438 protein-coding genes, 10 tRNA genes, 3 rRNA genes, 1 other RNA gene, 10 pseudogenes and 1 riboswitch (2 of these 463 running past the window's edge) are annotated in these 449,540 nt (G+C 73.2%); of the genes and pseudogenes, 236 read left to right on the plus strand and 226 right to left on the minus strand.

Going from position 1 to position 449,540, the window contains the following annotated elements:
• Positions 1-530, plus strand: the 3' portion of a protein-coding gene (locus ZF1_RS00820) for a GNAT family N-acetyltransferase (RefSeq protein ID WP_482636250.1). 163 nt of this gene lie to the left of the window's left edge; the window shows 530 of its 693 coding nt (coding positions 164-693); the start codon falls outside the window, past its left edge; its stop codon occupies positions 528-530.
• On the opposite strand, the gene ypfJ is transcribed toward ZF1_RS00820, so the two are convergent.
• Both ypfJ and ZF1_RS00830 read right to left on the minus strand, forming a co-directional pair.
• The gene (gene ypfJ, locus ZF1_RS00825) at positions 527-1,462 is read right to left on the minus strand and encodes a KPN_02809 family neutral zinc metallopeptidase (protein WP_251783211.1); all 936 of its coding nucleotides are present in this window, start codon (positions 1,460-1,462) and stop codon (positions 527-529) included. The two genes, ZF1_RS00820 and ypfJ, sit on opposite strands and share 4 nt — an antisense overlap.
• Positions 1,463-1,542: 80 nt before the next feature.
• A complete protein-coding gene (locus ZF1_RS00830; protein WP_482636251.1) occupies positions 1,543-2,406 on the minus strand; it encodes an AraC family transcriptional regulator in 864 nt (287 codons plus the stop codon).
• Between the two features lie 83 nt (positions 2,407-2,489).
• Here ZF1_RS00830 and ZF1_RS00835 point away from each other — a divergent pair, with 83 nt between their 5' ends.
• Together ZF1_RS00835 and ZF1_RS00840 are read left to right on the plus strand one after the other, a co-directional pair.
• Positions 2,490-3,218, plus strand: coding sequence for a class I SAM-dependent methyltransferase (locus ZF1_RS00835; protein ID WP_482636252.1), 729 nt, complete (start codon positions 2,490-2,492; stop codon positions 3,216-3,218).
• 23 nt (positions 3,219-3,241) lie between these two features.
• Positions 3,242-3,327 (plus strand) — tRNA-Ser (locus ZF1_RS00840).
• A gap of 23 nt (positions 3,328-3,350) precedes the next feature.
• On the opposite strand, the gene ZF1_RS00845 is transcribed toward ZF1_RS00840, so the two are convergent.
• Both ZF1_RS00845 and ZF1_RS00850 read right to left on the minus strand, forming a co-directional pair.
• On the minus strand, positions 3,351-4,562 hold the full coding sequence (locus tag ZF1_RS00845; protein ID WP_482636253.1) for a site-specific integrase: 1,212 nt from the start codon (positions 4,560-4,562) through the stop codon (positions 3,351-3,353).
• Complete coding sequence (locus ZF1_RS00850; protein ID WP_482636254.1) at positions 4,562-4,780, minus strand: helix-turn-helix domain-containing protein; 219 nt, start codon at positions 4,778-4,780, stop codon at positions 4,562-4,564. Before ZF1_RS00850 ends, ZF1_RS00845 begins: the two co-directional genes overlap by 1 nt.
• 22 nt (positions 4,781-4,802) lie before the next feature.
• Between ZF1_RS00850 and ZF1_RS00855 the strand changes: the two are divergent.
• The 3 genes and pseudogenes from ZF1_RS00855 to ZF1_RS00865 all read left to right on the plus strand — a co-directional run.
• Positions 4,803-5,135 (plus strand): annotated as a pseudogene (locus ZF1_RS00855) (transposase); the annotation flags it as partial.
• An 819-nt stretch (positions 5,136-5,954) separates the two neighbouring features.
• Positions 5,955-6,290 carry a DUF4288 domain-containing protein gene (locus ZF1_RS00860; RefSeq protein WP_482636255.1) on the plus strand — a complete coding sequence of 112 codons (336 nt, stop codon included), beginning with the start codon at positions 5,955-5,957 and terminating at the stop codon, positions 6,288-6,290.
• A gap of 109 nt (positions 6,291-6,399) precedes the next feature.
• Entirely contained in the window at positions 6,400-6,660 is a 261-nt protein-coding gene (locus tag ZF1_RS00865) for a hypothetical protein (protein WP_482636256.1), read from the plus strand.
• A 441-nt stretch (positions 6,661-7,101) separates the two neighbouring features.
• On the opposite strand, the gene ZF1_RS00870 is transcribed toward ZF1_RS00865, so the two are convergent.
• Together ZF1_RS00870 and ZF1_RS00875 are read right to left on the minus strand one after the other, a co-directional pair.
• Positions 7,102-7,689: a tyrosine-type recombinase/integrase gene (locus ZF1_RS00870; RefSeq protein WP_482638660.1), complete on the minus strand. Its 588-nt coding sequence runs from the start codon at positions 7,687-7,689 to the stop codon at positions 7,102-7,104.
• Between the two features lie 343 nt (positions 7,690-8,032).
• Entirely contained in the window at positions 8,033-8,974 is a 942-nt protein-coding gene (locus ZF1_RS00875; protein ID WP_482636257.1) for a GlxA family transcriptional regulator, read from the minus strand.
• 107 nt (positions 8,975-9,081) lie between these two features.
• Between ZF1_RS00875 and ZF1_RS00880 the strand changes: the two genes are divergently transcribed.
• Positions 9,082-9,393, plus strand: a complete 312-nt coding sequence (locus ZF1_RS00880; protein WP_154076176.1) for a putative quinol monooxygenase — start codon at positions 9,082-9,084, stop codon at positions 9,391-9,393.
• Between the two features lie 284 nt (positions 9,394-9,677).
• Positions 9,678-11,003, plus strand: a complete 1,326-nt coding sequence (locus ZF1_RS00885) for an ISL3-like element ISPfr2 family transposase (protein ID WP_482636258.1) — start codon at positions 9,678-9,680, stop codon at positions 11,001-11,003.
• A gap of 55 nt (positions 11,004-11,058) precedes the next feature.
• On the opposite strand, the gene ZF1_RS00890 is transcribed toward ZF1_RS00885, so the two are convergent.
• Together ZF1_RS00890 and ZF1_RS00895 are read right to left on the minus strand one after the other, a co-directional pair.
• Positions 11,059-11,481 carry a DUF6194 family protein gene (locus ZF1_RS00890; protein WP_405421630.1) on the minus strand — a complete coding sequence of 141 codons (423 nt, stop codon included), beginning with the start codon at positions 11,479-11,481 and terminating at the stop codon, positions 11,059-11,061.
• A 53-nt stretch (positions 11,482-11,534) separates the two neighbouring features.
• The gene (locus tag ZF1_RS00895) at positions 11,535-11,993 is read right to left on the minus strand and encodes an SRPBCC family protein (protein WP_224403910.1); all 459 of its coding nucleotides are present in this window, start codon (positions 11,991-11,993) and stop codon (positions 11,535-11,537) included.
• A 73-nt stretch (positions 11,994-12,066) separates the two neighbouring features.
• Between ZF1_RS00895 and ZF1_RS00900 the strand changes: the two genes are divergently transcribed.
• Positions 12,067-12,567, plus strand: coding sequence for a DinB family protein (locus ZF1_RS00900; RefSeq protein ID WP_482636259.1), 501 nt, complete (start codon positions 12,067-12,069; stop codon positions 12,565-12,567).
• Between the two features lie 62 nt (positions 12,568-12,629).
• Here the strand turns inward: ZF1_RS00900 and ZF1_RS00905 are convergent, their stop codons facing one another.
• The gene (locus ZF1_RS00905) at positions 12,630-13,040 is read right to left on the minus strand and encodes a DUF6924 domain-containing protein (RefSeq protein ID WP_482636260.1); all 411 of its coding nucleotides are present in this window, start codon (positions 13,038-13,040) and stop codon (positions 12,630-12,632) included.
• A gap of 21 nt (positions 13,041-13,061) precedes the next feature.
• Between ZF1_RS00905 and ZF1_RS00910 the strand changes: the two genes are divergently transcribed.
• Positions 13,062-13,211, plus strand: a complete 150-nt coding sequence (locus ZF1_RS00910) for a hypothetical protein (RefSeq protein WP_346102441.1) — start codon at positions 13,062-13,064, stop codon at positions 13,209-13,211.
• On the opposite strand, the gene ZF1_RS00915 is transcribed toward ZF1_RS00910, so the two are convergent.
• From ZF1_RS00915 to ZF1_RS00925, 3 genes are read right to left on the minus strand one after another with little or no spacing between them, the layout of a single operon-like run.
• Positions 13,195-13,464: a helix-turn-helix domain-containing protein gene (locus ZF1_RS00915; protein ID WP_208818654.1), complete on the minus strand. Its 270-nt coding sequence runs from the start codon at positions 13,462-13,464 to the stop codon at positions 13,195-13,197. The genes ZF1_RS00910 and ZF1_RS00915 overlap by 17 nt on opposite strands.
• Entirely contained in the window at positions 13,464-13,931 is a 468-nt protein-coding gene (locus tag ZF1_RS00920) for a DUF2975 domain-containing protein (RefSeq protein WP_208818653.1), read from the minus strand. The genes ZF1_RS00915 and ZF1_RS00920 overlap by 1 nt, the downstream gene beginning before the upstream one ends.
• A 60-nt stretch (positions 13,932-13,991) precedes the next feature.
• Positions 13,992-14,822 (minus strand): oxygenase MpaB family protein, encoded by an 831-nt coding sequence (locus ZF1_RS00925; RefSeq protein WP_224403907.1) that lies wholly within the window; start codon positions 14,820-14,822, stop codon positions 13,992-13,994.
• 111 nt (positions 14,823-14,933) lie between these two features.
• Between ZF1_RS00925 and ZF1_RS00930 the strand changes: the two genes are divergently transcribed.
• Positions 14,934-15,341, plus strand: a complete 408-nt coding sequence (locus ZF1_RS00930; protein WP_482636261.1) for a YccF domain-containing protein — start codon at positions 14,934-14,936, stop codon at positions 15,339-15,341.
• Between the two features lie 9 nt (positions 15,342-15,350).
• On the opposite strand, the gene ZF1_RS00935 is transcribed toward ZF1_RS00930, so the two are convergent.
• The gene (locus ZF1_RS00935) at positions 15,351-16,607 is read right to left on the minus strand and encodes a M18 family aminopeptidase (protein WP_482636262.1); all 1,257 of its coding nucleotides are present in this window, start codon (positions 16,605-16,607) and stop codon (positions 15,351-15,353) included.
• 19 nt (positions 16,608-16,626) lie between these two features.
• Here ZF1_RS00935 and ZF1_RS00940 point away from each other — a divergent pair, with 19 nt between their 5' ends.
• The 4 genes from ZF1_RS00940 to ZF1_RS00955 are packed head-to-tail and all read left to right on the plus strand — an operon-like array spanning position 16,627 to position 21,230.
• Positions 16,627-18,129, plus strand: a complete 1,503-nt coding sequence (locus tag ZF1_RS00940) for a GMC family oxidoreductase (protein WP_482636263.1) — start codon at positions 16,627-16,629, stop codon at positions 18,127-18,129.
• Positions 18,122-18,601, plus strand: coding sequence for an SRPBCC family protein (locus ZF1_RS00945; protein WP_251783200.1), 480 nt, complete (start codon positions 18,122-18,124; stop codon positions 18,599-18,601). The genes ZF1_RS00940 and ZF1_RS00945 overlap by 8 nt, the downstream gene beginning before the upstream one ends.
• A complete protein-coding gene (locus ZF1_RS00950) occupies positions 18,598-19,173 on the plus strand; it encodes a GNAT family N-acetyltransferase (protein WP_482636264.1) in 576 nt (191 codons plus the stop codon). The genes ZF1_RS00945 and ZF1_RS00950 overlap by 4 nt, the downstream gene beginning before the upstream one ends.
• A gap of 26 nt (positions 19,174-19,199) precedes the next feature.
• Positions 19,200-21,230: a M3 family metallopeptidase gene (locus ZF1_RS00955; RefSeq protein ID WP_482636265.1), complete on the plus strand. Its 2,031-nt coding sequence runs from the start codon at positions 19,200-19,202 to the stop codon at positions 21,228-21,230.
• Positions 21,231-21,298: 68 nt separating this feature from the next.
• On the opposite strand, the gene ZF1_RS00960 is transcribed toward ZF1_RS00955, so the two are convergent.
• Complete coding sequence (locus ZF1_RS00960) at positions 21,299-22,945, minus strand: glycoside hydrolase family 16 protein (protein WP_482636266.1); 1,647 nt, start codon at positions 22,943-22,945, stop codon at positions 21,299-21,301.
• A 475-nt stretch (positions 22,946-23,420) separates the two neighbouring features.
• Here ZF1_RS00960 and ZF1_RS00965 point away from each other — a divergent pair, with 475 nt between their 5' ends.
• Positions 23,421-24,095 carry a response regulator transcription factor gene (locus ZF1_RS00965; RefSeq protein WP_218899298.1) on the plus strand — a complete coding sequence of 225 codons (675 nt, stop codon included), beginning with the start codon at positions 23,421-23,423 and terminating at the stop codon, positions 24,093-24,095.
• A 9-nt stretch (positions 24,096-24,104) separates the two neighbouring features.
• Here ZF1_RS00965 and hisC read toward each other — a convergent pair whose 3' ends face one another.
• The gene (hisC, locus tag ZF1_RS00970) at positions 24,105-25,157 is read right to left on the minus strand and encodes a histidinol-phosphate transaminase (protein WP_482636267.1); all 1,053 of its coding nucleotides are present in this window, start codon (positions 25,155-25,157) and stop codon (positions 24,105-24,107) included.
• A 59-nt stretch (positions 25,158-25,216) separates the two neighbouring features.
• On the opposite strand from hisC, the gene ZF1_RS00975 reads away from it, so the two are divergent.
• Positions 25,217-25,918: a dienelactone hydrolase family protein gene (locus tag ZF1_RS00975; RefSeq protein ID WP_208818646.1), complete on the plus strand. Its 702-nt coding sequence runs from the start codon at positions 25,217-25,219 to the stop codon at positions 25,916-25,918.
• Here the strand turns inward: ZF1_RS00975 and ZF1_RS00980 are convergent.
• Positions 25,890-26,507: a TetR/AcrR family transcriptional regulator gene (locus ZF1_RS00980; RefSeq protein WP_208818645.1), complete on the minus strand. Its 618-nt coding sequence runs from the start codon at positions 26,505-26,507 to the stop codon at positions 25,890-25,892. The two genes, ZF1_RS00975 and ZF1_RS00980, sit on opposite strands and share 29 nt — an antisense overlap.
• Positions 26,508-26,596: 89 nt before the next feature.
• Here ZF1_RS00980 and ZF1_RS00985 point away from each other — a divergent pair, with 89 nt between their 5' ends.
• From ZF1_RS00985 to ZF1_RS01020, 8 genes are all read left to right on the plus strand, one after another.
• Positions 26,597-27,643: an aldo/keto reductase gene (locus ZF1_RS00985; RefSeq protein ID WP_482636268.1), complete on the plus strand. Its 1,047-nt coding sequence runs from the start codon at positions 26,597-26,599 to the stop codon at positions 27,641-27,643.
• Positions 27,644-27,733: 90 nt separating this feature from the next.
• Positions 27,734-29,740, plus strand: a complete 2,007-nt coding sequence (locus ZF1_RS00990; RefSeq protein WP_346102461.1) for an acetoacetate--CoA ligase — start codon at positions 27,734-27,736, stop codon at positions 29,738-29,740.
• Between the two features lie 99 nt (positions 29,741-29,839).
• Positions 29,840-29,929: transfer RNA gene (locus ZF1_RS00995), tRNA-Ser, on the plus strand.
• A 69-nt stretch (positions 29,930-29,998) separates the two neighbouring features.
• Positions 29,999-30,074 (plus strand) — tRNA-Arg (locus tag ZF1_RS01000).
• Between the two features lie 112 nt (positions 30,075-30,186).
• Positions 30,187-31,500: a site-specific integrase gene (locus ZF1_RS01005; RefSeq protein ID WP_482636269.1), complete on the plus strand. Its 1,314-nt coding sequence runs from the start codon at positions 30,187-30,189 to the stop codon at positions 31,498-31,500.
• 248 nt (positions 31,501-31,748) lie between these two features.
• Positions 31,749-32,360 carry a hypothetical protein gene (locus ZF1_RS01010; RefSeq protein WP_482636270.1) on the plus strand — a complete coding sequence of 204 codons (612 nt, stop codon included), beginning with the start codon at positions 31,749-31,751 and terminating at the stop codon, positions 32,358-32,360.
• Between the two features lie 48 nt (positions 32,361-32,408).
• On the plus strand, positions 32,409-33,248 hold the full coding sequence (locus ZF1_RS01015) for a hypothetical protein (RefSeq protein WP_482636271.1): 840 nt from the start codon (positions 32,409-32,411) through the stop codon (positions 33,246-33,248).
• Between the two features lie 568 nt (positions 33,249-33,816).
• Positions 33,817-34,293, plus strand: coding sequence for an HD domain-containing protein (locus tag ZF1_RS01020; RefSeq protein ID WP_482636272.1), 477 nt, complete (start codon positions 33,817-33,819; stop codon positions 34,291-34,293).
• Here ZF1_RS01020 and ZF1_RS01025 read toward each other — a convergent pair.
• From ZF1_RS01025 to ZF1_RS01045, 5 genes and pseudogenes are all read right to left on the minus strand, one after another.
• Positions 34,285-34,767 (minus strand): NUDIX hydrolase, encoded by a 483-nt coding sequence (locus ZF1_RS01025; RefSeq protein ID WP_482638661.1) that lies wholly within the window; start codon positions 34,765-34,767, stop codon positions 34,285-34,287. The two genes, ZF1_RS01020 and ZF1_RS01025, sit on opposite strands and share 9 nt — an antisense overlap.
• A gap of 204 nt (positions 34,768-34,971) precedes the next feature.
• Positions 34,972-35,913 (minus strand): annotated as a pseudogene (locus ZF1_RS01030) (IS3 family transposase); the annotation flags it as partial.
• A gap of 20 nt (positions 35,914-35,933) precedes the next feature.
• Positions 35,934-37,085: an IS30 family transposase gene (locus ZF1_RS01035; RefSeq protein WP_405422007.1), complete on the minus strand. Its 1,152-nt coding sequence runs from the start codon at positions 37,083-37,085 to the stop codon at positions 35,934-35,936.
• A 41-nt stretch (positions 37,086-37,126) separates the two neighbouring features.
• Positions 37,127-37,432: pseudogene (locus ZF1_RS01040) on the minus strand (transposase); the annotation flags it as partial.
• A 319-nt stretch (positions 37,433-37,751) separates the two neighbouring features.
• A pseudogene (locus tag ZF1_RS01045) lies at positions 37,752-38,253 on the minus strand (IS110 family transposase); the annotation flags it as partial.
• A 317-nt stretch (positions 38,254-38,570) separates the two neighbouring features.
• Here ZF1_RS01045 and ZF1_RS01050 point away from each other — a divergent pair.
• The 3 genes from ZF1_RS01050 (at position 38,571) to ZF1_RS01060 (ending at position 41,543) form a co-directional block, all read left to right on the plus strand.
• Positions 38,571-38,918: a hypothetical protein gene (locus tag ZF1_RS01050; RefSeq protein WP_482636273.1), complete on the plus strand. Its 348-nt coding sequence runs from the start codon at positions 38,571-38,573 to the stop codon at positions 38,916-38,918.
• Between the two features lie 161 nt (positions 38,919-39,079).
• Complete coding sequence (locus ZF1_RS01055; protein WP_482636274.1) at positions 39,080-39,469, plus strand: hypothetical protein; 390 nt, start codon at positions 39,080-39,082, stop codon at positions 39,467-39,469.
• Positions 39,462-41,543 (plus strand): caspase family protein, encoded by a 2,082-nt coding sequence (locus tag ZF1_RS01060; RefSeq protein ID WP_482636275.1) that lies wholly within the window; start codon positions 39,462-39,464, stop codon positions 41,541-41,543. Before ZF1_RS01055 ends, ZF1_RS01060 begins: the two co-directional genes overlap by 8 nt.
• A gap of 286 nt (positions 41,544-41,829) precedes the next feature.
• Here ZF1_RS01060 and ZF1_RS01065 read toward each other — a convergent pair whose 3' ends face one another.
• The 4 genes and pseudogenes from ZF1_RS01065 to ZF1_RS01080 all read right to left on the minus strand — a co-directional run.
• Positions 41,830-42,249 (minus strand): hypothetical protein, encoded by a 420-nt coding sequence (locus ZF1_RS01065; RefSeq protein WP_482636276.1) that lies wholly within the window; start codon positions 42,247-42,249, stop codon positions 41,830-41,832.
• 32 nt (positions 42,250-42,281) lie between these two features.
• Positions 42,282-42,971, minus strand: coding sequence for an RNA-binding domain-containing protein (locus ZF1_RS01070; protein WP_482638662.1), 690 nt, complete (start codon positions 42,969-42,971; stop codon positions 42,282-42,284).
• 317 nt (positions 42,972-43,288) lie between these two features.
• Positions 43,289-44,539: an IS256 family transposase gene (locus ZF1_RS01075; protein ID WP_482636277.1), complete on the minus strand. Its 1,251-nt coding sequence runs from the start codon at positions 44,537-44,539 to the stop codon at positions 43,289-43,291.
• Between the two features lie 314 nt (positions 44,540-44,853).
• Positions 44,854-45,718: pseudogene (locus ZF1_RS01080) on the minus strand (IS5 family transposase); the annotation flags it as partial.
• A 175-nt stretch (positions 45,719-45,893) separates the two neighbouring features.
• Here ZF1_RS01080 and ZF1_RS01085 point away from each other — a divergent pair.
• From ZF1_RS01085 to ZF1_RS01120, 8 genes are all read left to right on the plus strand, one after another.
• Entirely contained in the window at positions 45,894-46,823 is a 930-nt protein-coding gene (locus tag ZF1_RS01085) for a hypothetical protein (protein WP_482636278.1), read from the plus strand.
• Positions 46,823-47,992, plus strand: coding sequence for a hypothetical protein (locus ZF1_RS01090; RefSeq protein WP_482636279.1), 1,170 nt, complete (start codon positions 46,823-46,825; stop codon positions 47,990-47,992). The genes ZF1_RS01085 and ZF1_RS01090 overlap by 1 nt, the downstream gene beginning before the upstream one ends.
• Entirely contained in the window at positions 47,989-49,413 is a 1,425-nt protein-coding gene (locus tag ZF1_RS01095) for a hypothetical protein (protein WP_482636280.1), read from the plus strand. The genes ZF1_RS01090 and ZF1_RS01095 overlap by 4 nt, the downstream gene beginning before the upstream one ends.
• Before the next feature lie 34 nt (positions 49,414-49,447).
• Complete coding sequence (locus ZF1_RS01100; RefSeq protein WP_482636281.1) at positions 49,448-50,812, plus strand: AAA family ATPase; 1,365 nt, start codon at positions 49,448-49,450, stop codon at positions 50,810-50,812.
• 261 nt (positions 50,813-51,073) lie between these two features.
• Positions 51,074-52,263, plus strand: a protein-coding gene (locus ZF1_RS01105; protein WP_482636282.1) for an IS3 family transposase whose coding sequence is annotated in 2 segments (ribosomal slippage) — positions 51,074-51,389 and positions 51,389-52,263 — 1,191 coding nt in all. Because the reading frame shifts where the segments join, the coding sequence is not laid out codon by codon here.
• 914 nt (positions 52,264-53,177) lie between these two features.
• On the plus strand, positions 53,178-53,558 hold the full coding sequence (locus ZF1_RS01110) for a MerR family transcriptional regulator (RefSeq protein WP_224403895.1): 381 nt from the start codon (positions 53,178-53,180) through the stop codon (positions 53,556-53,558).
• A gap of 51 nt (positions 53,559-53,609) precedes the next feature.
• A complete protein-coding gene (locus tag ZF1_RS01115) occupies positions 53,610-54,188 on the plus strand; it encodes an alcohol dehydrogenase catalytic domain-containing protein (protein WP_482636283.1) in 579 nt (192 codons plus the stop codon).
• Positions 54,185-54,568 carry a zinc-binding dehydrogenase gene (locus ZF1_RS01120; RefSeq protein ID WP_482636284.1) on the plus strand — a complete coding sequence of 128 codons (384 nt, stop codon included), beginning with the start codon at positions 54,185-54,187 and terminating at the stop codon, positions 54,566-54,568. The genes ZF1_RS01115 and ZF1_RS01120 overlap by 4 nt, the downstream gene beginning before the upstream one ends.
• Positions 54,569-54,644: 76 nt before the next feature.
• On the opposite strand, the gene ZF1_RS01125 is transcribed toward ZF1_RS01120, so the two are convergent.
• The gene (locus ZF1_RS01125; protein ID WP_482636285.1) at positions 54,645-55,592 is read right to left on the minus strand and encodes an alpha/beta fold hydrolase; all 948 of its coding nucleotides are present in this window, start codon (positions 55,590-55,592) and stop codon (positions 54,645-54,647) included.
• 58 nt (positions 55,593-55,650) lie between these two features.
• On the opposite strand from ZF1_RS01125, the gene ZF1_RS01130 reads away from it, so the two are divergent.
• The gene (locus ZF1_RS01130; protein ID WP_482636286.1) at positions 55,651-56,109 is read left to right on the plus strand and encodes a MerR family transcriptional regulator; all 459 of its coding nucleotides are present in this window, start codon (positions 55,651-55,653) and stop codon (positions 56,107-56,109) included.
• On the opposite strand, the gene ZF1_RS01135 is transcribed toward ZF1_RS01130, so the two are convergent.
• On the minus strand, positions 56,096-56,272 hold the full coding sequence (locus ZF1_RS01135) for a CsbD family protein (RefSeq protein WP_482636287.1): 177 nt from the start codon (positions 56,270-56,272) through the stop codon (positions 56,096-56,098). The genes ZF1_RS01130 and ZF1_RS01135 overlap by 14 nt on opposite strands.
• Positions 56,273-56,461: 189 nt before the next feature.
• On the opposite strand from ZF1_RS01135, the gene ZF1_RS01140 reads away from it, so the two are divergent.
• From ZF1_RS01140 to ZF1_RS01165, 6 genes and pseudogenes are all read left to right on the plus strand, one after another.
• Entirely contained in the window at positions 56,462-57,277 is an 816-nt protein-coding gene (locus ZF1_RS01140; RefSeq protein WP_482636288.1) for an endonuclease/exonuclease/phosphatase family protein, read from the plus strand.
• A 65-nt stretch (positions 57,278-57,342) separates the two neighbouring features.
• Entirely contained in the window at positions 57,343-58,767 is a 1,425-nt protein-coding gene (locus tag ZF1_RS01145; protein WP_482636289.1) for a serine/threonine-protein kinase, read from the plus strand.
• Positions 58,768-59,013: 246 nt separating this feature from the next.
• Positions 59,014-59,502: pseudogene (locus ZF1_RS01150) on the plus strand (AraC-like ligand-binding domain-containing protein); the annotation flags it as partial.
• Positions 59,503-59,650: 148 nt separating this feature from the next.
• Positions 59,651-60,019 carry a helix-turn-helix domain-containing protein gene (locus ZF1_RS01155; protein WP_482638663.1) on the plus strand — a complete coding sequence of 123 codons (369 nt, stop codon included), beginning with the start codon at positions 59,651-59,653 and terminating at the stop codon, positions 60,017-60,019.
• Positions 60,020-60,060: 41 nt separating this feature from the next.
• A complete protein-coding gene (locus ZF1_RS01160) occupies positions 60,061-60,237 on the plus strand; it encodes a hypothetical protein (protein ID WP_482638762.1) in 177 nt (58 codons plus the stop codon).
• A pseudogene (locus ZF1_RS01165) lies at positions 60,216-61,238 on the plus strand (acyl-CoA dehydrogenase family protein); the annotation flags it as partial. The gene ZF1_RS01160 and the pseudogene ZF1_RS01165, both read left to right, overlap by 22 nt.
• A 128-nt stretch (positions 61,239-61,366) precedes the next feature.
• Here ZF1_RS01165 and ZF1_RS01170 read toward each other — a convergent pair.
• A complete protein-coding gene (locus ZF1_RS01170) occupies positions 61,367-61,759 on the minus strand; it encodes a tautomerase family protein (protein WP_251783185.1) in 393 nt (130 codons plus the stop codon).
• Positions 61,760-61,861: 102 nt separating this feature from the next.
• On the opposite strand from ZF1_RS01170, the gene ZF1_RS01175 reads away from it, so the two are divergent.
• Complete coding sequence (locus tag ZF1_RS01175) at positions 61,862-62,308, plus strand: winged helix-turn-helix transcriptional regulator (protein WP_405420393.1); 447 nt, start codon at positions 61,862-61,864, stop codon at positions 62,306-62,308.
• Positions 62,309-62,330: 22 nt separating this feature from the next.
• Here ZF1_RS01175 and ZF1_RS01180 read toward each other — a convergent pair whose 3' ends face one another.
• On the minus strand, positions 62,331-63,296 hold the full coding sequence (locus ZF1_RS01180) for a sugar-binding transcriptional regulator (protein ID WP_482636290.1): 966 nt from the start codon (positions 63,294-63,296) through the stop codon (positions 62,331-62,333).
• A 102-nt stretch (positions 63,297-63,398) separates the two neighbouring features.
• Here ZF1_RS01180 and ZF1_RS01185 point away from each other — a divergent pair, with 102 nt between their 5' ends.
• Entirely contained in the window at positions 63,399-63,770 is a 372-nt protein-coding gene (locus ZF1_RS01185; RefSeq protein ID WP_346102483.1) for a cupin domain-containing protein, read from the plus strand.
• Here the strand turns inward: ZF1_RS01185 and ZF1_RS01190 are convergent.
• The 7 genes from ZF1_RS01190 to ZF1_RS01220 all read right to left on the minus strand — a co-directional run bounded on the left by ZF1_RS01190 (position 63,761) and on the right by ZF1_RS01220 (position 69,304).
• The gene (locus ZF1_RS01190; RefSeq protein WP_482636291.1) at positions 63,761-64,531 is read right to left on the minus strand and encodes a carbon-nitrogen hydrolase family protein; all 771 of its coding nucleotides are present in this window, start codon (positions 64,529-64,531) and stop codon (positions 63,761-63,763) included. The two genes, ZF1_RS01185 and ZF1_RS01190, sit on opposite strands and share 10 nt — an antisense overlap.
• Entirely contained in the window at positions 64,531-66,192 is a 1,662-nt protein-coding gene (locus ZF1_RS01195; protein WP_482636292.1) for a flavin monoamine oxidase family protein, read from the minus strand. The genes ZF1_RS01190 and ZF1_RS01195 overlap by 1 nt, the downstream gene beginning before the upstream one ends.
• A 70-nt stretch (positions 66,193-66,262) precedes the next feature.
• Entirely contained in the window at positions 66,263-67,102 is an 840-nt protein-coding gene (locus ZF1_RS01200; RefSeq protein WP_482636293.1) for an SDR family NAD(P)-dependent oxidoreductase, read from the minus strand.
• A 78-nt stretch (positions 67,103-67,180) separates the two neighbouring features.
• Positions 67,181-67,804 carry a TetR/AcrR family transcriptional regulator gene (locus ZF1_RS01205; RefSeq protein WP_476653364.1) on the minus strand — a complete coding sequence of 208 codons (624 nt, stop codon included), beginning with the start codon at positions 67,802-67,804 and terminating at the stop codon, positions 67,181-67,183.
• A 190-nt stretch (positions 67,805-67,994) separates the two neighbouring features.
• Positions 67,995-68,336 carry a hypothetical protein gene (locus ZF1_RS01210; protein ID WP_482636294.1) on the minus strand — a complete coding sequence of 114 codons (342 nt, stop codon included), beginning with the start codon at positions 68,334-68,336 and terminating at the stop codon, positions 67,995-67,997.
• A 72-nt stretch (positions 68,337-68,408) separates the two neighbouring features.
• Positions 68,409-69,008 (minus strand): rhodanese-like domain-containing protein, encoded by a 600-nt coding sequence (locus ZF1_RS01215; RefSeq protein ID WP_482636295.1) that lies wholly within the window; start codon positions 69,006-69,008, stop codon positions 68,409-68,411.
• A gap of 29 nt (positions 69,009-69,037) precedes the next feature.
• Positions 69,038-69,304, minus strand: a complete 267-nt coding sequence (locus tag ZF1_RS01220; RefSeq protein WP_062399401.1) for a metal-sensitive transcriptional regulator — start codon at positions 69,302-69,304, stop codon at positions 69,038-69,040.
• Between the two features lie 107 nt (positions 69,305-69,411).
• Between ZF1_RS01220 and ZF1_RS01225 the strand changes: the two genes are divergently transcribed.
• Entirely contained in the window at positions 69,412-69,840 is a 429-nt protein-coding gene (locus ZF1_RS01225) for an Rv1352/Rv1906c domain-containing protein (protein ID WP_405420375.1), read from the plus strand.
• Positions 69,841-69,846: 6 nt separating this feature from the next.
• Here ZF1_RS01225 and ZF1_RS01230 read toward each other — a convergent pair whose 3' ends face one another.
• Positions 69,847-70,908, minus strand: a complete 1,062-nt coding sequence (locus ZF1_RS01230; protein WP_405420373.1) for a YeiH family protein — start codon at positions 70,906-70,908, stop codon at positions 69,847-69,849.
• Between the two features lie 127 nt (positions 70,909-71,035).
• Between ZF1_RS01230 and ZF1_RS01235 the strand changes: the two genes are divergently transcribed.
• The gene (locus tag ZF1_RS01235; protein ID WP_405420371.1) at positions 71,036-72,184 is read left to right on the plus strand and encodes a cysteine--tRNA ligase; all 1,149 of its coding nucleotides are present in this window, start codon (positions 71,036-71,038) and stop codon (positions 72,182-72,184) included.
• Positions 72,185-72,190: 6 nt separating this feature from the next.
• Here ZF1_RS01235 and ZF1_RS01240 read toward each other — a convergent pair whose 3' ends face one another.
• The gene (locus ZF1_RS01240) at positions 72,191-72,808 is read right to left on the minus strand and encodes a class I SAM-dependent methyltransferase (RefSeq protein ID WP_482636296.1); all 618 of its coding nucleotides are present in this window, start codon (positions 72,806-72,808) and stop codon (positions 72,191-72,193) included.
• A 9-nt stretch (positions 72,809-72,817) separates the two neighbouring features.
• Positions 72,818-74,188: an MBL fold metallo-hydrolase gene (locus tag ZF1_RS01245; RefSeq protein WP_482636297.1), complete on the minus strand. Its 1,371-nt coding sequence runs from the start codon at positions 74,186-74,188 to the stop codon at positions 72,818-72,820.
• A 194-nt stretch (positions 74,189-74,382) separates the two neighbouring features.
• Here ZF1_RS01245 and ZF1_RS01250 point away from each other — a divergent pair, with 194 nt between their 5' ends.
• Positions 74,383-75,579, plus strand: a complete 1,197-nt coding sequence (locus ZF1_RS01250; protein ID WP_482636298.1) for an NAD(P)/FAD-dependent oxidoreductase — start codon at positions 74,383-74,385, stop codon at positions 75,577-75,579.
• 61 nt (positions 75,580-75,640) lie between these two features.
• Here the strand turns inward: ZF1_RS01250 and ZF1_RS01255 are convergent, their stop codons facing one another.
• Positions 75,641-77,071 carry an MBL fold metallo-hydrolase gene (locus ZF1_RS01255; RefSeq protein WP_345650340.1) on the minus strand — a complete coding sequence of 477 codons (1,431 nt, stop codon included), beginning with the start codon at positions 77,069-77,071 and terminating at the stop codon, positions 75,641-75,643.
• A gap of 296 nt (positions 77,072-77,367) precedes the next feature.
• On the opposite strand from ZF1_RS01255, the gene ZF1_RS01260 reads away from it, so the two are divergent.
• The 4 genes from ZF1_RS01260 to ZF1_RS01275 all read left to right on the plus strand — a co-directional run bounded on the left by ZF1_RS01260 (position 77,368) and on the right by ZF1_RS01275 (position 79,777).
• A complete protein-coding gene (locus tag ZF1_RS01260; RefSeq protein ID WP_482636299.1) occupies positions 77,368-77,586 on the plus strand; it encodes a hypothetical protein in 219 nt (72 codons plus the stop codon).
• A 177-nt stretch (positions 77,587-77,763) separates the two neighbouring features.
• Positions 77,764-78,573, plus strand: a complete 810-nt coding sequence (locus ZF1_RS01265) for a GntR family transcriptional regulator (RefSeq protein WP_405420361.1) — start codon at positions 77,764-77,766, stop codon at positions 78,571-78,573.
• Positions 78,570-78,911 (plus strand): rhodanese-like domain-containing protein, encoded by a 342-nt coding sequence (locus ZF1_RS01270; RefSeq protein WP_405420358.1) that lies wholly within the window; start codon positions 78,570-78,572, stop codon positions 78,909-78,911. The genes ZF1_RS01265 and ZF1_RS01270 overlap by 4 nt, the downstream gene beginning before the upstream one ends.
• On the plus strand, positions 78,908-79,777 hold the full coding sequence (locus ZF1_RS01275) for a sulfite exporter TauE/SafE family protein (protein WP_405420356.1): 870 nt from the start codon (positions 78,908-78,910) through the stop codon (positions 79,775-79,777). The genes ZF1_RS01270 and ZF1_RS01275 overlap by 4 nt, the downstream gene beginning before the upstream one ends.
• A gap of 127 nt (positions 79,778-79,904) precedes the next feature.
• On the opposite strand, the gene ZF1_RS01280 is transcribed toward ZF1_RS01275, so the two are convergent.
• Entirely contained in the window at positions 79,905-81,074 is a 1,170-nt protein-coding gene (locus ZF1_RS01280; protein ID WP_482636300.1) for a TDT family transporter, read from the minus strand.
• Between the two features lie 71 nt (positions 81,075-81,145).
• Here ZF1_RS01280 and ZF1_RS01285 point away from each other — a divergent pair, with 71 nt between their 5' ends.
• The 3 genes from ZF1_RS01285 to ZF1_RS01295 all read left to right on the plus strand — a co-directional run bounded on the left by ZF1_RS01285 (position 81,146) and on the right by ZF1_RS01295 (position 83,824).
• Complete coding sequence (locus ZF1_RS01285; protein WP_482636301.1) at positions 81,146-82,036, plus strand: LysR family transcriptional regulator; 891 nt, start codon at positions 81,146-81,148, stop codon at positions 82,034-82,036.
• A gap of 85 nt (positions 82,037-82,121) precedes the next feature.
• Entirely contained in the window at positions 82,122-82,289 is a 168-nt protein-coding gene (locus ZF1_RS01290; protein WP_251783165.1) for a hypothetical protein, read from the plus strand.
• 77 nt (positions 82,290-82,366) lie between these two features.
• The gene (locus ZF1_RS01295) at positions 82,367-83,824 is read left to right on the plus strand and encodes an MBL fold metallo-hydrolase (RefSeq protein ID WP_482636302.1); all 1,458 of its coding nucleotides are present in this window, start codon (positions 82,367-82,369) and stop codon (positions 83,822-83,824) included.
• A 43-nt stretch (positions 83,825-83,867) separates the two neighbouring features.
• Here the strand turns inward: ZF1_RS01295 and ZF1_RS01300 are convergent, their stop codons facing one another.
• The 5 genes from ZF1_RS01300 to ZF1_RS01320 all read right to left on the minus strand — a co-directional run bounded on the left by ZF1_RS01300 (position 83,868) and on the right by ZF1_RS01320 (position 90,693).
• Positions 83,868-84,269 carry a group I truncated hemoglobin gene (locus ZF1_RS01300; protein ID WP_482636303.1) on the minus strand — a complete coding sequence of 134 codons (402 nt, stop codon included), beginning with the start codon at positions 84,267-84,269 and terminating at the stop codon, positions 83,868-83,870.
• Positions 84,270-84,361: 92 nt separating this feature from the next.
• The gene (locus tag ZF1_RS01305) at positions 84,362-88,822 is read right to left on the minus strand and encodes a Pls/PosA family non-ribosomal peptide synthetase (protein WP_482636304.1); all 4,461 of its coding nucleotides are present in this window, start codon (positions 88,820-88,822) and stop codon (positions 84,362-84,364) included.
• Positions 88,823-88,943: 121 nt separating this feature from the next.
• Positions 88,944-89,660, minus strand: coding sequence for a hypothetical protein (locus ZF1_RS01310; RefSeq protein WP_346102528.1), 717 nt, complete (start codon positions 89,658-89,660; stop codon positions 88,944-88,946).
• Entirely contained in the window at positions 89,657-90,319 is a 663-nt protein-coding gene (locus tag ZF1_RS01315; RefSeq protein ID WP_476654986.1) for a DUF7002 family protein, read from the minus strand. The genes ZF1_RS01310 and ZF1_RS01315 overlap by 4 nt, the downstream gene beginning before the upstream one ends.
• Positions 90,283-90,693, minus strand: a complete 411-nt coding sequence (locus ZF1_RS01320) for an STAS domain-containing protein (protein WP_083658628.1) — start codon at positions 90,691-90,693, stop codon at positions 90,283-90,285. The genes ZF1_RS01315 and ZF1_RS01320 overlap by 37 nt, the downstream gene beginning before the upstream one ends.
• A gap of 225 nt (positions 90,694-90,918) precedes the next feature.
• Between ZF1_RS01320 and ZF1_RS01325 the strand changes: the two genes are divergently transcribed.
• Genes ZF1_RS01325 through ZF1_RS01340 form a run of 4 tightly spaced genes read left to right on the plus strand, consistent with a single transcriptional unit; the run spans position 90,919 to position 95,208 of the window.
• On the plus strand, positions 90,919-92,163 hold the full coding sequence (locus tag ZF1_RS01325; RefSeq protein ID WP_482636305.1) for an amidohydrolase family protein: 1,245 nt from the start codon (positions 90,919-90,921) through the stop codon (positions 92,161-92,163).
• A 47-nt stretch (positions 92,164-92,210) separates the two neighbouring features.
• A complete protein-coding gene (locus ZF1_RS01330) occupies positions 92,211-93,158 on the plus strand; it encodes an NADP-dependent oxidoreductase (RefSeq protein ID WP_405420332.1) in 948 nt (315 codons plus the stop codon).
• A 54-nt stretch (positions 93,159-93,212) separates the two neighbouring features.
• Positions 93,213-94,169: a TIGR03557 family F420-dependent LLM class oxidoreductase gene (locus ZF1_RS01335; RefSeq protein ID WP_482636306.1), complete on the plus strand. Its 957-nt coding sequence runs from the start codon at positions 93,213-93,215 to the stop codon at positions 94,167-94,169.
• Positions 94,170-94,227: 58 nt separating this feature from the next.
• On the plus strand, positions 94,228-95,208 hold the full coding sequence (locus tag ZF1_RS01340; RefSeq protein WP_251783156.1) for a zinc-dependent alcohol dehydrogenase family protein: 981 nt from the start codon (positions 94,228-94,230) through the stop codon (positions 95,206-95,208).
• Positions 95,209-95,217: 9 nt separating this feature from the next.
• On the opposite strand, the gene ZF1_RS01345 is transcribed toward ZF1_RS01340, so the two are convergent.
• Positions 95,218-96,630, minus strand: coding sequence for an APC family permease (locus tag ZF1_RS01345; protein WP_476653394.1), 1,413 nt, complete (start codon positions 96,628-96,630; stop codon positions 95,218-95,220).
• 196 nt (positions 96,631-96,826) lie between these two features.
• On the opposite strand from ZF1_RS01345, the gene ZF1_RS01350 reads away from it, so the two are divergent.
• Positions 96,827-97,267: a DUF6220 domain-containing protein gene (locus ZF1_RS01350; RefSeq protein WP_482636307.1), complete on the plus strand. Its 441-nt coding sequence runs from the start codon at positions 96,827-96,829 to the stop codon at positions 97,265-97,267.
• Positions 97,268-97,406: 139 nt separating this feature from the next.
• Positions 97,407-98,825: a multicopper oxidase family protein gene (locus ZF1_RS01355; RefSeq protein WP_482636308.1), complete on the plus strand. Its 1,419-nt coding sequence runs from the start codon at positions 97,407-97,409 to the stop codon at positions 98,823-98,825.
• A gap of 201 nt (positions 98,826-99,026) precedes the next feature.
• Here the strand turns inward: ZF1_RS01355 and mscL are convergent.
• Positions 99,027-99,404 (minus strand): annotated as a pseudogene (gene mscL, locus ZF1_RS01360) (large conductance mechanosensitive channel protein MscL); the annotation flags it as partial.
• A 161-nt stretch (positions 99,405-99,565) separates the two neighbouring features.
• Entirely contained in the window at positions 99,566-100,336 is a 771-nt protein-coding gene (locus ZF1_RS01365; RefSeq protein WP_208823789.1) for a FadR/GntR family transcriptional regulator, read from the minus strand.
• 49 nt (positions 100,337-100,385) lie between these two features.
• Between ZF1_RS01365 and ZF1_RS01370 the strand changes: the two genes are divergently transcribed.
• The 10 genes from ZF1_RS01370 (at position 100,386) to ZF1_RS01415 (ending at position 110,723) form a co-directional block, all read left to right on the plus strand.
• On the plus strand, positions 100,386-101,627 hold the full coding sequence (locus ZF1_RS01370) for a CynX/NimT family MFS transporter (protein WP_308292819.1): 1,242 nt from the start codon (positions 100,386-100,388) through the stop codon (positions 101,625-101,627).
• Positions 101,628-101,786: 159 nt separating this feature from the next.
• Positions 101,787-103,049, plus strand: a complete 1,263-nt coding sequence (gene trpB, locus ZF1_RS01375; protein ID WP_208823786.1) for a tryptophan synthase subunit beta — start codon at positions 101,787-101,789, stop codon at positions 103,047-103,049.
• Positions 103,049-103,843 carry a tryptophan synthase subunit alpha gene (trpA, locus tag ZF1_RS01380; protein ID WP_482636309.1) on the plus strand — a complete coding sequence of 265 codons (795 nt, stop codon included), beginning with the start codon at positions 103,049-103,051 and terminating at the stop codon, positions 103,841-103,843. Before trpB ends, trpA begins: the two co-directional genes overlap by 1 nt.
• 630 nt (positions 103,844-104,473) lie before the next feature.
• Positions 104,474-105,850, plus strand: a complete 1,377-nt coding sequence (locus ZF1_RS01385; protein WP_482636310.1) for a ferredoxin reductase family protein — start codon at positions 104,474-104,476, stop codon at positions 105,848-105,850.
• 14 nt (positions 105,851-105,864) lie between these two features.
• Positions 105,865-106,839 carry a DUF4142 domain-containing protein gene (locus ZF1_RS01390; RefSeq protein ID WP_405420314.1) on the plus strand — a complete coding sequence of 325 codons (975 nt, stop codon included), beginning with the start codon at positions 105,865-105,867 and terminating at the stop codon, positions 106,837-106,839.
• Entirely contained in the window at positions 106,836-107,768 is a 933-nt protein-coding gene (locus ZF1_RS01395) for a hypothetical protein (protein ID WP_482636311.1), read from the plus strand. The genes ZF1_RS01390 and ZF1_RS01395 overlap by 4 nt, the downstream gene beginning before the upstream one ends.
• A gap of 1 nt (position 107,769) precedes the next feature.
• A complete protein-coding gene (locus tag ZF1_RS01400) occupies positions 107,770-108,324 on the plus strand; it encodes a hypothetical protein (protein ID WP_482636312.1) in 555 nt (184 codons plus the stop codon).
• The gene (locus ZF1_RS01405; RefSeq protein WP_482636313.1) at positions 108,324-109,670 is read left to right on the plus strand and encodes a DUF6529 family protein; all 1,347 of its coding nucleotides are present in this window, start codon (positions 108,324-108,326) and stop codon (positions 109,668-109,670) included. The genes ZF1_RS01400 and ZF1_RS01405 overlap by 1 nt, the downstream gene beginning before the upstream one ends.
• Positions 109,671-109,707: 37 nt before the next feature.
• The gene (locus ZF1_RS01410) at positions 109,708-110,166 is read left to right on the plus strand and encodes a Rieske (2Fe-2S) protein (protein ID WP_379673228.1); all 459 of its coding nucleotides are present in this window, start codon (positions 109,708-109,710) and stop codon (positions 110,164-110,166) included.
• 416 nt (positions 110,167-110,582) lie between these two features.
• Positions 110,583-110,723 (plus strand): hypothetical protein, encoded by a 141-nt coding sequence (locus ZF1_RS01415; RefSeq protein ID WP_253068195.1) that lies wholly within the window; start codon positions 110,583-110,585, stop codon positions 110,721-110,723.
• Here the strand turns inward: ZF1_RS01415 and ZF1_RS01420 are convergent.
• The gene (locus tag ZF1_RS01420) at positions 110,710-112,185 is read right to left on the minus strand and encodes an aldehyde dehydrogenase (RefSeq protein WP_482636314.1); all 1,476 of its coding nucleotides are present in this window, start codon (positions 112,183-112,185) and stop codon (positions 110,710-110,712) included. The genes ZF1_RS01415 and ZF1_RS01420 overlap by 14 nt on opposite strands.
• Before the next feature lie 95 nt (positions 112,186-112,280).
• Here ZF1_RS01420 and pcaD point away from each other — a divergent pair, with 95 nt between their 5' ends.
• Positions 112,281-113,048, plus strand: coding sequence for a 3-oxoadipate enol-lactonase (gene pcaD, locus ZF1_RS01425; protein WP_482636315.1), 768 nt, complete (start codon positions 112,281-112,283; stop codon positions 113,046-113,048).
• A 78-nt stretch (positions 113,049-113,126) separates the two neighbouring features.
• Here pcaD and ZF1_RS01430 read toward each other — a convergent pair whose 3' ends face one another.
• A complete protein-coding gene (locus tag ZF1_RS01430) occupies positions 113,127-113,696 on the minus strand; it encodes a CGNR zinc finger domain-containing protein (protein ID WP_178376746.1) in 570 nt (189 codons plus the stop codon).
• 55 nt (positions 113,697-113,751) lie between these two features.
• On the opposite strand from ZF1_RS01430, the gene ZF1_RS01435 reads away from it, so the two are divergent.
• From ZF1_RS01435 to ZF1_RS01450, 4 genes are all read left to right on the plus strand, one after another.
• Entirely contained in the window at positions 113,752-114,696 is a 945-nt protein-coding gene (locus tag ZF1_RS01435; RefSeq protein WP_482636316.1) for an EamA family transporter, read from the plus strand.
• A 51-nt stretch (positions 114,697-114,747) separates the two neighbouring features.
• Positions 114,748-115,029, plus strand: coding sequence for a type II toxin-antitoxin system RelE/ParE family toxin (locus ZF1_RS01440; protein WP_482636317.1), 282 nt, complete (start codon positions 114,748-114,750; stop codon positions 115,027-115,029).
• Positions 115,030-115,039: 10 nt separating this feature from the next.
• Complete coding sequence (locus ZF1_RS01445; RefSeq protein WP_476653406.1) at positions 115,040-115,327, plus strand: HigA family addiction module antitoxin; 288 nt, start codon at positions 115,040-115,042, stop codon at positions 115,325-115,327.
• A gap of 354 nt (positions 115,328-115,681) precedes the next feature.
• A complete protein-coding gene (locus tag ZF1_RS01450) occupies positions 115,682-115,909 on the plus strand; it encodes a DUF397 domain-containing protein (protein WP_476653408.1) in 228 nt (75 codons plus the stop codon).
• A gap of 5 nt (positions 115,910-115,914) precedes the next feature.
• On the opposite strand, the gene ZF1_RS01455 is transcribed toward ZF1_RS01450, so the two are convergent.
• Positions 115,915-116,775, minus strand: a complete 861-nt coding sequence (locus ZF1_RS01455; protein WP_476653410.1) for a helix-turn-helix domain-containing protein — start codon at positions 116,773-116,775, stop codon at positions 115,915-115,917.
• Positions 116,776-117,008: 233 nt separating this feature from the next.
• Here ZF1_RS01455 and ZF1_RS01460 point away from each other — a divergent pair, with 233 nt between their 5' ends.
• Complete coding sequence (locus tag ZF1_RS01460) at positions 117,009-117,203, plus strand: hypothetical protein (protein WP_482636318.1); 195 nt, start codon at positions 117,009-117,011, stop codon at positions 117,201-117,203.
• 35 nt (positions 117,204-117,238) lie between these two features.
• Complete coding sequence (locus tag ZF1_RS01465; protein ID WP_476653412.1) at positions 117,239-117,535, plus strand: hypothetical protein; 297 nt, start codon at positions 117,239-117,241, stop codon at positions 117,533-117,535.
• A 25-nt stretch (positions 117,536-117,560) separates the two neighbouring features.
• Here ZF1_RS01465 and ZF1_RS01470 read toward each other — a convergent pair whose 3' ends face one another.
• Positions 117,561-118,247 (minus strand): DsbA family protein, encoded by a 687-nt coding sequence (locus ZF1_RS01470; RefSeq protein WP_482636319.1) that lies wholly within the window; start codon positions 118,245-118,247, stop codon positions 117,561-117,563.
• 167 nt (positions 118,248-118,414) lie between these two features.
• Between ZF1_RS01470 and ZF1_RS01475 the strand changes: the two genes are divergently transcribed.
• Both ZF1_RS01475 and ZF1_RS01480 read left to right on the plus strand, forming a co-directional pair.
• The gene (locus tag ZF1_RS01475; RefSeq protein ID WP_482636320.1) at positions 118,415-120,706 is read left to right on the plus strand and encodes a heavy metal translocating P-type ATPase; all 2,292 of its coding nucleotides are present in this window, start codon (positions 118,415-118,417) and stop codon (positions 120,704-120,706) included.
• Positions 120,707-120,899: 193 nt separating this feature from the next.
• On the plus strand, positions 120,900-121,190 hold the full coding sequence (locus tag ZF1_RS01480) for a hypothetical protein (protein ID WP_482636321.1): 291 nt from the start codon (positions 120,900-120,902) through the stop codon (positions 121,188-121,190).
• Here the strand turns inward: ZF1_RS01480 and ZF1_RS01485 are convergent.
• From ZF1_RS01485 to ZF1_RS01495, 3 genes are all read right to left on the minus strand, one after another.
• Positions 121,151-123,187 carry a cytochrome c oxidase assembly protein gene (locus ZF1_RS01485; RefSeq protein ID WP_482636322.1) on the minus strand — a complete coding sequence of 679 codons (2,037 nt, stop codon included), beginning with the start codon at positions 123,185-123,187 and terminating at the stop codon, positions 121,151-121,153. The two genes, ZF1_RS01480 and ZF1_RS01485, sit on opposite strands and share 40 nt — an antisense overlap.
• 105 nt (positions 123,188-123,292) lie before the next feature.
• Positions 123,293-124,534 carry a serine/threonine-protein kinase gene (locus tag ZF1_RS01490; protein WP_482636323.1) on the minus strand — a complete coding sequence of 414 codons (1,242 nt, stop codon included), beginning with the start codon at positions 124,532-124,534 and terminating at the stop codon, positions 123,293-123,295.
• Positions 124,535-125,051: 517 nt separating this feature from the next.
• Positions 125,052-126,335 (minus strand): geranylgeranyl reductase family protein, encoded by a 1,284-nt coding sequence (locus tag ZF1_RS01495; protein ID WP_251783131.1) that lies wholly within the window; start codon positions 126,333-126,335, stop codon positions 125,052-125,054.
• A gap of 80 nt (positions 126,336-126,415) precedes the next feature.
• Here ZF1_RS01495 and ZF1_RS01500 point away from each other — a divergent pair, with 80 nt between their 5' ends.
• Together ZF1_RS01500 and hepT are read left to right on the plus strand one after the other, a co-directional pair.
• The gene (locus tag ZF1_RS01500) at positions 126,416-126,814 is read left to right on the plus strand and encodes a nucleotidyltransferase family protein (protein WP_482636324.1); all 399 of its coding nucleotides are present in this window, start codon (positions 126,416-126,418) and stop codon (positions 126,812-126,814) included.
• Positions 126,811-127,230, plus strand: coding sequence for a type VII toxin-antitoxin system HepT family RNase toxin (gene hepT, locus ZF1_RS01505; protein WP_482636325.1), 420 nt, complete (start codon positions 126,811-126,813; stop codon positions 127,228-127,230). Before ZF1_RS01500 ends, hepT begins: the two co-directional genes overlap by 4 nt.
• Positions 127,231-127,237: 7 nt before the next feature.
• On the opposite strand, the gene ZF1_RS01510 is transcribed toward hepT, so the two are convergent.
• The 8 genes from ZF1_RS01510 to ZF1_RS01545 form a co-directional block, all read right to left on the minus strand.
• On the minus strand, positions 127,238-127,606 hold the full coding sequence (locus ZF1_RS01510) for a PH domain-containing protein (protein ID WP_062399487.1): 369 nt from the start codon (positions 127,604-127,606) through the stop codon (positions 127,238-127,240).
• Positions 127,603-128,043 (minus strand): hypothetical protein, encoded by a 441-nt coding sequence (locus ZF1_RS01515; protein WP_062399489.1) that lies wholly within the window; start codon positions 128,041-128,043, stop codon positions 127,603-127,605. Before ZF1_RS01515 ends, ZF1_RS01510 begins: the two co-directional genes overlap by 4 nt.
• Positions 128,027-129,283 (minus strand): molybdopterin-dependent oxidoreductase, encoded by a 1,257-nt coding sequence (locus tag ZF1_RS01520; protein WP_482636326.1) that lies wholly within the window; start codon positions 129,281-129,283, stop codon positions 128,027-128,029. Before ZF1_RS01520 ends, ZF1_RS01515 begins: the two co-directional genes overlap by 17 nt.
• Positions 129,280-129,903 (minus strand): methyltransferase domain-containing protein, encoded by a 624-nt coding sequence (locus tag ZF1_RS01525; protein ID WP_253069312.1) that lies wholly within the window; start codon positions 129,901-129,903, stop codon positions 129,280-129,282. Before ZF1_RS01525 ends, ZF1_RS01520 begins: the two co-directional genes overlap by 4 nt.
• Positions 129,900-130,589 (minus strand): TIGR04282 family arsenosugar biosynthesis glycosyltransferase, encoded by a 690-nt coding sequence (locus ZF1_RS01530; RefSeq protein ID WP_482636327.1) that lies wholly within the window; start codon positions 130,587-130,589, stop codon positions 129,900-129,902. Before ZF1_RS01530 ends, ZF1_RS01525 begins: the two co-directional genes overlap by 4 nt.
• Complete coding sequence (locus ZF1_RS01535) at positions 130,586-131,233, minus strand: glycosyltransferase family 2 protein (RefSeq protein WP_073575722.1); 648 nt, start codon at positions 131,231-131,233, stop codon at positions 130,586-130,588. Before ZF1_RS01535 ends, ZF1_RS01530 begins: the two co-directional genes overlap by 4 nt.
• A 78-nt stretch (positions 131,234-131,311) precedes the next feature.
• Complete coding sequence (locus ZF1_RS01540) at positions 131,312-132,370, minus strand: NAD-dependent epimerase/dehydratase family protein (protein WP_253069532.1); 1,059 nt, start codon at positions 132,368-132,370, stop codon at positions 131,312-131,314.
• A gap of 11 nt (positions 132,371-132,381) precedes the next feature.
• Complete coding sequence (locus ZF1_RS01545; RefSeq protein WP_405420249.1) at positions 132,382-133,233, minus strand: nucleoside phosphorylase; 852 nt, start codon at positions 133,231-133,233, stop codon at positions 132,382-132,384.
• Positions 133,234-133,382: 149 nt separating this feature from the next.
• On the opposite strand from ZF1_RS01545, the gene ZF1_RS01550 reads away from it, so the two are divergent.
• Positions 133,383-134,723 (plus strand): LCP family protein, encoded by a 1,341-nt coding sequence (locus ZF1_RS01550; RefSeq protein ID WP_405420247.1) that lies wholly within the window; start codon positions 133,383-133,385, stop codon positions 134,721-134,723.
• A 9-nt stretch (positions 134,724-134,732) separates the two neighbouring features.
• On the opposite strand, the gene ku is transcribed toward ZF1_RS01550, so the two are convergent.
• Positions 134,733-135,698 (minus strand): non-homologous end joining protein Ku, encoded by a 966-nt coding sequence (gene ku, locus ZF1_RS01555; RefSeq protein ID WP_482636328.1) that lies wholly within the window; start codon positions 135,696-135,698, stop codon positions 134,733-134,735.
• A 52-nt stretch (positions 135,699-135,750) separates the two neighbouring features.
• On the opposite strand from ku, the gene ligD reads away from it, so the two are divergent.
• Positions 135,751-136,665, plus strand: coding sequence for a non-homologous end-joining DNA ligase (gene ligD / locus ZF1_RS01560; protein WP_482638664.1), 915 nt, complete (start codon positions 135,751-135,753; stop codon positions 136,663-136,665).
• 52 nt (positions 136,666-136,717) lie between these two features.
• Positions 136,718-137,341 (plus strand): putative glycolipid-binding domain-containing protein, encoded by a 624-nt coding sequence (locus tag ZF1_RS01565; RefSeq protein ID WP_251783125.1) that lies wholly within the window; start codon positions 136,718-136,720, stop codon positions 137,339-137,341.
• Here the strand turns inward: ZF1_RS01565 and ZF1_RS01570 are convergent.
• From ZF1_RS01570 to ZF1_RS01585, 4 genes are all read right to left on the minus strand, one after another.
• Complete coding sequence (locus ZF1_RS01570) at positions 137,338-138,282, minus strand: prephenate dehydrogenase (RefSeq protein ID WP_346106351.1); 945 nt, start codon at positions 138,280-138,282, stop codon at positions 137,338-137,340. The two genes, ZF1_RS01565 and ZF1_RS01570, sit on opposite strands and share 4 nt — an antisense overlap.
• A 130-nt stretch (positions 138,283-138,412) precedes the next feature.
• Positions 138,413-138,976, minus strand: coding sequence for a hypothetical protein (locus ZF1_RS01575; RefSeq protein WP_073575728.1), 564 nt, complete (start codon positions 138,974-138,976; stop codon positions 138,413-138,415).
• Entirely contained in the window at positions 138,973-140,271 is a 1,299-nt protein-coding gene (locus tag ZF1_RS01580; RefSeq protein ID WP_482636329.1) for an amidase, read from the minus strand. The genes ZF1_RS01575 and ZF1_RS01580 overlap by 4 nt, the downstream gene beginning before the upstream one ends.
• Before the next feature lie 42 nt (positions 140,272-140,313).
• The gene (locus ZF1_RS01585; RefSeq protein ID WP_482636330.1) at positions 140,314-141,720 is read right to left on the minus strand and encodes an MFS transporter; all 1,407 of its coding nucleotides are present in this window, start codon (positions 141,718-141,720) and stop codon (positions 140,314-140,316) included.
• A 323-nt stretch (positions 141,721-142,043) separates the two neighbouring features.
• On the opposite strand from ZF1_RS01585, the gene ZF1_RS01590 reads away from it, so the two are divergent.
• On the plus strand, positions 142,044-142,193 hold the full coding sequence (locus ZF1_RS01590; protein WP_157818417.1) for a hypothetical protein: 150 nt from the start codon (positions 142,044-142,046) through the stop codon (positions 142,191-142,193).
• Between the two features lie 55 nt (positions 142,194-142,248).
• Here the strand turns inward: ZF1_RS01590 and ZF1_RS01595 are convergent, their stop codons facing one another.
• Positions 142,249-143,460, minus strand: a complete 1,212-nt coding sequence (locus tag ZF1_RS01595) for a M20 metallopeptidase family protein (protein ID WP_482636331.1) — start codon at positions 143,458-143,460, stop codon at positions 142,249-142,251.
• A gap of 109 nt (positions 143,461-143,569) precedes the next feature.
• Here ZF1_RS01595 and ZF1_RS01600 point away from each other — a divergent pair, with 109 nt between their 5' ends.
• The 10 genes from ZF1_RS01600 (at position 143,570) to ZF1_RS01645 (ending at position 152,591) form a co-directional block, all read left to right on the plus strand.
• A complete protein-coding gene (locus ZF1_RS01600) occupies positions 143,570-144,085 on the plus strand; it encodes a tRNA adenosine deaminase-associated protein (RefSeq protein WP_174525539.1) in 516 nt (171 codons plus the stop codon).
• 1 nt (position 144,086) lies between these two features.
• Positions 144,087-144,560, plus strand: coding sequence for a nucleoside deaminase (locus ZF1_RS01605; protein ID WP_253068987.1), 474 nt, complete (start codon positions 144,087-144,089; stop codon positions 144,558-144,560).
• 21 nt (positions 144,561-144,581) lie between these two features.
• Positions 144,582-144,666: transfer RNA gene (locus ZF1_RS01610), tRNA-Ser, on the plus strand.
• A 124-nt stretch (positions 144,667-144,790) separates the two neighbouring features.
• Positions 144,791-145,414 (plus strand): maleylpyruvate isomerase family mycothiol-dependent enzyme, encoded by a 624-nt coding sequence (locus ZF1_RS01615; RefSeq protein ID WP_482636332.1) that lies wholly within the window; start codon positions 144,791-144,793, stop codon positions 145,412-145,414.
• A 112-nt stretch (positions 145,415-145,526) separates the two neighbouring features.
• A complete protein-coding gene (locus tag ZF1_RS01620; RefSeq protein WP_157818418.1) occupies positions 145,527-145,913 on the plus strand; it encodes a hypothetical protein in 387 nt (128 codons plus the stop codon).
• Positions 145,914-146,163: 250 nt separating this feature from the next.
• Positions 146,164-148,488, plus strand: coding sequence for a molybdopterin cofactor-binding domain-containing protein (locus ZF1_RS01625; protein ID WP_482636333.1), 2,325 nt, complete (start codon positions 146,164-146,166; stop codon positions 148,486-148,488).
• A gap of 10 nt (positions 148,489-148,498) precedes the next feature.
• Positions 148,499-148,969: a (2Fe-2S)-binding protein gene (locus ZF1_RS01630; protein WP_465876957.1), complete on the plus strand. Its 471-nt coding sequence runs from the start codon at positions 148,499-148,501 to the stop codon at positions 148,967-148,969.
• A gap of 388 nt (positions 148,970-149,357) precedes the next feature.
• Positions 149,358-151,709 carry a xanthine dehydrogenase family protein molybdopterin-binding subunit gene (locus ZF1_RS01635; RefSeq protein ID WP_253069551.1) on the plus strand — a complete coding sequence of 784 codons (2,352 nt, stop codon included), beginning with the start codon at positions 149,358-149,360 and terminating at the stop codon, positions 151,707-151,709.
• Positions 151,710-151,719: 10 nt separating this feature from the next.
• Complete coding sequence (locus ZF1_RS01640) at positions 151,720-152,190, plus strand: (2Fe-2S)-binding protein (RefSeq protein WP_073575739.1); 471 nt, start codon at positions 151,720-151,722, stop codon at positions 152,188-152,190.
• Positions 152,191-152,273: 83 nt separating this feature from the next.
• Positions 152,274-152,591 (plus strand): hypothetical protein, encoded by a 318-nt coding sequence (locus ZF1_RS01645; RefSeq protein WP_073575740.1) that lies wholly within the window; start codon positions 152,274-152,276, stop codon positions 152,589-152,591.
• Between the two features lie 63 nt (positions 152,592-152,654).
• Here ZF1_RS01645 and ZF1_RS01650 read toward each other — a convergent pair whose 3' ends face one another.
• A complete protein-coding gene (locus tag ZF1_RS01650) occupies positions 152,655-152,969 on the minus strand; it encodes a DMT family transporter (RefSeq protein WP_060713653.1) in 315 nt (104 codons plus the stop codon).
• A gap of 19 nt (positions 152,970-152,988) precedes the next feature.
• A riboswitch (guanidine-III (ykkC-III) riboswitch) is annotated at positions 152,989-153,055 on the minus strand.
• 72 nt (positions 153,056-153,127) lie between these two features.
• Between ZF1_RS01650 and ZF1_RS01655 the strand changes: the two genes are divergently transcribed.
• Genes ZF1_RS01655 through ZF1_RS01665 form a run of 3 tightly spaced genes read left to right on the plus strand, consistent with a single transcriptional unit; the run spans position 153,128 to position 154,487 of the window.
• Entirely contained in the window at positions 153,128-153,385 is a 258-nt protein-coding gene (locus ZF1_RS01655) for a hypothetical protein (RefSeq protein ID WP_482636334.1), read from the plus strand.
• A gap of 35 nt (positions 153,386-153,420) precedes the next feature.
• Positions 153,421-153,801 carry a VOC family protein gene (locus ZF1_RS01660; protein ID WP_482636335.1) on the plus strand — a complete coding sequence of 127 codons (381 nt, stop codon included), beginning with the start codon at positions 153,421-153,423 and terminating at the stop codon, positions 153,799-153,801.
• A gap of 47 nt (positions 153,802-153,848) precedes the next feature.
• Entirely contained in the window at positions 153,849-154,487 is a 639-nt protein-coding gene (locus ZF1_RS01665; RefSeq protein WP_482636336.1) for a LysE family translocator, read from the plus strand.
• Positions 154,488-154,563: 76 nt separating this feature from the next.
• Here the strand turns inward: ZF1_RS01665 and ZF1_RS01670 are convergent, their stop codons facing one another.
• Positions 154,564-155,550 (minus strand): DUF418 domain-containing protein, encoded by a 987-nt coding sequence (locus ZF1_RS01670; RefSeq protein WP_346106376.1) that lies wholly within the window; start codon positions 155,548-155,550, stop codon positions 154,564-154,566.
• 122 nt (positions 155,551-155,672) lie between these two features.
• Between ZF1_RS01670 and ZF1_RS01675 the strand changes: the two genes are divergently transcribed.
• Positions 155,673-156,197, plus strand: coding sequence for a DinB family protein (locus ZF1_RS01675; RefSeq protein WP_253069279.1), 525 nt, complete (start codon positions 155,673-155,675; stop codon positions 156,195-156,197).
• 65 nt (positions 156,198-156,262) lie between these two features.
• Here ZF1_RS01675 and ZF1_RS01680 read toward each other — a convergent pair.
• A tRNA-Ser gene (locus ZF1_RS01680) sits at positions 156,263-156,350 on the minus strand.
• A gap of 80 nt (positions 156,351-156,430) precedes the next feature.
• Between ZF1_RS01680 and ffs the strand changes: the two genes are divergently transcribed.
• Positions 156,431-156,525: signal recognition particle sRNA small type (gene ffs / locus ZF1_RS01685), an RNA gene on the plus strand.
• 51 nt (positions 156,526-156,576) lie between these two features.
• Positions 156,577-159,246 (plus strand): DNA polymerase III subunit gamma and tau, encoded by a 2,670-nt coding sequence (locus ZF1_RS01690; RefSeq protein WP_482636337.1) that lies wholly within the window; start codon positions 156,577-156,579, stop codon positions 159,244-159,246.
• Between the two features lie 38 nt (positions 159,247-159,284).
• On the opposite strand, the gene ZF1_RS01695 is transcribed toward ZF1_RS01690, so the two are convergent.
• Entirely contained in the window at positions 159,285-160,088 is an 804-nt protein-coding gene (locus tag ZF1_RS01695) for an N-acetylmuramoyl-L-alanine amidase (RefSeq protein ID WP_482636338.1), read from the minus strand.
• A gap of 127 nt (positions 160,089-160,215) precedes the next feature.
• Here ZF1_RS01695 and ZF1_RS01700 point away from each other — a divergent pair, with 127 nt between their 5' ends.
• Together ZF1_RS01700 and recR are read left to right on the plus strand one after the other, a co-directional pair.
• Entirely contained in the window at positions 160,216-160,530 is a 315-nt protein-coding gene (locus ZF1_RS01700; RefSeq protein ID WP_060713646.1) for a YbaB/EbfC family nucleoid-associated protein, read from the plus strand.
• Between the two features lies 1 nt (position 160,531).
• Positions 160,532-161,149 carry a recombination mediator RecR gene (gene recR / locus ZF1_RS01705; RefSeq protein WP_062399547.1) on the plus strand — a complete coding sequence of 206 codons (618 nt, stop codon included), beginning with the start codon at positions 160,532-160,534 and terminating at the stop codon, positions 161,147-161,149.
• A 123-nt stretch (positions 161,150-161,272) separates the two neighbouring features.
• Here the strand turns inward: recR and ZF1_RS01710 are convergent, their stop codons facing one another.
• Positions 161,273-161,476, minus strand: a complete 204-nt coding sequence (locus ZF1_RS01710) for a hypothetical protein (RefSeq protein WP_208826292.1) — start codon at positions 161,474-161,476, stop codon at positions 161,273-161,275.
• A 246-nt stretch (positions 161,477-161,722) separates the two neighbouring features.
• On the opposite strand from ZF1_RS01710, the gene ZF1_RS01715 reads away from it, so the two are divergent.
• The 6 genes from ZF1_RS01715 to ZF1_RS01740 all read left to right on the plus strand — a co-directional run bounded on the left by ZF1_RS01715 (position 161,723) and on the right by ZF1_RS01740 (position 168,521).
• A complete protein-coding gene (locus ZF1_RS01715) occupies positions 161,723-162,643 on the plus strand; it encodes a helix-turn-helix domain-containing protein (RefSeq protein ID WP_251783111.1) in 921 nt (306 codons plus the stop codon).
• A gap of 129 nt (positions 162,644-162,772) precedes the next feature.
• A complete protein-coding gene (locus ZF1_RS01720) occupies positions 162,773-164,410 on the plus strand; it encodes an ABC transporter substrate-binding protein (RefSeq protein ID WP_224403993.1) in 1,638 nt (545 codons plus the stop codon).
• 76 nt (positions 164,411-164,486) lie between these two features.
• Positions 164,487-165,491 (plus strand): ABC transporter permease, encoded by a 1,005-nt coding sequence (locus ZF1_RS01725; protein ID WP_062399555.1) that lies wholly within the window; start codon positions 164,487-164,489, stop codon positions 165,489-165,491.
• Positions 165,488-166,414 carry an ABC transporter permease gene (locus ZF1_RS01730; protein WP_482636339.1) on the plus strand — a complete coding sequence of 309 codons (927 nt, stop codon included), beginning with the start codon at positions 165,488-165,490 and terminating at the stop codon, positions 166,412-166,414. The genes ZF1_RS01725 and ZF1_RS01730 overlap by 4 nt, the downstream gene beginning before the upstream one ends.
• On the plus strand, positions 166,411-167,421 hold the full coding sequence (locus ZF1_RS01735; protein WP_280118322.1) for an ABC transporter ATP-binding protein: 1,011 nt from the start codon (positions 166,411-166,413) through the stop codon (positions 167,419-167,421). The genes ZF1_RS01730 and ZF1_RS01735 overlap by 4 nt, the downstream gene beginning before the upstream one ends.
• The gene (locus tag ZF1_RS01740; RefSeq protein WP_482636340.1) at positions 167,418-168,521 is read left to right on the plus strand and encodes an ABC transporter ATP-binding protein; all 1,104 of its coding nucleotides are present in this window, start codon (positions 167,418-167,420) and stop codon (positions 168,519-168,521) included. The genes ZF1_RS01735 and ZF1_RS01740 overlap by 4 nt, the downstream gene beginning before the upstream one ends.
• Before the next feature lie 91 nt (positions 168,522-168,612).
• Here ZF1_RS01740 and leuA read toward each other — a convergent pair whose 3' ends face one another.
• Positions 168,613-170,409 carry a 2-isopropylmalate synthase gene (leuA, locus tag ZF1_RS01745; protein ID WP_482636341.1) on the minus strand — a complete coding sequence of 599 codons (1,797 nt, stop codon included), beginning with the start codon at positions 170,407-170,409 and terminating at the stop codon, positions 168,613-168,615.
• A gap of 292 nt (positions 170,410-170,701) precedes the next feature.
• On the opposite strand from leuA, the gene ZF1_RS01750 reads away from it, so the two are divergent.
• Both ZF1_RS01750 and ZF1_RS01755 read left to right on the plus strand, forming a co-directional pair.
• Complete coding sequence (locus tag ZF1_RS01750; RefSeq protein ID WP_073575761.1) at positions 170,702-171,007, plus strand: hypothetical protein; 306 nt, start codon at positions 170,702-170,704, stop codon at positions 171,005-171,007.
• Positions 171,008-171,151: 144 nt separating this feature from the next.
• The gene (locus ZF1_RS01755; RefSeq protein WP_405420203.1) at positions 171,152-172,549 is read left to right on the plus strand and encodes an amidase; all 1,398 of its coding nucleotides are present in this window, start codon (positions 171,152-171,154) and stop codon (positions 172,547-172,549) included.
• Positions 172,550-172,555: 6 nt separating this feature from the next.
• On the opposite strand, the gene ZF1_RS01760 is transcribed toward ZF1_RS01755, so the two are convergent.
• Positions 172,556-172,717 (minus strand): hypothetical protein, encoded by a 162-nt coding sequence (locus ZF1_RS01760; protein WP_167379067.1) that lies wholly within the window; start codon positions 172,715-172,717, stop codon positions 172,556-172,558.
• A gap of 56 nt (positions 172,718-172,773) precedes the next feature.
• Here ZF1_RS01760 and ZF1_RS01765 point away from each other — a divergent pair, with 56 nt between their 5' ends.
• From ZF1_RS01765 to ZF1_RS01775, 3 genes are all read left to right on the plus strand, one after another.
• The gene (locus ZF1_RS01765) at positions 172,774-173,271 is read left to right on the plus strand and encodes a CGNR zinc finger domain-containing protein (protein WP_476653449.1); all 498 of its coding nucleotides are present in this window, start codon (positions 172,774-172,776) and stop codon (positions 173,269-173,271) included.
• A gap of 227 nt (positions 173,272-173,498) precedes the next feature.
• Positions 173,499-174,764 carry an aspartate kinase gene (locus ZF1_RS01770; RefSeq protein WP_073575765.1) on the plus strand — a complete coding sequence of 422 codons (1,266 nt, stop codon included), beginning with the start codon at positions 173,499-173,501 and terminating at the stop codon, positions 174,762-174,764.
• Between the two features lie 6 nt (positions 174,765-174,770).
• Positions 174,771-175,844, plus strand: a complete 1,074-nt coding sequence (locus tag ZF1_RS01775) for an aspartate-semialdehyde dehydrogenase (protein WP_100879319.1) — start codon at positions 174,771-174,773, stop codon at positions 175,842-175,844.
• A 104-nt stretch (positions 175,845-175,948) separates the two neighbouring features.
• Here the strand turns inward: ZF1_RS01775 and ZF1_RS01780 are convergent, their stop codons facing one another.
• Entirely contained in the window at positions 175,949-176,332 is a 384-nt protein-coding gene (locus tag ZF1_RS01780) for a hypothetical protein (RefSeq protein ID WP_482636342.1), read from the minus strand.
• 194 nt (positions 176,333-176,526) lie between these two features.
• On the opposite strand from ZF1_RS01780, the gene ZF1_RS01785 reads away from it, so the two are divergent.
• From ZF1_RS01785 to ZF1_RS01795, 3 genes are all read left to right on the plus strand, one after another.
• Positions 176,527-176,898: a DUF397 domain-containing protein gene (locus tag ZF1_RS01785; RefSeq protein WP_482638665.1), complete on the plus strand. Its 372-nt coding sequence runs from the start codon at positions 176,527-176,529 to the stop codon at positions 176,896-176,898.
• A 252-nt stretch (positions 176,899-177,150) separates the two neighbouring features.
• Complete coding sequence (locus ZF1_RS01790) at positions 177,151-178,095, plus strand: helix-turn-helix domain-containing protein (protein WP_482636343.1); 945 nt, start codon at positions 177,151-177,153, stop codon at positions 178,093-178,095.
• A gap of 95 nt (positions 178,096-178,190) precedes the next feature.
• Positions 178,191-178,400: a DUF397 domain-containing protein gene (locus ZF1_RS01795; protein WP_476653453.1), complete on the plus strand. Its 210-nt coding sequence runs from the start codon at positions 178,191-178,193 to the stop codon at positions 178,398-178,400.
• A 3-nt stretch (positions 178,401-178,403) separates the two neighbouring features.
• Here ZF1_RS01795 and ZF1_RS01800 read toward each other — a convergent pair whose 3' ends face one another.
• Positions 178,404-179,348, minus strand: a complete 945-nt coding sequence (locus tag ZF1_RS01800; RefSeq protein ID WP_482636344.1) for an endonuclease/exonuclease/phosphatase family protein — start codon at positions 179,346-179,348, stop codon at positions 178,404-178,406.
• A gap of 355 nt (positions 179,349-179,703) precedes the next feature.
• Complete coding sequence (locus ZF1_RS01805) at positions 179,704-180,897, minus strand: MFS transporter (RefSeq protein ID WP_476653456.1); 1,194 nt, start codon at positions 180,895-180,897, stop codon at positions 179,704-179,706.
• Positions 180,898-181,084: 187 nt separating this feature from the next.
• Between ZF1_RS01805 and ZF1_RS01810 the strand changes: the two genes are divergently transcribed.
• On the plus strand, positions 181,085-182,542 hold the full coding sequence (locus ZF1_RS01810; RefSeq protein WP_482636345.1) for a catalase: 1,458 nt from the start codon (positions 181,085-181,087) through the stop codon (positions 182,540-182,542).
• Between the two features lie 68 nt (positions 182,543-182,610).
• Positions 182,611-182,955 carry an arsenate reductase (glutaredoxin) gene (gene arsC / locus ZF1_RS01815; protein WP_100879322.1) on the plus strand — a complete coding sequence of 115 codons (345 nt, stop codon included), beginning with the start codon at positions 182,611-182,613 and terminating at the stop codon, positions 182,953-182,955.
• Here the strand turns inward: arsC and ZF1_RS01820 are convergent.
• Complete coding sequence (locus ZF1_RS01820) at positions 182,952-184,790, minus strand: prolyl oligopeptidase family serine peptidase (RefSeq protein WP_482636346.1); 1,839 nt, start codon at positions 184,788-184,790, stop codon at positions 182,952-182,954. The genes arsC and ZF1_RS01820 overlap by 4 nt on opposite strands.
• Before the next feature lie 75 nt (positions 184,791-184,865).
• Here ZF1_RS01820 and ZF1_RS01825 point away from each other — a divergent pair, with 75 nt between their 5' ends.
• A complete protein-coding gene (locus ZF1_RS01825; protein WP_405420191.1) occupies positions 184,866-185,276 on the plus strand; it encodes a hypothetical protein in 411 nt (136 codons plus the stop codon).
• Between the two features lie 12 nt (positions 185,277-185,288).
• Here the strand turns inward: ZF1_RS01825 and ZF1_RS01830 are convergent, their stop codons facing one another.
• Positions 185,289-185,879, minus strand: a complete 591-nt coding sequence (locus tag ZF1_RS01830) for a TetR/AcrR family transcriptional regulator (protein ID WP_073575772.1) — start codon at positions 185,877-185,879, stop codon at positions 185,289-185,291.
• A 159-nt stretch (positions 185,880-186,038) separates the two neighbouring features.
• On the opposite strand from ZF1_RS01830, the gene ZF1_RS01835 reads away from it, so the two are divergent.
• Together ZF1_RS01835 and ZF1_RS01840 are read left to right on the plus strand one after the other, a co-directional pair.
• A complete protein-coding gene (locus ZF1_RS01835; RefSeq protein WP_482636347.1) occupies positions 186,039-186,287 on the plus strand; it encodes an LLM class flavin-dependent oxidoreductase in 249 nt (82 codons plus the stop codon).
• 16 nt (positions 186,288-186,303) lie between these two features.
• Positions 186,304-187,206, plus strand: coding sequence for an LLM class flavin-dependent oxidoreductase (locus ZF1_RS01840; protein ID WP_482636348.1), 903 nt, complete (start codon positions 186,304-186,306; stop codon positions 187,204-187,206).
• An 18-nt stretch (positions 187,207-187,224) separates the two neighbouring features.
• On the opposite strand, the gene ZF1_RS01845 is transcribed toward ZF1_RS01840, so the two are convergent.
• From ZF1_RS01845 to ZF1_RS01865, 5 genes are all read right to left on the minus strand, one after another.
• Positions 187,225-187,656, minus strand: coding sequence for a DUF1707 SHOCT-like domain-containing protein (locus ZF1_RS01845; protein WP_251783101.1), 432 nt, complete (start codon positions 187,654-187,656; stop codon positions 187,225-187,227).
• Between the two features lie 156 nt (positions 187,657-187,812).
• Positions 187,813-188,667, minus strand: coding sequence for an excalibur calcium-binding domain-containing protein (locus tag ZF1_RS01850; RefSeq protein WP_482636349.1), 855 nt, complete (start codon positions 188,665-188,667; stop codon positions 187,813-187,815).
• Positions 188,668-188,771: 104 nt separating this feature from the next.
• Positions 188,772-189,710: an NADPH:quinone oxidoreductase family protein gene (locus ZF1_RS01855; RefSeq protein ID WP_482636350.1), complete on the minus strand. Its 939-nt coding sequence runs from the start codon at positions 189,708-189,710 to the stop codon at positions 188,772-188,774.
• Between the two features lie 82 nt (positions 189,711-189,792).
• A complete protein-coding gene (locus tag ZF1_RS01860) occupies positions 189,793-190,608 on the minus strand; it encodes a Rossmann-fold NAD(P)-binding domain-containing protein (RefSeq protein WP_482636351.1) in 816 nt (271 codons plus the stop codon).
• Positions 190,605-191,045 carry a nuclear transport factor 2 family protein gene (locus ZF1_RS01865; RefSeq protein ID WP_062399596.1) on the minus strand — a complete coding sequence of 147 codons (441 nt, stop codon included), beginning with the start codon at positions 191,043-191,045 and terminating at the stop codon, positions 190,605-190,607. The genes ZF1_RS01860 and ZF1_RS01865 overlap by 4 nt, the downstream gene beginning before the upstream one ends.
• A gap of 85 nt (positions 191,046-191,130) precedes the next feature.
• Between ZF1_RS01865 and ZF1_RS01870 the strand changes: the two genes are divergently transcribed.
• The 9 genes from ZF1_RS01870 to ZF1_RS01910 all read left to right on the plus strand — a co-directional run bounded on the left by ZF1_RS01870 (position 191,131) and on the right by ZF1_RS01910 (position 201,007).
• Positions 191,131-191,763 carry a TetR/AcrR family transcriptional regulator gene (locus ZF1_RS01870; protein WP_346106413.1) on the plus strand — a complete coding sequence of 211 codons (633 nt, stop codon included), beginning with the start codon at positions 191,131-191,133 and terminating at the stop codon, positions 191,761-191,763.
• A gap of 64 nt (positions 191,764-191,827) precedes the next feature.
• Positions 191,828-192,541: a TetR family transcriptional regulator gene (locus ZF1_RS01875; protein WP_208823387.1), complete on the plus strand. Its 714-nt coding sequence runs from the start codon at positions 191,828-191,830 to the stop codon at positions 192,539-192,541.
• A gap of 185 nt (positions 192,542-192,726) precedes the next feature.
• Positions 192,727-192,882, plus strand: a complete 156-nt coding sequence (locus ZF1_RS01880; protein WP_226354787.1) for a hypothetical protein — start codon at positions 192,727-192,729, stop codon at positions 192,880-192,882.
• Between the two features lie 106 nt (positions 192,883-192,988).
• On the plus strand, positions 192,989-193,927 hold the full coding sequence (gene whiA / locus ZF1_RS01885; protein WP_346106416.1) for a DNA-binding protein WhiA: 939 nt from the start codon (positions 192,989-192,991) through the stop codon (positions 193,925-193,927).
• Between the two features lie 99 nt (positions 193,928-194,026).
• Positions 194,027-195,268: an ATP-grasp domain-containing protein gene (locus ZF1_RS01890; RefSeq protein WP_482636352.1), complete on the plus strand. Its 1,242-nt coding sequence runs from the start codon at positions 194,027-194,029 to the stop codon at positions 195,266-195,268.
• A 49-nt stretch (positions 195,269-195,317) separates the two neighbouring features.
• Positions 195,318-197,348: a hypothetical protein gene (locus tag ZF1_RS01895; protein ID WP_073575783.1), complete on the plus strand. Its 2,031-nt coding sequence runs from the start codon at positions 195,318-195,320 to the stop codon at positions 197,346-197,348.
• An 8-nt stretch (positions 197,349-197,356) separates the two neighbouring features.
• Positions 197,357-198,745, plus strand: a complete 1,389-nt coding sequence (gene mptB / locus ZF1_RS01900; RefSeq protein ID WP_073575784.1) for a polyprenol phosphomannose-dependent alpha 1,6 mannosyltransferase MptB — start codon at positions 197,357-197,359, stop codon at positions 198,743-198,745.
• A 4-nt stretch (positions 198,746-198,749) separates the two neighbouring features.
• Positions 198,750-200,234: an apolipoprotein N-acyltransferase gene (gene lnt, locus ZF1_RS01905; protein WP_482636353.1), complete on the plus strand. Its 1,485-nt coding sequence runs from the start codon at positions 198,750-198,752 to the stop codon at positions 200,232-200,234.
• A gap of 62 nt (positions 200,235-200,296) precedes the next feature.
• Complete coding sequence (locus ZF1_RS01910; protein WP_350591126.1) at positions 200,297-201,007, plus strand: AraC family transcriptional regulator; 711 nt, start codon at positions 200,297-200,299, stop codon at positions 201,005-201,007.
• Here ZF1_RS01910 and ZF1_RS01915 read toward each other — a convergent pair.
• The 7 genes from ZF1_RS01915 to ZF1_RS01945 form a co-directional block, all read right to left on the minus strand.
• Positions 200,950-201,315 (minus strand): DUF4345 family protein, encoded by a 366-nt coding sequence (locus ZF1_RS01915; protein ID WP_139282818.1) that lies wholly within the window; start codon positions 201,313-201,315, stop codon positions 200,950-200,952. The two genes, ZF1_RS01910 and ZF1_RS01915, sit on opposite strands and share 58 nt — an antisense overlap.
• Before the next feature lie 120 nt (positions 201,316-201,435).
• Entirely contained in the window at positions 201,436-202,014 is a 579-nt protein-coding gene (locus ZF1_RS01920; RefSeq protein ID WP_073575789.1) for a GNAT family N-acetyltransferase, read from the minus strand.
• Positions 202,015-202,023: 9 nt separating this feature from the next.
• Complete coding sequence (locus ZF1_RS01925; protein WP_357438598.1) at positions 202,024-202,854, minus strand: phosphotransferase; 831 nt, start codon at positions 202,852-202,854, stop codon at positions 202,024-202,026.
• A 103-nt stretch (positions 202,855-202,957) separates the two neighbouring features.
• The gene (locus ZF1_RS01930; protein ID WP_020627798.1) at positions 202,958-203,161 is read right to left on the minus strand and encodes a cold-shock protein; all 204 of its coding nucleotides are present in this window, start codon (positions 203,159-203,161) and stop codon (positions 202,958-202,960) included.
• Positions 203,162-203,510: 349 nt separating this feature from the next.
• Positions 203,511-203,843, minus strand: a complete 333-nt coding sequence (locus ZF1_RS01935; RefSeq protein ID WP_073575791.1) for a hypothetical protein — start codon at positions 203,841-203,843, stop codon at positions 203,511-203,513.
• Between the two features lie 57 nt (positions 203,844-203,900).
• Complete coding sequence (locus ZF1_RS01940; protein WP_357438596.1) at positions 203,901-204,413, minus strand: polyketide cyclase; 513 nt, start codon at positions 204,411-204,413, stop codon at positions 203,901-203,903.
• Between the two features lie 29 nt (positions 204,414-204,442).
• Positions 204,443-204,835, minus strand: a complete 393-nt coding sequence (locus ZF1_RS01945) for a VOC family protein (protein WP_224403785.1) — start codon at positions 204,833-204,835, stop codon at positions 204,443-204,445.
• A 67-nt stretch (positions 204,836-204,902) separates the two neighbouring features.
• Between ZF1_RS01945 and ZF1_RS01950 the strand changes: the two genes are divergently transcribed.
• Positions 204,903-205,661, plus strand: a complete 759-nt coding sequence (locus tag ZF1_RS01950) for a TetR/AcrR family transcriptional regulator C-terminal domain-containing protein (RefSeq protein ID WP_357438593.1) — start codon at positions 204,903-204,905, stop codon at positions 205,659-205,661.
• Between the two features lie 55 nt (positions 205,662-205,716).
• On the opposite strand, the gene ZF1_RS01955 is transcribed toward ZF1_RS01950, so the two are convergent.
• Positions 205,717-205,790: transfer RNA gene (locus tag ZF1_RS01955), tRNA-Pro, on the minus strand.
• A 37-nt stretch (positions 205,791-205,827) separates the two neighbouring features.
• Positions 205,828-206,778, minus strand: a complete 951-nt coding sequence (locus ZF1_RS01960; protein ID WP_357438590.1) for a metallophosphoesterase — start codon at positions 206,776-206,778, stop codon at positions 205,828-205,830.
• A 38-nt stretch (positions 206,779-206,816) separates the two neighbouring features.
• On the opposite strand from ZF1_RS01960, the gene ZF1_RS01965 reads away from it, so the two are divergent.
• Positions 206,817-207,290 (plus strand): GatB/YqeY domain-containing protein, encoded by a 474-nt coding sequence (locus tag ZF1_RS01965; protein WP_224403783.1) that lies wholly within the window; start codon positions 206,817-206,819, stop codon positions 207,288-207,290.
• Between the two features lie 68 nt (positions 207,291-207,358).
• On the opposite strand, the gene topA is transcribed toward ZF1_RS01965, so the two are convergent.
• The 5 genes from topA to ZF1_RS01990 form a co-directional block, all read right to left on the minus strand.
• Positions 207,359-210,295 carry a type I DNA topoisomerase gene (gene topA / locus ZF1_RS01970; protein WP_482636354.1) on the minus strand — a complete coding sequence of 979 codons (2,937 nt, stop codon included), beginning with the start codon at positions 210,293-210,295 and terminating at the stop codon, positions 207,359-207,361.
• Positions 210,296-210,526: 231 nt separating this feature from the next.
• Complete coding sequence (locus ZF1_RS01975) at positions 210,527-211,117, minus strand: hypothetical protein (protein ID WP_357438682.1); 591 nt, start codon at positions 211,115-211,117, stop codon at positions 210,527-210,529.
• 75 nt (positions 211,118-211,192) lie between these two features.
• Positions 211,193-211,795 carry a hypothetical protein gene (locus tag ZF1_RS01980; protein ID WP_357438585.1) on the minus strand — a complete coding sequence of 201 codons (603 nt, stop codon included), beginning with the start codon at positions 211,793-211,795 and terminating at the stop codon, positions 211,193-211,195.
• 74 nt (positions 211,796-211,869) lie between these two features.
• Positions 211,870-212,475 (minus strand): hypothetical protein, encoded by a 606-nt coding sequence (locus ZF1_RS01985; protein ID WP_357438582.1) that lies wholly within the window; start codon positions 212,473-212,475, stop codon positions 211,870-211,872.
• Positions 212,476-212,594: 119 nt separating this feature from the next.
• On the minus strand, positions 212,595-214,898 hold the full coding sequence (locus tag ZF1_RS01990) for a sodium-translocating pyrophosphatase (RefSeq protein WP_251783082.1): 2,304 nt from the start codon (positions 214,896-214,898) through the stop codon (positions 212,595-212,597).
• Between the two features lie 367 nt (positions 214,899-215,265).
• On the opposite strand from ZF1_RS01990, the gene ZF1_RS01995 reads away from it, so the two are divergent.
• The gene (locus tag ZF1_RS01995) at positions 215,266-217,815 is read left to right on the plus strand and encodes a DEAD/DEAH box helicase (protein WP_357438581.1); all 2,550 of its coding nucleotides are present in this window, start codon (positions 215,266-215,268) and stop codon (positions 217,813-217,815) included.
• A gap of 374 nt (positions 217,816-218,189) precedes the next feature.
• On the opposite strand, the gene ZF1_RS02000 is transcribed toward ZF1_RS01995, so the two are convergent.
• From ZF1_RS02000 to ssd, 7 genes are read right to left on the minus strand one after another with little or no spacing between them, the layout of a single operon-like run.
• Entirely contained in the window at positions 218,190-218,624 is a 435-nt protein-coding gene (locus ZF1_RS02000) for an Rv3654c family TadE-like protein (protein ID WP_357438579.1), read from the minus strand.
• Positions 218,621-219,136, minus strand: coding sequence for a TadE family type IV pilus minor pilin (locus ZF1_RS02005; RefSeq protein ID WP_357438576.1), 516 nt, complete (start codon positions 219,134-219,136; stop codon positions 218,621-218,623). The genes ZF1_RS02000 and ZF1_RS02005 overlap by 4 nt, the downstream gene beginning before the upstream one ends.
• Positions 219,114-219,314 carry a DUF4244 domain-containing protein gene (locus ZF1_RS02010; RefSeq protein ID WP_208823421.1) on the minus strand — a complete coding sequence of 67 codons (201 nt, stop codon included), beginning with the start codon at positions 219,312-219,314 and terminating at the stop codon, positions 219,114-219,116. The genes ZF1_RS02005 and ZF1_RS02010 overlap by 23 nt, the downstream gene beginning before the upstream one ends.
• A gap of 58 nt (positions 219,315-219,372) precedes the next feature.
• Positions 219,373-220,086 (minus strand): type II secretion system F family protein, encoded by a 714-nt coding sequence (locus tag ZF1_RS02015; RefSeq protein WP_357438573.1) that lies wholly within the window; start codon positions 220,084-220,086, stop codon positions 219,373-219,375.
• Positions 220,083-220,904: a type II secretion system F family protein gene (locus tag ZF1_RS02020; RefSeq protein WP_357438570.1), complete on the minus strand. Its 822-nt coding sequence runs from the start codon at positions 220,902-220,904 to the stop codon at positions 220,083-220,085. Before ZF1_RS02020 ends, ZF1_RS02015 begins: the two co-directional genes overlap by 4 nt.
• Positions 220,898-222,055, minus strand: a complete 1,158-nt coding sequence (locus tag ZF1_RS02025; protein WP_357438568.1) for a TadA family conjugal transfer-associated ATPase — start codon at positions 222,053-222,055, stop codon at positions 220,898-220,900. Before ZF1_RS02025 ends, ZF1_RS02020 begins: the two co-directional genes overlap by 7 nt.
• Entirely contained in the window at positions 222,052-223,143 is a 1,092-nt protein-coding gene (gene ssd / locus ZF1_RS02030; protein ID WP_357438565.1) for a septum site-determining protein Ssd, read from the minus strand. Before ssd ends, ZF1_RS02025 begins: the two co-directional genes overlap by 4 nt.
• A gap of 603 nt (positions 223,144-223,746) precedes the next feature.
• Between ssd and ZF1_RS02035 the strand changes: the two genes are divergently transcribed.
• Positions 223,747-224,754: an HAD family hydrolase gene (locus tag ZF1_RS02035; protein WP_482636355.1), complete on the plus strand. Its 1,008-nt coding sequence runs from the start codon at positions 223,747-223,749 to the stop codon at positions 224,752-224,754.
• Between the two features lie 1,014 nt (positions 224,755-225,768).
• On the opposite strand, the gene ZF1_RS02040 is transcribed toward ZF1_RS02035, so the two are convergent.
• Positions 225,769-226,521, minus strand: coding sequence for an oxidoreductase (locus ZF1_RS02040; protein WP_208823431.1), 753 nt, complete (start codon positions 226,519-226,521; stop codon positions 225,769-225,771).
• Between the two features lie 336 nt (positions 226,522-226,857).
• On the opposite strand from ZF1_RS02040, the gene acs reads away from it, so the two are divergent.
• The 7 genes from acs (at position 226,858) to ZF1_RS02075 (ending at position 233,958) form a co-directional block, all read left to right on the plus strand.
• Complete coding sequence (acs, locus tag ZF1_RS02045) at positions 226,858-228,834, plus strand: acetate--CoA ligase (protein WP_357438558.1); 1,977 nt, start codon at positions 226,858-226,860, stop codon at positions 228,832-228,834.
• 74 nt (positions 228,835-228,908) lie between these two features.
• Positions 228,909-229,334 (plus strand): alternative ribosome rescue aminoacyl-tRNA hydrolase ArfB, encoded by a 426-nt coding sequence (gene arfB, locus ZF1_RS02050; RefSeq protein WP_357438556.1) that lies wholly within the window; start codon positions 228,909-228,911, stop codon positions 229,332-229,334.
• Positions 229,335-229,467: 133 nt separating this feature from the next.
• Entirely contained in the window at positions 229,468-229,989 is a 522-nt protein-coding gene (locus tag ZF1_RS02055; protein WP_073575814.1) for a phage holin family protein, read from the plus strand.
• A 6-nt stretch (positions 229,990-229,995) separates the two neighbouring features.
• Positions 229,996-230,946: an alpha/beta fold hydrolase gene (locus tag ZF1_RS02060; protein WP_357438553.1), complete on the plus strand. Its 951-nt coding sequence runs from the start codon at positions 229,996-229,998 to the stop codon at positions 230,944-230,946.
• Between the two features lie 50 nt (positions 230,947-230,996).
• Positions 230,997-232,265, plus strand: a complete 1,269-nt coding sequence (gene purD, locus ZF1_RS02065) for a phosphoribosylamine--glycine ligase (RefSeq protein ID WP_357438550.1) — start codon at positions 230,997-230,999, stop codon at positions 232,263-232,265.
• Positions 232,266-232,463: 198 nt separating this feature from the next.
• The gene (locus ZF1_RS02070) at positions 232,464-232,673 is read left to right on the plus strand and encodes a hypothetical protein (RefSeq protein WP_139282823.1); all 210 of its coding nucleotides are present in this window, start codon (positions 232,464-232,466) and stop codon (positions 232,671-232,673) included.
• Between the two features lie 166 nt (positions 232,674-232,839).
• Positions 232,840-233,958: an aminotransferase class I/II-fold pyridoxal phosphate-dependent enzyme gene (locus ZF1_RS02075; RefSeq protein WP_357438679.1), complete on the plus strand. Its 1,119-nt coding sequence runs from the start codon at positions 232,840-232,842 to the stop codon at positions 233,956-233,958.
• Between the two features lie 7 nt (positions 233,959-233,965).
• Here the strand turns inward: ZF1_RS02075 and ZF1_RS02080 are convergent, their stop codons facing one another.
• The 3 genes from ZF1_RS02080 to ZF1_RS02090 all read right to left on the minus strand — a co-directional run bounded on the left by ZF1_RS02080 (position 233,966) and on the right by ZF1_RS02090 (position 238,479).
• The gene (locus tag ZF1_RS02080) at positions 233,966-236,116 is read right to left on the minus strand and encodes a YhgE/Pip family protein (protein WP_357438547.1); all 2,151 of its coding nucleotides are present in this window, start codon (positions 236,114-236,116) and stop codon (positions 233,966-233,968) included.
• Positions 236,113-237,069 carry an ATP-binding cassette domain-containing protein gene (locus ZF1_RS02085; RefSeq protein WP_357438544.1) on the minus strand — a complete coding sequence of 319 codons (957 nt, stop codon included), beginning with the start codon at positions 237,067-237,069 and terminating at the stop codon, positions 236,113-236,115. The genes ZF1_RS02080 and ZF1_RS02085 overlap by 4 nt, the downstream gene beginning before the upstream one ends.
• A 354-nt stretch (positions 237,070-237,423) precedes the next feature.
• Complete coding sequence (locus tag ZF1_RS02090; protein WP_073575938.1) at positions 237,424-238,479, minus strand: threonine aldolase family protein; 1,056 nt, start codon at positions 238,477-238,479, stop codon at positions 237,424-237,426.
• Positions 238,480-238,701: 222 nt separating this feature from the next.
• Between ZF1_RS02090 and ZF1_RS02095 the strand changes: the two genes are divergently transcribed.
• From ZF1_RS02095 to ZF1_RS02105, 3 genes are read left to right on the plus strand one after another with little or no spacing between them, the layout of a single operon-like run.
• Complete coding sequence (locus ZF1_RS02095) at positions 238,702-239,286, plus strand: TetR/AcrR family transcriptional regulator (RefSeq protein ID WP_357438542.1); 585 nt, start codon at positions 238,702-238,704, stop codon at positions 239,284-239,286.
• 53 nt (positions 239,287-239,339) lie between these two features.
• On the plus strand, positions 239,340-240,767 hold the full coding sequence (gene purB, locus ZF1_RS02100) for an adenylosuccinate lyase (protein WP_357438540.1): 1,428 nt from the start codon (positions 239,340-239,342) through the stop codon (positions 240,765-240,767).
• Positions 240,764-241,621 carry a phosphoribosylaminoimidazolesuccinocarboxamide synthase gene (locus ZF1_RS02105; RefSeq protein ID WP_100879353.1) on the plus strand — a complete coding sequence of 286 codons (858 nt, stop codon included), beginning with the start codon at positions 240,764-240,766 and terminating at the stop codon, positions 241,619-241,621. Before purB ends, ZF1_RS02105 begins: the two co-directional genes overlap by 4 nt.
• 397 nt (positions 241,622-242,018) lie before the next feature.
• Here ZF1_RS02105 and ZF1_RS02110 read toward each other — a convergent pair whose 3' ends face one another.
• Positions 242,019-242,969, minus strand: coding sequence for a sugar-binding transcriptional regulator (locus ZF1_RS02110; RefSeq protein WP_100880795.1), 951 nt, complete (start codon positions 242,967-242,969; stop codon positions 242,019-242,021).
• A 154-nt stretch (positions 242,970-243,123) separates the two neighbouring features.
• Here ZF1_RS02110 and ZF1_RS02115 point away from each other — a divergent pair, with 154 nt between their 5' ends.
• From ZF1_RS02115 to ZF1_RS02140, 6 genes are all read left to right on the plus strand, one after another.
• Positions 243,124-244,215, plus strand: a complete 1,092-nt coding sequence (locus ZF1_RS02115) for an alcohol dehydrogenase catalytic domain-containing protein (protein WP_482636356.1) — start codon at positions 243,124-243,126, stop codon at positions 244,213-244,215.
• 10 nt (positions 244,216-244,225) lie between these two features.
• The gene (locus tag ZF1_RS02120) at positions 244,226-245,467 is read left to right on the plus strand and encodes an RbtT/DalT/CsbX family MFS transporter (protein ID WP_482636357.1); all 1,242 of its coding nucleotides are present in this window, start codon (positions 244,226-244,228) and stop codon (positions 245,465-245,467) included.
• A gap of 76 nt (positions 245,468-245,543) precedes the next feature.
• Entirely contained in the window at positions 245,544-247,271 is a 1,728-nt protein-coding gene (locus tag ZF1_RS02125) for a dihydroxyacetone kinase family protein (protein WP_482636358.1), read from the plus strand.
• Positions 247,268-247,774 carry a ribose-5-phosphate isomerase gene (locus ZF1_RS02130; RefSeq protein WP_062399651.1) on the plus strand — a complete coding sequence of 169 codons (507 nt, stop codon included), beginning with the start codon at positions 247,268-247,270 and terminating at the stop codon, positions 247,772-247,774. Before ZF1_RS02125 ends, ZF1_RS02130 begins: the two co-directional genes overlap by 4 nt.
• Positions 247,774-248,496, plus strand: coding sequence for a GolD/DthD family dehydrogenase (locus tag ZF1_RS02135; RefSeq protein WP_062399654.1), 723 nt, complete (start codon positions 247,774-247,776; stop codon positions 248,494-248,496). The genes ZF1_RS02130 and ZF1_RS02135 overlap by 1 nt, the downstream gene beginning before the upstream one ends.
• An 89-nt stretch (positions 248,497-248,585) precedes the next feature.
• The gene (locus ZF1_RS02140) at positions 248,586-249,344 is read left to right on the plus strand and encodes a DUF2334 domain-containing protein (protein ID WP_062399657.1); all 759 of its coding nucleotides are present in this window, start codon (positions 248,586-248,588) and stop codon (positions 249,342-249,344) included.
• A 77-nt stretch (positions 249,345-249,421) separates the two neighbouring features.
• On the opposite strand, the gene ZF1_RS02145 is transcribed toward ZF1_RS02140, so the two are convergent.
• The 3 genes from ZF1_RS02145 to ZF1_RS02155 all read right to left on the minus strand — a co-directional run bounded on the left by ZF1_RS02145 (position 249,422) and on the right by ZF1_RS02155 (position 251,572).
• Positions 249,422-249,793: a VOC family protein gene (locus ZF1_RS02145; RefSeq protein WP_482636359.1), complete on the minus strand. Its 372-nt coding sequence runs from the start codon at positions 249,791-249,793 to the stop codon at positions 249,422-249,424.
• The gene (locus tag ZF1_RS02150; protein WP_062399661.1) at positions 249,793-250,425 is read right to left on the minus strand and encodes an MBL fold metallo-hydrolase; all 633 of its coding nucleotides are present in this window, start codon (positions 250,423-250,425) and stop codon (positions 249,793-249,795) included. The genes ZF1_RS02145 and ZF1_RS02150 overlap by 1 nt, the downstream gene beginning before the upstream one ends.
• Before the next feature lie 136 nt (positions 250,426-250,561).
• Positions 250,562-251,572: an NAD-dependent epimerase/dehydratase family protein gene (locus ZF1_RS02155; protein WP_482636360.1), complete on the minus strand. Its 1,011-nt coding sequence runs from the start codon at positions 251,570-251,572 to the stop codon at positions 250,562-250,564.
• Positions 251,573-251,632: 60 nt separating this feature from the next.
• Between ZF1_RS02155 and purS the strand changes: the two genes are divergently transcribed.
• From purS to purM, 6 genes are all read left to right on the plus strand, one after another.
• On the plus strand, positions 251,633-251,866 hold the full coding sequence (gene purS / locus ZF1_RS02160; RefSeq protein WP_062399665.1) for a phosphoribosylformylglycinamidine synthase subunit PurS: 234 nt from the start codon (positions 251,633-251,635) through the stop codon (positions 251,864-251,866).
• Positions 251,863-252,537, plus strand: a complete 675-nt coding sequence (gene purQ, locus ZF1_RS02165; protein ID WP_482636361.1) for a phosphoribosylformylglycinamidine synthase subunit PurQ — start codon at positions 251,863-251,865, stop codon at positions 252,535-252,537. Before purS ends, purQ begins: the two co-directional genes overlap by 4 nt.
• 154 nt (positions 252,538-252,691) lie before the next feature.
• Positions 252,692-254,998 carry a phosphoribosylformylglycinamidine synthase subunit PurL gene (gene purL / locus ZF1_RS02170; protein ID WP_062399672.1) on the plus strand — a complete coding sequence of 769 codons (2,307 nt, stop codon included), beginning with the start codon at positions 252,692-252,694 and terminating at the stop codon, positions 254,996-254,998.
• Positions 254,998-255,336: a sterol carrier family protein gene (locus tag ZF1_RS02175; protein ID WP_062399674.1), complete on the plus strand. Its 339-nt coding sequence runs from the start codon at positions 254,998-255,000 to the stop codon at positions 255,334-255,336. The genes purL and ZF1_RS02175 overlap by 1 nt, the downstream gene beginning before the upstream one ends.
• 119 nt (positions 255,337-255,455) lie before the next feature.
• Positions 255,456-257,042 carry an amidophosphoribosyltransferase gene (gene purF, locus ZF1_RS02180; RefSeq protein WP_062399677.1) on the plus strand — a complete coding sequence of 529 codons (1,587 nt, stop codon included), beginning with the start codon at positions 255,456-255,458 and terminating at the stop codon, positions 257,040-257,042.
• A gap of 43 nt (positions 257,043-257,085) precedes the next feature.
• Positions 257,086-258,183, plus strand: a complete 1,098-nt coding sequence (gene purM, locus ZF1_RS02185; protein ID WP_062399679.1) for a phosphoribosylformylglycinamidine cyclo-ligase — start codon at positions 257,086-257,088, stop codon at positions 258,181-258,183.
• 22 nt (positions 258,184-258,205) lie between these two features.
• Here purM and ZF1_RS02190 read toward each other — a convergent pair whose 3' ends face one another.
• From ZF1_RS02190 to ZF1_RS02205, 4 genes are all read right to left on the minus strand, one after another.
• Positions 258,206-258,949, minus strand: coding sequence for an NUDIX hydrolase (locus tag ZF1_RS02190; RefSeq protein WP_062399681.1), 744 nt, complete (start codon positions 258,947-258,949; stop codon positions 258,206-258,208).
• Positions 258,950-259,114: 165 nt separating this feature from the next.
• The gene (locus tag ZF1_RS02195) at positions 259,115-259,318 is read right to left on the minus strand and encodes a DUF3073 domain-containing protein (RefSeq protein WP_062399683.1); all 204 of its coding nucleotides are present in this window, start codon (positions 259,316-259,318) and stop codon (positions 259,115-259,117) included.
• A 219-nt stretch (positions 259,319-259,537) separates the two neighbouring features.
• A complete protein-coding gene (gene ygfZ, locus ZF1_RS02200) occupies positions 259,538-260,665 on the minus strand; it encodes a CAF17-like 4Fe-4S cluster assembly/insertion protein YgfZ (RefSeq protein WP_357438500.1) in 1,128 nt (375 codons plus the stop codon).
• Positions 260,662-261,147 carry a Fur family transcriptional regulator gene (locus tag ZF1_RS02205; protein WP_073575837.1) on the minus strand — a complete coding sequence of 162 codons (486 nt, stop codon included), beginning with the start codon at positions 261,145-261,147 and terminating at the stop codon, positions 260,662-260,664. The genes ygfZ and ZF1_RS02205 overlap by 4 nt, the downstream gene beginning before the upstream one ends.
• Positions 261,148-261,390: 243 nt before the next feature.
• Here ZF1_RS02205 and ZF1_RS02210 point away from each other — a divergent pair, with 243 nt between their 5' ends.
• Together ZF1_RS02210 and ZF1_RS02215 are read left to right on the plus strand one after the other, a co-directional pair.
• On the plus strand, positions 261,391-263,295 hold the full coding sequence (locus ZF1_RS02210) for a DivIVA domain-containing protein (RefSeq protein ID WP_073575838.1): 1,905 nt from the start codon (positions 261,391-261,393) through the stop codon (positions 263,293-263,295).
• A gap of 43 nt (positions 263,296-263,338) precedes the next feature.
• Positions 263,339-264,910, plus strand: a complete 1,572-nt coding sequence (locus ZF1_RS02215; RefSeq protein ID WP_482636362.1) for a hypothetical protein — start codon at positions 263,339-263,341, stop codon at positions 264,908-264,910.
• 3 nt (positions 264,911-264,913) lie between these two features.
• On the opposite strand, the gene ZF1_RS02220 is transcribed toward ZF1_RS02215, so the two are convergent.
• The 10 genes from ZF1_RS02220 to ZF1_RS02265 form a co-directional block, all read right to left on the minus strand.
• On the minus strand, positions 264,914-265,777 hold the full coding sequence (locus ZF1_RS02220; RefSeq protein WP_357438492.1) for a 5-oxoprolinase subunit C family protein: 864 nt from the start codon (positions 265,775-265,777) through the stop codon (positions 264,914-264,916).
• Entirely contained in the window at positions 265,774-266,388 is a 615-nt protein-coding gene (locus ZF1_RS02225; RefSeq protein ID WP_357438489.1) for a 5-oxoprolinase subunit B family protein, read from the minus strand. Before ZF1_RS02225 ends, ZF1_RS02220 begins: the two co-directional genes overlap by 4 nt.
• Positions 266,389-266,994 carry a heme-binding beta-barrel domain-containing protein gene (locus ZF1_RS02230; RefSeq protein ID WP_435827764.1) on the minus strand — a complete coding sequence of 202 codons (606 nt, stop codon included), beginning with the start codon at positions 266,992-266,994 and terminating at the stop codon, positions 266,389-266,391.
• A 35-nt stretch (positions 266,995-267,029) separates the two neighbouring features.
• Positions 267,030-267,200, minus strand: a complete 171-nt coding sequence (locus tag ZF1_RS02235; protein WP_168169561.1) for a hypothetical protein — start codon at positions 267,198-267,200, stop codon at positions 267,030-267,032.
• 149 nt (positions 267,201-267,349) lie between these two features.
• Positions 267,350-267,649, minus strand: coding sequence for a DUF1416 domain-containing protein (locus tag ZF1_RS02240; RefSeq protein WP_208820632.1), 300 nt, complete (start codon positions 267,647-267,649; stop codon positions 267,350-267,352).
• A gap of 1 nt (position 267,650) precedes the next feature.
• A complete protein-coding gene (locus ZF1_RS02245; protein ID WP_346105119.1) occupies positions 267,651-268,487 on the minus strand; it encodes a sulfurtransferase in 837 nt (278 codons plus the stop codon).
• 34 nt (positions 268,488-268,521) lie between these two features.
• Positions 268,522-268,980, minus strand: a complete 459-nt coding sequence (locus ZF1_RS02250) for a DUF4395 domain-containing protein (RefSeq protein WP_357438486.1) — start codon at positions 268,978-268,980, stop codon at positions 268,522-268,524.
• A 64-nt stretch (positions 268,981-269,044) separates the two neighbouring features.
• The gene (locus ZF1_RS02255; RefSeq protein ID WP_373324057.1) at positions 269,045-269,170 is read right to left on the minus strand and encodes a putative leader peptide; all 126 of its coding nucleotides are present in this window, start codon (positions 269,168-269,170) and stop codon (positions 269,045-269,047) included.
• 20 nt (positions 269,171-269,190) lie between these two features.
• Positions 269,191-269,622, minus strand: a complete 432-nt coding sequence (locus tag ZF1_RS02260) for a thioredoxin family protein (RefSeq protein ID WP_357438483.1) — start codon at positions 269,620-269,622, stop codon at positions 269,191-269,193.
• A gap of 12 nt (positions 269,623-269,634) precedes the next feature.
• The gene (locus ZF1_RS02265) at positions 269,635-270,465 is read right to left on the minus strand and encodes an LmeA family phospholipid-binding protein (protein WP_357438480.1); all 831 of its coding nucleotides are present in this window, start codon (positions 270,463-270,465) and stop codon (positions 269,635-269,637) included.
• A 201-nt stretch (positions 270,466-270,666) separates the two neighbouring features.
• Between ZF1_RS02265 and ZF1_RS02270 the strand changes: the two genes are divergently transcribed.
• The 6 genes from ZF1_RS02270 (at position 270,667) to pstB (ending at position 276,636) form a co-directional block, all read left to right on the plus strand.
• Positions 270,667-271,452: a winged helix-turn-helix transcriptional regulator gene (locus ZF1_RS02270; RefSeq protein ID WP_062399702.1), complete on the plus strand. Its 786-nt coding sequence runs from the start codon at positions 270,667-270,669 to the stop codon at positions 271,450-271,452.
• A 16-nt stretch (positions 271,453-271,468) separates the two neighbouring features.
• Positions 271,469-272,353: a mycothiol synthase gene (gene mshD / locus ZF1_RS02275; RefSeq protein WP_357438477.1), complete on the plus strand. Its 885-nt coding sequence runs from the start codon at positions 271,469-271,471 to the stop codon at positions 272,351-272,353.
• Between the two features lie 199 nt (positions 272,354-272,552).
• Complete coding sequence (pstS, locus tag ZF1_RS02280) at positions 272,553-273,656, plus strand: phosphate ABC transporter substrate-binding protein PstS (protein ID WP_224403747.1); 1,104 nt, start codon at positions 272,553-272,555, stop codon at positions 273,654-273,656.
• 127 nt (positions 273,657-273,783) lie between these two features.
• Positions 273,784-274,728, plus strand: a complete 945-nt coding sequence (pstC, locus tag ZF1_RS02285) for a phosphate ABC transporter permease subunit PstC (RefSeq protein ID WP_073575849.1) — start codon at positions 273,784-273,786, stop codon at positions 274,726-274,728.
• A 1-nt stretch (position 274,729) separates the two neighbouring features.
• Positions 274,730-275,845: a phosphate ABC transporter permease PstA gene (gene pstA / locus ZF1_RS02290; protein ID WP_073575850.1), complete on the plus strand. Its 1,116-nt coding sequence runs from the start codon at positions 274,730-274,732 to the stop codon at positions 275,843-275,845.
• An 11-nt stretch (positions 275,846-275,856) separates the two neighbouring features.
• A complete protein-coding gene (gene pstB, locus ZF1_RS02295) occupies positions 275,857-276,636 on the plus strand; it encodes a phosphate ABC transporter ATP-binding protein PstB (protein WP_073575851.1) in 780 nt (259 codons plus the stop codon).
• Between the two features lie 68 nt (positions 276,637-276,704).
• Here the strand turns inward: pstB and ZF1_RS02300 are convergent, their stop codons facing one another.
• The 7 genes from ZF1_RS02300 to ZF1_RS02330 form a co-directional block, all read right to left on the minus strand.
• A complete protein-coding gene (locus tag ZF1_RS02300; protein WP_179761256.1) occupies positions 276,705-277,367 on the minus strand; it encodes a phosphate signaling complex PhoU family protein in 663 nt (220 codons plus the stop codon).
• 70 nt (positions 277,368-277,437) lie between these two features.
• Positions 277,438-277,665, minus strand: coding sequence for a dodecin family protein (locus tag ZF1_RS02305; RefSeq protein WP_312888606.1), 228 nt, complete (start codon positions 277,663-277,665; stop codon positions 277,438-277,440).
• A 71-nt stretch (positions 277,666-277,736) separates the two neighbouring features.
• Positions 277,737-278,393, minus strand: coding sequence for a phosphate signaling complex protein PhoU (gene phoU / locus ZF1_RS02310; RefSeq protein ID WP_062399711.1), 657 nt, complete (start codon positions 278,391-278,393; stop codon positions 277,737-277,739).
• A 96-nt stretch (positions 278,394-278,489) separates the two neighbouring features.
• The gene (locus ZF1_RS02315; RefSeq protein ID WP_139282824.1) at positions 278,490-280,094 is read right to left on the minus strand and encodes an LCP family protein; all 1,605 of its coding nucleotides are present in this window, start codon (positions 280,092-280,094) and stop codon (positions 278,490-278,492) included.
• Positions 280,095-280,878: 784 nt separating this feature from the next.
• Positions 280,879-281,766, minus strand: a complete 888-nt coding sequence (locus ZF1_RS02320) for a GGDEF domain-containing protein (RefSeq protein WP_253067434.1) — start codon at positions 281,764-281,766, stop codon at positions 280,879-280,881.
• 153 nt (positions 281,767-281,919) lie between these two features.
• Positions 281,920-283,041 (minus strand): tRNA dihydrouridine synthase DusB, encoded by a 1,122-nt coding sequence (gene dusB, locus ZF1_RS02325; RefSeq protein WP_337826664.1) that lies wholly within the window; start codon positions 283,039-283,041, stop codon positions 281,920-281,922.
• A gap of 108 nt (positions 283,042-283,149) precedes the next feature.
• Complete coding sequence (locus ZF1_RS02330; protein WP_337825327.1) at positions 283,150-283,731, minus strand: superoxide dismutase; 582 nt, start codon at positions 283,729-283,731, stop codon at positions 283,150-283,152.
• A gap of 343 nt (positions 283,732-284,074) precedes the next feature.
• On the opposite strand from ZF1_RS02330, the gene ZF1_RS02335 reads away from it, so the two are divergent.
• A tRNA-Lys gene (locus tag ZF1_RS02335) sits at positions 284,075-284,147 on the plus strand.
• Between the two features lie 12 nt (positions 284,148-284,159).
• Here ZF1_RS02335 and ZF1_RS02340 read toward each other — a convergent pair.
• The 10 genes from ZF1_RS02340 to ZF1_RS02385 all read right to left on the minus strand — a co-directional run bounded on the left by ZF1_RS02340 (position 284,160) and on the right by ZF1_RS02385 (position 290,880).
• A complete protein-coding gene (locus tag ZF1_RS02340) occupies positions 284,160-285,362 on the minus strand; it encodes a site-specific integrase (protein WP_073575864.1) in 1,203 nt (400 codons plus the stop codon).
• Entirely contained in the window at positions 285,362-285,550 is a 189-nt protein-coding gene (locus ZF1_RS02345) for a helix-turn-helix transcriptional regulator (RefSeq protein WP_062401553.1), read from the minus strand. Before ZF1_RS02345 ends, ZF1_RS02340 begins: the two co-directional genes overlap by 1 nt.
• Entirely contained in the window at positions 285,547-286,923 is a 1,377-nt protein-coding gene (locus ZF1_RS02350; protein ID WP_073575865.1) for a replication initiator, read from the minus strand. Before ZF1_RS02350 ends, ZF1_RS02345 begins: the two co-directional genes overlap by 4 nt.
• 97 nt (positions 286,924-287,020) lie before the next feature.
• Positions 287,021-287,680, minus strand: coding sequence for a hypothetical protein (locus ZF1_RS02355; RefSeq protein ID WP_304580128.1), 660 nt, complete (start codon positions 287,678-287,680; stop codon positions 287,021-287,023).
• Complete coding sequence (locus ZF1_RS02360) at positions 287,677-287,892, minus strand: hypothetical protein (RefSeq protein ID WP_073575867.1); 216 nt, start codon at positions 287,890-287,892, stop codon at positions 287,677-287,679. The genes ZF1_RS02355 and ZF1_RS02360 overlap by 4 nt, the downstream gene beginning before the upstream one ends.
• Positions 287,892-289,238: an FtsK/SpoIIIE domain-containing protein gene (locus ZF1_RS02365; RefSeq protein ID WP_304580129.1), complete on the minus strand. Its 1,347-nt coding sequence runs from the start codon at positions 289,236-289,238 to the stop codon at positions 287,892-287,894. The genes ZF1_RS02360 and ZF1_RS02365 overlap by 1 nt, the downstream gene beginning before the upstream one ends.
• 196 nt (positions 289,239-289,434) lie before the next feature.
• Positions 289,435-289,623 carry a hypothetical protein gene (locus ZF1_RS02370; RefSeq protein WP_073575946.1) on the minus strand — a complete coding sequence of 63 codons (189 nt, stop codon included), beginning with the start codon at positions 289,621-289,623 and terminating at the stop codon, positions 289,435-289,437.
• A complete protein-coding gene (locus ZF1_RS02375) occupies positions 289,623-289,961 on the minus strand; it encodes a hypothetical protein (RefSeq protein WP_073575869.1) in 339 nt (112 codons plus the stop codon). The genes ZF1_RS02370 and ZF1_RS02375 overlap by 1 nt, the downstream gene beginning before the upstream one ends.
• A 5-nt stretch (positions 289,962-289,966) precedes the next feature.
• Positions 289,967-290,155: a hypothetical protein gene (locus ZF1_RS02380; protein ID WP_073575870.1), complete on the minus strand. Its 189-nt coding sequence runs from the start codon at positions 290,153-290,155 to the stop codon at positions 289,967-289,969.
• Between the two features lie 323 nt (positions 290,156-290,478).
• Positions 290,479-290,880: a hypothetical protein gene (locus ZF1_RS02385; RefSeq protein WP_073575871.1), complete on the minus strand. Its 402-nt coding sequence runs from the start codon at positions 290,878-290,880 to the stop codon at positions 290,479-290,481.
• Positions 290,881-291,008: 128 nt separating this feature from the next.
• Here ZF1_RS02385 and ZF1_RS02390 point away from each other — a divergent pair, with 128 nt between their 5' ends.
• The 3 genes from ZF1_RS02390 (at position 291,009) to ZF1_RS02400 (ending at position 293,385) form a co-directional block, all read left to right on the plus strand.
• Positions 291,009-291,878, plus strand: coding sequence for a winged helix-turn-helix domain-containing protein (locus ZF1_RS02390; protein WP_073575872.1), 870 nt, complete (start codon positions 291,009-291,011; stop codon positions 291,876-291,878).
• Positions 291,875-292,567, plus strand: coding sequence for an HAD family hydrolase (locus tag ZF1_RS02395; protein WP_073575873.1), 693 nt, complete (start codon positions 291,875-291,877; stop codon positions 292,565-292,567). The genes ZF1_RS02390 and ZF1_RS02395 overlap by 4 nt, the downstream gene beginning before the upstream one ends.
• 317 nt (positions 292,568-292,884) lie before the next feature.
• Positions 292,885-293,385, plus strand: a complete 501-nt coding sequence (locus ZF1_RS02400; protein WP_337825325.1) for a phosphotransferase — start codon at positions 292,885-292,887, stop codon at positions 293,383-293,385.
• Positions 293,386-293,630: 245 nt separating this feature from the next.
• Here the strand turns inward: ZF1_RS02400 and ZF1_RS02405 are convergent, their stop codons facing one another.
• The 5 genes from ZF1_RS02405 to ZF1_RS02425 form a co-directional block, all read right to left on the minus strand.
• On the minus strand, positions 293,631-295,631 hold the full coding sequence (locus ZF1_RS02405; protein WP_482636363.1) for a site-specific DNA-methyltransferase: 2,001 nt from the start codon (positions 295,629-295,631) through the stop codon (positions 293,631-293,633).
• 194 nt (positions 295,632-295,825) lie between these two features.
• Entirely contained in the window at positions 295,826-298,585 is a 2,760-nt protein-coding gene (locus ZF1_RS02410; protein ID WP_482636364.1) for a DEAD/DEAH box helicase, read from the minus strand.
• A gap of 1,105 nt (positions 298,586-299,690) precedes the next feature.
• Positions 299,691-300,947 carry an IS256 family transposase gene (locus tag ZF1_RS02415; RefSeq protein ID WP_482636365.1) on the minus strand — a complete coding sequence of 419 codons (1,257 nt, stop codon included), beginning with the start codon at positions 300,945-300,947 and terminating at the stop codon, positions 299,691-299,693.
• 551 nt (positions 300,948-301,498) lie between these two features.
• Positions 301,499-302,761, minus strand: coding sequence for a dicarboxylate/amino acid:cation symporter (locus ZF1_RS02420; protein WP_337825322.1), 1,263 nt, complete (start codon positions 302,759-302,761; stop codon positions 301,499-301,501).
• An 11-nt stretch (positions 302,762-302,772) separates the two neighbouring features.
• Entirely contained in the window at positions 302,773-303,510 is a 738-nt protein-coding gene (locus ZF1_RS02425; RefSeq protein ID WP_337825321.1) for a GntR family transcriptional regulator, read from the minus strand.
• Positions 303,511-303,673: 163 nt separating this feature from the next.
• Between ZF1_RS02425 and ZF1_RS02430 the strand changes: the two genes are divergently transcribed.
• From ZF1_RS02430 to ZF1_RS02440, 3 genes are all read left to right on the plus strand, one after another.
• Complete coding sequence (locus ZF1_RS02430; RefSeq protein WP_179761251.1) at positions 303,674-304,198, plus strand: PadR family transcriptional regulator; 525 nt, start codon at positions 303,674-303,676, stop codon at positions 304,196-304,198.
• On the plus strand, positions 304,191-305,201 hold the full coding sequence (locus tag ZF1_RS02435; RefSeq protein WP_161152813.1) for a BtrH N-terminal domain-containing protein: 1,011 nt from the start codon (positions 304,191-304,193) through the stop codon (positions 305,199-305,201). The genes ZF1_RS02430 and ZF1_RS02435 overlap by 8 nt, the downstream gene beginning before the upstream one ends.
• A 226-nt stretch (positions 305,202-305,427) precedes the next feature.
• Positions 305,428-306,372, plus strand: a complete 945-nt coding sequence (locus tag ZF1_RS02440) for an acetyltransferase (RefSeq protein ID WP_337825320.1) — start codon at positions 305,428-305,430, stop codon at positions 306,370-306,372.
• A 5-nt stretch (positions 306,373-306,377) separates the two neighbouring features.
• Here ZF1_RS02440 and ZF1_RS02445 read toward each other — a convergent pair whose 3' ends face one another.
• Positions 306,378-306,818: an NUDIX domain-containing protein gene (locus ZF1_RS02445; RefSeq protein WP_157818432.1), complete on the minus strand. Its 441-nt coding sequence runs from the start codon at positions 306,816-306,818 to the stop codon at positions 306,378-306,380.
• A gap of 32 nt (positions 306,819-306,850) precedes the next feature.
• Between ZF1_RS02445 and ZF1_RS02450 the strand changes: the two genes are divergently transcribed.
• Positions 306,851-307,201, plus strand: coding sequence for a TraR/DksA family transcriptional regulator (locus ZF1_RS02450; protein WP_161152812.1), 351 nt, complete (start codon positions 306,851-306,853; stop codon positions 307,199-307,201).
• On the opposite strand, the gene ZF1_RS02455 is transcribed toward ZF1_RS02450, so the two are convergent.
• The 5 genes from ZF1_RS02455 to ZF1_RS02475 form a co-directional block, all read right to left on the minus strand.
• A complete protein-coding gene (locus tag ZF1_RS02455; protein WP_161152811.1) occupies positions 307,164-307,352 on the minus strand; it encodes a hypothetical protein in 189 nt (62 codons plus the stop codon). The two genes, ZF1_RS02450 and ZF1_RS02455, sit on opposite strands and share 38 nt — an antisense overlap.
• A complete protein-coding gene (locus tag ZF1_RS02460) occupies positions 307,349-308,728 on the minus strand; it encodes a sensor histidine kinase (RefSeq protein ID WP_161152810.1) in 1,380 nt (459 codons plus the stop codon). The genes ZF1_RS02455 and ZF1_RS02460 overlap by 4 nt, the downstream gene beginning before the upstream one ends.
• 14 nt (positions 308,729-308,742) lie before the next feature.
• A complete protein-coding gene (locus tag ZF1_RS02465) occupies positions 308,743-309,489 on the minus strand; it encodes a response regulator transcription factor (protein WP_073575886.1) in 747 nt (248 codons plus the stop codon).
• Between the two features lie 317 nt (positions 309,490-309,806).
• The gene (locus ZF1_RS02470) at positions 309,807-310,232 is read right to left on the minus strand and encodes a DUF4383 domain-containing protein (protein ID WP_083658659.1); all 426 of its coding nucleotides are present in this window, start codon (positions 310,230-310,232) and stop codon (positions 309,807-309,809) included.
• Between the two features lie 103 nt (positions 310,233-310,335).
• On the minus strand, positions 310,336-311,223 hold the full coding sequence (locus ZF1_RS02475) for a nicotianamine synthase family protein (RefSeq protein ID WP_161152809.1): 888 nt from the start codon (positions 311,221-311,223) through the stop codon (positions 310,336-310,338).
• A 117-nt stretch (positions 311,224-311,340) separates the two neighbouring features.
• On the opposite strand from ZF1_RS02475, the gene ZF1_RS02480 reads away from it, so the two are divergent.
• Genes ZF1_RS02480 through ZF1_RS02490 form a run of 3 tightly spaced genes read left to right on the plus strand, consistent with a single transcriptional unit; the run spans position 311,341 to position 312,963 of the window.
• Positions 311,341-311,670, plus strand: a complete 330-nt coding sequence (locus ZF1_RS02480; RefSeq protein ID WP_062399751.1) for a DMT family transporter — start codon at positions 311,341-311,343, stop codon at positions 311,668-311,670.
• On the plus strand, positions 311,663-312,217 hold the full coding sequence (locus tag ZF1_RS02485; protein ID WP_350589342.1) for a TetR/AcrR family transcriptional regulator: 555 nt from the start codon (positions 311,663-311,665) through the stop codon (positions 312,215-312,217). The genes ZF1_RS02480 and ZF1_RS02485 overlap by 8 nt, the downstream gene beginning before the upstream one ends.
• A 29-nt stretch (positions 312,218-312,246) precedes the next feature.
• Positions 312,247-312,963 carry a metal-dependent transcriptional regulator gene (locus tag ZF1_RS02490; protein ID WP_073575890.1) on the plus strand — a complete coding sequence of 239 codons (717 nt, stop codon included), beginning with the start codon at positions 312,247-312,249 and terminating at the stop codon, positions 312,961-312,963.
• Positions 312,964-312,999: 36 nt separating this feature from the next.
• Here ZF1_RS02490 and ZF1_RS02495 read toward each other — a convergent pair whose 3' ends face one another.
• The 3 genes from ZF1_RS02495 to ZF1_RS02505 form a co-directional block, all read right to left on the minus strand.
• Positions 313,000-314,724: a BCCT family transporter gene (locus ZF1_RS02495; RefSeq protein ID WP_434094282.1), complete on the minus strand. Its 1,725-nt coding sequence runs from the start codon at positions 314,722-314,724 to the stop codon at positions 313,000-313,002.
• A gap of 341 nt (positions 314,725-315,065) precedes the next feature.
• The gene (locus ZF1_RS02500) at positions 315,066-315,611 is read right to left on the minus strand and encodes a Dps family protein (protein ID WP_073575892.1); all 546 of its coding nucleotides are present in this window, start codon (positions 315,609-315,611) and stop codon (positions 315,066-315,068) included.
• A gap of 35 nt (positions 315,612-315,646) precedes the next feature.
• Positions 315,647-315,811: a hypothetical protein gene (locus tag ZF1_RS02505; RefSeq protein WP_161152807.1), complete on the minus strand. Its 165-nt coding sequence runs from the start codon at positions 315,809-315,811 to the stop codon at positions 315,647-315,649.
• A 98-nt stretch (positions 315,812-315,909) separates the two neighbouring features.
• Between ZF1_RS02505 and ZF1_RS02510 the strand changes: the two genes are divergently transcribed.
• On the plus strand, positions 315,910-316,869 hold the full coding sequence (locus ZF1_RS02510) for a ring-cleaving dioxygenase (RefSeq protein ID WP_073575894.1): 960 nt from the start codon (positions 315,910-315,912) through the stop codon (positions 316,867-316,869).
• Between the two features lie 18 nt (positions 316,870-316,887).
• Here ZF1_RS02510 and ZF1_RS02515 read toward each other — a convergent pair whose 3' ends face one another.
• From ZF1_RS02515 to ZF1_RS02550, 8 genes are all read right to left on the minus strand, one after another.
• Positions 316,888-317,250 (minus strand): STAS domain-containing protein, encoded by a 363-nt coding sequence (locus ZF1_RS02515; protein WP_073575895.1) that lies wholly within the window; start codon positions 317,248-317,250, stop codon positions 316,888-316,890.
• The gene (locus ZF1_RS02520) at positions 317,247-318,359 is read right to left on the minus strand and encodes a cobalamin B12-binding domain-containing protein (RefSeq protein WP_083658661.1); all 1,113 of its coding nucleotides are present in this window, start codon (positions 318,357-318,359) and stop codon (positions 317,247-317,249) included. Before ZF1_RS02520 ends, ZF1_RS02515 begins: the two co-directional genes overlap by 4 nt.
• The gene (locus ZF1_RS02525; protein WP_083658662.1) at positions 318,356-320,005 is read right to left on the minus strand and encodes a PP2C family protein-serine/threonine phosphatase; all 1,650 of its coding nucleotides are present in this window, start codon (positions 320,003-320,005) and stop codon (positions 318,356-318,358) included. The genes ZF1_RS02520 and ZF1_RS02525 overlap by 4 nt, the downstream gene beginning before the upstream one ends.
• 131 nt (positions 320,006-320,136) lie before the next feature.
• A complete protein-coding gene (locus ZF1_RS02530) occupies positions 320,137-320,943 on the minus strand; it encodes a YqjF family protein (RefSeq protein ID WP_482636366.1) in 807 nt (268 codons plus the stop codon).
• Complete coding sequence (locus ZF1_RS02535; protein WP_073575896.1) at positions 320,940-321,614, minus strand: DUF4383 domain-containing protein; 675 nt, start codon at positions 321,612-321,614, stop codon at positions 320,940-320,942. Before ZF1_RS02535 ends, ZF1_RS02530 begins: the two co-directional genes overlap by 4 nt.
• 118 nt (positions 321,615-321,732) lie before the next feature.
• Positions 321,733-322,887, minus strand: coding sequence for an AI-2E family transporter (locus ZF1_RS02540; protein WP_073575897.1), 1,155 nt, complete (start codon positions 322,885-322,887; stop codon positions 321,733-321,735).
• A 46-nt stretch (positions 322,888-322,933) separates the two neighbouring features.
• Complete coding sequence (locus ZF1_RS02545; protein WP_357440784.1) at positions 322,934-324,403, minus strand: sensor histidine kinase; 1,470 nt, start codon at positions 324,401-324,403, stop codon at positions 322,934-322,936.
• Positions 324,400-325,104 carry a response regulator transcription factor gene (locus ZF1_RS02550; RefSeq protein ID WP_357440785.1) on the minus strand — a complete coding sequence of 235 codons (705 nt, stop codon included), beginning with the start codon at positions 325,102-325,104 and terminating at the stop codon, positions 324,400-324,402. The genes ZF1_RS02545 and ZF1_RS02550 overlap by 4 nt, the downstream gene beginning before the upstream one ends.
• Positions 325,105-325,240: 136 nt before the next feature.
• Between ZF1_RS02550 and ZF1_RS02555 the strand changes: the two genes are divergently transcribed.
• From ZF1_RS02555 to rrf, 5 genes are all read left to right on the plus strand, one after another.
• Positions 325,241-325,759 (plus strand): CvpA family protein, encoded by a 519-nt coding sequence (locus tag ZF1_RS02555; protein ID WP_062399769.1) that lies wholly within the window; start codon positions 325,241-325,243, stop codon positions 325,757-325,759.
• Positions 325,760-325,846: 87 nt separating this feature from the next.
• Positions 325,847-326,530, plus strand: a complete 684-nt coding sequence (locus ZF1_RS02560) for a hypothetical protein (RefSeq protein ID WP_357440788.1) — start codon at positions 325,847-325,849, stop codon at positions 326,528-326,530.
• A 1,186-nt stretch (positions 326,531-327,716) separates the two neighbouring features.
• Positions 327,717-329,236: ribosomal RNA gene (locus tag ZF1_RS02565) — 16S ribosomal RNA — on the plus strand.
• Positions 329,237-329,560: 324 nt separating this feature from the next.
• Positions 329,561-332,643, plus strand: a 23S ribosomal RNA gene (locus ZF1_RS02570).
• Between the two features lie 141 nt (positions 332,644-332,784).
• Positions 332,785-332,901: ribosomal RNA gene (gene rrf, locus ZF1_RS02575) — 5S ribosomal RNA — on the plus strand.
• The 16S, 23S and 5S rRNA genes sit together here, the layout of an rRNA operon.
• Before the next feature lie 344 nt (positions 332,902-333,245).
• On the opposite strand, the gene ZF1_RS02580 is transcribed toward rrf, so the two are convergent.
• Genes ZF1_RS02580 through ZF1_RS02590 form a run of 3 tightly spaced genes read right to left on the minus strand, consistent with a single transcriptional unit; the run spans position 333,246 to position 335,581 of the window.
• Positions 333,246-334,349, minus strand: a complete 1,104-nt coding sequence (locus tag ZF1_RS02580; RefSeq protein WP_357439279.1) for a quinone-dependent dihydroorotate dehydrogenase — start codon at positions 334,347-334,349, stop codon at positions 333,246-333,248.
• Between the two features lie 20 nt (positions 334,350-334,369).
• Positions 334,370-334,744, minus strand: a complete 375-nt coding sequence (locus ZF1_RS02585; protein WP_357439276.1) for an RNA-binding S4 domain-containing protein — start codon at positions 334,742-334,744, stop codon at positions 334,370-334,372.
• 36 nt (positions 334,745-334,780) lie between these two features.
• A complete protein-coding gene (locus ZF1_RS02590) occupies positions 334,781-335,581 on the minus strand; it encodes an SDR family NAD(P)-dependent oxidoreductase (protein ID WP_357439273.1) in 801 nt (266 codons plus the stop codon).
• Positions 335,582-335,634: 53 nt separating this feature from the next.
• Here ZF1_RS02590 and ZF1_RS02595 point away from each other — a divergent pair, with 53 nt between their 5' ends.
• Positions 335,635-336,513, plus strand: coding sequence for a diacylglycerol/lipid kinase family protein (locus tag ZF1_RS02595; RefSeq protein WP_062404079.1), 879 nt, complete (start codon positions 335,635-335,637; stop codon positions 336,511-336,513).
• Positions 336,514-336,525: 12 nt separating this feature from the next.
• Here ZF1_RS02595 and ZF1_RS02600 read toward each other — a convergent pair whose 3' ends face one another.
• Both ZF1_RS02600 and malQ read right to left on the minus strand, forming a co-directional pair.
• The gene (locus tag ZF1_RS02600; RefSeq protein ID WP_357439271.1) at positions 336,526-337,341 is read right to left on the minus strand and encodes a 2-keto-4-pentenoate hydratase; all 816 of its coding nucleotides are present in this window, start codon (positions 337,339-337,341) and stop codon (positions 336,526-336,528) included.
• Between the two features lie 28 nt (positions 337,342-337,369).
• Positions 337,370-339,370: a 4-alpha-glucanotransferase gene (malQ, locus tag ZF1_RS02605; protein WP_251787166.1), complete on the minus strand. Its 2,001-nt coding sequence runs from the start codon at positions 339,368-339,370 to the stop codon at positions 337,370-337,372.
• Between the two features lie 254 nt (positions 339,371-339,624).
• Here malQ and ZF1_RS02610 point away from each other — a divergent pair, with 254 nt between their 5' ends.
• The 5 genes from ZF1_RS02610 to ZF1_RS02630 all read left to right on the plus strand — a co-directional run bounded on the left by ZF1_RS02610 (position 339,625) and on the right by ZF1_RS02630 (position 349,798).
• On the plus strand, positions 339,625-342,060 hold the full coding sequence (locus ZF1_RS02610; protein WP_482636367.1) for a carboxypeptidase regulatory-like domain-containing protein: 2,436 nt from the start codon (positions 339,625-339,627) through the stop codon (positions 342,058-342,060).
• Positions 342,057-342,917 carry an alpha/beta hydrolase gene (locus tag ZF1_RS02615; protein ID WP_357439262.1) on the plus strand — a complete coding sequence of 287 codons (861 nt, stop codon included), beginning with the start codon at positions 342,057-342,059 and terminating at the stop codon, positions 342,915-342,917. Before ZF1_RS02610 ends, ZF1_RS02615 begins: the two co-directional genes overlap by 4 nt.
• A gap of 74 nt (positions 342,918-342,991) precedes the next feature.
• Complete coding sequence (locus ZF1_RS02620) at positions 342,992-348,589, plus strand: SpoIIE family protein phosphatase (protein ID WP_482636368.1); 5,598 nt, start codon at positions 342,992-342,994, stop codon at positions 348,587-348,589.
• A 232-nt stretch (positions 348,590-348,821) separates the two neighbouring features.
• The gene (locus ZF1_RS02625) at positions 348,822-349,367 is read left to right on the plus strand and encodes a cysteine dioxygenase (protein WP_346105909.1); all 546 of its coding nucleotides are present in this window, start codon (positions 348,822-348,824) and stop codon (positions 349,365-349,367) included.
• Positions 349,364-349,798, plus strand: a complete 435-nt coding sequence (locus tag ZF1_RS02630; protein WP_226354896.1) for a rhodanese-like domain-containing protein — start codon at positions 349,364-349,366, stop codon at positions 349,796-349,798. Before ZF1_RS02625 ends, ZF1_RS02630 begins: the two co-directional genes overlap by 4 nt.
• Here the strand turns inward: ZF1_RS02630 and ZF1_RS02635 are convergent.
• Positions 349,744-350,400 carry a TetR/AcrR family transcriptional regulator gene (locus ZF1_RS02635; RefSeq protein WP_482636369.1) on the minus strand — a complete coding sequence of 219 codons (657 nt, stop codon included), beginning with the start codon at positions 350,398-350,400 and terminating at the stop codon, positions 349,744-349,746. The two genes, ZF1_RS02630 and ZF1_RS02635, sit on opposite strands and share 55 nt — an antisense overlap.
• 56 nt (positions 350,401-350,456) lie before the next feature.
• Between ZF1_RS02635 and ZF1_RS02640 the strand changes: the two genes are divergently transcribed.
• The gene (locus ZF1_RS02640) at positions 350,457-351,692 is read left to right on the plus strand and encodes an oxygenase MpaB family protein (protein WP_357439252.1); all 1,236 of its coding nucleotides are present in this window, start codon (positions 350,457-350,459) and stop codon (positions 351,690-351,692) included.
• Positions 351,693-351,707: 15 nt separating this feature from the next.
• On the opposite strand, the gene ZF1_RS02645 is transcribed toward ZF1_RS02640, so the two are convergent.
• From ZF1_RS02645 to ZF1_RS02660, 4 genes are all read right to left on the minus strand, one after another.
• Positions 351,708-352,910, minus strand: a complete 1,203-nt coding sequence (locus ZF1_RS02645) for an acyl-CoA dehydrogenase family protein (protein ID WP_208824530.1) — start codon at positions 352,908-352,910, stop codon at positions 351,708-351,710.
• 70 nt (positions 352,911-352,980) lie between these two features.
• Positions 352,981-353,370: a VOC family protein gene (locus ZF1_RS02650; RefSeq protein ID WP_476653654.1), complete on the minus strand. Its 390-nt coding sequence runs from the start codon at positions 353,368-353,370 to the stop codon at positions 352,981-352,983.
• A 36-nt stretch (positions 353,371-353,406) separates the two neighbouring features.
• On the minus strand, positions 353,407-357,744 hold the full coding sequence (gene hrpA, locus ZF1_RS02655) for an ATP-dependent RNA helicase HrpA (protein WP_482636370.1): 4,338 nt from the start codon (positions 357,742-357,744) through the stop codon (positions 353,407-353,409).
• Positions 357,745-358,023: 279 nt separating this feature from the next.
• Positions 358,024-358,479: a MarR family winged helix-turn-helix transcriptional regulator gene (locus ZF1_RS02660; protein WP_482636371.1), complete on the minus strand. Its 456-nt coding sequence runs from the start codon at positions 358,477-358,479 to the stop codon at positions 358,024-358,026.
• A 59-nt stretch (positions 358,480-358,538) separates the two neighbouring features.
• On the opposite strand from ZF1_RS02660, the gene ZF1_RS02665 reads away from it, so the two are divergent.
• From ZF1_RS02665 to ZF1_RS02680, 4 genes are read left to right on the plus strand one after another with little or no spacing between them, the layout of a single operon-like run.
• Positions 358,539-359,120 carry a UbiX family flavin prenyltransferase gene (locus ZF1_RS02665; protein ID WP_208824538.1) on the plus strand — a complete coding sequence of 194 codons (582 nt, stop codon included), beginning with the start codon at positions 358,539-358,541 and terminating at the stop codon, positions 359,118-359,120.
• Positions 359,120-360,553, plus strand: coding sequence for a non-oxidative hydroxyarylic acid decarboxylases subunit C (locus ZF1_RS02670; RefSeq protein WP_208824540.1), 1,434 nt, complete (start codon positions 359,120-359,122; stop codon positions 360,551-360,553). Before ZF1_RS02665 ends, ZF1_RS02670 begins: the two co-directional genes overlap by 1 nt.
• Positions 360,553-360,777, plus strand: a complete 225-nt coding sequence (locus tag ZF1_RS02675; RefSeq protein ID WP_251787177.1) for a non-oxidative hydroxyarylic acid decarboxylases subunit D — start codon at positions 360,553-360,555, stop codon at positions 360,775-360,777. Before ZF1_RS02670 ends, ZF1_RS02675 begins: the two co-directional genes overlap by 1 nt.
• Complete coding sequence (locus tag ZF1_RS02680; protein WP_208824544.1) at positions 360,774-361,022, plus strand: hypothetical protein; 249 nt, start codon at positions 360,774-360,776, stop codon at positions 361,020-361,022. Before ZF1_RS02675 ends, ZF1_RS02680 begins: the two co-directional genes overlap by 4 nt.
• A gap of 7 nt (positions 361,023-361,029) precedes the next feature.
• Here the strand turns inward: ZF1_RS02680 and ZF1_RS02685 are convergent, their stop codons facing one another.
• Complete coding sequence (locus tag ZF1_RS02685; protein WP_251787178.1) at positions 361,030-361,860, minus strand: serine hydrolase domain-containing protein; 831 nt, start codon at positions 361,858-361,860, stop codon at positions 361,030-361,032.
• A 135-nt stretch (positions 361,861-361,995) separates the two neighbouring features.
• Between ZF1_RS02685 and ZF1_RS02690 the strand changes: the two genes are divergently transcribed.
• From ZF1_RS02690 to ZF1_RS02700, 3 genes are all read left to right on the plus strand, one after another.
• Positions 361,996-362,757 carry an alpha/beta fold hydrolase gene (locus ZF1_RS02690; RefSeq protein WP_482636372.1) on the plus strand — a complete coding sequence of 254 codons (762 nt, stop codon included), beginning with the start codon at positions 361,996-361,998 and terminating at the stop codon, positions 362,755-362,757.
• Positions 362,754-363,569: a DUF72 domain-containing protein gene (locus ZF1_RS02695; RefSeq protein ID WP_482636373.1), complete on the plus strand. Its 816-nt coding sequence runs from the start codon at positions 362,754-362,756 to the stop codon at positions 363,567-363,569. The genes ZF1_RS02690 and ZF1_RS02695 overlap by 4 nt, the downstream gene beginning before the upstream one ends.
• 105 nt (positions 363,570-363,674) lie before the next feature.
• Positions 363,675-364,799, plus strand: coding sequence for a DUF4190 domain-containing protein (locus ZF1_RS02700; protein WP_482636374.1), 1,125 nt, complete (start codon positions 363,675-363,677; stop codon positions 364,797-364,799).
• A gap of 134 nt (positions 364,800-364,933) precedes the next feature.
• On the opposite strand, the gene ZF1_RS02705 is transcribed toward ZF1_RS02700, so the two are convergent.
• From ZF1_RS02705 to ZF1_RS02740, 8 genes are all read right to left on the minus strand, one after another.
• On the minus strand, positions 364,934-365,320 hold the full coding sequence (locus tag ZF1_RS02705) for a DUF1304 domain-containing protein (protein WP_208824554.1): 387 nt from the start codon (positions 365,318-365,320) through the stop codon (positions 364,934-364,936).
• 67 nt (positions 365,321-365,387) lie between these two features.
• A complete protein-coding gene (locus ZF1_RS02710; RefSeq protein WP_374107532.1) occupies positions 365,388-366,206 on the minus strand; it encodes an ABC transporter permease in 819 nt (272 codons plus the stop codon).
• The gene (locus ZF1_RS02715; RefSeq protein ID WP_251787183.1) at positions 366,203-367,174 is read right to left on the minus strand and encodes an ATP-binding cassette domain-containing protein; all 972 of its coding nucleotides are present in this window, start codon (positions 367,172-367,174) and stop codon (positions 366,203-366,205) included. The genes ZF1_RS02710 and ZF1_RS02715 overlap by 4 nt, the downstream gene beginning before the upstream one ends.
• Before the next feature lie 43 nt (positions 367,175-367,217).
• Entirely contained in the window at positions 367,218-368,435 is a 1,218-nt protein-coding gene (locus ZF1_RS02720; RefSeq protein ID WP_253067624.1) for an MFS transporter, read from the minus strand.
• Between the two features lie 25 nt (positions 368,436-368,460).
• Positions 368,461-370,086 carry an acyl--CoA ligase family protein gene (locus ZF1_RS02725; protein ID WP_482636375.1) on the minus strand — a complete coding sequence of 542 codons (1,626 nt, stop codon included), beginning with the start codon at positions 370,084-370,086 and terminating at the stop codon, positions 368,461-368,463.
• 109 nt (positions 370,087-370,195) lie between these two features.
• A complete protein-coding gene (locus ZF1_RS02730) occupies positions 370,196-370,387 on the minus strand; it encodes a ferredoxin (RefSeq protein ID WP_224392573.1) in 192 nt (63 codons plus the stop codon).
• A 95-nt stretch (positions 370,388-370,482) separates the two neighbouring features.
• The gene (locus ZF1_RS02735; protein ID WP_062399812.1) at positions 370,483-370,740 is read right to left on the minus strand and encodes a hypothetical protein; all 258 of its coding nucleotides are present in this window, start codon (positions 370,738-370,740) and stop codon (positions 370,483-370,485) included.
• Positions 370,741-370,888: 148 nt separating this feature from the next.
• Positions 370,889-372,778: a propionyl-CoA synthetase gene (locus ZF1_RS02740; protein WP_482636376.1), complete on the minus strand. Its 1,890-nt coding sequence runs from the start codon at positions 372,776-372,778 to the stop codon at positions 370,889-370,891.
• A gap of 262 nt (positions 372,779-373,040) precedes the next feature.
• On the opposite strand from ZF1_RS02740, the gene ZF1_RS02745 reads away from it, so the two are divergent.
• The 6 genes from ZF1_RS02745 (at position 373,041) to ZF1_RS02770 (ending at position 376,179) form a co-directional block, all read left to right on the plus strand.
• Positions 373,041-374,330 (plus strand): GDSL-type esterase/lipase family protein, encoded by a 1,290-nt coding sequence (locus tag ZF1_RS02745; RefSeq protein ID WP_482636377.1) that lies wholly within the window; start codon positions 373,041-373,043, stop codon positions 374,328-374,330.
• Between the two features lie 185 nt (positions 374,331-374,515).
• Positions 374,516-374,734 carry a hypothetical protein gene (locus ZF1_RS02750; protein ID WP_062399816.1) on the plus strand — a complete coding sequence of 73 codons (219 nt, stop codon included), beginning with the start codon at positions 374,516-374,518 and terminating at the stop codon, positions 374,732-374,734.
• 120 nt (positions 374,735-374,854) lie between these two features.
• A tRNA-Glu gene (locus ZF1_RS02755) sits at positions 374,855-374,927 on the plus strand.
• A gap of 40 nt (positions 374,928-374,967) precedes the next feature.
• Positions 374,968-375,041, plus strand: a tRNA-Asp gene (locus ZF1_RS02760).
• Positions 375,042-375,077: 36 nt separating this feature from the next.
• Positions 375,078-375,151 (plus strand) — tRNA-Phe (locus tag ZF1_RS02765).
• A gap of 83 nt (positions 375,152-375,234) precedes the next feature.
• On the plus strand, positions 375,235-376,179 hold the full coding sequence (locus tag ZF1_RS02770) for an MBL fold metallo-hydrolase (protein WP_357439196.1): 945 nt from the start codon (positions 375,235-375,237) through the stop codon (positions 376,177-376,179).
• Here the strand turns inward: ZF1_RS02770 and ZF1_RS02775 are convergent.
• On the minus strand, positions 376,163-377,101 hold the full coding sequence (locus ZF1_RS02775) for a hypothetical protein (protein ID WP_482636378.1): 939 nt from the start codon (positions 377,099-377,101) through the stop codon (positions 376,163-376,165). The two genes, ZF1_RS02770 and ZF1_RS02775, sit on opposite strands and share 17 nt — an antisense overlap.
• Before the next feature lie 82 nt (positions 377,102-377,183).
• Here ZF1_RS02775 and ZF1_RS02780 point away from each other — a divergent pair, with 82 nt between their 5' ends.
• The gene (locus ZF1_RS02780; RefSeq protein WP_482636379.1) at positions 377,184-378,131 is read left to right on the plus strand and encodes an endonuclease/exonuclease/phosphatase family protein; all 948 of its coding nucleotides are present in this window, start codon (positions 377,184-377,186) and stop codon (positions 378,129-378,131) included.
• Here the strand turns inward: ZF1_RS02780 and ZF1_RS02785 are convergent.
• The 3 genes from ZF1_RS02785 to ZF1_RS02795 all read right to left on the minus strand — a co-directional run bounded on the left by ZF1_RS02785 (position 378,113) and on the right by ZF1_RS02795 (position 379,849).
• On the minus strand, positions 378,113-378,739 hold the full coding sequence (locus tag ZF1_RS02785) for a MerR family transcriptional regulator (protein WP_405419809.1): 627 nt from the start codon (positions 378,737-378,739) through the stop codon (positions 378,113-378,115). The genes ZF1_RS02780 and ZF1_RS02785 overlap by 19 nt on opposite strands.
• 10 nt (positions 378,740-378,749) lie before the next feature.
• Positions 378,750-379,304, minus strand: coding sequence for an ATP-dependent Clp protease proteolytic subunit (locus tag ZF1_RS02790; RefSeq protein WP_482636380.1), 555 nt, complete (start codon positions 379,302-379,304; stop codon positions 378,750-378,752).
• A 62-nt stretch (positions 379,305-379,366) separates the two neighbouring features.
• Entirely contained in the window at positions 379,367-379,849 is a 483-nt protein-coding gene (locus tag ZF1_RS02795; protein ID WP_482636381.1) for a MarR family winged helix-turn-helix transcriptional regulator, read from the minus strand.
• Positions 379,850-379,940: 91 nt separating this feature from the next.
• Here ZF1_RS02795 and ZF1_RS02800 point away from each other — a divergent pair, with 91 nt between their 5' ends.
• Positions 379,941-380,591 carry an FMN-dependent NADH-azoreductase gene (locus ZF1_RS02800; RefSeq protein WP_346105864.1) on the plus strand — a complete coding sequence of 217 codons (651 nt, stop codon included), beginning with the start codon at positions 379,941-379,943 and terminating at the stop codon, positions 380,589-380,591.
• Between the two features lie 7 nt (positions 380,592-380,598).
• Here ZF1_RS02800 and ZF1_RS02805 read toward each other — a convergent pair whose 3' ends face one another.
• The gene (locus ZF1_RS02805; RefSeq protein WP_357439184.1) at positions 380,599-381,330 is read right to left on the minus strand and encodes an aminoglycoside phosphotransferase/kinase family protein; all 732 of its coding nucleotides are present in this window, start codon (positions 381,328-381,330) and stop codon (positions 380,599-380,601) included.
• Positions 381,309-382,349 (minus strand): sigma-70 family RNA polymerase sigma factor, encoded by a 1,041-nt coding sequence (locus ZF1_RS02810; RefSeq protein ID WP_208824582.1) that lies wholly within the window; start codon positions 382,347-382,349, stop codon positions 381,309-381,311. The genes ZF1_RS02805 and ZF1_RS02810 overlap by 22 nt, the downstream gene beginning before the upstream one ends.
• A gap of 235 nt (positions 382,350-382,584) precedes the next feature.
• On the opposite strand from ZF1_RS02810, the gene mftR reads away from it, so the two are divergent.
• Positions 382,585-383,223 carry a mycofactocin system transcriptional regulator gene (mftR, locus tag ZF1_RS02815; protein ID WP_208824584.1) on the plus strand — a complete coding sequence of 213 codons (639 nt, stop codon included), beginning with the start codon at positions 382,585-382,587 and terminating at the stop codon, positions 383,221-383,223.
• Between the two features lie 61 nt (positions 383,224-383,284).
• On the opposite strand, the gene ZF1_RS02820 is transcribed toward mftR, so the two are convergent.
• Positions 383,285-383,437, minus strand: coding sequence for a hypothetical protein (locus tag ZF1_RS02820; protein WP_482636382.1), 153 nt, complete (start codon positions 383,435-383,437; stop codon positions 383,285-383,287).
• Positions 383,438-384,812: 1,375 nt separating this feature from the next.
• On the opposite strand from ZF1_RS02820, the gene ZF1_RS02825 reads away from it, so the two are divergent.
• Positions 384,813-385,016, plus strand: a complete 204-nt coding sequence (locus ZF1_RS02825; protein ID WP_020627638.1) for a cold-shock protein — start codon at positions 384,813-384,815, stop codon at positions 385,014-385,016.
• Between the two features lie 77 nt (positions 385,017-385,093).
• On the opposite strand, the gene ZF1_RS02830 is transcribed toward ZF1_RS02825, so the two are convergent.
• Positions 385,094-385,894 carry a TspO/MBR family protein gene (locus ZF1_RS02830; protein WP_482636383.1) on the minus strand — a complete coding sequence of 267 codons (801 nt, stop codon included), beginning with the start codon at positions 385,892-385,894 and terminating at the stop codon, positions 385,094-385,096.
• 252 nt (positions 385,895-386,146) lie between these two features.
• Here ZF1_RS02830 and ZF1_RS02835 point away from each other — a divergent pair, with 252 nt between their 5' ends.
• The 7 genes and pseudogenes from ZF1_RS02835 (at position 386,147) to lon (ending at position 393,312) form a co-directional block, all read left to right on the plus strand.
• A complete protein-coding gene (locus ZF1_RS02835; protein ID WP_482636384.1) occupies positions 386,147-386,740 on the plus strand; it encodes a bifunctional DNA primase/polymerase in 594 nt (197 codons plus the stop codon).
• A gap of 285 nt (positions 386,741-387,025) precedes the next feature.
• On the plus strand, positions 387,026-388,369 hold the full coding sequence (locus tag ZF1_RS02840; protein WP_482636385.1) for a DUF445 domain-containing protein: 1,344 nt from the start codon (positions 387,026-387,028) through the stop codon (positions 388,367-388,369).
• Between the two features lie 159 nt (positions 388,370-388,528).
• The gene (locus ZF1_RS02845) at positions 388,529-388,993 is read left to right on the plus strand and encodes a helix-turn-helix domain-containing protein (RefSeq protein WP_062399838.1); all 465 of its coding nucleotides are present in this window, start codon (positions 388,529-388,531) and stop codon (positions 388,991-388,993) included.
• 5 nt (positions 388,994-388,998) lie between these two features.
• Complete coding sequence (locus tag ZF1_RS02850) at positions 388,999-389,727, plus strand: hypothetical protein (RefSeq protein WP_482636386.1); 729 nt, start codon at positions 388,999-389,001, stop codon at positions 389,725-389,727.
• A gap of 150 nt (positions 389,728-389,877) precedes the next feature.
• A complete protein-coding gene (locus tag ZF1_RS02855) occupies positions 389,878-390,189 on the plus strand; it encodes a DUF2516 family protein (RefSeq protein ID WP_482636387.1) in 312 nt (103 codons plus the stop codon).
• A pseudogene (locus tag ZF1_RS02860) lies at positions 390,186-390,724 on the plus strand (YbaK/EbsC family protein). The gene ZF1_RS02855 and the pseudogene ZF1_RS02860 overlap by 4 nt, the downstream one beginning before the upstream one ends.
• Before the next feature lie 245 nt (positions 390,725-390,969).
• The gene (lon, locus tag ZF1_RS02865) at positions 390,970-393,312 is read left to right on the plus strand and encodes an endopeptidase La (protein WP_482636388.1); all 2,343 of its coding nucleotides are present in this window, start codon (positions 390,970-390,972) and stop codon (positions 393,310-393,312) included.
• A gap of 106 nt (positions 393,313-393,418) precedes the next feature.
• Here lon and ZF1_RS02870 read toward each other — a convergent pair whose 3' ends face one another.
• The 3 genes from ZF1_RS02870 to ZF1_RS02880 form a co-directional block, all read right to left on the minus strand.
• A complete protein-coding gene (locus ZF1_RS02870; RefSeq protein ID WP_482636389.1) occupies positions 393,419-394,336 on the minus strand; it encodes a DUF559 domain-containing protein in 918 nt (305 codons plus the stop codon).
• A gap of 193 nt (positions 394,337-394,529) precedes the next feature.
• A complete protein-coding gene (purU, locus tag ZF1_RS02875; RefSeq protein WP_482636390.1) occupies positions 394,530-395,402 on the minus strand; it encodes a formyltetrahydrofolate deformylase in 873 nt (290 codons plus the stop codon).
• On the minus strand, positions 395,402-395,899 hold the full coding sequence (locus tag ZF1_RS02880) for a DUF2505 domain-containing protein (protein ID WP_062399848.1): 498 nt from the start codon (positions 395,897-395,899) through the stop codon (positions 395,402-395,404). The genes purU and ZF1_RS02880 overlap by 1 nt, the downstream gene beginning before the upstream one ends.
• A gap of 56 nt (positions 395,900-395,955) precedes the next feature.
• Between ZF1_RS02880 and ZF1_RS02885 the strand changes: the two genes are divergently transcribed.
• The 3 genes from ZF1_RS02885 (at position 395,956) to ZF1_RS02895 (ending at position 398,472) form a co-directional block, all read left to right on the plus strand.
• Entirely contained in the window at positions 395,956-396,972 is a 1,017-nt protein-coding gene (locus ZF1_RS02885) for a UDP-N-acetylmuramate dehydrogenase (protein ID WP_482636391.1), read from the plus strand.
• Between the two features lie 131 nt (positions 396,973-397,103).
• Positions 397,104-398,276, plus strand: a complete 1,173-nt coding sequence (locus ZF1_RS02890; protein WP_482636392.1) for a L,D-transpeptidase — start codon at positions 397,104-397,106, stop codon at positions 398,274-398,276.
• A 16-nt stretch (positions 398,277-398,292) separates the two neighbouring features.
• On the plus strand, positions 398,293-398,472 hold the full coding sequence (locus tag ZF1_RS02895; protein ID WP_073577880.1) for a hypothetical protein: 180 nt from the start codon (positions 398,293-398,295) through the stop codon (positions 398,470-398,472).
• Here the strand turns inward: ZF1_RS02895 and ZF1_RS02900 are convergent.
• Both ZF1_RS02900 and ZF1_RS02905 read right to left on the minus strand, forming a co-directional pair.
• Entirely contained in the window at positions 398,469-399,206 is a 738-nt protein-coding gene (locus ZF1_RS02900) for an SDR family NAD(P)-dependent oxidoreductase (protein ID WP_308817890.1), read from the minus strand. The genes ZF1_RS02895 and ZF1_RS02900 overlap by 4 nt on opposite strands.
• A 17-nt stretch (positions 399,207-399,223) precedes the next feature.
• The gene (locus ZF1_RS02905) at positions 399,224-399,532 is read right to left on the minus strand and encodes a DUF2530 domain-containing protein (protein ID WP_100879442.1); all 309 of its coding nucleotides are present in this window, start codon (positions 399,530-399,532) and stop codon (positions 399,224-399,226) included.
• 65 nt (positions 399,533-399,597) lie between these two features.
• On the opposite strand from ZF1_RS02905, the gene ZF1_RS02910 reads away from it, so the two are divergent.
• Positions 399,598-401,031: an NCS2 family permease gene (locus ZF1_RS02910; RefSeq protein ID WP_482636393.1), complete on the plus strand. Its 1,434-nt coding sequence runs from the start codon at positions 399,598-399,600 to the stop codon at positions 401,029-401,031.
• A 161-nt stretch (positions 401,032-401,192) separates the two neighbouring features.
• On the opposite strand, the gene ZF1_RS02915 is transcribed toward ZF1_RS02910, so the two are convergent.
• The 7 genes from ZF1_RS02915 to ZF1_RS02945 form a co-directional block, all read right to left on the minus strand.
• Entirely contained in the window at positions 401,193-402,107 is a 915-nt protein-coding gene (locus tag ZF1_RS02915) for a glycoside hydrolase family 16 protein (RefSeq protein WP_482636394.1), read from the minus strand.
• A 184-nt stretch (positions 402,108-402,291) separates the two neighbouring features.
• Positions 402,292-403,887, minus strand: a complete 1,596-nt coding sequence (locus ZF1_RS02920) for a glycoside hydrolase family 16 protein (RefSeq protein WP_482636395.1) — start codon at positions 403,885-403,887, stop codon at positions 402,292-402,294.
• Between the two features lie 24 nt (positions 403,888-403,911).
• A complete protein-coding gene (locus ZF1_RS02925; RefSeq protein WP_062399861.1) occupies positions 403,912-404,478 on the minus strand; it encodes a hypothetical protein in 567 nt (188 codons plus the stop codon).
• Between the two features lie 4 nt (positions 404,479-404,482).
• On the minus strand, positions 404,483-405,622 hold the full coding sequence (locus tag ZF1_RS02930) for a VldE C-terminal domain-containing protein (protein ID WP_062399863.1): 1,140 nt from the start codon (positions 405,620-405,622) through the stop codon (positions 404,483-404,485).
• A gap of 3 nt (positions 405,623-405,625) precedes the next feature.
• Complete coding sequence (locus ZF1_RS02935) at positions 405,626-406,141, minus strand: hypothetical protein (protein ID WP_357545761.1); 516 nt, start codon at positions 406,139-406,141, stop codon at positions 405,626-405,628.
• On the minus strand, positions 406,138-407,301 hold the full coding sequence (locus ZF1_RS02940) for a hypothetical protein (RefSeq protein ID WP_482636396.1): 1,164 nt from the start codon (positions 407,299-407,301) through the stop codon (positions 406,138-406,140). Before ZF1_RS02940 ends, ZF1_RS02935 begins: the two co-directional genes overlap by 4 nt.
• 144 nt (positions 407,302-407,445) lie before the next feature.
• Positions 407,446-408,933: a glutamate-cysteine ligase family protein gene (locus tag ZF1_RS02945; RefSeq protein ID WP_178374682.1), complete on the minus strand. Its 1,488-nt coding sequence runs from the start codon at positions 408,931-408,933 to the stop codon at positions 407,446-407,448.
• Between the two features lie 168 nt (positions 408,934-409,101).
• On the opposite strand from ZF1_RS02945, the gene ZF1_RS02950 reads away from it, so the two are divergent.
• On the plus strand, positions 409,102-409,911 hold the full coding sequence (locus ZF1_RS02950; protein WP_482636397.1) for a TrmH family RNA methyltransferase: 810 nt from the start codon (positions 409,102-409,104) through the stop codon (positions 409,909-409,911).
• 87 nt (positions 409,912-409,998) lie between these two features.
• Here the strand turns inward: ZF1_RS02950 and sepH are convergent, their stop codons facing one another.
• From sepH to ZF1_RS02965, 3 genes and pseudogenes are all read right to left on the minus strand, one after another.
• Positions 409,999-411,786 carry a septation protein SepH gene (sepH, locus tag ZF1_RS02955; protein WP_482636398.1) on the minus strand — a complete coding sequence of 596 codons (1,788 nt, stop codon included), beginning with the start codon at positions 411,784-411,786 and terminating at the stop codon, positions 409,999-410,001.
• Between the two features lie 943 nt (positions 411,787-412,729).
• Positions 412,730-413,863: a phosphoserine transaminase gene (serC, locus tag ZF1_RS02960; protein ID WP_482638666.1), complete on the minus strand. Its 1,134-nt coding sequence runs from the start codon at positions 413,861-413,863 to the stop codon at positions 412,730-412,732.
• A 105-nt stretch (positions 413,864-413,968) separates the two neighbouring features.
• A pseudogene (locus ZF1_RS02965) lies at positions 413,969-414,964 on the minus strand (GlxA family transcriptional regulator); the annotation flags it as partial.
• Here ZF1_RS02965 and ZF1_RS02970 point away from each other — a divergent pair.
• Positions 414,963-416,249 carry an MFS transporter gene (locus tag ZF1_RS02970; protein ID WP_476653711.1) on the plus strand — a complete coding sequence of 429 codons (1,287 nt, stop codon included), beginning with the start codon at positions 414,963-414,965 and terminating at the stop codon, positions 416,247-416,249. The pseudogene ZF1_RS02965 and the gene ZF1_RS02970 overlap by 2 nt on opposite strands.
• Positions 416,250-416,337: 88 nt before the next feature.
• Positions 416,338-416,721: a hypothetical protein gene (locus ZF1_RS02975; protein ID WP_482636399.1), complete on the plus strand. Its 384-nt coding sequence runs from the start codon at positions 416,338-416,340 to the stop codon at positions 416,719-416,721.
• A 128-nt stretch (positions 416,722-416,849) separates the two neighbouring features.
• Here the strand turns inward: ZF1_RS02975 and ZF1_RS02980 are convergent, their stop codons facing one another.
• The gene (locus ZF1_RS02980; protein ID WP_346102786.1) at positions 416,850-417,989 is read right to left on the minus strand and encodes a citrate synthase 2; all 1,140 of its coding nucleotides are present in this window, start codon (positions 417,987-417,989) and stop codon (positions 416,850-416,852) included.
• A 200-nt stretch (positions 417,990-418,189) separates the two neighbouring features.
• Here ZF1_RS02980 and pdxH point away from each other — a divergent pair, with 200 nt between their 5' ends.
• From pdxH to ZF1_RS03000, 4 genes are all read left to right on the plus strand, one after another.
• Positions 418,190-418,843, plus strand: a complete 654-nt coding sequence (gene pdxH, locus ZF1_RS02985) for a pyridoxamine 5'-phosphate oxidase (RefSeq protein WP_405419741.1) — start codon at positions 418,190-418,192, stop codon at positions 418,841-418,843.
• Positions 418,844-418,892: 49 nt separating this feature from the next.
• Positions 418,893-420,287 carry an MFS transporter gene (locus ZF1_RS02990; RefSeq protein WP_405419739.1) on the plus strand — a complete coding sequence of 465 codons (1,395 nt, stop codon included), beginning with the start codon at positions 418,893-418,895 and terminating at the stop codon, positions 420,285-420,287.
• An 89-nt stretch (positions 420,288-420,376) separates the two neighbouring features.
• Positions 420,377-421,687 (plus strand): citrate synthase, encoded by a 1,311-nt coding sequence (locus tag ZF1_RS02995; RefSeq protein ID WP_062399893.1) that lies wholly within the window; start codon positions 420,377-420,379, stop codon positions 421,685-421,687.
• 221 nt (positions 421,688-421,908) lie between these two features.
• Positions 421,909-423,300 (plus strand): cryptochrome/photolyase family protein, encoded by a 1,392-nt coding sequence (locus ZF1_RS03000; protein ID WP_482636400.1) that lies wholly within the window; start codon positions 421,909-421,911, stop codon positions 423,298-423,300.
• On the opposite strand, the gene ZF1_RS03005 is transcribed toward ZF1_RS03000, so the two are convergent.
• Both ZF1_RS03005 and ZF1_RS03010 read right to left on the minus strand, forming a co-directional pair.
• The gene (locus ZF1_RS03005) at positions 423,281-424,453 is read right to left on the minus strand and encodes an ABC transporter permease (protein ID WP_482636401.1); all 1,173 of its coding nucleotides are present in this window, start codon (positions 424,451-424,453) and stop codon (positions 423,281-423,283) included. The genes ZF1_RS03000 and ZF1_RS03005 overlap by 20 nt on opposite strands.
• Positions 424,450-425,361: an ATP-binding cassette domain-containing protein gene (locus ZF1_RS03010; RefSeq protein ID WP_073577932.1), complete on the minus strand. Its 912-nt coding sequence runs from the start codon at positions 425,359-425,361 to the stop codon at positions 424,450-424,452. Before ZF1_RS03010 ends, ZF1_RS03005 begins: the two co-directional genes overlap by 4 nt.
• A gap of 227 nt (positions 425,362-425,588) precedes the next feature.
• Here ZF1_RS03010 and ZF1_RS03015 point away from each other — a divergent pair, with 227 nt between their 5' ends.
• The gene (locus ZF1_RS03015; protein ID WP_482636402.1) at positions 425,589-426,914 is read left to right on the plus strand and encodes an MFS transporter; all 1,326 of its coding nucleotides are present in this window, start codon (positions 425,589-425,591) and stop codon (positions 426,912-426,914) included.
• A 52-nt stretch (positions 426,915-426,966) separates the two neighbouring features.
• Here the strand turns inward: ZF1_RS03015 and ZF1_RS03020 are convergent, their stop codons facing one another.
• The 6 genes from ZF1_RS03020 to ZF1_RS03045 form a co-directional block, all read right to left on the minus strand.
• Positions 426,967-428,067, minus strand: a complete 1,101-nt coding sequence (locus tag ZF1_RS03020) for a gamma-glutamylcyclotransferase family protein (RefSeq protein ID WP_482636403.1) — start codon at positions 428,065-428,067, stop codon at positions 426,967-426,969.
• A 30-nt stretch (positions 428,068-428,097) separates the two neighbouring features.
• Positions 428,098-428,325, minus strand: a complete 228-nt coding sequence (locus ZF1_RS03025; RefSeq protein ID WP_482636404.1) for a hypothetical protein — start codon at positions 428,323-428,325, stop codon at positions 428,098-428,100.
• 48 nt (positions 428,326-428,373) lie between these two features.
• Positions 428,374-428,622: a hypothetical protein gene (locus tag ZF1_RS03030; RefSeq protein ID WP_482636405.1), complete on the minus strand. Its 249-nt coding sequence runs from the start codon at positions 428,620-428,622 to the stop codon at positions 428,374-428,376.
• A 10-nt stretch (positions 428,623-428,632) separates the two neighbouring features.
• The gene (locus ZF1_RS03035; RefSeq protein ID WP_482636406.1) at positions 428,633-429,346 is read right to left on the minus strand and encodes a helix-turn-helix domain-containing protein; all 714 of its coding nucleotides are present in this window, start codon (positions 429,344-429,346) and stop codon (positions 428,633-428,635) included.
• 5 nt (positions 429,347-429,351) lie between these two features.
• Positions 429,352-430,149, minus strand: a complete 798-nt coding sequence (locus ZF1_RS03040) for a transposase family protein (protein WP_345651138.1) — start codon at positions 430,147-430,149, stop codon at positions 429,352-429,354.
• 123 nt (positions 430,150-430,272) lie between these two features.
• Positions 430,273-431,502, minus strand: a complete 1,230-nt coding sequence (locus ZF1_RS03045) for a sigma-54-dependent Fis family transcriptional regulator (RefSeq protein ID WP_482636407.1) — start codon at positions 431,500-431,502, stop codon at positions 430,273-430,275.
• A 344-nt stretch (positions 431,503-431,846) separates the two neighbouring features.
• Here ZF1_RS03045 and ZF1_RS03050 point away from each other — a divergent pair, with 344 nt between their 5' ends.
• From ZF1_RS03050 to ZF1_RS03080, 7 genes are all read left to right on the plus strand, one after another.
• Entirely contained in the window at positions 431,847-433,484 is a 1,638-nt protein-coding gene (locus ZF1_RS03050; protein ID WP_208824647.1) for a ferritin family protein, read from the plus strand.
• A gap of 206 nt (positions 433,485-433,690) precedes the next feature.
• The gene (locus ZF1_RS03055; protein ID WP_208824608.1) at positions 433,691-434,755 is read left to right on the plus strand and encodes an FAD-binding oxidoreductase; all 1,065 of its coding nucleotides are present in this window, start codon (positions 433,691-433,693) and stop codon (positions 434,753-434,755) included.
• A complete protein-coding gene (locus ZF1_RS03060) occupies positions 434,752-435,960 on the plus strand; it encodes a ferritin family protein (RefSeq protein ID WP_482636408.1) in 1,209 nt (402 codons plus the stop codon). The genes ZF1_RS03055 and ZF1_RS03060 overlap by 4 nt, the downstream gene beginning before the upstream one ends.
• Positions 435,957-436,316, plus strand: a complete 360-nt coding sequence (mimD, locus tag ZF1_RS03065) for a propane 2-monooxygenase effector subunit MimD (protein WP_368858477.1) — start codon at positions 435,957-435,959, stop codon at positions 436,314-436,316. The genes ZF1_RS03060 and mimD overlap by 4 nt, the downstream gene beginning before the upstream one ends.
• 180 nt (positions 436,317-436,496) lie before the next feature.
• On the plus strand, positions 436,497-438,185 hold the full coding sequence (groL, locus tag ZF1_RS03070) for a chaperonin GroEL (RefSeq protein ID WP_405419720.1): 1,689 nt from the start codon (positions 436,497-436,499) through the stop codon (positions 438,183-438,185).
• A gap of 84 nt (positions 438,186-438,269) precedes the next feature.
• Positions 438,270-439,427 carry an amidohydrolase family protein gene (locus ZF1_RS03075; RefSeq protein ID WP_482636409.1) on the plus strand — a complete coding sequence of 386 codons (1,158 nt, stop codon included), beginning with the start codon at positions 438,270-438,272 and terminating at the stop codon, positions 439,425-439,427.
• 65 nt (positions 439,428-439,492) lie between these two features.
• Positions 439,493-440,506 carry an iron-siderophore ABC transporter substrate-binding protein gene (locus ZF1_RS03080; RefSeq protein WP_482636410.1) on the plus strand — a complete coding sequence of 338 codons (1,014 nt, stop codon included), beginning with the start codon at positions 439,493-439,495 and terminating at the stop codon, positions 440,504-440,506.
• A 43-nt stretch (positions 440,507-440,549) separates the two neighbouring features.
• On the opposite strand, the gene ZF1_RS03085 is transcribed toward ZF1_RS03080, so the two are convergent.
• The 4 genes from ZF1_RS03085 to ZF1_RS03100 all read right to left on the minus strand — a co-directional run bounded on the left by ZF1_RS03085 (position 440,550) and on the right by ZF1_RS03100 (position 444,438).
• On the minus strand, positions 440,550-441,695 hold the full coding sequence (locus ZF1_RS03085) for an MFS transporter (protein ID WP_251787230.1): 1,146 nt from the start codon (positions 441,693-441,695) through the stop codon (positions 440,550-440,552).
• Between the two features lie 287 nt (positions 441,696-441,982).
• Positions 441,983-442,609 (minus strand): MBL fold metallo-hydrolase, encoded by a 627-nt coding sequence (locus ZF1_RS03090; RefSeq protein WP_346102812.1) that lies wholly within the window; start codon positions 442,607-442,609, stop codon positions 441,983-441,985.
• Positions 442,609-443,697 carry an S-(hydroxymethyl)mycothiol dehydrogenase gene (locus ZF1_RS03095; RefSeq protein ID WP_476653729.1) on the minus strand — a complete coding sequence of 363 codons (1,089 nt, stop codon included), beginning with the start codon at positions 443,695-443,697 and terminating at the stop codon, positions 442,609-442,611. Before ZF1_RS03095 ends, ZF1_RS03090 begins: the two co-directional genes overlap by 1 nt.
• A gap of 174 nt (positions 443,698-443,871) precedes the next feature.
• Positions 443,872-444,438 (minus strand): hypothetical protein, encoded by a 567-nt coding sequence (locus ZF1_RS03100; protein WP_476653731.1) that lies wholly within the window; start codon positions 444,436-444,438, stop codon positions 443,872-443,874.
• Between the two features lie 149 nt (positions 444,439-444,587).
• Here ZF1_RS03100 and ZF1_RS03105 point away from each other — a divergent pair, with 149 nt between their 5' ends.
• Positions 444,588-445,763, plus strand: coding sequence for a fumarylacetoacetate hydrolase family protein (locus ZF1_RS03105; RefSeq protein ID WP_405419708.1), 1,176 nt, complete (start codon positions 444,588-444,590; stop codon positions 445,761-445,763).
• A 39-nt stretch (positions 445,764-445,802) separates the two neighbouring features.
• Here ZF1_RS03105 and ZF1_RS03110 read toward each other — a convergent pair whose 3' ends face one another.
• Both ZF1_RS03110 and ZF1_RS03115 read right to left on the minus strand, forming a co-directional pair.
• Positions 445,803-446,240, minus strand: coding sequence for an acyl-CoA thioesterase (locus tag ZF1_RS03110; RefSeq protein WP_346102820.1), 438 nt, complete (start codon positions 446,238-446,240; stop codon positions 445,803-445,805).
• A gap of 29 nt (positions 446,241-446,269) precedes the next feature.
• Entirely contained in the window at positions 446,270-447,058 is a 789-nt protein-coding gene (locus tag ZF1_RS03115) for a MerR family transcriptional regulator (RefSeq protein WP_346102822.1), read from the minus strand.
• Positions 447,059-447,237: 179 nt separating this feature from the next.
• Between ZF1_RS03115 and ZF1_RS03120 the strand changes: the two genes are divergently transcribed.
• Together ZF1_RS03120 and ZF1_RS03125 are read left to right on the plus strand one after the other, a co-directional pair.
• Positions 447,238-448,458 carry an acetyl-CoA C-acetyltransferase gene (locus tag ZF1_RS03120; protein ID WP_202968078.1) on the plus strand — a complete coding sequence of 407 codons (1,221 nt, stop codon included), beginning with the start codon at positions 447,238-447,240 and terminating at the stop codon, positions 448,456-448,458.
• A gap of 14 nt (positions 448,459-448,472) precedes the next feature.
• Positions 448,473-449,540: the 5' portion of a 3-hydroxyacyl-CoA dehydrogenase NAD-binding domain-containing protein gene (locus tag ZF1_RS03125; protein ID WP_405419705.1), read on the plus strand. It continues 1,110 nt past the right edge of the window; only the first 1,068 of its 2,178 coding nucleotides appear in the window; its start codon is at positions 448,473-448,475; the stop codon falls past the right edge of the window.

A 449,540-nucleotide genomic window follows, 5' to 3' on the forward strand; every position in this document is an offset into this window, starting at 1 on the left:
TGCCGTTCCGCGTCCCGTGGACCCGGGCCGACCCGCGGCACCTGGGGCGCGGCATCGCGCAGTACGTCTGGTCGAACCGCGCGAGGGCGTCGCCGGACTGGTGGACGCTGCAGTTCGTCGTGCGCGCCGAGGGCCGGGTGGTCGGCCTGCAGGACGTCGTGGGGGACCGGTTCGGCGTGCGTCGCGAGGTCGCGACCGGCTCGTACCTGGTGCGACGGGCGCAGGGGCGCGGCTACGGCACGGAGATGCGGGCCGCGGTGCTGGCCTTCGCCTTCGACCACCTCGGCGCGCTCGTGGCGCGCTCGGAGTACGTCGAGGGCAACCCGAGGTCGGCGGCCGTGTCGGCCCGGCTCGGGTACCGCGACGACGGCACCGCCACGATCGACCACGGCGACGCCCGGGTCACCGAGTACCGGGTGCTGCTCACGCGGGAGGCGTTCGTGCGGCCCGGGTGGGAGCTGTGCGTCGCCGGCTACACCGACGATCTCGCGGGGTTCCTGGCCGCCGATCCGCCGGCCGGGCGGCCCTAGTCGAGGCTGCGCGCGGCGAAGGTGTCGCAGGAGTCGGGGTTGCCGCTCTGCAGGCCGGTGGTGAACCACTTCTCGCGCTGCGCGGAGCTGCCGTGCGAGAACTGCGACTCGTCGACCCGGCCGCCACCCAGGTTGGACTGGATGTAGTCGTCGCCGATCCGGGACGCGGTGTCGAGGGCGGCGTCGATGTCGGACTGGTTCAGCTCGCTGATCAGCGGCCGCCCCGACGGGCCGGGCGTCGTCGTGGCGTGGTTCGCCCAGACGCCCGCGTAGCAGTCGGCCTGCAGCTCCAGGCGCACCGAGCCGGAGGTGGGGCCGGTGTCGTTGCCGGCCCTGCGGTTGGTGCCGAGCAGGTTCTGGATGTGGTGGCCGTACTCGTGGGCCATCACGTAGGCCTGCGAGAACGGTCCGCCCTGCGCGCCGAAGCGGGTCTGCAGCTCCTGGAAGAAGGTGAGGTCGATGTAGATCTCGGAGTCGGCCGGGCAGTAGAACGGCCCGCTGTCCGACGAGGCCGAGCCGCAGCCGTCGGTGCTCACCCCACCGGAGAAGAAGTTCGTCCGCGGCGTCGTGAAGCCGGAGGAGAACTGGGTGGCCCAGAAGTCGTCGAGGGAGTTGACGACGGCGACGACGCGGCAGTCCGTCGAGGTGTTCGCCGAGGCGCCGGTGGCGCAGTTCTGCTGCAGTGACGAGTTGTCCGCGGTCTGGCCGGAGCCGACCTGGTCGAGCCCCGGGTAGCCGCCGCCCGCGCCCATGCCGGACATGTCGACGCCCGCGAAGTTCGACAGCAGCAGGTACAGGATGACGCCGACGAGGCCCAGGCCGCCGCCCGCGCCCGCCACCCGGCCGCCGACCCCGCCGCCCCGGCCACCGCCGGATCCGCGCAGGTCGTCCACGCCGGACGTGTCGAGCCGGGCGTTCTCGTCGAACCGCACGTCGTCCTCCCGAGATGAGACCGGGGGAATCCCACCACACCGCGCCGGACCGCACCGGCGCGGACGTCCCCCGCCACCCGTCAGGGGGTTCCGGAGCCGGCCCGCCAGGTCGCGGCGCCGACGCCGTGCGCGGCCCGGAAGCGGCGGGCGAAGTAGCCGGGGTCGGGGTAGCCGACCCGGGCGCCCACCTCGGCGACCGGGAGGTCGGTGGAGGCGAGCAGCCGCCGCGCCTCCCGCATCCGGCGCTCGGTGATCCACTGTTGGACGGTCCGCCCGGTCCCGCGCCGCACGACGGTCGTCAGGTGCCCGGGGGTGAGCCCGACGGCCGCGGCGACGTCGCGCAGCGACAGCCGGCCGGCGAACCGCTCCTCGACGACGGCGAACACCGCCGCGAGCAGCGGGTCGCCCGACTCGGCGGGTACGTCGTCGACGAGCCGGCCGAGTGCCACCAGCAGCAGGGTGAGGTGGGCGCGGGCGGCCTCGGCGTGACCGTCGCGCCGGCGGGTCAGCTCGTCGTCGAGGTCGACGAGGCGGGCCCGCCAGGTCGCCCGGTCTGCCGGTGGGACACCGATCCGCTGCCCGCCCCCGCGGTGGCGCCCGACGAACGGCGCGAGCAGCGGATGGTCCTGCCAGGACGCGGGCGCGACAGCCTCCGCGGGGAAGACGACCGACCACAGCTCGCCGGGCGGCGTCGAGGTCTCCGCGGCGTGGTCGACCACGGCTCCGGGTGCGATGACGAACGCATCGCCCTCGACGAGCCGCCAGACCTGCCCGTCGACCTGGTAGGTACAGGTGCCGCGCACGACGTGCACGAGGGTGAGGAAGTCGTGTGCGTGCGGTCCCTGCACCCGCGGAAGCTGCACGGGACCGTCGACGCGGTACGCCGCGATCGGTACCGGGGTGTGTGCGAAGCCGATCAGCGGGATGTCCGAACTTCGTCCCATCACGGCCACGGATAGTGCCTTGTCGCCTGCTCGGGGGCCAGGGAGAGTCGCTGGAGAACACGAAGTTCGTCCGAGGGGATCCGATGACCACGCACGCCCACACGCCCACGCTCGTCAGCTCGCGGCTGCTGCCCGGCTACGACACCGTGGCCCGGCTCGGTGGCGCCGTCCCGATGTACTGGCGTCTGCTGGCCCAGGCCGGCATCGGCCCGCGGGACCGCGTGCTGGAGATCGGCTGCGGGACCGGGAACGTCCTGCTGCGCGCCACGGAGGCCGTTCCGACGGCCACCGTGCGCGGCGTCGACCCCGACCCGGAGGCGGTCGCCATGGCCCGCCGCAAGGCCGCCGAGGCCGGCGTCGAGCTGGAGCTGCAGGTCGGTGTGGCCGAGGACCTGCCCCTCGACGACGGCAGCGTCGACCGGGTCCTCTCCTCGCTGATGCTGCACCACATCGCCGCCGACGCCCGGGTCGCGGCACTGCGGGAGGCGCACCGCGTCCTGGCGCCGGGCGGGAGCCTGCACCTGGTCGACCTCGACCACGACCCGCGCACCGACGGACGGATGCGCACCGTGAACAGGGTGCTGTCGCTGCTGGCCCGCCTCGACCCGGCCCGCCGCCGCTCCCGGCACGGCGCCCGCAGGGATCACGGCGGCCACGGTCCCGGCGGCCACGGCCACGGCCACGGCCACGGTCACGGGGCGCAGCAGCCGGTGCCGGAGCTGCTCGCGGCCGCGGGGTTCACCGACGCGACGGTGGTCGGGCACGGGGCGACCAGGATGGGGCCGGTCACCTACTACCGCGCGGAGCGCTGAGCGGTCCCGTTACCCTCCCGTGCGGAAGCGTGGCAGAGCGGCCGAATGCACCCGCCTTGAAAGCGGGCGTCCGAAAGGACCGGGGGTTCGAATCCCCCCGCTTCCGCCACAGGTCAGACCCATGATCGACGATCACGACCGGTCCTCCGAGTCCTCGCTGACAGCAACCGGTGACAGCAACGCGCCGGTAACAGCGGTACTCAGCTGGGTCAGAGCGGCGGCCTTCTCGTCGAGGTTGCCGTGGGCGTAGACGGTCATGGTGACCTTGACGTCGCTGTGCCCGACGATCTCCCGGACGACGTGCGGCGGAACCCCGAGGGCGAGTAGCAGCGACACCGCGGTGTGCCGCAGATCGTGGAACCGCATCCGCCCGAGGCCGGCCGCCGTGCGGATCACGTGCCACTGCGCTGCGAGCGTGCGCGGCGAGACGTGCCCGCCCAGCGGCGAGGTGAACACGAGACCGGTCTCCGTCCAGCGGTCCCCGGCCATCTCCCGGTCGGCGTCCTGCCTCTCACGGTGTTCCCGCAGCGCATCGACGACGGTCGCGGGCAGCGGGACGACCCGGCGGGACGCCCGTGACTTCGGCGGCCCGAGGTGCACGCGGCCGTTCGCCCAGGTCAGCGACTGGCGCACGATGAGCTTCCCTGCGTCGAGGTCGACGGCGTCCCAGGCCAGGCCCAGCAGCTCCCCGCGCCGCATCCCGAGCACGATCGCGCACAGGTACAGCGCGTACAGCCGGTCGTCGGCGATCCGGGCGAGCAGAGCGCGGGCCGCGACCGGGTCGAGGCTGACCCCCACGTCGTACTCCGGGTTAGAGACCTGCACGAGCTTGGCGACGTTGCGGCCGATCAGCTCCTCACGCACCGCGTTGGACAGCGCGTTCCGAAGCACCGCGTGGGCGAACTGGACCATCCGCGGCGAGAGCCTCCGGACCCCGCCACCGCTGCCGCTGATCTCCTTTTCCCGGAGCACGGCGAGCAGCCTCCGGACGTCGGCCGGGCCGAGCTCGCCGAGCTTCTTGCGCCCGATTACCGGCACGATGTGCAGCCTGACCAGCGACTCGTAGCTGTTAAACGTGGTTGCCCGCTTCTCAGGGCGGACGACGTGCTCCAACCAGTAGTCCAGATACGCGGCGACGGTCTGCCGCTCACGGGCCCGCGGAATGCCGTCGTCCGCTTGGCGCATCAGGTCGTCGAGCTTCCCTCGGACCTCGTCGCGGGTGCGGCCGTAGACGTAGACCCGGCGCCGGCCCCCGCCGGAGACGAGCACGAATGCGGCGGCGGTGTAGCGCCCGTCGGCGCGCCTGTAGATCGACCCCTCGCCGTTCGCACGCTTGCGGGCCATCAGGACGCCTCGCGTTCCTGCTCCACGAGCCGGGCCGCGTACTCGCGCACGGCGTCGACCGGGATGCGCCGCAGGCTGCCGATCTTGATTGAGGTCAGTTCCTTCGACGCGATCAGCATGTAGACGCGCGAACGCCCGACGTGCAGGGCCTCCGCGACCTCCTCCGCAGTGAGCAACAGCCGTTCCATGTCCTCCCAGTACGGACGCGTGGTCGACACTCTCACCGCGCGCTGGCCCGACGCAGTCGAGCACCTCGACAACGCCCGCGATGAGCTGCTGGCGTTCACCGCATATCCGCGCGAGGTCTGGCGCCAGATCTGGTCGAACAACCCTCAAGAGCGACTGAACAAGGAGATCCGCCGTCGCACCGACGTGGTCGGGATCTTCCCCGGCCGCGACTCCCTGATCCGCCTCGTCGGCGCCGTCCTGGCCGAACAGAGTGATGAGTGGACCGAGAACCGCCGCTACATGGGCCTCGATCTACTGGCCCGCTCACGCATCCGCATCGTCACCACCGAAGCCGCACCGACCGGCAGCGAGGCACTCATGACAACCGAGGCAATAACCGCCTAGAATCCCGAACCAAGATCACGCGGAGTCGATCTCATACACCACTCCGCCGGACGTGACCTCGCCAAGCTCGCCTCGCCGGGCACCTCGACCACCCGCCGCACCAACGGTTCGACATCGACCAACACGATCTCGACCCGGAAAATCTTCGTCTTCACCGTCACCCGAGGCCTCGCCATGACCGCGATGCTCTCACCGGCCCAGCACACGACTGGACCCGCTCCGCTACTTCTGCAACGACCTCTTAGGGTTCCGGGCCGCGTCGATCGCCGACAGCTCGGACGCAGCAAGCAGGCGGGCCAGGGTGTCTTGCCTCGACTCGTTGACTCGTTGTGTGTCGGCAAACACGGAGAGTGCATAACGACCCGACAGTCGGTGATCCCGCTCTGCGCGTTCGAGGATCTTCTCAGGGGTCCTAGGGGTGAACCTGATGACGATCGCGTCACGTGGAAGGTCCACCGGCATCGCTCCATAGTAGTGACACGCCTCGCACTGGGGTGTGTGGGGAGCTGGTCTCGTGACAGCGAGTGTCAGCAGGACGTTCTCGGTGATCACTTGTCGAGCCCCCTCCGGTCCGGTGAGGACTTTCTTTACGTCTTCAAGCCGGCCCTGACGGGCCGGTCGGGCGGCGTCGCTGCCGTCCGCCTATCGCCTCCGGCCCGGCGGCCGGCGCGCGCACGCCCGCCACCGTCGACCAGCTCGAACGCGAGAAGACCGCACCCCGGAACTCCCGAAGGTGCGGCAACGAGGCTAAGCCGGCCCGGGTTCATCTCAGGGTTTCGGCCTGAGGTGAGCCGGTCGGAACGGGACGAGGATGCGGACATGGCCACCGAGACGCTGTTCGTCGCCATCCTCCTGTTCGAGTCGTCGTCATCTGCGCCGGACTACCGGCCGCTCTACCGCGAGGACATCGTCACGCTGCGGGCCCGGTCGCTGCGTGAGGCACGCGATCGGGCAGAGCGACACGGGCGCGAGGGTCAGATCTCCTACAGCAACCAGGCGGGGGAGGAGGTCAGGGATCGACTGGTGGAGGTCGTCGACGTAGCACCCGCCCTATACGAGAACGAGACCTCGCCCGCCGACCTGTACAGCCGCCACTTCCGAGACCTGACCTCCTACCGCACGTTCGAACCCCTCCTCGACGGCGAAACCCTGTGAAGGGCCGACCCCGCTCGGCCCAGCCCCGAGGGTCTCGGTGCCCGTCACCCCACCGAGGTCCGGGAGATCCCTGAGGACCGCCTCGATCCGCGGTGCCAACATCCGGGACATGGAGAAGAGCGCGTCCCGGCCGAACACCGACCGCAAGGCCTACTTCGAACTCAAGGTCGGCGTGTACTGCACGGAGGCGCAAGCGAGGATTCTGGTCGACGAGATCGGACTCCTCTTGTGTCCTGACCCGGAGCACAACGGACCGTGCCCGACCCCCTGGACGACAACGTACTTGCCCCTCGACAGGCCAGAGGCCGTTGAGATCTACCCCGTGCTGGTCGAGCAAGTCCAATTCGAGCAAGGCGAAGATCAGAGCTAGCGCACCGAGGAAGGGACAGCCCGCCCCCGATGCCGGAAACGGTCGTACGTGGTCCGCGCGGCATCCAGGGCGAACCTGCGCGGGGCCCCTACCCCACACAGAACCGTCGCTGCGCGAGCGCCTGCGGCGCCCCTGGACGCCCCACGGACCACGCCCAAGCCGGCCTCTATCGGGGAAGGGCCCAGCGTGGCGACTGACCACAACCGTGACCGCAACCCACCGGAGAACCGCGAGACACCACCGGACGGCCACGGACATCTGACCAGCCAGAACGGGCCCACGACCAGGCGCCCCAGTGGCCTTGAAAGCGGGCGTCCGAAAGGACCGGGGGTTCGAATCCCCCCGCTTCCGCCATCTCTGACCTGCAAAGACGCAACCGCCGCGCGCTCCCGGACCTCCGGGAACCCGCGGCGGTTGCAGTTGTGGTGGCATTCCGCCTTCTCAGACGGTCGTCGGCGGCCCGTCGGACGTCTGCCAGAGCAGCCCACCGATCCGTGAGGCGACGTCCTGCCGCACCGCTGACGTGAGGTGCTGGTACCGCGCAGCCATCGCGGTGTTCGACCAGCCCATCACGCCCATGACGGCCCGCTCGGTCACCCCCAGCAGAAGCAGGACTGTCGCGGCGGTGTGTCGAGCGTCGTGCAGCCGCCGTTCCGGGACTTCCGCCGAGACGAGGAGCTGCTTCCAGTTCTTGTTGTCGGTTCGAGGGTGCAGGACGGTGCCGAATTCGGTCGTGAAGACGTAGTCGGTGTCCACCCACAGGTCGGCAGCCCGCACACGCTCGTCGTACTGCTCGTTGGCGTGTTCCCGGAGCAGCTTGACGAGCGGATCGGGCAGACCGATTCCCCGGCGGCCGGCCTCCGATTTCGTCTCCGCGGTCTCGGGCCGCAGAGCGAGTCGGTGAGGACAGCGGCCGGCCTGCTTCCGTCCGCATGTCCCGTCGCAGCCGTGAGCCCATTTCGGGCGTAGGCGATTGCGGGCTCTTCCCAGATGAGGGTGTAGGTCGGCCGGGCGCGTCGGTCCGCAGATAGACGTCGAGGTCTCCCGACGATGGAGGTTCCTACGCCATCCATCCGAAAGACCTCGACGTGTCCGACGCTACCCCGCCGGCCGGCTTCGGCCGCCCTGACCTGACCGCCTTCGCGGCTCATCCCAATCGACCCTGATCGGGTCTGCTGACCCCCTCGACGAGAACGCAGCGACATCACAGCCACCCAACCCCGACCGTCCGGGAAGCCGGGGCACGTCACATGGCCTGTGCTGCGGGCGTGTCGAGTGGGTCGTCCAGGGGCGACGCAGGAGCGTCGACGCGACGTGCTGAGAGGTGGTTCCAACCGAGCGCTAGGACACCGGCTACAGGCATGGCGATAGGTCAGGAACGGCGTCGCTCCCTGCGCAGGAGGGAGCGCAGAGTCTCGGCGTTCGCGTAGCCGACCCGTCGCGCGATCTCGGCGGAGGTGAGGTCCGTGGTTGCTGAGAGGTGCCGAGCTCGTTCGATGCGAAGCCGTTGGACGAAGCCGAGCGGAGTGAGGTTGAGCGCCGCACGGACTCGTCGTTCGAGGGTGCGCCGGCTGGTGCCGAGCGACTGCGCGACGACGGCGACGTTGAACGGTTCGTCCAGGCGGACGCGCACGAAGCGTTCGAACTCGACGACGATCGGGTCCTCGTGCCGGAGATGTTCGTAGGCGACGAAGGCCGCCTGCGACGGGCGCTCGTCGATGATGAGGAGCTTGGCGACATGTTGGGCCAGGTCGGGGCTGATCGATCGCACGAGTGAGAGCGCGAGGTCGATGTGGGCGAAGGCGGCGCCGGCGGTGACGAGGTTCCCGTCGACCACGACCATGGTGTCGAGATCGAGGGCGACGGTCGGATAGCGCTTCAGGAACTCCGGCCCCAGGAACCAGCTGGTCGTCGCCCGCCGATGATGCATCCGTCCGGTCTCGGCGACGGCGAACACGCCGGTGCACGCCGCGGCGATCCGGGTGGTCGCGTCGTCGAGGCGCCCGAGTGAGGCGATGACCGAACGAGCATCTCGGCTCTGGAGGGCGTCGTGGGTCGCGGCGGCCGTGAGGGTTCCAAGCGCAGGGACGACGACCACGTCGAACTCTGCGGACTCCGACAGCGGGTGGTCCACCGACAGGGTCATCGATGCCGTCGTGGTCACTCGCCGTTTCGGTCCGAGGATGGCGAGTTCGATCGGGTCGATCCGCGGGTCGACATCGCCGCGGGCTCCGTCGGCCACCCGCACGATGTCGATGACCGACGCGACCGCCGAACCGAAGCAGCCGTCGATCGCGATCAGTCCGATACGCATGACGCGAACGATAGCAATACTGCCGTATACGCCACTCCCCACCGGCCATCGCTCGTCATACGCTGAACTCGCCCCACGAAGAACCCCGACTTCAAGGAGAACCCCTCATGTCCACACCCGCATCACTTCCGTATGCCTTCGTCGCCAAGATCGTCGCGGCCGATGGACAGCACGACGCGCTCGCCGATCTGCTCGCCGGCGCTGTCGCACTCGCCAACGAAGAAGTAGGAACGATTGTCTGGTTCGCGGCTAGGACCCACGCCGACACCTTCTGGATCTTCGATGCATTCCCCGACGAGGCCGCTCGCGACGCCCACGCCAACGGCGCCATCGTCGCAGCCCTGATGGCCAACCAGCACCTCCTCGGCGCAGCACCCGAGATCCTGCCGGCCGACGTCCTCGCGTCCAAGCTCCCGTAGTCCGCCAACGCACGAGACGATCGCGCCCCGCCGAGCCGTCGGACCCGACCGCCTCGACACCCGCACCACCACCAGAACCGAACCGCCCCTGCCCTGCGTTTGCGCAGGTCAGGGGCTGTTCGCCGGAGTCGCCTGTCGGAATCGAACCGACGACCTAATCACGTCGGCTTTGCGGGCTCTTCCCAGATGAGGGTGTAGGTCGGCCGGGCGCGTCGGTTCGCAGATAGACGTCGAGGTCTCCCGACGACGGAGGTTCCTACGCCATCCATCCGAAAGACCTCGACGTGTCCGACGCTACCCCGCCGGCCGGGTTCGGCCGCCCTGACCTGACCGCCTTCGCTCGACTCGACGGCCTCGGTCTGAGCGTGACCGGGCAACGACTTGAACCGGATCGTGCGGTCCTCGCGTGCCGCGTGGTGGAACCAGATCAGTCTTGCCGACGGTGCGGCAGCGAAGGCGCTGCTCGTGACACCGTGATCCGGCGGTTGGCCCACGAGCCGCTGGGCTGGCGACCGACCGTGCTGGAAGTTGTAGTGCGCCGCTACCGCTGTGCCGACTGCGGACACGTGTGGCGCCAAGACACCAGCGCCGCGGCGGAGCCACGCGCGAAGCTCTCGCGCACCGGGTTGCGGTGGGCGCTGGAAGGGATCGTGGTCGCACACCTCACCGTCGCCCGTGTCGCCGAGGGACGCGGGGTCGCGTGGGACACCGCCAACAACGCGGTCCTGGCCGAAGGCAATCGGCTGCTGATCAACGACCCCACGCGGTTCGAGGGCGTGCAGGTCATTGGCGTCGATGAGCACGTCTGGCGCCACACCAGGCGTGGCGACAAGTACGTCACCGTGATCATCGACCTCACCCCGGTCCGCGATGGCGCCGGCCCAGCAAGGCTGCTGGACATGGTCGAGGGCCGGTCGAAGGCGGCGTTCAAGACCTGGCTCGCCGACCGCGACGACGCCTTCCGTGACGCGGTCGAGGTGGTCGCGATGGACGGCTTCACCGGGTTCAAGACCGCCGCTGCGGAGGAGATCCCGGACGCGGTCACGGTGATGGATCCCTTCCACGTCGTGCGCCTGGCCGGTGACGCCCTCGACAGGTGCCGGCGCCGGGTCCAACTCGCGATCCACGGGCACCGTGGGTTCAGGGACGACCCGCTCTACAAGTCGCGGCGCACGCTGCACACCGGCGCGGACCTGCTCACCGACAAGCAGAGCGACAGGCTATGCGCGCTGTTCGTTGATGACGCTCACGTCGAGGTCGAGGCGACCTGGGGTGTCTACCAGCGCATGATCGCCGCCTATCGCCACGAGGACCGGCAACGTGGCCGCGAGCTCATGGAGAAGCTGATCACCGACCTCAGCGCCGGCGTCCCCAAGGTGCTCACCGAGCTCACCACCCTGGGCCGGACCCTGAAGAAGCGAGCCGCCGACGTGCTCGCCTACTTCGAACGACCCGGCACCAGCAACGGGCCGACCGAGGCGCTCAACGGACGGCTCGAACACCTGCGCGGCTCCGCACTCGGGTTCCGCAACCTGACCAACTACATCGCCCGAAGCCTGCTCGAGACCGGCGGCTTCAGACCCCAACTCCTACACCCCCGATTGGGATGAGCCCCGAAAGGACCGGGGGTTCGAATCCCCCCGCTTCCGCCACGGCCGTCGCCGATCACCCCCGCCGCCGGACCGCGTTCCCGTGCTTGCGCACGGCGAAGTCGTTCGCGTCGTCGAGCAGCTCCCGCACCCGCGGCCAGGTCGTGTCCGGCTCCACCACCGCCACCCACTGGTATGCCGCGTAGACGGGATGTGGGAACAGCACGTCGCGGGTGGCCGGGTCGATGCCCGGATCGGTCGGGAACAGCTCCCGGTAGCGCGCGGTGGGCAGCCCGATGTTGAGCCGGAACGCGCCCGGCCGGTCGAGCTCGGACGCGGCGTCGTTGACGTCGGACCGCACGACGGTCGCCCAGCCCTGCCGGGGGCGCTGCTCGTAGTCGTGGTCCGGGTCGTGGATCGCGAACGCGTCCCCGTTGCCCTCCACGATCCGAGTGCCGGGGAACCCGGCGAGAACGGCGATCACCTGTTCGGCATCCATGCCGCCAGGGCAGCACTTCTCCATGATCGCTCGTCCGGTGTGTGTGCTGCAGATCACATCCTCTCGGCGACGACGGCGAGCCGGTCCAGCGAGGCGCGCAGCCGGTCGGCGGTCGTGGCCCGGGCCCGCCGCTGCCGGAAGGCGTCGTCCGGGTCGAGGCCCGTCCAGTCGTAGGTGCACGTCACGCGGGTCCTGCCGGCGTCGACCGGCTCCAGCTCCCACCGCCACAGGTGTCCGGGCGGCGGGCTGCCCGGCTCCGACGGCAGCCAGGCCACCCGTCGTCCCTCCGTGAACTCGACCACCCGGTTGTCCCGGACGGTGCCCTGCGTCAGGAGCATCGAGAAGACGTCGCCGACGGCGCGTACCCGCTGGCCGGGGGCGGCCTCGGCGAGGTTGTCGTTGCCGTCCCACTCGGGCTGGCGGGCGGGGTCGGCGACGAGCTCGAAGATCGTCCCGGGCGCGGCGGCGATCTCGCGGCTGCTGCGTACCACGGTCGGCGAAGTGTCGGTCACGAGCGGAGTGAAGCACCGGCGCCGCGCCGGGGGAAGCGGCCCGGTGTCGGACCCCGCTGACACGATCGCGGGCATGACCGACCGCGCCTTCCCCCCGATGCAGGCCGACGCCCTCACCACGCTCACCGCCTGGCTCGACTTCTACCGCGTCACCCTCGTCGGGAAGTGCGAGGGACTGACCGACGAGCAGCTGCGGTCGGCGTCGGTGCCGCCGTCGTCGCTGACGCTGCTGGGCCTGGTCCAGCACCTGGCCGCGGTCGAGCGGAACTGGTTCCGCCAGGTCCTGGGCGGTGCGGACGTGCCGCCGCTGTACCCGCGCGAGCCCGGGACCGGCCACGACGGCGGCTTCGAGCCCGGCGACGCCGGTATCGCCGGGGCCCGTGCCGTCTGGGAGGACGAGGTCGCCCATGCCCGCCGGGTCGTCGCGGCGATTGGGCCCGACGGCACCGGGACGCTCGACGGGCACTCGGTGTCGGTGACGTGGGTCCTGACCCACGTCATCGCCGAGTACGCCCGCCACACCGGGCACGCCGACCTGGTCCGGGAGCGGATCGACGGGGCCACCGGCGTCTGAGGTCCCGGCCGCGTTCCGCGGAACGCGGCGTCACCGGCGCGCCGGACCGACGGTCGTGATCGTCAGCAGAACCCGCGGAACGTCCGGTCGGGCTGCAGCTCCGCGTGGTCGGCGTGGTCGGCGAACCCGGCGCGCGGCGAGGGGAAGCCGGAGAGCACGGCGGCGGCGATCCGGAAGGTCCGGCCCGGCTCACCCCGCAGGTCGGCGACGACCACCGGGAAGTCGTGGTCGGCCAGCGCACGTTCGTCCACGACCAGCAGCAGCGGGTGCCGCCCGGCCAGCCCGTCCTCCAGTGCGGACGTCACCACCCGCTCCACCGGCCAGTCGGTGAACAGGTCCTCCAGGACGACGTCGAACGAGGTACCGGTCGCCCGCAGGATCCCCAGCAGCTCGTTCCACGGGCCCTCGCCGGTGTCGGTGCACGTCCGGACCAGCGGCGTGCGGCGCGTCTCGGGGAACTCCACGGCCGTCATCCTCCGTGACAGGGTGACCGGGTGAGCAGCGCACCCAGCGTGGACGGCCGCCGGTTCGCCGGCGTGAGCAACTCCGGCGACGGTGGGATGCGCTCGCACGAGACCTGGGCGTGGGAGTCGCGGCCGGGCATCGGGGCGAGCGTCGTCGAGGAGGTCACGGGTCGGACGTGACCTCGTGCGCGCCGCGGTGGGTGCGGCCCGGCGCGGCGTCCGGCAGGTCGTCGGGGACGTGGCGCAGCACGTCACCGGGTTGGCAGTCGAGCACCCGGCAGATCGCGTCGAGCGTCGCGAACCGGACGGCCTTGGCCCGGCCGTTCTTCAGGACGGCGACGTTGGCCGGGCTGATCCCGACGGCGACGGCGAACTCCCCGACCCCCATCTTCCGGCGGGCGAGCATCAGGTCGATGTCGACGACGATCGCCATCAGACCACCTGCTCCAGCTCGCGACGCAGCGCGGTGGCGTTGCGCAGCAGGCCGAGCATCACCACCATGAGCAGGGCGAACGCGATCCCCGCGGCGCCGAGACCGCCGCCGACGAGGATCAGGCCGGGGGCGTCGTCGAGCTCTCCGATGTGCGCGCAGACGGCCCCGGTCAGCACCCCGGCCAGCAGTCCGGACAGCGCGAGGACCGGCACCCAGCGGAAGGCCCGTTCGTCGAAGATCGCGTCGCGGCGCACCATCGACAGCAGTACCCAGATCGCGACCAGCCCCACCTGCACGCAGCCGATCGCCAGGACGACGGCGACGACGTGCAGCAGTCCGGGGACCGGCGGTGCCCCCGCCAGGCCCGCGTTCCACGCGGTGGCCGTGAGGATGACCTGGGTGGCGAGCGTGCCGAGCCCGGTGAGGACGAGGGCGACGCGCAACGTCTGGATCAGCGCCGGTGACATCTATCGAGTATCGACAGGTATCCATCGAGAGTCAAGAGATTTCGTCGGCGCCGACGGCGGTCACCCGGCGCGGTCGGCCTCCGTCCGGCGGGCGGCGCGCACCAGCCGTCGTGCCTCCTCGATCTCCGGCGGCCCCGGCACGTCCGGCAGCACCCCGGCGGCGGTGCGGAGCCCGCGCAGCGTGAGCGTCGTGGACCAGTCGGTCGTCGGCAGGCCGGGCAGCCCGTAGAGGCGCCGGGCCCAGCGCGGCAGCGTGGCCAGGGCGAGGGTGGACAGGCCCGCGATCCCGAGCCGGACCGGCAGCGGCGCCGCGCCCTGCGGGGCGAACAGGTTCCCGGCCGCGCGACGGGCCTCGTCGGTCATCCGCAGCCGGGGACGCACCGCGGCCATGTACTCGGCCATCTCGGCCACCGACGACGGCACGGTCGCCGGGTCGATGCCGACCACCTCGGCGGCCCGGACGCTCTCGGCGACGTAGGCGTCCGCCGAGTCGTCGTCGAGCAGACCCGACCGGCGGGCGACGTCGGTGTAGGACTCGATCTCTGCAGCGTGCACCCAGAGCAGGCCCTCCGGGGCGTCGATCCGGTAGCTCTCGCCGCTGTCGGGGTCGTGCCCGCGCAGCCCGGCGTGCAGTCGGCGGACGCGGGCGCCGGCCCGGTCGACGTCGGCCCGCGGTCCGAACGTGCGGGTCCCGACGAACTCGACGGTCCGCCGGAACCGCGCGTAGGACTTCTTCGGGTCGAACAGCGCCGAGTTCTGGTACGTCCCGCGCATCACCCGCGGGTCGAGTGACTGCAGCAGCAGCGCGCGCATCCCGGCGACCCACATCACGGGTTCGAGGTGCACCCGCCACGTCACCGAGCGGGGGCCGAACAGACCGTGATCCACCATGTGTTCCAGGACACCCCGCGCGGGGCGGGAGCGCACGTCGATCACCGGATCCGGGGTCGGCCTCCGGGACATCCCGGAGGGGGAACCGGACAGCTCGGGCATGCCGGAGCCATGCTCCGCCTCATCCTGAACGTGGTCTGGCTGGTCCTCTCCGGCTTCTGGCTGTTCCTCGGCTACATGCTCGCCGGGATCGTCGCCTGCGTGCTGGTCGTGACCATCCCGTTCGGGATCGCCTCGTTCCGGATCGGGCTCTACGCGCTGTGGCCGTTCGGCCGCGACGTCGTGCGCCTCCCCACCGCGGGGGCGGCGTCGACCATCGGCAACGTGCTGTGGATCGTGCTGTTCGGCTGGTGGCTGGTCATCGGCCACATCGGCACGGCGATCGCGCTGGCGGTCACGATCGTCGGCCTGCCGCTGGCCTGGGCGAACCTGAAGCTCATCCCGGTGTCGCTGCTGCCGCTGGGGTCGCGGATCGTGGACAGCGACACCTACATGCCGGGGCGGCCCGTGCTGCGCTGACCGCGGGCCTCAGCCGGCGTCGGTCAGGAACTCCACACCCGCCCGGGCCAGCAGGCCCGGGTCGTGCACCCCGCACAGCTCACGCGCCGAGTGCATCGACAGCACCGGGATGCCGACGTCGACCGTCCGGATGCCCAGCCGGGTCGCCATGATCGGCCCGACGGTGGATCCGCACGGCACGGTGTTCTTCGAGACGAACACCTGGTTCGGCACGTCCGCGGTGCGGCAGGCCCGCTTCCAGGCGGCCGCACCCGGCGCGTCGGTGGCGTAGCGCTGCACCGCGTTGACCTTCAGCGACGGCCCCCGGTTCGGCACCGACAGGTGGTCCGGGTCGTGCTTGTCCAGGTGGTTGGGGTGCGCGGCGTGCGTGACGTCCACCGACAGGCAGCGCGAGCGGGCGAACACCGCGTGCCGGGAGTCGAAACCGCCGGCCAGCCGGGTCAGCACCGTCTCCAGCAGCGGCCCGGCCGCGCCGGTCGCGCTGGCCGAGCCGATCTCCTCGTGGTCGAAGCCGACGAACACCGGGAAGGTGCCCGGGTCGCGCTCGACGGCGGTGAGCAGCGCGCTGATCCCGGCGTGCACCGAGGCCAGGTTGTCCAGCCGCGGGGCGGCGAGCAGCTCGTCGTCGCGGCCGAGGGTGGCCGGCGGCGTCAGGTCGTAGGTGAACAGGTCGTGCGCCGCGACGTCCTCGGGGTCCTCGCCGACGCGCACGGCGAGGAACTCCACCAGGTCGCCGCCGTCCGGGTCGCCGAGCCCCCAGATCGGGAGCAGGTGCCGCTGCGGGTCCAGGGTCAGGCCCTGGTTCACGCCGCGGTCGAGGTGGATCGCCAACTGCGGGATGCGCAGCAGCGGCCGGTCCACACGGACCGGGACGACCCGGCCGTCGTAGAGCGCGAGGCGCCCGGCGAGGCCGAGGTCGCGGTCCAGCCAGGAGTTCCACAGCGCGCCGCCGTAGACCTCCACCCCGACCTGGCGCCACCCGGCCACACCGACGTCGGGGTTCGGCTTGACCTTGAACCCGGGGGAGTCGGTGTGCGCGGCGAAGATCCGCAGCGGGGCGCCCGGCCCGGACGCGGGCTGCCACCAGGCCAGGATCGTGCCGTCGCGGACCAGGTAGCGCCCGCCCGGCCCGTCCGCCCACGGCTCGTCCTCGCGCTGCTCGGTGAAGCCCGCCGCGGACAACCGGCGCACCGCCTCGGCCACCGCGTGGTACGGCGACGGGCTCGCGGTGAGGAACGAGGCGAGATCACGTGCAGCGTCGGTCACGTGGGGCATCCTGGCAGCAATGACCGACAGCTTCGACGTGGTGGTGGTGGGCGCGGGGTCCGCGGGGTGCACCCTCGCGGGCCGGCTGGCCGGGCGCGGTGTGCGCACGGCCCTGGTCGAGGCGGGCGCCGTCGTCGTCCCACCGGACTCGACGCCGATCGCCTCGCTCGCCGCGACCGCCCCCGGCCACGTCCTGAACTGGGCCTACCGGGCGACGCTGTGCCAGGGCCGGGAGTGCACCGTGCCGCGCGGACGCGTGCTGGGCGGCTCCGGCGCGATCAACGGCGGCTACTTCGTGCGCGCCGTCCCGGCGGACTTCGCGGACTGGGGCGTCCCGGGCTGGTCCTACGACGACGTCCTGCCGTACTACCGGCGGCTGGAGCGCGACCTCGACTTCTGCACCTCCGACCGGCACGGCGACGCCGGTCCGCTGCGCATCTCACGGCCCTCGGGCCGGCTGCGGGCCGCGACGACCGACCCGTTCCTGGCCGCCTGCCTCGCGCTCGGCCACCCCGAGGAGCCGGACAAGAACGCCGGTGGCCCACCGGGAGCGGGTCCGATCCCGACCAACGCCGTCGACGGGCGCCGGGTCAGCGCCGCCACCGCCTACCTGCCGCCGCCGTGGGGGAACGCGGAGTGGAAGGACGCGCTGACCGTGTTCGGGGGGACCCCGGTCGAGACCCTGGTGCTCGACGGTGACCGGGTCACCGGCGTGCGCGTCGGTGGTCGCACCCTGCACGCGGCCGAGACCGTCGTGACGGCGGGCGCGGTCGGCACCCCGGCGCTGCTGCAGCGCTCCGGGATCGGGCCGGAGGACACCCTGCGGGCCGCGGGCGTCGCGGTGGCGCACGAGCTGCCCGGGGTCGGGCGTGGCTGGTCGGACCACCCCGCGGTGTTCCTCCCGCTGCGCAGCGGGCTGCCGGACCCGCCCGCCGACGCCGTCGCCGCGCAGGCCGCGCTCAACCTCGACTCCGGGACCGACCCGGCCGGTGACCTGGAGATCCTGCTGTTCGCGCACCCGTTCGCACCCGGCGGTCCCGCGCATCTGATGTGCGCGGTGCAGCGCCCGGACAGCCTCGGGATGCTCGCCATCACCTCCCCGGACCACGACGACCCGCCCCGGCTGGACTTCCGCTACCTGCGCACCACCTCCGACCGGCACCGGATGCGGGCCGCGGTGCGGATCGCCGCGGAGATCCTGCGCGCCGCGGGCTGGGACCGCGCGGGCCCCGACGACGGCGGCCCCGCCGGCTGGGAGCTCGGCAACGACACCCGGCTCGACGGCTGGATCCGCGACCACCTGACGACCTCGGTGCACCTGTCGGGCAGCGCCGCGATGGGCTCCGGGCCGGACGCCGTCGTCGACGCCGGCCTGCGGGTGCACGGCCTGGCCGGGCTCCGGGTGGCGGACACCTCGGTCCTGCCCCGCGCGCCGCGGCGCGGACCGGCCGCGACCGCGATCATGATCGGGGAGCGCGCCGCCGACCTGGTGTGCGGCATCGAGGGGGAACACCGTGCATGACGAGGTCACCGTCCACATGGCGGCGCCGGCCGAGCGGATCTGGGAGCTGGTCTCCGACATCCGCAACACCGGCCGGTTCTCACCCGAGACCGTCGACGCGCAGTGGCTGGGCGGCGCGACCGGTCCGGCCGTCGGTGTCCGGTTCCGCGGCAAGGTCGTCCGCAACGGACGCGGCCCGACCTACTGGTCGGAGTGCGAGATCACCGCCTGCGAGCCGGGCCGCGAGTTCGGCTTCGTCGTGCTCCTGCCCGGCGGCCGGCGGATCAACCACTGGCACTACCGGTTCACCCCGGCCCCCGCGCCGGACGGCACGGCGGGCACCGACGTCACCGAGTCCTTCCGGCTGGAGCCCTCGGCCGCCACCCGGCTCTACTGGACGCTGCTGGGGTGGGCCCGCGGGCGCACCAATCGCGAGGGGATGCGAACGACCCTGGAACGCATCCGTGCGGTGGTGGAGGATCCCGCGGTGTGATCCGTCCCGCCCGCGTCGCCGACGTCCCCGCCCTGCGTGAGATCGAGCGCGCCGCGGGGGAGACGTTCCGGGAGATCGGACTCGACGTCGTCGCCGACGAGGAGCCGCCACCGGCCGCGGTACTGGCCGCGTACGTGGTGGCGGGGCGGGCGTGGGTGGCCGAGAGGAGCGCAGGCGGAACGAGCATCGGTGCCGAGAGGAGCGCAGGCGGAACGAGCATCGGTGCCGGGAGGAGCGCCGGCACCGGGCTCGTCGGGTACCTGATCGCCGACCTCGTCGACGGCTGTGCGCACGTCGAGCAAGTGTCGGTGCTGCCGTCGCAACGCGGACGGCGGATCGGGGAGGGCCTGGTCGAGCACCTCGCGGGCTGGGCCCGGGACCGCGGCCTGCCCGCGCTGACCCTCACCACCTACCGGGACGTTCCGTGGAACGGCCCGTACTGGGTGCGGCTCGGCTTCCGTGAGCTGATCGCGCCCGGTCCGGGACTGCGCGCGATCCGGGAGCACGAGGCCGCGCGCGGTCTCGACGTGTGGCCGCGGCTCGCGATGCGCCGTGAACTGGCCGGTTCCTGACGGTCCCCGGCCGTAGGGTCGGGCCCATGAGCAACCCGTTCCTCGCCCCGAGCGCGCTGCCGTGGGGGCTGCCCGACACCTCCCGGATCACCGACGAGCACTACCTGCCCGCGTTCGAGGCCGGGACGGCCGAGCAGCGCGCCGAGGTGGCGGCGATCGTCGCGGGGGAGGGCGGGCCGACCTTCGACGACACCGTCGTCGCCCTGGAGCGCTCCGGTGCCACGCTGGACCGGGTGGCGCGGCTGTTCTTCACGCGCGTCTCGGCGGACTCCTCACCCGCGGTGCGCGAGATCGAGGCGCAGGTCGCGCCGATGCTCGCCGCCCACGCCGACGCGATCGCGCTGGATCCGGGCCTGTTCGCCCGGATCGACGCGCTGCACGCCCGTCGCCACGACCTCGGTCTCGATGCCGAGTCGCTGCGGCTGCTCGAGCGCCACCACCGCGACATGGTGCGCGCCGGGGCCCGGCTCGGCCCCGAGGAGCAGGTCCGGCTGCGGGAGCTGAATGCCGAGCTGTCCGGGCTGACCACCCGGTTCGGTGCGGCGCTGCTGGCCGGGGCGAACGCCGCGGCCGTGCACGTCACCGACCGCGACCGGCTCGGTGGCCTGTCCGACGACGCGGTCGCCGCCGCCGCGACCGCCGCGGCCGAACGCGGTCACGACGACGGCTGGCTGATCACCCTGGTCCTGCCGACCGCGCAGCCCGCACTGGCGGTACTCACCGACCGGTCGCTGCGCGAGGAGCTGTTCCGTGCATCCACCGGGCGCGGTCAGGGCGGCGAGCACGACACCCGTGACACCGTCCTCGCGATCGTGCGGCTGCGCGCCGAGCGGGCCGCGCTGCTCGGGTACCCCGACCACGCGTCGTACGTGATCGACGACGCGACCGCGGGGACGGCGGAGGCCGCCGTCGCGATGCTGGAGTCGCTGGTCCCCGCCGCCGTCGCCAACGCCGACCGGGAGGCAGCGGAGCTGGCCGGCGGTGTCGAGGGCGACCTGGAGCCGTGGGACTGGGCGTTCGAGGCGGAGCGGATGCGCCGCGAGCGCTACGCCGTCGACGACGCCGCGCTGCGCCCGTACCTGGAGCTCGACCGGGTGATCACCGACGGCGTGTTCCGCGCCGCGTCCGGGCTGTACGGGATCACCTTCACCGAGCGCACCGACCTGCCCGCCTACCACCCGGACGTGCGCTGGTGGGAGGTCCGTGACAGCGACGGCGAGCCGCTCGGGCTGTTCGGCGCCGACCTGTGGGCGCGGCCGTCGAAGCGCGGCGGGGCATGGATGAACTCGCTGGTCGACCAGTCGTCGCTGCTGGGGACGCGGCCTGTCGTGCTGAACACGCTGAACCTGAACAAGCCCCCGGCCGGGGAGCCCGCGCTGCTCACCCTCGACGAGGTCCGCACCCTGTTCCACGAGTTCGGGCACGCCCTGCACGGGCTGTTCTCCGAGGTGGAGTACCCGACGTTCGCCGGGACGTCGGTGCCGCGCGACTTCGTCGAGTTCCCCAGCCAGGTCAACGAGATGTGGCTGGAGGACCCGCAGGTCCTCACCTCGTTCGCCCGCCACCACGTGACCGGCGAGCCGCTGCCGGACGAGCTGCTGGCCGCGTCGCAGGCCGCCCGCGGGTACGGCGAGGGCTTCGCGACGACGGAGTACCTGGCCGCGTCGCTGCTGGACCAGGCGTGGCACCGGCTGTCCCCGGCCGAGGCCGCCGGGATCACCGACGTGCTCGCGTTCGAGCAGCAGGCGCTGGAGGCGGCCGGGGTCGCGCACCCGCTGGTCCCGCCGCGCTACCGCAGCACCTACTTCAACCACGTGTTCGGCGGCAGCGGGTACGCGGCGGCGTACTACTCCTACATCTGGGCCGAGGTGCTCGACGCCGACACCGTCGCCTGGTTCGGCGAGCACGGCGGCCTGCGCCGGGAGAACGGCGACCGGTTCCGCCGCGAGGTGCTGTCCCGCGGCGGCGCCGTCGACGCGATGGAGGCCTATCGCGCGTTCCGCGGCCGCGACCCGGAGATCGCGCCGCTGCTGGCGCGGCGCGGTCTGGCCGGCTGACCCGGCACACACGACCGCCCGCCGTCCGGTGGGGAGCGCCGGGCGGCGGGCGGTCGTGGTGCGGAGTGCTACTCGTACTGGCGCATCCAGGCGACCCGCATCTCCGACGGCTCCGGCGAGCCGCCGTCGGGGAAGTAGTCGAGCTGGATCGTGGCGTGCATCGGACCCGGGGGGAACGTGCTCGGGTCCTCGGAGCGGAACCACTCGACGCCGTCGACGTAGCCGACGATCGCGTCCGGGGTCCACTCCACGGCGTAGTTGTGCCACTGGGTGATGTCGAGCTGCTTCTTGGCGTCCTTCTGCGAGTTCGAGCTGCCGTAGTGCAGGAAGAAGGACACGTCGTCGCTGGCGCTGGTGGTCTCGGCGAAGTCGATCTCGCCGCCCTCCGGCCAGGACACCTCGCTCGGCCACAGCAGCAGCACCGGGTGGTACTGCTTGTCGCCCTTGGGGAACTGCGCTCGCATCTCCCACTTGCCGTACTTCTGGGAGGTGCCCCAGGCCATGCCGCCGGTGTTGCCCTGCGAGTCGCCGCGGATGACGAGGTTGCCGTTCTCCACCGAGATCGCGTCGGAGGTGCGGCGGCCCTGGCCGTCGTGGCCCTCGCCGTTGTAGGGCGACCAGTTGCTGCCGAGGGTGTTGCCGAGGAACTCGTCGCCGCCGATGGCCTGCCAGCCCATCTTCAGCGCGGCCTGGATGCCGTCGCCGGCGACCTGGACGGCGCCACCGACCGGACCGGCGGCGGGGGCTCCGCCCGAGTTCCCGGAGCTCCCGGAACCACCGGAGTTCGCGGCGGCCCGTGCCCGCTCGGCAGCCTCGCGGCGGCGCTGTTCGGCGCGCCGCTCGGCGGCCTCCTGCGCGGCCAGGGCCTGGCCGATCTGGCCGGACGCGCCCTGCGCGGCATCGCCGAGTGCGGAGCCGCCCCCGTTGGCCAGCACCGGGCCGGCGGACAACGCGGTGTCCGACGCCGACCGGCGCGAGGAGTCGTTCACCATCGCCGCGGACAGCGACGGGTCCTCGGTGCCGGGCTGCAGCAGCGTCAGCACCATCGTCGCGGCGAGCACCGCGGCGGCGCCGACGCCCAGCGGGGCGAACCGGCGGACACGGGAGCGGGCGGGTCGTGACCGGTCGATCGCGACGACCGAGCCCGTCCCCGACACCTCGGGTTCGTGCAGGCCGGCGATGGCCCCGCCGGTGACCTCGGTGCGCGGTGCGGGCACCTCGGCCTGCGGGGACGCGGGCTCCCCGGTCCCCGACGACCCGCCGAACAGCTCCACACCGGACAGTCCGGCCGCCGACGACGGCGCGGACCGCCGCGCGCGACGGCCCGGGGTCCGGGTGGTGGGCGCGGCGTGCGCGCCCGTCCCGGTCACCGCGGTGTCCCCGGCGACGGTCTCGTCCCCGGCGGCCGCGGTGTCCACCGCGGCGGCGTGCGCCCCGGTGCCGGTGACGGCGCGGGAGCCGCTGCCGGTCGCGTGGCCGCCCGGCGCCCACGGGCCGGGGTCGGCCGTGTCGGCCCAGGTGATCCGCCCGGCGTCCGCCGTCGTGGCATCGGTGGGGGAGTCCGCCGTGACGGCGGCACCGGTGTCGTCGGGGTCGGTGTCGTCGTACCCGGCGTCGAGGACGCGGTGCCGCCCGGAGGCGCTCACCCGGTCCTCGAGCAGGGTGGCCGCGGGTACGGCGGATCGGGCCGTGTCGTCCGCCGGGGCGGAGGACACGGCATGCCTGCCCCGGGGAGACGGCACAGAGGGGGAGCTGTGCTCGGCGGCGAGTCGCGCGATCAGGTCGCGGGGGTCGACCTGATCAGCCGCAGCGGAACTCTTCCGTCGCATGAGGAGGGACTCTAGGTAGAGTGACCGAGTGTGAACACCCTCGCTGAGAAGGGTGGTTGCGTCTTCGCGCCGACAGGTCGACGGAGAGCGCCGAAGAGCAAGATCCCGCCATTTCGGCAGTAATGCTGGGCCGAACAGAGCAACGGGACTCTCAGAGTCACCCGTTCAGGCTAAGCGGTCACGGTACGTCGCACCGTTAGCCGATTGTGACGGGCTGCCGGTCGAGGAACAGTGACCGTGCCTCCCCGGTGCTCCCCGCACGACCTCACGAGCTCCCCGCTCCCCGACCTCCGCAGGATCTGTGAACGATCACGCTCCCCCCGTCTCGCCGTCCCTCCCGATCCCCGCGCCCCGTGCCGAGATGCGCGCGCTCAGCGTGCTGCTGGCCCTGCCGCCGTCGGCCGGCACCGCCTCGCTCGGCCGCGGGCTGCGCCAGGACCTCGCCGCCGAAGGCGTGGACCTCGTCGTCGTCGCCGACGGCATCGAGTTGCTGGACACCCTGCGCTCCCGCGGCGCCGACCTGCTCGTGCTCGACATGGAGCTGCCGGGCCCGGAGCCGTCGGTGCTGCTCGGAGCCGTGCAGTCCGAGTCCCCGCCGACCCCGGTGATCACCGTCGTGCCGCGCGAACGGCGGGCCGGGGTGATCGGCATGCTGCGCGGCGACCGCGACGACTTCCTGATCCGGCCGTTCGTCCCGGACGAGCTCGCGTCCCGGATCCGGCTCCGGCTGCGTGCCGCCGCGGGGCTGCCCGCGCCGACGGTGCTCGGGCACGGCGGCCTGTCCGTCGACGTCGATGCCGGCCAGGTGTTCGTCGACGGCCGCCGGGTCGCGTTGTCCCCGACCGAGTACGCGCTGCTGCTCGCGCTGGCCGAGCAGGCCGGCGAGCCGGTCGCGCTCGACGACCTGGGCCGCCGCGCCTGGACCGAACCGGTGTCGGCCAACCTGGTGCAGGTCTACGTGTCCTACCTGCGGCGCAAGATCGGTCCCGAGCGGATCAGGACCATTCGGGGGCTGGGCTACCAGCTGGACGGCTGAGCCGGGCTCTCAGGATCCGAAGGACGACGCGACGTCGAGCAGCAGGTCGTTCTCCTCCGGCGTGGACACGGTGACCCGCACCCCGTCGGTGGCGAACGGGCGCACGATCACCTTCCGCTCGCCGCAGTGCGTCGCGAACGCCGCGGCCCGGTCCCCGAGCGGCAGCCACACGAAGTTCGCCTGGGTCTCCGGCACGGTGAACCCGGACCCGCGCAGCCCGGCGGCCACCCGGTCCCGCTCCGCGACGACGGCGGCGCAGTCGGCGAGGATCTCCTCCCGGTGCTCCAGCGCGGCGACGGCACCCGCCTGGGCGACCGAGCTGACCCCGAACGGCGGCGCCACCTTGCGCAGCGCGGTCGCGACCTCCTCGGAGGTCAGGGCGTAGCCGACCCGCAGTCCCGCCAGCCGGTAGGCCTTGGAGAAGGTGCGCAGCACGACCAGGTTCGGGTGGGCGTCGAGCAGCGGCCGGCCGCTGACGGCGTCGGGGTCGGTGACGTACTCGGCGTAGGCCTCGTCGAGCACCACCAGCACGTCCGACGGCACGGCGTCCAGGAAGCGGGCGAACTCGTCGCGGTGCACGGCCGGGCCGGTCGGGTTGTTCGGGCTGCACACGAACACCACCCGGGTCCGCTCGGTGACCGCGGCGGCCATCGCGACGAGGTCGTGCCGGAAGTCGGCGTCCAGCGGCACGGTGCGGATCTCCGCCCCGCCGATCCGGGTCACGATCGGGTACGCCTCGAACGAGCGCCAGGCGAACAGCACCTCGTCACCGGGGCCCAGGCAGCCGATCTGCACGAGCTGCTGGCACAGCGTCACCGACCCGCAGCCGACCGCGACCCGCTCGGGCTCCAGGGCGTACAGGTCCGCGATGCGTCCGGTCAGCTCGACGACGCCGAGGTCCGGATACCGGTTGCCACCTGCGGCGGCGCGGGCGATGGCCTCCAGCACCGCGGGAGCGGGCGGCGCGGCGACCTCGTTGCTCGCGAGCTTGATCGCCCCGGGGACGGTGCGACCCGGCACGTAGGCGGGCAGGGTATCCAGATCGGGACGGATCAGCGTCATGACGGCAACGGTATCCGCCGGGGGTCGAACCCGGGCCCGTGCTCTGGTTGAGTGACGTCATGACGACGACCGCTGTCCGGACCGAGGGCGTGCCGCTGACCGACGGGGGCGAGCTGCGCCTGACCGTGGCCGAACCCGACGGTCCGGTCCGCGGCGGTGTCGTCGTCCTGCAGGAGGCCCGGGGGGTCACCGACTCCATCCGGCTGCTCGTCACCGGCCTCGCCGCGGACGGCTGGCTCGCCGTCGCCCCGCACCTCTACCGCGACGCCGGCGCGGGCGGCGACCTCGCCGACGGCTCCGAGGCCGCGGTCGCCGAGCACGTCGGCAGCCTCGAGCCGCGCCAGGTCATGGACGACTGCGACACCGCGTTCGGCTGGCTGGGCGACGTCGGCATCGAGGCCGACCGGATGGGCGTGCTCGGGTTCGACCTCGGGGGCACGGTGGCGCTGCACGTCGCGGCCAACCGCACCCTCGGCGCGGCGATCACGGTCGCGGGTGGCGGGATCGAGTCGTCCCCGTGGTCCAGCCTGCCCGCCCTGGTCGAGACCGCACCCGAGCTGACCTGCCCCTGGCTGGGCATCTACTCGGAGGCGTCCGACACCGACGCCGTCGCCCGCCTGCGCGACGCCGCGGCGTCCTCCGGGAAGGCGACCGACGTCGTGATCTACCCGAGCACCGGCTACCGCTTCGACGACGACCCGGACTCGGCCGCCGAGGCCTGGCAGCGGGTCCTCAACTGGTTCGACGCGCACCTGCGCTGACGAAGACCCCGGCGCGCGCGGCGGCCGCGGTCGCCGCGGCCGCACGGTGGGCGTCCGCGGTGTCCGGACGCGTCCCGCGGGTGAGGAGCTGGTGGTAGAGCGGGGCGGAGACCGCGCGGACGACGCCGGCCGGGTCGGTGCCCGCCGGTAGCTCGCCGCGGGCCACGGCGTCGGTGACGCACGGCTCCCAGACGGCGGTCCGGGCGTCGTAGAAGCCGCGCAGCGCGCGTGCGGTCCCGGCGTCGTCGACGGCGGCGCAGACCAGCGCGGTGAGCAGCGGCCCCTGTCGCGGGTCGGCCAGTGTGGATCGGACCAGCTCGGCGTTGGCGAGCAGGTCGCCGTCGAGCGAGCCGGTGTCGGCGCGCGGGGCGGAGGTCTCGATCATGTCGGTGACCAGGTCCTCCAGCACCGCGGGCACGCTGCCCCAGCGGCGGTAGACCGTCGTCTTGCCGACGCCCGCCCGGCGCGCGAGTTCGGCGAGGTCCAGGCCCGGCAGCCCGAGCTCGATCAGGGCGTCGCCCGCCGCGGCCAGCACGGCGGACCGGACCCGCGCGGTCCGGCCGCCCGGCCTGCTCATCTCCGGTGCCACGGCGCCCACCCTAACCCGTGACGGAACCGGAGTCCCGTTTGGCGTGCTACGTTCTAACGGAACCGCAGTTCCTTTAGAGGAGGACGGGCATGGAGTACCGACGGTTGGGTCGCAGCGGGCTGCAGGTCCCGGTCCTGAGCTTCGGCGCGGGCACGTTCGCCGGGCGCGGCGAGCTGTTCGGCGCGTGGGGGTCGGTCGACGTCGCCGGAGCGCGCCGGATGGTGGACCGGTGCCTCGACGCGGGGGTGACCCTGTTCGACACCGCCGACGTCTACTCCGACGGCGGGTCGGAGGAGGTCCTCGGAGCGGCGCTGCGGCAGCGCCGCGACGAGGTCCTGATCTCGACCAAGGCCGGCCTGCCGACCGGCCTCGGCCCGAACGACGCGGGCACCGGGCGCCTCCACCTGGTCCGCGCCGTCGAGGACGCCCTGCGCCGGCTCGGCACCGACCGGATCGACCTGTTCCAGCTGCACGCCTACGACGCGGGCACCCCGCCCGAGGAGGTGCTCGCGACGCTGGACGTGCTCGTCCGGTCGGGCAAGGTGCGCTACACCGGCGTCTCCAACCACCCCGGGCGACGGCTGGTGCGGACCCTGGACCTGGCCGACCGGCACGGGTGGCCGCGGCCCGTCGCGCACCAGGTGTACTACTCGCTGGTCGGCCGCGACTACGAGTGGGACCTCATGCCGCTGGGCCACGAGGAGGGCGTCGGCGCCCTGGTCTGGAGCCCGCTGGGCTGGGGACGGCTCACCGGCCGGGTCCGGCGGGGCGCCCCGCTGCCCGCGGGCAGCCGGCTGCACACCACCGCCGAGGCGGGCCCGCCCGTCCCCGACGACCTGCTGTTCGACGTCGTCGACGTGCTCGACGCGATCGCCGCCGAGACCGGCCGCACGGTGCCGCAGATCGCGCTGAACTGGTTCACGACCCGCCCGACCGTCAGCTCGGTCATCGTCGGCGCCCGCGACCTGGTGCAGCTGGAGGACAACCTCGGCGCGGTCGGCTGGCGCCTGGACGACGACCAGGTCGCCCGGTTGGACGCGGCGTCGCACCGTCCTGCGCCGTACCCGTACTTCCCGTACGAGCGGCAGGAGGCCTTCGCCCGGCTCGCGCCGCCGCTCGTCGGCGCCCCGGCCTGACCGTCCCCTGTGACGGGCACCCTGTCGCGGCGGGCCGGAGTGGGGTCCGGCCACTGGTGCGCGGCCGGGGCCGTCGGGGATGCTCGGGGCATGCCGCCCGTGTCGTCGCCGCAGACCGTCACCGATCCGGACACCCCCGAGCTCCTGTGGAGCCCGGACCCGGACCGGGTGGCGGACACCGAGATCGTCCGGTTCGCGACCTGGGCGCGTGACGAGCGGGGCGCCCCGCTGTCCGACGTCACCGACTACGCGCAGCTGCACACCTGGTCGGTGACCGACCTGGAGGGCTTCTGGTCGGCGGTCGCCGAGTACTCCGGCGTGCTGTTCCACGACCACCCCACGGCCACACTCGGCTCCCGTGACATGCCCGGCGCGCAATGGTTCCCGGGCGCGACCCTCAACTACGCCGAGCACGCCCTGACCCCCGGCCCGGGCCGCGCCGACGACGACATCGCCGTCGAGTTCGTCCGCGAGGACGGCCTGGAGCGCACCGTCACCCACGCCGAGCTGCGCGACCAGGTCGCCCGCGCCCGCGCCGGGCTCGTCCGGGCCGGCGTCGGACAGGGGGACCGGGTCGTCGCGCTCGCCCCGAACTCCGTCGAGACCCTGGTCGCGTTCCTGGCGGCGGCGAGCCTCGGCGCGATCTGGTCGTCCTGCTCGCCGGACTTCGGCGCCCGCGCCGTGCACGACCGCTTCGCCCAGATCGAGCCCGCCGTGCTCGTCGCCGTCGACGGGTACCGCTACAACGGCAAGGGCTTCGACATCCGCGACAAGGTCGCCGACCTGCAGCGACAGCTGCCGACGCTGCGCGCGACCGTCCTCGTGCCCTACCTCGACCCCGACGCGACCCTCGACGGCACGACGACCTGGGCCGGGTTCACCGCCGAGCCCGGCCCGCTGGAGTTCACGCCCGTCCCGTTCGACCACCCCCTGTGGGTGCTCTACTCCTCGGGCACCACCGGCCTGCCCAAGGGCATCGTGCACGGCCACGGCGGCATCGTCGTGGAGCACCTGAAGGCGATGCGTCTCCAGCACGGGCTCGGGCCGGGGGAGCGGTTCTTCTGGTTCACCACCACCGGCTGGATGATGTGGAACTTCCTGGTCGGCGGCCTGCTCGTGGGCGCGACCATCGTGATGTTCGACGGCAGCCCCGGCCACCCCGACCTCGGCGCGCTGTGGGCGCTCGCCGCGCGGCACCGGGTGTCGCTGTTCGGGGTCTCCGCGCCCTACGTGCAGTCCTGCATGAAGGCGGGCCTGCGCCCCGGCGACGACCACGACCTCTCCGCGATGCGCGCGCTCGGCTCCACCGGCGCGCCGCTGTCGGTCGACGGATTCCGCTGGATCGGGGAGGCTGCCGGGTCGCACATCCAGATCTGCTCGGTCTCCGGCGGCACCGACGTCTGCGCGGCCTTCCTCACCAGCGCCCCCACGGTGCCGGTGTGGCTGGGTGAGCTGTCCTGCGCGGCGCTCGGCGCCGACGTCCGGTCCTGGGCCGAGGACGGCACCGACCTGCTCGACGACGTCGGCGAGCTGATCATCACCACGCCGACCCCGTCGATGCCGGTCATGTTCTGGAACGACCCGGACGGCACCCGCCTGCGCGAGTCCTACTACGAAGACTTCCCCGGCAACTGGCGGCACGGCGACTGGGTCCGCCGCACCCCGCGCGGCTCCTACGTCATCTACGGCCGCTCGGACTCCACGCTCAACCGCGGTGGGGTCCGGATGGGCACCGCCGACTTCTACGCCGTCGTCGAGAACGTCGACGGGGTCGCGGACTCCCTGGTGATCGACACGACCGCGCTCGGCGAGCGCGAGGAGGGGGCACTGCTCTGCTTCCTCGTCCTCGACGAGGGTGTCGCGCTCGACGACGTCGAGCCGACCCTGCGCTCGCTGCTGCGCAAGGAGCTCTCGCCGCGGCACGTGCCGGACCGGTTCGTCGTCGTCGCCGCGGTGCCGCGCACCCTGAACGGCAAGAAGTGCGAGGTGCCGGTGAAGAAGATCCTCTCGGGCACAGCGCCGGAGAAGGCGGTGTCGGCCGGCGCCCTCCAGAATCCCGACGCGCTGACCCCGTTCGTGGCCCTCGCAGGGGCCTGACCTGCGCCGGATCGGGGTCCTCCGGCCAGGGGGACCCCGGTTCCGGACGGCCGGAACACCCGTGTAGTGTTGCGCTCGCTGGTGGCCGTCAGGCACCGGGGAGGCTTCGCCTAGTCTGGTCTATGGCGCCGCACTGCTAATGCGGTTTGGGGTAACCCCCCATCCCGGGTTCAAATCCCGGAGCCTCCGCACCGGCACGGCGGTGGGTACACCGGTCGCCGGCCGACAACTGAAGATTGCTACGCTGGAGACAGCAACGCGCCCGTAGCTCAACGGATAGAGCATCTGACTACGGATCAGAAGGTTAGGGGTTCGAATCCCTTCGGGCGCACCACGCGAGATCGGGCCCTGACCAGCTAGTTTGGTCGGGGCCGGACTTATTCCGGGACGACTGAAGTCGATCACGATCCACGGCGCGATCCACCAACGTTGCTAGCTTCCGACTTGTGACCGCCGTGGAGGAGCCGCCGACGCCGCGGCAACGGGGCAGCATCCGCCGCATGCGCGACAGGTTCCAGGTGCGCGTGTCAGCTGGCGAGGACCCGAGCACGGGCGAGCGGATCATCCTCACCGACAGCGTTGCGATCGAGCAGCCGGGCAACGCCCGTTCCGAGCGGGCGGCGCAGAAGGCAGCTGAGAAGCTCCGTACGCGACTGCTGGCTGACGCTGACGACCTTAAGATCGCCCGTACCCGCGCGACCGTGGGCGCGCTCCTGGACCGTTGGATGGCTCAGCACGAGATCGACCCGACTACGCGCATGACGTACGAGGCACAGATCCGGATCTACATCCGCCCGAAGCTCGGCGACGTCCCGCTGGTCCTCTTCGTTCGCGAGGCCGCCGAGCGGCTGGAGCCCTTCTATGCGCGCCTGCGGAAGTGCCGCGGCCTCTGCAATGGGAAGCCGTTCATCGAGAAGCACGTCGTCGAGGGCGCGCACGACTGCGCCGCTAATGGGTGCAAGCCTCACCTCTGCAAGCCCTACGCGGCGTCGAGCGTTCGCTCGATCCACGCGATCCTGTCCGGCGCCTGTTCGGCCGCGGTGCGATGGGGCTGGATCAGCTTCAATCCGATGCCCTCGGTTCGCCCGCCGGCCAAGCCTCGTCCTCAGCCGAAGCCCCCGACGAGCTCGCAAATGGCTCGGATCGTGGAGACGGCCTGGGAGCTGTCACCGGAGTGGAGTCTGTATCTCTGGCTCTCGGCGATGCTGGGCGCCCGCCGCGGCGAAGTGGTGGCGCTGCAGTGGGAAGACCTGGACCTCGACTCAGGCATCGTCCGGCTGGACGAGAACTACGTCCGGACTTCGGACGGGATGGTGCTTAAGGACACCAAGAGCCACCAGATGCGCCGGGTGTCGATCGACGCTCCAACGGTCGATCTACTTCGAGCTCACCGCGACGACTGTGCTGCCCGCCTAGCTCTGCTCGGCGCTGAGTTGACGGATCGGACCTGGGTGTTCTCGGCTTCGCCGGACATGAGTCGCCCACGCGACCCGGCCTCCCTTACACGTAGATACGGCCGCCTCGTCGCGAAGTTGGGCATCGAGACGACGCTGAAGGAGTTGCGCCACTACTCAGCCACTGAGTTGCTGACGGCTGGTGTCGACCTGCGGACCGTGTCGGGCCGGCTCGGTCACGGCGACGGCACAACGACGCTGAGGCACTATGCAGCGTGGGTGGGATCCGCCGACCAGGTCGCGGCGGGGGTGGTGGAGAGCAGAACCCCGCTCGATCTCGCCTCGCTTCGTGGGCGCGGGAAGTGACACCTGGCCCCGCGAGACGCCTAGACGAGCCGACTTCGCCCTCATCGATCACCGGCTCCAGGACTCGAACTCATCCTCGCGCCTCCTCCTCCTCCTCGTTCAACTCCTCCTAGCCCTTTCAAGATGCAGACACACATACTGCCCGCAGCCACCCAGCATTCTCGAAGTCTTACTTGCCATACCGGGGTGACATAGTCTAACTTCAACTTGTCGCTAACGCCTGCGACGAACTCACGGGAGGAAGCGTCATGACCCTGGTGCTGCGTATCGGCCACTACAAGACCTTGGAGGTGCCCGACTCGTTGGGGCGGGACTGGACGGGGTGGTTCCCCCGCATGACCGAGGCCGAGGCCTTCGAGGCCGGGCGCGGGGCGTGGAAGCTCGGCCCGCGCGCGGACAACGAGACCTTCGCCCTGATCACCGCGAACACCCCGCCGGACCGAGCCGTTCTGGCCGCGGTCGAGATCGAGTCGATCACCGCCCCGGACGCCGAGGGCCGTCGCAGCATCGTCGGCCGGGTCCTCGAGGCGGGCCACCCGTTCCGCGACGCCTATGTCGGGCACCACGACCCGCTGGACAACGAGTCCCGCAACCCCGTCGGCTACATCGATCTGCCCGAGGAGGAGCAGTATCGGCTGCGCGCCTGTGCGTGCGGATGTGGCACCGAGACCAAGCGCGACTTCGCACCCGGCCACGACCAGAAGGCCATCCACGACCGCATACGGGCCCACTTCCATGGCTCTACTCTGCGTTTCATCCACTGGATGGACCAGCACGGCCCGGCCGCGGCGGGCAGCGGAGAGGGGATCGGCGGCCTCGGCTACGACGAGCGTAATGGCCCGCCCGGAGAGGGCGACTGAGCTGCGTCCCGCCTCGATCAGCACCTCCGGGAGAACACCCTCATGGCTTTGAGCTGCCCCTCATGCGAGCTCTCGACCGTCGAGTACGCCGAGACCACCGAGGACGACCAGACCCGGCTGCGCTGCACCAGCTGCGCGCACCTCTGGCTGCACCGCCCTATCATCGCGGTCCCCGCTGCTCCCCCGGCCCGCACAGCCCGCCGCACCCGCACCCTCACTCTCACTCTCGACGAGGCCAAGGCCTACTTCCCGACCGAGGACGACCTCACCGACGCCACCCGTACACGCGTCGCCAACCTGAAGCAGCAGTTTCTGGCGCGGCAGCCGGCGACTGATTCCCGTGTCGGCCCCTACTTCGCCCGCTACCGGCAGATCTTCTCCACAGACGGCCTGCCCGCGGCCGACCCAGCCGATCTCAAGGAGTTCGCGAACAACTCCATCGGCGCGCACCCGGGCAACATGTCGGTGTTCAACCGCTACTGGAACAGTCTCGGCGACCAGGCCGCAGCCCAGCAGCTCCGCGGTGTCATCGACTACCTGCTCCGCGGCGCCGACGAGGCGGTCGAGGATCGCCTCGAGACCCTGATCAACCCGCGCAACCCGAAGGGTATGACCGGGTTTCGGGAGAGCCTGCTGACCCGCGTCCTGTGTGTCATCCACCCGGACCGGTTCCTGCCGATCCTGACCTACACCAGCGCGGCCGGGGGCAAGCGGGAGGTCGCCGCCACGGTCTTTGGACTCGAACTCCCGGCGCCCGAACGCACCTCGATGACCACCGGGCGGCTGGTGTTCTGGAGCAACGACCTGCTGTTGAAGCTGTGTGGACCCGGCTTCGTCGACGTCGCCCACGCCTCGGAGTTCCTCTGGTGGGCGAAGGACGAGTCGTGATCGGATGCCACTGGCCGCATCAGCGAGGACCGATCGGAGCGACGTGAGCGCCGGACGCAAGCAGGGTCGACCTCGCGCGGCGTTCCGTCCGGTCGAGGAGAAGGCGAAGTCTCCGAGCTCGGCTGCGCCCGGGTGGGCGGGCAAGAAGGGCCGCCAGACGCCCAAGCAGCTCTCCGCAGGTACCGGCCTGTGTCGAGTGTGCGGTCGTAGGAAGAAGCTGCGCGTCGACGATTTCATGATCAAGATGCACGGATCCCGTGACGATCCCAGGCAGAACTGCGGTGGAAGCGAGACCCGCCCGGCATCCGGGACCGTGGAGCCGTAGCGACTTCCGCGGTGAATGTAGCCACCTACAAGTTCGGACCCGATGGCAAGAAGAGCAGTCCTTCCGTGCTCCCAAGATCCCCAACAACGAAGCTTGCGCCGACGTCATGAGAGCAGGGAGGTTCGGCGCCGCGCTAGCGGACTCTGTAGCGTCGCCGAGGTGGGCGCATCGAGTCGGGTCGTGTCAGACGCCCAGCGGATCTCCGAGACGTTCGTAGCCCCATTAGGGCGGAGATGGGCCCACGTGCAGGCGGTCGCTCGCCGCGCGGCTGGACTGGGCTCAGCGGTCGCGGCTCCCGAGCGAGACGTACTGGTCAGCGCGTCGTGGCTTCACGACATCGGCTACTCCCCTGAGATCGGTCATACGCGCTTTCACCCGCTGGACGGCGCGCGCTACCTGCGTGACGAGGGTTGGCCCGAGATTGTGGTGAACCTTGTAGCCCACCACTCAGGCGCCAGGTTCGAGGCGACGCGGCGTAACTTGGCGGACGAGCTGGCGGAGTTCCCGTTCCCGGACGGGCCTCTGCTCGATGCGCTCGCACTGGCGGACCTGACGACCGGGCCCGCCGGAGAGCCGCTGACTTACGACGAGCGGATCGCGGAGATCCTGCACCGGTATCCGGAGGATGATCCGGTCCATCAGGCGTGGCTCGAGGCGGAGCCGGTGCTCCGCGAGTCGGTGCAGCGGGCCGAGGCTCGGCTCGCGGGCGGGTCAGCCTAGATACGGCTCGGTGCGGGCCTCGTCGAGCGCGTGGTCGATCCGCATCCGCATGGACTGATGGATGCTCAGGCCGGGCACGTCCGCGGGGTCGACCCACTTGGCAGCCTTGGTCTCAGTGCCGTCCTCGCGGGGCTTCTCGGACTCGTTGACGGGGACGGCGTGGAAGCAGAGTGAGAATTGTTGGCGCACTTCGCCGTCGTCGTACTTCATGACGTGGCGGGGGTCTGTGTAGGTGCCGACGAGCCCGGTGAGTCGGACGTCGATGCCGGTCTCCTCGCGCACCTCGCGCACCGCGGTGTCGGTGATGCTCTCTCCTGGGTCGTGCCCGCCACCAGGTAGCGCCCAGAAGTCGTTGTCGATCTTGTGGATCAGCAGTATCTGCCCGGCGCTGTTGCGCACGGCGACGGTCACTGAGGGGACGACGCTGTTGATGGCTGGCGCGGCCGGGTCGTCGAAGTAGTCGATGCGGGCCATGGGCCTACCTTCCGGCGGGTTCGGGGTCGGCGGTTTCCCACACGCGCTCGAACGAGCGCATGTAGTGCTCCCAGAGCGAGCCGCCATCGACGCGGCGGATGTGGAGCATGGGGTTCTGGCCCGCGAGCGAGCCGAAGGCGTGGTGAACCGCCCCGGCGTGTCCGGAGAGCTATCGGCTTGAGCCGTTCGGCTCCGGTTGGGTGCTCGTTGACGGTAGTGCGCGGCTTCCAGCTCGGCCGGTGGCAGGTCCGCGGCCGCGGAGTGCAGTCGGCGATGGTTGAACCAGTCGACGTATTCGAGGGTGGCGATCTCGACCTGTTCGACGGTCCGCCACGGGCCTCTCGGTTTGATCAGCTCGGTCTTGAATAGCCCGATCGTCGACTCAGCCAACGCGTTGTCGTAGGCATCTCCGACCGAGCCGACCGACGGTGCCGCCCCGGCGGTGGCGAGGCGTTCGGTGTAGGCGATGGACCGATATTGCGACCCGGCATCGGAGTGGGCGACCAGCCCGGACAGATCCTCTCGGCCCTGGCGAGCCCGCGTCCAGACCGCCTGTTCCAGAGCGTCGAGGACCAGTTCAGTGCGCATCGTGGTGGCCGCGCGCCAGCCCAGGATCCGCCGCGAGTAAGCGTCGATCACGAACGCGACGTAGACCATGCCCGACCAGGTCGGGACGTAGGTGAAGTCAGCGACCCACAGTCGGTCGGGCGCCGGTCGGGCGAATCGGCGCCCGACCAGATCCGCAGCCCGGGGTCCCTGGCCACCGATCGTGGTGCGAACCCGGCGGCCGCGCCGGGCGCCGACCAGCCCGTGATCGCGCATCAGCCGCTCGACAGTGCAGCGGGCGACGGTGATGCCCTCACGGTTGAGTTGGGCCCAGACCTTGCGCGCTCCGTAGACGCCGTAGTTCTCGGCGTGGACCCGCACGATCTGCTCGCTCAGCTCGTGATCACGCAGCGCGGTCCGGGACGGGACCGCGGTGCGGGCGGCGTAGTAGGTCGACGGGGCGATCGCCGCGCCCAGCTCGGCGAGCTGGGCACAGATCGACGCGACACCCCACCGCCGTCCCGCCGTGCTGCGGGCGGCGTGCTGGTCGATGAACCTCACCAGCGCTTGTGTGGCCGGTCGATCTCGGCCGCGAAGAAAGCCGACTTGGACTCAACCCGTCAGCGCAACAGTGCTTCGAATCTATCAGCCGGGGTGTCGAAGTCGAGGGTCTTACGGGGGCGCGTGTTGAGTCGGTGGGCAATCTCGTCGAGCTGGGCCTGGGTGACGTCGCCGAGGCTGGTGCCCTTCGGGAAGTACTGCCGGAGCAGCCGGTTGGTGTTCTCGTTCGTGCCGCGCTGCCAGGGGCTGGCCGGGTCGGCGAAGTAGACCTCCAGCCCGGTCCGCTCAGTGACGATCTTGTGTCGGGCCAGTTCCATCCCGCGGTCCCAGGTCAGCGTGCGGCGCAGCTGCTCGGGCAGCCGGCACATCTGCTGCGACAGCGCCCAGGTGACGGTGTCCATGTCGCGTCCCTGCAGGGCGACGAGCACGGTGAACCGGGTGGTGCGCTCGACCACGGTGGCGATCTGGGTCGTGCCGCGCCCGAGCAGCAGGTCGCCCTCCCAGTGCCCGGGCACCGCCCGATCGGCGACCTCGGCGGGGCGCTCGCGGATCGAGACCGCGTCGGTGATCTGCGAGCGCCACTGCCCGGTGGTGGTGTTGTGCACGTTGCGCCGGATCGGCCGCCCCGACCGCAAGTGCTTCTGCAGGGTCTTGGCCAGTACGCCGCGGGTCTGCACGAACAGCGACTTGTAGATCGTCTCGTGCGACACCCGCATCCCTGAGCCCGGCTCGAAGTGCTTGGCCAGGTGCCCGGCGATCTGCTCGGGCGACCAGTCCTCGCCGAGTCTGTCAGCGACGAACCCGCGCAGCAGCGGACGCCGCGCGAGCAGGCACACCTTCGGGCGCCGTGCCCGGCGCCAGGCACGATCCTCGGCGTCGACCGCCCGGTACTTGCGCCGGCCCTTGTTGCGGGCGATCTCGCGGCTCACCGTCGAGGCGGGTCGGCCGATCTCGGCCGCGATCGCGCGCATCGACTTGTTCTGGCCCAGCCCGCGCGAGATCTCCTCGCGCTCGGCGGCAGTCAGCGTCCCCGGTCGGCGCCGGCGTGGCGGCGGAACATAGCCCCCGCTCGACTTGAGCACCGTGAACACTGAACCCGGGGGCCGCTCGATCGCCCGAGCGATGTCACTGATCGACTCCCCGCGCCCCCAACGGACCCACAGATCAGTGCGGTCCTCATCGGACATCCCCGGCCTGCCCAAGCGTGCCATCGCCCACCCCTATCATGATCAACTACCTGTGGGGTGTTGCGCTGACCGGTTGAGTCCAAGGACGCCGCTTTCAGGATCTCGTTTGCGCGCTTGAGCTCGGCGTTCTCCCGTCTGAGCCGGCGCAGCTCCTCGGACTCCTCGGTCGTCGTCCCGGGCCGGACACCGCCGTCGACCTCGGCCTGGCGGACCCACTTGCGCACCGTCTCTCCGGTCCCGACCCCGAGCTTCTCCGCGACAGCGTTCATCGCCGCCCACGGCGAGTCGTAGTCGTCGGCGACCTCGGCGACCATGCGCACCGCACGCTCACGCAACTCCGGCGGATAGGGCGGCTGGGAACGACGTGTCATGACTCCATCTCCTCAGAAGATCAAGTCTCCGGACACGCCGGGGCGGTTCACAGTTCCTCGAGCTCGGCGGCGAGCGTGTCGCGCTCAACGCGGACCTCACGCAACTGGGCGGCGACCCCGGCGATCACCCGCCCAAACGCGGCGGTGCCAGGGACGACGACGGTTTGACCGGCTAGGGCGGTGAGGATCTTGGCGGGCAGTGTCTTGGCCAGCCGCGGGGAACGTGGATGCATGGCCGCGGCGATCCCGGCCTCGCCGAGGTCGCGCAGGGCCTGCGGGGTCGGTGCGACGGCGAGCAGATCGAGCACCCCGCCGCGGTCCATGCGAGGTCCGAGCAGGCGTTCCAGGGCGGGGTGGACGTGCAGCAGTGCGTCGCGCAGCCGGTTGGTCAGGCGTGTGGACTGGGCGGCGAGGTCGTCGTCGTAGCCGGCCAGGACGGTGAGCTCGGCGAGGGTCTCGTCGTCGGTGCCGACCCGGCGCAGGGTGTGGGGCATGGTGCGGGCGGCGTCGGCGATGACGTGGGCGTCGCGGGCGTCGGTCTTGCCCTGGCCGGGGTGTAGGTCGGCGATGCGGCGCACGGCCAGCCCGGGCAGGTAGGCCACCTCGATGCCCAGCGAGCGGGCCACCGCGACGGCCAGCGCACCGATCGAGGCGGGCTGGTCGACCACCACGAGCACGCGGCCGTGCGCGGTGAGGCAGGTGAAGACCTCGGCCAGCGCGGTCTCGTCATTGGGCAACGGCTTGTCGTGCAGCCGGTTCCCGGCCTGGTCCAGAGCGCAGGCGTGGTGGACGGACTTGCCCACGTCCAGGCCGCAGAACACCTCGAAGCTGGTGTTGTCGGGTTCCGACAAGAAGGTCTCCTCGCTCGTCGCCGCAGGCCGACCCGGGGCACCCGCGCCGGCAGCCACGTTACGAGCAGACCACGCGAGCGGGTCAGGTCTCTATCAGCGGTCGTTGGCGCCCGCCGACCACGGTGACAACACCCCCCAGATCATCAACGACAGGGGCGACGAGTCATGCCGTGGCCGGTGGCCTGCAAGCCCTCACCGGGCTTGATCAAGAAGGTAACGGGGGCGGTGGTGGCGGCAGGTGCAGCGCGACACGAGGTCCTCCTCGGGCCAGGCTGGGCAGCCCCGGCGTGCGGGGCGGCCCGCAGGGTCAGACCGCCCCCGGAGCCGTCGGCGTCGATGATGGCACCGGGGCGGGCCTCTCGTCGGCCGTGAAGGCCAGGGCGACGGTGGAACGGGTCCGGCTGCGACGGGATGCCGTCGTCGTCCACCTGCATGGCGTCGCCGCCGACGGGCTGCTCGACGGGCGGGACCGGGATGGGGTCGGCGACGGGCGCGGCGCCGTCGCCGGGGTCGGTGGCGGCGCCACCGGCCGGGGTGTCCCCGGTGACGCCCTTCGCGGCGTCGAGCTTCGCCCGCGCGTCAGCGATCTGCAGCTGGACGGTGAACGGGAGCGCCGGTATGCAAGCCCCGGATGACCCCGGCCTGTGCCGTGCTAGCAAGCGAGGACGGATGGACCCAGCACTCTCCCCGTCTTTCCCGAGCGTGGTACTACCGTCTCGGGCTTCCGAGCTGATACCCGCGCTAGAGTTCCAAGCCTGAGGGTTCCGCCCCTGACATCCCGTTTCCGGAGGCCGCTTTGTCAGACCACGCCGACGTCCGTGTCATCATCGATTTTGACGACGACGTCGACGACGCTGAGGCCGACCAGCTAACCATGAGCCTCCGCTCCGAGATGATGCTGCTCGACGTTGAAAGTGTCTCGCGCCCGGAAGTGTCGTCATCGCAGCCCGGCGCAAAGTCCGGAACCATCGTTACGATAGGCATCCTGACAACCACAGTCGCACTTCCCATTCTTCATCCACTGCTAACAACAATCAATACATGGCTCAAGAATCGCCCGACTAAGAAGATCATCATCCGAATCAAGGATGATGAAATCGAGCTGACGAATACGTCGCGTTCGGAGCAGGCGGAGATAATCAAGCTCTTCGCAAAGAAGCATGGAAAGAGCGCTAAGGGTGGCTGAACCCGCTCGGCGGGCTCTCCTCATCGCCACCACCAATTATCTTGAGGAACTACCTCTTAAGTCACCCGTAAATGATGCTGGGCGACTCAAGTCCATCCTGACCAATCCCGAGATAGCCGATTTTACTGTAGACGAAGTACTCAACAAGCCCTCGCACGAACAGCTCATTGCGATCGAAGAGTTCTTTAGTGCCGGCAACAGCACCGACGTGCTATTGCTGCACATATCGTGTCACGGAAAGCGGGACCTTGCGGGCCGCCTACATTATGTCGCCTCAAACACGCTCGAACGACGACTGGCGTCAACCGCAGTCTCTCACCGCTATCTGCAGGATCAGCTTGACTCCTGTCGCGCAGGCCAAATCTACGTGTTCCTCGACTGCTGCCACAGTGGAGCCGCTCTAGACGGCTCGAAGGGCGCTAGCGAGAAGGCCGGTTCACTAATCGGACTTTCCGCGAAAGGACGCGCAGTGATTACATCCACCGATAGCCTGACAAGATCATGGGAGAGTGAAGCAGGTAAGATTGCTGGCCTCAATCGCAGCACGTCATACTTCACAGACGCTCTAATTCGGGGGATCGAAACGGGTGCCGCCGATCTGGACGGCGATGGACTAATCGGCATTAACGAACTATTCGAATACATCTCAGGTGAGGTCAAATCTGCAAATCCGCAACAGACCCCCCAGTTCTCCAACAAGATCTTCGCGGGCCGGATGCACTTCGCTGTTTCCCCCAAGGTCAAGGGAAGCGACAAACAAGACAAGGGCCCTAGGTCGCCTAACCGGCAATCAAAAAGCGCACTAACGCAACCCTCCGGCAACGCGCCGAGAATTGAACCCCCACGGGCGAAGGCCGTTCGGTCAGACACCCCGCTTGACAAGCAGGGGCCCCAGAGTCGAACGCAGGACACTCCTAGGACTCTACCTCCCACTCCGGCTCGGGCGCCCGCACGAGAGACAACAGATCGTCCAACCCCGCCAGAATTCAAACCTCCTGCTGCCACTCGTCGAACACAGGCCTTATCGGCACCTGCAAGCCGTGATGAGCCCGAGCGCCCACCGGAATCCGCCGCGCGCAAAGGTCCAAGCAGCAATAAGAGCGAGCCATCTCGCAGCAATACCACCCAGAAGGCGGCAGCACGCCGACGAGACAAGCGCGTACTCACCTTTGGCGGAATTGCCATCGCAACGGTGCTTCCCGCCTCTGCTTTTGGCTACCTGGTCCAGCAGATCGCTGCCGCGGGAACAAGCTCAGCCGATGGCACACCAAGCACTGCGTTAGAACTCTTCAGCAGCGCATTCGGCTACTATTTCGCCCTCGGTTCCGCATCGGTGCTAATTCTCTGCTGTCTGTTTCTCGCCATTCCCCCCTGGGGGGAGAGTCGAGGACTTCGAGCGCTTGGTGGTGCCGTGCTTGGCACAGCCCTGCTCCTACTCACCATCAATATAGCCCCGGCGCAGCTGGCCCAGATCGAGGCCGAGCTTGCTGTTGAACGTGCAACCACACCATTTCCTATTGAAGATGAGATCGACTCAGATCAGCTGTGCTCTCAGGCATCCAGTCTCAAAGTTGGCGACACGTGGTGGAGCGCGGCGCTGATCAAGTCAACAAAGTCGCAAGCATGTACAACTCTCGACCTATACCAGGGTTGGAATAAGGTAGCCAGCGTGCCGCTGACGATTAATAGCGACGCCCATTACTCAGGCGCAACGCTGTTCGCATTCGCCGGGCCAAGCCTCGAAACGTCGTTCTTGGTAGCAAGAGTCGGCGGCGGCGTGACAGGAGTACCGCTCGCGAATCCGGCCGCTCCCTGGTCAATGGAACTCGATAACGCTGCTCAATACCCGAAGCTGTTCGAGGATAAGCTACTTGTCCCACGCAACGATCCAGAGGCCCTGAGAGCGTTCAACGGCACGACAGGCGAGCTGTTATGGACGGCAGGTTGCCCTACCCGGCGAACTTGGCAAAGCACTGTTGTAAACGAGCTCCCTCCGAGCATCTACTGTTCGGCTGGTGGAGACCGCGCGATCTATCAGGTTTCGCCGTCGGGCGAGTTGACTCGTACATCCTAGGGCGCCGACTGGCCGAAACGTGAAGGTAGGGGCGCGTCTCAACTGACATAATCGCCCATTATCGGCTCGCGCTTTGCATAGCCGCGCAGTCCCTGCTGTCAGCTCATAGAGACCGCGCGGCGGCCTTAGTGGCACGAGACCCAGCACCCGAGGCGGCGGTCGGCGGCGGCGTGAGCGAGCCGACTGAACCTGGACCGAGGAGTCGCGCAGCGAAGTCGATAGCGTGGCGCTCTGCTGCTGTCGCGCCGATTCATATTGCCCTTGAACCGAACCTCGTCGGCCGTTCCTACACGTTAGGCGCGGTGAACGCGATCGGGTCGCGGACAGCGGCCTGGTTGGCACAGTCGCGCGCGAGTTCGTAGGCGTCGCGGTGGAAGGCGTCGTCGTCCACGTACATGGCCAGCGTTGCCACTACGGGGACGAAGTGCACCTTCTCTTCCCTCGGTTCGCCGACGAACGGGCCTACCTGGCTCGGCATCACGAACTGCAGCGGATCGGTCGCCCCGTCCCACACCACACCGAACTGCACGTCATAGTCGTCGATGTGCAGCTGCGCGGCCGTCGCGCGCAAGAGCCCCAAGAAGTCGGCGAGCGCACACTCGACTGCGCTGAGCAGGACCTCGTTGCCGGGACGGTAGTCGCCGGGCGAACGGGGGAACGCGCCGACCGCTCCTGCGAGGGTCACCGTCCCGGTGTCCCCGATCATGGCGGTTGCATCCGTCGGCTGAGGCTCGTGGCCTAGGGAACGGCGGGGCGCGATCCACGACCGCAGGCCCGGCCGTAGCTGGAGAGCGTCGACACCGTACTCAAGCGGATGTACTCCGGCGTCTCGCCGGGCGAGCCGCAACGCAGGCTTCGTGGCAGCCTCGAGGCACTGCTGGGCCCGCTCGCGAGGCAGCCGACCGCTACAGCCTCAACTCGCGGAACAGCGGCAGCTACGAACCAGGCTCGCAGACTGGTGTCGCAAGGCTTCTGCGCTCGTTCGAAGAGCTCTGCTAGAGCTGCGGCCCGGTCCGTGCGACGGGTGAACCGGGCACGGTAGGCGGCTTCGATCTCGCGTTCGGACATCCAGTGGGTGTCGGCGTCCACGCGCACCGGCGCCCGGAACCGGTCGTTGCTGAAGATCAGGTGTGGAGCATCAGCCGAAGCGGGAACCTCGACCACGACGCAGCGACGGCCGGGGGCCCCGAGCTCGGTCGTACGCAGACTGAGCAGGCCCGGAGCCAGCTTGCTCGCGGCAACCTGGCGCAGAGTGCGCTCGAAACCCTCATCGAGCGCGACGTCATCAGCGCGCCCGCTGGCCCGCTTCTGCTCCTCGGCGATGCCGTAGACGATGGCCCCGCCGCCGGCGTTGGCCATCGCGGCGACGTCTTTCGGGAAGTCACTGTCTCCCAGCTTTCCCTCGGGGAACCGTCGTTTGAAGTCCAGCTGCTCGCTCGGGCACCTGCTGCTCGACCAGTTCGTCGATCAGCGCATCGGTCAGTGGGCCGTGGGTCACGCCGAGAGCGCGGTGGACCGCGGTCAACTCGTTCACCCCGCCATCCAACACCGGCCCACCGACAATCCGGCCGGCACGCGCTCAAGGCTGACGAGGCTTGAGGTGATCCACGCTGCGCGTGTTCATCACTGCCCCGCGTTGCTGGCCGCCGTGGAGTTTCGCTCCACACTCGACCAGCCCGAGATGCTGCGGCCACGTCCGCGGAGGAGGTGTATAAGATCGACTCCGCGTGATCTTGGTGGGGAGTTTAGGCGGTCAGGGGCTCGGCTGTCACGGCCGGCTGGCCGGTGCCGGACTCGACGGTGACGATCCTGATCCGCGACTTCGCCAGGACCTCCAGGCCCATGTAGCGGCGGCCCTCGGTCCACTCGTCGCTCTGCTCGGCGAGCACGGCCCCGACGAGGCGGATCAGGGCGTCGCGGTCGGGGAAGATTCCGACCACGTCGGTGCGGCGGCGGATCTCCTTGTTCAGCCGTTCCTGGGGGTTGTTCGACCAGATCTGCCGCCAGATCTCGTGCGGGTAGCCGGTGAAGGCGAGCAGTTCCTCGCGGGCGTCGTCGAGATGCGCGGCGGCATCAGGGAACTTGGCGCTCAGCGCGTCGACGACGCGGTCGTACTGGGCGCGCACGGCGTCGGTGTCGGCCTGGTCGAAGATGGTGCGTACCTGGGTCGCCACGTGCGGTTGCGCGCTCTTGGGGACGCGGGTGAGCAGGTTGCGCAGGTAGTGGGTGCGACACCGCTGCCACCCGGCGCCGGGCAACGCCGCCCCGATCGCCGAGACCAGGCCGGGGTGCGCGTCGCTGATCACCAGCTGCACGCCCGAGAGTCCGCGGGCGACCAGGCCGCGCAGGAACGCCAACCAGCCGGCCCCGTCCTCGGCGCTGGCGACGTCCAGGCCGAGGATCTCGCGGTGGCCATCGGCGTTCACGCCGGTGGCCAGCAGGGCGTGCACGTTGACCACCCGCCCGTCCTCCCGGACCTTGATCGTGAGCGCGTCGACCCACACGAACGTGTACGGGCCGGCATCGAGTGGACGCTCGCGGAACGCGGCGACCTGGGCGTCGAGGTGGCCGGCCATCTCCGAGACCTGCGACCGCGACAGACTCTTCACCCCGAGCTGCTCGGCGAGCTTCTCGACCCGCCGGGTGGACACGCCGAGCAGGTAGGCGGTGGCCACGACGGTGACCAGTGCCTGCTCAGCGCGGCGGCGGTGGGTCAACAGCCAGTCCGGGAAGTACGACCCCGACCGCAGCTTGGGGATGGCGAGCTCGACGGTGCCGGCGCGGGTGTCCCACTCCCGAGCTCGGTAGCCGTTGCGCTGGTTGGTGCGTGCGTCGCTGCGCTGGCCGTAGTCGGCGCCGCAGGCCTGGTCGGCCTGGGCCGACATCATGGCGTTGGCCAGCGAGGTGATCATCTCGCGGAGCACGTCCGCGGACACGCTCGCCGAGGCCAGCTCGGTCACGAGCTGGGCAGGGTCCACACTGTGCGGTGCGGCCATCGTGGTGATCCTTTCGTGAGTTCCTTGGTCGGTACTCGTGAAAGATCACGCGGTGGCCGTCTCACGTCACGACGCCACGCCGCTGATCAGCGACGAACCCGTACACCAGCTCCGCGGACGTGACCGATGCTGCAGCAGCAGTGCCTTCGCTGCGGCGGGAGCTGGACGAGGCGGTCCGGTTAGACGGCGCCACCACCGCAACGGGGACCTATAAGACCGGGCACGACCTCGATCTCGTGCAGACGAACACGGCGCCTTGGTCCGGCTACTCGAGTCCGCCTTAGAGCGTGTTTGAGAAGATCAAGTCGCGGGTGTGAAGACGTACTTCTGTTGGCGGGCGGCCGGCTTGCCGCGGGCGATGCGGCGGGTGATGGTGTTGATCGCGGCCCAGCGGATCATGGCCTCGGAGACGGCGGGGTGGCGTTCGTAGTCGCGGGCCAGACGGCGGTGTGCGGTCAGCCAGGCCAGTGTCCGCTCGACCACCCAGCGGCGCGGGAGGACGGCGAACCCGCGCTGCTCAGGCGGTTTGCGCACGACCTCGACGCTGGTGCGCAGGATCGTGTTCGCCCACTCCAGCAGGCGTCCGGCGAACCCGGCGTCGGCGTAGACGAACCGCACCCTGGTGCGCAGGTACAGGTCGAGCAGGATCGACTTCGCCCCGTCGCGGTCCTGCACCGACGCCGAGCACACCACAGTGGTCAACAGCAGGCCCAGGGTGTCGGTCACGATGAACCGCTTCCGGCCGTTGATCTTCTTCCCTGCGTCGAAGCCGCGCGAGTCCTGCCCGACGGTGTCGGCACCCTTCACCGACTGCGAGTCGATGATCCCCGCGCTCGGTTCCGGGTCCCGCCCCTCGTCGGCACGTAGCTGACGGCGCACGACCGGGAGGATCTTCTCGGTGACCTTCTGCTGTTCCCGCCGGTTGAAATACCAGTAGACGGTCTGCCAGGGCGGGAAGTCCGCTGGTAGAGCCCGCCAAGCGCACCCCGCCCGCACGACGTAGAGGATCGCGTCGACCACGTCCCGGCGCGGGTGCTTCTCCGGACGCCCACCCGCCCCGGCCTCGGGCAACAGCGGTTCGATCAACGCCCACTGCTCATCGCTGGTGTCCGAGGGATACCGCCGCTGACGCCGAGCCACCCGTCCACGATGGACCAGAGCGCGGCCCGCGCGGCGCAGACACGCCGACCCTTCTCAAACACGGTCTTAGACCGACCGACACCTGACGAGCGCTACGCCTGGCAGTCGCATGACTCATACGCTGAACGGCTCAGCCGCTCCTGATCCTCCACAGTTCTGAGGATTCTCTCTGGCCGTACTAACGGCCGCTCTGGCAGCCCCGATGTGGGCGTATGTGCAGGTCATCGTGACGGAGCCCGAGCCCGTGGGGGACGACTGGTCATCGTTCATGGAAGAAACATGGAACTTTCGTGGTATCTTCGTGGACATGGAGAACGGCGAGCTGTCGGCGACCCTGAAACGGATCAGCGAGCTGGGCGAACAGGTCCAGCGCGCGCTGGCTGCTGGAGACGTGGAGCAGGCGGCTCGCCAGCACGCCGAGCTTCGCGAGGAGGAGGGGCGCCGGGACCGGCTCTTCGACACCCTGGCCTCAGGCTCGATCAAGGGCCGCCCACGCGACCACTCGGTGTCCGGCCGTGAGAAGGAGCAGTCCGCAGCAGCGGTGGAGCAGCCGTTGCGGGAGATCGTGCTTGGGGCGTTGACGTATCTCGGGCGGTCCGCCAGCACCTCGTTAATCGCTGACGTCGTGCGGGCGCGGGAGGGGCTCTCCATCCCGGCCGGGCGTCTGGCGAGCCTGCGGCGAGACGAGGAGCGCTCGTTCAGTTCGGCGTCCACCCGCACCGCCTACGTGGTGCCCGGGCTGACCCACGACCGGTTCGCACCCGCCCGGGGAGTGTTGACCAGCTCGGCATTCCCTCTGCCCCTGCGCATCGCAGCACCCGCGTCGGGCCGGGTCGATCTGCTCCACGCCGTGATCACCCTCGCCGAGGACGCCGCGGAACGCGACGTCGACGATCCGCGAAGGACGGCGCTGACGCGGCTGCTCTGGAAGCTCGCCCGCTCGATCCCCGACGCCCTCAGCGCCGAACTGGACCCGCAACAGGTCTGCCGCGCGGCCCGCGCCGAGCTCGATGTCCACGGAGCGGCTGACCAGGCAGAGCGCGACGAGGCCGCACAGCGAGCCCGTGACCAGCTCGACGCCCATCAGCAGCTGTTCGGTCACCGCACCGCGGTCGTCCGCCACCGTCGCACCAAGGAGGCGTGATGCCGCGTCGGATCCCCTCGCCGCGCCCCGAGACTCCTCTCGCGGGGTTCCGCGGGCAGAACACGCCGTCGGCTCTGAGCGCGCGAGCGATCACCGCCTCGTTGGAGGTCCCCGGGTGCCGTCGGCGGAGCCTGTTCGACACCGCGGGCATCAGCCTGGACCGTGTGGCCCCATTGTTGAGCTGCCCGCCTGGTGAACAGGCCAAGCACGCCTTCAGCCGCGGCAACGCCTTCGAGACTCGTGTCATGGCCAACGAGGGCGCGGACCTGATCGCGCTCCTGCGCGAGCACTTCAACCTGTCCATCGACCGGGTTCGCGTCGCGGACCTGTCCTCTCAGCAGGTGCAGGCCGCCCACGGCGGGCGCGGGCGCCAGCTCAACCGCACCCGCGCCCGGCTCACGGCGCAGCAGCTGCGGCGGATGCTAACCGGTGACCCGGCCGCGCCGACCCTGCTGCGTCACGCCCTCACCACGCTCACCCTCGGCGGCCAAGCCGCCTACCTGGAGCAGGACGCGCTGGCCGTCGTGGCGGACGGCGCCTGCCACATCATCGAGATCAAGAGCTTCTCCAAGATCAACGGTCGGGCGGACGAGCAGAAGGCCGACGCCGCGGCACGGCAGTCTGCCGTGTACGCGCTGAGCCTGATGGAGGTCGTGCGTGAGCTCGGGCTTCCCGCGACCGCCGTGTCGATGAAGGCGCTGCTGGTGATCCCGAGGAACTTCTCGCTCACCCCGGTCGCTAACGTCATCGACCTCACCACCCGCGTCCGCCGGCTGCAGCGGTCGCTGGCCCAGCGTCCCACCGAGGCTCAGCTGGCCGAGCTGCTGCCCGAGGGCACCACTCTCCCATTCTTGCCCTCCGACGCCTCCGACCCCACCTGGGATGCGACCGCAACCCAGGTCCGGCAGGTCTTCGAGGCCGTTCCGGCGCGGTTCGGTGACAGCTGCATCTCCTGTCCGACGTTCCGGTTCTGCCGCGACGAAGCGCAGCGGACCGGGGCGGTCGCCCAGCTCGGCACCAACGCGGTCAACGCCTGCGGCTCGGTCACCAGCACGCGTACCGCGCTGGAGCTCGCCGACGGTCGGCGGGCCCCCGATGGCGGCCCCGAGACTGCCCTGGCTCAGGCCCTGCGGCGAGCCACCACGATCCAGAGGGCGATCACGGCGTGAACACGATGAAGCTGCTCCGGGGACTCCAGGCCGCCGACACCGGGCACGCGGTCCCGCATCGGTCGGTGCGCCACACCCACCTCGCTGACGAGCCGCTGGTCGTGTGCGCCTATCACCTCGCGAACGAGCCGGGCGCCCCCATCGGGCTCGTCTACGGCACAGACCCGCTGGACCCGCAGGTCGTCGCGATGGGGAACCCCCTCAACCGCGACGTCCGGTTCGCCGCGCTCGGTGGCTTCGCCCGCGACGCACTCACCTATCTCGAGCCGTACATGGACCACGAGCTCGTCCGCGCGGGCCCGCGCACGAGCCGGATGAAGCCCCTCGCCGTCGACACCCCTCAGATCGTCACGCCCAACACCGCCACCGCGGCCTGGCTCGCCGACGTGCTCGCGCCCACGACCCGCAACCTGCGCCCCGAGGAGCAGGACGTCGATCCGGCGTTGCCGCTGTTCGGTGCTCACCTGACCGCGATGACCCAGGCAGCACGCTCTCCGATGTCGAGCCTGGTCACCAGCGCGACCGCGCTCCTGAGCGCTCACTGGGTCACCGGTCAGCTCGGAGGCGAGACCGAGATCCTGCAGACCCTTCTGCGGTGGATCGCGCCTGTCCCCGGTCTCACCGGCCGCGAGTCCGCTGCCGCCGCAGAACTCGACACCCCGCCCGCCGGGCCCGTCCCCGGCATCGAGTTTGACGACGCGCTCTACCCGGCCTGGGATCAGTGGTCGGCCCGGACCGCGGCCGGCACTGACCCACTCGAGGCGAGCGAGGCAATGCGCGCAGCCATCCTGGCGGCGCTCGCGCCCGCATACGCAGCAGCCTTCGAAGCGCTCCAGATCCTGCGCGACCTGCTGCCGGCGGCTCGGGACGAGGCCCGCCACGAAGTCGACCGGGAGGCGTGGGGCCGTCACTGCCAGCGGGTCGAGAGCGGGCCCGCGCGGTTCCGATCAAGGCTCGACCCGTTGACGGCGGCGCGGATCATGCAGGACAGCGAGTCCGAGCTCGCCACCTACGCCCGCCAACAGGTCCTCGACGACCCGCTGGCGCTGGCAGAGCTGGTTTTCATCAGCGACGCCGTGCAAGGCGAGGTCCTCGCGGTCGACTCCACCATCCGCGAAGGTCGGTCCTGGACACCGCTGGTCACCGTGCGCACCACGGTTCCCTACGAGAACGCGCCGGGTGCGCGCCTATTCACCGCGACGAACGACCAGCAGAGCGCCGAAGTGATCGCCGTCGACGGCGACACCGTCACCCTCAAGCTCCGCCGCGGCATGGGCCGAGGACGCCCCACCCCCGACAGGCTCCCGAGCCTCGGCGAGTCACTGACGTTCGTCTCTCTCGAACCCAAGAAGTTCACGGCCCCGACCCTGCCTCGCGAGCTGCCCTGGACCCACCGCCTGCCCGAGCCGGTCGACGCATGACCAGCACACCCACCCCCACCCACGAGGTGACCCCGTGACCCGCAGATCTCCCGTCGACCCCGCTGCGGTCGCAGCGTCCGAGGCCGTCACCGCCGACATCCTGGAGGTCGCGCGCGAGGGCCGCGAGCGCGTCTGCCTCGTCGACAGCCCCCCTGGCGCAGGTAAGTCGACCCTCGTGCGCTCGGTCGCCACCGGCCTCGCGCACGACGGCCGTCAGGTCCCCATCGTGTCCCAGACCAACGAGCAGGCCGATGACCTGGTCCGCGACCTGAGCCTCCAGCTCGCGGACACGCCACACAGGATCGGCCGTCTGCACCGCGACGGCTATGAGCCGCCCGACGACCTGCAAGCCGACCCGCACGTCGTGCTGAACAACGACATCGCGGTCCTGCAGGACTGCTCGGTGATCATCGCCCCGGCGAAGAAGTGGGCGTTCGTCGACTCCGGCCAGCAGAACTGGCCGTTGGGGATCATCGACGAGGCCTACCAGATGCGCGGCGGGGACGCCCTGGCCGAAGTCGCCGAGCTGTTCGGGTCGCTGCTCGCCGTCGGTGATCCCGGCCAACTCTCCCCGTTCACCACCGGCGACGAGACCCTGTTCCGCGGTATCGAGCGCTCACCACTGGCGAGCGCGGCGAACGTGCTGCTCGACTCCTTCCCCGACGCCTACCAGCGGATGCTGCCGGTGAGCTGGCGGCTGGCCCCACAGGCCGCCGACCTCGTGTCGAGGGCCTTCTACTCGACGCAGTTCCGCGCCGGAACCACAGCCGGGGCCCGCCGGCTGCAGTTCAGCCGGCTCGGCAACCAGGACCCGCTCGACCGCGTCCTCGGCCACGCTGCCGACTCCGGATGGGGGCTGCTCGAGCTGCCCCAGGCGTATATGCCCGCCGACGACCCGGATGCCGTGCGAGCGCTCGCCGAACTGGTCTGCCGCGCGCTGACCGCCCAAGGCCGCTGCCGCGACGAGCACGACCGGATCTACGGACTGAACGAGGCCCGGATCGCCGTCGGCGTCACCCACACCGCCCAGAAGCGTCGCGTGCGTGCAGTGCTCGACCAGATCCTCACCACCCGCGGCTTCCGACCCGGAGCGGTCGTCGTCGACACCGCGAACCGACTCCAGGGACGCCAGTTCGAGCTGGTCCTCGCCTGGCACCCGCTCTCCGGCCGACACGACACCAGCAGCTTCCACATCGAAGCCGGCCGACTCTGCGTGCTCCTGTCTCGGCACCGACAGGCCTGCGTCCTGGTCACCAGGGCCGGCCTGGACTCGCAGCTGGAGTCACACCCCCAGCCCGAGCCCCTCTGGCTGGGCGAGCGTCAGCTCACCGTCGACGGCTGGGAGGCCAACCTGTCGGTGCTCGAGCAACTCACCGAGCACCGCATCGCCGCAGGCTGATCCCATCGTGCTCCCTCACCCCGGTTGGAGGCACCGCACGCCCTACGCGCCTGCAGCGCCAGCAAGCCACCGATGACCACGAGCGGCTACCACCTGGCCGAGGAGTTGTGCCAAGAAGAGCTTCGCGCCTACAGCAGGCTGCGTCATTACGCCTGCTACCCACTGAACCGCATCGAGCACGCCGACATCGACAGGGACTGCCCAGGGTTCGGTTGACTCCTGACCTGTGAGGACGTGGTCCTCGCTGGAAGGATCAGCATCGTGCCCAAGCCGTTCCCGGCCGAGTTCCGCCGTGACGTGATCGCAGTCGCCCGTCAGGGCAATCAGTCGATGGCCCAGGTTGCCCGGAGTTTCGGGATCTCGGAGTCGTGTCTGAACCGGTGGTTGAGGATCGCCGACCGCGAGGACGGCATCGGTGACAGCACCGGCGGTACCAGTGCGAGCGCACTGTCCAGCGCTGCTGCGGCCGGTGGTGATCTGGAAGCGGAGAACCGAGAGCTGCGGCGGCGGACCAAGCAACTCGAGCAGGAGAACGAGATCCTGCGCCGGGCGACGGCCTACTTCGCCCGCGACGTCCTCCCAAAATGATGTACCCGCTGGTCCTCGACCTCGCCGATGACAAGATCCCCGTCGCGGTGACCTGCCGGGTGCTCGGCTTCTCCAAGCAGGCCTTCTACCAGTGGAAGGCCAAACCGGTCTCCGACCGCGACTACGACGACGCGCATTTGATCAACGCCGCGATCGATGTCTATCACGACGACCCCGAGTTCGGCTACCGCTTCATCGCCGACGAACTCGCCGCACACGGCTGGATGGCCTCGCGCAATCGAGTCGGGCGGCTGTGCACGCTGCAGCAGCTGTGGTCGGTCCACGCCCGCCGTCGCGGCCGCCACCGCCGGCCCGGACCGCCGGTGCACGACGACCTCGTGCGCCGCGAGTTCACCGCCGCCCGGCCGAACCAGCTGTGGCTGACCGACATCACCGAGCACCCGACCGGCGAGGGCAACCTCTACCTCTGCGCGATCAAGGACGCCTGCTCCAAGCGGATCGTGGGCTACTCGATCGACACCCGCATGACCTCAGCGCTGGCAGTCACCGCGCTGCGCAACGCGGTGACACTGCGGGGCAGATCTGCGGCGACGATCGTGCACTCCGACCGCGGCAGCCAATTTCGATCACACGCCTACCAGCGCGAACTCCGCGCGGCCCAGCTCCGCGGGTCGATGGGCCGGGTCGGGACCTGCGCGGACAACGCCGCGATGGAGTCGTTCTTCAGCCTGCTGCAGAAGAACGTACTCAACCGCCGCCGCTGGACCACCCGCACCGAGCTACGCCTCGCGATCGTCACCTGGATCGAGACCACCTACCACCGCAGGCGCCGCCAGCAGGGCCTCGGTCGACTGACCCCGGTCGAGTTCGAGACACTGCTCGACACCGCCCACGCGGCCTGACCCACCTATCGACACGGGTCAACTCAACTCTGGGCAGTCCCTCTGACATCAACGGCCACCTGCCGGTCGAGCAAAAGTTGGTAGTCCTCGACGATGGGGGTGCCAGCAACGCCGAGTGGCGGCCCGAACTGGTCAACTTGTTGTCACAGGTCGCCTATGTTGGGACCTGGGGGCAGCGAGACCTATGGACGCAGTTCGTCCTGGACGGCTCCCCCCGCGAGGATCGCGTGCTCGCCCCTGCCGGGCAGGGGCTATGGGACGATTGACCATCGACCGCTGGCTGGACAACGCGATGTGATGCGTTGTGCTCTGAACGCTGGGGCACCGGGGCCGCAGTCAGCCGTCAGCTCCCGCTTTAGCGGGTGGCTCGACGTGCTCGACCTGGGACGTCTGGCTGGTTTTGCTGCTGGGTGGGTCTTCTTTGTCGTCGCGACCGGGTGAGCACCGGCCGCATAGCCGACGATGACGCCGATCACTGCGGATGACCTCGCCGGTGACTATTCCGGTGATCCCGAGAGTGCGATGACCCCGCCGAGCGCGAAGAGCGGGACCCCGACCTGCGCTAGGCGTGTGGCCGAGAGCGGAGAAAATCATGATCCACCGACTGATCCACGAACTGCTGTGCGCTCGTGCCTCTCGTGCCCAAACGATCGCCTCCCGTGCCGACCCTGATACTGGTCACCTGGCGTCGCCGCGACCGCGTCCCAACTACGGATCAGAAGGTTAGGGGTTCGAATCCCTTCGGGCGCACACATCGAGATCGGCCCTGACCAGCGGTGATGGTCAGGGCCGTTTCCTTTCCCGCCCCTGGGGGCGATCCGGACCCGTGCGCCCTGCCCGCTCCGCCCCACGACCGGCCGGGCCTCGGCCATGATGGTGGCCGGGCCCCGTGGCCCGGGGAGGTCGACGAGCAGATGAAGATCGGCGAGCTGGCGGAACGCACCGGCGTCAGCGTCCGGATGCTGCGGTACTACGAGCAGCAGGGCCTTCTGACCTCCACCCGCAGCACCGGCGGTCAGCGCCTGTACTCCCTCCACGAGCCCGAGCGGGTCGAGCTGCTGCGCACGCTGTTCGCGGCGGGGCTGTCGAGCCGCACCATCGCGAGCCTGCTGCCGTGCGTGGACACGCCGGGTCCGCAGACCGCCGACGAGGCCTACGCGACGATGTGCCGTGAGCGGGACCGGCTCAGTGCCGCGATGGCGACGCTGGCGACCGCACGCGACGCCCTGGACGGCCTCATCGCCTGCAACTCCGAGCACCGGGCCGCCCTCGCGTCGCCACGACGCACTGCCTGAACGTCCACCCACCGAGGTGACCCGGGTCACGATCGCTGGCACCTGACACTCATGTCAGGTCCTAGCGTCGGGACCGTGATCAACGCATACGGGTACCGCACCTTCGGGGGGCCCGAGGTCCAGGAGTTCCTCGCCCGTCCCGCCCCCGTCCCGGCCGCCCACGAGGTCGCCGTCGCCGTCGGCGTCGCCGGGGTCAATCCCCTCGACCACGTGCTGCGCGCCGGACTCCTGCCCGCCCTGAACGGCGCTGTGCCGTTCCCGCAGGTCCTCGGCATGGAGGCGGCGGGCGTGGTCACCGCCGTCGGGTCCGGGGTCCGGGGTCCGGGGGCTGGAGGTGGGCGACCGCGTGTTCGGGTTCGCGCTCACCGGGGCGGGGACCTACGCCCGCACGACCGTCCTCCTCGGATCCGCCACGGCCCGCACCCCCGACGGGCTGTCCGACCGGTGGGCGGCCACCATCCCCGTCGCAGGGACCACGGCACTCGACGTGATCGACCAGCTCGGCCTCCCGCCCGGGGCGCGCCTGCTCGTCAACGGGATCGGCGGCGGCGTCGGTATCGCCACCGCCCAGCTCGCCCGTGCCCGCGGACTCCGCGTCGTCGGCACCGCCGGTGGAGCCAAAGCGGGTGACCGTCACCGCCACCGGCGCAGCCTTCGTCGACTACACCGGTCCGACGGCCGAGGCCGACCTGCGCGCGTTCGCGCCCGACGGATTCGACGGCATCGTCGACCTCGTCGGCGGGGCCTCGCTGCGCGCCGTGGCACCGCTGGCCGCCGCGGCGACGACGGTGGTCTCGGTCGGAGACCCCACGGTGGTCGAGATCGGAGGCGCCGTGGTCGAGCGGCACACCGACCGACCCACCCTGGAGCGGGTGGCGGACCTGATGGCGCAGGGGGTCCTCGACCCGAACATCACCGCCGTCCACCCCCTCGACGAGGCGGCGCAGGCCCTGGCGGGCGTGGAGAACGGCCACGCGACGGGCAAGACGGTCCTCGACCTGACCGGCTGAGCGCCGGCCTCCGGTGGGGAACGACCGGTATCGGGGATTCCGGACCTGCGCCGCGCGCCGGCCACGGGGCGGCAGGTCAGGGGTGCGATCCCCTTCGGGCGCACATGTCGATCGCCGTCGCGTCCGCCGAGGTCGCTCCCGGCCGGCGGACCCGCCCGGCCCGGGGCCGGTCCGCGGCGCCGGTCAGCCAGGCCCGCAGCGCCGCGGCCACGGCGACGGGGTTCTCGCAGGGCGTCAGGTGCCCCACGTCGTCGAGCACGACGACATCGGGGTCGCCGGGAAGCCCGGACCGGAGTTCGTAGGCCTGGCCCAGGGGGATCCAGGGGTCGTCGCGGCCCCAGCCGATGCGTGTCGGGCAGCGCGTGGCGCCCAGCCTCTCCGCCACCGCGCGGGTGTCGACGGAGCTCAGTGCGGCGATCTGGAGGTAGAAGGCGGCCTGCCCGCCGGGAGCCGTCCACGGGGACACGAGTGCGTCGACGTCCCGGTCCGGCAGCTCCCGCGAGAGCGCGCCGGTGATGTACCCCGTCACCAGTGCGGCGTGCAGGTCCGGGGGGAGCTGGGCGAACACGTCGGTGTTCTCGGCGACCAGCCGGAAGAAGGGCGAACCCCACGGGTCGAGCGTGACGACGTCCCAGAGGAACAGGTCGGCGTAGTCCGCCCCGTGCAGGAGGTGCGCTCCCAGCGCGACCGCGCCGCCGATGTCGTGTGCGACCACGTGCGGATGGCGGAGACCCCAGGTACGGAGGAGGGAGGCCAGTCGCGCCATCTGCGAGCGGAGGTCCGTCGCGACCGCCGGACCCTTCTCCGAGTCCCCGTAGCCCGGCATGTCCCAGAGGAACACGCGATGGTCGCTGCCCAGCTCCCGGGCGACGCGGCCCCAGACCTGCGAGGACCACGGCGTGCCGTGGCACAGGACGACGTCTCCCCGGACCGGCCCCGCGGGTTCCACGACCCGGGTGGCGACGCAGGTCCCGCCGACGTCGACCGGGATCGGGTCGGGCAGCAGCGGCTCGTGTGTCAGCATGGGGCGACGCTAGAACTTCAGGTCGACCTGAGGTCAACGCCGGGAAGGACGTGGGACGGTGAGGATCGGCGAGGCCGCCCGGCGGGTCGGCGTCGATCCGCACGTCCTGCGGCACTGGAACGACGAGGGGGTCGTCGTTCCCGATCGCGCCGCGTCGGGTCATCGCGAGTACACCGACGAGCACGTCCGTCGCCTCCGCGTGGTGCAGGCGTGCCGGGGTGTCGGGATGAGCCTCGCGGAGATCCGGCTCGTGCTCCACCGTGGCGACGCGGAACGCGCCCGGGTCATCGAGGAGAGGCTACGCCGCATCCGGGAGCAGCGCGCCCGGCTGGCGGAGGCGGAGAGATTCCTCGGGCACGTCGTCGACTGCACGCACGACCTGCTCACCCGGTGCGAGGACTGCTCGGCATACGCCGCGACGATCCCGGAGCCGGTCGACGGGCCCGGACCGGATACACCTCGGCCCCGGCCGGGGTGGCCGGGGCCGAGCAGCAGGAGCGCGGTCAGTCCTTCGTGACGGCGTCCTTGACCTTCTCGCCGGCCTGCTTGAGGTTGCCCTTGGCCTGGTCGCCCTTGCCCTCGGCCTCGAGCTTCTCGTCGTCGGTCGCCTTGCCGACGGTCTCCTTGGCCTTGCCCGTGAGCTCCTCGGTCTTGTTCGCGACCTTGTCGTCCGCTGCCATGGGTGCCTCCTCGGCTCGTTGGTCACCGCTGTCCTGCGCCACCGCGGGGGTGTCGCGCACGGCGTGGGACCGGGTACCACGCCGCGGGCGCGGGAAACGGCGGGTCCGTGTGCGGTTCGTCCGGTTCAGGCGGATCATGCAGGAGCGCCCGGCCGCCGTTCCCCCGCTGCGTGGTCCCGTCGCCTGCGGATGGCGGGCGTCGCCGGTGCGCTCCCGCTCCTGGTCGCCTGCGCGCCCGGGGCCGCGGCTCCCGCGTCGCCCGGCCCGCCGGACACCCCGGAGGTGACGGTCGTCCAGATGAACCTGTGCGACAGCGGGATCGCCGGTTGCTACACCGGGCGAGCCGTCGAGGCCGCGGCCGATCTCGTGCGGACCGAGGTGCCGGACGCGGTCACCCTCAACGAGGTGTGCCGCGCGGGCGTCGAGCGGATCGAGCGGGCGCTCGCCGGGGCCGCGCCGGGGTCGTCGACGTCCTCGGCGTTCCAGCCTGCCCGCGAGCGCGACACCGGCGCGCCGTACCGCTGCGCGAACGGTGACGAGTACGGCATCGGCGTGGTCTCGCGTGCCCCGTCGAGCGTCGCGAGTGCCGGGATCCACCCGGCGCAGGACCCGCGTGACCCCGAGGAGCGTGCCTGGCTCTGCCTGGACACGACGACCGCGGGTGGCCCGCTCGGGGTCTGCACCTCGCACCTGGCCTACACCGACCGCGCCGTCACCCGTGCCCAGTGCGGGTACCTGTTCGACACCGTCGTCGCGGGCCTGCGGTCCCGCGCCGACGCCGGACCGGTCGTCGTGGGGGCCGACCTCAACCTGGGGGCGGCCGAGGACCCCGACCTGCGGTCCTGTCTGCCCCCGGGGTCGGCACCGGCCGCCGACGACGGGGTCCAGCACGTCGTCGTCGTCCCCGCGGCGGCCGCGGCACGGACCCGGGTGATCGACCTGGGCGGCACCACCGACCATCCGGCGCTGCTGGTCACGGTGCGCCCCGAGGCCGGATCTGCGTAGCGCTGCGGATCGACGGGACCCCGCCGGCCGGTAGAACGGTCACACGACGCGGGAGGGGTGGGGTCATGGACGAGGACCTGGCCGTCGGTGCGGTGCTGGGCGACTTCGAGATCCGGGGACGGCTCGGGGCCGGGGGGATGGGGGTCGTGCTGCGGGCCCACGACCGCCGCCACGGCGGCGAGGTCGCGCTGAAGGTGCTGCCCGCCCGTCTCGCCGGGGACCCGGTCGTCGTGGAACGGTTCCGGCGGGAGGCCCGCGCCGCGTTCGAGCTGCGCGACCCGCACGTCGTGCCGGTCCACGGGTTCGGTGAGATCGACGGCCGGCTCTACCTCTCGATGCGCCTGGTCGACGGCGAGGACCTGGCTCGTGTCCTCGCCCGGCGCGCGCCGCTGGAGCCCCGCCGGGCCGCCCGGATCGTCCGCCAGGCCGCGCACGCCCTCGACGCCGCGCACGCGGCGGGCCTGGTGCACCGCGACGTGAAACCGGCGAACCTGCTCGTCGTCGAGGACCGGGACGACTTCACCGCGCTCACCGACCTCGGCATCGCCCGCGCGGTCGGCCCGGACCCGGACACCGCGCTCACCGAGACCGGCGCCACCGTCGGCACGCTCGCCTACCTCGCCCCGGAGCGGCTCGCGGGCCGCACGCCGGTCGACGGGCGTGCCGACGTCTACTCCCTGACCTGCGTGCTCGTCGAGATGCTGACCGGACGCACGCCGTTCCCGGAGGCGGACCCGGCCGCCGTGCTCACCGCGCACCTCATGGCCCCGCCGCCCCGGGTGACCGGGCGCCGGCCCGGCCTCGCCCCCGGCTGGGACGACGTCGTCGCCCGCGGGATGGCGAAGGACCCCGCCGACCGGTTCCCGACGGCCGGTGCACTCGCGGCCGCGGTCGACGCCCTCGCCGGGGACCGTCCCGTGCCGGACCCGACCCTCCGGGCGACCGCCCCCGTCCTCCCCGGGACCGATCTCGCGCCCCGTGGCGGCGGGCGGCGGTTGCCGGTCCTGGTCGGCGCCTGCCTTGCGGGGGCGGTGGTCGCGCTCGGCGCGACCTGGGCGCTGCCGACCGTTCCGTCCGGCGCGCCGCCCGCCGGGCAGGGTGCAACGGCGACGACCGGACCGGTGCAGCCCGCCGAGGCCACGACCACCCTGCCCGCCGCCGACCTGGGCCTCGGCCGCTCGCTCGCACCGGTGTCCTGCGCGGCGCCGGCGGACCTGGTCGTCGTCGGCGCGGCCGTCGACCCCGCGCGCTACCGCGAGGACGTGTCCGAGCACCTGCGCGCCCACCCCGGCGCGAACTACCTGCTCGCCGACGGCAGCTGCGTCCCCTTCCGGTCCCGGACCGACGCGGGCAACCCGATCTACGTCTCCTACCTGGGACCGTTCGCCGACCGAGGCGACGCCTGCGCGGCGCTGGCCCGGGCCGGCGGCGACGCCTACCTGCGCCCGGTCACCGGCCCGGTCGGATCGGCGGGTCCGCGGCCCTGCTGACCCGCGAGCCGGGTCGTGACCCGGAGTTCACCGGCGGAAACACCGATGTGCCCCGGAGCGGTCATGCTTCGCGCTCACCCCGCGCACCCCCGACGGGACCTGGGTTCCGAGGCGGCTGCGGGATAGTGTCCTGGCTCACGGCGCCGACGCCGGCGGAGCCGATGCGAGCTGTCGAGGAGGCCCCGAGTGCGCTACTGGACCACTGAGGACCGCCCGGCCGGTGAGCAGTTCAGCTACTGGCGCGAGGTGATCTGCGAGGCGTTCACCCCGCTCGCCGCGGAGCTGCCCGGCGCGCGGCGGACCGGCCGGGCCCACGCGCGCGAGATCCGCAGCTGGGTGCGCTCCAGCAGGCTCACCGCCACCAACTGCGCCGAGGTGTCGTCGGCGACGCAGCTCATCACCCACGGCGCGGCCGAGGTGCGGCGCACCGTCACCGACCACGTGTTCGTGAACCTGCAGATCAGCGGCCACTGCGTGGGGACCCAGGCCGGGCGCCGCTGCGTCGTCGGACCGGGCGGCTTCGCGTTGTTCGACACCACCCGCGAGTACGCGCTGGACTTCGTCGCCGACGACCGGAGCGAGGAGTGGCGCTGCGTCTCGTTCCGGGTGCCGCGCGCCCGGCTGCTGCCGCTGGTGGCCGACCTCGACGGCGCCACCGCGACGACCCACGACGGCGCCGCGCCCGGAATGGCCCGCATCGTCGCCTCCACCATGCTGTCCACCTGGAACGGCCTCGACGCGCTCGACCCGGCCGGCGCGGACGCCGCCGACACCGCCTTCACCACGCTGCTCGCCGCCGCGGCCGGCGGCACCGACGAGCTGCGCGACACCGGGCGCGCGGAGCTCGACGCGGGCCGCGGTCAACCGCTACCTGGCGGCCCACCTGCGGACCGGGGACACCTCGGCCGGCGCGGTCGCGGCCCGCTTCGGCATCTCCGTCCGCAAGCTGCACCAGCTCTACGAGGGCACCGACCGCAGCTTCTCCCGCACCGTCATGGCGCTCCGCCTCGACGGGTGCACCCGCGAGCTCACCGGTCCGGCGCGGACCGGCACCCTCACCGAGCTCGCCGCCCGCTGGGGCTTCGCGGACCTGTCCCACCTCAACCGGGTCTTCCGCACCCACCACGGCTGCCTGCCGTCGGAGTACGGCGACCGCGGCCCGGACGGACCGTGCACGCCGGTACCGGCCGCCGTGCACACCGGTTCGATCCCGGGACGGGGTGCGACGGCGACCATCGCGTCGCGTCCCTGACCCCAGGGTCCGGTCGGGGCCCGACCGGAAGGTATCCGACGATGACACTGGACTTTTCCCTCGACGCCGAGCAGCTGGCCCTGCGCGAGCAGGCCCGGCAGTTCGCCGACACCGTCCTGACCGGCGTCGAGGCGCGATCGCACCGCACCCGCAGCCCGCCGAGCGGTTCTACGCCATCCAGCCGTTCTACCGGCAGATGGCCGAGGCCGGGTTCGTGAAGGCCCTCATCCCGGCCGAGTACGGCGGCGGGAGGTTCACCTCGCTGCAGTTCGTGCTCGCCGTCGAGGAGATCGCCCGGGTCGACGTCAACGTCGCCTCCGCGATCCTCGGCACCGGCCTGGGGCTCTACCCGATCGTCCACTTCGGCACCGAGGAGCAGAAGCAGCGGTGGCTGCCGGCGTTCTGCGGTTCGGAGCCGAAGCTCGCCGCGATCGCCTACACCGAGGTCACCGGCGGCGCGAACTACGACTCGCCGGACCCGAAGGTCGGGGTGCAGACCTTCGCCCGGATCGAGGGCGACGAGATCGTCCTCAACGGGTCCAAGCACTACACCACCAACGCCTCGGGCTTCGACGGCCAGGGCGCCGACCTCATCGCGGTCGTCTGCCGTACGGACCCGGCGCTGCCGCCGCAGGAGTCGCTCGCGGTCGTCATGGTCGAGCGGGGCACGCCCGGGGTGGAGATCACCGGGATGCTCGACACCATCGGCCACCGCGCCGCGAACTCGCCGCGCGTCGAGTTCCGCGACGTCCGCGTCCCGCTCTCGAACATGATCGGCGGGCCGGGTGACGGCATGGAGATCGTGAAGAGCGCCTTCACCTGGACCTGCGCGCCGATCGGCGCGGCCTGCGTCGGGCGGATGCGGGCGGCCGTCGACTACGCCTACGAGTTCGCCCGGACCGACAACCGGTCGGGCCCGCACCCGGTCATCGAGTACCAGAACGCCGGGTACATGCTCGCCGACATCAAGATCCGCATCGAGGCGACCCGGTATCTGGCCTGGAAGGCGGCCGACCACTTCGACCGGACCGGCGGCAAGGACCGTGAGCTCGCGAACATCACGAAGATCTACGCCTCGGAGCGGTCGGTCGACGTCGTCTACGACGCGATGCGCCTGGTCGGGGTGGATGCCTACACGACCGAGACGCCGATCGCGGGGATCATGCAGGACGTCCTCTGCTTCCCCGTCTACGACGGCGGCAACATGGGCGTCCGGCGGCGGCACCTGCACGAGATGCTGATGGAGCCGAGCTACGACCCGCTCGCCTGGCCGAGAACCGGCTCGCCACCGGGACCTGACCGCCCCGGGCCGGCCCCCGTCCCGAGGGGGCCGGCCCGCTCCCGGGCTCAGGCGTGCGCGGCGACCGGGTCGTCGGCGGCCTCGGGCAGGATCTCGCCGTCCTCCAGCACGTTGGCGCCCGGCACCTCGTGCAGGAAGATCGCCACGTCGGACTTCGCGTCCCCGGTGACCGCGCACCACGCGTCGGCGATCCCGTGCAGCAGCCGGGCCCGGACCTCGGGGGAGCGGCCCTCGCGGATCAGCCCGACCATCCGCGGGCCCTCCACCGGCTCCCCGGCCACGAAGACGCTGCCGGGCGGGACCTCGGTGAAGGTGCAGTGCACGTAGCGGGCGGGGGCACCGGTGACCTCGCCGTGGACCCTCGTCACCGCCGCGGCGACCTCGGCGCGGCGGGCCAGCGTCGCGTTCCCGGTGGGCACGGTGAAACGGTAGTAGGGCATCGTCGACCTCCGTGGTGGGACTCGAATCGAGTTCGACGGTAACGGGGCACCTGTGGGTCTGCAAGCTCGTAGGACTCGAAACGTGTCCTAGTATCGGGCGCCGTGAAGCACGACGAGCTCGGTGCCGCGTACTGCTCGGTGGCCCGCACCTGGGCGGTCCTCGGCGAGCGGTGGACGATGATGATCCTGCGCGAGTGCTTCCGCGGCGAGCGCCGCTACGACCACTTCCGCGACAAGCTCGGCCTCGGCAGCAACGTCCTCAACGACCGGCTGCGCGTGCTGGTGGAGGAGGGCGTGCTCGACCGCGTGCCCTACCAGGAGCGCCCGGTCCGGCACGAGTACCGGCTCACGCCCAAGGGCGCCGACCTCTACCCGGTGCTGGTGGCGCTGATGAACTGGGGCGACCGGTACGCCGTCGACGTCCCGCCGGTCCGGCTGGTGCACCGCGGCTGCGGCCACCCCGCCGAGCCCCGGCTCACCTGCACGCACTGCGCCGAGCCGGTGGCGTGGCGGGACATGACCGCCGAGGTCGAGCCCGACGCCTGGTGAGCACCACGGCGGGGCCGGTACCTCAGGCGCCGCCCGGCGGGTGCCGCCCATCGCCCGGGGCGAGCAGGGTGTCGGCCGTCGCCGCGTCGCAGACCAGGGTGTGGACCAGGCCCGAGCGCAGCACGGCGCGGGTGGCGTCGGCCCGCTCCGGATCCCTGACCAGGGCGATCACGTCGCCCGCGGCGCGCAGGTCCGCCTCCCCGGCGGCGACGAGCTGGTGCGCCGGTCCGCTGTCGAGGACCCGGCCGGCGCGGTCGACCAGCAGCCCGACGACCTCGCCGACCGCGCCGCCCGCGGCCAGTCGCCGTCGCTCGGGGGCGGTCAGGACGTCGTGCACGGTGGAGTGCCCGGCCCGCCACGCCCCGATCCCGACGACGGCGGTGTCCAGTGCGGCGCAGCGGGCCAGCGCGTCGGCGACGCCCGGCTGGGCCCGCACCGCGCGGGCGGTGTCGGCGTCGGGCAGCAGCAGGGGCGCGTAGACCGGGTAGGCGTCGCCGCCGCACAGCGCGGCGGCCCGGAACACCGCGGTGGCCGAGCCGTCGCGCCGCCACGGCAGCGAGTAGGCGCCGCACAGCTGCACGACCGTGCAGCGCGCGAGCCGGGGGAGGAGCCCGACGACGTCGTTGACCGTCCGGGACCAGGCCAGGCCCAGGACGTCGCCGGTGCCGACGGTCTCGGCGAGCAGCGCGGCGGCGAGCGCGGGCACCCCGCCGTCGTCCCGGGCGACCAGGGCGCGGCGCAGCCCGTGGGCGGCGCGGACGGCGGACGAGCGCCGCGCGTCGACGTCCGCGCCCGGGTCGATGTCGACCCGGACCAGTCCCCGCTCGCGGGCCGCGTCCAGCAGCCGGGCCACCTGGAACCGGCTGAGCCCCAGTTCGGTGCCGACCGCGATCCGGGACCGCCCGTGCAGCAGTACCTGCTCGGCCACCTCGGCCGCGAGCACCCGGCGGGCCGGGCCCCAGGCGGGTGCGTCGTCATCACCGCTCATCTGAGCACCGTAGCGTGCGCATCGGCCGGTGATGTTGACCTTCCATGCCCGCGGCCGTGTACTCGACGGTGTTGGAACCGCTCAGATGAGTGGAGGCAGGCCATGACCGCGACGATCGGTACGACCCCGGCAGCCGCGCACCACCCGGCGCCGGAACCGGCCCCGGTGGCGCGCCAGCTGCTCGTCGGCCGCGACGACGGCTACGGCGATCTCGCCCTGGAACGGTTCGCGCTCGCCCCCGGTGCCGGGGCGTGGCACGCCCCGGCCGCGCCGTGCGACCGGCTGCTCGTCGTCCTCGCCGGCCGGGCCCGGGTGGGCGTCGAGGCCGGCGGGCCGTCGGTGGAGCTCGCCGCGGACGAGGTCGTGCACGTGGCGGGCGGGCACGCCCACCGGGTCGAGGTGCTCGCCCCCGGGCCCGGCGGGTGCCTGGAGTGGATCCTGCTGGCGGGTCCCCGGCCGGCCCCTCAGCCGTAGAGGTCGGGACGGCGGTCGGCCAGGTAGGGGTTCGCCCGCCGCGACACCGCCAGCGCGGACCGGTCGAGCTCGGCCACCAGCAGCTCCGGGTCGCGGCCCGCCCGCACCACGGCGCCGTCCGGCCCGGCGACGCAGGACAGCCCGCCGTAGGTCAGCGACCCCTCGGTGCCGCACCAGTTGGCGTAGGCCACGTACACCTGGCTCTCCCACGCCCGGGCCGGGACGAGCACCCGGGGCACGTGGTCGTAGGGGAGCATGTTCGCGGTCGGGACCAGCACCGCGTCGGCGCCGGCCAGCGCCAGCGCGCGGACGGTCTCGGGGAACTCGACGTCGTAGCAGACCAGCAGGCCCAGCCCCCAGCCGTTCCAGGTCGCGACGGCGGGCGGGGTGTCCGAGGCGGTGAAGCAGGCCCGGTCGAGCGCGCCGAACAGGTGCGTCTTGCGGTACCCGGCGAGCCGGGTCCCGTCCGGCCCGACCAGTGCGACGGCGTTGGCGACCCGTCCGCCGTGGCGCTCCGGGTAGCCGTAGAGCACCGCCGTCCCCGACGTCCTGGCGATCGCGGCGACGGCGTCCGCCGACGGCCCGTCGGCCGGCTCGGCGAGCGCGGCGACCGCATCGGCGCCGATGTCGTAGCCGGTCAGGAACATCTCCGGGGTGACGAGCAGGTCCGCGTCCGCGGCGGCGCACGCCTCGGCGAGCCGGGCGAGGTTCCCGGCCACGTCGTGCGGCCGGGAGACGGTCTGCAGCAGCGCGACGCGCATCAGTCCGGCAGCGCGGGCGGCGCGAGCTCGGCGAACCGGTCCCCGGGACCGGGGTTGTCCGGCGGGGTGGACCCGCCCAGGTGCGCGACGATCCCCCAGACCGCGTTCAGCGCGGTCTGCACCGCGCCCTCCGCCCAGGCCGGGGTCCACGACACGTCGTCGCCCGCCATGAAGATCCCGCGTTCGGCGGCGGGCAGGTCGTCCTGCACGAAGTGGCAGTACATCCGCCGGTTGTAGCGGTAGTGCCCGGGCAGGGCGCCCTTGAACGCACCGAGGCTGTGCGGGTCGGACTCCCAGGTCACGGTGATCGGGTCGCCGATGACGTGCGCCCCGACGTCGACGGTCGGGTAGATCTTGCGCAGCGCGCCCAGCGCCAGCTCGACCCGCTTCTCGACCGGGTACGGCAGCATCTTCAGCGAGTCGCTCATCCACGAGTACGACAGGCAGATCACCCCGGGCCGGTCCGGCCCGTTGTCGAACAGGTACGTGCTGCGGGTGAGCCGGTCGGTCAGCGTGGTGGACATGACCTCGCGCCCGGTCGCCGGGTCGACGTCGCGCCAGAACGGCCGGTCCACCATCACGAACGTCTTGGTCGACTGCATGTAGCGGGTGCGGTCCAGGGCCATCCACACCTCCTGGCCGAACAGCGACTCGTCGGTGTCGATCTGGGTGGACAGCAGCCAGCTCTGGCAGGTGGTGAGCACCGCGGGCACGTCGCGGGTGCCGCCGTAGACGTCGGTGACACGGATCGTGTCCGCGTCGAGGCGGTGCAGCCGCGCGACACCCGGCCGGGTCCCGCCCCCGTGCAGCGACGACAGGCTGGTTCCGGCGGGCCAGTGCACCGGGTCGTCGGGGGTGCGCGTCCACAGCCCCTGCGGCACCTGCTCCACCCCGCCGACGACGAGCAGCTGGTCGTCGTCGCAGCCGGTCAGCACCACCCGCAGGATCTCCAGCATCGAGTTCGGGAAGTCCGAGTCCCAGCCGCCGGTCCCGAAGCCGACCTGCCCGAACGCCTCGCGGTGGGCGAAGGACAGGTCGGAGAACGCCTTCGAGGTGGACACGAAGTCGTAGAAGGTGCGGTCGTCCCAGACCTCGACGAGCTCCGCCCAGAGCGCCCGGATGCGCCCGACGTCGCGCTCGCGGATCGCCTGCTGCAGGTCGGTGAAGCCCGCGCCCTCCTCCAGCGCGCTCGCCCAGGCGTCGGCGACCTCGGTGAAGAACGGGGGCAGGTCGGCCAGGGTCCGGCCGTAGTACGTCCGCCCGTGCAGGTCGATCACCGTGCTGCCGGCCGCCTCCGTCAGCGGGTTCGGGAACGGCGCGGTGGGCAGCCCGAGCAGGTCGACGTAGTGGTGGAACGCCGTCGAGGAGCGGGGGAAGCGCATCCCGCCCAGCTCGGCGACGATCCCGTCGGCACCCTCGAAGGGCTGCGAGCGCAGCCGTCCGCCCAGGTGGGAGGACTCGTACACGACCGGCCGCAGCCCGATGCGCATCAGCTCGTAGGCGGCGACGAGCCCGGCGATCCCGGCCCCGACGACCACGACCTCGGTCCCCAACCGGTCCGGTGGGACCCGGCCGAGCCCGGCCGGGTGGGTCAGCCAGTCGTCGTAGGGGAAGGGGAAGTCCGGGCCGAACGCGGTGACGGGTGGCTGCTCGGGGCTCATGGGTGGGCTCCTCGGGTCGTGTGCCGGGGATCACCCGGCCCCGCGACCCTATCGAGGACTCCGCCCCGGATCAGCCCTTTCCGCGCCGCGAGCGCACGACGCCGGTGACGATCCGCTGGTAGGTGGTCGGCAGCAGCCGCACCATCGAGTCGATGGCCCACGCGTCCGGTCCGATGAGGACACGGCGCTGGTTGCGCCGCACGCCGTCCAGGATGGTCTTCGCGGCCCGGTCCGGGGTGGTGGTGAGCATCCGCTCGAACTCGGCGGTGGCGTCGGCGGCCGGGCGGCCGGTGGCGGCGGCGACGCTGTCGTCGACCCGGGCGGCCTTCGCGATGTTGGTGCGGATCCCGCCGGGGTGCACGCAGGTCGCGGACACCGGGGACCCGGTGAGCTCGAGGTCCTGGCGCAGCGACTCGGTGAACCCGCGGACCGCGTACTTGCTCGCGTTGTAGCCGCTCATCAGGGGCTGCGCGGCGACGCCGAAGATGCTCGACAGGTTGACCACGTGGCCGGCGCCCGCGGTCTCCATGTGCGGCAGGAACGCCTTGGTCCCGTGGACCACGCCCCAGAAGTTGATGTCCATGATCCAGCGGTAGTCCTCCAGGGACAGTGCCCCGGTGGTGCCCGACAGCGCGACGCCGGCGTTGTTGACGATCATGTGGACGGCGCCGTGGTCGGCGACGACGGCGTCGGCCCAGCCGTAGACGGCCTTCTCGTCGGCGACGTCGAGATCGGCGGTGGTGACCCGTACCTGCGGCCCGGCGAGCGCGGCGGTCTCGGCGAGGCCCGCGGCGTCCCGGTCGGCCAGGGCGAGGTGGCAGCCGTCGCCCGCGAGGCGCAGGGCCAGCGCGCGCCCGATGCCGGATCCGGCTCCGGTGATCGCGGCGGTACGACCGGTGAAGGACTTCATCGTCGGCTCCTCACGAGCGGGTGTGGTGGGCGACCCTAATCTGATGACGCGTGATTCCACATAGCGGGGTGACCGGCGTCATCCCAGGCCGGTACCGCCCACGAGGAAGAGGGCGAGCGCGTCCGTGACCCGGTCGCGGGGCGGGTCGAACCCGCTCACCGTCCAGGTCATGACGACGTGGCTGATCCCGCCGATGACGGCGTCGGCGCGCAGCCGGGTGGCGATGGCGTCGGCGGGGGAGGGGGCGGCGTGGTCCGCGGTGAGCGCCAGGAGCAGCCGTCCGAAGCCGGACATGGTCTCCAGCGAGGTCCGCTCGACCTCGGGGCTCACGCCGAGCACCTCGAACCAGACCACCCGGGCGAGCCGCGGGTCGTCCTCCACCACGCGCAGGAACGCGTCGAGACCGGCCCGGGCCAGTGTGAGCGGGTCGGTGCCGGGCGCCGCGGCCAGTGCGGGGGGCACCGCGTCCCGGAGGCGGGCGGTGCACTCGGCGTAGACGGCGAGCAGCAGCGCCTCGGTGCCGTCGAAGCACTCGTAGAAGTACCGGTCGGCGACGCGTGCCTCCCGGCAGATCCGGCGCACGGTCGCCGCCCGGTAGCCGTCGGTCCCGAGCACCTGCAGTCCCGCGTCGAGCAGCCGGCGGCGACGGTCCTCGGCGCGGTCCGACGCGGACGCGCCCGCGTAGGTCCGGCCGGTGCTCATCCCGCCATTCCAGCACGGGCGGATCGCACCCCCGGGCTTCCCCGGTACGGCGCCACGTCTGTTCCGACCGGGTGAACCTGCTGTGTACGACCGGCCTTGCGCGCGACGCTCCGACAAACAGTCCGCGTGCTCTGTCTCCCGGGCTCGCCGTGACCCCCGGCGCGGCGCTGCACGGTCATGGGCACTACACCTAGCCGTTCGCGAACAGCTCATCGAGGGCGGCGGCGAGGATGATCACCCGACTGCTGGCTCGGCGTTCGCCCTGCGTGCGACGGGGCCGGTGCGGACGCGGTCCGTCCGCGGGGGAGACCATGCGGGGCAGGGTAGCCCCCGCCGATGTCTGTACACGCTGCTCCACCCGACCCTGGGGTTCGTCACCCGAGGGGGTGTCGACGATCGACGACGTACCGGTCCCGGGGTCGCTGCCGGCGGCCTCCGCGGCCGAGCAGGCGGCGTTCGCGCGGCGGGCCCGGCGGTAGGGGCTCGGCGAGGCGTGGCTGCTCATGGGGGTGCCGTGGGTGATGCCGGACATGCTGTCGCCGTCCTCGGCTCGGGCATGTCGGCGAACCCGGCGATCTGATCCGTCCCGGCCGTCCGGGACGGATCAGCGGACGGGGCCGGGCTCCCGGCGCCGGACCTGCTCGACGACGGCCTCGGCCGCGGGCTCGGTGACGTCGCGGTTGAACGGCAGCCGCGCCAGCGCCGACCCCATAGCGCAGGTGTTGCTCAGCGCGGAGAAGGTGAGTCCGGCGCCGATGCCGCCCGCGAGCAGCCGCAGCTTCGGTGTGACGAGGCGGCCGCCGAGGATCCCGGTCAGCACCAGGGACCCCGCGACGAGCCGGACCTGGCGCTCGAGCGCCCACGCGGTGCGGCCGCGTACGACCTCGTGGCCCGCCGCGGCCCAGGCGGCGACCCCGCCGTCGAGCACGTGGGCGCGGTCCAGTCCGGCGGCGGCCAGGTGCCGGCGGCCCTGCTCGGCGCGCACGCCCGACTGGCAGACCAGCACCAGCGGCGACGACGGGTCGTCGAGGTGGCGGGCGAGCTCGGCCGTGTGCTCGGCGAGGGTGTTCAGCGGGACGTGGTACGAGCCGCGGATGTGCTGCGCCTCGAACTCGGCGGCGCTGCGCACGTCGACGACCAGCGGCTCGGACCACTCGCGCAGGGCGGCGGGGGTCACGGTGCGGGTGGCGGGCTGTGCGGTCACGGGATTCCTCGGGAAGGTGGGACGGGAACTCAGGCGAGGGAGAGGAACAGCTTCTCGAGCTGGGCGACGTCGACCTCGCGCTCGCCGTCGGCGTTCTCGGTCAGGCAGTGGCGCAGGCCGGTCGAGATGATCTTGAATCCGGCGCGGTCCAGGGCCTTGGACGCCGCGGACAGCTGGGTCACGACGTCACGGCACTCACGGCCGTCCTCGATCATCCGGATCACCCCGGCGATCTGGCCCTCGACCCGGCGCAGCCGGGCGACGACGTCGGTGAGTTCCGTGGGGCGTACCTCCACGACGCACCGCCTCTCCTTCGATGTTCCCCCGACTGTACCCCAGGGGGTATATGCGCTGCGCCTCCCGAGACGGGTGTAACACCGGTCCGCGTACTTCGATCTGCAGAGTGAGTACGACGGAAGCGGGTGGGATGGACCGGGGCGGACCGTACGAGCGGTACTACGCGGAGCGCGAGGCGTCGGGGGAGCGCACCGTTCTGTGGCCGTGGCTTTTCCTGGCGCTGGTCGTCCCGCTGCTGCTCGCCCGCTCGTTCACCGTGTCCGACGACTCGGCCCAGGCGACCGCCACCCACGAGGCGACGTCGCCGGCCCCGTCGGGCGAGGTCGCCGAGGGCGTGTACCGGTCCGGCTTCGACGTCGTGCCCGGCACCTGGACGACCGTCGGTCCGCTCGCGGGAACCGGCTGCGGCTACGTCCGGAGCGCACCGGACGGGGTCGAGATCGCCCGCGCCGTCCTGCACGGACCCGGTGCGGCCCGGATCGCCGACGGCGAGTCCGTGGTCTTCACCGGCAGCTGCGTCTGGACGGCGGGCTGACGCCGGTCAGAGAGTGCCGGTGAGTGACTGCAGCGCCAGGCTGCTCGCGCCGACCAGGATCCACAGACCCGCGCCGAGCAGCAGCGGACGCGGACCGGCGCGACGGACGTCGGACAGGCGCATCGAGAGTCCGATCCCGGCCAGCGCTGTCGTGATCAGGAACGTGCCGAGCGTGGTGATCGCCGGGTGCCAGGCCTCGGGCACCAGTCCGGCGCTGGTCAGCGCGGAGGCGACGACGAACCCGATCAGGAAGGTCGGGACGAGCTTGCGCCACGGGAGCGAACGCGTCCGCTCGCCGGCCGCCGCGGCCTCCCGCCGGGCGACCCGGGTCGCGAGCACGAGGACGATCGGGACCAGCATCAGTGTCCGGGTCAGCTTCACGATGACCGAGTAGGGCCCGGCGTCACCGCCGAAGGCGTATCCGGCGGCGACGACCGAGGACGTGTCGTTGATCGCCGTGCCCGCCCAGAGGCCGAACGCGTGCGGCGCCAGGCCCATCAGGTGGCCGAGCTGGGGGAAAACCAGCACGGCGACCACGTTGAAGGTGAAGATCGTGCCGATGGCGTAGGCGACCTGCGACTCCTTCGCCCGGATCACGGCCTGGGTCGCCGCGATGGCGGACGCCCCGCAGATCGCGGTACCGACGCCGATGAGGAGCTGGGCGTCGCCCCGCACCCCGAGCAGTCGTCCGAGTCCCCAGGCGCCGGCGAGGGCCACGGCGAGCGTGCCGAGCATGACCGGCAGCGAGGTCAGTCCCACGTGCGCGATCTGGGTCAGGGACAGCGTCAGGCCGAGCACCACGATCGAGGTCTGGAGGACCGGGCGGGAGGCGAAGGCCAGGCCGGGCCGGAGCCGGTCGCCGGGCCTGAGCGCGGTCGCGACGAGTACCCCGAGCACGATCCCGAAGACCGGTCCGCCGATCACGGGCACCTCGATCCCGGCCGCCGTGGCGACGGCGGCGACGACCAGCGCGACGGCGAGTCCAGGCAGGCGGTCGCGGACCCGGTCGGTGACGGTGGCTGTGGGGGTGCCGGTGGTCGAGGGGGCACGATCGGCGGTGGGCGCCATGGTGCGTACCTTCCGTTAATGTACGGACATTACCTCGTGGAACGGTAGCCCTCTCGTGATCGTGATGTCGACGGCCGGCCGGGGGTGCCCTTCCCCGGGCGTCGTGGAATCGGTGAGGATGGCCGGTATGGACCAGTTCGAGGCGGACGGCACGGCCGGGGGCGACGAGGGCGGAGGGGCCGCATTCGCGCTGGCAGGAGCGCCGCTGCCGTTGTCGGCGCCCGCGCGGGTGTACGTGTGCGGGATCACTCCGTACGACGTCACCCACCTGGGCCACGCCGCGACGTTCGTCTGGGCGGACGTGCTGACCCGGGTCGTGCGGTCGACCGGCACCCCGACCCGGGTGACCCGCAACGTGACCGACGTCGACGACGTCCTCACCCGTACCGCGGCCGAGCGCCGGGTCGACTACGACGAGTTCGGCCTGCGCCAGGAGTTCTGGTTCGACCGCACCATGGCCGACCTGCAGGTCGTCGCACCCGACCACGCCCCGCACGCGCGCCACCACGTGAAGCACGTGATCGCGCTGGCCGCGGCGCTGCTGGCCACCGGCGCCGCCTACGAGCGCGACGGCGCGGTGTACTTCCGCGGCGCCGGCGTCCCGGAGGCGGCGGGCCTGGACCGTGACACCGCGCTGGCCCTGTCCGCCGAGTACGGCGACGACCCCGGTGACCCGCACCGGGACGACCCGTTCGACGTGCCGCTGTGGAAGCCCGCCGCCGGCGACCACCCGGCGTGGCCGAGCCCCTGGGGGCCGGGACGCCCGGGCTGGCACGCCGAGTGCGCCGCGATGGCCCTGGCGACCCTCGGCGGTGTCGTCGACGTGCTCGCGGGCGGCGCCGACCTGGCGTTCCCGCACCACGCGTACCAGTCGGCGATGGCCGCGGCCGCGACCGGCGCGGGTCTGTTCGCCCGGCGCGGGTTCCAGGCCGGGATCGTGTCCGTCGACGGCGCCAAGATGGCCAAGTCCACCGGCAACCTCGTGCTGGTGCAGGACCTGCTCGCCGGCACCCCGGGGGCCGCGGTGCGCCTGTTCCTGCTGGACCGGCCGTGGGCGCAGCCGTGGGAGTACCGGCCCGAGGACCTCGCGCTCGCGACCGGGCGGCTGGAGGAGCTCTACGTCGCGGCCGGGCGCAAGCCCGGCTCGGCCGCCGCGGTGGACGCGGTGCGCGACGCGCTGCTCGACGACCTCGACATCCCCCGCGCGGTGGCGACGGCGCTGGAGTCGGGCGGCGAGGCGGCGCGCACGGTCATCCGGACCCTCGCCCTGCAGTGACCCCGGTCAGCGGGTCGCGGTCAGCGCCACCATCGCGCCGATCGGCCCCCACGACGGTGCGGCCGGGAACCGCTCGACGGCGCCGGGCACGAACCCGGCGGCGGTGACCGCTGCCTCGGTGTCGCGGTCGAGCCGGCAGCCCGCCGCCATCCGCTCCCACAGCGGGGCCAGCCGCCGTCGCCAGGCCGCGGGCCGGCCGTGCCCGACGACGTGCTCGATCGCCACCAGCCGCCCGCCCGGGCGCAGCACCCGGTGCGCCTCGGCCAGTGCCCGCGCCGGATCGGGGACGGTGCAGAGGACGAGGGTGAACACCACCGCGTCGACCGAGCCGTCGGCGGCGGGCAGTGCGTCGGCGCCCGCCCCGCTCACGGTCAGCGGGACGGCGCAGGCCGCGGCGCGGTCGTCGAGCCTGCGGCGCATGGCCGGGTCCGGTTCGAGGGCGATCACCTCGTCGGCGGCGCGGTAGTGCGGCAGGTTGGCGCCGGTGCCCGCGCCGACGTCGAGGACGCGGCCGGTCAGGTCGCCGACCAACGCCGCCCGGCGCGGGCCGAGAACCCGGCGCTCGACGGGATCGAGGACGCGGTCGTACAGCGCGGCGAAGATACGGTGCTCACCGGTGGACACGGCGGCACGCTACCCGGCGACGACCGGCAGGCCCGCCGCCGCGGCGTTGCCGAACACGTCGTCGATCGCCACGACCTCCATCCCGCGGGCGTCGAGCAGTCCGGCCACGACGGCGGCGCGGTAGCCCCCGGCGCAGTGCACCCAGACCGGTCCGGTCGGGACCTCGTCGAGCCGGTCCAGGACCTCGTGGACCGGGATCCCGACCGAGCCGCGCACCCACCCGCCGGCCCGCTCGGGGTTCCGGCGGACGTCGAGGACCGACGGGTGCGCGCCACGGTCGTACTCGGCGGCGAGATCGGCGAACGTGGCCTGGCGGAAGCTGTGCAGCGGCGCGTCGCCGGCCCACTCCTCGGGCTTGCCGGTCGCGGCCGCGGCCGGCCGGTCGATCCCGATCCGGACGAGCTCGCGCTGCGCCTCGGCGACGTCCGCCGCGGTCTCCCCGAGCAGTGTCACCGGTGTCCCCCACGGCATGAGCCAGCCGAGATAGGTCACGAACTGGCCGCCGAGCCCGATGTTGACCGTCCCGGCGACGTGCCCGGCCGCGAACGCGGTCCCGGTACGCAGGTCGACGACCCACTCGCCCGCGTCGATGCGCCGCCGCAGCTCGGCCGGGTCGGCCTCGGCCGGAGCGGACAGGTCGATCTCGTCCGGCCCGGCGGCGTTGGCGGGTCCCATGTGCGCGTAGTACGCGGGGAACGCGTCGAGCCCGGCCAGCAGCTCGCGGACCCACTCGTCCTGCTCACGGGTCAGCGCGGGGTTGGCCGCCTTCTCCGCCCCGATGGTGCTCGCGGTGCCGGTGGCCTGGGTGGCGGAGCAGAAGCTGCCGAAGCCGTGGGTCGGGAAGATCTCGGTGGCGTCGGGCAGCTCCGCGGCGAGCCGCCGGGCGGAGCGCCACTGGGCGTGGGCGAGCGTGTCGGTGTGGTCGGGTCCCAGCAGGTCGGGACGGCCGGTGGAGCCGTACAGGAGTGATCCGCCGGTGAAGACGACCGCCGGCTCGGCGCCGGGCACGGAGCCGTCGGAGACGGCGAACGACAGGTGGGTGTGGGTGTGTCCCGGGGTGTGCAGGACCCGGACGTGCATCGTGCCGACCTCGACGACCTGACCGTCGCGGACGCCGACGCGTTCGAAGGAGACCGGGTCGTCGGCGTTGAGCAGGTACTGCGCGCCGGTCGCGCGGGCCAGCCGGAAGCCGCCGGTGACGTAGTCGTTGTGGATGTGGGACTCGAACACGTGGGTGATCCGGACGCCCGCCTCGTCGGCGGCGGCACGGACCCGGTCGTGGTCGCGCTGGGGATCGACGACGAGGGCGACCTGGCCGTCGTGCGCCAGGTAGCTGCGGTCGCCCAGGCCGGGCGTCTCGACGGTCAGAACGGTGATCATGTCCGGTCCTCTCGGCACTGACTTCGGGGCACCTGCCGCAACCCGATCAAATGATCGTACATTCCACAGCCTAGCTGTGAGCTGGATCGCAAGAAGGGGTCGATCGAGGGGTCTGACGGGCCGAATCCGGACCATTGTGCCCAGGCAATGCGACCGATAGCCTCTATGTACGTACATTTAAGGAGGCGACGAACATGCCGGGAAACCGGATCGTCATCGTGGGCGGCGGCAGCGCGGGCATCAGCGTCGCGGCCCGGTTGCGCCGGGCGGGGGAGCGCGACGTCGCCGTCGTCGACCCCGCGGTGACGCACTACTACCAGCCGCTGTGGACGCTCGTCGGCGGCGGCCGGGCGCCGGTGGAGCAGAGCGCGCGCCCGCAGGCCTCGGTCATGCCCAAGGGCGTGACGTGGATCCGCAGGGGCGCGGTCTCGGTGGACCCGGACGCCCGCTCGGTCGAGCTCGACGACGGGTCGAGCGTGGAGTACGAGTACCTGGTGATGTGCCCGGGGATCCAGCTGGACTGGGCCAAGGTCACCGGCCTGTCCGACGCCCTGGGGCGCGACGGGGTGTCGAGCAACTACGAGTACCAGCTCGCGCCCGCGACCTGGAAGTTCATCCGGGAGCTGCGGAAGGGCACCGCGGTGTTCACCATGCCCGGTGGCCCGATCAAGTGTGCGGGAGCTCCGCAGAAGATCGCCTACCTCGCCGCCGACCACTGGCGGGAGCAGGGCGTGCTGCGCGACATCGACGTGCACCTGGTGCTGCCGACGCCGGGCATGTTCGGCGTACCGGAGTTCGCGAAGGTGCTCGAGGGCGTCGCCGCCCGCTACGGCATCCAGGTCCACTTCCAGAGCGAGATGACCTCGGTGAACGCCGGCGCGAAGGAGATCACCGTCGTCGACCACGCGGCGGGCGACACGACCTCGACCCTGTCCTACGACGTGCTGCACGCCGTCCCGCCGCAGAGCGCGCCGGACTGGGTGAAGAAGAGCGCGCTGGCCGACCCGAACAATCCGGCGGGCTATGTCGAGATCGACAAGCACACCCTGCAGCACACGCGGTACCCGAACGTGTTCGCCCTCGGCGACGCCGGGTCCTCGCCGAACTCGAAGACCGGTGCGGCCATCCGCAAGCAGGCACCGGTGGTCGCCCGGAACCTGCGCGACGTCATGGCGGGGCGCACGCCGTCGGCGAGCTACGGCGGCTACGCGTCCTGCCCGCTGACGACCTCGCGGCACCACATGTTGCTCGCCGAGTTCGACTACACGATGACGCCGACGCCGTCGATCCCCGGGATCGACACCATCAAGGAGCGGAGGGACATGTGGCTGCTCAAGCGCTACGGCCTCCCCGCGATGTACTGGAACGCGATGCTCCGCGGTCTCGCCTGAGTCCCCGCACCGACGACGCCCCGGCCGGATCCCGGCCGGGGCGCCGTCGTCGGCGGGCGGATCAGGTGGTGGCCGGTGTCGCGACCGGCCGGGAGCCGTCGGCCCAGGCACCGAACCCGCCGAGCAGGTCGTCGACGGTGGCGAAGCCCCGGGCACGCAGCACCGACGCCGCGATCGAGGAGCGGTAGCCGCCCGCGCAGTAGACGACGGTCGGGGTGGCCGGGTCGAGCTCGCCGAGCCGCGAGACGAGGGCGGGCAGCGGGATCGGCACGGCTCCCGGGACGAGCCCGGACCCGGCGACCTCGCCCGGGCCGCGGACGTCGACGACCTGCGTCCCGTCCGGCAGGGCGGCCAGCTCGGTGGCGGTCACCCGGCCGGCCGAGCGCAGGCGCTCCGGCGGTGCGGCGGACACCCCGCCGTCGAGCTCACCCCGCACCCGGTCGAAACCGATCCGGGCGAGCCGGTTGCGCGCCTCGACCGCCGTGCCGGGGTCGCCGACCAGGACGAGGTCGGCGTCGGCCGGCACGACCTGACCGGCCATCTCGGCGAACCGGCCGCCGAGGCCCACGTTGACCGAGCGCGGGAGGTGTGCGGCGGCGAAGTCCTGCGGATCGCGGGTGTCGAGCAGCACGGCCCCGTCGCGGACCAGCTCGTCGACCTGCAGCAACGACAGCGCGGGGACACGCGAGGTCTCGTCGAGCACCGGCCGGGACTCGCGGTTGCGCTGCGAGGCGTGCGCGAAGTACATCGGCGCCACCGACTGGCCCTCGGTGACGGCGGCGACGAAGGCGTTCTCGTCCATCGGCGCCAGCGCGTAGTTGGTACGGCGCTGCTCGCCGATGGTGCTGGAGGTCTCGGTCGACAGGTTCTTCCCACAGGCCGACCCGGCGCCGTGGGCCGGGAAGACCCGGGTCCCGTCCGGCAGGGTGAGCAGCCGGCGGCGGGTGGAGCGGTAGAGGGCGCGGCCGAGCTCCTCGGCCGACCAGCCGGCCCCGCCGAGCAGGTCGGGACGACCGACGTCGCCGATGAACAGCGTGTCGCCGGTCAGTACGCCCCAGGGCGCGGCGCCGGGCTGGTCGCGCACGACCAGGCAGATCGACTCCGGCGTGTGGCCGGGGGTGTGCAGGACCTCCAGGCTCACCGAGCCCAGGGACAGGATCTGCCCGTCGGCGAGCGGTTCCACCGGGAACTCGACCTGCGCGGCGTCGCCGTAGGAGATGGGGGAGCGGGTCGCGGTCGCCAGCTCCAGGTGCCCGGAGAGGAAGTCCGCGTGCACGTGGGTCTCGAGCACCCGCTCGATGCGGAGGCCCTCGGCCTCGGCGTCGGCCAGGTAGAGCGCGACGTCCCGCTGTGGGTCGACGACGACGGCGCGGCCGGTGGCCCGGTCGCCGATCAGGTAGGACGCCTGGGACAGACAGCCCAGGTAGTACTGCCGGAAGACGAGGTCACCGCTGCGCTGCCACGCACCGGCCTCGACGGGGTCCGCTCCCATGATGCCCTCCTGGGGATGTGACGCTGTACAAATGACCGTACATTCATCGCGGTCCGCCGTCGAGGGGCGGCGGGTCACATGCGACCGGTCGGGCTGTTGCGCGATGGGGGGCCGCGTGGTGTCGTGATCCCCGTGTGTCCCGCAGCTCCGTCGGTCGATCGCGGCTTCGTCGTGTGCCTGATCGCCACCGACCAGCTGTCGGTCGACGACCGTCACTGTCGCCCGGGAGTCCGAGCGGCCCGGTAGTACCGGAGTCGCTCCCGTCCGTCCCGACCCACCGGATCACCGGAGCGACCGTGCGCACGTCCGTCCGTCCCCACCCGTCCGACTCCCCGGCCGCCTCCGCCGCCGAGCCGGCCGCCGCCCGCCCGTCCGCGGCGGACGCGCCCCCGCCCGTGGACACCCCGGGCGACGGCGGCACCGGCGGCCGTCCGGGGGGTGGCGCCCGATCCGGCCTGCTCGGCCGGGTGGCCGTGGCCGTGCGGGCCGCGCACGGGTCCGGCGTGCCGTTCTGACGTTTCTCCGGGCCGGTGCTCCGGCCCGGACGCCGTCCCGCCCCCGGCTGCGACCCGTCCCCGCCCGTCTCCCGTCCGAGCCGGCGCCCGCCCGTGGGTTGGACCATGACTCCGGCGTGGTCCGTGGCACTCCGGGGGGACTTGCTCACCGACGCTAAATGACCGTACATTCAAGGAGTGTCCGACACCGAGACCGATGCCCCCGGCCCCGCCGTGATCCGGCGCGAGCCCGGCCGTCTGCTCTGGGAACAGCTGCTCGACGACCTGCGGCGCCGCCTCGATCTCGACGCGTTCACCGACGGGTTCCCCGGCGAGCTGGCGCTGGTGGAGGAGTACGGCGTCAGCCGGCACACCGTCCGGCAGGCGGTCAAGGTACTGCGCGACGAGGGCCGTGTCGTCGGGACGCGCGGACGCCCGTCGCGCCAGGCCGAGCCGGTCGAGATCGCCCAGCGGCTCGGTGCGCTCTACAGCCTCAATGCGTCGGTGCGCGCGATGGGCCTGGAACAGCAGAGCGTGGTGCGGGCGCTGGACACCCGCGCCGACGGCGTCGTCGCGGCCCGGCTCGGGCTGGAGGAGTCCACACCGCTGGTCCACCTGGAACGCCTGCGGTTCGCCGGCGGCGACCCGCTCGCCCTGGACCGGGTGTGGCTCCCGCTCGACCTCGCCGCCCCGCTGCTGAAGGCCGACTTCACCACCGGTGCGCTCTACGAGCGCTACGCCGAGCTCTGCGGGGTCGTCCTCACCGGCGGCGAGGAGACCATCCAGCCCATCCTGCCCACTTCCGCCGAGCACCGGCTGCTGGGCGGCAGCCCGTCCACCGCCGCGTTCTCGATCCGGCGCCTCGGCTGTGCCAAGGGGCGCCCGGTGGAGTGGCGCCAGACCCTCGTCCGCGGCGACCGCTTCGTCCTGCGCGCGGACTTCTCCGCCAAGGACGGCTACCAGCTCGACCTGCTCGGCTCCCCCGACCGGAAGGACCCACGACGATGACCACGCCCGACCAGATCCCGCAGACCGACCCGGTGGACGCCCGTGAGCTCGTGGCCGGCGGTGCTCTGCTCCTCGACGTGCGTGAGCCGACCGAGTGGAGTGCCGGGCACATCGAGGGCGCGGTGCACACCCCGCTCGGCGAGCTGGACCCGATGGCGTTCGACCAGGACCGGATGGTCGTGGCTGTCTGCCGCTCCGGGAACCGGTCCGGCAAGGCCGCCGCGGCGCTGGCCGACGCCGGCATCGACGTCCGGAACCTGGCCGGCGGCATGACGGCATGGTCCGAGGCGGGCCTCCCGTTCGTCGACGACGACGGCGAGCCCGGGACCGTGGCATGACCGGCGTCCTGGCCGGGGCGCTGGGCCTGGTCGTCGGGCTCGTCATCGGGACCCTCGGTGGCGGCGGTGGCGTGCTCGCCGTGCCCGCGCTGGTCTACGCGCTCGGCCAGGACGCCCGCACGGCGACCACCGGCAGCATCGTCATCGTCGGCATCATCTCCGCCGCCGGCGTCCTGGCCCGGCTGCGCGGTCGCACCATCGACTGGCGGACCGGTGTCGGGTTCGGGATCGTCGGCGTGCCCACCGCCTGGGCGGGGTCGCTGCTCAACCGTGCTGTGCCCCAGCCCGTCCTGCTGCTGTCCTTCGCGGCCCTCACCCTCGCCATCGCCGTGCTGATGCTGGTCAAGGGCGGGTCGTCGGGGCAGCAGGCCGACGGTGCGGCGGTCGCGGAGACCGGCGCCGCGGCCGGGGCGGAGCCGGCACCCCGCACCGCCGGGGGCCCGGGGACGGTCGGCGCGACCGCCGTCCTCGCGGCCCCCGCGCGCCGGTCGGTGGCCCGCCGCATCGGCAGGATTGTCGCGGCCGGCTCGGTGGTCGGGTTCCTGACCGGGTTCCTCGGGGTCGGCGGCGGGTTCCTCGTCGTCCCGGCCCTGACCATGCTCATGGGCCTGTCGATGCCCGCGGCGATCGGCACCTCGCTGCTCGTGCTCACCTTCAACTCGATCAGCTCGATGGGTGCCCGGATCGGGCACCTCGACCTGGACTGGGCGGTCATCGGGCCGTTCGCCGCGGTCGCGGTGCTCGGCGCGCTCGGCGGCAAGCTCGTCGCCGACCGGATGTCGGGCGCGGCGCTCAACCGGACGTTCGCCGGGCTGCTCGTCGTCGTCGGGCTGTTCGTCGGGGTGCAGAGCCTGCTCGCCCTCTGACCGCCCCGGGACCGCGCCGTTGCGGCTCTCCGGCCCTCCGGGTGCTCCCAGGGGAACTCTCGTTGCCCTAGAAGCCCCGAGGGTTCCCCTGGGAGCAGCCGGGGCGGGGCGGGAAGGGTGGCTCTGGTCAGGACGCGGGGGCGAGCAGGTGCCCGCGGACCAGTGCACCGTGCGCCGTCCGGGCCGCGACGACCGCCCACGCCATGACGAGCAGCCCGTAGAGCGCCACCGCCACGACAACCAGGGCCGGGGTCCCGAGGCGGGCCGCGAGCAGGTTCGTCCCGGTCACGCAGGTGCCGAGCGGGAAGGTGAAGCTCCACCAGGTCAGCGCGAACGGCAACCCGCGCCGCGCCGTCCGGACGGTCACCGCGGCCGCCAGCGCCATCCACAGCATGGCGAACCCCCAGGCCGGGACGCCGTAGAGCACGGCGAACACGGCGGTGCCGCTCGCGAACGGCTCCGGCAGCGTGCCCGGCGCGACATTCGCCAGCAGGCCCGCCGCGGTGACCGACTGGCCGAGCGGGCCGAGGACGATCCACAGGGTGGGGACGGTCGCGGCCGGGCCGGTCCCGTGCACGACCAGCCGGTTCCAGATCTGCGGGAGCAGCGCGAGCGTCGCGAACAGGCTCATCCCGAACAGCGCGTAGCAGGCGAGCAGCAGCGTCGCGCGGCCCGGCCCCGGGGCGAGGTGGGCGACGAGCAGGGCGCCGTCGGCCGCCGACACCATCGGCGGCACGACCGGCATCAGCCAGCCGCCGAACGCGGCGTCCGGGCCGATCTCGTGGCGGGTGATCATCAGGTAGGGCACGCCGACGGCGGTGACCAGGCCGAACGCGGTGCCGGCCAGCCACAGCGTCCAGCTCGTGGCGAGTGCGGCCGTGGCACCGAGGACCGGGATCCCGAACTGGACGGCACCGGCGCCGACGGTCATCAGGGCCATCGCGACGGCGCCGTAGAACTGCACGGCGACCGGATCGGCCGCGTGCCCGCGGGCCCGGGCGGGGAAGCGCAGGCGGTGCGCCGCCGTCGCCACGACCAGCACGACGAGCAGCACCGAGGCCAGTCCCCACACCGCGGTGCCCCAGGCGGTCAGGACCGGCGAACGCAGCGGCAGCGTGGCGACCGCGCCGCCGACGATCCCGGTGCCCATCACCGATGCGAACCAGTTGGGCCCCAGCGACGAGACGGCGTCGCCGGGGCGGTCGAGGTCGCGCAGCAGCCCGATCCGGGCGAGCGCGTGCGGCCGCCGGGGCAGGTCCCCGACCTCGGCTGCGGGGCGGTCCAGGTGGGTCGTCATGGTCTCCACGGTGCGCGCGGCAGGCGCCGGACGGTACCCGTCGCCGGGTTGCGCAGTCATAAGCTGTGGTTGTGGCTCTGTCTCCGCGTGTGACCGACCTCGTGCCCTACGACCTGCTGGTCTCCGTCGCGACCCTGGGGAGCATGGGCAGGGCCGCCGTGGCGCACGGCGTCTCCCAGGCCGCGGTCAGCGCCCGGATCAGGAGCCTGGAGTCCGCGCTCGGGCTGACGCTGCTGGAGCGCTCCCCGCGGGGCACCCGGCTCACCCCGGACGGCGCGTTGGTGGTGGAGCGGGCCCGGGCCGCGCTCGACGCCGCGCACGCCCTCGACGAGGGGGTCGCCGCCCTGCGGACGGACCGCGCGGCCCGGCTGCGGGTGGCGGCCAGCGTCACGGTCGCCGAGTACCTCCTGCCGCGCTGGCTGGTCGCGCTGCGGGCGGAGCTGCCCGGTACCGCCGTCACCCTGACCTCGCACAACACGTCCGAGGTGGTCGACGACGTCCGCTCCGGGGACGCCGACCTCGGCTTCGTCGAGGGGCCCGAGCTGCCCCCCGACCTCGACGGCCAGGTCGTCGCGCGGGACCGGCTGGTGCTCGTCGTCGCCCCGGACCACCCGTGGGCGGGCCGCCGGGCGGTGGACGGGTCCCGGCTGGCGTCGACCCCGCTGGTGGCCCGGGAACCGGGGTCGGGCACCCGCGACTTCCTGGAGCGCGCGCTAGGTGCCCTGGCCCCGCCGGTGCTGGAGCTGGGATCGACGACGGCGATCAAGAACGCCGTCGCCGGCGGGGCGGGTCCCGCGGTGATCAGCGGCCTCGCCGTCGCGGCCGAGGTCGCGGCGGGGACGCTGCGGACGGTGCCGGTGCGCGGGGCGGACCTGCAGCGACGGCTGCGGGCGGCCTGGCGCCGTGGCCGGGCACCGTCGGGCCCGGCGCTGGTGCTGGTGCGGATCGCGTCACGACGCTGACCCCCGGACATGCGCGACGACGTATACTCGACGATACCCCCCGGGGTATCCAGCCGACCGGGACCGATACGAGGAGGCGATCGCTATGTGCCGACGCGCCACCTGTCGCAACTGCGGCAAGGTCACCTGGCAGGGCTGTGGGCAGCACGTGGACCAGGTCATGGCCGGGGTGCGCCCGGCCGAGCGCTGCCGCTGCACGCCGGCCGAGCGCTCAGGCGGCGGCCTGTTCGCGAGGTTGTTCGGCCGGTCCTGAGCGGGACCTCCGGCCCTGGGCGGGATATACCCCTGGGGGTATCCATGGAGCATCCGGACCACGATCGGAGACGCGCCATGATCCTCACGCAGTACTACCTGGAATGCCTGTCCCAGGCCTCCTATCTCGTCGGCGACGAGAGGACCGGACGGGCCGTCGTCGTGGACCCCCGCCGCGACGTCGGGGAGTACCTCGCCGACGCCGCCGCGCACGGCCTGACGATCGTCGGGGTGATCGACACCCACTTCCACGCCGACTTCCTGGTGGGCCACCTGGAGCTCGCCGAGCGGACCGGGGCGTGGATCGGGTTCGGCGACGAGGCACGCCCGGAGTTCCCCGCCCGCCTGCTCGCCGACGGCGAGCGGATCGAGCTCGGCGACGTCGTGCTCGAGGTGCTGGCGACACCGGGCCACACACCCGAGTCGATCAGCGTCCTGGTGTGGGAGCACGCCGGTGACGCGGTCCCCCACTCCGTCCTCACCGGAGACACCCTGTTCGTCGGCGACGTCGGCCGGCCGGACCTGCTGGCCTCGATCGGCGTGACCGCCGACGAGCTCGGCCGACGGCTGCACGCCTCGGTGGCCCGCCTCATGGAGCTGCCCGACGCGGTGCGGGTGCTGCCCGGCCACGGCGCGGGCTCGGCCTGCGGGAAGAACCTGTCCACCGAACGTGCATCGACCATCGGCGACCAGCGGCGCGACAACCCCGCCTGCCGGTCGACCGACGTCGAGGACTTCCTCGCGATGGTCACCGCCGGCCAGCCGGCCGCGCCCGGCTACTTCGTCCACGACGCGTTCGCCAACCGCCGCGGGCACGAGCTGTTCGATCCGGCACGCCACGCACGCCCGCTCGCTGCCGCCGAGGTCGACGACCTGGCCCGCCGGGGCGCGGTCCTGCTCGACGCCCGCGACGCGGACGCGTTCGCCGCCGGGCACCTCCCCGGCTCCCTGTCGGTGCCGCTCGACGGCCGTTTCGCCGAGACCGTGGGCACCGTGGTCGACCCGGACCGCGACATCGTGGTGGTCGCCCCGCAGGACCGCGAGGAGGAGGTGGTGACCCGGCTGGCCCGGATCGGCGCCGACCGGGTCCTCGGCTATCTGCGCGACCCGGACGCCGTGCTCGCGGAGCCGGGGCGTACGCAGCGCTCGGAGCGGCTCGACGCGGCCGCGCTGGCGGAGATGCTCGCGGGACCCGACCGACCGGAGGTGCTCGACGTTCGCAACCGCGGTGAGCTCGCGGCGGGGGCGGTGCCGGGGGCGCGCCGGATCCCGCTCGCCGAGCTGCCCCGCCGGCTCGACGAGGTCGCCCGGGACCGGACGGTCGTGGTGCACTGCGCGGGCGGCTACCGCTCGGGGGTGGCGGCCTCGCTGCTGCGCCGTGCCGGGTTCGCCGACGTCCGCGACCTCGCCGGCGGGTACGCCGCGTGGGCAGCCCTGCCGGAGGAGCGGCGTCGTCGCGCCGACGTCGCCGCGCACCTGCACCACGAGCTCGAGATGGCCGCGGACTGGCACCCGGACCTGTCCACCCGGCGGTGAGCGGATCCCGCCGGCGCCCGTCGGCGCCGGCGGGACGGGCGCGTCAGGCGACCTTCGGTCGCTGCTCCACGACCTCGGACCGGTAGCTCTCGATGATCTCCATGAACTCGGTGTGCTCCGGAGTGGGCACCCCGCAGAAGTTCAGCGTCGAGGAGATCTCCAGCGCGACCGCGTCGAACTGCTCGTCGGTGATCTTCAGCGTCTCGTGCGCGGTGACCATGTCCATGCCCGGGTAGCACTGCGGACCGCCCGCGGCCTGCACCGACCACGCCGTGACCAGGAACTTGTAGCCGGGGGCGTTGGCCGGGTCGCCGTGGTGGGCGTGCACCCCCTCGTTCGCGTTGACCGAGGCGTTCGCGAAGAGCCGGTCGACGAGGATGTCGACCGCCCCGGCGATCGCGTAGATGCCGCCGAGGCGGTCGTGCAGGGACTGCTGTTCGGGCATGACGACGCTCCCACTCCGTTGTCGGGACCCGATCACAATCCCGTGCGGTGCGGGTGTCGTCAATAGTGCACAACCGGTTCCCGGCCGTGCGGTCAGTCGTCGACCGCGTGCTGCCCGTGTCCCGGGCCGTAGCCGGTCAGCGACGGGACCTGGACCCGCAGCCCGGACGGCAGGTGCCGGGCCAGGTCGTCACGGGCGTCCGCGCCCAGGCTGCGGGCCAGGGTGTCGAGCACCGCGACCGAGGCGTTGGTGGCCCAGGCGACGTCGTGCAGCTCCAGGTACTGCTGCACCCGCGACAGGAACACCTCCTCGGTGAACGGCTGGGGCAGCACGGGCACGACCGACACCGGGACCGCGGGCTCCGCAGGCGCGCGGTGGTCGGGCACCGGCGCGTCGTCCGCCTCCGGCTCGGCCGGGTTCCCGCCCCAGCGCTCACCCGGGGCCACCTGCTCGCCCTTCATCAGGAACGAGTCGGCGGCCAGCGTCGCGCCGTCGCCGATGTCGGTGGAGTAGTGCACGAACGCCCGCACGCCGACGGCCACGCCGTCGCCGACCCGGATCCGGCCGGACTCGAAGCGGCCGTCCTCCAGCGAGTGGCACTGCAGGACCGACCCGGAGTTGAGCACGACGTCGTCGCCGAGGGAGACCAGGCTCTTCTCCGGCAGGGCGGCGCCGTCGTCGAAGACGCGCCTCCCGGCGCGCAGACCGGCCAGGCGGTTGCGCCACACGAGCAGCGGGGTCCCGGCCAGCACCGGCCGGACGTAGAGCTTCCAGAGCCGTTCGTGGAACCAGAAGTAGCGGTCGTAGATGGACGCGGTGCGCGGCTGCAGGCCGCGGAAGCCGAGCGTCGCGCGCTCCAGCAGCGCCGACCACACCATGAGCAGCAGCGGGCCGAGGAACACGGCCGGGCCGAGGGCCCACAGGCCCCACGCCGGCCAGAGCGCCACCGAGATCCCGAGCGGGACCAGCGCGACCGCGACACCGAGGGCCCGCAGCAGCACCGTGACGACGAGGGTCGAGGCGTTGTAGCGGTTCTTGGAGCGCAGCCGGCGAGCCAGCTCCTCGTCGGTGGCCGGGTGGTTCGGGTGCGGCCCCGCGCCGGTGCGCGGGATCTCCATCGGCGGCGAGCCGAGCAGGCCCACCCCGGTCCGCACCGGCCCGTCCACCGGGACCATGACCTTGGTCGCGAGCAGCACGTCGTCGCCGATCCGGGCGTCCGGCGGCAGGTGCACGTCGTTGCCGACGAAGTTGTCCCGGCCCAGCCGCACCGGGCGGATCCGGAACGAGTCGTGCGACAGCTCGGTGTTCATCATCCGCAGTCCGTCGGACACCATCGTCCCGGTGCCGACGCGGGCGTGCCGCGGCGACTCCTGGCGGAGCTGGGTGCCGAAGTTCGACCCCGTCTGCCGCAGGTCGTCGAGGTCGTAACCGAGGCCCTTCAGGTAGCCGGTGATGAACGAGCTGTCGCCGAGCAGCAGCACCAGGAACCGCGCGTTCGACACGCCGGTCACGATCTGCTGCGCGACGTGGCGCACGCCGTAGAGCGGGAAGGTGCGGTCGACCGGCACGAACAGCGCGGCCAACCGCGGCAGCGTCAGCACGGCGAGCACGCCCACCAGCAGGGCCGCCACGACCAGTGCCATGACCGCGATCGCGCCGACCAGGAAGAACCACCAGTGCGCGCCCATGTCGGCACCGGTCAGCCCGATCAGACCGGCCACCTGCGGGGCGAAGCGGGCGAACGCGGCCACGACGAGGGCGAACACCGCCGTCGCGACGGCCCAGGACAGCCCGGCGAACACCGCCGAGTAGACGACCCGGCGCAGCCGCCCCGCGCCGACGGCGTCGGGCCCGCGGTAGTCCGAGCCGGACGGACCGGCGGGCGAGCCGTGCCAGACCTGGCCGGCCGGGACGGTGACGCCGGAGCGCAGCGCCGAGGCGTGGCCCAGCTGCGACCCGTCCTGCATCCAGGTCCGGATGTCGAGCACGGCGGCCTCGCCGACCACGCAGTCGTCGCCGACGCCGACCGGGCCGAACTCCAGCGCGCCGGGCACGGCCCGGTAGCCCTGCAGCGACGCCTCCGGGTGCACGATCGTGCGGGCGCCGACCCGGACGAGGTCGGTGGCGACCGGGACGGCCCCGAACAGGGCGCTGCCGCGCCCGATCCGCGCGCCGAGCAGCCGCAGCCAGCCGGTGTACAGCGGGGTGCCGACGGCCAGCGCCATCGGGTTGGTCCGGATCAGCGTGGAGACGACCCAGAACCGCAGGTGGGCGGCGCCCCACAGGGGCACGGTCCGTTCGCGGAAGCGGCCGACGAGCGTCCACTTCGCGAGCACCGGCAGCAGCACGACGGCGACGAGCACCCCCGCGGTCCACAGCGCGGCCCGGCCGGTGAGCGACACCGCGTCGGGCGCGGTGGAGATCCAGCGGTAGCCGAGGACCAGCACCGCGGCGGCGGCGAACCCGGAGGCGAGCAGGAACAGCAGCTGCGCGACCCCGGTCAGCGCATGCGCCACCGGGCGGGCGCGCACCGGCTCGACCGGCTCCGCGGCCACGGCCGGCACGACGTCGCCGAGCGCGGCGGCGAGCCGGCGCACGGTGGGGTGGCGGTAGATGTCGCGTGCGGACACCGACGGCAGGTCGTCGCGACGGCGCACGGCGGCGGCGAACCCGGCCAGCAGCAGCGAGGTGGCGCCGAGCTCGTCGAAGAGGTCGGCCTCGACCGAGATCTCGGCGGGCTCGACCCGCAGCGCGGTGGCGAGCTCGGCGACCAGGCCGCGCTCGACGTCGGTCGCCGGGCCCACGACCGGGCCGGTCGCGGCCACGCGGCTGCCGGTCGGCGCGGGCAGGTTCCTGCGGTCCGCCTTGTCGCTGGTCGTCATCGGGATGAGCTCGAGGTGCTCGAGGTAGGCGGGCACCATGTAGGACGGCAGCCGGTCCTGCAGGCGGGCCCGCAGGTCGGTCGGCGGTTCCGCGCCGCGGACCAGGCTGTAGTAGCCGACGAGCTCCTTCGTTCCGGGCGTCGGCTCGAAGGTGTCCACCACGGCCATCGCGACCGCGGGGTGGTCCTGCAGCACGGCCTCGATCTCGGAGAGCTCGATGCGGTAGCCGCGGACCTTGACCTGCAGGTCGATGCGGCCCCGGTACTCGATCTCGCCGTCGGCGTTGATCCGCGTGAGGTCACCGGTGCGGTAGATGAGCCCGGACGGGTTGTTCGGCAGGTCGATCGGGGCCGGGACGAACACCTCGGCGGTCTTCTCGTCGCGGTTGAGGTAGCCGTCGGCCAGCCCCACCCCGGCGACAGCCAGCTCCCCGGTCTCGCCGAACGGCAGCACCCGGGTCGGGTCGGTGGTGTCCAGGACGAGGGCGGCGTAGGTCGGCAGCGGCCGCCCGATCGTCACCGGGCGGTCCGGGTGGACCTGCGCCATCGTCGCGGTGACGGTGGCCTCGGTGGGGCCGTAGACGTTGAGGAAGCGGCGCTGCGGGGTCCACCAGCGGCGGATGAGGTCCTGCGGGCAGGCCTCCCCGGACACGAGCAGGAAGCGGAGGTCGTCGAGGTCCGCCTCGACGGTGGCGAGCAGCGTCGGCACCACGCACATCGCGGTGACGCGGCGCTCGACCAGGAAGTCGTGCAGGTCCTCGCCGACCAGCGACACCCCGGCCGGCTTGGGGACGAGGGTGGCGCCGGTCAGGAACGAGGTCCAGATCTCCTCGACGGAGAAGTCGAAGGCCAGGGTCAGGCCCTGGTACATGCGGTCGTCGGCGCGGACGCCGTACTCGTCGGCGGCGACCCGCACGAAGTTGCAGATCGCCGGGTGCCCGATCACGACGCCCTTGGGCCGGCCGGTGGAGCCGGAGGTGTAGATCAGGTAGGCGGGGTGCTCGCGGCCCGGTGTGCGACGGCTGTCCGGTCCGAGCCGCTCGTCGGAACAGGCGGCGATGTCGGCGGCCGCCGCACCGGTGACCGAGAGGATCTCGACGTCGCCCCGCACGGGGTCGCCGACCTTCGCCAGCGCGCTGTCGGTGACCAGCAGCAGACCGGCCGCGGAGTCGGAGAGGATGAACGCCACGCGGTCCGCGGGGAAGCCCGCGTCCATCGGGACGAAGGTGGCCCCGGTCTTGAGCACCGCGAGCATGGCGGTGTAGCTCTCCACCGGGTCGTCGAGCAGCAGCCCGACGACGTCGCCGGGCCCGGTGCCGCGCCCGCGCAGGTGCCGGGCGAGACGGTTGGTGCGGCCGTCGAGCTCGCGGTAGGTCAGCGTGGCGTCGCCGGTGTCGACGGCGACGGCGCCCGGATGGCGGTCGACGGCCTCCTCGAACACCTCGGCGAGCTGCTCGCCGGGCCGGGCCCGCGAGGCCTCCAGGGTCGGTCCGGGGACTAGTACACGGTCGTCGAGCGTCCGGGGACGCGGGGTCGGTACAGGTCGCTTGGTCGGCGACGGGCGGTAGGGGAGGTCCCGGCGGATCACCTGGGGCTGTCCCGGCTGTGTGTTGCGGCTGTCGCCGCCGTCGACCCCACCGGTGAGGGCCGACCGGTTGGACACGTCGGACATGACTCCGGACTACCCCATCCCGAGGGGACGAAAAGTGCAGGTCGGGCGTGGCGATCGTCACTCGCAAACCGGTGAACCCCGGTCGGGTGGAGTGCGTAGCCAGACGAGGGGTCCGCCGTCGTCAGGGGGGCGACAACGGCCCGTGGACCGTCCTGAACAGCGTGTCGACGAGATCGATCCCCAGGTCATGATCATGGTCGGCCGGGAGGTCGACGCCGTGGTCGTGGAACCACGAGGGCGGGGCCTCCGGGTGCGGGCCGACGACACCGACCGCCCCGTCACCGCACCGGGTGACGCAGGCGGCCACCGTGCCGTCGGCGTATGTGGCGAGGATCTCGGTCTCCGCGAGCGCCCGGCGCGTCGGCCGGATCACGCCCCCGTCCTGGAAGTACATCCGCCGTTCGGCTCCGCGCCACCGGACCGTGACCAGTGCCGGGTCCGGGGTGGACGGATCGGCCCCCGGACGGGACCAGTACTCGTCGACGGCGAGGCCGACGAGGTTGAGGAAGCCGCGCTCCACCAGGAACGCGCCCATGCAGACGCCCAGGTAGCACCCGCCCCCGTGGACGAACCGGCGGATCGCGCCCTTGTCCGCGCGCAGCCGCCGGAACGCGGCCTCGTCGTCGCCGGAGGCACCGGGGTGGGCGAACAGCACCGTGTCCGGGTCGGACAGTGCCTCCCGCAGCGGACGGTCGCCCGCCGGGCCTGCGGTCCGGACGTCGAACCCGTGCCCACTGCGGCGCAGCAGGTCGGCGACGGCCTCGGTGTCGTCGGTGTGGTCGCCGGCCGACGGCCGGGTCCAGGCGTCGGCGAGCACGACGGCGACCGGCCGGCTCATGCGGAGCGCTCCGGTACGGCCGGGGCGTCCACCAGGTGCGCGAGCAGGTCCCGGACGCCGCCGGGCACGGCCACCTCCACCGGCCGCCACGACGACGGCACCCGCCCCACCGGCAGGAAGGTGTCCGGCCCGCGCCGCCCCTGCGCGAACAGCGCGGCTCCGGAGTTGATCCGGGTCACGAGCACCCGGTCGCCGTGCGCGGCCAGCAGGGACGCGGTGTCGACGGTGAGGACGACGTGCTCGGTGTCGGCGTAGCGGGGCAGCGCGTGCAGCCGGCGCAGGCGGGCGGGGTCCGCCCACAGGAACGCGCAGCCGTTGATCCGGCGCAGGTAGTCGGCCACACCGAACCCGGACGCCGGGTCGAGCATCCGTCCCAGGGCTGCCGGGTTGAGCGGACGCTGGTCACGCAGCCAGGCGGTGCCGTGCTCGGGGTGGTGCAGCCGCACCGCCCGCGGGCGACGGGTGGTCAGCAGCCGTTCCCGCTCGTCGCCGGTCACCCCGAACAGGTCGAGCAGCCCCGCGACCGGCAGCAGCCCGTGCGTGGCGATCCCCTGCCACGACGCGGCGGGCGTGGTGTGGAACAGGCGCGGCGCGCGCCGGACGAGATCGTCGGGGTGCAGGCTCAGGCCCCCAGGGCCGTGTCGAGATCCGGGTACCAGGTGATGACCTGGTCCAGCCCGGTCATCCGCACCGGCCGGATCACCGCACGGTTGCCCGGGCCGGTGACCCCGTCGAGACGGACCCCGGCCTCACCGGCCGCCCGGGAGGACCGGACCACCGCGGTCAGGCCGTGCGACCCGAGGAACCCGACGCCGGACAGGTCCAGCAGGGCCCGCGCCGGTCGCGTCTGGTGGAGCATCTCCGACATCCGGGCCCGGATCGCCTCGGCCTCGGCGAGGTCGACGTCACCGATCACCTCGAGGACGGTCACACCGGGTGCCGGGGTGTGCTCGCGCAGGCTCACCCGGGAGTGCGGCTCCGGCCAGCTGCCCGTGTGGCCGAGCCGCCGGCGACCGGGCTCGGCCGACGTCACGACGGCCACCCGGCTTCGGGCACGCCTCGCCCGCGACCCCGCCCGCCGGATGGTGCGGGGCCGGATGTCCGGGGACGTACGGCCGAGTTTCCGATGGGTTCACCGTACCGGGCCCCGGGCCGTTGTCCACCGGTCGACCTGCGGGATCCTGTCCGGGGAGAGAGTCTTCACCGGGTGACCACCTCCACATCACCGCGACCCCCGGACCCGGCCGACGACGGAGCCGTGACCGTCGTGCGGCGCGCCCGCGTCCCCGGCCACGACGGCGCCGTCGACATCGTGATGTCCGGTGGCAGGATCCGGTCGGTGGGTGCCCCGGCGCCCGCCGGGACACCCGGTACCGATGCGGGGGACCGGCTCGTCGTCGGCGGCCTCGTCGACGCGCACCTGCACCTGGACAAGGCGCTCACCGCGGACCGCTGCTCGTGGTCCGGCGGCACCGTCGACGACGCGATGGCCGAGACCGCGGCGATGAAGGCGGACTTCACCGTCGACGACGTCGCCGCCCGCGCCGGGGCCGTCCTGGCGTCCTGCGTCGCGCACGGCACCACCCGGGTGCGGACCCACGTCGAGCTCGACCCGACCGTCGGGCGCCGCGGGCTGGAGGGTGTGCTGGCGGCCGCGGCGGACTGGGCCTGGGCCGTCGACGTCGAGGTCTGCGTCTTCGCCCAGGACGGCCTGACCGGCTCGCCGGAGACGGCCCGTCTGCTCGACGAGGCGCTCGGCGGGGCCCGGGCGGCGGGCCGGCGCGCGGTCGTGGGCGGCGCCCCCTACGCCGACGACGACCCCGCGGGCCAGCTGGACCGCGTGTTCGGGCTGGCGGCGGACCACGACGCCGACGTCGACCTGCACCTGGACCTGTTCGACGGCACCGCCGAGGGCGTGCTGATCGGCACGCTGTGCAACCTGACCGAACGGGCGGGCCTCGGCGGCCGGGTCACCGCGGGCCACGGCACGGCGTGGTCGTTCCTGGAGCCAGAGCGGCGCGCCGCGGTGCTGGACCGGTGCGCCGGGACGGGGGTCGGCGTGGTCTCCCTGCCGTCGACGGACCTGTTCCTCACCGGCCGGGAGACCGGCGCCGGGGCGCCGCGCGGGGTCGTCGTGCTGGACCGGCTCGTCGAGCGCGACGCCGCGGCGGCGGTGGCCACGAACAACGTCCGCAACGCCTTCACCCCCTACGGCGACGGCTCCCTGGTCCGGATGGCGAACCTCTACGCCAACCTGACCCACCAGGCGTCGCCGGAGCAGCTGGCGGCCTGCCTGGACCTGGTCGGCCCGCGCGCCGCCCGGGTGCTCGGCACCCCGGCCGCCGCCACCGGGGTCGTCGCGGGGGCCCCGGCCGACCTGGTCTGCCTCGACGCGCCCGACCCGGGCACGGCGGTCGCCGCCGTCGCACCGGTCCGCTGGGTGCTGAAGGGCGGTCGCCGGACCGTCACCGGCGCGGCCGTGGAGCTGCACCCACCGGTGTGACCCGGCTCATCGGTGCAGGCCGTCGCGCAGCGGGAACGCTGCCCGACATGAGCACACGTGAGGGCAGGGCCGTGCGGTACGACCGCTACGGCGGCGTCGACGAGCTGTACGTGGCCGGCGTCGGGTTCGACGACCCCGGTCCGGGCCGCGTTCTGGTCGAGGTGCACGCGGCCGGGATCAACCCGGGCGAGACCGCGCTGCGCGAAGGCGTGTTCGCCGAGTCCTGGCCCAGCACGTTCCCCAGCGGGCAGGGCAGCGACTGGGCCGGGGTCGTCGCGGCGGTCGGGGAGGGCGTCACCGACGTCGAGCCCGGCGACGACGTCTTCGGCTGGACCGACGACCGCGCCTCCCAGGCCACCCACGTCGACGTGCCCGCCGAGCAGGTCCTGCGCCGCCCGGCCGGTCTCGACGTCGCGACGGCCGGGGTGCTCTACATCGCCGGGACGGCCGCGGCCGCGTCGGTCGCGTCGGTGGATCCGCAGCCGGGGGAGACGGTCGTCGTCGCCGGTGCCGCGGGCGGGGTGGGGCAGATCGCGGTGCAGCTGCTGACGCTGCGCGACGTGGAGGTCGTCGGGATCGCCTCCGAGCGCAACCACGACCGGCTCCGCGAGCTGGCCGTGACCCCGGTCGCCTACGGGTCCTCGCCCGAGGAGACGCTGGCGAACCTGCGCGCCGCGACGCCGGACCGGGTGCACGCCGTCGTCGACCTCGTCGGCGGCGGCTACGTGGCGCTCGCCCGCGAGCTCGGTGTCCCCGCGGAGCGGATCAACACGATCATCGACTTCGAGGGCGCGCAGGCCCACGGCGCCGCCACCCGGGGCACCGCCGACTCCGCGGGCCGCGACGACCTCGCCGCGCTCGGCGCGCTCGTCGCCGACGGGGCCCTGCAGGTCCCGATCGCGGCCGGGTACCCCCTCGACGGGGTCCGCGAGGCCTACACCGAGCTGGAGAAGCGGCACACCGCGGGGAAGATCGTCCTGCTGCCGCAGGAGTGATCCGACGCCTGCCGGGAACCCCGCCGGGGCACCCCCGAGGAGAGGACACCCGTCGTGCAGATCGGCTTTAAGCTCTTCGCCGAGGCCCACACGCCGCAGGAGATGGTCCGCCAGGCCGTCCGGGCGGAGGAGGCCGGTTTCGACTTCGTCGAGATCTCCGACCACTACCACCCGTGGCTGGAGAGCCACGGGCACTCCGGGTTCGCCTGGTCGATCCTCGCCGCGATCGCGATGCGGACCGAGCGGGTCGGCCTGGCCACCGGGGTGACCTGCCCGACGATCCGCTACCACCCGGCGATCATCGCCCAGGCCGCGGCGACGACCGCACTGCTGTCCGACGGCCGGTTCACCCTCGGCGTCGGCTCCGGCGAGCAGCTGTCCGAGCACGTCACCGGGCACCCGTGGCCGGTCGTCGGGGTGCGGCACGCCATGCTCCGCGAGGCACTCGAGATCATCCGTCTGCTGTGGAGCGGCGGCTACCGCACCTACCGCGGCACCCACCTGTCCGTCGAGGACGCGCGGGTGTTCGACCTGCCGGAGACGCTGCCGGACATCGTCGTCGCCGCGGGTGGGCCGAAGGCGGCCCGGATCGCCGGTGAGCTGGGCGACGGTCTGTTCGCCACCGAGCCCCGCACCGACCTGATCGACGCCTACACCGCGGCCGGCGGCACCGGCTCCCGCTGGGCCGAGGTCCCGCTGGCCTACGCCGGCACCGTCGACGCCGCGCTGGAGTCCGCGCACCGGCTGTTCCGGTTCGGCCCGACCGGCTGGAAGATCCAGGCCGAGCTGCCGAACGTGCGCAACTTCGAGGCTGCGACGGCCTTCGTCCGCAGGGAGGACATGGCCGACGCGTTCGGGGCGGGCCCGGACGTCGAGACCCACGTCGCGACGGCGAAGGGCTTCGCCGACGCGGGCTACGACCGGCTCGCGCTGATCAGCGCCGGACCGGACGTCGAGGAGTTCTTCGCCTTCTACGAGGGTGAGCTCGCGGGCCGGCTGCGCGCGCTCTGAGCGATCCCGGCCGGTCGGACGGGGTGCGCGGACCGGCCCGACCGGCAGAGTGGAGGGCATGAACAGGGTCGTTCGTTTCACCGAGCTCGGCGGGCCCGAGGTGCTCACGGTCGTCGAGGAGCCCGTGCCGCAGCCGGGGCCGGGGGAGGCCGTCGTCGCCGTCGAGGCGATCGGGCTGAACCGGGCCGAGTCGATGTTCCGGCGCGGTGAGTACATCGAGCCGACCCGGCTCCCGGCCGGTCTGGGTTACGAGGCCGCGGGCACCGTCGCCGCCGTCGGTGCGGGCGTGGACCGCTGGTCGGCGGGGGACCCGGTGAGCATCGTCCCGGCGTTCTCGATGAACGACCACACCGTCTACGGCGACCACGCCCTCGTCCCGGCCCGTGCCCTGGTCCCGCGGCCGGTGGACGCGGTGACCGGGGCCGCGACCTGGATGCCGTTCCTCGTCGCCTACGCCGGGCTGCTCGAACCGCGCGTCCTGCAGCCGGGCGACCACGTGCTGGTCACGGCGGCGTCGTCGAGCGTGGGGCTGGCGGCGATCGCGACCGCGAACCGGATCGGCGCCGTCCCGATCGCCACCAGCCGCAGCCGCGCCAAGGCGCAGGCGCTGCTCGACGCCGGGGCCGCACACGTCGTCGCCACCGGGGAGGAGGACCTGGTCGCGCGCTGCCGGGAGATCACCGGCGGGCGGGGCCTGGACGTCGTGTTCGACGCCGTCGCCGGACCCGCCGTCGAGACGATGGCCGACGCGGTCCGCCCGGACGGCACGATCGTCATCCACGGCAGGCTCTCCGGTGAACCGACGATCTTCCCGACGGCGACGCTGCCCGACCTCGTCGTCCGCTCGTTCACCCTGTTCGCGATGACCCGCGATGCCGAACGCCTGCGCCGGGCGGCCGCGTTCGTCGCCGCGGGGATGCGCGGTGGGGACTTCACCCCGCAGGTGGACCGGGTGTTCGACGGCCTCGACCAGGTCGTCGCCGCGCACGAGCACCTGGAGTCCAACGCCCAGGTCGGGAAGATCGTCCTCCGGCCGTGATCGGACCGCTCAGCCGTCCAGCTTCGACGGGTCCAGGGCCGCCTTCTTCACCCCGAGCCTGCGGTTGAGCAGCAGGGTGATCGCGTAGAGCACCAGGCCGAGCAGGAGCAGCAGCCCGGCCAGCTCGTACTGGATCGTGTCGCGCCCGGAGAACGGCAGGACCAGGTACAGGCTCGCGACGGCGCCGACGACCGGCAGCCCGGGCGGGGCCCGGAAGTGGTCCTCGGCGATCCGGTCGCGGCGCAGCACCAGCACCGCGATGTTGACGACGGTGAAGACCGCGAGCAGCAGCAGCGACGTGGTGCCGCCGAGCGCGGAGACGACGTCGGAGTCCGAGTCCAGCGACACGTAGCTGATCAGCGCGAACGAGATCAGCGTGGTGAAGATGATCGACACCCACGGCGTGCGGCGGAACGGGTGCACCCGGGCCAGCGGCTTGGGCAGCACGGCCTGGTTGGCCATCCCGTAGAGCAGCCGCGAGGCCATCAACATGTTGATCAGCGCCGAGTTGGCGACGGCGAACATCGAGATGAACGGCAGGACCAGGTCGGCCGGGATGCCGGGCGCCCCGGCGCGGACGACCTCGACCAGCGGGGTCTCGCTCGCCGCCAGCGGGCCGACCGGGACCAGCGCCACCGCGCAGATGGCGACGAGCACGTAGATGACCCCGGTGATGGTCAGCCCGGTGATCATGATCTTGGGGAAGATCCGGCGCGGCTCGTGGCACTCCTCGGCCATGTTCACCGAGTCCTCGAAGCCGACCATCGCGAAGAACGCCAGCGAGGTCGCCGAGGTGACCGCCAGGAACACCCCCTTGTCCTCGGGGGTGTCGAAGGCGACGACGCGCGACCAGTCGGCGTCGCCGCCGGCGATGGCGTAGATCCCGATCAGGATCACCAGCAGCAGCCCGGACAGCTCGACCAGGGTGAGGACCACGTTGAGCTTCACGCTCTCGCCGACGCCGCGGAAGTTCACCAGCGCGACCAGCAGCATGAAGCCGAGCGCGATCAGGACGATCCCGCCGTTGCCCAGGTCCAGCCCGAAGCCCTCGTTCAGGTTCGCCGCGAACGCCCGCGACGCCGTCGACGCCGAGGTGATCCCCGAGCTCATCACCACGAAGGTGACCATGAACGTCAGGAAGTGGATGCCGAACGCCTTGTGCGTGTAGAGCGCCGCGCCTGCCGCCTGCGGGTACTTGGTGACGAGCTCCAGGTAGGAGAACGCGGTGATCATGGCGATGGCGAAGGCGACCAGGAACGGCACCCACGCCGCCCCGCCGACCTCCTCGGCGACCTGGCCGACCAGGGCGTAGATGCCCGTGCCCAGGATGTCGCCGATGATGAACAGCAGCAGGAGCTTGGGCCCCATGACCCGCTTCAGCGCCGGCCCGTCCTCCGCCGTCGGCGTCGTGGCGTCCGCCATCGTGGTGCGCTCCCCTCCGCGACGGCCCGTGCCGCCCGCGACCGGCTCAGCCTGGTGGGGGGTTCGTGCCGTGTCGAGTCGAAAGGGTGGAGTGTTTCATCTGGATTGAGCATGTGTGATCCCGCTCACGTGGCGTTCACTGTCCGGCGTCCGCTCGTCGCAGGAGCCGGAGGTCGCCGTGCGTACCGCATACCGAGTGATCGCCCATCTCGTCGCGCTGGAGGTCCTGATCCAGGCCGCCGCGATCGCCTACGCCGTGTTCGGTCTCGGCACCTGGATCGAGGGTGGCGGGGTCCTCGACAAGGCCGGGATGGAGAGCGAGACGACCGACTTCACCGGGGTCGGCGGGTTCGCGCTGCACGGCATCAACGGGCAGATCGTCGTCCCGGTGCTGGCGCTGGCGCTGCTGGTCGTCGCGTTCTTCGCCCGCGTCCCGGGCGGGGTGCGGTGGGCGGGGATCGTCGTCGTGCTGGTCGCGCTGCAGGTCCTGCTCGGCATCCTCGGGCACTCGGTGACCGGGCTCGGGGCGCTGCACGGGATCTGCGCGCTCGCGCTGTTCGCCTGCGCCGTGGTCGCGGGGCAGCGGGCCGGCTCGCGGTCCGGTGCCGCCGCGACGGCCGGCGAGCGGGTCGCCTGAGCCCGGGAGCGCCGCCATCGCCGCCGACCCCGTCCCCACGGCACGGCCGGAGCCCGGCGAGCCGCCCGGTCCCCCCGGGGAACCGCCGGACGGTCCGCCCGCTGCGCCGCGGCCCGGGCGCCGCCGGGTGGCCGTGGCGGTGCTGGCGACGTTCGCCCTACTGGCTCCGGTCGGATGGCTGTGGTGGGGGAGCCTGCTGCCGACCCCGTACGCGGTGACCGACATGGGCTACGTCGACACCGGCGGCGCCCCGGCCCCGGAGACGCACGACCACCACGGGGTGGGCGTCGACACCCTGCGCGAGACCTCGGCGGCCGCCCCCGCCGTGTCGCTGACGCTCACCGCCCGCAGGCAGGCGATCCCGCTGCCCTCGGGCCGCACCCTCGACGGCTACACCCTCAACGGGACGTCGCCCGGCCCGCTGATCCGGATCCGGCAGGGCGACGTGCTGCAGGTGCGGCTGGTCAACGCCGACGTGCCGGACGGCATCACGCTGCACTGGCACGGCGTCGACGTCCCGAACGGCGACGACGGCACCGCCGGCGTCACCCAGGACGCCGTCGGGCCGGGTGGGGAGTTCGTCTACCGCTTCGTCGCCCGCGACGCGGGGACCTACTGGTACCACTCGCACCAGGTCGCGAACACCCAGGTGCAGCGCGGCCTGTACGGGGTGCTGGTCGTCGAGCCGCGCGACGGCCCCACCGGGCCGGACGTGGTCGCCGCCGCCCACGTCCACGAGGGCGCACGCCTGCTCGACGGCCGCCACGCCGTACTGCCCGTCCCCGCCGCGCCCGGCACCCGGATCCGGGTCCGGATGGTCAACACCGACAACGGCCCGACCTCGGCGTGGGTGACCGGGGCGCCGTACCGGCTGGTCGCGATCGACGGGACGGAGGTGCACGACCCGCCCCCGGTGACGGGGGAGTCGGTGCTGCTCACCGCGGGCGGCCGGCTGGACCTGGAGGTGACCGTCCCACCCGGCGGCGCCCGGGTGGAGATCGGCGGCAACGCCGCGGTCGTCCTCGGCGACGGCCCCGGCCCGGCGGCGGCACCACGGCCGGACCGCGTGCTCGACCCGCTGGGCTACGGCAGGCCCGCGCCGCTCGGGTTCGACCCGGCCGCCGCGGACCGCCGCTTCGACTACGACATCGGCCGCCGCCCCGGCTTCGTCGACGGCGTGCCCGGTCTGTGGTGGACGGTCGACGGCCACATGTGGCCGGACGTGCCGATGTTCATGGTCGCCCGCGGCGACGTGGTGCGGATGCGGATCGCCAACGGCAGCGGCGAGGTGCACCCCATGCACCTGCACGGGCACCACGCCGTCGTGCTGTCCCGCAACGGGGTGCCCGCGACGGGCAGCCCCTGGTGGATCGACTCGCTCGACGTCGCCGACGGCGACAGCTACGAGATCGCCTTCGTCGCCGACAACCCCGGGGTCTGGATGGACCACTGCCACAACCTGACGCACCCGTCGGAGGGCCTGACGGCGCACCTCATGTACGAGGGGGTGACCACGCCGTACCGGGTCGGCGGGCCGTCGGGCAACGACCCGGAGTGAGCAGGCTCAGCCGCGGTGCCGGGGCCGACGCGGGGTGTCCGGGTAGGGCTCGGGGGAGCCGTCGTCGACCGGGCCGGGCTGCGACGCGTGCGGCGGGGGCATCGGACGGCCCTGCGGCGGGCCGGGCGGCATCGGCTGCGCCGGCGGCTGCCCGACGGCGCGGGGCGCCGGGGCGAGGGCCCGCTCGCGGTCCCGCTCGGCCTGGTCGCGGAGCAGGTCGCGGATCTCCTTCAGCAGGTCGAGGTCGGTCTCCAGGGCCGGGTCCTCGACGTCGCGCTTGCGGCGCTCCTGGAGCCACTTCATCGGGAAGACGACCAGGAAGTAGATGACCGCGGCGGTGATCAGGAACGTGATGACGGCGTTGAGGAAGCTCGCGTAGTCGAGCTGCACCTCGTCGGTCAGCGGGATCGTGCCCGGGGGCACGGCGTTCTCCCCGCCGGAGAACAGCCGGAGCAGCGGCTCCAGGAACGCCTTCGTGAAGGCGGTGACCACGGCCGTGAACGCCGCACCGATGACGACGGCGACCGCCAGGTCGATCACGTTGCCACGCAGCAGGAATTCCTTGAAGCCCTTCAGCACGCCGGAGCACTCCTCGAGATCGGGTCGGGGGCGGGGGTGGGTCCGGCGAAGGAGGCTAACCGGACCGTGACCTCCGTGCCGGGCCTGCGCCCGCACGGTGCGGCCCGGCGCGGCGGACGGGACGCGCCGGTCGACGGGCGGCCCGGGTGCGGGGGCGCGGGTCAGGCGGTGGGCCCGGCCCCGGCGTCCGGGCCGCGCTCCCCGGCGGGGCCCTGCGGGGTGACCGGGCGGGCCGCGATGAGCCGGTCCAGGAAGTCCCCGGCCTCGCGGGCGGCGCGGTCCACGTCGCCGTCGGCGATGGCCTCGACGATCCCGGTGTGGGAGATGTCGTCCTCGGTGCCCGCGGTGCCGGGCATCGTGGTCTTCACGCTGTCCGCGACCGCCTCCACCACACCCCGGTAGAGCTCGACGAGCAGGTCGTTGCCCGCACACCGGACGACGGCCACGTGGAAGTCGGTGTCCGCACGGGCCGCGCGCTCCAGGTCCGCGGTGTCCGGCTCCTCCCCGCGACGGCCGTACGCCGCGACGGCCGCGACGGCCCGGTCGCGCCCGGCCAGCGCCGCCCGCAGGACGGTCAGGTCGGCGTCGGTCCGGCGGGCGGCCGCCATCCGGGCCGCCTCGACCTCCAGGGTGCGGCGGACCTCCAGCACCTCGCGCAGCTCCGGGCCGCACAGCGTGCGCAGCGCCCCGGACAGCTCGGTGGTGGCCCGCACGTAGGTGCCGTCGCCCTGGCGTACCTCCAGGAGGCCGCCGTGGGCGAGGGCGCGGACGGCCTCGCGGACGGTGTTGCGGCCGACCTCCAACGACGAGGCGAGCTCCGACTCCGGCGGTATCCGGGCACCGACCGGCCACTCCCCGCCGGTGATGGCGGAACGGAGCTGGTCGATGACCTGGTCGACCAGGCCACCGCGGCGCGCTGTGACGAGAGGCACCGGATCATCCTTCCATCCGAACATCCTATGTCTGTAACAATACTGTTTCGTGAGCATTGCTGAGCAGGAGACACGCGCGGAGGAGACCATCGCCACCGGACGGGCCGAGGAGACCGGGCCGTCGCGCCGCGGTGCGCTCGTCGGGACTCCGCTGCTCGTCGTGGGGGTGGCACTGGCCGCCTCCAACCTCCGCCCGGCCGTGACCTCGATGTCCTCGGTGCTCGGCGAGGTCCGTGACGGCCTCGGCGCCTCCGCGGTCTGGACCAGTGTGCTCACCGCGGTGCCCACCATCTGCTTCGGCCTCGCCGCGATCGCCGCCCCGCTGCTCTCCCGCCGGCTCGGCATGGCCCGCGCGATCGGCCTCGCGATGGCGGTGCTGACCGCCGGGCTCGTGCTGCGCGTCGTCGACGGCCCGTGGGTCGTGCTCGGCGGCACCTTCGTCGCCGCGGCGGGCATCGCGATCGGCAACGTGCTGATCCCGGTCGTGGTGAAGCAGTCCTTCCCGCACGCCGTCGGCCGGGTCACCGGCGTCTACACCGCCGCGCTGGCCGCGGGCGGTGGGATCGGCGCCGCGTTCACGCCGCCGCTGGAGCCGCTGCTCGGCGGCTGGCGCGGTGCGGTCGGGGCGTGGGCGCTGCTGTCGCTGGCCGCGCTGGTCGTCTGGACGATCGGGGCCCGGCACGGTGAGCCGGAGCCGGTCGTGCGCACCGACGCGGGGGAGCGGCGCCCGATGGTGCGCCGGCCGCTGGCCTGGGTGGTCACCGCGTTCTTCGGGCTCCAGGCCTGTGTCGCCTACGTCGCGATGGGGTGGCTCGCGGAGCTGTTCGTCTCGGTCGGGGTCACCCGCACCGACGCCGGGCTGATGCTCGCCCTGATCAACCTGATCGGCATCCCGCTCAGCTTCGTCATCCCGCCGATCGCCCTGAACCGGGCGTCCCAGTCGGGTTGGATCGTCGGGCTCGCCTGCTGCTCCCTGGCCGCCGTCGCCGGGCTCGCGATCGCCCCGGCCACCGCGCCCTGGCTGTGGACGGTCCTGCTCGGCGTCGGCATGGCGGTCTTCCCGCTGGGGCTCGGCGTGATCGCGCTCCGCACCCGCGAGGCCGCCGAGACCACCGACCTGTCGGCGATGGCGCAGGGCTTCGGCTACCTCATCGGCGCGACCGGCCCGTTCCTGTTCGGGATCCTGCACGGGCTCACCGGGTCCTGGACGCCGTCGCTGGTGCTGCTCGGCGCGGTGATCGTCGCCGAGATGGTGCTGGGCTGGGTCGCGGGACGCCCGCGCTACGTCTGAGTCCCGCCCGCGCGGCGCCGGGCCGCTGATATATGAGAGCCCCCGGTGCCGCGTCCGTCGTCGTGGGCCCGGTGTACCGTCGTGACCGCCCGATCTCCCGGCGCATCCCCGCCCGGCGGCGGCCCGAGATCGGGGTCCTCGATCCGTCAGGGAGTACTCGTGACCGACACCGCCCTTCCCCCGGCCGGGGACACGGCGCGGCTGGTCGACCAGACCGGCCCGTACTTCGGCCGCTTCGGCGGCCGCTACGTCCCGGAGGCGCTGGTCGCCGCGCTGGACGAGCTCGAGCAGGCCTATCACACGGCCATGTCCGACGAGGCCTTCCAGGCCGAGCTCGCCGAGCTGCACCGCACCTACTCGGGCCGCCCGAGCCTGGTCACCGAGGCGCCGCGGTTCGCCGCGCACGCCGGCGGCGCGCGCATCCTGCTCAAGCGCGAGGACCTGAACCACACCGGCTCGCACAAGATCAACAATGTGCTGGGGCAGGCGCTGCTCACCAAGCGCATGGGCAAGACCCGGGTCATCGCCGAGACCGGTGCGGGCCAGCACGGCGTCGCCTCGGCCACGGCCGCCGCCCTGATGGGCCTGGAGTGCGTCGTCTACATGGGCGAGGTCGACACCGAGCGCCAGGCGCTCAACGTCGCCCGGATGCGCATGCTGGGAGCGGAGGTCCGCCCGGTCACCTCGGGCACGCGGACCCTCAAGGACGCGATGAACGAGGCCATGCGCGACTGGGTCACCAACGTGGCCGACACGCACTACCTCATCGGCTCGGTCGCCGGGCCGCACCCGTTCCCGGCGATGGTGCGCGACTTCCAGCGGATCATCGGCGTCGAGGCGCGGCAGCAGGTCCAGGACCTCACCGGTGCCCTGCCCGACCTGGTCTGCGCCTGCGTCGGCGGCGGCTCCAACGCGATGGGCATCTTCCACGCGTTCCTCGACGACACCTCCGTCGAGCTGGTCGGCTTCGAGGCCGGCGGCGACGGCGTCGACACCCCGCGGCACGCGTCGTCGATCGGCGGCGGTGACGTCGGCGTCCTGCACGGCTCGCGCAGCTTCATCCTCCAGGACGAGGACGGCCAGACCCGCGACTCGCACTCCATCTCCGCGGGCCTGGACTACCCGGGCGTCGGCCCGGAGCACTCGTGGCTGCACGACATGAGGCGCGCCCGCTACGAGTCGGTCACCGACGCCGAGGCCATGGAGGCCTTCCGCCTGCTCTGCCGCACCGAGGGCATCATCCCGGCCATCGAGAGCGCGCACGCGCTGGCCGGTGCGCTGCGCGAGGCGACGCGCCTGGGCGAGGGCAAGGTCGTGCTGGTCAACCTGTCCGGCCGCGGCGACAAGGACGTCGACACCGCCGCGAAGTACTTCCAGCTGATCGACGACGAGGGCAACGCCGTGACGGACGGAGCGGTCTGATGGGCAGCGTGGCGCAGCGGATCGAGCAGGTCCGCGCCGAGGGCCGGGCCGCGCTGGTCGGCTACCTGCCGGTCGGCTACCCGACCGTCGAGGGCTCGGGCGAGGCGATGCGGGCGATGGTCGCGGGCGGCGTCGACGTCGTCGAGATCGGCCTGCCCTACTCCGACCCGCTGATGGACGGCCCGGTCATCCAGCGCGCCACCCAGCAGGCGCTGGACAACGGCGCCCGCAGCCGGGACGCCTTCACCGCCGTGCGCGCGGTCGTCGACGCCGGCGCCCCGGCGCTGGTCATGACCTACTGGAACCTGATCGACCGCTACGGCGTCGAGCGGTTCGCCGCCGAGCTCGCCGAGGCCGGCGGCTCCGGGCTCATCACCCCGGACCTGCTGCCCGACGACTGCGAGGACTGGCTGACCGCTTCGGAGTCCCACGACCTGGACCGGGTGTTCCTCGTCGCGCAGACGACCACCCCCGAGCGGATGCGGATGACCGTCGAGGCCAGCCGCGGGTTCGTCTACGCGGCGTCGCTCATGGGCGTCACCGGCGTCCGCTCGGTCGGCGTCGAGGCCCGCGACCTGGTCGCCCGGACCCGCGAGGTCGCGACCCTGCCGGTGTGCGTCGGCCTCGGCGTCCGCACCGCCGAACAGGCGGCCGACGTCGCCGGCTACGCCGACGGCGTCATCGTCGGGACGGCGTTCGTGCAGGCGCTGGAGTCCGGCGGGCCGTCCGCGGTCGAGTCGCTCGCCCGCGAGCTCGCCGAGGGCGTCCGCGCCGCGGAGCGCGTCTCCGCCTGACCCTCCTCCACCGGCCGCGTCCGCCCCGCGTGGGCGGGCGCGGCCGTCGTGTGCCGTCGGGCCGTCGGTCGCAGCTCCCGACCGGCCACCGGCCGATCGACCGGCCGTCCGCAGCGGCCCCGCCGGGTTCCGGGGTGCCCGGGGCTGCCGTCTCCGGCTGTGCCGGCGTGCCCGATCGCGCCGCCGGAGGCCGACTGCGCGGGACCAGCGGTGGTCGCGCGCGGTGAACGTCGTGTCCCTGAGAGTCATCGCGCCGGTCGGTCGTACGTCCGTACTCCGACCGGAGCGATCGGTCCCCGCCCGCCGGACACCCACGACCGGACGGCGGTGCGTGTTCTCAGGAACGCAACCCCGTCCCGGTGGGGTTCCTATGTTCGTGTCACCGCACCGCGGCCCGCTCCCCCTGGATGCCGCGGCGGTGGCCGGGGCTCCCCACCCGGCCGGTTCCACGAACCGGAGTGATCCGATGACCCGCCCCGCCCTGCGCGGACGCGCCCCCGGCGTCCGCCCGACCGTAGCGTCGCACCCGCGACCGGCCCGAGGCCGGTCCGTGACGGTCCACCGCTCGCGCACCCACCACCCCCGCCCGCTGCGGGCACCCTCACCGGCCGGGCGCACGCCCGGTGACCGGTGACCCGCCCGGTTCCGCATCCGGTCACCGCACCCCTGCGGCGGGACACCCCGCCGCCCGCCGACGCCTGGCTGGCGCACCGCCGCGCCCGCACGGTGTGGGGATCCGTGCTGGTCACGGTCCTCGTCGGCCCGTCGTTGATCTGGATGCTCCGTTCCGGACCGCAGCCGCTGCTGCACCAGCTCTCGGTGCTGACCGGGCTGCTCGCGCTGTCGGCGATGGTGATCGTCGCGGTGCTGCCGTCCCGGGTGCGCGGGCTCTCCGGCGCCCTCGGCCTGGAGACCCTGCTCGGCCTGCACCGCAGGCTCGGCGTGCTCGCCGGGGTGCTGGTCGCGCTGCACCTCGCCTGCGTGGTGGCCGACCACCCCGAACGTGTCGGGCTGCTCGTGCCGCTCGCCGCACCGGCCCGCGGCCAGGCCGCCACCCTCGCGACGATCGCGGTCGTCGTGCTGCTGCTGCTCGCGCTGCGCGGTGTCCGGTCCGGCTCGCACGAGGTGTGGCGCTGGCTGCACCTGAGCCTGGCCGCGGTTGTCGTCGGCGCGTCGTCGCTGCACGTGCTGTGGCTGAACAACCTGGTCGGCGACGCCGTCATGGGGCCCGTGCTGGGCGGGCTCGGCCTGCTGCTGGTCGCGGTGCTGGTGCTCCGCTGGGGCGCCCGCGCGGCGACCGGCGAGTTCCGGGTGCACGTCGTGCGCCCGGAGAGCCCCACCGTGTCGACGCTCGTCCTCGCCCGGCCCGGCCGGCACGCCGGACCGTGGTTCCGGCCCGGCCAGTTCGCCTGGCTGCGGCTGGAGCGGATGTCGGTGGAGGAGCACCCGTTCACCATCGCGTCGTCGGCGTCCGACCGCGGCCGGGTCGAGTTCACCGTCCGGCACACCGGCGACTTCGCCGGGCGGTTGCGCGAGCTGCGTCGCGGCGACCCGGTCTGGGTGGACGGCCCCTACGGCTCGTTCACCCCGGACTCGGTGCCGTCCACCGGGCTCGTGCTGATCGCGGGCGGCGTCGGGATCACCCCGATGATGAGCATGCTGCGCACCGCCGCCGACCGCGGCGACCGGCGGCCGTACCGGCTGGTCGTGCACGCCCGTGACCGCGCCGACCTGCTGTTCCGGGCCGAGCTCGCGCACCTGCGCACGCTGATCGACCTGCAGGTCACCGAGGTGCTGCGCCGCCCGTCGGCGGACTGGTCCGGGGCGACCGGGCCGATCGACACCGCGCTGCTCGCCGCCGTCCTGACCGACCTCGAGGACCCGGCCCGCCGGCTCGACTACTTCGTCTGCGGCCGACCGCAGCTCGTCGGCGACGTCCTCGCCACCCTCACCGCGCTCGGGGTCCCGGACGACCGGGTGCACACCGAGCAGTTCGCCCAGGTCTGAGAAGGGGAGAACCCATGTCCCGCCGGATCCCCGGCCCGCTCCGCTGGTCGGTGCTCGCCGCACTGGCCGCGGTCGCCGCCGTCGTGCTCGCCCAGTACTGGGTGGCGACCTCGGCCGCCACCGACCAGCAGCAGGGGTGGACGCAGACCCGGTGGGGTCCGCTCGGGCCCGCCGACCGCGACCTGCTGCAGAAGGTGCGCCTCGCCGGTCTCTGGGAGGCCCCGACCGGGCAGCAGGGCGAGCAGCAGGCCACCTCGCCCGCCGTCCGCGAGGTCGCCCGCAAGCTCGGCGTCGAGCACCACGACCTCGACGAGCTGGTCCGCTCCACCGCTGAACAGCTCGGGGTCCTGCTGCCCAGCAGGCCCAACGACCAGCAGATCGGCTGGATGAACGACCTGACCGCCCGCACCGGGACCGACTACGACCGCCAGTTCGTGCAGATCCTGCGCGCCGCGCACGGCTCGGTCCTGCCGGTGATCACCGACGTCAAGGTCGGCACCCGCAACGAGCTCATGCGGCAGTTCGCGAACGAGGCGTCGGTGTACGTCACCCGGCACATCGGCTATCTGGAGTCGACCGGTCTGGTCGACTACGCGGCGCTGCCCGCCCCGCCCGATCCGGTGCCGACCGGGACCCGCACCGCGTCCGACGTCGTCGTCCCGGCGCTGGTGGTCGGGGTCGCGCTGCTCGCCGCGGGCGGGCTGCTCATGACCCTGCACCGGCGCGGCCGCCCCGCCCCCGGCCCGGCCGCCGCCTTCGTCCCCGCCCCGCGCCACCCCCGCGACGGCGCCCGGCGGGCCCTGCCGGTCGGCCCACCCGACCCCTGGGACGAGCTGGCGCACGTGCCACCCGTCCGGCCGCAGCCCGATCCCGGGCCCGGCCTCACCGACGCCACCCCCCACGACCTCGACCTGGACACCGACACCGGAGCGCCGCCCTCCCGCACCACCGGAGCGCACCGCACCGCCCCGAGGAGCCGATACCGATGAGATCCACCACCAGCCGCAGCAGGACGATCGCGGTCACCGCGCTCGCCCTGGGCCTGCTCGTCGCCGGGCCCGCCGCGTACGCCGCCGGGGCCGCCTCCGCCGACCGGAGCGACCGGCCGGCGAACGTCGCCGCCGGGCCGTCCGACTCGACCGGCTCGTCCGGAGGTTCCGGCTCCTCCGGCTCCTCCGAGGGTGCCTCCGGATCCGGGAGTTCCTCCGGGGGCGGGGAGCACGACCACGCCGGGCACACGGGCTCCGGCTCATCGGGCTCCGGCTCATCGGGCTCCGGTGACGGGGCCGGTGACAGCGCCGGGGCCGGTGGCGGCTCGGCCGACCAGGGTGCCGGCGGCGCGGGCGACGGGGAGAAGAAGGGCGCGCAATCGGCGCTCGACATCCTCGCCGTCGACTGCTCCGGCAGCCGGCTCACCGCCCACGACGGCTTCCAGAAGGCGCCCCGCTGCGTGTCCACCGCGTTCGGCGAGGTCGCCGACGCCGACCGCAGCCCGTCGCTGCTCATCACCCAGGCCCCGACGAAGGTCCGGTCCGGGGAGTCGTTCCGCCTGACCGTCAGCACCCGGAACCTGGTCCGCGACCGGTTCCTCCCCGCGGCCCAGGGCGGCTACTACGCCGAGGCGTCCCTGCTCAACGGCCAGGGACTCCAGCGCGGCCACTTCCACACCGCCTGCCGGATCCTGCCCGACCCGGGCGAGGCACCGGACTCGTCGCCCGATCCGCTGTTCTTCCAGGCCACCGAGGACGGCGGTGGAGGGGCACAGCCGGACAGCGTCACGATCGACGTGCCCGGGGTCGAGCAGACCGGCGAGCTGCAGTGCTCGTCGTGGGCGGGGGACGGGTCGCACCGCACCCCGATGATGCAGCGGGCCAACCAGACGCCCGCGTTCGACTCGGTCCGGATCGAGGTGGGCTGACATGCGACTCTCCGGACCCCTCCTGACCATGGTCGCCGTGGGCGCGGTCGCCGCCGGGGCCGCGACGGCCAACGTCGTGCTCACCGCGGAACCGGAACCGCTGCCCGCCGCCGTCGAACAGGCCGCCGGCTCGACCGCCCTCCCGGCGGCGCCCGCTCCGACGGCCGCCCCGGCACCGGCCGCGACCGGCAAGGTCGTCTACAAGGGCCGGTCGACGAACGGGAAGGTCACCGTCGACATCCGGGTCACCGACGGCGCCGTGAAGGCCTACGTCTGCGACAACCGCGGCATCGAGTCCTGGACGAAGGGCACCGCCACACCCGGCGGCACCACCCGCCTGACCGGCAAGGACGGCGCGGAGGTCGAATACACCGTCGCCGACGGCGTCGCCACCGGCACCGCCCGCGCCGACGGGAGGTCCTGGGACTTCACCGCGACCCGGACCGACGCGTCCGACCCGGCCCCGGCCGCGACGCCGGCCCCCGCACCCGCCGAGGCCCCGGCCCAGGCGCCGGCCCCGTCCACCGGCGGCAGCGGCTACGGCGGTGGGTACTGATGTCCCCCCGCGCGCGGCACGCGGACCGCGAGCTCACCGACCCGGTCGGGTTCGCCCCGGTCCCCGCGGACATCCCGAGCCCACGCGGCCCCGAGCACAGCGGCGGCTGGGCCGCCGTCCCGGAGCCGTCCTGGGCACCCGATCACGACCCCGACGGCGGCGCGGACCGGTGGGCGGGCACCGCCGACCGTCGCCGCGACGCCGTCGCAGGGGACCTGTTCACCCCGACCGGCCCGCTCACCCCGCCCCCGGGTGGCGGCTCGGGCGCCCACGGGGTCACCACGCCGCGCCGCCCGGCGCCCGCCGCCGGGGCCGCGCGTCCCGGCCGCCCGCGCCGGGCCGCCGGTGACGACCCGCCCTCGGGATGGTCCGAGGGCGCCGACGACACGGCCTGGTCCGGGAGCACCCCCGGCCGTTCCCGGCCCGCCGGCGCGGACCGGCTGCACTGGTCCGACCACGCCGACCACGCCGACCACCGTGGCCGGCCGGCAGGCACGGCCGACCACCCCGACGCCTACGAACCGCTCGCCGGCTACGCCGAACCCGGCCGCTACGACCGGACGGGCTACGGGACGGGCGACGGGGCGACCGCCGGCGCCGACGTCCGCACCGGCGCCCCGGCCGAGGACCCGACCGCCGCGTACCGCGAGCGCCCCGCACGCCCCGCCGTCCGCGACCGGGCCGACGGCGACGACGGCGCCGCCCGCAGGCCCGGTCGCCGCGGCCCCGGCCGTCGACGGTCCCGCGGGACGGCACCCGACCCGGCGCGCGCCCGTCGCCGCCCCGACGCCGAGGCTGCCCACGACGTCGCGGTCCCGGCGGAGGTCCTGTCGTGGCGGGTCGTGGCCGTCCCCGTCGTGGTCGGGTCGCTGGTCGCGGTCGCGCTCGGCGTCTGGGCCCGCCAGCACGTCGGCACCGGCGTCGCGGTCAACCTCGCCGGCTTCTCCAGCGGCGCCGCGGCCAAGGCGTGGCTCGGTTCGGCCGCCCTGGTCCTCGCGATCGTCCAGGGCGTCACCGGCCGGATGATGATGCGCGGCTACGCCGACCCGGTCACCGCGGTCGCGCACCGCTGGTCGGGCCGCGCCGCGGTGCTGGTGACCGTGCCCGTCGCCGTGCAGTGCCTCTACGCGTTCGGCTGGTCCGGCGCGACGACGTCGGCGCTGCTGCACTCCGCGCTCGGCTGCCTGTTCTACGGCGCGTTCGTCACCAAGATGCTGCTCCTGCGCCGCCCCGGCGTGCCCGGGTGGCTGCTCGCCGTCGCGGGCGGGGTGCTGCTCGCCGTCCTCGCCGGGGTCTGGCTGACCTCGGCGCTGTGGTTCTTCGCCGGCCACGGCCTGTCGTTCTGACCCCCCGACCGCTCCCACCGTCCTCCGGAGGTCCCCCGTGTCCCCGATCCCGCGCCGCCGGCTCCTCGCCGGCGCCGGTGCCGCCGTGGCCTGCTGCGCCGCGGGCTGCGCCACCTACGGAACCCCGCGCGACACGGCACCCGCCGCGCCCGCACCGACCACCCCCGCCCCCGCGGCGGCCGCCCCGAGCAGCAGCGCCGCCGCGGCACCGGCCGGCATCGCCGCCGTCGACGACGTCCCGGTCGGCGGCGGCCGGGTCTTCGCCGAGCAGAAGGTCGTCGTGACCCGCCCGGACGCGGACACCGTCCTGGCGTTCGACGCGACCTGCCCGCACCAGGGCTGTCTCGTCGACCAGGTCTCCCAGGCCGGCATCTCCTGTCCCTGTCACGGCAGCCTGTTCGCCGTCTCCGACGGGGCCCCGCTCGACGGCCCCGCCCAGGCCCCGCTCACCTCGCGACCGGTGCGGGTCGAGGGCGGGCAGGTGATCCTGGCCTGACCGGCAGCCCGCGGGACCGGCCGACCCACACCGTCGTGATCGTCGCGGGTCGGAGCTCTGTCTGCGCGTTCGCGTTCGCGTTCGCCCAGGAGAGCGGCCGCCCGCTGAGAGCCCCGCGGGCGAACGACGGACTCGGCTGGTCCCGACGGCCGAACGCATTCCCATCCGTCGCGCTCGCGGGTCCGTCCACCGGTCGGGGTCTCAGCTCGCGAACAGCGGCCCCCGTCGGTCCGTAGCGTGCGGTCCGCACCGGTTCCGTGGCCGCTCCCCGACTTCCGCGCCGCGCGACACGTCGCCGGATCCGGCGACGCTCCCCGTCGCCGGACCCGCGCGTCCCGACCACGGTGCCGGAGGACCGCCGTGCCCGGGACCTCGACCCCGGGCACGGCGGTGCACACCGCCGACGGAAGGTCCCCATGAGCACGTCCGAGACCCGTACCGACACCCCCGCCGCCCGCGTGCCCGCCCCGCGTCGTGCCGACCGCGGCGAGCGCTGGACCGAACGGCTGGGCTGGGAGGAGTCCCCGGCCCGGGGGTCCCGGGTCAGCCGAGGGTGAACGGGTCGCGGGTGCCGCCGGACAGCTCCACCCACACCGACTTGTTCTCCAGGTACTCCTCGACGGCCGCGACGCCGTTCTCCCGGCCGAGCCCGGAGTGCCCGAACCCGCCGAACGGGACGCTCGGCGCCACCACCCGGTAGGCGTTGATCCACACCGTGCCGGCCCGGATCCGTCCGGCGACGCGGTGTGCCCGGTGCACGTCCTTCGTCCACACCGCGCCGGCCAGGCCGTACGGGGTGTCGTTGGCCAGCTTCACGGCCTCGTCCTCGTCGGTGAAGGTGAGCGCCGCGAGCACCGGGCCGAACACCTCCTCCCGGTAGACCGTGGACTCGGGCGTCACCCCGGTGATCACGGTCGGCTGCACGAAGTAGCCGCCCAGCCCGGACTCCGCGGCCCCGCCGTAGGCGACGGTGTTGCCCTCCGCCTTCGCCGTCTCCAGGTAGCCGAGGACCTTCTCGTACTGCGGCCCGTTCGCAACCGGACCCATCTCGGTGTCCTCGGCGTTCGGGTCGCCGAGCGTGATCGTCGCCGCGCGCTCGGCGATGAGCCGGACGAGCTCGTCGTGGACGTCGGCGTGCACGATCAGCCGCGACCCCGCCATGCAGGTCTGGCCGGTCGCGGCGAACACGCCGGCGATGATCCCGTTCGCGGCCGACTCCAGGTCGGCGTCGGGGAACACGACCTGCGGGGACTTGCCGCCCAGCTCCAGGGTGACCTTGTTCAGGTTCGCAGCGGCCGCCTTCGCGATCGACCGACCGGTCGCGGTGGAGCCGGTGAACGCGACCTTGTCGACGCCCGGGTGACCGGCCAGGTGCGCGGCGGTGTCCCGGTCGTTCGTGGTGACGACGTTGACCACACCGGCCGGGATCCCGGCCTTCTCGATCAGCTGGGCCCACCTGAGCGTCGAGGCGGGCGAGTGCTCCGACGGCTTCACGACGATCGTGCAGCCCGCGGCCAGCGCGGGCGCGACCTTCCAGGTCATCAGCAGCAGCGGGGAGTTCCACGGCGTGATCGCCGCGACGACGCCGACCGGCTCCTTGCGCGTGTAGACCAGGTAGTTCGGGTTCGGCGCCGGGATCTGGCGGCCCTCGATCGTCGGGGCGATCCCGGCGTAGTAGTGGTACCAGCCGCCGAGCCCGCTCAGCTGGCCGATCATCTCCCGGTACAGCTTCCCGGAGTCGTTGACCTCGGTCCGGGCCAGCGCCTCGGCGTTCTCGGTGATCAGGTCGCCCAGCCGGCGCAGGCAGGCGGCGCGGGCGAACGGGGTCATCGCGCCCCACTCGCCGTCGAGCGCGGTGCGGGCGGCGGCGACGGCGGTGTCGACGTCGTCGGGGCCGCAGTCCGGCACGGTCGCCCACGGCGCTCCGGTGAACGGGTTCTGCGTCTCGAAGGTACGGCCGGACGCCGCGTCGGACGGCTTCCCGCCGATGAGCATCCTGAAAGACTCGAGCTCGGCCATGGACGGTCCTTTCTCCAGCGGCTCCGATGGCGCACGTCCTCGCCGGTGACCCTACGAACCCGGGCCGCAATCCGCAGCCGGTGCAGGATGGGCACATGGCACTCGATCTGCACCATGTCGTGGACGGTCCGGCCGACGGACCGGCCGTGCTGTTCGGCCCGTCGCTGGGGACCGACCTGCACCTGTTCGACGCCCAGGTGGCGGCCCTGTCCGACCGCTTCCGCTGCGTCCGGTTCGACCTGCCCGGCCACGGCGACTCGGCCCCCGTCACCGGTGACCTCACGATCTCCGAGCTCGGCCGCGGCGCGCTCGCCGCCGCCGACGCCGCCGGGATCGGGGACTTCCACTACGTCGGCGTCTCGATCGGCGGGGCGATCGGCCAGTGGCTCGGCGTGCACGGCGGGGAGCGGGTGCGCAGCATCGCGGTCCTGGCGACGGCGGCGCGCTTCCCGAACCCGGACTCGTGGCCGCAGCGCGCGGCGACCGTGCGGGCCGACGGCACGGCCGCGATGGTCGGTTCCCGGCCCGGGACCTGGTACGTCGAGACCTGGGCGCAGCGCGACCCGGCCGGTGAGCAGCGGCTGCTGGACATGCTGCGCGCCTCCGACGACGAGAGCTACGCCGCCTGCTGCGCCGCCATCGGCGCCTTCGACATCCGCGCCGAGCTGGGTGCGGTGTCGGTGCCGGCGCTCGTCGTGGCGGGGGCGGACGACCCGGCGACGCCGCCGTCGTCGCTGCACGAGATCGCCGACGCGATCCCCGGCGCCCGCTACGCCGAGGTCGCCGACTCGGCACACCTGCTGAACTACGAGCGCCCCGACGAGGTGAACGCCCTGCTCACCGAGCACCTGCCCGGCAGCTGACGTCGATCAGTACCTGAGCGCGGTCCCGACCGCGGCGCACCGCGCTCAGGTACTGATCGACACGGCGAGGCCGGGGTGTCAGGGCGTCCGGGTGGCGCGGCGGGCGCGGTAGGCGGCGACGTGCGCGCGGTTCGCGCAGTTGCCGGTGTCGCAGAACCGCTTGGACCGGTTGCGGGACAGGTCGACCAGCACGGCGTCGCAGTCCTCGGCGGCGCAGCGACGCAGCCGGGACAGGTCGTCGCCGCGCACCAGGTCGACGACCGACATCGCGATCTCCGCGCCCATCCGGTCCGCGAGCGGCGCGTCCTGGGGCGTGACGTGCAGGTGCCAGTCCCAGCCGTCGTGCCGCGCGAGGTGGGGGCGCGCGTCGGTCTCGGCGAGGATCGCGTTGACCAGCGTGACGGTGCCGTCGCGGTCGGGGCCGTCGTCGTCGCCGTGGGCGGGCCACAGTCCGGCCAGCCGCTCGCGGAGCGTACGGACGGCCCGGCGCTCGTCGTCGGAGCCGGCGCGGCGCCCCGAGTACGGCTGCTCGGCCAGCCACGCCGCGAAGCCCGGCACGTCGTCGAGCGGGTCCGGCTCGGCCCGACGGGTGTTCACCAGCGCCGCGGCCGCCGCGAGCAGCACCTGGGTGTCATGGGCGAATTCCATGTTGACCCCTGACATGGTCGGTTCCTAGTGTCAGGAGTCTATGGGTACTTCGGTCGTGACACGGGATCACATGGTCCGCGGGCTGATGTGGGCGCTGGTCTCGGCCGCCGCGTACGGCTTCTCCGGGCCGCTCGGCGCGGCGTTCCTGGAGGCGGGCTGGTCGCCCGGACTCACGACGCTGCTGCGCATCGCGGGCGCCGCCGTCCTGCTGCTCCCGGTCACGGTCGTGATGCTGCGCCGGTACCCGCTCAGTGCGCCGAACGCCCGCAAGGTCCTGCTCTACGGCCTGGCCGCCGTCGCCGGTGTCCAGCTGTGCTTCTTCCAGGCGCTGCAGCACCTGTCGGTGGGCGTCGCGCTGCTGCTGGAGTTCCTCGCGCCCGTACTGCTCGTCGGCTGGACCTGGGTGCGGACCCGGCGCGCGCCGGCGGCGGTGACGCTCGTCGGCTGCCTGGTCTCGCTCGCCGGACTCGTGCTGGTCGTCGACCCGTTCGGGCCCCAGCGCGTCGACCTGACGGGAATCCTGTGGGGCCTCGGCGCGGCGGTGTGCGTCTGCGTCTACTTCCTGCTGCCCGGCGGCGACGACGAGGGCGGCGTCCCGCCGCTGCTGATGATCTCCGGGGCGATGGTCGTGGGCGCGGTGACGCTCACCGTGACCGGTCTGCTGGGCATCACGCCGTGGCGGGTGGGGGAGTCCAGCGGCCGGCTGGCGGGCGTCGACGTGCCCTGGCCGGTGCTGCTGGGGATGCTCGTCGTGCTCGCGACGGCGCTGCCGTACCTCACGGGGATCATCGCCATCCGCCGGCTCGACACGCGCGTCGCGTCGTTCGTGGGGCTGTCCGAGGTGATGTTCGGTGTGCTGGCGGCCTGGGTGCTGATCGCTCAGGTGCCGACCCTGGTCCAGGTGGGCGGTGGGGTGCTGATCCTCGGGGGGATCGTGCTGATCCGGCGGGCGGAGAACCGGGTCGCGGCGACGCCGAGTGAGATCGCCACCCAGGGTTGAGCTCGGGCCGGAGTCGTTGGCGGCTATAGCGTGACGCGCTATAATTGTGCGGTGCTGCGGTCGTTCAACGGGAGCCTCACCGAGGAGATCTGGAACGGATGCAGGCCTCGGCGGTTCGACCCGAAGCTGGCCCGTGTCGCGCTGCGCAAGCTGACCGTGCTGCACGCCGCGGTCACGCTCGGGGACCTGGCGAGTCCCCCGGGGAACCGGCTCGAAGCATTGCGGGGTGATCGGGCCGGGCAGCACAGCATCCGCATCAACGACCAGTGGCGGATCTGTTTCCACTGGACCGAGGCGGGCCCCGAGGACGTCGAAATCGTGGACTACCACTGAGGAGGAGATCGTGGACGAGTTGGCACCGGTCACTCCTGGCGAGATCCTCGCCGAGGAGTACCTCGAACCCCTGGGGCTGAGCCAGAACGCGCTGGCCAAGGCCATTCATGTCGACCCCATGCGTATCAACCGCATCCTGCGCGGCAGTCAGGCCATCACCGCGGACACCGCGCTGAGGCTGGGGCGCTATTTCGGGACGACCGCGCAGTTCTGGCTCAACCTGCAGGACAACTACGACTTGCGGACGGCGGAGCGGTCCGTCGACCTGACCACGATCATGCCACGGGCGAGTGCCTGAGTTCGCGCCTCGCGCGGTCAGGTCTCGAAGCCCGGGGGGCAGCATCCTGACGCGGCGGGCGTGGCCGCGCCTCGTCGGGACTCTCGCGATCGGATGACGCACCCTTCGAACGGGCTGTCGACTCCGTTCCGATGACTGGACGGGAGCTGTACCGGCTGTGAGTGACGGAGTGGTCTAGCGGCCGATCTCGTAAGTCAAGCGGTAGAACGAGCCGGTGACCGTCGCTGCCGCCGTGCCCGCCGACGGGTGTACACGATCTTCGTGGGAGGGTGATCACACTCCGAATTCTGCCTTTCGGCAGGTCAGGAGAGGGCCCCGCAAGACGTGTGCGGGCATGAACAGTAGAGGTCGAGCGTGTCGAACCCAGGCCACGAGGGCCCGCAGCGCGAATCCGGCTCGCAGTTCGTCACTAGCTCTTTCTGTATGGGCGGTGAGTGTGTCGCGGTCGCGGCAACGTCCGAGGGCGTTGTCGTCCGCTCGACGACGACGGGGGCAGAGGTCGGCTTCTCCGACTCGGAGTGGGTCGCATTCGTCGCCGGGGTCCGGAACGCCGAATTCGATCTGAGTCGCCTGCGTAGTTGATCCGATCACGCTTCCAGGTGATCTAGCAGCCTCTGTCGCGTGGCGTCGACGTCGAGCGCGCTCGGAAGAACGTTCTTCCAGACGTTCTCGTACTCGGCTACGTCGGCTGCAGTGTCATAGTACGAATCTCTCTCGGTGCTCTCGACGTTGATGACCGGCCAGTCGGTCGTCGGGTCTCGCGGATCGAAGATCGAGAACGTGCTGACGGCGCGAGTCCACCCGGCCGAGAACGGGAGGATCTGGAGCTTCACGTTCGACTGCGCGCTGCGGCGGAGGAGGAGGGCGATCTGATCGCGCATGATGGTTGGATCCGTCACCCGATGCAGGGCGACCTCGTCGAGGACGACGTGCAGTTCCAGTGGGGGTGCGTCGGTTCGATCGAGATTGATGACGTTCTGTCTACGCATCCGGACCTCGACGATTCGATCTATCTCGGCTCTGGGTAGATCGAGCTGACCTGATCCGAGGAGGCTCCGTGCGTAGGCCTCGGTCTGCAGGAGTCCGGCCATCGGCATCGCAAAGGTCCGCTTCCTCCGAGCCTCCGTCTCGAGGGACAGCAGCTGATCCAGATTTCCACCTGCGACGTTCGTCGCCAGGGGCTGCCACCACGCAGGCGACTTGGCTTCGCCGGCCCACTCCAGGATGCGCTCGCTCTCCGCGGGGGAGGCCTTGTAGATCGTCAGCAGATCCCGTATGTCCCGGAACTTGGGTTCAACCTGCCCGGTCTCGATCCGGGACAGCTTGGACGGTGAGATCTCCATCTGCTTGGCGACTGGCGCGAGTTGAAGATTACGAGCCATGCGGAGTTGTTTCAGAGCGTGACCGAGCCGCTTGCGGACGACTATCGGACCGTGCGTCACGGTCATGTCACGACCTCCTCAGCGCGAACCTGAGCTGAGAGTAGTACTCGGACGCCGCCGCCGGATGCAATTGCAGGACTGATTTTGCATCTGGTCTGGTGCAGGCAGTCGTTCGCGTCGCATACTCGCCTTTCACCTGGGAGGGCGGCCACCCCGCCCGACGAACGGGGGTGCGAGATGTTCCGACGACGCATGATTCGCACGTACGGGCACGTATCGACCGTCCGGGGGTGGTCGGGATGATCACCTGGCTGATCCTCGTCGGGGGTGTGCTGCTGCTTCTCTGGTTCGCCGTCCTCATCGGGACGCAGATGGACACCGAGGCCCAGCGAAGGGTCTGGGCTCAGGTTGCGGCTGAGCGTCGGCGTAGGTCGGAGGCAGAGCAGGACGGATTGTGTGCGACCTGCCCGTTCCGCGACACCGGTCGTGCCTGATCGGTCGGGCATGTCTGCCAGCAGGGGAGAGCACCGTGATGCAGGTCGTCGACCACGAGCCGCACGCCTGGTTCCTCCTGCACGACGGCGCCCGGAGCTACCTGGACGTGAACTGCTCGGACGGCCCCGTCGGGTACTCGGTGCTCTTGGAGCTCGCGGAGGACGAGCAGCGCGCCCTCGGCGAGGGCGGACACGGCTATCTGGACGACCTCGCCGCAGCCGTCGCCCAGCGTGTCCGCTCGCCGTACCGGGACCGCGACCTGACGCGCGTCCGCGGGCGGGAGGTGACCGAGGCCGTCGCCGCGTGGCGTTCCGGCGGCGTGACGGACTGAGCCGCGCCGCCGGAGGGCCGCGGCCTCAGCCCGCGGCGACCGCCTGCTGGAGAGCCTGCGCGGTCGCGTCGACCTGGGTGCCGTCGACCTTCACGGCCGGGGTGCCGGACACCCCGTCGCGCAACGCCTGCTGGGTGATCTGGCCGACCCACGGCGCGTAGCGCTGGTCGTCGACGCACTGGGCGAAGTCGCCGCCCGCGCCGACCTTCTGCCCGAGCGCGACCAGCTGCTCGTTCGGGAGCCCGGCGCCGCCCTCGGCGGGCTGGTTGTCGTAGAGCTCCTTCTCGAACTGCGGGAACACCCCGGCCGCGGCGGCGCATCCGGCCGCGGCGCCCGCACGGGTCGAGTACCGGGTCGACGACGCCCGGTCCAGGATGGCGATCGGGTGGTAGACGATCTTCGCCTGGCCGGAGGACACGATCCGGTCGAGCGTCTGCCCGGCCTGTGCCTCGAACTGCCTGCAGATCGGGCACTGGAAGTCGAGGTAGATGTCGATGGTCTTCGGGGCCGCCTCGTTGCCGACGGTCACGCCCTGCGCGGACGCGTTCGCCGGGACCGCGATCCCGCCGCCGGAGTTCTTCCAGTAGACGCCGACACCGACGACCGCGGCGAAGGCCACCACGACGATCAGAGCGATCACCGTGAACTGCGACGGTCCCTTCCTCGCGGTGAGCGGGTTCTTCGCCGCCGCCTTCCGCTTCCCGGTGGCCATCAGGGTTCCTCCTCGGACGTCCGCGTACCCCCACTCCCGACGACCAGTTGTACGCCCTGTCGCCCCGCAACGGTTCGGCGGGGCGCCGGTCCGCCGCAGGTCAGGGGCCCGGGTGGCGGATCTTCGATCGCGTGTAGAACCATGGGGTCGTGAGTACCGACAGTGCCGTGGACAGGACCGTGGGGGAGACGGACGTCCGTACGGTCGAGCTCAAGATCGACGGCATGACGTGCGCGGCCTGCGTCGGACGTGTCGAGCGCAAGCTCGGCAAGCTCGACGGCGTCGACGCGACCGTCAACCTCGCCACCGAGCGCGCGCTGGTCCGGTACCCGTCGGCGACCCCGGTCGCGACCCTGGTCGAGACGGTCCGCAAGGCCGGTTACGGCGCCACCGAGATCCGCCCGACCGACACCGGCGACGAGGCCACCTCCGACGACTCCGCGCTGCGACGGCTGCGGACCCGGATGGCCGTCGCGCTCATCCTGTTCATCCCGCTGGCCGACCTGTCGCTGGCGATGTCGCTGGTCCCGTCGCTGCGCTTCCCGTACTGGCAGTGGGTGGTCGTCGCGCTGGCGCTGCCCGTCGTCGGCTGGGCGGCGTGGCCGTTCCACCGCACCGCCGTGCTGAACCTGCGCCACGGGACGACGTCGATGGACACCCTCGTCTCGCTCGGCGTGATCTCGGCGTCGGCCTGGTCGCTGGGGGAGATGGCCTTCCTCGACACCCGCCAGACCCTCACCGGGTGGGACGCGGTGCTGCACCCCTCCGGCCCGCTCTACCTCGAGGTCGCCGCCGGGGTCACGACGTTCGTGCTGGCCGGGCGGTACTTCGAGGCCCGCGCCCGCCGTACCGCCGGGCGTGTCATGCGCTCGCTCGCCGCGCTGGAGACCGACGAGGTCACCGTCCTGTCCGGGGGGACGGAGTCCCGCATCCCCGTGCGACGGCTGCGGGTCGGCGACCGCTTCCTGGCGCGGCCGGGCGAGCGGGTCGCCGCCGACGGCGTCGTCGAGACCGGGCGGGCCGCCGTCGACACGAGTGCGATGACCGGCGAGCCGGTCCCGGTCGAGGTCGGGCCGGGCGACGCCGTCACCGGCGGCACGATCGCCTCGGGCGGGCGGCTGGTCGTCGTCGCCGAGCAGGTCGGCGCGGACACCCGGCTCGCGCGGATGATCGCGGCCGTCGAGCGGGCGCAGACCGAGAAGTCCGCGACGCAGCGGCTGGTCGACCGGGTGTCGTCGGTGTTCGTGCCGGTGGTGCTGGCACTGGCGCTGCTCACCCTCGGGGGCTGGCTGCTGGCCGGCGCCGGCTGGGCCGGCGCGCTGGCGCCCGCGATCGCCGTGGTGATCATCGCCTGCCCCTGCGCGCTGGGGCTGGCGACGCCGACCGCGCTGATGGTCGCGACCGGCCGCGGCGCCGAGCTGGGGATCTTCGTGAAGGGGCACCGGGCGCTGGAGACCACCCGGGCCGCCGACACCGTCGTCCTGGACAAGACCGGCACGCTGACGACCGGGCGGATGGCCGTGGTCGAGGTCGCCGCCCTCCCGGGTACGGACGCGGCGCAGGTGCTGGCCCGCGCCGCCGCGGTCGAGAGCGGGTCCGAACACGCCATCGCCGCCGCGATCCGGGCCCACGCCGGGCCGGACGTCCCGGCGGTGGAGGACTTCGTCGCGCTGCCCGGGCTCGGCGCCCGCGGCACCGTCGACGGCCGCACCGTCTCCGTCGGGCGACCTCCGGAGGACACGGACGCGCTCGCGCCGCGGCTCGTGGAGTGGGAGGCGGCCGGGCACACCGTCGTCGCCGTGCACGTCGACGACGCCCTCGCCGGGCTGGTCGCGCTGGCCGACCCGGTGAAGGAGTCCGCACCGGTCGCGGTGGCCGAGCTCGTCGCGATGGGGCTCCGCCCGGTGCTGCTGACCGGTGACCGGCCCGCCGCGGCGCACGCCGTCGCCCGGGCCTGCGGGATCACCGAGGTCGTCGCCGGGGCGCTGCCCGACGGCAAGGTCGACCAGGTCCGTGCGCTGCAGGCGCAGGGCCGCACCGTCGCCATGGTCGGCGACGGCGTGAACGACGCCGCCGCGCTCGCCGCGGCCGACCTGGGCATCGCCGTCGGCTCGGGCACCGACGTCGCCCTGGAGGCCGCCGACGTCGTGCTCGTGCGCGACGACCTGCGCGTGCTCCCGGCGACCGTCGAGCTCGCCCGCGCCACGATGGGCACCATCCGCGGGAACCTGTGGTGGGCGTTCGGCTACAACACCGCGGCGATCCCCATCGCGATGGCGGGCCTGCTGAACCCCCTGCTCGCCGGGGCCGCGATGGCGCTGTCGTCGTTCCTGGTGGTCACCAACAGCCTGCGGCTGCGAAAGGCGGCGAGCTGGGCCGACGGCACCCTCGGCGGGACGCGCACCCCGGTCGGCGAGGAGTCGACCGACTACGTGGAGCCCACGGTCCACACCCCCTGACCGGTCCCCACACCCGTCGCAGCGGGTGTGGACGACCGCCGGAGGGTGTGGACGGGCGTGGTCGCCGGAATACGGCGACCCGTCCCGCGGCTGATCCGGGGGTGACCGCACCCCTGCCCGATGCGATCGACACCCGCCTCGACCGGATGCCGGCCTTTCGGAGTGGCAGCTGCGGCGGTCCCGCCGCTCCCGGGTGACCGACGGCGCGACGGCCACGGTGCTCCGCGACGCCACCGGGTCCGTCTTCCTGCGCGAGGGCCGCGCCCCGGTCCGCACGACGACCGGCTGCTGGACGACCGTCGCGGCGGGGGAGCTCGTCCTGGTCCCGCGGCCGGGGGACCTGAAGGTCCGCGGCGAGGACGGGGCGGGCCTCGCCGCCGTCGTGTTCGCCGGGCCTGACCCGGCTGAGGGCGACCGCCGCGACGGCGTGAGCGCGACCGGCGCTCAGCCGCCCCGGCGCATCTGCTCCAGCATCGCGTTGTAGGCCTTCAGCTCGGCGTCGTCGTCCCGCTCGGCCTGCCGGTCCTTGCGGGCCGCCTCCCGGGAGTCGTCGCGCGACCACTGCACCACCAGCGTGACCATCACCAGCAGCATCGGGATCTCGCCCGTCGCCCAGGCGATGCCGCCGCCGGTGCGCTGGTCGTCGAGCAGGTCCAGCCACGGCAGCCCGACCTGGCGGTAGAAGTTCTCCCCGAGCACCGTCGAGGAGCTCATCACCGCGACGCCGAAGAACGCGTGGAACGGCATCGTCGCGAGCATGACCGCGAGCCGCCCCAGGTGCGGCAGCCGGTGCGGGGCGGCGTCGACGCCGATCAGCGGCCAGAAGAACAGGTAGCCGACCAGCACGAAGTGCAGGTTCATCAGCTGGTGGGTCCAGTGGAACCGCAGCGCCCCGTCGAACAGCGGGGTGAAGTACAGGACGTAGAACGAGCCGACGAACAGCACCGCCGCGAACGCCGGGTGGGTCATTACCTTCGCGACGCGCGAGTGCACCGCGGCGAGCAGCCACTCGCGCGGGCCGGGTGGGTTGCCGCGGCCCGCCGGGCGCAGCACCCGCAGCGCGAGCGTGACCGCGCCGCCGAGGCTCAGCAGGATCGGCGCGAGCATGTTCAGGGTCATGTGGCTGATCATGTGGACGCTGAACATGGACGGGGAGTAGAAGCCCAGCCCCGACGACGTCGCCAGCAGCAGCGTCGCGCAGCCCAGCAGCCAGGCGACGGTGCGCCCGACCGGCCACACCACCCCGCGGGACGCGAGCCGGCGCACGGCCACCAGGTACAGCCCGGCCAGCACCAGCGCACCGGTGCCGAACAGCAGGTTCCAGCGCCAGTCGGTCAGTACCGCGAGCGCGGAGAACGGCCGGTCGATGTCCCAGCCGATCAGGGTCTGCAGCGCCGAGTCGTCGGCGACGACGAACCGCGGCGGCACCAGCCGGATGCTCGCGACGCCCAGCGTCGCCACCACCGCCCCCAGCACCGCGACCACCGGCAGCAGCCGGCCCGGCGCCGGTCCGCCCGGGGCGGCGACGAGCCCGCGGACCAGCAGCGCGGTCAACGGGACCAGGGCCGCGAGCAGCACCGCGACGGCCACGGCGACCTGCACGTAGGCCGACCCGCCGAGCGGACCGGCGTCGGTCACCACCAGCTGGAAGACGATCTCACCGGCCAGGTACACCACCCCGCCGACGGCGAGCAGCCCGCGGACCCGGCCCGCGGTCCGTCCCTCGACGACGCCGCCGTGCGCGCGGAACGCGACCAGCGCGGCGACCAGCCCGAGCCAGGCGGTCCCGGCGACGGCGCGCAGCACGTTCGCATCGCCGCTCCAGTCGTGCCCGGCCCCGGTCGCGGCCGGGTGGACCGCGGCGGGCACCGCCATCGCGCACGCGGCGACCAGCCCGAGCGCGGCGACGGCCTTCCAGCTCAGCGAGAACGCCGACCCGAGGGCGACGAGCAGCAGCAGCGCCCCGGCGAGCGCCCAGCCCAGCGGCTCCTCGATCGTCGCGGCGGCGCCGAGCCACCCGAACGGGCCCACCGACGCCAGGACGCCGGGGGAGTTGCCGGTCATGTCGGCCACCGACAGCCAGCCCGCGGCGATCGCCGACACCCCGGCGACGGTGGCGGCCAGGGTGCCCCGGCGCAGCGCGCGGTAGCCGTGGACGTCGACCGTCCCGGACCCCTGTGGCGCCGCGACCAGGCCGCCGACCAGCAGCGACCCGGCGGCGAGCGCGGTCGCGGCGACGGCCAGGACCTTCGCGACGACCGTCGCGGCCTTCAGGCCCGGCTCGGGCACCGGCAGCCCGCTCTGCCGCCAGAAGCCGTCGTCGCCGATCGTGACGGCGACCGCGACGCCGGCGCACAGCAGCACCAGGGCGACCGTGAGCGCGGTCAGGAGGGCACGGCGGTCGCGCCGCGCCGGCACCGCCGGTGCGGGCTGCGCACCACCGGCCGCATCGGTCGTCGCCTGCTCCGTGCTCGCGCTCACCGAGAACCCCTCCGCAGGTGGTCACCGGGCACGTACCGCGCCCGTGTCACCTCCGATGGTCCCCGCCCGGCCCGGCGCGCGCCGCACCGGGTCGGACGGGTCACGTCAGTTCCCGGTGATCCCGGACCACCAGCGCTGGATCGACTCCCAGAAACCCTGCGCGTCCTGACCGATCTGGCCGGGATCGGGCAGGTTCGACGGCAGCGACGGCAGCGACGGCAGCTCGCTCGGCAGCGACGGCAGGTTCGACGGGAGAGAGGGCAGACCCGACGGCAGACCCGGGATGTTGCTCGGCAGCTGGATGCCGCCGTCGTTCTCGCTTGTCGGGGCCTCGGTCGTCGTCTCGGTGGTGGGCGGTGCGCTGGTCTCGGTGGTCGGCGGGGCCTGGGTGTCGGAGTCGCCGTTGCCGAACAGCAGGAACCCGAGGAGCAGCACCAGCAGCGCGACGACGAGCGCGCCGATCGCGATCCACTTGCCGATCCCCGACGAGCCGAGGTCACGCGGTTCGGGCTCCGGCTCCGGCGCGACGACCGGCGGAGCGACGGCGGCCGGCTCGGAGAGGATCTCGGCGACGCGGCGGGCGTCCGGGCGTCGCTGCGGGTCGGTCGCGGTGGACCGGTCGATCGCCGTCCGCACCGGTTCGGGTACGTCCGCGGGCACCACCGGGGCGCGGTTCACGCGCTCGGCGGCGCCCTGCAGCCCCTGGCCCTGGTACTCCTGCCGCCCGGTCCAGGCCTCCAGCAGCACGAGGCCGAGCGCGTACACGTCGGTCGGCGGCCCGACCGGTCGGCCCTGGACCTGCTCGGGCGACAGGTACGCCGGCGTCCCGATGATCTCGCCGGCCGCGGTGTGGCCGTCGGCGCCGAGCAGGGCGGCGATGCCGAAGTCGGCGAGCCGGGCCCGGCCGTCGGAGTCGACGAGGATGTTCGACGGCTTGATGTCGCGGTGCGTGACGCCCTGCGAGTGGACGTAGGCCAGGGTCTGGGCGACCTCGGTGCCGATCCGGCGGATGTCCTCGGGCGGCAGGTCCTCGCGGGCGATGACGTCCTTGAGCGTGGGCCCGTCGACGAGCTCCATGACCAGGTAGGCGCGGTCGGCCTCGACGGCGAAGTCGTGCACCGCGACCAGCCCGGGGTGGCGCAGGTTCGCCATGACCTGCGCCTCCTGCTCGAAGCGCTGGTCGGCACTCGGGTCGTCGGCGGCACCGAAGATCTTCACCGCGACCGGCCGGTTGAGCCGGGTGTCGGTGGCCCGGTGCACGTCGGACATCCCGCCCTGGCCGAGCAGCCCCTCCAGCCGGTACCGGCCGCCGAGCAGCTCGGGCTCGGTGATGGGGGCGGGCATCATCCGGGTCGCGTCCGGGCGCGACGGGCGCGGCGCGCCGTGGGCGGCGGTCGGCGGGGCGCCGAGGTGGTGGGTCGGGGCCTCTCCGGGCCCGAGGCGCCGGGTGCCGTCCGCGGGGGCACCGGGTCCACCGGGGCCCGGGCGGCCGGGGCCGGGGGCGGGCCGACCCGGCGGGTGGCGTCCGGCGCGTTGCTGCGGGTCGCCGGGTCGTCGTCGGCGCGGCGCGGCGCGGGCCGGGCCCCGCCGACGCGACGGGTGGGGTCGGGCCCGGGGCCGCCCGGCGGCCGCTGCCGGCGGTTCCCCGTCCGCCACGGGTCGGATGCATCCCTGCGGGTGCGCTCCGGATCGTCGCCGCGGGTCACGGGCCCTCCCGGTCTGCTGGTACAGCCGGGCCGCGGGCGCGTGCACCGGCCGTCCGCCGTCGTGGCGGACCTCCTGGCGGCGACCGTACCGTCCAGAACCGGTCACCCCGGTGGACGGCACGCTGCCACCACCCGGTGATCCTCCCGCCCCGGAGCCCTCAGCGCGCCGTGACCGGTGTGCGCAGGTCGGCCGCGGGGAACGGGGGCCGGTCGTCGAGACGGACCGACAGCTTCCCGGCGGCCCGCCAGGCACGGGCGGTCAGGTCGCGGTCCTCGTCGGTCACGAGGTTGCCCATCACCCGCAGCGCGACGGTCATCAGCGCCCGCGACCGCATCCCGACCGGCCCGGCCAGCGGCAGCAGCCGCGGGATCGTGATGAGCCCGGCGAGCCGCCGCGCGATCGAGAACGCCAGGCCGTAGTGCGAGCGCAGGGTCGCGGGCCAGGCGCGGTCCAGGTCGGCGCCCGACGCGAGCAGCTCCGCGACCAGCCGGCCGGTCTCCAGGCCGTAGTCGATGCCCTCCCCGTTGAGCGGGTTCACGCAGCCCGCCGCGTCGCCGACCAGCGCCCAGTTCGGCCCGGCGACGCCGGACACCGCCCCGCCCATCGGCAGCAGCGCGGAGCGGACCAGCTCGACCTCCGGGCCGAGCTCCCACTCGGCGCGGCGCGCGTTCGCGTAGTGGTCGATCAGGCCGCGCAGCTTGATGTTCGCCGGGCGCCGGTCGGTGGCCAGGGTGCCGACGCCGATGTTGACCCGGCCGTCGTTCAGCGGGAACAGCCAGCCGTACCCGGCCAGGACCTCGTCGGCCTCGCCACGCAGCTCCAGGTGCGAGCTGATCCACGGGTCGTCGTGCCGGCCGGAGCTGACGTAGCCACGGGCGGCGACGCCGTAGGCGGTGTCCTGGTGCCACTCCCGGCCCAGCACCCGCCCGAGCGTGGAGCGCGCCCCGTCGGCGACGACGAGTCTGCGGCACCGGACGGAGCGGCCGTCGTCGAACAGCACGGAGTCGACCCGGCCCCCGGCGAACGTCACGTCGACGGCCTTGGCGCCCTCCATCGGGGTCGCGCCGGCCTCCAGGGCGACCCGGCGGATGCCCGCGTCGAGCTCGGTGCGCGGGATCGCCGAGCCGTGCGCCGGCAGCGACCCGCCCGGCCACGGCAGCTCCAGGACCTGCCCGAACCCGTGCGCGCGCAGCCCCTGGTTGGTGCCGTGCGAGTCGACCCAGCCACCGAGGCCCAGGTGCCCCAGCTCGGCGATCGCGCGCGGGGTCAGCCCGTCACCGCAGGCCTTGTCGCGGGGGAAGGTGGCGGAGTCGGCGAGGACGACGTCGAGCCCGTGCCGGGCCGCCCACGCCGCCGCCGCCGACCCGGCCGGTCCCGCCCCGACGACGAGCACGTCGGTGGAGTCCGGAGTGGTGGCGGGCGGGACGGGGCCGGTGCTCATGACCCCAGTGTCGCAACCCGGCCGGGCGGCCGCCGCCGAGCGTGCCCCCGGTCACGACCGGGGCCGCTACCGTGGCACCCGTGATCGGACCGCAGACACAGGACCCGGCCCGGCTCGACGCCGTCCGGGTGGTGGCGGCCCGGGTACCGGGACTGACGCTCCTGCTCCTGCACGGGTCGCGCAGCCGCGGTCAGGAGCATGCCGGGTCGGACTGGGACCTGGGCTATCGCGGCGACGCCGACCCGGCCACGCTGCTCGACGCGGTCGCGTCGGCGCTGGGTACGGACGCCGTCGACCTCGTCGACCTCGACCGGGCCACCGCGCTGCTCCGGTACGAGGCAGCCCGCGACGGCGTCGCCCTGTACACGTCCGGCGACGCGTATCGCGACTTCGTGCTGGAGGCCACCCGCTTCTGGTGCGACGCCGGTCCCGTGATCCGGTGTGCTCAGCAGGACGTCCTCGCGGGGCTCGGGCGGTGAGCGGGGCGATCCGGCCGGAACTGCTCGCCGAGCGCGCGGCGACGGTCCGCCGGCACCTCGACCGTGTGCGGGACCGGCTGCCGTCGGACCCGGACGGGCTGGCCCCGATGACCGACGCGACCGACGCCGTCGTCCTGCACCTGTGGCAGGCCATCCAGGTCGTCATCGACATGGCGGTGTCGGTCTGCGTCACATCGGGGCTCGGCTCGCCGCCCACCTACGGTGACGCGTTCCGCCTGCTCGGGAGGCACGGCGTCGTCGAGACCGGACTGGCGGACCGGCTGGCCAGGGCGGCCGCGTTCCGCAACCTACTGGTCCACGCCTACGGCGAGCTCGACCTGCGCCGGGTCCACACCATCGCTTCGCAGGGCCCTGCCGACCTGCTCGCGTTCCTGGCGGCGCTGCGCGACGCGTGAACTCCGGTCACGACCGGGTCAGGTGCCAGAGGATCACGTCGTGGGCGTGGCGGGCCTTGTCGTCGCCGCGGAAGGCCACCTCGTGCACGGCCGCCCCGACGGTGATCGCGATCTGGCTGGAGCTCGCGAACCGGCCCAGCAGGTTCCGGTCGGCGACGAACGACACCGAGGAGATCCGGCCGTAGGGGATCGAGGTGATCGCGGTGCGCTTGCCGACGAAGGAGTTGTCCTGCAGGACCGCCCGCAGGTCGGTGAGGCCGAGGAAGCCGGTGCCGGCGCCGATCGCGTCGTAGACGGCGATGATCCGCTCGCCCTCCAGCAGGCCGGCGGCGACCTTGTCGAGCTGGTCGCGCTTGTCGAAGACGGGTTCGCTCATGGCTCCGATACTGCCCGGCGGGCGAGCAGTGTCCGCACCGTCCAGACCAGCGCGGAGACGGCGAACAGCACGACGGTCAGCCACACCCACCGCATCCGGTAGGGCTCCTGGTCCAGCCCGGTCGCGTTCAGCGTGCTCAGCGCGCCCTGCCGGATGATCCCGGGCAGGAACATCAGCAGCGCGAGCCCGGAGCCGAGCACCGGGATCCGCACGTGGTTGACCAGCGGCACCCGGGTGCGGGGCAGCGCGAGCAGCAGCAGCCGGTCCCCGGCGGCGTAGAGCGGGAACAGCACGAGGTCGTGCAGCAGGACCGCGCCGGCGAACCACCAGGCCATCGTGACCAGGTCCGGGGACCCGCCGACGATCGCGTACACCGCCCACCCGGCGAGCGCGAAGCAGCCGAGGGCGGCGAGCAGGCGGCTACCGAGGAGCAGCACGGGAGAACCCGATCGTCGCGACCCACTTGGTGTTGTGCACCCCGGGGAGCGCCGGGACGATCAGCCGCGCCGGGTACCCGTGGTCGGGTGACAGCTCGGCGCCGTTGACCCGCAGCGCGAGCAGCGAGTCCGGCGACAGCGTCTGGCCGCGGTTGAGCAGCGAGCGGGCGAACGGACTCCCCACCTCGACCGACCGCACCTCCGCGGTCTCCGGGTCGGTCACGCCCGCGGCGCGGGCCAGGTCGGTCAGCCGCACCCCCGTCCACACCTGCGCGGTCGACCAGCCCTCGACGCAGGCGATCGGCAGCTCCGCGGTGTGCTGCGGCAGCGCGGCCAGCGCCGCCCGGTCGAGCACCACCGGTGCCGTGCCGCCGGTCAGGGTCAGCGTCCAGGCGCTCCCGACCGCGGCCGGGGCGATGCCGGACGCGACGAACGTGCGGTTGACCGGGAAGCCGTTCGGGCCGCCCCGCTCGGTGCTGTCGGGCGCCGTCGTCCGGCCGCGGGGCAGCAGCAGCGCCGTCGACCGGAGCCGGTCGGTGAACTGGCCGACGGTCAGTGCCGCGACGAAGAGCATCCCGCCGCCGACCAGGGCGAGCGCGCCGCGCCGCGACATCGTCGGGGGGTCCGGGTCGGGCGCGACCAGCGGGTGTGCCGGCTCGGGCCGGGTGGCGGCGAGCGGCGTGGCCAGCTCGGTGCGCAGCGATCGGCCCCGCAGCGACCGGACCATCGTCGGGAGCTTCGTGACCACGTGCAGCGCGAACGAGGCCAGGAACACCCAGGCCGCGGCGTAGTGGCCGTCGTAGAACGAGAAGCCGAAGACGTAGTCGTACTGGACGTTCAGCAGGCCGGTGACGATCAGGAACAGGATCGAGCCGACCAGCAGCACCAGTGACAGCCGTTCCAGGAACGTCACCGGGTTGCGTTCGGGTGCGGTGAACAGCTTCGGGATGACCGACCACAGCTTCGCCAGGACCAGCGGCACCAGCACGATCCCGAGCCCGACGTGCAGGCCCTCGGTGAGCCGGAACAGCCAGGCCGGTGACGCGGGCCAGTCCCACCACGGCAGCTGCAGTCCGCCGACGGCGTCGGCGGCCGGGATGGCCTGTTCCCGGCCGTAGGCGAGCCGGTCGAGCAGCCCGGTGAACGCCACGACGGGGAGCCCGACCAGCAGTGGCAGCGCGAACATCGAGGTCAGCCAGGGGCCCCGGATCGGGCTGCGCCACCGCACCACGCGCCTCACGGCCCGGTCAGCTCCAGGAACACCCGGGCGCCGAGGTGCACGTCGGTCACCCGCAGACCGGCCCGCCCGGCCGTCACGGCGAGGGGCACCGCGCCCTGCGCGGCCCACGGGATCGGCTCGCCCGCACCGCTGCCGCACAGCACCCGGGCGGTACCGCGCCACGCGTGTTCGGGGCGCGGGTCGGCCTCCACCAGCACCGTCCCGCCGTGGGCGAGCAGCCGCGCGGCGCGGGTGAGCAGGGCGACCGGGTCGCCGCCGATGCCGATGTTGCCGTCGGCTAGCAGCACGTGGGACCAGCTGCCCTCGCCGGGCAGCGGGCCGAACAGGTCGGCCTGGACCATCGCGACGCTGCGGCGGCGGCACAGGACCCGGGAGACGGCGGAACCGTCGACGCCGAGGGCGGCGATCCCGCGCGCGGCGAGCGCGACGAGCAGCCGGCCGGGCCCGCAGCCGAGGTCGAGTGTGGGGCCCGCGCAGTGGCGCAGCAGCCAGTCGTCGCAGCCACCGGCGGCGTCGGCCCAGCGGCCGACGTCCAGCGCGATCTCGGTGCCGTCGTCGCAGAGCAGGCGGGAGGGGGCGCCGGACAACGGCATGTCGAAGCCCTCGGCGGTCACGGTCACACCGACACCTCCGGACATCGCAGCCTGAGCTCGGCGACGGCGCGGGCGAAGCGGCTCCCCGGGACCTGCGCGGCGACGGCGACGGCCTCCGCCCCCGTGTCGACGTCGGTCAGCGGCCCGGTGAGGGCCACCCGCAGGCCGGCGGCCCGCAGCGCGTCCAGCGTCCGGTCGCCGGTCTCGGCGGTCGACATCGGCACGCCGTGCAGCGCGGCGGCGGCGAGCGGGTCGCGCAGGCCCAGCACCCACCAGCCGCCGTCGGTCGCGGGGCCGAGGACGGCGTCCACACCCGGTTCGGCGAGCCGGTCCGCACAGTGGGACAGCAGCTCGGCCGTGGCCTGCGGGGTGTCCATCCCGACCTGCAGGGTGGGGCGGCCCGGGTGCAGCGCGGCGGCGTCGGCGTGCGCGGCGGCGATCCGCGCGGCGAGCCCCTCCCCGCGCTGCGTGACGACGGCGAGCCCGTCCAGCGCGGCGGCCAGATCGGCCGCGCCGACGGCGGCGGCCCGGTCCCCGGTCAGCGCGACGACGGTGTCCCCGGCCACCCCGGCGGCGGCGTCGAGGGTGTCGAGCAGCGCCGCCGAGGCGATCGCCGCGGCGAGCTCGGGCGTCGCGGGCGGGCACAGCCTCGTCTTGACCCGGCCCGGCTCGGGTGCCTTCGCGAGGACGACGGTGGTGACGGGGCCGGTCATCGCAGCAGCCGGATCATGTCGCGCCCGGCCCGGACGGTGCCCTTGACCGAGCCGGAGACCTTGGACCGCCCGCCGGCACGCCGGGAGTAGGCGACCGGGATCTCGTCGAACCGCCAGCCCGCCCGGCCCGCCCGCAGCAGCAGCTCCAGCGGGTAGCCGAACGCCCGGTCCTCGATCCGCAGGTCCAGCAGCGCCTGCCGGCGTGCGACCCGGATCGGGGCGATGTCGTGCACCGGGACCCCCCGGGTCCGCAGCATCCCGGCGATCACCGCGTTCGCCGCGCGGGCGTGCCAGGGCCACACACCGACCGTGTCGGGGACCCGCCGTCCGACGGCGATGTCGGCGCGGCCGGACGCGACGGTCTCGGCCATGCCGGGCAGCACGTCGGCGTCGAGGGAGCCGTCGCCGTCGAGGAAGGCCACGAGCTCACCGCTGGCCGCCTCCAGCCCGGCGTGCACGGCCGCGCCGTAGCCGCGACGCGGTTCGACGACCACCCGCGCCCCGTGCCCGCGCGCGACGGCCGCGGTGTCGTCGGTCGACCCGTTGTCGACGACGATCACCGGCCAGTCGTCGGGCATCCGCTTCAGGACATACGGCAGCGCCTCCGCCTCGTCGAGGCACGGCAGCACGATCTCCGGGTGCACGTCGCGATCTTCACCTCTCCGCCGGTCCACCGCCCGCCGAATGCGGGAGGGTCCCGCAGGAGGTTCGAACGGCGCCCCTCAGCGGTTCGTGGTGATCGGTGAACGGAGCGGGTCGGTCGCGAACGCCGTCACCCCGTCGGCGAAGGTGGTCCGGGCGCGGAAGCCCAGCCGGGCCGCCGCGTAGGCCGGATCGGCGACGACGTGGCGCACGTCGCCGGGCCGGGCGCCGCCGATGATCTCGGGCTCGGGGCCGTCCATCGCGCGGGCCAGCTCGGCGGCGAGGTCGCCGATGGTGTGCGGCTCGCCGGAGCAGACGTTCGCGGCGCCGAAGCCGGTCGGCTCCGGGTCGGCGACGAGTGCGGCGGCGTTGGCGGCCGCGACGTCGGTGACGTGCACGAAGTCCCGGCGCTGCCGGCCGTCCTCCATCACCCGCGGCGCCTCACCGCGCTCCAGCGCGGACCGGAAGATCGACGCGACGCCCGCGTACGGGGTGTCGCGGGGCATCCGCGGGCCGTAGACGTTGTGGTAGCGCAGCGACCACACCGTCCCGCCGGTCTGGCGGGCCCAGGCGCTCGCGAGGTGCTCCTGGGCGAGCTTGGTGGCGGCGTAGGTGCTGCGCGGGTCGACCGGCGCGGACTCCGGGACGAGGCCGGACTCGAGGTCCTTGCCGCACTCCGGGCAGCGGGGCTCGTAGCGTCCGGCGTCGATGTCGTCGAGCGCACGCGGCCCGGGCCGGACGACGCCGTGGTCGGGGCAGTCGTAGCGGCCCTCCCCGTAGACGACCATCGACCCGGCCAGCACGAGCCGGTCCACCTTCGCGGCGTGCATCTGCGCCAGCAGCACCGCGGTGCCGAGGTCGTTGTGGGAGGCGTAGTCGGGGGCGTCGGCGGGGGAGACACCGTGCCCGACCATGGCGGCCTGGTGGCAGACCGCGTCCACCCCCGGCAGGAGCCGGGACAGGGTGTCGGCGTCGCGCACGTCGCCGCGGACCAGCTCGTGGTCCAGCTCCGGGGCCTCGCCGCCGTGCGCCTGCGGCAGCAGTGCGTCGAACAGGACGACCTCGTGGCCGTCCGCGACGAAGCGGTCGGCGACGTGGGACCCGATGAATCCGGCACCGCCGGTGACGAGGACGCGCATGCCCGCAGACGCTAGGGCGTACCGGTCCCGCCCGCCCACCGCCCGTCCCCGTCCGCGGCGCCGGCCGGGTCGTCGCGTGGTCCGGCCCCGGAGCCGCGGCTCCCGTCCCAGGTCTCGGCCGCGGCCAGCGCCAGGCCGAACAGGCCCGCCCGGGCCTCGCGGGCACTGGTCCAGCCGCGGTGCTCCCACTCCGGCCCGGCGAGCGAGTCCGCGGCGAGGAACACCTGGCCGTAGCCGACCCCGATCCGGCGCGCGGCCGCGACCAGCGCGGACGCCTCCATGTCGACCACCGCGCAGCCCTCGTCGCGGCGCCGCGCGACCCGCGCCGGGGTCTCCCGGAACACGGCGTCGGTGGTCCAGCACCGCCCGACGACGTGCGGCACCCCGGCGCCGTCGAGCACCCGGACCACCGCGTCGACACCGTCCGGGTCGGCGTCGATCGTCCGCGACGGCGGCTGGTAGTGGAACGAGGTGCCCTCGTCGCGCAGCGCGCTGCCCAGGACGACGGCGTGCCCCAGCGTCAGCTCGTGCCGCAGCGCCCCGGCCCCGCCGACCCCGACGACGGTGCGGACGCCCAGCGCCGCGAGGTGCTCCAGGAACATCGCCGCCAGCGGCGCGCCGACGCCGGGGTGCAGCACCGCGACCGGTGTCCCGCCGGGCCCGGTCGTGCGCCACACCGGGCTGCGGCCGAGCTCGCTGCGCAGCACGGTCACCGTCTCGGAGCGGGTCCCGAGGTCCTCGACGACCTCGGGGAACCAGCACAGCACCGCCGCGGCCGGCATGTCCGGGCGGAGCGGGGTGATCGCCGACGCCCGGATCACGCCCTCGGCGTCCAGGTCGTCCTCGTGCAGGGGGAGGTCCATCGTCGACGATCATCCCCCGCGCACCCGGTCGGGTGGAACACCGCTGGTGGGCGGGGTGACCCTCTCGCCCGGCGTCCCGGGGACGACGGCGCGCAGTATCGTCGGCCACGGATGCCCAGGATCCGGGCCGATCGGAGGGTGGCACAGGCATGGCCGGAGACTTCCGCGGCCCGCCCCCCGCGGGCGGGCGTCCGCCGCAGGGCGAGCCGCCGCGCGGCGGCCGTCCCGCGCGGCCCGGCAGCCCCGGCTGGACGAACCAGCCCCGCAACCCGCTCCCCGGACACGGTGGCCGTCCGCTCCCGCCGCCGTCCCCGCCGCAGCAGCCGCCCGGGACCCCGCCGTCGCGCGGGGGCCGCGGACCGCTGCGCAAGCCGCCGCCCGGCCGGGCCGCCGGGGCGCCGCCACCGACCCGGGCCGCCGCGCCGCCGCGTGGTCCGGTCATGCCGCGTCCCGCCGGTTCCGGAGCCGGGGGAGCGGGGGCCGGGGTGCATCCCGCGTCGCAGGCCCCCCGCGACGGCCGGGTCACCCGCGGCCCGTCGATGCCGGACTGGCGCCGCGTCCGCCGTGCCACCCGCGGGCGCTGGAAGGCCGTGCTGATCCTGCTGCTGGTCGCGTTCGTCGGGTTCGGCGTCTACCTCGACCAGAACATGACCCGGGTGCAGGCACTGCCCGCGGACTCCCAGGCGTCGTCGTCGGGGACGAACTACCTGATCGTGGGATCGGACAGCCGCGAGGGACTCTCCGCCGAGGACGAGGAACGCCTCGCCACCGGTGACGCGGCGGGCCAGCGCACCGACACGATCATGCTGCTGCACACGGGCAGCTCCGGCAGCGTGCTCGTCTCCATCCCGCGCGACTCGTACCTCCCGATCCCCGGGAACGGCAGCAACAAGGTCAACGCGGCGTTCGCGTTCGGCGGCCCGGAGCTGCTCGTCGAGACCGTCGAGGCCGCGACCGGCCTGCGTATCGACCACTACGTCGAAGTCGGCTTCGGCGGGTTCGTCGGCGCGGTCGACGCGGTCGGCGGGGTGGACATGTGCGTCCCCCGCGCCATCGACGACCCGAAGGCGGGCCTCGACATCCAGGCGGGCTGCCAGGAGCTGGACGGGACGACCGCGCTCGGCTACGTCCGCACCCGCGCGACGCCCGGCTCGGACTTCGACCGCGTCCAGCGCCAGCGCGAGTTCCTCTCCGCGCTGCTGGGCAGGGCCACCAGCCCGCTCACGCTGATCAACCCGTTCCGGATGGTCCCGCTGGCGTCCGCGGTGACCGGCACCATCACCGTCGACGACTCCGACCACATCTGGAACCTCGCCGGCCTGGCCTGGGGGATGAAGGGCGTCTCCGGCGGCGACGGCGTGCAGACGACCGTCCCGATCGGCGGCAGCGCGGGCGGGTCGAACCTGCGCTGGGACCGCACCCGGGCCCAGGCGCTGTTCGGCGCCCTGCAGAACGACCAGGCGCCGCCGGAGTCCAGCTTCGGCCCCTGAGGGCGCCGGTCAGGCGGTCTTCTTCGTCGACCGCCGACGTGTGGTGGCCGGCTTCGCGGGCTTCGCGTCGTCGGTGCCGGTCCCGGCGTCCTTCTCCTCGGTCTTCTTCGTCCGGGAGGACGACCGCCGGGCCGGGGTCTTCTTCTCCGCCGACCCGGACCCCGAACCGGACCCCGACCCGGAGTCCGACTTCGTCGACCGGGCCGCGTCCACACTGGCCTGCAGCGCCGACAGCAGGTCGCTCATCGAGTCCCCGCCGTCGTCGGCGGCCTCCGCGGCGGGCGCCGGGCGGGCGTTGCCGTCGGAGCGCTTCGCCTCGATGAGGTCGGCCATCGCGTCGCGGTACTCGTCGTGGAACTCCGACGGGTCGAAGTCCGCGCCCATGCTCTCGACCAGCGACGACGCCATCTTCAGTTCCTGCGGCTTGAGGTCGACCTCGTTGTCGAGGATGTCGAACTCCGGCTCGCGGATCTCGTCCTGCCAGATGAGGGTCTGGAGCACGATCGCCTTGCCGCGCACCCGCAGCAGCGCGAGGGTCTCGCGCTGGCGCAGCGCCACCTTCACCACGGCGGTGCGGTCGGTCTCCTCGAGTGCCTCGCGCAGCAGCGCGTACGGCTTGGCGGCCTTGGTCTCCGGCTCGAGGTAGTAGCTCTTGTCGAACAGCATCGGGTCGATCTGGTCGTTCGGCACGAACTCGATGACGTCGATCTCGTGCCCCGTCCGCACGGGCAGCGACGCGAGGTCGGAGTCGTCGAGGGTGATCAGCTCGCCGTCGGGGGTCTCGAAGCCCTTCACGATGTCGGCGTAGGTGACCTCCTCGCCGCACACCTCGCAGGTCCGCTTGTAGCGGATGCGGCCGCCGTCCTCACCGTGCACCTGGTGGAACCGGACGTCGTGGTTGGACGTCGCCGAATAGACCTTGATCGGCACGCTGACCAGCCCGAAGGACACGGCCCCGCTCCAGATCGCGCGCATGCGGTTCCCCCTCGCGTGCCGTCCGAAGTGACAGCATGACGGTGTGCAGCCCATGCTCGCCACCCCCGGACCCCTGCCGACCGGGGCCGGCTGGTCGTTCGAGGTCAAGTGGGACGGCATGCGCGTGCTGGCCGAGGTCACCGACGGCGGTGGCGAACCGGCACTGCGCCTGCGTACCCGTTCCGGCCGCGATGTCACCGCGAACTTCCCCGAACTCGCCGGTCTGGTGGACCTGGCCCCCGACGTGCTCCTCGACGGCGAGGTGGTGCTGCTCGACGGTGGTGTCCCCAGCTTCGCCGCGCTCGCCCACCGGATCCACGGCCCCGCGGGCGGCCGCCCGGTCACGTTCATGGTGTTCGACGTGCTGCGCCTGTACGGGGTGCCGCTGCTCGACCGCCCGCTGGCCGAGCGCCGGGCCACCCTGGAACGGCTCGACCTGTCCGCGACCCCGCACGTCGAGACCTCGCCGCTCTACCCGGACGGGGCCGCGCTGCTGGAGGTGACGGCGTCGCGGGGGCTGGAGGGCGTCGTCGCCAAGCGGGCGGACTCGCGGTACCGGCCGGGCCGGCGCAGCCCGGACTGGGTGAAGGTCGCCCACCGGCACTCGCAGTCCTGTGTGGTGGGCGGCTGGAGACCCGAGAGGTCCGGTGGTGCGGGACGGATCGGGGCGCTGCTGCTCGGTGTCCCCGGGCCGGACGGGCTGGAGTTCGCCGGCCGGGTCGGGTCCGGGCTGGCCGGGACGGTGGTGCAGGAGCTGCTCGCCGCCCGGCTGACCGGGGCACCGGAGTCGCCGTTCGCGCGGGTCCTGCCCCGGGTCGACGCCGCGGGCGCACGCTGGTGCTCCCCGACGGTCGTCGCCGAGGTCGCCCACCTCGGGTGGACGGCGGCCGGCCGGCTGCGGCAGCCGGTCTTCCGCGGGATCCGCGACGACGTCGACGCCGCCGACGTCCGCCGGGAGCCCCGCTGAGGACGGCTGATCATCACCCGTTCGCGTGGTCCGCGCGGCGATGTGGTTCGGTGTGCCCGACATCGACGACCCGGAGGTGACGCGCGTGGCGGTCATGCTGACCTGGCGGTCCGACCCCGAGACCGACGGCGCCGCGGGCATGGAGTCGGCGCGCATCACGACCAACGGCGGCGGGTTCCGTGCCGTCGGCCGGATCATCCGCGGCGGGGAGGGCGGGGTGCTCACCGCGTCCTACCGGCTCGTCGTCGCCGGCGACGGGACGCTGTCGCGGCTCGCCGTCGACGTCGCCACCGCCGAGGGGGAGCAGCAGCTCACGCTGTCGCGCAGCACCGACGGCGTCTGGCTGGTCGACGACGGCTCCGGCGGCAGCCGGGGCCACTTCGGCGGCGCCCGCGACGTCGACCTCGCCTTCAGCCCGGTGTTCAACGCGCTCCCGGTCCGGCGCCTCGCCCTGCACCGTGAGCCCGCCGAGCACGTGCTGCCGATGCTGTTCGTCGACCTCCCGACACTGACCGTGGAGAACACCGAGCAGACCTACCGCACGGTGACGGCCGGGTCGCCCGGCACGCCCGCGGTCGTCGGCTTCGCCGCGGGTTCGTTCGCCGCCGACATGACCGTCGACGACGACGGCTTCGTCCTCGACTACCCGGGCATCGCGTCCCGGGTGACGCTCTAGCGCTTCACCGGCTCGACGACGTCGCCGCGGCGGCCGAGCTCGCGCAGCTCGGCGAACACGTCCGGTGCGCCGAGGTCGACCGGCACCTCCAGCGGCTCGCGGGTCGAGGCCCACCGCATCCGCGCCTCGTGCCCGGAGCGCACGGTCGCGGCCAGCCCACCGGTGGAGGCCAGCGCCCCGCGCATCGCGCCGAGCCTGCCCAGGGCGTCGTCGACGGCGGCGAGCAGCGCGCCCCGGTTGCCCTCGCACATCGCCAGGACCAGCTCGGGGCGGGTCCCGGCGACCCGGGTGCCGTCGGCGAACGAGCTCGCGGAGAGGGCGAGGGCGAGGTCGTCGCCCTGCTCACCGGCGCCGACGGAGGCGAGCACCGCGGCGAACAGGTGCGGCAGGTGCGAGATCCGGGCGACGGCGACGTCGTGCTCGTCGACGGCCGCGGGCACCACCCGGGACCCGCAGTCCCAGGCCAGCTCGGCGACGTCGCGCCACACCTCGACGTCGAGGCCGTCGTCGGCGGCGACCACCCAGGCGGCGCCGGCGAACAGGTCCGCGGACCCGGCGGGCCAGCCGGACTCGGCGGTGCCGGCCATCGGGTGCCCGCCGACGAACCGGGTGCGCGGTGCGAACTGGGCGACCGCGTCGGCGACCGGCACCTTCACGCTCACCGCGTCGGTGAGCCGGCAGGTGGGGGCGACCGCGTCGACGCGGCGCAGCACCGCCTCCAGCGCGGTCAGCGGGACGCACACGACGACCAGCGCGTCGGCCTCGGCGGCCCGGGCCAGCGCGGCGTCGGTGTCGGTGGTGACGTCGAACCCGTCGGCGACGCCGGCAGCCGCGGTGGGCTCGGACGCGGCGGTGCCCCACACCTCACGCCCGGCGCGGGCCGCGGCCCGCATCAGCGACCCGCCGATCAGTCCGGTCCCCAGCACGCACACCGCTCGCATGCGTCACGAGGGTAGAGACCGCGGTTCCCGGCCCCGCGCGGACTCCGCTCGTCGCACCGCCCGACCCGGTGATCACCGGTTGTGGAGCGCAGAGGCACGGACAGCGCACTCCGGACTCCACAACCGGTGATCATGGGCCGGCGAGCAGCGCGGCCCCGCGCGGGGAGAGCCGGTAGCCGACCTCCAGGCTCTCGGTCAGGCCCAGCTCCTTGAGCGCGCGGACGTCGCGCTTGAACGCCGGGGTGTCCCGCCCGGCCCGCTCGGCGAGCTCGGCGGCCCGTACGCCGGGCAGCTCGGCGACCAGCCGCAGCGTCGGCCGGGTCCAGGGCCCCCGGCGCGACCGGCGGTCCATCCGGTCCAGGGCCGCGACGACGTCGTCGAGGTCCCCGGTCGCGTCCCGCAGCGACTCCCGCGGGTCGGCCCCGGCGAAGCGCAGCCCGATGCGGAACACCGGGTCGGACCGCGTTCCGCGGAACGCGCGGCGCACCCGGTCGGCGGAGGGCTCGCCCGCGGCGCGGGCGTCGTCGTCGGTGATGCGGTCCGGGTCCACCTCGTCGACGGCGACGACCTCGACCACCCCGGCGGCGGTGCGCAGCGTCGAGCCCACGGCCACCCGCGACCGCGCCCAGCGGCGGTACACGCGGTCGACCTCGCCCGCGGCGACCCCGCGCGCCACCGCCACCGGGAGGATCACCGCAACGCCCTCTCCAACGCCCGCGCCAGCCCCAGCAGCACGTCCTCCCCGACGGTGATCCCCACCAGCTGCACCCCCGCGGGCAGCCCCGGCACCGGGACCGGCAGCGCGACGACGGGCCGGTCGAGCAGGTTGAACGGCGAGGTCAGCTGCAGCATCGACGGCAGCACCGGCACCCCGTCGTGCTCGGTCGCGCCGATCGGCGTGGCCCGCAGCCGGGTGGTGGGGCAGAGCAGCACGTCGCAGGAGGCCCCGAGCCGGTCGAGCAGGGCGCGCCCGACCCGGCGGCGCTCGCGCCGGGCGTCGACGTACAGGTGCGCCGGCGCCTCCGCGTGCCGGGCGAGCCGGGCGGCCGTCGCGGGCTGGTACTCGTCGCGGCGCTCGGCGAACCAGCGCCGGTGGGTCGCATAGGCCTCCGCGCCGGTGATCACCGGGTAGGTGGCGGCGAGCTCGGCCACGCCGGGGGTGTCCTGGGCGGCGACGGGTGCGCCGAGCGCGGTGAGCGCGTCCGCCGCGGCCCGGACGGCGTCGGCGATCACCGGGTCGTGCGGGCGCCACCAGTCGTCGTCGGCGACGCCGATCCGGGGCAGCACCGCCGCGGCCGACGCGCCGGGCTCCCCGAGCGCGGTGCGTGCGACGGCGAGCGAGGCGGCGTCGGCGGCCAGCAACCCGACCGTGTCGAACGACTCGGCGAGCGGGAACACCCGCTCGCCCGGGATGGCCCCGCGCCGCGGCTTCAGCCCGGCGACGCCGCACAGCGCGGCCGGGGTGCGCACGCTCGCCCCGGTGTCGGTCCCGACGGCCAGCGCGAGGTGCCCGGCGGCGACGGCCGCGGCGGACCCGGACGACGAGCCGCCCGTGATCCGGGCCGGGTCGTGCGGGTTGCGGGCCGCGCCGGTGGCGGCGACGTCGCCGGTGGGGCCGTAGGCGAACTCGTGGGTGTGGAGCTTCGCGACGACCACGGCCCCCGCGGCCCGCAGCATCGTCACCACCGGTGCGTCGGCGGTCGCGGGGGCGGCGTCGGCCAGCAGCCGCGAGCCGCACCGGGTCGGCAGCCCGGTGACGTCGACCAGGTCCTTGATCCCCACGGCGACGCCGTGCAGCGGGCCCAGCCGTCGTCCCGCGGCGGACAGCGCGGTCAGCTCGGCGGCGCGCTCGCGGGCGCGGTCGGCGTCGAGGGCGACCACGCAGTTCGTGGTGTCGGACCCGAGCCGGGACAACACGTCGTCGACGTGCTCGGAGGGGGAGAGCTCCCCGGAGTCGAGGGCCCGCAACAGATCGGGGAGCGGCAGCACGCGCTCAGCGTGCCGTCGCTCCCCGACTCCGACAACCGGTGGTCAGCGCGCGGCGTGCATCGTCGCCGCGATCTCGCGCGCCTCCTCCACCGACCCCGCCGACGGCTGCGAGTCCCGCAGCGGCCGGTTCGCCGTCTCGGGGAGGAACAGCAGCGTCACGACGCCGATGACCCCCGCCGCGATCAGGTAGTAGCCGGGCCACAGCAGGTCGCCCGTGGACAGGACGAGCGCCGACATCACCAGCGACACGGTCCCGGCGAACGCCGACACGAAGATGTTGAACGCGATCGACAGTCCGCCGTAGCGGATCTGTGTCGGGAACAGCGCCGGCAGCGTCGACGGCCCGGTGGCCGAGAAGCAGATCAGCAGCAGCCCCATGACCAGCAGGCCGAGGAACACCGCGGGCACCGACCCGTCCTGCATCAGAAGGATCATCGGGATGCCGAGCACGATCAGCCCGCCCGCGCCGACCCACATGATCGGCTTGCGCCCGGTGCGGTCGGAGAGCCGCCCGAGCAGCGGGATGATGAACACCGCCAGCCACAGCACCGCGATCTGCAGCCACGACGACGTCGTGGAGTCGATCGAGGTGCCGCCGTGCTGGTCGACCGTGGTCTCCAGATAGGTCGGCATGTAGCTGGTCAGCATGTAGTTCGTGACGTTCCAGGCGACGACGACGCCACCGACCATGACGAAGGTCGGCAGGTACTTCGTGAAGATCAGCTTGAGGCCGTCCTTCACCTGGGTGCCCTCGCGCTCCTCGGACTCCGAGAGCAGGGTCTGGAAGGCCGGGGTCTCCTCCAGCTTGACCCGCAGGTACACCCCGACGATGCCCAGCGGCAGCGCGACGAAGAACGGGATCCGCCAGCCCCAGCTCGACATGGACTCGGCGCTGAGGACCAGCGGCAGCACCGAGGCGATGGTGGCGCCGAGTGCGTAGCCGACGAACGTGCCGAGCTCCAGGAAGCTGCCGAAGTACCCGCGACGACGGTCGGGGGCGTACTCGGCGATGAAGGTCATGGCGCCGGCGTACTCACCGCCGGTGGAGAAGCCCTGCAGGACGCGGGCGGCGACGAGCAGGATCGGCGCGGCCAGCCCGATCGAGGCGTAGGACGGGATGAGCCCGATCAGGAACGTGCCCAGCGCCATCAGGATGACCGTGATCGACAGGACCTTGGTGCGGCCGATGCGGTCGCCCAGCGGACCGAAGAACAGCCCGCCCAGCGGACGGAAGAAGAACGCGATCGCGAACGTCGCGAACACCGCCACCTGGGACAGCGGCCCGGGTGGGAAGAATTCGGCCTCGATGGTCGTGGCCAGATAACCGTAGACACCGAAGTCGAACCATTCGGTGATATTGCCGACCGCGGCCGCCGCAACAGCGCGCCGCATGGTCGCGGGATCGGTGACGGTGACGCCGTCGACCGCCCCTTCTGCTGTGTCGTCCACGCGTTCCCCCTGGCGACAGCGCACGCCACGGATGAAGCTTTCGTCGGGAAACTGTCGATCCGTGGCGTTCTGTCCGTTTCGTCAAACAGTTCTCCTCGACGTTAACGAGACGTCGCCCCCCATGCCGAATGAGGCACCGACGTGTCTGTGAGCGGAGTCATTCGATTCGGTACTTCCGCAGGCGGGACAGCGCTTTTCCGACGTGGGACCGTGGTCGGCGGGCGCAGGTGGCGCCCGTGGGACTCGCAAGCGTCGCGACTCCGCCCGGGTCATCCGGACCCGGTCACCGGACCCGGCGCGTGCCCGTGTGAGGAGGAGCCGTCATGGCTGTGTCGAACGCCGTCTTCCTGTCGATCATCGCGAGCACGGGGGTGGGCCTGGCGGTCACCTCCGCGCTGGCCGCCTACGCCCAGCGCACCTGGAAGGGCTACGGCCGCGTGGCCCCGGCCGAGCAGGTCGAGGAGACCGTCTGAGCGTCCGCGTGCACGGCGCCGCGTCCCCGTCCGGGGGTGCGGCGCCGTCGCGCGTTCAGCCCGTCGCGGCCAGGGCGAGTCCCGCGTACACGGCGACCCCCGCCGGGAACGCGGCCTCGTCGAACACCACCCGGTTCGAGTGGTTCGGCGGGGCGAGGGCCGGGTCGACCGACGGCGGCCGCGCCCCCAGGAACGCCAGCGAGCCCGGCACCCGGTCCAGCACGTAGGAGAAGTCCTCCGACCCCATCAGCGGGTCCGGCATCGCCACGCAGGCGCCGCGGCCGAGCACCTTCTCCGCGACGCGCACCAGCCCGGCGGTCGCGCGGTCGTCGTTGCGGGTGACGGGGTAGCCCGGGACGATCTCGGCCTCGGCCGTGCAGCCGTAGGCCAGCGCGGTGTGCCGGCAGTGCTCGGTGACCGCCCGGTGCAGCAGCGTGCGCACCGGCTGCGACAACGTCCGCAGTGTCCCGGTCAGCTCCGCGGTCTCCGGGATGACGTTGTCGGTGGTGCCCGCCTCGATCCGGGACACCGTGAGGACCGCGGACTCCTGCGGCCCGACCCGGCGGGTCAGCAGGGTCTGCAGGCCGCCGACCATCGCCGCGGCGGCCGGGACCGGGTCGCAGGCGTCCTGCGGGGCCGAGGCGTGCCCGCCGCGGCCGGTCACCCGGACCCGCAGCACGTCCGCGGCCGCCATGATCGGGCCCGGCCGGTGGTGGAGCTGCCCCGTCGGCACCGTCGAGGTGATGTGCAGGGCGTAGGCCAGCTCGGGGTCCTCGTCCAGCACGCCCTCGTCGATCATGTGCCGGGCGCCGTGGAACCCCTCCTCGCCCGGCTGGAACATGAACACCACCCGGCCGGCGATCCGGTCCCGCCGGTCCGCGAGCAGGCGCGCGGCCGAGGCGAGCATGGCGGTGTGGGTGTCGTGCCCGCAGGCGTGCATGACGCCGTCGGTGCCCGAGGCGAAGTCCAGTCCGCTGTCCTCGGGCAGCGGCAGCGCGTCCATGTCGCCCCGCAGGAGCACCGTCGGTCCGGGACGGTCGCCGTCGAGGACGGCGGTGACCGAGGTGCAGGACCCGCCCGTGCGGATCCGCAGCGGCAGCCCGTCGAGGGACCGCAGGACCGCGTCCCGGGTGCGGGGCAGGTGCAGTCCGAGCTCCGGTGCCCGGTGCAGCTCCCGGCGCAGCGCGACCGTCCGCGGCTGCAGGACGCGGGCGGCCTCGAGCAGGCCGCCGGGGAGCCCCGCGACCGAGGCGGGCGTGATGGGCATGGACCGATCGTCGCCGACCGGAGCCCGTCCGGCGCCCGCGGGCCCGGTGTGACCACGCGTACCTGGTCGTGGCGTGACTCACAGCCCCGGAGCGACGTACCGTTGGTGCGTGGCCACACAGAGCGTCGAGGCAGCCCCGGACACCCGGGGCGCCGCCCTGCCCGGATTCGCGGTCGCCGCGATCCGGGAGGAGGGCCGTTGGCGCTGTGTCCGGCTGGACTCCGAAGCGCTCGTGGACCTCGACGCGGCGATCACCGCGTTGCGCGCGCAGCGCTCCACCGGTGCGGTGCTCGGCCTCCTCGACGTCGACGACGAGTTCTTCGTCCTCCTCCGCCCGTCCGCGGGCGGGGTACGCCTGCTGATCTCCGACGCCGTCGCCGCGCTGGACTACGACATCGCGGCGGACGTGCTCGACCTGCTCCGCGTCGAGCTCCCCCCGGACGACGACGCCCTCGACGACGCCTGGCCGGAGGGCGACCTCGGCATCCTGGCCGACCTCGGCCTGCCCGCCGACGAGCTGGAGATCCTCGTCTCCGACCTCGAGCTGTACCCCGACGAGCAGCTGGACACCATCGCCCGCCGCTGCGGGTTCGCCGCCGCGCTGGACGAGCTCGTCGGCTCCTGAGTTGTTCCGCCCGGCCGATCGGCTCGCGCTGGGCCGTGCCCTCGACGTCGCGCGCGACGCCGAGGCGACCGGGGACGTCCCGATCGGCGCGGTCGTGTTCGCCGCCGACGGCACCGAGCTCGCCGCGGCCTGCAACGCCCGTGAGGCCACCGGTGACCCGACCGCGCACGCCGAGGTGCTCGCCCTGCGCGCCGCCGCGGCCGTCGTGGGGGAGTGGCGGCTGACCGGGACGACCCTCGCCGTCACCGTCGAACCGTGCACGATGTGCGCCGGCGCGATCGGGCTGGCCCGGGTCGAGCGCGTCGTGTTCGGGGCGTGGGAGCCCAAGACCGGTGCCGCGGGCTCGCTCTGGGACGTGCTGCGCGACCGGCGGCTCGCGCACCGGCCCGAGGTCGTCGGCGGGGTCCGCGCAGGTGAGGCGGCCGCCCTGATGCGCGAGTTCTTCGGCCGGACCCCGTGCACCGACCGCGACTGAGCCTCTTGTAACCTTGTCGGCGGTAGCGTGTCCGAGCGGCCGAAGGAGCGCGCCTCGAAAGCGCGTGAGGTTCACGCCTCCGTGGGTTCAAATCCCACCGCTACCGCTGGTCGGAGGGCCGGATCCCCGAGTCGGGGGTCCGGCCCTCTGTCGTCGGGCCGATGAGTCCACGGCCGCCGGGGGGTCCCCAGGAGCAGCCGACCATCCGCGCGACGCCCGGGAGGACCACCGTGACCGAGGTCTGGAAGCTCGTCCACTCCGAGCGCGCCGCGCTCGTCGCCGACCTGCGGGACGTGTCCGGCGACCGGTGGGACACGCCGTCGCTCTGTCCCGGGTGGACCGTCCACGACGTGCTGGCCCACCTCGTCGACACCGCCCGGACGACCCGGGGCCGGTTCGTCGTCGGCATGCTGCGGGCGCGCATGGACTTCGACCGGCAGAACGAGCACGGGATCGCCCGCGCACGCGGTGCGACGCCGGAGGAGACCCTGCGCCGGTTCGCGGAGTGCGTGCCGATGACCGCGACACCGCCGGCCCCGCTCGCGACCCGGCTGGTCGAGATGGTCGTGCACGGGGAGGACGTCCGTCGTCCGCTCGGGATCGTCCGGACCTACGCCCCCGCGGCGGTGGCCGGCGCGCTCGCGCTGCAGATCCGGACCTCCACCTCGTTCGGGGGTGCCCGCGAGACCGTCGCCGGCCTCCGCCTGTCGGCCATCGACACCGGCCTGGTGGTCGGCAGCGGCCCGGAGGTGCGGGGGACCGCGCTGGCCCTGCTCCTCGCGATCTCGGGCCGGCCGCCGGGGGGCGACGCGCTCACCGGTCCCGGGGTGGAGGCACTTGCGCGGGCGGAGTGAGCGCGTCCCGTCTCCGACCGTGGTCCGACGGCGTGGATCATTCCCGGCTCCGATGTGGCCGACCCCCCTCCGGCGCGACAGTGGGTGCACACCCCGACACGAGGAGCTGGAGATGACCACGATGACCACCACCCCGCACGACCACGCGACCCCGGAGCCCGCCCGCCCCGGCGACCCGGACGCCTACCCCGTCCTCACCGTCCTGATGCTGATGCTCGGCGGCTTCGTACTGCCCGTCGTCGGCTGGCTCGCCGGTGTCGTGATGCTGTGGACCGGTCGCTCCTGGACGGTCGGGGAGAAGTGGCTCGGCACCCTGGTGTGGCCGGGCATCGTGGCCGTCCCGGCGCTGGTGCTGGTCGCCGGCTTCGTGGCGACCCCGGAGCCGGGTGCCGGGCACTGGGCGATCGTCGTCGCCGGGATCGTCGGTGTCCTGGGTGCGCTGGTCGTCCTGCCCTGGACCTTCGTGAAGCTGCTGCGCGCCGGTCGGCGTACCCACTGAAGTTGGTAGCGACGCTCGCTCGAACAGGTGAACGGAATATCGAGCGCACAACCTCCTGATTCGGACCTGTGAGACACATCGCATCCGCATCTGCGGGTATGTCCGGCCCGATTATCGGCGTTGTGCGGATCTCAGTGGGTTCCGTGGGTCACATCGCCGAGCGCATCACGACCACTGCCCTCTCGTTCCGCTCTCCAACGGACTCCGCCGGCCGCTCCCCCCGGGCCACGGAGCGAAGGAGAGGACAACGATGTCTGCCCCGACACGTGCACGCACCGAACGCCGCGATGTCAGCCGTCGCCGATTCCTCGGCTACCTGGTCGCGGCCCCCACCCTCGTCGTTGCGGCGGAGATCGGCCGCCAGCAGCTGTTCGCCCCGCCGGGGGCCTCGGCCGCCGCGATCCCGTCGCCGCCCCAGGTCGCCGACACCTACGACCTGCTCGACGCCGTCCGCGACTCCTCCCGGCCGACCTCGGCCCTGATCCGGGTGGAGGTGAACCGGGACGGCACGGTGTCGTTCCAGCTCCCGCGGTCGGACAACGGGCAGGGGATCATCACCTCGACCGCGATGATCATCGCCGAGGAGATGGACCTCGACCCGGACCAGGTGACGGTCACCCTGGCCGACTCGCGCCCGGAGCTGGTGTTCAACCAGCTCACCGGCGGCTCCAGCACGACGTTCTCGACCTACACCCCGATCCGGGTCGCCGCGGCGATCGCGAAGGGCCGGCTGCTCGACGCGGCCGCCGCCCTCCTCCAGCAGGACGTGGGCACCCTCACCAGCCGCGCCGGGCTCATCACCGGTGCCGGGGGCAGCGCGATCCCGTTCGGGGAGCTCACCGAGGCCGCGGCCGTCGACGCCACCCGCTCGGTGGAGGTGGTGCTCAAGCCGCGCGAGGAGTTCACGGTCATCGGGACCGACCGGCGCAACGCGCAGGCCCGCGACATCGTCACCGGCCGCAAGCAGTTCATCGCCGACATGAAGATCCCCGACGCGCTGCCGACGGTGATCTGCCGCGGCCCGAACCTGAACTGCGCCCCGGTCTCGGTCGCCAACGCCGACGAGGTGCGCTCCATGCCGGGCGTCACCGACGTCGTCGAGTGCGCCACCGGCGTCGCCGTGCGGGCACACACCTACGGCCAGGCCGTCGACGGTGCGAACGCGCTGCGCGTGCGCTGGGACGCGGGCACCGTCGAGGGCGAGAACGACGAGTCCGTGCTGCAGAAGGTACGGGCGGCCGAGCTGCCGCTGGCGGTCCCGTCGGTGCCGGGGGAGACCGTCGAGGGCGACTTCACCTTCTACTTCCGCAGCAGCTCGGCGCTGGAGACCAACACCGCGATCGCCGACGTCCGGGACGGCCGGTGCGAGATCTGGACCTCGCTGAAGATCCCGATCACCGTGCAGCACGACATCGCCGAGCAGCTTGGGCTGCCGGTCAACGCGGTCACCATCCACATCGTCCCGGGCGGCGGCTCGTTCGGCCGTCGCCTCTTCGGCGACGCGGCCAAGGAGGCCGCCGAGATCTCCCAGAAGCTCGGCAAGCCGGTCAAGCTGATCTGGTCGCGCGCCGACGACTCCCGCCAGGGCCGGGTGCACCCGATGGCGACCTCCCGGATCCGGGCGGTCGTCGCCGGCGAGTCCGTCGTCAGCTTCGAGCAGCGGCACACCGGTGTGAGCTGCGACTTCGGGCACGGCTTCGGCGACGCCGTCACCGCGGCCGCCGCGAAGGCACCGCTGGGCCAGCTCTCGGTCGCGGAGGCGATCTGGGAGCTGACCCAGGCCACGCCCTACGACTTCGGCGCCCAGACCCGTGTGCTCAACGAGGTCGACATGCAGTTCAACACCGGCTCGATGCGCAACGTGTACTCCCCCGACGTCTGCACCGCCCGCGACCTGATCGTCGACCGCATCGCGGAGAAGATGGGCAAGGACTCCTACGAGTTCCGCCGCGAGTTCCTCCGCAACGACGCGATGCGCGCCGTGCTCGACAAAGTCGCCGAGGAGGGCGACTGGGGCCGGTCGATGCCCGACGGCACGGCGCAGGGGATCGGGTTCCACGTCGAGTACAAGGGCTTCGCCGCCTGCCTGGTCGAGATCGACTGCCGCCCGCAGACCGTGGACCGGAAGGTCCGCCAGGCGCGGACCGGCCCGCGGGTGACCAAGGCGGTCTTCGCCGTCGACGGCGGTCTGGTCATCAACCCGCTCGGCTTCAAGGCCCAGATCATGGGCGGGATCAACGACGCGATCGCGATGACGCTGACCTCAAGCCTGCACCTGGTCGACGGTCACTTCCTCGAGGCGAGCTGGGACAACTACTTCTACACCCGGCAGTGGAACACCCCGCTCGACCTGCAGGTCCACCTGGTCGACAACGGCCGGCCGGAGCCCGGTGGGGCCGGCGAGTTCGGCGTCGCCCCGACCTGCGGGGCGATCGCGAACGCCTACGCGCGCGCCACCGGCCGGGTACCGGACCACTTCCCGATCCTGCACCACGAGCCGCTGCCGTTCGAGCCGTACCCGACCGAGCCGCCGATCCCGCCGTCGCCGACCAACGGCCTCGACTTCGTCCGCTGAGGAGACTGACATGCCTTCCCACACCTTCACGGTCAACGGTGAGAAGGTCACCGTCGACGTCGAGGACGACGTCCGGGTCCTGTGGGTCCTGCGGGATCTGCTGGGCGTGACGGGGCCGAAGTACGGCTGCGGGATCAACGTCTGCAAGGCCTGCACCAGCCACATCAACGGCAAGGCGTTCAACCCGTGCTCGGTGCCGGTGGGCGCCCTCTCGGAGTCGGACGCGATCACGACGATCGAGGGTCTGGCGAAGGGCGAGGAGCTGCATCCGATGCAGCAGGCCTGGATCGACAACGACGTCGCCCAGTGCGGCTACTGCCAGCCCGGTCAGATCATGGCCGCTATCGACCTGGTCAAGCGGTGTGCGGCCGAGGGCCGTTCGATCGACGACGACGCCCTGGACGAGATCCGCAACATCTGCCGGTGTGGCACCTACAACCGCATCCGCGAGGCGATCAAGGCCGGCGCCGACAACATGTGACGACCATGCGCCCGCCGCACCGGGGACCCGGGCGGCGGGCGCAGCCCCTTCGGTCGACACCCGGGTCCCGGTTCGGGTGCTCTCCACCGGATCACCCGTACGAGTGGTCTACTCGGCGGTATAGCAACCCCATCCTGCGGAACTTGTGGCGGCAAGTCATCCGCATCTGCGGGTAAGGGGACCCTGAACGCCAGGTCGTTGACCTGCGAATCATTGGATCTCCGACAGTCCGACCAGCGGATTTCCCTCTACGTGTGCCGCGCGTACCGACGCGTATCCGTCGAATCAGGCACGTCGTTGATCGTCCGAAAGCCCCGCAGTCGTCCCCCGCTCCCCGCACCGGACGTCGCATCGGGCGCGCACCGCAGCACATTCCGAGAGGACAACGATGCCCGCTCACAGCGCCACCGCCCCCGAGCGTCCGGCGTCCGGAGACGACCGCAAGAACGTCAGCCGCCGGCGGTTCCTCGGCTACCTGGTCGCCGCCCCGACGCTGGTCGTCGCGGCCGAGATCGGGCGTCAGACCTACTTCCCGGGCGTCCCGCAGGCCAACGCGGCCGCGATCCCGTCGCCGCCCCTGCCCGCCGAGCTCTACGACCTGCTCGACGTCATCCGCGACTCGGCGCGCCCGACCGCCAACCTCATCCGCATCGAGGTCAACCGCGACGGCACCGTCTCGTTCGCGCTGCCGCGCTCGGACAACGGCCAGGGCATCATCACCTCGACGCAGATGATCATCGCGGAGGAGATGAACCTCGACCCCGACCAGGTGATCGTCACCCTGGCCGACGCCCGCCCGGAACTGGTGTTCAACCAGCTCACCGGCGGCTCGACGACCACGTTCTCCACCTACACCCCGATCCGGGTCGCGGCGGCGCTCGCGCAGAAGCGGCTGCTCGACGCGGCCGCGAACGAGCTGCGCCAGGACGTGAACGTGCTGCGCAGCCGTCAGGGGCTCATCACCGGCAACAACGGCGAGCAGCTGCCCTTCGGGGAGCTCACCGAGCTGGCGTCCAGCTCGGTGAACGAGGCCGTCGACGTCGTCCTGAAGGACCGCGAGGAGTTCACTGTCATCGGGAAGCCGCGGACCAAGTCCGACGCGCGCGCCATGGTGACCGGGAAGAAGAAGTTCCTCGCCGACCTGCAGATCCCGGACGCGCTGCCGACCGTCATCTGCCGCGGTCCGAACATCAACTCGGCCCCGCAGGGTGTGCGCAACATCGACGAGGTCCGGAACATGCCCGGCGTCACCGACGTCGAGCAGGTCCCGACCGGCGTGGCGGTCCGCGCGAAGACGTTCGGGCAGGCCGTCGACGCGGTCAACGCGCTGCGTGTCGACTGGGACGGCGGCACGGTCGAGGGCGAGAACGACGAGTCCGTGCTGGCGGCCCTGCGCCGTGGCGAGCTGCCGCTGGCCGTGCCCCAGGTGCCGGGTGAGACCGTCGAGGGCGACTTCACGTTCTACTTCCGCAGCAACTCCGCGCTGGAGACCAACTGCGCCATCGCCGACGTCCGCGACGGCTCGGCTGAGATCTGGGGACCGTCCAAGTCGCCGATCGCCGCGCAGGCCGAGATCGCCAAGAAGCTCGGGATCGCGCAGAACGCGGTCACCGTGCACGTCACCGAGGGCGGCGGCTCGTTCGGCCGCCGGTTGTTCTTCGACGGTCTCGAGGAGGCCGCCGAGTGCTCGCAGGCGTTCGGCAAGCCGGTCAAGCTCATGTGGACCCGCGCCGACGACTCCCGCCAGGGGCGCACGCACCCGATGGCGACCACCCGGGTCCGGGCGCAGGTCTCCGGCGACGCGGTGTCCAGCTTCGAGATCCGCCACACCAGCGTCGCCTCCGAGATCAACCCCGGCCTGTCCGAGGCGATCACCGCCGCGGCGAACAAGGCTCCGGGCGGCAACTACACGATCTCGCAGAGCATCTACCTGACGACGCAGACCAACCCGTACAACGTCGGCGCTGCCACCTCGCTGCTCAACGAGGTCGACATGCGCTTCAACACCTGCTCGATGCGCAACATCTACTCGCCCGACACGGCCACGGCGCGCGAGCTGATGATCGACCAGGTCGCGGCGAAGATGGGCAAGGACCCGTACGAGTTCCGTTCGGAGTTCACCAAGCTGACCCGCTGGAAGAACGTCGTCGACCGGGCCGCGCAGGAGGCGGACTGGGGCAAGTCGATGCCGGAGGGCACCGCCCAGGGCATCGCGATGCACGTCGAGTACAAGGGCGTGGCCTGCGCCGTCGTCGAGCTGGACTGCCGCCCCGAGACGGTGAACCGGAAGATCCGTTCCGCTCGCACCGGCCCGCGCGTCACCAAGGTCACCTACGTCGTCGACGTCGGCCTGATCATCAACCCACGCGGTCTCGAGGCCCAGATGATGGGCGGGATCAACGACGGCATCGCGATGACGTTGACCTCAGGCCTGCACCTGGTCGACGGTCACTTCGTCGAGGCCAGCTGGGACAACTACTTCTACACCCGGCAGTGGAACACCCCGCCGGAGATGAACATCGTGCTCATCGAGGACTCCGAGGCCCCGGAGCCCGGCGGCGCCGGCGAGTTCGGCGTGGCGGCCACCTGCGGCGCGATCGCGAACGCCTACGCCCGCGCGACCGGGAAGGTCCCGACCGAGTTCCCGATCCTGCACAACGAGCCGCTGCCGTTCGAGCCGTATCCGACTGTCCCGCCCGTCCCGCCGTCGCCGACCAACGGCCTCGACTTCGTCCGCTGAGGAGACTGACATGCCTTCCCACACCTTCACGGTCAACGGCGAGAAGGTCACCGTCGACGTCGAGGACGACGTCCGCGTGCTCTGGGTCCTGCGTGACCTGCTGGGCGTGACCGGTCCGAAGTACGGCTGCGGGATCAACGTCTGCAAGGCCTGCACCAGTCACATCAACGGCAAGGCGTTCAACCCCTGCTCGGTGCCGGTCGGCGCCATCTCCGAGTCCGACGAGATCACCACCATCGAGGGGATCGCGAAGGGTGAGGAGCTGCATCCGATGCAGCAGGCCTGGATCGACAACGACGTCGCCCAGTGCGGCTACTGCCAGCCCGGTCAGATCATGGCCGCTATCGACCTGGTCAAGCGGTGTGCGGCCGAGGGCCGTTCGATCGACGACGACGCCCTGGACGAGATCCGCAACATCTGCCGGTGTGGCACCTACAACCGCATCCGCGAGGCGATCAAGGCCGGCGCCGACAACATGTGACGACCGTGCGGCGTGCTCCGTACGCCGTACCGCGCTGGGCCGTTAGTGTGAACGGCCTGCTCCCCAACCGAAGGACGGATTCGATGAAGAACCGGATGCGCCGCTCACTGATCGCCGTCGGCGCCCTCGGCGCCGTGGCGTTCCCGCTGGCCGGCATCGCCGCGGCCGACGAGGACCGCGACCACGGCTACCCGAGCACCCAGAGCCCGACGCAGGGCCTCGACGCCGTGCTCGAGACCTCCGACACGTTCGGCTACAGCTTCCTCGACGCCGCGGACACCTTCTCGCCGAACAACCGGCCGGACGGAGTCAACGGCACCGACACCGAGATCCCGCAGGCCGACCCCCGCTTCGTCGAGGGTCCCGTCGGTGGGCTGCTGAAGGACGGACCCTTCGAGTAAGGGGCTCCCAGGCGGCGGGGCCGGCACCTCTCACGAGGTCCGGCCCCGCCGTCGTCTCCAGCCTCAGTGCAGGACCTTCAGCCCCACCACACCGGCGACGATCGCCAGCAGACACAACAGCCGCGCCGTCGTCGCCGGCTCCCCGAGGGCGGCCATGCCGTAGAGCGCGGTGCCGACCGCGCCGATGCCCACCCACACGGCGTACGCGGTGCCGACCGGCAGGTCGCGCAACGCCAGGGCCAGCCCGCCCATGCTCAGGGCCAGCGCGCCCGCGAACAGCAGCGACGGGCCGAGCCTGCTGAACCCGCGGCTCTGCGACAGCGCCGCGGCCCACACCGTCTCCAGCACACCGGAGACCACGAGGTAGATCCATGCCATGACGAGCTCCTCCCGGAAGGATGCGTCGTCTTGGCGTTCCGGGTACGGCGCGTCTCGTCCGGGGAGCCGCCGGGTGGGCGGTCCGATACCAGGATGGCGGACCGCCGGGCCCGGGTCGAGTGATGGTGACCGGTCGGACCGCCCCCTACCCTTCTCGGGTGCGCCTGCTCGCCGTCGTCGCGGGGTTGTGTCTGGTGACCGGTGGGATCGTGCTGCTGCCGTCCTGGCTGGAGCGGGTGCTGCCCGATCAGGGCGACCAGCCGTACGTGTACCACCTTCCGCCCGGGGCCCCCGAGCCACCTGGTCCGGACCTGACCTGGCCGATCCTGGGAGTCGTGCTGGTCGGCATCGGCCTGGTCTGCGGGGGAGCGGCGCTGCTGTGGCTGGTGTTCCGGCTGATCGCCCGGCTGCGCTGAGACCTGAACCGCATCGATCCCGCTACCGTCGTCGCATGCTGGTCGTCGGCTCGGTCGTCCTGCGCGTCACCGACCTCGCACGACAGGTCCGGTTCTGGACCGAGGCGCTCGACTACGAGGCGCGCACCCCCGCGGACGACGACTTCGTGCTCCTCCGCCCGGGCGACGGCCGTCCCGGCCCGAACGTCTCGCTCGACGTCGCCCCGTCCGAGCGGGTCCTGCCGCCGCGTATCCACCTGGACCTCTACGCCGACGACCAGCAGGCCGAGGTCCGGCGCCTGGTCGCCCTCGGCGCGCAGGAGGTCCCGTGGACCAACCGGCCGGCCGGCGCCGACTACGTGATCATGCAGGACCCCGAGGGCAACCGGTTCTGCGTCGTCGACGGTGGGGACCGGCCGGCACCGCCCCGGCGCTGATCGGGAACGGGCTCGACACCGGAGGCCGGCCGGCGGACGCTTCCGCCGTGGACCATCGACTCCTCGCGTTCGCCGCCGCCGCGGCGGTCGTCATCGTCATCCCCGGACCCAGCGTCGTGTTCACCGTCGGCCGCGCGCTCGCGGCCGGCCGGTCCGCCGCGCTGGCGACGGTCGTCGGCAACGCCGTCGGCGTCTTCCTGCAGGTGGTCGCGGTGGCGGTGGGCCTCGGACACCTCGTCGCACAGTCCGCCGCGGCGTTCACCGTCCTGAAGCTGGTGGGTGCCGCCTACCTGGTGCACCTGGGGATCACGGCGTTCCGGCACCGGCACGACGTCGTCCGCGCGATGCAGCGCTCGGCCGGTGACGCCCGGCAGGTGGGTCCGGCCCGCAGCGTCGTCGACGGTCTGGTGGTCGGCCTGCTGAACCCCAAGTCCGTCGTCTTCTTCGTCGCGTTCCTGCCCCAGTTCGTCGACGCCCGCGGGCCGGTCGCCACGCAGATCCTGCTGCTGGGGGCGTTCTTCGTCGCCATCGGTCTGGTGCTCGACAGCGTGTGGGCCCTCGCCGCCGGATCGGCCCGGGCCTGGTTCGCGTCGTCGCCGAGGCGGATCGCGGCCGTCGGCGGTGCCGGTGGGCTCGCGATGATCGGGCTCGGCGTCGGGGTGGCGGCGACGGGGTCGTCGCAGTAGCCGGGACCATGACCACAGGGCGAGGTGGACCGGCGTCCGGCCGGTGGATCGCACCGCTCGGGTGACCCGGGACGGGCTAGACCATCCGTGCGGGTGACCACCAGGAGATGCTGCGCCACAACCACTCCGCGGGCCCGTACCGGAAGCGCCGCAGCCACCGGCGGCTCGCGACGACCTGGACCACCAGGATCCCGGCGGCGAGCGGGAGCAGGGCGCGGTACCCGCCCGGGCCGGAGAACGCCGGGGCCGTGGTCAGCAGCACGACCAGCAGCGTCGCCGTGAGGTAGTTCGTCAGCGCGAGTCGGCCGAGCGGGGCGAGCACGGACGACACCCACGGCCCGACCCGGGACGCCGTCAGCAGCACCAGTGCGCTCGCGTACCCGACGGCCATGACGAGCCCGGCGGTCGAGGACACCCGGTCGAACCCGCTGTGCTCGATCGTGTCGACCTGGATGCTCAGCAGCGGCACCGCGACGACGACGGCCCCGACCAGCACGGCCGTCCACACGGCCCGGTTCGGCGCCGCCATCCGGTGGTGCAGGCCGTAGCGGGCGGCGGCGAGACCGAGCAGGAACAGCCCGGGCACGAGGAGGAGCCCGCCGCTGGTGAACGCGAGCGCCACGCCCGTCGCGACCGCGCCGCCGAGTGCGATCACCGGCCGCGGCAGCCAGGAGGCCGGCAGGAGGACGACGACGCCGACGATCGCGTACGGGAGCAGCGCCTCACCGGGCTGCAGGAGATGGTGCGCGGCGCCGAGCACGCCGAGCACGAGCAGCCGGCGGAGCAGCACGAGCCGTGGCCGGGTGGTCCGCCGGGCGGCCCCGTCCAGGAACAGGGCGGTGCCGAGCCCGAACAGGAACGAGAACAGCGGGAAGAAGCGCTGGTGCGCGGTGAGCTCCAGCCACTGCGGCAGGGTGCCGCTCCAGGACCCCGTGGCGGGCGGCAGCCCGGCGATCGCGGGCATGTTGACGAGCAGGATCCCGCACAGGGCCAGCCCGCGGAGGGCGTCGAGGGCGTCGACCCGGCCGGGCGCGGTGGTCGTCGGATCCGGGGGAACGCTCACGTCTGTTCGCTGCACCGGTTCAGCGTGGCGGCCGTGCAGAGCTCGCGGATCGGCCCGGAGGCCGGTTCCGCCTGCGGGGCGTCGTACTTTCGGCCGGGACCGTGGAATGCCAGGCTCGGGCGATGTCCGCATCCCGTGTCGCGCTCCTGCGGTGGCAGTTCGACCTGACGTGGGCCCTGTTCGAGTACCACCTCGACCGGCTCGACGACCACGAGACCCTGTGGCGGCCGGCGCGCGTCTGCTGGACGGTGCACCCGTCCGGCGACGGGACGTGGCGGCCCGACTGGGCGGACTCCGAACCCGACCCGGTCCCCGTCCCGACGATCGCGTGGGTCACCTGGCACATCGACTGGTGGTGGTCGGTGACGCTGGATCACCTCCGCGGCCGGACCCCGCGGGACCGCACCGACGTGGTGTGGCCGGGCGACGCCGCATCGACCGTCGCCCGGATGCGCGCGCTGCGTGACGAGTGGGCGGACGTCCTGGACGGGCTGTCCGACGACGACCTCGCCGCGGAGGCCCCGTTCCCGTGGCAGGGGGATCCGGAGATGACGGTCGGCCACACCCTGGCCTGGGTGAACACCGAGCTGGCGAAGAACGTCGCGGAGGTCGGGCAGCTGCGGCTGGTACGCGCGGCCGGTCGCTGAGCGGACCCGGGAACGACGAACGCCGGGCCACCCGCGAGGGTGTGCCCGGCGTTCCGCCTTCCTGCTGGCGGAGGATAGGGGATTTGAACCCCTGAGGGATTGCTCCCAACACGCTTTCCAAGCGTGCGCCCTAGGCCACTAGGCGAATCCTCCGCGAAAGAGGTTACGCGACGCCCTCGGTGATCCGACGCGGCCCCCTCGCCGCCCGACGGCGCCGTCCGTGGCACACTGTCCGTGGACCCCGTGCGGCGTCCATCCTGTGAACTCCCCCAGGGCCGGAAGGCAGCAAGGGTCAACAGGCTCTGGCGGGTGCGCGGGGTCCCCTTCTGTCTCCGAGCGGGTCCCCGGAGTGTCGGACCCCCTGGGTAGCCTTCCCCTCGTGGCTCTGGCTCTGTACCGCAAGTACCGCCCGGCCAAGCTGGCCGACGTCGTGGGGCAGGAGCACGTCACCGAGCCCCTGGCCACCGCCCTCACCGCGGGGCGGATCAACCACGCGTATCTGTTCTCGGGGCCGCGGGGCTGCGGCAAGACGTCCTCGGCCCGCATCCTGGCGCGTTCGCTGAACTGCGAGCAGGGACCGACCCCGGATCCCTGCGGCGTCTGCAACTCGTGCATCGCGCTCGCCCCCGAGGGGTCGGGCAGCATCGACGTCGTCGAGCTCGACGCGGCGTCGCACGGTGGTGTCGAGGACGCGCGCGAGCTGCGTGACCGGGCGTTCTACGCGCCCGCCGAGTCGCGCTACCGCGTGTTCGTCGTCGACGAGGCGCACATGGTCACCACCCAGGGCTTCAACGCGCTGCTCAAGATCGTCGAGGAGCCCCCGGAGCACCTGGTCTTCGTGTTCGCGACGACGGAGCCGGAGAAGGTGCTCCCGACAATCCGGTCGCGGACCCACCACTACCCGTTCCGGCTGATCCCGCCCGGCACGATGCGCGCGCTGCTGGAGAAGATCTGCGGCGAGGAGCACGTGACCGTCGCGCCGCCGGTGTTCCCGCTGGTCATCCGGGCCGGGGGCGGTTCGGCCCGAGACACGCTGTCGGTGCTGGACCAGCTGCTCGCCGGCGCCGGGCCGCAGGGTGTGACCTACGAGCGCGCGGTCGCGCTGCTCGGGGTGACCGACTCCGGCCTGATCGACGACACCGTGGACGCGCTCGCCGCGGCCGACGGCGCGGCCGTCTACGGCGCGGTGGACCGGCTCGTCGAGGCCGGGCACGACCCCCGTCGCTTCGCCTCGGACCTGCTGCAGCGCTTCCGCGACCTGATGCTCGTGCAGGCCGTGCCGGACGCCGCCGAGCAGGGACTGGTCGACGGCGCCGCGGACGAGCTGTCCCGGATGGCCGACCAGGCCGCCCGGCTCGGCCCGGCCACCCTCACCCGCTACGGCGAGATCCTGCACCAGGGTCTGATCGAGATGCGCGGGGCGACGGCCCCGCGGCTGCTGCTGGAGCTGCTGGTCTCGCGGATGCTGCTCCCGGCGGCCACGACCTCCGACGGCGGGCTGCTCGAACGTCTGGAGCGCATCGAGCGGCGCAACGCGATCGCGCCCGGCCCCGCCGGCCCGGCCGACGACGGCGGCGCCGCCAAGCGGTTCGTCCGGCCCAGCGAGCGCCCGGCCACCCCGGAGCCGACCGGCGGCGCACCGTCGCGTTCCGCGGAACGCGAGGCAGAGGCCCCGATGGCCGTGCCCGCCCCGGCGCCGCCGCGCCCCGCCGACCCCGCCCCGGACGCCGCCGCCCCGGCACCCACCGCCCCGGAGCCCGCGGGGACCGGTCCGGAGGCGGGCGCGGAGCGTTCCGCGGAACGCTCCGACGGCCGGACCACGGCCACCACTGCCGCCCCGGCAACGGCCCCCGGTGCCCACCAGGGCGCCGGCCCCCAGGACCAGGGCGCCGGCCCCCAGGACCAGGGCGCCGGCCCCCAGGACCAGGGCGCCGGCCCCCAGGACCGGGGCGGCGACGTCCAGGACCGGGGCGGTGAGGGCTCCGGTCGTGGCCCCGCGGCCGCGGATGCCGGGACCCGGCCGGCGGGCGCCACGGCACCCCACGCCGAGGAGGCGACCGGGCCACGCGGACCGGGCGGCGCCGCGACGGAGGCGGCGTCCTCGGGCAGCCCCGCTGCTCCCTCCGCCGGTGCGGAGTCCGGGGCGGAGCGTTCCGCGGAGCGCGCTCCGGCGACCGCCGGCCCGGCCCCGGTGGACGGCCCGGCTGCCGACCGACCTGCTGCAGGGGGTCCGGGTACGGACGGCCCGGCCGCAGAGGGGCGGCAGGCGGACGGTCGCCGGGCGGACGGGCCGGGAGCGGGCGGGACCGAGGAGCCCGCCGCGCAGGAGGCCCCGGCCCGTCGTCCCGCCCCGCCCCGCGACGGCGCCCCCGCCGACGCCGTACCGCCGGAGTCGGCGCAGCCGGTGTCGTCGGCGTCGTCGCTGGACGCGACGGCGGTCCGCCGGGTCTGGCCGGAGATCCTCGCCGCTGTCCGTCAGCGCAGCCGCAGCACCGAGGCGCTGCTGGTCAACGCCACCGTCCGGGCGGTCGACGGCCACACCCTGGTCCTCGCGATCGGTGCCCCGCCGCTGGCCCGGCGGCTGTCCGAGGCGCGCAACACCGACGTGATCGCCGATGCGCTGCGCGCCGTCCTCGGGGTCCAGTGGCGGGTCCACTGCGACACCGGGGAGGCCGCGACCGCGCGTCGCGCTGCCACACCGGAACGCGCGCAGCGGGCGGTGCCGCAGCGCCCCTCCCAGCGCGACGCCCCGCAGCGCGAGCAGGGCGGGCGGCCCACCCGCCGTCCCGCGGGGGACCCCGACGTCCCGCTGCCGCCGGAGCCGCCGCCGGAGGACGCACCGCCGGACCCTCGTGATGCCGGACCGCAGGGGGGCGACGGTCCGGGCGCACGACCCGCCCCGGTACGGAACCAGGCCGCCGAGGAGGAGGACATGCTCGCCGAGGCCGCGGCCGAGGCGGCGTCGCCGGGCGCCCGTCGGGACCCCGAGGCCGCCGCGCTGGAGATCCTCACCTCGCACCTGGGGGCCCGCGCGATCGACCCGCGCTGACCCCCGGCCCGGACGGGTGGTGGCCGGGGCGCAGGTGGTCAGCGGCGCAGCTGTGCCAGCACCGCAGCGGCCACCGCCGCCGCGATCCGGTCCCGCCCGGCGGGGTCGGTGAGCACGGCGGCGTCGCCGGCGTTGCGCATGTTGCCCGCCTCCACCAGCGCGGTCGGCACGGTCGAGATGTTCAGGCCGGCCAGGTCCTCGCGGCCGTCGAGCCCGTCGCGGCCGATGTAACCGGCCGGGGCGAACCCGGCCGAGCGGAGCGCGTCCCGCAGCCCGGTGGCCAGGCGCAGCGACGCCGGTCCGGTCCCGTGCACCGCGGGCTCCGCGTACGCGACGTGGAACCCGCGGGCCGAGGCCGCCGCGCCGTCCGCGTGCAGCGACACGGCCAGCGCCGCACCGGCCCGGCCGCCCGCCGCACCGCGGGCGTCGACGCAGGGGCCGACGCCGTCGTCGTCGGAGCGGGTGAGCACCACCCGCACACCGGCGGCCTCCAGCCGGGACCGCACCCGCCCGGCCAGGTCCCAGGTGAAGGTGTGCTCGGCGTAGCCGGCGTTCGTGGAGGTGCCGGTCGTGTTGCACGGTTTGGTCCCGCCGCGCCCGTCGGGGACCGGCCGGTTCACCGCGGCAGGGTCCGCGGCGTTGCCGCCGTTGTGCCCGGGGTCGAGCAGCACGACGGGGGCGGGGACCGGCGCCGGGGTGGTGGGCAGCGAACGGGTCGTCGCGGCCGGTACCGGGGTCGCGTCGACCGAGGGCGGAGCCGGTGCCACTGCGCCGCAGCCGGCGCACAGCAGCGCGACGACGGCCGGGAGGACGGCTGTGGCGGAACGGATCAGGGCGCGCACGGTCGGTCAGCCTGACACGTCTACCCTGGGAGAAGGACACGTCCGCGCCGGTCGCGCCGGGGAAGCCCCCGATCGCGCGAGCCGGACCCGACAGCGAGGGGTACGCGTGCAACCCGGTCAGCCCGACATGCAGATGATCCTGCAGCAGGCCCAGAAGATGCAGCAGCAGCTCCAGCAGGCCCAGGCCGAGCTCGCGACCGCCGAGGTCACCGGCCAGGCCGGGAACGGGCTGGTCGAGGTCACCGTCACCGCGGGCCTGGAGCCGCGCTCGGTGCGGATCGACCCGAAGGTCGTGGACCCCGAGGACGTCGAGACCCTGCAGGACCTCGTCGCCGGCGCGCTCGCCGACGCGGTCCGCCGTGCGCAGGAGCTGCAGCAGGAGAAGATGGGTCCGCTCGCCGGCGGTCTCGACATGGGCGGCCTGGGCCTCCCGGGCGCCTGAGGTGTTCGAAGGACCGGTCCAGGACCTGATCGACGAGCTGGGGCGCCTGCCCGGGGTCGGTCCGAAGAGCGCCCAGCGCATCGCGTTCCACCTGCTCGCCGCGGACCCGGCCGACATCAACCGGCTCCAGGAGGTCCTGCAGACGGTCAAGCAGGGCGTCGCGTTCTGCGACGTGTGCGGCAACGTCGCGTCGGACACCCGCTGCCGCTACTGCTCCGACGCGCGACGCGACCCGACGCTGGTGTGCGTGGTCGAGGAGCCCAAGGACGTCCTGGCTGTCGAGCGGACCCGGGAGTTCAAGGGGCGCTACCACGTGCTCGGCGGTGCGCTCGACCCGCTGGCCGGGATCGGCCCGGACACGCTGCGGATCCGCGAGCTGCTCGCCCGCCTCGGTGGTACCGGTCCGGCGACCGACGAGACCGAGATCTCCGAGGTCATCATCGCGACCGACCCCAACACCGAGGGCGAGGCGACCGCGACCTACCTGGTCCGGCTGCTGCGCGACTTCCCGGGCCTGAGCGTCACGCGGCTCGCGTCCGGCCTGCCGATGGGCGGCGACCTGGAGTTCGCCGACGAGATGACGCTCGGCCGCGCGCTCGCCGGCCGGCGGGCCCTCTAGCCCCCGGACACAGGACGGGCCGGTCCGTCCAGGGCGCGTTGCCCCGGCCGTGACCGGCCACCCGGCGCAGCAACCCCCCGCCGCTGCGCCGTCCTTCCTTCCCGGTGGGTCCCGAGAGCGGTGTCAGTCGGAATCCTCGTCGCCCCACGCGTCCACGTGGTGCGGCCGGCCGTGGAGCTGGCGCTGCCTGCGCTCCCACTCCCGGCGTCGCTGCTCGGCGATCCGGCGCCACGCCTCGCTCCGGCGCCGCTCGGTCACCCCGATCACGATCGCCGAGACGACCAGCGTGGCCAGCCCGGCCAGGGCCACCACGACCAGCGCGATCACGGCGACCACCGCCCGGTACGGGCGCTGTGGTGCGTGCCTGTGTGCGGCACCTGCGTCCTGCGGATCATGTCAATCTCCCTTCGTGTGTCGCGGTCGGTCCGTGGTCCCCGGTCGCCACGGTTGGTGTGTCCGCCGTCACGTCCGGGTGACTCCAGGATGCACGACGACACGCGTCCGTGCAATTGCAGGCACAGGGAATTGCACAGAAATGTAGATTGCACGGCGGGGCCACGGAGGGAGCGCGAGGTGGAGCAGGAGCCGACCGGCGCGCGACGACGGCTGGGTGCCGAACTGCGCAGGCTGCGCGTCAACGCCGGTCTGAAGCTGGAGGACGCCGCGGGTGGCGTGGGCTGCTCGACGTCGAAGATCAGCAGGCTGGAGAACGGCAAGGGGGTGCCGCGCCCGGCCGACGTCGCCGCTCTGGTCGAGGTCTACGGCGGAGTCGCCGGGGTCGAGGCGGAGATGCTCGAGCGGCTCGTCACCGAGAGCCGCACCCGCGGCTGGTGGGAGCCGTTCACCGAGGGCCTGCGCAGTGACCCGCACTTCCTGCCGTCGCCGGGGCGCTACGCCGCCGCCGAGTCCGACGCGACCGCCGTCGCCGCGTTCGACCTGACCGTGCTGCACGGGCTGCTCCAGACGCCCGCCTACGCACACGCCGCGCTGCGTGCCCGGCTCCCGGGGCGCCCGGACTGGGAGATCGACCAGCTCGTGCGGCTGCGCGGACGTCGCCACGAGGCGCTCACCGCGACGCCGCCACTGGTGCTCGACGCCGTCGTCGACGAGGCCGTGCTCGCCCGCGCGACCGGCGGCCCCGCGGTGATGGCCGAGCAGCTCGACCGGCTGCTCACGCTGTCGGGCCTGCCCGACGTGACGCTGCGCGTGCTCCCGTTCGGCGCCGGGCCGCAGCGGGCGCACGCCGGCCGCTTCGCGATCCTGACCGTCCCCGACGAGCTCGGCCCCGACGTCGTCCACACCGAGGGGCACGCGGGGGAGTCGTTCCTGGAGTCGCCCGCCGACCTGCGCACCTACCGCGAGGTCTTCGACGAGGTCCGGGCCGCCGCGCTCGGCGAGGACGCCTCGCGGGCCGCGGTGTCGGCCCACCGGGACGCGCACCGGTCGGCCGTCGACGACGGCCCGGACGAACGGGACGTGCGTACCAGTTCGTAGCACTATCGTGACGCAAGGGTCTACCGGTTGGTAACGGACCGCTATAGGTTTCCCCGTCATCAGGTGTCCGCACGCACACATCGGGTGGACGCCTCTGCCGACGAGGGGACCGGAATGCGCAGACGGTGGATGACGGCGGTCATGGCGGGCGTGCTCGCAGTGGGCATGACCGCCTGCGCGAGCTCGGAGCGCGGAGCGGGTGGCGACGCCGCCGGGGGGACGTTCGTGTTCGGCGCCGCGGGTGCGCCGAAGAACTTCGACCCGATCTTCAACGACGACGGCGAGAGCTTCCGCCCGGCCCGGCAGATGTTCGACACGCTGATCACCTACAAGCCCGGGACCACCGAGCTCGAGCCCGGCCTGGCCACCGAGTGGACGTCCACGCCGGACGGCAAGACCTGGACGTTCACCCTCCGCGAGGGCGTCACGTTCCACGACGGCACGCCGCTCGACGCGACCGCGGTCTGTGCGAACTTCGACCGCTGGTTCACCATGAAGGGCGCCGCGGCGCAGAGCCAGATGATCTACTACGGCGACGTCTTCGAGGGCTTCGCCAAGAACGAGGGCGACGCCTCGGGCGCCCCGCTGTACAAGTCCTGCACGGCGCAGAGCCCGAACACCGCCGTCCTGGCGCTGAACAAGTTCAAGGGCGCGTTCCCGGCCGCCTTCGGCCTCACGTCGTTCTCGATCTCCAGCCCGGCGGCGCTCAAGCAGTACGACGCCGACGCCGTCACCCAGAGCGGTGACTCCTTCACCTACCCCGCCTACGCGAACGAGCACCCGACGGGCACCGGGCCGTTCAAGTTCGAGAGCTTCGACAAGGCGAACAACACGATCACCCTGGTCCGCAACGACCAGTACTGGGGCGAGAAGGCGAAGCTCGACCGGCTCATCTTCAAGATCATCCCCGACGAGAACGCCCGCAAGCAGGAGCTGGCCGCCGGCACCATCGACGGCTACGACTACCCGTCCCCGGCGGACTACCAGACCCTGAAGGACCAGGGTGACCAGGTGCTGATCCGCCAGCCGTTCTCGCTGCTCTACATGGGCATCAACACCAAGAACAACCCGAAGCTCAAGGACCTGCGGGTCCGCCAGGCGCTCGCGTACGCCATCGACCGCGAGTCGCTGGTCCGCACCAAGATGCCCGAGGGCTCCGCGGTCGCGAAGGAGTTCGTGCCGCCGACCGTCGCGGGCTACGCCGACGACGTCACCCAGTACCCGTACGACCCGGAGAAGGCCAAGCAGCTGCTCGCCGAGGCCGGCGCGCAGAACCTGACGCTGAACTTCTACTACCCGACCGAGATCACCCGGCCCTACATGCCGAACCCGGCGGACCTGTTCTCGGCGATGTCGGCGAACCTGAAGGCCGTCGGCATCACGGTCAACCCGGTCGCGCGGCCGTGGAACGGCGGCTACAAGGACGACGTCCAGAAGGCGGGCAAGCACGACCTGCACATGCTCGGCTGGACCGGCGACTACAACGACGCCGGCAACTTCGTCGGCACGTTCTTCGGCCGGGAGAAGGCCGAGTTCGGGCCGCAGGACCCGGCGATGTTCGCCGAGCTGGCCAAGGCCGACTCCATCCCGGACCCGGCCGGTCACGCCGCCGCGTACCAGCAGGCGAACAAGGACATCATGGCCAAGTACCTGCCGGCCGTGCCGATCCTGACCACCGGCCCGGCGATCGTCGTCGGACCGAACGTGCAGGGCGTGATCCCGTCGCCGCTGACCGACGAGCGCTTCGTCTCCGTCAGCAAGAACTGACCGTGCCCCGGGCGCCGCGGAGACCCCGCGGCGCCCGGTCGCGTGTCCCGCCTCCCACCACTGAGGACATCCACGCATGCTGCGCTTCGTCGCGCGCCGCCTGCTCCAGGTCGTCCCGACGCTGCTCATCCTGTCCGTGCTGTTGTTCGCCTGGCTGCGCTCGCTGCCCGGCGGACCGGCCGGTGCGCTGCTCGGAGACAAGGCGACCCCGGAGTCGATCGCGGCACTGAACAAGACGCTGGGCCTGGACCAGCCCATCCCGATCCAGTACCTGCACTACCTCGGCCGGGCGCTGACCGGCGACTTCGGCGCCTCGCTGGTCACCGGTGACCCGGTGATCACCGAGCTCGGCCGCGCGCTGCCGGGGACGATCGAGCTGTCCCTGTCGGCCCTGCTGCTCGCCGTCGCCCTCGGGATCCCGCTGGGCTACCTCGCGGCCCGCCACCGCGGCGGGATCTGGGACAACCTGACCATCGTCGGGACCCTGGTCGGCGTCGCCGTGCCGGTGTTCTTCCTCGGTTACGTGCTCAAGCAGTTCCTGGCCGTCGACCTCGGCCTGTTCCCGCCGTCCGGACTGCAGTCGACCGGCATCGACGCCACCTCGGTCACCGGGTTCCCCACCCTCGACGGCCTGCTGACCCGCGAGTTCGACGCCAGCTGGGACTCGCTGCTGCATCTCGTGCTGCCCGCCGTCACCCTCGCCACGATCCCGCTCGCCGTCATCGTGCGGATCACCCGGGCCTCGGTGCTCGACGTGCTGGAGTCCGACTTCGTCCGCACCGCCAACGCCAAGGGGCTCGCGCCGGGCACCGTCCGCGGCCGGCACGTGCTGCGCAACGCGCTGCTGCCGGTCTCGACGACGATCGGTCTGCAGACCGGCCTGCTCCTCGCCGGTGCGGTGCTGACGGAGAAGGTGTTCAACCGGCCCGGCATCGGCACCCTGATCGCCGAGGGCATCGAGCGCCGCGACTACCCGCGGCTGCAGGCCGTGGTGCTGCTCGGCGCACTCATCTACGTGCTGGTCAACCTGCTCGTCGACCTGTCCTACGCCGTGATCGACCCGAGGGTGAGGCTGCGATGAGCGCACCGACCACCTGGGCGCAGCGGCGGAAGGACCGGATCGACGACACCGCCGGCCGCAGCCTGTCCGCGGACGCACTGCGCCGGCTGCGCCGCAGCCCCACCGCGATCGTCGGGGCGGTGATCATCGGGGTGTTCGTGCTGGTCTCGGTGTTCGCGCCGCTGCTGGCCCCGCACGACCCGGCCCAGGCGTTCCCGCAGCTGCTCGACCAGCTGCGCCCCGGCTCGATCCCCGGACCGCAGCCCGGCTTCCTGCTCGGCAGCGACCAGAACGGCCGCGACGAGTTCTCCCGGATGATCCTGGCGTCGCGTCAGACCCTGCTCGTCGGCGTGCTCGCGACCGTGTTCGGGCTCGTGGCGGGCCTGGTCATCGGCGTGCTCGCCGGCGCGTTCGGCGGCTGGATCGACACCGTCCTCATGCGCGTCACCGACGTGCTGCTGTCGATCCCGTCGCTGCTGCTCGCGATCTCGGTCGCGGCGCTGGCCGCCCGGCCCAGCCAGACCACGGTCATCATCGCCGTCGCGCTGGTGAACGTGCCGATCTTCGCGCGGCTGCTGCGCGGGTCGATGCTCGCCCAGCGCGACTCCGACCACATCCTTGCGGCCACCGCGCTCGGCGTGAAGCGACGGGCGGTCGTGCTGCGGCACATGCTGCCCAACGCGATCGGCCCGGTGATCGTGCAGGCCACGCTGACCCTGGCGACGGCGATACTCGACGCGGCCGCGCTGTCCTTCCTCGGCCTCGGCGACGCCGACCCGGCCCGCGCCGAGTGGGGCCTGATGCTCGCCTCCGCGCAGCCCTACCTCGACGTCCGGCCCGGGCTGGCGGTATACCCGGCGATCGCGATCATCGTCGTCGCGCTCGGGTTCACGCTGCTCGGCGAGTCGCTGCGCGAGGCCATCGACCCGAAAGGCCGGAGATGACCACACCTCCGATGAACCCGTTGTTGCAGGTCCAGGACCTGTCCGTGCGCTTCGTCCGCAAAGGCGAGGCCGACGTCGTCGCCGTCGACGGTGTGTCGTTCGACGTCCGCCCCGGCGAGGTCGTCGGCCTGGTCGGCGAGTCCGGCTGCGGCAAGTCCGTGACCTCTCTGGCGATCATGGGACTGCTGCCGGGCCGTACCCCCCGGGTGGGCGGCTCGGTGCTGTTCTCCTCCGGGGACGAGTCCGTCGACCTGCTCACCCTGTCCGACGCCGAGCTGCGCGAGCGTCGCGGCCGCGACATCGGGATGGTCTTCCAGGACCCGCTGTCGTCGCTGAACCCGGTCGTCCCGGTGGGTGTCCAGATCACCGAGGCGCTCACCCGGCACCGCGGGATGAGCAAGGACGAGGCGCGTACGGAGGCCGTCGCCCTGCTGGAGCGGGTCGGCATCCCCGACCCGGCACGACGCGTGTCGGCCTACCCGCACCAGATGTCGGGCGGGATGCGCCAGCGCGCGCTGATCGCGATCGCGCTCGCCTGCCGGCCGAAGCTGCTCATCGCCGACGAGCCGACCACCGCCCTCGACGTCACCATCCAGGCCCAGATCCTGGAGCTGCTGCGCGAACTCGTCGCCGAGACGGGAACGGCACTGATCATGATCACGCACGACCTGGGCGTCGTCGCGGGGCTCTGCGACCGGGTCAACGTCCTCTACGGCGGCCGGGTCGTGGAACGCGCGGAGCGGCACGCCCTGTTCGGGGGCCCGCGCCACCCGTACACCTCGGGGCTCATCCGGTCGATCCCGCGGCTGGACTCCGACCCCGCCGCGGAGCTGCCCGCGATCACCGGGTCGGTGTCGGACAACCTGCCCTGGGACCACGCCTGCGCGTTCGCGCCGCGCTGCCCGCGGGCGCTGGAGACCTGCACCTCGGTCACGCCGGTGGCCGACGACGAGGCGGGCCGGCTGCTGCGCTGCCACAATCCCGAGCCGATCGGAGCGACGGCATGAGCCCCCTGCTGGAGGTCGAGGACCTGCAGGTCCACTTCCCGATCACCCGGGGTGTGCTGGTGCAGCGCACCGTCGGGCACGTCCGGGCCGTCGACGGCGTCTCGCTGCGGATCGAGCGCGGCGAGACCTACGGCCTGGTCGGCGAGTCCGGCTGCGGCAAGTCGACCCTCGGGCGGGCGATCCTCAAGCTCACCGAGCCGACCGCGGGCACGGTGTCCTTCGACGGCACCGACGTCGCCGCGCTGACGGGGGAGCCGCTGCGCCGGATGCGCCGCCGGTTCCAGATGGTGTTCCAGGACCCGATGTCCAGCCTGGACCCGCGCCAGTCGGTCGGGTCGCTGCTGCGCGAGGGCCTGGCCGCGCACGGGATCGAGGCCGGTCCGGACCGGCTCGCCGAGCTCATGCGCGCGGTGGGGCTGCCGAAGTCCGCGCTGCGCCGCTACCCGCACGAGTTCTCCGGCGGGCAGCGTCAGCGCATCGGGATCGCCCGGGCCCTGTGCGTGGAGCCCGACCTCGTCGTCGCCGACGAGCCGGTCTCGGCGCTGGACGTGTCGGTGCAGGCCCAGGTGCTCAACCTGCTGCGCTCGCTGCAGCGCGAGCTCGGCCTGACCTACCTGGTGATCGCGCACGACCTGGCCGTCGTGCGGCACGTGTCGGACCGGGTCGGGGTGATGTACCTCGGGTCGATCGTGGAGGAGGCGCCCGCCCGCGCGCTCTACGACGGCCCGCTGCACCCCTACACCCGGGCGCTGCTCTCGGCCGTGCCCCAGCCCGACCCGACCGTGGAGGACACCCGCGAGCGGATCCTCCTGTCCGGGGACCTGCCCTCGCCCGCCGCGCCGCCGTCCGGGTGCCGGTTCCACACCCGCTGCCCGTGGCGCCAGGACGACCGGTGCTCCACCGAGCGCCCGCAGCTGCGCGTGCTCGACGGCGACACCTCGGGGCACCGGGTCGCCTGCCACCACGCCGAGGCGATCCGCGACGGGCGCATCACCCCGCACGAGGTGACCGCGGAGGAGGCCGACGCCGCCGTCGGTCCGGGCGGCGGCCCGGAGGTCCCCGACGAGCAGATCACCCTCGGCGACGCGATCGGCCGCTGAGCCCCGGGCCCGCGGTGCCCCCAGGGGAACTCTCGTGGCTTAGAGCGCTACGAGGGTGACCCTGGGGGCAGGCGGGGAGGGGTCCGCGGACTCAGCGCAGGGCGCGGTTGATCGCGCTCACGACGCCCTTGAGGCTGGCGCTGGTGATCGAGCTGTCGATCCCGACGCCCCAGAACACCTTCTCCTCGACGGCGCACTCGACGTAGGCCGCGGCGCGGGCGTCGTCACCACCGCCCATCGCGTGCTCGTGGTAGTCGAGCACCCGCACGTCGAAACCGATCCCGGCCAGCGCGTCGACGAACGCCGCGATCGGCCCGTTGCCCGACCCGGCGATCTCGTGCAGGTCGGACTCGACGCGCACGGTCGCGACGATCTCGTCGCGGCCCTCGCCGTCGCTGTGGACGCGGTGGCGCACCAGCTTGAGCGGGGTCTCGCGGCCCAGGTACTCGACGTCGAACGCGTCGCGCATGGCCTTGGGCTCGACCTCGCCGCCCTCGGTGTCGGTGAAGGCCTGGATGACGTGGCTGAACTCGATCTGCAGCCGGCGCGGCAGGTCGAGCTGGTGCTCGGTCTTCATGATGTAGGCGATGCCGCCCTTGCCGGACTGGCTGTTGACCCGGATGACGGCCTCGTAGGTGCGGCCGATGTCCTTCGGGTCCACCGGCAGGTACGGGACCTCCCAGGTGTGGTCGGCGACCGGGTGACCGGCCTCCGCGGCGTCGGCCTCCATCGCGGCGAAGCCCTTGTTGATCGCGTCCTGGTGGGAGCCGGAGAACGCGGTGTAGACCAGGTCGCCGCCCCACGGGTGGCGCTCGTGCACCGGCAGCTGGTTGCAGTACTCGACGGTGCGGCGGATCTCGTCGATGTCGGAGAAGTCGATCTGCGGGTCGACGCCCTGGGTGAACATGTTCATGCCCAGCGCGACCAGGTCGACGTTGCCGGTGCGCTCGCCGTTGCCGAACAGGCAGCCCTCGATCCGGTCGGCGCCGGCCTGGTAGCCCAGCTCGGCGGCGGCGATGCCGGTGCCGCGGTCGTTGTGCGGGTGCAGCGACAGGACCAGCGCGTCGCGGCGGGCCAGGTTGCGGTGCATCCACTCGATGGAGTCCGCGTAGACGTTCGGCGTCGCCATCTCGACCGTCGCCGGCAGGTTGACGATCATCGGGTGCTCGGGCGTCGGCTGCCAGATCGCGCTCACCGCGTTGGTGATCTCGACGGCGTACTCCAGCTCGGTGCCGGTGTAGGACTCCGGCGAGTACTGGAAGGTCCAGTCGGTCGCCGGGTACTTCTCGGCGAACTTGCTGACCTCCTCCGCACCGTCGGTGGCGATCTTGGTGATGCCCGCGCGGTCGGAGCGGAAGACGACCCGGCGCTGCAGGATCGACGTCGAGTTGTAGAGGTGGACGATCGCCGAGTGCGCGCCCTCGCAGGCCTCGAAGGTCCGCTGGATCAGCTCCGGGCGGGCCTGGGTCAGGACCTGGATCTGCACGTCCTCCGGGATCGCGCCCTGCTCGATGATCTCGCGGACGAAGTCGAAGTCGGTCTGGCTCGCCGCCGGGAAGCCGACCTCGATCTGCTTGTAGCCCATGCGTACCAGCAGGTCGAACATGCGCCGCTTCCGCAGCGGGCTCATCGGGTCGATCAGTGCCTGGTTGCCGTCACGCAGGTCGACCGCGCACCACAGCGGCGCGGTGTCGATGACCTTGTCCGGCCAGGTGCGGTCGGGCAGCGAGACCGGCTCGACCAGCTGATGGAAGGGCTTGTACCGGTGGACCGGCATCTGCGAGCCGCGCTGCCGGTTCCAGGCGGGCTGGGTCGCGTGCGGCGCGCCCTCGGGGGTGCGGACGTTGCTGCGGGCGCGGGCTTCGTAGGCGTCGGGAGAGGTGGTCACGGGAATGCTCCGTCGTCGTGCCGTCGTGGCGACCGGCGGACACGCGAAACCCCGCGACGAGGGGCCGGTCGGTTCAGACCCCGCCGCGGCGGCGAAGGAGCAGGCGCGCCATGCCTCCTACCGTAGACCCGAACCCCCGTTGCGCGGCAAGTCACCACCCGCACGGTCGAACCCGGCCCCGAGTCCCGGCTCGCAACGAAGTGATCACAACCAGCGGCGTTTCCCCTCGTTGGAAGGGCAGTGAGGGTGCGGCGGTGCAACCATGACGCCGTCCGTGACGAAGGGGTTTGTGATGGCGGCAACCGTGGGTACGACCGTGCGGCAGGGCATGGGCATCATCGCGACGATCGTGCGGATCGTGGGCCTGGTGATCGTGGCCATCCTGGTCGCGCACATCGTGCTGACCCTGCTCGACGCCAACCCGGCGAACTTCCTCACCGAGTTCGTGTCCTCCTGGGCGGCCCAGCTGAACCTCGGTCTCGGTGACCTGTTCACCCCGTCCCAGCCGAAGATGGCCGTCACGCTGAACTACGGGGTCGCCGCGATCCTGTGGCTGATCATCACCACGGTGGTCGTGCGGCTGCTGCGCCGGGTCTGACACGTCCCCCCGCCGGGCGCGGGTGCGGTGGCAGGATGCCGGGACGTACCGGCGCCGCGACGCCGGACCCGTCCGGCCCGGAGGAGCACCACCCATGAGCACTACCCGACCCACCGGCGTCGGGGCCGTCCGGGTGCGGTCGCGGTGACCGTCACGGTCGCCTCGACCGCCCGCGAGCAGGTCGCGGCGCTGCGCGCCCGGGAGATCTCGGCCCGCGAGCTGATGGACCTGCACCTGGCCCGGATCGAGGCCCGCAACCCCGAGCTCAACGCGGTCGTCTCCCTCGACGTGGAGCGCGCGCGGGCGGGTGCCGCCGCCGCCGACGAGCGGCTGGCCTCCGGTGCGCCCGTCGGGCCGCTGCACGGGCTGCCGTTCGCGTTCAAGGACACCCATGCCGTCGCGGGGTGGCGGACGACCTACGGCTCGCCGCTGTTCGCCGACCACGTCCCGGACACCGACGACCTGATCGTCGAGCGCATCCGGGCCGCCGGTGTGGTGCCGATCGGCAAGACCAACGTGCCGGAGTTCGCGGCCGGTTCGCACACGTTCAACCGCGTCTTCGGCACCACGGTCAACCCGCACGACCCGACGCGGTCCGCGGGTGGGTCGTCCGGCGGCGCGGCGTGCGCGCTGGCGGCCGGGATGGTCCCGCTGGCCGAGGGCTCGGACATGGGCGGTTCGCTGCGCAACCCGGCGTCGTTCTGCGGGGTCGTGGGGTTGCGCCCCTCGTGGGGACGGGTGCCGGAGTGGCCGTCGTCGAACATGTGGGAGACCACGTCGACCGGGGGTCCGATGGCCCGCACCACCGACGACGCCGCGCTGCTGCTGTCGGTGCTCGCCGGTCCGGACCCGCGCGCCCCGCACGCCCTGGGCGACCCGGGGGAGACCTTCGCCTCGCCGCTGCGCCCGGTCCCGCTCGCCGGGCTGCGCGTGGCGCTGTCGGCCGACCTCGGTGGCGCGTTCACCGTGGACCGCTCCGTCGCCGCGGTCGTCGAGGCGGCCGGTGACGCACTGGCCGGCGCCGGGGCGGCGGTCTCGGGCACCGCGCCCGACCTGACCGGCGCCGACGAGTGCTTCCGCACCCTCCGCGCCTGGCACTTCCAGGCCCGGTTCGGCATGCAGCTCGCCGTGCACCCGCAGGAGTTCAAGGCCTCGCTGGCCGCGAACATCAGGGCAGGCGAGGCGCTGACCGGCGCTGACGTCGCCGTCGCGTACCAGCGCCGCACGACGCTCGCCCAGCGGATGCGGGAGTTCTTCACCGAGCACGACGTGCTGGTGCTGCCGGTGTCGCAGGTGCCGCCGTTCCCGGCCGACCAGGAGTTCCCGGCCACCGTGGACGGCGTCCCGATGGCGTCCTACCTGGACTGGATGCGTTCGGCGTACCTGATCACCGTGACCGGCTGCCCTGCCGTCTCGGTGCCCTTCGGCCGGACCCCCGACGGGCTCCCGGTCGGGGTCCAGCTCGTCGCCCGCCACGGCGCCGACCGCGCCCTGCTGGAGATCGCCGCGGCCGTCGAGCGCTTGGCGCGTCCCGCGGCCTGAAGGGTCCTACCCGCGCTCGGCCGGGGCGAGGGTCCGCGGGCCGTCCACCCGGTCCGGGCGTAGCCGGATCCGCCACGCCCCGCACCGGCAGCGCTGGTAGCTCACGACGCCGTCGGAGGTGCGGTGCCGCGACGTCGTCTCCCACTCGTGGTCCAGGGGTGTACTCACGACGACGACGTTGCTGTAATGGGTCAGTGCACATCAACCCTTACGGACGGGATCCGGTGCTCCTCGCCGCCGACCTGGTGAACGCGCCGCCGTCGTCGACCGGGGAGCTCGTCGCGCGCTGTCTCGCCGCCGGGGTGACGCGCGACTGGGACCCGGTCGGCGCCGACCTGCCGACGGTGCTCGACTTCCTGCGCCGGTGGGAGGCGGTCGTCGACGCCGAGCCGGGCGCGGAGCGGGCACGGCTGCTCAACGCCCTGCTCGCCGAGTCGACCGGGCCGCCACGCCTCACCGACCACGACGGCCACTGGCACCTGCACCACCGCGACGACGGTCTGGGCCTGGCCGGTGTGCTGCGCGCCCTGCTCGCGACCGGCACCGCCACCCACCTGGCGACCCGGGGGATGGACCGGCTCGGCCGGTGCTCCGCCGAGGGCTGCACCCGCGTCTACGCCGACGTCTCCCGCAACGGCAGGCAGCGGTACTGCAGCGCACGCTGCGGCAACACCGACGCGGTCCGTCGGCACCGCGGCAGGCAGCAGCCCGTCCGGGCCTGAGCCCCCGGTCCGGGGCCGTACGGCCCGCGCCCATACCCGAGCGGGGGGTCCGCGGGCGAGCCCGTGTGGTCTGGGTCATCGGTGACCGTCCAGATCCTGAAAACGGACGGCGCTCGCCGGTACTGTTCCGTTCCGACCAACGCCGCCGGTGCGTCACCTGCGCATTCCGGCGGTCGAAGAGAGAGCACCCGACGGCTCCCACCGCGGAGCCAGGATTGGAGGTCGGCGTGGCCCTCGTCGTGCAGAAGTACGGCGGTTCGTCGGTCGAGAACGCTGAGCGGATCAAGAAGGTCGCCGAGCGCATCGTCCGTACCCGCAAGGAGGGCCACGATGTCGTCGTCGTCGTGTCCGCCATGGGGGACACCACCGACGAGCTGACCGATCTCGCCGAGCAGATCTCCCCGAAGCCCCCGCTGCGGGAGATGGACATGCTGCTCACCTCCGGTGAGCGGATCTCGAACGCACTCGTCGCGATGGCGATCCACGCCCTCGGCGCGGAGGCCCGGTCGTTCACCGGCTCGCAGGCGGGCATGCTCACCACCTCGAAGCACGGTGACGCCCGCATCACCGAGGTGAACCCGTGGCGGCTGCGTGAGGCCCTGGACGAGGGGCACATCGTGCTCGTCGCCGGCTTCCAGGGCATGAGCGCGGACTCCCGCGACATCACCACGCTGGGCCGCGGCGGCTCGGACACCACCGCCGTCGCGCTCGCGGCCGCGCTGAACGCCGACGTCTGCGAGATCTACTCCGACGTCGACGGCGTCTACACCGCCGACCCGCGGATCGTCTCCAAGGCGAGCCTGCTCGAGACGGTGACCTACGAGGAGATGCTCGAGCTCGCCGCGTCCGGCGCCAAGGTGCTGCACCTGCGCGCCGTCGAGTACGCCCGCCGCTACGGCGTCCCGCTGCGGGTGCGCAGTTCCTACAACGACAAGCCGGGCACCCTGGTCTCCGGCTCGATCGAGGAGATCCCGTTGGAGAATCCGATCATCACCGGCGTTGCCCACGACCGGTCCGAGGGCAAGATCACCGTCACCGGGGTGCCGGACACCCCCGGCATGGCGGCGAAGATCTTCCGCACGGTCGCCGACGCGGAGATCAACATCGACATGGTGCTGCAGAACATCTCCAACGTGTCGGACAAGAAGACCGACATCACCTTCTCGCTGCCCCGCACCGACGGTGACACCGCCGTCGCGGCGCTGGAGCGCGCGAAGGGCGAGATCGGGTTCACCGAGCTGATCTACGACAACGACATCGGCAAGGTGTCCCTGGTCGGCGCGGGCATGCGCAACCACCCCGGCGTCACCGCGAAGTTCTGCGAGGCGCTCTCCGACGCCGGGATCAACATCGAGACCATGAACACCTCGGAGATCCGGATCTCGGTCATCTGCCGCTCCGACCAGCTCGACGACGCGGTGCAGGCGCTGCACGAGGCGTTCGAGCTCGGCGCCGAGGACGACGCGGTGGTCGCCGCCGGAACGGGCCGGTGAGCTGAGATGGCCATGGACAAGCCCGTTCTCGCGCTGGTCGGCGCGACCGGTGCCGTCGGCACCACCATGATCGAGATCATCGACTCCCGCGAGTCGGTGCCGTGGGGCGAGATCCGCCTGATCGCCTCGGCCCGCAGCGCCGGCAAGGTGCTGACGGTCCGCGGCCAGGACATCACCGTCCTGGAGCTGAAGCCCGAGGTCTTCGACGGCGTCGACATCGCGATGTTCGACGTGCCCGACGAGGTCTCCGCCGAGTGGGCGCCGATCGCCGCCTCCCGCGGCGCGATCGCCGTCGACAACTCCGGCGCGTTCCGGATGGACCCCGAGGTCCCGCTCGTCGTGCCGGAGGTCAACCCGGAGAAGGTGACCGAGCGGCCCAAGGGGATCATCGCCAACCCGAACTGCACGACGCTGTCGATGATGGCGGCGATGGGTGCGCTGCACCGCGAGTTCGGGCTCGAGGCGCTGGTCGTGTCGTCGTACCAGGCCGCGTCGGGTGCCGGCCAGCCCGGCATCGACCAGCTGCAGGCCGAGCTGTCCGCGGTCGCCGGCAAGGACCTCGGGAAGGCCGCCGGCGACGTCGCGGCCGTCCTGACCGAGGCCGGCATCCCGGTCGGCGGCGACTCGCCGTTCCCGGCTCCACTGGTGCTCAACGTCGTGCCGTGGGCCGGCTCCCTCAAGGACGACGGCTGGTCGTCGGAGGAGCTGAAGGTCCGCAACGAGTCCCGCAAGATCCTCGGGATCCCGGAGCTCAAGGTCTCCGCGACCTGCGTGCGCGTCCCGGTCGTCACCACGCACGCGCTGGCGATCCACGCGACCTTCTCCTCGGAGGTCCCGGTGGACGCCGCCCGCAAGGTTCTCGGCGCGCAGCCGACGATCGTCGTCAAGGACGACCCGGCCGCCGGCGAGTGGCCGACCCCGGCCGACGCCGTCGGTGGGGACCCGACCGTGGTGGGCCGGATCCGGCAGTCGCTGGACTTCCCGAACACCCTGGAGCTGTTCGTGTGCGGGGACAACCTGCGCAAGGGTGCCGCCCTGAACACCTACGAGGTGGCGGAGACGGTCGCCGCGGCCGGCTGACCTCCTCCGCACCGACGACGGCCGCCGTCCCGGAGCCCGGGGTGGCGGCTGTCGTCGTGTGCGGGCCCGGACGGGTTCGGCGGATCGTTTCGTGAGAAGTGCGATCAGGCGGTCTGTTCGTCCCCGGGTTCCCCAGGCTCGGCCCGGAACGGCTTCGTGCGTGCCTCACGGTCGTCCTCGGTCTCGAAATCCACCTGCCCGGGCAGGGTCGGAGTCGGTCCGGGGTCGGGAGGCGAGCGATCCGCGGCGGCTCGCAGGCGCCGGTCCCAGGCGCGCAACTCGATCTCCCACGTTGTGAGGTCGTCCTCCCACGTCTCGAGTTCCTGTTGCCGCGTGTACTGGGCCCGAGAGACGTCCCCGTTCCGGCGACGGGCGATCGAGATGCCATGCCAGGCTGTCCGCGTCGCATGGTCGTCGAGCAGGCCGATGATCACAGCTAATCCGAAGAGAACGAGAATCCCGACAACAAAGACGTTCCAGGTCGCCATGTCAGCCTCCTGTTCGGCGAGGATGCGAGGTATTACCGCCGGAGTGCGAGAGCAGCGAATGCACCTCTGATAGTGAGCGGTTGGATCTGATGGGTCAATTGGTAGAGTAAGTTTCACAATGTTTATCGCTGCGATTTCACTCCGCGCCTTCCGACATGAAGGGTCGTGCTGAAATTTCACGGCGCGCTTGCAGGATGTATGTTCATCGCAGCCTGGCCACTGTGTCCGAACGGGGGGTTGACCGAACATCCCCAGGTTCGGGCCACATTGCTGGGCTGCCGTCTTGCTGCCTACGAACAGGGGCTACGCTCCACACTTTGCGTCCGCGCGCGAAGGAGTTGACGGTGTCTGGCCCCTGCTCGAACCGTCCGCCAGAATACCGCAAGAGCTCGTATTCTGGGACGGAGAACTGTGTAGAAGTTGCAGTCGCAGCAAATGTTGTACGCCTGCGTGACAGCAAACGCGGCTCGCACGGTATTGCGCTAGTATTCACCTCGGACGAATGGTTGGCTTTTTTGAGTGGGGTTCGCGCGGGCGAGTTCGATTTGCCTGATGGCGGTGGCTGAGCCAGGTCGGCGGATTCTGCTTGAGGACTGGGACGACGCGTCGGGCCCGACTACAATCAGTACCCACGCCCTCGCCCTGTCGTGTCGGGAGCGTCGGGGGGGGGCGTCGGGTGGATCGGTCTGGGACGATCACAGCACTGTCGTACGGGAGTGTGGGTCCATGGTTCGCCGGTCGCCGGACTGGAGCTGATCTGACGAAATCCATCGGCTGGCATCCGCTTGAGGTGGGGCGTGGCACGCGCTCATTCCCCCGTGAGTGGTTCCGTGTCTGACGCGAATGGGCCGACCGCCAACCCCCCACTCTCTTCTGCCGGGCGGGTCAGCCCTTCGGCTGCGCGGCGACGGCTGGGCGTCGAGCTCCGTCGTTTGCGGGAGCGGACCGGTCTGCGCCTGTCGGATGTCGGCCAACGTTTGCAACGGTCGCAGGCAACGGTGAGTCGCCTGGAGAACGGCACCACACCGGCTCGTGTCGTCGACATCGAGAAGCTGTTAGAGATCTATTCCGAATACGCCACCATTGACGCCTCCACTCGCGAGAGCCTGCTGTCGCTGCTGTCAGACAGCAGGCGTCAAGAGTGGTTCAGGCCGTATCGCGACGTGATCAACAGTGACATGACTGCTGAGCATGTGGGCACGTACATGGAGTACGAGAGCTTCGCGGCCGGCTTCGTGTCGTTCGAGCCGGACCTTGTCCCTGGTCTTCTGCAGACTCCGCAGTACGCCACCGCTGTCGTCGATGCCTTCTTTCCGGAGCGCGATCAGCAGGAGCGGGAACGCCTGGTGCAACTCCGGATGCTCCGCAAGAGGTATCTCGACAAAGCGCACCCCTTGGAGATCGACGTCGTGCTGGGTGAGATCGCTCTGCGTCGTCGCTTCGGATCCGCCGAGACGATGAAGGGGCAGCTGCAGGCGTTGGCCGATGAGATCACCGACGGTCGTAAGACCGTACGGGTTCGAGTCGTACCTGCCGCACTTGCCGTCCCGGCCGCGATCGGCGGGCCGTTCGTCGTTATGACCTTTCTCGACGATCGGGACCAGGACGTTGTCTATATCGAGGGTCGAGCGGGCTCGACCTACCTGCGCGACCCCGCAGACGTCGCCAGCTACCAGAGGCAGTTCGACGTCCTCGCTGGTTCGGCTCTGCATGACAGTCAAGCGGTCGCTCTCATCGAGGGCATCATCGCGAACGAGGGCTGACCAGCTCGGATGGCCTCTCAGTCGATCGCGTTCACCTCTCTGTGTGCGCGGGCTACGTTCCGTCGCACATCGTCACTACGAGGGGGCCGGCGCGGGTGACGGACCACCGTGACCTTGATCAGGTCGCTTTCCGGAAGAGTTCGTACTCCGGAACCGAGAACTGCGTCGAGGTGGCGATCGCCGCGGGAGCAGACATCGTGTTGCGGGACAGCAAGAGCCGAAGCGCCACGCTGATCTTCACGCCGGATGAGTGGACGGCGTTTCTTTCGGGGGTCAAGGCGGGAGAGTTCGACATTCCGGACTGACTGTTACGGCAGGCGCAGCGTCGCCACGATCGCGCGGTGGTCGGTGCCGGGCACCAGCCGCGTCCCGAAGGACTCGGCGGCGATCCCGCCGTTGTAGACGATGTGGTCGATCTGCGGCCCCAGCCACGACGGCGCCCAGGTCGGCCAGGTTCCGGCCAGCCCGTTGCCGGTCTGCGAGCCCGCGTCGCCGCAGCCCTGGATCGCGTTCCGGAAGACCGAGTGGTCGAGGCTCGCGTTGAAGTCGCCGGCGACGATCGCCGGGCTCGTCGCGGAGCACCACTTCGCGACGGTCTCCAGGTCCGAGCGCCACTGCCCGACCGAGCGCGGGACCGGCGCGACGGAGTGGAACGCGACGAAGCGCAGGTTCCCCAGGCCGCCGCCGGTGATCTCGATGTAGTCGAAGCGGACGTCCTTGCCGATCCGGGTGCGGACGTCGCCGAGCCGGTCCGACCAGGCCACGGTGTTGCCGGTGACGTCGCGGTCCCAGCGGTCGACGCTGGACGCCGTCCGGTAGCCCAGCGGCTCCAGCAGCGGCGCGATCTCGCTCTCGTAGCGGCCGCCCGCCTCCGGGATCGAGACGACGTCGGGGTTCTCCGCGGCGACGAGCGCGGCGAGGGAGTCGGCGTCGGCGTTGCCCTCGTAGACGTTGAGCGCCAGCACCTTCAGCGGGGTGCCGCCGGTGGGCGCGGGGTCGGCCACGGTGCGCGGGAGCACCATCGCCGCGCCGACCAGCGCGACCAGCGCGAGGACGACCGGCACCGGCCAGAACCGGCGGGCGGCCAGGGTGATCAGCAGGCCGACCACCACCAGCACGCCGAGCGCGGCGACCATCAACGGCCGGAAGGCGATGACCTGCGCGAACGGGGAGTGGGCGTCGAGACCGACGAGGTCGGGCAGCGTCGCGAGCGCGGCGGCGGCACCGAGGAACAGCGCGAACCCCCAGCGCACCCGACCTCCCCGACGACGGGGCCGCCCACTCGGGATGGGCTGGGTCTCGGAGTCGGGGTGGGGCGGTGCGCTCACTCGATCCAGTCTGCCCGAGGGGCACACCTGCCCGCCGCATCCGGACGGTGCCCTGCGCCGATCGTCTGTGGGCGCTCTCAGTGTCCGACTTGCGCGACCGCTCGTCGACCGCTCGCACGTCGAGATGCAGCTCAGGGCTCCGGCGGAGCGATTCGGACGACCCCGAGGTGCATCTCGGCGGCAGCGGGATCGCCGAGATGCAGCCCAGCGGGCCTGGAAGATCCACGAATCCCGCTGAGGTGCATCTCGGTGACACCGACGGCCGTGCGGCCCCGGCCGGTCAGGCCCGGACGCGCAGCAGCGGCGCCGCCACCCCGGCGGCGACGACCGCGACCGACCCACAGGCCAGCATCGCCACGCCGGGTGAGGCGGTGTCGACCAGCACCCCCGCCAGCGGGGTCGCGATGGCGATGCCGAGCGTCGTCGCGGAGCCCTGCAGGCCGGTGACCAGGCCGCGCACCCGGTCCGGGGCGAGGTCGCCGATCGCGGCACTGCCCGCCGCGAGCGTCGACGCGGTCGCCAGACCCGCGGGGAGCAGCAGGAACAGCAGGCTCCACCACGACCAGGCCAGCGCCGCCGGGAGCGTCGCCAGCCCGAGCGCGGCGAGCAGCAGCGGCAGCGGCAGGCTGCGGCGGGCGCTGCCGTAGAGGAACCCGCCGACCAGCGACGCCAGGCACCACACGGCGTTGACCAGCGCGATCGCCCACGCCTGCCCGGAGGAGGTGAGGGCGGCGATGAACGCGAACTCGGTGCCCATGATCGCGATCACCGCGGCGGTCACCGCCAGCAGCGCGCCGACCAGCGGTCGGGTCAGCCAGCTGCGCAGCGGGGGGCGGGGGCCGGTGCGGGCGGCCCCGTCGCCGTCGGCACGGACCGGTGGGTCGAGCCGCCACAGCGCGATCCCGGCCAGGACGAACCCGGCGCCGATTACGCGCATCGTCGTCGCCGAGCCCAGCCACACCGTCAGCAGCGACCCGACGGCGGGCCCGGTCATGTAGGAGATCTCGACGGTCATCGAGTCCAGCGCGAAGGCGGGGCGGCGTCGTCCGGCCGGGACGGCGGCCGCGATGACCTGCCGGACCAGCGAGAACACCGGGAGGGTCAGGATGCCGGCGACGAAGGCGGCGCCGAGCAGACCGGCGTAACCCAGCAGCGGCGCCACCGACCAGAACAGCAGGCCCGCGGTCATCGTCAGCGCCAGGACCGGCCGCAGCCCGTGCCGGTCGACCATCGTGCCGAGCAGCGGGGCGCCGATCGCCATCCCGGTCGGGACCGCGGCGGCGACCAGCCCGGCGGCGCCGAAGCCGTGGCCGAGCGTGGTGACGGTGTGCAGGGTCAGGGTGACGCCGACGGCCGTCGCGGGGATGCGGGCGGCCATGCCGATCGCGGTGATCGCACCGACCCCGGGCAGGCGCAGCACGTCGGCGAACGCACCCGGGCCGGCGCGGGGTGCGGTGGCGGCGGTGTCGGGCACGACCCCATCCTGACCCGCGCCCGTCGTCGTCGCGCACCGGTTTCGGGTTTCGGCCGGGACCCCACGGGAAGTCCTTGGGGACCGAACACCGCCGACCGCGACGCGGCCGCGCAGCCGCGGGAGCGTCCCGGTCGACCCGGCGGGGCGCCGCCCGCCCCACCCACCACGCGTACGAGGAGGCTCGGCCGTGACCACGTCGCACCAGCCCAAGCCCACCACCACGGACTCCGGCAGCCCGGTCGCCAGCGACGAGCACTCGCTGACGATCGGCCCCGACGGCCCGCTCCTGCTCAACGACCACTACCTCATCGAGCAGATGGCGAACTTCAACCGGGAGCGCATCCCGGAGCGTCAGCCGCACGCGAAGGGCGGTGGGGCGTTCGCGCGGTTCGAGACCACCGAGGACGTCTCGCAGTACACCAAGGCCGCGTTCCTCCAGCCGGGCGTCGAGTCCCGTGGCGTGATCCGGTTCTCGACCGTCGCCGGTGAGCGCGGCAGCCCCGACACCTGGCGCGACCCGCGCGGCTTCTCGCTGAAGCTGTGGACGACCGAGGGCAACTGGGACATGGTCGGCAACAACACGCCGGTCTTCTTCGTCCGCGACCCCATGAAGTTCCAGCACTTCATCCGCAGCCAGAAGCGGCGCGTCGCGAACAACCTGCGCGACCACGACATGCAGTGGGACTTCTGGACGCTGTCGCCGGAGTCGGCGCACCAGGTCACCTGGCTCATGGGCGACCGGGGCATCCCGAAGACCTGGCGGCAGATGAACGGCTACTCCAGCCACACCTACAGCTGGATCAACGAGGCCGGCGAGATGGTCTGGGTGAAGTACCACTTCAAGTCCGACCAGGGCGTGGAGTGCCTGACCCAGGACGAGGCCGACACCCTCGCAGGCTCGGACCCCGACTACCACCAGGCCGACCTCTACAACGAGATCGAGGCGGGCAACCACCCGTCCTGGACGCTGTACGTGCAGGTCATGCCGTTCGCCGACGCCAAGACCTACCGGTACAACCCGTTCGACCTGACCAAGGTGTGGCCGCACAGCGACTACCCGCTGATCAAGGTCGGGAAGCTGACGCTGGACCGGAACGTCGAGGACTACCACGCCGAGATGGAGCAGGCCGCGTTCGAGCCGAACAACCTGGTGCCCGGCACCGGGCTGTCGCCGGACAAGATGCTGCTCGCCCGCGGGTTCTCCTACGCCGACGCCCACCGCGCCCGGCTCGGGGTCAACTACAAGCAGATCCCGGTCAACGCGCCCCGCAGCGAGGTGAACAACTACCAGAAGGACGGCGCCATGCGGATCACGAACACCCGTGACCCGATCTACGCGCCCAACTCCTACGGCGGCCCGGCGGCCGACCCGAAGCGCGTCTCCGAGGCCCTCTGGTACGCCGACGGCGACATGGTCCGCAGCGCGTACTCCCTGCGCGAGTCCGACGACGACTGGGGCCAGGCCGGGATCATGGTCCGCGAGGTCTTCGACGACGCCGCCCGCGAGCGCTTCGTCGGCAACGTCGCCGGGCACCTGCTCGACGGCGTGACCGAGCCCGTGCTGCAGCGCGCCTTCGAGTACTGGCGCAACGTCGACAAGAACATCGGCGACCGGATCGAGCAGGCCGTCCGCAACGGCGGCTGACTGCTCCGCGCACCGACCGACGGCCCCGGGGACACCCCCGGGGCCGTCGTGCGTCCTAGGCTCGGGGTGTGGAGATCTGGCACAACCCGCGCTGCTCGAAGAGCCGCGCCGCCCTCGCGCTGCTGACCGACCGCGGCGTCGAACCGACGGTGCGGCGCTACCTCGACGACCCGCCGACCCGCGCCGAGCTGGAGCGGGCCCTGGCCGCGCTCGGCACCGAGGACCCGCTCGCGATCACCCGCACCGGCGAGCCCGCGTTCCGCGGGCAGGGCCTCGCCGGCGCCGACCGGGACACCCTGCTCGACGCGCTGGCCGCCGAGCCGAAGCTCATCGAGCGGCCCGTGGTGATCGACGGTGACCGGGCCGTCGTCGGCCGGCCGCCGGAGAACGTGCTGGGCCTGCTCGGCGACTAGCCCAGAGCCCGCCGCACGAAATCGACCTCGGTCGCGATCAGGTCCAGCTGGTCGGACACCACCAGCGAGCCGTGCCCGGCGTCGAACCGGCTGACCTCGTAGGTCACGTCCCCGCGTCCGGCCAGCGCGTCCAGGTAGTTGTCGATCTGCCGGATCGGGCAGCGCGGGTCGTTCTCCCCGGCCAGCACCAGGACCGGCACGCGGACCTCGTCGACGTAGGTCAGTGGCGAGGCCTCCCGGTAGAGGTCGGGCAGCTCGTCGGGGGAGCCGCCGAACAGCGCCCGGTCGAACGCGCGCAGCTGCTCCATCTCGTCGGCGTAGGCGGCGGCGTAGTCGGCCACCGGCACCCCGGCGACGGCCGCGGCCCACCGCTGCGGCTGCGTCCCGGCGGCGAGCAGCGACAGGTACCCGCCCCAGGACCAGCCGTCGACGACGCAGCGGGCCGGGTCGACGGCGCCGTCGGCGACCAGCGCGTCCTGGACGGCGGCGACGTCCTCCAGCTCGGTCAGCCCCGGCCTGCCCTCGATCGCGTCCCGCCAGGCCGAGCCGTAGCCGGTGGAGCCGCGGTAGTTGACCTCGACGACGGTGAACCCGGCCTCCACCCAGGTGGCGCGGCCGGCGTCGAAACGGTCCTCGTCGGCGGCGTGCGGGCCGCCGTGCAGCACGAACACCGCGGGGGCCGAGCCGTCGGCGGTGCGCGGCGCCTCGGCGACGAGGCTGTGCACGGCGCCGCCGGGTCCGTCGGTCCACACGTCGCGCACGGCGACCGAGCCGGGCGGGCGCTCCCCGGGCGGGGCGACCAGGACGTCGTCGGTGCCGTCCGGGCGCAGCGCCCGGATCTGCGACGGGGTGGCCGCCGACGACGCGGAGTACTCGACGGTGCCGTCGTCGCGGACCTCGGCGGACCCGACGCAGCCGGGCGCGGTGGGCAGCTCGGTCAGCTCGCCGGAGGCCAGGACATAGCGGAACAGCCGGGTGCGGGCGGCGTGGGTGTGCGCGAGGAGCAGCGCGGAGGCGTCCGGGACGAACCCGCCGACCAGCTCGCCGGGCAGGTCGACCGCGAGCTCGGTGACCTCACCGGTGGTCGGGTCCCAGACCAGCAGCTCGTCGCGGCCGCGGCGCTCGTGGCCGACGAGCAGCCGCTGGTCGCCCGCGACGGGGGAGAACTCCAGCGCGGCGAGGCCGCGGCCGGGCCCGTCGTGCAGCTCGGCGACGGTGTCCCCGGTGGCGACGTCGAGCACCCGCAGCGACGGGTGGCGGGAGTCGCCGTGCTCGGAGTGCGAGATCGCCAGCAGCGTCTCGTCCTCCGACAGCGCGCCGACGCCCGCGTCCTCGGTGTGCCGGTAGATCTCCCGGGCGTCGGTGCCGGAGCCGCGCTCGTGCACCGACAGGACCGTGCCGTCGTCGGTGGACACCCCGATCGCGGTGATCCGGCGGCCGATCTCCAGGCCCGCCGGGTAGCCGTCGCCGGCGCCGGGGACGGCGGGCACGGTGTCGGTGCCCGCCGCGGAGGACCACGGCTGGGCGACCCAGTGGCCGAACTCGTCGCCGTCGGTGTCGGCGAACCACCAGACGTGCCCGCCGTCCGGCGGCAGCACGGCCGAGGTGGTGCCGTTGCGCCGGTCGGTGACCTGGCGGTGCTCCCCGGAGTCGCGGTCCCAGGCGTGGATCTCGAAGGTCCCGGTCGCGTTGGACACGTAGACCGAGCGGGCCGGTGCGTCGCGGGCCCAGCCGGGACGCGACATGCGCACCGCGGTGAACCGGGACCGCCAGCGCTGCTCGCGCTCGTCGTCGAAGAGCGTCGGGGGAACGGGTGCGCTGGGGTGCGGGCTCACGCCCCGATCGTGCCGAACGCCACGAACGGGTGCACCGGGCGGGGTCGTCGGACGCGCATCCGGCAGCATGGAGGTATGCGGAGACCGGCCCGGCTGCTGCTCGCCGGGGTGCTCGTCCTCTCCCCGGCCGCTGCGGGCTGCGGTGCGGCCGGATCGACCGCCGGCACCGTCGTGAGTGGTCCGACGGTCACCGCCAGGGCCGACTCGCAGGGCCTCACCGCGGTCCGGTTCGACCACTCCGCGACGCATCCGGAGCCCGCCGTCCCGACGGTGCGGGTGCGCCGCGGGACGACGGTGGTGCTCACCGTCGGCAGCGACGTCGCGCGCCGGGTGCTGGTCCCGGAGCAGGGCCGTGCCCTCGACGTCAGCGCCGGGGGCACGGTCACCCTGCGCTTCCTCGCGCTGGGGACGTTCACCGTGCGGGTGGCCGAGCCCGGTGCGGTCCGCGGCGGGACGATCATCGGCCGGGTCGAGCCCTGGCACTGACCCGCCGGGGGATCAGGCGAAGGCGTCGGCCCGGTCGGCGATGGCGCGCAGCCCCTCGGCGATGTCCACACCGGACGGCGCGGTGCCGGGGTCGAGCATCCACTGGACCATGAGCCCGGTGAGCAGCGCCTGGTAGACGGAGCCGAGGACGTGCACGCGGCGGTCCGCGGCGGCCGGGTCGTCGGGCAGCGTGTGGAAGGTCAGGGCCAGGCCCTCACGGACCTCCCGCTGGGCCTCGGCGAGCTTCGCGCGCAGCTCCGGCAGCCGCTCGGCCTGGGCGAGCGCCTCGACGTGGGTGGCCCACAGGCGTCGCTGGGTGGAGAACAGGCCGACCACCCGGCTCCAGGTCTCCTCGACCCGGCGCTGCGGGTCGGTGGTCCCTCCCGCGGGCTCGGCGAGCGCCCGGTCGAGCTCCTCGCCCCAGGCCGTCGTCGCCCGCAGCAGGGCCTCGGTGAGCAGGGCGTCCTTGGAACCGAAGTGGTAGCCGATGGAGGCCAGGTTCGTCCCCGACGCGGCGACCACGTCCCGTGCGGTCGTGCGGCCGAACCCCTTCTCGTAGAGGCACTGCGCGGCCCCGTCCAGAAGCTCCTCGCGGTGTCCCATGATCGCGGAACCTATCGGGTCGTCACGGACGTCCGTACACCGGCCGTTCACCCGGTCTGCCACTGTCGTGCAACGCTTGCGTGACGCCGGTCACGACGGGTAAGGACTGTCGTGGCGGTGCCCCCGACGGAGCGGGCGCCGGAGCGACGAGGAGTCACCGTGAGCAGACTGCGATTCGGCACCTTCCTGGCCCCGTTCCACCAGCCCGGGCAGAACCCCACCCTCGCGCTGCAGCGCGACCTGGAGCTCGTCGAACACCTCGACCGGCTCGGCTTCGACGAGGCGTGGATCGGCGAGCACCGCTCCGCGGGCTCGGAGATCATCGCCTCGCCCGAGATCTTCATCGCCGCGGCGGCTGAGCGGACCCGGAAGATCAAGCTCGGGACCGGCGTCACCTCCATCAGCTAACCACAACCCGCTGTGGGTGGCCGACCGCATGGTGATGCTCGACCACCTCACCCGCGGCCGCACGATGCTCGGCTGCGGGCCCGGCTCGCTGCCCACCGACTCGTCGATGATCGGCCTGAACCCCACCGACACCCGTGAGCTCCTCGAGGTGAACCTCGACATCATCATGCGGCTGCTGCGCGGCGAGGTCGTGAACGCCGAGACCAGGACCCACAACCTGATCGACGCCCAGCTGCAGCTCGCGCCCTACAGCGACCCGTGCTTCGACATCGCGGTCGCCGCCGTCGCGTCCCCGACCGGGCCGCGGATGGCGGGGCAGCACGGCATCGGCCTGCTGTCCACCGGCGCCACCCTCACCCAGGACGGCTTCGACGCGCTGGCCCACCACTGGAGCGTCGTCGAGGAGCGCGCCGCCCACCACGGGCAGCCCGCGCCCGACCGCAGCAAGTGGCGCCTGGTCGGACTCATGCACGTCGCCGAGACCCGGGAACAGGCCTACCGCGAGGTCGAGTACGGCATCGAGCACTGGTTCCGCTACTTCCAGAAGGTCGCGGCGTTCCCGCAGATGGCGGTCGAGGGCGGCGACGTCAAGGAGATGATCGACTTCATCAACGACGCCGGGATCGGCGCGATCGGCACCGTCGAGGACGCGAAGGCGCAGGTGCAGAAGCTCGTCGACCAGTCCGGCGGGTTCGGCGCGATGCTGCTGCTCGGCCACGAGTGGGCCAACCCCGAGGCGACGAAGCGCTCCTGGGAGCTCATCGCCCAGTACGTCGTGCCCGAGTTCCAGGGACAGGCCGCGGGCACCCTGGCGGCCAAGGACCGGGCCAGCTCCACGCGCGAGAAGCACGCCCAGAGCCAGCTCGACGCCGTCGACACCATGACCAAGCGCTACGAGCAGGAGAAGGCGGGCGGCTGACGGGCTCCGGCGCGGCGGCTACCGGCCGCCGCGTCGCGAGCGCCCCGCGCCCGCGACCCACAACGTCAGCAGCACCGCACCGGACGGCGCGGAGAAGACCAGGAACCACCACGGGCTCAGGTCGGTCAGCAACGCCAGCACCGAGGTCCCGGCCGCGGCCGCGGCGGTGATGCACAGCCAGATGATCGTCAGGACCCGCATCGCGACGCCCCCGGCCGTCGCGGAGAACAGCACGCCGTCGCGGCGGGAGGGGGCCGAGGAGGCGGGCAGGTCCCGGGTCACCCGGCCCAGGTCGCCGCGGGTGCGCATCCGCCAGACCTCGGTCACGCGCTCGTCGTACTCGGCGAGATCGAGGTAGCCCTCGGCGTGGGCGGCGCGCAGCCGGTCGGCGACGGCCTGGCGTTCGGCGTCGGAGATACGGATCTGCTCGGGTCCCACCACCTCGTCCACCTCCTCGATGATGCCTGTGGGTGCCCGGTCCGTGCCAGGATGACCGCTGTGGCGGCGAGGGCGCGGTCCCGGCGCGGGCGCGGGCGCCGTCGTCCGGCCGGAGACGCGCCGGTGCCCGGCGGGACCCCCGCCGGGCACCGGGTCACGTGGGTCGGCTCACTCGCACGCGACGCCGTCGCCGTCGCGGTCGAGGGCCGAGCGGTAGCCCGGGTCGCCGCTGCTCAGCGGGGCAGCTCCGGCGGCGCGGGCCGCGGCGCAGTTCGTGTAGTAGGCCGAGCCGCCGCCGGACGAGCCGGAGGACGACGAGCCGGAGGAGACCAGGGGCTGCGGCGCGGCCGGGACGTAGGGCCGGTCGACGTCGGTGTCGGCGACCAGCGGCGCGGCCGGCGGGGCGGACTCGGTGACCGGGGCGCTCTGCGGCACCACGACCGGAGCGGGCGGGACCGGCGGGGCGGCGGCCTCGCCGATCGTGATCGGGTCACCGGCGGAGGCGAGCGCCGCGGGGCCGGGCAGCTGGGTGGTGACGGTCCCGGCGGCGACCCCGGCGACCGAGCCGGTCGACGGGCCGAGGACGACCTGGGTGAATCCGGCGGCACGGAGCGTGTCCCGCGCCTGCACGTCGGTCATCCCGACGACGTTGGGCACCGTCAGCAGCACCGGTGCCGCCGGGGCGGCGGGAGCGGCCGGGGCCGCCGCGAGCGGACGCACCGGAGCGGTGGCCGCGCCCACGATCCCGAGGACGGTCATGAGCACACAGAGCGCGGTGGCCGTCCAGCCGAGCACGATGCCGACCGTCGAGCGGCCCGGCGTCGACGCCCCGCCGGTCCGGAAACGGGCGCGGCCGGCGTGCGACAGAAGCGCGGCGGGCACCGTGACCAGCAGGCCGAGCACCGGCACGAACCCGACCACCATCCCCAGCACCGAGAGCCAGAAGCCGGCAGTGGGGGGGGTGTTCCCGCGGGTCGCCGGGACCGGCTCGGCGACGGTCGTCCAGGGCTGGGTGGCGGTCATGACTGGTCCCCTCGTGGTGGCCCGACCGGAGCTGCTCCCGCTCCGACGAACGGCCTGTCGAGGGGCGTGACGCGGCCATTACCGCCCGTCATCAGGGTTGATGACTAGGGAGTGAGCACGAGCTTCCCGACCGCGGAGCGCTCGGCGTACGCGCGGGTCGCGGTCGCCGCGTCGGCCAGCGGCAGGGTCCGCGGGCGGGCCGGGTGCAGCTCCCCGGCGCCGATCCGGCGCAGCACGTCCTCGGCCAGGTCCCGCGACGCGGCGGGGTCGGTGCGCGACCAGTCGCCCCAGTCGACGCCGACGACGGTCCGGTTCCGCAGCAGCACGACGTTCGCGGGCAGTCTCGGGATCGCACCGGAGGTGAAGCCCAGCACGCAGAACCGGCCGCCGGTGCCCAGCGCCCGCAGCGCGGCCTCCGCGGCGTCGCCGCCGACCGGGTCGATCACGACGTCCGCGCCCCCGCCGGTGTGCTCGCGGATCGTGTCCTTGAGGGCGTCGTAGCCGACGGCGGTCTCGGCTCCGGCGGCGAGCGCGGCCGCGCGCTTGTCCGGTGTGGACGCGACGGCGAGCACCCGCGCCCCGGCGGCGCGGGCGTGGTCGACCGCGGCCTGCCCGATCCCCCCGCTGGCCCCGAGCACGACGACCCACTCGCCCGGGCGGACGGTGACCCGGTCCCGGAAGGCGAAGGCGATCGTCCCGTGGCTCTCCATCGAGCTGGCCGCGACGCCCGCGTCGACCCCGCCGGGCACCGGGACCAGGCGATCCTCCGGGACGACGACGTGGCTGGCGAACCCGCCGAAGCTCGTGAGCAGGGCGGCGACCCGCCTGCCGTCCGGGGTGGTCCCGGCGACCGCGGTGCCGGGTGTGAACGGCAGCGGCGGTCGTAGCTGGTAGCCGCCGCGGGCGATCAGCCCGTCGACGAAGCTGACCGCGGCGGCCTCGACGGCCACGAGCACCTCACCCGGTCCCGGCCCCGGGTCCGGCTCCTCCACCAGCTCGAACCGCTCCGGATCGGCGAACTCCCGGCAGAGCACCCGTCGCACCACGCCTCCTCGCGTCGCCCACTGCGTCCGTGGGCGAGCCTCGCACGCGGGTGCCCGGCGGTGATCGTCGGAGTGGCCGCGGTCATGACCGGGCCGGGCAGGCCTCCCGCAGCACGTCCCGGACGCTGCGCGGGGCGCGCCCGATGATCCGGCGCACCGCGTCGCTCGTACGGGCCTGGGCCCCGGTGGCGATGAGCCCGTCGAGTCCGGCGAGCACGTCGGCGTAGTCGGCAGGCATGCCGTCGGCGACGAGCCGCTCGGCCATCGCGGCCACGCCCACCGGGCGGTGCCGGGCCGGCCGCCCGGTGACCTCGGTCCAGATCGCGCACACGTCGTCGTAGGACAGCGCCTCGGGACCGGTGACCACCACGTCCGGCTCCGGCGGTGCCGGGTCGAGCAGCAGTGCGACGGCGACGGCGGCGATGTCCCCCGCGTCGACGAACGGGACCCGGCCGTCCCCGGTCGCGGTCACGACCTCACCGGCACGCAGCCCGCGTGCGGTGAGGTGGTCACCGAGCAGGTTCTGGGCGAACCACGAAGGTCGCAGGAGCGACGGTTCCGGGACCGTGCCCAGGACGACGTCCTGCACCGCGCCCAGCCCGGGCGTGCCGCGCTCGACGGCGGCCGCGCTCAGGAGCACCACCCGGCGCAGACCGCGCCGGACCGCCCGCTCCAGAGCGGGGGCGACCACGGGGGCCGGGTCGGGGGTGGCGAGCGGCGGGAGCAGGTACAGGCTCTCGACGCCCTCGAACGCGGCGTCGTGGGTCGCCGGTTCCAGCCAGTCGAACCCCGGCGAGGTGGACCGGGCGGCCCGGCGTACGTCGGCCCCGGCGGACTCCAGCAGCGCGGCGACCCGCCGCCCGGTGGTGCCGGTGGCCCCGGTGACCAGGACCGTCATCGGGTGGCCTCCGCCAGCCCCGTTCGGCCGAGCACCTGCTGGACCTCCAGCGGGCTCCAGTGGTCGCGGTAGCCGGTGATGCCGTCCGGGCCGACGGTCACGACCGCGACGTAGTGCAGGGCGTAGTCCGCCCCGGTCGCGACGACCGTGCCGCGCACGCCGAACTCCACGACGACGGTGTCCGGGTCGCCGGTCGTGTGCCGCACCTCGTCGACGACGGCGGTGGGCAGCAGCAGGTCGTTGTACCCGGCCACGTAGTCGGCGACGGCGTCGCGCCCGGTGAGCGCGCGCGGCGAGCCGGGCGCGGCGAACGGGAAGGTCATCGTGCCGTCGGGGGCCCAGAGCGCGGCGAAGCCCGCCATGTCGTGGGCCAGCACCCGGTCCAGGGCCGCGTCCACGGCGGCGTGGGCGCGCCGGCGTCGGGCGTCGTCGTCCATCGGTCTCTCCGTTGCGTCGATACGGTTCCGTCCCGACGACTATGGACGAGACGGTACCGTCCCGTCCAGTCGCTATGCTGTGGATGTGTCCACTCCGCGCCGTGCCCCGTCCGGAGCCGCCGTCCTGCGGCCCGAGCTGACCGAGGCCGTCGTCGACGCCGTGCTGGCCGAGCTCGCCGAGGTCGGCCACGGCCGGCTGTCGATGCAGCGGGTGGCGGCGCGCGCCGGGGTCGGCAAGAGTGCGCTGTACCGGCGCTGGCCCGGCAAGGACGAGATGGTCATGGACGTCGTCGGCCGGTTCGGGGTCCCGGCCGAGCCGCCGCCGGACACGGGCACGCTCGTCGGGGACCTGCATGCGCTCGTCGTCGGGATGCGGGACTGGCTCGACCACCCCCGGCTGGCGTCGATCGTGCCGGACCTGCTCGCCGAGTCACGCCGGTCGCCGCGGCTGGCCGAGGCGTTCCGGGAGCGGCTGTCCGGGCCGCGCCGGGACCGGTCACGGGAGGTGCTCGCCCGGGCCGTCGCGCGGGGGGAGATCACGCCGGAGCAGGCCGGCGGGGTCGAGGCGGAGCTCGTCGTTGACCTGCTCGGCAGCGTGCCGTTCTGGCGCGTGGCCGTGCACGGCGGCCCGATCGACGACGAGGGTGCGGCGGCCCTCGCCCGGCTCGTCGCACGGGGGATGACCGCGCCGCACCGAGTCGGCCGACGGCCTTCGTGATCCACTGTCGCCCGGGGTCCGGCCTTCCTCCCGCCGGGCCCGCCGAGGGAGGAGCATGGTGGGCGTGTCGTCCGACCGCACGGGCCCCGGGGCCGCGGACGACCTCCGGTCCGACGGCCGCAGTACGCGCTGGGACGCGCACCGCGCGCGCCGTCGGGAGCAGGTGGTCGACGCGGCGCTGATCGTTCTGGGCCGGGACGGGCAGGACTTCGGCCTGGACCAGGTCGCGCAGGCGGCCGGCGTCACCAAGCCGGTGATCTACCGGCACTTCGGCGACCGGGCCGCACTGCTCGACGCGATGGCCGAACGGGCCACCGACCGCCTCATGGAGCGGCTGATGCCCGCCATCTACCGGGAGAGCCCGGCGTGGACGCGGATCCACGACTCGGTGGACGCGGTCCTGGGCTTCCTCGACGACTCGCCGGGTGTCGACCTGCTGTTCCGCCGACGCCTGCCCGGGCAGCGGGGCGAGGTCGTCGACGCGGGCCGGGAGTTCATCGCCTCCGCGCTGACCGGCCTGCTCGGCGCCTACGCCCTGATGCTCGACGTCGACGAGCCCGACCTCGTCCGGGTGTGGTCGCAGTCGCTCGTCGGCGCGGTGCAGGCGACCGCGGAGTGGTGGCTGCGCGGCCGGGCGACCGGTGACGTCCCGGGGCGGGACGTCGTCGCGACCCACCTGACGGACCTGATCTGGGCGCAGATCGAGGGGCTGGCCCGGCGGCACGGGGTCACGGTGAGTCCCGAATCGCCACTCCCTGTGCGCGTCGAGCCGAAATAGGCGTTACCCTGCGTATAGGGTACCGTCGCGAGCCGGTCGCCCCGGCAGGTCTCGGACCCTCGTGGCGACCGCCGGATGTATCTGCGCACGGGCCCCGTCGCCGGGGAACTCCGGGCGCGCAGTCGTGCGGAGGGGGAGCCATGTCCGAGGGGGCGAACGGCGGGGGTCGGCCGGGCCCGAGACCGGTGCCGGTCGACGATCTGGCGCCGGGCGGGCCGCGGGCGAAGGCCCAGGGCTGCCTGTGTTCGGTGCTGGCGAACGCGGCGTTCCGGGCCGGGGCCGAGAGCAGGCCCTGCATCGATCCGCGCTGCCCGATGCACGCCGACCCGTCCGAGGACTGATCCCGCCACGGTGGGGCGCCCCGGCGCCCCGCCCTTCCGGGCAGGGCGGGGTTCACCTCGGGGGATGTGTCCCCGCCCTGCCGCCTCCCATCCGCAGGAGACGATCGTGTTCGACCTGGAGCGCGTGACCGCAGAGCTGCACCGTGAGCTCGGCGCGGTCCGCGAGGAGCGCCCCGGTGTCCGGCATGCCGGGCTCGTCACCCAGCTGCGCCTGGCGGGGGAGGTCGGCGTCCGCGACGGCAGGACGACGATCCACGCCGAGTTCGACGCCCCGGCCCCCGCGCTGCGGATGCGCTCCGAGCTCGGGGCGCTGCACGGTCGCGGCGGGCTGCGGGCCGAGGTCGTGACCGGTGGCGGGGCGATCCTGCGCTACCAGGTGCGGGTGACGGCGCCGGGGACCGACCTGGCCCGGGCGACGGGTCTGGTCGACCGGACCGGACGGCCGGTGCTCGGGCTGCCACCCGCCGTCGTCGCGGCGGGGCCCGCCGTGGCCGCCGGGGTGTGGCGCGGGGCGCTGATCGCTCGCGGCCGGGTCGTGCGACCGGCCGGGCGGGTCCGCCTGGTCGTCACCTGCCCGGGGCCGGCCGTCGTGCTCGCACTGGTCGGGGCGGCGCGCGGGCTCGGGGTGCTGGCCGCACCGCAGGAGACGGTGAGCGAGCACCGCGTCGTCGTGCGGGACCCGGAGAGCGCCGAAGCGCTGCTGCGCAGTGTCGGCGCGCCGGGCGTGGCCGAGGTGCTGAGCCGGGTCCCGGTCGCCCCGCGGGGTGCGACCACCGCGGACGGGTCGCTGCAGACGGTGAACGCCCGCCGGGCGGCGACGGCCGCCGCCGCGACGACCGAGCGGGTCCGGATGGCGCTGCGCGCGCTCGGCGACGACGTCGCCCCGCACCTGCGGGAGACCGCGCTGCTGCGTCTGGAGCACCCGTCGCTGTCGCTGGCGGAGCTCGGCCGTCTCGCCGACCCGCCGCTGACGAAGGACACCGTCGCCGGGCGGCTGCGCAGGCTGGTCCGGCTCTCCGGGGTCGCCGGACCCGACGACGACTGAGTCCCGCCGCCACGATCCGCCGCTGCGGCGTACTCGGGGTACGGTGTGGACTCAAGCATTCGCCGCCTAAATTCGTCTAAATTGGGAGGTTGCTTTTCCATGCCTCGGTCCGACTCGGCCACCAAGAATCCGGAAAAGGGATACGTCGCGCTTCTCGGGTGGAGTCTCAATGCGGTGGAGGCGATCGACCGCTTCGACCGCCGCTACGTCGTCGTGGCCCCGGACTGGGCCGAGGAGTACTGCAAGGAGCACGAGATCCCGTACGTCCCGTGGAACTTCGAGCGGCTGAACGACCGCTCGATGGAGATCGCGGAGACCTTGCAGGAGATGGGCGTCGACGTCGCCATCCCACTGTTCGAGGAAACCGTGGAATGGGCCGGCGCGATCAATTCCGTGCTGCTCGACAACCCGCGGCTGTTCGGGCAGGCGATGCTGCTCCGGGACAAGGCGCTGATGAAGCGTCGCGCACAGCTCGGCGGGATCCGGGTGGGCATCTTCGAGGAGGCCCACGACCGCGACGACATCGTCCGTTTCCTCAAGCGCGTCAACCAGACCCTGCTGAAGCTCGACGGTGACCCGAACGACCCGATCCACATCAAGGCGTTCGACAAGGCGGGCTGCCTCGGGCACCGCGTGGTGCGCACCTACGAGGACATCGACAACATCCCGGACGAGGAGTTCCCGCTCCTGATGGAGTCCCATCTCGACGGGTGGGAGTTCGCCGTCGAGGCGTGGGTGCACAACGGGAAGATCAAGTTCCTCAACATCTCCGAGTACGTCACCCTCGGCTACTCGGTGTTCGTGCCGGCGACTCCGGAGCTGGAGAAGTACCGGCCCGCGATCACCGCGCAGATCGAGAAGCTGATCAAGACCTTCGACATCGAGTTCGGCTTCGTACACCCGGAGTACTTCGTCACCTCCGACGGCGAGATGTACTTCGGCGAGGTGGCCTACCGCCCGCCGGGCTTCAAGGTCTTCGAGCTGCTCGAGCGTTCCTACGGCTTCAACGCCTACCAGGGCATGGTGCTGGCCTTCGACCCGAAGACCACCGAGGAGGAGATCGACGCCTTCTTCCCGAAGGAGGTCGAGGGTGCCTCCGGCGTGGCCGGCTGCTTCGGCGTCTACCCGCGCCGCCGCGTCGTCAGCAGCCTGCAGATCCCCGAGGAGACCGAGGACGACGACTACTACGAGTCGCACGACCTCACGTCGCCGGTCGAGGAGACCGTGACGAAGAGGACCGCGTTCGGCACGCACTGGGGTCTGCTCTACTTCTTCGGGGACGACCCCTACCGGATGCGCGATCTGTTGAAGAAGCAGGAAGAACTCGATTTCTACGTCTGAGGGCGGGTACCCCCGCCCCTGGCCGTGGAGCCCGAACGAGGGAAGCCGTGTGAAACCGACCGTCGACGTCGCGAGTGGGACCTCGGTGCTGGACAGGCGCCTGGTCTCGCTCGACGACGCCACCCGGGACCTGGCCCGGACCCCGGACTTCGGCAAGACGACGAAGATCCGCAGGGTTCTGGAGCAGCTCCGCCGCGTCCTGCTGCAGGACGGAGGGCCCGCCGCCGTGCAGGCCCGCGCCCGTGAGCTGGAGGACGCCGGCGTGTTCGCGGGCACCGACTGGGCGCAGCCGGACATCCTGGTTCCGACCTTCGTCGGGGCCGGGCTGCACAGCGGCGTCGCCGACACGGTGGTGATGGAGGCGACCAGCGAGCTGCGGATGCTCGCGGTCGCCCTGGGGGAGTACGACCACCCCGCGATCTCTGCCGACGAGGCCCGTCAGTTCCTGTCCCAGGTGCTGGCGATGAACCTCGAGCTGCTGTTCACCCCGCCGACCGAGGCGGAGCGGGTCCACGAGGGCCGGACGGCCCAGATGATCCGCGACCTGTTCCGCCACATCGCCGAGGGCATCGGCTACGACAGCGTCCTGGACAAGCTGGTGGACGAGATCTGGCGGATCCTGCGCCAGCGCCCGATCCAGGTCGACCAGGTGTCGTCGCTGATCACCCGGCTGTCGGTGTGGCGCGGCGACCCGAGCGTCGACCTGTCCTCCGGGCAGGGACTCGACCGGCTGATCACCGCGCTGTTCGGGACCACCGAGGCGAGCCGCGAGGACCCGGGCATCGACGTCTTCCGCTCCCGACTGGAGGCGATGGACACCGGAGGCCTGCAGTACGAGGCCGCCGGGTTCGCCCGGGCCATGCACGACACCGGGCTCGTGTCGCCGTACCACGCGGAGCTGCTGCAGTTCCTGCGCCACGAGAGCGACTACCTGCTCGCCGAGGCGCTCGGCCTGTCCGACACCGGCAAGAACTGCCTGCTGCGCTTCCGGGACCTGGTGCACCGGCTGATCGAGGAGGCCGTCACCCCGCACACCGCGCAGTGCATCTACGGCCTGGCACTGCTGCTCGACCGCGGCATCCTCTACGAACCGCCGGTCGTGCCCGGGCTCTGGCGCCAGATCGCGCTGGAGATCGGCCCGGCCGCGCGGGAGCGCCTGGTCGCCGCGTTCGGCGAGGAGCCCGCACCCGAGGTGCGGCTGCTGGCCGGTGTGCTGTCGATGCTGGGCCAGCCGCTCGGCGTCGGGCAGGGCGACAACCCGACCTGCCAGTCCGCGCGCGCCCTGTCCATGTGGGCCTACAACGACCCGGACTACCTGCTGCAGATGGTCGTCTGGGCGGCCCGCGACGACGAGATCGTCATGCACTTCGAGGGGCAGCGGATCTCGTCGCAGGAGAGCGGAGCCGGGGTCGCGGAGAAGCTGCCGATCGACCTCGACCCGGTGTCGCTGGTCGTCGTCCCGCACCTGGACCGGATCTACGCCGAGATGGGCCGCCGCTGCTCCGACCGGCCCGGGGACCCGCACCGCTGGGTCAACCCCGAGTTCCACGGCTGGTGGGCGGCCCGCGGGTTCCACATCAACGTCGACGTCGGGACCGGCAACCTGACCGACCTCGACGCGTTCCTGCGTCAGTTCCACGCCGGGTACCACCCCGGGTACAACGGCGGCCAGCCGCTGATCCACCCGCAGCCCGCCGGGATCGCGGTCACCGACAGCGCCGCCCGCTACGTCGGCTGGCACGCCATCGCCATCCTGCGGGTCGCGCCGGACCCGAACGACGTGATGCGGGTGTACTTCTACAACCCGAACAACGACAGCGGGCAGGACTGGGGCGACGGCGTCGTCGTCTCGACGGCGGGCAACGGGGAACGCTTCGGCGAGGCGTCGCTGCCGTTCGATCAGTTCGCGTCGCGGCTCTACATCTTCCACGGCGACCCGCTGGAGCACGGGGAGCCCGAGCGCGTGCCCGCGGAGGACATCGCCACGATCGTCGGCTACATCGAACGCAGCTGGGGCGCCGACCGGCTCCCCGCCGGCGCACTCCAGGCCTCCGACGGCCCGGCGGCCCCGACCGCCTGACCCCGGCCGTGGGGGAGCGACGCCGCCCGGTCGCGGCACCGACCGCGCTCGGCGCAGCCGGGGCGGTGCTGCTGACCGGCGGCGCCTGGGCGGTGGTGCTCCGCCCCGGGTCGACGGTGGCGCTCGGCGCCGCGGTGGCCGGGACGGGGCTGGTCGTCGTGGCCTGGGTGCTGCTGGTGCGCGCTCCGGTGCTCCCGGTGCAGGCGGTGCGGGCGCTGCTCGCCTGGGCCACGCCACTGCTCGTCGCACCGCCGCTGTTCTCCCGCGACGTGTACAGCTACCTCGCCCAGGGGATGGTCGCGCTCGGCGGCGCCGACCCGCACCGGACCGGTCCGGCGGCCGGGCTGCCCGCCGGGTCGCCGGTCCTCGCGCGGGTCGACGGCTACTGGAGGGAGACGCCGTCGCCGTACGGGCCGGTGACCGACCTGTGGCAGAAGGCGGTCGCCGCCGTCGCCGGGGACGGGGTGGTCGCCGGGGTGGCGGCATACCGGCTGCTCGCCGTCGTCGCGGTGGTGGGGATCGGGTGGGCGGTGCTGCGCCTGGCCCGTGCCCACGGGATCCCACCGGGGACGGCGCTGGCGTGGGGGGTCGCGAACCCGCTGGTGCTCTGGCACGTCGTCGGCGGGATGCACAACGACGGCCCGATGCTCGCGCTGCTGCTCGTGGGTCTCGCCGTCGGTCTGCGCGGGCCGTGGGCGGCGCTCGCCGCGGGCGCCGTGCTCGTCGTGCTGGGGGCGTTGGTGAAGGCCCCCGCAGCGGTCGGGCTCGTGGTCCTGGCGGTCGCCGCGGCCCGGTCCGCGCCCGGCCGTACCCGCGGGTGGGGGGCGGTTGTACTGGTCGCGGGGGTGGCCGCGGCGGTCGCGGTAGCGGTGTCGGCCGTCGACGCCGGCGGGGGGAGCTGGCTCGGCGCGGTCTCCGCGCCCGGGCAGCTGTTCAGCTGGATGGCGCCCACCAACTGGGCCGCGGCGGTCGCGGGCGTGCTCGGCGCCGACCCGGCCACGGCACTGACGGCGACGCGGACCGCCGGGACGGTGCTCGCCGCGCTCCTCGCCGCCGGGGTGCTCGTCGCGCAGGCCCGCGGCCGGACCGGTGCGACGACGGCGCTCGGCCTGCTGCTCGGCGCCGTCGTCGTGCTCGGGCCGGTGCTGCACCCGTGGTACCTGCTGTGGGCCCTGACCCCGCTGGCCTGCGTGCCGCTCCCGCGGCGGCCACGGGCGGCGCTGACGGGCGTCGTGGCGCTGTTCGCGGTGCTGGTGCCGCCGCTCGCGGGGGACTTCTCCGGGCGGCCGATGCAGCTCGTCGCCGCCTACGCGGGCGGGCTGCTCGTCGTCGCGGTGGTGGGGGCGGTGACCGCCGGGACCCGCGCGCGGGCCCGCGCCGCGGCCGGATCATGCTGACCGTGTGGTGAAGGCACTCGCGCTGCGGATCGCAGCGGTCGTCGTCGGCGGGGTGCTGCTGCACCTGGCGTTCCCGCCGCGCACCGTGTGGTGGACCGCGATCGTGGCGTTCGCGCTGCTCTGGTGGGCCCTGTCCGGGGTCCGGGTGCGCCGCGCCGCGCTGCTCGGTGCGGTGTTCGGGTTCGCCTTCTACCTGACGCACCTGATGTGGATCCAGGACTTCCTCGGCCGCGACTACGGCCCGTTCCCGTGGGTGGGGCTGTCGCTGGTGATGGCGGGGTTCCCGGCGCTCGGCGGTGCGCTCGTCGCCCTCGCCGCCCGGCTGCCCGCCGCGCCGGTGTGGGGTGCGCTCGCCTTCGCCGCGCAGGAGTGGCTGCAGAGCCGGTTCCCGCTCAACGGCTTCCCCTGGGGCCGGGTCGCGTTCGGGCAGGTCGAGGGGCCGTTCCTACCGCTCGCCGCGATCGGTGGGGCCCCGCTGGTGTCGGTCGCGGTGGTCGCGGCCGGGTTCTGCGTGGCGGCGTTCCTGCAGCGTCCCCGCCGGGTCGTCGGCCTCGTCCCGGTCGTGGCGGTCGTGCTCGTGCTGCTCGCGGTGCCGACCCCGCCCGTCGACGCGCAGGACGGCACCCGCACCGTCGCGGTCGTGCAGGGCAACGCCCCCGACATCGGGCTCGGCCTGTTCGACGCCGGTCGGACCCTGCGCGCGAACAGCCTCGCCGAGACCTCCGTGCTGATCGACCGCGTCCGGTCCGGCGCGGTCGGTCGGCCCGACCTCGTCGTGTGGCCGGAGAGCTCGCTGTCGACCGACGGCGTCGACCCGGCGGTCGACCGGGTCGTCGACGCGCTCGGCGTGCCGTTCCTGGTCGGCACCAACTACAGGGCGGGCGCGACCGACACCGAGAACGCGGTGGCCGTCTGGAACCCGGGGACCGGGGTGGGGGAGCGCTACGCCAAGCAGGAGCTCGTGCCGTTCGGCGAGCGCATCCCGCTGCGGGCGGTCACGCAGTACCTGACCCCGTTCGTCGCGCTGGCCGACTTCACCCCCGGTACGGCGCCCGCGGTGCTGCCCGTCGCGGGCACCCGGATGGCGACGGCGATCTGCTACGAGACCGCCTACGACCACGTGCTGCGCGACGGCGTCGCCGACGGCGGTTCGCTGCTGGTCATCCCGACGAACAACGCCTGGTACGGGCGGGGCGAGATGACCTGGCAGCACCTCGCGATGTCGCGGCTGCGGGCCGTCGAGCACGGGCGGGCTGCGGTCGTCGCGGCGCTGTCCGGGGCGAGTGCGGTGATCCGGCCCGACGGCTCCGTCGTCGCCGAGACCGGGCTGTACACCGCGGACACCCTGGTCGAACAGGTGCCGCTGCGCACCGACCTGACGTTCGCGACCCGCTGGGGGGCGTGGTTCGAGCACGGTCTGGCGCTCGCCGGGCTGCTCGCGGCGGCCGCCGGATTCGGGTGGCGACGCCGGCGGGCGGGCGTCCGGTGACCGTGGCGGCGGGCCCGGCACGGCTGTGGGTGGGGCCCTGCTGGGCCGTCCACCTGGGGCCGATGCTCGGACTCGACGCACACCGGGGTGCGGTGGCGTGCCTCGCGGTCGGTGTCGACGACGACCTGACCGTGCGCGTCGACGGCGCGCCGGACCGCACGGCGCGGACCCTGCTGGTCCCGGCCGGACTGCGCCACCGCATCACCGGCGGCGCGCACCGGGCGGCCTTCGTGTTCCTCGAGCCCGGTCGCGGGCCCGCCGGGATCGTGACCGGGCACCCGGCCGAGCCCGACCTCGTCGCCTGCGCGGTCGACGGCGACGGGCCGGGGCTGCGGCGGATCCTGGTCGACAGCGGTACGGCGCCGGACGCCCGCGCCGAGCCCGACGCCCGCATCGCGCGGGCGATCGAGGCCCTGCACCGGCCCGGCGGCCCGGACCTGCCGACCGGTGACCTCGCGGCGGCGGCCGGGCTGTCGCCTGGCCACTTCGCGCGCCTGTTCACCCGGCAGACGGGGGCAGGCCTGCGGGCCTACCGCAGGTGGGCGCGGATGCAGATCGTCGCGGGCGTCGTGCGCGACGGCGGGGACCTCACCCGGGCCGCGGCCGACGCCGGTTTCGCGACGCCGTCGCACCTCGGGCTGGCGTTCCGCCGGATGTTCGGCCTGCCGCCCGGACGGCTCTTCCGGTCGGGGCTCGACATCCGGGTCGTGCCCGGTCAGGTCGCGGCGACGACGACCAGCGCACCGGCCGCGACCGCCTCGACCAGGCCGTAGAACCAGATCGGGTAGAACGCGGTGGGCCGGTCGACCATCCGGGACAGCACGCGCCCGACGGCCATCCCGCCGAGCGCGAAGGCGACGGTCAGCACCACGCCGATGCGGAGCCCGGGGACGGCCAGGGCCAGTCCGAGCACGGCCGCGATCGCCAGGCCGAACCCGCCGTAGACGGCGCGCACCTCCGACCTGCTCTCCGGGCCGTCGGCCACCAGCCCGAACGGCCGGACCAGCGCGGCCGGCGCGGCCAGCGCGTACCCGCCCATGAGCAGGAAGAAGATGCCGACCACGACGATGACCACGATCATCGCTCCTCCGTCTCGGTGCGACCCCGCGGCGACCGGAGGCTCGTCAGGACGTGGGCGAGCCTGCCGGGAACGGAAGCGGTCCGCCGTCACGGATCTGCGCGATCCCGGGGCGGTGCCGGGTCAGCCGGTCAGCGCGCGGCGCATGACCACCCGCGGGAACCCGCCGGACACCCCGGTGGTCGCCGCGGCGAACGTGAACCCGCCCGCCTCGAACAACGCGCGGGTGCCGACGTAGGCCATCGTCAGGTCGACCCGGGCGCCCCGGTTGTCCACCGGGTAGCCCTCGACGGCCGGCGCCCCCTGCTCCCGGGCGTACGCGACGGCTCCGGCGAGCAGGGCACGCGCGACGCCACGGCCCCGGTGCCCGGCGCGGACCCGGAAGCACCACACCGACCAGACCGGGAGGTCGTCGACGTGCGGGATGGTGCGGGAGCGGGCGAACGGCAGCTCGGAGCGTGGCGCGACGGCGGCCCAGCCGACCGGCTCGCCGTCGTCGTGGGCGACGACGCCGGGTGCGACCGCGCGGGTCGTCAGCTCCCGCACGTACTCGCCCCGGGCCCGGCCGGTCAGGGCGCGGTGCGTCGCCGCGGGCAGGCGGTGCGAGAGACACCAGCAGACCGACGCGTCGGGGTCGCGCTTCGGACCCAGCAGGGTCGCGAGGTCGTCGAACGAGGTGGCCGGACCGACGACGAGGGGCACCGGCGCAGGCTAGTCGGGGAACGCCTCGGCGAGCATCCGGTGTCCGTGGGCCTCGAACGGCTCGTCGCCGACCTGGAGGGCCCAGGTCACGGTGCCGACGGCCTCGGCGACCCATTCCCGGCGCCACGGGCCGGGCTCGCGCGGGTCGCCGCCGTAGCCGTCGTGGTGGGCCGTCTCCAGCGCCGGGTCCCACCGGAACTGGCGGGCCGCGAGACGCACCAGGTCGGTGGACGCCGGGCGCAGTGCCGCCCGGCCCAGGTCGATCACGGCGACGACCCCGTCGTGCACCAGCCAGTTGCGCGGGTGCCAGTCGCCGTGGGTGGGGACGAGCCGGGCCGCCGGTGTCGGCCAGCCGGCCACCTCCGCCCGGAGCCGCGCGAGGAGCCCGGGGGCGATGCGGTGCGGACGCCCGAGCCTGGTCAGGACGGTGTCGCGCAGCCGGGCGCCGTACCCCTCGTCGACGACGGCGGGCCGGTCGTGCAGCAGCGCCAGCAGCTCGCCGGCGCCGCGGTAGGTCGACGCCTCGTGCTCGGCGGGGGTGTCCTGCACCAGGGCCCCGGGCAGGTAGCGGGTGACCAGGAGCTTCGCGTCGGCGTCGGCGTGGCGCAGCTCCGGCGCGCGGCCGCGGGCGACGAGCGGGGCCAGCCACTCGCGGTGGGCGCGCAGCTCACGGGCGATGTGGGTGTCGGCGTCGTCGCCGGCCTTCACGATGAGGTCGGCACCGGCGTGGCGGATCTGCAGCACGGTGGTCCCGACCAGACCCCAGCCGTGGTCGGCGACGACCTCGTGTCCGGGTAACCGGTCCGCCAACAGCGCGGTCTGGCGGGCGGACAGCGGCACTCCGCCACGCTAGCGGCCCGGAGACGCCGATGGCGGCATCCCGCGTGGGGATGCCGCCATCGGACGGAGGAACAGTGCCCGGCCGCACGGCCGGGCGGGGGTGTCAGCGGGGGGACACCGAGGAGGCCTGCGGGCCCTTGGCGCCCTGGGTGACCTCGTAGGACACGGCCTGGTTCTCCTGGAGCTCCTTGAAGCCCGAGCCCTCGATGGCCGAGTAGTGGACGAACACGTCGGCGCCGCCGTCCTCGGGGGCGATGAAGCCGAAGCCCTTCTCGGCGTTGAACCACTTCACGGTTCCGTTGGTCATGGTGACTCCTTGTCATGCAGCTTTCGGACGGAACAACCACGTCGTGCGGCTGCCCGGGTCAGAGGAATTCCCAGACGGCAGCCAGCTTCAGCTACACCAAAGACAGCGGATCCGCCCGCATCATCATTCTGCGAGCGCGCTTGAGACACGAAACTCAGAACTACGGTGACCGAGGAGGACGCTACCGCAGGGCCCGGTGTCGGCCAAACAGCCGTCCGCCCCGAGACGCTCCCGCGGCCGTTCCGCGGGGTCACGACCTGCTGATCGTCATGCTCGGCGTGACTCTGATCACTGGACGGGCGCCGCCCCGGCACGGTCGGTGCCGGGGCGACGACCCGTCGGGGTGTGGTCAGGCGTCGGCGGCGGCCCGCTGGCGCACCGCGATGGGTGCCCCGGCGAGGTCCTCCTCGTTGCACATCAGCTTGAGCTCGTAGTACGCCGCCTCGGACGCCTCGTTGTAGTCGAGGTGGATGGCGATCACGTCGACCGGCTCACCCAGCCAGGACTGGGTCTCCCGCAGCCACTGCGCGGCGCGCTCCAGTGCGGTCGGGAGGTCGTTGTCGCGGAACTGGACCGGGCGGAACGGTACGTCCTGGATCCCGTCGAGCTGGTGCGCCGGGCGGGGGAGGCCACCGGCCAGTCCCGCGTCGTCGAGATCGAGCGCTACCGGGTTCTCACTCATCCCGTCAGGATCGCGCATCACACCCCGTCGTCGCACCCCACCGTGCCCGGTGTGTCGTCAACGACCCGGTGGCCGGCTGTGGTCCTCGGCGAGCCGTCCCAGGTTCAGCAGCTGCCGCCGGGCCATCACGAGGTCGCCGACCGACACCAGCGGCGCGAGCGCGCGGGTGCCGCCCATGACGACCTTGAGCAGCAGGCGGGTCGTGTCCGCCCCCTGCGGCGCGAGGACGTAGGACATGACGGCGCCCAGGACGCTGCCGGTGAGCTGCACCCCGGGGTCGACCGAGAGGATCCGGCCGATCCGCCGTCCGCCGGTCGCGGTGAAGGTGTCCCCGACCTGCGGTTCCGGAAGTCCCACGAGCTCCTGCGGGGATCGGCGTCCGAGGTTGTCGACCCAGTCGTAGGAGTACGGGGCGAGCCGGATCTGGGCGACCCACGGCCAGACGGCGGCGGCCGGCGCGGCGACGGAGACGCCCCGCCACGCCTGCAGCGTGGGGGCCGGGACCAACTCGTCGCACGGGTAGGGGCGGGCGGTCTCGGCGTCGCTCACGCCCCAGCGGTCACCGATCACGGGTCCATCGTGCACCCGGAGGCCGTCCGCTACCGGGAGGAGGTCGCCCCGTTCCAGTCGACGAGCTGGACGACGACACCGTTGGGGTCGCGAACCTGGAAGGCCCGTTCGCCCCACTCCTCGGTGGTCAGCGGCATGGTGATCGCGACACCCTCGGCGACGAGGCGCGACAGCTCGCCCTCCAGGTCGTCGACGGTGAACGCGAGGATCTGGCCGGCCGCGTGGACGTCGCGCTGGTCGTCCGGGAGCGTCGCCAGGCCGCGCCGCAGGTAGATCACGTTCATGCCGACGTCGTCGCGGGTGAGCGAGGCGAACCCGTCCGCCGCCATGGCGACCTCGAACCCGAAGTGCTCGGTCAGGAAGGAACGTGACGCGGCGACGTCCTCGACGTTCAGCGAGACAGCGGAGGCGGTGATGTGCATGGGACTCCTCGATTCTGTACAGCGTACATTGTACAGCGTACGTGAAGGGGTGGAGGAGAATCGTCCCGTGGCTCCCACGCGAACGAACGCCGGCGACCCGGACCGCACACTCGCCCTCCTCTGGCGCGATCCCGCGGCCGTCCCGCGTCGCGGACCGCGGCAGTCGCTCTCGCTGGACCGGGTCGTGGAGGTGGCCGTCGCCCTGGCCGACCGGGACGGTCTGCCCGCCCTCAGCATGCGCAAGGTCGCCGATGCGCTCGGTGTCTCCACGATGACGACCTACACCTACGTGCCGGGCAAGGCCGAGCTGCTGGACCTGATGCTCGACGCGGCCTACCGCGGGATGCCGATGCCCGACCTCACCGGCCGGCCGTGGCGTGACCGCATCACCTCGCTCGCCGACGGCAACCGCGCGTTCCACCGGGCGCACCGGTGGGCGGCGACCGTCTCCACGCACCGGCCGTCCCTCGGGCCCGGCCAGATGGCGAAGTACGAGTACGAGCTGCACGCCTTCGACGGCCTGGGGCTGTCGGACCTGGACCGGGACAGCGCGCTGTCGCACCTGCTGGCCTTCGTCCGGCAGCACGCCCTCGCGGAGCAGGAGGCGCGTGACGCCGCCCTGCTGTCGTCCCAGACCGACGAGCAGTGGTGGGCGGTCAACGCGCCGCTGCTCGGGCGCGTGCTGGACCCGGAGGTCTTCCCGCTGGCGGTGCGGGTCGGCTCCGCGGTGGGCGCGGCCCAGGGGAGCGCCTGGGACGCGGACCGGGCGTGGGAGTTCGGCCTCGCGCGGACCCTGGACGGGCTCGCGGGGCTCGTCGGGGCGTAGTTCCGACCAGGACACGACGAAGGCCCAGGTCCGCCGGACCTGGGCCTTCGTGTTGTCGGGGTGACAGGATTTGAACCTGCGACCTCTTCGTCCCGAACGAAGCGCGCTACCAAGCTGCGCCACACCCCGATGGACACCCGGGTCTCCCCGTGAGCCGTGGAGAACTCTACCCGATGCCCTCCGAGGCCTGCGCGGGGGTTCCCGTCCGCGCATCGGGGCCGGTCGTGCGGGGGACGAGGGTCAGCAGCGAGGCCTCCGGCGGGCACGCGAAGCGCACCGGCGCGTACGGAGAGGTGCCCAGCCCGGCCGACACGTGCAGCCGCATCCGGCTGCCCCAGCGGCTCGCCCCGCGGGCCCGGGACCGGTCGATCCCGCAGTTGGTGACGAGCGCGCCGTAGCCGGGGAGCCGCAGCTGGCCACCGTGGGTGTGCCCGGCGAGGACGAGGTCGTAGCCGTCGGCGGCGAAGCCGTCGAGCACCCGCGGCTCGGGGGAGTGGGTCAGCCCGATGCGCAGGTCGGCGTCGGCGTCGTGGCCGGCGATGCGCGGGTAGCGGTCCAGGTTCAGATGCGGGTCGTCGACGCCCGCGATCCGGACCGTCCGGCCGTCGACCTCGAGCACGTGCCGGGCGTGGGTGGCGTCGACCCAGCCGTGCTCGCGGAACGCGGCGCGCAGGTCGGTCCAGGGCAGGTCCGCCCCGTGCACCCGCCTCGTGTCCCCGCGGCGCAGGTAGCGGGCCGGGTTCTTCGGGGTGGGGCCGTAGTAGTCGTTGCTGCCGAACACGAACGCGCCCGGCCGCTCCAGCAGCCTCCCCAGCGCGGTCAGCACGCCCGGGACGGCGTCGGGGTGCGCCAGGTTGTCCCCGGTGTCGATCACCAGGTGCGGGTCGAGCTCGTCCAGCGCAGCGATCCACCGGATCTTGCTGCGCTGGCCCGGCGTCAGGTGGAAGTCCGACAGGTGCAGGATCCGCAGCGGCCGCGCACCCTCGTCGAGGACGGGCAGCTCGACCCGGCGCAGCGTCCAGTGCCGCCGCTCGATCCCCGCCGCGTACCCGATGCCCGACGCTCCGAGCAGGGCGGCGCCGGCGGCGGTACGGGCGAGGGTCCCGGCGATACTCACGCGATCCAGCCTACGTCGCGGGACTATCGTGGCGACCCGTGAGCACCCTCAAGGAGCAGCTGCGGGCCGACCTGACCACCGCGATGAAGGCCAGGGACGAGCTGGTCCGGACGACCCTGCGATCCGTCCTGACCTCGATCGGCAACGCCGAGGTCGCCGGTGACACCGCCCGGGAGCTCTCCGACGACGAGGTCCGCGCGGTCATCACCAAGGAGACCAAGCGGCGCGCCGAGTCCGCCCAGGCCTTCGCCGACGGCGGCCGCCCCGAGTCCGCCGACCGTGAGCGCGCCGAGGGCGAGGTCCTCGCCCGGTACCTGCCGACCCAGCTCGACGACGACGAGGTGGCCGCCCTGGCGACCGCCGCCGTCGCCGAGGTGGAGTCCGAGACCGGGGAGAAGCCCGGCATGAGGCAGATGGGCCAGGTCATGAAGAAGGCGAACGCCGCCGCGGCGGGCCGCGCCGAGGGCGGCCGCGTCGCCGCCGCCGTGAAGAAGGCCCTCGCCGCGGGCTGACCGGCCCCGCCGACACGACGGGCCCCGCACCGGTTCATCCGGAGCGGGGCCCGTCGTCGTCACCGGTCTCAGGTCGTCGGGGTCTTGCGCGTCCGGGTCCCGGTCGATTTCGTCGGCGTGGTCTTGGTCGCGGTGCTGGGGGTCGTCGTCTTCTTCGCCGCGGCGGTGCGGGTCCCGGTCTTGGCCGCGGTGCCCTTGGCCGCCGTGCTCTTCGACGCCGTGCTCTTCGACGCCGCAGGCTTGCGGGTCGTCGTCTTCTTCGCCGGGGCCTTCGCCCGCCGCTCCGCGAGCAGCTCGGAGGCCCGCTCGTCGGTGATCTCCTCGACCGAGTCGCCCTTGCGCAGGCTGGCGTTGGTCTCGCCGTCGGTGACGTAGGGGCCGAACCGGCCGTCCTTGATCACCATCTTCTTCTTCGTCGAGGCGTCCTCGCCCAGCTCGCGCAGCGGCGGCGCCGCGGCGGCGCGGCCCCGCTGCTTGGGCTGCTTGTAGATCTCCAGGGCCTCCTCCAGGGTGACCGTGAAGAGCTGCTCCTCGCCGGAGAGCGACCGCGAGTCCGTGCCCTTCTTCAGGTACGGGCCGTAGCGGCCGTTCTGCGCGGTGATCTCGTCACCGGAGTCCGGGTCCGTGCCGACGATCCGCGGCAGCGACAGCAGCCGCAGCGCGTCCTCGAGGGTGATGGTGTCGACCGACATCGACTTGAACAGCGAGCCGGTGCGCGGCTTCGGCTTGGCCGGCTTCTTCTTGGCGCCCTCGGGCACCTCGGGCTCGGGCAGCAGCTCGGTGACGTAGGGGCCGAAGCGGCCCTCCTTCGCCACGATCTCGTGGCCGGTGACCGGGTCGGTGCCCAGCTTGCGGCCCTCCTGCGGCACCGAGAACAGCTTCTCGGCGATCTCCTCGGACAGCTCGTCCGGGGCCAGGTCGTCGGGCAGGTTCGCGCGCTGGGACTCGCCGTCGACGATCCGCTCCAGGTACGGGCCGTAGCGCCCCACCCGGACGACGACGTCGTTGCCCGCCGCGTCGGCGAACATCGGGATCGAGTTCACCGTGCGGGCGTCGATCTCCTCGAGGTTCGACCCGACGAGCTTCTTCAGCCCACCGGCCCGGGCAATCTCCGAGCCGCTGCTCGCGCCGTCGGTGCCGAAGTAGAACCCGGACAGCCAGTGCACGCGGGAGTCGTCACCGGAGGCGATGGAGTCGAGGTCGTCCTCCATCGCGGCCGTGAAGTCGTAGTCGACGAGCTGGCCGAAGTGCTGCTCCATCAGCCCGACGACGGCGAACGCCACCCACGACGGGACGAGTGCGGAGCCCTTCTTCCAGACGTAGCCGCGGTCGAGGATCGTCTTGATCGTCGACGCGTACGTCGACGGCCGGCCGATCCCCATCTCCTCCATCGCCTTGACCAGCGCGGGCTCGGTGAATCGCGACGGCGGGCTGGTGGAGTGCCCGTCGGGCACCAGCTCGGTGGCGGTCAGCGGCTGGCCCTCGGTCAGCTCGGGCAGCCGGGACTCGGCGTCGTCGGCCTGCTGGCCCGAGGCCTCGTCGTCGAGGGTCTCGACGTAGGCCTTGAGGAAGCCGGGGAAGGTGATCGTGCGGCCGGAGGAGGCGAACACGACCTTCTCGCCGGCCCCCGCGGTGCCCGCGATCCGGACGCTCACGGTGGTCCCGCGGGCGTCGTTCATCTGCGAGGCGATGGTCCGCTGCCAGATCATCTCGTACAGGCGGAAGTCGTCGCCGTCGACCTCGCGGGCGATGGCACCCGGGGTCCGGAAGGTCTCGCCGGCGGGACGGATGGCCTCGTGGGCCTCCTGGGCGTTCTTCACCTTGCGCGTGTACTGGCGCGGCGAGTCCGCGACGTAGGCGTCGCCGTACAGCTCACGGGCCTGCGAGCGGGCCGCCTCGATGGCCGTCGCCGACAGCGTCGTCGAGTCCGTACGCATGTAGGTGATGTAGCCGTTCTCGTACAGACGCTGCGCGCTGCGCATCGTGCGCTCGGAGGAGAACCGCAGCTTGCGGCCCGCCTCCTGCTGCAGCGTCGAGGTCATGAACGGCGGGTACGGCTTGCGCGTGTAGGGCTTGGAGTCGACCGACGCGACCTCCATCGGACGGTCCTGCAGCCCCTCGGCGAGGCGGCGCGCCTCGGCCTCGTTCAGGGTGACGACCTCCGCGGAGCCCTTCTTCAGCTGCCCGAGCGAGTCGAAGTCGCGGCCGGTGGCGACGCGCTTGTCGTCGACCTGCAGCAGCCGCGCACCGAACGAGCGCGGGGTGGCCTTCTCCCCGGCGTCGAGGGTCGCGGCGATGTCCCAGTACTCCGCGGAGCGGAACGCGATGCGGTCCCGCTCGCGCTGCACGATCAGCCGGGTCGCGACCGACTGGACGCGGCCCGCCGACAGCTTCGGCATGACCTTCTTCCACAGCACGGGGGAGACCTCGTAGCCGTAGAGGCGGTCCAGGATGCGGCGGGTCTCCTGCGCGTCGACGAGGTGCTGGTCGAGCTCGCGGGTGTTCTCGGCGGCCGCGCGGATCGCCGACTCGGTGATCTCGTGGAAGACCATCCGCCGGACCGGGACCTTCGGCTGGAGGGTCTCCAGCAGGTGCCAGGCGATGGCCTCGCCCTCACGGTCGGGGTCCGTCGCGAGCAGGAGCTCGTCGACGGTCTTCAGCGCCTCGCGCAGCTCCGAGACGGTGCTGCGCTTCTCCGGCGTGACGATGTAGAGCGGGCTGAACTGGTTGTCGACGTCGACGCCGAGCCGCGCCCAGGACTCGCCCTTGTACTTGGCCGGGACGTCCGCCGCGCCGCGCGGCAGGTCACGGATGTGACCGACCGAGGACTCGACGACGTAGTCGTTGCCCAGGTAGGGCTGGATCTTCTTCGCCTTGCTGGGGGACTCGACGATCACCAGGCGGCGCGTCGGGCGGCCGGATGCGTTCGCCGTCGAGGTCGGCTTGCGCGTGCTGCCCCCCGACGTGCGTGCCGAACCCGTCGTTCCCGTTGTCGCTGCTGCCACGTGGTCCTACCTCATCTCCTCGGCTGCGTCGCGGTCCCTGCGACGTCGTAGCCGTTTCCCGACCCCGCACTGTTACACCGTGCGGTCCCGGAGCGTGCCGGGACGGTTGCGCTGAGCGTCTTCTCCGGGGTCGACGATCGCACGATCTCACACCGTCGTCGCCCCGTGTCGTGGCTCGTGCCACTGGGAGCGGGCGAGTCGCCAGCGTAGACCCGGCCGTGGTTCGGCAGGTCAGGCGGCCGGTCGGCCGTGGTGCCGGGGCCACTCGGTCGGGCTCGTCATCCGCGGCGCGGGGCCCACCAGTTCCACCAGTCGGGCCAGTCGGCGCGCTCCGTGCAGACGCAACGCCGGGCCGGGCGCGCCGTGTTCCCCCGGGGCGAGCCGTGCCGGGGGAAGGCCGGCCCGGGTGGCGGCGGCGATCAGCGGGCCGTGCGTCCACGGGGCCTGCGGGTCGAGCAGCAGCAGGTGCCCGCCCCGCAGGTCGGGGGTGCCCGCGGAGAGCGCCCACAGCCGGAGTGTGGCGCCGTCGAGCTGGAAGTCCGGCGGGATCCGCTTGCGACCGTCCGGCGTGCACCAGGCGCGGGCCAGCGGGACCAGGTCGCGCCGGAACGCGCTGCGCATCCCGGACGCGCCGGGGGCGAGGGTGACGCCGCGGGCCGCCGCCAGCGCGGCCAGCGCCGTCTCGCGCCCCTGGATCGGCAGCGGGACGTCGAACCGGGCCGTGTCACCGGCGCCGAACCGCTCGATCCGCCCGGGCCCGCAGAGCAGCCCGGCCAGGTCGGTCAGCCCGGCCGGCCGGGCCTCCGCGGAGAACAGCGACATCTGCGGCACCCGCGAAGCATAGAACGCATGTTCGAGCTTGCCCAGCAGGGAGCGCCGGACGGGTGACGCGGCGGGTCAGGCGGGACCGTTGATCTTCTTGAGGGCGACGCACTTCGGCGCGGTCGCGAACGCCTTGTCCAGCCGCGGGGTGGGGCCGATCTTGTCCAGGCCCTGGGCACCGGAGATCGTCCGCAGCTTCTGCTGGGCGCCGTCGAGCTTGCCCTTGAAGCCCTGGACGTCGTTCGGGTCGATCGCGTCGACGTCCTTCTTGGCCTGGGCGATCGTCGTGCCGGACCGGTCGAGCATGTCGCGCACCGCGGTCGCCCACGCGTCGCCGCCGCTCACCGGGGACTCGCCGGCCGCGGTCAGCTGCTTCTTGCCGGTGTCGATGCCGGCCGCGACCTTGCCGAGGTACTCCGACAGCCGCGTCTTGATGCCGGCGAGGTCGGCGCCGTCGTAGTTCGGCGGGGTGTTGAGCGGCTGGTAGTAGGCCAGGGTCGCGCCGCAGACCTTGTCGCCCCAGGCGACCGGGTCGGCGCCGACGCCCGCGGTCGGCCGCGGAGCCGGGTCCGCCGCGGGGGTGCCGGCCACGCTCGACGCGCAGCCGCCGGCCAGGAGCGCGGCGAGCAGGGTGGGGAGCAGGACCCGGGCGCTTCGCGCCGGGCGGGGGGTGGCCATCGTCGGGCTCCAGGGTCGGGGCCCGTCGGGGCCCGGGGCACGGACAGTGGTCGACGGTAGGACGCCGTCGCCGGTCAGCTGCTTCCACCCTCCCCGGTTGGCCCGTTCGGAGCAGCGGCGGGTGCGCCGGGCGGTGGTGTGGCGCAGGCCTGCTCCGCCGACCGGGTGAGATCTGTGCAGGTTGTCGAGGCCCGGAACGCCGAGGCGATCGCCGGGTTGCCGGTGACCTCGTCGAGGGGTCCGGTGGTGCCGCCGAGGCGGGCGAGCGGCTCCAGCGCGGCGGGCAGGTCGCGCTGCACCGCGGCCGGGTCGGCCGGGTCGATGGCGTCGACCCGCGAGCGCGCCCCGGAGAACGCCGAGCGGATCTCGCCCAGCCCGCCCTGGAGCCGTGCGGAGAGGGCCTCGCCGTCGTCGACGGGGGCCGGGCCGAGCCGGTCCAGGTCGCCCAGCGCGCCGTCGGCGGCCTGGGTGGTGCGGGTCAGGTAGTCCGAGAGGGCCCCCAGCCGCTGCGCGGGGTCCGGGGTCTCGCCGGGGGTGTCGACGGCGGTGCGGACGAAGGGCAGCACGGCCGCGCACATCGACTCGGTCCACTGCTCGACGGTCGGCCCGGAGGGGCCGCAGCCCGCCAGCAGGACGGCCGGGGCGACGAGGAGTCCGGCGAGACCTCGCGATGTCCGCATCGCTCCTCCGTCGGGGTGATCACTGCCGTCCGGCGGAGAGTATCCGAATCGTCCCGCGACGCAGGACGACCGCCCGTCCCGATGGGACGAGCGGCCGCCGTGGTCCTGCGAGGTGTCGGTCAGCCGACCGAGCTCTCGGCCGGGGTGTCGGTGATCGCCGAGGTGCGACGCTTCGAGACCACCACCGCGGCCGCGATGATCACCACGGCGACGATCGCGATGACGATCCGGATCACCGGGTTGGCGTCGGGGGTGGACAGCACCACGACCGCCGGGGCGATCAGCACCGAGACCAGGTTCATGACCTTGATCAGCGGGTTGATCGCGGGGCCCGCGGTGTCCTTGAACGGGTCGCCGACGGTGTCGCCGATGATCGTCGCCTCGTGGGCGTCGGAACCCTTGCCGCCGTGGTTGCCGTCCTCGACGAGCTTCTTGGCGTTGTCCCAGGCGCCGCCCGAGTTGGCCAGGAAGATCGCCATCAGGACACCGGTCGCGATGGCACCGGCCAGGTAGCCGGCCAGCGGGCCGACACCGAGACCGAACCCGACCGCGATCGGGGCGAAGATGGCGAGCAGACCGGGGGTGGCCAGCTCGCGCAGCGAGTCCCGGGTGCAGATGTCGACGACGCGGCCGTACTCCGGGCGCTCGGTGCGGTCCATGATCCCGGGGTGCTCGCGGAACTGGCGGCGCACCTCGTAGACCACCGCGCCCGCGGCGCGGGTCACCGCGTTGACCGCGAGACCGGAGAACATGAAGACCACCGAGGCGCCGATGATCACACCGACCAGGGTGTTCGGGCTGAACACCTCGTAGGCGAAGGCCGTCCCGGCGTCCTGCGCGGCGATGTTCACCCCGGCCAGGGCCTGGCTGATCGCGTCGCGGTAGGAGCCGAACAGCGCCGTCGCGGCGAGCACCGCGGTCGCGATCGCGATGCCCTTGGTGATCGCCTTGGTGGTGTTCCCGACCGCGTCGAGCTCGGTGAGGATGTCGACGCCCTCGCCCTCGACGTCACCGGACATCTCCGCGATGCCCTGGGCGTTGTCCGAGACCGGGCCGAAGGTGTCCATCGCGACGATGACGCCGACCGTGGTCAGCAGGCCGGTACCGGCCAGCGCGACCGCGAACAGCGACACGACGATCGAGCCGGACAGCAGGAACGCGCCGTAGACGGCCGCGGAGATGACGAGGGCGGTGTAGACGGCGGACTCGAAGCCGATCGAGATGCCGGACAGGATCACGGTGGCCGCGCCGGTCAGCGAGGACTCGCCGACGTCCTTGACCGGACGGTCCTCGGTGCCGGTGTAGTAGCCGGTCAGCTTGAGGATGACCGCGGCCAGCACGATGCCGATGACGACCGCGACCGAGGCGATCAGGCGCGGGTCGCCGGCGAGGCCGACGACGCTGGTGTCGGTCGGGTTCAGCAGCTCGCCGAAGGTGCCCGGGAGGTAGACGTAGGCGGCGACGATCGACAGCACCCCGGCGAACAGCGCCGAGAGGTAGAAGCTGCGGTTGATCGCGCGCAGGGTGTTCTCCCCGGCGCGGGCCTTGGTCAGGTAGACGCCGAGGATCGCGGTGATCACGCCGATCGCGGGGACGATCAGCGGGAACAGCAGTCCCTGCAGACCGAACGCCGCGGTGCCGAGGATCAGCGCGGCGACCAGGGTCACCGCGTAGGACTCGAACAGGTCGGCGGCCATGCCGGCGCAGTCGCCGACGTTGTCGCCCACGTTGTCGGCGATGGTGGCCGCGTTGCGCGGGTCGTCCTCGGGGATGCCCTGCTCGACCTTGCCGACCAGGTCGGCGCCGACGTCGGCGGCCTTGGTGAAGATGCCGCCGCCGACCCGCATGAACATCGCGAGCAGTGCCGCGCCGAAGCCGAAGCCCTCCAGGACGCGGGGCGCCTGGCCGGCGTAGACGAGCACGACGATCGCGGCCCCGAAGAGGCCGAGGCCGACGGTGAACATGCCGACGACGCCGCCGGTGCGGAACGCGATGCGGGTCGCCTTCTCCCGGCCGCCCGTCTCGCGCGAGGCGGCTGCGACCCGGATGTTCGCGCGCGTCGCGAGCCACATGCCCAGGTAGCCGATGATCGCGGAGAAGACCGCGCCGACGACGAAGAAGATCGACCGGCCGATGCGTTCGCCGAGGTCCTCGGCGGGGAGCGCGAAGAGCAGGACGAACACGATCGCGGCGAAGATCGCGAGCGTGCGGAACTGACGGTTGAGGTACGCCGTGGCGCCTTCCTGGACCGCGCGGCCGATCTCCTGCATGTTCGGGGTGCCCTCGCCGTAGGAGAGCACCTCCCGCAACAGGAGACCGCCGACGACCAGGGCGACGAGGGCGACCACCGCGACCACGCCGACGATGGCGAGGTCCCCGCCGCCGAGCTCGAGGCCCTGGGCGAGGTAGGTGGGCTGGGACATCCGTGTCCTCCCGGTGGAAAGGATCCGGCCGGCGAGGTCCCCGGCGGCCGGGACGGGCCGGTGTGGCTCGACCCGTCCGGGCGGCGACGGCCTCGTCGGCGTCGACTGGGCCCGGGCGGCGTCCACCGGTGACCGGGCTGGTGCAGTCTAGGAGTGTGGTGCATCCCTCAGTGCGATTGGGATCACAAGACGTAACGAACTGGCAAAAGTGATCAATCCCACACGATGTTGCGACGCAATCGGGGAACCTGCAGATCAACTGCGGTGCAACGACTTCCGCGATCCGACCGGCTGCGGGCCGGCGGTTCGGGTCGGCCACCGGGAGCGACGGCGGAGCGTTCGAACATCTGTGCCATCGTGGTCGGTCGTGGGAGCGACGGCGGAGAGCACGCAGGGCCCGGACGGGTCGCAGCGCGGGGTGGAGCTGCTGCGTCGCGTGCTGGCGGGCTCGGGGCTCGACCCGGCCCGTGCCGACACCACGTGGGCGTCCGGTGCCGCCGACACGGACGCGCCGGGGCCGGGGCCGGGGCCGGGTGCCGGGACGTTCGCCGCGCAGGACGGCTTCGACGGTCCTGACGGTCTCCTCGGTTCCGACCGTTCTCACGAATCCCGCGGCTCCGTCGACGACGGGGTCGGCGCCGTCGACGACCCGCTGCGGCACGTCGTGCGGATCCCGGCGCGGGCCGGGAACCCGGTCGACTGGCCGGGCTGGACGCCCGAGCCGCTGCGCACGGCCTGGGCGGCCCGCGGCGTGACCCGCCCGTGGTCGCACCAGGCGCAGGGTGCGGAGCTGGTGCACTCCGGCGCCGACGTCGTCGTCGCGACGGGGACGGCGTCGGGGAAGTCGCTGGTCTACCAGCTGCCGGTGCTCGCCGGGCTGGCCGAGGACCCGCGGGCCACGGCGCTGTACCTCGCCCCGACCAAGGCACTCGCGGCCGACCAGCTGCGGTCCCTCGACGGGCTCGCCCCGGACGGGGTCCGGCCCGCCGCGTTCGACGGCGACACCCCCATGGACCAGCGTGACTGGGTCCGCAGGCACTGCCGGTGGGTGTTCTCCAACCCGGACATGCTGCACCGGTCGATCCTTCCCCGGCACGGACGCTGGACGACCTTCCTCCGCCGGCTGCGCTACGTCGTGGTCGACGAGTGCCACACCTACCGGGGGGTGTTCGGCTCGCACGTGGCGCTGCTGCTGCGCCGGCTGCTGCGCCTCGCCGCGCGCTACGGCGCGCGTCCCGTGATCGTGCTCGCGTCGGCGACGGTGGCCCGCCCGGAGGAGTTCGCGTCCCGGCTGACCGGACGCGGCGTCGTCGCCGTCACCGAGGACGGGTCCCCGCACGCCGGGCGCACCGTCGCGTTCTGGGAGCCGCCGCTGCTCGCCGAGATCACCGGGGAGAACGGGGCGCCGGTCCGCCGCTCGGCCGGGGCCGAGGTCGCCCGGATGCTCGCCGACCTCGTCCTGACCGACGCCCGCACCCTGGCGTTCGTCCGGTCCCGGCGGGCCGCCGAGCTCACCGCGCTCGGTGCGAAGCGCCAGGTCGCCGAGATCGCTCCGGAGCTGGCCGCGCGGGTGGCCGCCTACCGCGGCGGCTACCTGCCCGAGGAACGCCGCGCGCTGGAGGCCGACCTGATGTCGGGCGAGCTGCTCGGGGTCGCGACCACCAACGCGCTCGAGCTCGGCGTCGACATCTCTGGGCTCGACGCCGTGGTGCAGGCCGGTTTCCCGGGCACCCGCGCGTCGTTCTGGCAGCAGGCCGGGCGCGCCGGACGGGCCGCCGACGAGGCGCTCGTCGTGCTCGTCGCCCGCGACGACCCGCTCGACACCTACCTCGTGCACCACCCGCGCTCGCTGATCGGGGCGCCCGTGGAGAGCTGCGTGCTCAATCCGGTCAACCCGTACGTGCTCGCGCCGCAGCTGGCGTGCGCGGCCGCGGAGATGCCACTGACCACGGTCGACGTCGAGGAGATCTTCGGGGGAGCCCCCGCGGTGGAGGTCCTCGACGCCCTGGTCGACGAGGGCGTGCTGCGCCGACGACCGCACGGCTGGTTCTGGCCCGACACCGGCGACGCCCCCGCCGCGCACGTCGACATCCGGGGCTCCGGGCTCGGGCAGGTCGCCGTGGTGGAGGCGGCGACCGGGCGGATGCTCGGCACCGTCGACGGCGGCTCGGCCCCGGGCACGATCCACTCCGGTGCGGTGTACCTGCACCGCGGCGACAGTTTCGTCGTCGACGAGCTCGACCTCGACGACGGCGTCGCGCTCGTCCACGCCGAGGACCCGGACTGGCGCACCGAGGCCCAGTCGGTCTCCGACGTCACCGTGCTCGAGGTGATGGAGCACCGCCGGTACGGACCGGTGCAGGTCTGCTTCGGCGCGACCACGGTGACCAGCCAGGTCGTCGCCTACCGGCGACGCACCCCGGACGGGACGGTGCTCGACCAGACGGCGCTGGACCTGCCGCCGCAGAGCCTGGACACCCGCTCGGTCTGGTACACGATCGACCCCGACGCGCTCGCCGACGCCGCCATCGACGAGGCACGCCTCCCCGGCGCACTGCACGCCGCCGAGCACGCCGCGATCGGTCTGCTCCCGCTGTTCGCGATCTGCGACCGCTGGGACATCGGCGGCCTGTCCACCGCGCTGCACCCCGACACCGGGCTCCCGACGGTGTTCGTGCACGACGGGCACCCGGGCGGCGCGGGCCTGGCCGAACGCGGCCACGAGGTGCTGGGGCGGTGGCTGGCGGCGACCCGCGCCGCGGTCCGGGACTGTGAGTGCCGCACGGGCTGCCCGTCCTGCGTGCAGTCCCCGAAGTGCGGCAACGGCAACAACCCGCTGGACAAGACGGGGGCGGTGCAGGTGCTGGACCTGGTCCTCGACGCGCTGGAAGGCGGTGCCCCGACCGGTTCGCGATGATCGCGGAACCGGACGGGGTACCACCGGCCCGCCCGTCGGGGGCGGGGGCGGGCCGGTGGCAACCACGTGCGACGACATCGGACGGGGGCGCCAGGGGCGCTCCGACGTCGTCGCTGTCTGGGGAGCGTGGTCTTCGTGGCGGGAGCGGACCGGACCCTGCCCGTCCCTGCGACTCCCAGTAGGCCCGAGTGTCGCGACGGTGACCAGATGCGGGCCGCGCGACGTCGGTGATCGGTCAGGCCCCCACGACGAAACGCGGTCGCGCTGGGACGTTCGTCGTAAGCACTCGTGATGACGGTGTGCTCCGGGGTTCGCCGTCCGTTCATCCGGGGGCGTGGACCGCTCACCGAGATCGTGATCACGTCCGGGGGAGTTCACGACGGCTCCGCGGTGGGGCCGGAACCGTCCACGGTCCCGCTCGCCGGGGGCGGGCCGGTGTCCACGGGAGCCGGGCCTGCACGTGCCCTCGCCCGCGCGGGACCGCGCAGCGGGAGCAGCCCCGACCAGGCGACCCGGGTCTCGACCATGGCGTCCCAGCCGTCGAGGCGGCAGGTCAGGAGCTCGGCGCCGTTGCGGTCGGCCAGGTCGGCGGCACGGGCGCAGGCAGCGGCCGTGCCGTCCACCGACCGGCCGGCGGCCGCGAGCGCGGACAGGTCCGCGGCGGCGGAGGCGACGTGCCGGGAGCGGGTGGCGGCGGCCAGGTCGACGCCGACGATGCCGACGAGCAGCAGCACCGCCGCCGCCGTCGCGGCCCACACCGAGGCGACGCCCGCGTCGTCGCCCCGGCGCGGAGGGGCCGGGCGGCTCATGACGCGCCGCCGGGCGGGGCCGACCCGGCTGTGACGCCGGGCCGGTCCGCCTGGGCCCCGGACCGGGCCACGCCGGTCGCGACGCCGGGTTCGACCGCGGCGCTCGCGGTGCCGCTGATCGTGACCGGCAGCAGCCCGACCGGCCGGACCCGCACCGTCACGACGACGAGATCGCCGTCGAGACGCAGCTCCGGTTCGGCCCCGGCCGGGGCCAGCTGCGCGGCCACGGCCCGGCCCCGTTCGGTGTCGCCACGTGCGGCCTGGCGGGCCAGCTCGCGGGCGGCGTCGGTGCAGCGGACCCCGGCCGCCACCGCGGCGACGGCTCCGACCGCCGCCGCGGTGACCGCGACCAGGGTGCCGAGCGCCAGCGCCGCCTCGACGGTGACCGCACCGTCGTCCTCCGCCGGGGAACTCGCCAGGCCGTTCGTGGCGCCGACGGCTGCACCCCGGGCGACGGTGCGGCGACCGCCGCGGCCGGTGCGGTGGGGGTCAGAGCGTCGTGGACAGCGCACGTTGCACGATCCCGGTGAGGGCGGCGAGGACGTCGCCGCCGCTGACGATCGCGTAGAGGAGCGCGGCGAACGCCGCAGCCGCGACGGTGCCGACGGCGTACTCGACGGTGGACATGCCGTCGTCGTCGGAGGCGAGTGCGTGCAGCCGGCGGTGCAGCTGGGAACGGGTGGGGGTCATCGGTGTCTCCTTCGTCGGGGGCCCGCGGGGTGCGGACCCGGTCGCCGCGCGGCGGTGGTCACCACCGCGCGAACGCCTCCCCGGCCAGCCCGATCACGACCGGCACGATGCCGAGGACCAGGAAGGCGGGCAGGAAGCAGAGCCCCAGCGGGGCGGTGATGCGGACCGCGGCGCGCTGCGCCCGCTCCTCGGCGAGGTCCGCCAGACCGGCGCGCAGCCGGGCCGCCTCCGCCGCGGCGGAGCGTCCGAGGACGGCACCGGTACGGGCCGACCGGCCCGCCGCGCGGGCGAACCCGGCGAGCTCGGGGACCGGGGCGGCGGCGGCCCAGGCGTCGTCGGGGTCGGCGCCCAGGGCGAGCAGGCCCGCGACCCGGCGCAGCGCCTCACCGGCCGGGCCGTCGAGCCGCCGGGCCGCGGCTCCGACGGCGTCCGCGACGGCGAGACCGGCGGCCAGACACGTCGCCAGGAGGTCCCAGGCGGCGGCCAGGTCCGCGGAGTCCACCGGCGCGGCCGGCCCGCGGGCCGCCCGCCGGGCGAGCCACAGCAGCCCGCCGCCCGTCGCCGCGCCGACGACCGCGCCACCCGCCCCGCCGAGGGCTCCGCCGAGTGCGGCCCCGGCGGGGACCAGCAGTGCGAGGACCGCCGTGCGGGGCGGCGCCGCGGCCGCAGCCGTGCCGACGACGGCACGCAGCCCGCGCAGCCGTCCCGGCCCGGGACGCCCGCCGCCGACGGCCAGGGCGAGCGCGGCGAGCCCGAGCGCGGCCGCGGTCACGTCGGCACCGCCGCACGCAGGATCCGGTCGGCCCACGCCGCCCCGGCGACCGTGAGGACGGCCCCCGTCAGCAGCAGCGCCGGCCCGTGCAGGCCGGTGCGCAGCACGGTCAGCGGCGCGATACCCATGAGCTGCCCGAGACCGATCCCGGCCAACGGCAACCCGGTCAGCACCGACGCCGTCGCCCGGGGTCCGGCCAGCTGGGCCCGCACCCGGGCGCCGTGCGCGATCCGCCAGCGGATGTCGTCGAGCAGCCCGGTGAGCAGGTCGGCGAGCGGGGCGCCGTGGGTGTCGGCGAGCTCCCAGGCCGCTGCGACCCGTTCGACGTCGCGCCGGGCGGGCCCCCGCGCCGTCCGGCGCAGTGCCTCCGGTACCGGTTCACCGATCCGCGCGGCGACGGCCGCCGGCTCGAGCAGCACGCGGGCGAGCGGCCCGTCGTGCACGTACCCGGCCAGTGCGGCCGCGGGGTGCGCGCCGGTGCGCAGCTCGTCGGTGATCCGGGCGAGCGCGTCGGCGAGCTCGGCCGCCGTCGACGCGGCCCGTTCCGCGGCGCGGCGCGCGGCGACCCGGCGCCGCGCACCCCAGGCCACCCCCGCCGCGCACACCGCACCGGCGGGGCCCAGGAGCAGCCACCCCAGCGGCGCGGCGAGCAGGGGCAACGGCGGGGCGAGCAGCCGGGCCGTCGGGAGGCCGGCCGCGGTGCCGGTCAGGGCCCGCCACCGGGATCGGCCCGGGGCCGCAGGCAGCGTCAGCACCGCCAGCGCGAGCAGGGTGGGGACCGCCACGCCCTGCGCTGTCCCGGGCAGTGTGCTCAGCACGGCACACCGACCCCGCGGTCGCGCAGCAGCGTGGCGAGCTCGTCGCGGCCCGGTCCGGCCCCGCTGCCGCGGCTCCAGGCGGCGGTGACGCGGGGGGTGCCGTCGTCGGAGCGGCCCAGCACGCCGATCTCGTCGAGCGTCCGGCCGGCGCCGGGGCGGCGTCGCATGTGCAGTACGACCTGGACGGCCGCGGTCAGCTGCCCGTCGAGCGCGGCGGGGGACATGCCGCCGAGCCCGGCGAGCGCGCGCATCCGGGCCGGGATCTCGCGGACCGAGTTGGCGTGCACGGTGCAGCCGCCGCCGTCGTGACCGGTGTTCATCGCGGCCAGCAGGTCGCACACCTCGGCGCCGCGGACCTCGCCGACGACCAGCCGGTCCGGACGCATCCGCAACGCCTGACGCACCAGCTCGCGCAGCGGCACGCCACCCGAGCCCTCGATGTTCGGCGGCCGGGCGACCAGCCGCACGACGTGTGGATGGCGCGGGGAGAGCTCCTCGGCGTCCTCGACGGTGATGAGCCGCTCGCCTGGGTCGACCGCGCCCAGCAGCGCGTTGAGCAGCGTGGTCTTGCCACTGCCCGTCCCACCGGCCACGAGCACGGCCAGCCGGGCGGCGACGATCGCGCGCAGCAGGGCCTCGCCGGTCGCGTCGAGGGTGCCGGTCCGCCGGAGGGCGGCCAGGTCGTGTCCGGCGGGGCGCAGCACCCGCAGCGAGATCGCGGTCCCGGCGGCCGCCACCGGTGGGAGGACGGCATGCAGCCGGACCCCGGCGTCGGGGAGTCTGCCGTCGACGCAGGGACTCGCGTCGTCGAGCCTGCGGCCCGCGGCGAGCGCCAGGCGCTGGGCGAGCCGCCGGACCGCGGCCTCGTCGGTGAAGGTGATGCCGGTGCGGCGCAGCCCGTCGCCGCGGTCGACCCAGACGGCGTCGGGCGCGGTGACCAGCACGTCGGTGGTCGCCGGGTCGCGCAGCAGCGCGTCGAGCGGGCCCGCTCCGGTGAACTCCTGGCGCAGGGTGCGGAGCGCGGCGAGGACGTCCAGATCGGATGCGACCCCACCGGACTCGGCCCGCACCGCCGCGGCGACGGCGGCCGGCCCGGTCTCGCCGCCGGCGTCGGCCAGCCGGGCCCGCACCCGGTCGACCAGCGGGTTCACGACGCCACCCGCCGGGGGCCGGCCGAGCCGGAGAGGCGCTCGTGCACGGCCCGGGCCGCGGTGGCGAGTGGGCCCCGCCCGGAGCCGGGGGTCCGCCCCCGTTCGAGGGCACCGGCGAGGTCGCGCTCCGGGCGCATGGTCGTGAGCAGCGCCAGCCCGAGGGAGGCGACGACCTCGTCGGGGGTGATGCCGCCGGGGGACGGCCCGCGCACGACCAGCTCCACGGCCCGGGCGTGTTCGGCGAGCACGTCGGCGACCCGGGCGGCCGCGGCGCAGGACCGCAGCCCGGCGGGGACCACCAGGACGGTCAGGTCGGCGGTGCCGAGAGCGGTGAGTGCGGCGTCGGTGGGGTAGCGGGGCAGGTCGCACACGACGGTGCCGCCCGCGCGACGCCCGGCGTCGAGGACCGCGGTGACCGCGGCCGGCTCGGGGCCGTGCGGGGAGCGCGCGCAGGACAGCACCGACAACGCGGTGCGCCCGGACCCGGCCCGCGGCAGCGCGGCGTGCAGCGACGCGGCGCGCACCCGGCCGTCGCCGACCGACAGCTCCGGCCAGCGCAGCCCGGCCTCCTGCTCCAGACTGACCATCAGGTCGAGGCCGCCGCCGAGCGGGTCGCAGTCGACCAGCAGCGCGGACTCCCCGGCCCGCGCGGAGGTCAGCGCGACGGCGGTGGCGAGCACCGAGGCGCCCGCCCCACCGCTGCCGCCGACCACGGCCAGCACCCGGCCGGCCCGCCCGTCGCCCGCCGCGCGCTCCCGGGCGTCGGCGAGGATCCCGGCCAGCCCGGCCTCGCCCTGGGGGAGCTGCACGACCCGGTCCGCGCCGAGGGTGACCGCGATCCGCCAGTCCTCCGCGGCGGGCTCGCCGGGGACGGTGATCACGACGCCGTCGCGGCGTGGGAAACCGGCCTCATCGCAGCGCCGGGCCCCGGCCCGGTCGAGCAGCACGACCGGTGCGCGGGCCCAGGCACGGCGGGCGTCGGCCGCGTCGACCGCGCGCTGGGCGTCCATGTCGGCTGCCGCGGCGAGCCGCAGCAGCGCGTCGAGCAGCTCGGGATCGTCGGCCACGATCAGGCAGCGCCGGTCCATCGCGTCGTCCTCCACACCGGCCCGCCGGTGCGGGCCCCGGTGTCGAGCGTGCGGTCCCGGGAGGGCTCCGCCGGACCCGATCGCGGGCCTGTGGACAACGTGGTGGAAACGGCCCGACCTGTGGACAACTCACCGGTTCCGTCGGTGTCGTGCGGGAGGATGGAGCACGGGGGAGGGCCCTCGCGGGCGCGCCACGGAGGAGCAGAACCGGAGCGCCGGGAGGCGGGCGACCGACACGACCGTGTCGTCCGACCCCGGACGTAGGACGACCCCCGCCAGGGGGGATTGGCGGGGGCCGTCGGGCGGTTCAGCCCCGGGGGGTCGAGCTGAACCCGCTCGGACCACGTCCGAGCTCGGTCAACTGTAGCCGGAACATGCCGGTCGCGCCCATACTCCGGCCGTGGCCTGCGCCGACCGGTACCGGCGGCGATGTCGCTCTCGACCCCGGCGGGGTGAACTGCGCCACTGACCGGTGGGCGCGTCCGGGCGACCGGTCGCGTACGTTCGATCACCCTCCGCTGCCGGTCATCGGCGTGCTCATACCCCCGGCCGGGCGGTGCGGGGACGGGCGGCGCCCGTCGTGGGGCCGACGGTCGGCGGGGTGTGGAAGAGTCGGGGACCGGGGACGAGGCGCGTCCCGGTTCGGGCAGGCTGGACGTCGTGCCCGAGTTCTCCACAGCCCCCGTCGCACCGGACCGGACCTCCGGCCCCCGGGCGGTGTTCCTCGACCTCGACAACACGATCATCGCCGGGTCGAGTGCGCTGGCGTTCGCGCGTCCGTTCGCCCGCGCCGGTCTGATCGACCGCGCGACCGTCCTGCGCGGGGCGTGGGCTCAGCTGCTGCTCGTGCTCGCCGGGGCGGACGCGTCCACGATGGACACCCTGCGCCGGCGGATGGTGCTGATCTGTCAGGGCTGGGAGGTGGCGCGGGTCCGTGCGATCGTCGCCGAGACGTTGCAGGAGATCGTGGGCCCGCTCGTCTACCCCGAGGCGGTCCGGCTGATCGAGCACCACCGTGCGCAGGGGGCGGAGATCGTGCTGCTGTCGGCGTCGGGGCTGGAGGTCGTCGAGCCGATCGCCGAGCTGGTCGGGATCACGCGCTTCCGGGCGACCCGGATGCACATCGAGGACGGCCGCTACGTCGGGGAGATCGCGTTCTACTGCTACGGGGAGGGCAAGGCCGTCGCTGCCCGGGAGATCGCCGAGGAGCTGGGACTCGACCTCGCGCGGTGCGCCGCCTACACCGACTCGATCACCGACCTGCCGCTGCTGGAGGCGGTCGGGCAGCCGTCCGTCGTGAACCCGGACCGGGAGCTACGGGTGATCGCCCGTGAGCGGGGGTGGCCGGTGCTCGCGTTCGTGCGCGCCGCCTCCCGCCGGGACCGGCTGTTCCGGTTGCGCGACCGGCTGTCCGACCGGTTCGCGGCCGGGGCCCGCGGTGGTGTCCACGCCGGGCGGGCGACCGAGGGGACCGGCGAGGACACCGGTGGGGCCGGTGCGGGCGGGCCGTGGCGGAACCCGGCGCTGCTCGGTGCGGCGGCGGTCGGCGGGGTGCTCGCGGCGCTGGTGGCGGGGGCGGCCGTCGCCCGGTCCGCCCGCGGTGGCCGCTGACGCGACGGCCGGCCTGTGGGCAGGGCGTCGCCGGACGAGCCGAGCGGCGCGCTGCCCGGCTCGTCCGGCGCCCCCCCGCCCGTCCCCGCCGCGACCACCGCGGACCCGACCGCGTCGCGACCGTCGATCAGTACGCCGATGCTGTCCGGGCAGCCTGCGAGCACGCTCGTGTACTGATCGACACGCGGTGAGCGGACTGCCGGGGGGGCGAGGCGCGGGACGGTGCGGAGCGCCCCGAGGAGCGACCGTCGATCAGTGCACGACTGCTGCCCGACCGCCGTCGGACAGCGCTGATGCACTGATCGACGGAGCCGTGCGGCTCGGTGGCGGAATCCGGCCGGTGCGGCGTGGCCGGCCGTGCCGGTGCGAGCCGGCCGGCCGTACCGGTGCGGGTGGCGGGGTGGCCGTGCGGGCAGCGCGGTGCCGGTGCGGGGAGCGGGGTGGCCATGCGGGCAGCGCGGTGGCGGTGCGGGTAGCAGTGCGAGTAGCGGTGGGCGACCCGGCGCCGACGGTGTCGGGCCGGAAAGCGGCCCGGATGCCGCGCGCGACCGCCGACCGGGCGTCGTCGTGCACCCACCCGGCGGCCGTCGACGGTCACCCTGTGCTGCTGAACCGGTGCATCCCGGTGCGAGGGTTGCCCGCATCACGTTCCGGGTCTACGAAGGAGGCACGGACCCCGGCCGGGCCAGGGGCGTCTCGGAGGAGAAGAGGCGTCTCCCCTGACCGGGCTCCGTACGTGGGAACCGGATCACGTCCACGCCGAGCACGCCGCGGGAGGCATGTCGTCGTGGGCCTGCGAACCGGGACGCCGGGCGCCGAGGCCGCACAACACGACACGTAGTGCACGCCAGGACGCCGGTTCCCACGTCGGGCCGGGTGGCGCCCCTCGGGGCGCCACCCGGCTCTGTCGTGTTCGAGCCCGGCTGGAGTGCGGGAGCCCGACCGGGGGCAGCGCCTCGACCGGGGTGCAGCGGCTCGACCGAGGGCGCGCGAGGCCCGTGCCGAGTGCGGGGCTCAGCCGGACTGCGCGGCGGCGATCGACAGGCCCTCCCGGCCGCCCGCCTCCCACTCCGCGCAGGTGTGGACGATCCAGCGGGCCAGACCGTCGGGCGTCCCGGACGCGAACGCCGCCGCGGCCTCCCGGTACTCCGCGGTGCGGCGCAGGAACCCCACCTCGGGCACCGACAGACCGCGCGGGTCCAGCCCGGTCGACATCGCGGTCAGCCGGGCCGCGGCCCGGGCCACGACGCCGTCGGCGGTGCCGAACGGGGCCAGGGTCAGCAGCTCGCCGTGCACGACGGCGACCAGCACCGGTGCCGGCACGGAGGTGCCCCCGCCGATCAGGTCGGCCAGCGCCGCGAGCCGTCCCGACGTCGCCGGGCGCGGCCTGCCCAGCACCTGCTCGTGCTCGGCGGCGGGCACGAGGTCGCCCGCGGCCAGCACGTGCAGCCGGGCGAGCCCCTGCAGCGGTGCGCGCCCCCAGGTGTCGAGGAGCTTCGCGCGCTCGTCGGCGATCCGGACGGCGCCGGCGAGGACCGGGTCCGAGACGTGGTCGGCGGTGACCGGCCGCAGCGGGGCACCGTCGACCGCGGCGGAGGAGCGGGCCGCGCGCAGGGCGGCCTCGGCCGCCGTCGCGGGCCAGCCGCGCCGGTTGACCGGCTGGTTGTGCACCTCGGTGGCCGCGTCGCGGGCGCGGGAGACCGCCTCGGGGACGCCGGGGAGGGCGGCGAGCGGGGCGAGCGGATCGGCTGCTGCGGGGCGGGCCATGGGCGTCATCGTCCCAACCCGTGGGTTACCGTCGGGTAGTACCCCTGCGGTGCGGACCGCTCGGCGACCGGTCGTGGTGATCCACCGACCGCCGGACGTCCGTCCGTCCACCGCCGGGGGTCCCGCGAATCCCCGTGACGCACCGGGGAGCGGCCCCCGACCTGCGCGGACGGTCAGGTGCAGCCGTCGTGTCCTGTCCCTACCTGTCCCGACAGACGGTGCACGGGCCACGACGTTTCACTAGCGTCGTACAGCACACGTGTGCGCACACCGAGTGCGACCGAGGCCGCCACACCGGCCCGAAGTGACCCGCCGCGTCGAGGAGGACACGAGGACATGGCCGAGTCCGAGAAGAGCTCTGCGCTCAGCGCACTCTCCACCGAGAGCCGGTCGTTCCCTCCGCCGGAGGCGTTCGCCGCGCAGGCGAACGCCACCGCCGAGTGGTACGACCGCGCCGATGCCGACCGCGAGGGCTTCTGGGCCGAGCAGGCGGACCGTCTGCACTGGACGACGAAGTGGGACCGGGTCCTCGACTGGGAGCCCCCCTTCGCGAAGTGGTTCGTCGGCGGCGAGCTCAACGTCGCCTACAACTGCGCCGACCGGCACGTCGAGGAGGGCAACGGCGACCGCGTCGCCATCCACTGGGAGGGCGAGCCCGGCGACTCCCGCACGATCACCTACGCCGACCTGCAGCGCGAGGTCTCCAAGACCGCCAACGCGCTGACCGAGCTGGGCGTCGGCAAGGGCGACCGGGTCGCCATCCAGCTGCCGATGATCCCCGAGGCCGTGTTCTCGATGCTGGCCTGCGCCCGCCTGGGCGCGCTGCACAGCGTCGTGTTCGGCGGGTTCTCCCCGGGCGCGCTCAAGGCGCGCATCGAGGACGCCGAGGCCAAGGTGCTGATCACCAGCGACGGCCAGTACCGCCGCGGCAAGCCGGCACCGATGAAGGAGAACACCGACGAGGCCGTCGAGGGCACCTCGATCGAGAAGGTCCTCGTCGTCAAGCGGACCGAGAGCGACGTGCCGTGGACCGACGGTCGCGACGTGTGGTGGCACGACGCCGTCGACGGTGCCTCCGACCAGCACACCCCGGAGTCCTTCGACTCCGAGCACCCGCTGTTCATCCTCTACACCTCGGGCACCACCGGGAAGCCGAAGGGCATCCTGCACACCTCCGGCGGCTACCTCACGCAGTCCGCCTACACCCACAACGTGGTGTTCGACCACAAGCCGGGCGAGAGCGTCTACTGGTGCACCGCCGACATCGGCTGGGTCACCGGGCACACCTACATCGTCTACGGGCCGCTCGCGAACGGCGCCACGCAGGTGATGTACGAGGGCACGCCGAACACCCCGCACGAGGGCCGGCACTGGGAGATCGTCGACAAGTACAAGGTCTCGATCTACTACACCGCCCCGACGCTGATCCGCACGTTCATGAAGTGGGGCGAGGACATCCCCGCGAAGTACGACCTGTCCTCGCTGAAGGTGCTCGGCACGGTCGGCGAGCCGATCAACCCCGAGGCCTGGATGTGGTTCCGGGAGAAGATCGGCAAGGAGAACTGCCCGATCGTCGACACCTGGTGGCAGACCGAGACCGGCTCGCAGATGATCGCGCCGCTCCCGGGCGTCACCGCGACCAAGCCGGGCTCGGCCATGCGTGCGCTGCCGGGCATCTCCGCCACGGTCGTCGACGACACCGGCACCCCGGTCGGCAACGGCGAGGGCGGCTACCTGGTCCTCGACAAGCCGTGGCCGTCGATGCTGCGCGGCATCTGGGGCGACACCGAGCGCTACAAGGACACCTACTGGTCCCGCTTCGCCGAGCAGGGCTACTACTTCGCCGGTGACGGCGCCAAGTACGACGACGACGGCGCCATCTGGCTGCTCGGCCGCGTCGACGACGTCATGAACATCTCCGGGCACCGCATCTCGACCACCGAGGTGGAGTCGGCGCTGGTCAGCCACCCGACGGTCGCCGAGGCCGCGGTCGTGGGCGCCTCGGACGAGACCACCGGCCAGGGGATCGTCGCGTTCGTGATCCTGCGCGGGAGCGCGTCGAAGGACGAGGCGAAGGGCGAGGAGGCCATCAAGGCGCTCCGCGACCACGTCTCCAAGGAGATCGGCCCGATCGCCAAGCCGCGCCAGATCCTGGTCGTGGAGGAGCTGCCGAAGACCCGCTCCGGCAAGATCATGCGCCGCCTGCTGCGCGACGTCGCCGAGAACCGGGACGTCGGCGACGTCTCGACCCTCGCCGACTCGTCGGTGATGGACCTGATCTCGTCCGGCATGAGCGAGTCCAAGGAGGACTGACCCTCCGGTCCCGGTGGCCCCGGGTCCCGTGCTCACCGCACGGGGCCCGGGGCCGATCGGCGACACTGGTCGGTGTGGACGACCCGATCGAGGTGCGGCGGGGCTTCGTCGTGCCCGCCCGCGAGCTGCACTGGCGGTTCTCCCGTGCCTCGGGGCCCGGTGGGCAGGGCGTCAACACCACCGACTCGCGGGTGGAGCTGTCCTTCGACCTCGCGGCCTCGCCGAGCGTCCCCGACGACCTGCGCGACCGCGCCCTGTCACGGCTGGCGAACCGGCTCGTCGACGGCGTGCTGACCGTCGTCGCCTCCGAGCACCGCAGCCAGCTCCGCAACCGCGAGGCCGCCCGCGGGCGGCTCGCGACCCTGCTCGCTGAGGCGACCGCGGCGGGCCCGCGCACCCGTCGCCCGACCCGTCCGACGCGCGGTTCGCAGCGTCGCAGGCTCGCCGCCAAGAACCGGCGCGGTCAGATCAAGAAACTGCGCGGCCGCCCGGACGAGTGAGGCCGTGTCCCCGGCGTGGCGCAGCCGAGCGGGTCGCCGGGCCCCGTGGCACGATGGCGGCTCACCGAACGACGGCCGTCCGGGGGATCCCCAGCGCCCCGGGTAGGCGAGTGCACCAGCAGGAGGGAAGACGGTGGCCAGCAACAGCCAGTCGGGCAACGCGGAGGTTCCGCCGGTCCTGCCCTCGATCCCGCTCACCAACGAGCCGGGGCCGCGCGACGCGTCCCTCGGTGCCCTCGCGAAGGACGTCACCACCCACCTCTCCACCCTGGTCCGGTCGGAGGTGGAGCTCGCCAAGGCCGAGGTCACGGCCGAGGTGAAGAAGGGCGTGCAGGGCAGCGTCTTCTTCGTGATCGCGGCGGTGGTCGGGCTGTTCAGCCTGTTCTACCTGTTCTTCACCCTGGCCGAGTTCCTGTCGCTGTGGCTCAACCGCGCCGCGGGCTTCGGGATCACGTTCCTGTTCATGCTGCTCGTCGCCGGCCTGTTCGGCTTCCTCGGCTACCTGCGGGTCCGCAAGATCCGCAAGCCCGAGCGCACCATCGACTCGCTCAAGGACTCCGCCCAGGTGCTCGCCCAGCGCGGTCACCGCGGTGACCGCGACAACGTCCGCGAGATCGCCGACGGCACCTCCGGGCGGCACGCCGCCGCGGGCTGATCCGGCGTGTCCGCGGCGACCGGTACCCCGCCCGACCCCTCGGTCGTCCGGGTGCCCGGTCCGTGGACGCACCGTGCGGTGTCGGCCAACGGCATCCGCATCCACCTCGCCGAGTACGGCCCGCCGACCGGCCCGCTGGTCGTGCTGCTGCACGGCTTCCCGGAGTTCTGGTGGACCTGGCGCCACCAGCTCCTCGCCCTCGGCGACGCCGGCTACCGGGTCGTCGCACCCGACCTGCGCGGCTACGGCGACACCGACAAGACCCCCCGCGGCTACGACCTGTGGACCCTCGCCGGTGACTGCGCCGGGCTGATCCGGGCGCTCGGGGAGCCGCGTGCCCACGTCGTCGGGCACGACTGGGGTGCCGCGATCGGCTGGACGGTGGCGACGCTGCACCCGCGGCTGGTCGTCTCGCTCACCGGGCTCGGGGCGCCGCACCCGGTCGTGATGCGTGACGCGGTGCTGCGCGACCCGCTCGGGCAGGGTCGCGCGAGCCGCTACATGGCCGGGTTCCAGCTGCCGCGGCTGCCGGAGCGTTCGCTGCGTGCCGACGGCGGCGCCCGGGTCGGGCGGATCATGCGGGCGTGGGCGGGTCCGGAGTGGGTCGCCACCACCGACTTCGGCGACGCCGTCGCCCGCAACGCGGAGGCGATGCGGATCTCCACCGTCGCCCACTGCAGCCTCGAGTACTACCGCTGGTCGATGCGTTCCCAGGTGCGCCCCGACGGCCGCCGGTTCGCCCGCGAGCTCTCCCGGCCGGTCGGGGTGCCGGTGCTGCAGGTGCACGGCGCCGACGACCCGTGCGTGCTCGACACCACCATGCGCGGCGACGAGCGGTTCGCCGGCGGCGGGCTGACCCACCACACGCTCCCGGCCACCGGGCACTTCCCGCAGCAGGAGCACCCCACCCACGTCACCGCGCTGATCGGGGCCCACCTGCAACGCTGCGACGGCTGAGCGGACACCGGTTCCCCGTTGTCCGACGTGCACGGATACGCTCGGCCACCGTGCGGATCCTGATCGTGGGAAGCGGTGCGCGTGAGCACGCCATCGCCGTGGCTCTGGCGCAGGACCCGGAGGTGACGGCGCTCGCTGTCGCCCCGGGCAACGCGGGGACGGCCGCGGTGTCCGAGCAGCTCGGGCTCGACGTCACCGACAACGGCGCCGTCGTCGACGTGGCGCGGACCTGGCAGGCGGACCTGGTGGTGGTCGGGCCGGAGGGCCCGCTGGTCAACGGTGCGGCCGACGCGGTGCGCGAGGCCGGCATCCCCTGCTTCGGTCCGAGCGCCGAGGCGGCTCGGATCGAGGGGTCCAAGGCGTTCGCGAAGGCCGTCATGAGCGCGGCCGGGGTGCCGACGGCCTCGTCGGTCGTCGTCGACAACCCGGCGCACCTCGACACCGCGCTGTCGGTGTTCACCCCGCCCTACGTCGTCAAGGACGACGGGCTGGCCGCGGGCAAGGGCGTCGTCGTGTCCGGCGACATCGAGGTGGCCCGCGCGCACGCCCTCGGGCTGCTCGACGCCGGCCACCCGGCGCTGCTGGAGTCCTTCCTCGACGGGCCCGAGGCGTCGCTGTTCTGCCTCGTCGACGGCGCCACCGTGGTGCCGCTGCTGCCCGCGCAGGACTTCAAGCGCGTCGGCGACGACGACTCCGGCCCCAACACCGGTGGCATGGGCGCCTACTGCCCGCTGCCCTGGGCGGGCGAGGACCTCGCCGAGGAGTTGGTCGCCCGGGTCGTCGCGCCGGTCGCCGAGGAGATGGTGCGCCGCGGTACCCCGTTCACCGGGCTGCTCTACGCCGGTCTCGCGCTGACCTCGCAGGGCCCCGCGGTCATCGAGTTCAACTGCCGCTTCGGGGACCCGGAGACCCAGGCCGTGCTGGCACTGCTGCGCACCCCGCTGTCGCAGCTGCTGCTCGCCACCGCGACCGGCGCCCTCGCCGACCAGCCCGCGATCGAGTGGGCCGACGGGTCGGCGGTGACGGTCGTCGTCGCCGCGGAGGGCTACCCGGCCACCCCGCGGCTCGGTGACGTCATCAGCGGCGCCGACGGGGAGGGCGTGCTGCACGCCGGTACCCGTCGCCGCGACGACGGCGCGGTCGTCTCCTCCGGCGGGCGCGTCCTGTCGGTCGTGGGCACCGGCTCCGACCTCGCCGCCGCCCGGGCCGAGGCCTACGCCCGGCTGGAGCCGGTCCGCCTCGCGGGTTCGCACCACCGCACCGACATCGGGCTGAAGGCCGAGCGCGGAGAGGTCAGCGTGCCCGTCGCGCAGGCCTGATGTTGCGCGGGCGTTACCACCGTATGGCGTAACCCCCATAGTCCGAATGGCCTGACCTGGCCCTCCGTACCTCATTGTTCGATGATCATGAAGAGCCGGTAAAACCGGACACCAGGGTTTGATCTCCACCGGTTCGTCGAGGAATCGTCCTGTGGCACAGGGACACAGCCCGTGTCCCTGAACCACAGGAGGATCACCATGGCCCACGCTCCCCAGCAGGCCCGTCGTCGTCGCGCCCTCGCCCTCGTGGGTGGCGTCGTCGCCGCGCCGCTCGCCGCCCTGGCGCTCACCGGCACCGCGCAGGCGGCCGAGCTGACCCCGGTCGCCGAGTACCTCGACGACACCGTCGCCGACACCGACGCGCAGATCGGCGCCGTCGTCGACGCCCTGGGCTTCGAGGCCGAGTGACACCGGGCGGGCCCCGCGCCCGCCCCGGTTCGTGACCGACCGCGCGCCCGGGAGTGGGCTCCCGCCCGGGCGCGCGGTCCGGTCCCGTGCCGGGCCGCCGCCTAGGCTCGGCGGCGTGACCCGCCTGACCGTCGCCGCCCGTGCCGCCGTCGCCCCGTTCCACGTCATGGACGTCTGGGCGGCCGCCGCCGAACGGGCCCGCACCCACGGCGACCTGATCAACCTCTCGGCCGGGCAGCCGTCGACCCCGGCGCCGGAACCCGTGCGCGCGGCCGCCGTCGCCGCGGTGCAGTCGGAGGTGCTCGGTTACACCGTCGCCCCCGGCATCGCGGAGCTGCGCGAGGCCGTCGCCGGGCACTACCGGCGCGCCCGGGAGCTGGAGGTCGACCCGGGCGACGTCGTGCTCACCACCGGGTCCTCCGGCGGGTTCCTGCTGGCCTTCCTCGCCGCGTTCGACGCGGGTGACCGCGTCGCCATGGCCCGCCCCGGCTACCCCTGCTACCGCAACATCCTCGCCGCGCTGGGCTGCGAGGTCGTCGAGCTGCCGTGCGGGCCGGCGACCCGGTTCCAGCCCACCGTGGAGATGCTGGAGGCGCTCGACGAGCCGGTGAAGGGCCTGATCGTGGCCAGCCCGGCGAACCCCACCGGAACCGTCCTCGACCCCGCCGAGCTGGCGGCGCTCGCGTCGTACTGCGAGGAGCGTGGCATCCAGCTCGTCAGCGACGAGATCTACCACGGCATCACGTTCCCGGGCAGCCCCGCGACGAGCAGCGCCTGGGAGACCTCGCGGGAGGCCGTGCTGGTCAACTCGTTCTCGAAGTACTTCTCGATGACCGGCTGGCGCCTCGGCTGGCTGGTGTGCCCGCCGCGGCTGCGCCGCACCGTGGAGGGGCTGGCCGGCAACTTCACCGTCTGCCCGCCCGCGCTGCCCCAGCACGCGGCGCTCGCCGCGTTCGACGAGGCGAGCTACGCCGAGGCCGACTCCCACGTCGTGCGCTACGGCCGTAACCGGGACCTGCTGCTCGACGGCCTGCGCGGGCTCGGGATCACCCGGCTCGCCCCCGCCGACGGCGCGTTCTACGTCTACGCCGACATCGCGCACCTGCTGCGCGAGGGCGAGGACTCGATGGCCCTGACCTACCGGCTGCTCGCCGACACCGGCATCGCCGTCGCACCGGGGCAGGACTTCGACCCGGTCGACGGCGGCGCCTACATCCGCTTCTCCGGCGCCGGGACGCCCGAGGGCATCACCGAGGCGCTGGAGCGACTGCGGGCCTGGGTCTGAGCCGGCCTCAGAGCACCAGCTCGGGCTTCACCGCCGTCGCCGTCCACACCCGCTTGCGGTATGCCGCGAACGTCGCCAGCGCCAGCGCCCCGGCGAACCAGGCCAGCAGCACCGGCACCGCCGTCCCGACGACACCCGCCAGCTCACCGCCGTACATCAGGTGGCGCAGTGCGTCGACGGCGTAGCCCATCGGCATCACGTGGTGCACCGGGTAGAGCGGCCCGGGGATGGTCTGCCACGGGAACGTTCCGCCCGCCGAGACGAGCTGCAGCACCATCAGGACGAGCCCGAGGAACTGCCCGACCGCGCCGAGCAGGGCGTTGAGGGCGTGCACGATCGCGGTGAACGTCATCGAGGTCAGCCACAGCAGCGCCAGCGTCGCGAACGGGTGCACCGGGGTGATCCCCAGCAGCAGCGACACCACCGCGTACATGCCGGTGACCTGCACGACTCCCAGCAGGCCGGCCGGGATCCAGCCGCCCAGCGCGATCCGCAGCGGGCTCTGCCCGGCCGCGATCGCCCGTCGGGACAGGGGCTGGACCAGCAGGAACAGCACGTAGCCGCCGATCCAGGTGGCAAGTGCCATGAAGAACGGGGCCAGCCCGGCGCCGTAGGTGTCGGCCTGGGAGTAGGCGACGTCGCGGGTGGCGACGGGGTCGCCGATGTTCGCGGCGGTGGCCTCCCGGACGCCCGGGGCCGGGTTCGGGATGTCGTCCAGGCCCGAGGCCAGGCCGTCGTGCAGCCGCGTCGCGCCGGTGGCGAGCTCACCGGTGCCCGAGTCGAGCCGGCGCGCCCCGTCGGCGAGCCGGTCGGTCCCGTCGACCGCGGTGCGCTCCCCGGCGACGAGCCGGTCCGCCCCGGTCCGCAGCGCGGTGGCGCCGGTGGACAGCTGCGTGGCGCCGTCGGAGAGCTTCCGGACGCCGCCGGACAGCTCGGTCGCGCCGTCGCGCAGGGTCCCGGCGCCGTCGGCGGCGCTCGCGATGCCGCTGCTGAGCTGCGGGGCCGACGCGGCGAGCTGCTCGGCGCCGTCGGCGACCCGCCCCGCGCCGGAACCGAGGCGGTCGAGCTGCCCGGACACCTGCTGGACGCGGGCGTTGCCGTCGACCAGCGGCTGCTTCGCGGTCGACAGCGCGGCCAGGGCCTGCTGCACCTGCTCGTCGGTGAACCCGCGCTCGCGCAGGTTCGCGGCGATGGTGCCGTCGGCGGCGTCGAGCTGGTCGGCCAGCCGGGCGCTCTCCTGCGCGACCCGGTCCCCGGCCGCGGCCAGCTGCGCGTTGCCGTCGGCGACCTGGCGGGCGCCGTCGGCGAGGCGCCGCGACTGCGCGGGCAGGTCGGCGGTGGCCTGGCGCAGGGTGCCCAGCCCGGTCGCGAGCTCCCCGGCGCCCGCGGACAGCCGGTCCGCGCCGGACGCGGCGGTGCCCGCCCCGGTGGCGAGGGTCCCGGCCCCGGTCGCGAGCTCGCCCGCGCCGCCGGCGAGCTGCTGGGCGCCGTCGAGGAGCGTCCGCTGCCCGGTCGCCAGCTCACCGGCGCCGGACGCCAGCCGGGCGGCCCCGTCGTGGGCGGTGGCCGCGCCGTCGGCGAGCTTCCCGGCGCCGTCCGCGGCCTCCTGGGTCCTGGTGTGGATGGTGGAGAAGCCGGTGAGGAACCGGTCCGCGGCCTGCGTCCCGACCTCCTTGGCGACCGACTCGCGGACCCGGGTGGTGAGGGTGTCGGCGATCGTGCGGGCCAGGTAGTTGTTGGCGTCGTTGGTGGTGAGCACGAGGATCCCCTGGCGCGGGGTGAACTCGCCGGAGGACTGCAGGGCCGCGGTGAAGTCGCGCGGGATCGTCACGGCGAAGGTGTAGACGTTGTCGCGGACACCGCGGTCGGCCTCGGCGGCCGAGACCCGGTGGAAGTCGAACGAGCCGGAGTCGGTCAGCTCCGTCGCGACGTCCTGGCCGACGTTCTGCGCCTTACCCTCGGCGTCGGTGCCGCCCGCGTCGTCGACGACGAGCGCGGCGGGCACCTGGTCCAGGCGGGAGTAGGGGTCGCCGTTGGCGTAGAGGTAGAAGCCCGCGTAGAGCATCGGGATCATCAGCAGCGCGAGCACGGCCAGGACCGGCAGCCGCCCGGCGGTGATCCGCCGCAGCTCGCTGATCGCCATCCTGATCGCGCTCATGAGGTCCGCTCCGTGCTCTCGTCGCCGTCGGTGGTCCCGGGGGTGAGGTCGGGCCCGGGCAGGATCGCCGTGCCCGCGTCCCGCGGGGGCTCCCCGGTGTCGGGCGGCGGAGCGTCCGCGGTCCCGGCGGGGCGGCGGCGCAGCAGCCGCCGGGTCCAGCCCTGGGGCAGGTCGTCGGCCCCCTGCGGTGCGACGACGGTCAGCGGCCCCGTCGGGTCCTCGGGCCTGCTGTGCCGCCCGGGGGGCTCCGGCAGCGCGCCGGCGTCGCCCCCGCCGAGCCGCACCGCGGGCACCCCCAGCAGCGCCGCCGACCCCTCGGTGCAGGTCACGACGACGGCGAACCCGGCGCGGGCGTGCTCGGAGGCGACCTGCCACCAGGTCACCGGGGTGCCGCCGTGCCGGTCCGGCGCGGTCAGCACGAGCACCCGCACCCCGGGCCGGGACGCGGCCAGCGCGGTCATCAGCCCGATCCGCACGGGCGCGGGCACGTCCTCGAACCGCGAGCGCACCCAGGTCTGCGCGCCCCGCGCGCCCAGCCACTCGGTCACCGCCCGCGGGGTGGTGCCGCGCCCGGCCATCGCCAGCTCCTCGCCGACGACGGTCCGCAGCGGCAGCACCGGCTCCGGCTCGCTGACCCCGGGCGTGTCGACGACGGCGACGGCGCGACGCAGGCGGCGCGGGTCGTCGTCGCCGTCGAGGGTGACGGTGCCGTGGTCGGGCCGCATCCGCCCGGCCAGCGCCAGCGCCAGCGCGGTGTGCCCGGAGCCGGGGGTGCCCGCGACCAGCAGCACTGAGCCGGGGACGGTGCGCAGCGAGGTCGACGCGAGCAACACCCCGTGGGTGCCGTCGACGGCGACGCCCTCGGCGACGAGCGCGGCCTCGGGGGCAGGGGCGCCCTCGGGGACGGCGGTGGCCTCGGTATCGGGAGCGGGCGAGGGGGCGGAGCTGGTCATGACGGTCCTGCTGTCCTGGGCGCCCCGGGCCGCACGACACCCGGCGATCGCGGGTCCGCGCAGCTCACCGGCGCCGGTCGTGGGTCGGAGCCACCGGCGCCCGGCGGTGCGTACGCACGGGCGCGACGGCGGCGGAAGCCTAGGCCGACGCCTGCTCCGGCGTCCGGCCGTCGCCCAGTGTGGACCCGATCGTGCGGGCCGACTTGACCTCGGACGACAGTGACTTGACCCGGCGCGACACTGTGACGGCGGCGACGAGCGACGTCCGGAGCGCCCGGCCCGGGCGCTCCGGTGCCGGGGACGGAGGGCGACCCGGAGCGCCGGCGGAGGGCGGCGCGGGGTGGGACCGGGGGTTCAGCCGCCGAGGGCGGTGCGGGGCAGCGGCGCAGGGCCGCCGGGGGAGCCGGTGCTGGACGGGCCGACCTCGCCGATCCGGTCCAGCGCCGCCTTGATGTGCTTGTCGCCGACGTCGCGGTGGGTCATCAGCCGCAGCTTGCCCGCGATGGCGCCGGCGCGGACACCGGCCTCGGCGAACGCGGCGATCGTGCCGCGCACGTCGGCCACGTCCACCAGCACGATGTTGGTCTGCGGCTCGCGGACCCGCCAGCCGCGCTCGCGCAGTCCGGCGGCGAGCCGCGTCGCCAGGTCGTGGTCCTCGGCGAGCCGGTCGATGTCCTCCAGCGCGACGAGCCCGGCCGCGGCCAGCACCCCGCCCTGCCGGACGCCGCCGCCGAGCATCTTGCGCAGCCGCCGGGCGTACTCGACGAACTCCGCCGACCCCGCGACGACCGACCCGACCGGCGCGCCGAGCCCCTTGGACAGGCACACCGCGACCGTGTCGGCGCCGACGGTCAGCGCGCCCGGCGGGACCCCGAGCGCGACCGCGGCGTTCCACAGCCGGGCGCCGTCGAGGTGCACCGAGAGCCGGGCGGCCCGCGCCGCGGCGGCGACGGAGGCGTGCTCCTCCGGTGCGGTCACGGTGCCGCCCGCGGAGTTGTGGGTGTTCTCCAGGCACAGCAGCACCGGGCGCAGGGAGGCGTAGAAGCCGTCGTCGGCGGCGGCCCGGCGCACAGCGGACGCGGTGACCTTGCCGGGGCCCGCGTCGTGCGGCAGCGGCCGCGGCATCCCGCCGGCCAGCCACGCGGCCGTGCCCAGCTCGAAGTCGAGCACGTGCGCGCCCTGGGGGGCGAGGAAGGAGTCACCGCGGCCGAGCCTGCTCATCAGCGCGATCAGGTTCGCCATCGAGCCGGTGGGCGTCCACAGCGCGTCGGCGGCGCCGAGCAGGCCGGCGACCCGTTCCTCCAGCTCGCGCATGGTGGGGTCGCCGTCGAGCACGTCGTCACCGACCTCGGCCTCGGCCATCGCCCGGCGCATCGCCTCGGTCGGCAGCGTGACGGTGTCCGATCGCAGGTCGACGGGCTCGCCGGGGGCCGGGGCGGCCGCCGCCCCGCGCGCACCACCGCGCGGTGACCAGCGGCTTCTGGGTGACGGACGCACACCACCAGTGTGTTCCATCCCCGCGGCGGTGAGAACGGCAGGGTCACGAAACGGTCACGGTCACCCCGTCCGACCTGGGCGTCGAGTCCGGTATCTCACTCGTCCGGACGGGCCCCGTCTTGGCACTATGTGGCGATGGCGGCCCCGAAGCAGACCGAGAAGGGTGAGCGTCGCCGCGCCCTGCTCGTCGCGGCGGCCGCGGAGCTGCTCGCCGAGAGCGGGTTCGACGCGATCCGGCACCGAGCCGTCGCCGAGCGCGCCGGGGTGCCGCTGGCGGCCACGACCTACTACTTCTCCTCGCTGGAGGACCTGGTGTCCGCCGCGCTCGACCGGCTCGCGCAGACCGAGCTGGCCGACGCCCACGACTGCCTCGCCCGGCGCGACGACCCGGCCGAGATCGTGCTCGACCTGCTCCTCGGGCCGCGCTCGCGCACCGACGGCCTCGACGCCGTCCTGGGCCGGTTCGAGCGGCTGATCGGGTCCGGCCGGCGCCCGTTCCTGGCCGGGCTGCTGCGCGCCCAGCGCGTCGAGTTCGACGCCCTGCTCGACGAGGCGCTCACCCGCGCGACCGGCCGTCGCCCGGGGCCGGGGGAGGTTCGCAGGCTCACCGCGCTCGTCGACGGCGTCGTGCTCACCGCGCTGATCGAGGCCGACCCCGACCCGCGCGCGGTCGGCCGGAAGGCGCTCCACGAGGTGCTGGAGTCCCTGCCCCGGGTGTGAGGCCGCGCTCCCGCCGGTCACAGGGCCCCCACCAGCCATTATCATCGCGCCACGTGATTCCCAACGTGCTGGCCGCGCGCTACGCGAGCCCCGAGCTGGTCCGCCTCTGGTCTCCGGAGTACAAGATCCAGCTGGAGCGACGGCTGTGGATCGCGGTGCTCCGCGCCCAGCGCGACCTCGGCATCGAGGTGCCGTCGTCGGTCGTCGACGACTACGAGGCCGTCGTCGAGCAGGTCGACCTGGGCTCGATCGCCGCCCGCGAGCGCGTCACCCGGCACGACGTGAAGGCCCGCATCGAGGAGTTCAACGCCCTCGCCGGCCACGAGCACGTGCACAAGGGCATGACCAGCCGCGACCTCACCGAGAACGTGGAGCAGCTGCAGATCCGGCTGTCGCTGGAGCTCGTCGCCGACCGGACCGTCGCGGTCCTGGCGCGGCTCGGGCGTCGCGCGTCGGAGTACGCCGAGCTGGTCATGGCCGGGCGCAGCCACAACGTCGCCGCGCAGACCACCACCCTGGGCAAGCGGTTCGCCTCCGCCGCGGACGAGCTGCTCGTCGCGCACGCCCGGCTGGAGGATCTGCGTTCGCGCTATCCGCTGCGCGGCATCAAGGGCCCGATGGGCACCAGCCAGGACATGCTGGATCTACTGGGCGGCGACGCTGAAGCCTCGGTGAAGCTCGAGGACCTGGAGCAGCGCGTCGCCACCCACCTGGGGTTCGCCGAGGCGTTCACCAGCGTCGGGCAGGTCTACCCGCGCTCGCTCGACCACGACGTCGTCACCGCGCTGGTGCAGCTGGCGGCGGCGCCGTCGTCGCTGGCCACGACGATCCGGCTGATGGCGGGCGCCGAGCTCGCCACCGAGGGCTTCGCCCCCGGCCAGGTCGGGTCCAGCGCCATGCCGCACAAGATGAACGCGCGTTCCGCGGAACGCATCAACGGCCTCATGGTGATCCTGCGCGGCCTGTCGGTCATGACCGCCGAGCTCGCCGGCTCCCAGTGGAACGAGGGCGACGTCTCCTGCTCGGTGGTGCGCCGCGTCGCGCTGCCGGACGCGTTCTTCGCCCTCGACGGCCTCTACGAGACCACGCTGACCGTGCTCGACGAGTTCGGCGCCTACCCGGCCGTGATCGCCCGCGAGCTCGACCGCTACCTGCCCTTCCTCACCACGACCGCGGTGCTGATGGCCGCCGTCCGCGCCGGGGTCGGCCGGGAGACCGCGCACGAGGTCATCAAGGAGCACGCGGTCGCCGTCGCACTGGCGATGCGCGAGCAGGGCCAGGCCGACAACGACCTGCTCCAGCGTCTCGCCGGCGACGACCGGCTCGGCCTGCCCGCCGGCACGCTGGACCGGCTGCTGGAGGACCCGCTGCGCTTCACCGGCGCCGCGTCCGCGCAGGTCGCGGCGGTCAACGAGAAGATCGCGGCGATCACGGCGAAGCACCCCGAGGCCGCCGCCTACACCCCCGGAGGGATCCTGTGAGGCTCGTCCACTCCGGCAAGGTCCGCGAGCTCTACCTCGACGAGTCCCGCGACCCGGCCCAACTGCTGCTCGTGGCCTCGGACCGGCTGTCGATCTACGACGTCGTGCTCCCGACGCCGGTCCCGGACAAGGGCGCGATCCTCACCGCGCTGTCGCTGTACTGGTTCGAGCGCACCGGCGACCTCGTGCCCAACCACGTCATCGGCACCGACGACATCCCCGACGGGTTCGCCGGGCGCGCCGTCCGCTGCCGTCCGCTGGAGATGCTGCCGGTCGAGTGCATCGCCCGCGGCTACCTCACCGGGCTCGGACTGAAGGAGTACCAGCGCACCGGCGCCGTCTCCGGCGTCACGCTGCCCGCCGGCCTGGTCGAGGGCTCGAAGCTCCCCGAGCCGATCTTCACCCCGACCACCAAGGCGCCGGTCGGTGAGCACGACGAGTTCATGACCTTCGACGACGTCGTGGCGCAGCTGGGCGCCGACACCGCGGCCCGGCTGCGTGACCTGACCCTGGAGGTCTACCGGCGCGGCGCGGAGTCCGCGGCCGAGGGCGGGATCATCGTCGCCGACACCAAGCTGGAGTTCGGCCGGGACACCTCCGGCGAGATCGTCCTCGGTGACGAGGTGCTCACCCCGGATTCGTCGCGGTTCTGGCCCGCCGACTCCTACGAGCCCGGCCGGGTCCAGTTCTCCTTCGACAAGCAGTACGTCCGCGACTGGTCCGCCGGGCTGGACTGGGACCGCACCGCCCCCGGCCCCGAGGTGCCCGACGAGGTCGTGAAGGTCGTCCACGACCGCTACGCCGAGGTCTACCGCCGCATCACCGGCACCCCCTGGGTGTCGCCCACGGCCTGACCCCGGCCGCACCCACACCCCTTGTCCGGCATTCACACCCCTCTCGACGGGTGTGGACGTCGGACAAGGGTGTGAACGTCGGGTGTGATCGGCTCGTCGACGGGACCGGTCGTGCGGCACGCCCTTCTGGGCCGAACCCGCTTACCCGGTAAGCGAGTTCTCGGCCGACCACAGCGGACCGTGGAATGGTCGTCCGGGCGGCGGTCCGACCCGAGCGCCCGCCCTCCGGAATCCGCTTACCGGGTAGGCAGATCGGCGGACGGGCAGGAGCTCGGTGTGACGGCGCAGTGTGCTCCCGTGTGCCGAGCCGGCCGGCGACGCCTACTCGGAACCGGGTGGATGGCGCGGTCTGCGATCACGGACATGTGCTGCCCCGCCGTCCGACGTCGTCGGTGGGTCAGACGGGGCCGAGGGCGTCGAGCAGGGCCTGGGCGGTCGGGGTGTCGGTCACCAGGCGGTTGAACAGGCCCGCCCGCGCCCCGCCGACGATGCTCGGCACCTTCTCCTCCCCGACGGCGACGGCGATCGTCCGCGGCACCCGTCGCAGTTGCTCCGGGGAGATCCGCACCATCCGGTCGCTGCCCGGGAAGGCGATCGGGCGGCCGTCGGCGCGGTAGAAGTTCAGGCAGACGTCGCCGACGCCGTCCTGGAGGCCCTCGTCGTCGAGCGGGACCGAGGTCGAGATCGACGCGCGGCCCGCGGGCGGGGCGCCGACACCGACCAGCGCGGCCTGTGCGCGCATCCAGAACCCGGTGACCCGCCGGAACTCCGGGTCCTCGGCGAGCGTGCGGCTCATCGCCGGTGACGGCATGGCCTGGGTGAACAGGAAGTGCGGGCGTCCGTGTCCGCGTTCGGCGACCGACCGGACGATCTCGTTGGTCTGGTGCCACGCCTCGGGTTCGGCGACCCCACCGACGGTCGGCACGATCTCGCAGCCGGCCAGCGCGGGCAGCGTGGTGTGGCTGAGCTCCCACACGGTGCGCCCGGACGAGACGAGCAGGACGTCGCCGGCGCGCAGCCCGGCCTCCCGCAACGCCTCGCCGACCGGCTCGGCGAGCGACTGACCGAGGTCGGTGGTGGGCCGCGGGGCCAGCCACACCCGGTCCAGCCCGAGCGCGGCGGCGAGCCGGGGTGCGTCGTCGCCGCCGGTGTGCAGCGAGTCCGGGTCGTGCACGGTGATCTGCACGATCCCGACCCGGCGGGCCTCGGCGAGCAGCCGGGAGACGGTCGGACGCGACACGGTGAGCCGGTCGGCGATCGCGGCCTGGTTGAGCTCGTCGACGTAGTACAGCCGCGCGGCCCGGTGCATCAGCCCCAGATCGCGCCGGGAGACGTCGTGCGGCGCCATCGCCACCTCCTCCGCCGGTCCGGATCGGTACCAGTCAAGCGTACTGCACGTTTGTTCAAGTCGGAACCGATGTGTTGACGGATGTTCACATCGGAACGCATGCTCAAGGCCAGTCGCATGCAGCACCCCGCATGGCACCAACGGAGGTTTCGTCGTGGGAGAGAACATCCCGACCCGGATGCAGGCGGTCGTCGTGCACGGCCCCGAGGACTACCGGCTGGAGGAGGTGGACGTCCCCCGGCCCGGCCCCGGCGAGCTGCTGATGCAGGTCGAGGCCGTCGGCGTGTGCGCGAGCGACCTGAAGTGCTACCACGGCGCCGCGAAGTTCTGGGGCGACGAGAACCGCCCCGCCTGGGCCCAGACCGGTGTCACGCCCGGTCACGAGTTCGTCGGCCGGATCGTCTCCGGCGACGACGAGGGCCTCGCCCTGCACGGCGTGTCCGTCGGTGACCGCGTCGCCTGCGAGCAGATCGTCCCGTGCGAGCAGTGCCGCTACTGCCTGCGCGGCCAGTACTGGATGTGCGGGCCGCACGACATGTTCGGCTTCCGGAACTTCGACGGCGCGATGGCCCAGTACATGCTGGTCCCGACCCGCGCCCGGGTGCACCGCGTCTCGCCGGACCTGGAACCGCAGCACGCCGCGTTCGCCGAGCCCCTGTCCTGCGCGCTGCACGCCGTCGAGCGGGGCACCATCGGGTTCGACGACGTCGTGGTCGTCGCCGGGTGCGGCCCGATCGGCCTCGGCCTGATCGCCGGCGCCCGCGCGAAGAACCCGCGCCTGCTGATCGCGCTCGACCTCGACGACGAGAAGCTGGAGCTCGGCCGCCGCACCGGCGCCGACCTCACGATCAACATCTCCCGCGAGGACGCCGTCGCCCGGGTCCGGGAGCTCACCGAGGGCTACGGCGCCGACGTCTACCTGGAGGGCTCGGGCGCCGTCCCGGCCGTCGCCCAGGGACTCAACCTGCTGCGCAAGCTCGGCACCTACGTCGAGTACTCGGTCTTCGGATCCGAGGTCACCGTGGACTGGTCGATCATCTCCGACGACAAGGAGCTCGACGTCCGCGGCGCCCACCTCGGCCCGCACTGCTGGCCCGCCGCGATCAAGATGCTGGAGGACGGCAAGCTCCCGATCTCCGACATCTGCACCCACCAGGTGCCGCTCGCGGAGTTCCAGAAGGCCCTCGACCTCGTCGGCGACACCTCCGGTGCGTCGGTCAAGGTCTCGATCCTCCCGAACGCCTGAGGGGTCGACGATGAGCAGCGCCGCTCCGCAGCACGAGACCTTCCTCGACCGCATCGGCATCCCGCACTCCCTGCGCTGGGGCTTCCTCGGCGTGCTGGTCTTCATGACCGGCAACGGGACCGAGTCCAACTTCATCTCCCCGCACATCGAGGCGGTGCTCGGCTCGCCCGAGGCGACCGTCGCGACGATCATCACCGGCTACAGCCTGGCCGTGCTCGTCGCCAGCTATCTGTCCGGTGCGCTCGCCGACCTGTGGGGCCCGCGCCGCGTCATGACCCTCGGCGTCGCCGTCTGGGTCGTGTTCGAGGTGCTGTTCCTGCTGAGCCTGCAGATCGGCAGCCTCCCGCTGGTCGCCGCCACCTACTTCCTGCGCGGCTTCGGCTACCCGCTCTTCGCGTTCGCGTTCCTGGTGTGGATCAACGTCGTCACGCCGTACTCGCGCAACGGCGTCGCCGTCGGCTGGTTCTACGTCATGTTCACCGGCGGCCTGCCCACCCTGGGCTCGCTGTTCGCGCTCGGCATGATCCCGGCCTTCGGCGGGGGCACCGGCGGCGAGACCGCCGCGATGGTCGGCTCGACCGCGCTCGTCGTCGCCGGGTACCTGATCGCCCGCTTCGGGGTGCACGAGCCGCACGCCACCCGTCGGCTCGCGCCGGCCGGGGAGACCACCGGCCAGGTGCTCAGCGCCGGGCTGCGGCTCACCGCGGCCAACCCGAAGATCCTCATGGGCTTCCTGGTCCGGCTGATCAACACCGCGCCGCAGTACGGCATGTTCATCATCCTGCCGACCGTCATCGCAGTGGACCTCGGCTGGGGCCAGAGCCGCTGGCTGACCATGACCGTGTTCGTCTACGCGACGAACATCCTGGTCAACGCGGTGTTCGGGGCCGTCGGCGACCGGTGGGGCTGGCGCCGCACGGTGCAGTGGTTCGGCGTCTTCGGCTCCGCCGTCGGCCTGCTGCTGTGGTGGTACGTCCCGCAGCTCGTCCCGGCCGGCTCGACCTGGGGCTTCTGGGTCTCGGTCGCCGCGGGCTGCGTGTTCGGCTGCCTGCTCGCCGGGTTCGTCCCGATGGGCGCGATCATGCCCGCGCTCGCACCCGACCACAAGGGCGCCGCTATGGCCATGTACACGACCGCCGCGGGCGGTGCCGCGTTCCTCGGGTCCGGCGTCGTCGCGCTGATGCTCGGGGTCGGTGCCGGGAACGTCGGTGTCGTGTGGGCCTCGTCGCCCTCTACGCGGCCGCCTTCGTGATGGTCTCGTTCCTGAACGTCCCGCAGGACGCCCCCGAGCCGCGCGCCGCCGTCGCGACCCCGGTGAAGGAGACCTCGTGACCAGGATCTACGACGACCCCGCCACGTTCGCCGACGACCAGCTCGACGGCTTCCTCGACCTCTACGCCGACCGTGTCCGAGGGGTGCACGGCGGCGTGGTCGCCCACCGTGGCGACGGCGGCCCGCAGGTCGCCGTCGTCATCGGGGGCGGCTCCGGCCACTACCCGGCGTTCTGCGGGACGGTCGGGCCGGGGATGGCGCACGGCGCCGTCGTCGGCAACATCTTCACCTCGCCGTCGGCGGCCCAGGCGTACTCGGTCGCGAAGGCCGCCGACCAGGGCCGCGGTGTGGTCTTCAGCTTCGGCAACTACGCCGGCGACACGATCAACTTCGGGATCGCGGCCGACCGGCTGCGCGAGGAGGGCATCGACACCCGCATCGTGGTCGTCACCGACGACGTCGCCTCCGCCGACGAGGAGTCGCGGCGCCGCGGGATCGCCGGCGACTTCACCGTGTTCAAGGCGATGGGCGCCGCCGCCGCGCGCGGTGCGGACATCGACGAGGTCGAGCGGCTCGGCCGGGCCGCCAACGCGGCCACCCGCAGCCTCGGCGTCGCGTTCACCGGCTGCACGATGCCCGGCGAGGACGAGCCGCTGTTCTCGGTGCCCGAGGGACATCTCGGGCTCGGCCTGGGCATCCACGGCGAGCCCGGCATCCGCGACGTCCCGATGCTGCCCGCCCGCGCGCTGGCGGAGCTGCTGGTCGACGACGTGCTGAAGCACGCGCCCACGGGAGCGCCCGGCCGGGTCGGGACGATCCTCAACGGGCTGGGCACCACGAAGTACGAGGAGCTGTTCCTGCTGTGGCGCCACGTCGCGCCGCGGCTGCGCGACGCCGGGTACGAGATCGTCGACCCGGAGGTCGGCGAGCTCGTGACCAGCCTCGACATGGGCGGCTGTTCGCTCACCCTGATGTGGCTCGACGACGAGCTGGAACCGCTGTGGCGGGCGGACGCCTACACCCCCGCCTACCGCAAGACCGCCGCACCGCTGGCGGCGCTGCGCGAGCCGACCGCCGACGAGCTCGCCGAGGCCGACGCCGTCGTCACCGCGCCCGCGGCGAGCGACGCGGCCCGGGATGTCGCGGGCACCGTCCGCGCCGCGCTGGTGGCGGCGGAGTCGACGATCCGCTCCCACGAGCACGAGCTGGGCCGGATCGACGCCGTCGCGGGCGACGGCGACCACGGCCGCGGCATGCTCAAGGGGATCACCGCCGCCACCGCCCGGGTCGGCGAGCTCGGCGACGACGTCGGCGGCGGCTGGGTGCTCCAGCAGGCCGGGCAGGCCTGGGCCGAGCGCGCCGGTGGCACCTCCGGGGTGCTGTGGGGCGCCGCGCTCGAGGCGTTCGGGCGGCACCTCGGTGACACCGCCGACGGCTACCCGGCCGCGACCGTCGCCGCCGGCGTCCGCGGGTTCGCGACGACCATCGAGCAGCTGGGCGGCGCACGGGCGGGGGACAAGACCCTGCTCGACGCGCTGCTGCCCTTCGTCGACGAGCTGGAGCGCCGGGTCGGCGACGGCGATCCGCTCGCCGGGGCGTGGGCCGCGGCCGCCGAGGTCGCCACGGCCCGGGCGCAGGAGACCGCCGACCTGCGGCCCCGGATCGGCCGAGCCCGCCCGCTGGCGGACAGGAGCGTCGGCACCCCCGACGCCGGGGCGGTGTCGATGGGCCTGGTCGTCACGGCCGTGGCCGAGGTACTCGCATCGAAGGAGGGGCAGGAGTGAGCGACACGCTGCGCATCGTGGTGGGCGCCGACGACGCCGGTTACGACTACAAGGAGAAGCTGAAGGCCGACCTGGAGGCCGACGAGCGCGTCGCCGAGGTCATCGACGTCGGCGTCGCCGCGGACGGGCACACCGCCTACCCGCACATCGGCGTGGCCGCCGCCCGGGCCGTCGCCGACGGGCGGGCCGACCGTGGCCTGCTGGTCTGCGGCACCGGGCTGGGCGTCGCGATCTCGGCGAACAAGGTGCCCGGCATCCGTGCCGTCACCGCGCACGACCCGTTCTCCGTGGAGCGCTCGGTCAAGTCGAACAACGCGCAGGTCCTGTGCATGGGGCAGCGCGTTGTCGGGATCGAGCTCGCCCGCACACTCGTCGACGGCTGGCTCGACCACCGCTTCGACCCGGGTAGCGCCTCGGCGGAGAAGGTCGCCGCGCTGGACTCCTACGACCGCCGCGACGGCGACCGGCTCGCCGAGGCGGAGACGGTCGGGACGGACTGCTGATGTTCGACCTCACCGGTTCGGTCGCGCTGGTCACCGGCGCGGCCTCGGGCATCGGCGCCGAGGCGGCCCGGGCACTCGCCGGGCAGGGCGCCGTGGTCGCCGCCGCGGACCTGCGCACCGACGGCGTCCCGGAGGTCTGCGCGTCGGCGCACGTCGTCGACGTCGCGGACCCCGACGCGGCCCAGGCCTGCGTCGACGAGGTCGTCGCCCGGCACGGCCGGGTCGACGTGCTGGTCAACTCGGCCGGGATCGCGCTGCTCGCCCCGGCGCTGGAGCTGGGGGTCGACGACTGGCGCCGCACCCTGGACGTCAACCTCACCGGGTCCTGGCTGATGGCGCGGGCCGCGGGCCGCGCCATGGTGGAGCGCGGGTACGGGCGGATCGTGAACCTCGCCTCGCAGGCGGCGAGCAGCGGGCTGGAGCAGCACGCCGCCTACTGCGCGTCCAAGGCGGGGATCACCGGGTTGACCCGCACCCTCGCCGTCGAGTGGGGGCCGCACGGGGTGACGGTGAACGCGGTGTCGCCGACGGTCGTGCTCACCGACCTGGGTCGCGCGGCCTGGGACAACCCGGCCGGGGACGCCCACCGCGCCGAGATCCCGGCGCGGCGGTTCGCGGAGCCGTCGGAGATCGCCGCGGCCGTGGTCTACCTGGCCTCGGCCGAGGCCGCGATGGTCAACGGCGCCGAGCTGCGGGTCGACGGCGGGTTCACGGCCCGCTGAGGAGGGCCGCCGAGAACGCCCGCCGATCGTCGTCCGCGCGATCCGGCGGCTCCACGCGGGGTTCACCTCGGTCGGGTCCGATGGGGGCCATGAGCACGCTGCTGGTCTCGCTGTCCGGCCTGACCGACTCCGACGACGCCGACCGCGCCCGCGCCGCCGCGTTCGCCGCGGAGCTCGACCGGCGCGCCGTGCCGCTGACCCACCTCGTGCAGCCCAAGGGGCCCGACGGGCCGCTGCGCCGCGGCGACGACCTGGTCCGCTGGATCGCCGGCCGCGTCCGCGCCGGGGACGACCTGCTCCTGCACGGTTTCGACCACACGAGCGACCCGGTGGGCGCCTGGCAGAACGGCTCCGTGCCGCGGATCGGGCGCCGCACCGAGTTCGGGGCGCTGCCCCGGCACGAGGCAGGCCTGCGGCTGACCGGCGCCCGGCGGATCCTGCTCGCGACCGGGCTGTCCACCGACGGCTTCGCCCCGCCCGGCTGGATCGCCTCCGAGGGCACCCTCGACGCGCTCGCCGACCTCGGCTTCGGCCTCTGCGCCGACGAGACGACCGTCCGCGCGACCGGCGGTCCGGTGCTGCGCTCGCGCGTGCTGACCTTCCGGGCGTCCGAGCCCTGGCGGGGCGAGCGCCGCGCCGGGGAGCGCCGCCGCGGACGGGCACTGGAGCAGCAGGCCGTGCGCACCGCCGAGCGCGGCGGGCTCGTCCGGCTCGCGCTGCGGGCCAAGGACCTGCGCCGCGAGCACCGCGTCGAGGCCGCCCTGGCCGCCGTCGACGCGGCGCGCGGGGCGGGCGCCGTCGGTGCCGTGCACCGCACGCTGTTCCCCGCCGCGGCCCCGGCCGCCTAGGAGCTCCCCGGCGACCGGCCCGGTTGTCCACAGTGTGTGCTCTCCTGTGGACAACCGGTGCCACCTGTGGACAGGTGTCAGGCCCGCCGCTCGCCGAGCACGCAGAACTCGTTGCCCTCGGGGTCGGCGAGCACCGTCCAGGACACCTCGTCGGCCGGGGCCCGGTGCTGGCCCACGTTGACCCGGGTGGCACCCAGCATCAGCAGCCGGGCGACCTCGGAGTCGCGGACGCCGTCCGGCCGCAGGTCGATGTGCAGGCGGTTCTTGGTCCGCTTCCCCTCCGCGACCGGCACGAAGATCAGCCCCGGGACGATGCCCTCGGCGGGCTGTATCTCGAACTCCGACGCCGAGGCGTTCACGACCGTCCAGTCCAGGGCCTCGGCCCACCAGCGGCCGAGCCGGACCGGGTCCCGGGCGTCGACGACGACCTGCTCCCACTGCAGGGCCATCAGACGTCGACCGCCGTCTCCCGGTCGGGGACCAGGAGCGTCGTGGCGTCGGGCCCCAGGTTGTCGAAGAACCGGTAGTGGAGCGTGGGGTCGGCGAGGGTGCCCTCGTGGATCGGCACCACCGTCCGCGGGGCGACCGACCGCAGGTAGTCGACGGCCTCGGACACCTTCAGCCAGGGTGCGCCGGTGGGGAGCAGCAGCGTCGCCAGCTCGTCGACGCCCGGCGGGACGTACGCGTCGCCGGGGTGGAGCAGCGCGCCGTCGACGAGGTAGCCGTTGTTCGCGACCAGCGGGATGTCCGGGTGGATCTGCGCGTGGTCCCCGGACCCGACGACGGACACCTCGGCGCCGCCGAGGGCCAGCACGTCGCCGGGGGCGGCGGTGCGGGCGTCGATGCCGTCGAGCTGCCCGGCGGTCTGGCCGTCGGTGACCAGGGCGGCGTCGGGGTTGGCGCGCAGCAGGGTGCGCAGCGCGTCGGCGTCGACGTGGTCGAAGTGCTGGTGGGTGACGAGGATCGCGTCGAGGCCCTCCAGGCCGCTGAACCCGGAGGAGAAGGCACCGGGGTCGAACAGCAGGCGTGCGCCTCCGGTGTCGACCAGGACGCAGGCGTGGCCGTAGTGCGTCAGCTTCATGGGCACAGCATCCCGCCTCGCGGCGGCGCGGCGCCCGGCGGCCGCGCCGACGGGTTCGGGTGGCCCGGCACGCCGGCGGAGTGCGCGGTCCGGCTGCGCGAGCTGCCCGGCCGAGCGGTCTTCCCGGCCGGCGGCGTCAGCCCCCGGTGTGCGCCGCCAGCACCGCCCGTTCCTCGGCGGCGGTCAGTCCGGCGGCCCGTGCGCGGTCGAGACCGAGCTCGCGTTCCCACGCCAGCGCCGCCCGGGCGGTGGCGGCGAGCGGGCGGGTCCCCAGCCCGGCGGCGACGGTCGCGGTGACGTCGCGGTCGGCGATGCCCCAGTGCGTCTCCGGCAGCCACAGGGGCAGCGACCGCGGTCCCGCCCAGATCGCGACGTCCAGCGACCGCAGGGTCTCCCCGGGCACGCGGACCAGCTCGAGGTCGTCGGCGCCGACGGCCTCCGCGGTCGCCGCGAGCACCCGGTCCAGGGTGGACCGCGGGCCGGTGCCGTCGTGGGTGCCCGTGGCGCCGGTCTCGGCGCGCGCGACGACCCAGGCCGCCAGGTCGTCGACGTCGACCACCTGCATCGGCTGCGCGGGCGCGTCCGGCACCACCACCCGGCCGCCGCGGGCGAACCGGTTCGCCCAGTAGCCGTAGCGGTCGTGCCGGTCCCCGTGCCCGCACAGCAGCCCGGCGCGGACGACGTGCGCACGGTCGCCCGCCCGCTCGCGCACCGCGTGCTCGCTGCCGACCTTCGCCGCGCCGTAGACGTCGGGATCGGTGCGGGACCGCTCCGGGCCGGGTTCGTCGTGCAGCGGCGCCAGGGTCGGCTGGTCGACGGTCCCGCCACGCACCGCCGGGTCGGCGTAGGCGATGATCGAGGACACGAACGTCCAGTGCCCGAAGCGGCCGTCCAGGGCGTCGAGGGCGTCGCGGACCCAGGGCGCGGACATCGTCGCCACGTCCACGACGGCGTCGGCGGTCCGCCCGTCCAGTGCCGCGGCGAGCGACCCGGGCCGCGAGCGGTCCGCCACCAGCACCTCCGCGTCGTCTGGCGGCGCCCCGGACACACCTCGCGACACGCACGTCACCGCGTGCCCGGCCGCCAGTGCGGCCGCGGCGACCGCGCGCGAGAGGAAGACCGTCCCACCCAGCACCAGGAATCGCATGCGCCGATGGTGAGGGCACGCACGTCGAGTTGTCCGCCCCGTTCACCGTAGGCTGACCCCGTGGCCAGAGTGGTGGTGGACGTGATGCCCAAGCCCGAGATCCTCGACGTGCAGGGTCAGGCCGTGACCCGGGCGCTCGACCGGATCGGTGTGTCCGGCGTGAGCGGGGTGCGGCAGGGCAAGCACTTCGAGCTCGAGGTCTCGGACGGCATCGACGACGAGACCCTGCACCGGCTCGCCGGTTCGCTGCTGGCGAACCCGGTGATCGAGGACTGGACGGTGACCCGGCTGTGAGTACCCGCGTCGGTGTGATCACCTTCCCGGGCACCCTGGACGACGTCGACGCCGCCCGCGCGGTCCGCCGCGCCGGCGCCGAGGCCGTCCCGCTGTGGCACGGCGACCACGACCTGCAGGGTGTGGACGCCGTCGTCGTGCCGGGCGGGTTCTCCTACGGCGACTACCTGCGCGCCGGCGCGATCGCGAGCCTGGCGCCGATCATGACCGAGGTCGTGGCCGGCGCCGGGCGCGGTCTGCCGGTGCTCGGCATCTGCAACGGCTTCCAGATCCTCTGCGAGGCGCACCTGCTCCCCGGCGCGCTCGTCGCGAACTCCGGGATGCACTTCCTGTGCCGCGACCTCGAGCTGACCGTGGAGAACGCGCAGACCGCGTGGACCCGCGACTACACCGCGGGGGACCGGCTGACGATCCCGCTGAAGTCGCAGGAGGGCCGCTACGTCGCCGACGCCGCGACCCTCGACGAGCTGGAGGGCGAGGGCCGCGTGGTCTTCCGCTACGCCGAGCCCGCTCCCAACGGCTCGACCCGCGACATCGCCGGCATCACCAACGCGGCGGGCAACGTGGTCGGCCTCATGCCGCACCCGGAGCACGCGACCAGCGAGCTGACCGGCCCGTCCGCGGACGGCCTCGGCCTGTTCACCTCGGTGCTGGCCCGGGTCACCGCCTGACCCGCGCACGACGCCCGGCCCGGCCGGCGGTCCCCACGGACCGCGGGCCGGGCCGTCGTCGTCCTCGGTCCGTGACCTGCTGTGGGGAACACCGCCTGTGGGCCCCGGCACCGTGCGGGGACGCGGGCGGGGGAGCCCCGTCTACCCTGACCCCGTGACGCAGTCCCAGGTGCCGGTCGATTCCGTCAAGCACGCCGAGGCCACTCCGGAGCAGCCGCAGCCCTTCCGGGAGCTGGGGCTCAAGGACGACGAGTACGCCCGTATCCGGGAGATCCTCGGACGCCGGCCCACCGACGCCGAGCTGGCGATGTACTCGGTGATGTGGAGCGAGCACTGCTCCTACAAGTCCTCCAAGGTCCACCTGCGCTACTTCGGTGAGACCACCACCGAACAGATGCGCTCGACGATGCTCGCCGGGATCGGCGAGAACGCGGGCGTCGTGTCCGTCGGCGACGGCTGGGCGGTCACCTTCAAGGTCGAGTCGCACAACCACCCGTCCTACGTCGAGCCCTACCAGGGCGCGGCGACCGGTGTCGGCGGCATCGTCCGCGACATCATGGCGATGGGTGCGCGCCCGATCGCGGTCGGCGACCCGCTGCGTTTCGGCCCGCTCGACGCCGACGACACCGGCCGGGTGCTGCCCGGCATCGTCGCCGGCGTCGGCGGCTACGGGAACTGTCTCGGCCTGCCGAACGTCGCGGGCGAGGTCGTCTTCGACCCGTCCTACGCGGGGAACCCGCTGGTCAACGCCCTGTGCGTGGGAGCGCTGAAGACCGAGGACCTGCACCTCGCCTTCGCCTCCGGCACCGGCAACAAGATCATCCTGTTCGGTGCGACGACCGGGCTCGACGGCATCGGCGGCGTGTCCGTGCTGGCGTCGGAGACCTTCGACTCCGCCGCCGGCGGCACCGGGCGGAAGAAGCTGCCGAGCGTCCAGGTCGGCGACCCGTTCACCGAGAAGGTCCTCATCGAGTGCTGCCTGGAGCTGTTCGCGGCCGGGCTCGTCGTCGGCATCCAGGACCTCGGCGGCGCCGGGCTGTCCTGCGCGACCTCCGAGCTCGCCTCCGCCGGTGACGGTGGCATGCATGTCGACCTCGACGCCGTCCCGCTGCGCGCCACCGGCATGACCGCCGCCGAGATCCTCTCCTCGGAGTCCCAGGAGCGGATGTGCGCGGTCGTCACCCCGGAGAACGTCGAGGCCTTCCTCGCCGTCTGCCGCAAGTGGGACACCATCGCCACCGTGATCGGCGAGGTCACCGACGGCGACCGCCTGGTGATCACCTCGCAGGGCGAGACCGTCGTCGACGTGCCGCCGCGCACGGTCGCCCACGAGGGCCCGGTCTACACCCGCCCGGTCAGCCGCGACGACGCGAAGCAGGACGCGCTGAACGCGGACTCGCCGGAGGCGCTGCCCCGCCCGGAGACCCCGTCCGAGCTGCGCGCGGAGATCCTGCGGATGGCCGCCGCCCCGAACCTCGCGTCCCGCTCGTGGGTCACCGACCAGTACGACCGCTACGTGCGCGGCAACACCGTCGCCGCGCACGGCGCCGACTCCGGTGTCGTACAGGTCGACGAGTCCACCGGCCGCGGCATCGCCGTCGCCACCGACTGCAACGCCCGCTTCGTGGCGCTCGACCCGTACGTCGGCGCGCAGCTCGCGCTGGCCGAGGCCTACCGCAACGTCGCGACCTCCGGCGCCGTGCCGCTCGCCGTCACCGACTGCCTGAACTTCGGCTCGCCGGAGGACCCGCACGTCATGTGGCAGTTCGAGCAGGCCGTGCGCGGTCTCGCCGACGGCTGCGCGGTGCTGGGCACCCCGGTCACCGGCGGCAACGTCAGCTTCTACAACCAGACCGGGACGACGGCGATCCTGCCGACCCCGGTGGTCGGCGTGCTGGGCGTGATCGACGACGTCACCACCGCGGTCCGGTCCGGGTTCGCCGGCGCCGACGGCGACACGGTCGTCCTGCTCGGCACCACCGCCGCCGAGTTCGGCGGGTCGGAGTGGGCGCACGAGGTGCACGGGCACCTCGGCGGACGGCCGCCCGCCGTCGACCTGGAGCACGAGCGGCGCCTCGCGCAGCTCCTCGCCGCCGCGGCCGCGGACCGGGCGCTGACCGGCAGCCACGACCTGTCCGACGGGGGCCTCGCCCAGGGACTGGTCGAAGCCGCGCTCGCCGGGGGCCGGGGCGCCCGCGTCGACCTGGCCGGGGTGCACGAGGACTCGTTCACCGCGCTGTTCGCCGAGTCCGCCGGACGGGTGCTGGTCACCGTGCCCGCCGACGGCGCCGAGGCGTTCCTGGCCCGCGCCGCCGAGGCCGGTGTCCCGGCGCTGCGGCTCGGCGAGACCGGCGGCGACGTCCTCGACCTGGGCGACGCCCTCGGCACGCTGGCGCTCGACGAGCTGCGCGCCGCCTGGGAGGGCACGCTCCCGGCGCGGTTCGGCGCCGTCTCGGTCTGATGTCCGACGTCCTCCTGGACTGGGTCGACGACGGGGTCGAGCCGGACCGGGCGACACGGAAGGCGGCGGTGAAGGCGTCGCTCGACGAGCTGGCCCGGCGCGCGCCGGGCCGCAGTGTCGAGGTGCGGGTCCCGCCGTTCGGTGCGGTGCAGTGCGTCGAGGGGCCGCGGCACACCCGCGGCACCCCGCCGAACGTCGTCGAGGCCGACCCGCGGACCTGGATCGCGCTCGCCGTCGGCCGTCTGAGCTGGGACGACGCGCTCGCCGCCGGGCGGGTGTCGGCGTCCGGGTCGCGGGCCGGCGAGATCGCCGCGTTCCTGCCGCTCCGCACGCCGTGACCGGGCGGGTGCGGTGTGCGACCCCGACGTGACCCCTGTCCCCGTACCTGGGGAGACGTGATCTCGGGGCGTACAGTCGTCCCCTGGTCCCGGTACGCCGCCAGCCGAGGAGCGCCGCGTTGAGTTCCGTCCGGAACGAGCACGTCAGCCCTGAACGAACCCTCTCCCTCACCCCCGTCGCACCCCCCGCCGCCGAGCCCGACGAGCAAGGACCCCGCGAGGAGTGCGGTGTGTTCGGCGTCTGGGCCCCCGGCGAGGACGTCGCGAAGATGACCTATTACGGCCTCTACGCGCTGCAGCACCGCGGCCAGGAGGCCGCAGGCATCGCCGTGTCCGACGGCCGCCGCACCGTGGTGTTCAAGGACCTCGGCCTGGTCAGTCAGGTGTTCGACGAGCAGACGCTGTCCTCGCTGCGCGGGCACCTCGCCGTCGGCCACTGCCGCTACTCGACGACCGGCGCGACGACCTGGGAGAACGCCCAGCCGACGTTTCGCACCACGGCCGCGGGCTCCGGTCTGGCGCTGGGTCACAACGGTAACCTGGTGAACACCGCCGAGCTGCGCGAGGACGTCGCGAAGCTGGAGAACCGCAAGCGGTCCGGGCTGCGCGCGACCACCGACTCCGACCTGCTCACCGAGCTGCTGGCCGCGGGCGCCGCGGACCTCGGCGTCTACGAGGCCGCGATGCGGCTGCTGCCGCGGCTGCGCGGCGCGTTCTCGCTGACCTTCGCCGACGAGAGCACCCTCTACGCCGCCCGCGACTCCCACGGCGTCCGCCCGCTGGTCCTGGGCCGCCTGGAGCGCGGCTGGGTCGTCGCGTCGGAGACGGCGGCGCTGGACATCGTCGGTGCCTCGTTCGTCCGCGAGGTCGAGCCGGGCGAGCTCATCGCGATCGACGCCGACGGCATCCGCAGCCAGCGCTTCGCCGCCCCGGAGCCGAAGGGCTGCGTGTTCGAGTACGTCTACCTGGCGCGACCGGACACCACCATCGCCGGCCGCTCGGTCTACGACACCCGGGTGGAGATCGGCCGCCGGCTCGCCGAGGAGCACCCGGTCGAGGCCGACCTGGTCATCCCGGTCCCGGAGTCCGGCACCCCGGCCGCGATCGGCTACGCCCAGGGCTCCGGCATCCCCTACGGCCAGGGCCTGGTGAAGAACGCCTACGTCGGGCGCACCTTCATCCAGCCCAGCCAGACCATCCGCCAGCTCGGCATCCGGCTGAAGCTGAACCCGCTGCGCAACGTCATCCGCGGCAAGCGGCTGGTCGTCGTCGACGACTCGATCGTCCGCGGCAACACCCAGCGCGCACTGGTGCGGATGCTGCGCGAGGCCGGCGCCCTCGAGGTGCACGTGCGGATCGCCTCGCCGCCCGTGCGCTGGCCCTGCTTCTACGGCATCGACTTCGCCAGCCGGGCCGAGCTGATCGCCAACGGCGCCGACACCGAGGGCGTCCGACGCTCGATCGGCTCGGACAGCCTCGGCTACGTCTCGGTCGAGCAGATGGTCGCCGCCTCCGAGCAGCCGCGCTCGCGGCTGTGCTGCGCCTGCTTCGACGGGGAGTACCCGATCCCGCTGCCGGAGGAGGCCCAGCTCGGCAAGCACTTGCTGGAGGACGTCCCGGAGCCGACGGCGTCCGGCGCCGCCTCTGGCGATCCCGGCCCGCTGTCCGTCGGATACGGTGCCGGAGAAGCGCTGACCCGCCCGTAGCGGCACCCGATCACGACCCCGTCCCGACCTGGAGAGACCACGCATGCCCTCGACCGAGCCCGGCCCCGCCAGCTACGCCTCCGCGGGGGTGGACATCGACGCGGGGGAGCAGGCGGTCGAGCGTTTCCGTCCGTTCGCCGAGAAGGCCACCCGGCCCGAGGTGCGCGGCGGCATCGGCGGTTTCGCCGGTCTGTTCGCGGCGAAGTTCGGCAAGTACTCCGAGCCGGTGCTGGCCGCCTCGACCGACGGCGTCGGCACCAAGGTCGCGATCGCGCAGGCGATGGACAAGCACGACACCATCGGCCAGGACCTCGTCGCGATGGTCGTCGACGACCTGGTCGTCTGCGGGGCCGAGCCGCTGTTCCTGCAGGACTACATCGCCATCGGCAAGATCGTCCCCGACCGGGTGGCGACGATCGTGCGCGGCATCGCCGAGGGCTGCCGGACCGCGGGCTGCGCGCTGCTCGGTGGCGAGACCGCCGAGCACCCCGGGCTGATGGAGGAGGGCGCCTACGACCTCTCCGCCACCGGTGTCGGTGTCGTCGACGCCGAGAAGATGCTGCGGCCCGAGCGCGTCCGCCCCGGCGACGTGCTGGTCGCGCTCGGCTCCTCGGGGCTGCACTCCAACGGCTACTCCCTGGCCCGCCACGTGCTGCTCGACATCGCCCGGCTGCCGCTGGCCGGTGAGCTGGAGGAGTTCGACCACTCCCTCGGCGAGGAGCTGCTCGTCCCGACCCGGATCTACGCCAAGGACTGCCTGGCGATCACCGCCGAGACCGGCGTGCGGACGTTCTCCCACATCACCGGCGGCGGGCTGGCCCGCAACCTGGAGCGGGTGCTGCCGGAGGGCCTCGCGGCCACCGTGGAGCGCGGCTCCTGGACCCCGGCCCCGATCTTCAAGCTGATCCAGTCCCGCGGCCGGGTCGAGCGCGCGGAGATGGAGAAGACCTTCAACATGGGCGTCGGGATGGTCGCGGTACTGCCGCCCGAGGACGTCGACCGCGCCCTCGCCGTCCTCACCGCCCGGCACGTGCCCGCCTGGATCCTGGGCGAGGTCGGCCGGATCGGCGACGTCGACGGTGCCGGTTCCGGCGAGCTCGGCGCCCGGGTGCAGCTGCGCGGGGAGCACCCCCGGTTCTGAGGCGGTCCCGCGCCGTCCGCTCTCACTCGACGGAGTGATGCAACTCCGTGTCGTGCGACGCCGGCTGCCGGTTCCCGGCGCGGTGCGACTCACGCAGCATCGGCGGGTGCAGCGCCGTCGCCGGGCCGCGGCGGAACAACCGGGGCGGCCGCCCGCGGCCGCCGGTGACCAGCGTCGTCGTCGGCACGAGGAAGCCGTCCGTGGAGGTCACCTTGCGCTGGAAGTTGCGCGGGTCCAGGGAGGTCTCCCAGACGGCCTCGTAGACCCGGCGCAGGTCGGTCACCGTGAACTCGTCCGGGCAGAACGAGACGGCGAGCGTCGTGTACTCGAGCTTCGACTTCGCCCGCTCCACGCCGTCGGCGAGGATGCGCTGGTGGTCGAACGCCAGCGGCGGCACGTCGTCCACGGCGCACCATGCGGACGCGACGGCCCCGCCACCCGGCGTCGGCTCCGGCATGTCCGGCAGCAGCGCGAGGTAGCCCACGGACAGGACCCGGCCACGGGGATCGCGGTCCGGTGCGGCGTAGCTCGCCAGCTGCTCGAGGTGCCCGCACACGGCACTGCCGGTGTCGGTCCCGGTCTCCTCGCCCAACCGCCGGCTGGCGGTGTGCACGAGGTCCTCCTCCGGGCGGACGAAACCACCGGGCAGGGCCCAGTGCCCGAGGAACGGGGGCTCGCCCCGCTCGATGAGCAGCACGTGCAGACGGTCCGACCGCACGGTCAGCACGACGAGGTTGACGGCGACCGCGAACAGGTTGCCGCGCATCTGCTGAACACCTCGGAGGTGACGGGATCGGTGACCAAGCCTCCCACAGGAGACTGGTCATGATCTTGCCCTATCCGACCGGCCGGGGGAAACCGCCCGGGTCGACACGTGCCGCGGCGCCCGGGCCGCCGTGTCACGACGGAGGGCCGGGCGCCGGGGTGGCCGTCAACGGCGAGGGTCGTCGTCCTCGTCGTTGTACTTGGCGGCGAGGTCGTCGTACTCGCCGTAGTCGTCCTCGCGGCTGTCGGTAGTCACCGCCGTCGCGCTACCGATCTCCCGCTGCAAGGCGTCGAGATCCATAGAAGGGGAGCTGTACTTGAGCTCACGGGCCACCTTCGTCTGCTTGGCCTTGGCTCGTCCACGCCCCATGGCAGGTCCCCCTTACAACAGGGAAGGGGCGGCCGGTCATTGCGCACGACCCGGCGGCCCCTCTCGTCTCATCAATGTCGTGAAAACAACCGTACCCTGCTCACCCCGGAACATGCGACGCGGCACCGCCGTCGTCACAGGCGGGCCCGGCCCCGGACCGGCGCGGGGCCCGCGTGTTCAGCCGGTGGCCGCCCCACGGTGGTCCGGCCGGGCTGCGCGTCATCCGCGACGCGCAGCGCCACCCGTCCGTTCCCGGGCCGCGCGGCCCGGCGGCGGGGTGTCCGGGTCCGGCTCGTAGGAGTCCGGGTCGATCGTCGCGGGGGAGACCCGGTCGTCGACGCCCGCGGTCAGCTCGGCGTCCACCGGAACCGACCGCTTGAGCAGCGCGAGCGCCACCGGGCCCAGCTCGTGGTGCTGGACGACCGTGCCCACACGGCCGACCGTGCGGCCGTCGCGCACCACCGGGTCGCCCGTGTGCGGCAGGTCCTCGTCGCCGGCGTCGAGCATCAGCAGCACCGTGCGCCGGGGCGGGCGCCCCAGGTTCGCGACCCGGGCGACGGTCTCCTGGCCCCGGTAGCAGCCCTTGGTCAGGTGCACGGCGGAGCCGATCCAGCCGACCTCGTGCGGGATGGTGCGGTCGTCGGTGTCGCGGTGCAGGCGCGGTGCGCGCGACTCCACCCGCAGCGCCTCGAACGCGATCGTCCCGGCGGCCCGCGCCCCGGCCGCGGTGAGGTCCGCCCAGCGGGCGTCCTTCGTCCCGCGGGGGACGACGACGTCCGCCGCGTCCCGGCCCGGCCACGGCATCCGTCGCACGAACCCGCCGTCCGGCAGGGCCGTGACGCCGTTCGGTGCATCGGGCACCGGCAGTCCCGCCGCGGCGAGCACGGCCGGGGTCTGCGGACCGACGACCGACAGCACCGCCAGCTCGGCGGTGACGTCACGCGGCTCGACCTTCGACCAGAACACCATCTTCGCCAGGTAGTCGAGCAGTGCTGCGCCCTCGCCGGGCTCGGTGTCGAGCCAGACCGTGTCCGCCGACGACGCGACGGCCATGTGGTGCAGCACCCGGCCCTGCGCGTCGAGTACCAGGGCCTCGGTGCCGGTGCCGGGCGGCAGCTCGCTGACGTGCTGGGTGAGCAGCAGGTGCAGCCAGGACAGCCGCTCCTCGCCGGTCACCGCCAGCACCTCGCGGTGCCCGCGGTCGACGACGGCGGCGGAGCGGGCCATCGCCCGCTGCTCGGCCGGCGGGTCGCCGTGGTGCGCGGCGACGACGTCGTCCGGGTCGGGGGTCGTGTTCTCGGCGTTGTCGGTGGTGTCGGGGTCCTGCTCGGATCCGGGAACGGTCACCGGTCTCCCTCCGCGCCCTCCTGGGGCGCCGTGTCGTCCTGCTCGGGGGCTCCGTCGGCGGAGTCCTCGTCGTCGTGCGCACAGTCGACGCACGTGCCGGACAGTGCCACGTGCGTCGCGTCCAGGTGGAAGCCCAGGTCGGCGAGCGTGCGACTCGCCACATCGGAGAGCAGCTCGGTCGGCGCCTCGTCCACCCGGCCGCAGTGGTGGCAGACGAGGTGGACGTGGCGGTGCTGGTGCTCGGAGTAGGTCGGTGCACCGTGCCCGAGATGGGCGTGCCGGACGACGCCGAGCTCCTCGAGCAGGTCCAGCGTCCGGTACACCGTCGTGATGTTCACCGCCGGTGCCGTCGCCTGGACCCGGCTGCACACCTGCTCGGGTGTCGCGTGCCCCAGCTCCCGGACCGCGTCCAGCACGAGCTGGCGTTGAGGGGTCATCCGGAGCCCACGCCGGTGCAACGTGCCCTTCAGTGTGCTGTCCACACCGCCGATGGTATTCGGTACGGCCCGGTAGGCTCGGGCCACGAGGAGGTGACCGCACATCGTGTCACGGAACCGTCCGTCGCGGGCCCCGCCACGCCGACGGACGACCGTTGCACGCTGCGTGGTTCGCCGCGACCCCGTCGTCGTGACTACCCTGACCGGCGAGGTCGCGGCGAACCGTCGGTCCGCCGACCTCGTACGTGCCCTCCGAGGGCACCCATGTCGACGACCTGAGGAGAGGCGATGACGGCAGACGGGGCGGACCGCCCGGGCGGTTCCCCGCGGTTCGACGTCGTTCTCCGCGGCTACGACCGTCGGCAGGTGGACGAGCACATCGTCCAGATGCAGCGGCTCATGGGCCGGATGCGCGCGGACATCGACGCACTGCGGAGCCGGCCGATGCCGCCGCCGATGCCGGTGCCGCCGCCCGGCGGGTTCGCCGCCGGTCCGGCCGGCGGGCCGCCGCGTCCGGCACCGCGTCCGGGGCCGCGTCCCGGCCCGGGGCCCTCGGACCCCGACCGGCACGGTGCCGTCGACAACTTCTCCGACCGCATGCAGGCGATCCTGCAGAAGGCGGAGGAGGAGGCGGAGGAGATCCGCAGCAAGGCCCGTGCCGACGCCGAGCGTGTCGTCACCGAGGCCCGCAAGCAGGTCGACCGCGCCCGCGCGGACGCCGACCGGGCCCGTGAACAGGGCGACAAGCTCCGCACCGAGGTCGGGGAGCTGACCCGGCGTCGCGACGAGCTGCGCGCCGAGGTCGGGAAGGCCCCGGCCACCGGGGACAAGGCCCGCCACGAGATCCGGCCGGCCCCCGGTCCGGGGCAGAAGCCCGGCGGACCGTCCGGCGAGGCCGGGGCGTCCGACGACCGCTCCGCGAAGCCCGCCGCGGGCGAGCGGCCCGGCGCCGGCCAGTCCGGTGCCGCCCAGCCCGCCGGTCAGCCGGGCCCCGGGCCGAAGCCCGCCGCGCAGTCCGGTGCCGGCGCCACGCCGGCCGCCGCTGCCGCCGGCACGGGTGCGGACGCCTCCGCGCGCCCGGGGCAGGTTGCCGACGCCCGGCCCGGGCGTCCCGACCAGGGTCGCTCCGACCAGGCCCGTCCCGACTCCGCGGACCAGCGGTCCGGTCGTCCCGGGCCGCGCCCGGGTGCACCGGAGCCACAGCGCCCCGGTGCCCGGTCCGGTGCCGAGGAGCGCCCGGGGGCCGAGCAGCGTCCCGGTCAGAAGGATCAGGGGCCCACGCGTCCGCAGGGCGCCCCGAACGGCCGCCCGCAGGCCCCCGCGGCCGGTGTCAACGGCGCCGGGGTGAACGGTGCCCGACCGGCGGCCGCCCAGGCGTCGCCGTCGGGCGATGCGGCACCCACGCCGCGGCCCGGTCCGCGTCCGCAGCCGGGGCCCGCCCCGACGCGCCAGGACTCCGGGTCCCAGTCCCGGCCCGACTCCGGTCCGGCCAAGCCCGGCGCCGGTGGGCCGGGTACCGACCGTCCGGCCGGGGCACCGCAGCCCGCCCGGACGGACGCCCCGGGCCCGCGCCCCGGCGGTACCGACGGGGACAAGTCCGCCGGCCCGCGCCCGGGTCCGCGGCCCGCGCCGGGCCCGCGCCCGTCGCCGGCCCCCACCGGGCAGCAGGGCGGTGCCGAGCGCACCACCGCTGTCCGGCCCGGGGACGAGCCCGAGCCCGCCGAGCTGTTCCGGCCCGCGTCGGACTCCCGCCCGGTCGAGGCGGAGCCGAAGACGTCGGCCGTGCCGCGCCAGGACCCGCGTCCGACGCCCGGCGGCGACGCCGAGCGCACGGTCGCGGTCGGCGCCGTCCGCCGTTCCGGTGACACCCCAACGGATGGTTCGCAGAAGCCGCCGGCGGGGGACAAGGGCACCTCGGCCGAGAGCACGAAGGCCGACGCGGAGCCGCCGACGACCGCGAACCCGGCCGCCGGGCGCGGCCCGGCGCGACCCGGTCCGGAGGGGGCCCGCAACGGCTCCGGCCAGGCCGGCCACGGTCAGAACGGTCGTAACGGTGCGTCGTCGGCGTCCGAGCCGTCGTCGCAGGGTGGCGAGAAGGGCAACGGCGCGACCCGCAACGGTTCCGGCGCGGCCACCGGCGACAAGGGCCGGACGGGCGCGGCGCAGCCGTCGACGGGGACGCGCAGCAGCTGAGGTTCCCCGCGCGGGGCCCGGGACCCCAATAAGGTCCGGGCCCATGCAGCTCGGCTCGTTCACGGTCCCGGTCCTGCCCCTCGTGGCGGTGCTGGGCGCGGGCGTGCTCGTGGTCCTGGTCCTGTGGGGTGTGTGGCGTGCGCGCCGCACCCCTGCGCCCGGGCCGCTGCCGCTCGAGCCCCCGCGCACGACCGCGGACCCGCAGCCGTCCTATGCGGACTGGACCGGTGAGGCGGCCGGCGGGCCGGCGGACCCGCCGCGTCCGGCCCGTGCACGGACCGTCGCGGACGTGGTCGCCGAGCGCGGCGCGGACACCGGTCCGCTGCCTCGGGTACCCGCATACGCCGGCGCGGTCGTCGCCTCCGGTGCAGGGCGCCACGCCGCCCCCGACGACGACGGGGCCGAGGGCTCGCTGGAGGCGCTGTTCGCCCCGGCCGACGAGCAGCCCGACGCGGCCACCCTCGCCCGGGGGCGCGACCCGGAGGCGACGGCCGCCGTGTCGCTCGCCGCGGCGTCGCCGGTTCCGGGTGCCGCGTCGGGAACCGGGGCGTCGGGTGCCGCGGTGGAGCCACTGCCCCGGCCACGGCCCACCCCGCGCCCCCGGTCGACCGGGCTGCGACGGGTCCGGGACGCGGGGACCGGGACCGACACCGTCGACCCGGGCCGTGCCTCCGCCACGCTCCGTGCCGCGGATCCGTCCGGGGCCGACGCCGCTGCCGGGGCCGACGCCGCCGTCGCGACCGCCACTGCCGCGATCGACGCCGCTGCCGCGACCGACGCCGCGACCGACGCCGCCGGGGCCGATGACGCGGCCCCGACCGACACCACCGTGGCCCGGGACGCCGCGGGCACCCCCGACGACCCGGCCACGCCGCCGGTGCCGGAGTGGCCGGTCGCACGGCTGCGCATCGTCGACGACCTCACCGACGTCGTCGCGCCCGGCCCGGACGCCACGCCCGCCGCAGCCGGGCAGGCCCCGGCCGCCGGGGACGACACCGTGCCCCCTGCCGCGGACCCGGCTCCGGCCGCCCCGAAGGACACCGCGGCCGGCCCGTTGCCGCCCTGGTCGGCCGAGCGCGCGGAGCCGGCCGCCGAGGACCTCCCCGCGACGTCCGGGATCCCGGCGGCGCCACCCCCCGCGCCGACCCCGCCCGCCGGGTCCGAGATCACGTCCCGGCCGACCCCCGAACCGGTCTCCCGGGCCGTGCAGCAGGCCCTCGCGGCCCGCGCCGTGCAGCGGGCGCGCCTGCGCGCCACCGACGGCGTCGTCGACCCGCAGCCCGACGCCCCCGGTGGCGAGCAGCAGGAGCTGCCGCTCGCCGTCGTCCCGACCGCGGGGGCGCGCACCCCGGCGGCCGGCGACGCGAAGGACCGGCTGCTCGGTGTGCTGCTGGAGAACCCGGCCCGCGCCGTCGACGCGACCGAGCGGCTCGACGACACCCGCGACCGCATCGCCGAGCTCGACGAGGTCCTGCGTCGCCGCCGCGACGACCTGGCCGGCGCCGTCCGGCACCTGCACGAGTGCGGCCTCGACCCGGCGCAGATCGGCCGGCTGTCCGGGATGGCCGTCGACGAGGTCCGCACCATCCTCGACGGCGAGGACGCCGAGCGCTGAGCCTCAGCGCAGCACGGTGAACCGCACGCCCGTCCCCGGCGGGGCCTGGGCGAGCAGCGGCAGGTCGGCGCGCTCGACGACGGCGATCACCGGGTAGCCACCGGTCGTCGGACGGTCGGCGAGGAACACCACCGGCGGCCCGTCCGGCGGCACCTGCACCGCGCCGGTCACCATCCCCTCGCTCGGCAGCTCCCGGTCGCGCAGCTCCGGAAGCCGCTCCGGGGACGGCCCGTCGAGACGGACCCCGATCCTGTTCCCGTCGGCCGTCACCGTCCACAGCGGATCCGCGAGGGCGGCGCGTGGGTCGGCGAACCAGTCGTCGCGGGGGCCGGGGCGCACCCGCAGCCCGACCACGGCACCGGGCAGCGACACCGGGACCGGCCCGGACACCGGGATCCCGCCGGACCACGGGCCGACCGGCAGCTCGTCGCCGTCGGCGACCGGGTCGGGCCCCAGCCCGGACAGCAGGTCGGTGCTGCGGCTGCCCAGCGTGAGCGGTAGCTCCAGCCCGCCCGCGACCGCGAGGTAGCACCGCAGCCCGCCGACCGGCGTCCCGACCGTCAGCTCGGCGCCGTCGGGCAGGTGCAGTGCCCGGTGCGACGCGGCCGGGCTGCCGTCGACGCACACCGGCGCGGGCGCCCCCGTGACGGCGACGGTCCGGCCCCCCAGGGCACGCACCCGCAGCCCGCCGCCGAGCAGCTCCAGCCCGGCGGCGCCGTCGTCGTTGCCGACCAGACGGTTCCCCAGCTCGTAGGCCGGCCCGTCCAGCGCGCCCGACGGCGGCACCCCCAGGTGTGCGTGCCCCGGACGTCCGCGGTCGGTCACCAGCGCCTGCGGCCCGGCCCGCACCACCAGCAGCGCGCTCACCGGGGCTCGAACCGGACGCGGTCGCCGGGGGTGAACAGCGCGGGCGGGTCGGCCCCGGGGTCGAACAGGACCGTGTCGGTGCGGCCGATCAGCCGCCAGCCGCCGGGGGAGCGCCGCGGGTAGACGCAGCTGTAGACGTCGGCGATCCCGACCGAGCCGGCGGGCACCGCGGTCCGCGAGCTCTCCAGGCGTGGCTGCCGCAGCGGCTCCGGGAGCCCCGAGAGGTAGCCGAAGCCCGGCGCGAAGCCACAGAAGTCCACCCGGTACTCCGCGCCGCTGTGCAGCGCGACCACCTCGTCGACGGACAGGCCCGCGGTCTCGGCGACGAGCGCGAGATCCTCGCCGTCGTAGGTCACGGGCAGCGTGTGGACGGTGCCCGTGCCCGCCCCGCCGGCGGCCGCGTCCGCGGCCCGTGCGACCTGTACGACCCGCTCGGTGGCGGCTCCGGGCGCCACCTCGACGAGCACGGTCCGGGCGGCCGGGACCAGTTCCCGCACCTCGGGCAGCGCGGCGTCCCGCACGGCGGCGACGACGGCCGCCACCCCGGCGGCGTCGTCGACCTCCAGCAGCACCGCCCGCCCGCCGCAGCGGCGGACCCGGACCGCGACCAACTAGCCGACCACGCGGTGCAGGACGGCCGAGATGTGCGGCTGCATCGGCTGCCCGACCATCGCGCGCTCGTCGACGTAGGCGAGGTCGCCCTGGTTGACCAGGCCGTAGAGCCGCTTCGCCGCGGTGGCCTCCTTGGCCGAGGGCGTCCGGGCGATGGCGTCGGTCTCGATCTGCCAGGAGCGCATGTCGCCCCGCGGCCCGTAGTAGACCTCGACGATCCCGGTGTGGTGCGCGATCAGGACCTCGATCGAGCCGTCCTCCTGGGGGCGCCAGAACCCGGTCTCGCGGGCGGCCTGGCGGATGATCCCGCCGTCGTCGTCGAGCAGCCAGGACCGGGCCTCGTAGGACAGGAACGGTCGCCCGTCGTGCGCCCAGGTGATCTGCTGGCCGAAGTGGAACGGGCCCTCGATCGTCGGGTAGACGACCTCGCCGGTGCCACGCCAGGTACCGACCAGCGGCAGCAGGCCGAGGCAGGCCTCGTGCAGGTCGGGGCCCTGGCGCAGGTTGGCGGTGTCGTCGTCGACGGGCAGGTCGGGCCACTGCGGCCGGTTGCGCTGCGGGGAGTCCGGGGCCGCGTTCTCCGGACCGGTGATCGTGGTCTGCAGCTCCTCGTCGGACGCTGCGGCGGGCTCGGGGTCGGTCACGGGGTCTGCTCCTCGGTGTGGTGGTCGTCGGGGTCCCGTTCGGGATCGGGACCCGGCCCGGGCGCGGCGGCGGGCTCGACGACGAACAGGCGACGGAGCAACCAGCCGGCCCAGGCGGCGGTTCCCGCGGACAGGGCGATCAACAGCCCGGTGGAGAACCAGTGCACGACCGGCGACTCTACCGCCGCCCCCGGGGCGTGCACCGGGGGCCGCGCCCACCCGTCCCCGTGCACGAACGGGCCCCTCGTACGAAAGGTTCGTACGAGGGGCCCGTTCGTGAGGACGTGCGGTGGTCCGGGGCGAGCCCCGGGACCGGTCAGGCGACGGCGATCTCCGCCTGGTGCAGGCCCGGCCCGTCGGCGACGAGCTCGGACTGCCCGTTGCCCGAGCGCGACAGCGCCCGGACGGTCCAGGTGCCCGGGGCGGCGAAGAACCGGAAGTCACCCGAGGCCGAGGACACGACCTCCGCGGTGAACTCCCCGGTGCCGTCGAGCAGCCGGACGAAGGCCCCGGCGACCGGGTCGCCGGCAGCGACGACGCGGCCGGCGAGCACGGTCTCCTTGGAGAGGTCCGTGTTCGGGGGCAGGGTCAGGTTCTGGTCGGGTGCGGCACACATGTCACTTCGCTCCCAGCTCGATCGGCACGCCGATCAGCGAGCCGTACTCGGTCCAGCTGCCGTCGTAGTTCTTGACGTCGGAGTGGCCCAGGAGCTCGTGCAGCACGACCCAGGTGTGGCTGGAGCGCTCGCCGATGCGGCAGTAGGCGATGGTCGCCTTGCCCTCGTCGTAGCCGGCCTCCTTGTACAGCGAGGCGAGCTCGTCATTGGACTTGAACGTGCCGTCCTCGTTGGCCGCCTTCGACCACGGGATGTTGATCGCGCTCGGCACGTGGCCCGGCCGCTGGCTCTGCTCCTGCGGGAGGTGGGCCGGGGCCAGGATCTTGCCGGAGAACTCGTCGGGCGACCGGACGTCGACCAGGTTCTTGGCGTCGATCGCGTCGACGATCTCGTCGCGGAACGCGCGGATCGAGGTGTCGGCCTCCTTGGCGGTGTAGGAGGTCGCGGGGCGGTCCTTGACGTCGGTGGTCAGGGTCCGGCCGTCGAGCTCCCACTTCTTGCGGCCGCCGTCGAGCAGCACCACGTCGTCGTGGCCGTAGAGCTTGAACTCCCAGTACGCGTAGGCGGCGAACCAGTTGTTGTTCCCGCCGTAGAGCACGACCTTGTCGTCGTTCGAGACACCCTTGGCGGAGAGCAGCTGCTCGAACTGCTCCTTGGTGGGGATGTCGCGACGGACAGCGTCCTGCAGCTCGTCGGTCCAGTTGACCTTGACCGCACCGGGGATGTGGCCCCCGTCGTAGGCGGTGGTGTCCTCGTCGACCTCGAGGAACACCACCCCGTCGGTCTCCAGGTTCTCTTCCGCCCAGTCGGCGGTGACGAGGACGTCCTCGCGGCTCATGTCGATCTCTCCCGAATCGTGTGTCGTGGAACGGTCAGGACTGCGCGGCGGTGCCGCGCAGGCGGGCGAGGAGCCCGTGCATCTCGCAGCCGAGGCAGAAGCCGAAGGCCGCGTTGAGGAAGGCCGCCGCGAGGGCCGCCGCCGTGGCGACGACACCGAGCACGGTCAGGCCGGACAGGTAGCCGGCCGCCGCGACGACGGTGAACACCAGCCCGACGGTCTGCGAGAAGCGGACCGGGGTGGCGTCCTCGCGCTCGGCGGGCGGGCCCAGCCGGGGCGCGATGAGGTGCCGGTACACGACGCCGTAGGGGGCGAACCGCATGCCGGCGAACGCGCCGACGGCGAAGACGACGGCCTGCGCGAGTACGAGCAGGCCGCTGCCGGACAGCAGCACCAGCGCCAGGACGACGGTGGTGATCGCGGCGGAGAAGCGGACCCCGCGCGGGTCGAGCCGGGGCTCGGTGAGCGCGGATCCGCGGTCCGTGACGGACATGGGACTCCAGTAACCGGGGTGGGAACCTCGGCGTCGCGGGACGCCGGGGCTCAGGACACGCGGGTCAGGAGTCGAGACACAGGCAGCCGGCGAGGCGGCACAGATCGACCGTGCGGCGTCGGGTCAGCGGCCAGTTCACGGAACCGAGCCTAGCCGACGATCCGCGCCGAGCCCAGCGGTCGGCGCCCACCGGACATCACACACACGTTCTCAGCCGGTGGGAAGGGCGGCGACGAGCTCGTCGGTGCGCGGGACCCCGGAGACCCGCAGGACCTCGGCACCGCGGGCGTCGAAGACGACCGTCGTCGGGGTCCGCAGCACGCCCAGCGCCCGGGCGACGTCGACGCGCTCGGCCACGTCGACCTCCACGTGCGCCACACCCGGATCCGCCGCGGCCAGGTCGCCGAGGACGCGCGCGGTCTGCCGGCACGGCGCGCAGACCGGTGAGGACAGCTGCAGCAGCAGCGCCCGGCGCCCCTCCGGCTCGGTCCCGGCCAGCTCCCAGCCCGGCCCGGCCACGGCGGGCGCGCCGCCGTCGTCGACGGAGGGCCGGAGCCGCCCCGAACGGCTGCGCAGGGCCAGCCCGGCGAGCGTCGCCACCAGCAGGACGACGACCAGCACCACCGCACCCGTGACGTCCACCGCCGCCCCCTCTCAGCCCGCGGAGCGGGACGTGCCCGGTCCTCCGCCGACGCTCAGGTCGCGCACGGATCCGGCGACCTGCAGGACGTTGTACTCCGGAACGCCCGCCGAGGTCGCGGTGACGCCCAGCGGCAGCGGACCCGGGTCGATGTCCACGGCGAGCGCGCGCAGCATCGAGGTGCGGACCGCGTCCGGCACCGGCTCGTCCGAGCCGTTGATGCGGACGTCCCGCGGGACGATCCGCATCGTGCCGTGGTCGACGAGGAGCACGGCCAGCACGGCCACCTGCGCGTCGGCCCCGTCCACCGGCATCTCCGCGACGAACCGTGCCGCGTTGCGCGGGTCGAGCCCGCGCAGCGTCGGGTCGCCGCCGGCCTGGATCACCGAGTCGATCGCGTTGGCGTCGACGGCCTCGACCGACAGCCGCGTCACCCCGGCGACCGGCCCGCCGGCGTCGACGACCATCCGGCGGATGTCGTTCGGGCTGACCTGCACGATCCCCTCGGCCGCCGCGGCGCGGAACCGGGCGGGTCCGGGCCCGGCGAGGTCGGACAGGTCCCCGCGCAGGCCGTACATCTGCACCTGGAGCTCGGGGGTGCGCAGCGGCCCGACCGGGACCCGCTGCAGCGTCATCTCGACATGGTCGTAGCGGCCGGTCGCGGCCTGGGCGAGGACCGAGAAGCCGTGCACCTGCACGCGCGGGTCCTCGGGGAGGTCGAGCCGGTCGCGCAGCGCACGGGAGACGCCCGACTCGACCGCCGCGCCGGTGGCGAGGTCGCCCACGACGAGCACGGCGGCCACCGCCAGGACGGTGGCGAGCACGCGACGGACGGGGCGTCCCACGACCGGGCCTCCACAGGATCGGGATACGTCCTGACCAGGGTAGAGAGCCCGGTCGCCGGCCCGGTGGGCGGCCCCGGGGCCCCGGAGCGGTCCCGGTCCCCGACCGGAACGATCCAGTTCGTGGCGTGAAACCCGTCGCTCTGCGGCTGACCGTGGGGTGACGTCCCGGTATCGTCCGCGTATCGCGAGAAGGGGGAGTCCATGGAACTGCTCCTGCTGACCACGGCTCCGGATGCGGCAGCCGTTCTGCCCGCCCTGTCGCTGCTGCCGCACAACGTGCGGACCGCGGCGCCCGAGGTGGCGGCACTGCTCGACGCCGGTCCGCACGACGCCGTCCTGGTGGACGCCCGCTCCGACCTGGTCGCCGCGCGCAGCCTGTGCCGGCTGCTGGGCAGCGCCGGGACCGACGCGCCGGTGATCGCCGTGCTGAACGAGGGCGGCCTGGTCGCCGTGTCCGGCGAGTGGGTGGTCGACGAGATCCTGCTCCCCGACACCGGCCCGGCCGAGGTGGACGCGCGGCTGCGGCTGTTGCGGTCGCGTCCCGGCGCCGAATCCGCGTCCGGGGGTGGCGCGCTCGTCCTCGGCGAGCTCGTCATCGACGAGGCGACGTACTCGGCGCGGCTCAAGGGCCGGCTGCTGGAACTCACCTACAAGGAGTTCGAGCTGCTCAAGTACCTCGCGCAGCACGCGGGACGGGTGTTCACCCGGGCGCAGCTGCTGCAGGAGGTCTGGGGCTATGACTTCTTCGGTGGCACCCGCACCGTCGACGTCCACGTCCGGCGGCTGCGCGCCAAGCTCGGCGGCGAGCACGAGCAGATGATCGGCACCGTGCGCAACGTCGGCTACAAGTTCGTCCGCCCGTCGCGCGGCGGGCTGTCCGCGCCGCCCGACCAGGACGACGCGGACCCCGAGCCCGTCCCGGACCGTCGCCTGCCCGGCGCCCGGCCCCCGACCGGCCCGGGACGTGGAGCGTGGGTGCCGCGGTGACCTAGGGTCGGCGCTCGTGGACCCGCAGGAGCACTCCCGTCTCGACGCCGCCACCGTCTCCGCGGTGCAGGACCTGCTGAGGGCGGCGACCGCCGCCGACGGCGCCGAACCGCTCTCCGAGCAGTTCCTGATGCACCTGCGCCCGGACGCCCCCGCCGACGGTGTGACGCACCTCGTCGTCCCCGGTGACGACGGAGCCGTGGCCGGCTACGCCCAGGTCGACGGCACCTACGCCGAGCTGGCGGTGCACCCCCGCGCGCGGCGGCGGGGGATCGGCGGCGCGCTCGTCGCCGCGGTCGAGAAGGTCACCGCCGACCCGCACGTGTGGGCGCACGGCGACCTCGACGCCGCAAAGGGGCTCGCCGCGGGCCGCGGCTACCGCCGGGACCGCGTCCTCTGGCAGATGCGCCGCACCCCTGCGGCGGGCCCGCTGCCCGCCCTGACCGTCCCCGACGGCGTCACGATCCGCGCCTTCGAGCCCGGCCGCGACGACGACGAGTTCCTCCGCGTCAACAACGCCGCCTTCGACTGGCACCCCGAGCAGGGCGGCTGGACCGGCGCCGAACTCGCCGCGCGGGAGGCCGAGGACTGGTTCGACCCGGCCGGGTTCCTGCTCGCCGTCGACGGCGGCGGCACCCTGCTCGGCTACCACTGGACCAAGGTCCACCCGGCGACCGGCGACGAGCGGGCCGTGGGCGAGGTCTACGTCCTCGGCGTCGACCCGGCCACCCACGGACGGGGGCTCGGGAAGGTCCTGACGCTCGCCGGGCTGCACCACCTGCACGACCGCGGGCTGGACACCGTGCTGCTCTACGTCGAGGCCGACAACGCCCCCGCCGTGGCCGTCTACGAGCGCCTCGGGTTCGCCGTGCACGCCGCGGACGTCAACTACGCCCGGTGAGACCCGGTCACCGTTCGACGACCGGTGACGAGGTTCGTTCGAACGTGTGACGCAGGTCCACCCGGTCGCCGACCCTGTTCATCCCACGTTCATCTTCCGTGGGGGTGGCGTCCAACGTCGACTCCTAGCGTCTGCGGCCGGGTGGTCACCCAGACCGCCGTCCCGCAACCGGCTCGTTGCCGACTCGGAGGAAACTGCAGTGAAGACCAAGCGGCGTGCGCCCCGGGCGCGCCTGGCTGCCGTCGGTATCGCCACGTCCTGCGCGCTGTTCGTCGCCGGCTGCGGTGCGGCGAACGAGGGCGGCGGCTCGGACGCCCAGGGTTCGGGCGTCACCGGCCAGATCGCCGGTGCGGGCGCGAGCTCCCAGCAGGCGGCCATGCAGGCCTGGATCGCCGGCTTCACCGGCGCGAACCCCGGCGCGACGGTCAACTACCAGCCGGTCGGCTCGGGCGGTGGCCGTACGCAGTTCGTCCAGGGGGCGGTCCAGTTCGCCGGGTCGGACGCGTACCTGAAGGACGACCAGCTGAACCAGGCGCGGCAGCGCTGCGGCGGCTCGGTCATCGAGATCCCGAACTACGTCTCGCCGATCGCCATCGTCTACAAGCTCGACGGTGTGCAGGACCTCAACCTGTCGCCGGCGACCATCGCGGGCCTGTTCAAGGGCGAGATCAAGACCTGGAACGACCCCAAGGTCGCCGCGGACAACCCGGGCGTGCAGCTTCCGGCCACGGCGGTCACCCCGGTGCACCGCTCGGACGAGTCGGGCACCACCGAGAACTTCACCGACTTCCTCAACAAGGCCGCGGCGCAGGTGTGGACCGATGAGGGCGACGGCGAGTGGCCGATCCAGGGCGGCGAGGCCGCCCAGGGCACGTCCGGTGTCGTCGGCGCGGTGAACGCGGGTAACGGCACGATCGGCTACGCCGACGCGTCGCAGGCCGGCGAGCTGGGCAAGGCCAAGGTGAAGCTGGGCGACCAGAACGTCGAGCCGACCGCCGAGGCCGCCGCGAAGATCCTCGAGGAGTCCACGCGCGTCGAGGGCCAGGGCGACACCTCGTTCGCCTTCGACCTGAACAGGACCGCCACCGGCGGCGCCTACCCGGTGGTGCTGGTGTCGTACCTCCTCGCCTGCCCGACCTACCCCGACGCCGCCCAGGCCGACACCACCAAGGCGTTCCTGAACTACGTGGTCAGCACGGACGGCCAGCAGACCGCGGCGCAGAACGCGGGCTCGGCGCCCCTCTCGGAGACCCTGCGTGGCCAGATCACCCCGGTGATCGACCAGATCAAGGCCGCCGGCTGACCGTCGGCTTGAGTCGGATGTCATCTAGCCAGGGGCCCCGGGCCGTGTTCATCATGGACACCGAGCCCGGGGTTCCCCGGTGCCGTCCTCCCCTGCCCAGCGCACGATCGCACCCCCAGGGATCACTGTGACCACCACGGAAACGAAGCCCGAACCCGTATCGGGCAAGCCTCCGGGCCAGCTCGGTGACCGCATCTTCGCCGGTTCGGCGAAGGGTGCGGGGATCCTGATCCTGGTCGTCCTCGCCGGGGTCGCCGCGTTCCTCGTCTCCGAGGCCGCGCCCGCTCTCGTCGCTCCGGCGGAGGAGGTGCACGGTGGGCTCGCCGCCTACATCGCCCCGCTCATCTTCGGCACGGTCCTCGGTGCCGTGATCGCCTTGCTGATCGCGACGCCGCTCGCGGTCGGTGTCGCGTTGTTCATCAGCCACTACGCGCCCCGCCGGCTCGCACAGGGGCTGAGCTACGTCGTCGACCTCCTGGCGGCGGTCCCGTCGATCGTCTACGGGTTCTGGGGTGCCTTCACCCTCGCCCCCGCGTCGGTGGCGCTGAGCGTCTGGCTCAACGACTACCTCGGCTGGATCCCGTTGTTCGCCGGGCCGCCCTCGGTCACCGGCCGGACCATGCTGGTCGTCAGTGTCGTCCTCGCCGTGATGATCCTGCCGATCATCACCGCCGTCGCCCGTGAGGTCTTCCTCCAGGCGCCGAAGCTGCACGAGGAGGCCGCGCTCGCCCTGGGTGCCACCCGCTGGGAGATGATCCGGCTCGCGGTGCTGCCGTTCGGCCGCTCGGGCGTCATCTCCGGGGCGATGCTGGGTCTGGGGCGCGCGCTAGGGGAGACGATGGCGGTCGCCACGATCCTGTCGGTCTCCGGAGCGGTGACGCTGAACCTGATCAGCAGCGAGAACCCGTCGACGATCGCGGCGAACATCGCCCTGCAGTTCCCCGAGGCCTCCGGGCTCGACGTGAACGTCCTGATCGCCTCCGGCCTCGTGCTCTTCGTGATCACGCTGCTGGTGAACATGCTCGCCCGTTACATCGTCGAGCGCCGCCGCGACTTCTCCGGAGCGAACTGAGATGTCCACCGGAACCGAACGCAACCGCACCGACACCGAGGTACCCGTGACCAGTACCGGTCTGGAGACCCCCGCCGCGACACCCACGGTGCTGCGCCGTACGGGAAGCCTGCCGAACTGGGCCCCGTGGGCGGTGCTCGTGGCTTCCGCGGTCCTGATGGGTGGGCTCGTCGCACTCCTCGGCTCCGGTGTCGGACTCTGGGTGGTGTCGACCGCCGTCGTGTACGCGGTCGCGACCTATGTCGTGTCCCGGGTCGTCGAGGGCGGTCGCCGGGCCACCGACCGTCTGGTCACCGTCGTGGTCACCACGGCGTTCCTGCTGGCCATGCTGCCGCTGGTGTCGGTCCTCTACACCGTCGTCTCCGAGGGCTGGGCACGGTTCGACGCGACCTTCTTCACCCAGTCCATGCGCGGCATCGTCGGTGTCGGCGGCGGTGGTCTGCACGCCATCCAGGGCACGCTCATCATCACCGGGCTCGCCGCCCTGATGTCGATCCCGATCGGCATCCTGACCGCGATCTACCTGGTGGAGTACGGCAACAACTCGCGCCTGGCGCGGGCCATCACCTTCTTCGTCGACGTGATGACCGGTATCCCCTCGATCGTCGCAGGCCTGTTCGCCTACGCGCTCTTCGCGCTGCTGCTCGGGCCCGGGGTCCGCTTCGGGTTCGTCGGTGCGGTCGCACTGACCGTGCTGATGATCCCGATCGTGGTCCGCTCCACCGAGGAGATGCTGAAGATCGTCCCGAACGAGCTGCGTGAGGCCGCCTTCGCCCTCGGGGTCCCGAAGTGGCGGACCATCCTGAAGGTCGTCATCCCGACCACCGCCGGCGGTATCGCGACCGGCATCACGCTGGCCGTTGCCCGGGTCATCGGCGAGACCGCGCCGCTGCTGGTCACGGTCGGTGCCGCTCTCGGGATCAACCTCAACCCGTTCTCCGGGCCCATGGCGACGCTGCCCGTCTTCTCGTACTACTCCTACGCGGTGCCCGGCATCCCGCGTGAGGCGTTCATCGACCGGGCGTGGACCGCGGCCCTGGTGCTGATGCTCATCGTCATGGTGCTGAACATCCTCGCCCGCGTCATCTCCCGTATTTTCGCCCCGAAGACCCGATAAGGACTCCCGACATGGGCAAGAGTGTCGAAGCCAAGGACCTGAACATCTACTACGGGGCGTTCCTCGCGGTCGAGGGCGTCAACATGACCATCAAGCCGAAGACGGTGACGGCCCTGATCGGCCCGTCCGGCTGTGGCAAGTCGACCTTCCTGCGGTCGATCAACCGGATGCACGAGAACATCCCCGGCGCCCGTGTCGAGGGCCGGCTCGAGCTCGACGGCCAGGACCTCTACGGCGCGAACGTCGACCCGGTCGGCGTCCGCCGCCAGATCGGCATGGTCTTCCAGCGGCCCAACCCGTTCCCGACGATGTCGATCTACGACAACGTGATCGCCGGGATGAAGCTCAACAACAAGAAGGCCTCGAAGTCCGAGTTCGACGACACCGTCGAGCGGTCGCTGCGCGGTGCGAACCTCTGGAACGAGGTCAAGGACCGGCTCGACAAGCCCGGTTCGGGCCTGTCCGGTGGTCAGCAGCAGCGGCTCTGCATCGCCCGCGCGATCGCGGTGCGCCCGGACGTCCTGCTGATGGACGAGCCCTGCTCGGCGTTGGATCCGATCTCCACGCTGGCGATCGAGGACCTGATCAACGAGCTGAAGAACGACTACACGATCGTCATCGTGACCCACAACATGCAGCAGGCGGCGCGGGTCAGCGACTTCACCGGCTTCTTCAACATCGAGGGCACCGGCAAGCCCGGCAAGCTGGTCGAGCTCGACGAGACCAAGACGATCTTCTCCCAGCCGAAGCAGAAGGCGACCGAGGACTACGTGTCCGGTCGCTTCGGCTGAGTCCCCGCAGCACGACGACGGCTCCGGCCCCCTCAGGCGGGCCGGGGCCGTCGTCGTCGCGGGTGGGGTCAGAGCGCGGGTAGCTCGTCCACGGTGCCGCCGGTGACGGCGTAGACGATGTGGTCGGCCAGGTGCACGCAGTGGTCGGCGTAGCGCTCGTGGAAGCGGGCCAGCAGCGCGGCGTCGACGGCGGCGGGCACCCCCGCGGTCCAGTCCGGGCCGAACATCAGCTCGAAGACCTGTCGGTGCAGGGCGTCGACGACGTCGTCGTCGTCACGCAGCTCGGCGGCGAGGACGACGTTGTGGGTACGGAGCGCCTCGACGGCCTTGTCACCCATGGCTGCGACCCGGGCCCCGTAGTCGCGGAACAGCGGGCGGGCCTGCTCGGCGAGCACCGCACGGTCCGCGTTGCGAACGACGGTGGCGGCGACGTGCCGGGCCAGATCACCCATCCGCTCCAGCTGCTGGGCGCACCGCAGGGCGGTGATCACGGAGCGCAGCGGCGCGACCATCGGCTGGTGGATGTTCATGGTCTCGACGGCGAGCAGCTCGATCGCGTCGCGGTGGCCGTCGATGACGGGGTCGCGGGAGACGACCTGCTCGGCGAGCCGGGGGCGGTGGCACAGGAGCGCCTCGGACGCGTCGCGGAACGCGGAGGCGACGAGCGGACCCATCTCGTCGAGCATGGACCGGAGCTGCGTCAGGTTGTCGTCGAGCGTCTCCCTGCGCATGGCGACGACCTTAGATCGGAGTCCGTGGCCGATTCGGCCCGGGACCGGTGAACGCTCGGTGAACGCCGGGTCAGGCGGCGCGGGACCGCAGGCCGACGCGCAGGCCGACCCGGAAGCGCTCGGTGGAGCCGAGGACGGTCGATCGGACCCCGGTCACCTCGAACCACTCGAGGGCGTGTCCGGCCCGGCTCATGCCGTCCCGGATCGCCGCCTCGACGCTCTCGTCCGAGGTCCCGACGACCTCTGTGACGACGCAGCCCGCGTGTTCCATGACGCAGACGTGCCCTCGGCGTCGCACCGTCAAACTCGATCGGTCGGCCGTTCGCCGAGCGGGGTGTATCGACTACGTCGAACGGGGCAACAACACCCTCAGACAGCGAGCGGACCGGGCATCTGCCCGGTCACGACGTACACGATCCGGCGAGCGACGGCGACGGCGTGGTCGGCGTACCGCTCGTAGAAGCGTGCGAGCAGTGCGACGTCGACCGCGGCGGACACCCCGTGGGTCCAGTTGCGGTCCATCAGCACGGTGAACATGTGCTGGTGGATGTCGTCGACGGCGTCGTCGTCCGCCTCGAGCTCGTTCGCCGCGTCCAGGTCACGGGTCCGGATGACCCGACCGGCCTTCTCCGCGAGCTCCACACCGACCCGGCCCATCTCGGCGAAGTACGACTTCACCTCGTCGGGCAGCACGGTCTGCGGGTGCCGGCGACGGGCGGCCTGGGCGACGTGCAGGGCGAGGTCACCCATGCGCTCGATGTCGCCCGCACCGTGGATCGCGGCGACGACGACCCGCAGGTCGGTCGCGACCGGCGCCTGCAGGGCGAGCAGGCCGAAGGCCCGGTGCTCCGCGGCGGCACGGACGTCGTCGATCTTGATGTCCTCGGAGATGACCTGCTCGGCGAGCTGGAGATCGGCCTCGAGCAGCGCTGTCGTGGCGCGCGCCATGGCACGTGCGACGTCGTCGCACATGTCTGCCAGGCCGGAGGCCAGCTCGTCCAGCTGCTCCTGATAGGTGTCGCGCATGTCCCGAGCCTAGGCCCCCGGACGGGAAGGTTCAGCTGCAGCGGGTGAACCCGCCGTGAACGCTGGACGACATCCCCCGTTCGGGGTATGGGCGTGTCAGCCGCAGTCGGCGTCGTCGGAGGGGACGGCCTGCACCGGGGCCGCGTCGCCGGCCCCGACGACGAGCTCCAGCATCCGGCTCCCGGTCGGGTCCGGGACCGGCCGCGCGCCGGGCAGCGCCTCCACGAGCGTGCCCGCGGCGTCGGTGTTGTCGGGGGAGTAGCGGACCTGCGCGCCGGGTGCGGCCGGACCGGGCGTGACGGTGCCGATCTCGTAGCCGCGTTCGCGCAGGTCCGCGGCGATCCGGTCGGCCGCTCCAGGGCGTCCGGTCGCGTCGACCAGGTCCACGACGGTGCCCGGCGCCGGGGCGGCCGCGGACCGGGAGGCCGGCGCGGTCGCGCTCTCGGGCAGCGGCTCGTGCTCGCGCAGCGCGGAGAACAGGGTGCGAGCCTCGGAGCGGCGCAGCTCCAGCTGGCCCCGCGTGTTGGGGGCCTCGGTGACCGGGACCGACAGGAACACCGGGGTGTCGGCGTCGCCGGCGGCGCCGGACCGTGCGAGCCCGCGGGCGAGGGTGAGGATCTCGCCGGCGTCGACTCCGTCCGCCGACAGCGCCGACGACACCCCGGCCGCGGAGCGGCCCGGGGCCCCCGGGGTCAGCAGCGACGCGGTCGAGAGCGCGTCGCCGAGCGCGGCGGCGAGCACGCGTTGCTGGCGCCGGACCCGGTTCGCCGGGGAGCTGTCCGCGGTGCCCGCGGCGGAGGCGAACCGGACCGCGGTGGGCCCGTCGAGTTCCACGGTGCCCGAGCCCTCCACGACCGGGCCGAGCACCGGGTCCACGACCGGACGCTCGGTGCAGACCTCGATCCCGCCGACGGCGTCGACCAGCTGCGGGGTCCCGGCCAGGTCGAGCGCGACGACGCCGCTCATCGGCATGCCGGTCAGCTGCTGGACGACGCCGACGCTGCAGGCCGGGCCGCCGACGTCGTAGGCGGTGGCGAAGGCGGTGCGGGACTCAGCGGGCACGGTGTCGCCGTAGGTGCCGGTGGTGGCGTCGAAGCGCCGGCACGGCGGCCGGGACACCTCCAGCGTCGCGGGGATCGACAGGGTGACGGCCGGGCCGCCGCCCGCGGGCCGGTGGACCAGGACCGCCGTGTCGGTGCGCGCGGACTCCGCGGTGCCCGCGCGGTCGGCCTGCAGACCCAGCACCAGGACGTTGCGGTCGCCGGCCTGGACGTCGGCGTCGAGGATCGCGTCGCTGTCCCTGGCGAGGGCGGCGACGTCGCGGACGCCGTCGTGCACCTCGCTGCGCCCGGCGAACCCGTAGGCGGTGGTGACCAGGACGAGGATCGCGGCCGCCGCTGCGCCGATCCGCAGCGCGCGGGCGCGGGCGTCGAGCCGGGCCGGTGGCGGGGTCTCGCCCGGTCCCGGCTCCGCGACCCCGGGAGCGTCCGCCTCCGGCGTGGGCTCCTGCGCCGTGGTGGTGTCCTCGGCGGGCGGGTCGTCCCGGTAGCGACGACGACGGCGGCGCGGCACCAGCGCGTCGAAGACCTCGGTGACGCGCGAGTCCGCGGCGCCGCGGCGGGCGGGCCGCGGCGGCGGCACGCCCGCTCCGGTCTCGGTGTCGCCGTCGGTCGCACCGCTCCGGGGGGCCCCGGCGCTCACGGCGTCGCCCGTGTTCCGGCCGGCTCCGGTGCTCCGGGGGGCCCGGGTGTCCGGACGGGCTGCGTCGGGCGGGGTCTCCCCGGTGTCCGCGGTCGGGCGGGCTGCGGTGGTCGGTGTGGTCCCGGGGGTACCGCCCCGGGTCGCCGGGGTGGCCCCGGTGCCGGCGCCGATCCGGGTGGCCGGGGTGGAGGAGCGCGCGGTCGTCGGGGCCGTCCCCGGGGTGCGGGCGGGCCGGCCACCGGGCGTCGCCGGACGGGCGGTGCCGCCCGCGGGCGGCACCGGGGTGGTCCGCCCCGGGTCGCCGTCGCGCGGGCGTTGCGGCGCCGGCGGCTCACCGGGACGGCGGGGTACGGGTCCGCCGCGCACGCGTCGCACACCGGTCGGGGGGACCGGTCCCGGCGGCGGGGCGTCGGCGGGCCGCGGCTGCGGGCCGGAGGGGTGGGTCCCGGTGACGGGCCGCGGCTGTGGCCCGGAGGGGTGGGTCCCGGTGGCGGGACGGGGCTGCGGGCCGGAGGGCTGCACGCCGGGGCGCCCCTGCGGGCCCGACGGGTGCGCTCCGGGCGGCGGGACCTGCGCCCCGGGAGGGCCCTGCGGCGCGGGGGGCGCGGGCGGGCCCGCGTCGTCCGGGCGCCGACGCGTACGCCGGGGCCGGCGCACCTCGTCGTCGCCGTCCTGCACCGGGCCTCCTCGTCGCGACCGCCGGAGCGGAAGCGCGTGACGGGCGCGGCGTCGGGGGAGCGCGCCCTTCCGGGATCGTGCGGTCGCGGGGACCGCACGGAGGATCTTATTCGGCCCGGTTCGGCGCGGGTGGCGCGGGGCGCGACGCGCCCTGCTCCGGTTGGGGGATCGACCGGCGTCCGGATGCCGGGCCGGCGAGGCTCACCCGGCCGTCGGCGTCGCGGTGGGCGACGGCGTTCCGGCCCGCCTGCTTGGCCGTGTAGAGGAGCACGTCGGCTTCGGTGACGAGGGCCTCGACGTCGTCGTCGCCGGGACGGGACCGGGCGACGCCGATGCTGATCGTCATCCGCAGGTCGGGGTGCAGGTCGCTCCAGTCGTGCGCGGCGACGCTCTCCCGGGCGGTCTCGCAGGCCGCGACGCCCTCCTCGGCCGTCAGCCCGGGCAGCACCAGCGCGAACTCCTCGCCGCCGTAGCGGGCGCAGAACGCCCCGGGCGGCAGGGCCCGGCCCAGCTCCAGCACCATCCGCTGCAGGACCCGGTCCCCGAACGGGTGCCCGTGGGTGTCGTTGACCAGCTTGAAGTGGTCGATGTCGGCGAGCGCCAGGCAGACCGGCAGGCCCGTGCCCGCGGCGAGCAGGTCGATCAGCCGCTCGTCGAGGTAGCGGCGGTTGTACGACGCCGTCAGGCTGTCGCGGCGGCTCTGCTCACGGGCCTCGGCGTGCTCGCGGCGGAGCCGGTCGAGCTCGTCGGGGGGGCTGGGGGCGTTGAGGCCGTGCAGGAGCCGGACGGCCTCGCGCAGGTGCAGGTAGGCCTGCTCGTAGCGACGGTGCTCCGCGAGCCGCTCGGCGGCCGCGGTGTGCAGGGCCGCGCGGGCCGCGGGGGAGGCGGGGGCGACGTCGTCGCCCGGCGTGTCGGGTCCGGGAGCGGGGGGCGACGGGTCGAGACGGCGTGCGGACCGCACGAGCCTGCGCACCGTCCATGCGGTGTCGGTCATGGTCCACCTCCCCGTCGTCGAGCCGTTCGGCCACTGGGACTGTTCATCGGTGACACCCCCGGGACGCTTGAGGCGTACGGCGAGTCGGCACCCGTTCGGCGCCCTGGTTCCCCCGGGTCGGGGTAACGCGTGTTCGCCCCGGGGTCGCCGTGATCAACCTCCGGAGTGCTCCACGTCCGCCCCGAAGGGGATCGACGGGTCGTCCGGGTCGTCGAGCCAGTGCTCGGGCAGCACGACGCGACCGGGTGACCCCTGGCGCCCGCGCGGACCGTCGGCGTCGGCCGGGAACGGCTCGTCCGGGTCCAGCCCGGACAGCAGCTCGTCGAGGTGATCGATCGACTCCACCATCCCGAGGCTGCGCCGCAGCTCCGGGCCGACCGGGAAGCCCTTGAGGTACCAGGCGATGTGCTTGCGCACGTCGCGGATGCCCTTGTGGTCGCCCATGTGCTCGCACAGCAGCACGGCGTGCCGGCGCAGCGTCGCGGCGACCTGGCCCAGGCTCGGCGGGGCGGGCAGCTCGCGGCCGGCGAACGCGGCCTCCAGGTCCCCGAACAGCCACGGCCGGCCCAGGCAGCCCCGGCCGACCACGACGCCGTCGCAGCCGGTCCGGGCGACCATGTCCAGGGCGTCCTGCGCGGAGAAGATGTCACCGTTGCCCAGGACCGGGACGTGCGCCGGGACTGCGTCGCGCAGCCGGGCGATCTCGTCCCAGTCCGCGGTGCCGGAGTAGCGCTGGGCGGCGGTGCGGGCGTGCAGCGCGACGGCGACGGCGCCCTCGTCGACGGCGATCCGCGCGGCCTCGAGGTGGGTGTGGTGCTCGTCGTCGATGCCGATGCGCATCTTCACGGTGACCGGGCGGTCCCCGGCGCCGGTGACCGCGGCCCGCACGATCCGGCGGAACAGCTCCCGCTTGAACGGCAGCGCCGCCCCGCCACCACGACGGGTGACCTTGGGGACCGGGCAGCCGAAGTTCATGTCGATGTGGTCGGCCAGGTCCCGCTCGACGATCATCTCCGCGGCCCGCTGCATCGACACCGGGTCGACGCCGTAGAGCTGCATCGAGCGGGGGTGCTCGTCCGCGTCGAAGGCGATCATGCGGAACGTCAGCGGGTTCTTCTCGACCAGCCCGCGGGCGGTGATCATCTCGCAGACGTAGTAGCCGGCGCCCTGCTCACGGCACAGGCGGCGGAACCCGGGGTTGGTGATGCCGGCCATCGGCGCGAGCACCACGGGGGTGTCGACCTCGAACGGGCCGATGCGCAACGGCGGCAGCACGCGGTCACGGCGGGCGGGGGTGTCCGTCCGCGCGTCGCGGACGCTGTCCAACACGGTCACGCCCACCAGTGTCCCAGGCCCGCGTGGCGGCGCCGACCTGGGCGTCGGTCAGAAGTCGACGGTGACGCAGCCGGGGCGTCCGCCCGCGGTGCCGGCGTGCCCGGCGTGGGTGGCGGTCGGCTTCTCGTGGAGGACGACGGACTCCGCGCGCCGGTCGTCCGGGAAGGCCCACGGGACGGTGCTGGTCGACTCGCCGGTGCCGTTCGCGTCGGTGGTCACGTCGAGCCAGATCTCGTTCATCGGGTTGGCGTACGACGGGTCGACGCTCGGCGTCACCGGGTCCTCGGAGAACTGGTAGTGCGGGCCCGCGTCGGCGCCCGCGGCCGCGGTGCAGGGCTTCGTGTGCGCGTGCGCGCCATAGGTCCGGTTCGGCACCAGACCGCTCACCCGCAGCGTGGTGACGGTCGAGCCGTCCTGCTCGGCGCTGGTGACCTCGACGGTCGAGCCGGCCGGGACCAGCGCGGCGTCGTAGGTGTGGGCGGGTCCCTCGCCGCCCTGGGCGAACGTCGCGGAGACCCGGGTCGCGGCGCTCTGTGACTGCTCGCCGTCACCGCTGCCGCCGCAGGCGGTGAGGACGAGCGCAGCGGCGCCGAGCAGGGCGATCGAGGCGACGGAGCGTACGTGGATCATGCCGACGATGATCGTTCGTCGGGCTGGGGTGGGCACTGCGAGATCGGACATCGAGGCAGGTTCCACCGGTTCGTGTGGCGGCCACGCCCGGCCCCCGTACCTCCCCGCAGGCGGCCCCGCGGCCCGCACGTGCCCGCGACGCCGTCCGGCCCGCCCGGGAACCGCTCTGAGACAGCGGATCCGGTCGTTCGGTGGGGGCGCAGCGGTGAGCGACACCCGACACGGTGATGGTGTCGCGACGACGAGATGCCCGGTTGCGGACGGTAAGATGGCGTCCGGTTCGCCACGACCGGCCGGGGGTAACCGGTGGCGGGCCGGGCCCGGGGTGTCCGGGGTCGGTCAGGGGCCTCTAGCTCAATCGGCAGAGCAGCGGACTTTTAATCCGCGGGTTCGGGGTTCGATCCCCCGGGGGCCCACATTCTCCCAGGTCACGAGCCTGACTCCTCGGAACCGTCAAGATCCACCCCCGGATTACCCCCGGGATTGCTGAACACCTCCAGGACTCCGGCGGCCCCGGTCTGGGCGACCTTGCGGCCGAAGTAGTTGTCCTGGGTCATCGAGATCTTGGCGTGCCCGAGCTGGTCGGCGGCCTGGCGCGCGGTGAGGCCGGCCTCGTCCATGAGAGTCGCCACTGTCTTGCGGTAGACGTGGGAGGTGACCCACTCGTACCCGGCGGCGTCGAAGATATTTCGTAGGTCCGACTGGGTGTTCGACGGGTCCCGCAGCCCACCGTGCGGCGCGGTGAACACGACCTCCCACTCGTTCGGCACGCTCGCGGCACGTCGACGACGAAGCATCGCCACCGCCCAGCCCGGCAGCTCCAGCGTGCGGAAACCGCTCTTGCTCTTCGGCCGGGGCTTGATCGTGAGGCCCTGGCCCTTGATCCGGACGACGGTGCCGCGGACCTCGACCGTCGCGGCGTCGAGATCGAGCGACGGCCAGGTGATGGCGGCTGCCTCACCGATACGCAGGCCGGTCGAGAGCATGAAGTCGGTGAAGTCGACCAGGTCCCATTCCCTGGCCTTCGAATTCGCGCTGATCCTGCCCCGGAGGTCGACGGCCTGAACCACGGTCAGTGACCGGGCGGACGAGGTGGTGTTCTCGATCCGGCCGACGTCGCGCACGAGATTGCGGTCGAGCGCGTCGTGACGGACCGCCAGGCCGACGAGACCGCTGAGCACCGTGCGAGTGGTCTTCGCGGCACCGGCCCCGTACCGGTCGTGGACCTCGACCACCAGGCGATCGAGACGGGATACGGTCAGCTCACGGACCCGCAGCATGCCGACGCCCTCGCGGACGTGCCGGTCCCAGCGGTAGCGGTAGGCCTCGGCAGTCGTCGGTGAGCGCTTGCCCAGCCGGACGGCGCGGTCCATCTCGGCCAACCACAGCTCCCCGAGGTCGCGCACGGTCGAGTCGCGGGTGACCTCACCACCCCGGGAGACCCGGCCGCGGTCGCGTAGGGCCAGCCGCAACGCGTTCTCGGCGCCGGACCGGCTCGGGCCGGTTCGCTCGACGTCACGCACGACCCCGTCGTGATCGCGGTAGCTCGTCCGGGCGCGGTAGCGCTTCTGCCCGAGCTGGTAGACGCGGATGCGGCCGTGCGTGCCGATCGGCAGGGGAGGGCGTGCCATCAGGCCACCTCGTCCCGCAGCGACGCGACCCACTCGCGGACGTCGTCGGGGATGTAGCGGACGTGCTTGCCCATCCGCCGGCCCCGGGGCCCGTAGCCCTGGCAGCGCCAGCGGTAGAGCGTCTGGACGGGGATGCCGAGGTACTCGGCGACATCCTTGACGCCCCACAGCTTCTCGATCCCGTTCATGAGGTCCTCCCGAGGTGTGTGCGGTCGGTGCTGCGGGTCTGGCGTTGCTCGCGTCGTCGTTCGGCGATGCCGAGTGCAATCTCTCGTTCGGGGTCGTTGCGGTGCCCGATGTGGACGACGGCCCAGTCGTTGACCACCAGCACCGATCCGGGGTCGGCCGGGGTGTCGAGGGCGGCGAGGGTCTCGCCGAGCCGGTAGGTGCGCCGGTCCCCGCGGATTGCACCGAAGGTGGTCGAGTAGGCGCGGGATTTGGTGAGGAAGTGGCCGCGGAACCCGAGCATGTGCGCCCAGCGGCGCAGGTTCAGCCCCTCGTACTCCTCGCGGCCGCCGAGTTCCCACGCGGTCTCGATGAGCCTGCGGTGGTGCGGGGTGATGTCGAGGTGGTCGAGGTGGGCGATGTCGCGGATGGGCCGGTCGGTGGCCTCGGACTTGCCGGTGCCTTTGGTGGCGTACTTGGCGACGTAGGCGGCCAGGGCTGAGTCGGTGATCTCGCCGTCGTCGTTCTCCAGCGAGGCCGCGGTGGTGCTGGTGATGGGCCGGATGTCGACCTGCGTCCCCCAGGCGAGCGTCTGCGGGGTGCCGTCGGGCCGGTCGACGGTCAGTGACACGTCGTGTGCTGCGTCCCGGATAGCGGCGTGGAGCGCGTCGGCGGTGATCCCGGCGGGTGGGGCGGTCCAGGGTCCGTCGGGGCCGTCGAGGCGGATGACGGCGTGGAAGTGGACCAGTCCGCGGCGCTGGTACTCGGCGACCTTGGCGTAGGACAGCCGGGCGTGGTCCCGGAAGTCGCGGACCCGGACGCCGAGGATCTGTGCGAGCAGGCGCCGCAGCCGGATGGCGAACCGGTTCCACAGGACCCCGGAGTGGGCCTGCCAGAGCACCGCGCCCACGTAGTCGTGGGTGTCGGGGTCGAGGGCGCAGCCGACGCGGGGGTCGTCGCGGTGGTGCTTGTCGCCGCAGCGGCAGGGGATGACGAGGCCTCGGGCGGTGACTCGGCGGGTGTGGACCGGCCCGAATGAGGGCGCGGTCAGGGTGACGAACAGCCGCGGGTGGGCGGCGGCGGTGTCGGGGACGCCCTTGCCGCCGGTCATCCCGGAGCGGAGGAGGTGGTAGGCGTCGGAGGCGTAGCGGTCCGAGCAGGCCGGGCACACCGACGCGCGTCGGTTGCCGCACGGGGCGAGGATGTCGCCTTCCCGCTCAGCAAGGACGGTGCCGGTGGCACGGTCGTAGATCCGCGAGGAGCCGGTCAGGTGGATCGGTGCGGCGCAGCCGCCGATGGCGGTGACCTCGCGGCGCCAGGTCTGGAAGCCGTCGGAGCGCAGCAGGTGGGACAGGTTGTGGTCGTGCTGGTCGGGCGTGGTTGTGGCAGCCGTCATCACGGCATCCCTCCGGGGGACGAGTGAGTGGGTGGGGTGGCGCCGGCCCCGCCGGGAGCTGGTCTCGTCTGCGGCGGGGCCGGGCCGATTGCCGGGGTCAGCGGCGGTAGAGGCGGTGCTCGTGCTCGATCTCGACCGGGCCCGGTGTGAGGCCGTGGTAGCGGGCCAGGAGCCGGGCAGCAGCTCGGTAGGACGATGCGTGGCCGACGAGTGCGCCGTGGTCGTTCTCGACCCGGTAGCGGCCGCCGTCGCGCAGCACGGTCCCGCCCTGCCCGGTCGTGCCGAGGCAGACCAGGGCCTTCCCGGGCTCGACGACGTCGACGCCGATCACCCCGGTGGAGCACTGCGGCGTCTTCGCAGGCTCCGGCGTCGGTTCCGGGACGGGGCGCAGGTGGTCCCAGCGGGACACCATGTCCCGGGTGGCCTTGGGTACCAGGATCGAGCGGGCCGGTCCTTCGGAGCCTGCGTGGTGGACGTGGTGGGCGCCGCCGAGTCGGAGGTGTCCGGTGTCGAGGAGCTGGGCGACGGTGTCCCCGTCGTGCCGGGCGAGGGCGTCGGCGCAGCCGGGCCGGGCCCGGTCCGCCCTCAGCACGAGCCCGGCGCGCTCGATGACGAACAGCCCCGGGTCCTGGGCCAGGCCGACGACGCGGGCGACCTCACGCGGGTCCTGCGTCGCGGCCGGGCCGTGGTCGGTGGTCTCGACGGTGACCGGGTCCCCGAACAACGCACCCTGCACCGTGCTCGTCTCAGTGGTCATGCCGACCACCACCAGGTGGCGCGGGCTTCCCAGGACCACTCGCGTGCGAGCTGGCGGACCACGTACCACTCCGCCACGACCGCGCCAGCGGTGACGACCCAGAACCAACCCGACGCTGACCCCAGGTAGAGCCAGGTCCCGCCGACGATGAGCGCGAAGAGCAGGGTGAACTTGGCCCAGGTGCGCAGGACCCATGCGGTGGTGGTGCCCATCAGGCGGCCCCCCGCTCGGCGTCGTCGTTGTCGTGGAGGTCGATCACGTCCGCGTCCGGCGGCGGGGTGCAGCGCTGGACCAGTTCGGTGATGTCGTCGTCGGAGACGAACGCGGCCCGGAACCGGACCGGGAGGCGTGAGCCCTTGTCGATGACGAAGCCGATCCCGGCGTGGCGGGCGTCGCCGGGGATCTCATCGGCCAGCGCCCCACGCTCCCGGGCGCCCTCCCCGAGGACCATGTCGACGTGGGAGGCGGCGGTGACGCCGAGGCAGATGCGCTGGGTGAACAGCTCCCGCACGTCCACGACGTCCTTGGAGGGCTCCTGTAGGTAGCCGTGGACGGCGAACAGGGACGCCCGGCCCTGCGTCATCACCTCGGCGAGGAGGCGCAGGGCGTCGCGGACGGAGGTGCGGTCGCCGTAGGCGGTGAGCATGGCCATCTCGTCGATGACCAGCAGCTCCACCGGCGTGCCTGTGGAGGGGGTGCAGGCGCGGATGTTCTGGTCGCGCATGTCGTCCTGCCGGTCGCGCATCGCATCCCGGAACTCGTTCAGCAGCTCCAGCGCGGCGGGCATCGAGGTGGCGTAGCGGTGGAACAGCGGCGCCCCCTGCTCGGTCTCTACCCCACCCTTGAGGTCGACCATCCACACACGGACGATCCCGTCGCGGATGCACGGCCCCACCCCACGCAACGTGGACCACAGGACGGAGCCCTTGCCTGCTCCGGAGGCGCCGGCGACCAGACGGTGTCCGCCGATCACGGGAGCAGTGAACGGTTCGCCGCGCTCGTTGTCCCCAATCTCCACCGCACCCAAGTCCACGTCCTCGGTGGTCTCCGGGATGTCCGGGGCGGGGATCGTGCGGGTGAACGGCAGCTCCCACTCGATGACGATCGCGACGACGCCGGGTCGGTGGCGGGTGATCGCGACCCGGTGGGCGATCAGCGCCTCCCACAGCACCGAGGAGCGCTCCTGCCAGTAGGCGACGTCCTGCCCGCGGACCATGCGGACGTAGACGGTGTCGATCGACGCCGAGGACGAGCGGACCCGCAGCACACGGGGAACGAGCTGGTCCCCGGTTTGCCGGTGCTCTTTCGTCAGCCCGGTATCGGACATGAGCTGCGCCCACCGACGACCCCGGTAGACCGTCCAGCGCCGCCACGTGGCCCGCAGCGCCGGTGCGGCGAACCGGTCGAAGCTGGCCGGGTGCGACCGGCCCCAGACCGCCACCGAGGCGACCAGGACGCCGAGCCCGAGACCGGTGACGAGTGGCCCGAGCATGAGCACGAGGCCGAGGACGACGAGCGGGACGGCGACGAGCCCAGGATGCCGCGCCGTCCAGGCCAACGCCTGGAACTCCCGCCCCGGAGGCCGAGACGCACGCCCGACATGAGTGCGAGCCGGGCCGTTCATGCGTGTTGCAGAGCTACTACGCTTGGTCACTGCTACCAGTCCTCACGAGATTGTGTGTCGGGTAGCAGGGGCGCCCGCTGTGTGTTTCCGCCAAGAATCAGTGCAGCGGGCGACCCCACCACCCAGGTGGTCATTTCTGTTCGCGCAGAGCCCCACGCGCCGAATCGAGGTGCACGGTGAGGTGGGCGACGTCGCGGGCGAGGTTGTCGTGGGTGTTCTTGAACCCGCCGGTCCGATACGGAATCCCGTGCAGGCTCCGGCGGAGTTCGCGCATCGCGGCATCCAGGTCTTCGACGGTGCGATCGACAGCCTTCGACATCACTTCCTCCACTCGCGGGAGACCAACTCGGCCTCCCACTTCTTGGCCGCCGAGGCCATGACCCGCAGTGAGGCGTGCGCGGTCTTCGCCGAGGCCCGGATCTCATCCGGCGACGCGGTCGACCAGTGCTGCTCCTGAGCGCCGGCCTTCGCCGACACGCCCTTCCCCGACCGCTTGGTCTTCGAGTCGGTGGCCTTGGCCGCGATCCTGTCCGCTTCGGCGAGGGCGTCTCCGACCAGCTGCAATGCCCGCCAGAACTCCCCGTACTTGCGCAGCGCGCGCCGGTTGACCTTCGGCAGCGTCTTAACCCGATCCCGGGCCCCGAGGTTGATCGCCATGACGGTCAGACCCCCTTTCGGATCGCGAGCTGGGCCAGGCGCAGACCCTCCGCGACGCCGGCCCGCCACGCCTGCTCCGTCGCGACGACGGGGTGCTCGGTGCGAGCCCAGCGGCGCCGCTCAACCTCCAGCCGCCGCACGAGGCGGCCGACTCCGGTCGTCGCCCTGGGGCGGGTACTGGTGTTCGTGTTCATGCCGTCATCTCCATCTCCGCCAGCGCCGTCGGGCTGCTGGTCTCGCCGTCTCCGAAGCAGCCCGGGCAGGCCCCGGAACCACCACACGCCCCGCACTCGACGCCGCAGGTCGAGTCGCCGTAGCCGTCGCACACATCGCACGCCCGGCTACCGCTGCATTCGCCACACACCACCGCAGATCACCCCTGATCGAGGACATAGGTGTCCCCGTCTCGGAATTACTGGGAATTGTCGGAACACCATTCCGGCGCATGAATTGGGCCGCTACATCACGCGGCCTGCCCGCACATCACCGCGGGCGACACCGACGACTCAGAGGTCGGTCAGGAGTGGTTCTCGTCGTCCTTGCCCCGGCGCATCGGCGCGGGAGCGGGGTGGGCGTGCTTGAGGCCCATCGCCTTGAACGCGATCCCCGACACCGTCCGACCGTCCGCGGACTCGATCGAGTACGGGTTGATCTTCGGGTCGATGAGCTGGACCCGGGCGTCCTCCCCGAACCCCTCACCCGGGTCGGTCGTCAGGGTCACCTTGATCTCCTCACCCTTCGGCGCCCGCTGGCCCGCCTGGACCTGGAGCTTCGCGAACAGTGACACCACGAACTGCGTGACCCCGTCCCGGTCGGTCACTGGTACTTCCGCGCCGTTGGCGTCCTGGCGGGTCTTGGGTGCGGGCGGCTCCACCACCGTGAGCTTGTAGCCGTCGAGCACCACCGGAAGATCTCTCATTGCTCTCTCCTTCGTTCGCCTGACCAGCTTGGCTAGCCATCTGAGAATGACCGGCTTGGCTAGCCATGTCAAGCACGAATGAGAAAGATGGCTAGCCGGGCTAGTCAGCCGACCGATACCGTGGGGTCATGAGCACGCCAGCCGAGTTCCTCGCGCACCTGGACCCGGAGGATCCACGCACCCCGTCGCAGCAGATCTCCAACCAGATCCGCGCCGCGATCAAGCTCGGCAAGCTCAAGGCAGGGGAGAAGCTGCCGTCACAGCCCGACCTGGCCGAGCGCTACGGCGTCGCCCGCGAGACGGTCAAGGCCGCCCTGCGGCCTCTCTACGCCGAGCGGCTGCTCATCAGCCGCCAGGGGAGCGGGGTGTTCGTCCGCGCCCAGACCGAGCTACCGGTGGGGCTGCGCCCGCACATCGAGGCTGCGTTCGAGCGCCCGCACGTGCGTATCGACTTCGCCGGGTTCTCCGGCGAGACCCTGGCCAACACCTTGTCCGAGGTCCTGGACAAGGTGCGTGCCGGACGCCTGAGCCCGGAGTCCATCGCCGTGCGGATCATGCTGTCCGACCCCGGTGTACCCCTCGCGCTCCCGTGCCGAGCCGACACCGCCGCCGACGACCCCGCCGTCCGCAAGCGCGCCGACCGGATCACCCGCCGTGCCGTGGACAGCATCACCGACGGCGTCCAAGAACTGGCCGACCTCGGTCTGGTCAAGTCTGCGACCGCGGAGGTCCGGGCCCACAGCGCCTCACCGCTGTTCAAGCTCTACCTGATCAACGACGAGGAAGCGTTCTTCGGCTTCTACCCCGTCCTGGAGCACACCGTCACCATCGACAAGGCGCCCGTGCCGATCTTCGACCCGATGGGCAAGGACGCCACCCTGTTCCACTTCTCCACCGGCGACGACGCCGACACCAGCAACGGCCCCCAGTACGTCGCCCAGGCTCGCACTTGGTTCGACTCCGTGTGGACCACCATCACCCGGGAGTACCCGCAGTGACCCTCCCGACCGGCACCCGCACCCAGCTCGCCGAGCTGCTCCGCGGCGCCCGGGTCCTGCTCCTGGACTTCGACGGGCCCGTCGCGCACCTGTTCGCCGGCCACCCCGCACCCGAGGTCGCCGCCGCCGTACGCCAGTTCGCCACCGTGCGCGGCATCGACCTCAGCGAGGTCCGCACCGATGACCCGCTGGTTCTGCTGCGAGCCGCGTACCGGTATTCGCCCGAGTTCGGTCGTGATGTCGAGGCCCACGTCATCGAGCACGAGACTCGCGCCGCGACCGTCGCCGAACCGACCCCTGGAGCCCACGAGCTCATCCGCACCGCCGTCGCTACCGGCCACACCGTGCTGGTTGTCAGCAACAACTCGGAGCGAGCCATCCGCACCTATTTGGCCCGGCACGACCTCATCGAGCAGGTCGCGCAGATCATCGGCCGGCCTTTCGGGCATCCCGAGCAGATGAAGCCCGACCCACAACTCCTCCACGCGGCGCTGGACATCAGCCGAGCTGCACCGACCGAGGCGGTGTTCGTCGGAGACTCGATCACCGACGCCCTCGCCGGGGCAGCGGCGGGAGTGCCGTGCATCGGCTACGCCAAGCAGGCCGAGCGCGCGGAGAGCCTGGCCGATGCGGACGCCCTGATCGTCGTCGACGACATGCACACCCTCGTCACCGCACTGCGTCCGTGACACCGCTTCACCCCGACATCGCCCGCGCCGCACACGCGCGATGGCCCGACCGCGCACCCGTCTGGGCCGAGGCGCTCCCCGTCGAGTTGGCCGAGGTCTGCGCCGCACTGTCGGTCACACCGACCGGCGTGAGGTTCTCTGCCAGGTCAGCCCACGTGGTGGAGGCCACGACCAGCGCCGGTGCTCGGTTGATCCTGCGGTCGAGCCCCGACCCTGACGCCGTTCACCAGGCCGCAGTACTGGACCAGCTCGCGCGGGTGGGTCTGGCGCCTACGGTCCATCTCCTGCGGAACACGGCTACCAGCACGTGGACCGCGATGGACGCGGTCGAGCCCGGCACATCGCTCGCCGAACAGGAACCGCGACCGCGGGACCTCGCGAATGTAGCCACGATGCTGCGCACCCTCGCCGATGAACACGGTGCACCTCCTGTGCCGAGCATCGCGCCGTGGCTCCGGGCGCGACTTACCGATCCGCCGGCCGACGACCAGCCGCCACATCGCGGCCCTGAGCCTGCCGCAGTCCGCGAGGCCGCCATCGTGATTCTCGACGAGCTTGCCGCCGACATGCCGGCCGGACTGTGCCACGCCGACCTCTCATCGCCCAACGTCCTCCACGGCCGCGGTCGGCTGTGGTTCATCGACCCGCGCGGGATGAACGGCGACGCGGCCTATGACGTCGCTGTCCTCGCGCTCAAGCTCAGCGACGACCACCTCGACACCGCCCGAGCCCTGGCCCGCAGCATCGCCCTCTCCAGCGGCACGGACCCCGACCGAGCGGAAGCCTGGGTCACCGTCGCCGACGCTGCCACCGTCTAGCTACGGGCAGCAGGCTCGAACGTCGAGCATCAGGTGAGACCGGAACGTCAAGCATCAGCCGGGACACGACAAACGGCATCAGCGCTCGCCGTGTCTAGACCTTCCATTCGGTATCAAGGCGCCCTTCGGGCGCTAGCAGTCGGTGAGCGTGCGCTAGCCATCGCACCGTCCGGGGCATGCGGCCTCCGGCCGGTCCCCGGGCGGTGCCCGATTCGGTCTGGAGCAACTCCGAAGTCACGGCATCGTCAGTGTCGCCGAGAGGTGTTAATTTCAAAGGTGCGGAGATAGTCAGCGTAAAGACGGGAAGTCACGATCCCTCTTGGGCAGCGGGCCGAAATCTGCTGATACTCAGACGCTGAGTCAGTAACGATGAAGATCTGTCTCAGCTGGAATGCATCTGTCGGCCTCGCGGAGAGCGCCTGAACGAAGTCCGACCATTTCGCAGTATCGAACAGTACACCGTAGGCCGCATCGTCGGGTGCGCTCCATCCCTTCGATTCAATCTCAGATATGCGACGCCCCTGCGCTCCCGCCTTCAACCATAGCATCGGCGCGATCGCTTCAAAGCGTCGTCCGAGCGAAACAAGTGCCGGATCCTCGTACGTAAGGTCAAAGAACTCGACGTTCTCATTAAAGCCGTCACTGAATGGGAACTCATCGACGAAGCGATAGTTGCCGGTAACAGGTTCACCACTCGGGGTGCACCCTGTCAACGCCGATGTAATTCGCGGCTTCGTGATGTGCTCGCAGATTCCTTGCGCTTCCCATTCCTTGTCGCCCGGAACGTATCCCCGAGCGCGAAGGTCCTTTGCCTCCCCCGGCGATACTTCGTTATTTGTTACGATTATCGATCGGCGGCTACCGAAATCTTGATGGTTAAGTCGAGCAACGGCATGGAGCGTCGTGCCTGATCCTCCGAAGAAGTCCAATACCAGTGCGTTCGGTTTGTCGACTAGGTAGTAGCGCAAGGCATCTTCGACTGCATAGAGTGATTTGGGATAGGGAAACTTTCTACTGGGAATGAATGAGTTAAGCATGATCGACCCGTGCGTAGTTGCGCTATAAGCAGGATTTGTCCAGATTGTCTTGCCAATCTGAGACCGTCGCACATTTTCGACGGTCTCAACGACGAGGGTTCCGTGCTCGTCAGTCCCAACTGCTGCGAGCTCTCCTTGTTCGATTGCGCGCATATGACCTGAAGTCAAGAACGAGAAGCCCCAACGGCCAGTTCTCTGATCCTTCCTTCCGAGGCGTATCCGTCCCTCACCTAGGTACTTCCGAAATGTCTTATCGGATACCTGCCAGCAGGCCTCGGATCCATCGCTCTTGATCGGCCAGACCTCGAAGCAGCCTCTGGGGGGAGCCGGTGCCGCCGAACGCGGTAGCCCTTCAGCTAGGTGATCCCCACAGCCGACGATCCTCTTGCTGCCCTCATCGACATAGATTGGGAAGAACTTGGCTTTTGTATCTTGTCGACGCGAATTTCCACCCGATCTCTGCAGTACTTCCCACCGGAAGGCTTTCGCCTTCCCTCCCGCATCTGCGAGTGTAGACACTCCAGGTGTTGTGTCAGTGCGTGTGCGTGCGGGCCGTGCGCCCCCGATGTGAACGAACAGTAGTTGCTCATCGACACGGGTGAACTGGTCTACGATTGATGCACCCGCAGGATTGATTAGCACGCTAACCATCTGAATCTTACTGGTCGGAAAGATCTGACCAAGCAGTAACGTGAGACGGTGCACTTCGTTCTCGTCGATCGCACAAATCAGGACCGATTCGTCACGCCGCAATAGCCGTTTTGCAACTCGCAGGCGGCGGTCCATAAAGGACAGCCACTTACTGTGGCGATACGGGTCATTTGAATCAACGTAGTTATTGTTGTACTTCCAGTCCCTGGCCCCTGAATTATACGGCGGGTCAATGTAAATCGCGTCGATCTGCCCCTCGAACGGATAAAGAAGTGCTTCAAGGGCGTGGTAGTTCTCGCTATTAATTACGGAATGAAACGGCTTGCCTGCCGACGTTCCATCCTGTCCGCCACCGCGAAGGACCGATCCGGTTGAGACTAGGCCCGGGTAGATTGGATCGCCAAACTCGCGAATGACGACGACTCTGCTAAGAGGCTCGCGGCGTACCTCGCCATCCGCATCATGGAGGATCGCAAAGTTCGAGTCTCTTTCCAAGTTTGCGACAGTCCAGAAGCCTGTTTGATCGGTCTGCGTTCGGTCCCGGGTTCCGGGCACCATCACGCTGACTCTGTCCCCTACACGAGGTCTAAGTCGAGGTAGGAGAAGGCTCTCCGGCTGATGCCGGTCGAAGACCAAGCCTAGGCTTCTAGTTTTCGTGGTCTTATCGTATTCAGTCTTAAGTGCCGCTCGAAGCTCGGGGTCACGAACTGAGTCGATAAGATTGTCAATATGAGCCATCAGTCGCCCCTCGCCTAATAGCGGACACTAAACTCTCTGAAGATGTCATCGGTGGAAGCGCTGCGCGAGAGATTGTGAATCGCTTCACGCACATCTGACCGAAAGTGGTCGAGCATTCGATACTGGCCATCAATCTGGGCGACCGATTGAACTCTTTGGAACTCATCCGCGTGCTCTATAGAATACTTAGAGATTCCGTGTAGCTTGGCAGCTGCGTCTGCAAGGTGAGTTCCGTGGGGGTCGACAATGGAAGCAGTCAACTTGCCACTCACCTCATTGAGGAAGATGAAATCGGGTGACATGCCAGCTACCCCTGCACTCGTAGTGTAGGGAATTTTGAGAGAGTGGCGACCACTACTTGGATTGCGGTACCAGGCGACACAGCCAGACTCTAGCTCAGTCTTGACAACGTGGGCTTCCCAGTCTGACAACGAAACCCTGAAGTTGCCTTGATCATCCGACAGGATGTGCTTGGGCCAACTCTCGCCGATCGCGTCCTCGGTCCTTCGACTCGGCACGATTATCGACGTGCGGAGCGGGCGGTCCGCTTCGCGCTTGATTCGGTCAAAGGCGTCCTGGTCGGCATCACTTAGGTGAGTGATGGACGAAGCAAATCGATCAAACCAGCTCTCAAGAAGCTGAGAAGCACGCGTGTCGAGTTCCTGCCGCAAATTCTCCTGACTCGCAAGAGCTACTGTCAAGATGAAGGCTTCGGCGACGTCGTCATCCGTCGGTGCATTTCGAGACGCATAGGCATTTGCTAGGCCCTCTGGAAGCAGACTTCTGGCGCGATTCATAAGGTACTCGAGGCCACGCCAGTCGAGTGCTATAGCGGTGCTTGTGTCGATGGACGAGCCAGCGGTTCCAAGGTGTATCGATTTCTCGAAGAGTCTGGTCGTGCGCGCGTGCGTCAGGAGATCGTCTAGCTCGCCAGTTTCTTCCAGCATCGACTTATAAACGTCGATCACAGCCAGCAGCTGATTCCGGAACTCGGACTGTGCTGCAGGGTGAATGGTGTGAGAGCCGTACGTCTTCGCCAGTAGGGTTGCGAGTGTCGAAAGACGTGAAATCGGCGACCGGTAGGAGCGACGAGGAATTGTATAGGAAGGCAGTCGTTCGATCACTTCGAAGACAGCAGTGGAGCCGTTGGAAGCCTTGAGTTCCTGGTTAGGGCACTTATCGCTAAACAGGTCAGGAGAATCTGGTGTGGTTGACGGCTCGATTGGCGGAAGTGAAGTGGGGCTGCCTGCAGGGCGCGAGCTTGTTGGCGATTGGGTTGTGTTCGGGCTACCGGGACTAACGAGGAATGATTCGGTTGTGTCGGTCGATCCGATGTCGCGGCTGGGATCCGAGCCGGCATTATCGGACGAACGCACTGTTGTCGTCTGTGGTTGACTCGGTCCGCCGCTAAGGGTCGGGTTCCGTGTAAGTGTAACGGGTGTCGTGATGACCGAGTGGGTCGCGATTAGGAGATCGTCGTCTCCCCGTCGAAACTTTTCGGCGATAGCGTCAACGGCGGCTCGCTCGAAGCGAGGAAGAATGCAATGAACTGAGTTGAGGCTCTCGTCAGTGTTAACTCGCCGGGCAAGTGGAGTGCGGACCATGCGGCCCATAACTTGGGTGATCGAGTCAATGTCCTTAGCGACTCGCAATGACACGAGCACCTCGGCGCGAGGGCAGTCCCATCCCGTTGTGATTGCGGTTTTGCAGAAGACGACTCGCGCGGAACTTCGGTCTTGAATGTCCTCGGGCGGGCACCAGTGAATTCTCGACTCTCCAACTTGTAAATCGGAGTGGTCGCCGAAGACATGAACAATGTTCGATGCAGAGATTTCCGGCCACTCGTCGAGTACTGTGCCTACCAATTCTGCTAGATCGTTAGTCGAAGGCTTATCTGCCACCTGAACCACGAGAGCTGGAAGAACATCCTCGTCCCCACTCGACGTGGTGTACTCACGCCATCGGTCGTGATACTGGCGGGTCCGCCGTACTGCATGGCGAACGAGGGTCGTTTCGGCGGCTTCTACGCCGTCGGTATGTCCAAGGACGATCTGGTCTTTCAGGAGGCCAGAGGATCGGACGTCGTCGACGTCGATAGTGTGCGCTCGGGTATTACGTCCGAGATCTGTCATCGCATTGACGAACCGCTTCGGCGTAGCGGAAATGCCCCACACCACGGGCGCCGCCGGCCGTCCAGTTGATCCGCCGCCGATTATCTGCGAAACAATTGTGTCGCGATCGCGGCGTGCGCCGTTAGCACTCATGCCTCGATGTGCTTCATCGATGATAACGGTGAAGCCGAAGGGTCGCTTCTGAATTGTGTTCGCGATTGTTTCCCAAAGAGACCACTCGCGGTGGTCGCTCCGCGGCTTCGCGAGATTTGCCGTCGTGCTGAGTTTCTGGATATTGAGAAAGTATACCCGTCCGGGTTCGAATATTTCTTCGTCGAAGTCGCTGTCGATCGTGATCAGTCTATTTGGCTGTAGGGCAGAAGACGCTGCCATCATTTTATGAAGCGTCTGTCGGTTCAGGCTAGGATCATCTGTCACCCACAGAAAGGTGGCCTCATCAATTCCGGGCGTCGTCGCGTCATCATCGAGTGACGCTTCAACAACCGCTGTGGCAACGACGGTCTTGCCTGCTCCGGTCGGTGCCGCAAGTACGACGGCCGAGAGCTCCGTAGGGTCGTTACGGTGCTCTCGGGCAGCTCTGACCAGGGACCTTGCGACCTTGTCCGCAGCGTCTGCCTGATAGTCGAGAAGTTCCAGCTTCAAGATCGTTCCTTCAGAGGCCGGCGCGCGTGGGGATAACCGTGGTGACCCTACTAACTGCTCTTCGTCAGCCCGTCAGCGCCATACGATCGTGGTAGCAGCAGCTCTGGTTCCAGCTCGAGTGCGTTCCCTCGCCGGGAGGCAGGTCTCCGGGATGGCGGGGGACCGTGCCATCCCGTCGACCTCCCGGAGGGCGTACCGCACGGACGCCCGTGGGCGGAGCGTGCGCGGTCGGGCGCGGTTGCGTCGAGGGCCGCCCACGGGCGCCCGGGCGGTCGGTCTGGCGACAGGTCGACGGGATGGCACTCGGAAGGTGCAGGGGGCTCGCCCCCGGGTTACCCCCAGGGATCAACGGCAGAAGCCAACGACGGACCGCCGCCCGTGGAAGACGCGGCAGCGAGTCCGTACAGCGCACGAGGGGTGACGGCGAACGTCGAGCGTCGCTGGAAGTAGTGGATCTTGTCTCCGCGGGTTCGGGGTTCGATCCCCCGGGGGCCCACACAATCCGCAGGTGAGAGCGATGCGTCCGGCTCGCCTTCAAGATCAGAGTACGCTTTTGGGACAGTTTTCGTGTCCTCGGCGAACATGTCCTCCAGGACGTCGGCGGTCTGACGGTCGGTGAGCCCGCCGCCCGAGATGGCGGTCCTGGGTCATGCTGATCTTCGCGTGACCGAGCTGGTCGCTGATCTTTCGGACAGGGACGTGTGAGTCGTCAAGGCGCCGCCTGCGGCGGCGCAGGCCGGCCACGCCGGCCACGCCGCTTCGCTCACCACACCTCCCGCCCGTCCGCGGCGTCGGGGCAGGCTGTCCGGCCCTGCTCCGTGATGGACCCCTGAACGATCCCGGCGGCTCGGTCGTTGACGTGGCACATCTCGACGCGGTTGCTCATCCCCGAGGCGTCGCCTTGTTGAGTCCGTCGTCCGGGGCCTTGCCTCGGCGGCGACGTCGTGTCGACCCCGACAACGACGAGGCGCCGTACAGACGCCCTGGAGCCGGTCGGCCGTGTGGTCGAGGACGTCCGAGAGTGGATGGCGAACCCTCAGGGGCAGCGGGGAGCGGTCAAGTCCCCGGGCGTGGTGTGTGACGGCTGACGCGTGATCTTGCTGGGTCAGGCGCTGAGCGCCGGGATAGTTGGGGTCGGGATGGTCTCCTCGTGGTCGTCGGTGGGGCTGGGGTCGGTGGCTGCGCGGGCTCTGGCGAGGACGTCGAGGCCGAGGTAGCGGCGTCCTTCGGTCCACTCGTCGTGCTGCTCGGCCAGGACCGCGCCGACGAGGCGGATCAGTGAGTCGCGGTCGGGGAAGATCCCGACGACGTCGGTGCGGCGGCGGATCTCGCGGTTGAGGCGTTCTGTGGGGTTGTTCGACCAGATCTGTCGCCACACCTCCTTCGGGAACGCGGTGAACGCGAGCACGTCGGCGCGTGCTTCGTCGAGGTGGGCTGCGACCTGGGGGAACTTCTCGTCGAGAGCACTGTGGATCCGGTCGAACTGGGCATGCACGGAGCTGGCGTCGGGTTGGTCGTAGACCGAGTGCAGCAACGTTTTCACCCACGGCCAGCTCGCCTTCGGTGTCGCCGACATCAGGTTCGCCACATAGTGGGTGCGGCACCGCTGCCACGATGCTCCGGGCAACGTCGCCCCGATCGCGGCGACCAGCCCGGCGTGCGCGTCGGAGGTGACCAGGCGGACCCCGGTCAGGCCGCGGGCGGTCAGATCGCGGAAGAAGCCCAGCCAGCCGGCGCCGTCTTCGGCGGAGGTGACCTGCAGGCCGAGGATCTCCCGGTGACCGTCAGCGTTGACCCCGGTGGCGAGCAGGGCGTGCACGTTCACGACCCGGCCGCCCTCACGGACCTTGAGCACCAGGGCATCGGCGGCGACGAAGGTGTAGGGACCCGCATCGAGCGGGCGGGCACGGAACTCGGCGACGTGGGCGTCGAGGTCGGCGGCCATCACCGACACCTGCGACTTCGACAACCGGGTGATGCCGAGCGAGTCGACGAGTTTCTCCATCCGCCGGGTCGATACCCCGAGCAGGTAGCAGGTCGCCACGACCGTGGTCAGGGCCCGTTCGGCGCGGCGGCGGCGCTCGAGAAGCCAGTCCGGGAAGTAGGAGCCCGTACGCAGCTTGGGGACCGCGACGTCGAGGGTGCCGGCGCGGGTGTCGAACTCGCGGTGCCGGTAGCCGTTGCGCACGTTGACCCGGTCGTCGGTGCGCTCGCCGTAGTCGGCGCCGCACACGGCGTCGGCCTCCGCGGACATCAGGGTGTTGATGAAGGTGGTCAGCATCTGACGCAGCAGGTCCGGACTCGCCTGGGCCAGCTGCTCGTGCAGGAACCGGGTGGGGTCGATACTGGAGGGTGCGGTCATCGCGTGGTCGTCCTTCTTGAGTTCTGTGAGAGGTGTTCAAGAAGATCACGCGGTGGCCGCCCTACACGAGGCTCCGCCCGTCACCGGGCCGGTCGCACACCACTCTGATGGACGCCACTCGGGGAGCGCGCCCGCTCGGCGACTGCGATCAGGGCGTCGGGATCACCGCAGAGACGGACTGCGGAAGAGGGGCTTGACGCGAGCGGGAGCGATACCTACCTTCTCACTCGAACTTGGACGGCCTGAACGCCAGAGGGACGGCGAAGGATCGAGACGAGCGGGAGGGTGATCATTAGAGAAGCCTCCGGACATCTGGATCAGTAGAATCTGTCTCTGTGAATGCGGGGCCCAGCCGTCAGGCTGGGCCCCGCTTCACGTCATGGGACTTGATCGGGCCTGACCCTTCTGTGCTGCGCCTGAAGGACCGGACCACGCCTGCCCGCGTTGTCCCGGCCCGGGTGAGGTCGCTGCCGGGGGGTATCCGACTGCGGAGCAGGTCCGGCCCCTGACCGACATGACTGCCGAGGCTCGCGAACGCGTGGTTCCGGGGGTCAGCCTCCCGGGCCGCTCCCGACCGCTGTCTCCACCGGATCCTCGCCGCGCACACCGTCGTAGACGTCCCGGTCGATCTCCCCGTCGGGGTGCGCGACGAGCATCGCCACCAGGGTGTCGGCGTTGACGTTGAGGAACGTCCGCAGGATCCCGGTGAACCAGTCGACGGCGATGAGCAGCCCGGCGGCCGCCGGCGGCAGCCCGAGGGTGGTGGCGAGGAACAGGGCCACGACGGGGAACCCGCCCGGCACGGTGATGGTGCCCATGTTGAGCAGGATCGCGAGAACCATCCCGAACACGATCTGCCCGGCCGACAGCTCGACGCCGCCGGCCTGGGCGAGGAACAGCACGACGATCGTGTAGTTGAGGACGGCGCCGTAGGACCCCATGGTCAGCCCCACCGACAGCGTGAAGTTGGCGACCCGCGGGCTCACGCCGACCTTCTCGATCGTGGTGCGCAGGACGGTGGGGTAGGTGACGGCCGAGCTCGTCGTCGTGACCGCGACGGCGGTCTGCTCCGCGAGCGTGCGGGGCAGGCGCGCGGGGTTGAGCCGGGTGCGCGCGGCGACGATCGCCACGAACAGCACGGTGAGCACGACGACGCCCAGCAGGTTGGTTCCGAGGTAGGCCAGCGCCGACCCGACCACGGCGAAGCCGATCCGGCCGGACAAGTCGGCGAGCAGTGCGAAGACCCCGATCGGTGCGACGTACATGACCAGCCGGATGAGGGTGAGCAGGACCTGCTGCAGCTGCCCGACGACGTCGAGGACGAGTGTGTTGCCCGTCGCGTGGACGTGCCGGTTGAGGGCGACGCCGAACAGCAGCGAGAACAGGATGATCGGGACCATCGCCGCCTCGGCCATCGACTCGACGACGTTGGTGGTGAAGAAGCCCAGGACCGTGTCCTGCCAGCTCTCCGGGACCGCCGCGGGCGGCGGCGCGGCGTCCGGCGCGGCCGTCGCGACCATTCCGGCGCCCGGACGGAACAGCAGTCCGAGCACCACCGCGACCACCGCGGCCACGACCGACAGACCGATCATCCAGGCGAATGTCCGTAGTGCGAGCCGGCCGGTGCCGGACCCGGTCATCGACCCGCAGGCCGCGATCACCGAGGTCATGACCAGCGGCACGATCGCCATCTGGACGAGCCGGATGAAGGCGTCGCCGACGACCTTCAGGTTGCCGGCCCACTCGCCGACGACCAGACCGAACACGATCCCGGCGACCGCGGCGAGCGCGATCAGGACGGCGGGATGCTTCATCGCGGCGAGTCTCATGAGGTCCTCACGTCGAGGGTGGTCGGGCCGCGGCGGCGGTCCCGGGTGTCGGTGGCGAGCAGGGCGCGGCCGGCGCGTTCGGTGACGATCTCCAGCGAGGCGCCCATGTGCTGGTGCAGCAGGTGGCGCGCGGTGTCGAGCCGGCCGGCGAGGACCGCCTCGGCGACGGCGACGTGCTCGGACACGGCCGCCTCGACGCGGCCGGGGAGCACGTAGTCGTTCATCCGCACCCGCCGGATCCGGCGGTGCACGTCGGCCAGCACCGCGACGAGCTCGGGGTTGCCCGACGCCGCGAGCAGCGTGCTGTGGAACCGTTCGTCCTCCAGCACGAAGCCCGGGCCGGCCGCGGGCGGCTCCTCGATCATCCGGTGCCAGCGGGCCAGCTCCGCCCGGAGCGCTCCGGCGTCGTGCACGGTGCCCGGGTTCTCCCGGCACCGGTCGATCCCGCGCAGCTCGACCGCGATGCGGACCTCCCAGAGGTCACGCACCCCCGCCAGGTCGGGGACGACGACCGAGTAGCCGTAGTCCTCCTCGCGCTGCAGGAGGCCGTCGGCGACGAGCCGGCCGAGGGCCTCGCGGACCGGGGTGCGGGAGATGCCGAACCGCGCGGCGAGCTTCGGTTCGGTGAGGCGGGTGCCGGCGCCGATGTCGCCGTTGACGACGTCGTCCCGCAGCACGGCGTAGACGCGTTCGCGCAGCGGCGGTGTCCCCGCCTCGTCGACGGCACTCGACATCGACAAGCCTCCTCATCTGCTGTGTCCAGGGCTGGATACAGCAGGCGGAGACGCTAGGAGCGGCACGTTGCGTCGGCGTCTCGCGCCGGTGTCGTCGTGTTTCGCGCGGGGGAGGTCGCATGCGGGGCGGTCTGTAGCGCTATTCCAGTGCTAGAATACAACCGTGGAGCTGACCCTCGGCGAGCTCGTCGTCCTCGGGACCCTGGCCGAGCGTCCGCGCCACGGCTACGACATCGAACAGGTCGTCGAGCAGCGCGGCGTCCGCCGCTGGACCGACATCGGCTTCTCCTCGATCTACTACCTGCTCGACAAGCTGACCGCCCGCGGCCTGGCCGAGGCCGACGACGACCGCCCCTCCCCGAAGGCCCGCCGCGTCGTGCGCATCACCGACCGGGGGCGCCGCACCGCGGCCGCCGGCGTCCGCGAGCTGCTCGCCGACGCCGGGGTCCCCGCCCGCTCCTTCGTCGCCGGCCTCGCCCACGCGGGCCTGCTCCCCGCGCACGAGGTCGACGAGGCGCTCCGGACCCGGCTCGTCGGCCTCGACGCCCGCATCGACGCGGTCGTCGCCGCCCGCACGGCGCAGGAGCCCCTCCCGCCGGAGGCGCGCGACGTCTTCTCGTTCTCCCTGTCCCAGCTGCGTGCGGAGAGGTCGTGGCTCGCCGAGCGGGTCCAGGTGCCCGATGAGTGATGCATCCACCGGCGTCCCGGCCACGGGAGGCGTCCACTGCGAGACGACGGCGCTCGGCGCGCTCCTCGGGCACGCCGGCGTCCACCTCGCCGAACCGGTGCTGTTCGGGCTCGGCTCCGGGCTGTCGTTCGTGTACTGGGACTCGAAGCGGCAGCCGGTGCCGTTCCTGGGCGGGCGGGTCAAGCCCTTCGAGCTGACCCGCACCCTCGCCCGCCGCCTCGGCCTCGACCTGCGCGTCCAGGAGACCTCGTCCGCCCGCCGGGGGTGGGACCAGGTGCGCACCCTCGTCGACGACGGCGTGCCCGTCGGGCTGCAGCTCGACAGCCACGACCTGGACTACTTCGGCTCCCGGGTCCACTTCGCGGGTCACGTCGTGGCCCTCCTCGGCTACGACGAGGAGTCCGCGTACCTCCTCGACACCGCGCAGCAGGGCGGCCGGGTCAGCACGAGCCTGGAGAGTCTGGCCCGGGCGCGCGCGGCGCGCGGACCCATGTCGGCGCCGCACCGCTCGTTCACCCTCGGACCGCTCCGGGAGCCGGTCGACCCCGTCCCCGCGATCGCGCCCGCGATCGTCGAGTGCGCCGAGGCGTTCCTGCACCCGCCGATCGCCAACATCGGGCACCGCGGCATCCGGACGACGGCGAAGCGCGCCCCGTCCTGGCTCGACCGCGTCGAGGACCCGCCCCGGGACCTGCCCCAGATGGCGATGCTCATGGAACGGGCCGGTACCGGCGGGGCACTGTTCCGGACCCTCTACCGCGACTTCCTCACCGCCTGCCTGCCGCTGCTCGACGACGGCGACGGGCCGGGCGGACGCGCCGCGGCGGTCGAACGGGGCCGGGACCTGTTCGCCGAGTCGGCGACGCTCTGGACCCGCGTCGCCGGCCTCGTCGAGCGCGCCGGGCTCGACGGGGACCCGGCCGGCCTGACCGAGGCCGCAGGGCTGCTGCTACGGATCGCGGACCTGGAGACCGCGGCCATGGGCACGCTCCGGTCGCTCTGAGCCGGGCCGGGGTCAGTCGGTGCCCCGGGCCCGGCCGCCGCCCGCCGGCACGGCGAGCGCCCCGGGCGCAGCGACGAGCTGCGGCAGGAGGACGTCCAGGACGGTCACGGGACGATCGTCGACGGTTCCGGGCCCGGTGTCGACCGCGGTCCGGCCCACCCGTCCCGTGGTGGGACACCGGCCGGTGCCGGGCGAACCCGGTCGACACCGCTGCGATCCTGGCCCGGTGAGCAGCTTCCCGACCGTCCGCCCGGCCACCCCCGCCGACCACCCCGGGCTGGTCCGCATCTGGCGCCGCGCCGTCGAGGCCACGCACACCTTCCTCACCGCGGCCGACGTCGACGCGATCGAGACCGAGGTCCGCACGGCGGCCCTGCCGGGTCTGACGGTCCTGGTCGCGCAGCGCGACGACGGCACCCCGGTCGGCTGGGTCGGCACCGACGGCCACCGGGTGGAGGCGCTGTTCGTCGACCCGTCCGCGCACGGCGGGGGCGTCGGATCGGCCCTGCTGGCCGCGGCCACCACCGGGATGCCGCGGGTGGAGCTCGACGTGAACGAGCAGAACCCGGGCGCGGTCGGGTTCTACGAGCACCTCGGCTTCGTCCGGACCGGGCGCTCCGGGCGCGACGGGCAGGGCAGGCCGTTCCCGCTGCTGCACCTGCGCCGCGACCGGCTCCCCGAGCCGTCCGACCCGGCGTCGTCGACGACCGCGCTGCTGCTCGGCTACGTCGACTTCTACCGCGAGCGCGTCCTCGCCAGGTACGCCACGCTGCCGGTGGCCGACTGCACGACCGGACGGCTGCCGTCGGGCTGGTCTCCCGCGGAGCTGCTGCACCACCTGAGCTGCATGGAGCGCCGCTGGCTGGAGTGGGGCTTCGTCGACGCCGACCTCCCGGACCCCTGGGCCGACCACGTCGACGGGCGGTGGGCGCTGCCGCCCGGGGTCGGCGCGGACGACGTCGTCGCCGCGCTCTCCGCGCAGGGCCTGCGTACCCGCGAGATCGCGGAGTCGGTGGGGCCCGGAGCCGCGGGGTTGCCGAGCGGGCGCTGGGCCGGTGCACCGCCCGCGACGATCGAACGGACCCTGCTGCACGTCGTCCAGGAGTACGCCCGCCACCTCGGCCACCTGGACGTCGTCGTCGAGCTCGCCACCGGCTCCACCGGCGAGTAGCCGCGTCAGGTCGCGACGCGGTGCAGGTCCCACCCGTCGAGTGCGACGCCGGGGCGGCGCCAGGCGTGCCGGACGGCGGCGGTGTGGGCGAACACCGGTCCGGGCAGGGCGTCCGGGTCGGTCCAGGTCCAGGAGTCGGTCGCGTGCGGCTCGGTCACCCGCAGCACGGCGCCGGCGGGCGCGGGCACGTGCACCGCGAACGTGACGCCCGGGCCGTCGAGCCGCACGCACACCGCGACCAGCGTGCCGGAGGCCGCGACGACACCGGTCTCCTCGGCGAGCTCGCGCAGCGCCGCGGCGACGACCGGCTCCCCGCCCTCCAGGTGCCCGCCCGGGAACGACCAGCTCGGGCTCTCCCCGGCGGTGATCCGGTGACCGACGGCGACGGTGCCGTCGGCGCGTTCCAGGACGACCCCGACACCGGACACCGGACGAAAAAGGCTCACCACCGCAGTCTGCCGGGGCGCATCCTGGGGTGGTGGACCCCACCACCCTCGCCGCCGCCCGCGCCCGCGCACAGGAGTGGGTCGGCTCGCTGCGCCGCGAGCTCGACGCGCTCGCCGATCAGCAGGCCCTGACCAGCCACGACGACGAGCACGACCCGGAGGGCGTCACGATCGCGGTGCAGCGTGCCCAGCTGCAGGGGCTGCTCGCCGCCGCCGAGCAGGAGCGCGACGAGCTCGACCGGGCGGCCGACCGCCTGGCCACGGGCGGCTACGGGCGTTGCGCCGTCTGCGGCGGACCGATCGCGCCGGAACGGCTGGAGGCGCTGCCCGCCGCGACGACCTGCATCAGCTGCGCGTCGGACCCGCGCCGCCGTCGCCGGTAGTCGCTGTCGGGGGTGGGAGCACCGTCACCGTCGGGGTGGGGGAGGTCGTGCCGCTGGGCAGGTCGATCGGCTCCGGCTCGTCGTCGAGGGTCACCCCGCACCCGGCGACGAGCAGCAGCCCCAGCACGGCGGTGCACAGCCGCGTCCTCACCTGTCCACCCCCGGCAGCTCGACGACGACCCGGGTCCCGCCGCCGGGTCGTTCCTCCACCCACACCCGGCCGTCGTGCCGGCGCACGTGCGCGGCGACCAGGGACAGGCCGAGACCGGTGCCGCCGCCGTCGCCGCGGCTGCCGGCCAGGGTGCCACGGGCGAACCGCTCGAACACCGCCAGCCGCTGTTCGGGCGGGATGCCGGGGCCCGCGTCGTCGACCTCGATCCGGGCGTACCGGTCCCGGGGCGCGACGCCGATCCGCCGCGCGCCGCCGCCGTGCGCGTCGGCGTTGTCCAGGAGGTTGCCCAGGATCTGGTCGAGGCGGCGGCGGTCGACCCGCACGGTCACCGGCTCCGGGGCGTCGACCTCGGGGACGTGCTCCCCGCCGCGGACCGCGACGAGACCGTGGACCAGTGCACCGAGCTCGCCGTCCTCGCGCTGCAGGGTGTCGCTGCGGGAGATCTCCAGCAGGTCCAGGACCATCCGGCGGAAGCGCTGGATCTCGCCGTCGAGCAGCTCGACCGCCTCCCGCGCGGTCGGTGCGAGCTCGTCGCGCCGCCGGGTCAGCACCGCGGCCGCGTTCACCAGTGTCGTCAGCGGCGACCGCAGCTCGTGCGAGACGTCCGCGGCGAACCGGGCGTCGCGCGACACCCGCTGCTCCAGGTCGTCGGCGGTCCGGTTGAAGGTCGCGACGAGCGGGGCGAGCTCGGCGTCGGTGCTCGACGGCAGCCGCGCGGTCAGGTCACCCCCGGCGATCCGTGCCGCGGCCCGGGTCACGGCGGTGAGCGGCAGCAGCGCGCGCCGCCCGGCCCACTGGCCCAGCGCGAGCCCGAGCAGCGCGCTCACCGCGACCCCGGTGAACAGCACGACGCTGAGGAACCTCAGGTTGGCGTCGAGCCGCTGCATCGGGAAGACCTCGACGAACACGTCGCCGCCCGGCATCGGCGCCGCGACGACGACGCTCGGCATCCCCGCCACCATCACCCGCTGCCGCGCCCCGGTCCCGTTCTCCGCCAGCGCCAGCACACCCGCCGGCAGCAGGTCGGGTTCGACCTCGCGGCCGCTGGTCGTCCAGGCGCCGTCGCGGCGCAGCGCGACCGTGGTGTCCGGGGTGCCCGCGAGGCCGGTCAACAGGTCGTCGAGCCCGCCGACGTCGGCGGTGTCGGCCATCGCCCGCTCGACGAGCTGGAGGTTCACCGCGAGCTGCCGGGTCGCGCTCTCCACCCGCTGCTCCACCAGGTAGTACGACGCGAGGTTCCAGGTGACCGTCGCGAACAGCCCGGTCACCACCAGCGACACCCCGGCGAACGCGACGCCGATCCGGTGACGCAGCGGAAGCCGGCCCAGCGGCAGTCGGTCCAGCACGGACCGCATCCTGCCGCGCCCGCTCACCCGCCGCGGCCCGAGGCGGGGGCGGCGCCCGGCAGCGCGGCGTCCGGTCCGGCGTCGCCGACCTTGTACCCGGCGCCGCGCACGGTCAACACGAGGACCGGCCGGTCCGGGTCGAGCTCGACCTTGCGCCGCAGCCGTCGCACGTGGACGTCCAGCAGCCGGGTGTCGCCGTGGTACTCGTAGCCCCACACCCGCGACAGCAGCTCGTCGCGGGTCACGATCCGCCCGCCCGCCGCGGCGAGCTCGGCGAACAGCCGGAACTCGGTGCGGGTCAGGTGCACCGGGGCGCCGTCGCGGAGCACGGTGCCCTCGTCCGGGCGCAGCTCGACGTCGCCGACGGTGATCCGGCGCGGTGCCGCCGGAGTCGGACGTCGCCGGCGCAGCAGCGCCCGGATGCGGGCGGCCAGCTCCCCGGCCACCAGGGGCTTGGTGACGTAGTCGTCGGCGCCCGCCTCCAGGCCGGCGATGACGTCGGCGGAGTCGGAGCGCGCGGTCACCATGATGATCGGCAGGTCACCGGTCTCGCGCAGCCGCCGGCAGACGGTGAGGCCGTCGATGCCCGGCAGCATGAGGTCCAGCAGCACGAGGTCGACGCCCGGGCGGGCGGCACTGACCAGGGCCTGCTCGCCGGTGTGGACCGCGTCGACGTCGACGCCCTCGTCGCCCAGGGCGAGGCCGAGCGCGCGCCCGATCCGGACGTCGTCGTCGACCAGCAGCACCCGGGTCCGGCCGTGTTCGCTCATGATGACGGCGATTCCACCGGATCCGGGCCGGTTCCGTCGATCCCGGCGTCGGGCCCGGCACGATCGTCAGGCGATCGCAAGCCCGACGGGGGCGTGACGGCGGCGCCGCAGCGCCAGCAGGTCTGCGGCGGCCCGCCGTCGTCGGTGGGCGAGGGCATCGCCCCGCAGTCCGGGCAGAGCCGGTCCAGCCAGCACACCGGGTCGCCGACCTCGGCCTCGTGGCCGTGGTCGGGGTGTCGTCCGGTGACCGGGGTCCCGGCGGACGGTGTGTCGGACACACCGCCATCGGACCACGGGGGTCACGCCCCGTCCAGGTCTCAGGCCGCGGCGGCTCCGCGGCGGCCCGGACGCACCACGGGACGGCCGCGCAGCAGCGTCGCGCAGCCGACCATCGCGACGGCGACGACCACCAGGGCCGCGCCCACGGCGTCCAGGGCGACGGCGGCGCTCAGCAGCGCGACGGCGCCACCGGCCACGAGCACCACCCGCGACGCGGCACCGGAGCGCGCCGAGGCCAGCCCGGCCACGCCGATGACGAGGTGCAGCACGTTCTGCAGCACCGACACCGGCAGCAGCCCGGCAAGCGCCGCGGTACCCGCACCGGGCAGCACGGCGAGCTCACCGGAGGTCACGCCCGGGACGAAGCCCAGGGCTCCGACCAGCAGGAACGCCGCGGCGAACGCCGCCGCGACCGGCTGTACCGGGGTGTAGGGCCGGGAGAACCCGCCCGTCGTCCGCATCATGTCCCGACCTCCTCGGTCCGTCGTCCTCCGGCGCGTCGCTGCGCCCCTCGTCGGGGTCCGGTTGCCCGGCCGGAGGCGCTCCGAACCGCGGTAGCGACGCACCTCACGTGGCGGCGCGGGCCACCAGGACGGAGTTGACGACGTCGGTGCGCGGGTGCACCTCGAGGAGTACGTCGAGTGCAGGCAGGTCGGCTGGGACGATCTCCGGGTAGAGCAGGGTCCGCAGCCCGGCGGCGGACCGCACGAGCAGGGTCGTGCCGGGCCCGGTCGCGGTGGTCAGCCGGGCGGTGATCGCGGCCTTGGTGGCGGCGTCCGGACCGACCAGGGCCCCGACGAGCACGAGGTCGGCCCTGCCCAGTTCGTCGGCGAGCGCGGGGGACAGCTGCGGGTCGTCGAGATCGGCGACCAGGCTGCGGACCCGCCCGTCCGCCCCGAGGGCGGCGGTGACCGCGTCCCCCGCGGCGACGGCCGCCCGGTCCCGGTCGACGTGCAGCACCTGCGCGCCGTGCCCGGTGGCCAGCACCAGGCCGGTCAGCGGCAGGGGCCCCGACCCGAGCACGACGACGCGCCGCGGCGCGGGCAGTCCGACGGCGGTCAGCGCGGCGAGCTCCAGCCGGACGAGGTCGTGGTAGTTGCCCAGGTAGGGGAACCGGTCCAGCTCGGCCCGCGGGTCGGGGGCGGCGGCGATCCGGCCCGCCCAGTGGTTCTCCATGTGGCCCTCGCCGGTCGCGGCGAGGGTCCGCAGGGCGTCCGAGTGCGGGGCGACCTGTGCCAGGACGCCCTCGGTGCAGCCGGCGGGCGGGAAGCAGCAGAGTCCGACGAGCTCGCCGAACGCGGCGTCGGTGTCCGGGGCGGGGCGCAGGTCGGTGCGCTCCAGGCGTCGTCGCAGGTCCACGAGTCGTGTCGCGACGGCGGCGACGGAGCCGTCGCCGCGGGGACGGCGGGGTGCGGGAAAACCGGGCGCGGTCGTCCGACTGCTCTGCGTGGTCACGATGATCCACCGTAAGCCAATGACAACCATTTCGTGCTCGGTCGTCCGGGTGGCGGGAAACTTGAGCGAACGCTCTACAATATGGCAAGGAGCGGACAGAGGGGGAGGAGTCCGGCGATGTGGGGTTGGCTCGCGCTCGCGATCGGCGCCGAGGTCACCGGAACGGTGGCGCTGCGGTTCTCGCAGGGTTTCAGCAGGCTGGTGCCGTCGATGATCACGGTGGTGGGCTACGGGCTGGCGTTCTGGTCGCTGTCCCAGGCGCTCGGCCGGGGGATGGCGCTCGGGATCGCCTACGGAACCTGGGCCGCGGCCGGGGTGGCGCTGGTCGCGCTGATCGGGGTGTTCTTCCTCGGTGAGTCGTTGACCTGGGTCCAGCTCGGCGGGATCGCGCTCGTCATCGCCGGGGTGCTCGCCCTGGAGCTGGGCGGCGCGACCGCGCATGCCTGATGCGATCGGACAGGACACCTCCGAGGCCGACGGTCGCCGCCGCCGCGGGGACCGGCGCCGCCGCGAGCTGGTCGGGGCCACGCTGCGGCTGGTCGGCGCCGGCGGGGTCGCCGCGGTCAGCCAGCGCGCGGTCGCCGCGGAGGCCGGCGTGCCGCCCAGCGCGGTCTTCTACTACCACCCCAGTGTCGACGCGCTGCTGGTCGCGACGCTCACCGCGGTCAACGACCGCTGGATCGCCCGGCTCGACGCGGTCACCGTCCCGGGCGACCTCGTCGCGCTGGTCGAGGACTGCGTCCGTCAGGAACGGGTCACCGCGATCGCCGAGTACGAGCTGTTCCTGCTGGCCGCGCGGCGCCCGGACCTACGCGGTGAGCTGGACCGCTGGGACGTCGCGCTCGCCGCGGCCGCCGCCCGGCTCCTGCCCGACGACGCCGACCGGCGTGCGCTGCTGACCGCCGCGGTCAACGGGCTCACCGTGAGCGGTGCCCTCGGCTCGCCGGTCGACCCCGCCCTCCTGGCCCGGCTCTGCGCGGCCGGGACCGCCTGAGCCGCCGTCGCCGGGATACCGTGGTGGGCATGAGCGCGGAGCGCCTCTCGGAGTCCGTGGAGAACTACCTGAAGACCATCTTCCTGCTCTCGGAGCGGTGGGAGGGGTCGGTCGGGGTCTCCGCGCTGGCCGAGCGGCTGCGGGTCTCGTCGCCGTCGGCGTCGGGGATGGTGCGCAAGCTCGTCGACGCCGGACTGGTCGACCACGCCCGCTACGCCGGGATCACGCTCACCGCCGCCGGGCGGGTGTCCGCGCTCGCCGTGGTGCGCAGGCACCGGCTGCTGGAGATGTTCCTGGTCACCGAGCTGGACCTGGCGTGGGACGAGGTGCACGAGGAGGCCGAGGCGCTCGAGCACGCCGTCTCCGACCGGCTGCTCGACCGGATCGACACCCGACTCGGGCACCCGCGGTTCGACCCGCACGGCGACCCCATCCCGGCCCGGGACGGCACGATGCCCGTGGTCCACGCCCGCCGGCTGCCGGACCTGCGCTACGGCGAGGGTGGCACCCTGGTACGCGTCGACGACACCGACCCCGAGGTGCTCCGTTTCCTCGACGCGCACGACGTCCGGCTCGGCGACCGGGTGGACCTGCTGACCCGCAAGCCCTTCGAGGGGCCGTTCGTGGTGCGGCTGCGCCGCTCCCGCGAGCAGGCACACCCCGCCCCGGGCGAGGCCGAGCACGAGTGGGGCCCGGCGCTCGCGACGGCCCTGTGGGTGGGCGGCGACGAGCACGGGCACCCGTGAGGTCCCGGGGCCCGGGTGTCCGGGCCCCGGGATCCGTCAGGTCGAGCCCTGGCGCCGCTCGAGCGCGACGTCCCCCGCGTGGTCGAGGACGTCGTCGCCGGAGTCCGGCTCGACCTCGTCCGAGGTCGCCATGGTGGCGACCGCGGTCTCGGAGTAGAGGGCCCCGTTGGGGTCGATGGTGGCCCGGCCGCCGTCGACCTCCGCCCGCTCGGTCGTGAGGTCGTCCGTTCGTGCGGTGCTGCTCCTCAGAGCCAGAGCTGGCGATGCCTCGACCGGCAGCGCGACGACGAACCGCTCACTGCGCAGGCCCCTCATGAGACCGACAGCCATGAGGATCAGCACGATGCACAGCGGCAACCCGGCGAGGATGGAGGCGGTCTGCAGGGCGGAGAGCGCATCCGCGCCCGCGGCCGCCCCGGCCCCGAGCAGTACGGCGGCGATGACGCCTTCGAGTACGGCCCAGAACAGGCGCTGCTGCCAACGGGGGTTCGGGTCTCCTCCGTTGGTCAGGATGTCGATCACGAGGGAACCCGAGTCCGACGATGTCGCGAAGAACAGCACCACCACCACGATCGACAGCACCGACGCGAGCAGGGTGAGGATCTCCGGGACCGGCAGCTGCTGCAGGAGCAGGAACATCGAGGTCTCCGGCGAGTCCGGGGCGCCCGCCAGCGGGTTCGCCGGGTCGGCCCGCAGGATGTCCAGGGCGGTGTCGCCGAAGACCGTCATCCACACCATGGACGCGCCGACCGGGGCGAACAGTGCACCGGCGACGAACTGGCGGATCGTGCGGCCGTAGGAGATGCGGGCCAGGAACATGCCGACGAACGGCGACCACGAGATCCACCACCCCCAGTAGAACAGCGTCCAACCGGACTGCCAGCTCTGGGCGTCGGCGTCACCGGGGAAGGTCTGGAAGCTCAACCCCGGCAGTTGCTGGACGTAGGTGCCCACGTTGGCCGCCGTCGAGTTCAGCAGGTCCCGGGTGGGTCCGAAGAAGAACACGAACAGCATCAGCGCCAGCGCCAGCCACAGGTTGATCAGCGACAGGTTCCGGATGCCCTTGTCGATCCCCAGCAGGACCGACACGGCCGCGACCGAGGTGATGAGCAGGATCAGCACGACCTGCAGCGGCGTGCTGTTCTCCAGCCCGAACAGGGTCTCCAGCCCCGCGCCGACCTGCTGCGCCCCGATCCCCAGCGAGGTCGCGAGTCCGAACAGCGTGCCGAACACCGCGACGACGTCGACCAGGTAGCCCGGCCAGGAGTTGATGCGATGCCCGATCAGCGGGTAGAGCGCCGCGGCCGGGCGGAGCGGCAATCCCTTGCGGAAGGAGAAGTAGCCCAGCGAGAGCCCGAGGACGATGTAGATCGCCCACGGGTGCAGGCCCCAGTGATAGAAGGTGTAGAGCATGGCGTTCTCCGCCGCCTCCGCCGTCCCGGCCTCGCCGGTCGGGGGACTCGTGAAATGCGTCAGCGGTTCGGCGACGGCGTAGAAGACCAGTCCGATGCCCATGCCCGCCGTGAACAGCATCGCGAACCACGAGACGGTCTTGTACTCCGGCGTCGAGTCCGACGGCCCGAGTTTGACCCGGCCGAAGCGCGAGGCCATGAGCACGACGACGAACACGACGAAGGCGCTCGCGGTGAAGATGTAGAGCCAGCCGAGGTTGCCGGTCACGACCGAGTTCACGGAGTCGGCGACGGAGCCGAGCGAGGCGGGGGCGACTGCGCCCCACAGTACGAAGGCGAGTGCGAGCACCGCCGATGACACGAAGACGGGAGGGCTCGTGTGCTCCCTGAGATAGCGGGCGATCACCGTGTACCTCCGGTTGGGGGTTTACGCGTCGATTCGGGTGGAATGTCCGGCACGCGACTGTAGGTCGAGTGGCCGCACGGGGCAGGACATCCGAGGCCGGAAGACGGGGTCGTCGACGCCGTCCCGCAGTCGCTCCGCGGTGTGAGCAGGGCGGATGCCCGGGGCGGCCGTCCCTGGGCTCGAGGAGAACGATTCGGTCACGGCCGGTCCGGAGCACGACACGACCCGGGCCCGGTATCGGTGTGGATACCGGGCCCGGGTCGGTGTCGCGTCGTGGAGGAGGGTCAGCGGGAGGCGTCAGCTGCGCCCTGCTCACCGGCCTTGCCCTGGGTGTTCAGCGAGCCGTCGGCGTTCTCCAGGTGCGCCCGGACGAACCACTGGTACTGCTCCAGCTCGCCGGCCTGGGCGATGAGCATGTCCTCGGTCACGGGGTCGAGCGCGCCGACCTTCTCGATCTGGGTGCGGTGGTCGGAGATGACCCCGGTGTAGACCACGTCGAGCGCGCCGAGGTGGGCGATCGCCTGGTCGCGGCCGATCGAGTAGTCGTCCCAGGTGCGGTCCTTGACCAGCGCGCCGGGGGTGCCGTTGGGCGAGCCGCCCAGGGTCGCGATGCGCTCGGCGACGTCGTCGACGAACCCGCGGACCGCGTCGACCTGCGGGTCGAGCATCTCGTGCACCGCGATGAAGTTCGGGCCGACGACGTTCCAGTGCACGTGCTTGAGCGTGAGCTGGAGGTCGTTCAGGGCGTGCAGACGGTGCTGCAGGATGTCGACGACCTGCTCGGCGTCTCCGCGCTCGAGGCCGGGGACGGTGTAACGGATCGTGGCCATGGTTCTGTGCAGTCCTTCCGTGACGGGTGCGTGGTTCAGGACGCCGCAGTGCGCGGGTCGTCGTCCGCGACGGGCTGGGCGTCGAGGTGGACGCCGTCGCCGTCGGGGGTCTCGTCGACCGGGGTGTCGCTCTGCTCGGTCGGGACCGGGTGGCTCGTGCGCTCGTCCTGCTCGCGCTGGTCCTTCTCGGGCGTCGTCATGACACCCGGGTACCCCGGTCGGGCGGGTTTCATGTCCGGCGTCGGCGGTCCCGGGAACGGGTAGCCGGTGGGGAGCAACCACACCGAGGAGCGATGCGATGACCCCCGGCACGACCGTCACCCCGCACGGGCTGCACCACGTCACGGCGATCGCCGGGGACCCGCAGCGCAACGTGGACTTCTACACCACCGTGCTCGGCCTGCGACTGGTGAAGCGGACGGTGAACTTCGACGCGCCCCAGGTCCACCACCTCTACTACGGCGACGAGGCGGGCCGTCCCGCCACCATCCTCACGTTCTTCCCGTGGCCCGACGTCGAGCCCGGCCGCCAGGGCGCCGGCCTGACGACCGCCACGGCGTTCGGCGTGCCGCCGGAGTCGCTGGGCTGGTGGCAGACCCACCTCGCCGCGCTCGGCGTGGACGCCGACGACCCCCGCACCCGGGACGCGTCGTCGGGTGCCGAGGAGGTCCTGACTCTGCGCGATCCCGACGGGCTGGTGATCGACCTCGTCGCCGCGCCCGGCGACACCCGCTCGGGCTGGGACGGCGCCGGCAACGTGCCCGCCGAGCACGCGGTACGCGGCCTGCACGCGGTGACGCTGTCCGAGGCGGACCTCGAACCGACCCAGCGGATGCTCACCGACCTCGGCATGACCCACGCCGGCGACGACGGCGCCCGCAGCCGCTTCCGTACCACGGGGGACACCGCGACGGCCGTGGACGTGCTCGGCGGCGTCGACGGGCACGGGGTGCAGGCCGGCGGCACGGTGCACCACATCGCGTTCCGGGTGGCGGACCGGGCGACCCAGCAGCAGTGGCGCACCGAGCTGGTGGCCCGCGGCCTGGAGGTCACCGAGATCCTCGACCGGCAGTACTTCACCTCGATCTACTTCCGCGAGCCCGGCGGTGTGCTGTTCGAGATCGCCACCGACGAGCCCGGCTTCACCGTCGACGAGCCGCTGCTCGAACTCGGCCGCGCGCTGAAGCTGCCGCCGTGGCTGGAGCCGGACCGGGCGACGATCGAGGCGAACCTGCCCGCGCTGCGCGACCGGGGGTGACCGCGGCGGCCGGTCGGCTCAGGTGTCGAGCCGCTGCTCGCGGGCCGGCCCGTCGACTCCGGTGAGATGCTCCAGGGTGTTGGTGACGCGCAGCAGCCGCTCCAGCGCACCGACACGGTTGTCGAGGTGGAGCTCGACGCCTGCGGCCCGGGTCCGCCTGCGGATCATCAGCAGCGACGACAGACCGTAGGAGTCGCAGTACCCGATCCCGGCGCAGTCGATCCGCAGTTCACGCAGGCCGGGCCGGTCCGTCAGCAGCACGGCGACGGCGTCGGCGAGCGCGTCGGAGGTGGCGTAGTCGAGGTCACCGGCCGGCGCGACCGTCGCGAGGTCCGGCGCGGGGCTGGTCCAGGTGAGGGACAGCTCTCGCGGGTCGCTCATGCGGGCCTTCCGGTTCGGTGCAGTGTCGTGGAGTCGGCGCCCTCGGTGACGGCGCCGGCCGGGACGGGGGTGCCCGCGCCTCCGGTGAGCGCCGGGGACGTGGTCGCGCGCCGCAGCAGCTCCGACGCCCGGGTGAAGTCGCGCAGCTCGTCGCCGAGCAGATCCAGGACGGGCCGCAGGACGGCCACCGGCACCGACCGGGCCTCGAGCACCTCGGCGGTCCAGCCGAGGAACTGCTCGAACAGCTCCGCGTCACCGGTGTAGAGCGCCACGGACAGGAAGTCGACGATGTGCCGGACGTCCTCGGCGGTGTGCCGGCGCTGGTCGTCGTCGTATCCGGCCATCGCCGGGACACGCTCGGGCAGGCGGTCCAGCACCGTGGCGACCAGCCGCGGGGCACTGCGGGTGACCAGCGTGTACTCCTGGTCGGCCAGGTGCGGCAGGTCGTCCATCGGCTGGGCGTGCGGGTGCGCCGGGGCGGGCAGCCCGTCGGCGAGGGTCTCGGCGGCGGTCCGCGCGTCCGGGGCCCAGGCGTCGGCGCCGAGCAGGCGGGCGTAGCGGCCGTCCGTGCCGAACGCCCGGCCGCCGACGATCACCGGGACACCCGCGGCCTGGCAGGCCGTGATCGTCGCGTGCGCGGTCGGCAGCCGGGTCGCGATCGACGACGACAGCGCCACCGCGTCCGGGCCGGTCCGGTGCAGGTGGGTGACCAGGTGCGCCGCGGGGACCTGCGCGCCCAGGTAGTCGACGGTGAACCCGCGCAGCCGCAGCACCTCGGCCAGCAGCCGGGCGGGCAGCGCGTGCCACTCGCCGTCGACGCAGGCCACGGTCACCCGCCCGCGCCCTCCGCCGTGCCGCCCGCTGGTCAGCGACAGCGTGCTGATCACGCGCTCGTTGATCGCGGTCGCGGCGTGCTCCTGGGCGACGGAGAGGCGGTTGGCCGCCCACTCGAGCCCGACCCGCTGCTGCACCGCGCCGATCACCTCGAGCAGCACGGCCTCCGGCTCCAGGCCGTCCCGCAGCGCGTCGACGACGACGTCGACCGCGCTGTACTCGTCGCCGCGCAGCACCGCGCCCCAGAGGAGGTCGGTGTAGCGCCCGGCCGTCATGCGGTGTACCTGCCCCGGCCCGAACCACCCACCGCGGTGAGGTGCCGGCCGCGCGGAGCGGTGACCGCGAGGACGGCCATGTCGTCGTGGAAGTTGCGCCCCACCCACTCGGTGGCGAGCATCTGCACCCGTTCGACGACGGCCTCGGCCGGCATCCCGGCGCACTCGGCGGCCGCGCGGCGCAGGCGTTCCTCGCCGAACTGGTCGCGCCCGAGCGGGCCGCCCTGGGCCTCGGTGATGCCGTCGGTGAACATCAGGCAGGTCTCGCCGGGCCCGAGCCGGGTCTCCCAGGTCGACGCGTGGATCTCGGGCAGCGCCCCGATCAGCGTGCCGAGCGTCGCGGCCTCCTCGACGCGGCCGTCGGCGCGGATGATCAGCGGCGGCGGATGGCCGGCGCAGGTGATCCGCAGGCGCACGTCGGCCCCGCTGCGCGACACCGACGCCAGCACCAGCGTCACGAAGCGGGCGTGGTCGTCGGAGAGCAGCGCGTTGTTGAGCAGGTGCAGCAGCCGCAGGTGGTCGTCGGCCATCGGCAGCAGCGCGTGCACCGCGCTGCGGATCTTGCCGGTGAGCACGGCGGCCTCGAGGCCCTTACCGCACACGTCCCCGAGCACGGCGAGGGTCTCGTCGGAGCCCTCCGCGCCGGGGTGGACGTCGTAGAAGTCGCCGCCGACCCGCTCGGAGTCCTGCGCGGGCCGGTAGCCGCCGGCGAACTCGACCCCGGAGACGTGCTGCAGCGACGGCGGCAGCAGGTCGCGCATCAGGGTCTCGGTGATCGAGGCCTGCTGGGCGAACATGCGGGCCGCGGACATCGCGAGACCGGACCGGGCGGCGAACTCGCGGGCGGTCGCCTCCTCACCCTCGCTGAACGGCCCGGTGTCGGCGCGGCGCAGGAGCACGATGGCGCCGGCCGGGATGCCGTGCCCCGGCAGCGGGGTGACGACGATCGAGCCGACCTCGCCGAACCCGTCCGGCGTCACCCAGGCGGGGGCGACGGCGGGGTCGATCCAGCGCGACGGGACCGGCGGGAAGCCCTGCAGGGCCTCGGCCAGGCCGGGGACCTCGTCCGGGTCGATGCGCAGTGTCCGGTGCCGGACGGGGCCGTCGGTGACGGCGTCGACGACCTGGAACTGCCCGCGGGTGCCCGGGGTCATCACGAGCGCCCCGTCGGCCAGTCTGCTCACGGCGAGCTGGGCGGTGACCTCCATGCAGCGACCCAGGTTCAGCGAGCCCAGGAGCGCGGCCGAGGCCTCGGACAGGAAAGCGGCGCGGGCCTGCTCCAGGTGCAGCTCGTCGCGGATGGACCGGACGTCGGTGACGTCGATCAGCCACCAGGTGACCGAGCCGTCCTCGTGCCGGACGGGCTGGGCCTCCAGCGCGCGACCGTCGACGATGTCGGAGAACGCGGTGGGGACGCCGCGGTCGGCGCCACCCGCGGTGGCCAGCCACGGGGCGACCCGGGACAGCAGATCCCCGGTACGGGCCCGGGGGAGCAGCGCGCGTGCTGCTCCGTTTGCCTGCAGCACGGTGCCGTCGGCGCCGACGGTGAGCGCGGCGCACGGCGCATCGGCCCAGCGCCGGTCGACCACGGGCGTCGCGTCCGGTAGCACGGTCGCGTCGCCGGTCGTCGGCTCCAGTTCGGTCACATCAGCTCCTGGCCCCTGGCGGGCCGGTCGTCGGCGCCCGGGGAGGCCGGGGCGCGGAACGCCCTACCGTACCGCGTAGGCGACAGGCCCTCATCCGGGGCGCGCGGCGCGGGGGCGGCGATGCGTGCCCCTCACCGGTGCTCGCAGACCCGGCGCCAGCCGCCGAACCGGACGGGCAGACCGGGCGAGGCGAGGACGCTGTCCGGGGGGCCCGACGACGGCGCGGCACCGGCCGCCGCGACCAGGTTCTCGTCGAGGTCGAGCAGCTCGGCGTGGTGGAGCGGCCAGCGCGGGTGGTCGTTGCGCCAGCGGACGGTGCCCAGCGGACGCCGGGTGTGCAGCGCCCAGCGTGCGGTGAGGAAGTGCTCGAGTTCCCCGGGGACGGCCAGCGGGGCGCCGGTGCGGACCCGGGTCCGTGCGGAGACACCGCGCGGGCCCGGGAAGCGGCGTGTGCAGGAATAGGCGATCTCCTCGCCCTCGGCGACCCGCCCGGACACCGTCGACGGCGACCAGTCGTAGGGCAGGGCCGCGACACCCCGCGCGGCGAGCACGGGCAGCATCCGGTCGGCGTCGAGCGAACGGAACACCACGCCCCGGCGACCCTCGTCGTCCACCGAGTACAGCCGGACGTTGGTCTCGGCGAAGCTGCCGAGCCAGGGCAGGCCGGGCAGCGGGCCGAAGCCCAGCCGCCGCATCCGGAAGTGGACGAGCCCGACCCAGGTGACGCCGTCGTGGGTGTCCGGACGGGTGCGGGGCGGCAGCAGCGGCGCCACCGCGGCGGGGTCGGCCCGCCAGTGCAGGAACACCACGTCGGCCCAGTACTGGTGCAGCAGCGGGTGCCGGACCGGGGCGGGCGGGTCCGGGGTGACCGGCTCGGGCGCGACGCCGGGCGGCACCGGTGCGGTGTCCCGGCCCGGTGCCGTGCGGCGGCCGGTCACGCCGGTGCGCCGCCGCGCTCGGTGCGGGCCCTCCACGCGTCGCGGCGCTCACCGGTGTCGCGGATGGCATCGACCTCGGCGAGCATGCGGCGCTGCTCCTCGGTCCCGCCACCGTTCGCGACGAGCCGCTCGGTGTCGGCCAGGGAGCGGGCCGCGGCGATGTCGGCGGCGCCGGCGGGCAGCCGCTGGTCGCGGTCGTCGCCACCCTCGGCGTCGACGACGTGCTTCTGCTCCGCCGCGTAGGGGTTGTCCGACGGCAGCCGGCCGCTGAACCGCCCGTACGCGCCGAGGACCAGCATCACCAGGCCCACGAGCAGGCTGAACACGACGTTCGGCATCCGGAACGCCAGCAGGTTGTACGGCGTGCCGATGAGCAGCACGTTGACCACACCGGACAGCAGGAACAGCGCGCCGACGGTCACACTGACCGTCGAGGCGAACCGGCCGCCCCGGACGGCGGCGCCGACCAGCACCGCGCCGACGACCACCGACACGGTCGACAGCAGCAGGTTCGTGGACAGCCCCAGCACCGGCGACCCGGTGGTGGAGAAGAAGTCGAGGTTGTTCGTGAAGCCCAGCACCCCGAACACCAGGAGCATGATCCCGACGAGCAGGCTGCTGATCCGGTGCAACCCGTTCAGCCGGCGTGCGTCGGACCCGATCGATGACATGACGTCGTCCTCCGTTCGTCGAGCGAGGCACTCCGGGGATAGCCGATCGCCTTCCCGGACAAACCGCGCTGACCTGCGAAGGTGTGCCGTGTCTCGAAACCCGGATCCGGGTTGCGGATCAGACGGGACCGGGGAGCGCGACGGGCCCGGGGCCCTCGCCGCGCAGCGGCCGCGCCGAACGCGGGTCCAGCGGGTCGACGGTGCCCGCGTCGCGCAGCGTCCCGTCGCCGGGCCGGCGCAGTGAGCGGACACCGGCGTCGGCGAGGGTGACCAGCGGCACCGCGAGCAGTGCCCCGGGCACCCCGCCGACGATCAGCCCGGCGCTGATCGGCAGCACCACCGCGAGCGGGTGCAGCCGTACCGACCGGCCCAGCAACAGCGGCTGCAGGATGTAGCCCTCGACGTTCTGCACGATCAGGAGCAGGCCGATCACGAGCAGCGCGTCCACCCAGCCCCCGGAGGCGAGCGCGACGAGCACCGCCACGATCCCGGTGACGACGGCGCCGACGGTCGGGACGAACGCGCCGAAGAAGATCAGCGTGGCCAACGGGACGACCAGCGGAACCCCGATCACCCACAGGCCGACCGCCGCGGTCACCGCGTCGACGGCGGCCACGACGACCGTCGCCCGGGTGTAGCCGACCAGCGACGCGAACGCCCGCCGGCCCGCGACGTCGGCCCTCCGCCGTACGTGCTGCGGGACCGCGCCGAGGACGAACCGCCAGATACGCGCACCGTCGTGGATCAGGAAGATCAACACGAACAGCATCAGCAGGGTCTCGGCGGCCAGCTCGCCCGCGGTCCCCAGGGCGCCGATCACGTTGTTCGCCAGCGCGGCCTGGTTGCGCGCCAAGGTGTCGAGCAGCGACTGGAAGACGGCCGAGAGCTGGGTGTCGTCGAGCCGGAACGGCGGCCCGGCCAGCCGGTCCCGCAGCGCGACGACCGTCTCCCCGATGCTCGCCGACAGGCTCGGCAGCCCGTCGAGGAACGCCGCGACCGCCCACCACAGCACCCCGACCGCCACCGCCAGCCCGCCCGCGACGACGACACCCGTCGCCAGACCGCGGGGAACCAGCGGGACCCGGTTCACGATCCGGGCCACCGGTGCGAGCAGCGCGGCCAGGATCAGCGCGAGAACCACCGGCACGACCAGCACCGCGAGCTGCGCGATCAGCCACAGCACGACGGCGACGGCGGTCGCGACGAGAAGACCGCGCCAGGCCAGGCTCGACGCGATCACCAGACCCCGGGGGATCCGCGGTTCCTCGGTCACCGCGGCCTCCCGGATCGGACGGGGTCGGACTGACGGTTGCGTGACGTCACGACGGTAGTCCGCCGGGGCCGTCCGGGCCCGTCACGGGCAGGGTGAGGACGAAGGTGGCGCCGTCGTCGTCGGGCGGGCAGGTGAGGTCGCCACCGTGCGCGCGGGCCAGGCCGCGGGCGATCGCGAGGCCGAGCCCGGCGCCGCCGCTGTCCCGGTCACGGGCGTCCTGGAGCCGGACGAGCCGGTCGAAGACGCGCTCGCGGTCGCCGTCGGCGATCGGGGTGCCGGTGTTGTGCACCGAGACCGACACGGTCCCGGCCGCCCGGTCGGTCCGGGTGACGACCTCGATCCGCCCGCCGTCGGGGGTGTGCCGGCGGGCGTTGTCCAGCAGGTTGGCGAGGATGCGCGACACCGCCTGCGGGTCGGCGCGCACCGCGGCGGGCTTCCCGTGGCCGTCGACGGTCAGGCCGGGCGCGAGCACCGCGGCCCGCCGGGTCTCGGCGCGCGCGATCCCGGCGACGTCGACCTCTCGTGCCGCCACCGCGGTGCCGCCGTCGATGCGGGCCAGGTCGAGCATGTCGGTGACCAGCCGCCCGGCCCGGCGCGTCTCGCCGAGCAGCAGCTCCAGGCGCCGGGTGCGGCGGGCGGGGTCGGCGTCGGGCCCGGACCGCTCCAGCGTCTCGGCGACGGCGGTGATCCCGGACAGCGGTGTCCGCAGCTCGTGCGCGGCGTCGGCGAGGAACACCCGGGTCCGCTCGGCCTCCTCCCGGGAGCGCCGCTCGGCGTCGGTGAGGGCGTCGAGCATGCCGTCCATCGCCGCCGCCGCGGTGCCGAGGTCGGTGTGCGGGCGGTCGGGCCGGAGCCGCGCGTCGCGCTCGCCCGCGGTGATCCGCCCGGCGAGCGCGGTCATCCGGTCCAGCGGGCGCAGCGCCGTCCGCACGACGAACGACACCGCACCGAGCGCGACGAGCAGGGTCAGCAGCACCGATCCGGCCAGCACCGCGCGCAGGCCGTTGCGGACCTGGGTGACGTCGGAGGCGTCGGCGACGAGCTCGACCGTCGCCCCGCCACCGGCGTCGAGGGTCACGGTGCGGCTGCCGGTGTCCGGCGGGACGGGTGGGCGTCCGGCCGGGACCGGGGCGGCCGGCGGGCTGCTCGGGTCGTCGGTGCGGTCACCACCGGGGCCGCGGTCCGGCCGGCCGGCGGGCGGTGGGGTTCCGGGCGCGTTCAGCCCGGGGTCGCCCATGACCTCCCCGTCGGCGGTGGTCACCTTGATCCGGATCTGCTGGCCGGACAGCCCGGTGACCAGCTCCTCCGGGGTGGCGCCCGCCGCGATCAGCTGCTGGGCCTGCACCACACGGTCCCGCAGCCGGGAGTCGAGATCGGACTCCAGGCGGGCCCCGAGCAGCACGTCGACGAGCACCACCACCAGGACCAGCAGCACCGCCACCACCCCGAGCACCGCCGCGGTGACCCGGCGGCGCAGCGACGGGGTGGCGGTGCGGGCCTGCGCGGCCGAGCTCACGACGGCCCGCGCAGCGAGTAGCCGAGGCCCCGCACGGTGTGCAGCAACCGCGGACCGTGTGCCTCCAGCTTGCGGCGCAGCGCCGACACGTGGACCTCGACGAGGTTGGGGTCGTAGGCGTCGTAGCCCCAGACCGAGCGCAGGATCTGCGCCTTGGACACGGTGCGTCCGCGCTGCTCGGCGAGGTAGGTGAGCAGCCGCAGCTCGGTCGCGGACAGCTCCAGCACCGTCCCCCCGCGGGAGGCGACGGCGGCGTCGGGGTCGAGGACGAGGTCGCCCACCTGCACCGCGGACGGCAGCCTGCCCCGGCGGCGCAGCACCGCCGCGACCCGGGCCACGAGCTCGTCGAGCGCGAAGGGCTTGAGGACGTAGTCGTCGGCGCCCGAGCCGAGCCCGCGGAGCCGGTCGGCCAGCGCGTCGCGCGCGGTGAGCATGACGATCCCGGCGTCCCCGTGCCCACGCACGACGTCGATCAGCTCGAACCCGTCGCGCCCGCCGGGGAGCATCACGTCCAGGACGACGAGGTCCGGCCGGAACGCGGCGAGCCGCTCCTCGAACGCGACGCCGTCGACGACGCCCTCGGTCACGTGCCCGGCGTCGGCCAGCGCGTCCACGACGGACTCACGGATGGCGTCGGAGTCCTCGAGCACCAGGACCCGGGTCGTGGGGCGGCGGCTGTCGTCGTCCTGGCGTGTGCTCACGGGACAAGGGTGCGCCGCGAGGCTGAGGGGGACCTGAAGGACCCGCCGGTTTCAGGTCCGTCTCAGGTACCGCGGGCACTGTCGTGGCAGACACCGAGACGACGGGCCGCCCGGCCCGCGGCGCGGAGAGGAAGAGATGACCCTGCTCGACGTGATCGTCTTGATCATCGTGGTGGCCGCCGCGATCGGCGGGTTCCGCCGCCTCGGCGGCGTGGCCCGGGCCGGGCGCCTGCTCGGCCTCGTGGTCGGTGCCGGCGTCGGCGCGGCCTGGGGCTCGAACCTGGCCCGCTACGGCGACACCCCCGACTCGGCCTGGTTGTGGGGCCTGGTCGGGGTGATCGCCGGTCTGCTGCTGGGCTCGCTGGTCGGCGGGTTCCTCGGCGGACTGGTCAGCCGGGTGCTCGCCCGCGGCAGGTTGTCCTTCCTGGACCGCATCGTCGGCGCCGTCACCGGTGCCGTGACCGCACTGCTGGTGATCTGGCTGGTCTCGTGGGTGGTCCCCGCGGTCGTGAGCGCCGAGGCGCTCGCCCCCGTGACGACGCTCGCGCAGTCCCTGGGCGGCAGCCGGATCGTCGACTCGGTGTCGGAGCTGCTGCCCGCGACGACGTCCGCCGCCCGCGACGTCGTCGACGCCGCGCGGCCTCCCGCCGGCTGATCCCACCCGACCCCCAGCGGTCCGCCGTCCGGCGGTCCGCGACCCGCCGCTGCCCGCTTCCGGGTACGGCACCGTCCGAGGAGAACCATGAACGACGAGAACCGCACCCCGCGCGACGACGACGACCGCCCCACCGACCGGCAGCCCCCGGTCCCCGCCGACGAGACCCCCACCGCTCACACCCCGACACCGCACGTCCGGGACGGCGTGCACGGCGGGGGGACGGTGGCCGCCGCCTTCGACGCGGGTGACCCTCCGCGGCGACGCCGGTTCGCCGCCCTGCGACGCCGGTCCGCGCTGCCCGCGGTCGCGGCCGGCGTGATCGGCCTGGTCGTCGGGGCCACCGCGAGCGGCCTGATCGTCGGGACCGCGTTCGCCGGGCCGGGCGACGGCCCCGCCCGCACGGCGGTCGCCGCCGACGGCCGCGGCCCCGGTGGACCCGGCGGGCCCGACGGCTCCGGTGGCCCCGGTGGTGAGACCGGTGGTCCGGGCCGCGGCCCCGACGGTGCCGGTCCCGGTGGCCCCGGTGCGTGCGGTCCGGCCGGTGGGCCGGGTCGGGACGGCGCGACTCCGCCCGCGCCGCCTGCCGGGGCCCCGACGCCGCCCGCTCCGGGCGCCGCCCCGGCCGCCCCGGGTGCGACGGCTCCGGGTGTCACGGCTCCGCGCCAGGACGGCGCCGCTGCCCCGGCCGCTCCCGCGGCCCCTGCTGCTCCCGCGGCCCCGGGGTCGTCCGCCGCTCCCGCGGCGCCGGCCGCTCCCGCCGCTCCGTGAGCGCGTGGGGGAGGGGAGAAGGGAGTGCTCCTCGTCGGATCGCGTCGCGCATTCGCCCCCGACGCGCTGCAGGATCCGACGAGGAGCACTCGACGGACCAACGCGCCGGAACGGGCACGGATACCCCCCTGATGCGGTGACGACGCGGGCCCGGACACCACCATCGGTCGTCCCCGCAGGTCAGACGGGTCGTCGTCGTGTCTTCGTGACAAGAAATCGGTGAGTGGTCCGGCCCGTCGAGCGCCGATCCGGGGGAACACCCGTCGTCCGTGGTGGGGCTCCGGGAGCCGGAACGGCGGGACGGAGCCTCACCCACCCGGGACGGTGGGGGCCGGAGCGACGCGGCCGAGCCCCGCACGGCCCGGGATCGCAGGGGTCGAGGCCGCTCCGGCTTCTCCCGCGGGAGGACCGTTCCGGCGATCGCCCAGGCCGTCCCCGGTGCTCCGCTGTGGACGTCCTGCTTCGCGACGGCGGAGGACGGGCCGGATCCGACGGTGGGCCGGAAGTGGGGCACCTGCACCGTCACCACGGGCCGTCGTGCGGGGCGGGGTTCCGGCCGACGGCCGGAACCGGACCACGGCGGTACCGGACGACCACCTGACGGCGCACCCCGACCGCACCCTGACGGCGCAGGTCACGGGCCGATTCGAGACCTGAACGGATGGTGGCCCGACCACCGAGAAGACCACGTGGACAACCCATCGCGAAGAGACCGTGGTCGGCGTCACACAGATCGGTGATCGCCGGTATCGCCCGGTGAGAGGGTGTCGGTAACCAGGAGTTCGCTTCCGCTCACCGCGGTGACCTGCGACGACGCCCGATGTTCGCCCGGGGGACCCCCCGGTTTGACGGCCCCGGACACCGTGCCGTAACTTTCTTCCTGTCAGCGAGTGAGCCGGACAGAACGGGCCCTGAGAGGCCCGGTCAACAGGCCCCGCGGACAGCGACCCCCCGGTGGTTCATCGAGTTTCTCGATGTGGTTACCTTTGTGGGTCAAGGCGATCCGTCTTCAGGATCCTGCTTCCTTGTTGGGGGTGGGTGAGTGCGGTGCGGGTGTCTTTTGAGAACTCAACAGTGTGTCGAGCTATTTTGATTCGGTTTAGCGTTTTGTGCCAAATTGTTTGTTTGGTTGCAGCATTCGATCCCGTCGGGTGTTGTGGCTAGTTGTTTGTTGCAAGTCAGGGTTTTGTTGGAGAGTTTGATCCTGGCTCAGGACGAACGCTGGCGGCGTGCTTAACACATGCAAGTCGAGCGGTAAGGCCCTTTCGGGGGTACACGAGCGGCGAACGGGTGAGTAACACGTGGGTGACCTGCCCTCCACTCTGGGATAAGCCCGGGAAACTGGGTCTAATACCGGATAGGACCACTGATCGCATGGTTGGTGGTGGAAAGTTTTTTCGGTGGGGGATGGGCCCGCGGCCTATCAGCTTGTTGGTGGGGTGATGGCCTACCAAGGCGGTGACGGGTAGCCGGCCTGAGAGGGCGACCGGCCACACTGGGACTGAGACACGGCCCAGACTCCTACGGGAGGCAGCAGTGGGGAATATTGCGCAATGGGCGGAAGCCTGACGCAGCGACGCCGCGTGGGGGATGACGGCCTTCGGGTTGTAAACCTCTTTCGCCAGGGACGAAGAGCGATTGACGGTACCTGGAGAAGAAGCACCGGCCAACTACGTGCCAGCAGCCGCGGTAACACGTAGGGTGCGAGCGTTGTCCGGAATTATTGGGCGTAAAGAGCTCGTAGGCGGTGTGTCGCGTCGGCCGTGAAAACTTGGGGCTTAACTCTGAGCGTGCGGTCGATACGGGCATCACTTGAGTTCGGCAGGGGAGACTGGAATTCCTGGTGTAGCGGTGAAATGCGCAGATATCAGGAGGAACACCGGTGGCGAAGGCGGGTCTCTGGGCCGATACTGACGCTGAGGAGCGAAAGCGTGGGGAGCGAACAGGATTAGATACCCTGGTAGTCCACGCCGTAAACGTTGGGCGCTAGGTGTGGGGACCATTCCACGGTTTCTGTGCCGCAGCTAACGCATTAAGCGCCCCGCCTGGGGAGTACGGCCGCAAGGCTAAAACTCAAAGGAATTGACGGGGGCCCGCACAAGCGGCGGAGCATGTGGATTAATTCGATGCAACGCGAAGAACCTTACCTGGGTTTGACATGCACCAGACATCCCTAGAGATAGGGCTTCCCTTGTGGTTGGTGTGCAGGTGGTGCATGGCTGTCGTCAGCTCGTGTCGTGAGATGTTGGGTTAAGTCCCGCAACGAGCGCAACCCTTGTTCCATGTTGCCAGCACGTAATGGTGGGGACTCATGGGAGACTGCCGGGGTCAACTCGGAGGAAGGTGGGGATGACGTCAAGTCATCATGCCCCTTATGTCCAGGGCTTCACACATGCTACAATGGCTCATACAGAGGGCTGCGAGACCGTGAGGTGGAGCGAATCCCTTAAAGTGAGTCTCAGTTCGGATCGGGGTCTGCAACTCGACCCCGTGAAGTTGGAGTCGCTAGTAATCGCAGATCAGCAACGCTGCGGTGAATACGTTCCCGGGCCTTGTACACACCGCCCGTCACGTCACGAAAGTTGGTAACACCCGAAGCCGGCGGCCCAACCCTTGTGGAGGGAGCTGTCGAAGGTGGGACTGGCGATTGGGACGAAGTCGTAACAAGGTAGCCGTACCGGAAGGTGCGGCTGGATCACCTCCTTTCTAAGGAGTCCCATCATGTGATGGGGCGCCACGATGCTCTGTGAGTTCTGCTCATGGTGAGTCTGTGGTTCCTTCATTGAATCGCATTTGCGGCCTCGTTCGTGGGTCGGGTGCGTTGGGTGGAACGCAGTACGTCGGACCGTTTGGCTTGGCACACTGTTGGGTCCTGAGAGGACATCTTGTGGTTCTTCGGAGCTGGGGTTGTTTTCTTTGGCCGCTCTGGTTGAGGGCTTCCTAACGCCTGCGTGTGTGGGTGGTGGTTGTTTCTTGGTTGGGTGTGGTTGTGGGTTGAGTGTTGCATAGTGGATGCGAGCATCTTGTTGTGGTCAAGTTGTTAAGAGCACATGGTGGATGCCTGGGCATCAGGAGCCGATGAAGGACGTGGGAGGCCGCGATAGGCCTCGGGGAGCTGTCAACCGAGCTGTGATCCGAGGGTGTCCGAATGGGGAAACCCAGCGCCCGTCATGGGGCGTTACCCGTACCTGAATTCATAGGGTGCGTGGAGGGAACGTGGGGAAGTGAAACATCTCAGTACCCACAGGAAGAGAAAACAATAGTGATTCCGTGAGTAGTGGCGAGCGAAAGCGGAAGAGGCTAAACCGTGTCCGTGTCAAGCCGGCAGGCGTTGCGGGTGCGGGGTTGTGAGACGTGTCGTTCATCTTCTGCCGAGGGTGGGACAGCAAGTGCCTGTGTTAGCGGAACGACTCTGGGATGGTCGGCCGTAGTGGGTGATAGCCCCGTACGCGAAAACACTGGGTTCTGTTGTGGGCGTGTTCTCGAGTAGCAGCGAGCCCGTGAAATTCGCTGTGAATCTGGCGGGACCACCCGTCAAGCCTAAATACTACCTGATGACCGATAGCGGACAAGTACCGTGAGGGAAAGGTGAAAAGTACCCCGGGAGGGGAGTGAAATAGTACCTGAAACCGTGTGCTTACAAGCCGTCAGAGCCTTTCGGGGTGATGGCGTGCCTTTTGAAGAATGAGCCTGCGAGTTATGCTTCGTGGCGAGGTTAACCTGTGTGGGGTAGCCGTAGCGAAAGCGAGTCCGAATAGGGCGTCTGAGTCGCGGGGTGTAGACCCGAAGCGGAGTGATCTACCCATGGCCAGGGTGAAGCGTCGGTAAGACGTCGTGGAGGCCCGAACCCACCAGGGTTGAAAACCTGGGGGATGAGCTGTGGGTAGGGGTGAAAGGCCAATCAAACTTCGTGATAGCTGGTTCTCCCCGAAATGCATTTAGGTGCAGCGTCGTGTGTTTCTCACCGGAGGTAGAGCACTGGATGGCCTAGGGGGCCGACAAGCTTACCGAAGTCAGCCAAACTCCGAATGCCGGTGAGTGAGAGCGCGGCAGTGAGACTGCGGGGGATAAGCTTCGTGGTCGAGAGGGAAACAGCCCAGATCACCGGCTAAGGCCCCTAAGCGTGCGCTAAGTGGGAAAGGATGTGGGATCGCCCGGACAACCAGGAGGTTGGCTTAGAAGCAGCCACCCTTGAAAGAGTGCGTAATAGCTCACTGGTCAAGTGGTCCTGCGCCGACAATGTAGCGGGGCTCAAGCGCACCGCCGAAGCCGTGGCAATGACACTTAGGTGTTGTTGGGTAGGGGAGCGTCCTGCATCTGGTGAAGCCCGGGAGTGATTTACGGGTGGAGGGTGTGGGAGTGAGAATGCAGGCATGAGTAGCGAATGCAGAGTGAGAATCTCTGCCGCCGGATGACCAAGGGTTCCTGGGCCAGGTTGTTCCGCCCAGGGTGAGCCGGGACCTAAGGCGAGGCCGTCAGGCGTAGTCGATGGACAACGGGTTGATATTCCCGTGCTCGTGATAGTGCGTCCATGCCGAGGCTGGTGATGCTAACCATCCGAACCCACCTTCGTTCCTTCGGGAGTGTTGTTTGTGGGGGAGCGTGGGATCCGATCTGGTAGTAGGCAAGTGATGGGGTGACGCAGGAGGGTAGCTCCGCCACGCGGTGGTTGTCGTGGTGTAAGCCTGTAGCCCGAGTCCTAGGTAAATCCGGGGCTCATCAAAGGGTGAGAGGTGATGCGTAGCCGATTGAGGCGAAGAGGGTGATCCCATGCTGTCGAGAAAAGCCTCTAGCGAGTGCTGTTGCGGCCCGTACCCCAAACCGACACAGGTGGTCAGGTAGAGAATACCGAGGCGATCGAGCGAACTGTGGTTAAGGAATTCGGCAAAATACCTCCGTAACTTCGGGAGAAGGAGGGCCGGTTGTCTTGAGGCTCCTTGCGGGCTAGGGACGGCCGGTCGCAGAGACCAGGCCCAAGCGACTGTTTACTAAAAACACAGGTCCGTGCGAAGTCGCAAGACGATGTATACGGACTGACGCCTGCCCGGTGCTGGAACGTTAAGAGGACCTGTTAGCTCTTCGGGGCGAAGCGGAGAATTTAAGCGCCAGTAAACGGCGGTGGTAACTATAACCATCCTAAGGTAGCGAAATTCCTTGTCGGGTAAGTTCCGACCTGCACGAATGGCGTAACGACTTGGGCGCTGTCTCGACCACAGACTCGGCGAAATTGCACTACGAGTAAAGATGCTCGTTACGCGCGGCAGGACGGAAAGACCCCGGGACCTTTACTATAGCTTGGTATTGGTGCTCGGTTCGGCTTGTGTAGGATAGGTGGGAGACTGTGAAGCTATCACGCCAGTGGTGGTGGAGTCGTTGTTGAAATACCACTCTGGTCGAATTGGGTGTCTTAACCTCGGGCCATGATCTGGTTCAGGGACAGTGCCTGGTGGGTAGTTTAACTGGGGCGGTTGCCTCCCAAAGAGTAACGGAGGCGCCCAAAGGTTCCCTCAGCCTGGTTGGCAATCAGGTGTTGAGTGTAAGTGCACAAGGGAGCTTGACTGTGAGACTGACGGGTCGAGCAGGGACGAAAGTCGGGACTAGTGATCCGGCACCACCTTGTGGAAGGGGTGTCGCTCAACGGATAAAAGGTACCCCGGGGATAACAGGCTGATCTTGCCCAAGAGTCCATATCGACGGCATGGTTTGGCACCTCGATGTCGGCTCGTCGCATCCTGGGGCTGGAGTAGGTCCCAAGGGTTGGGCTGTTCGCCCATTAAAGCGGTACGCGAGCTGGGTTTAGAACGTCGTGAGACAGTTCGGTCCCTATCCGCCGCGCGCGTTGGAGACTTGAGGAAGGCTGTCCCTAGTACGAGAGGACCGGGACGGACGAACCTCTGGTGTGCCAGTTGTCCCGCCAGGGGCACGGCTGGTTGGCTATGTTCGGGAGGGATAACCGCTGAAGGCATCTAAGCGGGAAGCCTGTTCCAAGATGAGGTCTCCCACCACCTTCGAGTGGGTAAGGCTCCCAGTAGATGACTGGGTTGATAGGCCGGAGATGGAAGCCCTGTGAGGGGTGGAGTTGACCGGTACTAATAGGCCGAGGGCTTGCCACAACGAGTTGTTCGCATCCACTGTGTGACCCTGAGTCCACAACCATCCACACTGTCCCCGGTGATCCGGGGGGGTTTGTGGGTTGGCTTGTGTGCTCGACCCCTGTCCCCGGGTTCGGGGTGGGGTGATAGTTGGATAGTGTTGTCGGTGGTCATTGCGGTAGGGAAACGCCCGGTCCCATTCCGAACCCGGTAGCTAAGCCTTCCAGCGCCGATGGTACTGCACTCGCCAGGGTGTGGGAGAGTAGGTCGTCGCCGACATTCAACTTTCATGGGAGATGCCCCGGACTTTCGAGTCCGGGGCATTTCTCGTTTCCGGACCGTTTCTCGGTCCGATGCGTGCTACCCGGCCCGGCCCGGGTCGGGTGTCGGTGTGTTCGTCCCCGAGCGCTGGCACGGGTCCCTGAGGGGTTGCTGGTCGGGGCCGTGCCGCTCCCCCGGCGGAGTCGGGGGCCGCATCTCGGTCCGGTCCTGCTGGTGGGCCGGCCGCACCTCGCACCCTTTCCTGTGGTCTCGCGCCCTCTGCGGGGGCTGCGAGGTCGCAGAAACGTGTGCGACGTGGGATGCGGGGAGGGCGACCGGCGGGAACACCCGCGCCGCGGGCGTCAGAGATCGGCGCCCACGGCGTCGTCGACGCACGAGAAGCCGTCGGCGCGCAACAGCGCCGCGAGCTCACGGTGGACCCGGGCCGGCCAGAGCAGACCGCCGTAGACGAAACCGGTGTAGGCCTGCACCAGTGCCGCGCCGGAACGGATCCGGCGGTAGGCCTCCTCGGCGTCGGCGATCCCGCCGACGGAGACGAGGACCTGGTCGTCGTCGAGGCGGGTCCGCAGCTGCCGCACGACGGCACGGGCCCGCTCGGTCAGCGGACGGCCGGACAGCCCACCCGCACCGGTGGCGGCGACGACGTCGGGGGCAGTGCGCAGACCGTCGCGGGCGACGGTCGTGTTCGTGGCGACGACCCCGTCGAGCCGCATCCGGCGGGCCAGGTCGGCGACGGCGTCGAGATCCTCCGGCGCGAGGTCGACCGTGATCTTCACCAGGAGCGGGACACGACGGTCCCGGGACACCCGGTCCAGTTCCTCGCGGACCGCGACGAGCAGCGGCTCCAGCACGTCGACCTGCTGCAGGTCCCGCAGACCGGGGGTGTTCGGGGAGCTGACGTTGACCACGACGTAGTCGGCGTAGGCGCCCAGCGCGGCGGCGCTCGCACGGTAGTCCGACGCGGCGTCCTCGGCGGGTACCGCCTTGCTCTTGCCGATGTTGACCCCGAGCACCGGCATACCCGGCCCGGAGCGGGCCCGGAGCGCGGCGAGGCGGGGCCCGACGGTCCCGGCACCGGAGTTGTTGAAGCCCATCCGGTTGACCAGCGCGGCGTCGTCGACGAGCCGGAACAGGCGGGGCCGCGGGTTGCCGGGCTGCGCCCGGCCGGTCACCGTGCCGATCTCGACCGCGCCGAACCCGAGCCTGCCGAGCGCGAGCACACCCTCGGCGTCCTTGTCGAAACCGGCGGCGAGACCGAGTGGGCCCGCGAACTCCAGACCCAGCGCCCGGGTGCGCAGCACGGGGTCCGACGGGGCGAACCGCTCCGCCACCCGCTCACCCACGACGGGTGCGGTCCCGAGCGCGCGGACGACACCGAACCCCATCCGGTGCGCGGGTTCGGACGGGACGTGCCGGAGCACGTGGCGCATGAGGGCGTCGTACATGCCCCCATCCTCACACCGGCCTAGTTGGTGCGGCGGGACAGCCCCAGCTGGTCGAGCATGCGGCGGTCGCGCTTCGTCGGGCGGCCGGCGCCGCGGTCGCGGTGGGCGAACAACGGCTGCCCCGCGGTGCTCGGCTCCGGCGGGGTGTGGTCGATGTAGCACTCCTGCGCGATCGGGGCACCGACCCGCTTCTCGATCACCCGGGTGACCTCGACGATCCGGTTCCGGTCGTACACCCGCGCCCGCACCCGGTCGCCGACCTGCACCGTCGCCGCCGGCTTCGCGGGCCGGTCGTTGATCCGCACGTGCCCGCCCCGGCACGCCGTCGCGGCGTCGGCACGGGTCTTGGCCAGGCGCACCGACCACAGCCACCGGTCCACGCGGGTCCCCTCCATCGGACCATCGTGCCATCCGGGACGGCGGTCCGGGCCTCAGTAGTGCACGACGCCCGGTGTTCCCCCGCCCGCGGCGACGGCGTCGCCGGTGATCGCGACCGAACGGGGCGAGCACAGGAACGTGATGACGTCGGCGACCTCCGCGGCGGTCGTGATGCGGCCGATCGTCGTCGTCGCGTCCAGCTCCGCGCGGGCCTCACCCCCGGTGATCCCGGCCGACTCCGCCCGCGCGGCGACGGCGTCGGGCGTCCGCTCGGTCTCGGTGGCACCGGGGTGCACGACCGTCACGTTGATGCCGTGCGGACCCAGCTCCTGGGCGAGCGCCGCCGTCATCGAGGCCACCGCGACGTTGCGCACCGACCCCACCAGCGACGTCGACTTCCGTGCGTTCAGGCCGCTGACGTTCACGATCCGCCCCCACCCCTGCGCCCGCATCAGCGGCGCGACCGCCCGCGCGCACCGCAGGTAGCCGAGGAGCTTCGTCTCCAGCTCGACCCGCACCGCGTCGTCGGTGATCGAGGCCAGGTCGGTCGGCGGGCCCGCGCTCGCCGGCCGCGCCGCGGCGTTCACCAGCACGTCCACCCCACCGAACCGGTCGGCGACGGCGGCGACACCCCGGCGGACCGCGTCGTCGTCGGTGGTGTCGACGGCGACGGCCAGCACCTCCGGCGCGCCCTCGGCGCGCAGTCCGGCCGCCGCGGCCTCCAGGGCGCCGGCGTCGCGCGCGAACAACGCCACCCGGGCGCCCTCGGCGGCGAGCGCCCTGGCCGTCGCCAACCCGATGCCGCGGCTCCCACCGGTGACGATCGCCCGGCGCCCGTTCAGTTGCAGATCCATGGTTCCCACCGTGCCGCAACCCTGCCGGGACCGCAGGCGTCTACGGTGTGCGCGTGGCTGAGCCGATCGACTCCGTGCTGGTGGTCTTCAACCCGGGCAGTACGGGGGACGCCGACGTGCTCGCCGAACAGCTGCGCGACGAGCTCGGCGCCGCCCGGCCCGAGCTGGCCGTGCGGCTGGTACCCACCGAGTACGCCGGGCACGCCCGCGTCATCGCCCGCGAGGCCGCGTCCGCAGGCGGGCGCCCGCTCATCGTGTCGGCGTCCGGCGACGGCGGCTACAACGAGGTCGTCAACGGGATCATGGACGTCCCCGGCACGGACGCCTCGGCCGCCGTCCTCGCCGCCGGGAACGCCAACGACCACGACCGCGTCACCGCACGCCGTCCGCTGGCCGAGGCGATCCTCGACGGCCGCCCCGAGCCGATGGACCTGCTCGAGATGCACCGCGACGACGACCCGCCGCACTACGCGCACTCCTACATCGGGTTCGGGCTGACCCCCGTCGTCGCGCTGCAGATCGAGAAGGGCGGCAAGGGCAGCATCCGCGAGGTGATCACCACGGTGCGGGCGTTCTGGGCGTTCACCCCGTTCGAGGTGGAGTTCTCCCGCGGCGACCGGCGCCGGATCGACAACCTGGTCTTCGCCAACATCGGCGAGATGGCCAAGGTCGCCGAGCTGTCGGCCACGAGCCGTCCCGACGACGGCCGGTTCGAGGTCGTGCTGCTGGAGCACCGTCCGAAGTGGAAGCAGCTGTGGGTGGCGGCCCGGGCGGCGTTCTCCGGGCTCGGCCGCCAGCCCGCGACCTCGGACTTCCGGTTCACCGCGTGCGGGCCGATGCCGGTGCAGATCGACGGCGAGGTCGACGAGGTCGCCGGCGGCACCGCGATCCGCGTCCGCTGCGCGGCCGGGGCACTCAACGTCGTGCGCTGACCCCCGCCGTGCTCACGGGGCGAGCGTGAACTCCACCGCGCCGAGGTCGTCGCCGAAGCTCGCCCGCACCCGGGCGCCGCGGTGCACGGGCATCGGGACGGTCGTCGTCCCGGTGGTGACGACCGCGCCCGCCTCGAGCCGCAGGCCGTAGCCGGGCAGGACGTCGGCGAGCCACGCCAGCGCGGTCCACGGGTCCCCGAGGACGGCCGCGCCGGACCCGGCCGCCTGCTCCTCGTCGACCTGCAGGGTGGTCGGGGTCGCGGCGAGGTCGAGGTCGAGGGCGCCGGGGAGCTCCGGTCCCAGCACGAACCGGCCGGCGCACGCGGCGTCGGCCATCAGCGACGGCGCCCCCGCGGCGACGAAGTCGGTGAACCGCGACTCGGGCAGCTCCACCGCCCCGTGCACGGCCGCGACCGCGGCGCGCAGCTCCTCGCGGGTCGCGCCGGCACCCACCGGGGCACCCATCACGAACGCGAACTCCGCCTCGGCGACGGCCATGTGCAGGTCGTCGGAGGGCACCACGTCACCGGGGGAGTGCCGGAACCGCTCGAACAGCGCCCCCGGCAGCGGGGCGTCCACCCCGATGTGGGCCTGCCCGGCGGGCGCGGTCGCCGCGAGCTTCCAGCCGTAGGACGGCCCGGCCCGCTCCGACAACCTGCCCTGCGCGGCGAATCCCTCGGCCAGGCTGCGCGGACGCAGCAGCTCCGGCAGCGCGGCGATCCGCTCGCCGGTGGTCCAGGCCTGCCACAACGCACCGGCGGTGCCGTCGGCCCGCACGAGGTCGACGGCGGCCGGGTCCATGCCCGCGGAGCTGTTCTCGGCACTCATCGGGGCGGCATCCTGCCAGGGCCGCGGGTCAGCCGTCGTCGCCGGTCCGGGCGCGCAGCACCTCGGCGACGCGGCGGACCCGGTCGTCGGCGAGCGCGTCCTCCAGCGACACCGGCAGCGGGATTCGCCAGTTCGGGTACTCGTCGACGGTGCCGGGCAGGTTCGGCTGCCGCGTCTCGCCCAGTACGTCGTAGAGGGACGCCAGGACCAGCCGCGACGGCGCCGACGCCAGCAGCGCGTGCAACGCGACGACGATCGTGTCCTCGTCGGTCTCGTCCGGGGAGTCGAGCAGCCCCTCCGAGGTCAGCAACGCCAGCAGCTCGTCCCGTTCGGCTCCGGCCTTCGCCTCCTCGGTCGTCGGGTCGTCGAGGAGCCCCAGCTCGGCGCGCACCCGCACCTGCTCACCGGCCAGGAACCCGGGCGCGGTCGGCAGGTCGTGGGTGGAGATCGTCGCGACCGACCGCTCGGGCCAGCGACGCGGCGGGCGCAGCGGGCCGTCGTCCCCGCCGGTCACCGGGTCGGGGTCGCGGGAGAACCACAGCACCGTCGAGCCCAGCAGGTTCCGCTCGGCCATGTCCTCGCGGATCCGCGGGATCACCGTGCCCAGGTCCTCGCCGACGACCAGCGCGCCCGCGCGGTGGGCCTCCAGCAGCAGTACCGCGAGCATCGCGTCGGCGTCGTAGTGGACGTAGGTGCCGCGGTCGGCCGTCTGCCCCGACGGCACCCACCACAGCCGCCACAGCCCCATGACGTGGTCGATCCGCAGGCCGTCGGCGTGCGCGAGCAGTGCGCGGGTCATGTCGCCGAACGCGGCGTAACCGGTGTCGGCGAGGCGGTCCGGGCGCCACGGCGGCAGGCCCCACGTCTGGCCGCGCTGGTTGAACGCGTCCGGCGGTGCACCGACCGTCGCGCCGAGCGCGAGCACGTCCTGCAGCATCCACGCGTCGGCGCCCTCGGGGTCGCAGCCCACGGCGAGGTCGTGGATGACACCGACCGGCATCCCCGCGTCCTTCGCCGCGGCCCGGACCCCGGCCAGCTGCGCCTCGGCCTGGCGCTGCACCCAGGCGTGGAACGCGACGCGCGGCGCCAGTTCGGCACGGGCGGCGGCGACGCCGGGGGCGTCGGGACGACGCAGGTCGTCGGGCCACAGCGACCAGCGGCCGCCGAAGCGCTCGGCCAGCGCGCAGTAGGTCGCGAAATCGCGCAGGTCGGCATCCGGGGCGCCGTCGGGGTACCCGGCGCTGCGCCACAACGCCTCCAGCGCGGACCGCTTCGCCGCCCAGACCCGGTCGTGCGCGATCCGGTCGCCGGTCGTCTCCGGGCGCAGGGCGTCGACCTCGGCGCGGGTGGCCGCGTCCGCGGCGGCGTAGGCCGGGAGGTCGGTGACCCGCAGGCTCAGCGGGGTGGCGTAGCGGCGCGACGACGGTGTGTACGGCGACGGCTGCACCGGCGGCACCGGGGTGATCGCGTGCAGCGGGTTGAGCAGCACCGCGCCCGCGCCGTGCCCGCCGCGGATCAGCGTGGTCAGGTCGCCCAGGTCGCCGATGCCCCACGAGTCGCGCGAGTGCAGGGCGTAGAGCTGCAGCATCCAGCCCCACGTCCGGGGCGGGTCGGGCAGCCTGGGCGGCGCGACGACGACGTGGGCACGCCCGGCCGTCGTCTCGCACGCGTAGCGGCCCGGCTCCAGCCCGGCGGGGAGTTCGCCGTCGATGTCGCGGGCCCATCCCTCGTCGCCACGCGCACCGTCGACGGCGGTGAGGCGACCACGGCCCGGCACGGTGCGGGAACGGTCGCTGCGCAGTCCGATCGTCGGCGGCAGCGCCCCGGCGCCGGCGCGCTCGCGGGCCCCGGCGAGCGCCACCCGTTGCGCCTCGGGGGAGGCGACGTCGACCTCCAGCAACCCGAGGACGGTGCGGACCACCTCCGCGTCGATCGGCTGCTCGGTCCTGCTGCCGTCGAGGTACGAGGTCGCGACGCCGTACGCGTCGGCGATCTCGGCGAGCTCGGGGGTCACCGGGTCGCTGGTCATGGGTCGATCCTGGCGGATGAGCGGCGGCCCGGCCCGGCCGCCCGGGGTGATACGGGCAACCGCCGCGACCGACACGCGGGACGCCTCCGATCACCCCCGGTCAGGGGGGCCGCGGTGCTACGGTGCGTCGCCGGATGCGCCGACCGGGTCACCGTGGCCGGCCGGGCGGCGGGGCCCGGCGACGGGTACCTCCTCCCGGGCCGCACCCTGTCGTGGACGACGGTTCGCGCAGCTCCGGCAGGAGGACTTCGGAGATGTCGACGTGGGCCCTGCTCGGGCTGGTTGTGGTGGTGGTGCTGGTGGCCGTCGGGATCGCCGGGTTCCTGCGGTGGGGGCGGGGCCGGGAGGACGACGTCGCGTCGTCCGAAGGGGACCGTCCGCGCACCGTCGCCGATCTCGTCGACCGCCGCGCCCGCGGCCTCGACGACGGGCCCGGCAGGCCCGCGCCCGACCCGTCCGTGCCCGCGGCGCCTCCGGCGCCTCCGGTCGACGATGCCCCGGAGCCCGTGGTCGACGAGGAGCCGGCCGCGGACCGTGAGACCGCCGGGTCCGCCGCCGCGGCGGACGACGGTCCCGACGACACGGTCGCCGCGACCACGCCCGTCGCCGCGGTCCGTCCGCAGCAGGAGCGCCCGCGGCCCCCCGACGCGGAGGACACCGCCCCGGACGTCGGGCCGTCGTCGTCGGCGCCCGACATCACCGAGGCGGTCGGCACGGCCGATCCCACCGACGAGCTGCCGGCGGTCCCGCGGGTGACGCCCGACGTGAGCGCGGGCCCGGTCGGCCCGCCCTGGTCGCGCGGGTTCAAGGACGGCAAACCGCTCGAGCCCGTCGAGGTGGCACCGGCCCGGCGGACCCCGGCCCCGACGCCCTTCGTGCGACGACGGCCGGTCGCGGACCCCGCTGCCCGTACCGCCGACGAGGCGACCGCGGCCACCGGCACCGGCCCGGACAGCTCGGCGCCCGACATCAGCACGCCCACCTCCGGGACCGCGGTCGTGGGCGACGCGTCGACGACCGCGTCCGAGGCGCCCGCCGACGCGTCGACCGGCGTCACCGCGCCGACCGGCGTCACCGGGGACGTCGCGCCCGTCGGGGACACCGCCTCCTCCGGGGACACCGCCTCCGCTGGGGAGGAGGCCGACGAGTCGGTCGACGAGGCCCTGCCCGCCGCCACGACCCCGTCCCGCGCGCCCTTCGACCCGGACCTGGTCCGGCGGGTCACGGCGCTGCCGTCGGAGCGCACGTCGGTCCGTGCCCCGGCCGACCCGGACACCGAGCGGGAGTTCCGCGAGGCCCGGGACCGCATCTCGACCCCGCACACCTGGGCGGGCCGCGTCCCCGAGCAGGCCGGCGCACCCGAGACGGCCGGCGACACCCCGCCGGTGAGCCGGATCCCGTCGATCGGGCTCGCCGCCTCCGGCGCCCGTGCCACGCGCGAGAGCACTGACAGCCCCGAGCCGCCGCCGCGGCCCGCCCCGCGGGTCCTTCGGTCGGCGCGTCCCGGGAGTGGACCACGGCACCTCGCCCCGTCGCTGCGCGGGACGTCCGCCACCGACAGCGGCCCCGACGAGGACACCGCTCCTGTCGAGGACACCGTCGTGTCCGGCGAGACCGGGGACGCCGGTTCCGAGGCGGGCTCCGGCGGCACGGTGACCACCGACCGCGCCGCCGGTGCGGTCGACGCCGTCGACGTCCGTGGTCCGGCGGGGGACACCGACGCCTCCGTGCCGGACACCGGCGAGCGCGAGACCCCGACCGGGGATGCGGCCGGAGCCGGGACGACCGACGACGCCACGACCGACGACGCCACGACGGACGACGCCGCGACGGACGACGCCGCGACGGACGACGCCGCGACGGACGACGCCGCGACGGACGACGCCGCGACGGACGACGCCGCGACGGACGACGCCGCGACGGACGACGCCGCGACCGCCGCCCCCGAAGCGACGGACCCGGCCCCGCCCCGCCAGGCCCCGGACGAGCAGGCCTCGCACGAGCAGGCCCCACGGGACCAGGCCCTGCAGGAGCAGGACCCGCAGGCCGATGCCCCGACCCCGGACCCCACCACCCCGGAGCGGTCCACCACCGCGCCGGAGGCCGAGGAGACACCCCTGCACGCCGGCCCGACCACCGCCACCCGCCCCGACCGCGCCGAGGACGTCTCCCTGTCCGTGCTCAGGACCGGGCCCGTGCCGTCGGCGGTCGTGCCGGACACGGCACCACAGGACATCGAGGTCCGCGTCGTCGACGCCACCGACGCCCCGCTGCCCGGCGCCGAGGTCGCGCTGCGCGACCGCTCCGGCGGGCCGATCGGCTCCGCCACCACCGACGCCGACGGTACGGCGCACGTCACGGCGCCGGGCGCCGGGGCGTTCGTCGTCGTCGCCCGCGCCGACGGACACCTGCCCGGCGTCGCGACCTGCACCGTCGGCGACGACGACGCCGGCACCACCCTGCGCCTGGCCGCTGCCGCCGCCGTCCACGGCTCGGCGCCCGCGGGCACCGGCGTCGTGCTCTCCCAGGACGGCGAACCGGTCGCCTCGACGACCGCCGCGGCGGACGGGACCTACCGCCTGGCCGACCTCGACCCCGGCCGCTACCTGCTCGCCGCGGGCGACGGCCCGGGCGTGGAGGTCGACCTCGTCCCCGGTGGCGACGAGCGGCGGGACCTGGCGGGCTCGTGACCGGCACCACGGAGGTCCACGGCCGGCTCCCCGGCGTCGGCGGTGTCGAGCTGTTCTGGCAGGGCCGCCTCCCCGAGGGCGACCCGAGTGGCGTCCTGCTGGTCAGCCACGGCATCGGTGAGCACTCCGGCCGCTACGACGCCGTCGTCGACACGCTGGTCCCGGACGGCTGGGCCGTGTACGGCCTCGACCACCGCGGCCACGGCCGCTCCGGCGGCACCCGGGTGCACGTCCGCCGCTACGACGACCTGCTCACCGACTTCGAGACGTTCCGCCGCGAGACCATCGCCCGCCACCCCGGCGTCCCGGTGTTCCTGCTCGGGCACAGCCTCGGCGGCCAGATCGCGCTCGCCTACGCGCTGCGCCACCAGAACCGCCTCGACGGGCTCGTCCTGTCCGCGCCCGCACTGGCCTCCGACGCCGTCCCGGCCGCGCTCGTGCCGCTGCTGTCGGTCGTCGCGAAGGTCCTGCCCACGGTCCGCCCGGTCGGGATCGACACCTCCGCGATCAGCTCGGACCCGGCCGTCGTCGCCGACTACGACGCCGACCCGCTCGTGCACCACGGCCGCCCCACCCTGGCTCTCGGCGCGGAGATCTACCGGCAGATGGCCGAGCTGCCCGTCCAGGCCGCCGAGCTTCGGATCCCGCTGCTCGTGCAGCACGGGACCGCGGACCGGCTGACCGACCCGGCGGGCACCCGGCTGCTCGACGAGCGCTCCGGGTCGGCCGACACCACCGTGCTCTGGTACGACGGTTTCTGGCACGAGATCTACCACGAACCGGGCCGGGCGACCCCGCTCGCGGACCTGCGGGACTGGCTCGACCGGCACCGCGACGCGGCCGGTCAGGCGACCTGACCCGACCGATCCCCGCCTCACCGCGCCGGACCCGCCCCGGTGGTGCGATCCTGGGGCCGGTACGGCGGAACGGGGTGGCGCGCACGGTGGAGCGGTTCGACCGGCGGACGGAGGACGAGTACGTCCCCGTCCGCGACCTGCTGGCGACGATCGACTGGTCGGCGACCCCGCTCGGCGCGCGCGACACCTGGGACCGCGAGCTCGAGGACACCATCCGGTTCATGCTGGAGAGCCGCCAGCCGCTCGTCGCGTGGTGGGGGCCCGAGCTCGTCCTGTTCTACAACGACGAGTTCGCCGGGCACTCCGGCCTGCGCCACCCCCGGTCCTTCGGCAAGCCCCTGAGGGAGGGCTGGCCGGAGATCACCGCGCATCTCGGGAGCCACCTCCACGAGCTGCTCTCCGGGGACCGCGAGGGCATCTACCGCAGCGACGACCGGATCGTGCTGCGGCGCTGGGACACCCCGGAGGTCACGTGGTGGACCTACTCCGCGACCCCGGTCCGCGGTCCCGACGGCGGCGTCCTCGGCCTGATCGTCTTCACGGCCGAGACCACCGCGCAGGTCGTCGGGGGCCGGCGGATGGCGCTCCTGGCCGCGCTCGGCGAGGTGGCCCGGGACGCACCGACGCTGGACATCGCCGTCGAACGGCTCACCACGGTCCTGACCGACCTGCCCGACGACGTCGGCTGCGCCGTGGTGACGACGGTCGGCGCCGACCCCGGCCCGCTGGCCACCGTCCGCATCGACGCGCCGCCCGCGGGCTGGCTCCCCGACGACCTCGACCCCGACCACGTCACCGACGTCGAGTTCGTCGCCGTCGACCCGGTCGCGGTCCACGGCGACGACGGCGTCCCGGTCACCGACGTCGTCCGGGCGACGGTGCACACCCCCGACGGGTCGGCCGGCATCGCCGTCGTCATCGGGGCGCCGCCGTTGCTCCCGCTCGACGAGGACCACCGCTCGTTCCTGCGGCTGGTCGCGGGCACCGTCGGCGGCGTGCTGACCGCCGCGCTCGCCCGCGACCGCGAGCGCGACCGGCGCGACGACACCGGGCTGATCGAGCAGGCCCGCGCCGAGTACTACGCCGGCCTCGGCGACGAGTTCCGCGACCCGCTGACCCTCGTCCTCGGACCGCTGGAGCGGCTGCGCGACCACGACGACGCCGCCGTCCGCACCCAGGTGGAGCTCGCGCAGCGCAACGCGCAGCGGATGCTCAAGCTCGTCGACGGGCTGGTGGACGTCTCCGCCCTGCAGACCGGCAAGCACGACGGCCTGTTCGCCCCGACCGAGATCGGGAAGACCACCGCAGCGCTCGTCGACGCGTTCGCGCCCGTCGTCGAGCGGGCCGGGCTGGAGCTGGCGGTGTCCTGCCCGCCGCAGGTCCGGCCGGTCTGGGTGGACCGCGACGCCTGGGAGAAGGTCGTCCTCAACCTGCTCAGCAACGCGGTCAAGTACACCCGCCAGGGCACGATCACCGTCGACCTCGCCCAGGACGGCGAACAGGTCGTCCTGCGGGTCTCCGACACCGGCGCCGGCATCGTCGACGGCGAGCTCGACGCGGTGTTCGACCGCTTCCACCGTCCCACCCGGCGGCACGGCCGCAGCGGCGACGGCAGCGGCCTCGGCCTGCCGCTGATCCGCCAGCTGGTCCGTCTGCACGGCGGCACCATCGGGGTGACCAGCGAGCCCGGCGCGGGCAGCACCTTCACCGTGCGGCTGCCGCTGGGCTTCGCCCACCTGCCCCCCGAACGCCTCGTCCGGGCCCAGGTCGGGTCCCGCGCCGCCCCGCAGCTCGCCGCGCCCTACGTGGCGGAGGCGCTGCGCTGGCTGCCCGACGCCCCCGAGCCCGCGGGCGCCGCACCGGTCCTCGCCCGCGGCCGCTCGGTGGACGGGTCCGTCGTCGACGGGCTGGAGGTCGACCACCGCGATCGGGTGCTCGTCGTCGACGACGACCGCGAGATGCGCGGCTACCTGCGCGACCTGCTCGTCGAACGCTGGACCGTCCGGGTCGTCGCGGACGGTGCGGCCGCACTGGAGTCCGCCCGCACCGACCCGCCGGACCTGGTCGTCGTCGACGCGGCGCTGCCCGGCAACGGCGGCATCGAGCTCCTGCGGGCGCTGCGGTCGGATCCCCGCACGGTCGGGGTGCCGGTCGTGCTGCTGTCGTCGCGGGCCGGGGAGGAGGCCGCCGTCGAGGGGTTCGCCGCCGGCGCCGACGACTACCTGGTCCGCCCGTTCTCCGCCCGCGAGCTGCTCGCCCGGGTCGCGAACCACCTGCAGCTCGGCCGGGTCCGCCGGGCCGCCGAGCTGCAGTTCCGGGCCATGGCCGACTCCACCCCGGCACTGATCTGGGTCGACGACCCGGGCGGGCACCGGCTGTTCGTCAACCGGGGCTGGCTGGACTTCACCGGCGTCGAGGACGCGGCGCAGGAGCTGGGCCACGACTGGCGCCGCCGCATCCACCCCGACGACCGCGAGCGCTACCGCTCGGTGACCTCCGCCGCCGCCCGCGCGCACGCGCCGTTCGAGGTCGAGTACCGGCTGCTGGACCGGGCGGGCCGCTACCGCTGGGTGCTCGACCGCGGCGCCCCCGTCCGCGACGGCGAACGCTCCGCGGGCTACGTCGGCGGCTGCCTCGACATCGACGTCCAGCACCGTGAGCAGCGCCGGCACCGCATCTACTCCGAGGTCGCCGAGTCCCTGGAACGGGAGATCACCCGCACCGGGCGCACCGACCAGCTCGTCCGCGCCGTCGTCGAGGACCGGCTCGCCGACATCGCCGTGGTCCACGACGCCGACGCGGTCACCGGCACCGGCACCCTCGCCGTGTCCGCGCAGCGCTCGGCGCTGGAGCCCTCGCTGTGGCGGCTGGCCCCGCTGGTCCCCGCCGACGACGACGGCCGCCCCGAGATCCTCGACGCCGCCCACCTCGACGAGGTACTGGGCCGGCTCGCGCCCACCCAGCGCCGGGCCTGGACCCGGCTGCGCATGACCTCGGCGATGGTCGTGCCGCTGCCCGCCCGCGGACGCACCAGCGCCGTGCTGACCGTCGTCCGCACCGAGTCGGGCGACCCCTACACCGACGACGACCTGGACCTCCTGTCCGAGATCGGGCGACGGGCCGGGCTGGCCGTCGACAACGCCCGCCTGCTGGAGCAGGAACGAGCCTCGGCCCAGCGCCTGGGCCTGCTGCACCGCGCCACCGCCAAGATGTCGGCCGCGGCGACCCCCGGCGAGGTCGCCGCGATCGCCGCGGACCACATCGTCGACCTGCTCGACGCCGACCACGCCGGGCTCTGGGAGATCCGCGGGGAGTGGCTGCAGGCGCTCACCGGCCACGGGTGGGACCGCGACATGTGGCAGCGCGCCGCCCGGATCCGGGTCGACGCGCCGCTGGCGTTCACCGAGGTGCTGTCCGGGCACGAGCCGATGTGGTTCACCACCGCGCACGAGTGGGCGACGCGCTACCCCGCGGCCATCGGCATCGCACCGGACCACGCCCAGACCATCGGCTACCTGCCGCTCGTCGCCGGCGGACGCTCGCTGGGGGTCCTCGCCGTCGCCATGCTGACCGAGCGACGACTCTCCGACGCGGACAAGGAGGCGGCCGTCGCCGTCGCCGAGCTCGCCGCACAGGCGCTCGACCGGGCGTCGATGCTGGAGGCCGAGACCGAGGCCCGGCGGCTCGCCGAACGCCTCGGCGCGGTCGCGACCGGGCTGGCCCGGGCCACCGACCTGGAGTCGGTCGCCGAGGTCGTCGTCGAGCACGGCCGGATCTCGATCGGGGCCGACGCGGTCGCGGTGCTCGTCGTCGACGAGGGCGGCGCGCTCTCGCTGCTCCGGGAGACCGGCTGGCCCGCCGACGGCCCGCCGATGCGCACCCCCGGCCGCGCGCACCCGCTGAGCCGCGCGGTCAGCAGTGGCGAGCCGATCTGGAACGCCGACGGGCCCGCCGGCGGCGAGGTGCTGCGCTACCCGGTCCATACCGCGGTGCCGCTGATGGTCGCGGCCCGCCCGATCGGCGTCATCGGGCTGCGTTTCGAGACCGAACCGGTGTTCACCCCCGAGCAGCGCAGCTTCGTGCTGACCCTGGCCAACCAGTGCGCGCAGGCGATCGTCCGCGCCCAGCTGCACCAGGCCGAGCACGAGGTCGCGGTCACCCTGCAGCGCAGCCTGCTGCCCCAGCGCCTGCCCGACATCGAACGGCTGTCGCTGGCCACCCGCTACCGCCCCGGCACCCAGGGCACCGAGGCCGGGGGCGACTGGTTCGACGTCCTGGACCTCGGCGACGACCTGGTGGCACTCGTCGTCGGCGACGTCGTCGGCCGCGGCCCCGCGGCGGCCGCGGTGATGGGCCAGCTGCGGTCCGCGGTCGCGTCGAACCTGGTCAACGGCCAGCCCCCGGCGCGGGCGCTGGAGCAGCTCGACCAGTACGCGTTGCGGGTGCGCGGCGCGACGGCCAGCACCGTGGCCATCGCGACGATCGACACCGGCACCGGCGAGATGCGCTACGCCAGCGCCGGCCACCCGCCGCCGCTGGTCGCGGGCCCGGACGGGGTGCGGACCCTGTCCGAGGGCCGCGGCGTGCCGCTGGGGATCTCCGGGCGGCCCCCGTTCCCCGAGGCCGTGGACCGGATGGAGCCCGGCGAGACGATCCTGCTCTGCTCGGACGGCCTGTTCGAACGCCGCAACGAGGTCATCGACGACGGCCTGGCCCGGCTGTCCGCCGCGTTCGACGAGCTGTCCGCCGCCCAGCCCCGCGACATGGCGGACACGCTGCTGCACCGCATGTCCGAGGGGACGGTCATCCCCGACGACACGGTCGTCGTCGTCGCCCGGCTCATGCCGCCGCCGCTGCGGATCGCGATCGAGGCCGACCCGAAACGGCTCGCCCCGCTGCGTCGCGCGGTGGCCGCCTGGGCCGCGCAGTGCGGGATGGGCCCGGACGCGGTCAGCGACCTGCAGCTGACCGTCGGCGAGGCCGCCACCAACTCCATCGAGCACGCCTATCTGCCCGAGGACACCGACGGGCGCGCCGGGGTCGACCTCGACCTGGCGCTGACCGCGGACGGCTCGGTCGCGGTGCGCGTCACCGACGGCGGACGCTGGCGGCCCCCGCCGCCCGACCCGGGCTACCGCGGCCGCGGCATCGCGCTCATCCACGAGCTCGCCGGGGACGTGCACATCGACCCGTCGGACTCCGGCACCACCGTGCGGTTCCTGCTGCCCGCGATCCCGGTCGAGGTGGGCACCCCGGGCGCGGGACCGCCGGTGGAGTTCGTCGCCGGGGAGCCCGAGCCGGACCGCGACCGGATCGACACCCCGTCCGGCGACGGCGACGACGGCACCGTCCGGGCCCGGCTGCGTGCCGTCCCGGACGCGCACGGCGTGCGGATCGGGATCGTCGGCGACCTCGACCTCGGTGGGGTCTCGGCGATCCGGGCCCCGCTGATGGAGCACGTCGACCGCGGGCTGCCGATCACCCTGAACCTGCCGGGGGAGGCGTTCGTCAGCAGCGCCGGGATGGCCCTGCTGTCGGAGGTCGCCCGCCGGATGCGGACCAACGGCGCGGCGCTCACCCTCGTCGCGCCCGCGGGCAGCCAGGCCCGCCGCTCGCTGGTGCTGTCGGGGCTCGACACCGTCATCGGCATGTCCGACGACGACGGCGCCTGACCCGCCGACCTGTCCGGACACGCACGGGGTCCTCCCGCGGGCCGGACGGCGGGTTGAAACCGTGCCCACCGCTGTGATGCCATTCCCGGCATGAGTCAGGCAGCGACCCTCGGACCCCTGTGGGGCACCCGTCGCGCCGACCACTTCGACCAGGGCTGTCGCCCGAGCTGAGTCCCCCGACCACGCTCGCCCGATCGTCCCCTGGAGCACCACCGTGTCCGCGCCTGCCTCCGTGCCCGCGTCCCGCCCCGCCCGCCTGCGCGTCCCGCACGCACGACCCGTCACCGCGCCCACCCCGTACGGCCTCGAGGACCTGCAGGAGCTGACCCGCGAGATCGCCGCCGAGGTGCGCTCCGGGCGACACGAGGTCGTCGTCGACCCGGAGCGCCGCTGGTACCGGCTGCTGCGCAGCGACGGCTTCGTCGACGTCTGGCTGATCAGTTGGGCCACCGAGCAGATCGCGGAGCTGCACGACCACGCGGGCTCCCTCGGCGCCCTCACCGTGGTGTCCGGCTCGCTGACCGAGCGCCGCTGGAGCGGACCGTCCGGGCTGCGCACCCGGACCCTGCGTCACGGCCGCGGCGCCGGCTTCCCGCTGGGCCACGTGCACGACGTCGCCAACACCGCCGACGCCCCCGCGGTGAGCGTGCACGCCTACTCCCCGCCGCTGTCGGCGATGTCCTACTACGACGTCGAGGACGTCGCGGGCACCACCGGCCACCAGCGGCTGCGCCGCACCCGCACCGAGCTCGTCGAACCCGGCCGGGGTGTCGGATGAGCCGCACCGTCGCCGACCTGCTCGCCGCCGCCCGCGCCCGGCTCGACCGGCCGGACCCGCGGCGTGCCGCGGAGCTCGCCGCGGCCGGGGCGCACCTGGTCGACACCCGGCCGGGGTGGCAGCGTCGTGAGGAGGGGCAGATCCCGGGCGCGCTGGTGATCGAGCGCAACCACCTGGAGTGGCGCCTCGACCCGACCTCCGACGCTCGCGTCCCCGAGGCCGTCGACCACGACGTCGCCTGGGTGCTGTTCTGCTCGGAGGGCTACAGCTCCAGCCTGGCCGCCGCGTCGCTGCAGGACATCGGGCTGCACCGGGCCACCGACGTCGACGGCGGCTTCCGCGCCTGGGCCGCGGCCGGGCTCCCGGTCGAGGCCGGTCAGGACGGCCCGTCCGACGCCACCCGTCCGCCGGACAGGCGCGCGTCGAGGTAGCCCGCTACCAGCGCGGTCAGCTCGTCGACGACGACCGCCCGCGCGAACCCGGGCCGCTCCAGCACGAACCCGGTGGTGAGGTGCTCGACGGTCCGCACGACCGTCCACGCCGCGGCCCGCGCCGCGTCGGTGTGCCCGGCGCCGCGGGTGAGCAGCACCGTGGTGACCAGGTCGTCGATCCGGCCGGCGAACGCGGCCCGGCGCCCGCCGGGGGAGCGCGGCAGCTGCTCGACGATCACCCGTAGCAGGTCCGGCTCCTCGCCGAACGTGTCGAGCAGGGTCTCGAGGGTCGCGCGCACCGCCGGCGCGGTGCCCGCCCCCGGCCCGGCCGCGGCGACCGAGTCGAGGAACGCGCGCGAGACGCGAGCCTCCATCGCGTCGAGGTAGCGATCCAGCACCTCGGTCAGCACCGCGTCCTTGTCCGGGAAGTACTGGTAGAGCGACCCGGGCGACACCCCGGCGGCGGCCGCGATCCGGTTCGTCGACGCGCCGTCGTACCCGCGGGTGACCAGCACGTCCCGGCCCGCCGCGACGATCCGCTCCACCATCGCCCGGGACCGCTCCTGGCGCGGCTCGCGCCGCCGGGCCCCGCGCCCGCTCACCGGGCGCCCCGGAACGCGCGTTGAAGGCGAGCATTCGCTCGTGTCAGCATCGGTCCATGCTGGCAGAGCCGCCCGTCGCCCCGCGACGCTTCCGCAGTGCGCCCGAGCGTGCCGCGCGGATCGCCCGTCCGCTCGGCCTGGTCGCCGGGGTCCGCGACCCCGACCCCGCGCTGCTCGCCGAGATCGGCCGCCGGATGCTCACCCGTGACGAGACCGGCGCCGCGCTGGCCCGTGCGATGGGACGCGACCGCGACGAGACCGGCCACGCCGGCAGCGGCCGTGTGACCATGCGGGCGTTGCACACCGCGCTGGCCGCGGGCGCCGCGCCGGCCGACGCCCCGCCCGCGCTGCGGGACTTCCTCGCCGCGGTCACCCCGGACCCGGACTGGCTCGACCGGGACCTGCTCGAGCGCGGCGCCCGCGCCTACCGCAGGCTCGGCCGCAGCCGCGACGACGTGCTGCTGGGACTCTCGCTGATCGGCGGCTACCGCTACGGCGGCCCCACCGAGCTGCTCGTCCGCACCGGTGGGCTCACCGGCGCCGGCGCGATGCGCCGCCTCGGTGAGACCCAGGCGTGGGCGTTCGCCGTCAGCCGTCCCGGCGGGATGGTGCCCGGCGGTGCGGGCTGGGCGGCGACGCTGCACGTGCGCGCCATGCACGCCCTCGTCGCGGAGCGGTTCGAGCGGGGCGACCGCTACGACGTCGCCGGCCACGGGCTGCCGATCAACCAGGCCGACGCCGCGGCCACGCTCGGGCTGTTCAACAGCACCGCGATCCTCGGCTGCCGCCTGCTCGGACGGCACGTCCCGCGCGCCGACGGCGACGCGATCATGCACCTGTGGCGCTACGTCGGGTGGCTGATGGGCGTCGACGACGACTGGCTGTTCGACACCGAGCGCGCCCAGAACGCGTTCAACCACCACATCGTGCTGGCCCAGGGCGACGTCACCCCGGCAGGCCCGCTGCTCGCGGGCGCGCTCGTCGAGGGGCTGCGCAGCGAGCGGACCGGTGGCCCCGCCGACCGGTTCCGCGGCGCCTGGGAGCGACGACGGCTGCTGTCGCTGCTGCGGGTGTTCCTGCGCGCCGAGGGCCTGCGCGACCTGGACCTGCCGGTGACCGCGGCGTGGATGTGGCCGTCGCAGGTGCTGCGCAACCTGGTCGAGTCGCTGCTCGTCGCGCGGACCGCACGGGGGCGGCGGTGGCTGGAGCGCCGCTCGGACCGCCGCGTCGAGGCCGACCTGGCCCGTCGCTTCGGCCGCGAGACGCCCGGCCCCCGCGACCTGGCCGCCTGACCGCGCCCGCCGGGATCAGGTGAACGCGCTGATCCCGGTCACGTCCCGGCCCACGATGAGGGTCTGGATCGTCTCGGTGCCCTCGAAGGTGTGGATCGCCTCGATGTCGGCCCAGTGCCGCACGACGTGGTGCTCCAGCAGGATCCCGTTGCCGCCGAGCAGGTCGCGCGCCTCGGAGAGGATCTTGCGGGCGGTCCGGGTGTTGTGCATCTTCGCCAGCCCCGCGACGGTCGGCGACAGTTTGCCCACCTCGGCGAGCCGGGCGGACTGCATGCAGTAGAGCTGCATGCCGGTCAGGTCGGCGAGCATCGCGACGAGCCGCTGCTGCACGATCTGGAAGCTCGCCAGCGGCTTGCCGAACTGCTCGCGCTCCAGCGCGTAGCGCAGGGCGGCGTCGTAGCCGGCGGTCGCGTGGCCCAGCGCCATCCAGGCGCAGGTGCCCCGGGTGGTGGCCAGCACCGCGGCGCAGTCGGCGAAGGTCCGCGCCTGCGCCAGCCGGTTCTCCTCCGGTACCCGGACCCCGTCCAGCTCGATGTCGGCCTGCCAGAGCGCCCGCAGCGACACCTTGCCCGGGATGACGGTGGCCTCGTAGCCCTCCGCCGGGGTCTCGACGACGAACCCGAGCACCTCGCCGGAGTCGGTGTCGCGCGCCCACACGACCACCAGGTCCGCGACGCTGCCGTTGCCGATCCAGCGCTTCGACCCGCGCAGCACCCAGTGGTCGCCGTCGCGGGTCGCGGTGGTCTCCAGCGCGACCGAGTCCGAACCGTGCATCGGCTCGGTCAGCGCGAACGCGCCCAACTTGTCCATGGTGGACATCGACGGCAGCCAGCGTTGCCGCTGCTCCTCCGAGCCGCACATCGCGATCGCCTTCATCGCCAGGCCCGCGTGCACCCCGAGGAACGTGCCGAGCGAGCCGTCGCCGCGGTGCAGTTCCATGTGCACGAGGCCGAGCGCGAGCGGGCTCATCCCGGCCGCCCCGTAGCCCTGGATGTCCTCGCCGACGATCCCGAGCTCGGGCAGGCGCCGGAACAGGTGCCAGGGCAGCTCCGCGCGCTCCCAGTAGTCGTTGATGCCGGGGAGGACCTCGGTGTCGACGAACGTGCGGGTGTCGGCGAAGCGCTGCCACTGCTCGTCGGTGAACTGGTCGCGCACCGAGAAGAAGTCGGTGCCCAGAGCCTCGCCCAGCTCGGTGTACGGAGTGGTCGGTGCGGTCATGATCGCGGGCCCCTCGCCGTCGACGGAGACCTGATCCTCACAGAATCACCGGGGTTCCGCCGGGCGGAACTCAGGCCCGCACCAGGCAGAACGGGTGCCCGATCGGGTCGAGGAACACCCGGAAGCTCTCCGGTGCGGGCTGGGTCTCGTGCTTGACGGCGCCGAGCGCCAGCACCGCGGCCTCCCCGGCGTCGAGGTCGGGCACGTCGAAGTCGACGTGCCCGCGCTGCGGGCGCACCTGCCCCGGCCACTCCGGCGGGGTGAACTCCCCCTCGGAGATCTGCTGGAACGCCAGGGTGGCGCCCGCCCCGCCCGCGTCCAGCTCGACCCAGTCGGGGTCGGTGTCGGTGGGGCCGACGACCGGCCAGCCGGTGATCGCGGAGTAGAACCGGGCGAGCTCCAGCGGGTCCGGGCAGTCGAGCGCGAACAGTGCGAACCTGGCAACGGGTGCATCGGTCATGGGGGCAGTGTGCCTGCGACCCCCGACAGTCACGCCTCAGAGCGCGTCGATCGCCCGCTCGATCCGCTGCACCGACACCGGATGGCGGGTCTTCATCGGGTGCGCGTACAGCGAGATGCGCAGCTCCTCGACCATCCACCCGATCTCGCGCAGCGCGGCCGACGGCGGCGTGTGCTCGGGCAGGGCGGCCAGCAGCCCGCGGTACTCCGCCTCGACCGGTGCGATCTCGGCGGTCCACCGGGCGTCGCGGGCGGGGTCGGCGCGCAGCTTCTCCAGCCGCAGCTCGCAGCCCTGCAGGTAGCGCTTCACGTCGCCGAGCCGGGTCGCCCCGGCGGCGGTGACGAAGCCCGGCGCGGTCAGCCGGCCCACGACCGCCGTCACGTCGGCGACGCCGTCGCGGGTGGCGGGGCCGCGCAGGTCCGCCAGCGCCGCACCGACCCGGTGCCAGACCTCCAGCACGCCGCGTACGGCGTCGAGGACCTGCAACGTCGTCGACGGCAGCCGCATCCGCAGCAGCTCCGCGAGCCGGGCGTACTGCGCCTCGTCGAACGGGTCGCCGCCGCCCCGGGCCATCAGGTGGTCGGCCGCGGCGGTGGTGCAGTCGTCGAGCAGGGCGTCGAGCGAGCCGTGCGGGTTGCGCGACAGGGCCAGCCGCGCCCGGTTGTCCAGGCCGCGCTGCACCTGCTTCCCCGGGTGGGTGGTGTTGAGGAGCAGGAGCCGCCGGGCGCCGCGGTGGTGGGCGGGGTCGCGCTCGGGCGCCGTCGCGTACACCCGGACGTCGGCGCTCGTGCCGCGGTCGCGCAGGCCCGGGTAGCCGGTGACCGTGTGCGCGCCACGCCGGATCGGCAGCTCCCGGGGGAGGTCGCCGATCGTCCACGACGTCAGCCCGGTCGCCTCGACGTCGCTGCCCGCGGCGGCCAGCTCCTCGCGGACCTTCGGGGCGAGGGCGCGGCGCAGCCGGTCCAGGTCGGTGTCGCGGGCCAGCTCGGCGCCGGACTCGTCGAGCACCCGGAAGGTCACCGTCAGGTGCTCGGGCAGCCGCTCCAGCTCCCAGTCCTCACGCCGGATGTGCACGTCGCGCATCCGGCCGAGCTCGTCCTCCAGGACGTCCAGCAGCGGACGCCGGCCGGTCTCGCCGCGCAGCCGGGCCAGCACCGCCTTCGCGTGGTCCGGGGCGGGGGAGAAGTTGCGCCGCAGGTTCCGCGGCAGCGTCCGGATCAGCGCGGTGACGAGCTCCTCGCGCAGCCCGGGCACCTGCCAGGTGAACGGCGTCGGGTCGACCTGGTTCAGTGCCGCCACCGGTACGTCGACGGTCACGCCGTCCTCGTGATGGCCGGGCTCGAACGCGTAGGACAGCGGCAGGGTCAGCCCGCCCGCCTCGACGTGGTCGGGGTAGTGGGCGCGGTCGACCTGCTTCGCGGCCTCGGTCGCGAGCATCTCCTCGGTGTAGGTCAGCCGGTCCGGGGTCCGCCTCGACTCCTTCTTCCACCACCGGTCGAAGTGCGCACCGGAGACGACGTCGGCGGGGACCCGCTCGTCGTAGAAGGCGAACAGGGTGTCCTCGTCGACGACCAGATCGCGACGCCGCGCCCGGTGCTCGAGCTCCTCGACGTCCTCGAGCAGCTCCCGGTTGGCGTGGAAGAACGGGTGCCGGGTCTCCCAGTCGCCCTCGACGAGGGCGTGCCGCAGGAACAGGTCGCGGCTCACCTCGGCGTCGATCCGGCCGTAGGCGACGCTGCGGTCGGCCACCAGCGGCAGCCCGTGCAGCGTGACCCGTTCGGTCGCGACGGCGGACGCGCGCGTGCGTGACCAGCGCGGTTCCGAATACGTCTTCTTGACGAGATGTCCGGCGAGGGGCTCGATCCAGTCCGGCTGGACCGGTGCGACGGTCCGCGCCCACAATCTCGTCGTCTCGACGAGTTCGGCGGCCATCACCCAGCGCGGGGGCTTGCGCGCCAGTCCCGAGCCGGGCCAGATCGCGAACTTCGCGCCGCGGGCGCCGAGGTAGTCCTTCGGGCCCTTCCGCTCCTTCTTCCCGTCTCCACCGTCCCCTCTGCGCTTCCCCGTGGCCTTCTCGGAGAGAGGGTCCTGCATACCGACCTGCGACAGCAGCCCGGCCAGGACGGACTGGTGGATCCGGTCGGCGTGCCGCGGCCACTCGGGGTCGTGGTCGTTCAGATCCATGCCGGAGCTGCGGGCGGCCTGGCGGAGCTGGCCGTGCAGGTCCCACCACTCGCGCACACGCAGGTAGTGCAGGAAGTCCTCACGCAGCTCGCGGCGGAACCGGCTGCCCGACAGCTCGTCGCGGCGGGCGTTCAGGTGGTCCCACAGCCGCAGGTAGGCCAGGAAGTCCGAGCCGTCCTCACCGAAGCGGCGGTGTCTGTCGTCGGCGGCCTGGCGCTGCTCGGTGGGCCGCTCGCGCGGGTCCTGCACGCTCAGCGCGGCGGCGATGACCAGCACCTCGCGCAGGCAGCCGTTGCGGTGCGCCTCCACGAGCATCCGGCCCAGCCGCGGGTCCACCGGCAGCCGCGCCAGCGACTGTCCGACCGCGGTCAGCGAGCGCCGGTCCGGGCGCAGCGCGCCGAGCTCGTGCAGCAGGTCCAGGCCGTCGGCGACGGCACGCCGGTCCGGCGGCTCGACGAACGGGAACTCCGAGATCTCGCCCAGGTCCAGCGCGATCATCTGCAGGACGACCGACGCCAGGTTGGTCCGCAGGATCTCCGGGTCGGTGAACTCGGGGCGGGCGTCGAAGTCGTCCTCGGCGTACAGCCGGATCGCGATGCCGTCGGAGGTGCGGCCGCAGCGCCCGGACCGCTGGTTCGCCGAGGCCTGGGAGATCTTCTCGATCGGCAGCCGCTGCACCTTGAGCCGGCGCGAGTAGCGCGAGATGCGCGCGGTGCCGGTGTCCACGACGTAGCGGACGCCGGGCACGGTCAGCGAGGTCTCGGCGACGTTGGTGGCCAGCACCACCCGGTTGCCCGCGTGCGGCGCCCAGACACGCTGTTGCTCGGCCGTCGACAGTCGGGCGTAGAGCGGCAGGATCTCGGTGTTCCGCAGGTTGCGTCGCTCCAGGGCCTCGGTGGCCTCGCGGATCTCGCGCTCACCGGGCAGGAACACCAGCACGTCGCCCGGTCCCTCGCGCTGGAGCTCGACGACGGCGTCGCCGATCGCGTCGTCCAGCTGCCGGTCGGGATCGGCGTCCGGGTCGTCCGGGTCGACGACGGGGCGGTAGCGCACCTCGACCGGGAACGTGCGCCCGGAGACCTCGACGATCGGGGCCGGGGTCGGGTCGCTGCCCTCGGTGGCCGTGCCGAAGTGCCGGGCGAAGCGCTCCGGGTCGATCGTCGCCGAGGTGATGACGACCTTCAGGTCCGGACGGCGGGGGAGCAGCCGGGTCAGGTACCCGAGGATGAAGTCGATGTTGAGGCTGCGCTCGTGCGCCTCGTCGATGATCAGCGTGTCGTAGGCCAGCAGGTCCTTGTCGCCGGCCAGCTCGGCCAGCAGGATGCCGTCGGTCATCAGCTTGACCATGGTCGAGTCGCCGACGGCGTCGGTGAACCGGACCTTCCAGCCGACCGCCCCGCCGAGCTCGACGCCCAGTTCCTCGGCGATCCGGGTGGCGACGGTGCGCGCGGCGAGCCGCCGCGGCTGGGTGTGCCCGATCATCCCGTGCACACCGCGGCCCAGTTCGAGGCAGATCTTCGGCAGCTGCGTCGTCTTCCCGGATCCGGTCTCCCCGGCGACGATCACGACCTGGTTGTCGCGGATCGCGTCGGCGATCTCCTCGCGGCGTGCGGAGACCGGCAGCGTCGCGGGGTAGGAGATCCGCGGCAGCGCGGCGCGGCGCCGTTCCACGCGGTGCTCGGCCTTCGCGACGGCGTCGGCGACCCGCTGCTGGGCACGCCCGTCGCGGGCCCGGTCCAGCCGGCCGCGCAGCCGCTCGGCCTCGGCCGGTCCGAGCGCGTCGAGGCGCTCCCGCAGGGCGGTGAGCTCGGCGTCGTCGAGCGGGGGGAGCGGCTCGGCGGAGTCGCGGCCGTCGCGGTCGGGGCCGCGACGGCCGGGCTGGTCGGGGCCGGGCGCCGTGACGGCAGCGCGCCGACCCCGAGGCCCGCGGCGGCGCTGCGTCGATGCACGGCGGCGCTGCTGATCGCGGGCCGGGACGCCGCGCGCGGCGCCCTCCGTCCCGGGGGCGGCCTGCGCTGCGGCGAGGTCCGATGAGGTGTTCTCGTGTGGAGGTGTGTCCTGCGGGGTGCCGGAGCTCCCGCCGCGCGCCTGGTGGTCGCCCCGTGCGCCGGGACGGCGGCGGGGTCGGCGCGGACGGTCGTGCGACGACGGCTGTGCGGAAGTCGGAGACGGGACGGGTTCGCTGGACATCGTTCGTTCAGTCTGCCTGCTCGCCCGGGACCGGGCGTGCGCCGACCATGGTGACCGGCCTCGCAGGCGTCGTCGAATGGGTTTCGGGAATCGGCGGTATGGGGTCCGAACCGGACGCCGGTCGCCTCGCGGCGAGTGGCGCACCGCGGCTCCAGCCGAACGGAACTCCACGGCGGCGGTTGTCTATTGCGGCCCGGGGACTCGGTTCGCCCGGCTCGGACAGTCGTTCCAACGGGAGGGGGTCCCGGATCATTCCCGCCCCGCGCGACGGTTTCCGGCTCAGCTCCCGCCCCCCTCGGGAACGGTGTCGGACCCCGCCTCGGCGAGCCGGGCCAGCAGGTCGCGCAACCGGGCCCGCTCGGCCTCGTCGAGCGGGGCGAGGAACTCGGCGGCCAGCGCACGGGCCTCGGTCGCGGCCCCGGTGGCCAGGCGTTCGCCCTCGTCGGTGAGGTGGACCAGCCGTCGTCGCTGGTCGGTCTCGGAACGCGAGCGGGTCAGCCAGCCGTGACGTTCCATCCGGCGCAGCAGCTCGGTGGTGGTGCCCTTGTCGGTCGCGGCGAGCGATCCGAGCGTGACCTGGTCGATCCCGGGGCGCCGGCGCAGCGCGTCGAGCATCGCGTACTGCGGCTTGGTCAGCTGCGGGACGCGCTGCTGCCAGGCCGCGGTGTGGGACTGCAGGACCCGGCGGAGCAGGTGGACGACCGCCTCGTCGGCACCCGGGTTGCGATCGGTCATGCCGCGAGTATAGTGCGTATGCAAACAGTTAGTATACGAACTAGTTGGGAGGTGGTCCGGTGCGACTCGTCGTGGGAATCACCGGCGCGACCGGCGCGATCCTCGGGATCCGCCTGCTGGAGGCGCTGCGCGACGCCGAGGTCGACACGCACCTCGTGCTCTCGAAGTGGGCGCGGGCGACGATCGTCGAGGAGACCGGCTGGACGGTGCCCGAGGTCGAGGCGCTGGCCGGGACCGCGCACCCGTTCGGGGACCAGGCGGCCTCGATCTCGTCCGGCTCGTTCCGCACGGACGGGATGGTCGTCGTCCCCTGCTCGATGAAGACCCTCGCGCAGATCCGGCACGGCATCGCCGACGGGCTCGTGGCCCGCGCCGCGGACGTCACGATCAAGGAGGACCGGAAGCTGGTCCTCGTGCCGCGGGAGACCCCGCTGTCGGAGATCCACCTCGAGAACATGCTGGCCCTGCGCCGCACCGGGGTGCGGATCGTCCCGCCGATGCCCGCCTTCTACAACCACCCGGCCGCGGTGGACGACGTCGTGGACCACGTCGTCGCCCGCATCTGCGACCAGTTCGACCTGCCCGCCCCGCGGGCCCGCCGCTGGACCGGCGGGTCCGCGCGTCAGAGGAGGAGCGCCTGATGGACACCTTCCGCGACTACCTGGCCGAGCTCGAGCGGCACGGCCAGCTCCTACGCATCGACGACGAGGTGAAGGCCGAGCCCGACCTCGGCGCCGCCGGTGCCGCCGCCCCGAAGCTCGGCGACCGCGCCCCCGCGCTGCTGTTCACCGACGTCGCCGGGTTCCGCGACCCGAACATCGTGCTCAACGCGCACGGCTCCTGGGCCAACCACGCCGTCGCGCTCGGGCTGCCGCCGGAGACCCCGGTGCGCGAGCAGGTCGAGGAGTTCGGTCGTCGCTGGGACGCCTTCCCGGTGCCGGTCGAGCGGCGCGCCGACCCGCCGTTCGCGGAGAACACCGTCGCCGGCGAGGCGGTCGACCTGTTCTCGCTGCTGCCGCTGTTCCGCATCAACGCCGGCGACGGCGGCTTCTACATCGACAAGGCCGCCGTCGTCAGCCGCGACCCCGACGACCCGGAGTCCTTCGGCAAGCAGAACCTGGGCATCTACCGGATGGAGGTCCAGGGGCCGCGCACGCTCGGTCTGCAGCCCGTCCCGCAGCACGACATCGCGCTGCAGCTGCGCCGCGCCGAGGAGCGCGGCGAGGACCTGCCGGTCGCGATCGCGCTCGGCAACGAGCCGACGATCCCCCTGGTCGCGGGCATGCCGATCGCCTACGCCGACAGCGAGTACGAGATGGCGGGCGCCCTGCGCGGCTCGCCCTGCCCGATCGCCACCGGTCCGGAGACCGGGCTCGACGTCCCGTGGGGCTGCGAGATCCTGCTGGAGGGCGTCGTCCTGGGCCGCGAGCGGCACTTCGAGGGCCCGTTCGGCGAGTTCACCGGGCACTACTCCGGCGGCCGCCGGATGCCGCAGATCCGCATCGACCGGGTGTCCTACCGGACCACGCCCTACTTCGAGCACCTCTACATCGGCATGCCGTGGACCGAGTGCGACTACCTCATCGGGCCGAACACCTGCGTCCCGCTGCTCAAGCAGCTGCAGGCCGAGTTCCCCGAGGTGCGCGCGGTCAACGCCATGTACACCCACGGCCTGCTCGCGATCGTCTCGGTCCGCAACCGCTACGGGGGCTTCGCCAAGGCCGTCGGGATGCGGACCATGACCACCCCGCACGGCCTCGGCTACTGCAAGGTCGTGATCTGCGTCGACGACACCGTGGACCCCTTCGACCTGCCCCAGGTCATGTGGGCGTTGTCGACCAAGATGCACCCCGCGCACGACCTGGTGACCCTGCCCGACATGCCGGTGCTGCCGCTGGACCCCGGGTCCGACCCGGTCGGCATCACCCACAAGCTGATCATCGACGCCACCACCCCGACCGCCCCGGACGACCGCGGGCACTACTCCCAGGGCGTCGTGCCGCCCGACGACACCGCGGCCTGGGTCGAGCGCCTCGGCCGCCTCGTCGCCGGCGACCGGAAGGAGAACCTCTGATGACCTGTCCGCGCTGCTCCACCGACGGCGCCGCCGTGCTCGCGACCTCCCCGGTCCCCGGCGTGTGGACCGTGCACCGCTGCAGCCTGTGCGGCTTCGTCTGGCGCGACACCGAGCCGCCCGCCGTCCGCGACGCCGCGCACTACCCGGCCCGGTTCCGGGTCACCGAGCAGGACGTGGCCGCCGCGGTCGACGTGCCGACCGTCCCGGAGCGCCGGGCGTGACCCCGACGCTGATGTGGGAGGCCCGCGCCGCCGACGGCCGGCGCGACGAGCTCCTCGCCCACGTGCGCGAGCGGGCCGCCGTCGCGCTGGCCGGCGCCGAGCGCCACGAGCTGTTCGTCGCCGACGGCGGGCGGGTCGTCGTCATCGCGGTCGGGGTGCCGGCCGGCACGACGCTGCCCGAGCCGCCCGGCGAGCTGCTGGCCCGGCCTCCGCACTCCTGGGGCTTCGACCGGGTCGGCCCCTGACCCGTCCTCAGCCGGCCCCGAGCGCCGCGAGCACCCCGTCGGTCCACGGCGTCCACGCCTGGACCGCCCACGGCCCGAAGTCGCGGTCGGTCAGCACGACGGCGGCGGCGCGCACGTCCGGGTCGACCCACAGGAACGTGCCGGACTGGCCGAAGTGGCCGAAGGTCCGCGGCGACGAGTGCTCCCCGGTCCAGTGCGGGGACTTGCCGTCGCGGATCTCGAAGCCCAGGCCCCAGTCGTTCGGCCGCTGCCGTCCGTACCCGGGGAGCAGGCCGTCGAGCCCGGGGTGGGTGACGGTCGTCGCCTCAGCGACGGTGCGCGGGTCGAGCAGCTGCGGGGCCTGCAGCTCGGCGGCGAAGCGGGCCAGGTCGTCGACGGTGGACACCGCGCCCGCGCCCGCCGAGCCCTCCAGCCGGGTGTGCGTCATCCCGAGCGGGGCGCAGACGGCCTCGTGCAGGTACTCGGCGAACCCGATGCCGGTCGCCTCGGCGATGGCGCCGGCGAGCACCGCGAACCCGGTGTTGGAGTAGATCCGCTGCTCACCGGGGGCGGCGCGGACGTCGTCGGTGTCGAACGCCAGACCCGAGGTGTGCGCGATCAGGTGGCGCACGGTCGCGCCCTCCGGGCCGGCCGCGTCGTCCCAGTCGACGGCGCCCTCCTCCACGGCGACCAGCGCGGCGTAGGCCGAGAGCAGCTTGGTCACCGAGGCCAGACCGAACTCGCGGTCGGTGTCGCCCGCGGTGGCGAGCACGGTGCCGTCGGCGGCGACGACGGCCGCGCCCACGTGGTCGACCGGCCAGTCCAGGACCCGGCGCACCGCCGGGGCGAGCTCGGTCACGACGGGAGGTGCGGTCGGGTGCGCATGCCGTCCATCCTGGCAAACGGGCGGGACCGCAGCCGCCCGGGCGATGATCGGGCCCGTACCGCGTCCGCCGGGTCCCGCATCCGGCCGCGCACCGCGAGGGAGGGCACCGTGCCACTGCACCACGAGACCACCGGGTCGGGACCGCCGCTGCTGCTGGTCCAGGGCGGCGTGGCCGAGGCCGGCGCGGCCCGGATGCTCGTCGGCGAGCTCGCCGTCACCCACCGGGTCCGCACCTACGACCGGCGCGGCGTCGGTCGCAGCCCGGCCGGGCCGGACCCGGTCGGGCTGACCGCGCACGCCGACGACGCCGCCGCGCTGCTGGCCGACACCGGACCGTCCGCCGTCGTGGGGGTGAGCATCGGGGCAGTGATCGGCCTGCTGCTCGCGGTGCGCCACCCGGACCTGGTCACGACGCTGGTGGCGCACGAGCCGCCGCTGCCCGGCCTCGTCCGCGATGCCGACCGCGAGGCGGCCCTGGACCGGGTCGAGGCGCTCGCCGCACGCGACGACCTCGGCGGGGCGCTGCGGCTGATGGCCGCGCTGACCTCGGGCGAGGACCCCGTCGAACCCGGCTACCGGCCGGAGCCGCCGTCCGGGGACCCGGAGCCCGCGCTGCGCCGGTTCCTGCGCCACGACGTCCCCGCGGTACGGGCCGTCCGCATCGACCCCGACGACATCACTGCGAGCGGGGTCCGGGTCGTCCCCACCGGTGGGCTCGAGTCGCGCGGGCGCTGGGAGCACCGCTGCGCCGAGGTGCTCGCGTCCCGGCTCGGGCGTGGGCTCGTCGAGCTGCCCGGCGGCCACGACGGGCCCGTGACGCACCCGGTCGCCGGCGCGGCCGCGCTGCGCGGGCTGGTCGGCGGCACGTGAGCGGAACCGTGCTCGTCGGCACCTCGGGGTGGCGCTACCCGCCGTGGCGCGGCACGTTCTACCCGCCCGGACTGGTGCAGCGCCGCGAGCTGGAGTACCTGTCCCGGCAGGTCACCTCGATCGAGATCAACGGGTCGTTCTACGCGTTGCAGCGCCCGGAGAGCTACCGCGCCTGGGCCGCGCAGGTCCCCGCCGGTTTCGTGTTCGCGGTGAAGGGCCCGCGATTCGTGACGCACCTCAAGCAGCTGCGCGACGTCGCGGTGCCGGTCGCGAACTTCCTCGCCTCCGGGGTGCTCGGCCTCGGCCCGGCGCTCGGGCCGGTGCTGTGGCAGCTCCCGCCGCGGATGCGGTTCGACGCCGACCGGGTCGCGGAGTTCCTGACCCTGCTGCCGTCGACGACGGCGGCGGCTGCCCGCGCCGCGACCGGTCACGACGACCGTCTCGACGGGCGCGCGCTCGTCGAGACCGACGGCGACCGCCCGCTGCGCCACGCGGTCGAGCCCCGGCACGAGTCGTTCCGCGACCCCGCGTTCACCGCGCTGCTGCGCGAGCACGGCGTCGCCCTGGTGCTGTCGGACTCCGCGGGCACCTGGCCGGTGTTCGACGAGGTCACCGCCGACCTCGTCTACCTGCGCCTGCACGGCCAGGGGGAGCTCTACACCGGCGGCTACACCGCCGAGGCCCTCGACGGCTGGGCGGAGCGCATCCGGGCCTGGCGCGACGCCGGGCACGACGTCGTCTGCTACTTCGACAACGACGCGAAGGTCCACGCACCGGCCGACGCACTGGCCCTGATCGACCGCCTCGGCTGACCTGTTCGGCCGACTGTCGGCACGGCTGAACGGACCTGTCCTCACATTTGTTGATAAGGACGGGCCGCCTGATACGCCGGCCGCCGTCGCCGCGACAGCCGTGACGTGACCACTCCGCAGAACCGCCACGGCGCCCCGGACCTCTCCGGCCCGCCGCAGCAGCAGTCCGGCCCGCACCGTGTCCCGCAGCAGTACCCGGGCACCCAGGGCCCCGGCCGCCACCAGCAGCAGTACGCGCAGGACCCGCGCGGTGCCGCGCCGCAGGGCTGGGCGCCGCACCACCAGCCCCGGCCGCAGCACTCCGGCGGGAACCCGAACCCCTACTACGACGGCCACCCCGAGGTCCCCTTCGGCGGGCCGCCCTTCGGCCGCACCAACCCGGGCGGGGTCCCGCAGCAGACCCGCGGCCCGCAGCAGCAGGCCCCGGCCGCCACCGGCGCCCAGCCCTGGCCGAGCGCGGCCCGGCGCGGCGGTGTCCCGCAGCAGCGCACCGCGGCCCCGGCCGTCCCCGCCGTCGCCCCGCGCAACGGGTTCGGCGTCACCGCGCTGGTGCTCGGGATCCTGGGCCTGCTGTTCTCCTTCATCCCGATCATCGGGATGATCGCCTGGCCGCTGGTGCTGCTGGGCCTGCTGTTCGGTGTGCTCGGGGTCGTCCGGGCGAGCAGGGGCCGGGCGGACAACCGCGGCGTCGCGATCGCGGGCACCGTGCTCTCGGTGATCGGGCTCGTGGTCTGCGTCCTCTACGCGTCGGTGTTCGCCGCCGCGGTGTCGGGTCTGCCGACGACCTCCTCGACGGCGACTCCGGCCGTGGCCGGGTCGGGAGCCTCCGGCGCCTTCCCGGGTGCGACCGCCGACGACGTGGTCGCCGATGCAGGTGAGACGCTGACCGTCGGGAACCTGCAGATCGCGGCCACCCCGCTGCAGCCGGGCGACTCGACCATCGGGCAGACCCTGTGCTCGGACGTCACCTACACCAACACCGGATCCGGTACGGAGTCCTTCAACGGGGGCTTCGACTGGAAGCTCCAGGACCCGAACGGCGCGGCGCTGATGACCACGCTGCTCGGTTCCGACTCGCTGCTCTCCGCCGGCCAGCTGGCGCCCGGCGGCACCACGACCGGCACCGTCTGCTTCGACCGGCCGAGCGGCGCGACCGGGCAGTACGTCCTGCTCTACGACGCGATGGACTTCTCCAACAGCCGCGGAGCCTGGCTCAACCAGGTCGGCTGACCCCAGACGGACGCCGGGACGCTCGGCAGCGACGCGCCCGCGCAGTCGCTGGAGTGGTCACGCACGACGAGCGTCCCGACGGACGACGAGGCCCTCCCCGGGGACGCCCGGGGAGGGCCTTCCCACGTCCGGGGTCAGGCCGCCAGTCCCACCGCGAGGGCCAGCACGCCCAGCAGCGGCGGCCCCAGCTGGATCGACGCCGGCCGCCGCTTCGACGGGTCCGACAGCAGCAGCACCAGCCCGGCGGCGACCATCGAGCCCGCCCCGGTGAACACCAGCGTCGCGCCGACGCTGCGGGCGCCCGTCGCGAACACCACGGCCCCGAGCAGCACGGCGACGGCGAGGAACAGGTTGTAGAAGCCCTGGTTGAACGCCAGCGCCCGGGTCTGCTCCGCCTCCGCGCGGTCCGTACCGAAGGTCGCCCGGGCCCGGTCGGTGGTCCAGAGCAGCGACTCCAGCACGAAGATGTAGACGTGGATCAGCGCCCCGATCCCGGTCAGCACCAGCCCGGCGACGATCACGACGGCCCCCTCCGCGGCGGAACCGTTCCGCCGCAGGGGGACCGTAGTGGGACCGGCGGCAGCGGGGTCAGCGGCTCGCTGCCCGCCGGTACTGCCGGCTCGCCAGCGGCGCGAACACCGCGACGATCACGACCGACCAGATCAGCACGTAGAGCACCGGGTGCTGCAGCGGCCAGGCGTCCGAGGCGGACGCCGACGCGGGGATCGCGCCGTCGTTGCCGAACAGGGTCCGTGCGGCCGCGGTGACCGCCGAGACCGGGTTCCACTCGGCGAACAGCCGCAGTGGGCCGGGCAGCGAGTTCAGCGGCACGAAGGTGTTCGCCAGGAACGTCACCGGGAAGATCACGATGAACGACGCGTTGTTCACGACCTCCGGGCTCGGCACCAGCAGCCCGACGAACGCCATCACCCACGAGAACGCGTAGGCGAACACGATCAGCACCGCGAACCCGGCGAGCGCCTCGCCGACCGAGGTGTGGATGCGCCAGCCGACCAGCAGCCCGGTCAGCGACATCACGACCAGCACGATCAGGTTGTTCACCACGTCGGACAGGGTCCGGCCGGTCAGCACCGCCGACGACGACATCGGCAGCGAGCGGAACCGCTCGATGATGCCCTTCTTGACGTCCTCGGCGAGCCCGGCGCCGGTGTTCGTGGCCCCGAAGATGACGGTCTGGGCGAAGATCCCGGCCATCAGGAACTCGCGGTACCCGGCCCCGCCGCCGGCCGGGTCGATCGCGCCGCCGAAGACGTAGGCGAACAGCAGCACGAACATGATCGGGGACAGGGTGGTGAAGACCAGCAGGTCCGGGACCCGCTTGATCTTGATCAGGTTGCGCTTCGCGACGACGGAGGCGTCGGCGAGCATGGTGGCGGCGGCGTTCACGGGGTCGGCTCCTCGGCCTGGTCCGCCTCGTCGGCGGGGCGCCCGGTCAGGGTGAGGAAGACGTCGTCGAGCGTCGGGCGGCGCAGCCCCGCGTCGTCGACCTTGGTGCCGGCCTCGGCGAGCCGGTCCAGCGCGGCGCGCAGCACCTCGACCCCGCCGCTGACCGGCATCGTCAGGGAGCGGCGGTGCCGGTCCAGCACGGCCTCACCCACGCCGAGCGAGGCGAGCAGTGCGGAGGTGGGCTCCAGGTCGTCGGCCAGGCTGGTCGTGACCTCCAGGCGCTCCCCGCCGACCTGCGACTTGAGCTCGTCCGCGGTGCCGCGGGCGATGACCCGGCCGTGATCGATGACCACGATCTCGTCGGCCAGCGCGTCGGCCTCCTCCAGGTACTGGGTGGTGAGCAGCAGCGTCGTCCCGCGCGCGACGAGCCCGCGGATCACGTCCCACAGGTCGTTGCGGCTGCGCGGGTCCAGCCCGGTGGTCGGCTCGTCGAGCAGCAGCACCGGCGGGTCGGCGACGAGCGCCCCGGCCAGGTCGAGCCGGCGGCGCATCCCGCCGGAGTAGGTCCGGGCCGGACGGTCCGCGGCGTCGGTCAGGCCGAAGTCGGCCAGCAGCTCACGGGCCCGGTCCCGGGCCCGGCGCCGACCCAGGTGGTAGAGCCGCCCGACCATCTCCAGGTTCTCGAAGCCGGTCAGGTACTCGTCGACCGCGGCGTACTGCCCGGACAGACCGATCCGGCGGCGGACGCCTGCCGGGTCGGCCAGCACGTCGACGCCGGCCACGGTGGCCGCGCCCGCGTCCGGTGTCAGCAGTGTGGTCAGCACCCGGACGACCGTGGTCTTCCCGGCGCCGTTCGGGCCCAGCAGGCCGAGCACCGTCCCCTCCGGCACCGACAGGTCGACCCCGTCGAGCGCGCGGAGCGAACCATAGGTCTTGACCAGTCCCGTGGCGCGGATCGCGTCCGGCATCGTGTTGTCCCCCTCGGAAGGTGCGAGTGGGGGCCACTGTGCCCTACGACCCTGACAACCTGCGTCCTGATTCGGCCCGGCGGCGCGCGTGGGCGAGCAGCATCCGGCGCCCGACCAGCATCAACGCCGCCGACACCAGCATCACGACGGCGTTGACCGTCCACGCGGTCGGGAAGCCCGCGTGGGTGGCGAGCGAGCCGAAGACGATCGGTCCGGCGAAACCGCCGGCGTAGACACCGACCTGCACGATCGACGTCGCCGCGGCCGGGGCGGACGGGTTGAGCCGCACCACGGCGAACTGCAGCAGACCCGGCCACGCCCAGCCCAGCCCGAACGCCAGCACCACCCCGACGACCAGCGCGGGCGTCCCGGGCACGGCGAGCAGCCCGAACCCGCCGGCGCCCGCGGCGAGACTCGCCGCGACGACGGCGACGTGGCCGCCCGAGCGCATATCGGCCAGCCACCCGTGCAGCATCCGCACCGACAGCCCCACCACACTGCCGAGGGTCAGCATCAGCCCGGCCAGACCGGGGTCGATCCCGCGGTCCACCGCCGAGGCGACCAGGAAGATGCCGAGCGCGGTCGCGGTCCCGGCCGCGAGCCCGGAGGCGGCGCCGATCACGGCGAGCGCGGCCGTCGCCCGGTCGCCGGACCCCGTGCGGGCCGCCGGGCGGGCGTCGGTGCGCGGGCACGCGGACAGTGCCGCCAGCGCCAGCAGCGCGCCGATCCCGTACGCCCAGCGCCAGCCCACGGTCAGCGCCACCGCGGGGACGGCCAGCCCGGCCAGCAGCGTCGCCGCCGGGATCGCGGCCTGCTTCACCCCGAAGGACAGCCCCATCCGGTGTGCGGGCACCGAGCGCGCGAGCGTCAGGTTCGACGACAGCTGGCCCATCACGTTGCACCAGGCGCCGCAGAGCAGCAGGACGACGAGCGCGACGTAGGACCGCGCGCCCAGCGCCAGGGCCGCCATCAGCACCGCCGCCCCGACGACGGCGATCCGGCTGGTCACCCGTGATCCCACCCGCTCGACGACCATGCCGACCGGCAGCGAGCACAGCGCGCTGACCCCGAAGTACAGCGCGACGACCAGCCCCAGCCCGGACGGGTCGAAGGCCAGGTCGCGCGAGAGCTGCACCGACAGGGCACCGGTGAGGAACACCGGGAGCACCGACGCCGTCGTCACGACCACCGCGCCGGTCGCGACGCGGAAGGCGGACGGCGCGGTGGTGTCCGTCGTGCCCGATTCGGTTGCGATGCTCACGTTCAGCAACGCTAACCGATATGCGTCAACCCTGGATGCGCGAGTCCCCGCGGCCGGCCCACTCCTTCTCGCGCAGCTCGAACTTCTGGACCTTGCCGGTGGAGGTCTTGGGCAGCTCGTCGACCAGCTCGACGTACTTGGGCGCCTTGTACCGGGCGATCCTCGTCTTCACGTGGTCGATCAGCTCCTGCGGCTCGGCGGAGCGGCCCGGCTTGAGCACGGCGAAGGCCTTGCAGACCTCGCCCCACTTCTCGTCCGGCACCCCGACGACGGCGGCCTCCAGCACCGCGTCGTGCGAGACGATCGCCTGCTCGACCTCGACGGTGGAGATGTTCTCGCCGCCGGAGATGACCACGTCCTTGGCCCGGTCGCGCAGCTCGACGTAGCCGTCGGGATGCACGACGCCCAGGTCGCCGGAGTGGAACCAGCCGCCCCGGAACGCCTCGGCGGTCTTCTCCTCGTCGCGGTGGTAGCCCTTCATGACGTTGTTCCCGCGCATCACGATCTCGCCCATCGTGGCGCCGTCGCGGGGGACGTCGGCCATCTCCTCGTCGACCACCCGGACCCGGTCCGCGCACACCATGCCGACCCCCTGGCGGGCCTGGAGCCGCGCCCGCTCCTCGCCGTCGAGGTCGTCCCACGCGTGCTGGTACTGGTTCACCGCGTACGGCCCGTAGGTCTCGGTGAGGCCGTACACATGCACGATGCGGAACCCCATCCGCTCCATATGCAGGATGGTCGTCGGCGACGGCGGCGCGCCGGCCGTCGTGATCGTCAGCCGGTAGTCCAGGGTGACGGCCTCGGGCGCGTTCATGATCGTCGTGACGACGGTCGGGGCGCCGTTGAGATGGGTGACGCCGTGCTCGCCGATCAGCCGCCAGATGGTGTCGCCGCGGACCTCGCGCAGGCAGACGTGGGTGCCGCCGATGGCCGTCACGGCCCACGGGGTGCACCAGCCGTTGCAGTGGAACATCGGCAGCGTCCACAGGTAGACGCTGTCCGCGGTGTGCCCGGAGTGGACGATCTCGCCGAAGGAGTTCAGGTACGCACCGCGGTGGTGGTACTCGACGCCCTTCGGGTTGCCGGTCGTCCCCGAGGTGTAGTTGATCGTGATGGTGGCCCGCTCGTCGTCGACGGCCCAGGGCCGCGGGTCGTCCGAGCCGCGGGCGAGCAGGTCGGCGTAGCTCGTCCCGGAGCCGACGCCGTCGCCGGGCGCCGCCGGGTCGACGACGGTGACGATCTCGCGGACCGTGGCCAGCTCGTCGGCGACCGGGCGGACCGTCTCGTACAGGACGGCGTCGACGACCAGCACCGTGGCCGCCGAGTGGTCCAGGATGTAGCGGACCTCCTCGGTCGACAGCCGTGTGTTGATCGCGACCAGGACCGCGCCCGCCAGCGGCACCGCGAAGTGCGCGACGAGCATCTCCGGGACGTTCGGTAGCAGGTAGGCGACCCGGTCACCGGGCTCGACGCCCGACGCGGCGAGGGCGTTCGCCACCCGGGTCGCCTCCGCCGCGAACTCGGCGTAGGTGTGCCTGCGGTCGCCGTAGACGATCGCCGTGGACTCCGCGAACACCTCGGCCGAGCGGCCCAGGAAGGCCAGCGGGGTGAGCGGGGTGGTCCAGACGTCGGTCGTCGCGCCCTGTGTCACGGTCGGCTCCTTCGCAGGCGGTGCACTCGTCGCCGCGATCCTGCTCGCTGCGAGGAGTGCCCGGCAACTCGCGCCGGCCGCGCCCCCCGGCGCCCCCGACCGCCGGGGCTCAGTCCTCGATCGTGATGGCGGCCTTGGGGCAGCTCCGTGCCGCCTCCTCGACCTTCGGCCGCAGCGACTCGGCCGGGTTCTCGTCGAGGATGTAGAGGTAGTCGTCGTCGCGCACCTCGAAGACCTCCGGCGCGACACCCATGCAGACCGCGTTGCTCTCGCAGCGGTCGAAATCCACGATGACCTTCATGACATCCATGGTGCCCCCGCCGTGACGACGGCGCAGGACTGAGGGCTCCCTGACCTGCGGTTATGCTTCCCTTCCTTGCTCGGGAAGGCTGCAGGTCAGCGGCTGTCGCGGGTCTGCGCGGCGGTCGGCAACGGCTGCGGCGCGAGGTTCGCGCGGGCCTGCACGGGCGTCGGCGGCGGGGTGGTGTGCGGCACACCGGTGAGGAGCGCGGTCGTCGCCCGGGTGGTCACCGGGATGCTGCCGACCGAGGGCAGGCGCACCTCGTCGGGTTCGAGCATCGCGGCCACGCCGAGCAGGGCGCCGAGCGCCACCGGGGCGGCCAGTGCCGCGAGTCGCAGTCGCGCCGGGTCCACGGCACACCTCCACGTCGACGACCGCGCGGGGGATACCGGGGAGCGGCAGCGGCCGTCGACCAACCATCGGGTCGCGGCCGTCCGCCGTTACCGCCATCGGGTGATCCGGGTCAAGCGGGACGCATCCGGACCACCCGATGGAGGCTGCTCACTCCCTCCGCAGCACCGGACGCAGCGTGTCCAGCACCGACGCGTCGTCGATGGTGGAGGGCACCGGCTCCTCGGCGCCGTCGGCGATCCCGCGCATCGTCTTGCGGAGGATCTTGCCGGAACGGGTCTTGGGCAGGGCCGGGACGATCGCGACGTCCTTGAGGGAGGCGACCGCGCCGATCTGGTCGCGCACCATCTGCACGAGCTCGGCGCGCAGCCCGTCCTCGTAGCCCTCGGCGTCGCTGTCGACGCCGGACTTCAGCACCACGAAACCGCGCGGGATCTGCCCCTTCATGGTGTCCGCGACGCCGATCACCGCGCACTCCGCCACGTCCGGGTGCGAGGCCAGGACCTCCTCCATCCCCCCGGTGGACAGACGGTGGCCCGCGACGTTGATGACGTCGTCGGTGCGGCCCATGACGAAGACGTAGCCGTCGGCGTCGAGGTGCCCGCCGTCGCCGGTGAGGTAGTAGCCCTCGAACGCCGACATATAGGAGTTGACGTAGCGCTCGTCGTCGTTCCACAGGGTCGGGAACGCACCGGGCGGCAGCGGCAGCTTCGCCACGATCGCGCCGTCGACACCGGGCTCGGCCGGGTCGCCCCGCTCGTCGAGGACCTGGACGTCCCAGCCGGGCATGGCACGGGTCGGTGAGCCGGGCTTGATCTCCAGCAGCTCGATGCCCGCCGGGTTGGCTGCGATCGGCCAGCCGGTCTCGGTCTGCCACCAGTGGTCGATGACGGGGATGCCGAGCAGATCCGAGGCCCAGCGGTGGGTCTCGGGGTCGAGGCGCTCGCCGGCGAGGAAGAGGTACTTCAGCGAGGACACGTCGTACTGCCCGAGGAACGTGCCCTCCGGGTCCTCCTTCTTGATCGCCCGGAACGCCGTGGGCGCGGTGAAGACGGACTTCACCCCGTTCTCCTGGACGACCCGCCAGAACTGTCCGGCGTCCGGCGTGCCGACGGGCTTGCCTTCGTAGAGCACGGTCGTCGCTCCGGCCAGCAGCGGCGCGTAGACGATGTAGGAGTGGCCGACGACCCAGCCGACGTCGGACGCGGTGAAGATCGTCTCGCCGGGGCCGACGTCGTAGATGTTGGGCATCGACCAGGCCAGGGCGACGGCGTAGCCGCCCGAGTCGCGCACCACGCCCTTCGGCTTGCCGGTGGTGCCGGAGGTGTAGAGCACGTAGAGCGGGTCGGTGGCCTTCACCGGGACCGGGTCGGCGGGCGTGGCGTGGGCGACGGCCTCGGCCCAGTCGACGTCGGTCGGGCCCAGCTGCGCGGTGGCCTGCTCGCGCTGCAGGATCACCGTGGACGTGGGCTTGCGGTCCGACAGCTCGATCGCCCGGTCGAGCAGCGGCTTGTACTCGATGACGCGCTTGCCCTCGATGCCGCAGGACGCCGAGACGACGACCTTGGGCCCGGCGTCGTCGATCCGGACGGCGAGCTCCTTGGCGGCGAACCCGCCGAAGACCACCGAGTGGACGGCGCCGAGGCGGGCGCAGGCGAGCATCGCGATCGCGGCCTCGGGGACCATCGGCATGTAGACGACGACCCGGTCGCCGTGGCCGATGCCCTGGTCGCGCAGCACACCCGCGAACAGCGCGACCTCGTCGCGCAGCTCCGCATAGGTGTAGGAGCGCCGCGACCCGGTGACCGGCGAGTCGTACACCAGGGCCGTGCGGTCGCCGTTCCCGGCGTCGACGTGCCGGTCGAGCGCGTTGTACGCGACGTTCAGCTCGCCGTCGGGGAACCAGCGGTAGAACGGCGGGTTCGACTCGTCGAGCGCGCGGGTCGGGACGACGTCCCAGTCGATCCCGCCGGCCGCGCGGAGCCAGAAGCCCTCACGGTCGTCCACACTGGAACGGAAGATCTCCTCGTAGGCGGTCACCGTCGTCCTCTTCCCCTGACGATCCCGGCGGCCCACGGTGGCCGCCCCTCGTGTCGCCGACGACCCTAGGAGGTGACACCGACAACGCGCAGCCCTCTAGTGGGCGGACCGCTCCGGAGGGACGGGCCGTTCGGCGACGACGACGCGCCGATCGTCGCAGTGTGACCGGGCGGATCCGTAACGTGATCGGGTGACGGCCCGACACAGCGCGTGGGGGACCCGTCCGATACGCGGGCGGGCCCACGGACGGGAGGCGGTGCCGGTGCGGCCCGACGACGGTGCGGTCCGGTGGCGTGGCAGGCGGGGTGCCGCCGGTGCGGCGGTGCTCGGGACGCTGCTCGCCGGGTTCGTGGCCGCGGGCTGTGCCCCGGTCCCGTCGGTCGTCCCGGCGGCGGCCGCGGCGACGACGTGCACCCCCGGCTGGACGGCCGCCTGGCACGCCGCACAGCAGGCCGTCCCCGGCGACAGCCTCGCCGGCCGGACGCTGCGGATGGTGGTGCGGCCCGGCGCGGCGGGGGAGGAGCTGCGGCTGCGGCTGTCCAACCGGCACGGCGACGGGCCGCTGCGGATCGCGGCGATGACCGTCGGCGCCACCGGCCCGGGCGCCGCGGTGACCCGGCCGGTCCCGCTGACCGTCGGCGGGGCCCCCGTGGCCGACATCCCGGCGGGTGCCGAGGTGCTGACCGATCCCGCACCGGTCGCCGCCGCGGCGGGCGTGCCGCTGACGGTGAGCCTGTTCCTGGCCGAGGTGCCGCGCACGATCGGCTCGCACCCGGTCGCGATGCGCACCGCCTGGCTGTCCGGGCCGGGGGACCGCACCGCGGCCCCGGACGCGGCGGGCTTCGACACGACCCTGCAGTCCTGGCCGGTGCTGACCGGTCTGGAGGTCCTGGCGGCTCGCCCGGACGGCGCCGTCCTCGTGATCGGGGACTCCCTCGTCGACGGCGTGGGCTCCACCCCCGGCGGCGACGACCGCTTCCCCGACCAGCTCGCCGCCCGGCTGGCCGCGGCGGGCGGCGACCGGCCGATGACCGTGCTGAACGCGGGACTGTCGCGCAACCAGCTGCTGCAGGACGACCCGCCGGCCGGCGGTGACGCGCCGTCGACCCGCTGGGACGACGACGTGGCCGCCGTTCCCGGCGTGCGCGACGTGGTGCTGCTCGTCGGCACCAACGACGTCGCCGCCGGCGCGGCCGCCGGTGACCTCGTCGCCGGGTTGCAGGGCTTCGCCCAGCGGGCCCGCGCCGCGGGGCTGCGCGTGTTCCTCACCACCATCCCGCCGTCGGCCAGCGGCGGTCGCGCCACCCCGACGGCCGTCGCGACCCGGGACGAGGTGAACGGCTGGCTCCGTTCGGATGGTCATCGCTGGGCCGACGGGGTGATCGACGCGGCCGCCGCACTGGGCGACCCGGGTGATCCGCACCGGCTCCGTCCGGATCTGGACTCTGGCGACGGGCTCCACCCGTCGCCCGCCGGGTACCGGGCGCTGGCGGCATCCGTGCCGGTCGGGGAGCTGTCCGGCAGCCCCTGCCGGGTCTCGCGGGATCGCTGAGCCGCACCCGTCCCCCACAGCGCCGGGTGACCGGCCGTCACCCGGGAAGGGGCGTGCGGGGTCCCCGCACGATGGGTAACGTCTTAGTCACGGCCACAGCACGTGGCGGTACCGACGGACACCGGCACGCGGCGCGTCCCACGGACGGGCCCGGAGCAGGTCCTGGCGGCCTACGGGGAGGCCTCGTGACCATCGGCGCGAAGCGCGGCATCGACGACGACACCAGTTCCATTCCGGCGCCGCGGAACGCGGCCGACGCCTTCAAGGTCTCCGACGACCAGGTGCAGCGCGCCCGGCTCGTCGTCGCCCGGAACTCGGACGACTCCGAGGATCTGCGCGAGCTGCTCGACATGCTGGGGCTGATCTCCGGCAACCCGGAACAGCCGCCACCCGTGGCTCGCTGACCTGCGGCGACGCCGGAACCGGGGGGTGGTTGCAGGGCCCCTCGGAGCGGTGTCGTAAGGTTTCCTCACTCCCAACGGACAGCCGTTGAGGGAAGGTCGAGGCCCTCGGGCCTGGTCCCAGCCCCCATCGTCTAGCGGCCTAGGACTCCGCCCTTTCAAGGCGGCAGCGCGGGTTCGAATCCCGTTGGGGGTACCGCGAGACACATCGGCTACGATGCGTCTCGCGAGAGCAAGGCCCAGTGGCGCAGTTGGTTAGCGCGTCGCCCTGTCACGGCGAAGGTCGCGGGTTCGAGTCCCGTCTGGGTCGCTCCACTCTCTGGATCTCCGGTTCACCGGAGGCCGGGGCCAGGTAGCTCAGTTGGTACGAGCGTCCGCCTGAAAAGCGGAAGGTCGGCGGTTCGACCCCGCCCCTGGCCACAGTCCTGATCCCCCGCAGAGCCGGTCGGTAGCCACCGACCGGCTCTCGTGCGTTCCGGGGTCGGTTCGGTCACGATCGGCCGATGAGCTCCTACCCGCACGACATCACCGTCCCCGGCCCGCCCCGGCTGGAGGAGGTCTCCGACGGGCTCTTCGCCTACGTCCAGCCGGACGGCACCTGGTGGATCAACAACACGGGCCTGCTCGTCGGGCCGCAGGGGGCCGTCGCCGTCGACTCCTGTTCCACCGAGCGCCGGACGCGGGCCTTCGCGGCCGCGATCGGCGAGGTCACCGACCGGCCGGTCCGCACGCTGGTCAACACCCACCACCACGGCGACCACACCTGGGGCAACGCCCTGTTCTCCGGCGCGACGGTCGTCGCGCACGAGCGGGCACGCGCGGAGATGATCGCCTTCGGCCCGCCCCGGGACCTGCCGTTCTGGGACCACGGCGACTGGGGCTCGCTCCCGCTGGACCCGCCGTTCCTCACCTTCATCGACCGCATCGCGCTGCACCTGGGGGACCTGCGGGCCGATGTCCTCCACGTCGGGACGCCCGCCCACACCACCAACGACGTCCTCGTGCACGTACCCGACCGGTCGGTCCTCTACTGCGGGGACCTGGTGTTCAACGGCGGCACGCCGTTCCTGCTGATGGGCTCGGTGACCGGCGCGATCGACGTCCTGGAGCAGGTGGTGCTCCCGCTCGGGGCCGCGACGACGGTGCCCGGCCACGGGCCGGTGTTCCGGGGCGACGGGCCGCTCCGGGACACGGTCGACTACCTGCGGTTCGTCCTCGACCTGGCCGAGCGCGCCCGCGACGCCGGCATTCGCCCGCTGGAGGCCGCCCGCGACACCGACCTCGGCCGGTTCGGCGAGTGGCCGGACGCCGAGCGCATCGTCGGGAACCTGCACCGCGCCTACGCCGAGCTCGACGGCGCCGAGCGAGGCGCCCCGATCGACAGCACGGTCGCGCTCACCGAGATGGTCGAGTACAACGGCGGGCGCCCGCTCACCTGCCTGGCGTGAGCACCGGTCGCCGCTCCCTCAGCGCGACGACGGCGCCGGCCACCATCAGGACCGTCAGCACCCCGGCCGCGGCGACGGTGGGCGTGTCCGGCTCGACGAGCGGCTGTCCGCGCAGCGCCTGCCAGGTCAGCAGGGCGAGCACGCCGGTGTAGCCGGCGGCGGCCGTCGTCATCAGGTCGCGACGCACCCGTGGGTCGGCCAGCCGTGCCACCCGCCCTGCGGCCAGCTCGAACACGATCAGCAGCAGCGGCAGCAGCTGCAGCGCGTGCATCCCGACGAAGTGCGGGACGCGCAGGTCGCCGACCAGCGTGCTCCACCCGACCAGCGGCAGTCCCGGGCCGCCGTCCGGGACGCCGACGGTGTGCGCCCCGGCGATCCCGCGGAAGTCGGCGAGCTGGTCCGGGGTCGGTGACGTCATCAGGAAGCCGAGCGCCATACCGGCCAGCGCGAGCACCGCGCCGGCGCGGATCGCGACCGTGCGGGCGGGGTCGAGGTCGCGCACCGCGAACAGCCCGGCGGCGACCCACGACGTCGCCAGCCAGACGAGGACGATCGAGATCCCCATGGTGGTCCACAGGCCCGCGTCGAGCCGGGAGGTGTAGCTGAAGTGGCTGGTCGTGCCCCGCCCGGCCTGGACGGCGATGACGACCATCTCCACCACCAGGGCCACCGCCGCGACCGTGCCCGCGAGGAACGCGCCACGGGTCCGGCCGCGCCGGGAGCGCAGCTGGTCGTACAGCCAGGCCCAGGTCACGCAGAAGATCGCGATGGAGACGGCGAACTTGGTGGGCTTGAGCCACACCGGCGCGCCGAGCACCTCGCGCGGGTCGACGAGGGTGCCCAGCAGGCCGAGCGGGACGGCCGCGGCGCAGACGAGACCGACGACCATCAACGGACGGTGCCACGCGAGGATGTTCCGCATGTGGATACTGTAACTATCGGATATCTGGACTGTCCATGTGATTCTCGTGGAACCGTGCGCGGCCCGCGTCCGTTGTCCACCCGTGTCCGCGATCGTCGACCGAGCCCTGCGTACCGCCGTCACCGCCTTGCCGCGGCGGTGGCGGACCGACCGGCGCTCCGCCCTGGTCGGGCTGACCGCGCTGCGTCCGCAGCTCGGCGTCGCCGGACTGGGGGTCGCGGGTCTCCTGCGGCTCACCGGGCTGCGCCGCACCGCGACGGCGGTGGGCCTGGCCGGCGCCGCGGCCGCCGCTCCCGCGCTGCGACGGGTGCTGCCGCGCCCCGACGGCCCGCTGCCGGACGGGCCCGAGCTGACCGTGCTCGTCGCGAACGTGCTGCTGGGGCGGGCCGACACCGGCGCGCTCGCCGCGACGGTGACCCGGGAGCGGCCGGACGTCGTCGTGCTGCCCGAGGCGGGCGTCGCCTACCTCGACCGGCTCCTGCCCCTGCTCGGCGGCTACCGCGGCTGGTCCTCGGTCCCGCCCGGCGTCCCGGACCAGCGCGGCACGGTGGTACTGGTCGCGCCGCGGGCCGGGGAGGTCGACGTCCGGCCCGGGCAGGGGATGCGGCTGCCGTACCTGGAGGTCACCGGTGGGCTGCTCGGTGCCCGGACGCTGTACGCGGTGCACACCTCCGCCCCGACGAACCCGCGGTGGACCGAGCTGTGGACCGGTGAGCTCGCGCTGATCGGGGAGTGGACCCGCACCCGACCGGCGCCGGTCGTGGCCGGGGACCTCAACGCCGTCGTCGACCACCGGCGGCTGCGCGACGCGTCCGGCGACTGCGTCGACGCCACCGACGGCACCGGGCGGGGGCTCGTGGGGACCTTCCCGTCGTCGCTGCCGCGCTGGGCCGGGATCCGCATCGACCACGTGCTCGTGCCCCGCGGGTCGGTGACCCGCCGCCACGTCGTCCTCGAGACCCCAGGCAGCGACCACCGCGCGGTGCTGGTGACGGTGCGGCTGCCCGGGACTCAGGACCCGGCGCGGTAGCGCTGCGCGGAGCGGCTCTCCTGGGCGATCCGGCGCAGGGCCGCGAGCAGGGCGTCGCCGAGGACGGTGCCGACCAGTGCGGTCTCCGCGGCCTCCTCGCGGTCGGTGGTCCGCCCGATCGCGGCCAGGTCGCCCTCCGCGGCGCGGTCGGCGGCCTCGGCCCACGCCCGCAGGGTCTCCTCGCCGGGGCCCCAGCCCAGCTCGTGCATCCGGGCCAGCACCGACCGGGCCCCGGCCAGCGCGGGCGCGTCCTTCCCGACCTGCCAGCCCACGTGGGCGACGGCTCCGGCCAGGTCGGCCTCCGCCTCGTCGAGCGAGCCGGATGCGCCCACGTCGCCGGTGATCGCGTAGACCGTCCGGCCGAGCATGTCGTGCAGGCCGACCGCGGGGTCGTCGACGGCCGACAGCACCTCGCGGACGGTCGCGATCGGCAGCCCGCCGACCTCGACGAGCGCCCGGATCAGGCGCAGCCGGCGGACGTGCGCGTCGTCGTAGCGGGCCTGGTTCGGTGACGTCGTCTCGCCGCGGGGCAGCAGGCCCTCGCGCAGATAGTACTTGATCGTCGCGACGGGGACACCGGACGACCGGGACAGATCCGAGACTCGCACATCGGAGACTCTAGCTATCCGTTTTGGTCCGGGGTTCCGACAGCCCGTCGACGAGGCCGAAGGTCACCGCCTCCGCCGCCGACAGCCAGCGGTCCCGGGCGTCGTCGGGCAACGGGGCGCCGCAGTACGCCGCGGTCAGCGACTCGATCTCGCGGCGGCGTCCGGCGAGGTGGTCGGCCCGGACCCGCACGTCGCCGGGGTGCGAGCCGCGGACCGGCCCGTCGGCGGTGGGCAGGAACGCGGCGTGTGCGCGGGCGAGCCGTTTGCCCGGCGTCCCCGACGCGACGAGGAACGGCACCGGGCCCGCGAGCGATCCCACGGCGACGGTCGCGACGTCGACACCGAGCGTGCGGATCGTGTCGTGCACCGCCATCGCGGCGACCGGGGAGCCGCCGGGCGCCAGGACGTGCAGGGTGATGTCGCGGCGCGCGTCCTGGGCGGCCAGCAGCAGCAGGCGCGCGCAGGTCTCGGCGGCGACGTCGTCGTCGAGCTCGCGGGCGAGCAGCACGATCCGCTCGCCGAGCAGACGGTCGGCGGGGTCGGACGGGGTGGACAGGACGGGCATCGGATCTCCGCTCCTCGGGTGCCGCCCGACACTAGGGCCGGGGCGGGCCACCTGAGCTGCGGTTACGCCGACGGCGGACGGGGTTCGCCCTCGGTGGAGGTCGGGTCGGTGCCCGCGGTCGCGACCCGGCGCAGCAGCGTCCGGAGCGCGCCCTGCTCGTCCGGGGAGAGCGGCGCCAGGATGTGGGCCTCGGCGGTGCGCAGTCGCGTCTCGGTCTCGCAGAGCAGCGCCCGGCCGGCCGTGGTCAGCACGATCCGGCGGGCCCGTCGGTCGTTCGGGTCGGGGTGCCGCTCGATCAGTCCCGCCTCCTGGACCTTGTCCAGCAGGTAGGTCATCACGGTGCGGTCCACGCCGAGCTTGCGGGCGAGTGCGAGCTGGGTGGGCGGATCGTCCCCGGCCGCGGCGGCGAGCACCTGGAAGCCGCGCTGACCGCCGGGCAGCGTGCCGACGACGCACTGCACCGCCGTGGCGTGGTCGCGCGCGACCCGGGTCAACGCCCACGCCAGGTCGCACTCGACGCTCTGCGGGGCGGACGGACCGGACATCGTCACAGGGTACGCGCTTGCCAAGGTCGTCTCTCGCGCAGATACTCTGTTCAACAGAACATCTTCGCCCCAGATCGACCGGGAGGTCGTCATGTCCCTGTTCCGACTCGACGCGAGCATCCGCACCGAGGGCTCCGTCAGCCGCGAGATCGCCGACGAGGTCGAGCGCGCCTACCTCGACGCGCGACCGGGCGCCGAGGTCGTCCGCCGTGACCTGGGCACCGCCCCGCTGCCCGCCGACCTGTGGACCACCGCGGTCGCGGCCGGGTACGTGGCCGAGGCCGACCGCACCCCGGAGCAGCGCGGGGCCCTCGCGCGCATCGCGGAGCTGGCCGACGAGGTGCTGGCCGCGGACGCCGTCGTCATCGGATCGCCGCTCTACAACTTCGGCATCGCGGCGCACCTGAAGACCTGGGTCGACGCCCTGATCACCGACCCCCGGTTCGCGCCGGGCAGCACGCCCCTCGCCGGCCGCCCGGTCGTGCTCGTCGTCTCCCGGGGAGGCGGCTACGGGCCGGGCACCCCGCGCGAGGGCTGGGACCACGGCTCCGGCTGGATCACCCGCATCCTGCGCGACGTGTGGGGTGCCGACGTGACCGTCGTGGAGACGGAGCTGACCCTGGCCGACGTGGTGCCCGCGATGAGCGAGCTGCGCCCGCTGGCCGCGGAGAAGCGCGAGCGCGCCCGCATCGACGCCCGGACGGCCGGGGAGCGGGTCGCCGCGGTGACGCCGGCCGCGTGAGGCCCGGTCAGGGGGCGGCGCGCAGCGCGGCGAGCCGCTCCCGGGCGTAGCCGGGCTCGACGGTCCAGCAGACGGCGACCTCCCACGCGTCGACGGCGCGGCGGGCCTCGCGGGCAGCCCCGGGCCCACCGTCGAGGTCGAGCGCCGTCCGGTCCACCCGGCACTCGTCCCAGTCGAGCAGGCCCGGACGTCCGTCCAGGACCCGGATGTTGCCCAGGCCGGGGTCGCCGTGGACGACGGCGACCGGACCGCCCACCACGGCCCACGCGGCCCGGCACTCCGCGACGACGTCGGACGGCATCGCGGTCAGGTCCACGTCCCCGCCCCGGACGGCGCCCGCGAGCAGCTCGACCGTGCCCACGAACCCCGGCCGCTGGCTCCGCCCCGAGGTGAGGGCGTGCAGCCGGTGCAGCTCGGCAGCGACGGCGGCCTCGTCGCCCGGCCCGGGTGGGTCGCCGTCGAGCCAGGTCCGGACGACGACCGCCCCGCACCGCCGCCGTCCGTCACCGGTCGGGACGACGTCGGGTACGCGGAAACCGTGGGCCCGCAGCTCGCCGGTCAGGTCGAGCTCCCAGTCCAGCGCCGCGGGCGTCCGCCCGCTCCGGTGGACCACCAGCCGTCGGCTCCCGTCCGTCGCCGCCCAGACCGCGCCGCGGTGCCCGCCGCCGAGCCGGGCCGTGATGCGCAGCCCCGGCCAGGCGGCGAGCCCGGGCGGCGTCAGCCGGCCTTCGGCTCCCACAGCTCCGGCCGGTCGGCCAGCTTCAGCGGCAGCCCGAAGTAGCCGAACAGCTCGGTGTTGAGGAAGATGCTCAGCCCGGTGACCGCCCCGTCCTCGATCCGCAGGGCCGTGATGCCCCAGGCCTCGAACTCGCCGTTCGGCCCGGACGGCTTCCACTGGGCGAAGCCGACCGTCCCGTTGATCTCCACCGGAGCCACCCGCGACCCGCGGCAGCCCTGCCCGGGGCCGGTCGCCATCCAGGCGATGACGTCGTCCCGGCCGCGGAACCAGAGCTCCAGCGGGGGCATGTTCTGCTCGACGTCCTCGTGGAGCAGCGCCGTCAGCGCCTCCATGTCGAACGCCTCGAACGCTGCCATGTAGCGCATCAGCAGCGCGGTCTGCGCCGGGTCCATCGCCGGGGAGGTCTGCGGCGCCGCCTCGGAGATGCCCTGTTCGCCCAGGGTGGCGCGGGCGCGCTGCAGGGCGCTGTTGACCGACGCGACCGAGGTGTCCAGCAGCTCGGCGACCTCGGCGGCCTTCCAGCACAGGACCTCGCGCAGGATCAGGACGGCGCGCTGGCGGGCCGGCAGGTGCTGCAGCGCCGCGATGAACGCCAGCCGGATCGTCTCCTTCGCGACGGCCTTGTCCGCCGGGTCCCCGGCGGGCGTCGACACCCGGGCGTCGGGCATCGGTTCGAGCCACTCGGCGTCGGGCAGCGGCTCGCGCAGCGACTCGGCGACCGGTGCGCCGGGGCCTCCGATGTCCATCGGGACGGCGCGGCGCTTGCGCCCGTTCAACGCGTCGATGCAGACGTTGGTGGCGATGCGGTACAGCCAGGACCGCAGCGAGGAGCGGCCGTCGAACTTCGCGACGCCCTTCCAGGCCCGGACCATCGTGTCCTGCACCGCGTCCTCGGCCTCGAAGGCCGAGCCGAGCATCCGGTAGCAGTAGCCGGTCAGCTCACGCCGGTGGTCCTCGAGGCGTTCCTCGGGTGGCCGCTCGTCCACGGTGGTGTCGGCGGCCCGTGCGGGTGCGCTCATGGTTCCCCCTCGACGTACCCGTCCGGGTGGGTCCCGGTCCGTCTGGCCGCGAGTGTGCCGCGCAACACCGACAAAGTGGAGGGCCCGCGCGACGAACGGCCGCCGAACAGGGGCGACGTGCGCCGACGGGCCGGCCGCGACGTGGGATGATCGAGGCCGACGGCGTTCCGCTCGACCCTCCCGGTCCGCCGGTCGTAGGCACGACGGAGGAGTCGGGGAGCACGGCGGGGCGACGATGTCAGCGGTGACCGAGAACGACGGGATCGGGAGTACCGGCGGGGGCGGGGCGCGCCGCGCCGGTCGTCGCCCGGTCACGTCCCGCTCGGAGATCGAGCACATCGCGCTGGAGATGTTCAGCGACCAGGGGTTCGAGCACACGACCGTCGACGACGTCGCGCACGCCGCGGGGATCGGGCGTCGCACGTTCTTCCGGTACTTCGCCTCCAAGAACGACATCGCCTGGGGCGCCTTCGAGGAGCAGCTGGTGCGGATGCGCGCGGTGCTCGCGGCCCAGCCGTCGGACCTGCCGACGCTGGAGGGGGTCCGGCGGGCGGTGCTGGAGTTCAACCACGTCGAGCCGGACGAGCAGCCCTGGCACCGGCGCCGGCTGCGACTGATCCTGCAGACCCCGGCGCTGCAGGCGCACTCGACGCTGCGCTACGCCTCGTGGCGGGAGGTCGTGGCCGACTACGTGGCCGAGCGTCGTGGCGAGGACGCCTCGGAGCTCGTCCCGCAGAGCGTCGGACACGCCTGCCTGGGCGTGTGCATCGCGGCCTACGAGCGCTGGCTGGCCGACGACGGCTCCGAGCTCGCCGACCTGCTCGACGAGGTGCTGCGGGCGCTGCAGCGGGGCTGGGCGACCGAGCTCCCCTGAGACGCACCGCGACGGCGCCCCGGTGCGGGACGCCGTCGCGTGGTGGTGCCTGCGTCGCAGGTCAGCGGGTGGTGCCGAACAGTCGCTCCCACAGACTCGGGCGGGTCGGGGCGGTGTCCCGGGTCCGGGCGTCGGCCGGGGCCTGCGGAGCGGCGGTGCCGTCCGGGGCGGTGGCGACGGCCGGGGCGCCCGGTGCTGCCGGGGCCGCGGGCACGGCGGGAGCGGTCGGGGCACCCGGAGCGGCAGGGGCAGCCGGAGCGGTGGGCGCACCCGGGACGGCGGGTACCGCCGGGGCCGCGGGAGCGCCCGGGGCGGCCGGCGCCTGCGGAACGCCCGGAGCGCCCGGGACGGCCGGGGGCTCGGGGGCCTGCCGGCCCGCGGTGTCCGAGGTGACGGCGACGGCCGGGGTCACCGAGGCGGCCGGCGCCGCGGGGCGACCGGGGGGCGGCGGGCGCCGCGGGGGCGACCTGCGCCACCGGAGCCGCCGGGGCCGCGGGCACGGCGGGCGCGGCCGGCGTCCCCGGGACGGCGGGGGTGGCCGGCACCGCGGGAGCGGCGGGGGCCGCGGGCACGGCCGGAGCGGCGGGCGCAGCCGGGACGGCGGGCACGGCCGGTGCCGCCGGCGCACCCGGAACGGCCGGGGCGGCGGGAACCTGCGGCGCGGCCGGCGCGCCGGGGACGGCCGGAGCGGCCGGGACGCCCGGAGCCGCGGGAACGCCCGGTGCGGCCGGGGTCGGCACGTCCTGGACGGGGACGGTGGTGTCGGTGGGCGTCGCCGGGGCGGTCGCCGCGCCGTTCCCGAAGAGCGTGTCGAACAACCGGTCCAGCGGGCCGTCGGACACCGCGGCGGGCGCGTGGGTGACGGTCGTGACCGGGGTGGAGGCACGAACGGGCTCGGCCGCGCCGGCCACGCCGGCGCCGTACACACCCAGGGTGCCGATCATGAGGGTCAGGGCGACGGAAGTGGTGACTCGGGATCGCACGGTCTCTCCAGTTCGCTGTGCTGCTTGCACGGGGTGACGGACGGCGCTGAGCTTGCGGTCACCGGGCGTCGTCCACCAGTGGCCCGATCGTGGCCACACGAGTCACAGGGACCCCATCGGTCACGCTGTGAGCGGATCGCACCGCAACGCACCCGGAACGGGCGACCCCGTCCGGGGACGGAGGGGGCCGTTGGACGGGCCCGGACCGCCGTCACCACCCGAATCGGGGAGGACGGGCGCCCGGCGCTCACCCGACGGCGTGGAACACGTCCTGCGCTCACCCGTTCGGGACGGTGATGACCGCCCGTCGCCGATCGGCGGATCGGATCTCACGTTCCGTGATCGCGCCGGAGTGGTGCGACGGGCGGTCGGCGTCGCGGAACGGGCCCGTGCGGGGGCGTCGAGTGAGGACGGTCGACGTGCCGGAGAGCCGTGGTAGCGTCCGCGTCGGTTGCAGTCGTTCTTCTCCGATCGCCGCGAAGCGTCCGTGTGAAGTTGTGACGGTGGGCGTCGTCGATCGGTGCTGAGGTGCCACGGCGGTGTCCACGCGACCTCCGGCTCTTGCTGTGAGGGCCGGAACCGCTCCATCTGAGAAGGACACACGCTATGCCGCAGGGCACCGTCAAGTGGTTCAACGCCGAGAAGGGCTTCGGCTTCATCGCCACCGACGACGAGGGACCGGACGTCTTCGTCCACTACTCCGCCATCGAGTCGAACGGATTCCGCACGCTGGAGGAGAACCAGCGCGTCGACTTCCAGGCCAGCCAGGGCAAGAAGGGCCCGCAGGCCGACTCGGTCCGCGTGATCTGACTTCTGCGCGGGCACGACCCGCGCACCGCGACGGCGCCGGCTCCCCTCGGGGACCGGCGCCGTCGTCGTTCCCGGGGTCAGCCGAAGGCCGGCCGCAGCCCCTCCCGCGCCCGCAGTGCCGCCGCGACGACCACCGCCACGGCGCCGAGCGCCGCGACCACGGTCACCGGCACCGTCCCGGCCGTCGCGGACTCCACCGTGACCCAGACCAGCGCCCAGACGGCCGTCGCCGCGTAGGGCAGCGCCGCCGTCGTCCGCCGGGTCGCGACGCCCGCGGCCAGCACGCCGGCAGCGAGGAGTGCCGCGGCCGTCACCGGGCCGAGCGGCGCGCCCCAGTAGGTCAGCGTCACCGAGAACCCGGCCACGGTCGCGAGTGACACCCAGCCCGTGTAGAAGGCCAGCGGGCCGTGCAGGAGTGCCCGGTCGGCCACTCCCTCGGCGGGGAACGCGGCGAGCCGGTGCAGCACCACGGCCAGGGTCACCAGCAGTGCCACGATCAGCAGCTGCGCGGTACCCAGGAGCTCCTGGGAGAACACGACGATCCAGCCCGCGTTGAGCGCCGCCGTCGCCACGAACAGCCAGCCGGTCGCCCGGTGCACCGGGCGCGACCGCTGCCCGGGCAGCGACTGGTACACCGCGTACACGAGCAGGGCCAGGTAGATGAGGCCCCACACGGAGAACGCCACCGTCGCCGGGGTGACCAGTGAGGGGTAACGGTCGCTGAGCACCCGCTGCGACTCCCCGAACGTCCCGCTGCCGCCGAGCGAGCCCGCCACCACCTGCAGCACCGCCGCGGCGAGCACCGCCCAGGTGCGTGCCGTGTCCATCCCGGTGGCCGGGCCTGCCGTGCGGCCCGCCCTCGCCGTCGTCGACGCCATGTCCAGTCCTTCCGATCGTCGCAACCATCTCGATGATAAAGACAATCGACGCACGAGGCATGTCGAGCGGTACGACGACCGGCACTGCGCCGGACGGCGGCGGGGTTGCCACCGGTCGTCGGTCCGCTGCGCCCGGTCACCCGCCGTTCACCGGTGGTCGCGACGCCGTGCGGTCGGCGCTCCCCGCTCGTCTCGCCGCTGCGCACCCTCGCCGCGTACTCCTCGCGAACTCGTGCCCGGAGCCCGATCCTGGTGTTGTACTTCACAGGGAAAGCGGCACCACAGGGGTTGTCGCGCAAGCGGAAGGAAGTGACCTCCATGTCCTGGTGGGACAGCTACCGAGCCGTCTACGGCGCGGAGCTGCGAGCGGCCGCTCGCGAGTACGCCGACCACGGTTGGCCGCTCGTGCCGGGGCCGGGCGCGGAGGTCATGCTCGCGACGGGCGACGTGCTCGACGTGGTCGAGGTCCCGGCGGTCATCGGTCGCCGGGTCTGCCGGACGCTGCGTGAGGCCGGCGAGGTCGTGCCGGTCGCCGCGACGCCCGAGGGCACCTGGTGGTTCCCGATGAGCCCGCGGCACGCGCTCCCGGCCGAGCTGAGCCTGCACACCGACGTGGTGCTGCACACCGACGGCATCGGCGTCGTCGCCCCGCCGACCGAGCGTCCCGAGGGCTGGGTGCAGTGGCGCGTGGCCCCGGCGCGGGTCGGCTACCGGGTGCCCGAGGCCGCGGTCGTCGTCGAGGCGATCTGCGACGCGGTGCGCCGTCGCGACAGCGAGCAGGCCCTGCCCGACGAGCAGGAGGCGCGGGCCGAGCAGTCCGGCGTCCCGGGCGCCCTGCGGCGCTGACCCTCCCGCGCGGCCCGGACGGAACCGAGGATCCGGCCCGCGCGACCGCGTACCGCCCGCCCGGGTTCCGTCCCGTTGCCGTCCCCGCCGATCACCCGCGGGGGACGCCGGGACCGGCCGGGCGGTACGCCCGGAAGCGGCGCCCGAGGGGGCACTTCTCCCTCGCCGCGCAGCCGCTCCACCGGCCACGGCCGGGTCCGGCGGGACCATCCCCCGGGCCCGGCCGGGACCCACGGCGCGTGCCCCCCGCCGCCCGATGTCGGTGTCCCCGGGCACTATGGGTGTGTGCAGACCTCCCGCGCGCCGGAGCGCCCGACCCCCGTCCCGCAGCGGGACCGCACCGTCGGATCCGTTCCCAGCGTCCCTCTCGGCGGCTTCGGCCCCGGTGACGAGCAGAAGCGGCGCGACCTGCGGCGCATGAAGGCCGTCGCCACCGGGTTCCTTCTCGGCGCGACGGTCGTGTTCTTCGTCGCGAAGTACTTCGAGGTCGTCCGCGGTGTCCCCGGGGCGGACTACGTCCGGGCCGCCGCCGAGGCCGGCATGGTCGGTGCGCTCGCCGACTGGTTCGCGGTGACCGCGCTGTTCCGGCACCCGTTGCGGATCCCGATCCCGCACACCGCGATCATCCCGCGCAAGAAGGACATGATCGGTGACAGCCTCGGGGACTTCGTCGGGGAGAACTTCCTGTCCGAGTCCGTCGTCCGCGACAAGCTCGAGCGGATCGGGGTCAGCGAGTCGGTCGGGCGGTGGATCGCCGAGCAGCACAACGCCGACCGGATCACCACCGAGCTGGTCACCGCCGCGCGGGCCCTCGTGACCGTGCTGCGCGACGAGGACGTGCAGAACGTCATCGAGACCGTCGCGGTGCGCAAGCTGATGGAGATCCCGGTCGGTCCGCCGATGGGCAAGGCGCTGGAGGGCGTCCTGGCCGACGGCGCCCACCGCAGGCTGGTCGACCTCGTCTGCGACCGCGCCTACGACTGGGTCGCCGACAACCAGGAGATGGTCCTGCGGGTCGTGCACGATCGCGCACCGTCCTGGACGCCGCGCTTCGTCGACGACCTCGTGGCCGACAAGTTGTTCGCCGAGATCCGCGGGTACGCCTGGGCGGTCAAGACCGACCCCGAGCACCCGCTGCGGCACGCCGTGGACCGCTACCTCGCCGAGTTCGCCCGCGACCTGCAGCACGACGCGACGACGATGGAGCGCGCCGAGCAGGTCAAGCGCCAGGTCGTCGAGCACCCGGAGGTGCAGCACTTCATCGGCCGCGCCTGGACGGTCGTGAAGTCCATGGTCCTCGACGCCGCCGACGACCCGTCGAACGAGCTGCGCCTGCGCGTGCGCGACGGCCTCATGGCCTTCGGGCGGCGGCTGGGCCACGACGCCGAGCTGCGCGCGAAGCTCGACGGCTGGCTGGCGGACGCCGCGTCGTACGTCGTGCGGCACTACCGGCACCAGATCACCACCCTGATCACCGAGACCGTCGCCCGCTGGGACGCGGAGGAGACCTCGCGCAAGATCGAGCTCCAGGTGGGGCGGGACCTGCAGTGGATCCGGATCAACGGCACCGTCGTGGGGGCGCTCGCCGGCCTGGTCATCCACACCGTGGGGGAGCTCGTCATCGGGTGATCGGTCGGGTGTCCCCGGATGACATCGCACCGTCACCGGGCCGTCACCGACGTGGCGCACGCCACGTGACCAGCGCTAGCACTGTGCTTGCAGGAGCTAGCGGCGCCGCGTACGGTCGGTTCCGTCAGTGAGGAACGGATCGAGGCGGAGGTGAGATGGATGGCCACCGAGCGCAAGCACGGAGAGCGTGAGTCCGTCGAACCCGTCGAGCGCGTCGCGCAGGCCGTCGAGAGCGTCGGTCAGACCGTGGGGCACGCGGTGGAGGACATCGGGTCCTACATCCGCGCCCAGCGCGAGGCCGCCCAGGTCTCCATGCGGCAGCTGGCCCGCACCGCGGGCGTCAGCAACCCGTATCTCAGCCAGGTCGAGCGCGGGCTGCGCAAGCCGTCCGCCGAGATACTGCAGCAGATCGCCAAGGGGCTGCGGATCTCCGCCGAGGCGCTGTACGTCCGCGCCGGGATCCTCGAGGAGCGGCCCGCCGGTCAGGTGACCGACGCGGTGCTCACCGATCCGACTCTCAACGAGCGGCAGAAACGTGTGCTGCTCGATGTCTACGAGTCCTTTCGCAGGGAGAACGGCCTCTCTGCCGGCACCACCGACACCCCCACCGATACGAGGAAGTGATCACCATGGCCGTGAACCTCCCCACCAGCGCCGACGTGCAGAAGCTGCGTGAGCAGACCGCCGAGCAGGCCGAGGTCGTCCGCACCCCGCTGCTCGCCGTGCTGGGCGCCGGCGACTTCGCCGTCACCACCGTGAGCAAGGCCGTCACCGACGCCCGCTCCACCGCCACCAAGCGCGCCGAGGAGGTGCAGACCCGCGTCCAGGAGCTCCCCGACGAGCTCAAGGAGCTCCGCGGCAAGCTGTCCTCGGACAACATCCGCAAGCAGGTCGAGGAGTTCCGCTCCGAGGTCGAGGGCGTCTACGTCGGATTCGCCCAGCGCGGTGAGAAGGCCTGGGGCCGGATCCGCAAGCAGCCGCAGGTCAAGCAGGCCATCGCGACCGTCGAGGGTCTGACCGAGAAGTTCGACACCCGCGTCGACGAGTTCGTGGACGAGACCCACGACGTCGCCGTCAAGACCCTGGGTGCGGTCACCACGCAGACCCGCTCGGTCGGTGAGAAGGTCGCCCGCCGCGCCCAGACCGCCGCGAGCGAGGCCGCCGAGGTCGTCACCGAGGTCTCGAAGGAGGCCGCCGAGGCGATCGAGGAGGCCGGCGACGAGGTCGCGACGACCACGCGTTCGACCGCGCGCCGCACCGCCGCCAAGACCGACCCGAAGACCGCCACCGGCGCGAAGGTCCCGGCCCGCAAGCCGACCACCCGCCGCGGTACCTCGACGGCGTCGGCCAAGAAGTGACACCCGCCGGGCCCCGCGCCCGGTGAGCACGACCCGCGCCCCCGGCCGATCCCGATCGGCCGGGGGCGCCGTCGTGTGCGGATGCGGATCGTCCTGCCCGGATCCGGCGCCGGACGTGACCGACGCCCGGGTTGTCCGTACCCTGGCCGAGTGCTGTCACTGCCAGGTGCCCCCGATGAACTGATCATCTTCGTGATCAAGTGGATCATGGTCGTGGTCGGCGGGTTCTCGCTCGGGCACGCACTGATGCAACGTGCGGACGCCTTCACCGCGGCGGGCAAGCTCACCAAGAACGCATGGCTGGGCATCACCGGCGTCGCGCTGCTGCTCCTGATCATCACGAACGGCCCGATGTTCGGCGGTGCCATGTTCTGGCTGGCCGCCACCGTCGCGACGCTGGTCTACTTGGTCGACGTCAAGCCCGCGGTGATGGAGGTCCAGGGCGGCGGACCGCGCTGGTGAACCCCCCGGTCCTCGGGGCGCTCACGGCCGTCCCGGCGCCGGCCCGGCCCGACCTGCTCGCGGAGCCCGTCGCCGTCGCGCTGGCGGGGCTCGACGCGGGCCGGATCGCCGTCGCCGAGATCGATCCCGACCTGGCCGACACCGCCGCGTTCTGTGCCGCCTACTCCTCCCCGGTCGAACGGGCCGCGAACTGCGTGGTCGTCGCCGGGAGGCGTGGCGGCGAGACCCGGTACGTCGCCTGCGTGGTCCTCGCGACGACCCGGGTCGACGTCGACGGCGCGGTGAAGCGCCGCCTCGACGTGCGCACGGCGTCGTTCGCGCCGATGGACGACGCCGTCGCCCTGACCGGGATGGCCTACGGCGGCATCACCCCGATCGGGCTCCCCGCGGACTGGCCGCTCCGGCTGTCGCCCGGGGTCGCCGGGGCCGACGCCGTCGTCGTCGGGAGCGGGACGCGGGCGGGAAGCCGGCGGTGCCCGGCGACCTGCTGGCGTCGCTTCCCGGCGCCGAGGTCGTGCCGGACCTCGCGCGCTGAGTCGGCAGCCCGTGCTGCGGGCCGCCTCCGCGGCGGTGCACCCCAGCCGGTGGCCACCCCCGCGGGGGAGCGGGACGGCGGGCCCGTCGGCCGAGGTCCAGCCCGCGGGCAGCGGCAGGAACTGGCCGCCCGCGGAACCCGGTGTGCCCACGGTCGCCGTGACGTGCTCCGGTGGTCGCGTTCGCCCTGAGCGGACACGACTCAACTCCGGGAAGCGGAGGACCCTCCGTGTGGTTGGGCAGGACATGAGTGACGTGCTGACGCTCCCGGTCCTGCCCCTCGACGACGCCGTGGTCCTGCCCGGCATGGTCGTCCCCGTCCGTCTCGACGACTCCGACACCCGTGCTGCGGTCGATGCGGCCACCGCCGCGGCCCAGGACCGCGACGACGGGAGACGGGTGCTCGTCGTGCCCCGCATCGACGGCCGCTACGGCGCCATCGGCGTCGTCGCCGTGCTCGAGCAGATCGGCAGGCTCCCCAACGGGGACCGGGCCGCCGTCGTGCGGGGTGAGCGCCGCGCCCGCATCGGGTCGGGGGTCTCCGGCCCCGGCGCGGCGCTCTGGGTCGAGGCCGAGCCGGTCGACGCCGGCGAGCCCACCGGTCGCACCCACGAGCTCGCCCGCGAGTACAAGGCCCTGGTGATCGGCATCCTGCAGCAGCGGGGAGCCTGGCAGGTCATCGACTCCGTGCAGCAGACGAACGACCCGGGCGCGCTCGCCGACCTCGCCGGGTGGGCGTCGTGGCTGGACGTCGCGCACAAGGCCGAGCTGCTCGCCGAGACCGACCTCGACGCCCGGCTCGAGAAGCTCCTGGGCTGGACCAAGGAGCACGTCGCCGAGCAGGAGGTCACCGAGAAGATCTCGAACGACGTCCGCGAGGGCATGGAGAAGCAGCAGCGCGAGTTCCTGCTCCGCCAGCAGCTCGCCGCGATCCGCAAGGAGCTCGGCGAGGACGACCCGGAGGGCTCCGACGACTACCGCGCCCGCGTGGAGGCCGCCGACCTGCCCGACGACGTCCGCAAGGCCGCGCTGACCGAGGTCGGCAAGCTGGAGCGCTCCTCGGACCAGAGCCCGGAGTCCGGCTGGATCCGGACCTGGCTCGACACCGTCCTCGACATCCCGTGGAGCACCACGACCACCGACTCGTCGGACCTCGTGGAGGCCCGCCGCATCCTCGACGCCGACCACGCCGGCCTCGACGACGTGAAGGAGCGCCTCGTCGAGTTCCTCGCCGTCCGCGCCCGTCGCGAGCGCAAGGGTCTCGACACCGTCGGCGGCCGCGGCTCGGGCGCGGTGCTCTCGCTGGTCGGTCCGCCCGGCGTCGGCAAGACGTCACTGGGGGAGTCGGTCGCCCGCGCGCTCGGCCGGAACTTCGTCCGCGTCGCGCTCGGCGGCGTCCGGGACGAGGCGGAGATCCGCGGTCACCGGCGCACCTACGTCGGCGCGCTGCCCGGCCGGATCGTCCGCGCCATCCGCGAAGCCGGCTCGATGAACCCCGTCGTGCTGCTCGACGAGATCGACAAGGTCGGCAGCGACTTCCGCGGTGACCCGACCGCGGCGCTGCTGGAGGTCCTCGACCCGGCGCAGAACCACACGTTCCGCGACCACTACCTGGAGGTCGACCTCGACCTGTCGAACGTCCTGTTCCTGGCGACGGCGAACGACGGCTCCGCGATCCCCGGCCCGCTGGCCGACCGCATGGAGATCGTGACGCTCGACGGCTACACCGAGCCGGAGAAGGTCGCGATCGCCCGTGACCACCTGCTGCCGCGCCAGGTCGCGAAGGCCGGTCTCGACGACGGTGACGTCGAGTTCACCGACGTCGCGCTGTCGATGATCGCCGCCGAGTACACCCGGGAGGCCGGGGTCCGGCAGCTGGAGCGGGGCCTGGCGAAGGTGCTGCGGAAGGTGGCCGTCCAGCTGGACGCGTCGGAGACCGAGCGCCCGGTGCACGTCGACGCCGACGCGCTCGTCACCTACCTCGGCCGTCCGCGGTTCACGCCGGAGTCCGCCGAGCGGACCTCGGTGCCGGGCGTCGCGACCGGGCTGGCGGTGACCGGCGCCGGTGGTGACGTGCTGTTCATCGAGGCCACCTCGATGGACGGCGAGCCGGGCCTGCAGATCACCGGGCAGCTGGGCGAGGTGATGACCGAGTCCGTCTCGATCGCGCTGTCCTACCTGCGCTCGCGCGGGCTGGCCGGTGACCTCGCGTCGCGCAAGCTGCACGTGCACGTCCCGGCCGGTGCGGTCCCGAAGGACGGCCCGTCCGCCGGCGTCACGATGATGACGGCGCTGGCGTCGCTGGCCTCCGGACGTCCCGTCCGCAGCTCGGTCGGCATGACCGGCGAGGTGACGCTGCAGGGCAAGGTCCTGCCCATCGGCGGGGTGAAGCAGAAGCTGCTCGCCGCGCACCGGGCCGGACTGACCGACGTGATCATCCCGAAGCGCAACGAGCCGGACCTGGACGACGTCCCGGCCTCGGTCCGCGAGGAGCTGCGGGTGCACCCGGTCGCCGACGTCTCCGAGGTCCTGGCGATCGCCCTGGAGCCCGCCCACGACGCGGCGACGGCCGAGCAGTCCGCGGCCTGACCTCCGTCCGACCCGCGGCCCGAGCCGCACGACCCGGCGCCCGTCCCGCAGCACGCGGGGCGGGCGCCGTCGCGTGCCCCCCGGGGGGAGTTCGCCGAGATGCAGCTCAGCGGGATTTGTCGATCTCCATGACCCGCTGAGCTGCATCTCGGCGAGTGCGGTCGAGGGCCCGGCCCACCTCGGCGACGATCTCGTCGGGCCGTCGATGCATGTCCGGTGCGGTGTAGCGCAGCACCCGCCACCCCGCCGCGACGAGTCGGGTGTGCCGCCCGGCGTCGGCGCGGGCCGCCTCGGGCGTCGCGAAGTGGCCGCCGCCGTCGTACTCGACGCCGAGGTGGTGGTCCGGGTAGGCCAGGTCCAGCCACAGCGCCGTGCGCCGGGCGTCGTCGAGGACCGGGTGCTGGGGCACCGGCCGCGGGAGGCCACCCCGGACGAGGACCAGCCGGAGCCGGGTCTCGGGCGGGGAGCCGGCGCGCGGGTCGGCCCACGCCGTCGCGTCGACCACCCGTCGGACACCCCGGGCGTGGGCGTGCCGGACCGCGAGGTCCAGCAGCACGTCCGGGGCGAACGACCCGCGGGACAGTGCGTCGACGGCGACGACACCCTCGGTCGGGGACAGACGCCGCGCGAGGTCGAACGCGGTGCGGACACGCGTGGTGACCCGGACGCCGCGGACCTCGGTCACCTCGTCGGGGTGCAGGACGTCGCGGCGGACGAGCACACCGTCACGGGAGCGGGCTCCGGGGTGCGCCGCACCGACGGTCACCTCGGCCGGTGCGGCCCACGGTGCGCACGACGCGCCGAGCAGCTCGGCGGCCGAGTATCCGCTGAGCACGGCGTCCGATCCGGCCCAGCGGTGCGCCGCGAGCGAGCGGAGCCGCAGGTCGGGGCGCAGGTCGGCCGGCGCGTAGGTGTCCGGGAGCAGCCGGCGGTAACGGGGCCCTCGTAGAAGGTCGGGCGTGACGAGACCCGCCGCGACGGCCGCGGTCCCGCGGAACACCTCGGGCCATCCGGGGATCGTCACGCGCTGATCGTGCGCCGGCTGCCCCGGCCGACGGACCGGATCGGCCGGACGCCATCGCCATCGCGAACGAGGACGTACGCCGAGATGCAGCTCAGCGGGCCACGGAGATCCACAATTCCCGCTGAGCTGCATCTCGACGACACTTTGCTGCGCGCGACCCGGCAGGGCCGGGCCGGGCGGCAGGGCTGCCGGCTCAGCGGAAGACGACCGTCCGGTTGCCCTGGATCAGCACCCGGTCCTCCAGGTGCCACCGCAGCCCCCGGGCCAGCACCAGGCGTTCGATGTCGCGTCCCCGTCGCACCATGTCGGTCGCGGTGTCCCCGTGGTCGACGCGGGCGACGTCCTGCTCGATGATCGGGCCGGCGTCGAGGTCGGCGGTCGCGTAGTGGCAGGTCGCGCCGATCAGCTTGACCCCGCGCCGGTGCGCCTGGTGGTAGGGCCGCGCCCCGGCGAAGGACGGCAGGAAGCTGTGGTGGATGTTGATCGCCCGCCCGGCCCAGGCCTCGCACAGGTGCGCGGGCAGGACCTGCATGAAGCGGGCGAGGACGATCGCGTCGGGGGAGTCGTCGTCGACGAGTTTGCGGATCTCCTCGAACGCGGTGACCTTGCCCTGCTCGCGGGCCGGGTCGCCGGGCGCGGGGAAGGGTACGTGGTGGAACGGCACCCCGTGCGCGACGACGACCGGCTCCAGCGACGTGTGGTTGCCGATCACGCGGGTGATCTCCACCGGCAGCTCGCCCGCCCACACCCGGCCGAGGATGTCGTGCAGGCAGTGCTGGTCGCGGGTCACCAGCAGCACGGCGCGCTTGCGGACGCCGGTGTCGGAGATGCGGTGCTCACCGCCCAGCTCGGCGGCGACCGGGGCGAACCGGGCGCGGAGCTCGTCGACGCCGAAGGGGACCGACGCGGCGTCGACGACCTGGCGGGTGCAGAACACACCGGCCTCGACGTCGGCGTGGTACGCCGCCTCGGTGATCGAGGCGCCGAGCTCGGCGAGGAACGTGCTGATCCGCGCAACGATGCCGGTGCGGTCCGGGCAGGACAGGGTGATCACGTAGTGGGACATCAGGAGATCCGGGAGAGGGTGAACTGGGTCTCGGCGGCGAGCAGCTGCTCGATCTGCCCGGCGACCGCCTGCTCGATCTTCGCACCCACCAGCGGGACCTTGACCGTGACCTCGGCCCGGATCCGGACCTCGCTGCCGCCGTCGACGTCGGCGATCCGCATCACCGACCGTGCGGTGGCGGGGGTGCCGATGACCTTCACGGAGCCGGTGCCGTCGTAGACGCCCGAGTCGCCGGCCCGCCACTGCTCGCTGCGGTCGATCTGCAGGTCCCCGCCGGGCACGAACGACGACACGATCGACGGCAGGTGCTCGCCCGGGATCCCGTGCCGCAGCGTGTAGCGGACGCCGTCGGCGGTGGTCTCGTACGCGGTCACCCCGGCACCGGGGCCGCCGATGTGACGCAGCTGCTCCTCCAGGAGATCGCGGTCGACCATCGCCGCGTAGACCTTCGAGGCCGGATGCGCGGACGTTGCGCGGTAGTCGATCGAGCGCGGCATGGGCGAAGGCTACCGTTGCGGTCGTGAGTTCCCCCGCTCCGACAACGGTCGATCCGATGCTCAGTGCGCACACCACACTGCGCCTCGGCGGGCCGGCCTCCCGCATCGTGCGCGCCGAGGGCGCGGCCGAGGTGGTCGACGCCGTCGCCGCGGCCGACCGGGCCGGGGAACGGGTGCTGCTGGTGGGCGGCGGGTCGAACCTCGTCGTCGCCGACGCCGGGTTCGACGGCACCGCCGTGCTGCTGGCGGGGCGCGGGATCGACCACGAGCGCGACGGCGACCGGGTGCTGCTGACCGTCGAGGCCGGTGAGGACTGGGACGACGTCGTCGCCGCGACCGTCGCCGACGGGCTCGGCGGGCTGGAGTGCCTGTCCGGGATCCCCGGGCGGACCGGCGCGACCCCCGTGCAGAACGTGGGCGCCTACGGCGTCGAGGTCGCCGACCTGCTCGTCGACGTCGACCTCTACGACCGGCGCACCGGCACCGTCCGCGAGCACGTGCCCGCCTCCGACCTGGGGCTCGCCTACCGCACCAGCGTCCTCAAGGGCAGCGACGACGCGATCGTCCTGCGGGTGCGCTTCGCGCTGCACGCCGACGGCCGCTCCGCCCCGATCCGCTACGGCGAGCTCGCCCGCACCCTCGGCGTCGACCCGGAGACGCGGACCGCCCCGGCCGCGGTCCGCGAGGCGGTCCTCGGGCTGCGCCGTGGCAAGGGCATGGTCCTCGACGCCGAGGACCACGACACCTGGTCGGCCGGCTCGTTCTTCACCAACCCGATCCTGCCCACGGACCGGGCGCCGCAGGTCGACGGCCTGGCCGCGTGGCCCGCGGGAGAGGGCCGGGTCAAGCTCAGCGCCGCCGGGCTGATCCAGAACGCCGGGTTCGGCCGCGGGCACGCCGGCCCCGGCGGCCGGGTGTCGCTGTCGACGCGGCACGTCCTGGCCCTCACCCACCGCGGCGGGGGGACGACGGCCGACCTGCTGGCCCTGGCCCGTGAGGTGCAGGGCGGCGTCGCCGAGCGGTTCGGCGTCACCCTGCATCCCGAGCCGGTGCTGGTGAACTGCGCCGTCTGACACCCTCTGTGTCCGAGCGTCCGGTTCGCGTTGCGCCGCACGGGGGAGCACCGTCCTCCTGCTGATCACGCGTACCGGTCCCGGCGTACCGTCGGTGCACAACGCAGGAGATCGAGTACGCGGGGGAACGGTTGCGACGGGTTCTGATCGTCGTGGTGGCGCTGATCGGCGCGCTGGGCGTCGTCGGGGCGGTGGCGCTGGCGGCCTCACCGCAGGACCCGGCGGTGCTGCAGGCCGCTCCGGCCCCGGCCGGACCACAGGTGAGCTACCAGCCGGCCGCCTCGGCGTCGTCGGCGAACCCGGCACAGCCGGTCTCGGTCCGCGCGGCGGGCGGCACGCTGGACGGGGTGTCGCTGACCGGCCCGGCCGGCGACGCCGTCGACGGCGCGCTGTCCCCGGACCGCACCACCTGGACCAGCAGCGGTGATCTGGATTTCGCGACCACCTACACCTGGCACGGGCGCGCCGTCGCCCCGGACGGCACGGCGACCCCCGTGCAGGGCACCGTCGCGACGCTGGAACCCGCCCACACCGTGCGCGGCACCCTGAACATCGGCGACGACCGCACCGTCGGCATCGCCGCGCCGATCGAGATCCAGTTCGACCGGCACGTCGAGGACCGCGCCGTGATCGAGAAGGTCCTGAAGGTCACGACCTCGACGGAGGTCGAGGGCGCGTGGGGCTGGCTGCCCGACGAGAACGGCGGCTCGCGCGTGCACTGGCGGCCGAAGGAGTACTGGCCGTCGGGCACGAAGGTCACCGTGGACGCGCCGCTCAAGGGCGTCGACTACGGCGGCGGCAGCTACGGCGCCGAGGACCTGACCACGTCGTTCGCGATCGGCCGCGCCCAGATCGTCAAGGCCGACGCCCGATCGTTCCGGATGATCGTGATCCGCGACGGCAAGCAGATCGCGGACTACCCGGCGTCCTACGGCCTGGCCGACGACCCGAACCGCAACACGCGCTCGGGCATCCACGTCGTCACCGAGAAGTTCACCGACAAGCGGATGGTCTCGCAGCAGTACGGCTACGACGTCGTCGAGAAGTGGGCCGTCCGGATGAGCAACAACGGCGAGTTCATCCACGCCAACCCGGTGTCGGCCGCCGCGCAGGGGGCCGCGAACGTCACCCACGGCTGCGTGAACCTGTCGATCGAGAACGCCAAGGCGTACTACGACACCGTGCTCTACGGCGACCCGGTCGAGGTCACCGGCACCCCCGTGCAGCTCTCCGCCCGCGACGGCGACCTGTGGGACTGGACGCTGTCCTGGGAGAAGTGGAAGGGGTTGTCGGCGCTGTCCTAGCGGGTACCCGCCCGCCATGAGCGTTCCCGACGACCGCGCCGCCAGCCGTGCCACCCCGCTCCCGGAGGAGGAGGGCACCGAACCCGGTGCCGAACAGATCCTGCGCGAGTCCGAGGAACGGATCGCCGGCGCCGCCCGGAGCGAGAGCCCCGGTGACGACGCCGACCAGAACCGCCGGTCGGAGGAGACCCTCTAGCGCCGGTGCCGCCGCGTGCCCGACGCCTGGTCGCGCGGCTTGAGCACGATCTGGTCCAGGTTGACGTGCGACGGCCGGGTCGCGGCGAAGACGATCGTGTCGGCGACGTCGTCGGCGGTCAGCGGGGTCAGGCCCTCGTAGACCTTCGCCGCCTTCTCGGCGTCGCCCAGCCGCACCTCGGAGAACTCGGTCTCCACCATGCCGGGGCAGATCTCGGTGATCCGGATCGGCTCGCCGAGCAGCTCCCCGCGCAGGGTGCGGTGCAGCATCGCCTGGGCGTGCTTGGCACCGGTGTAGCCGGCGCCGTTGTCGTAGAAGTCCAGCGCGGCGATCGAGGTCACCGTGACGATGTGCCCGTCGCCCGACGCCCGCAGCTTCGGCAGGAACGCCTGCGTCAGACGCAGCGTGCCGGCGACGTTGGTCTCCCACATCCAGCGCCAGTCGTCCTCGTCGGCATCGGCGACGGGCTCCAGCCCCTTCGCGCCGCCGGCGTTGTTGATCAGCAGCTTCGCCTCGGGCACGGCGTCGGCGAACGCGCGGACGGACTCCCGGTCGGTGACGTCGAGGGGCAGCGCCGTGCCGTCGATCTCCTTCGCGATCTCCTCGCAGCGCTCCACCCGGCGGGCCCCCAGCACGACGTGGAAGCCGGCGGCGCCGAGCGCACGGGCGGTGGCGGCGCCGATCCCGGAGGAGGCCCCGGTGACGACGGCGGTCGGACGGTCGTTCGCGGTCATGCCGCCGAGCCTATGACCTACCTCGGCTCGACGCCGCGCTGCGCCGACCGGTCCCCGCGCCGGGCCGCGGCCCGCTGCGCCGAGAACACCGCGGCGCCGAACAGGCCCACCCCGACCCCGGCGATGCAGGTCCAGAACCAGGCGCCGGCGCCGCTCGCGGGATCGAACCCGGATCCGGTGACCATCACGAACGCGGCGGCGACGCCCGCACCGACCGCCCACAGCAGCATCCCGCCGAGGATCACCGGCGGGGACTCGTAGAAGCGCGCCGGCAACGGCGGCGGGGGCGGGGGGTCGCTCGCGCGCTCGCTGTCGTGGGCCGTCACGGGGCCGTAGCCTAAACGGTGCACGTACGGAACCCGCAGCGTTGCACCGCGTCTAGGGTGTCGCCGTGATCGAGCGCCTGTTCCGCGTGTCCGAGCGCGGCTCCACCGTCTCCCGCGAGCTGCGCGGGGGTCTCGTCACGTTCATGGCGATGGCCTACATCATCGTCCTGAACCCGCTGATCCTCGGCAGCGTCACGCCGGGCGACCCGTCGGCCAAGGCCGACGCGCTGGGCGGGATCCTCCCGGTCGCGCAGGTCGCCGCGGTGACAGCCCTGGTCGCGGGCGTGATGACCATCATCTTCGGCGTCGTCGCGAACTACCCGTTCGCGATCGCCACCGGCCTGGGGATCAACACCCTGCTGGCGGTGACCATCGCGCCGCTGATGACCTGGCCCGAGGCGATGGGCCTGGTCGTCGTCAACGGCGTCATCATCGTGGTCCTCGCCCTGACCGGCTTCCGGACGGCGGTGTTCAACGCCGTCCCCACCGAGCTCAAGACGGCGATCGCGGTCGGCATCGGCGCGTTCATCGCGCTGATCGGCCTGGTCGACTCCGGCTTCGTGCGCCGGCTGCCCGACGCGGCCAACACCACGGTCCCGGTCGGGCTGGGCACCGGCGGCTCCATCGCCTCCTGGCCGACGTTCGTCTTCGTCGTCGGACTGATCATCGTCGGGGTGCTCGTCGCCCGCGGTGTCCGTGCGGGCATCCTCATCGGCGTCGTGGTGAACACGATCATCGCGATCGTCGTCGAGGCGATCGTCCGGGTCGGCCCGGGCGGTCCGACCAACCCCGGCGGCTGGTCGCTGGCCGTGCCCGCCATCCCGGACCGGATCGTCGGGCTGCCGGACCTGTCGCTGGTCGGGCAGGTCTCGCTCGGGGCGTTCACCCGGCTCGACATCATCACCGTCGTCCTGCTGATCTTCACCCTGGTGCTGGCGAACTTCTTCGACGCGATGGGCACGCTCACCGGTCTCGGCCGCCAGGCGGGCCTGACCGACTCCGACGACAAGCTCCCGGACGTCGGGAAGGCGCTGGTCGTCGAGGGCGCGGGCGCGGTCGCCGGTGGTGTGGGGTCGGCGTCGTCGAACACGATCTTCGTGGAGTCCGCGGCCGGCATCGCCGAGGGCGCACGGACCGGTCTGGCCAACGTGCTGACCGGTGTCCTGTTCCTGCTGGCGATGTTCTTCACGCCGCTGTACGCGATCGTCCCGGTGGAGGCCGCCGCCCCGGCGCTGGTGGTCGTCGGCGCGCTGATGTTCCGCCAGATCACCTCGGTCTCGCTCGACGACCTGCGCACCGCGATCCCGGTGTTCCTGACGATCACGGTCATGCCGTTCACCTACTCGATCGCGAACGGCATCGGCGCCGGTTTCATCAGCTACGTCGCGCTCGCCGCGGCCACCGGTCGCGCGCGGCAGGTCCACCCGTTGATGTGGGTCGTGGCGGTGCTGTTCGTGGGGTACTTCGGCGTGGGACCGTTGCGGGAGCTGCTCGGCTGAGAATCCACCCCTTGCGTCTGCGACGAAGGTTAGGCTAACCTCAATCTCGTCGCTTCGTGGTGGGAGCGGCGCGTCAGTTCGGGACAGGAGAAGGCCCCGGACCCCACAGGGTCCGGGGCCTCCTTCTTTCCCCAGTCACACCCGACCCGCCGCCGAGCGGGTCAGGGCGCGTAGATGCGGACCCAGTCGACCTGGAAGTCGAGCGAGTCCGGCGTGGTCGCGTCCGGAGCGGGGATCCAGTCGTCGCCGTAGGGACCGATGTCCTGCTGCATCGCCAGGTGCATCGACCGCGGCGGGATCTGCTCCGGATCGGTGGTGCGGAAGACCTCGGCGCCGTCGATGTAGAACACGACCCGGTCGGGCAGCCACTCGACGGCGTAGGTGTGCCACTGCGTGAAGTCGCCGCGGACGGTCTTGCCGACCTGGCTGTTGTCCTCGCCGTAGTGGACGATCGTGTGCGTCTCGTCGCGCTGCGGCTTCGGGATCTCCATGAAGTTGAGCTCGCCGCCCTCGGGCCAGTCCTCGTCGTCCGGCCAGAGCAGTGCCACGTCGCCGTAGCCGACGGCGGGGTTGGTCTTCGCCCGGATCTCCCAGCGGCCGTACTGCTGGCCGCCGCGCCAGGCCAGACCGGCGGACGTGCGCCCCCGGCTGGTCAGGACGAGCTCACCGTTGCGCACGGAGATGTTCTCCGCGAGGTGCCGACCGTTGCCGCCGGTGGTCTCCCCGGTGTACGGGCTCCAGCGCGTGCGGTCGAGCGTGGCGCCGTCGAACTCGTCGTGGTCGGTGAGACGCCAGCGGTTGCGCACCGCCGCCTCGGTGTCCGAGCGCGACGCGGGGTCGAGCTCGCCGACCTCGGTCGGGCGTTCCTGGTCGTGCATCCCGCCCGGCGGCGTCGCCGGGGCCGACGGTGCGGGTGTCGGGGTCGAGGAGCCGGTGAGCAGCGACGGGTCGGTGGCGACGGTGACGACACCGGCCAGCACGGCCAGACCCGCCACGATGCCGACGACGGCGGGCCAGCGGCGTCGCGACGGTGCCTCGGGGTCGTGCTCGGGCCCCTGCTCCGTCTGTTCCGGCACGACCCCCTCCTTGTCGTCGACGGCGGGTCGGCGGCAGCCTAGGAGGGGACGGCTGTGGGTGAGCTGAGAAGTCCGGGCCACCTCCCGCGGCGGGGCCGGTCGGGGGCTCCATGATCGACGGTTGTGGAGCGCAGGGTGCGCTTCGCGTACCTCCGTACTCCACAACCGGTGATCATGGTCGGGCTCAGCCGGTCGAGCCCGTGGTCCCCCCGCTGCCGGTGACGCCGCCGCCGTCCGCTGCTCCGCCGTTCGCTCCGCCGGCTGCGCCGCTGTCGAGGGTGTACTGGCGGACCCAGTCGACCTGCATCTGCGTCTCCTTCCCCGACCCGCCCTTGGGGAACCAGTCGAGCTGGATGCACAGGTGCATCGGCCCCGGCGGCTGCACCTTCTGTTCGGTGGTCTCGAACCACTTCTCGCCGTCGACGTAGGCGGTGATCCGGTCCGGCGTCCACTCCAGGGCCCAGTTGTGCCACTGCGTCGCGTCGATCTCGACCGAGCCCTCGACCTGGGAGTTGTCCGCGCCGTAGTGGAAGAACGCATTGGTCTTCTGCCGCTCGGGGTCCATCATCTCCATGAAGTCGAGCTCGCCGCCCTCGGGCCAGTTCTCCGCGGTGGGCCAGAGCAGCAGCAGGGCGTTGTACGACGGGTCCCCGACCGGCGCGCGCACCCGCCCCTCCCAGCGTCCGTACTGCTGGGAGCCCTCCTTCCACGCCATGCCCGCGGTGTTGCCCCGGCTGTCGCCGGTGATCGTCAGGACGCCGTCGGCCACCGCGGCCGCCTCCGGGGTGCGACGGCCGTTGCCCGCGTGCCCGGCGCCGTCGTAGATGCTCCAGCCGTCGGTGCCGTTGTCGAACTCGTCGGCGCGGACCGGCCGGCCCCAGCCCAGCTTCGCCGCCGCGGTGGTGCCCTCGGCCACCGTCGCGCCGCCGCCGGTGGTCGTACCGCCCGCCTCCGGGGTGCTCCCGGTGGCGGGCGCGGGATCGGCCGCGCCACCCGAGCCGGTGGGGCAGGGGGCCGGGGCGGTCCGGCCGCCGGTGCCACCGGTGAGGAGGCCCGCGGCGGCGTCGTCGCTGGTGCCGTAGGCGGTGGCGCCGGACTCGTCGGGGGCGCCGGAGGCGGTGCCGCTTCTGCCCGAGCCGCTGCCGCCCGAGCCGTTTCCGGACGAGCCGCTGCCCGACGGGGTACTGCCGCTTCCCGAGTCGCTGTCGCCGCGGCTGCTGTCGTCCGAACCGGAGCCCCCGGAGTCGCTGCCGCCGGACCCGGTGTCCTCGGAACCGCTGTTCCCGGTGCTGCTGTCGTCCGAGCCGCTCTTGCTCCCGGAGTCACCCGACCCGCCGGCTCGGCGACTGCCGTCCGAGTCGCCCGACCCGTCGGAGCCGCCGCCCCCACCGTCGCGGCCGTCCTTCGACCCGGAGGAGTCGCCGCCGGACCCGGCGGAGGCCCCGTCGGACCCGGCCCCGTCGCGGCCGTCCCCGCCGCCCGAGCTGTCGGAACCCGACCCGGAACCCGACCCGGAGTCGGCGCCCGACCCGGACCCTCCGGATCCCGACCCGGATCCGGAGGACCCGCCCGACCCGACGCACACCTCGCCGTCGGCCCCCAGCTCCAGGTCCGGACGCGGCGCACCGGCGGCGTCCTGCCCGGAGCTCACCGACGGCGTCGCGGACCCCCCGGGTTCCACCCCCACCAGCTCCCCGGCGGGGCCCAGCGCCAGCAGGACGACCGTGACCCCCTTGGCCAGCAGGGACTTGAGCAGCTGCTCGAGCTCGTCGGCGGTCATCGCCCACTCCAAGGTTCGGTCACGTCAGTCGTCCACGTCGGGGGTGTCGGTGGTGATGGGTGTGTCGGCGGTGACCAGCCAGTGGCCCGCCGCGTCGAGCGCCACGACCACGCGGGTACGCCAGCGCCGGACCTCGGGGGCCGCGCCGGGGCCGGCCGTCGTCGTGCGGACGGTCGCGACGAGCGCGGTGCGCCCACGGGCCCAGTCGGTGGCGCCCTCGTCGAGGTCCTCGACCTCGACGGTCCGCCCCGCGCCGGGCGGCGGCGGGTCGAGGACGGGCGCCCCGGCCGCGGCCGGGCTGCCGGGCAGTGCGTACGGGGTGCCGTCGAGGGTGGTGCCCGCGGCCGCGCCGGCACCGGTGCCGTGCGCGGCGACGAGGTAGGCGCGTGCCACCGCCCCGGGCGACGACGGCCGCGTCGCCGGCACGGGGGGCTCCGGTCCGCGGACGGGGCCGGGATCACCGAGGGCGTCCCGGTCGGCCGAGGTCAGCACGGCCTGCGACGGCGGTCCGGGCAGCAGCGCGGGCACCAGCAGGGCCAGGGGAACCGCGAGGACCGCGGCGAGCACGAGCAGCGGCAGGGAACGTCGCACGGGGTCACTCCGCGAAGCTGATGTGGATGTGGTCGTAGTGGCCGCCGGTCGCGTCGGCGGTGTCGTAGACCCCGCCGCCGGTGTAGCGGCGGCCCCAGCCGGAGCCGTCGGCGCGCACCGAGGGGTCCCAGTAGCGGCCCTGCCAGATCAGGTACTCGACCTTCAGCGGGGCCGCGTTGCGTTCCAGCCAGCGCGCGATCGCCCAGCCCTCGTCGAGGTCGGCGCCCTTCGCGAACGCCCCCGCCTTCCCGGTGAACACGTCGCAGGCCCTGCCCTTCGGATGGTCCGACCGCGGGTTCTGCAGGTGCTCGTCCCAGCAGCCGACCGTCTCGATGGTCGGGCCGAAGACCGCCCGGACCGCATCGAGTCCGTGCTTCGTCGCGCCGGTCAGGCAGCCGTCGGAGCGCACCGGATCGGGTTCGTGGCAGCCCGTCGCGCCGCCGGTCCAGGCGGGTGCCGGTGCCGACGCGGCGTCCTTCGCGGCCGGTGCCTTCGCCGGGGCGGCCTTCTGCGGCGGTGGCGGGGACGACTCGCGGTCGTCGACGGCCGTCGTACCGGAGTAGTCCGCGACGAAGCCGTGCACCGCGTCGAGGTAGCGCCGGATCGCCGACGCGCACGCCTGCGAGCAGCCCGCCTCCCCGCCCGCCGGGACCCCCGACGCCGAGCCGGTGACCCGGCTGCAGCCCGCGATGTGGCAGACCAGCATCGCGTCGAGCACCGGCACGTCCTTCGGGGTCGTCGCCAGGTACCCGGCGGCGGCGCGCAGCGTCGAGCAGAGCCACGGCACGACGACGCGCAGGTGCCCCTCCGGCTCGGTGAGCGCCGCGTCCGGCCAGGGCGCGCCGCCGGCCGCGACCCAGGTCCGTTCCGAGACCTGCAGCAGCCCGGCGGCGGTGCCGGTGCGCAGCTCCGGATCCCATCCCGACTCCGCCTGCACCTGGGCGACCACCCAGGCCGGTGGCAGCTCCGGGCAGCCCTGCGAGGTCAGGTCCGTGACCAGGTCGAGGTACGGCCGCGCCGCCTCCGGCACGTGAGCCGCGTCGACGCCCGAGGTGACCGGTTCCGCGGCCGGTGCGGCCAGGACCTGCCCCGCCGCCCCCAGCAGGAGTGCGACGACGACCGGCACGATCAGCAGCGCTCGCACGGCTCACCGGACCGGCCCGGTCGGGACCGCCAGCACCCCGCGCAGGGGTCGCAGCCCACCGACGCCGGCCGGGGTGAGCGGCCGGTCGAGCCGGCCGGACGTCGTCAGCGCGGTGACGATCCGGCCGATCGCGTCGGCGTAGCGGCGGACCGCGGCCGAGGGCCCGGGACGGGTGAGCACCCCGGCCGCGTCCGACCACGGGTCGGCCGAGCGGGCCCAACCCGGCACCGCGGGCAGCGCGACGACGGCCGCCCAGCCGGGACCTGCGGCGTCGGCGTCGATGCCGTCGGGGTCGGCGGTGCCGGGGTGCAGGACCAGGACCGGCGCGCCCGGCCCGGGTGCCGGGGCGACGAGGGCGGCGGCGGCCAGCCCGGCCACGGTGTCCCGGGTGACGACGACGTCGGGCAGCAGGTCCGGCCCGCACACCCGCCCCAGGTCACGGCCGTGCAGGGCCCGGGCGACGGTCGTCGTCCCGACCCCGCCGGCCAGACCCCCGACGACCGGGATCCGCCCGCTCACCGCGCACCGCCCCGGGCGAGGTCGACCGGCGACGGGCGCCGGGCCGGCTCCGCCTCGGGCCCCGCGTCGACGACGAGCCCGTCGCCGGTGAGGACCACGCCCACCTCCAGCCGGACCCATCGCGCGGCCAGCCCGCGCCAGCCGCGCGCGGCCGGGGCCGGGGCACCGGCGGGTGCCCCGATCGGGTCGTCGGGTTCGGGTTCCGGCGCGGCCGCCCCGCGGGCGTCGACGCGGCGGTAGGGCACGACCCGCACCCGGACGTCGACGACGGCGCGGTCGCCGTCGGTGCTGACGCGGCCCGGCAGCACGAGGTCGGCCCGCTGGCGTCCGGTCCCGGTCCAGCCGAGCAGCCCGTCGGCCGCGGTCGTGGGCAGGTAGGCGGCGAGGACGCGGCCGCGGCGGGCGACGTCGTCCTCGTCCCAGGACAGCAGGTCCGCGGCGAAGGCCCCGGCCAGCGCGGACGCCTCGGCGGGGTCGACGAGCGGCGACGGGGTCCCGACCGGCGCTGCGGCCGAGCGGGGGGCAAGACCGTGATCGGCCGGTGCCGGGCCGGACAGCGCCTGCGTGGTGGGCGCGGATCCCGAGGACGCCGGGCCGGAGGGCACAGCGGGCGTCGCCCGTCCGGACGGCGCCGCCGGGCCGGGCGAGTCCGGGTCGGCGGCTGCTGGACCGGATGCAGCGGTCGCGCTGTCCGACGCGGAGGGCGGCACCCCGGGATCCGCGCTGACCTGTGTGCCGTCGGCCCGCGGCGTCGCGGCAGGCGCCCACGCCGCCCAGGCCGCGGCGACCTCGTCGGAGACGGGGGCGGTGGCGGGGACCGGGGCGACGGCAGTGGGCGGCCCGGCCGGCGGCACCGGCGGGAAGCCGAAGGGATCGGTGACCGGCTCCGGCTCCGCGACCGGTTCCTGTGGCGGCCGCCGCGGCGTCCAGACCGCCGGCCGCGCCGCCGCGGTCGCGGGGCCCTCCGCCACCGGAGCCGCGGACGTCCCACGGGTCGACGGAGCCGGGGCGGCCTCCCGGGCCCGAGGCGCGGCGGGCCGCGGAGCCGGGTCGGGCGCCGGGTCGTCGAGCCAGGGGTCGGGGCCGTCGTCGAGGGGGCGCCCGTCGCGGGCGGTGCGGCTGAACAGCCGGAACGGGGACATCGTCGTCGCCCGGGTCATCGACGCCGGTCGGGGTGGTGCTGGCTGGACATGTCCCTCCGTCCCGTACGCGCACCCGGGGCGGGTGTGCGGAGGGGGACGGTAGGAACGTGCGGGCGGTGAGCGGGCCCGGTCGCGGAGAATGCTTCGCGATGGCGAAGCCGATCAGCCGGGGATCTCCCAGGTGTGGACGGGCTGGTTCGCGGTCGAGTGCGCCAGGTAGCGCTCGAGCATGCCGCGCAGCGCGGTCATCCGGTCCGCGCCCCGCGCCTCCAGCGCGGCGACGGTGTCGATCTGCCACGACGACCCGGTCTGACGCGTGACGCAGCGCCGCTCCAGCACCGTCAGGTACCGGTCGCAGACCGCGCCGGAGACGCCCCAGCGGGCGAGACCCTCGTGGGCCAGGGGGAGCAGCTTGCGCAGGGCGAGCTCGTCGGGGAGCACCCAGCCGGTGCCGGGCCAGTACAGGGGAGCGTGCATGCCGTGCTTGGCCGCCGTCTGGAAGTTCTCCCGCGCCGCCTCGAACGACACCGACCGCCACAGCTGCTGGTCGGCCTCGACCAGGGTGCGCAGCAGGCCGTAGAAGAACAGCGCGTTGGCGACCATGTCGACGGTCGTCGGTCCCGCGGGGAGCACCCGGTTCTCGAGCCGGACGTGCGGGGTGTCGCCCGTACTGTCGTAGATCGGCCGGTTCCAGCGCCAGATCGTGCCGTTGTGCAGGGTCAGCTCGGGCAGGTCCGGGAAGCCCTTGTCGCGCATCTGCGTCGCCGGGTCCACATCGGACGTCAGTGGCATCAGCGCGGGGAAGTAGCGGGCGTTCTCGGAGAACAGGTCCAGTACCGAGTCGATCCAGCGCTCACCGAACCAGACCCGCGGACGTACCCCCTGGTTGTGGAACTCGGGGGTCCGGACGTCGCAGGACTGCTCGAACAGCGGGATCCGGGTCTCCGACCACAGCTGTGACCCGAGCAGGAACGGCGAGTTCGACCCGAGCCCCAGCTGGACACCGGCCAGGCACTGCGCGGCGTTCCAGTAGCGCCCGAAGTTGGCGGGGGACACCTGCAGGTGCAGCTGCATCGACGTGCAGGCCGCCTCGGGAATGATCGTGTCGAAGTCGGCGTTGACCCGCTCCTCCGGCGAGCAGCCGGCGATGTCGATCCGGATCGGCTCGCCCCGGGCGTTGAGCATCTGGTCGTTGAGCGCCTCGTAGCGGTCCTCGGGGGAGATCGCCTCGGCGGTCATGTGTGCCGGGTCCAGCGTCGGCAGGATCCCGATCATGACGAGCTGGGTGCGCAGGTCACCGGCCTTCGCCCCGGCGCCCGCGAGCAGGTCGAGCAGCTCGTGCTCCAGCTGGCGCCACTGGTCGCCGGGCAGCGGCCGGGGCGGCAGGTTCAGCTCGAGGTTCCAGCGGCCGAGCTCGGTCTGCCACTCGCCCGAGTTGATCGTGTCCAGCACGTCGCTCCCGTTGAGCGACGGCGCCAGCTCCGTATCCACCAGGTTGAACTCGATCTCGACGCCGGTCATCGGCTCCGTGTCGGAGAACGGGTAGCTGCTGAGCAGGTCACCGAGAGTGTCCAGACAGCGCTGCACCTTGATCCGGTACCGCTGGCGGTCGCGCCGGCTGAACGTCGTCCGGTCGACCACCTGACCCATGCGCGAACCGACCTCCATCGAACGGGGAGCGCCTTCTCACTCACACGGCGGAGGACCGTTGTCGGAGGAGGCGGCACTACACCGTGTCATATCGCCGGACCGGGCGGTACCGGCTGACCGGGCGACCAGGCGCGGTGAACGGTCCGTGACGTGGGACGATCGGGCGTCGTGGCCATACTCACCACGGTCGAGCACTCCGACGACCCCCGAATCGACGACTACCGCGACCTCACGACCGCCGATCGGCGCCCCGATCGGCCCGGTGGGCGTGGGCTGGTGATCGCGGAGGGTGTCGTCGTCGTGCGCCGGCTGCTCGACTCGCCGTATCCGGTGCGCTCCCTGCTGGGGGTCCCGCGTCGCCTCGACGAGCTCTCCGACGATCTCGCCGGCGTAGACGTCCCGGTCTACGCGACCGACGCCGACACCATGGCCCGGGCGGTCGGGTTCCACCTGAACCGGGGGGTGCTCGCCGTCGCCGACCGGGCTCCCGCGCCGTCCCTCGACGACGTCCTGGCCCGCGCCCGCACGCTGGCCGTCTGCGAGGGGGTGGGGGACCACGAGAACCTGGGGTCGTTGTTCCGCAACGCCGCCGCCCTCGGCGTCGACGCGATCCTGCTCGGCCCCGGCTGCTCGGACCCGCTGTACCGGCGCAGCGTCCGCGTCTCGATGGGGCACGTGCTCAGGGTCCCGTTCACGACCCTCGACGGCGCGTGGCCCGCCTCGGTGGACCGGCTGCGGGAGGCGGGGTTCACCGTCGCCGCCCTCACTCCCTCCGCCGACGCCGAGCCCCTCGCCTCGGCGGGCCTGTGCGGCCGGAAGGTCGCCCTGCTGCTGGGTGCGGAGGGTCCCGGTCTCACCGACGAGGCACTGGCCGCCGCCGACCGCCGGGTCCGGATCCCGATGGCGAGCGGCGTGGACTCGCTCAACGTCGCAACGGCCGCCGCCGTCGCCTTCCACGCCGTCACCGGCGGGGGCTGACCGCGGGCGGTGCGGTCCCACACCGGACCCGTGCTCCCACACGGGACCGGATCCGGTGCGGGAGGACGGAACCCCTGCGGTAACGTGTCAGCGCTGGCCGCGGACGCCGAGCAGGACCTCGTCCCACGACGGCATGACCGGCTTGCCCTTCTTCGTCCGCCGCGACCCGGCGGTGGACGGGCGGCGCGGGGCCGCGCTCTCGGTGTCCTGTGCCGGAGAGGGGTCCGTCTCCGGGTCCGAGCCGTTCGACGACGACGTGCCCGGTGCCCCGGTGGCGGCCGCGGCGGTCCCGGTGGGTGCGTCGGTGCCCTCGTCGGGGGCGTCGCCCGACGCGGCCGGGGAGGCCTCGCCGTTCTCGGCCGAGGTGCTCGTGGAGCCCGCGGCGGTGCCCGCGGACGCCGGGGTGGTCGGTGCCACGGTGGTCGACGCGGCGGTCCCGGTGTCCTGCGCCGGGGCCGCCGTGGCCGAGCCCGGGTTCGTCGTGGTCGGTGCGGCGTCCGACGCGGGGGTGGCCGTGGCCGCTTCCGGCGAGGTCGTCGCCGACGACGCGGCCGGGCCCGCCGCGTCGCCCGCGGACCCGGAGTCCGTGGCGGACGTCTCCGCACCGGACGCGGTCGTGTCGCCTGCGTCCGGGGCCACCGCGTCCGTGGCGGCCGCGTCCGTGCCGGTCCCGTGGGGGGCGGCGGAGCCGGTGCCTGCCGGCACCGGGGCGCCCGGGTCCGCGTCGGTGGTGTCCGAGGCCGTCGACTCCCGGCCGGTCGGGCCCGCGCCGACCGGTGCCGCGGCGGCCGGGGCGGAGACGTTCGAGGAGATGCGGTTCGAGGAGGCGTCGTCCGGAGAGGTACCGGTCGAGGCGGAGCCGTTCGGGTCCGCGCCGGTCGTGCCCGTACCCGTGCCGGCCGCCGCGGTCGTGTCGGTGCCGGGAGCGTCCGCGTTCGAGGCAACCGTGCCGTCGGTGGTCGCGGAGTCGGCCTGCGAGGTGCCGGCCGCAGCGGAGGACCCGGCGTCCTCGACCTGCTCGGCGCGCCGGGGGACCACGGGCGCCGCGGCGGCCGGGGCCCGGGTGTCGTCCGGGCGGGCGCCCGCGGTGCGACCGGGCGTCTCGACGCGGGTCCGGGGCGGCGGGGGGCTCGCCCGGCGCTGCTCGGGCGCGATCCCGCGTCCGGCCCAGGCCTCGGGCTGCTGCCCACCGGCGGCCGCGACGGCGCGCGCCGGAGCGGCGGTCGTCGGGGCCTGGGGGGTGTGGTCCTCGTCGCGGGCCATGTCGACCACCGCGCCGAGCGGACGCAGCGGGCGTGCGGGCAGACCCTCCACGAGGTCGGAGGCGTGCTCGTCCAGCGCAACGACGGTGCCGCCGTGCGCGCCGGGCTGGAACGCCCAGTGCGCGGCGTTGTCCGAGCGGCCGGTCTGCCACGTCAGGACGACGACCCACTTGCCGTCCTCGCCCTTCCAGGAGTCCCAGCCGGCTCCGCCGTAGTCCTGTCCGCGCAGGCCGAAGGTGTGCGCGACGGTCTCACCGAGCGTGCGCGAGTCGGGTCCGTCGGCGCGCTGCGGGTGGGCGCCCTGGGCCAGCTCGGCGGTCCGCGACCGTTCCAGCAGGACGGGATAGGCGAAGCGTTCGATCTTCTGGGTCGGGACGCCGGCCGCGGCTGCGACCTCGTCGACCGACGCGCCACCCCGGATTCGGGCCTGGATCTCCCGTGGGCGCAACTGGCTCTCCAACTCGATCGCGATCTGGCCGAGCCGGGTCACGTCACCCCGTGCCGCGGCCCGCAGCTGCTCGTCGGCCGGCACCGTGTAGCGCTCGCGACGCCCCGGGTCCTCGAGGACGACCGAGCCGTCCCCGGTCACCCCCACGACCCGCAACGCGCGCATCGACCTGACCTCCTGCTGTCGTCCCCGTCCGGGTGACGGTAGAGGGCGAGGGGTCCGTGCCGGGTGAGGCGCGCCGGGCGAGTTCTGCCTGGTCGACAACACCTACTCGCCCGGGGGACCGCCGAGCCGTTCTCACTCACCGTGCGCAGCGTCGCACAGTTCGTGGCTCACGAGGTAATTGGGGCGATTGATACGCGTGTGACTACAACGAGTTGCTATCGATCACGCAACGACGCCGCGCCGCGACGCAACCCGGCGTGTGCGGTGCCGGAGCCGCCCCGATCCGTAACAGGACGGCCGGGACGTATCCCCCGGCGCGGCATCAGGACGGGGACGGCAGCGGGGCCGTCGTGGCAGGTGGACGCGAGGCACCTGCCGGCGCGCTCCTGCCGCGGTGACCGGACCCGCCCGGCGATCCCCCGCCCGCGCGGTGATCCACGGTCCGCGCGGCGATCCGCGGTCCGCGCGGCGATCCGCGGTCCGCGCGGTGATCCGCGGCCCGCGCGCGTCCGGACGCGCGCACACGACGGAACTGCGCGCGCCATGTGGATCACCGGCCGACGCGCACGCCGGCGCCCGCTGTCCGCCGCGCGTCGCCCCGGGCGGCGCGGTCGTTCGCCGCCGGCGTGGGCGATCCCCGCCCGCCCCGACCCCGGCCGGATCCGCCCGAGGCCGGGTTCGCGACACCGGCACGGCGTCGGCGGCGTCGCGGGACGACATCGCCCGCAGGCCGGGAGCGCGCGGACTCCGAGCGCGCGACGGCGACGAGCAGGAGAGCGGCCGCGGGCGGCCGGGGAGCGGCGCCCCGGTGACGACGGTCGGGGTGCCGGCGGACACCACCGCCACGACGAGGGCCGCCGCCGGGTGGGCCGACCGCAGCCGGTCGACCCACCTCGGTGGACGGTCCTCGTCCACCCGGGAGGGATGCCCTCCCAGGGCACGGTCAGGAACCCAGCCGCTCCACGACCCAGTCGATGCACGCGGTCAGCGCCGAGACGTCCGACGGCTCCACGGCCGGGAACATCCCGATCCGCAGCTGGTTGCGGCCCAGCTTCCGGTACGGCTCGGTGTCCACGATCCCGTTCGCGCGCAGCGCCTTCGCCACCGCGGCGGCGTCGACGGCGTCGTCCAAGTCGATCGTGCCGACCACCAGGCTGCGGTGCGCCGGGTCGGTGACGAACGGCGTCGCGAAGCTGCTCTTGTCGGCCCAGGTGTAGAGCCGGTCGGAGGAGTCGCGGGTGCGTGCGACGCAGCCGTCGAGCCCGCCCAGCGCGTTCATCCAGCGGACCTGGTCCTCGAGCAGGAACAGGGTCGCCAGCGACGGCGTGTTGTAGGTCTGGTCCTTGCCGGAGTTGTCGACGGCGGTGGCCAGCGACAGGAACGGCGGGATCCAGCGGTCCGACGCGGCCAGCTCGGCGACCCGCTCCAGGGCCTTCGGGCTCATGATCGCGAGGAACAGGCCGCCGTCGGAGGCGAAGCCCTTCTGCGGGGCGAAGTAGTAGACGTCGGACTGGGTGATGTCGACCGGCAGCCCGCCGGCGCCCGAGGTGGCGTCGATCAGCACGAGCTGGTCGTCGGTGGTGCCCGCGGGCCGGTTGACGGGCACCGCGACGCCGGTCGAGGTCTCGTTGTGCGCCCACGCGATGACGTCGACCGACGGGTCGCTCACCGGCTCCGGCGCGTTGCCCGGGTCGGCCTTGACGATCACCGGGTCGGCCAGGAACGGCGCGCCGGTGGTGGTGTCGGCGAACTTCTGGGAGAACTCGCCGTAGGTCAGGTGCAGCGAGCGCTGACGGACCAGGCCGAACGCGGCTGCGTCCCAGAAGGCGGTGGAGCCGCCGTTGCCGAGGACGACCTCGTAGCCGTCCGGCAATGAGAACAGCTCGGCCAGCCCGGACCGCACCCGTCCGACGAGCTCCTTCACCGGCTTCTGCCGGTGCGAGGTGCCCATCAGGGAGTCACCGGTCGCGGCGAGGGCGGACAGCTGCTCGGGGCGCACCTTGGACGGACCGCATCCGAAGCGGCCGTCCTGCGGAAGGAGATCGCCGGGGATCTTCAGATCGGCAGGGGAGGTCACTCCACCAGTGTCGCAGCCGGACCGGCGTGCCGTGCGACGAGTGCTGCGCGCCACCCGCCGGCGTCGTCGGGTGACGGCGGGGGCGCGGTGCGAGCGCCGGTAGGCGAGCGGGGCCATCCCGATGTCGGCGTGCAGCCGCTCGCGCAGCGCGGCGGTGGTGCCGAAGCCGGAGCGGGCCGCGACCTGCTCGACGGGGAGGTCGGTGGTCTCCAGCAGGCGTCGCACGAGGTCGAGGCGGCGCGCGGACAGCCAGCGCCCCGGGCTGGTGCCGGTCTCGGCGCGGAAGCGGCGGGTGAAGGTCCGCACGCTCATGGACGCCCGTTCCGCCAGCTCCTCGACGGCGAGCGGCCGGTCGAGGTGCTGCAACGCCCACTCGCGCACGGCGCGGGTGTCGGGGCCGCCGCCGGGGTCGGGGACGTGGGACTCCACGAACTGCGCCTGCCCGCCCTCCCGCCACGGCGCGACGACGTTGCGCCGGGCCGTCGCCGCGGCGGTCCCGGCGCCGTGGTCGCGGCGCACCAGGTGCAGGCAGAGGTCGATGCCCGCGGCGACGCCCGCCGAGGTGAGGACGTCGCCGTCGTCGACGAACAGCACGTCGGGGTCGAGCTCGACGTGCGGGTACAGCGCGCGGAAGTCGTCCACGTGCGCCCAGTGGGTGGTGGCGCGGCGGCCGTCGAGCACCCCGGCGGCGGCGAGGGTGAACGCGCCGGTGCAGATCGCGACCACCCGCGCGCCGCGGTCCACGGCCCGGCGCACCAGGCCGAGGACGGCCGGGCCCGGGTCGCCGGTGTTCGGGCCGCGCACGGCCGGCACGACCAGGGTGTCCGCGCGCTCCAGCGCCTCGATCCCGTGTTCGGGCAGCACCCGGTACCCGGCACTGGTGCGGACCGGGCCGCCGTCGACGGTGGCGACCCGCACGTCGTAGAGGGGGGTGCCGTCCGCCGTGGTCGTGGTGCCGAGGATCCGCTCGGGGATGCCCAGCTCGAAGGCGATCACCCCGTCGACGGCGAGCACTCCGACCCGGTGCATGGCCGAATTCTTGCGCATGTCGTCCGAGCGGCCACTGTTGCGCATCGCAGCGCCACCGCACGATGGAGCCATGACGACAGCGCCCGCGACGGCGGACACGCAGCGGCGCCGGGTGCACCCGGCCTGGTGGGCGGCCGGGGCGACGTTCCTCGCCCTGCTCGGCGCGGCCGGGTTCCGCTCCACGCCGGGCGTGCTGGTGGAGCCGCTGCACGCCGAGTTCGGCTGGGGCATCGGGTCCATCTCCTTCGCGCTCGCGGTGAACCTCGCCCTGTTCGGGGTGACCGCGCCGTTCGCGGCGGCGCTGATGGAGCGCTTCGGCGTGCGCCGCGTGGTCGCGACCGCGCTGGTCATGGTGGCGGTCGGCGCGGGCACGACCGTGTTCATGACGGCGGTCTGGCAGCTGGTGCTGCTGTGGGGCGTCGTCGTCGGGCTGGGTACCGGGTCGATGGCGATGGCGCTGGTCGCGACCGTGGTGAACCGCTGGTTCGTCGCCCGTCGCGGCCTCGTCTCCGGCGTCCTCACCGCCGCCACCGCCACCGGGCAGCTGGTGTTCCTGCCGCTCGTCGCGGCCGTCGTCGAGTCGGGCGGGTGGCGGCCCGCGGCGCTGATCACCGCGGGCGCGGCCCTGGCCGTGGTGCCGGTCGTGCTGCTGTTCCTGAAGGACCGCCCCGCCGACGCCGGGGTCCTGCCCTACGGCGGCACCGAGGCCGACGTCGTCCCGCCGCAGCGCGCGGGTGCCGCGCGGCTGGCGCTGCGGGCCCTGGCCGACGCCTCGCGCACCGGCACGTTCTGGCTGCTCGTCGGCGGGTTCTTCATCTGCGGCGCGACGACGGCCGGGCTGGTCCAGTCCCACTTCGTCCCGGCCGCGCACGACCACGGCATGCCCGCGACGACGGCGGCCTCCCTGCTCGCCCTGGTCGGCATCTTCGACCTGCTCGGAACGATCTTCTCCGGCTGGCTGACCGACCGCGTCGACCCGCGGCTCCTGCTGGGCGCCTACTACGCGCTGCGCGGGCTGTCGCTGTTCCTGCTCCCGCCGCTGTTCGGGACCGATCTGAACGCGAGCATGCTCGCGTTCGTCGTGTTCTACGGCCTGGACTGGGTCGCGACAGTCCCACCGACGATGGCGCTGGCCCGCGAGGCGTTCGGCGCCCGCTCGGCGGTGGTGTTCGGCTGGATCTTCGCCTCGCACCAGATCGGGGCGGCGTTCGCCGCACTCGTCGCGGGGCTGGTCCGCGACGCGCTGGGCAGCTACGACGCGGCCTGGTACGGCGGCGCCGTCCTCTGCGTCGTCGCGGCCGGGCTGTCGCTGGCGATCCGGCGCCGGCGGGTCCCCGCGCCTCTGCCCACCGGCTGATCACCATCGGCTCACGATCGCCGGAGATCCCGCCCGGGCGTCCCCGATGTCCGGTAGGACACGAACCGGGCGAGCAGAGGGGGCGACCGTGACGGAGGACCACCCCGGCCCGGGGGAGCCTGGGCCGCCGCAGCCCGGCATCGTGCCGCTACGACCGCTCGACGCCGGAGAGATCGTGGGTGGGGCGTGGCGCCATGTGCGCCGCGGCCCCGTCCTCACGCTGGTGCCGGCCCTCGTGCTGATGATGGTCGTGCTCGGGGCCGAGGGCCTGCTGACGCTCGTCGAGCCCACGCCGCCCCCGACCCCCGACCTGGTGGAGGTGTTCGCGGGGTCCCTGGGCAGCGGCCTGCTGGTCGCACTGCTGGGGGCCCTGGTGACTCCGCCGTTCGCGGTGCTGCTGCTGGCGGGCCTGCACCTCGCGGTGCTCGGGCAGCGGCCCACGCTGCGGTCGTCGTACCCGGTACGGCCCTGAGCTACGGCGTGTACGGGCTGCTCCACCAGGACCGGTGGCTCCGCCGCGACGGCGGGGAGGCCGTCGCGCGGATCACCGGCCCCCGCTCCTGAGCGGGCCCCGTACGTCGCACGGGCCGCGGGTCCCGGTCAGCGGGCGACGACCGAGTCCCAGCCCTCGACCTCCTGCGGACGGCGCGGGCCCGGGCCGATGTACTGCGCGCTCGGACGCACGAGCTTGCCCTCGCGCTTCTGCTCCATCACGTGCGCCGACCAGCCCGCGGTCCGGGCCGAGGTGAACATCGCGGGCATCATGTGCGGCGGGACCTCGGCGAAGTCGAGGATCACCGCCGCCCAGAACTCGACGTTGGTCTCGATCGGACGGTCCGGGCGCCGCTCGCGCAGGATCGCCAGCGCCGTGCGCTCCAGCTCGGCGGCCACCTCGTAGCGCGGGGCGTTCAGCTCCCGACAGGTGCGGCGCAGCACGCGGGCCCGCGGGTCCTCGGCCCGGTAGACCCGGTGCCCGAAGCCCATGAGCTTCTCCTTGCGGTCCAGCAGGCCCGTCACCAGCGCCCCCGCGTCACCGGTGCGCTCCACCTCGTCGATCATCGGGAGCACCCGGGCCGGGGCGCCGCCGTGCAGCGGGCCGGACATGGCGCCGATCGCGCCGGACAGCGACGCGGCGGCGTCGGCGCCGGTGGAGGCGATCACCCGGGCGGTGAAGGTCGAGGCGTTCATGCCGTGCTCGGCGGCGGACACCCAGTAGGCGTCGACGGCGGCGACGTGGCGCGGGTCGGGCTCGCCACGCCAGCGGGTCATGAAGCGCTCGGTGATGGTGGAGCACTCGTCGATGCGCGACTGCGGCACCGCGGGCACACCGATGCCGCGGGCGGACTGGGCGACGTAGGACAGCGCCATCACCGAGGCGCGGGCCAGGTTGTCGCGGGCCTCGGTGTCGTCGATGTCGAGCAGCGGGCGGTAGCCCCAGTACGGGGCGAGCATGGCCAGCGCCGCCTGCACGTCGACCCGGACGTCACCGGTGTGCACCGGGATCGGGAACGGCTCGGCGGGCGGCAGGCTCTGGCCGAACCGGCCGTCGACCAGCAGGGCCCAGACGTCGCCGAAGGTCACGGTGCCGGCGAGGTCCTCCAGGTCGACGCCGCGGTAGCGCAGCGACCCGCCGTCCTTGTCGGGCTCGGCGATCTCGGTCCGGAACGCGACGTGGCCCTCCAGCCCGGACGTGAAGCCGGGCGGCGGCGGGGGCACCTCGTACGCGGTCGTCTCGGTCACCGGGTCTCCTTCGGCTCGGATCGTCGCCGTCACCCTGCTCCGAACGGGTCAGCGGGGCAACGCGACCGGCCGGTGGTGTCGATCACGAACCGGACTCCCGTCCGTGAACACCGGTCGCGACCACTCCGATCGGCGGGTGCACACGCGGCTCCGGCGCGCTTACCGTGCGAGACGCACGCACCTGTCCGGAAGGGGAACCGATGACCGACGCGCCCGCCCTCGAGAGGATGCGGACGGACTACTCGAGCCGCCCGCTCGACGTCGACGATCTGGCTCCGACCTGGCACGAACAGCTCACCGCGTGGCTGGAGCAGGCCCGTGAGGCCGGGCTGACCGAGCCGAACGCGATGGTGCTGGCGACGTCGGACCCGGACGGGCTGCCGTCGTCGCGCACCGTCCTGTGCAAGGGCCTCGACGCCGGCGGGATCGTCTTCTACACCAACTACACCTCGGCCAAGAGCCACGACCTGAACCGCACGCGCGTCGCCTCGGTGACCTTCCCCTGGTACGACCTCCAGCGGCAGGTCCAGCTCTCCGGCCGGGTGGAGCGCTGCTCGGACGCCCAGTCCGACGCCTACTGGGCGCTGCGCCCGCGCGGGTCGCAGCTGGGTGCCTGGGCGTCGGCGCAGTCGACGATCGTCGCGGGGCGCACCGTCCTCGACCAGGCGCTCGCCGGGGTCACCCGCCGCTTCGACGGCGTGGAGGAGATCCCGCGGCCCCCGCACTGGGGCGGCTGGCGGATCGTGCCGTGGCAGGTCGAGTTCTGGCAGGGCCGCGCCGACCGGATGCACGACCGGCTGCGGTTCGAGGTCGGCCGCGACGACTCCTGGTCCGTGCGGCGGCTCGCCCCCTAGGGAGATCCCGGAGGCGCGTCGTCGGGGCGTCCGTGTACACCTTGACGTCGTGAGCACGCGCAACGATCCCGGCGAGGGGCCGACGCAGCCCGTGCCCGGTGCGGAACGGGACACCCCGACCCGCCCGGTCCCCGCCGCCGCGGACCAGGGCCCGACCGTCCGCACCCGCGCGTCGCGGATCACCGGGCTGCTGCGGTCGACCTTCGCCGACACCACCCCGCTGCGCACACCCGCCTACCGGCGGCTGTGGGTGGCCGGGATCGTGACGGTGATCGGCGCGCAGCTGTCTGTCGTCGCCGTGCCGATCCAGATCTTCCAGCTGACCGGCTCCTCGGCCTACGTCGGACTCACGGGGCTGTTCGGCCTGGTCCCGCTGGTGGTGTTCGGGCTGTGGGGCGGCGCGATCGCCGACGCCGTCGACCGCCGGGTCATGCTGCTGTTCACCGGCTCCGGGATCGCGCTGAGCTCGCTGGCGCTGTGGGTGGTGTCGGCCAGCGGCGCCGGGAACGTGTGGGTCGTGCTGGTGCTGTTCGCGTTCCAGTCGGCGATGCTCGCGATGAACCAGCCCACCCGCAGCGCGGTCATCCCGCGGCTGCTGCCCGCCGAGCAGCTGCCCGCGGCGAACGCGCTGAACATGACCGTCGTGCAGGTCGGCGCGGTGCTCGGGCCGCTGCTGGCCGGGGTGCTGATCCCGTTCATCGGGCTCTCGACGCTCTACCTGATCGACGCGATCTTCCTGCTGGCGACGCTGTGGGCGACCTGGCGGCTGCCCGCGCTGCCCAGCTCCGCGCAACGGGTGGACGGCGCCCGCCCGAAGGTGGGGCTGCGCTCGGTCGTCGACGGCTTCCGCTACGTCGGGACGCAGCGCATCCTGCTCGTCTCGTTCCTGGTCGACGTGATCGCGATGGGTCTGGGCATGCCCCGGGTCCTGTTCCCGCAGATGGCGGTGGACACCTTCGGCGGGACGGTCGACGGTGGTGTCCAGCAGGGCCTGCTGTACGCCGCGATCCCGATCGGGATGGTCGCCGGCGGCGTGCTCTCGGGCTGGCTGCAGAAGGTGCAGCGCCAGGGCGTCGCGGTCGTCGTCGCGGTGTGCGTGTGGGGCGGCGGGGTGCTCGTGTTCGGGCTCACCGGGTCGCTGTTCCTCGCGGTGCTCGCGCTCGCCGTCGCCGGTGCCGGGGACCTGGTCAGCTCGGTCTACCGGTCGTCGATGCTGCAGACCGTCGCCACCGACGAGATGCGCGGCCGGATGCAGGGCGTGTTCATCGTCGTCGTCGCGGGCGGGCCCCGGCTCGCCGACATGTGGCACGGGTCGGTGGCCTCGCTCGTCGGGCCCGGCCCCACCGCGGCGCTCGGCGGCCTCGCCGTGATCGTCGGCGTGCTGCTGTGCGTGTGGCGCTTCCCGGAGTTCCTCCGATATCGGGCACCCCGCGACGGAGGGTGAGAATCGTCGCCGCGTTCTGCGGAATCGCCCCGGCGGGCTAGCGTGTGCCCGAGACCCGATTGATCCCCGCTGTGAGAGGGAACCTCCACATGTCCGACGAGACCGCCGCCAAGTCCGACACCGCCGTACTCCGGTACTCGGGCGGCGAGTTCGAGACCGCGGTGCACACCCCGACGGAGGGGTCGCAGGCCGTCGACGTCAGCAAGCTGCTCGGCAAGACCGGCCTGGTCACCTTCGACCCGGGCTTCACCAGCACCGCTGCCTGCTCGTCCGCGATCACCTACATCGACGGTGACGCCGGCATCCTCCGCTACCGCGGCTACCCGATCGACCAGCTGGCCGGGAACTCCACGTTCCTCGAGGTCAGCTACCTGCTGATCTACGGCGAGCTGCCGAGCCAGCAGCAGCTCGACGCCTTCACCAACCGGATCAGCCGGCACACCCTGCTGCACGAGGACCTGAAGCGCTTCTTCGAGGGCTTCCCGCGGGACGCGCACCCGATGCCGGTGCTGTCGTCGGCGGTCAGCGCGCTGTCGACCTTCTACCAGGACTCGCTGGACCCGCACGACGAGGAGGCCGTCGAGCTCTCCACCGTACGGCTCATGGCGAAGGTCTTCACGATCGCCGCCTACGCGTACAAGAAGTCCGTCGGGCAGCCGTTCCTGTACCCGGACAACTCCCTCGGCCTCGTCGAGAACTTCCTGCGGATGACCTTCGGGTTCCCCGCCGAGCCCTACGAGCTGGACCCGGACATGGTCCGCGCTCTCGACACCCTGCTGATCCTGCACGCCGACCACGAGCAGAACTGCTCCACCTCGACGGTGCGGCTGGTCGGCTCCAGCCAGGCGAACCTGTTCGCCTCCATCTCCGCCGGCATCAACGCGCTGTTCGGCCCGCTGCACGGCGGCGCCAACCAGGCGGTCCTGGAGATGCTGACCCGCATCAAGGACGTCGAGGGCGGCAACGTCGACGACTTCGTGAACCGGGTCAAGAACAAGGAGCAGGGCGCGAAGCTGATGGGCTTCGGGCACCGGGTCTACAAGAACTACGACCCTCGCGCGAAGATCGTCAAGGAGCAGGCCGAGACGATCCTCAAGAAGCTCGGCGTCAACGACCCGCTGCTCGACATCGCCATGACGCTCGAGGAGAAGGCGCTGGCCGACGACTACTTCGTCGAGCGCAAGCTCTACCCGAACGTCGACTTCTACACCGGTGTCATCTACCGGGCGATGGGCTTCCCGGTGAAGATGTTCACCGTGCTCTTCGCACTCGGCCGGCTCCCGGGCTGGATCGCGCACTGGCGCGAGATGATGAACGACCCGCAGAACAAGATCGGGCGTCCGCGCCAGCTCTACACCGGTTCTGCGGAGCGGCTGTACGTGCCCGTCGGGCAGCGCTGACCGCGTAGCCCCACCGCCTCACCCCCCGAGCGGGCCGGTCCCACGACCGGCCCGCTCGCTCGTTCCGGGGAGCCGCCGCCCCGCCTCGCGCACCGCCGCCCCGGTGCCCCCAGGGGAACCCTCGTAGCGCTCTAAGCCACGAGAGTTCCCCTGGGGGCACACCGGAGGGGTGCGACGGCTCGGCGGGCGGCGCGGCGGCGGCGCCGCTAGCGTCGACCGGCATGGCGCCCAGCACTGCCGTCGTCTGGTTCCGGCGCGACCTCCGGGTCGCCGACCAGCCCACGTTCCTCGCCGCGGCCGACGCCGCCGACCGCGCGCTCGCGCTGTTCGTGCTGGACCCGGCCCTGCTGACCCCCTCCGGTGCGGCCCGCGCGAACTTCCTCTTCGGGTGTCTGCGCGAGCTCGACGAGGCACTCGGCGGGAAGCTGCTCGTCGTGAAGGGCGACCCGGCCGACGTCGTCCCGCGGATCGCGAAGGCCGTCGGCGCGCAGACCGTGCACGTCGCGGCGGACTACGGCCCCTACGGCCGCGAGCGCGACGAGCAGGTCGAGAAGGCGCTCGCCGAGGACGACGTCGAACTCGTCCGCACCGGCTCGCCCTACGCCGTCGCCCCCGGCCGGGTGGAGAAGGGCACCGGCGGGCCGTTCAAGGTGTTCACCCCGTTCAGCCGCGCCTGGGCCGACCACGGCTGGCGCGCCCCGGCCGACACCGACGCGTCGACGTGCACCTGGATGGATCCGTCGGACAAGGACGGCGGGCCCCGCGCGGTGAAGGTCCCCGACGACGAGCCGGTCGAGGCCGAGCTGCCCGAGGCGGGGGAGTCCGCGGCACTGGCCCGCTGGAAGGACTTCCTCGACGAGGGCGTCGAGGACTACGGGTCCGCCCGCGACCTGCCGGCCGAGCGCGGCACCTCGGGCATGTCGCCGTACCTGAAGTACGGCTGCGTCCACCCGCGCACGCTGCTCGCGGACCTGGCGAAGCGGAAGGGTGACTCGGTGAAGACCTACCGCACCGAGATCGCCTGGCGGGACTTCTACGCCGACGTGCTGTACCGGCGCCCGGACTCCGCGCGGGGGAACTACGACACGGCCTTCGACCACCTGCCGCTGCGCACCGGGAAGGCCGCCGACGCCGACTTCGAGCGCTGGTGCGAGGGCCGGACGGGCTTCCCGATCGTCGACGCCGGGATGCGCCAGCTGCGCGGCGAGGCCTGGATGCACAACCGGGTGCGGATGATCGTCGCGTCGTTCCTGGTCAAGGACCTGCACATCCCGTGGTGGCGTGGCGCCCGGCACTTCATGGCACTGCTCGTCGACGGCGACCTGGCCTCGAACCAGCACGGCTGGCAGTGGACGGCCGGGTCGGGGACGGACGCGTCGCCGTACTTCCGGGTCTTCAACCCGATCACCCAGGGCGAGAGGTTCGACCCCGACGGCGACTACGTGCGCCGCTGGGTGCCCGAGCTCGCCGACGTCGACGGGAAGGCCGTGCACCAGCCGTGGAAGCTGAAGGGCGGCATCCCGGACGGGTACCCGGAGCCGATGGTCGACCACAAGGCCGAGCGGGAGGACGCGCTCGCCCGCTACGACCAGGTCAAGGCCGCCCGGTCCTGAGGGCGTCCCGCCAGCGGACCCGCGCCCCGGTGCGCAGCACCGAGTTGCGGTAGACGCGGGCCGACAGCACCACCATCCCGGCCAGCGCGAGCAGCGCCAGCACGAACGCGACGACCGGCTCCCACCACGCGGTGACCCCCAGCGCGGTGCGGGCCGGCATGAGCGTCTGCGACAGGTAGGGCACGAACGACAGCACCGTGGTGACGGGGTTGCGCGGGTCCACGGGCAGCACGGCGACGGCGAGCAGGAACGGCACGAGCAGCACGACGGCGATCGGCGCGGTCACCGACTGGAGCTCCTCCTGGCGGGACACGAGCGCCCCCGCCGCTGCGTAGAGCGTCGCGAACAGGAAGAACCCGACCAGGTACCAGGCCAGCGCCGACACCAGCGTCGGCAGCAGCAGCGCCGGGACGGCCAGCGCGCCCGTGCCCACCGCGACGGCCGCGCCCACCGCGCCGAGGATCAGCAGCTGCAGCAGCCCGACCAGACCGAGGCCGAGCACCTTCCCGGCGAGCAGCTGCCGGGCCGGGATCGTCGCGAGCAGCAGCTCCACCACGCGTCCGGACTTCTCCTCGACCACCCCCTGCGCGACCGCCGCGCCGTAGGCGGTGACCGAGAAGAACAGCAGGAACGTCACGACGAACGCGGTCCCCACCCGCTGGCCCAGCTCGGTGTCGACCGGTTCGAGGGTGCGCACGCCCACCCCGGACAGCGTGCTGACCCGCTCCGGGTCGGCGCCGGCGGCGAGCAGCGACTCGCGCACGGCCTGCTGCTCGACGACGTCGGCGACCAGCGACCGCAGCCCCGGCGCGACGTCGTCGAGGCCCACGAGCTGGTAGGTCCCCGGTGCCCCGGTGAGCATCGCGTCGGCCTCGCCGGTGCGGACCATCGACTCGGCGGTGGCCCGGTTCCCGGCCTCGGTCAGCCGCAGCGCGGTGCCCAGCCGGTCCGCGGTGCCCTGCAGCTCGCCGCGCAGCTCGCGGGCCGGCCCGTCGAGCACCAGCGACGACGACGAGTTCTGCGACCCGGCGAACACGATCACCGCGCCGTAGCCGCCGAACACCAGCAGCATCAGCAGGATCCCGACGACGAACGTCCGCGACCGCAGCTGGGTGGTGATCTCCCGCCGCGCGACGAGCAGCACCGTCCTCATCGGGCACCGTCGGTCGACGGGACGGCGCGGTCGCGCACGGCGTCGCGGTACAGCTCGGTCAGCGGCGGCCGGTACGGACCGAACGCGTGTACCGGTCCGGCGGCGAGCGCCGCGGCGAGCAGCGCCTGGTCGTCGGTGCCCGGCGCCAGCTCGACGCGGGTGCGGTCGCCCTCGGTGCCGACGACCCGTACCCCGGCGACGGTGTCGGCCCAGCCGGGCGGCGGGCCCGTCACGTCGTAACGGTCGGCGGCCCCGGCCCGCAGTCCGTCGACCGTCCCGACCGCGGCCATCCGGCCCGCCGAGATGATCCCGACCCGGTCGCACAGCCGCTCCACCAGCTCCAGCTGGTGGGAGGAGAAGACCACGGGCACCCCGGCCGCGGCGCGCTCGCGCAGCACCGCCCCCAGGGTGTCGACGGCCGCCGGGTCCAGCCCGGAGAACGGTTCGTCGAGGACCAGCAGGTCGGGGTCGTGCACCAGCGCGGCGCACAGCTGCACCCGCTGCTGGTTCCCCAGCGACAGCTTCTGCACCTCGTCGCCGCGGCGGTCGGCGAGCCCGACCCGGTCGGTCCAGGTCTCGGTGGCGGCGAGCGCGGCCGACCGGGACAGCCCGTGCAGCCGGGCCAGGTAGACGAGCTGCTCGGCGACCCGCATCCGTGGGTACAGACCGCGTTCCTCGGGCAGGTAGCCGATCCGGCGCCGGTCCGCGGGACCGAGCGGGCCGCCCTTCCAGGTGACCGCACCGGCGTCGGCGTCGAGGACGCCGAGCACGATCCGCATCGTCGTCGTCTTGCCCGCGCCATTCCCGCCGACGAAGCCGAACACCTCGCCCGGGGCGACGGTGAAGCTCACCCCGTCCAGCGCGACGGCGGGGCCGAACCGCTTGGCCAGGCCGTCGATCGCCAGCACGGTCGCGACGCTACACGGGGCCGTCGCGAAGGGCCGGGGATCGATCTCCACCCGTGGGTGGCAGCCCCCCTTTTCGCTCTGTAAGCTCCGCACACCGCAAAGACGCTCACCATGTCGATCGCGTAACGAAATGCGGCTCCGCTTGCGGTCCGGCATTTCGACAGTGGGGGGATTATCGAATGTCATCGACTCCGGCAGACGCTGGTCAGCAGGGTGATCAGGACGACGTGGAGCCCTCCGTCCTGCGGAGGGCGGTCGCCGCGTCGGCGATCGGAAACGCCACGGAATGGTTCGACTACGGCATCTACGCCTACCTGACGGTCGAACTGACGAACGCGTTCTTCCCGGGTGAGCTGGGATATCTCGGGACCCTGCTCGGGTTCGCGATCTCGTTCGTCCTGCGGCCGCTCGGCGGCTTCGTGTGGGGTCCGCTCGGTGACCGCATCGGCAGGCAGAAGGTCCTGTCGATGACGATCATCCTGATGGGTGTCGCGACGTTCCTGATCGGCGTCATCCCGTCGTACGAGACGATCGGCTGGGCCGCCCCGGCACTCCTGTTCCTGCTGCGGATCATCCAGGGCTTCTCCACCGGCGGTGAGTACGGCGGCGCCGCCACGTTCATGGCGGAGTACGCGCCGGACCGCAAGCGCGGCTTCTGGGGCAGCTTCCTGGAGTTCGGCACCCTGGCCGGCTTCACGCTCGCGGTGCTGGTCGTCTTCGGCCTGGAGACCGCGATCGGCGAGCAGGCCATGCTCGACTACGGCTGGCGCATCCCGTTCATGATCGCCCTGCCGCTGGCCATGATCGGTCTCTACATCCGGACCAAGCTCGAGGACACCCCGGTGTTCCGGGACCTGGAGGCCGCCGGCGAGTCCGAGTCCGCCGCGACCGGAGCGCTCAAGGACCTCCTCGTACGCTACTGGCAGCCGATCCTGGCGCTGTTCGGACTGGTCATCGCGCTGAACGTCATCAACTACACCCTGCTGACCTACATGCCGACCTACCTGCAGACGACGCTGTCGATGGACTCGGCGAGTGCCGACACCGTCGCCGTGATCGGCCAGGTCGTGATGATGCTGCTGATCCCGTTCGCCGGTGCGCTGTCGGACCGCATCGGCCGCAAACCGTGCTGGTGGATCTCACTGGTCGGCATCTTCGTGCTGGCGATCCCGATGTACATGCTGATGGCGCAGAGCCTGCCGCTGGCGATCCTCGGGTTCACCGTGCTCGGCCTGATCTACCTGCTGCAGCTCGGGACGATCTCCGCGACGTTCCCGGCGATGTTCCCGACCCACGTCCGGTTCGCCGGCATGGCGATCTCCTACAACGTGGCGACGGCGGCGTTCGGCGGCACCGCGCCGCTGATCAACGAGGCGGCCATCGAAGGCACGGGCGACGTCCTGTTCCCGGCCTACTACATGATGGGCGCCTGCGTGGTCGGCATGATCGCGCTCTACTTCCTCATCGAGACGAAGGGTGTGTCGATCGCCGGCCGGGACGTCCCGGGGCTCGCCGAGCACCGCGCACGCCAGGCCGCGAAGACCGGCTCCTGACGCGTACCGCCCGACCGGGCCCGTCCCCACCGGGGACGGGCCCGGTCCGCGTTCAGCGCCCCGCCCACCCCCGGGCCAGCGGCACGTGCCCGACCCGCGCCGCCGCCCACACCCAGGCCCAGCAGACGGTGCCGTCCTCGACGAACACCCGGATCCGGGCGTACTCCGGCCCCTCGTAGGCGTCCAGGATCGCCAGCGCGGACACCGGGTCGGCCAGCTCGACGACCCAGCCGGGCACGCCGTCGCCGGTGTCGAGGGTGAGGGCCGGGTAGTCGTGCCCGGTGTCGGCGATCCCGCCGACCGGCAGCACCGCCGGCTGCGGCAGCGTCGCCGAGGCGTGCGCGCGCAGCAGCCCGAACGCGCGCTGACCCGGCATCAGCGAGCCGTAGACGAACACCCGGGACGGCCAGTGTTCCGGCACGGGCACCCCCTCGGCGGTGTCGGCGTCGAGCCCGTCCGGGCCGGGCGTCCCGGCCTGCGCGGCGGCCCTGGCCTGGTCGAGGGCGGTGCAGGTCACCGGGGCGCCGTCGAGCACGAGCGGCCGGCGGTCGGTGCGGTCGTCCCCGGTCGGGGTCTGCGGTGCGACGTAGGCCCACGGCCGGTCCAGCACCCCGACGCCGTCGAGGAGGGTCACGCGCCCGGTCGCGACCCGGGCGAGCCGGTAGCGGGGCGGGTCGGCGTCGCGGCCCTCGACGGTGTCGAGCGCGGCGAACTGCTCCGGTGCGGCCAGCCACACGGTGTGCTCCTCCACCGCACCGTCGAGGGCGGCCAGGGTGGCCGGACGCTGGTCGTCGACGACGCGGCGACCGGCCGCCCACACCGCCGCCAGGCCCGTGGTGCGCACCCGCAGCACGACCACCGGCCCGCCCAGCCCGCGCGCGTCGCGCATCCAGGTGATCTTCGACGGGCAGGCGTTCGAGCCGTAGGCCAGCAGCGGCACCCGCCCGGCCAGCCGCGGTGCGCCCAGGCCGGCGAGCACGTCGTCGAGGCAGCGGCCGCCGGCCCGCCATCCCGAGGGCGCCGACGGGTCGGCCGTCAGCGGGTGGGTGCGGCCGTCGGTGTGCAGGAACGAGCACGGCGGCCGGGCGCCCGGGTAGGGGTCGGCGGGGAACGCCGAGTCCGGCCACGGTGCAGCGATGTCCGTTCCCGTCATGGGCACGGACCGTAGATCAACGACCGGGGCTCAGCGGTGCGCGCCCGGGTAGCGCCGTCGCAGCAGCGCCGCCGCCAGGGCGAACAGCGCCAGGACCGACAGCACGGACACCACGACGAGCACCGCCGTCGAGGTGCCGGCGGACAGCAGCGTGAGGGGCCAGAGCACGGCGACCAGCACGGTCAGCGCGGCGACGGCGCCGCGCAGCGGCGCCGGGACGCCGTCGGGGATCAGGAACAACCGTCGGAGCAGGGCCATGGTCCGACGGTAGGGGCCGTCCGGGGGCGTCGCAGTCCGTACGGGCCGTCACCCCTCGTGTCGGCGCCTGCCCTGCGTCGCCGCCCGGCGCAGCAGCGCCGCGGTCAGCAGCATCAGTCCCAGCACCGCGAGCGCGGACATGACCACCCGCAGCCACAGCGGCGCCGGGTCCGGCAGCAGCATCGCGATGACGAACACCCCGGCCATCGAGCTGCTCAGCAGGATCACCACCAGCAGCGGGGGCGGCGTGCCCTCCGGGAAGGAGAACGCGCGGACGATCCGGCTGCGGCGACCCACGCCGCGCAGGCTACCGGGACATCCCCGCCCCCTCCGGCGTCGCGATGCCGTAGCCGCGGATCTTGCGGTAGATCGTGGCCCGGCTCATCCCGAGCCGGCGCGCGGCCTCGGCCTTGTTGCCGTCGGCGTCGAGCAGGGCGTCGACGATGGCGTCGCACTCGATCGACTCCAGCGGGGTCAGCACCCGCCGGGCCAGCACCCGCGTCTCCGGCGGCAGGTCCTCCAGCCGGATCACCCCGGTCCGGCGACGGCTCACGACCTTGCGCAGCACCTGGTAGAGCTGCTCGACGTTGCCCGGCCACCGGTGCCGCATGAGCACCCGCAGGGCCTCCGGCGCGCAGGTCAGGTCGGCGCCGCGGGTCAGCCGGGCGAGCAGGTACGGCACCAGCTCGGCGACGTCCTCCACGTGGTGGCGCAGCGGCGGGACCTCGATGGTGCGCGGGAAGCAGTCCAGCAGCGACGCCAGCTCGGGCGAGTCGGTCGTCCGGGAGCTGCCGCGGGTCGCGATGACCCACGCACGCTCCGGGTCGGTCGACTCGCGGTGCGGCTCGAGCACGTCGGCGAGCGCCGCCGCGGCGGCCGGGGGGAGCCGGTCGACCTCGCGCAGCACCAGCGTCCCACCGCCGCCGTCGAGCTCGTCGGACACCTCGGAGAGCCAGCGCGGGCCCACGTCGCCCGCGTCGAGCACACGGACGTGCCCGGCGGGGGAGTGAGCCTTTGCCAACCTGATCAAGCGTTGGCGATCACGAGGGTCTGAACTGCGGCGATGAGTTCGTCGGCCCGGTTCGGGCTGGAGCGGATCTTGCGGAGGACTTTCCAGTTCTTCAGTTCGGCGTTGGCCCGCTCGCCCGGTCCGCGGCGGCGGGCGTGCGCGGCGTTGACCTCCTTCTGCGCCCGCGACAGCCGCCGGTAGCGGCCGGTGTCGGGGTCCTTGCGTCGCCGGCGCTGGGGAACCGCGACGGTCGGGCCGGCGCCCTGGTAGGCGGTGTCGGCTGCCGCCCGGATCTGGTGCTGGTCCAGAGCATCGATGATCCCGTGCTCGCGGGCGGCTCCCATGTCGTGTCGTGCACCGGGCAGCGGCGGGGAGATCCACACCAACCTGCCGATCGGATCGGCGATGACCTGCACATTCAACCCGTGGGCCTTGTGTTTCCCCGAGTAGAACGCGCGGTCGTAGCCGCCGGCCATGCCGACCCGATCGATCCGCAGCAGGGTCCCGTCGAGGATCACGAACGCCTTCCCGATCGCGACCTCGATCGCCTGCTCCAGGGTCGGGGCCATCGCGGCGAGCAGCCTGATCGCCTCGCGCAGGTAGCGGTACACCGTCGAGGTCCCGACGCCGAATCCACAGGCCAGATCCGCGTAGGTCTCGCCCTTGCGCAGGTGCGCGATCACCAGCAGGGCCTGGCGGCCCGGGGTGAGCTTGCGCCACCGGGTGCGGCGCTGGTTGCGGTGTGCGCGCAGCGCGTCGGACAACACGTGCAGGGCGCGGCTGGACACGGTCATCCCGGACGGGTAGGACAGCACCTTGAAGCTCCTGGTCAGGCGGTCAGATCTAGTCAATCGCCCGTCTACCAGGAGCTTCACCCATCTCAGGTCACGCCACGCCGGACACTCGCTGACCAGTACGAACACGAGGTTGGCAAAGGCTCAGTGGAGGTGGTGGGTGGCGCGGGCCAGCGTGGTCCGGCCGGAGCCGTGCTCGCCCTGCAGCACGAGCCACTCGTTGGTGCGGAAGTGCCGGTCCACCGCCTGGGCGCACTTGGTCCACAGCGCCCCCGAGCCGACGGCGGTCGGCAGCGCGGTGGTGATCGTCGGGGTCGCGGAGCCGCGGCCGACGGTGTCGCGGTGGGTCAGGCTCACCTGCAGGATGCCGCCCGCCGAGCCCGCCTCGTTCCAGCTCGGCCGGCACTGCACGCGCGCGGTTGCCCCGCTCGGCAGGTCGACGACGAGCTGGCGGTTGCGTCCGGCCCGCAGCGCGTCGGTCGCCCCGGCGAGCAGCGGGACCTGGTCACCGGGTGCGATGAGCTCGCGGGCGCGGTCGTTCATCATCACGAGGTCGTCGCCGACGGCGAGCACCGCGGAGTCGCCCCCGCGCTGGACCGCGGTCAGGTAGTCGTGCAGCAGCGTCAGCTCGTGCCGCCCGGACGCGGCGAGCAGCGCCTCCTCGATGCGGCGGGCCGTCGTCGCGGCGGTGGCGACCATCAGCGCGTTGGCCTCGCTCCGCCAGCAGGTCAGGTCGACGACGCCGAGGATCTTGCCGGTCACCGGGTGCCGGATCGGGGCGCCGGCACAGGCCAGGTCCTCCAGGTGCTCGACGAAGTGCTCGTGCCCGAACACCTCGGTCGGGCGCCTGCCCTCCAGCGCGGTGCCGATGCCGTTGGTGCCGACGTGCTGCTCGGCGTAGGAGAAACCGGGGACGAGCCACACCCGGTCCAGGTGCTGACGCAGCGCGGAGTCACCGGTCCGGCGGTCGAGGACGACACCGTCGCCGTCGCAGAGGATGAGGCTGACCGGCTCGGTGGCGAACTGGTCGCACAGCTCGGAGACGATCGGCGTGGCTGCCCGCACCAGCGGGCTGTCGGTCTCGCGGCCGATCTCGGGCAGGTCGATGGAGTCGGGCGCGACGTCGCTGTCCCGCGACCGGATCCAGGACGCCAGGATCGGCGGGCGGACCGAGTCCTCACGCATCTGCTCGTGGTGCAGGAACGCGTCGCGGGCCGCCGCGATGCGTTCGGCCGCGGCGCTGGTGCTGGTGCTGGTCCTGGTGGCGGGTGTGGGCGCCGAGCCGGTGACGGGGGAGTCATGTCCGTGTCGCGGGCGCGGCGTCGGCCGGCCCGCCCGGGTGGCGCCCTGCGCGCCGTCGGGCAGGGGTCTCACACACGGCCTCCTCGCCTGTGTCGAGCTCGGGACACGACCACCGGGGACCCGCGTGCAACAGCGGTGACCTGCCCGGATCCCGTGGTCACGGCGACGGTACGCGCCGTGAGAGCAAGATCACCACAGGTGGCGGGGCGGAAGAGTCTCATATTGAGACCTCGAATGCCTGCCGGACCATGTGTGATTCGCAGCACGGAAGACAGACGGCACCGGCGCCGCGGCATCCACCCACGTCACCGGGTCGTCCGAGCTCCGTGCACGACCACGACATCGGGCTACCCGCGCTCGCCCGCTGATCCGACCACAACCCACCACCGTGAGGAGACGACGTGAGTCGGCAGAGTTTGGCGAAGGCTCACCAGAAGATCCAGGAGCTTTCCTGGGAGCCGCAGTACCACGAGCCGTACATGAAGTACGGAACCGACTACACCTTCAAGAAGGCGGCGAAGAAGGACCCGCTCAAGCAGGTCCTGCGCTCGTACTTCCCGATGGAGGAGGAGAAGGACCACCGCGTCTACGGCGCCCAGGACGGTGCCATCCGCGGCAACATGTTCCGGCAGGTGCAGGAGCGCTGGCTGGAGTGGCAGAAGCTCTTCCTGTCGATCATCCCGTTGCCGGAGATCTCGGCGGCGCGCTCGATGCCGATGCTGTTCCACGTGGTGCCGAACCCGGAGCTGCACAACGGCCAGGCGATCCAGATGATCGACGAGGTTCGGCACAGCACGATCCAGCAGAACCTCAAGCGCCTGTACATGAACAACTACATCGACCCGGCGGGCTTCAACAACTCGCTGCGGAACTTCCAGTCGGACTACTGCGGCACCATCGGCCGCCAGTTCGCGGAGGGGTTCATCACCGGTGACGCCATCACCGCCGCGTCGATCTACCTGACCATCGTCGCGGAGACCGCGTTCACGAACACCCTGTTCGTGGCGATGCCGGCGGAGGCGGCCGCCAACGGCGACTACCTGCTGCCGACGGTGTTCCACTCGGTGCAGTCCGACGAGTCGCGGCACATCTCCAACGGCTACGCCACGCTCCTGATGGCGCTGTCGGACGAGGACAACCGCCAGCTGCTCGAGCGCGACCTGCGCTACGCGTGGTGGAACAACCACCGCGTCGTCGACGCCGCCATCGGTACCTTCATCGAGTACGGCACGAAGGACCGCCGCAAGGACCGCGAGTCCTACGCGGAGATGTGGCGCCGCTGGATCTACGACGACTACTACCGCAGCTACCTGCTGCCGCTCGAGAAGTACGGCCTGGTGATCCCGCACGACCTGGTCGAGGAGTCCTGGAACCAGATCTGGAACAAGGGCTACGTGCACGAGGTCGCGCAGTTCTTCGCCACCGGCTGGTGCGCCAACTACTGGCGGATCGACGGCATGACCGACACCGACTTCGAGTGGTTCGAGTACAAGTACCCGGGCTGGTACGACCGGTACGGCAAGTGGTGGGAGAACTACAACCGCCTCGCCAAGCCCAACGGTCACCACGCCATCGTGGCCGAGGACGTCGACTACGTGTACCCGCACCGCTGCTGGACCTGCATGGTCCCGTGTCTGGTGCGCGAGGACATGGTCGTCGACAAGGTGGACGGCCAGTGGCGCACGTACTGCCACGAGGTCTGCCGCTGGACCGACGCCGAGGCCTTCCGGCCCGTGTACCAGGGTCGCGAGACCCCGAACATGGGCAAGCTCGTGGGTCACCGCGAGTGGGAGACGCTCTACCACGGCTGGAACTGGGCCGACGTCGTCCAGGACATGGGCTTCGTCCGTGACGACGGCAAGACGCTGACCGCTCAGCCGCACCTCGATCTCGACCCGAAGAAGATGTGGACGCTGGACCACATGCGGCGCATGCCGCACCTGGCCAGCCCCAACGTCATCCTCAACGAGATGAGCGACGCCGAGCGCGAGGCGTTCGTGGCCGACTACAACCGCCAGGGGCCGGCAGGCCGGCCCGCGCCCACCGACGCCTGAGCGCGGGTCAGGCGAGGGGAGGGGGTTCCCGTCACGCCATGACGGGGCCCTCTTCCCGCGGCCCGGCCGGGGGGTCGTCTTCCCCGGCCGGGTCACCCCGGGACTCCCGTCCGCCGGGCGGGGCCCGGGGCGACGCCTGCCCACATCTGTCCGATTGGTCTTTTTTCTCACGCCATTCGTCACGCCAAGAGAGGTGGTCTGCGCTCGTGGGCGACAAACACGTCGTGCGGTTCGAGCCCGTCGGCATCGAGATCGAGGTCGACGAGGACCAGAACATCCTCCGCGCCGCGGCCGAGCAGGGCGTCCAGCTCATGCACGGCTGCAAGGAGGGCCAGTGCTCGGCCTGCAAGTCCTTCGTGCTCGAGGGCGAGGACATCGAGTACGACAGCTACTCGACCTTCGCGCTCCCGGACTACGAGAAGGAGGAGGGCCACACCCTCCTGTGCCGGGCACATGCCTACGAGGACCTGGTCATCGAGCTGACCAACTACGACGAGGAGATCATCCGGTCCGGCCTGCCCCTCACCAAGGGCGTGGTCGAGGTCGTGTCGGTCGAGGCCGTCACCCACGACATGCGGCACCTGACCGTCAAGCTGGTCGAGCCGTCGGAGATCAAGTTCTTTCCCGGGCAGTACATGGACCTCGTCTGCCCCGGGACCGAGGAGAGCCGTTCGTTCTCCATGGCCAACACCCCCAACCGGGACGGCCTGTACGAGTTCGTCATCAAGGTCTACCCGGGTGGGCTATTCGGGACCTGGCTCGACGAGAAGGCCGCACCCGGTGACCGGCTCGACGTCGAGGCGCCCTTCGGCACCTTCACCCTCCGACAGAACCGCAGCTCGCCGATCGTCTTCGTCGGCGGTGGCGCCGGCATGGCGCCGGTACTGGGCCTGCTGCGGGCGATGGCCGAGGGCGGAGTCGAACGACGGGCCACCTTCTACTACGGCGCGCGCACCGCGGCCGATCTCTGCTTCGAGAAGGAGATCGCCGAACTGGCGCCCCAGCTGAACGGCTTCCGGTACGTCCCCGCCCTGTCCGACGTCGACGGCGGCGACGGCGGGGACTGGGCCGGCGAGACCGGCCTGATCACAGAGGTGGTCAGGCGCAACGAATCCGATCTGAAGGGAGCGGATGCCTACGTCTGCGGTCCCCCGCCGATGGTCGACGCGGCGATCGCGACGCTGACCCAGCTGGGTGTGAGTGAGACCAACATCTTCTACGACAAGTTCACCACGACCGGTGAGCAAGAAGGCGAGGACGGACAGCAATGACTCAGTCCCCCACCACGCAGGACACGTCGTCCGGTTCGCAGCGCAGCGTTCCCAAGCCCGTCTTCACCGACGCGGAGGCCGGGGCGCGGGAGTTCCCGGACTCGAGCTCGAACGCGCGCCGCTACAACTACTACGCGCCCGCCAAGCGCAAGCAGACCCTGTACGAGGACACCACCGTCGAGGTCCAGCCGGACCCGCGGCACTACCTCGCGCAGGGCTGGATCTACGGCTTCGCCAACGGCGAGGGCGGCTACCCGCTGCACTGGACCAAGCTCAAGGCCTGGGGCGTCGACGAGCCGGAGCCGCAGCGCAGCATCGGCAGCGGCGGCATGCACGTGAAGAACTGGCCGGCCCACGGCTGGCACGAGTTCCGCGACCCGAACGAGGAGTGGGAGCAGAGCCTCTTCCGGTACAACGCGAACGTCGTCCGTCAGCTCACCCAGAACATCGAGAACGCCCGCAACGCGAAGGCGTTCGAGCTCTGGAACCCGAACTGGGTGCGCTTCGTCGAGCGCAACGTCGGCGCCTGGATGCACATCGAGCACATCCTCGGCCTCTACGTCTTCGCGTCCAACGAGCGGTCCGCGCCGACCAACATGCACAACACGGCGCTCGCGGCGAACTCCACCCGCAAGATCCGCTTCGCCCAGGACCTCGCGCTCTACAACCTGACGCTGTCGGAGGAGATCGACGGGTTCGACGGCGCCGCCCACCTCGACGCGTGGGACAACGCGCCGGAGTGGCAGGGCGCCCGCAAGCTCACCGAGGCCCTCACCGCGGTCCAGGACGACTGGGGCGAGGCCGTCTTCGCGGCCAACTGCGTCTTCGAGCCGCTGGTCGGTGAGCTGTTCCGGTCGAACCTGGTCATGCAGTCCGCCGCCACCAACGGTGACTACGTGACCCCGACGGTCATGGGTGCCGGCGAGTTCGACTACGCCCAGCGCGACCTGCGCTGGTCGGTCGCCTGCTTCGCGCCGCTCACCCAGGACCGCGAGTTCGCCGACCACAACCGGGAGCTCATGGGTGGCTGGCTGCGGACCTACGTGCCGCAGGCGCTGGAGGCCGCCCGGACGATGCAGCCGATGTGGTCCCAGTCGGACTCCAAGCCGCCGACGTTCGAGGACTCCCTCGACCGCGCCAAGAACCGGTTCGCCGGGATCTGCAGCGATCTCGGTCTCGACGTCCCCGAGGAGCTGAAGCAGTGACCAGCACGGACTCTCCCTTCAAGCAGGACAGCACCGCGTCGAACATGTGCGGATTCACGCTGATGAACAACCAGATCGGCGCGGTCATCGCGACCGTCCTGGACCGTCAGGACAACGTGACCGTGCAGCACCTGCCCTCGATGATCCGCGTCGACGGCACCGGCAAGTTCGAACTCGACTACGAGGCGATGGACGAGGAGGCCGGCCAGGAGGACGGCTGGTTCGACGCCGCCCAGTTCGAGGAGAACATGTCCACCCACTACGGGCGGATGGTGCACCTCGACGACAAGACGATCATGTTCGCCAATCCCGAGGACGCCGCCGAGTACATCGACTTCGACCTGAAGCCGGTGTAAGGACCCGCTCCTCACCCGGAACGCACCGCCCGGGACGACGACCCGTCCCCGGCCCACCACGGCCTGCGACGGCCCGGGCGGTGCGCTCCACCCGCGCAGCGCGCCCGCACGGCGCCACGGCTGCGCACGTTGATCCGCACCCGCGCACCTGGACCGACTCTTTCTCCGGGAGGACCCACCATGGCCAAGGAACTCCGCTTCGGCGCCGAGGGCCGTCATCTGCTGCAGGCTGGCGTCGACCAGCTGGCCGAAGCCGTCAAGAGCACGCTCGGCCCCAAGGGCCGCAACGTCATCCTGGAGAAGATCACGGGCTCGCCCGAGGTCACGAACGACGGCGTCACGATCGCTCGCGAGATCCACCTGCGCGACCCCTTCGAGAACATGGGCGCCCAGCTGGTCAAGGAAGCGGCGGTCAAGACCAACGACACGGTCGGCGACGGCACCACCACCGCGACCGTCATCGCCCAGGCCATCGTCCGCGAGGGCATGAGCGCCATCGAACGCGGCGGCAACCCGGTGCTGGTCAAGCGGGGGATCGACATCGCGGTCAACGCGCTCGTCGAACGCCTGCAGACGGTGTCGCACCCGGTCAGCACCGAGGAGGACTACGCCCGCGTCGCCTCCATCTCGGCCAACGACGACTACACGATCGGCCGCGTCGTCGCGAAGGCGCTGCACACCGTCGGCGACGACGGCGTCGTCACCGTCGACGACACCCCGCTCCCGGGGGTCTCGGTGGACTTCGTCGAGGACTTCGAGTTCGACAACGGGTACGTCTCGCCGTACATGGTGACCAACCCCGGCACGCTCGAGGCGATCGTCGACGACCCCTACATCCTGTTCACCGCCCACAAGATCAAGGACGTCCAGCAGATCATGCCGGTGCTGGACCGGATCATGCGCAACGACCGGCGCCCGCTCGTCATCGTCGCGGAGACCGTCGAGGGCACCGCCCTGCAGATGCTGGTCCACAACCACGTCAACGGGCACTTCCAGGCCGTCGCGATCAAGGCGCCCGGCTTCGGTGAGAAGCGCATCCACCTGCTGGAGGACATGGCCGCGCTCTGCGGCGGGCAGGTGCACTCCAAGAGCTCCTCGTTCTCGCTCGAGCAGATCGACGTCGAGCACCTCGGGCGCGCCGTGCAGGTGCAGGTCACCAGCGAGGGCACCACGATCATCGGCGGGCACGGCGACAAGCAGAAGCTGGAGTACCGGCTGTCGCAGCTGCGCGCCGAGCTGGCCCGCGCCACGATCGGCACCGACGAGGACTTCTTCTCCGACCGCATCGCCCGGCTCTCCGGGAAGGCCGCGATCATCTCGGTCGGTGCGCCGACCAACGCCGAGGCCCGCGAGATCCGGCACCGCGTGGACGACTCGCTGCAGGCGACCCGGGCCGCGGTCGCCGAGGGCATCGTCGCCGGTGGCGGCTCGGCACTGCTGCACGCCGAGCCCGCCCTCGACGAGCTGGACGTGACCGGGGACTACCGGATCGGCGTCGAGATCGTCCGGCACGCGCTCACCGAGCCCGTGCACCTCATCGCCTCCAACGCCGGCTACGACGGCGACGACGTGGTCAAGCAGGTCACGACCATGGGCGTCGACGAGGGCTTCGACGCCCTGGAGGGCCGCTTCGGGGACATGGTCGAGATGGGCATCATCGACCCGCTGCGGGTCGTACGCTCCGCCCTGCAGAACGGCGCCTCGGTCGCCGGGCTGATCCTCACCACCAACTCGCTGGTGGCCGAGGAGGTCACGCCCTGGAACAAGGCGCTCATGACCGAGTTCGGCCAGCTCGACGAGGGCATCCCGCAGCCCAGCCCGGACTCGAGCACGCCCCAGTCGATGGGGCTCGGCCCGTCGGTCGGATAGGTACCGGCCCGTCCGGTCAGGGGAACAGTGGGGAGCGGCCCGGCACGCGCTGCGTGTGCCGGGCCGCTCCGCGACAGTGGAGAGGTGGTCGTCGTGGACCGGTGCTGCGGAGCGCCCCAGGGGCGTGGTGGTCTCCCGGCGGTCGTCGACGCCCAGGTGCACGGCTGGGACGGTCGGCCGCACAACCAGGCGGGCCCGGCGGGGGAGCAGTTCGTCGCCGACCTGCTGCACCGCCACCGGATGGTCGACCCGTCGCCGCGCCCGCTGACCGCGGACGCGTTCGAGCTGGTCACGCCGCAGGCGCTGGCCGCGCACGTGCTCTCCGCGGTGGACCGCGCGGTGCTCGTCCCGGCCGGCTTCGAGGACCTGTTCGTGCTCGGGTTCGCCGCACCGGCCTGGCACGCCGAGCTCGCCGCCGAACACCCCGGGCGGCTCGCGCTGGCGGGGGAGCTCGACCCGGCCGACCGGGCCCGCGCCCGTGGCATCGGGGCCCGGGTCGGCCGCGACGGTCTGCGCGCGCTGACCGTGCTGCCCGCCCGTCGTCCGGAGACCGCGCTGTCGCTGCGGGCGCCGTGGCTGCGCCGCACCCTGATCCGGGCCGAGCAGGCCGGCGCCGGGGTGGTCCACATCGGGGTCGCGCCGACCGCGCGACCGTCGCGCGCGGCTCCGGAGTGGGCGCACGCGGGCGTCGTCGCCGAGGGCGACGCCGTGCCGCGGCCCCGGTGGCCGGAGTGGGCCGAGCCGGTCCGCGCCGGGTCCGCGCTCCCGGTCCGGGTGCGCAGCGCCGGACCGCTGCCGGCCGGTGCCGTCGACGTCACCGAGGTCGCCGCGCTGGCCTCGGCCCTGCCCAAGATCCGGTTCGTGGTCGGCGCCGCCTGCGCCCCGACCGCGTCGATGGTCCGGCTGGCCCGCCTGCCCAACGTCTACGTACTGCTCACCGACCTGCTGATCGCGTTGCGCCGGCACCGGGTGCCCGCCGCCGAGGCGCTCGGCGAGCTGCTGGCCGCCTACGGCCCGGACCGGCTGATGTTCGGCAGCGGCTACCCGCTGGTGCGCCCGGCGCGCCTGATCCGCGACCTCATGACCTTCCGCTACCCCGACGAGCTGCGCGGACGGTTCCCCGAACTCGACGACGACGTCCGCGCCGCCCTGCTCGGCGGCACCGCGGCACGGGTCCACGGGTTCGACCTGGCCTGCACCACCGTCCGTCCGCGCCGCCGGGGAGTGTTGAGCCCCACCTGAATGCAGGAAAGGCAACCCTCACAACGTGTCCTATCCTTCCGCCGGACGAGCGAAGGGGAACGGACATGGGACTCACCCGACGGCAGATGCTTCTCACGACGCTGGCCGCGGCCGGTGGCGCCGTACTGGCCGGGTGTGGCGGGGGCGGCAGGTCGGAGACCGGCACCGGTGCCGCGACGGGGAGTGCCGGGTTCCCGGTGACGATCGAGGGCAAGCTCGGTGCGGCGACGATCCCGCAGGCCCCGCAGCGGGTGGTGTCCGTGGGCTACACCGACCACGACGCGATCCTCGCGCTCGGGGTGGCGCCGGTGGCGGCGCGCTACTGGTACGGCGACGAGAAGGTCGTCGTGCAGCCGTGGGCCCGGGCGGCCGCGCAGGCGGTGGGCGCGGCACCTGCGGTGCTGAACATGTCCTCCATCGAGCCGGAGAAGATCGCCGCACAGCGTCCCGACCTGGTGATCGGCCTCTACTCCGACCTCGACGCCCAGAGCTATCCGGTGGTGAGCGCCGTCGCGCCGACCGTCGGACCGCCCCGGGGGTTCGACGACTACGGCGCACCGTGGCAGGAGTACACCCGCGAGACCGGGCGGGCGCTGGGCAAGGAGGCCGAGGCCGAGAAGCTGGTCACCGACCTGGAGGCCAGGTTCGTCGCCGCACGCGACGCCGACCCGCAGTGGAAGGGGCGCTCGGTCGTCGTCGCGAGCCGCAGCGCGGACACGATCAGCGTGTTCTCCTCGCAGGACCCCCGCTCGCGGTTCTTCACCCAGCTGGGGTTCACGGTGCCGCCCAGGATCGACCAGCTGGCCCCAGGCAGGTTCTACACCGAGTTCAGCTTCGAGCAGGCGAGCGAGCTCGACCACGACCTCATCGTCTGGGACCAGCTGTCGTTCACCCCCGGCGGGAAGGCGACGGTCGTCGGGGACCCGCTGCTGTCGCGGTTGCCCGCGATGCGCGACGGGCGCACCGTGTTCCTGGAGGGGGCCACCGAGCTGGCCTTCGCCTGGCAGACCGTGCTCAGCCTCCCGTCCGTACTCGACGCGGTCGTCCCCCAGCTGCAGCGGGCGATTCCGAGGACCTGACCCGCCGGCCCGACCGCCGTTCCGGGGGTTGCCGTGGTGGTGGTCAGGCACGACGACGCCGGACGGCCGGGGTGAGCAGGAGCAGCACCGCGGCCGTCGTGCCGAAGGCGGCGGCGAACCCGAAGGGCTCGGCGATCGCGCCGAGCCCGGTCGCCCCCAGGCCCGTCCCGGCGTCGTAGGCGATGTTCCAGGCGGCGCTGGCCGCGCCGTAGTGCAGCGGCCCGGCGGCGGCGAACAGGGCGACCATCGCGTCGTTCTGCACCAGCCCGAACCCGGCGCCGACGACGGCCGCCCCCACCACCAGCAGGACCGACGCGTACGGCGCGGCGAGCACCCCGAGCAGCCCGACCGTGGCGCACGCCGTCCCGACCGGGAGCAGTGCCCCGGGACGTCCGCTGCGGTCGGTGAGGGTGCCCGCGACGCCGCGGCCGAGCAGCGCGCCGAGTGCGGTGGCGAACAGCGCGGCGGGCACCGCGACCGTCGCCCCGGGGGCGACGAGCGGGGCGAAGGTGATCACACCGCCCTGCGCGGTGGAGCAGCCCAGCATCGCCAGGACCGGCGCGGCGGGGAGCCGCCTGCGGGTCTCGCGGGGGTGCGGGACGGCGTCGTCGCGGCGGGGTGCCGGGGCCCGCCGGGGGCCCCGCACGAACGCCACCACCAGGGCTCCGGCGACCGGGGTGATCCCCGCCAGCAGGAACACCCCGGTGAACCCCAGCGCGTCGACGACCGCGACACCTGCCGGCAGGAACACCAGCTGGGGCAGTCCGACGGCGTAGCCGTAGCGCGCCGACGCGCGACCGTGTGCGGAGGGCTCGACCAGCTCCGCGACGAGCGCGCTCCCGGCGACCGTCGCCAGCCCGAACCCGATCCCGCGGACCGCGGAGATCGCCAGCACGGGCCCGAGGTCGGCGGTCAGCGCGAGCAACGGCGTCGGGAGGCCGAGCAGCAGCGACCCCACGACCAGCACCGGACGGTGCCCGACCCGGCGCAGCATCGCGGGCACCAGCAGCTGGGTGGCCACGGTGGCCGCCATCAGCACGCCGGTGCTCAGCCCCGCACCGAACTCGCCGGAGCCGCCCCGGGACACCCACAGCGGCACGACCGGCAGGAGCAGGGCGTACCCGCCGAACGCCAGCGCGGTCGCGGCGAGGAGCAGGCGGAACGGGAGCGACGACAGCGACCGGGGCACGCCCCACCGTGTCAGACCGCACCGGTCCCGGCCCGCCCCTCCCCGGATCCGGGACCCGGCCGTCCGCCGGGGCGGGCTCCGACGCCGTTCTCCGGGCCGACGCTCCGTCCTGCCCGCGCGAGCGGCCCGAGCTGCCCGGTGTGGGCCGGACGCGGGCGGTCCGGTCGCCCAGATGCAGCCGAGCGGGAGGTGTGGATCTCCCCGGCCCGCTGGGGTGCATCTCGGCGGGGGAACGGCCGCGGCCCGGCCTCTCGGGGTGAGGGGCCGGGCCGCGTCGTGTGCGGGGGTCAGGATCCGTTGCGGATCCATTCCTCCAGGTGGGGTGCCTCGTCGCCGATGCGGGTGGAGTCGCCGTGTCCGGTGCGGACCCGGGTGTCGGCCGGCAGCGGGAGCAGGGTGGTGCGGATGGACTCGATGATCGTGTCGAAGCTGGAGTAGGAGCGTCCGGTGGCGCCGGGTCCGCCCTGGAACAGGGTGTCGCCGGTGAAGACGATGCCGAGCTCGGGGGCGTAGAGGCAGGACGAGCCGGGCGAGTGGCCGGGGGTCTGCAGCACCCGCAGGTCGATCCCGCCCGCGGTGAGGACCTGGCCGTCGGCGAGTTCCTGGTCGGGCTTGCGGTCGGGCCAGGTCATGTCCCAGAGGACCATCTCGGCCGGGTTGAGCAGGATCGGCGCGGAGAACCGGTCGGCGAGGGCGGGTGCCTGGTTGACGTGGTCGTCGTGGGCGTGGGTGCACACGACGGCTGTGACGGTGCGGTCGCCGACGGCGGCGGCGATGGCGTCGGCGTCGTGGGCGGCGTCGATGACGATGACCTCGCGGTCGTCGCCGACGATCCACACGTTGTTGTCGACGTCGAAGGAGCCGCCGTCGAGGTTGAAGGTGCCGGAGGTGACGACGTGGTCGACCGGGGCCATCAGAGGATCACCACCGAGCGGAGGACCTCACCGGCGTGCATCTTCTCGAAGGCCTGCTCGACGCCGTCGATCCCGATCTCCTCGGTGACGAACTTGTCGAGCGGGAAGCGGCCCTGCAGGAAAAGGTCCACGTACATCGGGAAGTCGCGGCTGGGCAGGCAGTCGCCGTACCAGGAGGACTTCAGCGCCCCGCCGCGGCCGAAGTAGTCGATGAGCGGGATCTCCGGTGCCTGCAGGTCCGGGGTCGGGACGCCGACCAGGACCACGGTGCCGGCGAGGTCGCGGGCGTAGAAGGCCTGCTTGTAGGTCTCGGGGCGGCCGACGGCCTCGATGACGACGTCGGCGCCGTTGCCGTCGGTCACGCTCTGGATGAACTCGACCGGGTCGGTCTCCTTGGCGTTGACGGTGTGGGTCGCGCCGAACTCCTCGGCCCACTTCAGCTTCCGCGGATCGGTGTCGACGGCGATGATCGTCGTCGCGCCGGCGAGCTTCGCCCCGGCGATGGCGGCGTCACCGACGCCGCCGCAGCCGATGACGGCCATGGAGTCGCCGCGGCCGATCTGGCCGGTGTTGACCGCGGCGCCCAGCCCGGCCATGACGCCGCAGCCGAGCAGGCCCGCGACCTTGGCGGGGGCGTCGGGGTTGACCTTGGTGCACTGTCCGGAGTGGACGAGGGTCTTCTCGATGAACGCGCCGATCCCGAGTGCGGGGGAGAGCTCGGTGCCGTCCTCGAGGGTCATCTTCTGGGTGGCGTTGTGGGTGTCGAAGCAGTACTGGGGCTTGCCCTTCTTGCAGGCCCGGCACTGGCCGCAGACGGCGCGCCAGTTGAGGACGACGTAGTCGCCGGGTGCGACGTCGGTGACGCCGTCGCCGACGGACTCGACGATTCCGGCGGCCTCGTGGCCGAGCAGGAAGGGGAACTCGTCGTTGATGCCGCCGAGTTTGTAGTGCAGGTCGGTGTGGCAGACCCCGCAGGCCTGGATCTTCACCACGGCCTCACCGGGACCGGGATCGGGGACATTGATCGTCTCGACGGTGACCGGCTCACCCTTGGCGCGGGCCACGACGCCACGTACCTGCTGTGCCATTGCTCGTACTCCACTCGTCCTCGATGCCGCCCGCTCGGGACGGATGCTCGGATGGCGACTCTGGCATGGGTGTCCGGACGGTGCCAGGTCGGATCCGGCCCTGCAACAGGTGTTGTACCGGAAAGGCCCCGGCCCGCGGGACGCGGGCCGGGGCCGGGGCCGGGCCGGGCGACCTCAGAAGTCGAAGTCGCCACCCATGTCCATGCCGCCGTCGTCGAAGCCGGGGTCCTCGGCCGGGGGGTCCTCGGCCGCGGCCACGTCCTCACCGGCACCGGCGTCGTCGAACATCGCGCCGGCGATCGCCGTGCCGATGAACGCACCCGCGACCCCCGCGAGCAGCGACCCGGCGATCATCCCGCCCATGCCCGGGCCACGGCCGCCGGCGAGCGAGCGCTCCATCGTCCCTGGGTTGCGCATCTCGGCGCGGGTCGCCATCCGCGCCAGCTCCTGCGGGTCGGTCGACCGCGCCCGCTCGGCCTCGGGGACCTGAGCGCCGACGTCGGTCAGCACCGCCTGCCGCTGTTCGGGGGTCAGCTTCGCGAAGGCCTCCGCGTGTGCCTGCTCCACCTGCTCCGGCGGGGCGGTGCGGAGCATGTAGCGGTAGCGCTCGATCGCCTGCTGGTCGGGATCCTGCTGCTGCGCCCGGCCGGAGCCCTGGTGGGGCGCGCCCCCGAAGCCCTGCTGCGGCTGTGTCTGCGCGCCTCCGGTGAGGCGCTCCTTGAGCTTGTCGAGCAGACCCATCTGCGGGTGTCCTCCTGCGTTCCGGGTGAGTTCCCGGTGGTGTGTCGGTAGGTGTCCGATCCGGACGGATCGGACGCACCGGTCGAACGTGTGACAACCGCGGCGAGTTCCCACCCACGCCGTCGCCGGATCGCCTACGGTCGGGGACCGTGACGACTGCGCCACCGCCGACGACCGCCCCCGCCCTCGCGCTCGGCGCCGTCGCGGGGAAGGGGCGCCCCGGGAGCTCGCGCATCGCCTGCCCGCTGCCGGACGGTGGCCTGCTCGACGTCGGCTCGCTGGCCACCGCGCAGCGCGGCCCGTACCCCGACCTGCTGGCGGCGCCCGACCTGACCCGGCTGCTCGACGCCGGTGCCCCGGCCTGGCGCGAGGTCGTCCAGTGGCTGCGCGGCTGGCGCGAGGACCACGAGCGGGCCGCCGCGTACCGCCTGCCCGACGAGGGACTGGTCCCGGTGCTGCCCTTCGCCGTCGCCGACTACGTCGACTTCTACGCCTGCGAGCAGCACGCCCGGAACGCCGGACTGATCTTCCGTCCGGACGCCGAGGACCCGCTCACCCCGAACTGGCGGCGGATTCCGCTCGGGTACCACGGCCGATCCGGCACGGTCCGGGTCACCGGCACCCCGGTCGCACGCCCGTCGGGGCAGCGCGGGCCCGAGGACTTCGGTCCGTGTGCCAAGCTCGACTTCGAGGCCGAGCTCGGCTTCGTCCTCGGCGGGCCGGTCCCGGGGCCGGTCGGGATCGACGACGCCGCCGACCACGTCCTAGGCGTCGTGCTGCTCAACGACTGGTCCGCCCGCGACATCCAGTTCTTCGAGTCCCGCCCGCTCGGCCCGCACCTGGGCAAGTCCTTCGCGACGTCGATCTCGGCGTGGGTGACACCGCTCGACGAGCTGTCCGCGGCCCGGGTCCCGCTGCCCGCTCACGACCCCGCGCCGCTGCCCTACCTCACCCCGGGCGAGCCCGCGCTCGGCCTCGACATCGACCTCGCCGTGCACGTCAACGGCGAGCTGGTCGCGTCCCCGCCCGCGAGGGACCTGTACTGGTCCCCGGAGCAGATGGTGGCCCACCTCACCTCGGGCGGCGCCGGGCTGCGCGCCGGCGACCTGCTCGGCTCGGGCACCGTCTCCGGCCCGGAGCGCAGCGGGTTCGGCTCGATGCTGGAGCTGTCCTGGAACGGCCGCGACCCGGTCGTGCTCGCCGGCGGCGCCTCGCGCACCTGGCTGGAGGACGGCGACGAGGTCGTGATGACCGCGACCGCGCCCGCCCGCGACGGCGGCCGGGTCGCCCTCGGCGAGGTCCGCGGCCGGATCCGCGGCGCCTGACCGCCGCAGCCGGCGGGGGAGACCCTCGGCCGGGGGTGCTCAGGGGCGCAGCGGCATCAGCGGCTCGGGGTCGCCGAGCGCGTTCAGGATCAGCGCCGGCACCTCCTGCTTGCCGCTGCCGTCGACGGCGATGACCACGTAGACGGTGCGACAGTCGCAGGTGACGATGCGCTCGCCCGCGTCGTCGAGGGCGCGGACCTGGAAGTCGAGCGCGAAGCTGGTCCGGCCGATCCGCGCCGTCGACACCGCGACGGCGACGTCCTCGCCCCACCCGACCCCGGCCCGCCAGTCGAGCTCGGTGTGGACGAGCTGGACGTCGTATCCGGCGTCGAGCATCGCCCGGTAGGTGAGACCGCGGGACTCGAGGAACTCGGTCATCGCCTCGTCGAACCAGGCCAGGTACCAGGCGTTGAAGACGACCCCCTGGGCGTCGACCTCGTGGTAGCGCACCCGGACCGGGAACTCGAAGCTCGCCATGGGCCGATGTTACGACTCACCGGCCGGGCTCACCCCTCGTGCCGGTCGGAGCCCCCGGAGGAGTCGACGCGCTCCCGGATGGCCCGGTTGACCGCCCGCCCGAACGCTGCGACGACGCCCTGCAGGGTGATCGGCTTGAGCCGGGAGAAGGCGGCGGCGAGCCGTCGCCGCTCGTCGGCGGGGCGGCCGCGGTCCCGGTAGGGCTGCAGGACCTCGTCCTGGAACAGCGTCATCAGGTCCTCCGCGAGCGCGGCGGTGTGCCGCTCGATGAGGTCGTGCGAACGCTTCCACAGCTCGGGGGGCAGGCCGGAGTCCAGTGCCTCCAGTGCGGAGCCGAGCGCGACCGCGCCGTGCAGCCGGACGGTCGCCGGGCCGTCGCCGGGCAGCCGGGTCAGGGCACCGAGCCGTTCGAGGGTGGTGACGTCGTCGTCGGACAGACGGCGACCCGCGCGCCGGTCGAGCCCGGCCCGGTCCAGCTCCTCGTCGACCTCGGGCAGCCAGGGCGTGAGCAGCGCGCGCTGCAGGGCCAGCTCCTCCGGCGCGGTCTCCAGCGGTACCCGTTCCAGCTGCCGTTCGATCGCGGCGAGGGTGAAGCCCAGCCCGGTGAGCTCGCCGATCAGCTCCAGCCGGGCGCGGTGCGCGGCGTCGTAGAGGCCCGTGCGGCCGCGCAGCCGGGGCGCGGGGATGAGTCCCTTGCTCGCGTAGAAGCGGATGGTGCGCACCGACATCCCGGTCCGCTCGGCGAGCTGGTCGACGGTGAGGAGATCCCCGTCGTCGGGGGTCGGGCTCAGCGCGGAGCCGTCGATGGCGGCGGACATGGCGAGCAGGTTACGGGTCGGCCGCTCGATATGACAGTGCTGGTGTGACATCATCCGTGTCACATGCACGCCGGTCCGTCTTGACCCATGTGACAGTGCTGCTGTAACAAAAGCTACCAGTAAGTAGGGGCAGTGCCGCCTGTACCGCCCCCGTGCCGACCACCCCACGAGAGGTTCGGATGAGCGAGATTCCCGAGGCCTACATCTACGACGCGATCCGTACACCGCGCGGACGGGGCAAGGCCTCCGGTTCGCTGCACGAGGTCAAGCCGATCTCGCTGGTGACCGGGCTGATCGACGCGGTCCGCGAGCGTCACCCGGACCTGGACACCAACACGATCGACGACCTCGTGCTCGGCGTCGTCTCGCCGATCGGCGACCAGGGCGGCGACATCGCCAAGACCGCCGCGATCGCGTCCGGGCTGCCCGACACCGTCGCCGGTGTGCAGCTCAACCGCTTCTGCGCCTCCGGCCTGGAGGCCGTGAACACCGCCGCGCAGAAGGTCCGCTCCGGTATGGAGGAGCTCGTCCTCGCCGGTGGCGTCGAGGGCATGAGCCGGGTGCCGATGGGCTCCGACGGCGGCGCCTGGGCGATGGACCCCGACACCGCCTACGCCACCGGCTTCGTGCCGCAGGGCATCGGCGCCGACCTCATCGCGACCGTCGAGGGCTGGTCCCGCACCGACGTCGACACCTTCGCCGTCGAGTCGCAGACCCGGGCCGCCAAGGCGTGGGCCGACGGTCGCTTCGCGAACTCGGTCATCCCGGTCAAGGACCGCAACGGCCTGACCATCCTCGACCGCGACGAGCACATCCGCGCCGGCGCGACCGTCGAGGCGCTGGGCGGGCTCAAGCCGTCCTTCGAGATGATGGGCCGCGACGGCGGGTTCGACGCGGTGGCGCTGCAGAAGTACCACTGGGTCGAGAAGATCGACCACGTCCACCACGCGGGCAACAGCTCCGGCATCGTCGACGGTGCGGCGCTCACCCTCATCGGCACCGAGGCCGCCGGGAAGGCCAACGGCCTGACCCCGCGTGCGCGCATCGTCGCCACCGCGCTGTCCGGCGCCGACCCGACGATCATGCTGACCGGTCCGGCGCCCGCCGCGCGCAAGGCGCTGGCCAAGGCCGGGCTGTCGGTCGGCGACATCGACCTCTTCGAGATCAACGAGGCGTTCGCGGCCGTGGCCCTGCGCTTCATGCGCGACATGGACATCTCCCACGAGATCACCAACGTCAACGGTGGGGCCATCGCGATGGGCCACCCGCTGGGGGCCACCGGCGCGATGATCCTCGGCACCCTCGTCGACGAGCTGGAGCGCCGTGACCTGCGCCGCGGCCTGGCCACGCTGTGCGTGGGCGGCGGCATGGGCATCGCCACCATCGTCGAGCGCGTCTGAAAGGGACTGGATCAGTGACTGAGCAGAAGGCCGTCCGCTGGGAGTCCGACGCCGACGGCGTCGCCGTCGTCACCCTCGACGACCCGGCCAGCAGCGCCAACACCATGAACGACGCCTACCGCGAGGCCATGCGGGAGGTCGTCGACGACCTGGAGAAGCACAAGGACGACATCGTCGGTGTCGTCGTCACCTCGGCCAAGAAGACCTTCTTCGCCGGCGGGAACCTCGAGCAGCTCAGCGCGGCCGGTCCCGACGACGCCGAGAAGATCTTCGAGCTGGTGACCGAGGTCAAGGCCCAGCTGCGCAAGCTGGAGACCTTCGGCCGCCCGGTCGCGTCCGCGCTCGTCGGCACCGCCCTGGGCGGTGGCCTGGAGATCGCGCTGGCGACCCACCACCGGGTCGGCGTCGACGCGAAGGGCGTCGTCTACGGCCTGCCCGAGGTGAGCCTGGGCCTGCTGCCCGGTGGCGGCGGCGTCACCCGCGTCACCCGCATGCTGGGCATCGCGAACGGCTTCATGAACGTCCTCGCGCAGGGCCAGCGGCACAAGCCGGCCAAGGCGCTGGAGCTGGGCCTGATCGACGAGCTCGCGGCCACCCGCGAGGAGGCCTTCGACAAGGCCCGCGCGTGGGTGCTCGCCAACCCCGAGCACACCACCCAGCCCTGGGACCAGCCGAAGTACCGGATCCCCGGCGGCACGCCGTCGAGCCCCTCGCTGGCCTCGATCCTCCCGGCGTTCCCGGCGAACCTGCGCAAGCAGCTCAAGGGTGCGCCGATGCCGGCCCCGCGCAACATCCTCGCGGCTGCCGTCGAGGGCAGCCAGGTCGACTTCGAGACCGCGCAGAAGATCGAGGGCCGCTACTTCGCGGAGCTCGTGACCGGCCAGGTCTCGAAGAACATGACCAAGGCGTTCTTCTTCGACCTCAACGCCATCAACGGCGGCAAGTCCCGCCCGGACGGCCCCGCCAAGTGGCAGCCGACCAAGGTCGCCGTGCTCGGCGCCGGGATGATGGGCGCGGGCATCGCCTACGTCTGCTCTCTCGCCGGCTGGGACGTCGTGCTCAAGGACGTCTCGAAGGAGGCC

The organism is Pseudonocardia sp. ZF1 (assembly GCF_056835605.1).

Excerpts from the sequence above, each read along its gene's own strand:
- ZF1_RS00830 (WP_482636251.1), bottom strand. The coding sequence starts at position 2,406 with ATGGGACGAAGTTCGGACATCCCGCTGATCGGCTTCGCACACACCCCG.
- ZF1_RS00835 (WP_482636252.1), top strand. The coding sequence starts at position 2,490 with ATGACCACGCACGCCCACACGCCCACGCTCGTCAGCTCGCGGCTGCTG.
- ZF1_RS00845 (WP_482636253.1), bottom strand. The coding sequence starts at position 4,562 with ATGGCCCGCAAGCGTGCGAACGGCGAGGGGTCGATCTACAGGCGCGCC.
- ZF1_RS00860 (WP_482636255.1), top strand. The coding sequence starts at position 5,955 with ATGGCCACCGAGACGCTGTTCGTCGCCATCCTCCTGTTCGAGTCGTCG.
- ZF1_RS00865 (WP_482636256.1), top strand. The coding sequence starts at position 6,400 with ATGGAGAAGAGCGCGTCCCGGCCGAACACCGACCGCAAGGCCTACTTC.
- ZF1_RS00875 (WP_482636257.1), bottom strand. The coding sequence starts at position 8,974 with ATGCGTATCGGACTGATCGCGATCGACGGCTGCTTCGGTTCGGCGGTC.
- ZF1_RS00880 (WP_154076176.1), top strand. The coding sequence starts at position 9,082 with ATGTCCACACCCGCATCACTTCCGTATGCCTTCGTCGCCAAGATCGTC.
- ZF1_RS00890 (WP_405421630.1), bottom strand. The coding sequence starts at position 11,481 with ATGGATGCCGAACAGGTGATCGCCGTTCTCGCCGGGTTCCCCGGCACT.
- ZF1_RS00900 (WP_482636259.1), top strand. The coding sequence starts at position 12,067 with ATGACCGACCGCGCCTTCCCCCCGATGCAGGCCGACGCCCTCACCACG.
- ZF1_RS00905 (WP_482636260.1), bottom strand. The coding sequence starts at position 13,040 with ATGACGGCCGTGGAGTTCCCCGAGACGCGCCGCACGCCGCTGGTCCGG.
- ZF1_RS00915 (WP_208818654.1), bottom strand. The coding sequence starts at position 13,464 with ATGGCGATCGTCGTCGACATCGACCTGATGCTCGCCCGCCGGAAGATG.
- ZF1_RS00920 (WP_208818653.1), bottom strand. The coding sequence starts at position 13,931 with ATGTCACCGGCGCTGATCCAGACGTTGCGCGTCGCCCTCGTCCTCACC.
- ZF1_RS00925 (WP_224403907.1), bottom strand. The coding sequence starts at position 14,822 with ATGGTGGATCACGGTCTGTTCGGCCCCCGCTCGGTGACGTGGCGGGTG.
- ZF1_RS00930 (WP_482636261.1), top strand. The coding sequence starts at position 14,934 with ATGCTCCGCCTCATCCTGAACGTGGTCTGGCTGGTCCTCTCCGGCTTC.
- ZF1_RS00940 (WP_482636263.1), top strand. The coding sequence starts at position 16,627 with ATGACCGACAGCTTCGACGTGGTGGTGGTGGGCGCGGGGTCCGCGGGG.
- ZF1_RS00955 (WP_482636265.1), top strand. The coding sequence starts at position 19,200 with ATGAGCAACCCGTTCCTCGCCCCGAGCGCGCTGCCGTGGGGGCTGCCC.
- ZF1_RS00965 (WP_218899298.1), top strand. The coding sequence starts at position 23,421 with ATGCGCGCGCTCAGCGTGCTGCTGGCCCTGCCGCCGTCGGCCGGCACC.
- hisC (WP_482636267.1), bottom strand. The coding sequence starts at position 25,157 with ATGACGCTGATCCGTCCCGATCTGGATACCCTGCCCGCCTACGTGCCG.
- ZF1_RS00975 (WP_208818646.1), top strand. The coding sequence starts at position 25,217 with ATGACGACGACCGCTGTCCGGACCGAGGGCGTGCCGCTGACCGACGGG.
- ZF1_RS00985 (WP_482636268.1), top strand. The coding sequence starts at position 26,597 with ATGGAGTACCGACGGTTGGGTCGCAGCGGGCTGCAGGTCCCGGTCCTG.
- ZF1_RS00990 (WP_346102461.1), top strand. The coding sequence starts at position 27,734 with ATGCCGCCCGTGTCGTCGCCGCAGACCGTCACCGATCCGGACACCCCC.
- ZF1_RS01010 (WP_482636270.1), top strand. The coding sequence starts at position 31,749 with ATGACCCTGGTGCTGCGTATCGGCCACTACAAGACCTTGGAGGTGCCC.
- ZF1_RS01025 (WP_482638661.1), bottom strand. The coding sequence starts at position 34,767 with ATGGCCCGCATCGACTACTTCGACGACCCGGCCGCGCCAGCCATCAAC.
- ZF1_RS01035 (WP_405422007.1), bottom strand. The coding sequence starts at position 37,085 with ATGGCACGCTTGGGCAGGCCGGGGATGTCCGATGAGGACCGCACTGAT.
- ZF1_RS01065 (WP_482636276.1), bottom strand. The coding sequence starts at position 42,249 with ATGATCGGGGACACCGGGACGGTGACCCTCGCAGGAGCGGTCGGCGCG.
- ZF1_RS01075 (WP_482636277.1), bottom strand. The coding sequence starts at position 44,539 with ATGGCCGCACCGCACAGTGTGGACCCTGCCCAGCTCGTGACCGAGCTG.
- ZF1_RS01090 (WP_482636279.1), top strand. The coding sequence starts at position 46,823 with ATGCCGCGTCGGATCCCCTCGCCGCGCCCCGAGACTCCTCTCGCGGGG.
- ZF1_RS01110 (WP_224403895.1), top strand. The coding sequence starts at position 53,178 with ATGAAGATCGGCGAGCTGGCGGAACGCACCGGCGTCAGCGTCCGGATG.
- ZF1_RS01115 (WP_482636283.1), top strand. The coding sequence starts at position 53,610 with ATGTCAGGTCCTAGCGTCGGGACCGTGATCAACGCATACGGGTACCGC.
- ZF1_RS01125 (WP_482636285.1), bottom strand. The coding sequence starts at position 55,592 with ATGCTGACACACGAGCCGCTGCTGCCCGACCCGATCCCGGTCGACGTC.
- ZF1_RS01135 (WP_482636287.1), bottom strand. The coding sequence starts at position 56,272 with ATGGCAGCGGACGACAAGGTCGCGAACAAGACCGAGGAGCTCACGGGC.
- ZF1_RS01140 (WP_482636288.1), top strand. The coding sequence starts at position 56,462 with ATGGCGGGCGTCGCCGGTGCGCTCCCGCTCCTGGTCGCCTGCGCGCCC.
- ZF1_RS01145 (WP_482636289.1), top strand. The coding sequence starts at position 57,343 with ATGGACGAGGACCTGGCCGTCGGTGCGGTGCTGGGCGACTTCGAGATC.
- ZF1_RS01160 (WP_482638762.1), top strand. The coding sequence starts at position 60,061 with ATGACACTGGACTTTTCCCTCGACGCCGAGCAGCTGGCCCTGCGCGAG.
- ZF1_RS01170 (WP_251783185.1), bottom strand. The coding sequence starts at position 61,759 with ATGCCCTACTACCGTTTCACCGTGCCCACCGGGAACGCGACGCTGGCC.
- ZF1_RS01180 (WP_482636290.1), bottom strand. The coding sequence starts at position 63,296 with ATGAGCGGTGATGACGACGCACCCGCCTGGGGCCCGGCCCGCCGGGTG.
- ZF1_RS01185 (WP_346102483.1), top strand. The coding sequence starts at position 63,399 with ATGACCGCGACGATCGGTACGACCCCGGCAGCCGCGCACCACCCGGCG.
- ZF1_RS01190 (WP_482636291.1), bottom strand. The coding sequence starts at position 64,531 with ATGCGCGTCGCGCTGCTGCAGACCGTCTCCCGGCCGCACGACGTGGCC.
- ZF1_RS01195 (WP_482636292.1), bottom strand. The coding sequence starts at position 66,192 with ATGAGCCCCGAGCAGCCACCCGTCACCGCGTTCGGCCCGGACTTCCCC.
- ZF1_RS01200 (WP_482636293.1), bottom strand. The coding sequence starts at position 67,102 with ATGAAGTCCTTCACCGGTCGTACCGCCGCGATCACCGGAGCCGGATCC.
- ZF1_RS01205 (WP_476653364.1), bottom strand. The coding sequence starts at position 67,804 with ATGAGCACCGGCCGGACCTACGCGGGCGCGTCCGCGTCGGACCGCGCC.
- ZF1_RS01210 (WP_482636294.1), bottom strand. The coding sequence starts at position 68,336 with ATGTCCGGCATCACCCACGGCACCCCCATGAGCAGCCACGCCTCGCCG.
- ZF1_RS01230 (WP_405420373.1), bottom strand. The coding sequence starts at position 70,908 with ATGGCGCCCACCGCCGATCGTGCCCCCTCGACCACCGGCACCCCCACA.
- ZF1_RS01235 (WP_405420371.1), top strand. The coding sequence starts at position 71,036 with ATGGACCAGTTCGAGGCGGACGGCACGGCCGGGGGCGACGAGGGCGGA.
- ZF1_RS01245 (WP_482636297.1), bottom strand. The coding sequence starts at position 74,188 with ATGATCACCGTTCTGACCGTCGAGACGCCCGGCCTGGGCGACCGCAGC.
- ZF1_RS01250 (WP_482636298.1), top strand. The coding sequence starts at position 74,383 with ATGCCGGGAAACCGGATCGTCATCGTGGGCGGCGGCAGCGCGGGCATC.
- ZF1_RS01255 (WP_345650340.1), bottom strand. The coding sequence starts at position 77,071 with ATGGGAGCGGACCCCGTCGAGGCCGGTGCGTGGCAGCGCAGCGGTGAC.
- ZF1_RS01270 (WP_405420358.1), top strand. The coding sequence starts at position 78,570 with ATGACCACGCCCGACCAGATCCCGCAGACCGACCCGGTGGACGCCCGT.
- ZF1_RS01275 (WP_405420356.1), top strand. The coding sequence starts at position 78,908 with ATGACCGGCGTCCTGGCCGGGGCGCTGGGCCTGGTCGTCGGGCTCGTC.
- ZF1_RS01280 (WP_482636300.1), bottom strand. The coding sequence starts at position 81,074 with ATGACGACCCACCTGGACCGCCCCGCAGCCGAGGTCGGGGACCTGCCC.
- ZF1_RS01290 (WP_251783165.1), top strand. The coding sequence starts at position 82,122 with ATGTGCCGACGCGCCACCTGTCGCAACTGCGGCAAGGTCACCTGGCAG.
- ZF1_RS01295 (WP_482636302.1), top strand. The coding sequence starts at position 82,367 with ATGATCCTCACGCAGTACTACCTGGAATGCCTGTCCCAGGCCTCCTAT.
- ZF1_RS01300 (WP_482636303.1), bottom strand. The coding sequence starts at position 84,269 with ATGCCCGAACAGCAGTCCCTGCACGACCGCCTCGGCGGCATCTACGCG.
- ZF1_RS01305 (WP_482636304.1), bottom strand. The coding sequence starts at position 88,822 with ATGTCCGACGTGTCCAACCGGTCGGCCCTCACCGGTGGGGTCGACGGC.
- ZF1_RS01310 (WP_346102528.1), bottom strand. The coding sequence starts at position 89,660 with ATGAGCCGGCCGGTCGCCGTCGTGCTCGCCGACGCCTGGACCCGGCCG.
- ZF1_RS01330 (WP_405420332.1), top strand. The coding sequence starts at position 92,211 with ATGAGCACACGTGAGGGCAGGGCCGTGCGGTACGACCGCTACGGCGGC.
- ZF1_RS01340 (WP_251783156.1), top strand. The coding sequence starts at position 94,228 with ATGAACAGGGTCGTTCGTTTCACCGAGCTCGGCGGGCCCGAGGTGCTC.
- ZF1_RS01345 (WP_476653394.1), bottom strand. The coding sequence starts at position 96,630 with ATGGCGGACGCCACGACGCCGACGGCGGAGGACGGGCCGGCGCTGAAG.
- trpA (WP_482636309.1), top strand. The coding sequence starts at position 103,049 with ATGGGCAGCGTGGCGCAGCGGATCGAGCAGGTCCGCGCCGAGGGCCGG.
- ZF1_RS01390 (WP_405420314.1), top strand. The coding sequence starts at position 105,865 with ATGTCCCGCCGGATCCCCGGCCCGCTCCGCTGGTCGGTGCTCGCCGCA.
- ZF1_RS01395 (WP_482636311.1), top strand. The coding sequence starts at position 106,836 with ATGAGATCCACCACCAGCCGCAGCAGGACGATCGCGGTCACCGCGCTC.
- ZF1_RS01400 (WP_482636312.1), top strand. The coding sequence starts at position 107,770 with ATGCGACTCTCCGGACCCCTCCTGACCATGGTCGCCGTGGGCGCGGTC.
- ZF1_RS01405 (WP_482636313.1), top strand. The coding sequence starts at position 108,324 with ATGTCCCCCCGCGCGCGGCACGCGGACCGCGAGCTCACCGACCCGGTC.
- ZF1_RS01415 (WP_253068195.1), top strand. The coding sequence starts at position 110,583 with ATGAGCACGTCCGAGACCCGTACCGACACCCCCGCCGCCCGCGTGCCC.
- ZF1_RS01420 (WP_482636314.1), bottom strand. The coding sequence starts at position 112,185 with ATGGCCGAGCTCGAGTCTTTCAGGATGCTCATCGGCGGGAAGCCGTCC.
- pcaD (WP_482636315.1), top strand. The coding sequence starts at position 112,281 with ATGGCACTCGATCTGCACCATGTCGTGGACGGTCCGGCCGACGGACCG.
- ZF1_RS01430 (WP_178376746.1), bottom strand. The coding sequence starts at position 113,696 with ATGGAATTCGCCCATGACACCCAGGTGCTGCTCGCGGCGGCCGCGGCG.
- ZF1_RS01455 (WP_476653410.1), bottom strand. The coding sequence starts at position 116,775 with ATGACCGTGACGCACGGTCCGATAGTCGTCCGCAAGCGGCTCGGTCAC.
- ZF1_RS01460 (WP_482636318.1), top strand. The coding sequence starts at position 117,009 with ATGATCACCTGGCTGATCCTCGTCGGGGGTGTGCTGCTGCTTCTCTGG.
- ZF1_RS01470 (WP_482636319.1), bottom strand. The coding sequence starts at position 118,247 with ATGGCCACCGGGAAGCGGAAGGCGGCGGCGAAGAACCCGCTCACCGCG.
- ZF1_RS01490 (WP_482636323.1), bottom strand. The coding sequence starts at position 124,534 with ATGATGCCCGCCCCCATCACCGAGCCCGAGCTGCTCGGCGGCCGGTAC.
- ZF1_RS01495 (WP_251783131.1), bottom strand. The coding sequence starts at position 126,335 with ATGAGCACCGGCCCCGTCCCGCCCGCCACCACTCCGGACTCCACCGAC.
- ZF1_RS01510 (WP_062399487.1), bottom strand. The coding sequence starts at position 127,606 with ATGAGCGAACCCGTCTTCGACAAGCGCGACCAGCTCGACAAGGTCGCC.
- ZF1_RS01530 (WP_482636327.1), bottom strand. The coding sequence starts at position 130,589 with ATGACCGGCCCCGTCACCACCGTCGTCCTCGCGAAGGCACCCGAGCCG.
- ZF1_RS01540 (WP_253069532.1), bottom strand. The coding sequence starts at position 132,370 with ATGCGCGTCCTCGTCACCGGCGGTGCCGGATTCATCGGGTCCCACGTC.
- ZF1_RS01545 (WP_405420249.1), bottom strand. The coding sequence starts at position 133,233 with ATGGACCTCCCCCTGCACGAGGACGACCTGGACGCCGAGGGCGTGATC.
- ZF1_RS01550 (WP_405420247.1), top strand. The coding sequence starts at position 133,383 with ATGGCCGGAGACTTCCGCGGCCCGCCCCCCGCGGGCGGGCGTCCGCCG.
- ku (WP_482636328.1), bottom strand. The coding sequence starts at position 135,698 with ATGCGCGCGATCTGGAGCGGGGCCGTGTCCTTCGGGCTGGTCAGCGTG.
- ligD (WP_482638664.1), top strand. The coding sequence starts at position 135,751 with ATGCTCGCCACCCCCGGACCCCTGCCGACCGGGGCCGGCTGGTCGTTC.
- ZF1_RS01570 (WP_346106351.1), bottom strand. The coding sequence starts at position 138,282 with ATGCGAGCGGTGTGCGTGCTGGGGACCGGACTGATCGGCGGGTCGCTG.
- ZF1_RS01590 (WP_157818417.1), top strand. The coding sequence starts at position 142,044 with ATGGCTGTGTCGAACGCCGTCTTCCTGTCGATCATCGCGAGCACGGGG.
- ZF1_RS01595 (WP_482636331.1), bottom strand. The coding sequence starts at position 143,460 with ATGCCCATCACGCCCGCCTCGGTCGCGGGGCTCCCCGGCGGCCTGCTC.
- ZF1_RS01620 (WP_157818418.1), top strand. The coding sequence starts at position 145,527 with ATGACCACGATGACCACCACCCCGCACGACCACGCGACCCCGGAGCCC.
- ZF1_RS01625 (WP_482636333.1), top strand. The coding sequence starts at position 146,164 with ATGTCTGCCCCGACACGTGCACGCACCGAACGCCGCGATGTCAGCCGT.
- ZF1_RS01630 (WP_465876957.1), top strand. The coding sequence starts at position 148,499 with ATGCCTTCCCACACCTTCACGGTCAACGGTGAGAAGGTCACCGTCGAC.
- ZF1_RS01635 (WP_253069551.1), top strand. The coding sequence starts at position 149,358 with ATGCCCGCTCACAGCGCCACCGCCCCCGAGCGTCCGGCGTCCGGAGAC.
- ZF1_RS01640 (WP_073575739.1), top strand. The coding sequence starts at position 151,720 with ATGCCTTCCCACACCTTCACGGTCAACGGCGAGAAGGTCACCGTCGAC.
- ZF1_RS01645 (WP_073575740.1), top strand. The coding sequence starts at position 152,274 with ATGAAGAACCGGATGCGCCGCTCACTGATCGCCGTCGGCGCCCTCGGC.
- ZF1_RS01650 (WP_060713653.1), bottom strand. The coding sequence starts at position 152,969 with ATGGCATGGATCTACCTCGTGGTCTCCGGTGTGCTGGAGACGGTGTGG.
- ZF1_RS01660 (WP_482636335.1), top strand. The coding sequence starts at position 153,421 with ATGCTGGTCGTCGGCTCGGTCGTCCTGCGCGTCACCGACCTCGCACGA.
- ZF1_RS01675 (WP_253069279.1), top strand. The coding sequence starts at position 155,673 with ATGTCCGCATCCCGTGTCGCGCTCCTGCGGTGGCAGTTCGACCTGACG.
- ZF1_RS01700 (WP_060713646.1), top strand. The coding sequence starts at position 160,216 with ATGCAGATGATCCTGCAGCAGGCCCAGAAGATGCAGCAGCAGCTCCAG.
- ZF1_RS01720 (WP_224403993.1), top strand. The coding sequence starts at position 162,773 with ATGACGGCGGTCATGGCGGGCGTGCTCGCAGTGGGCATGACCGCCTGC.
- ZF1_RS01725 (WP_062399555.1), top strand. The coding sequence starts at position 164,487 with ATGCTGCGCTTCGTCGCGCGCCGCCTGCTCCAGGTCGTCCCGACGCTG.
- ZF1_RS01730 (WP_482636339.1), top strand. The coding sequence starts at position 165,488 with ATGAGCGCACCGACCACCTGGGCGCAGCGGCGGAAGGACCGGATCGAC.
- ZF1_RS01735 (WP_280118322.1), top strand. The coding sequence starts at position 166,411 with ATGACCACACCTCCGATGAACCCGTTGTTGCAGGTCCAGGACCTGTCC.
- ZF1_RS01740 (WP_482636340.1), top strand. The coding sequence starts at position 167,418 with ATGAGCCCCCTGCTGGAGGTCGAGGACCTGCAGGTCCACTTCCCGATC.
- ZF1_RS01750 (WP_073575761.1), top strand. The coding sequence starts at position 170,702 with ATGGCGGCAACCGTGGGTACGACCGTGCGGCAGGGCATGGGCATCATC.
- ZF1_RS01775 (WP_100879319.1), top strand. The coding sequence starts at position 174,771 with ATGGCCATGGACAAGCCCGTTCTCGCGCTGGTCGGCGCGACCGGTGCC.
- ZF1_RS01780 (WP_482636342.1), bottom strand. The coding sequence starts at position 176,332 with ATGGCGACCTGGAACGTCTTTGTTGTCGGGATTCTCGTTCTCTTCGGA.
- ZF1_RS01785 (WP_482638665.1), top strand. The coding sequence starts at position 176,527 with ATGTATGTTCATCGCAGCCTGGCCACTGTGTCCGAACGGGGGGTTGAC.
- ZF1_RS01825 (WP_405420191.1), top strand. The coding sequence starts at position 184,866 with ATGCGGAGACCGGCCCGGCTGCTGCTCGCCGGGGTGCTCGTCCTCTCC.
- ZF1_RS01830 (WP_073575772.1), bottom strand. The coding sequence starts at position 185,879 with ATGGGACACCGCGAGGAGCTTCTGGACGGGGCCGCGCAGTGCCTCTAC.
- ZF1_RS01850 (WP_482636349.1), bottom strand. The coding sequence starts at position 188,667 with ATGACCGCCACCCAGCCCTGGACGACCGTCGCCGAGCCGGTCCCGGCG.
- ZF1_RS01860 (WP_482636351.1), bottom strand. The coding sequence starts at position 190,608 with ATGACGGTCCTGGTCACCGGGGCCACCGGCACCACCGGGCGGCGGGTC.
- ZF1_RS01865 (WP_062399596.1), bottom strand. The coding sequence starts at position 191,045 with ATGGACGACGACGCCCGACGCCGGCGCGCCCACGCCGCCGTGGACGCG.
- ZF1_RS01890 (WP_482636352.1), top strand. The coding sequence starts at position 194,027 with ATGCCTCGGTCCGACTCGGCCACCAAGAATCCGGAAAAGGGATACGTC.
- ZF1_RS01910 (WP_350591126.1), top strand. The coding sequence starts at position 200,297 with ATGCTCGGACTCGACGCACACCGGGGTGCGGTGGCGTGCCTCGCGGTC.
- ZF1_RS01915 (WP_139282818.1), bottom strand. The coding sequence starts at position 201,315 with ATGATCGTGGTCATCGTCGTGGTCGGCATCTTCTTCCTGCTCATGGGC.
- ZF1_RS01930 (WP_020627798.1), bottom strand. The coding sequence starts at position 203,161 with ATGACCAACGGAACCGTGAAGTGGTTCAACGCCGAGAAGGGCTTCGGC.
- ZF1_RS01935 (WP_073575791.1), bottom strand. The coding sequence starts at position 203,843 with ATGAGTGAGAACCCGGTAGCGCTCGATCTCGACGACGCGGGACTGGCC.
- ZF1_RS01945 (WP_224403785.1), bottom strand. The coding sequence starts at position 204,835 with ATGCACATCACCGCCTCCGCTGTCTCGCTGAACGTCGAGGACGTCGCC.
- ZF1_RS01975 (WP_357438682.1), bottom strand. The coding sequence starts at position 211,117 with ATGTCGCTGTTCTCCGCGGAGGCCCGGCCGGCCGGGCTGACCGACCTG.
- ZF1_RS01980 (WP_357438585.1), bottom strand. The coding sequence starts at position 211,795 with ATGGCCACCCCCCGCCCGGCGCGAAGCGCCCGGGTCCTGCTCCCCACC.
- ZF1_RS01985 (WP_357438582.1), bottom strand. The coding sequence starts at position 212,475 with ATGCGGACATCGCGAGGTCTCGCCGGACTCCTCGTCGCCCCGGCCGTC.
- ZF1_RS01990 (WP_251783082.1), bottom strand. The coding sequence starts at position 214,898 with ATGTCCCAGCCCACCTACCTCGCCCAGGGCCTCGAGCTCGGCGGCGGG.
- ZF1_RS02000 (WP_357438579.1), bottom strand. The coding sequence starts at position 218,624 with ATGAGCCGCCCGGCCCCTCCGCGCCGGGGCGACGACGCGGGCGTCGCC.
- ZF1_RS02010 (WP_208823421.1), bottom strand. The coding sequence starts at position 219,314 with ATGACCCCCACCCGTTCCCAGCTGCACCGCCGGCTGCACGCACTCGCC.
- ssd (WP_357438565.1), bottom strand. The coding sequence starts at position 223,143 with ATGGACCGGCGCTGCCTGATCGTGGCCGACGATCCCGAGCTGCTCGAC.
- ZF1_RS02040 (WP_208823431.1), bottom strand. The coding sequence starts at position 226,521 with ATGGCCCGCCCCGCAGCAGCCGATCCGCTCGCCCCGCTCGCCGCCCTC.
- acs (WP_357438558.1), top strand. The coding sequence starts at position 226,858 with ATGGCCGAGTCCGAGAAGAGCTCTGCGCTCAGCGCACTCTCCACCGAG.
- ZF1_RS02070 (WP_139282823.1), top strand. The coding sequence starts at position 232,464 with ATGGCCCACGCTCCCCAGCAGGCCCGTCGTCGTCGCGCCCTCGCCCTC.
- ZF1_RS02075 (WP_357438679.1), top strand. The coding sequence starts at position 232,840 with ATGGACGTCTGGGCGGCCGCCGCCGAACGGGCCCGCACCCACGGCGAC.
- ZF1_RS02080 (WP_357438547.1), bottom strand. The coding sequence starts at position 236,116 with ATGAGCGCGATCAGGATGGCGATCAGCGAGCTGCGGCGGATCACCGCC.
- ZF1_RS02085 (WP_357438544.1), bottom strand. The coding sequence starts at position 237,069 with ATGACCAGCTCCGCCCCCTCGCCCGCTCCCGATACCGAGGCCACCGCC.
- ZF1_RS02095 (WP_357438542.1), top strand. The coding sequence starts at position 238,702 with ATGGCGGCCCCGAAGCAGACCGAGAAGGGTGAGCGTCGCCGCGCCCTG.
- ZF1_RS02110 (WP_100880795.1), bottom strand. The coding sequence starts at position 242,969 with ATGGCGCCGCACGACGTCTCCCGGCGCGATCTGGGGCTGATGCACCGG.
- ZF1_RS02120 (WP_482636357.1), top strand. The coding sequence starts at position 244,226 with ATGAGCAGCGCCGCTCCGCAGCACGAGACCTTCCTCGACCGCATCGGC.
- ZF1_RS02135 (WP_062399654.1), top strand. The coding sequence starts at position 247,774 with ATGTTCGACCTCACCGGTTCGGTCGCGCTGGTCACCGGCGCGGCCTCG.
- ZF1_RS02140 (WP_062399657.1), top strand. The coding sequence starts at position 248,586 with ATGAGCACGCTGCTGGTCTCGCTGTCCGGCCTGACCGACTCCGACGAC.
- ZF1_RS02145 (WP_482636359.1), bottom strand. The coding sequence starts at position 249,793 with ATGGCCCTGCAGTGGGAGCAGGTCGTCGTCGACGCCCGGGACCCGGTC.
- ZF1_RS02150 (WP_062399661.1), bottom strand. The coding sequence starts at position 250,425 with ATGAAGCTGACGCACTACGGCCACGCCTGCGTCCTGGTCGACACCGGA.
- ZF1_RS02155 (WP_482636360.1), bottom strand. The coding sequence starts at position 251,572 with ATGCGATTCCTGGTGCTGGGTGGGACGGTCTTCCTCTCGCGCGCGGTC.
- ZF1_RS02175 (WP_062399674.1), top strand. The coding sequence starts at position 254,998 with ATGTCCGACGTCCTCCTGGACTGGGTCGACGACGGGGTCGAGCCGGAC.
- purM (WP_062399679.1), top strand. The coding sequence starts at position 257,086 with ATGCCCTCGACCGAGCCCGGCCCCGCCAGCTACGCCTCCGCGGGGGTG.
- ZF1_RS02190 (WP_062399681.1), bottom strand. The coding sequence starts at position 258,949 with ATGCGCGGCAACCTGTTCGCGGTCGCCGTCAACCTCGTCGTGCTGACC.
- ZF1_RS02195 (WP_062399683.1), bottom strand. The coding sequence starts at position 259,318 with ATGGGGCGTGGACGAGCCAAGGCCAAGCAGACGAAGGTGGCCCGTGAG.
- ZF1_RS02210 (WP_073575838.1), top strand. The coding sequence starts at position 261,391 with ATGACGGCAGACGGGGCGGACCGCCCGGGCGGTTCCCCGCGGTTCGAC.
- ZF1_RS02215 (WP_482636362.1), top strand. The coding sequence starts at position 263,339 with ATGCAGCTCGGCTCGTTCACGGTCCCGGTCCTGCCCCTCGTGGCGGTG.
- ZF1_RS02240 (WP_208820632.1), bottom strand. The coding sequence starts at position 267,649 with ATGTGTGCCGCACCCGACCAGAACCTGACCCTGCCCCCGAACACGGAC.
- ZF1_RS02245 (WP_346105119.1), bottom strand. The coding sequence starts at position 268,487 with ATGAGCCGCGAGGACGTCCTCGTCACCGCCGACTGGGCGGAAGAGAAC.
- ZF1_RS02250 (WP_357438486.1), bottom strand. The coding sequence starts at position 268,980 with ATGTCCGTCACGGACCGCGGATCCGCGCTCACCGAGCCCCGGCTCGAC.
- ZF1_RS02270 (WP_062399702.1), top strand. The coding sequence starts at position 270,667 with ATGGAACTGCTCCTGCTGACCACGGCTCCGGATGCGGCAGCCGTTCTG.
- pstA (WP_073575850.1), top strand. The coding sequence starts at position 274,730 with ATGTCCACCGGAACCGAACGCAACCGCACCGACACCGAGGTACCCGTG.
- pstB (WP_073575851.1), top strand. The coding sequence starts at position 275,857 with ATGGGCAAGAGTGTCGAAGCCAAGGACCTGAACATCTACTACGGGGCG.
- ZF1_RS02300 (WP_179761256.1), bottom strand. The coding sequence starts at position 277,367 with ATGCGCAGGGAGACGCTCGACGACAACCTGACGCAGCTCCGGTCCATG.
- phoU (WP_062399711.1), bottom strand. The coding sequence starts at position 278,393 with ATGCGCGACACCTATCAGGAGCAGCTGGACGAGCTGGCCTCCGGCCTG.
- ZF1_RS02320 (WP_253067434.1), bottom strand. The coding sequence starts at position 281,766 with ATGACCGACACCGCATGGACGGTGCGCAGGCTCGTGCGGTCCGCACGC.
- ZF1_RS02330 (WP_337825327.1), bottom strand. The coding sequence starts at position 283,731 with ATGATCCACGTACGCTCCGTCGCCTCGATCGCCCTGCTCGGCGCCGCT.
- ZF1_RS02340 (WP_073575864.1), bottom strand. The coding sequence starts at position 285,362 with ATGGCACGCCCTCCCCTGCCGATCGGCACGCACGGCCGCATCCGCGTC.
- ZF1_RS02345 (WP_062401553.1), bottom strand. The coding sequence starts at position 285,550 with ATGAACGGGATCGAGAAGCTGTGGGGCGTCAAGGATGTCGCCGAGTAC.
- ZF1_RS02350 (WP_073575865.1), bottom strand. The coding sequence starts at position 286,923 with ATGACGGCTGCCACAACCACGCCCGACCAGCACGACCACAACCTGTCC.
- ZF1_RS02355 (WP_304580128.1), bottom strand. The coding sequence starts at position 287,680 with ATGACCACTGAGACGAGCACGGTGCAGGGTGCGTTGTTCGGGGACCCG.
- ZF1_RS02360 (WP_073575867.1), bottom strand. The coding sequence starts at position 287,892 with ATGGGCACCACCACCGCATGGGTCCTGCGCACCTGGGCCAAGTTCACC.
- ZF1_RS02370 (WP_073575946.1), bottom strand. The coding sequence starts at position 289,623 with ATGTCGAAGGCTGTCGATCGCACCGTCGAAGACCTGGATGCCGCGATG.
- ZF1_RS02375 (WP_073575869.1), bottom strand. The coding sequence starts at position 289,961 with ATGGCGATCAACCTCGGGGCCCGGGATCGGGTTAAGACGCTGCCGAAG.
- ZF1_RS02380 (WP_073575870.1), bottom strand. The coding sequence starts at position 290,155 with ATGAACACGAACACCAGTACCCGCCCCAGGGCGACGACCGGAGTCGGC.
- ZF1_RS02385 (WP_073575871.1), bottom strand. The coding sequence starts at position 290,880 with ATGAGAGATCTTCCGGTGGTGCTCGACGGCTACAAGCTCACGGTGGTG.
- ZF1_RS02390 (WP_073575872.1), top strand. The coding sequence starts at position 291,009 with ATGAGCACGCCAGCCGAGTTCCTCGCGCACCTGGACCCGGAGGATCCA.
- ZF1_RS02400 (WP_337825325.1), top strand. The coding sequence starts at position 292,885 with ATGGACGCGGTCGAGCCCGGCACATCGCTCGCCGAACAGGAACCGCGA.
- ZF1_RS02405 (WP_482636363.1), bottom strand. The coding sequence starts at position 295,631 with ATGGTGCCCGGAACCCGGGACCGAACGCAGACCGATCAAACAGGCTTC.
- ZF1_RS02415 (WP_482636365.1), bottom strand. The coding sequence starts at position 300,947 with ATGACCGCACCCTCCAGTATCGACCCCACCCGGTTCCTGCACGAGCAG.
- ZF1_RS02420 (WP_337825322.1), bottom strand. The coding sequence starts at position 302,761 with ATGAAGCATCCCGCCGTCCTGATCGCGCTCGCCGCGGTCGCCGGGATC.
- ZF1_RS02425 (WP_337825321.1), bottom strand. The coding sequence starts at position 303,510 with ATGTCGAGTGCCGTCGACGAGGCGGGGACACCGCCGCTGCGCGAACGC.
- ZF1_RS02435 (WP_161152813.1), top strand. The coding sequence starts at position 304,191 with ATGAGTGATGCATCCACCGGCGTCCCGGCCACGGGAGGCGTCCACTGC.
- ZF1_RS02460 (WP_161152810.1), bottom strand. The coding sequence starts at position 308,728 with ATGCGGTCCGTGCTGGACCGACTGCCGCTGGGCCGGCTTCCGCTGCGT.
- ZF1_RS02465 (WP_073575886.1), bottom strand. The coding sequence starts at position 309,489 with ATGAGCGAACACGGCCGGACCCGGGTGCTGCTGGTCGACGACGACGTC.
- ZF1_RS02470 (WP_083658659.1), bottom strand. The coding sequence starts at position 310,232 with ATGATGCGGACGACGGGCGGGTTCTCCCGGCCCTACACCCCGGTACAG.
- ZF1_RS02480 (WP_062399751.1), top strand. The coding sequence starts at position 311,341 with ATGTGGGGTTGGCTCGCGCTCGCGATCGGCGCCGAGGTCACCGGAACG.
- ZF1_RS02485 (WP_350589342.1), top strand. The coding sequence starts at position 311,663 with ATGCCTGATGCGATCGGACAGGACACCTCCGAGGCCGACGGTCGCCGC.
- ZF1_RS02490 (WP_073575890.1), top strand. The coding sequence starts at position 312,247 with ATGAGCGCGGAGCGCCTCTCGGAGTCCGTGGAGAACTACCTGAAGACC.
- ZF1_RS02500 (WP_073575892.1), bottom strand. The coding sequence starts at position 315,611 with ATGGCCACGATCCGTTACACCGTCCCCGGCCTCGAGCGCGGAGACGCC.
- ZF1_RS02505 (WP_161152807.1), bottom strand. The coding sequence starts at position 315,811 with ATGACGACGCCCGAGAAGGACCAGCGCGAGCAGGACGAGCGCACGAGC.
- ZF1_RS02510 (WP_073575894.1), top strand. The coding sequence starts at position 315,910 with ATGACCCCCGGCACGACCGTCACCCCGCACGGGCTGCACCACGTCACG.
- ZF1_RS02515 (WP_073575895.1), bottom strand. The coding sequence starts at position 317,250 with ATGAGCGACCCGCGAGAGCTGTCCCTCACCTGGACCAGCCCCGCGCCG.
- ZF1_RS02520 (WP_083658661.1), bottom strand. The coding sequence starts at position 318,359 with ATGACGGCCGGGCGCTACACCGACCTCCTCTGGGGCGCGGTGCTGCGC.
- ZF1_RS02535 (WP_073575896.1), bottom strand. The coding sequence starts at position 321,614 with ATGTCATCGATCGGGTCCGACGCACGCCGGCTGAACGGGTTGCACCGG.
- ZF1_RS02555 (WP_062399769.1), top strand. The coding sequence starts at position 325,241 with ATGACCCTGCTCGACGTGATCGTCTTGATCATCGTGGTGGCCGCCGCG.
- ZF1_RS02560 (WP_357440788.1), top strand. The coding sequence starts at position 325,847 with ATGAACGACGAGAACCGCACCCCGCGCGACGACGACGACCGCCCCACC.
- ZF1_RS02580 (WP_357439279.1), bottom strand. The coding sequence starts at position 334,349 with ATGTACGACGCCCTCATGCGCCACGTGCTCCGGCACGTCCCGTCCGAA.
- ZF1_RS02585 (WP_357439276.1), bottom strand. The coding sequence starts at position 334,744 with ATGGAGGGGACCCGCGTGGACCGGTGGCTGTGGTCGGTGCGCCTGGCC.
- ZF1_RS02590 (WP_357439273.1), bottom strand. The coding sequence starts at position 335,581 with ATGGATCTGCAACTGAACGGGCGCCGGGCGATCGTCACCGGTGGGAGC.
- ZF1_RS02600 (WP_357439271.1), bottom strand. The coding sequence starts at position 337,341 with ATGAGTGCCGAGAACAGCTCCGCGGGCATGGACCCGGCCGCCGTCGAC.
- malQ (WP_251787166.1), bottom strand. The coding sequence starts at position 339,370 with ATGACCAGCGACCCGGTGACCCCCGAGCTCGCCGAGATCGCCGACGCG.
- ZF1_RS02610 (WP_482636367.1), top strand. The coding sequence starts at position 339,625 with ATGTCGACGTGGGCCCTGCTCGGGCTGGTTGTGGTGGTGGTGCTGGTG.
- ZF1_RS02630 (WP_226354896.1), top strand. The coding sequence starts at position 349,364 with ATGAGCCGCACCGTCGCCGACCTGCTCGCCGCCGCCCGCGCCCGGCTC.
- ZF1_RS02640 (WP_357439252.1), top strand. The coding sequence starts at position 350,457 with ATGCTGGCAGAGCCGCCCGTCGCCCCGCGACGCTTCCGCAGTGCGCCC.
- ZF1_RS02645 (WP_208824530.1), bottom strand. The coding sequence starts at position 352,910 with ATGACCGCACCGACCACTCCGTACACCGAGCTGGGCGAGGCTCTGGGC.
- ZF1_RS02650 (WP_476653654.1), bottom strand. The coding sequence starts at position 353,370 with ATGACCGATGCACCCGTTGCCAGGTTCGCACTGTTCGCGCTCGACTGC.
- hrpA (WP_482636370.1), bottom strand. The coding sequence starts at position 357,744 with ATGTCCAGCGAACCCGTCCCGTCTCCGACTTCCGCACAGCCGTCGTCG.
- ZF1_RS02660 (WP_482636371.1), bottom strand. The coding sequence starts at position 358,479 with ATGACCGATCGCAACCCGGGTGCCGACGAGGCGGTCGTCCACCTGCTC.
- ZF1_RS02670 (WP_208824540.1), top strand. The coding sequence starts at position 359,120 with ATGGACACCTTCCGCGACTACCTGGCCGAGCTCGAGCGGCACGGCCAG.
- ZF1_RS02675 (WP_251787177.1), top strand. The coding sequence starts at position 360,553 with ATGACCTGTCCGCGCTGCTCCACCGACGGCGCCGCCGTGCTCGCGACC.
- ZF1_RS02715 (WP_251787183.1), bottom strand. The coding sequence starts at position 367,174 with ATGCCGGACGCGATCCGCGCCACGGGACTGGTCAAGACCTATGGTTCG.
- ZF1_RS02730 (WP_224392573.1), bottom strand. The coding sequence starts at position 370,387 with ATGAAGGTCATCGTGGATTTCGACCGCTGCGAGAGCAACGCGGTCTGC.
- ZF1_RS02770 (WP_357439196.1), top strand. The coding sequence starts at position 375,235 with ATGAGCTCCTACCCGCACGACATCACCGTCCCCGGCCCGCCCCGGCTG.
- ZF1_RS02775 (WP_482636378.1), bottom strand. The coding sequence starts at position 377,101 with ATGCGGAACATCCTCGCGTGGCACCGTCCGTTGATGGTCGTCGGTCTC.
- ZF1_RS02790 (WP_482636380.1), bottom strand. The coding sequence starts at position 379,304 with ATGCCCGTCCTGTCCACCCCGTCCGACCCCGCCGACCGTCTGCTCGGC.
- ZF1_RS02795 (WP_482636381.1), bottom strand. The coding sequence starts at position 379,849 with ATGTCCGGTCCGTCCGCCCCGCAGAGCGTCGAGTGCGACCTGGCGTGG.
- ZF1_RS02800 (WP_346105864.1), top strand. The coding sequence starts at position 379,941 with ATGTCCCTGTTCCGACTCGACGCGAGCATCCGCACCGAGGGCTCCGTC.
- ZF1_RS02810 (WP_208824582.1), bottom strand. The coding sequence starts at position 382,349 with ATGAGCGCACCCGCACGGGCCGCCGACACCACCGTGGACGAGCGGCCA.
- mftR (WP_208824584.1), top strand. The coding sequence starts at position 382,585 with ATGTCAGCGGTGACCGAGAACGACGGGATCGGGAGTACCGGCGGGGGC.
- ZF1_RS02825 (WP_020627638.1), top strand. The coding sequence starts at position 384,813 with ATGCCGCAGGGCACCGTCAAGTGGTTCAACGCCGAGAAGGGCTTCGGC.
- ZF1_RS02830 (WP_482636383.1), bottom strand. The coding sequence starts at position 385,894 with ATGGCGTCGACGACGGCGAGGGCGGGCCGCACGGCAGGCCCGGCCACC.
- ZF1_RS02845 (WP_062399838.1), top strand. The coding sequence starts at position 388,529 with ATGGCCACCGAGCGCAAGCACGGAGAGCGTGAGTCCGTCGAACCCGTC.
- ZF1_RS02850 (WP_482636386.1), top strand. The coding sequence starts at position 388,999 with ATGGCCGTGAACCTCCCCACCAGCGCCGACGTGCAGAAGCTGCGTGAG.
- lon (WP_482636388.1), top strand. The coding sequence starts at position 390,970 with ATGAGTGACGTGCTGACGCTCCCGGTCCTGCCCCTCGACGACGCCGTG.
- purU (WP_482636390.1), bottom strand. The coding sequence starts at position 395,402 with ATGTCCCACTACGTGATCACCCTGTCCTGCCCGGACCGCACCGGCATC.
- ZF1_RS02880 (WP_062399848.1), bottom strand. The coding sequence starts at position 395,899 with ATGCCGCGCTCGATCGACTACCGCGCAACGTCCGCGCATCCGGCCTCG.
- ZF1_RS02885 (WP_482636391.1), top strand. The coding sequence starts at position 395,956 with ATGCTCAGTGCGCACACCACACTGCGCCTCGGCGGGCCGGCCTCCCGC.
- ZF1_RS02895 (WP_073577880.1), top strand. The coding sequence starts at position 398,293 with ATGAGCGTTCCCGACGACCGCGCCGCCAGCCGTGCCACCCCGCTCCCG.
- ZF1_RS02900 (WP_308817890.1), bottom strand. The coding sequence starts at position 399,206 with ATGACCGCGAACGACCGTCCGACCGCCGTCGTCACCGGGGCCTCCTCC.
- ZF1_RS02920 (WP_482636395.1), bottom strand. The coding sequence starts at position 403,887 with ATGACCGCCGACGAGCTCGAGCAGCTGCTCAAGTCCCTGCTGGCCAAG.
- ZF1_RS02940 (WP_482636396.1), bottom strand. The coding sequence starts at position 407,301 with ATGACCCGGGCGACGACGATGTCCCCGTTCCGGCTGTTCAGCCGCACC.
- ZF1_RS02945 (WP_178374682.1), bottom strand. The coding sequence starts at position 408,933 with ATGGGTCAGGTGGTCGACCGGACGACGTTCAGCCGGCGCGACCGCCAG.
- sepH (WP_482636398.1), bottom strand. The coding sequence starts at position 411,786 with ATGCGCGCGTTGCGGGTCGTGGGGGTGACCGGGGACGGCTCGGTCGTC.
- ZF1_RS02970 (WP_476653711.1), top strand. The coding sequence starts at position 414,963 with ATGACGACAGCGCCCGCGACGGCGGACACGCAGCGGCGCCGGGTGCAC.
- pdxH (WP_405419741.1), top strand. The coding sequence starts at position 418,190 with ATGACCGACGCGCCCGCCCTCGAGAGGATGCGGACGGACTACTCGAGC.
- ZF1_RS02995 (WP_062399893.1), top strand. The coding sequence starts at position 420,377 with ATGTCCGACGAGACCGCCGCCAAGTCCGACACCGCCGTACTCCGGTAC.
- ZF1_RS03000 (WP_482636400.1), top strand. The coding sequence starts at position 421,909 with ATGGCGCCCAGCACTGCCGTCGTCTGGTTCCGGCGCGACCTCCGGGTC.
- ZF1_RS03005 (WP_482636401.1), bottom strand. The coding sequence starts at position 424,453 with ATGAGGACGGTGCTGCTCGTCGCGCGGCGGGAGATCACCACCCAGCTG.
- ZF1_RS03020 (WP_482636403.1), bottom strand. The coding sequence starts at position 428,067 with ATGACGGGAACGGACATCGCTGCACCGTGGCCGGACTCGGCGTTCCCC.
- ZF1_RS03025 (WP_482636404.1), bottom strand. The coding sequence starts at position 428,325 with ATGGCCCTGCTCCGACGGTTGTTCCTGATCCCCGACGGCGTCCCGGCG.
- ZF1_RS03060 (WP_482636408.1), top strand. The coding sequence starts at position 434,752 with ATGACTCAGTCCCCCACCACGCAGGACACGTCGTCCGGTTCGCAGCGC.
- groL (WP_405419720.1), top strand. The coding sequence starts at position 436,497 with ATGGCCAAGGAACTCCGCTTCGGCGCCGAGGGCCGTCATCTGCTGCAG.
- ZF1_RS03080 (WP_482636410.1), top strand. The coding sequence starts at position 439,493 with ATGGGACTCACCCGACGGCAGATGCTTCTCACGACGCTGGCCGCGGCC.
- ZF1_RS03090 (WP_346102812.1), bottom strand. The coding sequence starts at position 442,609 with ATGGCCCCGGTCGACCACGTCGTCACCTCCGGCACCTTCAACCTCGAC.
- ZF1_RS03095 (WP_476653729.1), bottom strand. The coding sequence starts at position 443,697 with ATGGCACAGCAGGTACGTGGCGTCGTGGCCCGCGCCAAGGGTGAGCCG.
- ZF1_RS03100 (WP_476653731.1), bottom strand. The coding sequence starts at position 444,438 with ATGGGTCTGCTCGACAAGCTCAAGGAGCGCCTCACCGGAGGCGCGCAG.
- ZF1_RS03110 (WP_346102820.1), bottom strand. The coding sequence starts at position 446,240 with ATGGCGAGCTTCGAGTTCCCGGTCCGGGTGCGCTACCACGAGGTCGAC.
- ZF1_RS03115 (WP_346102822.1), bottom strand. The coding sequence starts at position 447,058 with ATGTCCGCCGCCATCGACGGCTCCGCGCTGAGCCCGACCCCCGACGAC.
- ZF1_RS03120 (WP_202968078.1), top strand. The coding sequence starts at position 447,238 with ATGAGCGAGATTCCCGAGGCCTACATCTACGACGCGATCCGTACACCG.